This window comes from Bacillus sp. K7 (genome assembly GCF_053903245.1).
Window position 1 is genome coordinate 3,103,881 of sequence record NZ_CP096406.1, and the last position, 461,373, is coordinate 3,565,253.

Annotated in this window: 444 protein-coding genes, 1 tRNA gene, 1 other RNA gene, 13 pseudogenes, 1 riboswitch and 4 other annotated features (2 of these 464 running past the window's edge); of the genes and pseudogenes, 131 read left to right on the forward strand and 328 right to left on the reverse strand. The window is 44.1% G+C overall.

All coding sequences use genetic code 11. The annotated features are described in order from the left end of the window. From M1D98_RS15940 to M1D98_RS15955, 4 genes are all read right to left on the reverse strand, one after another. A protein-coding gene (locus M1D98_RS15940) for an efflux RND transporter periplasmic adaptor subunit (protein ID WP_010330064.1) crosses the window boundary here: on the reverse strand, nt 1–1,099 show its 5' portion. Its footprint begins 92 nt before the window's first position; the window shows 1,099 of its 1,191 coding nt (coding positions 1–1,099); the start codon lies at nt 1,097–1,099; its stop codon lies off the left edge, out of view. 171 nt (nt 1,100–1,270) lie between these two features. After that, the gene (locus M1D98_RS15945; protein ID WP_268550924.1) at nt 1,271–2,080 is read right to left on the reverse strand and encodes an ABC transporter ATP-binding protein; all 810 of its coding nucleotides are present in this window, start codon (nt 2,078–2,080) and stop codon (nt 1,271–1,273) included. 15 nt (nt 2,081–2,095) lie between these two features. After that, nucleotides 2,096–3,100, reverse strand: coding sequence for a FecCD family ABC transporter permease (locus M1D98_RS15950; protein ID WP_456279718.1), 1,005 nt, complete (start codon nt 3,098–3,100; stop codon nt 2,096–2,098). Then, the gene (locus tag M1D98_RS15955; RefSeq protein WP_456279719.1) at nt 3,100–4,146 is read right to left on the reverse strand and encodes a FecCD family ABC transporter permease; all 1,047 of its coding nucleotides are present in this window, start codon (nt 4,144–4,146) and stop codon (nt 3,100–3,102) included. Before M1D98_RS15955 ends, M1D98_RS15950 begins: the two co-directional genes overlap by 1 nt. Nucleotides 4,147–4,351: 205 nt before the next feature. On the opposite strand from M1D98_RS15955, the gene M1D98_RS15960 reads away from it, so the two are divergent. Both M1D98_RS15960 and M1D98_RS15965 read left to right on the forward strand, forming a co-directional pair. Continuing rightward, entirely contained in the window at nt 4,352–5,299 is a 948-nt protein-coding gene (locus tag M1D98_RS15960) for an iron-hydroxamate ABC transporter substrate-binding protein (RefSeq protein ID WP_456279720.1), read from the forward strand. Nucleotides 5,300–5,354: 55 nt separating this feature from the next. Beyond that, nucleotides 5,355–5,624: a hypothetical protein gene (locus M1D98_RS15965; RefSeq protein ID WP_268550918.1), complete on the forward strand. Its 270-nt coding sequence runs from the start codon at nt 5,355–5,357 to the stop codon at nt 5,622–5,624. 38 nt (nt 5,625–5,662) lie between these two features. Here the strand turns inward: M1D98_RS15965 and M1D98_RS15970 are convergent, their stop codons facing one another. Continuing rightward, nucleotides 5,663–7,063 (reverse strand): amino acid permease, encoded by a 1,401-nt coding sequence (locus tag M1D98_RS15970; protein ID WP_268550917.1) that lies wholly within the window; start codon nt 7,061–7,063, stop codon nt 5,663–5,665. Nucleotides 7,064–7,166: 103 nt separating this feature from the next. After that, nucleotides 7,167–7,346: riboswitch (Lysine riboswitch) on the reverse strand. A 116-nt stretch (nt 7,347–7,462) separates the two neighbouring features. Further along, entirely contained in the window at nt 7,463–7,603 is a 141-nt protein-coding gene (gene sspJ, locus M1D98_RS15975) for a small acid-soluble spore protein SspJ (RefSeq protein ID WP_010330072.1), read from the reverse strand. Between the two features lie 165 nt (nt 7,604–7,768). Between sspJ and M1D98_RS15980 the strand changes: the two genes are divergently transcribed. Further along, on the forward strand, nt 7,769–8,251 hold the full coding sequence (locus M1D98_RS15980) for a metal-dependent hydrolase (protein WP_268543206.1): 483 nt from the start codon (nt 7,769–7,771) through the stop codon (nt 8,249–8,251). A gap of 99 nt (nt 8,252–8,350) precedes the next feature. Beyond that, complete coding sequence (locus M1D98_RS15985) at nt 8,351–10,204, forward strand: LTA synthase family protein (RefSeq protein WP_268543204.1); 1,854 nt, start codon at nt 8,351–8,353, stop codon at nt 10,202–10,204. 27 nt (nt 10,205–10,231) lie between these two features. Here M1D98_RS15985 and M1D98_RS15990 read toward each other — a convergent pair whose 3' ends face one another. Then, nucleotides 10,232–11,158 carry a substrate-binding domain-containing protein gene (locus M1D98_RS15990; RefSeq protein ID WP_121643274.1) on the reverse strand — a complete coding sequence of 309 codons (927 nt, stop codon included), beginning with the start codon at nt 11,156–11,158 and terminating at the stop codon, nt 10,232–10,234. Nucleotides 11,159–11,268: 110 nt separating this feature from the next. Between M1D98_RS15990 and modA the strand changes: the two genes are divergently transcribed. Both modA and modB read left to right on the forward strand, forming a co-directional pair. After that, nucleotides 11,269–12,051 (forward strand): molybdate ABC transporter substrate-binding protein, encoded by a 783-nt coding sequence (modA, locus tag M1D98_RS15995; RefSeq protein WP_456279721.1) that lies wholly within the window; start codon nt 11,269–11,271, stop codon nt 12,049–12,051. Further along, the gene (gene modB, locus M1D98_RS16000; RefSeq protein WP_456279722.1) at nt 12,023–12,715 is read left to right on the forward strand and encodes a molybdate ABC transporter permease subunit; all 693 of its coding nucleotides are present in this window, start codon (nt 12,023–12,025) and stop codon (nt 12,713–12,715) included. The genes modA and modB overlap by 29 nt, the downstream gene beginning before the upstream one ends. A gap of 28 nt (nt 12,716–12,743) precedes the next feature. On the opposite strand, the gene pgoN is transcribed toward modB, so the two are convergent. Next, nucleotides 12,744–13,574, reverse strand: a complete 831-nt coding sequence (gene pgoN, locus M1D98_RS16005; RefSeq protein WP_268534010.1) for a glyoxal/methylglyoxal reductase — start codon at nt 13,572–13,574, stop codon at nt 12,744–12,746. 195 nt (nt 13,575–13,769) lie between these two features. On the opposite strand from pgoN, the gene yvgO reads away from it, so the two are divergent. Further along, nucleotides 13,770–14,255, forward strand: a complete 486-nt coding sequence (gene yvgO, locus M1D98_RS16010; RefSeq protein WP_456279723.1) for a stress response protein YvgO — start codon at nt 13,770–13,772, stop codon at nt 14,253–14,255. Nucleotides 14,256–14,299: 44 nt separating this feature from the next. Here the strand turns inward: yvgO and M1D98_RS16015 are convergent, their stop codons facing one another. The 11 genes from M1D98_RS16015 to csoR all read right to left on the reverse strand — a co-directional run bounded on the left by M1D98_RS16015 (nt 14,300) and on the right by csoR (nt 30,300). After that, entirely contained in the window at nt 14,300–16,315 is a 2,016-nt protein-coding gene (locus tag M1D98_RS16015) for a Na+/H+ antiporter (protein WP_268550913.1), read from the reverse strand. A gap of 248 nt (nt 16,316–16,563) precedes the next feature. Then, nucleotides 16,564–18,279 (reverse strand): assimilatory sulfite reductase (NADPH) hemoprotein subunit, encoded by a 1,716-nt coding sequence (gene cysI / locus M1D98_RS16020; protein ID WP_010330080.1) that lies wholly within the window; start codon nt 18,277–18,279, stop codon nt 16,564–16,566. 26 nt (nt 18,280–18,305) lie between these two features. Beyond that, nucleotides 18,306–20,126 (reverse strand): assimilatory sulfite reductase (NADPH) flavoprotein subunit, encoded by a 1,821-nt coding sequence (locus tag M1D98_RS16025; RefSeq protein WP_456279724.1) that lies wholly within the window; start codon nt 20,124–20,126, stop codon nt 18,306–18,308. Nucleotides 20,127–20,437: 311 nt separating this feature from the next. Beyond that, nucleotides 20,438–22,762 (reverse strand): RNA polymerase recycling motor HelD, encoded by a 2,325-nt coding sequence (gene helD, locus M1D98_RS16030; protein ID WP_456279725.1) that lies wholly within the window; start codon nt 22,760–22,762, stop codon nt 20,438–20,440. Nucleotides 22,763–22,949: 187 nt separating this feature from the next. Further along, nucleotides 22,950–23,558, reverse strand: a complete 609-nt coding sequence (locus tag M1D98_RS16035; RefSeq protein WP_010330083.1) for a trimeric intracellular cation channel family protein — start codon at nt 23,556–23,558, stop codon at nt 22,950–22,952. A gap of 182 nt (nt 23,559–23,740) precedes the next feature. Then, nucleotides 23,741–24,157 carry a disulfide oxidoreductase gene (locus M1D98_RS16040; protein WP_268550907.1) on the reverse strand — a complete coding sequence of 139 codons (417 nt, stop codon included), beginning with the start codon at nt 24,155–24,157 and terminating at the stop codon, nt 23,741–23,743. Nucleotides 24,158–24,161: 4 nt separating this feature from the next. Then, nucleotides 24,162–24,830, reverse strand: a complete 669-nt coding sequence (locus M1D98_RS16045; RefSeq protein WP_456279726.1) for a DsbA family protein — start codon at nt 24,828–24,830, stop codon at nt 24,162–24,164. Nucleotides 24,831–24,951: 121 nt separating this feature from the next. Further along, the gene (locus tag M1D98_RS16050; protein ID WP_456279727.1) at nt 24,952–27,060 is read right to left on the reverse strand and encodes a heavy metal translocating P-type ATPase; all 2,109 of its coding nucleotides are present in this window, start codon (nt 27,058–27,060) and stop codon (nt 24,952–24,954) included. 156 nt (nt 27,061–27,216) lie between these two features. Then, the gene (gene copA, locus M1D98_RS16055) at nt 27,217–29,628 is read right to left on the reverse strand and encodes a copper-exporting P-type ATPase CopA (RefSeq protein ID WP_456279728.1); all 2,412 of its coding nucleotides are present in this window, start codon (nt 29,626–29,628) and stop codon (nt 27,217–27,219) included. A gap of 83 nt (nt 29,629–29,711) precedes the next feature. Next, nucleotides 29,712–29,921 (reverse strand): copper chaperone CopZ, encoded by a 210-nt coding sequence (copZ, locus tag M1D98_RS16060; RefSeq protein WP_010330088.1) that lies wholly within the window; start codon nt 29,919–29,921, stop codon nt 29,712–29,714. 73 nt (nt 29,922–29,994) lie between these two features. Next, on the reverse strand, nt 29,995–30,300 hold the full coding sequence (csoR, locus tag M1D98_RS16065) for a copper-sensing transcriptional repressor CsoR (RefSeq protein ID WP_010330089.1): 306 nt from the start codon (nt 30,298–30,300) through the stop codon (nt 29,995–29,997). A 127-nt stretch (nt 30,301–30,427) separates the two neighbouring features. On the opposite strand from csoR, the gene M1D98_RS16070 reads away from it, so the two are divergent. Beyond that, nucleotides 30,428–31,504 (forward strand): oxidoreductase, encoded by a 1,077-nt coding sequence (locus M1D98_RS16070; RefSeq protein WP_026014511.1) that lies wholly within the window; start codon nt 30,428–30,430, stop codon nt 31,502–31,504. Nucleotides 31,505–31,543: 39 nt separating this feature from the next. Here M1D98_RS16070 and azoRB read toward each other — a convergent pair whose 3' ends face one another. The 5 genes and pseudogenes from azoRB to M1D98_RS16095 form a co-directional block, all read right to left on the reverse strand. After that, a complete protein-coding gene (azoRB, locus tag M1D98_RS16075) occupies nt 31,544–32,179 on the reverse strand; it encodes an FMN-dependent NADH-azoreductase AzoRB (RefSeq protein WP_010330091.1) in 636 nt (211 codons plus the stop codon). A gap of 158 nt (nt 32,180–32,337) precedes the next feature. Further along, the gene (locus M1D98_RS16080; RefSeq protein WP_456279729.1) at nt 32,338–34,236 is read right to left on the reverse strand and encodes an FUSC family protein; all 1,899 of its coding nucleotides are present in this window, start codon (nt 34,234–34,236) and stop codon (nt 32,338–32,340) included. Nucleotides 34,237–34,341: 105 nt separating this feature from the next. Further along, complete coding sequence (locus M1D98_RS16085) at nt 34,342–34,998, reverse strand: GntR family transcriptional regulator (RefSeq protein WP_252688950.1); 657 nt, start codon at nt 34,996–34,998, stop codon at nt 34,342–34,344. A 4-nt stretch (nt 34,999–35,002) separates the two neighbouring features. Beyond that, nucleotides 35,003–35,950, reverse strand: a complete 948-nt coding sequence (locus tag M1D98_RS16090; RefSeq protein ID WP_456279730.1) for an EamA family transporter — start codon at nt 35,948–35,950, stop codon at nt 35,003–35,005. Nucleotides 35,951–36,054: 104 nt separating this feature from the next. Then, nucleotides 36,055–36,267 (reverse strand): annotated as a pseudogene (locus M1D98_RS16095) (SDR family oxidoreductase); the annotation flags it as partial. 265 nt (nt 36,268–36,532) lie between these two features. On the opposite strand from M1D98_RS16095, the gene M1D98_RS16100 reads away from it, so the two are divergent. Together M1D98_RS16100 and M1D98_RS16105 are read left to right on the forward strand one after the other, a co-directional pair. After that, nucleotides 36,533–38,383, forward strand: a complete 1,851-nt coding sequence (locus M1D98_RS16100) for a T7SS effector LXG polymorphic toxin (protein ID WP_456279731.1) — start codon at nt 36,533–36,535, stop codon at nt 38,381–38,383. Nucleotides 38,384–38,393: 10 nt separating this feature from the next. Next, nucleotides 38,394–38,735 carry a tRNA-Val4 gene (locus M1D98_RS16105; RefSeq protein ID WP_100741191.1) on the forward strand — a complete coding sequence of 114 codons (342 nt, stop codon included), beginning with the start codon at nt 38,394–38,396 and terminating at the stop codon, nt 38,733–38,735. A gap of 33 nt (nt 38,736–38,768) precedes the next feature. Here M1D98_RS16105 and M1D98_RS16110 read toward each other — a convergent pair. The 7 genes and pseudogenes from M1D98_RS16110 to secG all read right to left on the reverse strand — a co-directional run. Then, nucleotides 38,769–39,050 (reverse strand): annotated as a pseudogene (locus tag M1D98_RS16110) (peptidoglycan-binding domain-containing protein); the annotation flags it as partial. Nucleotides 39,051–39,152: 102 nt separating this feature from the next. Next, a pseudogene (locus M1D98_RS16115) lies at nt 39,153–39,470 on the reverse strand (N-acetylmuramoyl-L-alanine amidase); the annotation flags it as partial. A gap of 193 nt (nt 39,471–39,663) precedes the next feature. Continuing rightward, nucleotides 39,664–40,026, reverse strand: a transfer-messenger RNA (tmRNA) gene (gene ssrA, locus M1D98_RS16120). Nucleotides 40,027–40,203: 177 nt separating this feature from the next. Further along, a complete protein-coding gene (gene smpB / locus M1D98_RS16125) occupies nt 40,204–40,674 on the reverse strand; it encodes an SsrA-binding protein (protein WP_003220025.1) in 471 nt (156 codons plus the stop codon). Between the two features lie 144 nt (nt 40,675–40,818). Then, nucleotides 40,819–43,158, reverse strand: coding sequence for a ribonuclease R (rnr, locus tag M1D98_RS16130; RefSeq protein WP_121643286.1), 2,340 nt, complete (start codon nt 43,156–43,158; stop codon nt 40,819–40,821). A gap of 18 nt (nt 43,159–43,176) precedes the next feature. Beyond that, nucleotides 43,177–43,917: an alpha/beta hydrolase gene (locus M1D98_RS16135; protein WP_010328614.1), complete on the reverse strand. Its 741-nt coding sequence runs from the start codon at nt 43,915–43,917 to the stop codon at nt 43,177–43,179. Between the two features lie 129 nt (nt 43,918–44,046). Further along, entirely contained in the window at nt 44,047–44,277 is a 231-nt protein-coding gene (gene secG, locus M1D98_RS16140; RefSeq protein ID WP_003220028.1) for a preprotein translocase subunit SecG, read from the reverse strand. Nucleotides 44,278–44,426: 149 nt separating this feature from the next. Between secG and M1D98_RS16145 the strand changes: the two genes are divergently transcribed. After that, nucleotides 44,427–45,197, forward strand: coding sequence for an alpha/beta fold hydrolase (locus M1D98_RS16145; RefSeq protein ID WP_121643287.1), 771 nt, complete (start codon nt 44,427–44,429; stop codon nt 45,195–45,197). 40 nt (nt 45,198–45,237) lie between these two features. Here M1D98_RS16145 and M1D98_RS16150 read toward each other — a convergent pair whose 3' ends face one another. Beyond that, nucleotides 45,238–45,471 (reverse strand): helix-turn-helix domain-containing protein, encoded by a 234-nt coding sequence (locus M1D98_RS16150; protein WP_003220031.1) that lies wholly within the window; start codon nt 45,469–45,471, stop codon nt 45,238–45,240. A 151-nt stretch (nt 45,472–45,622) separates the two neighbouring features. Between M1D98_RS16150 and rghR the strand changes: the two genes are divergently transcribed. The 4 genes from rghR to M1D98_RS16170 all read left to right on the forward strand — a co-directional run bounded on the left by rghR (nt 45,623) and on the right by M1D98_RS16170 (nt 48,719). Further along, nucleotides 45,623–46,027, forward strand: a complete 405-nt coding sequence (rghR, locus tag M1D98_RS16155; protein ID WP_010328616.1) for a transcriptional repressor RghR — start codon at nt 45,623–45,625, stop codon at nt 46,025–46,027. A 26-nt stretch (nt 46,028–46,053) separates the two neighbouring features. Beyond that, nucleotides 46,054–46,473, forward strand: a complete 420-nt coding sequence (locus M1D98_RS16160; RefSeq protein ID WP_121643288.1) for a helix-turn-helix domain-containing protein — start codon at nt 46,054–46,056, stop codon at nt 46,471–46,473. 93 nt (nt 46,474–46,566) lie between these two features. Beyond that, nucleotides 46,567–46,890, forward strand: a complete 324-nt coding sequence (gene catR / locus M1D98_RS16165) for a catDE operon transcriptional regulator CatR (RefSeq protein WP_010328618.1) — start codon at nt 46,567–46,569, stop codon at nt 46,888–46,890. A gap of 128 nt (nt 46,891–47,018) precedes the next feature. Continuing rightward, complete coding sequence (locus M1D98_RS16170) at nt 47,019–48,719, forward strand: methyl-accepting chemotaxis protein (protein WP_121643289.1); 1,701 nt, start codon at nt 47,019–47,021, stop codon at nt 48,717–48,719. A 30-nt stretch (nt 48,720–48,749) separates the two neighbouring features. Here M1D98_RS16170 and M1D98_RS16175 read toward each other — a convergent pair whose 3' ends face one another. The 14 genes from M1D98_RS16175 to opuBA form a co-directional block, all read right to left on the reverse strand. Further along, nucleotides 48,750–50,129 carry a HAMP domain-containing histidine kinase gene (locus tag M1D98_RS16175; RefSeq protein WP_010328620.1) on the reverse strand — a complete coding sequence of 460 codons (1,380 nt, stop codon included), beginning with the start codon at nt 50,127–50,129 and terminating at the stop codon, nt 48,750–48,752. Next, a complete protein-coding gene (locus M1D98_RS16180) occupies nt 50,120–50,782 on the reverse strand; it encodes a response regulator transcription factor (protein WP_010328621.1) in 663 nt (220 codons plus the stop codon). Before M1D98_RS16180 ends, M1D98_RS16175 begins: the two co-directional genes overlap by 10 nt. A gap of 17 nt (nt 50,783–50,799) precedes the next feature. Then, on the reverse strand, nt 50,800–51,570 hold the full coding sequence (locus M1D98_RS16185) for a lantibiotic immunity ABC transporter MutG family permease subunit (protein WP_121643290.1): 771 nt from the start codon (nt 51,568–51,570) through the stop codon (nt 50,800–50,802). A gap of 1 nt (nt 51,571) precedes the next feature. Further along, entirely contained in the window at nt 51,572–52,327 is a 756-nt protein-coding gene (locus M1D98_RS16190) for a lantibiotic immunity ABC transporter MutE/EpiE family permease subunit (protein WP_010328623.1), read from the reverse strand. Next, complete coding sequence (locus M1D98_RS16195) at nt 52,324–53,040, reverse strand: lantibiotic protection ABC transporter ATP-binding protein (protein ID WP_121643291.1); 717 nt, start codon at nt 53,038–53,040, stop codon at nt 52,324–52,326. Before M1D98_RS16195 ends, M1D98_RS16190 begins: the two co-directional genes overlap by 4 nt. A 1-nt stretch (nt 53,041) precedes the next feature. After that, entirely contained in the window at nt 53,042–53,551 is a 510-nt protein-coding gene (locus tag M1D98_RS16200) for a NisI/SpaI family lantibiotic immunity lipoprotein (RefSeq protein ID WP_205600454.1), read from the reverse strand. 473 nt (nt 53,552–54,024) lie between these two features. Next, on the reverse strand, nt 54,025–54,195 hold the full coding sequence (locus M1D98_RS16205) for a gallidermin/nisin family lantibiotic (RefSeq protein ID WP_003220055.1): 171 nt from the start codon (nt 54,193–54,195) through the stop codon (nt 54,025–54,027). A gap of 73 nt (nt 54,196–54,268) precedes the next feature. Next, on the reverse strand, nt 54,269–55,597 hold the full coding sequence (locus M1D98_RS16210) for a lanthionine synthetase C family protein (protein ID WP_121643293.1): 1,329 nt from the start codon (nt 55,595–55,597) through the stop codon (nt 54,269–54,271). Then, nucleotides 55,570–57,414, reverse strand: a complete 1,845-nt coding sequence (locus M1D98_RS16215) for an ABC transporter ATP-binding protein (RefSeq protein ID WP_121643294.1) — start codon at nt 57,412–57,414, stop codon at nt 55,570–55,572. Before M1D98_RS16215 ends, M1D98_RS16210 begins: the two co-directional genes overlap by 28 nt. Then, nucleotides 57,405–60,497 (reverse strand): lantibiotic dehydratase, encoded by a 3,093-nt coding sequence (locus tag M1D98_RS16220; RefSeq protein ID WP_121643295.1) that lies wholly within the window; start codon nt 60,495–60,497, stop codon nt 57,405–57,407. Before M1D98_RS16220 ends, M1D98_RS16215 begins: the two co-directional genes overlap by 10 nt. A gap of 220 nt (nt 60,498–60,717) precedes the next feature. Next, a complete protein-coding gene (locus tag M1D98_RS16225; protein WP_121643296.1) occupies nt 60,718–61,389 on the reverse strand; it encodes an ABC transporter permease in 672 nt (223 codons plus the stop codon). A gap of 16 nt (nt 61,390–61,405) precedes the next feature. Continuing rightward, entirely contained in the window at nt 61,406–62,326 is a 921-nt protein-coding gene (gene opuBC / locus M1D98_RS16230; protein ID WP_121643297.1) for a choline ABC transporter substrate-binding lipoprotein OpuBC, read from the reverse strand. 11 nt (nt 62,327–62,337) lie between these two features. Further along, nucleotides 62,338–62,991 carry a choline ABC transporter permease OpuBB gene (gene opuBB / locus M1D98_RS16235; RefSeq protein ID WP_121643298.1) on the reverse strand — a complete coding sequence of 218 codons (654 nt, stop codon included), beginning with the start codon at nt 62,989–62,991 and terminating at the stop codon, nt 62,338–62,340. Between the two features lie 14 nt (nt 62,992–63,005). After that, on the reverse strand, nt 63,006–64,151 hold the full coding sequence (gene opuBA, locus M1D98_RS16240; RefSeq protein ID WP_121643299.1) for a choline ABC transporter ATP-binding protein OpuBA: 1,146 nt from the start codon (nt 64,149–64,151) through the stop codon (nt 63,006–63,008). Nucleotides 64,152–64,435: 284 nt separating this feature from the next. Between opuBA and M1D98_RS16245 the strand changes: the two genes are divergently transcribed. Further along, nucleotides 64,436–64,969: a GbsR/MarR family transcriptional regulator gene (locus M1D98_RS16245; protein ID WP_456279732.1), complete on the forward strand. Its 534-nt coding sequence runs from the start codon at nt 64,436–64,438 to the stop codon at nt 64,967–64,969. 31 nt (nt 64,970–65,000) lie between these two features. On the opposite strand, the gene opuCD is transcribed toward M1D98_RS16245, so the two are convergent. From opuCD to opuCA, 4 genes are read right to left on the reverse strand one after another with little or no spacing between them, the layout of a single operon-like run. After that, entirely contained in the window at nt 65,001–65,675 is a 675-nt protein-coding gene (gene opuCD, locus M1D98_RS16250; protein ID WP_010328633.1) for a glycine betaine/carnitine/choline/choline sulfate ABC transporter permease OpuCD, read from the reverse strand. Between the two features lie 17 nt (nt 65,676–65,692). Continuing rightward, nucleotides 65,693–66,610, reverse strand: coding sequence for an osmoprotectant ABC transporter substrate-binding lipoprotein OpuCC (gene opuCC, locus M1D98_RS16255; protein ID WP_121643300.1), 918 nt, complete (start codon nt 66,608–66,610; stop codon nt 65,693–65,695). Nucleotides 66,611–66,623: 13 nt separating this feature from the next. Continuing rightward, the gene (gene opuCB, locus M1D98_RS16260; RefSeq protein WP_121643301.1) at nt 66,624–67,277 is read right to left on the reverse strand and encodes a glycine betaine/carnitine/choline/choline sulfate ABC transporter permease OpuCB; all 654 of its coding nucleotides are present in this window, start codon (nt 67,275–67,277) and stop codon (nt 66,624–66,626) included. 22 nt (nt 67,278–67,299) lie between these two features. After that, a complete protein-coding gene (gene opuCA / locus M1D98_RS16265; RefSeq protein WP_121643302.1) occupies nt 67,300–68,439 on the reverse strand; it encodes an osmoprotectant ABC transporter ATP-binding protein OpuCA in 1,140 nt (379 codons plus the stop codon). Between the two features lie 263 nt (nt 68,440–68,702). Between opuCA and opcR the strand changes: the two genes are divergently transcribed. The 3 genes from opcR (at nt 68,703) to M1D98_RS16280 (ending at nt 70,888) form a co-directional block, all read left to right on the forward strand. Beyond that, the gene (opcR, locus tag M1D98_RS16270; RefSeq protein WP_268559071.1) at nt 68,703–69,254 is read left to right on the forward strand and encodes an opuC operon transcriptional regulator OpcR; all 552 of its coding nucleotides are present in this window, start codon (nt 68,703–68,705) and stop codon (nt 69,252–69,254) included. Between the two features lie 177 nt (nt 69,255–69,431). Continuing rightward, entirely contained in the window at nt 69,432–70,046 is a 615-nt protein-coding gene (locus M1D98_RS16275; RefSeq protein ID WP_456279733.1) for a PH domain-containing protein, read from the forward strand. 143 nt (nt 70,047–70,189) lie between these two features. Next, nucleotides 70,190–70,888, forward strand: a complete 699-nt coding sequence (locus tag M1D98_RS16280; protein ID WP_010328639.1) for a zinc ribbon domain-containing protein — start codon at nt 70,190–70,192, stop codon at nt 70,886–70,888. Between the two features lie 37 nt (nt 70,889–70,925). Here M1D98_RS16280 and M1D98_RS16285 read toward each other — a convergent pair whose 3' ends face one another. Continuing rightward, nucleotides 70,926–72,740: a zinc ribbon domain-containing protein gene (locus M1D98_RS16285; protein ID WP_456279734.1), complete on the reverse strand. Its 1,815-nt coding sequence runs from the start codon at nt 72,738–72,740 to the stop codon at nt 70,926–70,928. A gap of 132 nt (nt 72,741–72,872) precedes the next feature. Between M1D98_RS16285 and M1D98_RS16290 the strand changes: the two genes are divergently transcribed. Beyond that, nucleotides 72,873–73,334 carry a GNAT family N-acetyltransferase gene (locus tag M1D98_RS16290; RefSeq protein ID WP_121643306.1) on the forward strand — a complete coding sequence of 154 codons (462 nt, stop codon included), beginning with the start codon at nt 72,873–72,875 and terminating at the stop codon, nt 73,332–73,334. Between the two features lie 42 nt (nt 73,335–73,376). On the opposite strand, the gene eno is transcribed toward M1D98_RS16290, so the two are convergent. The 7 genes from eno to araE all read right to left on the reverse strand — a co-directional run bounded on the left by eno (nt 73,377) and on the right by araE (nt 82,290). Next, the gene (gene eno, locus M1D98_RS16295) at nt 73,377–74,669 is read right to left on the reverse strand and encodes a phosphopyruvate hydratase (RefSeq protein WP_010328641.1); all 1,293 of its coding nucleotides are present in this window, start codon (nt 74,667–74,669) and stop codon (nt 73,377–73,379) included. 28 nt (nt 74,670–74,697) lie between these two features. After that, nucleotides 74,698–76,233: a 2,3-bisphosphoglycerate-independent phosphoglycerate mutase gene (gene gpmI / locus M1D98_RS16300; protein WP_268550801.1), complete on the reverse strand. Its 1,536-nt coding sequence runs from the start codon at nt 76,231–76,233 to the stop codon at nt 74,698–74,700. After that, nucleotides 76,226–76,987 (reverse strand): triose-phosphate isomerase, encoded by a 762-nt coding sequence (gene tpiA, locus M1D98_RS16305; RefSeq protein ID WP_010328643.1) that lies wholly within the window; start codon nt 76,985–76,987, stop codon nt 76,226–76,228. The genes gpmI and tpiA overlap by 8 nt, the downstream gene beginning before the upstream one ends. 30 nt (nt 76,988–77,017) lie before the next feature. Further along, the gene (locus tag M1D98_RS16310) at nt 77,018–78,202 is read right to left on the reverse strand and encodes a phosphoglycerate kinase (RefSeq protein ID WP_010328644.1); all 1,185 of its coding nucleotides are present in this window, start codon (nt 78,200–78,202) and stop codon (nt 77,018–77,020) included. Nucleotides 78,203–78,521: 319 nt separating this feature from the next. Continuing rightward, nucleotides 78,522–79,529, reverse strand: a complete 1,008-nt coding sequence (gene gap / locus M1D98_RS16315; protein WP_010328646.1) for a type I glyceraldehyde-3-phosphate dehydrogenase — start codon at nt 79,527–79,529, stop codon at nt 78,522–78,524. A 46-nt stretch (nt 79,530–79,575) separates the two neighbouring features. Beyond that, nucleotides 79,576–80,598: a gapA transcriptional regulator CggR gene (gene cggR / locus M1D98_RS16320; RefSeq protein WP_010328647.1), complete on the reverse strand. Its 1,023-nt coding sequence runs from the start codon at nt 80,596–80,598 to the stop codon at nt 79,576–79,578. 297 nt (nt 80,599–80,895) lie between these two features. Then, a complete protein-coding gene (gene araE, locus M1D98_RS16325; protein ID WP_010328648.1) occupies nt 80,896–82,290 on the reverse strand; it encodes an arabinose-proton symporter AraE in 1,395 nt (464 codons plus the stop codon). A 205-nt stretch (nt 82,291–82,495) separates the two neighbouring features. On the opposite strand from araE, the gene araR reads away from it, so the two are divergent. Then, nucleotides 82,496–83,584, forward strand: coding sequence for an arabinose utilization transcriptional regulator AraR (gene araR / locus M1D98_RS16330; RefSeq protein WP_326221785.1), 1,089 nt, complete (start codon nt 82,496–82,498; stop codon nt 83,582–83,584). Between the two features lie 49 nt (nt 83,585–83,633). On the opposite strand, the gene M1D98_RS16335 is transcribed toward araR, so the two are convergent. Beyond that, complete coding sequence (locus tag M1D98_RS16335) at nt 83,634–84,644, reverse strand: LLM class flavin-dependent oxidoreductase (protein ID WP_039075455.1); 1,011 nt, start codon at nt 84,642–84,644, stop codon at nt 83,634–83,636. Nucleotides 84,645–84,834: 190 nt separating this feature from the next. Here M1D98_RS16335 and M1D98_RS16340 point away from each other — a divergent pair. Beyond that, nucleotides 84,835–85,117: pseudogene (locus M1D98_RS16340) on the forward strand (hypothetical protein); the annotation flags it as partial. Here M1D98_RS16340 and M1D98_RS16345 read toward each other — a convergent pair. The 11 genes from M1D98_RS16345 to M1D98_RS16395 form a co-directional block, all read right to left on the reverse strand. Next, the gene (locus M1D98_RS16345; RefSeq protein WP_456279735.1) at nt 85,095–86,438 is read right to left on the reverse strand and encodes an amino acid permease; all 1,344 of its coding nucleotides are present in this window, start codon (nt 86,436–86,438) and stop codon (nt 85,095–85,097) included. The pseudogene M1D98_RS16340 and the gene M1D98_RS16345 overlap by 23 nt on opposite strands. 68 nt (nt 86,439–86,506) lie before the next feature. Continuing rightward, nucleotides 86,507–86,742: a binding site (T-box leader), on the reverse strand. Nucleotides 86,743–86,839: 97 nt separating this feature from the next. Continuing rightward, nucleotides 86,840–87,874, reverse strand: a complete 1,035-nt coding sequence (locus M1D98_RS16350) for a glycosyl hydrolase family 18 protein (protein WP_456279736.1) — start codon at nt 87,872–87,874, stop codon at nt 86,840–86,842. A gap of 104 nt (nt 87,875–87,978) precedes the next feature. Then, nucleotides 87,979–88,701 carry a lactate utilization protein LutC gene (gene lutC / locus M1D98_RS16355; RefSeq protein ID WP_010328652.1) on the reverse strand — a complete coding sequence of 241 codons (723 nt, stop codon included), beginning with the start codon at nt 88,699–88,701 and terminating at the stop codon, nt 87,979–87,981. Next, on the reverse strand, nt 88,698–90,140 hold the full coding sequence (lutB, locus tag M1D98_RS16360; RefSeq protein WP_010328653.1) for a lactate utilization iron-sulfur protein LutB: 1,443 nt from the start codon (nt 90,138–90,140) through the stop codon (nt 88,698–88,700). Before lutB ends, lutC begins: the two co-directional genes overlap by 4 nt. 25 nt (nt 90,141–90,165) lie before the next feature. Beyond that, nucleotides 90,166–90,882, reverse strand: coding sequence for a lactate utilization iron-sulfur protein LutA (gene lutA / locus M1D98_RS16365; protein ID WP_010328654.1), 717 nt, complete (start codon nt 90,880–90,882; stop codon nt 90,166–90,168). Nucleotides 90,883–91,054: 172 nt separating this feature from the next. Next, the gene (locus tag M1D98_RS16370; RefSeq protein ID WP_121643314.1) at nt 91,055–91,672 is read right to left on the reverse strand and encodes a DUF2812 domain-containing protein; all 618 of its coding nucleotides are present in this window, start codon (nt 91,670–91,672) and stop codon (nt 91,055–91,057) included. Beyond that, a complete protein-coding gene (locus M1D98_RS16375) occupies nt 91,669–91,998 on the reverse strand; it encodes a PadR family transcriptional regulator (RefSeq protein WP_121643315.1) in 330 nt (109 codons plus the stop codon). Before M1D98_RS16375 ends, M1D98_RS16370 begins: the two co-directional genes overlap by 4 nt. Before the next feature lie 122 nt (nt 91,999–92,120). Continuing rightward, nucleotides 92,121–92,723: a response regulator transcription factor gene (locus tag M1D98_RS16380; protein ID WP_010328655.1), complete on the reverse strand. Its 603-nt coding sequence runs from the start codon at nt 92,721–92,723 to the stop codon at nt 92,121–92,123. A gap of 16 nt (nt 92,724–92,739) precedes the next feature. Then, nucleotides 92,740–93,855 carry a sensor histidine kinase gene (locus M1D98_RS16385; RefSeq protein ID WP_456279737.1) on the reverse strand — a complete coding sequence of 372 codons (1,116 nt, stop codon included), beginning with the start codon at nt 93,853–93,855 and terminating at the stop codon, nt 92,740–92,742. Nucleotides 93,856–93,858: 3 nt separating this feature from the next. Further along, nucleotides 93,859–94,596 carry an ABC transporter permease gene (locus M1D98_RS16390; protein ID WP_268532372.1) on the reverse strand — a complete coding sequence of 246 codons (738 nt, stop codon included), beginning with the start codon at nt 94,594–94,596 and terminating at the stop codon, nt 93,859–93,861. Further along, nucleotides 94,597–95,502, reverse strand: a complete 906-nt coding sequence (locus M1D98_RS16395) for an ABC transporter ATP-binding protein (RefSeq protein WP_456279738.1) — start codon at nt 95,500–95,502, stop codon at nt 94,597–94,599. It lies immediately after the preceding gene. A 278-nt stretch (nt 95,503–95,780) separates the two neighbouring features. Here M1D98_RS16395 and M1D98_RS16400 point away from each other — a divergent pair, with 278 nt between their 5' ends. Both M1D98_RS16400 and M1D98_RS16405 read left to right on the forward strand, forming a co-directional pair. Beyond that, nucleotides 95,781–96,593 (forward strand): alpha/beta fold hydrolase, encoded by an 813-nt coding sequence (locus tag M1D98_RS16400; RefSeq protein ID WP_435576249.1) that lies wholly within the window; start codon nt 95,781–95,783, stop codon nt 96,591–96,593. Between the two features lie 29 nt (nt 96,594–96,622). Next, complete coding sequence (locus tag M1D98_RS16405; RefSeq protein WP_121643321.1) at nt 96,623–97,837, forward strand: SpoIIE family protein phosphatase; 1,215 nt, start codon at nt 96,623–96,625, stop codon at nt 97,835–97,837. 42 nt (nt 97,838–97,879) lie between these two features. On the opposite strand, the pseudogene M1D98_RS16410 reads toward M1D98_RS16405, so the two are convergent. The 4 genes and pseudogenes from M1D98_RS16410 to lutR all read right to left on the reverse strand — a co-directional run. After that, a pseudogene (locus tag M1D98_RS16410) lies at nt 97,880–98,213 on the reverse strand (glycosyl hydrolase 53 family protein); the annotation flags it as partial. Further along, nucleotides 98,183–98,362 carry a glycosyl hydrolase 53 family protein gene (locus M1D98_RS16415; RefSeq protein WP_435576250.1) on the reverse strand — a complete coding sequence of 60 codons (180 nt, stop codon included), beginning with the start codon at nt 98,360–98,362 and terminating at the stop codon, nt 98,183–98,185. The gene M1D98_RS16415 and the pseudogene M1D98_RS16410, both read right to left, overlap by 31 nt. Nucleotides 98,363–98,366: 4 nt before the next feature. Further along, nucleotides 98,367–100,430: a beta-galactosidase GanA gene (gene ganA, locus M1D98_RS16420; RefSeq protein ID WP_456279739.1), complete on the reverse strand. Its 2,064-nt coding sequence runs from the start codon at nt 100,428–100,430 to the stop codon at nt 98,367–98,369. Between the two features lie 430 nt (nt 100,431–100,860). Then, nucleotides 100,861–101,583, reverse strand: coding sequence for an L-lactate utilization/bacilysin biosynthesis transcriptional regulator LutR (lutR, locus tag M1D98_RS16425; protein WP_121643323.1), 723 nt, complete (start codon nt 101,581–101,583; stop codon nt 100,861–100,863). Nucleotides 101,584–101,813: 230 nt separating this feature from the next. On the opposite strand from lutR, the gene lutP reads away from it, so the two are divergent. Beyond that, nucleotides 101,814–103,511, forward strand: coding sequence for an L-lactate permease LutP (gene lutP, locus M1D98_RS16430; RefSeq protein ID WP_326221776.1), 1,698 nt, complete (start codon nt 101,814–101,816; stop codon nt 103,509–103,511). 76 nt (nt 103,512–103,587) lie between these two features. On the opposite strand, the gene M1D98_RS16435 is transcribed toward lutP, so the two are convergent. The 3 genes from M1D98_RS16435 to rpoN form a co-directional block, all read right to left on the reverse strand. Beyond that, nucleotides 103,588–103,962, reverse strand: coding sequence for a hypothetical protein (locus M1D98_RS16435; protein WP_456279740.1), 375 nt, complete (start codon nt 103,960–103,962; stop codon nt 103,588–103,590). Between the two features lie 5 nt (nt 103,963–103,967). After that, nucleotides 103,968–104,171 (reverse strand): helix-turn-helix transcriptional regulator, encoded by a 204-nt coding sequence (locus tag M1D98_RS16440; RefSeq protein WP_010328665.1) that lies wholly within the window; start codon nt 104,169–104,171, stop codon nt 103,968–103,970. 123 nt (nt 104,172–104,294) lie between these two features. After that, on the reverse strand, nt 104,295–105,605 hold the full coding sequence (gene rpoN / locus M1D98_RS16445; protein WP_010328666.1) for an RNA polymerase factor sigma-54: 1,311 nt from the start codon (nt 105,603–105,605) through the stop codon (nt 104,295–104,297). 78 nt (nt 105,606–105,683) lie between these two features. Here rpoN and yvfG point away from each other — a divergent pair, with 78 nt between their 5' ends. Then, the gene (gene yvfG, locus M1D98_RS16450) at nt 105,684–105,902 is read left to right on the forward strand and encodes a protein YvfG (RefSeq protein WP_003235267.1); all 219 of its coding nucleotides are present in this window, start codon (nt 105,684–105,686) and stop codon (nt 105,900–105,902) included. 9 nt (nt 105,903–105,911) lie between these two features. Here the strand turns inward: yvfG and M1D98_RS16455 are convergent, their stop codons facing one another. The 15 genes from M1D98_RS16455 to M1D98_RS16525 all read right to left on the reverse strand — a co-directional run bounded on the left by M1D98_RS16455 (nt 105,912) and on the right by M1D98_RS16525 (nt 121,661). After that, nucleotides 105,912–106,880 (reverse strand): polysaccharide pyruvyl transferase family protein, encoded by a 969-nt coding sequence (locus M1D98_RS16455; RefSeq protein WP_121643326.1) that lies wholly within the window; start codon nt 106,878–106,880, stop codon nt 105,912–105,914. Further along, nucleotides 106,859–108,025 (reverse strand): DegT/DnrJ/EryC1/StrS family aminotransferase, encoded by a 1,167-nt coding sequence (locus tag M1D98_RS16460; RefSeq protein WP_456279741.1) that lies wholly within the window; start codon nt 108,023–108,025, stop codon nt 106,859–106,861. Before M1D98_RS16460 ends, M1D98_RS16455 begins: the two co-directional genes overlap by 22 nt. Nucleotides 108,026–108,041: 16 nt before the next feature. Then, complete coding sequence (locus M1D98_RS16465; protein WP_268559060.1) at nt 108,042–108,680, reverse strand: acetyltransferase; 639 nt, start codon at nt 108,678–108,680, stop codon at nt 108,042–108,044. Then, complete coding sequence (locus M1D98_RS16470; protein WP_121643329.1) at nt 108,677–109,285, reverse strand: sugar transferase; 609 nt, start codon at nt 109,283–109,285, stop codon at nt 108,677–108,679. The genes M1D98_RS16465 and M1D98_RS16470 overlap by 4 nt, the downstream gene beginning before the upstream one ends. Then, on the reverse strand, nt 109,282–110,799 hold the full coding sequence (locus M1D98_RS16475) for an MATE family efflux transporter (protein WP_268559058.1): 1,518 nt from the start codon (nt 110,797–110,799) through the stop codon (nt 109,282–109,284). The genes M1D98_RS16470 and M1D98_RS16475 overlap by 4 nt, the downstream gene beginning before the upstream one ends. Beyond that, nucleotides 110,796–111,830 carry a glycosyltransferase gene (locus M1D98_RS16480; protein WP_456279742.1) on the reverse strand — a complete coding sequence of 345 codons (1,035 nt, stop codon included), beginning with the start codon at nt 111,828–111,830 and terminating at the stop codon, nt 110,796–110,798. The genes M1D98_RS16475 and M1D98_RS16480 overlap by 4 nt, the downstream gene beginning before the upstream one ends. Next, nucleotides 111,827–112,903 carry a polysaccharide pyruvyl transferase family protein gene (locus tag M1D98_RS16485; protein WP_456279743.1) on the reverse strand — a complete coding sequence of 359 codons (1,077 nt, stop codon included), beginning with the start codon at nt 112,901–112,903 and terminating at the stop codon, nt 111,827–111,829. Before M1D98_RS16485 ends, M1D98_RS16480 begins: the two co-directional genes overlap by 4 nt. Before the next feature lie 4 nt (nt 112,904–112,907). Next, nucleotides 112,908–113,942, reverse strand: coding sequence for a glycosyltransferase family 2 protein (locus M1D98_RS16490; RefSeq protein ID WP_121643332.1), 1,035 nt, complete (start codon nt 113,940–113,942; stop codon nt 112,908–112,910). Nucleotides 113,943–113,966: 24 nt separating this feature from the next. After that, entirely contained in the window at nt 113,967–115,070 is a 1,104-nt protein-coding gene (gene epsG, locus M1D98_RS16495) for a biofilm exopolysaccharide biosynthesis protein EpsG (protein WP_121643333.1), read from the reverse strand. Nucleotides 115,071–115,073: 3 nt separating this feature from the next. Next, complete coding sequence (locus tag M1D98_RS16500) at nt 115,074–116,222, reverse strand: glycosyltransferase family 1 protein (RefSeq protein WP_456279744.1); 1,149 nt, start codon at nt 116,220–116,222, stop codon at nt 115,074–115,076. Continuing rightward, nucleotides 116,215–117,051, reverse strand: a complete 837-nt coding sequence (gene epsE, locus M1D98_RS16505) for a glycosyltransferase EpsE (RefSeq protein ID WP_456279745.1) — start codon at nt 117,049–117,051, stop codon at nt 116,215–116,217. The genes M1D98_RS16500 and epsE overlap by 8 nt, the downstream gene beginning before the upstream one ends. Further along, the gene (locus M1D98_RS16510; protein WP_121643774.1) at nt 117,048–118,193 is read right to left on the reverse strand and encodes a glycosyltransferase family 4 protein; all 1,146 of its coding nucleotides are present in this window, start codon (nt 118,191–118,193) and stop codon (nt 117,048–117,050) included. The genes epsE and M1D98_RS16510 overlap by 4 nt, the downstream gene beginning before the upstream one ends. 11 nt (nt 118,194–118,204) lie before the next feature. Beyond that, complete coding sequence (locus M1D98_RS16515) at nt 118,205–120,025, reverse strand: polysaccharide biosynthesis protein (RefSeq protein WP_197156056.1); 1,821 nt, start codon at nt 120,023–120,025, stop codon at nt 118,205–118,207. Between the two features lie 242 nt (nt 120,026–120,267). After that, entirely contained in the window at nt 120,268–120,951 is a 684-nt protein-coding gene (gene epsB / locus M1D98_RS16520) for a protein tyrosine kinase EpsB (RefSeq protein ID WP_121643335.1), read from the reverse strand. Nucleotides 120,952–120,956: 5 nt separating this feature from the next. Further along, on the reverse strand, nt 120,957–121,661 hold the full coding sequence (locus tag M1D98_RS16525; RefSeq protein WP_121643336.1) for a YveK family protein: 705 nt from the start codon (nt 121,659–121,661) through the stop codon (nt 120,957–120,959). A gap of 245 nt (nt 121,662–121,906) precedes the next feature. Between M1D98_RS16525 and slrR the strand changes: the two genes are divergently transcribed. The 3 genes from slrR (at nt 121,907) to M1D98_RS16540 (ending at nt 124,100) form a co-directional block, all read left to right on the forward strand. Next, nucleotides 121,907–122,365: an HTH-type transcriptional regulator SlrR gene (gene slrR, locus M1D98_RS16530; RefSeq protein ID WP_456279746.1), complete on the forward strand. Its 459-nt coding sequence runs from the start codon at nt 121,907–121,909 to the stop codon at nt 122,363–122,365. A gap of 74 nt (nt 122,366–122,439) precedes the next feature. Beyond that, entirely contained in the window at nt 122,440–123,906 is a 1,467-nt protein-coding gene (locus M1D98_RS16535; RefSeq protein ID WP_456279747.1) for a carboxylesterase/lipase family protein, read from the forward strand. Nucleotides 123,907–123,908: 2 nt separating this feature from the next. Next, nucleotides 123,909–124,100, forward strand: coding sequence for a hypothetical protein (locus M1D98_RS16540; protein ID WP_456279748.1), 192 nt, complete (start codon nt 123,909–123,911; stop codon nt 124,098–124,100). A 28-nt stretch (nt 124,101–124,128) separates the two neighbouring features. Here the strand turns inward: M1D98_RS16540 and padC are convergent, their stop codons facing one another. The 4 genes from padC to M1D98_RS16560 all read right to left on the reverse strand — a co-directional run bounded on the left by padC (nt 124,129) and on the right by M1D98_RS16560 (nt 127,275). Next, nucleotides 124,129–124,611 carry a phenolic acid decarboxylase gene (padC, locus tag M1D98_RS16545; protein ID WP_010328682.1) on the reverse strand — a complete coding sequence of 161 codons (483 nt, stop codon included), beginning with the start codon at nt 124,609–124,611 and terminating at the stop codon, nt 124,129–124,131. A gap of 21 nt (nt 124,612–124,632) precedes the next feature. Continuing rightward, entirely contained in the window at nt 124,633–125,088 is a 456-nt protein-coding gene (locus M1D98_RS16550; RefSeq protein WP_026014456.1) for a DUF3237 domain-containing protein, read from the reverse strand. Nucleotides 125,089–125,210: 122 nt separating this feature from the next. Beyond that, nucleotides 125,211–125,894: an aspartate/glutamate racemase family protein gene (locus tag M1D98_RS16555; protein ID WP_010328684.1), complete on the reverse strand. Its 684-nt coding sequence runs from the start codon at nt 125,892–125,894 to the stop codon at nt 125,211–125,213. A 25-nt stretch (nt 125,895–125,919) separates the two neighbouring features. Beyond that, nucleotides 125,920–127,275 (reverse strand): serine hydrolase, encoded by a 1,356-nt coding sequence (locus M1D98_RS16560; protein ID WP_456279749.1) that lies wholly within the window; start codon nt 127,273–127,275, stop codon nt 125,920–125,922. A gap of 522 nt (nt 127,276–127,797) precedes the next feature. On the opposite strand from M1D98_RS16560, the gene sacB reads away from it, so the two are divergent. From sacB to M1D98_RS16590, 6 genes are all read left to right on the forward strand, one after another. Beyond that, on the forward strand, nt 127,798–129,219 hold the full coding sequence (gene sacB, locus M1D98_RS16565; RefSeq protein ID WP_121643339.1) for a levansucrase: 1,422 nt from the start codon (nt 127,798–127,800) through the stop codon (nt 129,217–129,219). A 76-nt stretch (nt 129,220–129,295) separates the two neighbouring features. Continuing rightward, the gene (locus tag M1D98_RS16570; RefSeq protein ID WP_456279750.1) at nt 129,296–130,849 is read left to right on the forward strand and encodes a glycoside hydrolase family 32 protein; all 1,554 of its coding nucleotides are present in this window, start codon (nt 129,296–129,298) and stop codon (nt 130,847–130,849) included. 107 nt (nt 130,850–130,956) lie between these two features. Further along, complete coding sequence (gene aspP / locus M1D98_RS16575) at nt 130,957–132,519, forward strand: aspartate/proton symporter AspP (RefSeq protein WP_121643341.1); 1,563 nt, start codon at nt 130,957–130,959, stop codon at nt 132,517–132,519. Between the two features lie 94 nt (nt 132,520–132,613). Further along, nucleotides 132,614–133,198 (forward strand): TetR family transcriptional regulator, encoded by a 585-nt coding sequence (locus tag M1D98_RS16580; RefSeq protein ID WP_010328689.1) that lies wholly within the window; start codon nt 132,614–132,616, stop codon nt 133,196–133,198. A gap of 79 nt (nt 133,199–133,277) precedes the next feature. Further along, nucleotides 133,278–133,613, forward strand: coding sequence for a DMT family transporter (locus M1D98_RS16585; RefSeq protein ID WP_456279751.1), 336 nt, complete (start codon nt 133,278–133,280; stop codon nt 133,611–133,613). Next, on the forward strand, nt 133,613–133,933 hold the full coding sequence (locus tag M1D98_RS16590; RefSeq protein ID WP_010328691.1) for a DMT family transporter: 321 nt from the start codon (nt 133,613–133,615) through the stop codon (nt 133,931–133,933). The genes M1D98_RS16585 and M1D98_RS16590 overlap by 1 nt, the downstream gene beginning before the upstream one ends. A gap of 276 nt (nt 133,934–134,209) precedes the next feature. Here the strand turns inward: M1D98_RS16590 and M1D98_RS16595 are convergent, their stop codons facing one another. Both M1D98_RS16595 and M1D98_RS16600 read right to left on the reverse strand, forming a co-directional pair. Continuing rightward, nucleotides 134,210–134,725, reverse strand: coding sequence for a DUF3231 family protein (locus M1D98_RS16595; protein ID WP_010328692.1), 516 nt, complete (start codon nt 134,723–134,725; stop codon nt 134,210–134,212). A gap of 152 nt (nt 134,726–134,877) precedes the next feature. After that, nucleotides 134,878–134,953: transfer RNA gene (locus tag M1D98_RS16600), tRNA-Arg, on the reverse strand. Between the two features lie 269 nt (nt 134,954–135,222). Between M1D98_RS16600 and clpP the strand changes: the two genes are divergently transcribed. Then, the gene (gene clpP / locus M1D98_RS16605; protein WP_003219849.1) at nt 135,223–135,819 is read left to right on the forward strand and encodes an ATP-dependent Clp endopeptidase proteolytic subunit ClpP; all 597 of its coding nucleotides are present in this window, start codon (nt 135,223–135,225) and stop codon (nt 135,817–135,819) included. A 48-nt stretch (nt 135,820–135,867) separates the two neighbouring features. Here the strand turns inward: clpP and M1D98_RS16610 are convergent, their stop codons facing one another. Then, a complete protein-coding gene (locus M1D98_RS16610; RefSeq protein ID WP_010328693.1) occupies nt 135,868–136,443 on the reverse strand; it encodes an LOG family protein in 576 nt (191 codons plus the stop codon). Between the two features lie 115 nt (nt 136,444–136,558). Between M1D98_RS16610 and M1D98_RS16615 the strand changes: the two genes are divergently transcribed. Further along, nucleotides 136,559–136,879: a MazG nucleotide pyrophosphohydrolase domain-containing protein gene (locus tag M1D98_RS16615; protein ID WP_010328694.1), complete on the forward strand. Its 321-nt coding sequence runs from the start codon at nt 136,559–136,561 to the stop codon at nt 136,877–136,879. A gap of 26 nt (nt 136,880–136,905) precedes the next feature. Here M1D98_RS16615 and M1D98_RS16620 read toward each other — a convergent pair whose 3' ends face one another. Both M1D98_RS16620 and M1D98_RS16625 read right to left on the reverse strand, forming a co-directional pair. Beyond that, a complete protein-coding gene (locus M1D98_RS16620; protein WP_010328695.1) occupies nt 136,906–138,507 on the reverse strand; it encodes a SulP family inorganic anion transporter in 1,602 nt (533 codons plus the stop codon). 17 nt (nt 138,508–138,524) lie between these two features. Beyond that, nucleotides 138,525–139,109, reverse strand: coding sequence for a beta-class carbonic anhydrase (locus M1D98_RS16625; protein ID WP_010328696.1), 585 nt, complete (start codon nt 139,107–139,109; stop codon nt 138,525–138,527). 403 nt (nt 139,110–139,512) lie between these two features. Here M1D98_RS16625 and M1D98_RS16630 point away from each other — a divergent pair, with 403 nt between their 5' ends. Further along, nucleotides 139,513–140,490, forward strand: a complete 978-nt coding sequence (locus M1D98_RS16630; protein ID WP_121643345.1) for a 2-hydroxyacid dehydrogenase — start codon at nt 139,513–139,515, stop codon at nt 140,488–140,490. A 33-nt stretch (nt 140,491–140,523) separates the two neighbouring features. Here M1D98_RS16630 and M1D98_RS16635 read toward each other — a convergent pair whose 3' ends face one another. From M1D98_RS16635 to M1D98_RS16650, 4 genes are all read right to left on the reverse strand, one after another. Then, entirely contained in the window at nt 140,524–142,470 is a 1,947-nt protein-coding gene (locus M1D98_RS16635) for an ABC transporter permease (RefSeq protein WP_456279752.1), read from the reverse strand. Further along, the gene (gene psdA / locus M1D98_RS16640) at nt 142,445–143,224 is read right to left on the reverse strand and encodes a lantibiotic ABC transporter ATP-binding protein PsdA (RefSeq protein ID WP_010328699.1); all 780 of its coding nucleotides are present in this window, start codon (nt 143,222–143,224) and stop codon (nt 142,445–142,447) included. The genes M1D98_RS16635 and psdA overlap by 26 nt, the downstream gene beginning before the upstream one ends. Before the next feature lie 82 nt (nt 143,225–143,306). Further along, complete coding sequence (locus M1D98_RS16645; RefSeq protein ID WP_268550763.1) at nt 143,307–144,377, reverse strand: HAMP domain-containing histidine kinase; 1,071 nt, start codon at nt 144,375–144,377, stop codon at nt 143,307–143,309. Beyond that, the gene (locus M1D98_RS16650) at nt 144,371–145,084 is read right to left on the reverse strand and encodes a response regulator transcription factor (protein ID WP_268525978.1); all 714 of its coding nucleotides are present in this window, start codon (nt 145,082–145,084) and stop codon (nt 144,371–144,373) included. Before M1D98_RS16650 ends, M1D98_RS16645 begins: the two co-directional genes overlap by 7 nt. A gap of 146 nt (nt 145,085–145,230) precedes the next feature. Between M1D98_RS16650 and M1D98_RS16655 the strand changes: the two genes are divergently transcribed. Next, on the forward strand, nt 145,231–145,440 hold the full coding sequence (locus M1D98_RS16655) for a hypothetical protein (RefSeq protein WP_268522340.1): 210 nt from the start codon (nt 145,231–145,233) through the stop codon (nt 145,438–145,440). A gap of 35 nt (nt 145,441–145,475) precedes the next feature. Here the strand turns inward: M1D98_RS16655 and M1D98_RS16660 are convergent, their stop codons facing one another. The 24 genes and pseudogenes from M1D98_RS16660 to M1D98_RS16775 all read right to left on the reverse strand — a co-directional run bounded on the left by M1D98_RS16660 (nt 145,476) and on the right by M1D98_RS16775 (nt 169,906). Then, the gene (locus M1D98_RS16660; protein WP_082246306.1) at nt 145,476–146,240 is read right to left on the reverse strand and encodes an arylamine N-acetyltransferase family protein; all 765 of its coding nucleotides are present in this window, start codon (nt 146,238–146,240) and stop codon (nt 145,476–145,478) included. Then, a complete protein-coding gene (locus M1D98_RS16665; protein ID WP_003219835.1) occupies nt 146,241–146,498 on the reverse strand; it encodes an HPr family phosphocarrier protein in 258 nt (85 codons plus the stop codon). Between the two features lie 23 nt (nt 146,499–146,521). Continuing rightward, a complete protein-coding gene (whiA, locus tag M1D98_RS16670) occupies nt 146,522–147,472 on the reverse strand; it encodes a DNA-binding protein WhiA (protein ID WP_010328704.1) in 951 nt (316 codons plus the stop codon). Between the two features lie 22 nt (nt 147,473–147,494). Further along, nucleotides 147,495–148,448, reverse strand: a complete 954-nt coding sequence (mgfK, locus tag M1D98_RS16675; protein WP_121643776.1) for a gluconeogenesis morphogenetic factor — start codon at nt 148,446–148,448, stop codon at nt 147,495–147,497. Between the two features lies 1 nt (nt 148,449). Further along, nucleotides 148,450–149,337, reverse strand: a complete 888-nt coding sequence (gene rapZ, locus M1D98_RS16680; RefSeq protein ID WP_010328706.1) for an RNase adapter RapZ — start codon at nt 149,335–149,337, stop codon at nt 148,450–148,452. Between the two features lie 24 nt (nt 149,338–149,361). After that, on the reverse strand, nt 149,362–149,829 hold the full coding sequence (locus M1D98_RS16685; RefSeq protein WP_039075406.1) for an 8-oxo-dGTP diphosphatase: 468 nt from the start codon (nt 149,827–149,829) through the stop codon (nt 149,362–149,364). Nucleotides 149,830–150,159: 330 nt separating this feature from the next. Continuing rightward, nucleotides 150,160–151,110 carry a thioredoxin-disulfide reductase gene (gene trxB / locus M1D98_RS16690; RefSeq protein ID WP_010328708.1) on the reverse strand — a complete coding sequence of 317 codons (951 nt, stop codon included), beginning with the start codon at nt 151,108–151,110 and terminating at the stop codon, nt 150,160–150,162. A 218-nt stretch (nt 151,111–151,328) separates the two neighbouring features. Beyond that, on the reverse strand, nt 151,329–152,723 hold the full coding sequence (locus M1D98_RS16695) for a C40 family peptidase (protein WP_010328709.1): 1,395 nt from the start codon (nt 152,721–152,723) through the stop codon (nt 151,329–151,331). A 379-nt stretch (nt 152,724–153,102) separates the two neighbouring features. Further along, the gene (locus tag M1D98_RS16700; RefSeq protein WP_456279753.1) at nt 153,103–154,557 is read right to left on the reverse strand and encodes a tetratricopeptide repeat protein; all 1,455 of its coding nucleotides are present in this window, start codon (nt 154,555–154,557) and stop codon (nt 153,103–153,105) included. 126 nt (nt 154,558–154,683) lie between these two features. After that, nucleotides 154,684–156,453: a multidrug resistance ABC transporter ATP-binding protein/permease BmrA gene (gene bmrA, locus M1D98_RS16705; protein ID WP_268522344.1), complete on the reverse strand. Its 1,770-nt coding sequence runs from the start codon at nt 156,451–156,453 to the stop codon at nt 154,684–154,686. A 168-nt stretch (nt 156,454–156,621) separates the two neighbouring features. Next, on the reverse strand, nt 156,622–156,981 hold the full coding sequence (locus M1D98_RS16710) for a hypothetical protein (RefSeq protein ID WP_456279754.1): 360 nt from the start codon (nt 156,979–156,981) through the stop codon (nt 156,622–156,624). 14 nt (nt 156,982–156,995) lie between these two features. Then, nucleotides 156,996–158,906, reverse strand: coding sequence for a DUF6792 domain-containing protein (locus M1D98_RS16715; RefSeq protein ID WP_456279755.1), 1,911 nt, complete (start codon nt 158,904–158,906; stop codon nt 156,996–156,998). A 1-nt stretch (nt 158,907) separates the two neighbouring features. Continuing rightward, nucleotides 158,908–159,633 carry a lipoprotein YvcA gene (locus M1D98_RS16720; RefSeq protein WP_456279756.1) on the reverse strand — a complete coding sequence of 242 codons (726 nt, stop codon included), beginning with the start codon at nt 159,631–159,633 and terminating at the stop codon, nt 158,908–158,910. A 339-nt stretch (nt 159,634–159,972) separates the two neighbouring features. Next, nucleotides 159,973–160,685, reverse strand: a pseudogene (locus M1D98_RS16725) (lipoprotein YvcA). Between the two features lie 49 nt (nt 160,686–160,734). Further along, a complete protein-coding gene (locus M1D98_RS16730; protein ID WP_456279757.1) occupies nt 160,735–161,457 on the reverse strand; it encodes a lipoprotein YvcA in 723 nt (240 codons plus the stop codon). A gap of 79 nt (nt 161,458–161,536) precedes the next feature. Further along, entirely contained in the window at nt 161,537–163,201 is a 1,665-nt protein-coding gene (locus tag M1D98_RS16735; RefSeq protein WP_456279758.1) for a DUF2339 domain-containing protein, read from the reverse strand. Between the two features lie 286 nt (nt 163,202–163,487). Next, nucleotides 163,488–164,111, reverse strand: coding sequence for a bifunctional phosphoribosyl-AMP cyclohydrolase/phosphoribosyl-ATP diphosphatase HisIE (gene hisIE / locus M1D98_RS16740; RefSeq protein WP_010328717.1), 624 nt, complete (start codon nt 164,109–164,111; stop codon nt 163,488–163,490). Continuing rightward, nucleotides 164,108–164,866 (reverse strand): imidazole glycerol phosphate synthase subunit HisF, encoded by a 759-nt coding sequence (hisF, locus tag M1D98_RS16745; RefSeq protein WP_039075396.1) that lies wholly within the window; start codon nt 164,864–164,866, stop codon nt 164,108–164,110. Before hisF ends, hisIE begins: the two co-directional genes overlap by 4 nt. After that, a complete protein-coding gene (gene hisA / locus M1D98_RS16750) occupies nt 164,863–165,600 on the reverse strand; it encodes a 1-(5-phosphoribosyl)-5-[(5-phosphoribosylamino)methylideneamino]imidazole-4-carboxamide isomerase (protein WP_268550748.1) in 738 nt (245 codons plus the stop codon). Before hisA ends, hisF begins: the two co-directional genes overlap by 4 nt. Further along, nucleotides 165,597–166,235: an imidazole glycerol phosphate synthase subunit HisH gene (gene hisH, locus M1D98_RS16755; RefSeq protein ID WP_326194840.1), complete on the reverse strand. Its 639-nt coding sequence runs from the start codon at nt 166,233–166,235 to the stop codon at nt 165,597–165,599. Before hisH ends, hisA begins: the two co-directional genes overlap by 4 nt. Then, nucleotides 166,236–166,820, reverse strand: coding sequence for an imidazoleglycerol-phosphate dehydratase HisB (gene hisB, locus M1D98_RS16760; protein ID WP_010328721.1), 585 nt, complete (start codon nt 166,818–166,820; stop codon nt 166,236–166,238). Next, nucleotides 166,817–168,100 carry a histidinol dehydrogenase gene (hisD, locus tag M1D98_RS16765; RefSeq protein WP_010328722.1) on the reverse strand — a complete coding sequence of 428 codons (1,284 nt, stop codon included), beginning with the start codon at nt 168,098–168,100 and terminating at the stop codon, nt 166,817–166,819. The genes hisB and hisD overlap by 4 nt, the downstream gene beginning before the upstream one ends. Continuing rightward, nucleotides 168,097–168,738, reverse strand: coding sequence for an ATP phosphoribosyltransferase (hisG, locus tag M1D98_RS16770; protein ID WP_121643357.1), 642 nt, complete (start codon nt 168,736–168,738; stop codon nt 168,097–168,099). The genes hisD and hisG overlap by 4 nt, the downstream gene beginning before the upstream one ends. Beyond that, the gene (locus M1D98_RS16775) at nt 168,731–169,906 is read right to left on the reverse strand and encodes an ATP phosphoribosyltransferase regulatory subunit (RefSeq protein ID WP_010328724.1); all 1,176 of its coding nucleotides are present in this window, start codon (nt 169,904–169,906) and stop codon (nt 168,731–168,733) included. The genes hisG and M1D98_RS16775 overlap by 8 nt, the downstream gene beginning before the upstream one ends. Nucleotides 169,907–170,143: 237 nt before the next feature. On the opposite strand from M1D98_RS16775, the gene M1D98_RS16780 reads away from it, so the two are divergent. Both M1D98_RS16780 and pelC read left to right on the forward strand, forming a co-directional pair. Beyond that, nucleotides 170,144–170,893 (forward strand): C39 family peptidase, encoded by a 750-nt coding sequence (locus M1D98_RS16780; RefSeq protein WP_010328725.1) that lies wholly within the window; start codon nt 170,144–170,146, stop codon nt 170,891–170,893. 240 nt (nt 170,894–171,133) lie between these two features. Continuing rightward, nucleotides 171,134–171,799, forward strand: a complete 666-nt coding sequence (pelC, locus tag M1D98_RS16785) for a pectate/pectin lyase PelC (RefSeq protein WP_456279759.1) — start codon at nt 171,134–171,136, stop codon at nt 171,797–171,799. A gap of 23 nt (nt 171,800–171,822) precedes the next feature. Here pelC and M1D98_RS16790 read toward each other — a convergent pair whose 3' ends face one another. From M1D98_RS16790 to hprK, 5 genes are read right to left on the reverse strand one after another with little or no spacing between them, the layout of a single operon-like run. Then, the gene (locus tag M1D98_RS16790) at nt 171,823–172,341 is read right to left on the reverse strand and encodes an acyltransferase (protein WP_268525853.1); all 519 of its coding nucleotides are present in this window, start codon (nt 172,339–172,341) and stop codon (nt 171,823–171,825) included. Nucleotides 172,342–172,344: 3 nt separating this feature from the next. Then, nucleotides 172,345–172,995: a pyrophosphatase PpaX gene (gene ppaX / locus M1D98_RS16795; RefSeq protein WP_456279760.1), complete on the reverse strand. Its 651-nt coding sequence runs from the start codon at nt 172,993–172,995 to the stop codon at nt 172,345–172,347. After that, on the reverse strand, nt 172,992–173,930 hold the full coding sequence (locus tag M1D98_RS16800; RefSeq protein WP_268550739.1) for a nucleoside recognition domain-containing protein: 939 nt from the start codon (nt 173,928–173,930) through the stop codon (nt 172,992–172,994). Before M1D98_RS16800 ends, ppaX begins: the two co-directional genes overlap by 4 nt. Nucleotides 173,931–173,953: 23 nt before the next feature. Continuing rightward, nucleotides 173,954–174,763, reverse strand: a complete 810-nt coding sequence (gene lgt / locus M1D98_RS16805) for a prolipoprotein diacylglyceryl transferase (protein WP_010328730.1) — start codon at nt 174,761–174,763, stop codon at nt 173,954–173,956. 13 nt (nt 174,764–174,776) lie between these two features. Continuing rightward, complete coding sequence (gene hprK / locus M1D98_RS16810; RefSeq protein ID WP_010328731.1) at nt 174,777–175,709, reverse strand: HPr(Ser) kinase/phosphatase; 933 nt, start codon at nt 175,707–175,709, stop codon at nt 174,777–174,779. Between the two features lie 181 nt (nt 175,710–175,890). Here hprK and nagA point away from each other — a divergent pair, with 181 nt between their 5' ends. Genes nagA through M1D98_RS16825 form a run of 3 tightly spaced genes read left to right on the forward strand, consistent with a single transcriptional unit; the run spans nt 175,891 to nt 178,555 of the window. Then, a complete protein-coding gene (gene nagA / locus M1D98_RS16815) occupies nt 175,891–177,081 on the forward strand; it encodes an N-acetylglucosamine-6-phosphate deacetylase (RefSeq protein WP_456279761.1) in 1,191 nt (396 codons plus the stop codon). Further along, a complete protein-coding gene (gene nagB / locus M1D98_RS16820; RefSeq protein WP_456279762.1) occupies nt 177,078–177,806 on the forward strand; it encodes a glucosamine-6-phosphate deaminase in 729 nt (242 codons plus the stop codon). Before nagA ends, nagB begins: the two co-directional genes overlap by 4 nt. 17 nt (nt 177,807–177,823) lie before the next feature. Beyond that, complete coding sequence (locus M1D98_RS16825) at nt 177,824–178,555, forward strand: GntR family transcriptional regulator (RefSeq protein ID WP_010328734.1); 732 nt, start codon at nt 177,824–177,826, stop codon at nt 178,553–178,555. 19 nt (nt 178,556–178,574) lie between these two features. On the opposite strand, the gene M1D98_RS16830 is transcribed toward M1D98_RS16825, so the two are convergent. Continuing rightward, complete coding sequence (locus M1D98_RS16830) at nt 178,575–182,444, reverse strand: metallophosphoesterase (protein WP_456279763.1); 3,870 nt, start codon at nt 182,442–182,444, stop codon at nt 178,575–178,577. A gap of 164 nt (nt 182,445–182,608) precedes the next feature. Here M1D98_RS16830 and M1D98_RS16835 point away from each other — a divergent pair, with 164 nt between their 5' ends. After that, on the forward strand, nt 182,609–183,082 hold the full coding sequence (locus M1D98_RS16835) for a MarR family transcriptional regulator (RefSeq protein WP_456279764.1): 474 nt from the start codon (nt 182,609–182,611) through the stop codon (nt 183,080–183,082). A gap of 39 nt (nt 183,083–183,121) precedes the next feature. Here the strand turns inward: M1D98_RS16835 and cypX are convergent, their stop codons facing one another. Next, nucleotides 183,122–184,339 (reverse strand): pulcherriminic acid synthase, encoded by a 1,218-nt coding sequence (gene cypX / locus M1D98_RS16840; protein ID WP_010328737.1) that lies wholly within the window; start codon nt 184,337–184,339, stop codon nt 183,122–183,124. Nucleotides 184,340–184,353: 14 nt separating this feature from the next. Further along, entirely contained in the window at nt 184,354–185,100 is a 747-nt protein-coding gene (gene pchC / locus M1D98_RS16845; protein WP_456279765.1) for a cyclo(L-leucyl-L-leucyl) synthase, read from the reverse strand. A 435-nt stretch (nt 185,101–185,535) separates the two neighbouring features. Here pchC and M1D98_RS16850 point away from each other — a divergent pair, with 435 nt between their 5' ends. Continuing rightward, the gene (locus M1D98_RS16850; protein WP_010328739.1) at nt 185,536–186,036 is read left to right on the forward strand and encodes a MarR family transcriptional regulator; all 501 of its coding nucleotides are present in this window, start codon (nt 185,536–185,538) and stop codon (nt 186,034–186,036) included. Between the two features lie 20 nt (nt 186,037–186,056). Further along, nucleotides 186,057–187,268, forward strand: coding sequence for an MFS transporter (locus M1D98_RS16855; protein WP_010328740.1), 1,212 nt, complete (start codon nt 186,057–186,059; stop codon nt 187,266–187,268). A 26-nt stretch (nt 187,269–187,294) separates the two neighbouring features. On the opposite strand, the gene M1D98_RS16860 is transcribed toward M1D98_RS16855, so the two are convergent. From M1D98_RS16860 to M1D98_RS16875, 4 genes are read right to left on the reverse strand one after another with little or no spacing between them, the layout of a single operon-like run. After that, on the reverse strand, nt 187,295–187,654 hold the full coding sequence (locus M1D98_RS16860; protein ID WP_010328741.1) for a phage holin family protein: 360 nt from the start codon (nt 187,652–187,654) through the stop codon (nt 187,295–187,297). Nucleotide 187,655: 1 nt separating this feature from the next. Next, nucleotides 187,656–187,853: a PspC domain-containing protein gene (locus tag M1D98_RS16865; protein WP_003219770.1), complete on the reverse strand. Its 198-nt coding sequence runs from the start codon at nt 187,851–187,853 to the stop codon at nt 187,656–187,658. Between the two features lie 4 nt (nt 187,854–187,857). Continuing rightward, on the reverse strand, nt 187,858–188,955 hold the full coding sequence (locus M1D98_RS16870) for a DUF4097 family beta strand repeat-containing protein (RefSeq protein ID WP_456279766.1): 1,098 nt from the start codon (nt 188,953–188,955) through the stop codon (nt 187,858–187,860). 24 nt (nt 188,956–188,979) lie between these two features. Continuing rightward, nucleotides 188,980–189,306 (reverse strand): hypothetical protein, encoded by a 327-nt coding sequence (locus tag M1D98_RS16875; RefSeq protein ID WP_456279767.1) that lies wholly within the window; start codon nt 189,304–189,306, stop codon nt 188,980–188,982. Nucleotides 189,307–189,526: 220 nt separating this feature from the next. Here M1D98_RS16875 and M1D98_RS16880 point away from each other — a divergent pair, with 220 nt between their 5' ends. Then, nucleotides 189,527–189,763 carry a hypothetical protein gene (locus M1D98_RS16880; RefSeq protein ID WP_456279768.1) on the forward strand — a complete coding sequence of 79 codons (237 nt, stop codon included), beginning with the start codon at nt 189,527–189,529 and terminating at the stop codon, nt 189,761–189,763. 202 nt (nt 189,764–189,965) lie between these two features. On the opposite strand, the gene hag (M1D98_RS16885) is transcribed toward M1D98_RS16880, so the two are convergent. From hag (M1D98_RS16885) to M1D98_RS16900, 4 genes are all read right to left on the reverse strand, one after another. Continuing rightward, the gene (gene hag / locus M1D98_RS16885) at nt 189,966–190,880 is read right to left on the reverse strand and encodes a flagellin Hag (RefSeq protein ID WP_010328745.1); all 915 of its coding nucleotides are present in this window, start codon (nt 190,878–190,880) and stop codon (nt 189,966–189,968) included. 360 nt (nt 190,881–191,240) lie between these two features. Next, nucleotides 191,241–194,114, reverse strand: a complete 2,874-nt coding sequence (gene uvrA / locus M1D98_RS16890; RefSeq protein ID WP_268522357.1) for an excinuclease ABC subunit UvrA — start codon at nt 194,112–194,114, stop codon at nt 191,241–191,243. 7 nt (nt 194,115–194,121) lie between these two features. Beyond that, a complete protein-coding gene (gene uvrB / locus M1D98_RS16895) occupies nt 194,122–196,107 on the reverse strand; it encodes an excinuclease ABC subunit UvrB (protein WP_456279769.1) in 1,986 nt (661 codons plus the stop codon). Between the two features lie 184 nt (nt 196,108–196,291). Next, the gene (locus M1D98_RS16900; protein WP_010328748.1) at nt 196,292–196,522 is read right to left on the reverse strand and encodes a CsbA family protein; all 231 of its coding nucleotides are present in this window, start codon (nt 196,520–196,522) and stop codon (nt 196,292–196,294) included. Between the two features lie 438 nt (nt 196,523–196,960). On the opposite strand from M1D98_RS16900, the gene M1D98_RS16905 reads away from it, so the two are divergent. The 3 genes from M1D98_RS16905 to M1D98_RS16915 all read left to right on the forward strand — a co-directional run bounded on the left by M1D98_RS16905 (nt 196,961) and on the right by M1D98_RS16915 (nt 201,466). Continuing rightward, nucleotides 196,961–199,456 (forward strand): PEP/pyruvate-binding domain-containing protein, encoded by a 2,496-nt coding sequence (locus tag M1D98_RS16905; protein WP_456279770.1) that lies wholly within the window; start codon nt 196,961–196,963, stop codon nt 199,454–199,456. Nucleotides 199,457–199,533: 77 nt separating this feature from the next. Further along, the gene (locus M1D98_RS16910) at nt 199,534–200,100 is read left to right on the forward strand and encodes a TetR/AcrR family transcriptional regulator (protein ID WP_121643374.1); all 567 of its coding nucleotides are present in this window, start codon (nt 199,534–199,536) and stop codon (nt 200,098–200,100) included. 31 nt (nt 200,101–200,131) lie between these two features. Next, entirely contained in the window at nt 200,132–201,466 is a 1,335-nt protein-coding gene (locus M1D98_RS16915) for an MFS transporter (RefSeq protein WP_456279771.1), read from the forward strand. Nucleotides 201,467–201,513: 47 nt separating this feature from the next. Here M1D98_RS16915 and M1D98_RS16920 read toward each other — a convergent pair whose 3' ends face one another. The 30 genes from M1D98_RS16920 to degS form a co-directional block, all read right to left on the reverse strand. Next, a complete protein-coding gene (locus M1D98_RS16920; protein WP_010328752.1) occupies nt 201,514–202,710 on the reverse strand; it encodes a S1C family serine protease in 1,197 nt (398 codons plus the stop codon). A gap of 80 nt (nt 202,711–202,790) precedes the next feature. Next, complete coding sequence (gene swrA / locus M1D98_RS16925; protein WP_052331638.1) at nt 202,791–203,144, reverse strand: swarming motility protein SwrAA; 354 nt, start codon at nt 203,142–203,144, stop codon at nt 202,791–202,793. A gap of 384 nt (nt 203,145–203,528) precedes the next feature. After that, on the reverse strand, nt 203,529–204,971 hold the full coding sequence (gene ctpB, locus M1D98_RS16930; protein ID WP_435576273.1) for a carboxy-terminal processing protease CtpB: 1,443 nt from the start codon (nt 204,969–204,971) through the stop codon (nt 203,529–203,531). A 136-nt stretch (nt 204,972–205,107) separates the two neighbouring features. Next, a complete protein-coding gene (ftsX, locus tag M1D98_RS16935; protein WP_121643779.1) occupies nt 205,108–205,998 on the reverse strand; it encodes a permease-like cell division protein FtsX in 891 nt (296 codons plus the stop codon). Next, nucleotides 205,991–206,677 (reverse strand): cell division ATP-binding protein FtsE, encoded by a 687-nt coding sequence (ftsE, locus tag M1D98_RS16940; protein ID WP_010328756.1) that lies wholly within the window; start codon nt 206,675–206,677, stop codon nt 205,991–205,993. Before ftsE ends, ftsX begins: the two co-directional genes overlap by 8 nt. A 236-nt stretch (nt 206,678–206,913) precedes the next feature. Further along, on the reverse strand, nt 206,914–207,255 hold the full coding sequence (gene cccB, locus M1D98_RS16945) for a cytochrome c551 (RefSeq protein WP_121643377.1): 342 nt from the start codon (nt 207,253–207,255) through the stop codon (nt 206,914–206,916). Nucleotides 207,256–207,303: 48 nt separating this feature from the next. Continuing rightward, nucleotides 207,304–208,149 (reverse strand): YitT family protein, encoded by an 846-nt coding sequence (locus tag M1D98_RS16950; RefSeq protein ID WP_010328758.1) that lies wholly within the window; start codon nt 208,147–208,149, stop codon nt 207,304–207,306. 167 nt (nt 208,150–208,316) lie between these two features. Continuing rightward, nucleotides 208,317–209,418 (reverse strand): peptide chain release factor 2 gene (gene prfB, locus M1D98_RS16955; protein WP_121643378.1). Its coding sequence is split into 2 segments (ribosomal slippage): nt 208,317–209,345 and nt 209,347–209,418, totalling 1,101 coding nucleotides; the frame shifts between segments, so codons are not numbered across the junction. Between the two features lie 69 nt (nt 209,419–209,487). Continuing rightward, on the reverse strand, nt 209,488–212,013 hold the full coding sequence (gene secA, locus M1D98_RS16960) for a preprotein translocase subunit SecA (protein ID WP_010328760.1): 2,526 nt from the start codon (nt 212,011–212,013) through the stop codon (nt 209,488–209,490). A gap of 168 nt (nt 212,014–212,181) precedes the next feature. Next, the gene (gene hpf, locus M1D98_RS16965) at nt 212,182–212,751 is read right to left on the reverse strand and encodes a ribosome hibernation promotion factor (protein WP_121643379.1); all 570 of its coding nucleotides are present in this window, start codon (nt 212,749–212,751) and stop codon (nt 212,182–212,184) included. A gap of 195 nt (nt 212,752–212,946) precedes the next feature. Beyond that, on the reverse strand, nt 212,947–213,324 hold the full coding sequence (locus M1D98_RS16970) for a hypothetical protein (RefSeq protein ID WP_010328762.1): 378 nt from the start codon (nt 213,322–213,324) through the stop codon (nt 212,947–212,949). 9 nt (nt 213,325–213,333) lie between these two features. After that, nucleotides 213,334–213,675, reverse strand: a complete 342-nt coding sequence (locus M1D98_RS16975; RefSeq protein WP_010328763.1) for a flagellar protein FliT — start codon at nt 213,673–213,675, stop codon at nt 213,334–213,336. Beyond that, the gene (fliS, locus tag M1D98_RS16980; protein WP_010328764.1) at nt 213,672–214,073 is read right to left on the reverse strand and encodes a flagellar export chaperone FliS; all 402 of its coding nucleotides are present in this window, start codon (nt 214,071–214,073) and stop codon (nt 213,672–213,674) included. Before fliS ends, M1D98_RS16975 begins: the two co-directional genes overlap by 4 nt. Nucleotides 214,074–214,094: 21 nt before the next feature. Continuing rightward, complete coding sequence (locus M1D98_RS16985; protein ID WP_010328765.1) at nt 214,095–215,591, reverse strand: flagellar hook-associated protein 2; 1,497 nt, start codon at nt 215,589–215,591, stop codon at nt 214,095–214,097. A gap of 16 nt (nt 215,592–215,607) precedes the next feature. Continuing rightward, on the reverse strand, nt 215,608–215,937 hold the full coding sequence (gene flaG / locus M1D98_RS16990) for a flagellar protein FlaG (protein ID WP_010328766.1): 330 nt from the start codon (nt 215,935–215,937) through the stop codon (nt 215,608–215,610). A 231-nt stretch (nt 215,938–216,168) separates the two neighbouring features. Continuing rightward, complete coding sequence (hag, locus tag M1D98_RS16995; RefSeq protein WP_010328767.1) at nt 216,169–217,083, reverse strand: flagellin Hag; 915 nt, start codon at nt 217,081–217,083, stop codon at nt 216,169–216,171. 143 nt (nt 217,084–217,226) lie between these two features. Further along, nucleotides 217,227–217,451, reverse strand: a complete 225-nt coding sequence (gene csrA, locus M1D98_RS17000; protein WP_010328768.1) for a carbon storage regulator CsrA — start codon at nt 217,449–217,451, stop codon at nt 217,227–217,229. Further along, a complete protein-coding gene (gene fliW, locus M1D98_RS17005; RefSeq protein ID WP_010328769.1) occupies nt 217,445–217,876 on the reverse strand; it encodes a flagellar assembly protein FliW in 432 nt (143 codons plus the stop codon). Before fliW ends, csrA begins: the two co-directional genes overlap by 7 nt. Before the next feature lie 20 nt (nt 217,877–217,896). After that, nucleotides 217,897–218,472, reverse strand: coding sequence for a DUF6470 family protein (locus M1D98_RS17010; protein WP_268522366.1), 576 nt, complete (start codon nt 218,470–218,472; stop codon nt 217,897–217,899). A 46-nt stretch (nt 218,473–218,518) separates the two neighbouring features. Further along, complete coding sequence (gene flgL / locus M1D98_RS17015) at nt 218,519–219,415, reverse strand: flagellar hook-associated protein FlgL (protein ID WP_435576274.1); 897 nt, start codon at nt 219,413–219,415, stop codon at nt 218,519–218,521. Nucleotides 219,416–219,424: 9 nt separating this feature from the next. Beyond that, nucleotides 219,425–220,948, reverse strand: coding sequence for a flagellar hook-associated protein FlgK (gene flgK, locus M1D98_RS17020; RefSeq protein ID WP_456279772.1), 1,524 nt, complete (start codon nt 220,946–220,948; stop codon nt 219,425–219,427). 18 nt (nt 220,949–220,966) lie between these two features. Then, the gene (gene flgN, locus M1D98_RS17025; protein ID WP_010328773.1) at nt 220,967–221,449 is read right to left on the reverse strand and encodes a flagellar protein FlgN; all 483 of its coding nucleotides are present in this window, start codon (nt 221,447–221,449) and stop codon (nt 220,967–220,969) included. Between the two features lie 14 nt (nt 221,450–221,463). Then, nucleotides 221,464–221,730 carry a flagellar biosynthesis anti-sigma factor FlgM gene (flgM, locus tag M1D98_RS17030; protein ID WP_010328774.1) on the reverse strand — a complete coding sequence of 89 codons (267 nt, stop codon included), beginning with the start codon at nt 221,728–221,730 and terminating at the stop codon, nt 221,464–221,466. A 79-nt stretch (nt 221,731–221,809) separates the two neighbouring features. Next, nucleotides 221,810–222,229, reverse strand: coding sequence for a TIGR03826 family flagellar region protein (locus M1D98_RS17035; protein WP_010328775.1), 420 nt, complete (start codon nt 222,227–222,229; stop codon nt 221,810–221,812). A 71-nt stretch (nt 222,230–222,300) separates the two neighbouring features. Next, nucleotides 222,301–223,023, reverse strand: a complete 723-nt coding sequence (locus M1D98_RS17040) for a double zinc ribbon domain-containing protein (protein ID WP_121643387.1) — start codon at nt 223,021–223,023, stop codon at nt 222,301–222,303. Next, on the reverse strand, nt 222,987–223,283 hold the full coding sequence (locus M1D98_RS17045) for a late competence development ComFB family protein (RefSeq protein ID WP_010328777.1): 297 nt from the start codon (nt 223,281–223,283) through the stop codon (nt 222,987–222,989). Before M1D98_RS17045 ends, M1D98_RS17040 begins: the two co-directional genes overlap by 37 nt. 59 nt (nt 223,284–223,342) lie before the next feature. Continuing rightward, nucleotides 223,343–224,716 carry an ATP-dependent helicase ComFA gene (gene comFA / locus M1D98_RS17050; protein ID WP_435576276.1) on the reverse strand — a complete coding sequence of 458 codons (1,374 nt, stop codon included), beginning with the start codon at nt 224,714–224,716 and terminating at the stop codon, nt 223,343–223,345. 104 nt (nt 224,717–224,820) lie between these two features. Further along, nucleotides 224,821–225,666, reverse strand: coding sequence for a DegV family protein (locus tag M1D98_RS17055; RefSeq protein WP_121643389.1), 846 nt, complete (start codon nt 225,664–225,666; stop codon nt 224,821–224,823). A 97-nt stretch (nt 225,667–225,763) separates the two neighbouring features. After that, nucleotides 225,764–226,453: a two-component system response regulator DegU gene (gene degU / locus M1D98_RS17060; RefSeq protein ID WP_003219701.1), complete on the reverse strand. Its 690-nt coding sequence runs from the start codon at nt 226,451–226,453 to the stop codon at nt 225,764–225,766. Between the two features lie 82 nt (nt 226,454–226,535). Beyond that, nucleotides 226,536–227,693: a two-component sensor histidine kinase DegS gene (gene degS, locus M1D98_RS17065; RefSeq protein WP_010328781.1), complete on the reverse strand. Its 1,158-nt coding sequence runs from the start codon at nt 227,691–227,693 to the stop codon at nt 226,536–226,538. A gap of 215 nt (nt 227,694–227,908) precedes the next feature. Between degS and M1D98_RS17070 the strand changes: the two genes are divergently transcribed. Further along, on the forward strand, nt 227,909–228,562 hold the full coding sequence (locus tag M1D98_RS17070) for a YigZ family protein (RefSeq protein WP_129551018.1): 654 nt from the start codon (nt 227,909–227,911) through the stop codon (nt 228,560–228,562). Beyond that, nucleotides 228,562–229,674 (forward strand): LCP family protein, encoded by a 1,113-nt coding sequence (locus M1D98_RS17075; RefSeq protein WP_121643391.1) that lies wholly within the window; start codon nt 228,562–228,564, stop codon nt 229,672–229,674. Before M1D98_RS17070 ends, M1D98_RS17075 begins: the two co-directional genes overlap by 1 nt. A 72-nt stretch (nt 229,675–229,746) precedes the next feature. On the opposite strand, the gene M1D98_RS17080 is transcribed toward M1D98_RS17075, so the two are convergent. The 13 genes from M1D98_RS17080 to M1D98_RS17140 all read right to left on the reverse strand — a co-directional run bounded on the left by M1D98_RS17080 (nt 229,747) and on the right by M1D98_RS17140 (nt 246,460). Beyond that, the gene (locus tag M1D98_RS17080) at nt 229,747–230,823 is read right to left on the reverse strand and encodes an MraY family glycosyltransferase (protein WP_456279773.1); all 1,077 of its coding nucleotides are present in this window, start codon (nt 230,821–230,823) and stop codon (nt 229,747–229,749) included. 144 nt (nt 230,824–230,967) lie between these two features. Continuing rightward, nucleotides 230,968–232,161: a teichuronic acid biosynthesis protein TuaH gene (gene tuaH, locus M1D98_RS17085; protein WP_121643781.1), complete on the reverse strand. Its 1,194-nt coding sequence runs from the start codon at nt 232,159–232,161 to the stop codon at nt 230,968–230,970. A 28-nt stretch (nt 232,162–232,189) separates the two neighbouring features. After that, complete coding sequence (gene tuaG / locus M1D98_RS17090) at nt 232,190–232,948, reverse strand: teichuronic acid biosynthesis protein TuaG (protein ID WP_121643392.1); 759 nt, start codon at nt 232,946–232,948, stop codon at nt 232,190–232,192. A gap of 24 nt (nt 232,949–232,972) precedes the next feature. After that, nucleotides 232,973–233,653: a teichuronic acid biosynthesis protein TuaF gene (tuaF, locus tag M1D98_RS17095; protein WP_121643393.1), complete on the reverse strand. Its 681-nt coding sequence runs from the start codon at nt 233,651–233,653 to the stop codon at nt 232,973–232,975. A 29-nt stretch (nt 233,654–233,682) separates the two neighbouring features. Further along, complete coding sequence (tuaE, locus tag M1D98_RS17100; protein ID WP_456279774.1) at nt 233,683–235,149, reverse strand: teichuronic acid biosynthesis protein TuaE; 1,467 nt, start codon at nt 235,147–235,149, stop codon at nt 233,683–233,685. Between the two features lie 84 nt (nt 235,150–235,233). Next, complete coding sequence (gene tuaD, locus M1D98_RS17105) at nt 235,234–236,619, reverse strand: UDP-glucose 6-dehydrogenase TuaD (RefSeq protein WP_026014458.1); 1,386 nt, start codon at nt 236,617–236,619, stop codon at nt 235,234–235,236. 54 nt (nt 236,620–236,673) lie between these two features. Next, a complete protein-coding gene (gene tuaC / locus M1D98_RS17110; RefSeq protein WP_010328789.1) occupies nt 236,674–237,849 on the reverse strand; it encodes a teichuronic acid biosynthesis protein TuaC in 1,176 nt (391 codons plus the stop codon). Then, nucleotides 237,846–239,297, reverse strand: coding sequence for a teichuronic acid biosynthesis protein TuaB (gene tuaB / locus M1D98_RS17115; protein WP_121643782.1), 1,452 nt, complete (start codon nt 239,295–239,297; stop codon nt 237,846–237,848). Before tuaB ends, tuaC begins: the two co-directional genes overlap by 4 nt. A gap of 55 nt (nt 239,298–239,352) precedes the next feature. After that, nucleotides 239,353–240,012 (reverse strand): exopolysaccharide biosynthesis polyprenyl glycosylphosphotransferase, encoded by a 660-nt coding sequence (locus M1D98_RS17120; RefSeq protein ID WP_010328791.1) that lies wholly within the window; start codon nt 240,010–240,012, stop codon nt 239,353–239,355. A 234-nt stretch (nt 240,013–240,246) separates the two neighbouring features. Further along, a complete protein-coding gene (locus tag M1D98_RS17125; protein WP_456279775.1) occupies nt 240,247–242,154 on the reverse strand; it encodes a glycosyltransferase in 1,908 nt (635 codons plus the stop codon). A 225-nt stretch (nt 242,155–242,379) separates the two neighbouring features. Further along, nucleotides 242,380–243,867, reverse strand: a complete 1,488-nt coding sequence (locus M1D98_RS17130; protein ID WP_010328793.1) for an N-acetylmuramoyl-L-alanine amidase — start codon at nt 243,865–243,867, stop codon at nt 242,380–242,382. Nucleotides 243,868–243,955: 88 nt separating this feature from the next. Continuing rightward, a complete protein-coding gene (locus M1D98_RS17135; protein ID WP_010328794.1) occupies nt 243,956–246,109 on the reverse strand; it encodes a SpoIID/LytB domain-containing protein in 2,154 nt (717 codons plus the stop codon). A 27-nt stretch (nt 246,110–246,136) separates the two neighbouring features. Then, nucleotides 246,137–246,460, reverse strand: a complete 324-nt coding sequence (locus tag M1D98_RS17140; RefSeq protein WP_010328795.1) for a hypothetical protein — start codon at nt 246,458–246,460, stop codon at nt 246,137–246,139. 211 nt (nt 246,461–246,671) lie between these two features. Here M1D98_RS17140 and tagU point away from each other — a divergent pair, with 211 nt between their 5' ends. Then, nucleotides 246,672–247,592 (forward strand): polyisoprenyl-teichoic acid--peptidoglycan teichoic acid transferase TagU, encoded by a 921-nt coding sequence (gene tagU / locus M1D98_RS17145; protein WP_121643396.1) that lies wholly within the window; start codon nt 246,672–246,674, stop codon nt 247,590–247,592. A 39-nt stretch (nt 247,593–247,631) separates the two neighbouring features. Here the strand turns inward: tagU and wecB are convergent, their stop codons facing one another. The 4 genes from wecB to M1D98_RS17165 all read right to left on the reverse strand — a co-directional run bounded on the left by wecB (nt 247,632) and on the right by M1D98_RS17165 (nt 253,700). Further along, a complete protein-coding gene (gene wecB / locus M1D98_RS17150) occupies nt 247,632–248,774 on the reverse strand; it encodes a non-hydrolyzing UDP-N-acetylglucosamine 2-epimerase (protein WP_010328797.1) in 1,143 nt (380 codons plus the stop codon). Between the two features lie 22 nt (nt 248,775–248,796). Then, complete coding sequence (locus tag M1D98_RS17155) at nt 248,797–250,707, reverse strand: glycosyltransferase (protein ID WP_026014459.1); 1,911 nt, start codon at nt 250,705–250,707, stop codon at nt 248,797–248,799. A 73-nt stretch (nt 250,708–250,780) separates the two neighbouring features. Next, nucleotides 250,781–252,301: a glycosyltransferase gene (locus tag M1D98_RS17160; RefSeq protein ID WP_456279776.1), complete on the reverse strand. Its 1,521-nt coding sequence runs from the start codon at nt 252,299–252,301 to the stop codon at nt 250,781–250,783. Nucleotides 252,302–252,335: 34 nt separating this feature from the next. Then, the gene (locus M1D98_RS17165) at nt 252,336–253,700 is read right to left on the reverse strand and encodes an alpha-glucosyltransferase N-terminal domain-containing protein (protein WP_326980694.1); all 1,365 of its coding nucleotides are present in this window, start codon (nt 253,698–253,700) and stop codon (nt 252,336–252,338) included. Nucleotides 253,701–254,042: 342 nt separating this feature from the next. Between M1D98_RS17165 and galU the strand changes: the two genes are divergently transcribed. Further along, nucleotides 254,043–254,921 carry a UTP--glucose-1-phosphate uridylyltransferase GalU gene (gene galU / locus M1D98_RS17170; RefSeq protein WP_010328801.1) on the forward strand — a complete coding sequence of 293 codons (879 nt, stop codon included), beginning with the start codon at nt 254,043–254,045 and terminating at the stop codon, nt 254,919–254,921. Nucleotides 254,922–254,959: 38 nt separating this feature from the next. Here the strand turns inward: galU and tagH are convergent, their stop codons facing one another. The 6 genes from tagH to tagD form a co-directional block, all read right to left on the reverse strand. Next, entirely contained in the window at nt 254,960–256,543 is a 1,584-nt protein-coding gene (tagH, locus tag M1D98_RS17175; RefSeq protein WP_010328802.1) for a teichoic acids export ABC transporter ATP-binding subunit TagH, read from the reverse strand. Between the two features lie 19 nt (nt 256,544–256,562). Next, entirely contained in the window at nt 256,563–257,390 is an 828-nt protein-coding gene (tagG, locus tag M1D98_RS17180; protein WP_010328803.1) for a teichoic acids export ABC transporter permease subunit TagG, read from the reverse strand. 207 nt (nt 257,391–257,597) lie between these two features. Continuing rightward, nucleotides 257,598–258,812: a glycosyltransferase family 4 protein gene (locus M1D98_RS17185; protein WP_456279777.1), complete on the reverse strand. Its 1,215-nt coding sequence runs from the start codon at nt 258,810–258,812 to the stop codon at nt 257,598–257,600. A gap of 17 nt (nt 258,813–258,829) precedes the next feature. Continuing rightward, nucleotides 258,830–262,051 (reverse strand): CDP-glycerol glycerophosphotransferase family protein, encoded by a 3,222-nt coding sequence (locus M1D98_RS17190; protein WP_456279778.1) that lies wholly within the window; start codon nt 262,049–262,051, stop codon nt 258,830–258,832. A 35-nt stretch (nt 262,052–262,086) separates the two neighbouring features. Next, nucleotides 262,087–263,277 carry a CDP-glycerol glycerophosphotransferase family protein gene (locus M1D98_RS17195; protein WP_268552125.1) on the reverse strand — a complete coding sequence of 397 codons (1,191 nt, stop codon included), beginning with the start codon at nt 263,275–263,277 and terminating at the stop codon, nt 262,087–262,089. Between the two features lie 94 nt (nt 263,278–263,371). Beyond that, nucleotides 263,372–263,761, reverse strand: a complete 390-nt coding sequence (tagD, locus tag M1D98_RS17200) for a glycerol-3-phosphate cytidylyltransferase (RefSeq protein WP_435576281.1) — start codon at nt 263,759–263,761, stop codon at nt 263,372–263,374. A gap of 507 nt (nt 263,762–264,268) precedes the next feature. On the opposite strand from tagD, the gene M1D98_RS17205 reads away from it, so the two are divergent. The 6 genes from M1D98_RS17205 to M1D98_RS17230 all read left to right on the forward strand — a co-directional run bounded on the left by M1D98_RS17205 (nt 264,269) and on the right by M1D98_RS17230 (nt 271,165). Beyond that, nucleotides 264,269–265,042 (forward strand): WecB/TagA/CpsF family glycosyltransferase, encoded by a 774-nt coding sequence (locus M1D98_RS17205; RefSeq protein ID WP_010328809.1) that lies wholly within the window; start codon nt 264,269–264,271, stop codon nt 265,040–265,042. Between the two features lie 95 nt (nt 265,043–265,137). Further along, nucleotides 265,138–266,289 carry a CDP-glycerol glycerophosphotransferase family protein gene (locus tag M1D98_RS17210; RefSeq protein WP_435576282.1) on the forward strand — a complete coding sequence of 384 codons (1,152 nt, stop codon included), beginning with the start codon at nt 265,138–265,140 and terminating at the stop codon, nt 266,287–266,289. Between the two features lie 89 nt (nt 266,290–266,378). Further along, entirely contained in the window at nt 266,379–267,092 is a 714-nt protein-coding gene (locus M1D98_RS17215; protein ID WP_010328811.1) for an IspD/TarI family cytidylyltransferase, read from the forward strand. Then, nucleotides 267,089–268,114, forward strand: a complete 1,026-nt coding sequence (locus M1D98_RS17220) for a ribitol-5-phosphate dehydrogenase (protein WP_087991723.1) — start codon at nt 267,089–267,091, stop codon at nt 268,112–268,114. The genes M1D98_RS17215 and M1D98_RS17220 overlap by 4 nt, the downstream gene beginning before the upstream one ends. A gap of 3 nt (nt 268,115–268,117) precedes the next feature. After that, a complete protein-coding gene (locus tag M1D98_RS17225) occupies nt 268,118–269,287 on the forward strand; it encodes a CDP-glycerol glycerophosphotransferase family protein (RefSeq protein WP_456279779.1) in 1,170 nt (389 codons plus the stop codon). Between the two features lie 18 nt (nt 269,288–269,305). Then, nucleotides 269,306–271,165 (forward strand): CDP-glycerol glycerophosphotransferase family protein, encoded by a 1,860-nt coding sequence (locus tag M1D98_RS17230; protein ID WP_326980723.1) that lies wholly within the window; start codon nt 269,306–269,308, stop codon nt 271,163–271,165. 38 nt (nt 271,166–271,203) lie between these two features. Here the strand turns inward: M1D98_RS17230 and M1D98_RS17235 are convergent, their stop codons facing one another. Beyond that, nucleotides 271,204–273,849: an N-acetylglucosaminidase gene (locus tag M1D98_RS17235; RefSeq protein WP_456279780.1), complete on the reverse strand. Its 2,646-nt coding sequence runs from the start codon at nt 273,847–273,849 to the stop codon at nt 271,204–271,206. Between the two features lie 128 nt (nt 273,850–273,977). Further along, nucleotides 273,978–274,928 carry a mannose-6-phosphate isomerase, class I gene (gene manA / locus M1D98_RS17240; protein ID WP_268559139.1) on the reverse strand — a complete coding sequence of 317 codons (951 nt, stop codon included), beginning with the start codon at nt 274,926–274,928 and terminating at the stop codon, nt 273,978–273,980. 263 nt (nt 274,929–275,191) lie between these two features. Here manA and M1D98_RS17245 point away from each other — a divergent pair, with 263 nt between their 5' ends. Genes M1D98_RS17245 through M1D98_RS17255 form a run of 3 tightly spaced genes read left to right on the forward strand, consistent with a single transcriptional unit; the run spans nt 275,192 to nt 278,876 of the window. Beyond that, nucleotides 275,192–276,643, forward strand: coding sequence for a spore germination protein (locus M1D98_RS17245; RefSeq protein ID WP_456279781.1), 1,452 nt, complete (start codon nt 275,192–275,194; stop codon nt 276,641–276,643). Between the two features lie 5 nt (nt 276,644–276,648). Next, complete coding sequence (locus M1D98_RS17250; RefSeq protein WP_268559140.1) at nt 276,649–277,755, forward strand: spore germination protein; 1,107 nt, start codon at nt 276,649–276,651, stop codon at nt 277,753–277,755. Further along, on the forward strand, nt 277,752–278,876 hold the full coding sequence (locus M1D98_RS17255) for a Ger(x)C family spore germination protein (RefSeq protein ID WP_121643415.1): 1,125 nt from the start codon (nt 277,752–277,754) through the stop codon (nt 278,874–278,876). The genes M1D98_RS17250 and M1D98_RS17255 overlap by 4 nt, the downstream gene beginning before the upstream one ends. A gap of 38 nt (nt 278,877–278,914) precedes the next feature. On the opposite strand, the gene M1D98_RS17260 is transcribed toward M1D98_RS17255, so the two are convergent. Next, the gene (locus M1D98_RS17260; RefSeq protein ID WP_010328819.1) at nt 278,915–280,288 is read right to left on the reverse strand and encodes a sugar porter family MFS transporter; all 1,374 of its coding nucleotides are present in this window, start codon (nt 280,286–280,288) and stop codon (nt 278,915–278,917) included. Between the two features lie 329 nt (nt 280,289–280,617). Between M1D98_RS17260 and tagT the strand changes: the two genes are divergently transcribed. Both tagT and ywtE read left to right on the forward strand, forming a co-directional pair. Beyond that, a complete protein-coding gene (gene tagT / locus M1D98_RS17265; RefSeq protein WP_268538442.1) occupies nt 280,618–281,586 on the forward strand; it encodes a polyisoprenyl-teichoic acid--peptidoglycan teichoic acid transferase TagT in 969 nt (322 codons plus the stop codon). Between the two features lie 155 nt (nt 281,587–281,741). Beyond that, nucleotides 281,742–282,602, forward strand: coding sequence for a 5-amino-6-(5-phospho-D-ribitylamino)uracil phosphatase YwtE (gene ywtE, locus M1D98_RS17270; RefSeq protein WP_268559142.1), 861 nt, complete (start codon nt 281,742–281,744; stop codon nt 282,600–282,602). Nucleotides 282,603–282,636: 34 nt separating this feature from the next. Here the strand turns inward: ywtE and M1D98_RS17275 are convergent, their stop codons facing one another. The 5 genes from M1D98_RS17275 to pgsB form a co-directional block, all read right to left on the reverse strand. Next, nucleotides 282,637–283,878 carry a C40 family peptidase gene (locus M1D98_RS17275; RefSeq protein ID WP_456279782.1) on the reverse strand — a complete coding sequence of 414 codons (1,242 nt, stop codon included), beginning with the start codon at nt 283,876–283,878 and terminating at the stop codon, nt 282,637–282,639. A gap of 140 nt (nt 283,879–284,018) precedes the next feature. Then, nucleotides 284,019–284,186, reverse strand: a complete 168-nt coding sequence (gene edmS, locus M1D98_RS17280; RefSeq protein ID WP_268559143.1) for an extrachromosomal elements maintenance protein EdmS — start codon at nt 284,184–284,186, stop codon at nt 284,019–284,021. Between the two features lie 14 nt (nt 284,187–284,200). Next, nucleotides 284,201–285,343 carry a capsular polyglutamate synthetase PgsA gene (gene pgsA, locus M1D98_RS17285; protein ID WP_121643419.1) on the reverse strand — a complete coding sequence of 381 codons (1,143 nt, stop codon included), beginning with the start codon at nt 285,341–285,343 and terminating at the stop codon, nt 284,201–284,203. Nucleotides 285,344–285,361: 18 nt separating this feature from the next. Continuing rightward, nucleotides 285,362–285,811 (reverse strand): poly-gamma-glutamate biosynthesis protein PgsC, encoded by a 450-nt coding sequence (gene pgsC / locus M1D98_RS17290; protein WP_003227889.1) that lies wholly within the window; start codon nt 285,809–285,811, stop codon nt 285,362–285,364. 14 nt (nt 285,812–285,825) lie between these two features. Beyond that, nucleotides 285,826–287,007, reverse strand: coding sequence for a poly-gamma-glutamate synthase PgsB (gene pgsB, locus M1D98_RS17295; RefSeq protein ID WP_121643420.1), 1,182 nt, complete (start codon nt 287,005–287,007; stop codon nt 285,826–285,828). A 781-nt stretch (nt 287,008–287,788) separates the two neighbouring features. Here pgsB and M1D98_RS17300 point away from each other — a divergent pair. From M1D98_RS17300 to M1D98_RS17335, 8 genes are all read left to right on the forward strand, one after another. Next, nucleotides 287,789–288,778 (forward strand): LacI family DNA-binding transcriptional regulator, encoded by a 990-nt coding sequence (locus M1D98_RS17300; protein WP_268522408.1) that lies wholly within the window; start codon nt 287,789–287,791, stop codon nt 288,776–288,778. Next, nucleotides 288,771–289,652, forward strand: coding sequence for a ribokinase (gene rbsK / locus M1D98_RS17305; RefSeq protein ID WP_456279783.1), 882 nt, complete (start codon nt 288,771–288,773; stop codon nt 289,650–289,652). Before M1D98_RS17300 ends, rbsK begins: the two co-directional genes overlap by 8 nt. After that, nucleotides 289,649–290,044, forward strand: a complete 396-nt coding sequence (gene rbsD, locus M1D98_RS17310) for a D-ribose pyranase (RefSeq protein WP_121643423.1) — start codon at nt 289,649–289,651, stop codon at nt 290,042–290,044. Before rbsK ends, rbsD begins: the two co-directional genes overlap by 4 nt. A 15-nt stretch (nt 290,045–290,059) precedes the next feature. After that, a complete protein-coding gene (gene rbsA, locus M1D98_RS17315; protein ID WP_268559147.1) occupies nt 290,060–291,541 on the forward strand; it encodes a ribose ABC transporter ATP-binding protein RbsA in 1,482 nt (493 codons plus the stop codon). A 1-nt stretch (nt 291,542) separates the two neighbouring features. Further along, nucleotides 291,543–292,511, forward strand: coding sequence for a ribose ABC transporter permease RbsC (gene rbsC, locus M1D98_RS17320; RefSeq protein WP_121643425.1), 969 nt, complete (start codon nt 291,543–291,545; stop codon nt 292,509–292,511). Nucleotides 292,512–292,523: 12 nt separating this feature from the next. Next, nucleotides 292,524–293,441: a ribose ABC transporter substrate-binding protein RbsB gene (rbsB, locus tag M1D98_RS17325; protein ID WP_268552140.1), complete on the forward strand. Its 918-nt coding sequence runs from the start codon at nt 292,524–292,526 to the stop codon at nt 293,439–293,441. Between the two features lie 108 nt (nt 293,442–293,549). Continuing rightward, on the forward strand, nt 293,550–294,089 hold the full coding sequence (locus tag M1D98_RS17330) for an SH3 domain-containing protein (protein WP_268559149.1): 540 nt from the start codon (nt 293,550–293,552) through the stop codon (nt 294,087–294,089). 154 nt (nt 294,090–294,243) lie between these two features. Continuing rightward, nucleotides 294,244–294,546 (forward strand): DUF3892 domain-containing protein, encoded by a 303-nt coding sequence (locus M1D98_RS17335; protein WP_121643428.1) that lies wholly within the window; start codon nt 294,244–294,246, stop codon nt 294,544–294,546. Nucleotides 294,547–294,585: 39 nt separating this feature from the next. Here the strand turns inward: M1D98_RS17335 and M1D98_RS17340 are convergent, their stop codons facing one another. From M1D98_RS17340 to alsS, 3 genes are all read right to left on the reverse strand, one after another. Beyond that, nucleotides 294,586–295,113, reverse strand: coding sequence for an NAD(P)H-dependent oxidoreductase (locus tag M1D98_RS17340; RefSeq protein WP_268559150.1), 528 nt, complete (start codon nt 295,111–295,113; stop codon nt 294,586–294,588). Nucleotides 295,114–295,210: 97 nt separating this feature from the next. After that, nucleotides 295,211–295,978: an acetolactate decarboxylase gene (gene budA / locus M1D98_RS17345; RefSeq protein ID WP_010328835.1), complete on the reverse strand. Its 768-nt coding sequence runs from the start codon at nt 295,976–295,978 to the stop codon at nt 295,211–295,213. Nucleotides 295,979–296,039: 61 nt separating this feature from the next. Continuing rightward, a complete protein-coding gene (gene alsS / locus M1D98_RS17350; RefSeq protein WP_121643430.1) occupies nt 296,040–297,752 on the reverse strand; it encodes an acetolactate synthase AlsS in 1,713 nt (570 codons plus the stop codon). Between the two features lie 158 nt (nt 297,753–297,910). Here alsS and alsR point away from each other — a divergent pair, with 158 nt between their 5' ends. Next, a complete protein-coding gene (gene alsR / locus M1D98_RS17355; RefSeq protein WP_010328837.1) occupies nt 297,911–298,798 on the forward strand; it encodes an acetoin biosynthesis transcriptional regulator AlsR in 888 nt (295 codons plus the stop codon). A gap of 37 nt (nt 298,799–298,835) precedes the next feature. Here the strand turns inward: alsR and cotH are convergent, their stop codons facing one another. After that, complete coding sequence (gene cotH, locus M1D98_RS17360) at nt 298,836–299,927, reverse strand: spore coat protein CotH (protein ID WP_121643431.1); 1,092 nt, start codon at nt 299,925–299,927, stop codon at nt 298,836–298,838. Nucleotides 299,928–300,072: 145 nt separating this feature from the next. Between cotH and cotG the strand changes: the two genes are divergently transcribed. From cotG to M1D98_RS17375, 3 genes are all read left to right on the forward strand, one after another. Continuing rightward, nucleotides 300,073–300,708 (forward strand): spore coat protein CotG, encoded by a 636-nt coding sequence (gene cotG, locus M1D98_RS17365; protein ID WP_121643432.1) that lies wholly within the window; start codon nt 300,073–300,075, stop codon nt 300,706–300,708. A gap of 167 nt (nt 300,709–300,875) precedes the next feature. Continuing rightward, nucleotides 300,876–301,493: a flavin reductase family protein gene (locus tag M1D98_RS17370; RefSeq protein WP_121643433.1), complete on the forward strand. Its 618-nt coding sequence runs from the start codon at nt 300,876–300,878 to the stop codon at nt 301,491–301,493. Between the two features lie 156 nt (nt 301,494–301,649). Beyond that, nucleotides 301,650–301,994: a DUF4181 domain-containing protein gene (locus tag M1D98_RS17375; protein ID WP_435576290.1), complete on the forward strand. Its 345-nt coding sequence runs from the start codon at nt 301,650–301,652 to the stop codon at nt 301,992–301,994. 4 nt (nt 301,995–301,998) lie between these two features. Here the strand turns inward: M1D98_RS17375 and ggt are convergent, their stop codons facing one another. Then, nucleotides 301,999–303,576 (reverse strand): gamma-glutamyltransferase, encoded by a 1,578-nt coding sequence (gene ggt / locus M1D98_RS17380; RefSeq protein WP_456279784.1) that lies wholly within the window; start codon nt 303,574–303,576, stop codon nt 301,999–302,001. Between the two features lie 213 nt (nt 303,577–303,789). Here ggt and chrS point away from each other — a divergent pair, with 213 nt between their 5' ends. The 3 genes from chrS to M1D98_RS17395 are packed head-to-tail and all read left to right on the forward strand — an operon-like array spanning nt 303,790 to nt 305,407. After that, nucleotides 303,790–304,266, forward strand: coding sequence for a chromate efflux transcriptional regulator ChrS (gene chrS, locus M1D98_RS17385; RefSeq protein ID WP_010328843.1), 477 nt, complete (start codon nt 303,790–303,792; stop codon nt 304,264–304,266). Between the two features lie 14 nt (nt 304,267–304,280). Beyond that, nucleotides 304,281–304,874, forward strand: coding sequence for a chromate efflux transporter subunit ChrB (chrB, locus tag M1D98_RS17390; protein WP_039075273.1), 594 nt, complete (start codon nt 304,281–304,283; stop codon nt 304,872–304,874). After that, nucleotides 304,871–305,407: a chromate transporter gene (locus M1D98_RS17395; RefSeq protein ID WP_039075272.1), complete on the forward strand. Its 537-nt coding sequence runs from the start codon at nt 304,871–304,873 to the stop codon at nt 305,405–305,407. The genes chrB and M1D98_RS17395 overlap by 4 nt, the downstream gene beginning before the upstream one ends. A 27-nt stretch (nt 305,408–305,434) precedes the next feature. Here M1D98_RS17395 and M1D98_RS17400 read toward each other — a convergent pair whose 3' ends face one another. Next, a complete protein-coding gene (locus M1D98_RS17400; protein ID WP_268538454.1) occupies nt 305,435–305,659 on the reverse strand; it encodes a hypothetical protein in 225 nt (74 codons plus the stop codon). Continuing rightward, nucleotides 305,656–306,201, reverse strand: a complete 546-nt coding sequence (locus M1D98_RS17405) for an NAD(P)H-dependent oxidoreductase (protein WP_435576292.1) — start codon at nt 306,199–306,201, stop codon at nt 305,656–305,658. The genes M1D98_RS17400 and M1D98_RS17405 overlap by 4 nt, the downstream gene beginning before the upstream one ends. 122 nt (nt 306,202–306,323) lie before the next feature. Between M1D98_RS17405 and M1D98_RS17410 the strand changes: the two genes are divergently transcribed. Then, nucleotides 306,324–307,205, forward strand: a complete 882-nt coding sequence (locus M1D98_RS17410) for a LysR family transcriptional regulator (RefSeq protein WP_268559156.1) — start codon at nt 306,324–306,326, stop codon at nt 307,203–307,205. 58 nt (nt 307,206–307,263) lie between these two features. Here the strand turns inward: M1D98_RS17410 and M1D98_RS17415 are convergent, their stop codons facing one another. Next, complete coding sequence (locus tag M1D98_RS17415) at nt 307,264–309,552, reverse strand: beta-L-arabinofuranosidase domain-containing protein (RefSeq protein WP_435576293.1); 2,289 nt, start codon at nt 309,550–309,552, stop codon at nt 307,264–307,266. Nucleotides 309,553–309,708: 156 nt separating this feature from the next. Between M1D98_RS17415 and M1D98_RS17420 the strand changes: the two genes are divergently transcribed. Next, a complete protein-coding gene (locus tag M1D98_RS17420; protein WP_435576294.1) occupies nt 309,709–310,578 on the forward strand; it encodes a helix-turn-helix domain-containing protein in 870 nt (289 codons plus the stop codon). Nucleotides 310,579–310,608: 30 nt separating this feature from the next. Here M1D98_RS17420 and M1D98_RS17425 read toward each other — a convergent pair whose 3' ends face one another. The 12 genes from M1D98_RS17425 to M1D98_RS17480 all read right to left on the reverse strand — a co-directional run bounded on the left by M1D98_RS17425 (nt 310,609) and on the right by M1D98_RS17480 (nt 320,275). After that, nucleotides 310,609–311,325 carry an endonuclease V gene (locus tag M1D98_RS17425; protein ID WP_435576295.1) on the reverse strand — a complete coding sequence of 239 codons (717 nt, stop codon included), beginning with the start codon at nt 311,323–311,325 and terminating at the stop codon, nt 310,609–310,611. A 115-nt stretch (nt 311,326–311,440) separates the two neighbouring features. Continuing rightward, nucleotides 311,441–311,809: a hypothetical protein gene (locus M1D98_RS17430; RefSeq protein WP_252688714.1), complete on the reverse strand. Its 369-nt coding sequence runs from the start codon at nt 311,807–311,809 to the stop codon at nt 311,441–311,443. Nucleotides 311,810–311,930: 121 nt separating this feature from the next. Then, complete coding sequence (locus M1D98_RS17435) at nt 311,931–312,584, reverse strand: hypothetical protein (RefSeq protein ID WP_039075264.1); 654 nt, start codon at nt 312,582–312,584, stop codon at nt 311,931–311,933. A gap of 76 nt (nt 312,585–312,660) precedes the next feature. Next, entirely contained in the window at nt 312,661–313,212 is a 552-nt protein-coding gene (locus M1D98_RS17440) for a hypothetical protein (protein WP_252688712.1), read from the reverse strand. Nucleotides 313,213–313,217: 5 nt separating this feature from the next. Further along, nucleotides 313,218–315,035: a T7SS effector LXG polymorphic toxin gene (locus M1D98_RS17445; RefSeq protein WP_456279785.1), complete on the reverse strand. Its 1,818-nt coding sequence runs from the start codon at nt 315,033–315,035 to the stop codon at nt 313,218–313,220. A gap of 18 nt (nt 315,036–315,053) precedes the next feature. After that, complete coding sequence (locus M1D98_RS17450) at nt 315,054–315,314, reverse strand: YwqI/YxiC family protein (protein WP_010328853.1); 261 nt, start codon at nt 315,312–315,314, stop codon at nt 315,054–315,056. A gap of 9 nt (nt 315,315–315,323) precedes the next feature. Further along, nucleotides 315,324–315,746, reverse strand: coding sequence for a YwqH-like family protein (locus M1D98_RS17455; protein ID WP_268552155.1), 423 nt, complete (start codon nt 315,744–315,746; stop codon nt 315,324–315,326). A 371-nt stretch (nt 315,747–316,117) separates the two neighbouring features. Continuing rightward, nucleotides 316,118–317,440, reverse strand: a complete 1,323-nt coding sequence (locus M1D98_RS17460) for a UDP-glucose dehydrogenase family protein (protein WP_456279786.1) — start codon at nt 317,438–317,440, stop codon at nt 316,118–316,120. 194 nt (nt 317,441–317,634) lie between these two features. Next, nucleotides 317,635–318,399, reverse strand: coding sequence for a tyrosine-protein phosphatase (locus M1D98_RS17465; RefSeq protein ID WP_456279787.1), 765 nt, complete (start codon nt 318,397–318,399; stop codon nt 317,635–317,637). A gap of 49 nt (nt 318,400–318,448) precedes the next feature. Beyond that, nucleotides 318,449–319,165 (reverse strand): CpsD/CapB family tyrosine-protein kinase, encoded by a 717-nt coding sequence (locus M1D98_RS17470; RefSeq protein WP_121643451.1) that lies wholly within the window; start codon nt 319,163–319,165, stop codon nt 318,449–318,451. Then, a complete protein-coding gene (locus tag M1D98_RS17475) occupies nt 319,155–319,901 on the reverse strand; it encodes a Wzz/FepE/Etk N-terminal domain-containing protein (protein ID WP_435576297.1) in 747 nt (248 codons plus the stop codon). Before M1D98_RS17475 ends, M1D98_RS17470 begins: the two co-directional genes overlap by 11 nt. A gap of 230 nt (nt 319,902–320,131) precedes the next feature. Beyond that, nucleotides 320,132–320,275 (reverse strand): hypothetical protein, encoded by a 144-nt coding sequence (locus tag M1D98_RS17480; RefSeq protein WP_003221769.1) that lies wholly within the window; start codon nt 320,273–320,275, stop codon nt 320,132–320,134. Nucleotides 320,276–320,479: 204 nt separating this feature from the next. On the opposite strand from M1D98_RS17480, the gene M1D98_RS17485 reads away from it, so the two are divergent. Further along, nucleotides 320,480–322,090 carry an SWIM zinc finger family protein gene (locus M1D98_RS17485; RefSeq protein ID WP_456279788.1) on the forward strand — a complete coding sequence of 537 codons (1,611 nt, stop codon included), beginning with the start codon at nt 320,480–320,482 and terminating at the stop codon, nt 322,088–322,090. Next, nucleotides 322,077–324,845 carry an SNF2-related protein gene (locus M1D98_RS17490; RefSeq protein WP_435576299.1) on the forward strand — a complete coding sequence of 923 codons (2,769 nt, stop codon included), beginning with the start codon at nt 322,077–322,079 and terminating at the stop codon, nt 324,843–324,845. Before M1D98_RS17485 ends, M1D98_RS17490 begins: the two co-directional genes overlap by 14 nt. A gap of 133 nt (nt 324,846–324,978) precedes the next feature. Here M1D98_RS17490 and M1D98_RS17495 read toward each other — a convergent pair whose 3' ends face one another. The 4 genes from M1D98_RS17495 to M1D98_RS17510 all read right to left on the reverse strand — a co-directional run bounded on the left by M1D98_RS17495 (nt 324,979) and on the right by M1D98_RS17510 (nt 327,645). Continuing rightward, complete coding sequence (locus tag M1D98_RS17495; RefSeq protein WP_456279789.1) at nt 324,979–325,836, reverse strand: Cof-type HAD-IIB family hydrolase; 858 nt, start codon at nt 325,834–325,836, stop codon at nt 324,979–324,981. 5 nt (nt 325,837–325,841) lie between these two features. Beyond that, nucleotides 325,842–326,618 (reverse strand): transcriptional regulator GlcR, encoded by a 777-nt coding sequence (gene glcR / locus M1D98_RS17500; RefSeq protein WP_010328863.1) that lies wholly within the window; start codon nt 326,616–326,618, stop codon nt 325,842–325,844. 225 nt (nt 326,619–326,843) lie between these two features. Then, a complete protein-coding gene (gene ssbB / locus M1D98_RS17505) occupies nt 326,844–327,185 on the reverse strand; it encodes a single-stranded DNA-binding protein SsbB (RefSeq protein WP_010328864.1) in 342 nt (113 codons plus the stop codon). Nucleotides 327,186–327,261: 76 nt separating this feature from the next. Then, on the reverse strand, nt 327,262–327,645 hold the full coding sequence (locus M1D98_RS17510; protein WP_010328865.1) for a hypothetical protein: 384 nt from the start codon (nt 327,643–327,645) through the stop codon (nt 327,262–327,264). A 174-nt stretch (nt 327,646–327,819) separates the two neighbouring features. Here M1D98_RS17510 and M1D98_RS17515 point away from each other — a divergent pair, with 174 nt between their 5' ends. After that, nucleotides 327,820–328,230 carry a YwpF-like family protein gene (locus M1D98_RS17515; protein WP_268559171.1) on the forward strand — a complete coding sequence of 137 codons (411 nt, stop codon included), beginning with the start codon at nt 327,820–327,822 and terminating at the stop codon, nt 328,228–328,230. 156 nt (nt 328,231–328,386) lie between these two features. On the opposite strand, the gene mscL is transcribed toward M1D98_RS17515, so the two are convergent. Further along, a complete protein-coding gene (gene mscL / locus M1D98_RS17520; RefSeq protein ID WP_121643456.1) occupies nt 328,387–328,779 on the reverse strand; it encodes a large conductance mechanosensitive channel protein MscL in 393 nt (130 codons plus the stop codon). Nucleotides 328,780–328,852: 73 nt separating this feature from the next. Continuing rightward, nucleotides 328,853–329,278 (reverse strand): 3-hydroxyacyl-ACP dehydratase FabZ, encoded by a 426-nt coding sequence (fabZ, locus tag M1D98_RS17525; RefSeq protein ID WP_010328868.1) that lies wholly within the window; start codon nt 329,276–329,278, stop codon nt 328,853–328,855. A 192-nt stretch (nt 329,279–329,470) separates the two neighbouring features. On the opposite strand from fabZ, the gene M1D98_RS17530 reads away from it, so the two are divergent. Next, nucleotides 329,471–330,535: a tetratricopeptide repeat protein gene (locus M1D98_RS17530; protein WP_268538469.1), complete on the forward strand. Its 1,065-nt coding sequence runs from the start codon at nt 329,471–329,473 to the stop codon at nt 330,533–330,535. Nucleotides 330,536–330,555: 20 nt separating this feature from the next. Here the strand turns inward: M1D98_RS17530 and flhP are convergent, their stop codons facing one another. The 5 genes from flhP to M1D98_RS17555 form a co-directional block, all read right to left on the reverse strand. Continuing rightward, entirely contained in the window at nt 330,556–331,365 is an 810-nt protein-coding gene (gene flhP / locus M1D98_RS17535; RefSeq protein WP_456279790.1) for a flagellar hook-basal body complex protein FlhP, read from the reverse strand. A 32-nt stretch (nt 331,366–331,397) separates the two neighbouring features. After that, nucleotides 331,398–332,210 carry a flagellar hook-basal body protein gene (locus M1D98_RS17540; RefSeq protein WP_268522319.1) on the reverse strand — a complete coding sequence of 271 codons (813 nt, stop codon included), beginning with the start codon at nt 332,208–332,210 and terminating at the stop codon, nt 331,398–331,400. Nucleotides 332,211–332,369: 159 nt separating this feature from the next. Beyond that, a complete protein-coding gene (mbl, locus tag M1D98_RS17545) occupies nt 332,370–333,371 on the reverse strand; it encodes a cell shape-determining protein Mbl (RefSeq protein WP_003221803.1) in 1,002 nt (333 codons plus the stop codon). A 180-nt stretch (nt 333,372–333,551) separates the two neighbouring features. Further along, a complete protein-coding gene (gene spoIIID / locus M1D98_RS17550; protein WP_010328872.1) occupies nt 333,552–333,833 on the reverse strand; it encodes a sporulation transcriptional regulator SpoIIID in 282 nt (93 codons plus the stop codon). 14 nt (nt 333,834–333,847) lie between these two features. After that, nucleotides 333,848–333,958: a protein usd gene (locus M1D98_RS17555; protein ID WP_082022679.1), complete on the reverse strand. Its 111-nt coding sequence runs from the start codon at nt 333,956–333,958 to the stop codon at nt 333,848–333,850. Nucleotides 333,959–334,180: 222 nt separating this feature from the next. Between M1D98_RS17555 and M1D98_RS17560 the strand changes: the two genes are divergently transcribed. Continuing rightward, entirely contained in the window at nt 334,181–334,594 is a 414-nt protein-coding gene (locus M1D98_RS17560; protein WP_435576302.1) for a MarR family transcriptional regulator, read from the forward strand. A 21-nt stretch (nt 334,595–334,615) separates the two neighbouring features. Beyond that, nucleotides 334,616–335,806 carry an MFS transporter gene (locus M1D98_RS17565; RefSeq protein ID WP_268522321.1) on the forward strand — a complete coding sequence of 397 codons (1,191 nt, stop codon included), beginning with the start codon at nt 334,616–334,618 and terminating at the stop codon, nt 335,804–335,806. 93 nt (nt 335,807–335,899) lie between these two features. Here M1D98_RS17565 and M1D98_RS17570 read toward each other — a convergent pair whose 3' ends face one another. From M1D98_RS17570 to M1D98_RS17580, 3 genes and pseudogenes are all read right to left on the reverse strand, one after another. Further along, nucleotides 335,900–337,306 (reverse strand): right-handed parallel beta-helix repeat-containing protein, encoded by a 1,407-nt coding sequence (locus M1D98_RS17570; protein ID WP_456279791.1) that lies wholly within the window; start codon nt 337,304–337,306, stop codon nt 335,900–335,902. Nucleotides 337,307–337,410: 104 nt separating this feature from the next. Further along, on the reverse strand, nt 337,411–338,883 hold the full coding sequence (gene pucI / locus M1D98_RS17575) for an allantoin permease (protein ID WP_268538474.1): 1,473 nt from the start codon (nt 338,881–338,883) through the stop codon (nt 337,411–337,413). Between the two features lie 216 nt (nt 338,884–339,099). Continuing rightward, nucleotides 339,100–339,385: pseudogene (locus M1D98_RS17580) on the reverse strand (hypothetical protein); the annotation flags it as partial. A gap of 285 nt (nt 339,386–339,670) precedes the next feature. Between M1D98_RS17580 and amtB the strand changes: the two are divergent. The 3 genes from amtB to M1D98_RS17595 all read left to right on the forward strand — a co-directional run bounded on the left by amtB (nt 339,671) and on the right by M1D98_RS17595 (nt 342,004). Further along, nucleotides 339,671–340,885 (forward strand): ammonium transporter AmtB, encoded by a 1,215-nt coding sequence (amtB, locus tag M1D98_RS17585; RefSeq protein ID WP_121643462.1) that lies wholly within the window; start codon nt 339,671–339,673, stop codon nt 340,883–340,885. Nucleotides 340,886–340,896: 11 nt separating this feature from the next. Continuing rightward, complete coding sequence (locus M1D98_RS17590) at nt 340,897–341,247, forward strand: P-II family nitrogen regulator (protein WP_121643463.1); 351 nt, start codon at nt 340,897–340,899, stop codon at nt 341,245–341,247. 175 nt (nt 341,248–341,422) lie between these two features. Then, nucleotides 341,423–342,004, forward strand: coding sequence for an undecaprenyl-diphosphatase (locus M1D98_RS17595; protein WP_010328879.1), 582 nt, complete (start codon nt 341,423–341,425; stop codon nt 342,002–342,004). Between the two features lie 24 nt (nt 342,005–342,028). On the opposite strand, the gene M1D98_RS17600 is transcribed toward M1D98_RS17595, so the two are convergent. Next, nucleotides 342,029–342,466 (reverse strand): VanZ family protein, encoded by a 438-nt coding sequence (locus tag M1D98_RS17600; RefSeq protein WP_039075243.1) that lies wholly within the window; start codon nt 342,464–342,466, stop codon nt 342,029–342,031. A gap of 95 nt (nt 342,467–342,561) precedes the next feature. Then, nucleotides 342,562–343,434: a stage II sporulation protein spoIIQ gene (gene spoIIQ, locus M1D98_RS17605; protein ID WP_010328881.1), complete on the reverse strand. Its 873-nt coding sequence runs from the start codon at nt 343,432–343,434 to the stop codon at nt 342,562–342,564. A gap of 141 nt (nt 343,435–343,575) precedes the next feature. Between spoIIQ and M1D98_RS17610 the strand changes: the two genes are divergently transcribed. The 9 genes from M1D98_RS17610 (at nt 343,576) to pseI (ending at nt 351,720) form a co-directional block, all read left to right on the forward strand. Continuing rightward, entirely contained in the window at nt 343,576–344,067 is a 492-nt protein-coding gene (locus M1D98_RS17610; protein WP_435576430.1) for a GNAT family N-acetyltransferase, read from the forward strand. Next, on the forward strand, nt 344,064–344,582 hold the full coding sequence (locus tag M1D98_RS17615; protein WP_121643464.1) for a DUF5362 family protein: 519 nt from the start codon (nt 344,064–344,066) through the stop codon (nt 344,580–344,582). Before M1D98_RS17610 ends, M1D98_RS17615 begins: the two co-directional genes overlap by 4 nt. A gap of 379 nt (nt 344,583–344,961) precedes the next feature. Next, nucleotides 344,962–345,966 carry an SDR family NAD(P)-dependent oxidoreductase gene (locus M1D98_RS17620; RefSeq protein WP_268526209.1) on the forward strand — a complete coding sequence of 335 codons (1,005 nt, stop codon included), beginning with the start codon at nt 344,962–344,964 and terminating at the stop codon, nt 345,964–345,966. A 19-nt stretch (nt 345,967–345,985) separates the two neighbouring features. Continuing rightward, entirely contained in the window at nt 345,986–346,930 is a 945-nt protein-coding gene (locus M1D98_RS17625; RefSeq protein ID WP_010328885.1) for a dTDP-glucose 4,6-dehydratase, read from the forward strand. 14 nt (nt 346,931–346,944) lie between these two features. Then, nucleotides 346,945–348,141, forward strand: a complete 1,197-nt coding sequence (gene pseC / locus M1D98_RS17630; RefSeq protein ID WP_456279792.1) for a UDP-4-amino-4,6-dideoxy-N-acetyl-beta-L-altrosamine transaminase — start codon at nt 346,945–346,947, stop codon at nt 348,139–348,141. A gap of 11 nt (nt 348,142–348,152) precedes the next feature. Then, nucleotides 348,153–348,911 carry a cytidylyltransferase domain-containing protein gene (locus tag M1D98_RS17635; RefSeq protein ID WP_456279793.1) on the forward strand — a complete coding sequence of 253 codons (759 nt, stop codon included), beginning with the start codon at nt 348,153–348,155 and terminating at the stop codon, nt 348,909–348,911. A 15-nt stretch (nt 348,912–348,926) separates the two neighbouring features. Then, on the forward strand, nt 348,927–350,018 hold the full coding sequence (gene pseG, locus M1D98_RS17640) for a UDP-2,4-diacetamido-2,4,6-trideoxy-beta-L-altropyranose hydrolase (RefSeq protein ID WP_456279794.1): 1,092 nt from the start codon (nt 348,927–348,929) through the stop codon (nt 350,016–350,018). Between the two features lie 15 nt (nt 350,019–350,033). Then, on the forward strand, nt 350,034–350,624 hold the full coding sequence (gene pseH, locus M1D98_RS17645; protein ID WP_010328889.1) for a UDP-4-amino-4,6-dideoxy-N-acetyl-beta-L-altrosamine N-acetyltransferase: 591 nt from the start codon (nt 350,034–350,036) through the stop codon (nt 350,622–350,624). A 46-nt stretch (nt 350,625–350,670) separates the two neighbouring features. Continuing rightward, a complete protein-coding gene (gene pseI, locus M1D98_RS17650; protein ID WP_010328890.1) occupies nt 350,671–351,720 on the forward strand; it encodes a pseudaminic acid synthase in 1,050 nt (349 codons plus the stop codon). A gap of 131 nt (nt 351,721–351,851) precedes the next feature. Here the strand turns inward: pseI and M1D98_RS17655 are convergent, their stop codons facing one another. Continuing rightward, on the reverse strand, nt 351,852–352,286 hold the full coding sequence (locus M1D98_RS17655; protein WP_268526197.1) for a DUF5392 family protein: 435 nt from the start codon (nt 352,284–352,286) through the stop codon (nt 351,852–351,854). Between the two features lie 243 nt (nt 352,287–352,529). On the opposite strand from M1D98_RS17655, the gene cls (M1D98_RS17660) reads away from it, so the two are divergent. After that, nucleotides 352,530–353,978: a cardiolipin synthase gene (gene cls, locus M1D98_RS17660; protein WP_010328892.1), complete on the forward strand. Its 1,449-nt coding sequence runs from the start codon at nt 352,530–352,532 to the stop codon at nt 353,976–353,978. Nucleotides 353,979–353,997: 19 nt separating this feature from the next. Here cls (M1D98_RS17660) and M1D98_RS17665 read toward each other — a convergent pair whose 3' ends face one another. Then, on the reverse strand, nt 353,998–354,771 hold the full coding sequence (locus M1D98_RS17665; protein ID WP_268559185.1) for a MerR family transcriptional regulator: 774 nt from the start codon (nt 354,769–354,771) through the stop codon (nt 353,998–354,000). A 145-nt stretch (nt 354,772–354,916) separates the two neighbouring features. On the opposite strand from M1D98_RS17665, the gene M1D98_RS17670 reads away from it, so the two are divergent. Further along, entirely contained in the window at nt 354,917–355,306 is a 390-nt protein-coding gene (locus M1D98_RS17670; protein WP_121643471.1) for a DUF5362 family protein, read from the forward strand. 250 nt (nt 355,307–355,556) lie between these two features. On the opposite strand, the gene M1D98_RS17675 is transcribed toward M1D98_RS17670, so the two are convergent. The 14 genes and pseudogenes from M1D98_RS17675 to M1D98_RS17740 form a co-directional block, all read right to left on the reverse strand. Beyond that, a complete protein-coding gene (locus tag M1D98_RS17675) occupies nt 355,557–356,198 on the reverse strand; it encodes an NAD(P)-dependent oxidoreductase (RefSeq protein ID WP_456279795.1) in 642 nt (213 codons plus the stop codon). A 66-nt stretch (nt 356,199–356,264) separates the two neighbouring features. Then, nucleotides 356,265–356,666 carry an Rrf2 family transcriptional regulator gene (locus tag M1D98_RS17680; protein ID WP_010328896.1) on the reverse strand — a complete coding sequence of 134 codons (402 nt, stop codon included), beginning with the start codon at nt 356,664–356,666 and terminating at the stop codon, nt 356,265–356,267. A gap of 132 nt (nt 356,667–356,798) precedes the next feature. Then, complete coding sequence (gene ureC, locus M1D98_RS17685; protein WP_456279796.1) at nt 356,799–358,508, reverse strand: urease subunit alpha; 1,710 nt, start codon at nt 358,506–358,508, stop codon at nt 356,799–356,801. Next, complete coding sequence (ureB, locus tag M1D98_RS17690; protein WP_121643473.1) at nt 358,505–358,879, reverse strand: urease subunit beta; 375 nt, start codon at nt 358,877–358,879, stop codon at nt 358,505–358,507. The genes ureC and ureB overlap by 4 nt, the downstream gene beginning before the upstream one ends. Then, nucleotides 358,876–359,193: an urease subunit gamma gene (gene ureA / locus M1D98_RS17695; protein WP_087992675.1), complete on the reverse strand. Its 318-nt coding sequence runs from the start codon at nt 359,191–359,193 to the stop codon at nt 358,876–358,878. Before ureA ends, ureB begins: the two co-directional genes overlap by 4 nt. 99 nt (nt 359,194–359,292) lie before the next feature. After that, a complete protein-coding gene (locus M1D98_RS17700) occupies nt 359,293–359,853 on the reverse strand; it encodes an ATP-binding cassette domain-containing protein (RefSeq protein WP_456280229.1) in 561 nt (186 codons plus the stop codon). Between the two features lie 65 nt (nt 359,854–359,918). Beyond that, nucleotides 359,919–360,283 (reverse strand): annotated as a pseudogene (locus M1D98_RS17705) (transporter substrate-binding protein); the annotation flags it as partial. 410 nt (nt 360,284–360,693) lie between these two features. Further along, nucleotides 360,694–360,882, reverse strand: a complete 189-nt coding sequence (locus M1D98_RS17710) for a CsbD family protein (protein WP_039075219.1) — start codon at nt 360,880–360,882, stop codon at nt 360,694–360,696. A 71-nt stretch (nt 360,883–360,953) separates the two neighbouring features. Beyond that, entirely contained in the window at nt 360,954–361,433 is a 480-nt protein-coding gene (locus tag M1D98_RS17715; protein ID WP_010328903.1) for a hypothetical protein, read from the reverse strand. Nucleotides 361,434–361,595: 162 nt separating this feature from the next. Beyond that, nucleotides 361,596–362,729 (reverse strand): response regulator aspartate phosphatase, encoded by a 1,134-nt coding sequence (locus M1D98_RS17720; protein ID WP_456279797.1) that lies wholly within the window; start codon nt 362,727–362,729, stop codon nt 361,596–361,598. A 186-nt stretch (nt 362,730–362,915) separates the two neighbouring features. Next, nucleotides 362,916–363,941, reverse strand: a complete 1,026-nt coding sequence (moaA, locus tag M1D98_RS17725; protein ID WP_010328905.1) for a GTP 3',8-cyclase MoaA — start codon at nt 363,939–363,941, stop codon at nt 362,916–362,918. Nucleotides 363,942–363,956: 15 nt separating this feature from the next. Next, on the reverse strand, nt 363,957–364,745 hold the full coding sequence (gene fdhD / locus M1D98_RS17730) for a formate dehydrogenase accessory sulfurtransferase FdhD (protein WP_435576312.1): 789 nt from the start codon (nt 364,743–364,745) through the stop codon (nt 363,957–363,959). Nucleotides 364,746–364,989: 244 nt separating this feature from the next. Then, on the reverse strand, nt 364,990–365,151 hold the full coding sequence (locus tag M1D98_RS17735) for a hypothetical protein (RefSeq protein ID WP_010328907.1): 162 nt from the start codon (nt 365,149–365,151) through the stop codon (nt 364,990–364,992). A gap of 92 nt (nt 365,152–365,243) precedes the next feature. Then, on the reverse strand, nt 365,244–365,918 hold the full coding sequence (locus M1D98_RS17740; RefSeq protein WP_121643476.1) for a vWA domain-containing protein: 675 nt from the start codon (nt 365,916–365,918) through the stop codon (nt 365,244–365,246). Nucleotides 365,919–366,334: 416 nt separating this feature from the next. Here M1D98_RS17740 and M1D98_RS17745 point away from each other — a divergent pair, with 416 nt between their 5' ends. After that, a complete protein-coding gene (locus M1D98_RS17745; RefSeq protein WP_010329164.1) occupies nt 366,335–367,687 on the forward strand; it encodes an IS1182 family transposase in 1,353 nt (450 codons plus the stop codon). 132 nt (nt 367,688–367,819) lie between these two features. Here M1D98_RS17745 and M1D98_RS17750 read toward each other — a convergent pair whose 3' ends face one another. From M1D98_RS17750 to M1D98_RS17770, 5 genes are all read right to left on the reverse strand, one after another. Continuing rightward, nucleotides 367,820–368,503, reverse strand: coding sequence for a vWA domain-containing protein (locus M1D98_RS17750; protein WP_010328910.1), 684 nt, complete (start codon nt 368,501–368,503; stop codon nt 367,820–367,822). Between the two features lie 393 nt (nt 368,504–368,896). Beyond that, on the reverse strand, nt 368,897–369,928 hold the full coding sequence (gene spoIID, locus M1D98_RS17755; RefSeq protein WP_010328911.1) for a stage II sporulation protein D: 1,032 nt from the start codon (nt 369,926–369,928) through the stop codon (nt 368,897–368,899). Between the two features lie 194 nt (nt 369,929–370,122). Next, entirely contained in the window at nt 370,123–371,433 is a 1,311-nt protein-coding gene (murA, locus tag M1D98_RS17760; RefSeq protein WP_010328912.1) for a UDP-N-acetylglucosamine 1-carboxyvinyltransferase, read from the reverse strand. 33 nt (nt 371,434–371,466) lie between these two features. Then, on the reverse strand, nt 371,467–372,207 hold the full coding sequence (locus M1D98_RS17765) for a YwmB family TATA-box binding protein (RefSeq protein WP_456279798.1): 741 nt from the start codon (nt 372,205–372,207) through the stop codon (nt 371,467–371,469). Nucleotides 372,208–372,339: 132 nt separating this feature from the next. Next, nucleotides 372,340–372,570, reverse strand: coding sequence for a DUF1146 family protein (locus M1D98_RS17770; protein WP_456279799.1), 231 nt, complete (start codon nt 372,568–372,570; stop codon nt 372,340–372,342). A gap of 177 nt (nt 372,571–372,747) precedes the next feature. Between M1D98_RS17770 and M1D98_RS17775 the strand changes: the two genes are divergently transcribed. Beyond that, the gene (locus M1D98_RS17775; protein WP_268538488.1) at nt 372,748–373,221 is read left to right on the forward strand and encodes a hypothetical protein; all 474 of its coding nucleotides are present in this window, start codon (nt 372,748–372,750) and stop codon (nt 373,219–373,221) included. Between the two features lie 32 nt (nt 373,222–373,253). Here M1D98_RS17775 and M1D98_RS17780 read toward each other — a convergent pair whose 3' ends face one another. The 18 genes from M1D98_RS17780 to spoIIR form a co-directional block, all read right to left on the reverse strand. Further along, complete coding sequence (locus tag M1D98_RS17780; RefSeq protein ID WP_039075208.1) at nt 373,254–373,652, reverse strand: F0F1 ATP synthase subunit epsilon; 399 nt, start codon at nt 373,650–373,652, stop codon at nt 373,254–373,256. 23 nt (nt 373,653–373,675) lie between these two features. Then, nucleotides 373,676–375,094: a F0F1 ATP synthase subunit beta gene (gene atpD, locus M1D98_RS17785; protein WP_010328918.1), complete on the reverse strand. Its 1,419-nt coding sequence runs from the start codon at nt 375,092–375,094 to the stop codon at nt 373,676–373,678. A gap of 25 nt (nt 375,095–375,119) precedes the next feature. Next, nucleotides 375,120–375,983: an ATP synthase F1 subunit gamma gene (gene atpG / locus M1D98_RS17790; RefSeq protein ID WP_456279800.1), complete on the reverse strand. Its 864-nt coding sequence runs from the start codon at nt 375,981–375,983 to the stop codon at nt 375,120–375,122. Nucleotides 375,984–376,059: 76 nt separating this feature from the next. Further along, nucleotides 376,060–377,568, reverse strand: coding sequence for a F0F1 ATP synthase subunit alpha (gene atpA, locus M1D98_RS17795; protein WP_010328920.1), 1,509 nt, complete (start codon nt 377,566–377,568; stop codon nt 376,060–376,062). 16 nt (nt 377,569–377,584) lie between these two features. Next, nucleotides 377,585–378,130, reverse strand: a complete 546-nt coding sequence (locus tag M1D98_RS17800; protein WP_010328921.1) for a F0F1 ATP synthase subunit delta — start codon at nt 378,128–378,130, stop codon at nt 377,585–377,587. Further along, nucleotides 378,127–378,639 carry a F0F1 ATP synthase subunit B gene (atpF, locus tag M1D98_RS17805; protein WP_003221894.1) on the reverse strand — a complete coding sequence of 171 codons (513 nt, stop codon included), beginning with the start codon at nt 378,637–378,639 and terminating at the stop codon, nt 378,127–378,129. Before atpF ends, M1D98_RS17800 begins: the two co-directional genes overlap by 4 nt. Before the next feature lie 162 nt (nt 378,640–378,801). Continuing rightward, nucleotides 378,802–379,014, reverse strand: coding sequence for a F0F1 ATP synthase subunit C (gene atpE, locus M1D98_RS17810; protein ID WP_003151167.1), 213 nt, complete (start codon nt 379,012–379,014; stop codon nt 378,802–378,804). Nucleotides 379,015–379,059: 45 nt separating this feature from the next. Then, nucleotides 379,060–379,794 (reverse strand): F0F1 ATP synthase subunit A, encoded by a 735-nt coding sequence (gene atpB, locus M1D98_RS17815; RefSeq protein ID WP_003221896.1) that lies wholly within the window; start codon nt 379,792–379,794, stop codon nt 379,060–379,062. Between the two features lie 7 nt (nt 379,795–379,801). Continuing rightward, a complete protein-coding gene (atpI, locus tag M1D98_RS17820; protein WP_268538490.1) occupies nt 379,802–380,185 on the reverse strand; it encodes an ATP synthase subunit I in 384 nt (127 codons plus the stop codon). A gap of 417 nt (nt 380,186–380,602) precedes the next feature. Further along, nucleotides 380,603–381,232 carry a uracil phosphoribosyltransferase gene (gene upp / locus M1D98_RS17825; protein WP_010328923.1) on the reverse strand — a complete coding sequence of 210 codons (630 nt, stop codon included), beginning with the start codon at nt 381,230–381,232 and terminating at the stop codon, nt 380,603–380,605. Between the two features lie 135 nt (nt 381,233–381,367). After that, nucleotides 381,368–382,615 (reverse strand): serine hydroxymethyltransferase, encoded by a 1,248-nt coding sequence (gene glyA, locus M1D98_RS17830; protein WP_010328924.1) that lies wholly within the window; start codon nt 382,613–382,615, stop codon nt 381,368–381,370. 205 nt (nt 382,616–382,820) lie between these two features. Next, nucleotides 382,821–383,363: a TIGR01440 family protein gene (locus tag M1D98_RS17835; protein ID WP_121643482.1), complete on the reverse strand. Its 543-nt coding sequence runs from the start codon at nt 383,361–383,363 to the stop codon at nt 382,821–382,823. Nucleotides 383,364–383,375: 12 nt separating this feature from the next. Continuing rightward, on the reverse strand, nt 383,376–383,825 hold the full coding sequence (gene rpiB / locus M1D98_RS17840) for a ribose 5-phosphate isomerase B (RefSeq protein WP_039075203.1): 450 nt from the start codon (nt 383,823–383,825) through the stop codon (nt 383,376–383,378). 156 nt (nt 383,826–383,981) lie between these two features. After that, nucleotides 383,982–384,434 carry a low molecular weight protein arginine phosphatase gene (locus tag M1D98_RS17845; RefSeq protein ID WP_010328927.1) on the reverse strand — a complete coding sequence of 151 codons (453 nt, stop codon included), beginning with the start codon at nt 384,432–384,434 and terminating at the stop codon, nt 383,982–383,984. A gap of 74 nt (nt 384,435–384,508) precedes the next feature. Continuing rightward, nucleotides 384,509–385,066 carry a manganese efflux pump MntP gene (locus tag M1D98_RS17850; RefSeq protein WP_010328928.1) on the reverse strand — a complete coding sequence of 186 codons (558 nt, stop codon included), beginning with the start codon at nt 385,064–385,066 and terminating at the stop codon, nt 384,509–384,511. Between the two features lie 77 nt (nt 385,067–385,143). Continuing rightward, the gene (locus M1D98_RS17855) at nt 385,144–386,184 is read right to left on the reverse strand and encodes an L-threonylcarbamoyladenylate synthase (protein WP_456279801.1); all 1,041 of its coding nucleotides are present in this window, start codon (nt 386,182–386,184) and stop codon (nt 385,144–385,146) included. A gap of 157 nt (nt 386,185–386,341) precedes the next feature. Continuing rightward, on the reverse strand, nt 386,342–386,785 hold the full coding sequence (locus M1D98_RS17860) for a GNAT family N-acetyltransferase (RefSeq protein ID WP_121643785.1): 444 nt from the start codon (nt 386,783–386,785) through the stop codon (nt 386,342–386,344). A gap of 66 nt (nt 386,786–386,851) precedes the next feature. Further along, nucleotides 386,852–387,538: a stage II sporulation protein R gene (gene spoIIR, locus M1D98_RS17865; protein WP_268559624.1), complete on the reverse strand. Its 687-nt coding sequence runs from the start codon at nt 387,536–387,538 to the stop codon at nt 386,852–386,854. A gap of 140 nt (nt 387,539–387,678) precedes the next feature. On the opposite strand from spoIIR, the gene M1D98_RS17870 reads away from it, so the two are divergent. Next, on the forward strand, nt 387,679–388,041 hold the full coding sequence (locus M1D98_RS17870; RefSeq protein ID WP_010328932.1) for a UPF0715 family protein: 363 nt from the start codon (nt 387,679–387,681) through the stop codon (nt 388,039–388,041). Nucleotides 388,042–388,054: 13 nt separating this feature from the next. On the opposite strand, the gene M1D98_RS17875 is transcribed toward M1D98_RS17870, so the two are convergent. The 3 genes from M1D98_RS17875 to prfA form a co-directional block, all read right to left on the reverse strand. After that, entirely contained in the window at nt 388,055–388,345 is a 291-nt protein-coding gene (locus M1D98_RS17875) for a DUF5316 family protein (protein WP_039075197.1), read from the reverse strand. 61 nt (nt 388,346–388,406) lie between these two features. Further along, nucleotides 388,407–389,273, reverse strand: coding sequence for a peptide chain release factor N(5)-glutamine methyltransferase (prmC, locus tag M1D98_RS17880; RefSeq protein WP_456279802.1), 867 nt, complete (start codon nt 389,271–389,273; stop codon nt 388,407–388,409). A 1-nt stretch (nt 389,274) separates the two neighbouring features. After that, nucleotides 389,275–390,345, reverse strand: a complete 1,071-nt coding sequence (gene prfA, locus M1D98_RS17885; protein WP_010328934.1) for a peptide chain release factor 1 — start codon at nt 390,343–390,345, stop codon at nt 389,275–389,277. Between the two features lie 125 nt (nt 390,346–390,470). Between prfA and gloA2 the strand changes: the two genes are divergently transcribed. After that, the gene (gene gloA2 / locus M1D98_RS17890) at nt 390,471–390,857 is read left to right on the forward strand and encodes an SMU1112c/YaeR family gloxylase I-like metalloprotein (protein ID WP_121643787.1); all 387 of its coding nucleotides are present in this window, start codon (nt 390,471–390,473) and stop codon (nt 390,855–390,857) included. Between the two features lie 121 nt (nt 390,858–390,978). Further along, nucleotides 390,979–391,533 (forward strand): chromosome-anchoring protein RacA, encoded by a 555-nt coding sequence (gene racA, locus M1D98_RS17895; RefSeq protein ID WP_435576317.1) that lies wholly within the window; start codon nt 390,979–390,981, stop codon nt 391,531–391,533. A gap of 38 nt (nt 391,534–391,571) precedes the next feature. Here the strand turns inward: racA and M1D98_RS17900 are convergent, their stop codons facing one another. The 11 genes from M1D98_RS17900 to spo0F form a co-directional block, all read right to left on the reverse strand. Next, nucleotides 391,572–392,528 (reverse strand): AEC family transporter, encoded by a 957-nt coding sequence (locus M1D98_RS17900; RefSeq protein WP_010328937.1) that lies wholly within the window; start codon nt 392,526–392,528, stop codon nt 391,572–391,574. A gap of 82 nt (nt 392,529–392,610) precedes the next feature. Further along, nucleotides 392,611–394,308: an oxaloacetate-decarboxylating malate dehydrogenase gene (malS, locus tag M1D98_RS17905; protein ID WP_205600457.1), complete on the reverse strand. Its 1,698-nt coding sequence runs from the start codon at nt 394,306–394,308 to the stop codon at nt 392,611–392,613. Between the two features lie 287 nt (nt 394,309–394,595). Beyond that, nucleotides 394,596–395,183 (reverse strand): thymidine kinase, encoded by a 588-nt coding sequence (locus M1D98_RS17910; protein ID WP_010328938.1) that lies wholly within the window; start codon nt 395,181–395,183, stop codon nt 394,596–394,598. A gap of 86 nt (nt 395,184–395,269) precedes the next feature. Continuing rightward, nucleotides 395,270–395,470: a 50S ribosomal protein L31 gene (rpmE, locus tag M1D98_RS17915; protein ID WP_003151132.1), complete on the reverse strand. Its 201-nt coding sequence runs from the start codon at nt 395,468–395,470 to the stop codon at nt 395,270–395,272. A gap of 118 nt (nt 395,471–395,588) precedes the next feature. After that, on the reverse strand, nt 395,589–396,872 hold the full coding sequence (gene rho, locus M1D98_RS17920) for a transcription termination factor Rho (protein ID WP_010328939.1): 1,284 nt from the start codon (nt 396,870–396,872) through the stop codon (nt 395,589–395,591). A 30-nt stretch (nt 396,873–396,902) separates the two neighbouring features. After that, the gene (locus M1D98_RS17925) at nt 396,903–397,064 is read right to left on the reverse strand and encodes a hypothetical protein (RefSeq protein WP_052245600.1); all 162 of its coding nucleotides are present in this window, start codon (nt 397,062–397,064) and stop codon (nt 396,903–396,905) included. A 213-nt stretch (nt 397,065–397,277) separates the two neighbouring features. Next, nucleotides 397,278–398,243 carry a class II fructose-bisphosphatase gene (glpX, locus tag M1D98_RS17930; protein ID WP_456279803.1) on the reverse strand — a complete coding sequence of 322 codons (966 nt, stop codon included), beginning with the start codon at nt 398,241–398,243 and terminating at the stop codon, nt 397,278–397,280. 31 nt (nt 398,244–398,274) lie between these two features. Then, nucleotides 398,275–399,564 carry a UDP-N-acetylglucosamine 1-carboxyvinyltransferase gene (locus M1D98_RS17935; RefSeq protein ID WP_010328941.1) on the reverse strand — a complete coding sequence of 430 codons (1,290 nt, stop codon included), beginning with the start codon at nt 399,562–399,564 and terminating at the stop codon, nt 398,275–398,277. A 378-nt stretch (nt 399,565–399,942) separates the two neighbouring features. Further along, nucleotides 399,943–400,581: a fructose-6-phosphate aldolase gene (fsa, locus tag M1D98_RS17940; protein WP_010328943.1), complete on the reverse strand. Its 639-nt coding sequence runs from the start codon at nt 400,579–400,581 to the stop codon at nt 399,943–399,945. Nucleotides 400,582–400,699: 118 nt separating this feature from the next. Continuing rightward, nucleotides 400,700–401,557 carry a class II fructose-bisphosphate aldolase gene (locus M1D98_RS17945; RefSeq protein WP_010328944.1) on the reverse strand — a complete coding sequence of 286 codons (858 nt, stop codon included), beginning with the start codon at nt 401,555–401,557 and terminating at the stop codon, nt 400,700–400,702. A 178-nt stretch (nt 401,558–401,735) separates the two neighbouring features. Further along, a complete protein-coding gene (gene spo0F, locus M1D98_RS17950) occupies nt 401,736–402,110 on the reverse strand; it encodes a sporulation initiation phosphotransferase Spo0F (protein ID WP_082022673.1) in 375 nt (124 codons plus the stop codon). A gap of 165 nt (nt 402,111–402,275) precedes the next feature. Here spo0F and M1D98_RS17955 point away from each other — a divergent pair, with 165 nt between their 5' ends. After that, complete coding sequence (locus M1D98_RS17955) at nt 402,276–402,797, forward strand: DUF2529 domain-containing protein (protein ID WP_456279804.1); 522 nt, start codon at nt 402,276–402,278, stop codon at nt 402,795–402,797. Nucleotides 402,798–402,880: 83 nt separating this feature from the next. On the opposite strand, the gene pyrG is transcribed toward M1D98_RS17955, so the two are convergent. The 4 genes and pseudogenes from pyrG to M1D98_RS17975 form a co-directional block, all read right to left on the reverse strand. Continuing rightward, nucleotides 402,881–404,488, reverse strand: coding sequence for a glutamine hydrolyzing CTP synthase (pyrG, locus tag M1D98_RS17960; protein ID WP_456279805.1), 1,608 nt, complete (start codon nt 404,486–404,488; stop codon nt 402,881–402,883). A 237-nt stretch (nt 404,489–404,725) separates the two neighbouring features. Next, nucleotides 404,726–405,259 (reverse strand): DNA-directed RNA polymerase subunit delta, encoded by a 534-nt coding sequence (gene rpoE / locus M1D98_RS17965; RefSeq protein ID WP_010328948.1) that lies wholly within the window; start codon nt 405,257–405,259, stop codon nt 404,726–404,728. Between the two features lie 182 nt (nt 405,260–405,441). Continuing rightward, nucleotides 405,442–406,581 carry an acyl-CoA dehydrogenase gene (locus M1D98_RS17970; protein WP_456279806.1) on the reverse strand — a complete coding sequence of 380 codons (1,140 nt, stop codon included), beginning with the start codon at nt 406,579–406,581 and terminating at the stop codon, nt 405,442–405,444. Continuing rightward, nucleotides 406,578–408,694, reverse strand: a pseudogene (locus tag M1D98_RS17975) (heterodisulfide reductase-related iron-sulfur binding cluster). Before M1D98_RS17975 ends, M1D98_RS17970 begins: the two are co-directional and overlap by 4 nt. Before the next feature lie 154 nt (nt 408,695–408,848). On the opposite strand from M1D98_RS17975, the gene cls (M1D98_RS17980) reads away from it, so the two are divergent. From cls (M1D98_RS17980) to M1D98_RS18005, 6 genes are all read left to right on the forward strand, one after another. After that, a complete protein-coding gene (cls, locus tag M1D98_RS17980) occupies nt 408,849–410,045 on the forward strand; it encodes a cardiolipin synthase (RefSeq protein WP_268526257.1) in 1,197 nt (398 codons plus the stop codon). A 12-nt stretch (nt 410,046–410,057) separates the two neighbouring features. Then, a complete protein-coding gene (gene uvsE, locus M1D98_RS17985) occupies nt 410,058–411,020 on the forward strand; it encodes a UV DNA damage repair endonuclease UvsE (RefSeq protein ID WP_010328952.1) in 963 nt (320 codons plus the stop codon). Nucleotides 411,021–411,100: 80 nt separating this feature from the next. Next, nucleotides 411,101–411,373, forward strand: a complete 273-nt coding sequence (locus tag M1D98_RS17990) for a hypothetical protein (RefSeq protein ID WP_010328953.1) — start codon at nt 411,101–411,103, stop codon at nt 411,371–411,373. 134 nt (nt 411,374–411,507) lie between these two features. Then, a complete protein-coding gene (locus M1D98_RS17995; RefSeq protein ID WP_010329164.1) occupies nt 411,508–412,860 on the forward strand; it encodes an IS1182 family transposase in 1,353 nt (450 codons plus the stop codon). Between the two features lie 223 nt (nt 412,861–413,083). Further along, nucleotides 413,084–413,293: a helix-turn-helix transcriptional regulator gene (locus tag M1D98_RS18000; RefSeq protein ID WP_010328954.1), complete on the forward strand. Its 210-nt coding sequence runs from the start codon at nt 413,084–413,086 to the stop codon at nt 413,291–413,293. Next, nucleotides 413,290–413,676, forward strand: a complete 387-nt coding sequence (locus tag M1D98_RS18005) for a hypothetical protein (RefSeq protein WP_456279807.1) — start codon at nt 413,290–413,292, stop codon at nt 413,674–413,676. The genes M1D98_RS18000 and M1D98_RS18005 overlap by 4 nt, the downstream gene beginning before the upstream one ends. Nucleotides 413,677–413,726: 50 nt before the next feature. On the opposite strand, the gene M1D98_RS18010 is transcribed toward M1D98_RS18005, so the two are convergent. The 8 genes from M1D98_RS18010 to M1D98_RS18045 all read right to left on the reverse strand — a co-directional run bounded on the left by M1D98_RS18010 (nt 413,727) and on the right by M1D98_RS18045 (nt 425,190). Further along, nucleotides 413,727–415,451, reverse strand: a complete 1,725-nt coding sequence (locus tag M1D98_RS18010) for an ABC transporter ATP-binding protein (RefSeq protein ID WP_456279808.1) — start codon at nt 415,449–415,451, stop codon at nt 413,727–413,729. 90 nt (nt 415,452–415,541) lie between these two features. Continuing rightward, nucleotides 415,542–417,044 (reverse strand): cardiolipin synthase, encoded by a 1,503-nt coding sequence (gene cls, locus M1D98_RS18015; protein WP_456279809.1) that lies wholly within the window; start codon nt 417,042–417,044, stop codon nt 415,542–415,544. Between the two features lie 98 nt (nt 417,045–417,142). Then, nucleotides 417,143–417,772, reverse strand: a complete 630-nt coding sequence (locus M1D98_RS18020; RefSeq protein WP_268526265.1) for a YitT family protein — start codon at nt 417,770–417,772, stop codon at nt 417,143–417,145. Between the two features lie 139 nt (nt 417,773–417,911). Continuing rightward, nucleotides 417,912–418,583 carry a respiratory nitrate reductase subunit gamma gene (narI, locus tag M1D98_RS18025; protein ID WP_121643496.1) on the reverse strand — a complete coding sequence of 224 codons (672 nt, stop codon included), beginning with the start codon at nt 418,581–418,583 and terminating at the stop codon, nt 417,912–417,914. Beyond that, nucleotides 418,580–419,134 carry a nitrate reductase molybdenum cofactor assembly chaperone gene (narJ, locus tag M1D98_RS18030; RefSeq protein ID WP_456279810.1) on the reverse strand — a complete coding sequence of 185 codons (555 nt, stop codon included), beginning with the start codon at nt 419,132–419,134 and terminating at the stop codon, nt 418,580–418,582. Before narJ ends, narI begins: the two co-directional genes overlap by 4 nt. A gap of 25 nt (nt 419,135–419,159) precedes the next feature. Continuing rightward, entirely contained in the window at nt 419,160–420,623 is a 1,464-nt protein-coding gene (gene narH, locus M1D98_RS18035; RefSeq protein WP_268534552.1) for a nitrate reductase subunit beta, read from the reverse strand. Beyond that, nucleotides 420,613–424,299, reverse strand: coding sequence for a nitrate reductase subunit alpha (locus tag M1D98_RS18040; RefSeq protein ID WP_456279811.1), 3,687 nt, complete (start codon nt 424,297–424,299; stop codon nt 420,613–420,615). Before M1D98_RS18040 ends, narH begins: the two co-directional genes overlap by 11 nt. 414 nt (nt 424,300–424,713) lie before the next feature. Then, on the reverse strand, nt 424,714–425,190 hold the full coding sequence (locus M1D98_RS18045; protein ID WP_121643500.1) for a cyclic nucleotide-binding domain-containing protein: 477 nt from the start codon (nt 425,188–425,190) through the stop codon (nt 424,714–424,716). A 143-nt stretch (nt 425,191–425,333) separates the two neighbouring features. Here M1D98_RS18045 and M1D98_RS18050 point away from each other — a divergent pair, with 143 nt between their 5' ends. Next, the gene (locus M1D98_RS18050; protein WP_268534560.1) at nt 425,334–426,053 is read left to right on the forward strand and encodes a YwiC-like family protein; all 720 of its coding nucleotides are present in this window, start codon (nt 425,334–425,336) and stop codon (nt 426,051–426,053) included. Between the two features lie 32 nt (nt 426,054–426,085). Here the strand turns inward: M1D98_RS18050 and fnr are convergent, their stop codons facing one another. From fnr to M1D98_RS18070, 4 genes are all read right to left on the reverse strand, one after another. Beyond that, a complete protein-coding gene (gene fnr, locus M1D98_RS18055) occupies nt 426,086–426,802 on the reverse strand; it encodes a fumarate/nitrate reduction transcriptional regulator Fnr (RefSeq protein WP_010328965.1) in 717 nt (238 codons plus the stop codon). A gap of 99 nt (nt 426,803–426,901) precedes the next feature. Then, the gene (narK, locus tag M1D98_RS18060) at nt 426,902–428,089 is read right to left on the reverse strand and encodes a nitrate transporter NarK (RefSeq protein WP_121643502.1); all 1,188 of its coding nucleotides are present in this window, start codon (nt 428,087–428,089) and stop codon (nt 426,902–426,904) included. Nucleotides 428,090–428,223: 134 nt separating this feature from the next. Continuing rightward, nucleotides 428,224–429,894, reverse strand: coding sequence for an arginine--tRNA ligase (argS, locus tag M1D98_RS18065; protein WP_121643503.1), 1,671 nt, complete (start codon nt 429,892–429,894; stop codon nt 428,224–428,226). Next, a complete protein-coding gene (locus tag M1D98_RS18070) occupies nt 429,891–430,319 on the reverse strand; it encodes a DUF1934 domain-containing protein (protein WP_100739912.1) in 429 nt (142 codons plus the stop codon). Before M1D98_RS18070 ends, argS begins: the two co-directional genes overlap by 4 nt. A 312-nt stretch (nt 430,320–430,631) precedes the next feature. Between M1D98_RS18070 and M1D98_RS18075 the strand changes: the two are divergent. The 4 pseudogenes from M1D98_RS18075 to M1D98_RS18090 form a co-directional block, all read left to right on the forward strand. After that, nucleotides 430,632–430,760, forward strand: a pseudogene (locus tag M1D98_RS18075) (subtilosin A family bacteriocin); the annotation flags it as partial. A gap of 134 nt (nt 430,761–430,894) precedes the next feature. Then, a pseudogene (gene albA / locus M1D98_RS18080) lies at nt 430,895–432,199 on the forward strand (subtilosin maturase AlbA). Between the two features lie 54 nt (nt 432,200–432,253). Beyond that, nucleotides 432,254–432,413 (forward strand): annotated as a pseudogene (albB, locus tag M1D98_RS18085) (antilisterial bacteriocin subtilosin biosynthesis protein AlbB). Then, a pseudogene (locus M1D98_RS18090) lies at nt 432,410–432,553 on the forward strand (ATP-binding cassette domain-containing protein); the annotation flags it as partial. The pseudogenes albB and M1D98_RS18090, both read left to right, overlap by 4 nt. Before the next feature lie 101 nt (nt 432,554–432,654). Here the strand turns inward: M1D98_RS18090 and M1D98_RS18095 are convergent. Then, nucleotides 432,655–434,049 carry a YncE family protein gene (locus tag M1D98_RS18095; protein WP_456279812.1) on the reverse strand — a complete coding sequence of 465 codons (1,395 nt, stop codon included), beginning with the start codon at nt 434,047–434,049 and terminating at the stop codon, nt 432,655–432,657. Between the two features lie 229 nt (nt 434,050–434,278). On the opposite strand from M1D98_RS18095, the gene rapF reads away from it, so the two are divergent. The 6 genes from rapF (at nt 434,279) to M1D98_RS18125 (ending at nt 439,869) form a co-directional block, all read left to right on the forward strand. After that, nucleotides 434,279–435,424, forward strand: coding sequence for a response regulator aspartate phosphatase RapF (rapF, locus tag M1D98_RS18100; protein ID WP_010328972.1), 1,146 nt, complete (start codon nt 434,279–434,281; stop codon nt 435,422–435,424). Further along, nucleotides 435,408–435,527, forward strand: a complete 120-nt coding sequence (gene phrF, locus M1D98_RS18105; protein WP_003222023.1) for a phosphatase RapF inhibitor PhrF — start codon at nt 435,408–435,410, stop codon at nt 435,525–435,527. The genes rapF and phrF overlap by 17 nt, the downstream gene beginning before the upstream one ends. A gap of 244 nt (nt 435,528–435,771) precedes the next feature. After that, a complete protein-coding gene (locus tag M1D98_RS18110; protein WP_010328973.1) occupies nt 435,772–436,245 on the forward strand; it encodes a hypothetical protein in 474 nt (157 codons plus the stop codon). A gap of 156 nt (nt 436,246–436,401) precedes the next feature. After that, on the forward strand, nt 436,402–437,190 hold the full coding sequence (locus M1D98_RS18115) for a hypothetical protein (protein WP_456279813.1): 789 nt from the start codon (nt 436,402–436,404) through the stop codon (nt 437,188–437,190). A gap of 1,475 nt (nt 437,191–438,665) precedes the next feature. Continuing rightward, nucleotides 438,666–439,313, forward strand: coding sequence for an ABC transporter ATP-binding protein (locus M1D98_RS18120; RefSeq protein WP_010328977.1), 648 nt, complete (start codon nt 438,666–438,668; stop codon nt 439,311–439,313). Next, entirely contained in the window at nt 439,306–439,869 is a 564-nt protein-coding gene (locus tag M1D98_RS18125) for a hypothetical protein (protein WP_121643507.1), read from the forward strand. The genes M1D98_RS18120 and M1D98_RS18125 overlap by 8 nt, the downstream gene beginning before the upstream one ends. A 277-nt stretch (nt 439,870–440,146) precedes the next feature. Here the strand turns inward: M1D98_RS18125 and speB are convergent, their stop codons facing one another. Next, nucleotides 440,147–441,019, reverse strand: a complete 873-nt coding sequence (gene speB, locus M1D98_RS18130) for an agmatinase (protein ID WP_456279814.1) — start codon at nt 441,017–441,019, stop codon at nt 440,147–440,149. A 61-nt stretch (nt 441,020–441,080) separates the two neighbouring features. Beyond that, nucleotides 441,081–441,911, reverse strand: coding sequence for a spermidine synthase (gene speE, locus M1D98_RS18135; RefSeq protein WP_003227543.1), 831 nt, complete (start codon nt 441,909–441,911; stop codon nt 441,081–441,083). Nucleotides 441,912–442,112: 201 nt separating this feature from the next. Between speE and M1D98_RS18140 the strand changes: the two genes are divergently transcribed. Next, on the forward strand, nt 442,113–444,188 hold the full coding sequence (locus M1D98_RS18140) for a PBP1A family penicillin-binding protein (protein WP_435576324.1): 2,076 nt from the start codon (nt 442,113–442,115) through the stop codon (nt 444,186–444,188). A gap of 311 nt (nt 444,189–444,499) precedes the next feature. Here the strand turns inward: M1D98_RS18140 and M1D98_RS18145 are convergent, their stop codons facing one another. Both M1D98_RS18145 and M1D98_RS18150 read right to left on the reverse strand, forming a co-directional pair. After that, nucleotides 444,500–445,018 carry a YwhD family protein gene (locus tag M1D98_RS18145; protein WP_010328981.1) on the reverse strand — a complete coding sequence of 173 codons (519 nt, stop codon included), beginning with the start codon at nt 445,016–445,018 and terminating at the stop codon, nt 444,500–444,502. A 12-nt stretch (nt 445,019–445,030) separates the two neighbouring features. After that, the gene (locus tag M1D98_RS18150) at nt 445,031–445,690 is read right to left on the reverse strand and encodes a site-2 protease family protein (RefSeq protein ID WP_121643510.1); all 660 of its coding nucleotides are present in this window, start codon (nt 445,688–445,690) and stop codon (nt 445,031–445,033) included. 108 nt (nt 445,691–445,798) lie between these two features. Between M1D98_RS18150 and M1D98_RS18155 the strand changes: the two genes are divergently transcribed. Further along, nucleotides 445,799–445,987 (forward strand): 2-hydroxymuconate tautomerase, encoded by a 189-nt coding sequence (locus M1D98_RS18155; protein WP_003222038.1) that lies wholly within the window; start codon nt 445,799–445,801, stop codon nt 445,985–445,987. A gap of 42 nt (nt 445,988–446,029) precedes the next feature. Here the strand turns inward: M1D98_RS18155 and M1D98_RS18160 are convergent, their stop codons facing one another. The 5 genes from M1D98_RS18160 to M1D98_RS18180 all read right to left on the reverse strand — a co-directional run bounded on the left by M1D98_RS18160 (nt 446,030) and on the right by M1D98_RS18180 (nt 451,593). Beyond that, nucleotides 446,030–446,449: a MarR family transcriptional regulator gene (locus M1D98_RS18160; RefSeq protein WP_010328983.1), complete on the reverse strand. Its 420-nt coding sequence runs from the start codon at nt 446,447–446,449 to the stop codon at nt 446,030–446,032. Nucleotides 446,450–446,568: 119 nt separating this feature from the next. Beyond that, nucleotides 446,569–448,485: a threonine--tRNA ligase gene (gene thrS, locus M1D98_RS18165; RefSeq protein ID WP_121643511.1), complete on the reverse strand. Its 1,917-nt coding sequence runs from the start codon at nt 448,483–448,485 to the stop codon at nt 446,569–446,571. Nucleotides 448,486–448,539: 54 nt separating this feature from the next. Continuing rightward, nucleotides 448,540–448,761, reverse strand: a binding site (T-box leader). A gap of 31 nt (nt 448,762–448,792) precedes the next feature. Continuing rightward, nucleotides 448,793–449,015 (reverse strand) — a binding site (T-box leader). Between the two features lie 31 nt (nt 449,016–449,046). Then, nucleotides 449,047–449,274, reverse strand: a binding site (T-box leader). A gap of 96 nt (nt 449,275–449,370) precedes the next feature. Next, on the reverse strand, nt 449,371–449,871 hold the full coding sequence (locus M1D98_RS18170) for a YwgA family protein (RefSeq protein ID WP_010328985.1): 501 nt from the start codon (nt 449,869–449,871) through the stop codon (nt 449,371–449,373). Nucleotides 449,872–449,906: 35 nt separating this feature from the next. Further along, a complete protein-coding gene (locus M1D98_RS18175; RefSeq protein WP_010328986.1) occupies nt 449,907–451,208 on the reverse strand; it encodes an HD domain-containing protein in 1,302 nt (433 codons plus the stop codon). A gap of 160 nt (nt 451,209–451,368) precedes the next feature. Then, nucleotides 451,369–451,593, reverse strand: coding sequence for a DUF1450 domain-containing protein (locus M1D98_RS18180; protein WP_003222050.1), 225 nt, complete (start codon nt 451,591–451,593; stop codon nt 451,369–451,371). Nucleotides 451,594–451,807: 214 nt separating this feature from the next. Here M1D98_RS18180 and M1D98_RS18185 point away from each other — a divergent pair, with 214 nt between their 5' ends. Beyond that, on the forward strand, nt 451,808–452,590 hold the full coding sequence (locus M1D98_RS18185; protein WP_121643512.1) for an RsfA family transcriptional regulator: 783 nt from the start codon (nt 451,808–451,810) through the stop codon (nt 452,588–452,590). Between the two features lie 143 nt (nt 452,591–452,733). Here M1D98_RS18185 and M1D98_RS18190 read toward each other — a convergent pair whose 3' ends face one another. The 4 genes from M1D98_RS18190 to pta all read right to left on the reverse strand — a co-directional run bounded on the left by M1D98_RS18190 (nt 452,734) and on the right by pta (nt 456,704). Next, a complete protein-coding gene (locus M1D98_RS18190; protein ID WP_026014462.1) occupies nt 452,734–453,624 on the reverse strand; it encodes a carboxylate/amino acid/amine transporter in 891 nt (296 codons plus the stop codon). Between the two features lie 170 nt (nt 453,625–453,794). Beyond that, on the reverse strand, nt 453,795–454,640 hold the full coding sequence (ywfL, locus tag M1D98_RS18195) for an octanoyl-[GcvH]:protein N-octanoyltransferase (protein WP_435576328.1): 846 nt from the start codon (nt 454,638–454,640) through the stop codon (nt 453,795–453,797). Nucleotides 454,641–454,687: 47 nt separating this feature from the next. After that, entirely contained in the window at nt 454,688–455,587 is a 900-nt protein-coding gene (gene cysL / locus M1D98_RS18200; protein WP_129551007.1) for a cysJI operon transcriptional regulator CysL, read from the reverse strand. 145 nt (nt 455,588–455,732) lie between these two features. Further along, nucleotides 455,733–456,704 carry a phosphate acetyltransferase gene (pta, locus tag M1D98_RS18205; protein ID WP_010328990.1) on the reverse strand — a complete coding sequence of 324 codons (972 nt, stop codon included), beginning with the start codon at nt 456,702–456,704 and terminating at the stop codon, nt 455,733–455,735. A 268-nt stretch (nt 456,705–456,972) separates the two neighbouring features. On the opposite strand from pta, the gene hemQ reads away from it, so the two are divergent. Together hemQ and bacG are read left to right on the forward strand one after the other, a co-directional pair. After that, nucleotides 456,973–457,737, forward strand: coding sequence for a hydrogen peroxide-dependent heme synthase (gene hemQ, locus M1D98_RS18210; RefSeq protein ID WP_010328991.1), 765 nt, complete (start codon nt 456,973–456,975; stop codon nt 457,735–457,737). Between the two features lie 135 nt (nt 457,738–457,872). After that, nucleotides 457,873–458,652 carry an NADPH-dependent reductase BacG gene (bacG, locus tag M1D98_RS18215; protein ID WP_456279815.1) on the forward strand — a complete coding sequence of 260 codons (780 nt, stop codon included), beginning with the start codon at nt 457,873–457,875 and terminating at the stop codon, nt 458,650–458,652. 14 nt (nt 458,653–458,666) lie between these two features. On the opposite strand, the gene M1D98_RS18220 is transcribed toward bacG, so the two are convergent. The 3 genes in view from M1D98_RS18220 to bacD are tightly spaced (each overlapping or abutting the next) and all read right to left on the reverse strand, a layout consistent with a single transcriptional unit that may run on beyond the window. After that, nucleotides 458,667–459,866, reverse strand: coding sequence for an aminotransferase class I/II-fold pyridoxal phosphate-dependent enzyme (locus M1D98_RS18220; protein ID WP_456279816.1), 1,200 nt, complete (start codon nt 459,864–459,866; stop codon nt 458,667–458,669). Then, entirely contained in the window at nt 459,867–461,051 is a 1,185-nt protein-coding gene (gene bacE / locus M1D98_RS18225; protein WP_121643518.1) for a bacilysin exporter BacE, read from the reverse strand. Further along, nucleotides 461,048–461,373: the 3' end of an alanine--anticapsin ligase gene (gene bacD, locus M1D98_RS18230; RefSeq protein WP_268534612.1), read on the reverse strand. It continues 1,093 nt past the right edge of the window; 326 of the gene's 1,419 nt are visible here — the last part of the coding sequence; the start codon falls outside the window, past its right edge — the gene reads right to left on this strand; its stop codon occupies nt 461,048–461,050. The genes bacE and bacD overlap by 4 nt, the downstream gene beginning before the upstream one ends.

Below are 461,373 nucleotides of genomic sequence, written 5' to 3' on the forward strand. Positions count from 1 at the left end.
TAATCTCCACCATGTCATTTTCATCAGTGTCCCCGATTTCAACAGGCTGCTTGACCGCTTTCTGATTCTCATCCGCTTTCCACACGTACGGTTCGCCGTCATCCTGAATGACCATGTCGGACGGCAGTTTAATCGCGTCCGCATCAGCCTCATCGCTCATCACCTCGATGTTGACATGATAGCCGACTTCGAGACCTTTATGGCTGTCTAATAAAATAGTGAACGGATAGTTAGAGGATTGAGGGTTCATTTCTTCTTCAGCATAACTTTCTTCCTCACCCTCGCCTGTTCCCGCTGGAAGCTTGCCTATCGAGGTGACCTTTCCTTTCCACTCGCCTTCACCGCCTGTTTTCAGCGTGACTTTGACTTTGCTGCCTTTTTTCATTGTGTCCATTAACAGCTCGTTGATTTGGCTTTTGACTAGATATTTGCCCGTGGAAACAATCTGGATATACGGTCCTCCTGCCTGATCGCCCGTTGCCCCGTCAGCAATATCCTGATTGACGCTTTGAACGATCCCGTCATGCTTGCTTGTTATGACATTGGAGCCTTTGTTTTTCGTAAGGGCTGACAGCTCTTTTTGATGCTGCTTCAACTCAAGCTGGCTTGTTTTTAAATCGAAGTTGGCCTGGTCAAGCTCATCTTGCAGCTGTGATTTCTCTTCTTTTCCGGCTGTTTTCAGCTGTTTTTCCGTTTCCGTTATTGATTTTTGCAAACGGCTGATTTGCAGGTTAGTCATTTCGATTTGCAAATTGGCTTGCTCCACTTCGTCAGAGTGATCCTCGCCCTCATACTCAAAAAGTTTATCGCCCTTTTTGACCTGATCGCCTTCTTTGACGTATGTTTTTTTAATGCTGCCTTTTTCTGAATCGATATAGACTTTCTGCTGTTTCTCAGGTTCAACCTTTCCCGAGAAGGTTTGGCCTGATTCTGAGTCTCCTCCCATGTATACCGCTACCGATTCAGCATAGGGTTCCGATGATACGGCAATTTGGTTCATGTGGGTAAAAACGTAAACACCGCCGGCGCCGATCCCTGCCAATACAAGCACACCGGCACATATCGCACCGGTAATAAGCCATTTTTTCTTCTTGGACACAACGATCTCCTCTTTCTGTAAACTATGTAATATTTTCGAAACATTCTAACCAATATTATCTATTAATTCAAAAAGACTTGCAATCTTTTTATTAAAATGAAGCAATCAAATGGTGAAATTGTATTTTCAGGGCCGAAAATAAAAACTCCCGGCTCTGAACCGGGAGTTTTCTTACACAGAAACAAGTGTTTTTTCCTTTTTAATCAGATCATAGGTCAAGCATACAGGTTTATTGGTGCGGGGATCAGTGACGATTTCAGCATCAATTTGAAATACCTGCTTCAAAATGTCCGGTGTCATGACCTCCAGTGCTGTGCCTTCCTTGATGACCGCGCCTTTTTTGAGCGCGATCATATAATGAGAAAAACGGGCTGCGTGGTTCAGGTCATGAATGACCATTAGAATCGTCCGTCCCTGTTCTTTGTTGAGTCTGTCAAGCAGCTGAAGAATTTCTAGCTGGTGTGCGAGATCAAGATACGTTGTCGGTTCATCCAACAGCAACAGTTCCGTCCCTTGCGCAAGCGCCATGGCAATCCAGACGCGCTGACGCTGTCCGCCTGACAGGGCCTCAATCGGCCGTTCAGCGTATTCAGCCATTCCTGTTTCTTCTAGCGCCCATTTGATGATCCGGCGATCTTCATCATGTAATCGGCCAAATCCTGATTGATGCGGAAACCTGCCGTACGACACCAATTCATACACCGTTAAACCGCTTGGCGCTTCAGGTGTCTGCGGCAGAATCGCCATATCTTTCGCAATGTCCTTTGTAGGCATTTTATGAATCGCTTTACCGTTTAAATAGACGGCACCTGTATGTGAACGCATAATTCTGGACATTGTTTTTAATATCGTTGATTTCCCGCAGCCGTTCGGGCCGATTAAGGTAGTGATTTTCCCTTTAGGAACCGATATATTTAAATCTTCTACAATCACCCTGTCACCATAACCAATTCCAAGCTGTTCCGTTGTTAATGAATTCATATTCGGCCCCCTCCTCTAATTCGTTTTCATCAATAAATAAATAAAATAAGGCGCGCCTAACACGGAGATAACAAGGCCGACCGGAATTTCTGACGGTGCCAATACATTTCTCGCCAGCGTGTCAGCGAGCAAAAACAGAAATGCGCCGATGAAGGCGGAGACCGGTATCAGCGTCTGGTGACGGGGACCGGTAAGCCTTCTCGCCACGTGGGGCGCGATCAATCCGAGAAACGCGATCCCCCCTGCTGCTGCCACGCATGAAGCGGCAAGAGTGACCGCTGCCAGAAGGAGAATCCGTCTTTCCCTTTCAACAGCAGTGCCCAGTCCGGTCGCTAATTGATCTCCGAGCTGCAAAATGTTCAAATAGCGTGCCTTATATAAAGTAAACGGAAGCAAGATCACAATCCAAGGAAGAATCGCCCAGATCATATTCCAGTTCGCCCCCCAGATCGAGCCGGAAATCCAAACCGCGGCTTGCATAAAATCATGAGGGTCCATCTTGAGCTGAAAAATCAGCAGCAAAGCATTAAATCCGGCATTCACGCCAATACCGACTAAAATCAGCCGAATCGGTGTCACACCTTTTTTCCAAGCCAGAAGATAAATGAGAAACGCGGCGAGGAATGCGCCCGCCAAAGCACTGAACGGAAGCATAAATATTCCGAAAAAGCTGAGATTTGAAGCTGATTCTTGAAAAAAGTATATAAAAAGCACAACAGCAAGCGAGCCGCCGGCGTTAATGCCGAGAATGCCGGGCTCAGCCAGATCATTTTGAGATACGCTTTGCAAAATGGCCCCGGCAACAGCGATTCCTGCCCCAACGAGCAATGAAAGGATGATCCGCGGCAGCCTGAACTCAAATAAGACAAGTTCATCACGCGCCGTTCCTTGGCCGAAAAAAACTTGGAGCGTTTTAAGCGGTGCAATTTTGATGACACCCAAAATCAAGCTGATAAAAAAGACCATTACGATCAGCAGAAAGGTCACAGCCATCACAACGAGCGGTTTTTTCGTTTTCATTACAGCCCTCTCCTTTCCCGACGTGCCAAGTAAAAGAAAAAGGGAACGCCGATGAGAGAGGTCAGCGCGCCGACAGGTGTTTCAAAGGGCGCGTTTACAAGTCTTGCCGCAATGTCAGCAAACACGAGCAATACGGCGCCAAGCACCGCCGAACAAGGAATGATCCATCGATAATCCACACCGACCAAAAAGCGGGTAATATGCGGTATAATCAGCCCGATGAATGCGATGGTGCCGGCAATAGAAACAGCGGCTCCCGTCAAAATCACAACGACAAGCATGCCAACCACCTTCACCGCCGATGTATATTGTCCAAGCCCTTTCGCCAGCTCGTCACCGAGACTTAACACTGTCACAGACCGGGCGATGATAAACGCCAGCGTTAAACCGGCCGCCCCCGCGAGAAGCAAAAGATGGACACCTGACCATTTCACGCCCGCTACCCCGCCAGCATACCAAAAACTGATATCTTGAGCGACATCAAAGCGGATGGCAACGGCGGTTGAAATGCCTGTAAAAAAATAAGAAACTGCTGATCCTGCCAGCGCAAGCTTTACCGGCGTAAGTCCGCCCCTTGAAAACATGCCAATCCCCATTACCGTAGATGCCCCGAGCCCCGCTCCTGCAAAGGACCATAGCACAAGCCCCATCATAGAAAGTCCGGGAAAAAAAGCAAATGCAATCGAAACGGCAAACGCAGAGCCTGATGTCACGCCCATAATTGAAGGTTCTGCCAAAGGGTTTCTCGTCATCCCCTGCATGATCGCGCCCGACACCGCTAACAAAGCGCCGACAAGCGCAGCGGCAGCCGTTCTCGGCAGGCGAAGGTCGTGTATGATTTGGTGGGAGGTCTCTTTCGGCTGAAAATGAAAAATGGCGTCCCACACCGTGCGCAAATGAATATCGGCCGCACCGAGGGATATGGATAAAAGCGCGCCAAGACATAGTAAGGCTATTCCTGCAATAAGGACAATGACCGCGCCAAAAGACCTGGACGTCCATTGGTTTTCTTCTGATATCGTCTGTATATTTTTCCTTTGACTCAACAGCCGAACTTCCTTTCTCATACTGATAATGATTATCAATTATTGTTCCAGTATATCAATTTTTCTGCTAATGGAATAGAGCGTTCTGAACAAAATGAGCATATGATTGTAAAAAATACCGTGTCCAACTGGCTCCTGCAATGGTATAATCACATTTGATAATGATTCTCTTTATCATCTATTTTCCAGAAAGAAGGTATGAGATATGACCCATATATACAAGAAACTCGGAGCCGCGTTTTTTGCCCTGCTATTGATTGCTGCACTGGCAGCCTGCGGAAATCACTCTGAAAGCAAAGGATCTTCCTCTGATTCAAACGCCGAAGAAACCGTTACATATAAGGCTGAAAACGGCAATGTGAAGATTCCTAAGCATCCTAAACGGGTGGTTGTCATGGCTGACGGCTACTACGGCTACTTCAAGACACTCGGCATCAACGTCGTCGGTGCGCCTGAGAACGTATTTAAAAACCCTTACTATAAAGGAAAAACCGACGGTGTCACAAGCATCGGAGACGGTACTTCAGTTGAAAAAGTCATTGATTTGAATCCTGACTTGATTATCGTTTGGACAACGCAAGGCGCTGATATTAAAAAACTTGAAAAAATCGCGCCGACCGTCGCGGTAACATACGACAAGCTCGACAATATTGAGCAGCTGAAAGAGTTCGCAAAAATGACGGGAACTGAAGATAAAGCAGAAAAATGGCTGGCTGAGTGGGATAACAAAGTTGCTGCGGCTAAAACAAAAATCAAAAAAGCCGTCGGTGACAAAACAGTCTCCATTATGCAATCGAACGGAAAAGACATCTACGTATTCGGAAAAGATTTCGGAAGAGGCGGAAGCATCATTTACAAAGATCTCGGTTTGCAAGCCACAAAGCTGACAAAGGAAAAAGCCATTGATCAAGGGCCGGGATATACAAGTATTTCATTAGAGAAGCTCCCTGACTTCGCCGGAGATTATATTTTCGCAGGTCCATGGCAAGCAGGCGGCGACGATGGCGGCGTATTTGAAAGCTCCATTTGGAAAAATCTAAACGCCGTTAAACATGGCCATGTCTATAAGATGGACCCGATAGGCTTCTACTTCTCTGACCCGATCTCATTAGAAGGACAGCTAACATTTATTACGGAAAGCTTAACAAAATAACAAAAGAGCCGCCTGCCCGCGGCTCTTTTGCCACATCTATAAGGAGCGGCTCATTTTGAACCACATCGGATATTTTTTTTCGCAATTCATATTTAGCCTCATCATCATCGCGATCAGTTTTTTTAACGGTCTCTATATCGGAAAACCCTTTTCTAGTGTGCTTCTAGTATTTATCTTAGTGCTCGTTCTGTTTGATTTGCTGGAAAGGCTAAAAAAACGATTTTTGCATATTCGATTATCAGTCAACATTTTTCTCTCAATTTCTGCTTTCCTGTCAGCAGTTTTAACAATCGGATTACTAACGGGAGAAATGATGATTTTATAACAAAAGACACCTGACAAAGCGAATCAGGTGTCTTTTGTTTATGCTTTCTGAAACTTTTTAACAACAAATGGATAAACGATCAATCCGACAAAGAATAAACCGATGCCGAGAATAAATGTCGTTAAATCCGCTGTGCCTGTTATGATGACAAACAATGAGTACGCGCACGCTAATATCGCGATCAATCCGTCTTTGACACGGGAGCCTCTCAGCTGGTCATACGTTTCACCTTTGATGACAAGCTTCAAACTGTAAATCGCTGATACTAAATACGGAATTAAATAGGCAAGCGTTGCCGCTGTCGTTAAAAACGTAAATGCGTCACTTATTGTCCGGGAAATAACCGAGAAAATGAAGACTTGTGACATGACATTTGTAATGATAAGTGCGACAACCGGACTTCCCTTTTTATTCGTTTTCGCAAAGAATGCCGGAAAATCCCCCGCTTTAGCCGCTTGATATGGAACCTCAGAGCCGAGCAAAATCCAGCCGAGCATCGTTCCGAATAAACAAAGGATGGCCAAAAGTGCCATAATCACGCTTCCCGCGTTTCCAACAATCGCATACAGCACATCAACAAACGGTTTTTCAGAACCGACAAGCTTATCATGCGGCAGAACACCCATCGTAATCAAAGTCACAATAATATAAATGCTCAATGCAATCAATAATCCGGTAATTGTCGCGCGTTTCACCTCACGCTGAGAGCGCGCACGGCCTGACAGAATAACCGCTGATTCAATGCCGACAAACGCCCACAGTGTAGAAATCGCTGCGTTATGCACCTGCCCGCCAATTCCAATGCTTGTGCCGTTTTCTCCTTGAACCGGGAAATAAAATTGATCGAATAATGCCGTTTGAAACACAAACAATCCGGCAACGATAAAGAAGACAAAACCTAATACTTTAGAAAGCGTCGTGACAAAGTTCAATTTACTTGCACCGTTAATGCTTGTAACGAGAATCGTGTGCGTGCCCCATAACAAGATCGTACATACAGCAAACGTCAGCAATTGGCCAAGAGTCACCTCTTGCCCGCCGATCGAAAACATTTCACGTTTATCAACCAGGATCGGGAAGAACGAAGTCAAGTAACCTGCGAGACTTGTGATAATCGCCACGTTACTGATCCAGCTCGCCACCCAGTAGCCCCATACCATTGTGAAACCGGCCGCGTTCCCTTTTTTCGGATCAGAGAACAGCGCCCTTGCATAACTTTGCGGTCCCGCTTTCAGTTCAGGCTTGCGGATGGACAAGTGTCCGAAGACAAGTGCAATCATCAGCACGCCGGCACCTGTCAAAAGCCAAGCGGACGTGGCGCCAAACGGACTTGCGATTGAAGCAAGCGAGCTCGGCAAGGAGAAAATTCCCGATCCAACCATATTTCCAACGACAAACGCCGTTAATAACCAAAAACCCCATTTTTTCGTCTGTTCCATTCCAGTACCTCCATGATTCTTTGTACGGACCAGACCCCGAGATCATGTAAACGCAAAAAAAGCCTGAACAAAAGTCCATGCTTAAAGAAACACACACCCTTGATCTCCGGATAGCCCTCCGCGAAAAAGCACGCGGCAGTCCTGCACTTATTCAGATACAGTCCCAGCATAGAGAAGGATCGGCTTTCTCCACACTTCGGCGCTGATGCCTTTTACACATGTTAAACAGCTCCTGTCAGCCTGGCATGTGCTACTCATCATCCGCGCAACCTCTACCTCACTGAGAAAGAGTGAGGATTTAATGATTCAGTTACTCCCAGAAGGTTATCAAAGAAAGGATGATCTGTCAAAGGGAACAGATGGAAATACGGATAGAGCCCTAGCCCTATCCGCATGTGATTATCGATTATTTTTCTTTTTTTGCACTGCTTCTTGAAGCGGATCATCTTTTAAGGCTGAACCCGCATCTTCAAGAGCTCCCTGAATGACGTTTTTTTCTTTTTCAGAACGTTTTCCTTTATCTTTATTAAAGAAATCCATTCGAATCACCTCTTTTAGAAAATAGGTACATGATTAAGATGCCTTTTTCTCAAAAAATTATACGAGAAATGTTTTATCGTTCAAAGTCCTGTTGATCAAACATACATTCTCTTGCTATATTTGTAATTCAGAGATTTTTTGCAAAAGATAAAGGAGAAGCGGAAAATGACAGGAAAAACACACATCATGGGAGGCATCGCTTCTTGTACGGCAGCGGCTTATTATTATGGATTTGATCCTGCGCTTATGGCAGCGTCCGGCGCGGTTGGGGCATTGATTCCCGATATCTGCCACACGCAAAGCAAAATCGGGAGAAGATTTCCTATCCTTGCGAAAGTCGTCAGCTCCGTTTTCGGCCATCGGACGTTTACGCACAGCCTGCTGTTTCTGCTCATCATGTTTTTTGTCACAGCCACATATATTCCAGATAAAAACATATCAACCGGACTGATGATCGGAATGGCGAGCCACTTGATCCTTGACGCTTGGACGGTGAACGGAATTAAACTGCTATTCCCATCAACGATTCGCGTGAGGCTCCCATTATATATGAAGACAGGCAGTTTTTCTGAGCAGCTTGTGTTAGCCGGCCTGACAATTGCTTCATGTTACTACTTTTATATGCTGTTTCATGGACGCATGATTTAAATGTGAGTGCTGACGCTTGTTCTAACGGGCTGTTTTTAGTAGATTTTACATAAGAAGCATTTCATGCAGATGACCAAGAAAACGTGAGGAGCCATATTAATGAAAGGAACCTTTTTTCATAATCAGCGGTTTTTATGTATTTCAATCGTATTCATGTGGGTGAAAACGTATGCGATTTATAAACTCGGCTTTCATTTGCAGATTGATTCCCTATTGGAGGAGCTAATCCTGCTGATCAATCCGCTCAGCTTTATCCTTCCTTTATTCGGGATTGGCCTGCTCCTGAAAGATATCAAGCAGCGGGTCTTTTTGCTGATTGCCAATTTGGTTCTGACTGCCATCTTGATCTCCAATACGATTTTTTACGGCTTTTATATCGATTTTATTACCATCCCGGTTTTGTTTCAGGCCAGTAACATGAGCGATATGGGCAGCAGTGTAAAAGAACTGTTCAACCCTTTGTTTATCGCTCTGTTTGCGGATATGGTTTGTTTGCTGCTGCTTGCCCGAAAAGAGAAGAAACCGCAGACAAAAGCAGCCCCCCGCACGATTAAACGGTACTATGCCGCTTCCTGCGGCTTGATTCTCTGCACTCTGGCACTTGCAGAAGTACAGCAGCCGAAGCTTTTGTCACATTCCTTTGACCGGGAAATGCTCGTCAAAAGCATCGGGCTGTTTCAATTCCATATATACGATACGGTTTCTCAGACTGTAAATGTAAGCGCGAAGGCATTTGCCAATGAAGACAGCATGACTGCGATTAAAAACTATACAGAGGCTGATTACAGCAAGCCTGACCAAAGCAAATTCGGGCTGGCGAAGGGGCGCAACGTTATCTTTGTAACGCTTGAATCGACCCAAAGCTTTGTTTTGAATGAAAAGGTAAATGGAAAAGAAATCACCCCGTTTATGAATGATTTCATCAAAAAAAGCTATTCCTTTGATCATTTCTATCAGCAAACAGAACAAGGCAAAACATCTGATTCAGAATTCATCGTCGCTAATTCGCTGTATCCTTCCCTTAGCGGCGCCGTCTTTTTCACAAAAAGCGACCATCAATTTCACACGATGTACAAATCGCTGAAACAACATGATTATTACTCAGCTGTTTTTCACGCCAACCATAAAACATTTTGGAACCGAGATGTGATGTACGAGACATTTGGGATTGACCGCTTTTTTGATGTTGATGATTTCCATGTCACTCCCGGGACATCGACAAGCTGGGGCCTGAAGGATAAGGAATTTTTAGAACAGTCAGCCGGCAAGCTCAAAAGTCTGCCGCAGCCGTTTTACAGCAATTTCATCACGCTGACGAATCATTTTCCGTTTGAGATTGATGAAAAAGATCAGCTGATAGATGAATTTGATTCAAGCAGTGACCTGTTAAACCGCTATGTAACCACGGTGCGCTATGAAGATGAGGCGTTGAAGCACTTTATCAAAAAACTGAAGGATGAAGGTTTATACGAAAATTCGATGATTGTATTCATGGGAGATCATTATGGCATTTCTGAAGCCCATAATGAGGCGATGGCAGCGTTTTTAGGGAAAGATGAAATTACGCCGTATGACAACGTTCAGCTCCAGCGGGTGCCATTTATCATACATATCCCGGGAATCACAGATCAAAAGCCGGAAACCATTCATGATGCCGGAGGACAGGTCGACGTTAGGCCGACACTGATGCATCTTCTCGGCATTGAGACAAAGGGCGATATCCAATTCGGCAATGATTTGCTGTCAAACGACCGAACGCCATTCACCGTGCTGCGAAACGGCAGTTTTATTACGAACGACTATATCTATACAAAAAACACGTGCTACAGCCAACAAACAGGGGAAGTGCTGGAAGACCAGGACGCATGCCTCCCTTATAAAGAGAAAGCAACTGAAGAGCTGTCTCTCTCTGATAAAATTTTAAACGGTGACCTGCTCAGGTTTTCTGAATGACAAAATCCCTCTTTACAGAGGGATTTTTCACGTTTCAAACATCACTTTTCCAGTCAGATTCGTTTGATAGCCGTTTAAATGAGATAGATTCGCTTTGTATTCCTCAGAGTTCAAGATCTCCTTCACAGCTTTCACCAGCTGCTCCTGTTTTTTCAAAACGACGATATCATATTGTTCGTCGATGAGCGGAATAAAATCCACACTGCCCATATGTGCCGCGTGCTGCGCTCCAATTCCCGCGTCAGCCTGTCCGCTTGAGACTTGTGAAGCGACTGCGTAATGATCGGTCACGATATCGCCGTATCCCTTTATATCAGCCGGATTCACACCAAGTAAGCCAAGCTGTTCATCAAGCAGCACTCTGGCGCCCGAACCCTTTTCCCTGTTGATCATCCGAATATCTGCCCTTCTTAGGTCATCCCAGCCTTGAATGTTTTTCGGATTCCCTTTTTGCACATACAGTCCGGCTTTGCGGAGAACGGCGTTGATCAGGCAAAACGGTTCGCCTGACAAAATCCGTTTTGCATAAGGCGCATTATATTGCCCCGTTTCCGCATCATACAAATGCAGGCTGACAATGTCACACTTGCCTTGATACATATCAATCAGGCTGTTTAAGCTCCCTTTGTATTTCCTAAGCGGCGTCTCCTGAATCGCATTCTCCAAATGTTTGCTGAGCAGATCCATCGAAATGTCCTGTCCGCTGATCATGACATTCTTTCTGCCATCCGGTTCCGCCTCCTGCATCTGTTTCGGCTCTTCGGCAACGGCAATGGGCTGAGACATTCTCATATTCGTTTTGTATTGCTTTAAATCTTCTTCGTCAACACGCATCTGCCTTCCGACACGGTAAGCAGGAAGCACGCCTTTTTTAATCAAATCATAAACGGTCAGCTTTGATACCTTCAGCAGACCTGCAACTTCTTCTATTGTATAGGAAGAGGTTTCATTCATTATCATCACCTCCCTATTTTATTATACCTTTTCAACGAATGTATAAAAACCCACATAAACCAAACATAATCAGTTATAATTAGATATAACTAATTATAAGGGGTGCAATCATGTTTAAAAAATATTTCATGTTAACAGCAGCCTTAACGGCTATTCTGCTTTCAGCAGGCTGCACCGCAAACCAGTCTTCAACGGATAGCGAGAAAAACGTAACGTTAACCATTTCAGCTGCTGCCAGTGCACAGGATGCGCTTGAGGAAATCCAACAGAACTATGAAAAAGAACATCACCACATCACAATCCAAAATAACTATGGCTCATCAGGCGCCTTGCAAAAACAGATTTCTCAAGGAGCAGGGGCAGATCTGTTCTTCTCAGCTGCTGAGGATAAATTTCAAAAGCTGGTGGATGACGGCGATATCGCCAAAAAAGACAGCACTGATTTAGTTGGCAATGAAATCGTGCTGGTCGTGCCGAAAAACGGAGATTCGCCTGTGACAAGTTTCAGCAATCTGGCTGATTCAGAAAAAATCGCCCTCGGGACGCCGGAATCCGTGCCGGCAGGAGCTTACGGGAAAGAATCACTGACAAAGCTGTCTCTATGGGACAAAGTAAAGGATAAGATCGTTTACGGAAAAGACGTCCGCCAAGTTCTTTCTTATGTTGAAACCGGCAATGTGGACGCAGGCATTGTTTATAAAACAGATGCCCTGATCTCAAAAAAAGTCAACATCATTGACGAGGCAAAAGCAGATACCCACAGCCCGATTGTCTATCCGCTAGGAATCGTAAAAGCTACAAAACACCGTAAGGAAGCGAAGGAATTTTACGATTACCTGCAATCCGATGAAGCAATGAAAGTATTTGAGAAATATGGTTTTACTGCTAAGTAACATAAGCGCTTCAGCGTTTTTCACACCTATTGTGCTTTCCTTTCAGGTGGCGGCAGTTGCCGGAATTGCTGTCATTATTCTCGGAACACTGGCGGGGGCATGGATGTCGCGGGCAACATTTTTCGGAAAAACGGCGCTCGAAACATTGTTTATGCTTCCGCTCGTTCTTCCGCCTACTGTTGTCGGTTTTATCTTGATCGTTATTTTCGGAAAGCACAGCTTTATCGGACAGGCCATTGAGTGGGTCTTTCACCAGCCTGTCATCTTCACCTGGTGGGCCGCTGTAATCGCCTCGGCTGTCGTGGCCTTTCCGCTAATGTATCAATCCGCCAAAACTGGATTTGCTGACATTGATCGCGATATACAAGGTGCTGCAATGGTAGACGGCGCCGGCAGATGGAAGGTATTTATCCATATTTCCATCCCGCTCGCCTATCCCTCATTGCTGACCGGAAGCATCCTCAGCCTTGCACGGGCGCTCGGAGAGTTTGGCGCAACACTCATGTTTGCAGGAAACATCCCCGGTGTTACGCAAACATTGCCGACAGCTATTTATGTCGCATTGGATTCCGGCAACAATACCCTTGCTTGGGCGTGGGTCGTCTGTATTGTCGTCATTTCCTTTTTGATGCTGTTTTTTATTCAGCAGAAAAAAACACAATAAAAAACTCCCCATCTTGGGGAGTTTTTTATTAAAACAGAAGCTCATCGGGATTTGGGCCGACACGCTCATCTTTGTTTAACGCGTCGATTTTATCCATGTCTTCCTGGGACAATTCAAAATCAAAGATATCAGCATTTTCGATAATGCGGTGTTCTTTGATAGATTTCGGAATCGTGACAACCTCGTGCTGCAGATCCCAGCGCAAAATCACTTGAGCCACAGATTTATTGTGTTTTTCAGCAATCTCTGCAAGCACTTCGTTATCCAAAAGCTGTCCCTGCATGAGCGGAGACCATGCTTCCAGCTGGATGCCTTGATGTTTACAATAGTCTCTTAATTCTTTTTGCGTCAAACGCGGGTGAAATTCCACTTGGTTTACCATCGGTTTGATTTCAGCGTCTTTCAGCAATTCTTCTAAATGATGAACTTGGAAATTGCTGACGCCGATCGCGCGGATTTTGCCGTCTTTGTACAGCTTTTCAAGCGCGCGCCACGTATCTTTATATTTATCCTTGCCAGGCCAGTGGATTAAATATAGATCTAAGTAATCTAGCTGAAGTCTTTCCAGGCTTTTTTCAAAGGCAGCAAGCGTTGTTTCGTAGCCTTGGTCTTCATTCCATACTTTTGATGTAATGAAGAGCTCTTCTCTTGCCACACCGGATTCTTTAATTCCAATGCCAACGCCTTCTTCATTTTTGTAGACAGCTGCTGTATCAATGCTGCGGTAACCGTTTTTAATCGCCGCTTTCACAGATTCAGTCGCTTCACTTCCATTTTCTACTTTAAAAACACCTAGACCGAACCAAGGCATTTCAACTCCGTTATGTAACTTTACAGTATCATTTAAACTTGTTGCCACTTGAACATCCACCCTTTCATTGAAATATAAGCCTCTATATTATCTCACACTCCTCCGAGCCGATACCAATAATACGCTTAAAATCCTCTTTCTGTTTCTTTTCTCACATCAAGGGCAGCCGCACACTATTTTTTCCTATTTGAATGAGGTGGGAATCCATTATTGTAAACACATATAAAAAACAAAGGAAACAACTTGAAACGTATTCGTATCCCAATGACACTCGCGCTCGGTGCCGCTTTGACAATTGCCCCTTTGTCCTTTGCTTCAGCTGAAGAAACCCCCGCTCCCAAGAGCTCTCAGACCACGACGGCCGGAATATCTGCCGCTGAGGTCGGTTTACATGTAAACCTTGATGTGCTTGGCATTGCCAATCAGATTGCTGACGCTATTAAATCCGCACAGAACCGGGATGGATTTGTGAAAAACCTTATGGAGTCTTCCTTCTACGCTTCCGGCCAGAAATACAACGTTATGGTATTTAATTTGAGCCAGGAATATGAAGATCACTTAAACGGTGTGCAATTTTACGGTTCAGCCGTTTACGACGGCATGACGTACGGCATTTGGGTATTTGAAGATGGAACCTTTACAAACAAAGGTGATGGCGGCTGGATCAACTGGGCCTTTAGAGGCTGGTTTGATCGGGATGGCAGCACTGTCGAATTCCATCGTCCTTAATATAGAAAAAAGCTGACGCTCTAGCGCCAGCTTTTTTGCTTCATCTATTCGCCGCCTTCAAGCATGGCGGCTTCCACATCATTAATGTATTGGCGAAGCTCGTGGGAGATGTCCCGGGAAATTTCCCGCTTCTCGAAGAGTGTTTGAATTTCATTTCTGATCGCCTGCACAGCCTTCAACTTCACTTCCAGTTTTTGAGCTTCAAATTGGGCACTAGATTTCAGGTCGTGATGGCTGTGTTCCAGCCTGAAAATTAACTGTTTATAAAACGCAATGACAGATAAAAGCACTTCTTTATGTTCTTCCGTCTTATGTTTTTCAAGATATGCAATTGCTGCCTTCGCCGTTTTCACTCTCGTTGCCTGTATCAGTCCCGCTTCATTTAAAATCGACATCTCCGGCTTTTTATGTTCACCAAAGAAAATCCAATACATCAGCCGCTTGAGCCTTGTTTTTGATAACCCGACTTTGAATGGGTTGCCATACAAAATTTCTAATTCATTAAACCGTTCTTGCAGCACGTTTGCCGTTTCTTCCGGAATGTCTCCCCGCTCTCGCATTTCCATCAACGCCTCTTGCTCAGCGATAATGGCTTGCGCCCTGAGTTTTCGCTCTAGCTTTTTAATACGATTGGATGATGTATACTGCTGAAAACGAAGATTTTTCATCTTTTCATTGTATTCCCCTATCACCGCCAGAGAGGCTGTTTTGTTTGTATCATTCATGTCCTCTTTTATCGTTTGGAGAGCTATTTTAATTAATTTGCGTCTCGCCGTCAGCCATTTTTCATTTCGTTTCTCATCCTCTTCTTCTTTTTCCGCCAGAAGAGGCAGGACAACGGCGGCAATGGCTAAAGTGCATAAGATGACGCCGGCCGCTAAAAAGAGAATCAGATTTCTTTCCGGAAACGGTGTGCCATCCTCCAGAAAATAGGGAATAGAGAAAGAACCCGCAAGCGTTACAGCTCCGCGCACCCCTGAAATCGAAAGCAACAGTGTCGAACGAAGACCCGGTTTATAAATGTTTTGATCCTTATTAAAGAACCACTTCCCGTTCCAGAAGAACAGCACCCACAGAAATCTTAGCAGCATTAGCGTAAATGTGATCACCAGGATATAGCTAATCACCTGCATGTTGCTCACTGCGGTGTCATTAAAGATGACAGAAATGACGTCCGGAATCTGTGCCCCGAGGATAACGAAGACCAGGCCATTCAAAATAAATAAAATAATGTTCCATGTACTCGAGGAGACGATTTGCAGTTTGGCCATCGCTGATGATTCCAGACGATCCTGTTCAACCGCATGGATGATTCCACCCGCCACAACAGCTAAAATACCGGAAACTCCGATTTCTTCCGCTGCCAAATAAATCACAAACGGCGTCAGAATTTGAATCAGCATATGCATCGTGACATCCTGCATGCCGAGACGGCGCAAAAAGAGGCGAAAGCGGATAATCAAGAATGAAATGACAACTCCGCACAGCAAGCCCCCAAGAGAAATAAAGACAAAGCTGACTGCCGCTTGCGCTAATGAAAATGTACCGGTCACTGCTGCCGCAATCGCAAACTTAAAGGCCACCAGACCTGATGCATCATTCATCAGCCCCTCCCCTTCAAGTAGGCGAAGAATCCCTTTTGGCATTTTCACTCTTCCTGATAATGCGCTGACAGCGACGACATCAGTCGGAGAAAGAATGGCCGCAAGCCCAAAAGCCGCTGCCAGCGGAATAGCAGGAATCATCCAGTGAATCGTGTATCCGCCTACAATCACAGTCGCAAATACAAGGCCGAGTGCAAGCAATAAAATCGGTGCGCGTAAATTCCAAAGCTCCGCCCGCGGCGTTCTCTTTCCATCATTAAATAGGAGAGGCGCGATAAACAGAACAAAAAACAATTCGGTGTTTAACTCAAAATGAAGCCCCTGTTGAAATGAGGCCGCAAGAATCCCAAGCGCCACTTGAATCAGAGGTATGGGAATAAACGGAATAAACCGATTCACGATATTGGATATCGCAATAATCGTTAATAAAACGAGAACAACTAAAAATATGTCCAAAGACATGACCTCCTTCGTCTGCTGTGTTCCATAGATCGTCGGTAAATGCTTGTCTAAAAGAGGCTGAATCTCGGACGACCTTACATCCGAGAGGTGATACCGCAGGAGTTCTCTCCACTTCTCTTCTTTTATAGTACCCTTTTCAGGATATAATTTCTCGCGATATGCTCATAGTGAACTTTTTTGCAACAGGGCAAAACACAACCAAAAAGAGACAGGGGGCCGTCCCTGTCTCTCGTCTTTCTTTATCAATGATGAAAATTCGTGCCGTCCGTTGTCGCTTTAATAATGCCGGCGCGAATGACAAAGTCACCGAAGTGCTCGCCTTCCTCGCGTTCTTTCGCATAACGGGAAAGAAGGACGCGCAGCTCGCTTAAAATGTCTGCTTCACCGATGTTTTCACGGTACATTTTGCTTAAACGGCTTCCGTCAAATGCGGCGCCAAGATACATATTGTATTTGCCCGGCGCCTTTCCGATAAATCCGATCTCTCCGAGTGCATGGCGTGCACACCCGTTCGGGCACCCTGTCATGCGAATGGTGATTTCCTGATCACGAAGGCCGTTTTCGTCAATGATCTCTTCAACCTTATCTAAAAGGGTCGGCAAATAACGTTCTGCTTCAGCCATTGCCAATCCGCAGGTCGGAAGCGCCACGCATGCCATAGAGCCGCGGCGGAGCGCTGAATGATGCTTGCCGTCAGTGAGTCCGTATTGCGCAATTAATGCACTGATTTCATCTTTTTGATCGCTTGAAACGTTCGCGATAATCAAGTTCTGATTAGATGTCAGACGAAACTCGCCTGTATGAACTTTGGCGATTTCCCGCAAGCCTGTCATCAGCTTATAATCATCGTAATCCGTTATACGGCCGCCTTCGACAAACAGCGTAAAATGCCATTTATCCTCAATGCCTTCCACCCAGCCGTAGCGGTCGCCGTTATGATCGAAATGATAAGGCTTTGCTTCTTCCAGACTCCAGCCAAGACGGTTTTCCAATTCTTCTTTTACCGTTTCTAAACCGAGGCGGTCAACGGTGTACTTGAACCGCGCATTTTTGCGGACAGAACGGTTTCCGTAATCACGCTGAATCGTAATCGTTTTTTCAGCAACATCATACATTTGCTCAGGGCGGCAGAAGCCGATCACCTTGGCTAATTGCGGATATGTTGCTGTGTCGCCATGCGTCATTCCCATACCGCCGCCGATTGCCACGTTAAAACCGATCAGTTCGCCATCTTCGACAATCGCAATGAATCCGAGATCTTGTGAAAAGACGTCAATATCATTGGACGGCGGAACGGCAATACCGATTTTAAATTTCCGCGGCAGATAGAGCGGGCCGTACATTGGCTCGACTTCTTCCTCAGGCGTGCCGGCCACTCTCTCCTCGTCCAGCCAAATTTCATGATAGGCTCTCGTCCGCGGCAGCAGATCGTCACTTAATTTTTTAGACCACTCATATACCTCTGAATGGATGTCAGACTGATAAGGATTCGATGCGCACATCACATTGCGGTTTACGTCTCCGCAAGCCGCGATTGTATCCAACAGAGCGGAGTGGATCGTCTGAATGGTTTTCTTCATGTTCCATTTCAGAATTCCATGCATTTGGAATGTTTCACGGGTCGTCAGCTTTAATGTGCCGTTCCCGTATTTCTGGGAAAGATCATCCATGACAAGCCATTGTTCCGGTGTTGAAACGCCTCCTGGCATACGCACGCGCAGCATGAACTGATATGCCGGTTCAAGCTTTTGCTTTTGGCGTTCATTGCGAAGGTCACGGTCATCCTGCAAATAACTGCCGTGGTGTTTCATCAGGCGGTTGTCATCATCCGGAATTCCGGCACTGATCCGGTCCAGCATCACTTCTTTCAGTGTGCCGCGCAAATAGTCACTTTCTTGTTTTATGCGTTCAACATCACTTGGAGAGCCGTCCGGTGCTTTTAAGATTTTGGTCACCATGTTGAAAAAACCCCTTTCAAGTCAAATCAGTATACATCACGCTGATAGCGTTTTTGCTGCTGCATGTCGGCAAGGTAAGCTTCTGCTTCTTCGCGGCTCATATTGCCTTCTTTCTCGATAATATCAAGTAATGTGTGATGGACGTCATGCGCCATGTGCTTTTCATCACCGCAAATGTAGACAGCCGCGCCAGCTTGAATCCATTCGAACAATTCCGCGCTCTGTTCAAGCATGCGGTGCTGAACATATACTTTTTCTTCCGTATCACGTGAGAACGCCACATCCATTTTTGTCAAAACGCCGTCTTTGATCCAATTCTGCCACTCTGTCTGATAAAGGAAATCCGTGACAAAGTGCTGATCGCCAAAGAACATCCACGCTTTGCCTTCCGCTCCCGTCTCCTCACGCTCCTGCATAAAGGAACGGAACGGAGCGACGCCTGTCCCAGGGCCAACCATGATAATTGGTGTTTCAGGATCATTCGGAAGCTTAAAGTTTTGATTATGCTGGACATAAACAGGCAGCGTGTCTCCCGGCTGCAGACGCTCCGCGCATAAAATCGAGCAGACGCCTTTTCGTTCACGGCCGTGCGCATCGTAGCGGACTGCGCCGATCGTTACATGTACTTCATCCGGATTTGCTGATAAACTGCTCGCGATTGAATAGAGGCGGGCCGGCATTTTTCGCAGAATCGAAACAAACTCCTGCGCCGATACGCTGAACGGTCCGTAATCACGAACGAGATCAAGCAAATCGCGTCCTTCAAGATACGCTTTTACGTTACCCTCATTTCCCGGGGCTAATAGCTCTCTAAGCTCATCGTTCCCCGACAGCTGGGCAGCCTGTTCAAGAAGTGGTTTTGTGAGAACGGTAATCTCATAGTGAGAAATGAGCGCTTCTTTGAGTGGGCGCACATCACCTTGCTTATTCAGCGTCACAATTTCTTCGGGGTCCCAATTCATTTCCTTCAGCAGCAGCTCAACAAGCTCCGGATCGTTTTCCGGATAGACGCCGAGGCTGTCACCAGGCTCGTATGTCAGGCCAGATCCTTCAAGAGATAGCTCGATATGGCGTGTTTCTTTATTTGATCCTCGGCCGTTCAAATTTATGTTTTCTAACACTTCAGCCCGAAACGGGTTTGTTCTGGAGTAAGAAGACTCACCGCTTTGAGGCGAAGCTGCTCCTGGCGCAGGCGCGGCGCTTCCGCCACCGGCTTCACTTAAGCCCTCACATACACTCCCAAGCCATTCAGCTGCCGGCTCATCATAGTCAAGATCGCAATCAACGCGCGGAGAAATACGTTTTCCCCCGAGTTCTTCTAAGCGCTGATCAAATTCCTTCCCTGTCTGGCAGAAGAATTCGTACGAGCTGTCACCAAGCGCCAAAACAGAAAAACGAAGGTCTTCAAGCTTAGGCGCCCGTCTTCCATGCAGAAATTCATGAAACGACAGCGCGTTATCAGGCGGCTCGCCTTCACCGTGCGTGCTGACAACGATCAAAAGATTGTTTATTTTCTTCAGCTGATTCGGCTTAAAATCGCTCATAGATGAGACGGTCACTTGAAATCCGCGCTCCTCAAGCTGCTTGCCGGCATGTTCTGCAAGTCCCTGTGCGTTTCCCGTCTGTGAACCGTAAAGAACGGTCACTTCTTTTGAAACGGCCGGTGCCGCCGCTTCTGCAGACACCGCAGCCGCAGGCGCCCCCGCGGTTTCTTGTGCGGAAACAGATTGTGCGGATAAATATCCGCTCAGCCAGATTTTCTGAGATTCGGTCAAAGTTGGCAGAAGGCGGTTAAGGAGCTCTGCCTGCTCCTGATTAAACGGACTGTTCATTACCTGAAGTTGCAACGTATCCACCTCACAAAGTTATAAACTGATCGAAAATTGCATCTAATTGAACTTTACCGGAATACTATGCTTAAGTAAAATATATTTACATGATGATAACGATTAAGATTCCTAATGATAAAACCGCTTTGTTTCATTCAAATTGCAGAGAAAACCCTAAACATAGTTTTAGGAAGGACGAGCAACGGGGCAGGCGATGGATGAGAGCGGCATTCGGCCGGATGCTCTGGTTTTACCCGAAGAGTTTTTTCACGTGAGCACCAATGCGAGGGGTTGTCGGCATGCTAAAAAAGAGAAGGCTCCCCTTCTCTTCATTCAGCATCCTGGTATAAATGAGGCGGCATAGCCGTTACAAACGGACTTGCCTTACCTGTATGAAACACCGTCAGCGAATGCATCGCCCGTGTGCAGGCAGTGTATAAGAGCCTGCGGTCGTGCTCGGTATGATAATGTTCTTCTGAAGCATCATAGACAAGGACTGCGTCAAACTCAATACCCTTCGCTAAATACACTGGAATAACACAAACTCCCTTTTGAAATGTTTGATTTTCTTTATGAATCAGCCTGGCATCTATATATTCGCTTATATTTGCGTGCGCCTGTATACATTGCCGCGCAGTCTTGCAAATAATGGCTATTGTTTCGTGCCCTTGCTTCTTAAGCCTCTCCATTTCTTTCGTAAGCTTTTGACAAAGGTCTTCACGCCCTTCGCTTTTGAAAATGAGAGGCATTTCCCCGTTTCTGTTAAAAGGCTCAATGTCCTCTCCATCCTCAAGAATCGCTTTTGTTAACTCGACAATCTGCCTTGTCGATCTGTACGTTCTCTTTAAACGAACATATTCAGCCGGCTCATCTTCAAAGCTCGCATCCATACGCTTTGGGCCATGTATAGTATGGGCGTAGATGGACTGATTGATATCGCCGAGCACTGTCATGCTGGCGGCCGGAAAAATGCTTCTCATATACGCCATCTGAAACGGTGAATAGTCCTGGGCTTCGTCGATAAAAAGGTGTTTGATTTTCATATTTTTCTTTCTACCTTCGATCAAATCCTGCAAATAAAGAAACGGCGCCGCGTCCTCATAGAGCAATTGATTTTCCGCAAATGCCGCTCGGGTCTGCTCCCCTATTGGCGCCGTCTTCTCATGCTGAGATGTCCCTCCCCAGCCGGAAAACAATTGCAGATACAGCTGTTTCACATCAAGAAATGCGAGGAGCCTGATTGCCTGTTTGAGCGGGTTAAACGCCTTTTTCACAATGATGGCGGCAAGCAGCTGCTGCTCTCTTTGATAATCGTTAAACGTGCTCTCACTGAACCGTTTCCTTTCCTGCAGTTTTTTGTACACGTCCAGATAATCCTCTTTGTCGAGCAGCTCAGCTTCCTGAATGACCCAATCTTTGCGCCGTTCCTCTTTCTCAAATGTATGAAGCTCACTCAGCAGCCACTTTGCCGTTTGCTCTATCCGGTTCGGAATGGATTGTCGTTGATCCAGTGAGTAAAAATAGGACTGAATGTGTTCCTTAGTGATCAGTTTTTGTCCGCGGAAGACGATATTTTTAAAGATCATCCCTTCGGTGGACAACCAGCTGACATATTCATCAATGAATTGCTGAAAAGATAAGCCCGCCTTCCATGTGATTCCCGAAAGCCTTGATAGAAAACCGCCTTCCTTTGATTCGGCCAGGCAATATTCGAGCTGATCAAAGGGGCTTTCACATCGGAACGTGCGGCCAAGCCGGCGCTCGATATATTCCTGAAACGTCGCCTGCTCCATATTCTCTTCCCCTAACTCGGGCAAAACAGAAGAGACGTAGCTGTTAAATAAAAAGTTGGGCGAAAATAAAACGATTTGTCCGGCATCAATGACACCGCGGTGCCTGTATAACAAATAAGCGACACGCTGAAGCGCTGCCGAGGTTTTCCCGCTACCGGCCGCTCCCTGCACGATCAGGAATTTGCTTTTTTCATTACGGATAATCTGATTTTGTTCTTTCTGAATCGTAGACACGATGTTTTTCATTTGGGTATCAGATTGATGGCTTAAGACCTCTTGCAGCATTTCATCACCAATCGTCATATCAGTATTAAACATCGCCTTGAGAGCGCCGTTTTTAATGATAAATTGTCGTTTCAGCACCATTTCGCCTTCTATCGTTTCACCGGGCACTTCATACTCCGCTTTTCCTGGGGAATAATTGTAGTACATACTGGATATCGGCGCCCTCCAGTCATATATCAAAAAGTGTTCTTCCTTCTCATCCATACAAGAAGCTAAGCCGATATAAATTGGCTCCGCCTGTTCTTCGCCGGTTTCAATAAAATCAATCCGCCCGAAATAAGGTGATGCTTTTAATTGATGAATTCGTTTGAGCTGCTGATCCATGCGCCGGTGATTCCGTTCCCGATCAGACAGCAGCTCCGCCTGCTGCTTCATGCTAGCCATCGTTTCAACGGCTTCATGGGTATCATCAAAATTGACCGTAACATCCTCCCAAAAGCTTTTTCTTAATCCGATAATATCATGCTTCAACCCGCCTGCTGATGTTTCGAGAAACCGCTCTTTTTTGCCGAGTTCCTGCAGTACCTCATCTATTCTTGACTGCTCTTCCTTCCATTCTTTATCCTGCTGATTCATGGACGGCACCTCCAGAAAATAGTTGACAAACACAGATGAAATACTGTAAAATAAAATCGGATATAAATTATATTTATGACAAAAACAAACAAATGCAATTTATCTTAGCACATGTACCCAATCTCAATCAAGGTTTGGGTTATTTATATGCAAAAAAACCGATTTCAATTGAAATCGGTTTTTCCTGTTAGTTATCTAAACGAAAAGAACGGTTTGGCAGCTTCCACTTAAACATGTAGGAACAAACACGGCAAACGACGAGCACGAAAAACAGAACGTACAAGCCAAACGAGTTTCCAAGCCAGCCCAAGCCGACGATTAAACCGCCGAGAGCCGCCCAGACCGCATAAATTTCTGCTTTCAGCACAAGCGGTTTGCGTCCGGCAAGAAGATCGCGGATGATTCCGCCGCCGCTTCCCGTCAGGACCGCAGCCACGATGACGGCACTAAGCGGGTGGCCCATTTTGACGGCATACAGCGCGCCTTGGATGGCGAAAGCCGCGAGACCGATTGCATCTGATAAATTGCCCCACTTGTTCCAATGCCTCAGCAGCAGCTTCGGAAACAGAAACACAATCGTAATGGACAGGAGGGCGATTTGAAAGTATGCGCCCTGCTCCCATAATGCCGACACCGGAACACCGATTAGCAAATTACGGATCGCTCCTCCTCCAAAGGCTGTGACAATTCCTAATATATAAACTCCTAAAATATCATATTCTTCTTCCATCGCAACAATTGCGCCGCTGACTGCAAACGCAATGATGCCAATCACACTGAGCAGCTCCCAAGCCATTCTGATGACTCCCTTTATGTTTGTTAAATTTTCTGACGACCTCTAGATTTTATAATCGCTCAAGCGTAAAATCAATAACATTTTCACAATAAAAAAAGATAAATATAGAGAGAATTCGCCAAACGCTGTAGAGCTGCCATTTACAGAGAAAAAGCGCCCGGCATACGCGGACGCTTTATTGGTTATTCAGATTTTTCGCCTTTCAGCAGACACATAAAAACAATAATCAGAATAAAAGCAATCAGGGCCAGAAACGGAATGGTCATAAAACCAAACCAGTTAATGTATTGGCCTGAGCACGGCACACCGCTTACACACGGCTTAATGCCGGAAAAGCCCGGCACTTTCTGCTCTAAGTAATGCATGATGGAAATAAACGCCCCGATAATCGCCATCGGAAGCACATATTTTTTTACACGTGTGTCCCCTTGAAAGGTGGCGATGCCTAAAATCAGGACGAGCGGATACATCAGGATACGCTGGTACCAGCACAGTTCACATGGAATGAACTTTTTGATTTCACTGAAATACAGGCTGCCGAGCATGGCGGTAAGAGCGACAACCCAGGAAGCATATAAACATACGATTCTATTTTTCATATGATTACTTCCCTTTTAGCTCTTTTTCTATTGTCTCTTTGATTTCATCATAATCTGAGAAATCGCTAATCACTTTATCATTAACGTAAATCGTCGGGGTTGCTTTTATGTTCATTTTTTGATTAAGTTCGGAATCTCTTTCCACCTGAGAAGCGAATGTTTCCTTATCAAGATTATCCTTGAGCGTCTCAGGATTGATCTTTGTGGTGCTTTTGGCAAGATCACCGAGAACGCCCGGGGTCACCCACTCCTGTTCTGTATCCGGCTGTTTGTCGAATAGCTTTTCATGGAATGCCCAGAAAGAGTCAGGATCTTCTTTCCATACTTCTTCTGATGCGAGAGCCGCTAATCTTGAACCTTTTCCATGAAACATGACGTTCACGAATGAAAATTTCACATCGCCCTTATCAATAAAGTCTTTTTGTATTTTTGGGAAGATGTCACTGTTAAACATTTTACAAGACGGACATTTGTAATCTCCGAATTCAACTACAGTTACCGGTGCATCATCCTTGCCGAGCACAGGCTGGCCTTTGATAGACGGCTGTCCGGAAACCGCTTCATTGCCTTGTTCCGTTTTGTTATTAATCATGACAATGGCTGCTAGCAAGACAACAACCACAACCGTAAGGATGACCGCGAATTTCGCAGAAGACTGCTGTTTCTTTTTCACTCCGACACCTCATCGTTTTAAAATTATAAAAAAGAAGCGGATCGCAATTGACCCACTTCTTTATTTTAACAAGACAAGCGCTGATAAGAAAACCCCGAAAAAATGAATTCTCTCCGACAATTTAACTGTTTTTGAGATGCATGACGCGCATGGCGTTTGCCACAGCGAGCAGCGTAACGCCGACATCTGAGAAAACCGCTTCCCACATGGTTGCAATTCCGAATGCTCCGAGAATGAGAAAGATCGCTTTCACGCCTAAAGCAAAGCTGATGTTTTGCCATACGATCCGCCTTGTCCGTTTGGCAATCCGAATCGCTTCGGCTATTTTTGAAGGCTGATCTGTCATGAGCACGACGTCTGCTGCTTCTACCGCGGCGTCTGAGCCAAGGCCGCCCATGGCCGCTCCAATATCCGCGCGCGCAAGCACCGGCGTATCATTGATGCCGTCACCGACAAAAATGAGTTTTTCATTTGGCGATAGCTTGGCTTCTAATGCTTCGACCCGCGCGACTTTATCCTGCGGCAAGAGCTCCGCATATACCTCGTCGATGCCAAGCTGTTTTCCGACTATTTCTCCCGTTTGTTTTGAATCACCTGTTAGCATCACCGTCTGTTTGATTCCAAGCGACTTCAAATCAGCAATCGCCTGTGCTGCGTCTTCTTTTGCTTCATCCGCTATGATGATTGCTCCGGCATAGTGTTGGTCGACAGCTACGTGTACGATTGTTCCCGCATGTTCATCCGGGACGCCTTTCACCTGTTCTCTTTCCATGAGCTTCTGGTTCCCGGCAAGGATTTCTGTTCCATTTACTTTTGCAAAAATGCCATGGCCGGATATTTCCTCGTATGACTCTATTGCGTCAAAGGAAAGCGTCTTTCCGTAAGCTTTACGCACAGATTCAGCGATCGGATGCTGGGAATGAAGCTCAGCATATGCCGCCGTTTCAAGTAATTTGTCCTTTGTGAATCCTTCAGCAGGTTTGATTTCTGTCACTTCAAAGCTGCCTTTTGTTAATGTTCCCGTTTTATCAAACACCGCGTATTTGACTTGATTCAAGGCTTCTAAGTAATTGCTTCCCTTCACTAGCACTCCGGCCTTTGAGGCTGCGCCGACTCCGCCGAAGAACCCGAGCGGTATGGAGACAACAAGCGCGCATGGACAAGAAATCACTAAGAAAATCAGCGCGCGGTACACCCAATCGGAAAGTAGGGCGCCGGGAATCACCAGCGGCGGGACAAAGGCCAGCAATGCCGCGATGATCACGACAGCGGGTGTGTAATACTTGGCAAACTTCGTAATAAAGTTTTCTGTCCGGGCTTTATGGCTGCTCGCATTCTGAACCAAATCTAATATTTTTGATACCGCAGACTCCTGATAGCCCTTTGTGACTTCAATATGCAGAACGCCGTTTTGATTGATAAAGCCTGACATCACATCTTGTCCTTCCGCAGCTTTTCTCGGAACGGACTCACCTGTCAATGCAGACGTATCAACCATCGCTGATCCTTGCACAACTTTACCGTCAAGGGGTATGCTTTCGCCCGGGTTGACCACAATGATGTCTCCTATCTTCACGTCTTCCGGAGAAACCAGTTCGATGCCGTTCTCTGTTTTGACATTGGCGTAATCAGGCCGTATATCCATTAACGCGCTGATTGATTTTCTGGACCTGCTGACCGCGGCTCCTTGAAAAAGCTCACCGATTTGGTAAAACAGCATAACGGCAACACCCTCAGGATATTGCTGGATCAGAAAAGCGCCGATTGTGGCAAGGACCATTAAAAAATGCTCATCAAACACCTGGCCGCGGCTGATGTTTTTCATTGCCCGGATGACGATATCACCGCCGATAATCAAATAGGCAGCAAGGAAAAGGAAAAATTCGTTGGTTCCGGATTGAACGGCATAGGCCGCTGCTCCTAACATGACAGCCGCCGCCATTCTAATCAGCATATTGTTCATGCGATTGCGAAAGCCGTCTTCAGCCGATTTCTTTTTATGCTTTTGGCGAACCGTTACATGCGGATCGATTGATTTTACTTTTTTCTCCACCTTATGGGTGACCCATTGCTCTTCTTTCCCACCGGCTGAGACAGTCAAGGTGCTAGCCGCAAAATTTACCGCGCATCCGTCTATGCCCTTTATGCCTTTAATTCCGTTTTCGATTTTTTGGGCACAATTGCTGCAATCTAAACCGTCCAGAACGTATTCCTGTTTCACTAGTCTCACCTTACCTTCCGAATTAGGGTTCCCTCTCCAAAGCGTATCAATGAGTGCTTTTACCGATCATATATGCTCATATGCTCATATATTAGTTGTATCTATTATATGATGTTTCCCAAAAAAGTGTCAATGAAAAACAAAAACCGGCATATCGCCGGTTTTTCATTTTACTTTCTGCAGACGAAGAGCGTTCAGAACTACGGAAACAGAGCTGAATGCCATCGCTGCTCCCGCGATCCATGGCGCTAAAAATCCGAGCGCTGCGATCGGGATGCCGAGGCTGTTATAACCAAGCGCCCAGAATAAGTTTTGTTTAATGTTTTTCATTGTCAGTCTGCTCATTCGAATGGCGTCGGCAATGCTGTTTAGATCGCCGCGAATCAGCGTAATGTCCGCTGTTTCCATGGCAATATCCGTTCCTGTTCCAATCGCCATGCCGATGTCGGCTGTGGCAAGCGCCGGCGCATCGTTAATTCCGTCGCCTACCATGGCCGTCTGGTGGCCTTCTTTTTGCAGGCGGGCGATTTCCGCCGCCTTTTGTTCAGGAAGGACTTCCGCAATGACACTCGTAATTCCCGCTTCCTTCGCGATGGCTTCTGCGGTTCTGCGATTATCTCCTGTCATCATAATGACATCCAGACCCAACGCTTTCAGACGGGCCACTGCCTCTCGTGACGTGTCTTTTATCGTATCGGCAACAGCCACAAGCCCCGCTGGTTCACCATCAATAGAGACAAGCATAACCGTTTTCCCTTCTGCCTCTAGCTCTTCCATTTGGGAAAGGAAAGCTCCATGCTCGATTTTTTCGCTCTCCATTAACTTTCTTGTGCCAACGAGAATGGTCTTGCCTCCGGCTTCAGCTAAAATGCCTGCGCCGATTTTTGCTTCAAAGCTGGTCAGCTTCGGTATCTCAAGCCCTTTTTCTTTCACGCCGGCAACAATTGCTTCGCCGAGCGGATGCTCCGAGCCCGTTTCGGCTGCCGCCGCAAATCGAAGCAGGTCTGTTTCTGCAAAACGGCCGAATGGAATGGCATCTGTCAGCTGCGGCTTCCCGTTTGTGACAGTTCCGGTTTTATCAAGAACAATCGTATCTAAACGATGGGTTTTTTCTAAATGCTCTCCGCCTTTAAAGAGAATCCCGAATTCAGCCGCGCGGCCAGATCCAGCCATAATGCTCGTCGGAGTGGCGAGGCCGAGAGCGCAAGGACAGGCAATGACGAGAACCGCAATGAACTTGCTGATCGCGTCACCAAAATCACCGGGAGCCGCCCAAAGATACCAAATCAGGAAAGTGAGTACGGCAATTCCCAATACAATGGGCACAAAAATGCCGGAGATCTGATCAGCGAGACGCTGGATCGGCGCTTTTGACCCTTGTGCTTCCTCGACAATTTTGATGATATGAGAAAGGGCAGTATCCTTTCCGACGTTGACAGCTTTGATTTTCAGGAATCCGTTTGAGTTAACGGTTGCGCCTGTCACGCTGTCACCCGGATGTTTATCAACAGGAAGGCTTTCTCCTGTAATCATCGATTCATCTACAGCCGACCGGCCTTCCACTACTTCTCCGTCGACAGGAATCCGTTCGCCCGGTTTGACATAAACAATGTCGTTTGCCAGCACTTCATCTATCGGAATGATTCGCTCCTGTCCGTCTCTTACGACAGTTGCTGTTTTCGCTTGGAGCTTCATCAGCTTTTTAATGGCATCCGAAGAACGGCCTTTTGCTTTTGTTTCAAACAGCTTCCCTAATAAAATCAGCGTCAGCAATATCGCGCTTGTTTCATAGTAAAGGCCGGCTGTATGGCCATGTGAGCCGATGCTTTGGATCGTAATATAAAGGCTGTAAGCGTAAGCAGCCGTTGTCCCGAGCGCGACTAAAACATCCATATTGGCGCTTTTATTTTTGAGCGCCTTATACGCACCCATATAAAACGGCCAGCCGATCAGAAACTGAACTGGTGTCGCCAGCGCAAACTGCATCCACGGATTGAGGAATAGATCCGGCACCCAAATGAACGAGGTAAACGTAAAATGGCTCACCATCGCCCAAAGAAGCGGAAACGACAGAATCGCTGAAAAGATCAGTCTCGTCGTTTGCTTCCGTTCCTCTTTCTTTTTAGAGGCTGCGGAATCCCGTTCCTCATCGCCCTTCGGCTTAAGCTTATATCCCAGCTTATCTACGGCTTCTTTCAAATCGCCGACAGACGCTTCTTTTGAATTGTACTCGACTGTAACCGTTTCTAAAGCAAAGTTTACAGGAGCATTTGTGACGCCTTCTATTTTGTTAAGCCGCTTTTCAATCCGATTGGCGCAGGCCGCACAGGTCATGCCTTCAATACCGAATTCAGCTTTTTCTGTTATGACGTGATAGCCCAGTTTTTCTATTTTTTCCCGAATCGCTGCAGGCCCTGTTTCAGCGGGATCGAAGGTGATATTTGATGTTTCCGTTGCCAAATTGACGTTGGCATCCGTGACACCCGGCATCCGCTTGAGGCCTTTTTCAATTCTCGATGCGCATGCCGCACAGGTCATCCCAGCTACCTGCATCGCGATTTCCTTTTGTTCACTCAACACACTCACTCCTTTATATACACCCGGGGGGTATATAAAAATGAAAGAAATACCGCGCCTCCATATAGGCGCGATACCTTCAATCAATCGGCTACATCATAGCCTTGGTCTTCAATTGCATCTGCAATGTCTTTGACCGATACTTTGCCGGCATCAAACGAAACATCGACTTTTCCCGCTTCCAGATTGACATCAACAGCACTGACGCCGTCCAGTTCTCCTACGCTCGTTTTCACTGCTTTGACACAGTGCTGGCAAGACATTCCTTCTACATGCAATGTTTTTTGTTCCATAAGAATTCCTCCTGTTTATTCTTTCTGCTTTCATCCTACCATACCCCCGTAGGGTATTACAATAAAAAAACCTTTATGACTTTGTGAACTTTTTAAATACGTCCAAAAGCTCAGAAATAGCATGTTCCCCGTCTCCGCTTTTGATGGCATCCGCTACACAATGATGGGCGTGGTCCTCGAGCAAGTGGAGCGCCACATTTTTCATTGCCGCCTGAACTGCAGAAATCTGCACCAGAATGTCTACACAATATCTATCATTTTCCACCATATTTTGAATGCCTCTGACCTGTCCCTCTATCCGCTTCAGCCGGTTTGTGATTTGATCCTTTTCCTTCGAGCTTTTATGGTTTAATGCTTTATGTTCGTTATGCTTCTCCATGCGTACACCTCTGTTTCTTATATTAATTCCCATTATACTGATTGTCTAAACTGTTGTCTAAGTTTGCCGCGGCAAAAAAATGAATCAGTTAGGTTTTACCATTTGATCGGAAGGGTATATACCTCTTGTGAAAACGCTTTTAAAGGAGAGAAGAAAAGTGGATACGATAAAGGTTGGGATATTAGGGTACGGACTGTCCGGTTCCGTTTTTCACGCGCCGCTGCTTGCTGTTCTGGATGAGTATCATATCAGCAAAGTCATGACATCGCGGACTGAAGAAGTGAAACGGGATTTCCCGGATGCTGACGTTGTGCATGAACTGGAGGAAATAACAAATGACCCGGCCATTGAGCTAGTCATTGTCACCACCCCGAGCGGCCTTCATTTCGAGCACGCTATGGCTTGCATTCAGGCCGGAAAACATGTTGTGATGGAAAAGCCGATGACAGCGACAGCTGAAGAAGGGGAAAAATTAAAACAGGCTGCCGATGGCAAAGGTGTATTGTTAAGTGTATACCATAATAGACGCTGGGATAATGATTTCTTAACCATTAAAAAGCTGATTGAGGACAAATCACTTGAAGAAATCAATACATATCTAGTCTCCTATGACTGCTACAAACCCGAGGTTCAAGAGCGGTGGCGTGAAAAAGAAGGCGCCGCAACCGGCACGCTGTATGATCTCGGCTCCCACATCATAGACCAAACCTTGCATTTGTTCGGGATGCCAAAAGCTGTTACGGCGAACGTGATGGTCCAGCGTGAAAACGCCGAAGCTGTTGATTATTTTCATGTAATGATGGATTACGGCAAACTCCAAGCGATTCTTTATGGAGGATCAATCGTTCCGGCAAACGGACCTCGTTATCAAATCCATGGACAGCATTCCAGCTTTATCAAATACGGCATTGATGGACAGGAAGCCGCACTCAGAGCGGGAAGTAAACCGGAGGATGACAGCTGGGGTGCGGATGATCCGGCGTTTTACGGACAGCTGACAACCATTCATGGCCAGAATAAAAAAACAGAAACCATCCCTTCGGTAAACGGCTCCTACCTTACCTATTACCGCAAAATAGCGGAAAGCATTCGGGAAGGCGCCGCACTGCCTGTCACCGCTGAGGAAGGAATTGATGTCATCCGCATCATTGAAGCCGCGATGAAAAGCAGTGAAGAAAAACGAACCATTATACTTGAGCAATAAACAAAAGGCCTCCCCTTTTGATCAGGGGAGACCTTTTCATTAAAACGTTTTTCCTGCTTCTTTCGCGCGCGCAATCGCGTCTTCTTTGATTTGTTGTGCTTTATCAGGCTCCGCATTATGTCCCTCTACGAAAATGCCATCGAAGGATGGTACGCCGAAGAAGTTCATCATGATGCCGATGTAGCGGTGGCCCATTTCCATTTCAGCCGCAGGGCCCTCTGAATAGTAGCCGCCGCGTGCTTGAATATGGATTGCTTTTTTATCAGTTAACAAGCCGACAGGACCTTGTTCAGTGTATTTGAATGATTTTCCTGCAACAGCAACAGAATCAAGGTACGCTTTCATCACAGGCGGGAATGAGAAGTTCCATAAAGGAGTAACGAATACATACTTGTCAGCAGACGCAAATTGATCGCTAAGCTCTCCCAGACGTCCGACTTTTGCTTTTTCGCCTTCAGAAAGCTCTTCAAAGCCTGTGCCTGATTGCAGCTTGCCCCAGCCGCTGAAAACGTCCGCGTCAATGTGCGGAATATTTTCTTTGTACAAATCAATATGTACAACTTCATCATTTGGATTCGCTTCTTTGTAAGATTCAATAAATGCTTTGCCTGTTGCCATACTGTAAGATGTTGCTTCATCATGAGGATGAGCAGTAATATACAATACTTTTGCCATGTTTACCAGCCCTTTCGTTTTTAAAAAATCACACATTCATTATTATCATACAGATGCTTTATCATTATTCTGTCTCTCTTAGACTTTATTATAAGGACAACAAAAATTACTTTCAAGTGATATATCTCGAATTAAAGATTCTTTCACTCTTACACAACTCATTTTTCAAAAGCTGTCTTCAAGCCTAAATAAAGTACGGAAAGCTCATTGCTGATCCGCGGGTAATAAGAAACATGCGGCACTTGTATGTCCGCCGGCATCCTTTTCAACAAAGCGGATCTCTCAGCCTGTTCAAAAAAAGACCGCAGCAGGTTGATCTTTTCTTCAGAAAACGGAGCAGGCGGCCGATGATGGGCTTGGGCCGAGAGTAAATAATAACCTAAGTGCTGAACACCGGAAATGGCAGGCCAGAGCTTATCCACATTTGTCTGAGGAAAATCCCCAAGCGCCTTGTCATACGCGTCCCGAAGCCTGACCAGGCTCACCCGCAACTTGTGTTCGTCTGCTTTCTGGCCGGTTAACAGTTTCTCCATAAACTGCCCTTCCAGCCGGATCACATCCCGCATCAGTTCAGGCAGCCGTTTCGTTGAAAACCTTCTCCATAAAAGGATCGTCCCCAATAGCCCGATAATGCTGCCGACTGCTACGTCGGTCAGCCTCGCTATCATAAAATAACCCACATCCGCGCCGCCATGCATGCTTTCTGTAATGACAAGCGCATTTGCGGTCAAAAAAGGAACCGCCAGCGCATAATTGCGGACAATCATCATCTCAAGCAGAAATTGCAGCGCTGCAATACAAAACGCAATATAAATACCGCCTGGCTCAATAAACAGAATGGCGCCTGCCAGCCCAACACCGATCACGGTTCCAATTGAGCGCTGAATGGCCCTGTGAAGCGTCAAAACCACAGTTGCGCCAAGCATGACCGCTGCTGCTGAAAGCGGAATCCAATAGGAACGCGCAAAGCCGAATGCCAGAGCAAACAGATCGGCGATAATCAGGACGATCCCGTACTGTAACGCACGTATCAAAACCGGAGACTGCCAGCAAAAAGCATTTCTCAAAAAGAAAAAAGGGCCTAGCAGGCGGCCCGGTTCCCCGCCCAGCTGCTCATCAAACCGTCCTGATGCTATCCGCAAAGCCTCATTGATTTCTTCAAACAGCTTCCGTCTTGGCTCAGATTCATGTTCCTTGATTTCAAACGCACTGCAATCACGGGCATGCCCCAGCGTATCTCCGGCTTGTCGGAGCGCTTTTTCAATTTGTGCCGTCTCTCCATCTGGCGTTTCAGCTGAAAAATGAATAATGGCAAGGAACATGTCATCAGCTTTTTCGAGCAGGCGGAAAAAGCGTTCATCATGCTGCGATTTTTTTCTCCAGTTCCCTTTCCTGAGAACGGTTTGACGAGCTGTTCTGAGCATAAGCACCGTTTGATGCTGCGTGTTATGAAAGTCCTTCGTGCCAACCGCAGAAAGACATGATGCCAGCTGGTGATATGTTTTTTGCAGCACCGCCCTCTCCGGTCCATGTTTGTTCCATAGCCAGCCGCTTAAGGAGATGCCCGTGGCGAAAATGCCGCCAAGAAACGTCAATCCCGCTCTGAACAGCGTTTGTGAAGGATCGGCTGGCATTCCGGAGCTGACCAAAAAAGCAAGGACAAAAAACATCGGCGCAGGGCCTTGTATACCGAGTGCGCTAAAAATAAACATCGCCGTTGCGCCGATCAGCCCCAGGACAGCTGCCATCCCCCAAACCGTCCCGGACAAAAGCGTCCCCAATCCAAATGAGAAGGCGATTCCAAGAGAAACCAAAAGCAGCTTCAAAGCGCGTTTTTTGTACGATTCTCCACCCGCGTATAAATAAACAAAGCCCCCGATGCTTGCAATTAATCCATAATCCGTGCGGCCCGCCAGTGCGCCGACCAGCACAGGAATTCCTGAAGCGACGCCTGACCCAATCGCCTTTTTCCAAGGAAAAGGGGTCGCGCGAATGCGAAACGCATCCTTCACGATGCTTGGCATGGTTCTTTGATTGTTCCCAGCAGTTTTGTTCATTTGACAAAATCCTTTTCGATGAATGTACAGAACTCTTCCCGTTTATCAGCTTTAGTATGTCCCAAAAACGCAAAAAAAGCAGAGACCGTACCGTCTCTGCCTGCTTTACCTCAATTTATCCGAAATATCCTGAATCGGCTTGATCCAGTTACTGTATGTCAGCTCTGATGCTTTTTTCCGATCCTTCTCTTTACATGCCTGAATAATTTGTTCATGTTCTTCAATCGAATTTTGCGGCGATTCAAAAAAAAGATATTCGAGCCGAAGAATATGCATATGAAGAACGGATGTGAAATTGCGGATATATTCATTATCGGCCGTATCAATCATGACATCATGAAACGCTTTATCAATCCCAAGCACTTCATAGATTTCATTTCGGTCAATCGCCATCTTCATTTGCTGATTGATCGCAGCCATCTCTTCCAAATGGGATGGCTGGATGTTTTCCATTGCCAGTTCGACAGCGGTGGACTGGAGAGCCGCCATTGGCGGATACACCTTAAACACATCGTTTTTTTCAATTTGTGAGATTCTTGTTTCTCTTCCCGGTGACATTTCAACAAAGCCTTGTACCGCCAATAATTGCAGAGCTTCTCTAACCGGCGTTCTGCTGATGCCCAGCGCTTTCGCTAACTCGTCGTCATTGATTTTTTCGCCGGGAGCAAGAATGCCTTCCACGATCCATTTTTGAATTTGTTCCAATGCAATCGTTTTAGCAGTTTGTCTGACAGGTTTCGAGATATTTGATGGGATTGGCATAAAATCACCTCTGAATATTGGTTTGTTTTTTTAGCGCCGCTGTTTTGCCCGTGCTCTTCTTTTGCGATAAAACAAAAATCATCACCAAAATACACGCCGCCCCTAGCGCTTGATATAATCCGAAGGACACGCCGAGCCACAGAATGGAGGATGCCACTGCCGCAACCGGCTCAGTGCACCCAAGCATGCTCGCTTCTTGCGGGAATAAGTATTTCAAGCTTGTCAAATACATATAAAAACCCAATAGCGTTCCGAAGATCACAATAAAACCGACTAATAAGCTCGCAGACACTGTCCATCCCTGCATATCAACGTCCCATGGGGGATGGATAAAGCTCATGCCAATGCCTCCGATCAGCATTCCCCAGCCAACCACGAGAGCAGAACCCCACTTTTCCAAAAGAGAGCTGGAGTACAGCGTATAAAAGGCCAAAGCCGCGGCAGAAAGCAGTCCCCATATCACAGATAAAGACGAGACGGTTAATTGATTGACATTGCCGTTGGTCAGCAGTAAAAAAGTGCCTCCCAAAGCCAGCACAAGCGCGAACATATCCGCTAACTGAAAGGAATTCTTCCGGGTCACAAGCAAAAACAGCATAATCAAAACGGGCGCCAAATACTGTAACAGCGTAGCCACAGCAGCATTTCCGGTTCCGATCGAAGCTAAAAATGTATACTGAACGCCCAGCATGCCAGCAATCCCGAAAACAATCAGCTGGATAGCCGATTTCTGATCCTTCCATATCCCCCACACAGCACGTCTGTTTTTGCCGGCACATATCAGCATCAACAGAAGTACACCTGATAAAAGCAAACGCACGGTGACAAGCCACTCCACCGACACATCACTTGTTTCAAACAAATGCTGGGCAGCCGTCCCCGATAACCCCCAAAATGCAGCTCCGACTATAACCATAAAAAAACCGTATATCCGTTGTTTTTGAGTCGCCAATGCGCACCCTCCTGATAGGTAATATGCAATATATTACATATTATATCGTTTCGCTTTTCTGAATACAAAGGTTTTCACAAAAAAACCTCTCCTCATTAAGAGGTTTAAAAGACACTGCGGACCAAACCGCCGTCCGCCCGAAGCGCCGCGCCATTGATCGCGAAGGAAAGCGGGCTGCTTAAAAGTGTAACGAAGTGGGCAATTTCCTCCGGACGGATCAGTCTTTGAATGATGGATGTCGGCCGATGTTCTTTCATAAAACGCGCCTCAGCTTCTTGAACAGTCAGGTTTTCACCAAGATACAGCGAATTCACCATCTTATTCCAACAGAATGGGGTTATTTCATTTTAATTTCGCTTCCAGTTTTGCTTTTGCAGCTGGCCCGTAAATACCGTCAGCCTTTAATCCATTCATTAGTTAGAAGTGTTTCACTGCGTCATCAGTTCCCAAAAAATAAGCCAAATAGGAAAATTGACACAGATCAAATGATTCATTTCACACTTTTGAATCACATCGCTGTCTATTTCTTCATTTTCCCATGGTAATATCTTGTTGGGGTTATTGAAACGAAAGGATATGAACATGAAAGTATTTGAAGCCAAATCACTGCTTTCAGAAGCAGATAAACGCGCAAAGGAATACAAAGAATTAAGAAGCCAGATGGTCAATCTAAAAAAAGCTTTTAAAGCTGTAGCTAATTTAGATGACGGCGAGTTTTCCGGCAAAGGCGCCGACAACATTAAAGCATTTTATCAAGACCACGCAGGTGTAGCTGATAATTGGATTGACTTACTTGATATGAAAATTGCTTTCTTGACAAGCATTTCAGGCACTTTAGAGGATGCCAGTTTATCTGATGCTTATATAGAAGAATCCTTCTTAGAACATGAACTGGCTAACGCCTACACAAAATCAAAATCTATAATGTCTGAACAAAAGAAAGCGATGAAAGATATCTTACATGATATCGACGATATTCTTCCGCTTGATTTGTTCTCAACAGGCACCTTCAAAGACGAACTCGCCGATGCAGAGAATAAACGCAAAAAAATCGTCGATAAATTAGGCAGCGTGGACGAAGCGCTTGTTTCTGAATATGCCCAATCAGAGCCTAACGAGCAATTCATCAAGAAGGACTTCCAAAAGCTTGAGGAATCCACAGGCAAAGGCAAGGATGCTTCCCCTATCCACTACAATGCCAAAGCATATAGAGAAAGTGACATACATAAGAAAAAAGGCGATATCGAGAAACAGACAGAAGCTTATTTGACGATTAAGAAGGATGAAGCGAAAGAACGAGAAATCAAAGACCTGAAAAAGAAGCTAGCTGACGGAGTGACGGATCCGGATGAATACTTAGACATTGCCAAGAAGGTCGGCTATGAGAATCTTACACCAGAACAGCTCCAGTACGCAGTGCAGCTGGAACAAGCAAAACAGCTGAAGGACGTCGGTGAAAGTGTAATCAATGCCGGTAAGACAGTAATTGATTTCGTCGATGGGGTTAATGATGGAATTAACGATGCGATTGACGATACGATATATGGTGTCAAAGACTTGGTTGTGGGCGCATGGGACTATTCGCAGCTCCCTACCGAACTAAAACTCACAAAAACAATTACAACAGTTTTAAGCGTACCTTCTTATTCTAAAATCATCTGGACAAACCTTGCCGACTCATGGAATGATAAAATGATAAATGGCAATGCATACGAAAAAGGGCATTATATCAGTTATGTGGCAGGAAATATCGTTGGTACAAAAGGCGCGGGTTCCGCAGTGCAAACCACAACCAAACTTTCTAAAGTAGGTAAAGTGGTTGAAGGTGGAACAGCCGCTGCTCATGTCGATAAAGGGATAAACAAAGGCAAATCTTATCTCAATTCTTTTGTTAAAAATAAGAATGATCTTGCACTTGTCGGGATTGCACAAGACATCGAGAATACGTATAATGCAAAAAATACGCCTCTACTAAAAAGTATGATTGAAGATAAAAAAGAGAGTGTTCTCACTAAATCAGTCAATTCAAACGGTTCCAGTGGCTCAAATGGTATTTCTAAAAAAACTATAAAACACGTATATCACGGTGAAATTAACAGAAAGAAAAGAGCAGTTGGTTATCATCATGAGAGTATGATGAGTGGTAGCAGAATATTACCAGGAACAGAAGAAGCACCTGATATAAACGGGGTATATAGAGCTAAAGTAGAAGTAAATGGCGTAAAAAAAGTAGCAAGGTCCACTTTCTTTCCAAAGGAATGGGATAGAGTAAAAGTATACAATACAATATCTGAAGCCTACAAAAACAAAAAACTAATACGAGATAATAAGTATATCGGCAAAACTTCATCAGGGATTGATGTTGAAATGTATATTAATAAGGATGGCTCAATATCAACTGCCTATCCTTTATATAAAAAACCAAAGGAATGATTGATTTATCATGGAATTTTCATTTGAATTTAAAAGAGACCTTTTAGGATATTTAAGAGTAGTTCTTCCTACAGAACTAGAATACTTTTCTGATTTCATTGAAGACATTGTTTCGTTAGGTGAAGCTGATGAATACTTAAAAATTATTCAAGAAGTATTGGATGGCTCTTCTGAAGAATATGAGATTCAATTAAACACCACCATTGCATATATAAAAAAAGATAAAACAGTCGTAGAACACCTTTATACAGAAAGCGAAAACGACAAAAGTTCCATGGAAACAGAAAAATTTAAAAACCTTATGCTTGTTTGGAGAGACAAGATCCCAGAAAGGTATAAGAGCGTTGATTGAAACTTTTAGGTCCCTTGAATTTCAAGGGACCTTTTATAACTTCAATTTTTCTTCAATTTTCGCTTTAGTAGCTGGTCCATAAATGCCGTCAGCAGTCAGGCCACTTACTGACTGGAACCGTTTGACCGCGTTTGCTGTTTTCGGACCATACACGCCATCAATTCCGTTATTCTTCGCCCCTTTATCCGGATAGAAATAAAGAGCTGCAAGCGCTCTTTGAATCTTAGTAACGTCGTCTCCTTTTCTCATCGGCTTTGTAACTTTAAAGATGCCAGAAGGCAGCGCATAGGACGTTTTTTTGCTGCTTGGTTTAGGGCTCGAAGTGCTTGAGCCTGTGAGCTTTAATACTTGGCCGACCTTTATCAAGTTCGGATTCTTGATACCGTTCAACCTTTGCAGGGTTGCCATCCTTACGCCTGTTTTCTGTGCAATGACAGAAAGAGCATCACCTTTCTTCACGGTGTACGTCGCCCCGTTAGCCTTTGTTTTGGTTTTCGTAGGAGAAGGTGCTTTTTTAGTTCTAATTCTGCAGCAATGGCCGCCTTCACTTGTTCCCATCTTCCCTCAGACAAAATGCGATGCGGGCAATACTTGCCGTTCCAGTCTTGATGCTTTCGTACACGATCAATCCCCCCAGCCGCGCTCTTTAAGCAGCTGCGCTACAAACTTAATAGCCAGCTTTTCTGCCGCCTCATATTTAGCGCCTCCTGACTTGCTGTAACAGACTTCAACGCCAGGCTGTAGTGCCGAAACAGGCGCTAGAGCAATGAAAAGACAAAAAAAGCGCTAAAAAGACAGCGCCGGCATCAGATTATAGGGTTTTGGTTCTTTTTAGCATAGCGACCAGTACAATTGACTGACTCAACGAAAAAACCGCAGTGCCTTCGAAAGCTTTAAAAGCCTTGATAGCACTGCGGTTTCAAAGTATGTATGGAGACGGTGGGAGTCGAACCCACGTCCAGAAACATCGATTACTTAAGCGTCTACGAGCGTAGCCTGCACATTTATGGTTTCACTCATCTTCTTGCCTGCGGGCGGGCCTTCCAAGAGCTAGTCTGTTCATCTCTTCTTACGTTCTCAGACGGGAACGCAAGCGTAGCCTACTTGGATGTGCTCTTCACAGACACATAGGCAATGTCAGGAAGAGCTCGCTGCGCTTATTAGGCAGCTAATGCTACGTTTTGGTTAAAACTGTTAGTTTTGCCAGTTATATTTAGATGCGTGTTTACGAGATCGCCTCTCGGCTCGCAGCTCAAGCTCGATCCATCCCTGTCGAATCCGTAACGTCCCCTTGATATAAGGGAAATACGGGAGAAAATAATCAAGCTCTCACTCAAACTGGCTATAGTCTTATTATAACATGATCACGGCGCTTTTCAATTGTCAAATCCTTGAAAAAAGCAGCGTTGTGATCTGATCGTGAACACAGTATAGCACAGGCCTGATTTTTGAATCAAGCACTATGCCTTTAGAAGCCTTTTTGACTGTCTCTGAACGCTCTTTCGATTTCCCGCTTCGCGTCCTTGCGCTTCAGGTCTTCCCGTTTGTCATAGTTCTTCTTCCCTTTTCCAAGGCCGAGAAGCACTTTGGCAAAGCCGTTTTTCAGATACAGCTTCAACGGAACGAGAGAATAGCCTTTTTCCTTTGTGAGACCGATCAGCTTATTAATCTCTTTGCGATGCATTAACAGCTTTCTCGTCCGGAGCGGATCGTGGTTGTAGCGGTTTCCCTGCTCGTACGGGCTGACGTGCATATTGTGGAGAAACACTTCTCCCCGTTCGATTTTGGCAAAGGAATCCTTAAGGTTTACGCGGCCGGCGCGAATCGATTTGATTTCGGTTCCTTGCAGAACGATGCCTGTTTCATAGGTTTCTTCTATAAAATAATCGTGATTGGCTTTCTTATTTTGAGATAATACTTTTCCTGACCCTTTTGGCATGCCAGAACCTCCTCTCTCTAAGGAAAAACTGTCCACCTTTTGCGATACGCTCTATTTTACCAAATGTCACGTACCTCTACAATGAAAAGCTGTTTCCGAAAGAAAGCAAATAGAGCACCGCGGCCCTATTTGCTGGTTGAGCTGTTATTTCTTCTTTTTCCGTTTCTGTTTCGGCGCGTTTTGAAAACCGCGTTTTTTCTTTTTCGGCTTCGGCTTCGTGAACCATTCCCCTTTTTCCTCAGATGGAGCTGGAGAAACAGGCGAATTGGTGCTTTGGACGCGTTTTCTGGCAGGCTTTCCGCGTTTTCTGCTCCGGCTGCTGTCCAGTTCCTTAGGACGACGCGGAGAGCCTTTCATGCCGACGATTTCAAAATCAATATTGCGCTCGTCTTTATTGACATCGACCACCTTGACCGTGATTTCATCTCCAATACGGAAGACGTTGCCTGTCCGCTCGCCGATCATTGCAAAATGCTGCTCGTCAAAGCGATAGTAGTCATCGGTCATAAAGCTGACATGGACGAGCCCTTCGATTGTATTCGGCAGCTCGACGAACATTCCGAAGTTTGTCACGGAACTGATCATGCCGTCAAACTCTTCACCGATTTTATCAAGCATGTATTCCGCTTTTTTCAGATCATCCGTTTCACGCTCGGCGTCAACTGCCCGGCGCTCCATTGATGATGTATGTTCGGCGATATCCGGCAGGCGTTCAGCCCACTTTTCCTGTGTCGCTTCATCGACTTTTCCGTTGATTAAATACGTTCTGATCAGACGGTGAACGATTAAGTCTGGGTAACGGCGGATCGGCGATGTGAAGTGCGTATAGAATTCCGTTGACAGACCGAAGTGCCCTAAGCTTTGCGGATCGTATTTCGCCTGTTTCATCGAACGGAGCATGACAGTGGATATCACTGTTTCCTCAGGCCTGTCACGCACAGCGTCCAGAACGCTTTGCAGCGCGCGCGGATGAATATCTCCCGCGGTTCCTTTCACTACATAGCCAAATGTCGTGACGAACTCTAAAAACTTTTGCAGCTTTTCAGCATTCGGCTCTTCGTGAATCCGGTAAATAAACGGTACGTTCATCCAATGGAAATGCTCCGCTACTGTTTCGTTCGCCACAAGCATAAATTCTTCAATCAGCTTCTCGGCGACTGAGCGTTCTCTGATGACAACATCTTTCACCGCTCCTTCTTCATCGACAAGCACCTTTGCTTCTTTGAAATCAAAATCAACGGCGCCGCGGTTCATCCGCTTATCACGCAGGATTTGAGCCAGGCGCTCCATGTCTTTGAACATGGGAACAAGAGGCTCATATTTTTGTTTCAGCTCTTCATCATCGTCAACAAGAATTTGATTCACATCTGAATACGTCATTCTTTCTGTTGTTTTGATGACACTTTGGAAGATCTCGTGCTCCGTGACCTGCCCTTGGCTGTTAATGGTCATTTCACAAGAAAGGGTCAGGCGGTCAACCTTTGGATTTAAGGAACAAATGCCGTTTGACAGTCTGTGCGGTATCATTGGGATGACACGGTCAACCAAATACACACTCGTCCCTCTTTCTAGCGCTTCTTTGTCAATCGGCGAGTTTTCGGTTACGTAATGGCTGACATCGGCAATGTGCACGCCAAGCTTATAGCTTCCGTCATCAAGCTTTGTCACTGTAACTGCATCATCCAAATCCTTCGCGTCCGCTCCGTCAATGGTGACAATGACCTGGTCACGAAGATCACGGCGGTCTTTCAAGTCTTTTTCATCAATCGTATCAGGCGTGCTTGTCGCCTGTTCCATGGCATCTGCAGGAAATTCTCCCGGCAGGCCGTGCTTATGAATCACCGATAAAATATCGATGCCCGGGTCATTTTTGTGGCCGAGAATGGTTTCAATCTCGCCCTCTGCGTTCATGCGGCCTTCAGGATAGCTTGTCAGTTTGACAACAACCTTATGCCCTTCCGCCGCACCGTTTTTCCCATTTTTCGGGATAAAGATGTCACTCGTGATTTTTTTATCATCCGGAACAACAAAGCCGAAGTTTCTTGTTTCGGTATACGTACCGACAACCCGCTGAATCGATCTTTCTAAAATGCGGATGACGGTCCCTTCCTGTCTGGAGCCGCTTGACTGTGAATTCAAGCGAACCATGACGATATCACCGTTCATTGCCGTATTCAGCTCATTAGGCGGGATAAACACATCGCTTAACGACGTATCCTCTGGCAGCAAAAAGGCGAATCCCTTTGCATGTGCTGAGATCTTTCCTTTTATTAAATTCATCTTTTCCGGAATCCCGTAGCGGTCGCTTCTCGTTCGTACGATAAGCCCTTTGTCTTCCAAGGCGACTAACGCTTTGACGAGTTCTTTAAACTCCTCGGCTTCCGTAATATTTAACATCTCCTCTAGTTCCTGAACAGTCAGAGGCTTGTACGCCTCTTCCTTCATAAACGAGAGAAGCTTATCCATAAATGCTTCTTTTTCCATTATTCAACCTCCTGTTGATTACCAATCGAGCTTCTCTAAAAATTCATACACATCCTGATGGACGAGGTCTCGTTCTTTGTCTAGCGTAATGACATGGCCTGACTCCTCGTACCATTTCAGGTGTTTATTATCAGTTTCCACTTCGTTGTAAATGATATTGGCGCTTTCGGTATTAATCATGTGATCATGTCGGGCCTGCACCACAAATGTGGGTGAATAAATCATATCGACATTGTTCCGCACATCAGCAATTAAGTTTTGCAGTGCCTTGAGCGTATTCATCGGCGTTTTTTCGAATTCCTTCATTTCCTCTTCAATTTGCTCTGGGCTTTTCCCCTCGAATTTTTTGTAATTGCGAGCGTATGAAAGGACGCCCTCGTACATGACCTCTTCACTCTTAATATGCATTGGCGCGCACATTGGGACAATTCCCTTTATGGGTACAGTGTAACCCAATTTCAGCGAAAAAACCCCGCCAAGCGACAGTCCGCAGGCAGCAATGCTCTCATAACCTTCAGATTTTAAGTATTCATAGCCGTCCATGACGTTTTTCCACCAGTCTTCAGGCCCCGTATGTACTAATTCTTCAGGAGGGACGCCGTGTCCTTCATATTGAGGCGCATGACACGTATAGCCCCGTTCATTTAAGTAACGCCCCAGCATTCTGACATCCGCCGTATTTCCTGTAAAGCCGTGCAGCAACAGCACCGCTTTGTCTCCGCCTTTAAATGTAAATGGTTTTGGTGTCACAACTTTCATGCTCAGTCTTCCTTTCTATCTGCACGATCATTTTAGTTTTCCACAGTTTGCCCAGAAAAAAACGCTCTGAATATCACCAGAAACGTGAAAAAGGCCTGACTTCACATCAGACCTTATACAAACATTGCCCTATAGGATATAAGCAAGCGCAATCGTTAACACGAAAAACAAGACTGCCAGCACAACCGTGATGCGGTGCAAAATCAAATCAAGACCTCTTGCTTTTTGTTTCCCGAAGAGCTGCTCCGCTCCGCCTGAAATCGCACCAGATAATCCGGCACTTTTACTGGATTGAAGCAAAACGACAATAATAAGTGCAATGCTGACGATAACCAATAAGGTAATCAAAACCGCGTGCATCCCATACACCTCCAGACTCACTGGCCTACATTACTTCTATTTTACATGAAAAGGGTTGGCATGTCACGCTGTATCAAACGCCAAAAGGCGGGATAAGACGTATAATCTTGGTTACCCTATGCATATGAAAAGGTCAAAGGAGAAAAACAATGCCCCTTATCAGCATAGCCAGCAGAAAACATCTTTATTATGAGGAATATGGACAAGGAATTCCTATTATTTTTATCCACCCGCCGGGCATGGGACGTAAGGTTTTTTATTATCAGCGCCTTCTCTCCGAGCATTTCAGGGTGATTTTTCCCGATTTAAGCGGCCACGGCGACAGTGATCACGCGGATCAGCCAGCCTCCATCTCTTATTATGCGAACGAGATCGTGCAATTCATGGACGCTCTTCACATGGATAAGGCTGTATTATTCGGGTATTCCGCCGGCGGGTTAATCGCCCAGCATATCGGCTTTACCCGCCCGGACAAAATATCTCATCTTGTTCTGTCCGGCGCTTACCCCGCTGTTCATCACGTAATCGGAGAGAAGATTCACAAGACGGGGATGTATCTGCTAGAGAAGAACGCCGGTTTGCTCATCAAAATCCTTGCTGTCAGCCACACAAAAAACAAAGAAATTCGACATCTATTAGCAGGCCATATGAAAAAAGCGGACCTTGTCCATTGGCATCAATATTATCAGGATTCGCTCCGCTACAACTGCATTGAACAGCTGCCTACTTTACACATGCCAATGCTGTTTATGTACGGCGGCCTGCGGGACTGGACCTTCCCTGCCTCAAGCTATTACCGCAAAGCTTGCAGCCATGCCGAATTTTTCAGGTTGGAATATCAGGGGCATCAACTGCCGACAAAACAATGGAAAACATGCAATGAACTGGTGACAGGGTTTGTGCTGACCCATCATTCTTAAGGATAGAAAACGCTTGGTCTCCTTGCGTTTTTTGGTTTCTTTATTGACTTTTGTCAATAAAATCATAGTAAAAAAGATCCTCAAATTTCAAGTTAAAATAATGAAGCATTTTACCGATCACAAGCTGCCCCGGCCGTCTTTCTCCATTCAGCACGCGGCTCAGTGTGGCGGGTGAGACCCCGATTTCCAGCGCAAGCTGATTAAGGGAGTAATCGTTATTGACCATATACTGCAAGACATAATCACGTCTGATCTGTATCTTTTCTACTGGCACTTTCCTCACCTTCCATTCCTGGGAAACTTTTTTCTATACTTTTACATTACGGCTTATGTTAACTTTTGTCAATACATTTCCAACCCAACTATTCCCTTTAGTCAATAAACATACTAAAATATGAGTAACAGTGAGGGACGGGGTGAGATACATGGAAAGCTTTGGCGAACAATTGCGGTCATTGCGCGAAGAGAGAAAATTAACAGTCAACCAGCTGGCGACTTATTCAGGCGTAAGCGCGGCCGGCATCTCCAGAATCGAAAATGGCAAACGGGGCGTACCCAAACCCGCCACCATCAAAAAACTGGCGGAAGCCTTAAAAATTCCTTATGAAGGGCTTATGTATAAGGCAGGTTACATCGAAGAAGTACATGAAGCCAGGGCTCCTTATGAAACAAAGTGCAAGCTGCTTGAAAAAGCGGAGGCCTATGGCTTGAAAAATCTAGCTCTTCTTGAAAAAGAAAAGTGGCAATATCTCAATAAAGAAGATTTGCTCATGCTTGATCATTATTTTTCGTTTATTTCAGACGAAGCCAAAAAACGTTCTGCTGACTAATCCTTGATAGAAATGAGGCGATCACCATGTCACCGTTCGGACAGCAATTGCGGGAGCTGCGCCGCGCCCGCAAACTGACAGTGAATCAGCTCGCGGTATACTCAGGCATCAGCTCGGCAACCATATCAAAAATTGAAAACGGCAAGCGGGGCACGCCAAAACCTGCCACTATCAAAAAACTGGCGGCCGTATTGAAAGTGCCCTACGAAAACCTGATGACGGCAGCAGGACATATTCGGGCCTTTCCAGAAGAAATCCGCGAAGCTTCGGAAAGCTATCAATCTGTTTATGGCATTTATCAGACGGCTGTCACTCGCGGAGTGGAGCACCTCCCGATTTTCAATAGCCAAAAATGGGGATATCTCTCCAAACAGGATATTGAACATCTCAGCAAATACTTCGATTTTTTAGCCTCGGTAGCAAAAAATCGAACCTCTTCTTCATAATCCCCTGTATCTCTCTTCGTGCATTTTATCAATCACGCTTGGATACCTTCGCTCGTCATTTGCGTTATAATAGTGACAGACGAGGTGAAAAGTATGAACCAATCAGAAATGTGTCCTAGATTTGAAAAAGCAGTCGACATCTTGAGTAAACGCTGGGTCGCTTTGATCGTATTTCAGCTCTTGAACGGATCGCAGCGATTTAGCGAAATTGAAGCAGCACTTCCAAATCTAAGCGGCAGAGTTCTGTCAGAACGGCTGAAAGAACTTGAGCTTGAAGGAGTGGTGAAGCGGGATGTCATCCCCGAAACTCCGGTTCGCATCGAATATTCATTGACCGATAAAGGAAAAGCGCTAGCCCCCATTTTAGGTGAGATTTCGAAATGGGCGACGGATTGGATTGACCCTTCCTTTCACTGATGAATAGTAAAAACGGATCATCTCGATATGAGATATCCGTTTTTTTATTTTTATTTATTTCCAGATGAAAAATCAATTTCTCTGCCGATATATAGTACATCACAGTACTTATAAAGGAGAACACGTATATGCGATTGACGATTTCCCGCAAATTCAGCCTGGTATTTTTGACACTGATCCTGATCAATTTACTGATAGGCGGAATAGGCGCTTTTAATATGCAGCATATCATTCAAAAGACAGATGAAATCAACACACAATGGATTGACGGTATCAAAAAAATCACATCGATTAATTATTTGACCGAACACCTTTCATCTAAAGAAAAAGATTTTCTGATTTACACAGATAAAAGCAAAATGGATGCGCTTGAACAAGAAATGAACCAGATTCTAAAAGATATCAATCAACAGATTGATGACTACAAAAAAACGATTTCCAATGATCAAGAACAAAAATTGTTCGAGCAGCTTCAAAGTGAAGTGAACACCTATACTGATATTCATGAGCAAATTTTAGAAAGCGGCCGCACGAATGACATGGATAAAGCAAGAGGCCTATTGGTACAGACTGAGGCCAGCTTTGAGGATATGAAACAGACAGTCACTCAGCTTGTTGACTTGAATAAAGAAGGCAGCAACACAGCTGTAAAAGAAACGAAGGAAGTATACCATAAGGGACTCATTTACACGGCTTTGCTACTGGCAGCTTCCATCATGATTAGCATTGTCATCTGGCTTTATATTACTCGAAACATTGTAAAGCCGATCATTCGCATGAAGGAATCTGCGAATCATATTGCCGAAGGAAATCTGTCGAATGATATAGAGCCGCTCAACTCAAAAGACGAGCTGGGCGATCTGAACGAAGCGCTGCAAAAAATGGTAGGCAATCTGAGAGATATCGTCGGGTACTCAAAGGAAATCTCAAGCCGGGTTCTTTCCTCTTCACAAGTACTGACAACAGCAACAAATGAAACGAGATCCGGCAGCAAACATATTACCGAAACGATGAACGAAATGGCAGAGGGCTCTGAACAGCAGGCCCAAGACGCCGTGACGATTGCCGAATCGATGAACGAGTTCACCGAAAGCATTGACAAAGCCTATAATCACGGCATGACCATCAGCGATACGTCTCAAAATGTTCTCGGACTCGCGGTAAGCGGAAATGAAAATATGGCTACGTCATTGCAGCAAATGAAAACGATCCATCATATCGTTCAGGAAGCCGTTCATAAAGTGAAATCGCTGGAGCAGCATTCCCAGGATATCAACAAGCTCGTTCAGGTCATCAATGGCATTGCCGAGCAAACGAATTTGCTGTCACTAAACGCCGCGATTGAAGCTGCCCGCGCGGGAGAAAGCGGCAAAGGCTTCGCCGTTGTGGCAGAGGAGGTCAGAAAGCTGGCTGACGGCGTTTCTGATTCCGTGCAGGATATTACCCGGATTGTAGGCGGCACACAGCAGGAAATCCACGCTGTCATCAAGTATTTAGAAAGCAGCTTTACAGAAGTCGAAAAAGGAACAGAAAATCTGACAGACACCGGACAGGCTATGCAGCAAATCAAGCATTCCGTCACCAACGTCGCAGAAAGCATTAAGGAAGTAACGAATGGATTGAAGCAATTAACAAACCAATCAATTACCATCAATCAATCGATCGAAAATATTGCTTCTGTATCTGAAGAGTCGGCCGCCGGCATTGAAGAAACATTTTCAATTACCGAGCAATCCGCCCACTCTATGGATCAAGTGCTCCAGAATGCCGAAGAGCTTGAGCAGCTGGCGAAGGAGCTCAATGAGAAGATGGATCAGTTCACCATTTAAAAATAACCCACGTCCCGTTAGGGCGTGGGTTTATTCCTTATTTAAGGGAATTTTGACTCGAACCTCTCCTCCACCCGCTTTCGTATTTCCAAGAGCAAGTTCTCCGTTGTGAAGGTTCACTGCATTTTTAGCAAACGTCAATCCCATTCCATAATGTCCTTTAGCATGGCGGCTCTTATCATCCATGTAAAAGAGTTCTGTTGCTTTTTTTAATGCTATTTCAGAAAATCCGCTTCCTGTATCTCTCACAAAAAAATAAAAAGACTCAGAATCGCATTTTGCATATACTGAGACGGTTCCGCCTTCCGGTGTATAGTCAACTGCATTTGTTAAGATGTTCAATAATGCCCTATGTAACAATTGCCGGTCTATTTGCGCTTCTTTCAATAGATGTTCTTTTTTGAACACAATGTTTATCTTTTTATTTCCTTTATAGGCGGATATATCTTTCTGTAACGTTTCTGTCAGCTTCTCTACAGATGCTTTCTCAAAATGAACCGTTAAGGAATCCTCTGTTTTCGATAGGTGAATGAGCTGATAAATATATTGTTCAATTTGATTTCCTGCTCCAAGAATATATTTTGTATACTCAGCTTGCTCTTCGTTTTGTTTTGACAAGCTGAGTAATTCAGCATTTCCCTTAATAATCGTAATCGGAATCTTGATGTCATGCGCCAAAGCGCCTATTTGTTCTTTTTTGTTTTTTTCCAAACGCCACTGTGCCTCAAGTGAGGACTGAAGTGCATCTCTCATTTCAATCAAAGAATCAATCACATCATCGAATTCCTTAATATGTGTAAATTCGGGAGTGAATTGCAAATTTTGCTCTTTTATATATCGGGTGATGACGTTCAATGTCTCAAAATGCTTTCTTAACCGATTCGCAAAGTAAGTTGTTATAATAGAAATCACTATAATGAGCAAGATAATCAAAATACAAATACTCGTTAATTCATAATTAGGAAGGTATTTTCTTAGTAAAGGCGAACCGAAATCGGCTCGTAATGAATACTGCAAAACACAATATTCATTACCTCTATCAATCACCATATATCCTTTTTGCTTATAATTGACATACGGTTTTTTTTCAATCTTTTTTTTGACCAGCTGCAGATCTTTTTCTTGAATAGTTCCAGCCGTTTTTTGTTTTGTTTCTTTGTCAAGGATGGCATATGACATTGTATCAGGAATCATATCGGCAGTTACTTCGTCGATGGTTTCCAGCTTCGGCGCAAGTTTTTCCGCTTCCCGTTCATTATAATTCGCTGGGTGTGAGAAACCTGTATTCATCGCGATCGTATTCACAAAAATATATAGCAGTGCAAGTACGACCAAGCTCACACATAGGGTCACCATATACTTTACCAGTTCTCTAAGAAGCGTTTTCCGGCTCTTCACACCTATTCCCATTTGTACCCAACGCCCCATACTGTTTTGATGGGATCTGCATGATGCTCTTTACATTTTTTTCGAATCGTTCTGATAAATTCAGTAATGGTTGAATACAAGGCATTCCCCTCTAATCCATATATCTCCTCGTAAATTTGTTCTCTCGAAAATGTTCTCCCTTTATGTTGAGCTAAAAATTCACAGATTTTATATTCATTTTTTGTTAGGTTGAGTTTGTTGTTATTGATAAATACCTCTTTACTATCAAAATCAAATAAAAAACCGGAGATCACTCTCTTCGATTGGTGTTTATCTCTCTGTTCCCTTCTTAAGTGAGCATTCACTCGGGCACTAAGCTCTTTTACGCCGAACGGCTTTGTAATATAATCATCTCCACCGGTAATAAGCCCTTTTACTATCGCTTCCTCTTCCGTTTTAGCTGTGAGGAATAAAATGGGACAATCAACCAAAGGCCGTATTTGTTCACATAACTCAAATCCGTCAATATCCGGCATCATTACATCTAGCAAAATTAAATCATATCCTTGAAATACATCGGGCGGCTGTCCATGAACGTGCTCTAAAATGTCAACTTGATGCTGGTCACGGCGCAGAATATTTTGTATCAGGACAAGAATATCTTTTTCATCATCGACAGCAAGGATTTTTGCCATTTCCCGGCCCCCTCATACTATTCAAATGTTTTTCTGCCTTCCCATTTACTAAACCAAATAAGACTGGCAATAATTGTACATATTATACCAAAAACCATGATCAATACACCTGAATGTATTTCATGCATTAACAAAGGGTGATCCCCTTGATTTACTTCTTTAAAGTGAAGTAATCCATGTAAATCTGACAATCTAATCCCCCAAGCCCACGGGTTATATTTCCATATCGCATCGCCAAGTCCAGTGTTCATTAGAGCTGTCATGAGCAGGCCGGCTCCTCCTATCAGGACAGAAGCTCCCATTCCAAACATACAGCTGATAAAAAAGTAAATACAATATAGGACTACACTGCCCGCAACTAGCCAGGCACCACCCATTATAAACATATCGTAAGACAAATCCGGCACGTTTAAAATAAACTTTAGCCCTATGAAATAGATCAATAGCGCTAAACCAATAGAGAAAACCTCCATGATAAGCAGCATGAACAATTTACTGACATAAGCAATCACTTTCGGAGCAGTGCTCCCTAGTAACACATGAAATTTCCCCGCCTGTTCTTCTAAGGTTGCAGTCATTCCGCACAGCACCCCGATGAGCAGCGGCAATGCCACTCCAATAGCTTCCATAAAAGATTTATACAAGTGAAATTGGCTTTGATCTCTCCCATAAAAATAGAGGATCAATACGCATGAACAAACGATAGGAATAATAAAATGCAACCACATAAAGGAGGTGTGCTTGGTTTTCTGGAAATCAGCTTGTAAACACCTCAAAAGCACTCTCACCTTACATCGCCCCCTGCTTTTTTGTTCTGTAATCGATGGAAGGAGCAAATGAACGGCTAGTGAAAAATGCCAGTATCAAAAATAACAGAATAGAAATCACTATAGCAGGAGGGATGACCAGCCAACTCAATAAAGGATCATTATTCTCAAGCAGCAGGCCATTAGGGTGAATACCAATAGTTGGAGCCATCATTCGAATTGGCCAGCTCCACGGAATGAACCACCAAAAGGAACGTGAGGCCGGCATAATGCCCAGAACGAAGGTTCCTATCAGATTTAACATGACCGCTATTGTCAACCCCCACTTTTTGGCCACAAATAAACAGAGTGGTATCTGCCAAAGACTTGTTAACCAAAGCAACAAGCTTGCAGCGATTGTAGAAAGCGTAATAATGGCAAAATCAGCTATAACGAATCCCATGAGTAACATAAAAATCAAAAATACAATCTGAGATAATAGTGAATAAATGACAATAATGATAATTTTAGCATACCATACTTTCCCCAGATTTATAGGCAATGAATACGTCCCATTATAATCGGAGGCCTTTTTTTCTTTTTGATGAGATAAAGAACAAAATAATGCAATCATTACCGGCATAAACAAAATAGACCACCAGTTATAAGTGCCTGATACAAAAAACTGAACGTTCATTAAAAAAGAAAAACCTATATTAAGAAGAGGTACAAAGATAATCATTTTTCTAGAAAACGTCCTCTTAAACTTTAGGTTTTCGGCTTTTATATAATTTATCATCTTTTGACACCTTCTTTTTCACGGCTTGCCTTTACCACTTCCATAAATAAGTGCTCCAAATCATCCGCCTCGTTTATTTTCCCCTCGTACCCGAGATGACCGCCGACGATAATGCCGATATGGTCTGCAATTTGCTCTACTTCTGAAAGAATGTGACTAGATAAAATGACCGTGATTCCCTCCTGAGGAAATGAGCGAATAAGGTCTCTAAGTTCCTGTATTCCTATTGGATCTAACCCGTTCGTAGGTTCATCAAGAATTAATAATGTAGGGTGATTTAATAGGGCGATTGCAATTCCAAGCCGCTGCCTCATTCCCATCGAAAACTGCCCTGCTCTTTTCTTCCCAGCATGCAGCATATCTACAGTCTTTAGCACACTGTGGATGCGATCTTCGGAAAGGCCGAGCAGCGTGGCATGTACTTTCACATTTTCAAATGCTGTTAAATTATCGTAAAGAGGCGGAGATTCTATTAACGATCCGATATTTTGCAGATCAGATCGTTTCCATTTATGTCCGTCAAAGAAAACCTCACCTGACGTTTTCCGTAAAATTCCCGTTAAAATTTTTAGGGTTGTCGACTTTCCAGCTCCATTTGGTCCCAGCAGACCGTAAATGCTGTTTTTTTGAACAGTTAATGAAACATCTGAAACAGCTGTTTCTTTGCCAAACCTTTTTGTAAGACTTTTGGTTTCTAATAAGACTGTACTCATGTCACTCTCTCCCTTGTTCCGTTTCATTCTTTATCAAGACCGCTCGATAATACTCACGATTAAACTCAACAATGATTTCCTCGTTGACATCAGTTTCCTCGTTTGTACTGTAAACCTTCCCATAGCGTAAAGGTTTTTTCTCTCTGATTTCATCCGGGTCATTAGAGATATACGGTTCTTTTAGTTCTTCTTCCGACCATCTCTTTCCATCACCATCTACAAAGAAAGTTTGGCCTATAGCCCCAATGACTTTTCCTTTTTTGTCTTCATCAACTTTATCTTTCAGCTGATAAAGTTGATCGTCATAGACCACTTGATCGAGTTTTCCCTTATCAATCAAGCTCTCCATTGTTTCAGATGTCTCGTTTTCGTTGTCATCAGTAAAATGCATTGTTTTTTTCGTTTCTTCAACAACCTTATCTTTAAACTTTGTGAATGATTGACAAGCCGATAACGTACATAAAACAATGAAACAGCCTAACAGGTTTACACATCTTTTCAAAAACAACATACACCACCTCAATCTTATGAAATTTCCCAATCGCTGTTAATTACCGACTTTATTTAGCCATATGAAGATGCTTTTTCACCGGATGCAGACCATTCTAGAATACTTTTATCAAAATTTAATCAAAAAACATTTCCAAGTGGAAACTTTAGGCATTTGGGGGCCAGCTCCACGATCACATGCCAAATAAAAAAAGTGTGATCAGATCACACTCCTCACTCTAGACAAAACTATTCATCTCCAAATTTAAATGATTGTCTTCAAATATTCTTAACTAAAATCCCTGTTAAGAACCCTTGATTCATTCATTTCTTGTCAATGGTCCCTTTATCCCCCATGAAGCTGAATATAAAAAACGGGTGTGAGATATAACTCTTTCACACCCGTTGCTTTTCACATGTCTCAACTCTAAAAAGATAAGTATGTATGACGCTCAGAAGTGCAAGGAGTCGAGGCAAAGTGATTAGTGGTTTTACTTATTTAGAGATTTTGCAGTTACAAGTAAGTGTTTGTAGGAAGCAAGTTTGCAATGCACCCGTTACACATCCTGGTGTGCAAAGTGATTCACTTTTCCATTGAGGAGTGATTTTAGAGTCTTGTTTAGAGACTTTTACAACATCCAAATCGAAATCATCGAACTTTGACATATTGGTCACCTCCTTTCAATACCTATATAGTAACGGAAAAATATCAAGATTTTATCATTTTTTCCTTTTTTTATTAAATTAATAATGCTTTTGTCCAATCTGTTTTTGATCCTAATTCCATATTTAACATCCCTAACCCTACACCTACAGCGCCATCCAACAGACCAACGTACTGCAAAGGCACCACTTCGTCCCCTTCCATTGATTCATAGTTATGGAATCCAAAGATATAATCCTTGTCATAGAAGCTCATAATCTTTTGTTTGATCTCTTGAAGCTCTTCCTTAAAATACTCTTGTCCGGTGAGTTGATTGACGGCCAGCATAATCTGACCGATACCGCTATAACCATGGCATACGGTAGGTGAATAAATTCCCTTTATATCAGATATTGTGTATCTTAAATTTTGTACTCCGATATTTAAAAGTTCAGGATTTTGAAGTGCTTTTCCAGCTTTAACAATCGCCAGACATACACCAGGTCTCCCATAACACCAAGCATCTCTGCTAAAATTGACTGCGTTAGGCGGAGATCCGTTTTGATACTCCTCAAAGCTAATAATTCCATTCCAAAACAATCGGTCTTGCTCTTCTTTTTCGGAAAATCGCAGTAGGAAGTCCACCATTTTTTCAATCGCGCGTTCTTGCCCCTTTACTTCAATTCCTTGCATGAGTGCTGAAGACAGAACACAAATAGGACCAGGTATTCCATGTGCTAATCCCATATTAAAATTGCCGTTAGGATAAGCTTTTTTTTCAATATCAGTAAACTGATGTTGAGAAGGAATATGCCACCCAGGAACTGTTTCTCCATCTACGGTAATGTCTTCGGTTAACCTAACCAGATAGGTTAACATATCAATTAACAAGTCTCCCATAGCCTTATCTTCTTGAAATAGCAGCAGATAGCTTGCAATGCCGCTAACTCCTTCTATCACATCGTAGTCACTCATATACACTTGCCGCTGCTCAAAATCAGCAAGCAATTGAGGTACGGTTTCAGCCAAATAGTCGTTAATACTAGAAATCAAACCATTATAATAGGTGAAATGTTGCGATAAACAGACTGCTGCCAACCCAATGCCAGCTGCTCCAGAAAACATTGAAGGAGTATGCATCCCATTTTCTTTTATTTCATTTACTAAAATCGACAAATATTGATGTCCTAGGTCGTCCCATCCTTCCTCAGGAAAATGGGCGTGCAATTCGGCATATAACATGCAAATGCCAGGTATCCCGTGACTCAAAGCAGTTGACTTCCAAGGGATCAGCGGAACTTCACCGATGCTGCGAAAATTATCTTTTTGATTCACTATTTCAAGCACTTTATCGTAATTAGAAATTTGACGAGCCATTTCTTTCACAATTTCAACTTCTATCCCTGATACAGTGCCTCTTTCCATTTGGTGCCTTCCTCCTCTAATGGATTCATATAGTTCTCGGATTCATCCATTTTTTTATATAACGGACATGTTTTTAATAGCTCTTCATGTGATCCTATTCCTACAATTTCTCCTTCATCCATTACAATGATTCGATCTGCAAGTTTGGCAGCAACTAATCGATGGGAAATAAAGATTCCTATTTTATCTTTTGACAAGCTGAAAAAAGTATCGAACGTTTCTTTTTCTGCAATTGGATCCAGCGCAGAACTGGGCTCATCCAAAATATACAAGGAAGCCTCCCTAAAATAAGCTCTTGCCAAAGCAATCTTTTGCCATTGTCCGCCGGATAACTGTCTTCCTTCATCAAACCATAGTCCGAGCTGTGTATCGAATTGATAGGAAGAATGGCTTTTTAAGAAATCGGCCTTTACAACATCGAGAACCTCATGCATTTTGTTTGTTTGATGTAGTTTATCAATTTGTCCGAATCCTATATTTTCTTTTAATGTCATTTCGTATTTCATAAAGTCTTGAAATAGCGCTGCAATTTGGTTCATATAACTTTCCATATCCAGTTCTTTAATATTTGTTCCATTAATCAAAATGTCGCCCTGCTGAACTTCATATAGGCCGGTAAGGAGCTTAATGAATGTGCTTTTCCCTGATCCGTTTGGCCCGACAATGGCTACACGTTCTCCTTTATGCAAGGAAACGTTAATATGTTTCAGTGTCTGTTCTCCTTGGTTGGGATAGATAAAGCTGACATTTTGAAAAACAACAGAATGAATAGGCTCAACAATTGGCTTCTTGTGACCTTGACTTTTCTCTTCTTTTAATTCCAGAAATTCATACAATTGATTCATATAGAGATTGCTGTTATAGATCGAATAAATGCTTGTCATGATAGATTGTGAGTGATTTTGCACCAGCGAAACCGATCTGATATAGCTCATTACATTACCGACCATTATTTTTCCCGCAAAAGCAGACATGATGGCAATAAAAATAATGACAGCTCCAACTAATTGCACTGCAATCTCATATATGAGGTTCAAATACGTTTTCTTTCTTAATATCTTTGTATCTTGTTCTATAAATGATTTTTTGATATCCCAGTACTTGTTTAACAAATAATCCTTAAGGTTATACAATTTTAATTCTTTAAAAGAAAAGTCATGTGTGAGTATATAGCTGATATACCAAGACTTTCTTTCCTTTCCTGCCCTTTTCCAGTGTATGAAAAATTCTTCCTGGCCAATTTTCAAGAAATAGAAAAGAGAAATGACCGGAATAACCAACAACAGGAGTGAGACTTTAGGATTCCATGACATCAAAAACGCAATTGATGAGAGCAGCGTCACAAAGGATGTGATCATTGTAATGATGGCTTGAATAATCTGATAGGGCTTATAACTGATCTCTTTCGTTACCCTCTCCAACTTGTCATATATTTCCGGGTTTTCAAAGTCCTTGAGAGCTAAATTACTGCTCTTTTTCATGACTTTATAGTTGAGCTTATAACCAATATTTAATTGAAATTTGCCATTATAAAATTCGGAAACCTGCGAAATGAGCTCCGAAAAAAAAGATACCCCTAGATATGTCAAGAAAATGGTGATAACAATTGACACATCTTTCCGGATCGTCACAAGGGAATTAATCAGTTCTTGTGAAATATATAGTGAAACAATTGGCAGAATACCGGTAATAATGCTGAATACTATCAACTTTAAAAACAGTGATCTTTCTAAGGTGAAAATCAACTTGAACGTCTTAGGCATTTGTTTCATGATAAACAGCAGCTCTTTTAGCTTCAGTTGTTCCTTTACTTCCATACTAAACTACCATTCATCTTGTGATATCGTTGCGCATATAAAGAATGTCTGCATAGGGTAAGAATTTTATTTTCTAGTTCTCTGTCAGTTCCAAATAAACGATTGCAATGCAGATGGATGACACTTCCTATGCGTGAATAAATCTCATCTTTGTTATCAAATGCCTGTTTGATTAAACTTGCATAATGAGCTGCGGCCATTTTTCTTGCTTTCAACGTTTCATATAGTATTCTGCCATCACTTGTTTTCTTGAGATGATCCCAATCTCGATCAGAATTGCACATCTCAATATACAGTTCTCGATCCTTTTTAAATTCAGTACGATACTCATTCTGCAAGGAATTTCTCTCTAAAAAAGTTAACTGTTCTTCAAACGTTAGCTCGAACTGTTCTAAAAACTGTATAACCGAAACCATGCCTGCAATTTCCTTGCTTATCGCAATATCTTTCATCCGGTGCATTCTAATTATCGTTTCAACAACTTTGCTGTCTTCACAGAAAAGCTGTTCTGCAGCGTCCATTAGATATAATCCGCCATATCGTTCTATCTCCCGCTCGTATTGAGTGATAACAAACTCTGAAACCAGCCCTTTTTCTCTTAAGCTTTTCAGCCAATTCAATAGTTGAGGAAACAAGCTGTACAGCACTTCGGCTTTTCCATTCAATCTAAATCTTACATGAGGCTTTGGATCCCGATACCTCATAAAGAAATGTCTGACTGGATATTGATCAGAAATCTGGTTATAAAAATCCGCTATTTCAAAAGCAATTAACTCTTCTTCCCTTGTTTGTTTACAATAAAGCTTAATAAACAGCCAATCTTCAAATGGCATTTTTATTCTGTCGGAACCACTTTCCTCTATTGCGTTAAGAATCGGTAAATTCAATGGTTTTTCTGGCTGTTTTCTGAGCAGCGGAACGACGATTTCTCCAGAATAGACATGTTGGTCTTTATCCATCAATGCATCTTCATCACGCTCAGCAGCCATAAGTTGTAATGGCTGGTTATGGTCCGTTTTTTTCAGTTCCCAGAAAAAAACCTCCAAAGTACGTTCATCCTCTATATCAATCAATAATCGATTGTCTGCGTTAACGATATAAAATGTTTGCGGCAGTTCATAAGTACGATGAAATTCAAAAAAAGCAGATTTCATCTCTTCTAGTGATGAATTCGAGTGCATGCTTACATCACTTTTGTATATCAGCCATTGTTCGCATGATAAGGTTATCTCTTTATATTTGATTTCAGGGATATACTTGAAATCACTATAGATGCCAACCCAAGGGAAGTCACTCCATTTTCTTTTTCCGTCCCTTGAAATTTCTAATAAGAATCGTATAGCGTTTGTCATTAACAACGGATTAAACATATGATTTGATTCAAAAGACAGAATTTCGCCAGTTGTTTTATGTCTAGCATAAAAGATATCGTTCTTATTGATTCCAATTAGAATATCTTCTGCTTTGACGGAATCATTAAGATGCAGAGCGCTATTCGTAAAAAGAGACATTTCTTTTTCTCGGTAGCTTACATTTCTAGTTACATTTCCAGACCTGACCTGATTAGGTACAATACTCAACTCACAAACTTTCGAATGTTTCTCTGTTAACTCTTTCTCCTTGTTATGTAAGGCCTCTATGACTCCACTGATTGAATCAGACATATAGGAAAACCTGCCAAATGTTTTCCCTGCGCGGGTTGACCCCACGTTAGGGCCTAAATAAAGCATGACTTTCCCATTTCGTAATTTAACAAAGAAATTGAGCTCAAGTGATAAAGGGATCTCTTCATCAGAAATGGTAGCGTTGCATATGCTATGGAATGTTTCGTCATTTAATTGAATAGGAGCTTTCTTTCTAACTGATTCAAAATACTTTCTCAGGAAAAATTGTTTCATTTCAGGTGAAAATTGATCCGGAAATGATGTTTCTTCAAAGAATTCATTAGCAGGATTCGTATAGGTAGCAGGCGCACCGATGCCAGTGTTTGAACAAAGCATTTCTAAAAGCGGAACTTCTCTTTCATATCCATAGCGCTCCAAAAAAACATGTTTGTACTTTTCTAAGTGGTCTACATTCTTTGCGGAAGGAGAAGCCATATAAGTAAACATGCTGGCCAATTCACTTATGGCAAGAGATGTTTCATGATCTAGTTGAATAGAGGAGTCTGCTAATCCAGCGTCTACTTGCAGAGGAGATGATGTCTTTATGAGTTTATCCATTGTTTCAATCAGATTTACATACTGATGCTCCCCCTCTCCGATCGCGATTCGATTATATGTATCTATCTGATATTGAATGTTCTTACAAGCCTGAATGAGATCATTCGGAATATGGCTGTTTTCCGCTTGAACAATTACATACTGAAATTGATCTGAAACAGTCATTGGCGGACGTAAATTTGATATCAAGAACTCTTTGTCAATAAGGTCTGTTACATACTGATTAATTTTATTGATTGGGGTATTTGGATAGTTATCTACCAAACAACGGATCATATCTTGATAAGCAGCAGATTCACCACAAAGTTCTTTTACCAAATGGAAAACTGAAGTCGCCCGAACACTAACTTCTTCAGATTTTCCATCTGTACTGTACAACAAGTAAGCCCGGTCACCTTTCATATAGCAAGCGGAATTTAATGTGAAAGAAAGCCGGTCGCTGTATTCATTTTCCAATTTTCTAATGAGTTGATAGAGCCACTTAAAATCAACCCGAGCCTTTTTGTAAAATGAGTGTTGGTCAAAAGACAATTGATTTTTATTGGCGAAAGACCCTATTCCCACCGAAGAAAAAAGGCCAAAAGGTGTGGTTCTCGTTGCTCTTCTTGTTGCATACTTCAAAATAGCCTGCTGAAAGTTGCGCTTTTTTTTCCCTTTTAATTTATTCGGCGATTGCAGGAAAGTATGTATTGTTTCGTAAAGCGTCCTGCTGGATACCAGTATTTGTTCACGAAACAATGAATCGTTGCAAAGGTCATATAATAACTGATCGATATCGTGAGAATTCTCATTTTTTAAGTCTTGATGTACTAAAGGAATCCGAATCATATAATGATCTATAGGTGTATATAAGGATTTCATATTAGTCTATAGCCCCCCATATTTATCCACTTTATATAATAACAACAATTCTACATCCCTCTGCAGAGTCCTCCATTTTATTCTATTTAAACCAAAATTATTACAATACTCTACTTATACTTTACATTCTAAAAATCAAAAAAATATCAAGATTCACCTAATAAATACCATAAAAAAAGGACTCTTTTCCCTCTCAGAAAAGAATCCTTTTTGCTTAGGTCTACACATTTATTACCTTGCTTCTGTTTTTTTGTTTCACTGGATTCAACACCCTTTCAATCCAAGCCATAATTAAATCTGCTCCTATAGCCATCACCGCAGTCGGTATCGCGCCGGCGAGAATAATCGCAGTTCCGTTTGTGGCGTTTGAGCCGCGGACGATCATGTCCCCAAGGCCGCCGGCGCCGACAAATGTGCCGATTGCCGTAATCCCAATGGCAATGACGAGAGCCGTGCGCAAGCCTGCCATAATAACGGAAAGCGCGAGCGGAAGCTCAACCATCCGGAGCACCTGGAATTTCGTCATGCCCATTGCTTTTCCCGATTCTAAGTAGGCGTGTTCAATGCTGATAATGCCTGTGTAGGTATTTCGAATAATCGGCAGAAGGGAATAGAGAAATAATGATACAATCACAGTGTTTGCGCCGAGCCCCATGACAAGCATCAAGACGGCCAGCATGGCAAGCGCCGGGATGGTCTGAATAACGTTTGTGACGGCAAACACCCAGGCTGACAAGCGGCGATAATGCGCAATAAGGATTCCGACCGGAACCCCGACGACAGCGGCAAACACAACGCCGTAAGCCGACATGAGAAAGTGGCGGCTGAATTCTTCCATGACGTAGCTTCCGTTTTGCGTATAATACGTCATTAACTGTTCAAGCACGTTCATTGCCTTCGTCCCCCTTTCACGATTCGAAGTAGTGATGCGTTTCTAAATATTCCTTGGCAACGACAGACGGTTCTTTTAGATTGCCATCGACTTCGTAGTTGAGCTCTTGCATTGTGGCTGTGTCGATTTTCCCGATCATTTTCTGGATCACGCCTTCCAGCTCAGGATGTTCTTTTAGAACATGTTCCGGAACAACCGGAGAGCAGTCATACGGCGGGAAAAATTGTTTATCATCCTTTAGCATTTTGAGGCCATAGGACTTGATTCTTCCGTCTGTGGAATACGCGAGCACAATATCCATTTTTCCGTTTTTCACCGCGTCATACACAAGGCCAATCTGCATTGGATACGTGCCGCCGAATGCCATGCCGTAAGTTTTTGTAAAGTCTTTATAGCCGTTTCCCTTGAGCTTCATCCAATAGTTATCAACGCCCAGCTTTAATTGCGGCGCCCATTTTTTCACGTCTGATACGTTTTCTAAATGATATTGATTCGCCAGCTCCTCGCTGACCGTAAAGGCATATGTATTATCAAACCCGTAGGAGTCATACCATTTTAAATCATACCTTTTTTTAAACTCCCGCTGTATCAGCGCCAGCGCTTTACCCGGATCTTTTTCAGGTTCCATTCTCAGCGTGCCTGTCAGCGCGTCGCCTGTATATCTTGTGGCCGCGATATCAATTTCCCCGTTCATTAAGGCCTGCTGCTGCACCGCGTTGGACCCGAGATTTTTAATGGTTGTTGTTTTCAGGTCGGTATGGTGTTCGATCAGCTGCCCGAGCATGCTGGCGATGATTTCTGATTCGCTCATGCTTTGCGCGCCGATTTTAACCGTCTGGTCTGAAGCGGCGCTTAGCCCTGGAAGCGAACAGCCGCTCAACGTCAGCATTGTTGCGAGCGTTAAACCGATCATCCATTTGAGAAATTTTCTATTCATGAGCCGCCTCCTTATGAAACTTCCTTCAATCTCTGCATGCCGGCAGGTGTCAGTTTTCGTTCAGCCACCGCCAGCACGTAATCAATCACAATCGCCAATATCGTGACAGGCACAGCGCCCCCGATGATATATTCCGGCTGATATAAATTCAATCCGATAAAAATATAATCACCCAATCCGCCGCCTCCGATAAAGGAAGCAAGCGTTGCCCAGCCGATTAAGTAAATCGCCGAGGTTCTGATTCCCGCCATGATGACAGGCGCGGCAAGCGGCAGTTCCACCAAGCGGACTTGTTCAGCCGGCGTCATTCCGATGCCTTTGCCAGACTCGAGCAGATTTTTGTTGACGCCGCGTATGCCGGTATACGTGTTGCGCAGAATCGGCAGAACGGAATAGAAAAACAATGCCACAATGGCTGGAACCTTCCCCACACCCAAGAGCGGAATAAAGAAAGCGAGAATCGCCAGACTCGGCAGTGTCTGAATGATATTGACGATACCGATAATCGCGCCGGCTCCCTTCTTCATTCTAGTCAGCACAACCCCGAGGGGTACGGCAACGAATACGCCTAAGATGACAGCAATGAGCGATATTGTGATATGTTCATATGTTTTATAAAGGAGTTCGCCTCCGTTGGTTTGCAAAAATTGAATAATATGATGCATGACTTGTTGCCTCCTTATGACAATGCCGCGAGCTGCTTTTCTTCTCCCCAGAGGGAGTCATATACAATGTCGACCAGACTCGCTCTAGTCACTATTCCGATTAAGCGCCGGTTTTCATCCACAACAGGGACATATTTGACACCCCGTTTTAAAATTTTGCGGACCGTGTCACGCAGCAATGTCCCGCCCAATACGGTGTAAAGGTCTTCATGTAAAACCTCTCCTATGAGATTGGCTTTTTTCCGGCATTGATCAATGATCTCAACATCCACATAGCCTTGCAGAACGTGCTCGCCATCGACAACAAGCAGTGAATCGACACGCTCCTGCCTCATCAGCTGAATCGCTTCAGAAAGCGTTTTATCCGCGGTGATCGTTACAGGCTGTGTGTTCATAATCTGGTCGACCCGTTCCACATCCGGGCTGGCTGACTGAATCAGCCGCTCCTTGCCGATAAATTCCTCAACAAATTCGTCTGCCGGATTTCTCAAAATGTCATCGGGCGTTCCAACTTGAACGATTTCTCCCGCTTTTAAAATCACAATCCGGTCTGCCAGCTTAATCGCTTCATCCATATCGTGGGTAACAAATACGATGGTTTTATGTAAGGTTTTTTGCAGTTTTTTAAATTCTTCCTGAAGGGAATCCCTCGTAATCGGGTCAAGCGCCCCAAACGGTTCATCCATTAAGATAAGCGGCGGCTCCGCGGCAAGTGCCCGTAATACACCAATTCGCTGCTGCTGTCCTCCGCTTAATTCATGAGGGTAACGGTCCAAATATTCTGGCCCCATATCGACCAATTTCAAAAGCTCACGCGCACGCTCTTTCCGCTTGTGCTCCGGCCATTTCAGCAGTTTAGGGACAAGTGAAATGTTTTGCTGAATGGTCATATGCGGAAACAAGCCGATCTGCTGAATGACATAGCCGATCTTACGCCTTAACTCTACGGGGTCCTGTTCTATGATGTTTTCGCCATCAATAAAAATCTTGCCGGCGGAAGGCTCAATTAATCGGTTTATCATTTTCATTGTTGTTGTTTTCCCGCAGCCGCTCGGGCCGATAAAACAGATAAATTCGCCTTTTTCAATCTTAAGATTCACGTTGTTCACGGCTTTTTTGCCGCCCTTGTATGTTTTCGAGACATTTTCTAATGTCAGCAAACATCGCACCTCCAAAATTAAGTTTATTCAATTCGTTCAGTTTATATTTAATTTTTCAGACAATTGAATGCTTCCCATTATAGAATAAAGTTTATAAAATAAAAAGTTTACAATTTGTTCATATTGTTTATAAAGTATGTGTAAGCGCTGATTTACCCGCATTGACCTATGATGATCTCCTTATTGCTCCAATTTCCTGCCGAATTCTCTTGTTACAGCTTTTCCGCCATGTCAAAAATGTGGTATATTGACATCGGAATTGTTAGCTGAAAGGATTGAAACCGTTGGAGAAAGATCCGTTAACGATCATTGAACAAGCCGAGGACCATTTAATAGAAAGAATCGCGGAAAACATGCATGCATTTGGAATGCCCTCTACCGTCGGGCGTGTGCTGGGCATTATTTATATGAATCGAAAACCGATGACGCTGACCGAATTGTCTGAAGCGACCGGTATGAGCAAAACACGCATGAGCCAAGTTGTCCGGGAAATGCTAGATGCCAACATTGCCGAGAAAGTGTTTGAAAAGGGCGTGCGAAAAGATTTATATGAGGTTGAGCAGGATTACTATCAAACATTTATCACGCTGTTTACAGCCACTTGGAGCAAAATCGTCAGCAAGAACAAAATGATGCATAAAAAACTCAATCAGGAGCTGCTTAGCATGTTGGATGAAGAGCTTACTCCTGAAGCGGAAGAGAAAGTGAATGAGCTGCTGAAAGAACTAAAAGAATGGCTCGATTATTACAATTGGCTCGGCCGTTTGATTGAGTTTTTTGAGTCTGAAGAAATATTCAAACATGTACCGAAGCCCTAAAAACGCCCTGTTTTCCACAAGGCGTTTTTTCTTATGCGGCGCCAGCCAGGTTTTTCTTCTTTTTCTTTTTCATCGGGCTTAACGCGCGTTCAAGCCAGCCCATGACCAAATCGGCAATCACCGCCATCAGAGCCGTGGGGATGGCGCCCGCTAATATGATCGCGGTTCCATTTGTTGCGTTTGATCCCCTGACAATGATATCACCGAGACCGCCCGCGCCGACAAATGTCCCGATGGCGGTAATGCCGATGGCAATGACAAGCGCGGTGCGCAGGCCGGCCATTATGACAGAAAGCGCAAGCGGTAGTTCGACCATCCGCAGCACTTGACATTTTGTCATTCCCATCGCTTTTCCGGATTCAAGATAGGCATGATCAATGCTGATAATGCCTGTATACGTGTTTCTGATAATCGGCAGAAGAGAATAAAGAAATAATGACAATATCACCGTATTAGCGCCCAGCCCCATGACAAGCATCAGCACGGCGAGCATAGCGAGAGCCGGGATGGTCTGAATGACGTTCGTCACCGCAAAAACCCATCCGCTTAATCTTCTGTATCTGGCTATCAGGATGCCGAGCGGAACGCCAACAATGGCAGCAAATAAAACGCCGTACACCGACATCAGAAAATGGCGGTAAAACTCCTGCAGCACGTAACCGCCGTTTTGCGAATAGTAGTTGCCAAGCTGCTGTAGTACTTCCATATGATCCGCCTCTTTTCTTAGTCAAAATAATGATGTTTCTCTAAAAATTCCTTTGCTACGACAGACGGCTCCTTCAGCTTGCCATCCACCTCATAGTTAAGCCCCTGCATCGTTTCCGTATCGATTTGCCCAATCAGCTTGTTAATCACACCTTCAAGCTCCGGATGCTCCTTGAGCACCTTTTCCGGAATCACCGGTGAACAGTCATACGGCGGGAAGAAACGCTTATCATCTTGTAAGATTTTCAAGTCATAGGCTTTAATCCGTCCATCCGTTGAATAAGCCAGAACGGCGTCCATTTTCCCGTTTTTGACTGCGTCATAGACTAGCCCGATCTGCATGGGATAAGTTGTGCCGAACTCAAAGCCATATGTGCTGACAAAGCCTTTATACCCATCGCCTTTTCGTTTCAGCCAAGCATTGTCGACGCCTAATTTATACTGGGAGGCATTTTTCTTCAGGTCAGACACGGTGTGAATATGCTCCTTTTCCGCAAACGTTTTTGTTACGGTGAAGGCATATGTGTTATCAAAGCCGTAGGAATCAAACCATTTATAAGAAAAGCGCTTTTGAAACTCGTTCTGCACAATGTTCAGCGCTTTTTTCGGATCTTTCTCCGCTTCCTTGCCGAGGGTGCTTGTTAAATCTGTTCCGGAATAGCGCGTGGCAGAAATATCAATGTCACCGCCCAGCATTGCTTGGTGCTGAACATAGTTTGACCCGAGATTTTTCACTAAAGCGGTATTCAAATCTGTATCATGTTCAATAAGCTGCGCGATCATATTCGCTACAATTTCTGATTCTGTCATGCTTTGTGCGCCGATTTTGATCGTGTCGTTTGAAGCGCCGCCGAGCCCCGGCAGAGAACAGCCGCCAAGCAGCAGGACAAAGGCGAGAGCGGGCGCGACTAGCCATTTGATTTTTTTCGTTTTCAACAGAGCCAACTCCTTATGAAACTTCCTTCATTCCTTGCAGTCCTTTCGGCGTCACCTTTCGTTCTGCGACAGCCAGCACATAATCAATCATAACCGCCAGGATCGTGACCGGGACGGCCCCGCCAATGATATATTCAGGCTGATACAGGTTCAGGCCGGTAAAAATGTAATCACCGAGACCGCCTCCCCCGATAAAGGACGCAAGTGTCGCCCAGCCAATTAAGTAGATCGTTGACGTGCGGATTCCCGCCATGATGATTGGGATCGCCAGCGGGATTTCGACAAGCCGAATCTGCTCCCAGCCGGTCATGCCAATCCCTTTGCCCGATTCCAGCAGATTTTTGTTGACACCTTTGATACCGGTATACGTATTGCGCAAGATCGGCAGCACAGAATAGAAAAATAAAGCGGCAATCGCAGGCACTTTCCCTACGCCGAGAAGCGGAATAAAAAAGGCTAAAATCGCCAGGCTCGGCAAGGTTTGCACAATGTTGGCGACGCCTATTATCGCGCCTGCGCCCTTTTTCATTCTAGTGAGAGCGACACCGAGCGGCACTGCAACGATAATGCCTAATACAACGGCTATGAGTGAAATGTATACATGTTCTCCTGTTTTATACAGCAGCTCTCCGCCGTTCGTTTGCAGAAAAGCCATCATTTGATTCATCTTAAAAGAGCTCCTTTCCTGGTCAGATCGTCATAAGCTGGTCTGCCTCGCCCCATATCGAATCGTATACGATATCAACAAGGCTCGCTCTTGTCACAATCCCCGCTAAATGGTTCTGTTCATCCACCACCGGGACATACTTGATGCCCTGCTTTAAGATTTTCCGGACCGTATCGCGAAGTAGCGCCCCTTTTTGCACGGTATATATATCTGAGCGGTATACATCGCCAACGACGCTCGCTTTTTTGCGGTTTTGATCAATCATTTCCACATCAACGTAGCCCTTCAACACATTCTGCCGGTCCACAACGAGCAGCGAGTCGACACGCTTTTCTCTCATCAGCTGAATCGCCTGGGAGAGCGTTTTGTCCGCAGATATCGTCACAGGCGTTCTGTTCATCATTTGCTCCACCCGCTCGATATCCGGCCTTGACTGGATCAGGCGTTCTTTCCCGATAAACTCTTCAACAAATTCATTGGCCGGGTTCCTGAGAATCTCATCAGGTGTGCCGACTTGAACGATTTCGCCCGCTTTTAAAATCACGATCCGGTCAGCAAGCTTAATCGCTTCGTCCATATCGTGGGTGACAAACACAATCGTTTTGTTTAAGGTTCTCTGCAGTTTTTTGAATTCTTCCTGAAGGGATTCGCGCGTAATCGGATCAAGGGCTCCGAACGGTTCATCCATTAAAATGAGAGGGGGTTCCGCAGCCAGTGCGCGCAGCACGCCGATTCTTTGCTGCTGTCCGCCACTGAGCTCATGGGGATAACGGTCTAAATATTCCGGGCCCATATCCACAAGCTTTAACAGCTCTCTCGCCCGTTCTTTCCGTTTTTCTTCAGGCCATTTCAGCAGTTTCGGTACGAGTGAGATGTTCTGCTGGATGGTCATGTGGGGGAACAAACCAATTTGTTGAATGACATAGCCGATTTTTCTCCTTAGCTCAACCGGGTCCTGTTCGATCATATTTTCTCCGTCGATCAAGATCTTTCCTGACGATGGTTCAATCAATCTATTAATCATTTTCATCGTCGTCGTTTTTCCGCAGCCGCTCGGGCCGATAAAACAGATAAATTCTCCCTTGGCTATCTCTAAATTAATGCTGTTCACAGCTTTTTTACCGCCTTTATATACTTTTGATACTTGTTCCAATTTCAGCAATCCGTGCACCTCCGCAGGTTCCCTATAAATTTTCTGAAAAGTATAATCTTTATTATAGTTTGAACTTTATAAAATAAAAAGTTTACAATGTGTCTAAATTATATGTTATTTACAGATTATTTATTGTTATGACCAAGATGGAAAGGATGTTCTTACAATTACGCCGGATACCTCCCTCTTCCTCTGCATTCAGCTATTTTCAACAGCTGGCAGAAATATGATATATTGACACCACCAATTTCCATTTGAAGGGATGATCAGCTGTGGAAAAAACTGCTCTCGACATCATTGAACATGCTGAAGAGCATCTCATTGAGAAGATTGCCGAAAATATGCAGACGTTTGGTATGCCTTCCACTGTCGGACGTGTGCTTGGGATTATTTATATGAATCGAAAACCGATGACGTTAAGCGAGCTGTCAGAGGCAACAGGCATGAGCAAAACACGGATGAGCCAGGTTGTCCGTGAAATGATCGATGCCAATATTGCCGAGAAGGTGTTTGAAAAAGGGGTGAGAAAAGATCTTTACGACGTTGAGCAGGATTATTATCAAACCTTCATTTCTTTATTTGCGGCAAACTGGACAAAGACCGTGAGCAAAAACAAAGTGCTGTATAAAAAATTAAACCGGGAGCTGATTGATCTTTTGCAAAGGGACGGGCTTACCCCTGAAGCGGAAGAGAAAGTCAACCAGCTGCTGAATGAATTACGAGAATGGCTCCATTACTACGACTGGCTGAGCAGACTGATCGAATTCTTTGAGAGTGAGGAAGTTTTTCAATATGTGCCAAAACAAAAGAAAGCCGCTCCCTGAAGTAAGAGAGCGGGTTTTTGAAGCATGCCCATCGGTGCCGTTCATTCCGGTTTCCTTTCTAAACGTGTGAACTTGCCAAAAAGGACTGGGTTCCCAATCTTTTTAAAGGCTTATAGCCGGCAAGAAACCCTCCATGCTACAATAAGGTGATCATGTTAATAGGAAGGACGTATACAGATGTTCAAAAAAATCGCAGCAGATGCCCTTGGCTTATCTGATATCGGAAAAATTATCGAACCTCAGGATTATGACAAAACAGATGCTGATGACTATGTCATGCATGAAGACAATGAAAAAATATACTTCTTGATTAAAACGAAAGCAGACGAATACTGCTTTACGAATCTGGCTCTGATCCATGTGGACGGCGAACGCGCCACTTCCTCAAAACGAACGTTAAAACGCTATCCTTACTCTCAATTCAAAATGTCTGATGTTTTTCTGGAAACCGCGGGAAAAGTCGATCTCGATGTGGAAATCAAATTCAAGCTGGGCACTGAACACTTTGACATCGATGTGCACAAAGACCAAATTGAAAAGTTAAAAGATCTATATAAAGCACTGCTTCGCATTGCCGAAACAACCTATGAAAATGATATTTTAATCAATCAGGCGGAACAAAGCTTGGATAAAGCCGTAACGATTCTTCATCATACCCGCCCCGAGCGCGTCAATCTTGAAACGCAATATAAAGAGCTGACCGAATTCGGATTCACTTGGCTGACATCCGTTCGCTCTCAATATCATATTAAGGATTTTGGAGATGTATTTGAGAAATACATTAATAACTAGCATAAAACAGACACGGCTTTTATGAGACCCGTGTCTTTTTCATGTGACATTTTTGTAGGAATACTGGTTACTTTACTACATTTTTCTTTTATAATAAAAATAGTAGTCTATTTTCCCTATATTACAGGTAAAGGAGTTATTTTATGTATTGTCCTCAATGCGGCCATCAAACAGATGGCGGAAAGTTTTGTGAGAAGTGCGGATCACCGCTCCCTGGTCAGTCAGGCCAGCAGCAGGCCGCGCAAACCGGAGCCGCTGCAAAGCAAGCGGCAAAACAGTTCGGTTCATTTGTTTTGGCCGTCCTGAAACGCCCTTATCAGGAATGTAAAACAACGGGCGGCGAACAGCTGATCAGCGCGATCATCACGTTGGTTCTTTTCAGTTTGCTGACCCCTTTGATGTTTTATATCCTTTTTTCAGACGGTCCCGGCAGCGTAAGCTTTACAGCCATCTTTTTAGAGCCAACCATTTATTTTGCCCTGTTTCTTTTCTTTTTGCATGCATTGATCTTTTTCGCCTTGAAAATCGCGGGAAACCACGTATCATTCAAAGATTCATTTTCCAGGTTTGGCGCGTTTCTTATTCCGTTTACGGCTATTTTGGTTCTTGCCCTTTTATTGTTTTTATTGCATACAGACATTTGCTTCACTATTTTAGCCGTCGGTTTAATCGGTGCATTCTTTGCCATTCCTCCTGCGATGCTGATCAGTTACCAGCATTCATATAAAGGAAAGGTTGATGTCATTTACTCAACGATTGTCATTTATTTGATCACCTGCGTTACATTCCAGCTTATGATCGAACACTATATGAAAGAGATTTTCCGCTACATATTCTTTTAAAAAACAACCCCATCACCTGCTGGTGATGGGGTTGTTTTTATTGAATCGACGTTAAGTAAATTCTTCCGTTCTTCACTACGCCGGTATAGGTCCAGTTATAGGTTTTCAGTTTTGGACTGCCGCCTGATTTTGTGATATAGAATTCTTCATACGTCTTAATTGTAATAGCCGATCCATTTTGACTCCAGCTTTTCACTTCATAGTTATTAAAGTCTTCCGTTGTCCCCTCTTTATTTAATTTCGTTACAAGATGCTGTTGGTCAGAATAAAGAGAACTGCCTTTTTCAAGGCTGTCTTCCATCAGTGAGAAATGATTTTGATTCACGGCATCTGCCTGACTTTGCAAATAACTGCCCATAAATAATGTCACTTGTTCATCTGTCACATTACCGCTTGCAGAGCTTTCACTGTCTTTGTTTTTCGAGCCTTCCCAGGCGGACGTGTACGTCTCCGGCTTATCATTTTTGATTTTCTTTATATTTGTTCCAGCCGAGTCGAATGTTGATTCTGCTTCTTCAAAAATCCACTTTTTCTGTTTTTTATCATAGGAAAGGAGATATTTGTAACTCGGACTGTCATCAGTCATTTCGGAATTTGTATAGTCGTTATACGAAGAAGACTGGTGCAGTTCTTTTCCTTTTACTGATACCTGCCACGTCCCGTCGTTTTTCTGAGAGAGAGCGAATGTATCCAGATCAAAATCAGTTTCTAAATATTTATCTTTTAAGTAAGAATTCGTATATTTCATAGAATCGACGGTATCTTTCGCCTGTGCCTTCCATTTGGCGCTCGCCTCTGTCATCTGGGCTGTATTCCCATCTGATAGCGCTTTGGAATACTGTTTCGTTGTTTTGACAATCGTTTTCATAATCGTTTCCTGTGTGTCTTGATCAGGAATTAATGTTAGCTCCATTTCTTTATGGTCGATTGGCACGCCCGCTGTTTTTGTTTTTCCCCACGGAAACTCCGCTTCGACCGCAGCCGTCATGGATCCGTCTGTCAGAAGAGGGCCATATGTTACGGCTTTGAACGGGTCCTTATGAATCGACTTGCCGTTAATCAGCAAATCACCCTTCCCGCTCTTGATGTCATCCGCTAAGCTGAATGTCACATCGTCTGCTTCCAATGAGAGATCAACACGAAAGCTGTTATCGCCAACAGCATGAATGTCTTCCTTTTTCACGAGATCGACGACATCGTTTTTCAGTTTGGCTGAGACGGTATATTCGCCGGGAATGTATGGCCCGAGGGTTTGTGCTTGATCGGCTTTCTTTACCTGTCCGGCACCCTCTTTATTCACATATAGATCGGTATTTTTATAATTGCTGGTCACTTCAAAATAAACAGGTGCTATCTTTAAATCATAATGGTCAAATACGAGCAAGCTTTTCCCGTCTTGCTCCGCGTATACGATATCCTTTTGAGCTGTGTCCGCACGCAGCGATGCAAAAAGCTCATCTTTTTTATCAGGATGATCCTTTAAATAGGCAAGAAACGGCTTTACATTCTTTTTAGTCAGCTTAAGCTTGTCATTTACCGGCGTAAGGAGGGACGCGATTTGCTCTTGATCCTCATCCTTTACAGCCTGTTCAAATTTATCGACTAACCTATCCTTTGAAGTAAAATACGCTCCGGTTTTATAGGCGGCGAATAATATAACGCACGCAGCGGCAATGCTGCTCCATAAGATGATGGTTTTCTTAGGGATTGGCTTGCGCGGCGCCTGCCTCGTTTCAGCAGCGCCTGCTATTTCTTTATGTGCCTGTCTGCTGCTCCCTCCGATCGGGGTCCCGCATTCTTTACAAAACTTGGCCCCTTCTTTATTTCTCTGACCGCATTCCTTACAAAACATGTGACGTTCCTCCTATTTTTGCTCCACTATTTTGTACATATTTCCTATGTTACATATTTTATAATAGAATGGTATCGAATTGGAGGAAATCATGAAAATATCTCTATAAACATATGAAAAGGTGGAATGATGATGCAACAGCTCACCATTCAAAAAGCGAAAAACTATGATGAATCGCTGTACAAGCTTCTGTTGCTCGCCGATCCGTCGAAAGAAATTGTTGATGAATATCTAGCCAGAGGAGAATGCTACACCGCTAATATAGCGGGTGAGTTAGCTGGTGTATACGTGATGATCACAACCAGACCGCAAACCGCAGAAATCGTTAACATTGCAGTAAAACCAACAATGCAAAAACAGGGCATTGGCAAGCTGCTGATCCGCGACGCCATTGAAAAAGCGAAACACATGGGAGCAAGGGTGATTGAGATTGGCACTGGGAATTCAAGCATGCATCAGCTGTCGCTTTATCAAAAATGCGGATTCCGCCTGCAGGGGATCGACCGTGATTTTTTTATCAGACACTACGAGGAGGAGATCTTTGAAAACGGCATTCAATGCCGCGATATGGTAAGGCTTTATTTGGATCTCTAAGACATAAAAAAACCGCCGAGAGATACCTCGGCGGTCATTTTATTACTTGTTCAAGTTGTAGAAAGTGTTAATGCCGTGGTACTGAGCAGTTTCAGCCAACTGATCTTCGATGCGAAGAAGCTGGTTGTATTTCGCAACACGGTCCGTACGAGACGGAGCACCTGTTTTGATTTGTCCTGCATTTGTTGCCACAGCGATGTCAGCGATTGTGCTGTCTTCTGTTTCACCAGAACGGTGAGAGATAACAGCTGTGTAGCCTGCGCGTTTCGCCATTTCGATCGCATCGAATGTTTCAGTCAATGTACCGATTTGGTTTACTTTGATCAGGATAGAGTTGCCTACGCCGTTTTTGATGCCTTCAGCAAGTTTTTTCGTGTTTGTAACGAAGAGGTCATCACCAACAAGCTGAACTTTTTTGCCAAGACGCTCAGTAAGAAGCTTGTGGCCTTCCCAGTCGTTTTCGTCAAGTCCGTCTTCGATAGAGATGATTGGGTATTTAGAAACCATTTCTTCGTACCAGTCAACCATTTCAGCAGATGTTTTCACAACGCCTTCGCCAGACAGATGGTATTTGCCGTCTTCTTTGTTGTAGAACTCAGAAGATGCAGCATCCATTGCAAGCTTCACTTCTTCGCCAGGTTTGAAGCCGGCTTTTTCGATTGCTTCAACGATTGTTTGAAGCGCTTCTTCGTTAGAACCAAGGTTTGGAGCAAATCCGCCTTCATCACCTACAGCTGTGTTCATTCCTTTAGCAGAAAGAACTGATTTCAGGCTGTGGAAGATTTGAGCGCCCATGCGAAGTGCTTCACGGAAGTTAGGAGCACCTACAGGCATGATCATGAATTCTTGAATATCAACGTTGTTGTCAGCATGCTCTCCGCCGTTTACGATGTTCATCATCGGTACAGGGAGTGTTTTTGAGTTGAATCCTCCAAGGTATTGGTAAAGAGGAATCTGTAAGAAATCAGCAGCTGCGCGCGCACAAGCCATAGATACGCCAAGGATTGCGTTCGCACCAAGTTTGCCTTTGTTTTCAGTACCGTCAAGCTCGATTAAAAGCTGATCGATTGCGTTTTGTTCAGTTACATCAAAGCCAAGAAGCTCTGGAGAAATGATTTCGTTTACGTTGTTAACAGCCGTTAACACGCCTTTTCCAAGGTAACGGTCTTTGTCGCCGTCACGAAGCTCAACTGCTTCGTATTCACCTGTAGAAGCTCCGCTTGGCACTAATGCGCGGCCAAAAGCTCCTGTTTCTGTATATACTTCAACTTCAACTGTTGGGTTGCCGCGGGAGTCTAATACTTCGCGTGCATAAACATCAACAATGTATGGCATGAGTTTTGTCTCTCCTTTTGATTTCAAATTATTTTTGGATTAACGATGTTCCTGTCATTTCTTGCGGTTTTTCAACATCGAGAAGGTCTAACAACGTTGGTGCAAGGTCGCCTAGGATTCCGCCTTCACGCAGCGTAACGCCTTCTTTCGTCACAATGACAGGGACTGGGTTTGTCGTATGCGCAGTGTGCGGATCGCCTGATTCTGTAATCAGAATGTCAGCATTACCGTGATCAGCGGTAATGATCGCGTGTCCGCCTTTAGCGAGAATCGCGTCAACGACTTCGCCTAAGCATTCGTCCACTGCTTCAATTGCTTTAATTGTTGGTTCAACCATTCCGGAGTGGCCGACCATATCAGGGTTTGCGAAGTTCAAAATGATCGCGTCATGCTTGTCAGCTTCAATCTCTTTGACAAGCGCGTCCTTCACTTCATACGCACTCATTTCAGGCTTCAAGTCATACGTTGCAACTTTAGGCGAGTTGATGAGAATACGCTCTTCACCCGGGAATTCAGCTTCACGGCCGCCGCTCATAAAGAACGTGACATGCGGATACTTTTCAGTCTCTGCAATTCGAAGCTGTTTTAATCCATTTTGAGATAATACTTCTCCGACTGTGTTATCAAGATTTATCGGTTTAAACGCTACATATCCGTCAACAGTTTCACTGAAGTGAGTCAGGCAGACGAAATGCAGGTTCTTCGGATAATTCTCGCCGCGATCGAAGTCACGGAAGTCTTTATTTGTGAACGTGTTGGAAATCTGGATGGCGCGGTCCGGTCTGAAATTATAGAAAATCACAGAATCGCCGTCTTGGATTGTCGCAACAGGCTCACCGTTTTCTTTTGTGATGACGGATGGAATCACGAACTCATCATAGATTCCGTTCGCATATGAATCATCAACAACATCCATTGCGCTGCGGTATGTCGGGCCTTCGCCGTACGCCATTGCGCGGTACGCTTTTTCTACACGGTCCCAGCGTTTGTCGCGGTCCATTGAGTAGTAGCGGCCGGAAACACTTGCGATTTCTCCGACACCGATTTCCTCGATTTGTTCGTTCAGCTGCTTAATGTACGTCTTCGCTGTTTGCGGACCTACATCACGGCCGTCAAGGAAACCATGGATGTAAACCTTTGTCAGCCCTTCATTTTTCGCAAGCTTTAACAATGCGAACAAATGATTGATGTGGCTGTGCACACCGCCGTCTGATAAAAGGCCGAACAGGTGCAGGGCTTTGTCGTTTTCTTTCGCGCTGGTAATTGCGTCAAGGAATGTTTGATTGCGTTCGAACTCCCCTTCGCGAATGGCAACATTTACGCGTGTTAAGCTTTGGTACACAATACGTCCCGCGCCGATATTTAAGTGACCCACTTCGGAATTCCCCATCTGTCCGTCAGGAAGGCCGACAGCCTCGCCTGAAGCAGTCAATGTTTGATGAGGATACTGGTTCCAGTAGCGGTCAAAATTCGGTTTTTTCGCTAAAGCGACTGCGTTTCCTACTGTTTCGTTACGTAATCCGAACCCATCAAGAATGATGAGTGCAGCTGGTTTTTTACTCATATTGACCTTCCTCCAATAATTGAACGAATGACTGTGGCTCAAGGCTCGCGCCGCCGACCAAAGCACCGTCAATATCGGACTCTGCCATATATTCTTTAATGTTTGCAGGCTTTACGCTTCCGCCATATTGAATGCGAAGCTTGTCTGCAACTTCTTGACTGAAGCTTTCAGCGACGGTTTTACGGATATGCGCACACACGTCGTTCGCATCTTTTGCTGTAGAAGATTTGCCTGTTCCGATTGCCCAGATTGGCTCATACGCAATAACAGAAGCAGCAACTTGTTCTTCAGAAAGACCAGCAAGGCCTTTTTTTACTTGATCAGCAACAAGATCATTTGTTTTACCGGCTTCGCGCTCTTCAAGCGTTTCACCTACACAGATGATCGGCACAATGCCGTGTTTGAAAGCAGCATGTGCTTTTTTATTGACTGTTTCATCCGTTTCGGCGAACATTTCACGGCGCTCAGAGTGGCCGATGACGCAGTAGTCAACGCCAAGGTCGTTAAGAGCAACCGGACTGATTTCGCCTGTGAACGCGCCGCTTTCTTCGAAGTGCATGTTTTGTGCGCCGACTTTAAGGTCAGTGCCTTTCACAGCAGAAGTAAGCTTTTCTAAGAAAAGTGCTGGCGCGCAAACAACAGCTTCCGCTTTGTCTGCTGCTGGAATGGAAGATTTCACTTCTTCAACGAAGCTGACAGCTTCGCCGAGTGTTTTGTTCATTTTCCAGTTACCGGCGATAATTGGTTTTCTCATCTGTTCCACTTCCTTATAGCAGTTTTGAGATTATTTATCGTTAAGTGCAGCTACCCCTGGAAGCTCTTTGCCTTCCATAAACTCAAGGGATGCGCCGCCGCCTGTTGAGATGTGGCTCATTTTGTCAGCAAGGCCGAATTTTTCAACCGCTGCCGCAGAGTCTCCTCCGCCGATGACAGAGTATGTATCTTTCGCCTCTGCCAATGCTTCAGCAACCGCTTTTGTTCCTTGAGCGAACAAGTCGATTTCGAATACGCCCATCGGTCCGTTCCACACGACAAGTTTGCTGTTTTTGATGACGTCAGCATACGTTTCGCGTGTTTTTGTACCGATGTCGATTGCTTCTAAATCACTAGGGATTTCAGAGATCGGCACCATTTTCACGTTTGCATCGTTAGAGAAATCATCTGCAACGAGTACATCTTCAGGCATGTAGAAATTAACGCCTTTTTCTTTCGCGCGGTCCATAAATGACTTCGCAAGGTCGATTTTATCCTCTTCAAGAAGAGATTTGCCGACTTCATGGCCAAGCGCTTTAACGAATGTATAAGCAAGACCTCCGCCGATGATCAGGTTGTCTACTTTATCAAGAAGACTTTCGATCACGCCGATTTTGTCTTTTACTTTCGCTCCGCCGATGATCGCTGTGAACGGGCGGTCAGGGTTAGAAACCGCTTTTCCGAGTACGTCAAGCTCTTTTTCCATTAAGAAACCTGCAACTGCTGGCAGATGCTCGGCAATTCCAGCTGTAGATGCGTGAGCACGGTGGGCAGCACCAAATGCGTCATTTACATATACATCTGCAAGCTCAGCAAACGCTTTTGCAAGCTCAGGATCATTTTTCTCTTCACCAGGGTAGAAGCGCACGTTTTCCAATACAAGAACGTCTCCGTCCTTCATTTCGGAAATTTGTGCTTTTACAGCATCGCCGTAAGCTTCATCCGCTTTTTTCACTTCTTTGCCAAGCAGTTCGCCGAGACGTGCAGCGACAGGAGTTAAACGAAGCTCCTCAGCCACTTCGCCTTTCGGACGGCCTAAGTGGCTCGCCAGCAGGACTTTCGCGCCTTGTTCTGCAAGGTGTTTGATTGTTGGAAGCGCAGCACGGATACGTGTATCGTCTGTTACTTCCCCGTCTTTCATTGGAACGTTAAAGTCAACGCGGCAGAATACAACTTTGCCTTTTACGTCGATGTCTTTGAGAGTTTTCTTATTCATGCCTAGGAGATCCTCCTTCAAAGTGGTTTGCATACAGCACGAAAAACGTGAAACCGTCTGGTCAAGCGATAACTCCGCCAGGGCAGATCACAGTCTTTTTCGGCACAGGGCAGTTCGTCCAAAAGCCAGGGCAGCGGCCTTCGGCGAAAGCGCCGGCAAAAACTGATAAAAAACGCGGCCGTTTCTCTATCACAGAACGTTTTCTGAAAGCCGGTCTTCATGGAAAAAGGGAAAGGGAGTCCGTCCCCTTCCCTTGTCCGCTTTCATTATAGCGCTTCTATTCAAAAGAACCAAGTCAGGTCCTTTTTTCAGCTATAAATTAAAGACCTTGTTTTGCGATGTAAGCTGCAAGGTCAACAACGCGGTTAGAGTAGCCGCTTTCGTTATCGTACCAAGAGATTACTTTTACCATGCTGCCTTCCATAACCATTGTAGAAAGCGCATCGATTGTAGAAGAGTTTTTGTTTCCGTTGTAGTCGCCAGAAACTAATGGCTCTTCGCTGTAACCAAGGATTCCTTTAAGATCTCCTTCAGCCGCTTCTTTAAGAGCTGCGTTTACATCTTCAGCTGTTACTTCTTGGTTCAGTTCAGCAACCAAGTCAACTAGAGATACGTTTGGAGTAGGAACACGCATTGCTCCGCCGTTCAGTTTGCCTTTTAGTTCAGGAAGAACTAGAGAAACTGCTTTCGCAGCACCAGTTGATGTTGGGATGATGTTTTCAGCTGCTGCACGCGCACGACGGTAGTCTTTGTGCGGAAGATCAAGGATTTGCTGATCGTTCGTGTAAGAGTGAACAGTTGTCATCATACCGCGTTTGATGCCGAATTTGTCGTTAAGTACTTTTGCAAACGGCGCAAGGCAGTTTGTTGTGCAAGATGCGTTAGAGATAACATCGTGGTTAGCCGCATCGTATTTATCTTCGTTAACACCCATAACGATTGTGATATCTTCTTCGTTAGCAGGAGCAGAGATGATTACTTTTTTCGCGCCAGCTTCTAAGTGCTTCGCAGCGTCTGCGCGTTTTGTGAAGAAACCAGTAGATTCAACTACGATTTCAACGCCTTGTTTGCCCCAGCTAAGTTTAGCAGGATCGCGTTCTGCAGAAACTTCAATTGTTTTGCCGTTAACAACAAGGTTGTTACCGTCAACTGAAACTTCAGCGTCTAATTTTCCGTGTACAGAATCATATTGTAAAAGGTGAGCCAGCATATTAGCATCTGTTAAATCGTTAACCGCTACTACCTCAACTTCAGGATTGTTTAATGCTGCGCGGAATACGTTACGTCCAATACGACCAAAACCGTTAATACCGACTTTTACTGCCATGATTGTTTCCTCCTTTAAATAAGTGAGAGATATTTATATTGAGGGATTATTCATCCCTTAATAACTTCTTTGCGGCTCCTTCGTCTGTGACGAGAACCGTGTTGCGGGGCTTTTTAAAGTAAGCCTCGATCGCCTCGGCTTTTGATGAACCCCCTGCTACCGCAATAATATCGGGGATGGCGTCTATGTCATCCAGCTGCATTCCGACAGAATGCACTTTATGGACCACTTCGCCGTCCGCATTAAAATAGTAGCCGAACGCTTCTGTCACCGCGTCGTTATCATCTATTTTTTTTAAGTCTTCTAAAGGTGTGTTTCTCCGCTGAGCCATCGTTTTAGCTTCACCGATTCCGTGAACCAGCATACTCGCCGATTTAATCGTGTTCAGCACCTCTTTGACAGAAGGCTCTTCAATAATAGATGAATAGGCGCCTTGTGACAGCTGTCCCGGAACAAACAAAAGCCGGTAAGTGCCTGAAGCCTTCTCCGCCATATGCGCGCATATGGTGTTCGCCTGGTTTTTCACGTCTTCGCCTAAACCGCCTCTCGCAGGCACAAACAAAAGCTCGCGGTTTTTAGAATCCGGCGTCATCATGTCGGCGACAGCTTCAATTGTCGTACCGCCAGTTACAGCGACGATATTTTTGCCTGAAAATCTTTTTTTCATACATGTGACAGCTGCTCTTCCCATTTCTTTTTTGACCCAAGGGGATTGATCGCTGTCTCCGGACACGATAATAGCATCCTTTAGATTTAAACGTTCTTTTAATGTCTTTTCCAAAAGAGTCAAACCTAAAACATCTTTCATCGTATCTTCCAGAACCGAAAGCAGTTCATAGCCCTCTTCTGTCAAAGTCATGCCGTTTGTTTTGATATCGACCAGATTCTGTTCTTTTAAAAACTGAACCTCGCCCCTCAGCACACGTTCGCTGATTTCAAGACTGGCAGACAGGCTTCTTCGCCCGATGGGTTCTGTCAGCCTGATATACTGCAAGATTTCAAACCTCTTTTGCATAACGAGCAGAAGATCAGGCAATAATTTTTTTTGAGCTTGTAGTAACTGGTTCATGACTCAAACGTTCCTTCCTTTTTTTGCTGGACATTATATGTCCCGCTATGACAAAAAACGTCCCATCATAGCCAAAAAAAATTACCTCTGCTTTCTTTAATTATTTTAACAGGCTGGAATTGTTTATTCAACTGTTAAGAGCCAAATCATCGACAATATTCGCAGAGTTTTCATGCAGCAGTGTTTATCCAGCTATATTTTTCCCTATATATCTTATCTTATACAGAAAACGAAAAAAGGTGCATCCCAACATAAAAAGCCCTTTCCAGCGAAAGGGCTTGATTCTATAAAGCGTTTTCATTTTATCCAGAGCTTTTCGATTTCTTCGAGCGATTTGTTCTTCGTTTCCGGGCAGATCGTTACGACAAACAGGAAGCAAAGAATGTTAATCACCGCAAAGATCCAGAATGTATAGGCGAGCCCGAATGAGTCGATCATCATCGGCACAAACTGTCCGATCGCCCAGTTTGCTCCCCATAAAAAGATGGTCGCAATCCCCGCGGCCCGCGCACGCAGGTGGTTCGGGAAGATTTCAGAAATCATAATCCATGTGATCGGTCCTACAGACACACAAAATGCCGCCACAAAACCTAAAATAAAGAAGATCAGCATAAGTCCGTTTGTTAACTGAAAGTAGAACGACGTTCCGATTAAGATCATAAAGATGGCCATAAAAGCAGATCCGATGGACATCAATTTTTTCCGTCCTACTTTATCAATCAACAGCACCGCAATAACGGTAAAAATAACTTCTACAACACCGACGATACAGGTTGCCACAAATCCGGCGTTTTGCCCGTATCCCATCATTTTAAAGATTTCCGGCCCATAGTAAGTGATCGCGTTCATGCCGATGACTTGGTTAAACAACGCCAGCAGGATTCCAATGATAAGCGCCTTTCTGAGACCCGGCTTAAACAGCTGGGACAACGATCCCATTTGTTCTATTTTTAAAGATTTCTCAATGTTCTTTAATTCTTCTTTTGCGACAGTTTCTCCATTAATACGTGTCAGTATCTTTAACGCTTCTGTTGTTTTGCCCGCTTTCGCCAGCCACCTCGGGCTTTCCGGCACGACGAGCAATACGAGGAAAAAGATCACGGACGGCACCATTCCATAAGCGAGCATCCATCTCCATCCGGTGTGCACGCCCCATTCGTATGTTCCGGAGCGCTGCACAGCGAGATTAATAAAGTACGTAGCGGAAATACCCAATATCGTAAATAGCTGATATAAGGAGGAAAGGCTTCCGCGTATGGCGGGCGGCGCCGCTTCTGTAATGTACGTCACAGATAGAGATGATCCCATCCCAATCCCGAGGCCTCCGATAATCCTTGCAATGATTAAGGTAGATACATCTTGAGAAAGCGCTGAAACGATGGCCGATATCGCAAACAACAAAGCGGCTGTCATTAAAATTTTTCTCCGGCCGAACCTGTCGCTTAAAAATCCGGATATCCCGACGCCCGCCACTCCTCCGATCATAATGCTGGAAATCACAAGCCCTTCCATAAATGGAGTTAGGCTGTATAAATCTTTCAGAAAACCGATGGCGCCTGAAATCACTGCCGTGTCATAGCCGTACAGTAAGCCGCCAAGTCCAGCCGCGCATGAGATTAAAATAACAAACCCCATTGAATGGCCTCTTGTTACAGGAGCATTTGGTTCTAATTGAGTTGGAGTATTCTTCATTTCCCTGCCCTCCCGAGTGTTAAGTAAAGCGTTTACATTTACTTCTTTAATTGTACGTACTTATATAAAAATTTAAGGAAAATTTCATTTAATTAGTACGTACAAATATAGGATAATCCTGTTTGCATTTTCTGTCAATGTTTTCTTACAAAGAACGCTGTGATATACTAAAATTTGTCCGTATACATTTTGGAGGAATGGAAAAATGTTACCAAAATACGCGCAAGTAAAAGAAGAAATCAGTTCATGGATTAATCAAGGCAAAATACTGCCCGATCAAAAGATCCCTACCGAAAACGAATTAATGCAGCAATTCGGCGTCAGCCGGCATACCATCCGCAAAGCGATCGGAGACCTCGTATCACAAGGTCTGCTGTACAGCGTGCAAGGGGGAGGCACCTTTGTCGCTTCACGCTCCGCTAAGTCAGCGCTGCATTCCAATAAAACGATTGGTGTTCTGACAACCTACATATCAGACTATATTTTTCCGAGCATCATTAGGGGAATCGAGTCTTATTTAAGCGAGCAGGGCTATTCTATGCTTTTGACAAGCACAAACAACAACCCGGACAATGAACGAAGAGGATTAGAAAACCTCCTGTCACAGCATATTGACGGACTTATTGTGGAACCGACAAAAAGCGCCCTGCAAACCCCGAATATAGGCTACTATCTGAATTTGGAGAAAAACGGCATCCCTTTTGCGATGATGAACGCGTCCTACGCCGAGCTTGCCGCACCGAGTTTTACATTAGATGATGTAAAAGGCGGGATGATGGCGGCGGATTACTTGCTTACTCTCGGCCACACGCACATGATGGGCATTTTCAAAGCTGATGATACGCAAGGTGTCAAGCGGATGAACGGATTTATACAGGCGCATCGGGAGCGGGAGTTATTTCCTTCTCCGGATATGATCGTGACATTTACGACAGAGGAAAAGGAATCGAAGCTGTTGGAGAAAGTGAAAAAGACGCTGCAGAAAAACAGCAAAAACATGCCGACTGCTATTCTTTGCTATAACGATGAAATCGCGCTGAAGGTCATTGACATGCTGCGGGAGATGGATATTAAAGTGCCTGAAGATATGTCTATCGTTGGGTATGATGATTCGCATTTTGCCCAAATCTCCGAGGTGAAATTAACCTCTGTCAAGCACCCGAAATCCGTGCTTGGAAAAGCGGCCGCGAAATATGTCATTGACTGCTTAGAGCATAAAAAACCGAAGCAAGAGGATGTCATATTTGAGCCTGAGTTGATCATTCGGCAATCGACCAGAAAACTGGATAAATAAAAAAAGCAATGTATGGGTCTTCCCGCTACATTGCTTTTTTTATAGCTAGTTATCTATTTTTCCACACGTCTGCGATGATTTCAAACGAACGCATTCTGTCTGCGTGTTCGAAGGTTTCTGAGTTGACCATAATTTCGTCAGCTTGCGTTGTGTTGACAAAGTCTTCGAGCTTCGCCTTCACTTCTTCCGGACCGCCGACAATCGTCGAGCTCAGCTGCTCATTGACCATCGCTTTTTCATACGGGCTCCAAATGTGATCCATATCCTCAACAGGCGGCTTCAGCTGGTTCGGCGTGCCGCGGACAAGGTCAAGAAATCTTTGGTAATGAGATGTCGCAAGGTGCTGCGCTTTCTCGTTTGTATCTGCCGCGATAATGGTAACGCCAACCATTGCATACGGTTCATCGAGCACTTCTGACGGCGTAAAGGAATTGCGGTACAGCTCCAGAGCGGGAACAGTATTTGCCGGCGAGAAGTGGGCAGCGAATGCAAACGGAAGGCCCAGTTCACCTGCCAAACGGGCGCTGAAGCCGCTTGAACCCAGCAGCCAAATCGGCACATCAACGCCTTCTCCCGGAATGGCGCGGACTTGATTACGCACATTTCCCGATGGTTTAAAGTAATTGCGTAGTTCCTCTAATTGTTCTGGAAAATCTTCACCGCTGTTGATGTTTCTGCGGAGCGCTCTTGCTGTCAATTGGTCTGTTCCCGGCGCACGTCCGAGCCCCAGATCAATCCGTCCGGGATAAAGCGTTTCAAGTGTTCCGAATTGCTCAGCAATCACTAATGAAGAATGGTTCGGAAGCATAATGCCGCCGGAGCCGACGCGGATTTTCTTTGTGCCGCCGGCAATATGGCCGATCAGGACCGCGGTGGCAGAGCTTGCGACACCTTCTATATTATGATGCTCAGCAAGCCAATAGCGGTGGTAGCCCCATTCCTCCGCACGGCGCGCCAAGTCCATGCTGTTTCGGAATGAATCCGCAACTGTTCCTCCCTGAACAACCGGAGATAAATTCAAAACAGAAAGCAAGGTATCTTTGCGTTGGTTGTTAGACATATTGTTCTCCTTTGCAAATGTGTTATCAGTAAACAGCCTCAAGCTGTCAAGTCATGAATGAAAGGACTTCTCTCACACCATAACACAACTGCATTCAGGAATAAAAGAATTTGATTCGATGAAATTCGAACAATATAACACAAAAGATTTGCACTATTATTCAGCCCCAAACATTCCTGTGCCATCCCAATCATTCCTCGTTATTGCGCTAGGCTGGCTTGTTTCAGGAGAAGCAGCCAAGTCGTTTCCTTGATTCCCTTATGTCGGTCTTGGCCAGCTCTATCTTCCTGCATGAACCGCTCATCTTAAGCCTTTTGGCTGAACTTCGGATGTGACGAGCATCATCCTCGGGAATTCAAAATCAAAAGCACACAGAAAGCAGCGGCGTAAATGAGGAGGCTGTACAATCATCAAAACCCTCTTGTCAGATGAGACAAGAGGGTTCCTTATTTACTGATGCTTGCGTCCTTTGACCACATATACAACTGTAATCAATAGGTAGATCACCGCCGTAATGCTGGTAATGACAATTGACGTTGTCAGGATGACCCCGATCAGAATGGCGAGTAACGCCAGAATCGCAAACCATGTGGTGTACGGAAACCACTTTACATAATAGGCCGGTGTTTCTGTTTGGTGTTTTCTTGATTTCAAATGGGCGAATCCGATGATCAGCCAAATGAATAATACGGTATACCCCAGTGATCCCATTAAGTAATCAAACGTTTGGCTTCCTGCGAATAAAGAAATCAAGACGCCAATATAAAGGGAGGAAGTGCACATCAGAATCGCAAACATTGGCACGTTTTTCGATGAAAGCTTCGAAAAGACCTTCGGAAGCCTTCCGTCACTTGCCTGAGTATACAAAATGCGTGATGATCCATATAAACCTGAATTCATGGAAGAAATGATCGCCAGCAGGATGACTGCGTTCATGATATGATCTGCGCTGGGAATGCCTACCATGTGAAAGACCATGACAAAGGGGCTTTCCGGGACGGAATTGACTTTGTTCCATGGAATCAGGCTGACGATGATGAAAAACGGCAGCAGGTAGAACGCGACAATCCGTGTCAGTGTGCTGCGGACAGCTTTCGGGACAACTTTTTCCGGATTCTTTGTTTCGGCAAGCGTGACACCGATAATTTCTGTACCGCCGTAAGAGTAGATCACGACAAGCATCGCCGTAATGAGCCCTGTGCCGCCGTGCGGGAAAAATCCGCCGTGCTCTGTCAGGTTTGAGAACCCGGCAGCTGTATGATCACCGAATGATACAAATAACAGCAACAATCCTAATATAATAAAGAGAATAATAACGGTAATTTTGATCATTGCCAGCCAATATTCGGTTTCGGCGAAGATTTTAACAGAAAGCAAGTTCACAACCGTGACGACTAGAGATATCCCTAATGCCAGAACCCAGATCGGGCAGCCCGGCAGCCAATATTGAATAAAAATCGCAGCGACGACAGCTTCAGCCGCAATGTTGAGCACCCACATTTTCCAATATATCCAGTCCAAAAAATAAGCAGCGTAATTTCCTAACACCTGCTGGACAAGATCCCGGAAGGTTCTTGCATTTCGGTTGCGCACAGCCATTTCCGCTAGCCCTTGCATAATAAACAGCAAAATAATGCCGCCGAGCAGGTAAGCGATAATGACAGAAGGCCCCGCCACATCGATCGCCGAGCTGCTTCCTTTAAATAAACCTGCACCGATTGCTCCGCCCAGCGCCATCATCATAATATGGCGGGACGTCATCGTGCGTTTTAACGTCTGATTGTCCTTTTTCATCCTCTACTACCTCTCCTTATCGTTTTCAAAAACAAAAAAGCCCACCGTCTCCTATCTAATCTAATAGACAAAGAGACGACGAGCCTTAGGCTGACCGCGGTACCACTCTTGTTGATTCTTCATGAAGAATCCAGCTTTCGACCTGTAACGAAGGTTAGCCGTTAAAACATGGGGAATATTCTATCTATTCCGTTTCGCCTTACCACTCCCGGGCGAGTTCAAAGAAGTATCAGGCTGCGTCACACCACCCCGCAGCTCTCTTTTCTGATCGCTTTCTTTTACTGCTCCCAATCTATGTGTTTTCGTTTTCTGAAAAACTGAAATGTTATGTTCTGAATATATTAACATAATATACGTGCTTCTTTTTACACTGTCAATAACCCCATAGAAAAAAGAAATTGTTATTTTGTCCCTTTTTGAATGGCTTTCCAAAAGGATTCTGACTCGTTTCCTAATGCATAAACTGAGACACCTGCTATTTTGTACCGCTTTGCCAGATGGCTTTTCGTTTGGACAGTTTTTTCATTTTCATACCACACGACATGTTTATGCTTCTTTTCGTCAACGTAAGAAAACGTCATTGAACCTGATGTTTTGTTGAATATCGGTTTGGCTTTCTGCTTGTTGAGGAGGGTCTTGAGTTCATTCCATTCTCTCATTGCGCTGCCGCTTTCATCTTCTTTATCCCAGTCATAGCCGTACGCCGGAATTCCCATGATGACTTTATTGGCTTTGATTTTTTCGGCTGAAAATTGGAGAGAGCTTTTGATCCAGCCTGTGCTCGCCACCGATCCTGGTTCGCCCCAAATGCCGTGTTCGTCATAAGTCATGATTTGCACATAATCGGCATATTGACCGATTTTCGCATAATCATACGGCCAGCTCCAGTCGTCGCTTTGATCATCGGCGCTTTTGGCCGGAACGGAAACCATTGTTTTGATCTGTTTCTTTTTCAGAGCCTGTGAGACATCTTGAATGAAGCGTGAGTATGTGGATCGGTCAGCTGGGTTCACTGCTTCAAAGTCGATATTGATACCATAGTATGAGTGCTTTTTAGCCAGTGCGATTAGCTGATCTGTGAATCGTTTTTTTGCTGTGTGATTCCTCATGACTCGACTCGCTAAGTCTCCGTCAAAATCGTAAATCGTGTCATTATAGTTTGAAATGACCGCCCATGTCTTGATGTTTTTCTTTTTCGCATATGTCAGCTGCTTGCTTGGGGCATCGCCAATGATTTGTCCGTTTTTTTCAAACGCAAACGTATCTGTGGCGATCGAATTCATGTATGTATGATATTTCACAAGAGAATTGTATGAGGCCGTATCCCCAGTCGTGTAGCCTAATGTCATGCCAGCCGCTTTCGCTTCTGCGTTTGAATACATAAACAGAATGATCGCAATCGCCAGTGAAACAGCTGCGATCAGCCATTTTTTCATTATATTTCCTCCTTTTGCAAGTCATACTCTTCTCATCGGCCAAACAATTGGAAGTTGAAGTTTTTCAAGCAGAAAGCCCGGCAACAAGCTGCCGGGCTTTAGCGTTAGCGGTCAGAGACGAGAAGATATGCGGCTTTTACAGGTCCGTGCACGCCGACAACCAAGTCCATTTCGATATCGGCCGAGTTGCTCGGTCCGGTAATGTAGTTGACGCAGGAGGGGACAGTGGTGCCGTCCGCAATGTTTTGGCGAATGATATCACTGGCTTGCGTCATTCTCGGCACAATGCTTGATTTTGGCACAATCGCAATGTAGGTCGTCGGCAGAAGGCTGACAGACCGGCCGATATCTTTTGAGGAGAAGAGGACAACCGTCCCCGACTCGGCCAGTGTGATTTCACTGAATGTAATTCCAACATTGGCTTGCTCCGCTTTTTTGATATTTTCTTCGCCTTTGTCAGCATCCCACTCCCAGACCGGCGTTCCATCGCTCGGCCAGTCTTTGGTGAGCAGGCTTTTTAGCCCGTATGCTTCAAAGCGCGGATCCTTCGGAATGATGACAGGGCCTCCGGAAAAGCGGCTGACTTGCTCGCGCAGGGCATCATATAAGCCGGTTGAATCCGTTTCAATCAGCTCTGTATGGATTTTGACACAATGGTTTTTGAGCACTGTGACCAAGTCATCCGCTGAATATCCTTCAAGTGTGCGATATTGCGGCTGATGCGCCCACTCAGGGACTGCCACGCCCCCTGTTCTTCTGTCACGTCCCAGGCGTGATGCGACCCGGTTTAAAAAGCTCTCTTGATTCTGAACGGTCCCCTTCGTCATGACTCCTCCTCCTTCGCGCGTTCACTCGTTTCTCTATCTGTAAACCAGTCTCTGAATCTCGATTTATGCGGTGCCGGGAAATCGCGGATCTGTGTCCAGCTTTTGAGCGGGCCGGGCCCTTTCGACATTTTTTCTCCCTCTGTAAAAGGCGTCATCGCGGCCGGCGCCCATTTTGATCCCATTTTATAAAGCGGCAAAGAGGACGCGCCAAGTCCGAACGCTTTCATCGCGAGCTTTTCGCTGATCGGCGCCCTGCCTTCTTTTTCAACGATGTTCTGGCGATGCTTGAGAAGCAGCTCATGTAGCGGAATTTTGACCGGGCAGGCTTCTGAACAAGCCGCGCACAGCGTAGATGCGTACGGCAGCTCCTTATAATCGTCATAACCGCCGAGCAGCGGTGATAAAACCGCCCCGATCGGCCCCGAATAAATTGAGCCGTAAGAGTGTCCGCCGACATGGCGGTACACAGGGCAGACGTTGATACAGGCGGCACAGCGGATACATTGCAGGACAGACTGGAATTCCGTTCCGAGAATGTTGGACCGGCCATTATCAACAATGACTAGATGGAATTCCTCCGGCCCGTCTACTTCCCCTTCCAGCTTCGGGCCTGTCAGAGCCGTAATATAACTTGTCAGCCGCTGTCCGACAGCGCTTCTTGTCAGCATGCTGACAAGCACTTCGAATTCAGAAAATGTCGGGACAATCCGCTCCATTCCCATGACGGTGATTTGCGTTTTTGGCAATGTGCTCACAAGCCGTCCATTGCCTTCATTGGTCACAAGGCTGACAGAACCCGTATCAGCGATGGCGAAGTTACAGCCGGTAATGCCGATATCCGCTTCGAGAAACTTTTCCCGGAGGATGGCGCGCGCATGCATCACAAGCTCTTCCGGTTTTTCTGTATGTTGATAGTCCAGCCTTTCTTTAAACACATCGCGTATCTGCTCTTTATTTTTATGAAGGGCGGGCGCTACGATATGTGACGGCGGATCGTGATCGTCAATCTGCAAAATATACTCGCCGAGATCGGTTTCAACGACCTCACAGCCTTCCTTCTCCAGCACCTCATTCAGATTGATTTCCTCCGTGACCATTGATTTTGATTTTACGATCTTCTTTCCATTCTTCTTTTGAATAACGTCGCGAATATAAGAAGACGCCTCTTCCGATGTTTCCGCGAAATAAACATGCCCGCCTCGTTTCGCCACATTTTCGGCAAGCTGGCCGAGATAGAAATCGAGATTTTCAAGGACATGCTGCCTGATTTCCTCTGATAAGGAGCGCCATTCTTCCCAGTTTCCCAGCTCTTCGGCCGCTTCAAGGCGCCGTGTCCGCAGACGTTCCTGCGCACCAGAAACAGCACCTCTCATAAATTCATTATCAATCCCCTGTGATACCCGCTCTTTAAAAGCGTCAGTACCGATTTTCATCGCCATGATCCTTCCCCCTCTGAATCCAGTTTTATCTGCTGTTGAGCACTTCGGCGATGTGCATCACTTTGACATTTTTGTCTTTTCGGTCAAGCCGGCCCCCGATATTCATCAAACAGCCGCAGTCAGCTCCGATCAGCACCTCCGCACCCGTATCCTCCACGCATGCGACTTTTTCGTCGACCATCTGTTCAGAAATCTGCGCCATTTTGACGGAGAATGTTCCTCCGAATCCGCAGCAGTTATGTTTGCCCGGAAGCGCTGTGAACTCTAGGCCCTTCACATGGCTCAAGAGCTTCATCGGCTCCTCCCGAACTCCGAGCAGCCGCGACATATGGCACGACGTATGTAAGGTCGCTTTTGTATGAAGGCTCGCTCCGACATCCTCAACGCCAAGGACGTTCACGATAAAATCGGTCAGTTCATACGTTTTATCCGCCAGCTTTTTCGCTTTATCGGCCCATTGCGGGTCATCCTGAAACAGGTGCGGATATTCTCGGAACATCGTTGTGCAGGAACCGGAAGGACTGACGACATATTCGGAATCCTGGAACGTTTCGATCATCCGTTTCATTGCTTTTTTGGCGTCACTCACATAGCCGCTGTTATAAGCCGGCTGCCCGCAGCAGATCTGCCCCTCCGGAAAATCAACCTCACATCCAAGCCGCTCCAACAGCTCAACCGTCGCTTTTCCGACATTTGTTTGAAACATATCAACAAGACAAGTGACAAAAAGTGAGACTTTCATGATGAACCCCTCTCTCATCCCCATATATGATCTGGTCATCCGATGACCTGAGTTAAAATAACTATATGAATATCGTACACTATTCTGACAATGGAAGGAAAGGATTTTCTAAACATCTCGGCAATAAAAAACGCCTGCTCCACTGGACAGACGTTCATGGCACTATTACTTTTTAATGGCCATACAGGCACTTTCTGTATTTTTTATATGTTTTCACAAATAAATAAAAGAAGCTAAGAGCGCTAAGGAGAACAATCCAGCCCGCTCCCCCTCTCATTAGTGCAAAAGGTGTTTCAAACAAAAAGGCGCTGATAAAAGCTGCTCCCGTCTTATCCCACAGGCCCGGCGTATAATACAAACTCTGGGGACGGATAAATAAATCAACAGTCAAAGCATTGGTAGTAAAGAGGACCATGATGAAGGATAAGAATAGAAAAGAAAATGCAAAGTACGTTTGCAATAGGCGTTTATATCTATCGGCTTTTGATTCTGTATCAGAAAAAATATCGTCTGATGCACTGGCGTTCTCTCTTCTAAAATAATGCAGGCCTTGTGAACTGAAAAGATGCTTCCATCCACTGTCTTCAAATAGGGTTCGATAATCAGTAAAATCTCCCGGATGTTTAAAGGCCCGATAGTCTATTTTGATGGTAGAGTTGTCAGAGGATGCTTCATCTGAAAAACAATAGAATAAAAAACATTTCCCTTTTAATTCACACCCCTTAGCTGCCATCTTATTTAGCCATTGTTCCTCACTGTCTATGTCTATAAAATATCTGTATTTGTTCATATGGTCTCCGCCTTTTTATTCAATTCCTGCCTCGTTATGTCAACCAGCTGCTCCATTCTCTCCATGTCCTTCCACAACACATTTCTTCCAAGTTCAGTGATGATATATGTTTTTCTGCGGCGATCTTCACTTGGATAAGGCTCGATCAATTGATGCTTCAATAAGTTTTCAATTGCTCCATAAAGAGTACCAGGCGCCATTTTCACTTTTCCACCGCTAAGCTTTTCAATACTTTTCATAATGATGTAGCCGTGAGCAGGACGTAACAAAGATAAAAGAACATAGTAAACAGTCTCAGTCAGCGGTAGATATTTATTTTCCTTCATATAGCAGCCTCCAGTATTCAGTATAACTGTACAAACTCATCATATACAGTTACACTGAATATCGCAACCATAAATAACCAGGTAAACACAAAAAAACCTGGCTATAATTAGCCAGGCTTTCATTAAATCCAGCCTTTTTCCTCAGCAATGCTGGCGGCTTCTGTCCGGTTTTTCGCATCGAGCTTTTGGATGATTTCTGAAATATAGTTTCGGACTGTGCCTTGAGATAAATAGAGTTCAAGCGTAATATCTTTTGTTGTCTTGCCTAAAGCCGCCAGCCGCAGAATTTCTTGTTCTCTTACGGTGAGCGGATTTTCGTCTCGCATCATATTAAACGTCAATTCCGGGCTGAAGACTCGTTTACCCTTTACACTCTTTCGGATGGCGTCGGCCAAATCGTCAATTTCGCCGTCTTTCAGGAGATAGCCATGTACGCCGGCTTTAACGGCGCGTTCAAAATAGCCGGGACGGGCAAAGGTTGTTAAAATAATAATCTTGCTGCCGCTGCCTTTTTGCATCAATTCCTCTGCGACATCCAACCCGCTCCGGGCCGGCATTTCAATGTCCATGATGCATACATCCGGCTCCAGCTCCAAGATGGCTTTGAACGCTTCTTCCCCGTTTCGTGCTTGTCCGATGACTTCCATATCCTCTTCTAAATCAAGCAGAGATCCCAAAGCGCCTAAAAGCATTCGCTGGTCCTCAGCAATCAACAGACGAATCATTCTTTTCGTCCTCCTATCAATCTGCTTTTTTAATTAGCGGAATCGTTAGTGTCAACACCGTTCCGTTATGAGCTGAAAACGTTAATCCGCCCTCAATGAGCATAAGCCGCTCTTCCATTCCCCGCAGGCCATTCCCAAATGTGTTCTCCTTCGCCGCACCCTTTCCGTCATCCCGTATCACAACTTTCATTTTGTCAGCAAACTGAGAAATGGCAATGGCGCAGTGGGTGGCTTTGCTGTGCTTGATGATATTGGTCACAGCTTCCCGCATACACATACTGATCATATTTTGTGTGACGGGAGAGATCGCTGAAAAGTCTTCGTCTCCTTCGTATTGAAACGTAATGTTCCCCGATCTTAAGATATGCTGAATGTTGGCGAGCTCCTCTGTCATCGTGACCGTTCTCATATCAGAAACCAGCTCCCGAACTTGCTTGAGTGCGGCTCTTGAACTGGTTTCCATTTCTTTTGCTTCAAGCCGGGTCCGTTCCGGATCAGATGTTGCCAGCCGCTGAATCAGCTGGCTTTTCAACGTAAGAAGCGAAAGGGTATGGCCGAGCGTATCGTGGAGATCACGGGCGATTCGAACACGCTCCTCCCTTTTGGAGAGTTCCTTTATCTGTTCGTTGGCTTGGGCAAGTTTGGTCTCGAGTTCAATTCTCCGAAACATAGAACGGATGCCGAAGGGAGAAATGAGCATGATGACGAGAAACGGAAGAACAGGAAAAAGCTCCTGAAGTGAAACCGAATTCACAAGAAATTGATAAAAACACGGAAAAAGCAGCATAAAGAGTAAACCGCAGAACGCACGGTTAAACTTTGTTTTCTCTTTGTAATAACCAACAAAGTTTGCCGGAAAAAACCCTAAATAGATATAGGAGATATTGTAAAACACACTATAGATGAAAATAACCGCCAGTTGCACGATAAGCCAATACGTAAACGAAGCTCTGCCCACATTGCAAAACAACTGGCGATAGGCTATGACAAAAAAGAGCAGCATGCCATATCCGAGCACCAGTTTGACGCCTGTTTCTCTCAATAAAGAAAGAAACGGCATGATGGTGTACACCAGAAAGATATAAGGAAAAAAACCGAATTGCTTAGGGAATATGGATGGTAAAAATTTCATAGATCACACCGCTTCTTGTTTTCTGCTTATATACTTAGATAGTAGCATGAAGAGCATCAAATAAGTGATTAGCATCAAAATATTTTCCCATGATGGGCCCCCGCCTCGAACAAGTTCCCATGCTCCGTTACCGAAATGATAAGACGGAAGCCACCGGCCAATGTTCTGCATCACCTCAGGCATGACCTCAAACGGCATCCACATGCCTCCGCCTAAAGCGAGCAGCATGTAAAGCACATTACTGATTCCGGCTGCCGTTTCTACTTTTCTCATGCGGCCGATGAGTGTGCCTAACGCTAAAAACGGCAATGCGCCAAACAAAATCCACAGTCCGCTCATGATCCATTCAAACGGCGACAGGGCAATGTCATTCATGAGCGCGCCGAACAGAAAGATGACGGTAATGGATAAAACGTGAATCACACTTTGGCCGATCATCTGAGCAGATAAATAGATATGATCCGGAAGAGGCGTGATGCGGATAAAGGCGGTCCAGCCTTGTGACCGTTCTTGAACCATACGGATTCCAAGCGTCATAATAGAGGACCCCATCACACTGAAGACTGTCATCGACATTAAGTAGTGGGCGTCCCATGCACGTTGATCAGGTACGCCCGTATTCACTACATTGGTAAAGAGATAATAAAAGGCAATCGGCATCAGCAGCGACCAAAGCACAAAGTACTTATTCCGAAGCACCCTTTTCATTTCAGCTATGCTTTGCTTCTGCAGCATGTTCACTTATATCTCCTCCCTGTTTCCGTCAGCCAGCTGGCGAAATGCCTCATCAAGCGTTCCTTGCTCAATCCGGATATCGCACGCACGTATGTTTTCTTGAAAAATGAGCGCTAACACTTTGTCTGTATTTGATGTTTGGATGATGGTCCTTTGGTGCTTCTGAATCACCCGCTCTACTTCCGGGTGACGGGACAGCCTTTCCAATGATTCATCTGAATGCATCTCAAAAGAAACAGCCTGTTTTTGCATCCTTGAGCGGAGCTGCATAGGCGATCCGTCTGCCACAAGCCGCCCGTCTGCAAAAAATAAGATTCGCTGTGCGGCATCATCCGCTTCCTGCAAATAATGCGTTGAAAAAATAATTGTTTTTCCTTGATCGGCCAGTCCATGGATGGTCTGCCAGAATCGATGTCTTGATGATGTGTCCATTCCCACTGTCGGCTCATCGAAGATCAGCAGCTCCGGATTCCCGGCAAGAGCCAAAGCAAAGTTCAAACGGCGTTTTTGTCCGCCGGATAACTTTTCTGCCCTCGTTTTCAAATCTTCTTTTGTGAGTGCTGTTAACGAAATAAGTTCTTTCATGGACAATGGATTGGGATAATAGCTTCGGAAGAGCTCGAGGATTTCATTCACCTTCAGTCCCGGCATGACACTCACTTCCTGCAGTATCACGCCTATTTTTTCCCTCACCTGTTTGTCATCAGGAACCCGGTTAAATCGTTTGATTTCTCCCTCGCTTGGTTTTAGCAATCCTAATATCATGGAGATCACGGTCGTCTTCCCTGCCCCATTGGGCCCGAGGATAGCTGCAATTTCTCCTTTTTTAATGCTGAAGCTGATGTTGTTTACAGCTGTTTTTTTCTGAAAATGTTTTGACACATTGCTTACTGTTACTGCCTCATTCATCACATGAGCACCTCCTGGTCTCTTACATTGATTGTAAAATGACGCAGAAACTGATGGAAGTATAGGGTGTCATGATAACGGGTGACAAATGTCATATTCATTCTCACGGCTGGTTTCTAGGCCATCCATCCTCTAGATTTTCCAATTCATCCAGCCCGCTTGAGCCGTATGTCCCCATTCTATGAAACTGCTATTTACTTTCATAGAAAGACACACTCTTCAAACTGTGAGTGTTATGATATACATATTGAACTTTAACTATCGGCTGAAAGGAGCCAATCATGAACGAAGCGATTTTGTCTCGAAATGATGTAAAGGTGAAGGGAAACGGCAAAACATCTATCATTTTCGCACCCGGTTTTGGATGTGACCAAAGCGTGTGGAATGCCGTGGCGCCAGCCTTCGAAGAAGAGCATCGGGTCATTTTATTTGATTACGTCGGTTCAGGCCAATCAGATTTGCGCGCCTATGACCTGAATCGTTACCGGACACTTGACGGCTATGTCCAAGATGTTCTTGATGTTTGCGAAGCTTTAAATTTGGAAGAGACCGTGTTTGTGGGGCACTCTGTCGGGGCTGTGATTGGGATGCTTGCTTCCATTCGCCGCCCGGCGCTTTTTTCCCATTTGGTGATGGTGGGGCCTTCTCCATGCTATTTGAATGATCCGCCCGGGTATTACGGAGGATTTGAGAAAGAGCAGCTCCATGGTTTGCTGGAGATGATGGAGAAAAATTACATAGGCTGGGCAACTGTATTTGCGGGAACGGTTCTGAATCAGCCGGATCGGCCTGACATCAAGGAAGAGCTTGAAAGCCGTTTTTGTTCTACTGATCCTGTGATTGCCCGCCAATTCGCGAAAGCCGCGTTTTTTTCTGATCACCGGGACGATCTTTCGAAGGTAACGGTTCCCTCACTGATTCTCCAATGTGCTGATGATATCATCGCACCTGCTTCAGTAGGCGAATATATGTATAAGCATCTTCCATATAGTACACTGAGACAAATGGAGGCTCGCGGGCATTGTCCCCACATGAGCCACCCTGAAGAGACGATCCAGCTGATCAGCGACTATTTGAAAGCGCTCGTGATCTAGGAACGAAAGGGATAGAGGTGACCCTCTTAATGGACAAACAATTGAATGATGCACCATGCGGTTTTCTCACTTTGTCAGAAGAGGGTTCGATAATCGCGGTCAACAGCACCCTGCTCAGGATTGTGAATTATGAGCAGGAAGAGATTATCGGCCAGCATATGAATACAATCCTGACAGTTCCCGCACAGCTTTTCTGCCAGCTTTATTTTGTCCCGCTTTTGAAACTGGAGCAGCACATCGAAGAAATATACATTTCCCTAAAAACAAGAGATGGCGAAGAAGTTCCCGTCCTTGTCAATGCTGTTGCAAAAGCTGATCGCGGAGCAACTGTCACCGAGTGTGTCCTGATTCCGATGCGGAAACGCAATGAATATGAAAATGAGCTGCTGATGGCCAGAAACGCGGCTCAGGAAGCTTTGCTTGCCAAACAGAAAGCCAATGCGGAGTTAGAAATCGCCTTGGAAGCGCTGAAGGCAAAACAAGAAGAACTTCTTGAGATCAACAAACAAAATCAGCAGTTTAAACTAAACACCAAAAGAGAGCTCGAGCTCGCCAGGAAGATTCAAGAATACTCACTGACTGAACCGATTGTAAACGATCAGATTCAAATTGACGCTTATTACAAAGCATCCAGTGAGTTATCCGGTGATCTTTACGGATTTTATCAAATTGATGAACATCGTTACGGCATTATTATTCTTGATGTGATGGGCCATGGGATATCATCCGCTTTGATTACAATGTCTCTGCATCCTTTGTTCCAGCGCCAGATCTCGCAAGGTCTCAGTCCCGTCAAAGTCATGAAGGAATTAGACCGGCACCTGCACAGCTTGTTTCAAAATGATGAGGAAGCGAGACATTATTGCACGGCTATTTATCTTGAGGTTGATACAGCCCGGCAAAGAATTGATTATGTCAACGCCGGACATCCGCCGGCATTATGGCAGGGCGCCGGCGGAACCCAACATCCGCTGCCCGCTACCGCGCCTCCGATCGGGATGTTTGAAGACGCGGTGTTTCAGTCAAAAAGCCTTTCATATACTGAAGGCGGCGGAAGGCTCCTGCTGTATACAGATGGTGTGATGGACCCCACAGCTTCATGTTATTTATTTGATTTATTAAAGGATCACCCCGATTTGCCTATTGCTGGCCTGAAAGAGAACATCCTTACATCACTGCATCACCATAAGGAAGCCCATCATAAAAGTGATGACGAATGTTTTATAGTAGTTGATGTAAAATAAAAACATCCATGAGATGGGTACATCTCATGGATGTTTTCTGTTTCAGCGTTTCTTCGGTGTATGGCTCGACTCCGCATATTGAAACACCTGCAAGGAAGGCAGCGGGTGTCCGTTAACATCAAACAAAGCTTGGTTATCTACAGCACTTCCCCCATACCACTTCCCGGCATCTTCACGGTCATACTCGGCAGCATAGCTGGAGGCCCAGCCTGACCCATATGTTTCCCACAATACTTTGTTTTTCTCTGCCTGTGTTTTCGGCCCGACCGAAAATCTACGCAGGCTCCCAATAGAACACACCAAGTCCTGCCGTGCCCGTATTCGCTACGGCCTGCGACACATCTCTTATCGCATTCGCCTGGCCTTGAACGGAAATCCGGCTTGCTTTAAGGTTGTAAAGATGTCCTGGCGTTTTCCGCTTGTATTGTAAAAGGTGACCCCGCTGTTTTCTAAAGCAATAATACTGGACACATCTGCTTTCAAAAGTAAATAAAAAAAGAATCCGCCCATATCGAGCGGAGGCATCAGCCTAATGTTTGTTTACGACGATTCTCACTTCATATTTCTCCATCGTCAGGTCGCCGGATAATATTTCTCCTGTCATCATATCTTTCACACTCTGATCAAACGTGACAAGCTGTTTTTCTTCCGTGAAATTCATGACAAAAATGTAATCATTGCCCTGATCCTGCCTCGCTTGTACGGAGACACCTTTTCCGTGCCGAACCGGAAAAACAGGAGAAAGAGACAGGTCTGTGATCAGCCCTTCATAGAAATCCCGATGAAATTGATCCTCCAAACGGGCGCCGATAAAATACGCCTTGCCCCGCTGATACTGATAGCTTGTGACCGCTGGCGTACGCGCATAAAAATCTTCTTGATACACGGCTTCTACAGATGCGGTCTTTACATCGATCACCGTTGCATAATCCTTCATTTCATATGATTGGCTGCGATAGCTCACAGCATTTCGATCCTTTGGGTACAGCGTATCGGTTTCCAGAGGCTCAATTCCGAAAATCGCTTGCAGATCTGGATGCCATCCGCCTGTGTACGTTAAATCATGCTCATTTACAATCCCGCTGATATATGTCATGACTAAGGTGCCGCCACGAGACGCAAACGCTTTCAAACGGGAAATGGTGTTTTCACTGATTAAATAAAGCATGGGGACGATCAGCAGTTTATATGATGAAAAATCTTGTTCTTTCGTGATGACATCGACAGGGATATCGTGTTCCCAGAACGTGCGGTAATGCTGCTGAAGGGTTTGCACGTAACGTTTTGTCGCCTTCGCATACCCCTGAGCGTCCTCGAGTGCCCAATGGTTTTCCCAGTCATATAAAATAGCGGTTTCAGCCGGTCTCTTCGTTCCGACAACCTCGGACAGCCGTTCTAATATTTCACCGGTTTTGGCCACTTCCTGAAAGACCCGGTTCTTCGGGCTATTGTCATGATCTACTATTGCTCCGTGCAATTTTTCTGATGATCCGCGCGATTTGCGGTATTGGAAATAGAGAACGCTGTCCGAGCCGTGGGCAATCATCTGCATAGACGACAGCACATTCATGCCCGGGCGCTTCGCCTTGTTGACGTTATGCCAATTGACCGCGCTTGGCGTACACTCCATTAATAAGAAAGGCTGCTGCTTCAGGCCTCGGTATAGGTCATTGATGAAGCCGACCTTCATCGCCAAATCAGCTGTGCTTTCCCAGTCATTGTGCCATACCGGGTAAGCGTCCCAGCTGATGACATCGACATGCTTTGCAAACTTGCTGTAGTCGAGGCCCTGATACGGGATCAAATCCGGTGTGTCAGCCATAAAGTTCGTTGTGATCGGAATATCAGGTGTCAGTTCTCTCAGCGGGATGATTTCATTTTCATAAAACGAAATCGTTTGCTCAGTGACGAATCGGCGCCAGTCTAAGTTCAGGCCGTGCAAGCCATTTTCACCGATCGGCGATGGACTTTCAATTTGTAACCAGTCATTGAATGTATGGCTCCAAAAAGGAGTCCACCACGCATGGTTCAATGTCTTGAGGCTGTTGTCATATTTTGCTTTCAGCCATTCCCTGAAAGCATGCTGGCATAGATCGCAATGGCACTCTCCACCGTATTCGTTTGAAATATGCCACATTAACAACACCGGGTGATTGCCGTATCGTTCTGCTAATAGCCGGTTGATGTGACGTGTTTTTTCACGGTAGACTTTAGATGTGAGGCAGTGGTTGTGCCTTCCGCCGTGCAGCTGCTTGACGCGGGAAGCATTGACGCGCAAAACTTCAGGATAGGCTTGCGACAGCCAAGCAGGACGCGCTCCGCTTGGGGTTGCTAATATGACCCGGCCGCCGATGCTGTGAATCCGTTCAAAAATATCATCAAGCCATTCAAATTGATACACGCCCTCCTCCGGCTCAAGCGCGCTCCATGCAAAAATGCCGACAGAAAAGGTATTCGTATGAGAAAGCTTCATCAGCTTAATATCATCGGCTAGAATATCAGGCCGATCCAGCCACTGATCAGGATTGTAGTCTCCTCCGTGGAGCATAAATGTTGCATCTGTTACATGCTTTTTTTCAAGCTTTGACATCATATTCTCCTCCTTCATCTCTTAACCTTCTGTTCCCCCGCGGTTCATCCGGACACAAAATGCTTTTGCAGCTAGTTTTGAAAGCGCTTTAAAAATAATATAGCACGACTGGAAAAATGAGCAAACCAACTATTTACCTCTATCAATAAAATTTTTCACCTGAAAAACGGCTTAGTCTCCTAAGCCATTCTTAATTCATACTCTTTCTGACGATGAATGCGCACCTACATATCATGTTTTTACCGGTCTTCTCTTTTCCGGCACTTGTTCAAGCAGTTTGCCTCCATTATTCAGCTCACATTCATTCCAGTGAAATATTTTACTTTATTTGCCACAAATGTTAAGTGCTGCTGCAAGTAAAAAGACTGAACCATTGCGGCTCAGTCTCGGTTGTTCATTTGGCAACGGCAGAATTGCCCGGGAAATGAGTTGGTTATTGCACATTTTCCTCGAAATATCCCGAAAGCACATCTTCCACATTCGTTAAATGCGCCAGCATGGCAGCCTCCGCCTGCGCACCATCCTGCGCAGCCACGGCATTGTAAATTCGTTCATGCTCCTCATAAAGCCGCTGAACTGAGGTTTTCTTGGAAAACAGCCAGATTTTCCGTGTTTCTCTCATCGTTTCCAGCAGCAATGATGAAACGTGGTTCATCAGATGTTTAAGAAGATCGTTTTGGGAAGCGTCAGCCAGCGCCAGATGAAATGCGAAGTCAGCTTTCTCTCCAAGCTCCCCGTCGGCTTCAATGCTGCCCATTTCCTTTAACGCAGCATGGATTCTTTCGAGATCGTCTTCTGTTCGTTTTTCAGCAGCTAATGTTGCCACCCCGATTTCAAGCAGTTTTCTGACCTCGAGCAGCTGCTTGACGTCCTCTTTTTTCATGAGAAGGGCAGCTGAGAGTGGCTGAGAAATTTGATTGAGCTCAAATTCCTTCAGGTATGTGCCTTCTCCCTGTTTCATTTCGACAAGCCCCATCGCTTTTAGCGCGGAAAGGGCTTCACGAACCGCTGAGCGGCTGACTTGAAAGCTTTCGGAAAGCGCCTGAACGGAGTCTAATTTATCTCCTGGCTTCAATTCGCCATTTTTGATCATATCTAATAGTGCATCCGCCACTTCTTCATATATTTTCTTTGTTTTAATCTGTTTGTATTTCAATGCAATTCACCCCGTAACTTGTAGGTCTGGCTGTTTACGATCTATTATACTCTGTTTTTGGGGGGCGCCAAAAGATTTTGACAATTTTGTCAAAAAGTCTTGTACTTTGATATTTTTCAAAATATAATGCTAGGTAACTGGTCTTATTACCCAATCATCAGATGATCATACTATCATCTTTAGAAACCGCTTACACATACGCCAGTTTATGTTTCAAGGAGGGGTTTGGGATGCAATGGACACAGGCATATACGCCTATAGGGGGAAATTTGCTTTTATCAGCGCTTGCCGCACTTGTACCGATTATTTTCTTTTTTTGGGCGCTCGCGATTAAACGGATGAAGGGGTATACAGCGGGCTTGTCCACCTTGGGGATCGCACTTGTGATTGCTGTATTGTTTTATCGGATGCCGGCGGAAAAAGCGCTGATGTCCGCCACACAAGGAGCCGTATACGGACTATTGCCGATCGGCTGGATCATTGTAACGTCTGTTTTTTTGTATAAAATTACTGTGAAAACGGGACAGTTTGATATCATTCGCAGTTCTGTTCTCTCGATTACGGATGACCGCCGGCTTCAGGCGCTCCTGATCGCTTTCTCATTCGGGGCTTTTCTAGAAGGAGCGGCCGGCTTCGGAGCGCCGGTCGCCATTTCTGCCGCGCTGCTGGTGGGCCTCGGCTTTAATCCTCTTTATGCGGCGGGAATCTGTTTGATTGCCAATACGGCGCCGGTTGCCTTTGGCGCGATTGGGATTCCGATTACAGCCGTAGAAGGTCCGACAGGGATTCCAGCGATGGACATTTCGCAAATGGTTGGGCGGCAGCTGCCGTTTTTATCCGTTTTTATTCCTCTTTATTTACTGATCATCATGAGCGGGTTCAGGAAAGCCTTTGAGGTCTGGCCTGCAATTCTCGTTTCCGGTGTTTCCTTTGCTGTCGTTCAATATCTTAGCTCCAATTTTTTGGGGCCTGAGCTGCCGGATGTTTTGTCGGCGCTTGTTTCGATGGCCGCGCTTGCTGTGTTTTTGAAATGGTGGAAGCCGAAAACAACATTCCGTTTTGCCGGTGAACAGGAATCTGCCGCCGCGATTGAAACAGCGAAAACGAATCCGACAGCGACTGCGTATAGCGGCGGACAGATATTTAAAGCCTGGTCGCCATTTCTGCTGCTGACAGTCATGATTTCTGTATGGGGCATTCCTTCTGTCAAATCCGCGCTGACCGGGCATTATGAAGGCACCGCTGTTTTCTTGAAGTGGCTGAATACAGTTGGCGAAAAACTGACTTTTGCCCCTGGTGTGCCTCTGTTGAACAATCAAATTGTCAATGCTGACGGTACGCCGATTGAAGCACTTTACAAGCTTGAGGTGCTTGGGTCGGCCGGCACTGCGATATTGATTGCCGCTGTGCTGTCAAAATTTATCACGGCGATTTCGTGGAGAGACTGGGGAGCTGTTTTAAAAGAAACGATCCAAGAGTTGAAGTTTCCGATTTTGACCATCGCTTCTGTCGTTGGTTTTGCCTATGTCACCAACTCCTCTGGAATGAGTACGACACTCGGGATGACACTCGCGCTGACAGGCTCGATGTTTACCTTCTTTTCGCCTGTTCTCGGCTGGCTCGGCGTCTTTATTACCGGCTCTGATACGTCTGCCAACCTGCTGTTCGGCAACCTGCAGAAAGTCACCGCGTTATCAGTCGGCATGGACCCTGTTCTGTCTGTGGCCGCTAATTCATCAGGCGGTGTCACCGGAAAAATGATTTCGCCGCAGTCGATCGCGGTGGCGTGCGCCGCGGTAGGGCTCGCCGGGAAGGAGTCGGATCTATTCCGCTTTACGATTAAGCACAGCTTGTTTTTGCTGCTGCTCGTTTGCATCATCACCTTTTTGCAGCATCACGTGTTCAGCTGGATGATTCCAGGAGGATGATGCTGTCTGATCAGTCAAGTTCATCGAGAAAGAATAATAAGAACTGGCAGAATATCAATCCGCCAGTTCTTATTTACTAGTATTTTTTTGATAATATCACCCACGAAGAGAAGGTCGTAATGATGGTTAAGGATACTAAAATCCTCATGATTTCAATCGCCGATAACGCCACTGTGCTGAACTGCATACTGAACATGATCATTACGCAGCATATCAATACAAAGTAAAGCGTGTACTGCATTCCTTTTTGCTTAATCAAGTTTGCTCTTTCATCTTTTTCTTTGAAATGCGGATAAATATAGCCCGCAGCAAAACTTAAATAAGACAGAGCTCCCCACATTAATAATTCAGTAAAGGAAACAGAATGTGTCGCGATTTGAAAAAAGGTTTTTGTAAGTAAAATCATTGTGAATAAAACGCCAATTATGAAGTAAACCTTTTGTAACTTCATGAATTTCACCTCTCATTCTCTTCTTCATAAAACATGTTCTCGACAATGGTATGAAATGTTTTCGCGATTGCTAATGCTAACGGCAAAGAAGGATTATATTTTTCTTTCTCAATTGATATGATCGTTTGTCTGCTGACATTTAGCAGCTCAGCTAATTGATCTTGAGAATATCCATATTTCTTTCTGTATTCTATTAACCTATTTTTCAAAGGAATGACCTCTTTTTCCAAAAATTATAAAACAAATCCATTTTGACGTAAAGCTTGCTTTACATTTTATGAAGGCTTCTCCACCCTAATTACACAATGAAATCCTCCCTTTCCGGGAGGATTTCATTTATACCGTTTTCTGGCCGCCGATGACGGAATGTTCAATTGATCGCGGTATTTTGCCACAGTGCGTCTGGAGATTTGAATGCCGTGCTGTTCATTTAGCAAATCGGCAAGCTTTTGGTCTGAGAGCGGTTTTGTTTTATCCTCTTGGTTGATCAGGTCTTCAAGATGGGTTTTGACTGCATAGTTAGACGCATCTCCATCTCCTGAGGCCTCGGCTTTTGCTGAGAAAAAGAGTTTCATCTCAAACAGTCCGTACGGCGTTTGTAGCGTTTTTCCTTTGATTGCCCGGCTTACAGTTGATTCATGAAGGCTTAGACAGTCAGCTACTTCTCTGAGAGTCAGCGGCTTCATTGCGCTTCTCCCCTTCAGAAAGAACTCTCTTTGCCGTGTGATCAGCTCACTGACAATTCTCGTGATCGTCTGTTTTCGCTGTCGCAGCGCGCGGTCCAGCCAGCGCCATTCCTGATATTTCGCAGATAAATAAGAAGCGGTATCTTGACAGGAACCCGACGATAAAAGCGGTCTGTACTGCGATTGCAGTTCTATTTCCGGAAACGAGCGGGTATTCAGTTCCGCTGCGATGTGCCCGTTTTTCACAATGATAAAAATGTCAGGCTCGATATACATATCTTGCTCTGGCCGTGCAAACAGAAGGCCTGGTCTTGGATGAAGAGCTGCGATGTCATCAGAGATATCTTGAATCGTATGAAGCGGAATTCCAGTCATTTTTGAAAGCGCTTTCCAGTTCTTTTGCGCAAAAGCTTCAAAATGTGCGGAAACAAGCATTTCCGCTTGTTCATTTCTGTTCGGCAGCCGCTGTAATTGGAGAAGAATGCATTCCCGCAGAGATCTTGCGCCAATTCCAGCCGGCTCTAACGATTGAAGCTTTGCCAAAACCGCTTCCGCTTCCTTGGCTGAAACAGATAGCCGCCGTGCTGCCTCCTCCATATCTTCTTCCAAGTACCCGTTTGAATCAAGTGAATGAATCAGATAATGAAAAATCTTTTTTTCAGTGTTTGTCAGATTCATATCGAGTGCCTGCTGTTTTAACACATCCTGCAATGTTTTTTGCGGATCACTTAATTGGAGGCCTGCTTCCTGCGCATTCATCCTGTTTTTATTTGTTTTATGGTAAGATAGTGGCGGTGTGTCTGTTTCCTTTCGTTCAATAAGAGGGTTTTCCAGTGAGAGCTCATCAATGTATTCGGCCAGTTCTGCCGAATGATAGCCAAGCAGCGTGATGGCCTGCCTGAGCTCCTGTGTCAGTTGAGGCTTTAATACTTGTACTTGCTGAAGTTTCATATCCATCTTGCTCACTCCCCTTTCTTCATTGTACATGATTGAGGTCACACCGTATATATTTATGAAAAAGGAGCTGCCAAAGAAATGTCTGAACTTTTTTCCGTCCCTTATTTTATTGAGAATTTCAAACAGCATATTGAAATGAATCAGTCTGAGGATAAAATCCATGCGATGAATAGCTACTACCGTTCCGTCGTCTCAACGCTTGTGCAGGATCAGCTGACGAAAAACGCAGTTGTTCTGAAACGGATTCAGCATTTAGATGAGGCGTACAACAAAGTCAAACGGGGAGAATCAAAATAAACCTTCCGCTCACATGTGAGCAGGAAGGTTTTCCTTTTTTGAGGCGTTCTGGATGAGTCGGGTGTTCTGCACGTCTTCCATCCAGGTGTGATAGTAATTGGCGTTTTTCCCGTAGGAATTATCAATGACCGTGTTTTCTTTTTGAAGCAGAGAGGACAGGATGTGGCCGTGCAGCCTTGACGTTTCCACCGATTCGTAGCGGCTGAAAAACCGAATCGCTTTTTTGACGATATAATCAGAGTATTTTTCCCATATATACGCGATGGGCAGAGGGTTGCCCGCTTTTTTATTCAGGACGTTCAGCGTTTGCAGAAAAGCGATCGTCCGGCGGTCTGAAGCTGACAGCACCGTGCGCCAGTCGTAGCTTTCCGCGTTTGCGTGTTCCTGAAGCTCCTTGTTCGCTTCGTGATCTGTCCTGATGAATCTCAGCTTTTGATTGAACGGCTGCTGCGTGGAAGCGACAGGAAACAGCTGATGGGCCATATCAGGCAGAAGCTTAATCTGATTGCTTGCAAAATAAGCCTGCGCCGTTGCATAAGAAGCTCTTTCCCTTGTGATGATATGGAGATTCGCATGCTTAGAAAAAATCTCCGCCGTCCGTTTGAGATTGTCTTTATTTTGGAAATAAATCGATTGCGGCAGAATCACGATTTTGTGATTGGGATAGGCTTGGACGATTTTTTCTCTAAAGCCTTGGTAATACGGATACAAATCCCCAAAGTTGCCGCCTCCCTGGCAGACGATGATGAGATTCGGATCCAGCTTTCGCCCAAGTGGAAAATTGTCGGGATTCCAGCGTTTTCTGACACGGATCCCATGTTCTTTGAAGAAGGCCTCTGTTCCCTTCATAATAAATAAATCCCCTACATTTCCGTATAGAGGATAGTCGGCATAGATGATCTCGGATTGTTTCGGAATGACGTCGAGCAGCCCGGACAGTTTTTGTTTCAGGCTGATCATCGAATGCTTGCTGTCCATTTCTTCACCTCGGCAGTTTGGAATAAATGCAGTAAAACATCAATGACCCTGTCTTGTTCTTCTTCCGTCAGACTTGATCCTGATGGGAGACAGATTCCTCGCTTGAAAAGGTCCTCGCATATGCTTAAGGTACCTTCATGAGCATAAAATAAAGACGGATCAAACAGCGGCTGGGTATGGAGGGGCTTCCACAGCGGGCGCGCTTCAATGTTTTCTTCCGCAAGGTGTTGAACCGCGTCATATGGGCTCAGCCCGTTATCAAGCGTGAGCGTGGTGAGCCAGCGATTGGACACACCTGCTGCATACTCCGGCATAAAACGGACGCCGTTTATATGACCGAGCGCGTTTTTGTATCTTGTGAAAATGGCCCTTCTTTTCTCCACCCGCTCATCCAGCACCTCAAGCTGGGCAATGCCGACACCGGCCAGAATATTGCTTAGCCTGTAATTATGTCCGGTTTCGCTGTGCTGATAATGAACAGCCGGCTCACGTGCCTGCGAAGCGAGAAATCGCGCTTTTTCAATGGCGGCTTCATCGTTTGAAACGAGCATCCCGCCGCCTGATGTGGTGATGATTTTGTTCCCGTTAAACGAAAAAATGCCGAAGCGCCCGAATGTTCCGCTTTGCTTCCCTTTATACACTGTGCCGAGCGATTCGGCTGCGTCCTCAATGACGGGTACTCCATATGTATCACACAGGCTGACGATGTCATCCATTTTCGCGCTTTGCCCATATAGATTGACGGCAATAACCGCTTTAGGCAGCTTTCCGCTTCTTTTCGCATCCTCCAGCGCTCTTTCCAGGGCTTTCGGAGACATATTCCATGTATCAGGCTCTGAATCAATAAAAACGGGCACCGCTTTTTCATACAAGATTGGGTTGGCGGTTGCTACAAATGTGAAGGACTGGCAAAATACGCTGTCCCCTTCTTTTACCTCTAGCAAACGCAGCGCCAGATGAATCGCCGCCGTTCCAGAGCTGACCGCTGCCGCTCCTTTTACGCCGACGCGCTCGGCCAGCTGTTCTTCAAATGAATTCACAAGCGGCCCAAGGGGCGCAATCCAGTTTGAGCAAAAGGCTTCTGAAATATAGTGCTGCTCTCTGCCGCTCATGTGAGGGGGAGATAAGTAGATTCTTTTATTCATGTCATCATCCTTTGTTTTAGGTTTGAATGGGAGAAATAATGCGCGCCGGGGCACCGGCCGCCGTTACCCCGTCCGGTATGGAACGGATTACCGCGGAGCCGGCGCCGACAATGCTCCAAGACCCGATTGTGAGCTGCGGTATGACGGCCGCGCCGGTTCCGACGTGAGCGCCTTCTTGAACGGCGACCGCTCCTGACAGTGTGACACGCGGAGAAAGATGAACAAAATCGCTGATGTGATTGTCGTGTTCTGCCACCGCGCCTGTATTGATGATGCAATGGGCGCCGATCCGCGCATCCGCCTGAATGATCGCGCCCGCCATAATCACGGTCCCTTCCCCGATGACAGCGGACTTGCTGACGATGGCTGACGGGTGAATCAATGTAATGAAATCTTCTTTTTTCAGTCCCAGCCGCTCCGCCTGCTGTTTTCTGATACTGTTGTTTCCAATGGCGATCAGAAACAACACATCAGGAATAAGCCTGCGCACTTCAGAAGCGGCTTCCGGCGGGCCTGTATACCATTCTTTTCCGGCTTCAAACGTTCGGAATTTATCATCCAGCACCGCGGCTAAGCGCGTGTCTGACCGGGCGTTTATCAGCTCTCTGATCACCTTTCCGTGCCCGCCGTCACCCACAATGGCAACGTTTCTCATGAGGACACATCTCCGCTTCCTGTAAACCGTTCCGCGGTCACATGATTGGTTTGCTGAATCCCTTCTGACACAAGCACTTTTCGCACGGTCAAACATAAAATTTTCATATCGAGAAAAAATGATCGGTTGTCAACGTACCAAACATCTAATTCAAATTTCTTTTCCCAGGAAATCGCGTTTCTGCCGTTGATTTGCGCCCAGCCTGTAATACCCGGCTTCACCTCATGGCGCCTTGCCTGCTTTTCTGTATAAAGAGGCAGATAGTCCATCAAAAGCGGCCGCGGGCCGACAAGGCTGAGATCGCCTTTTAGGACATTCAGCAGCTGCGGAAGCTCATCGATGCTCAGCTTTCTGATCAGCCTGCCCGTTTTCGTCAGCCGAACTTCATCAGGCAGCAGATGTCCCTCACTGTCCCGTTCATCCGTCATCGTTCGGAATTTATAAAGGGTGAACGGCTTGCCGTTCAGGCCCGGCCTTACTTGCTTAAAGAAGACGGGTGATCCTATTTTCAGCCTGACAACGGCGATGGCGAGCAGTATGATAGCACTCGAACAGCACAATAAAACAATGGCGGCCGTCAGATCAAAAAGTCGTTTCAGGATCAAAGATTCACAGCTCCTTTCGTTTTTCGAATCCGTTTTAGCACCAGCTGTCTTTCCTCTTTTGTACAAACGAACATAAAAGCGAAAATGGCGTAGCAGCAGCTGACTGTCATTCCCGCCGCTATCAGTGAAGTCCAGCCATCAATTTTCACCATGAACTGGATTGCCACACAAACCGCCCAGGCAAACACAGCCGCTGAAAGAGGCCCGATAAGCCCTTTAAAGAGCACGTGCTTTTTATAGCCGGTCATGCGTGATACATAAAGCGGCGTAAAGATGGCATTTTTTAAAATAAGGGAAATCGCCCCGGCCAATGTTATGCCGTACAAACCAAGATGTGCAGGCCCGCTCAGCGTGACGGCCAGCACCACATTCACCGCGCCTAACAGCAGGGTAACGATCGCCGGCGTTTTTTGCTTATTAAAGGCGGTCCAGATATAAAACAGCGGCATAAAGGCGAGGCTTACGACCAAATATCCGGCATGAATATATAGAATCGGCGCGATAGACGAAAAGGACGGTCCGAGCCAGATCGTCAGAAAAGGCCCCGCCAGCCCGCCCAATAAGGCAGCTGGAAGCGCAAGCAGAAGGCCGTTCAGCCTCACCGCCTTATTGGCGTAACTCACCAATCCGTCCATATCGCCTTCTGAATAAAACGAAGTGATAAGAGGCGCAAACAGGGATGCGACCGTTCCAGCCAAGCTGCGCAGCAGCAGCGGAAACTGGATAATCGCAGCGTATTTTCCGGCTTCTGATGCTCCCAGCACCAAATTGGCGGTTAATAGATCAATCTGCAAAAAAAGCAGGACGCCGATTTGATTGACAGAGCTCCATGCGCCCGCCTGAAATAGCTCCTTGCTTATGCGGAATGAAAGATCCTTCATACGAAACGTAAACCACGGAATCAATTTTTTGAAGAAATAGAAAGACAGCACAGACGCGATGACAGCACCAGCTAAAGCGGCAAGCTGGATCTGCCAAATTTTCGGCGCAAAGCATGCGAACAGAAGCAGCACAGACAGCACCCGTACAAGCATTTGCACCGCCTGAATGGAGCTCGTGATGTATAGGCGGTTGGCATAAAATGGCGCAGCGCCGAAACCCGCCATCAGAAATGTCAAAATGAACAGCAGACTGCCAATCAAAATCGACAAACGCACATCAGCCAAAAGCGCCTGCGGCACGTTCATGACCCGGTCAATAAAGAAAGCCGATCCCGCAAGAGGCAGCAATAGAAGCAACGAAATCAAAACAGACGCCGCCAAATAATTGCTGATATACGCATTTGCTTTATCCCGCTCTCCCCTGTGTGCGGCGACAGAAAAAAACCGCACGACAACCGAGCTTAGCGCAACGGTGATGATCGAAAAGTAATTGATCACATTTTGCGTCAAATGAACAAAACCGAACGCTTCCACACCAAGCGTTTTGACAATAAAAGGCGTCATCCAGACCGAGAGGAAAACGGACAAGAGAAAAGCCGTGAGATTCGCACTGAAGTTGATCGTGAATTTCATGCCTGCTTCGCACTGCCTTTCATCGCTCCCCGCTGCTCGAAAAACAGCTTGATGAGAAATGCGAGCCGCAATTTGGACAAGCCTAATACCAAACGCTCGCCTCGTAATAATTTCTCATGCTGAACCGGCGTATGTCTGACGGCCTGCCGCACCATGTCATAGGATAAAATGTGTTTGATCTGCTTTTTGATCACTTTCGACGGGTTTGGTGATGCACAAGCGTTTGCCAGAAGCATCGGAAGCTGGTGCTTGCAAATGTACACATTCAAATCTTCTATGCATGCGCCTGCTAAACCGTAACGATTGTAGAATGCAATTTTCGCCTGATATTGCTTTTGAATATGTTCATCCATCGCCGGCTTATAAGGGACTTCTGTCAGGCTGTTCGGGTTTTCGCGATAGACGTACAAGCCTTCATCCAGCATTTTCACCCGCTCCGCTTCGCAAAAAGCGGACAAATTGAAGGGAGAGTCTTCAGCGAAACGGATGTCTTCATCAAACATCAGATTGGCTCTCTCCAATAGCTCACGGCGATAAACATAACGCCATACATACCAGATAAACCTTGTTTCGTGAGCATATGTAAGCTGTTCAGCGATTTCCGGTTTTGTCAGTACGCGGTTTGTGTCAAGCTGCGGAGGCACGTATGTCCGACTGTCCGCTGACTGCTTGTAAAAACCGCAGCCAACGATGTCGAGCCGGTTCTCCATCGCTTCTTCTATCAGTTTTTGGAACATGGCGGAAGATACATAATCGTCTCCGTCCACAAAGCCGATGAACGTCCCCCGTGCGGCCTTTATTCCCGTATTTCGTGCCGAACTCAACCCGCCGTTATTCTGATGAATGACACGGATTCTCGCATCCCGTTTTGCATAATCCTCTGCAATCTCGCCAGAACGATCCGGCGATCCGTCATTCACAAGGATGACTTCCATATCAGAAAGCGTTTGGCGAAGCAGTGAGTCAATGCACGCTTCTATAAATGGCTCAACGTTATACATCGGGACAATAATGCTGATGAGCGGGGTCATTGCGCTTCACCGCTGATTTTGTCACGCAGCCCTTTGAAATATAAATCTCTTGGAAAGCCGCCGCGGGTTGTTTCTTTTGTTAACAGCTCTTTTACTGCGGCTGTCACGCGTTTAGGGTCCGGCTGTTCAATCAGCGTCATGTAAGGGATGTCTTTGAGCCATTGGTAGCCTTCCATCACCTTGTGGTCAAAGGAGCGGATGACGACACACGGCGTTCCTGTCAGCGCGCAAAAAATCATGCCATGAAGCCTGTCAGTGACAACGGCTTCTGCGCTTTGCAGCTTAGACCACAACGCTTCAAGCTCCTTCTCCCGGGAATCGCGGCCGACCCGGCGTCCAATCGTTGTCGTAAAAGCTTTAATGTCACCGAATTCTTCAACAAGCGCTGCCTTCACCTTGCTTCTCTCATCTTCTTTAAACACGCTTTCCTGATCCTCGCGCAAACACATATAAACCCCGTTGCGCTCTGCGGGGGTCTTGCTTTTATCTAAATACAGCACCATGTCCGGCTGCTTCAAAATCGTTTTTTCTTGAAAATGCTGTTTCATGAATTGATACGTTGTTTCATCACGCGCCATCAGCAACAGGCCGGGGTGCGCGTTATAAATTTTCTGTGCCCGTTTCAGCTCTTTGCGCCCCTTTTTCGTGTCAGAAAAATGAGCCGTTGCCGGCAGCTGGACAACTCGGTAGTCGTGAAATGTTTTAATGATAAAGCGGCGCGTCCACTCCTCATAGCGGTATAAATCACCCATGTTTCCGCCGCCGATGATAAAGACCATATCCTCCGGATGGCGCGATCGGAGCAGCGCTTTTGCTGATTTGTACATGTCCTTCATATCGACCTCAACGATGTCAAAATCAGGGTATTCTCGTTCAAGAAATGCCTTGCTGGCATAAGCAATCGCGTGATCCCCCAAATTGTCATGGGACGGCAGCAGGGTCAGTATGATTTTTTTCTGATTCGATGGGGCCTTTACCGGCTGATCAGCCGTACCCAGCCAATATTGGGACGGGTATTTGACCTTTAGCAGCAGCCATTCTGCAAGATTGATTTTCAACGATTGTAACGACATGTCCTCACCCTCTGTTTCTCATTTTGTACTCGATCACCCGCTGATACACGGCTGACGCCATAGCGACGAACGGTATCATTCTGTATTTTGCCATCAGAAGCAGGCATGACCGTTTTGCGTCAAAAGGCGCGGTGCCCGTTTTTGAGAGGCTCTCCCGGAACACTGGATCTGCGCAAATCACGCCAACATTTCTAAGTTTTTCAAACAGCCGGCGGCTGCCGCTGGTTTTCCATTCATTCAGCATACAGATGCTGCTGTGAAGCACGATAAAGGTATCAAGCTCCTTTTGGTACTCCTCAGATTTGTTGTTTTCCTGTAAAAACGCCGCATTCGCCTCGTACAGCGCAAGTCCTGATTCAAACAGTTTTTTCTGATAGCGCTGTACGATGGAAGATAGGTGAATTCGGTAATGATAGAGCGGCGCTTTCACATAGGAGACCGAACGGGCGAAGAAATGAGCCCTGAAGCTGAAAAACTGATCCTCGACATGCTCCAGCTCGCCACGGAGCGGAAACGACAGCCGATGTGCTTTAATCATGCTTCTCCTGTACAGTTTGTTCCATGAAAACCCTCTGACCTTCCCTTCGAATAGCGCCTTGATATAGTGCCCCTTCGGCTGGTCCTGATAGGTTTCCGCAATGTCAGAGATCATCGTTTTTCCAGTGTCCTCAAACTCCGCGGCGTAATTACAAATGACAAGATCAGTTTCATTGCCCGCTGCTTGGAGCATCCGCTCGCAATAATCAGGCTCGATCCAATCGTCCGAATCGATAAATGCGAGAAACTCGCCGCGTGCCGCCTCGATGCCTTTATTCCGAACCGCGCCGAGGCCTTGGTTTTCCTGATGAATCACTTTGAACCTGAGATCCTTTTTGGCGTATTCCTCCGCGATGTCCGGGCTGGCGTCTGCCGAACCGTCATTGACGATGATGATTTCAATGTTGTCCACAGTCTGGTTCCGCAGTGATTCAAGACACGTTCTGATATATGTTTCTGTGTTATAAACAGCGACTAACAGACTTACCGCAGGTGTTTCCATAATGACCGGCTCCTCTTGCATAAATTACCGGGAAAAAATCGTTCTGTAAGGCAGAACGGACGAATCAACCGGCATAAGCAAATAACTGTAAAGAAAATAACAAACAACGATCGCGATATAGATAAGGGCATTCGATTTTTCATCAAATATCCTGACGAAATAAGGGACTAAGATGATTTGATACAAACCGAAATAAATATTGAATCTGGCAAAGATCACATCCTTTGTGGCCAAAAGCCCGAACAAAAAGCCGAGCAGGCACAAATTGACGACGATGTCGATTTGCGGCCACAGCTTCCGCAGACGCGCCCTGTAGCAAAAAGCGAGAAACAGGGGCAGAATCAGGACAGCGATTTTGATCACATTCATTCCATTTGTATTCGTCATCAGCCATTTCTCATAATGGCTGTATGAGCTGTTTTCTAGCACAACGACAAACACGGAAATGAATTTTTGATATAAAAACGTCATGCCAAGAAATAAAACGGATAGGCCGAATATGGCAGGCGACCAGGCTTTTCTCCTGACAATAAAATACACTGGAATCATAATCAGCGCCGAGGAATGAAAGAGCGAGCTGATCAGCACGATCAGAAAATACCGCTTCCAGTTCCCGCTGATGATATAACGGATCGCCCAAAATAATACGGCTGCCACCATGTATTGCCTGATGCCGTTAAAAGACGCGTAATAATGGAAGGTTCCTAAAAATAAAAAGACACTCAGCTCAAACGGCCTTCCGTAGTCGGCGAGTGTCTTCATAACCAAGCTATAGGTCACGGCCGCAACCGTGATATACATGATTTGCGGATCTTCCGTGATGAAATTCATCAGCCAAAGGAGTGTGGTAAAGCCTGGATCAGTCGCCGTTTTCGCTGTGCCGAAACCGAATATCTGCCACACATTTTGATAATCGCCCGCCAATTCGTACAGCAATGTGTAGGTCTGAAAATCCGTGCCGACTCTGTAACGGAGACCCGACACGAGCACAAGTGAGGCAAGCGGAATCCAGATCAAAAGCTTATTCGGCCGATACCCCGTGGCGAGCGAATCATCACGGCTGCCGCACATTTTGGCAAACCAAGACCAAATATATACAATTCCCATATTGACGGCATACACAATCATCGTTTACTGTCCTTTTTCGCTGGTCAAGTTGTATACATGCAGCAGCGCTCCTACATTTTGCTGTGCATCGTAGCCAAGTTTAGCGAGTGTTCCTTTGATGAGCTCCCGCTTCGGCCTGCCTGCGGCGGCCGCCCTGGCAATGGTTTCAGCCCAAATGCCGACCGGCTCAGAAAGATTCAATCTTGTCACAAGTCCCAGACCGGCATCGACTTTTTCTGTAATGGTATCTGAAATGATGCATGGAAGCCCCGATGCCTGCGCTTCCACCAGCACTACCGGCAAGCCTTCATACAGAGACGGCATGACAAACACATCAAATGTGCGCATCAGCTCATGAATGCGTTCTTCAGTGCCTAAAAAGAGGACATCTGAAAGCAAGTTCTGCCGCCGCGCCTCCTCTTCCATTTTGTCGCGCAGCGGCCCGTCTCCTGCGAGCACGAGCTGAAAGCGAACCCCCCGTTCTTTGAGATGTGCGGCAAGCTTCAGCAGAAACGCATGGTTTTTCACTTCATGAAACCGGGCCACATGGCCAATAATGAGACGGTCAACTGCAATGCCGCGTGCTGTTTTTTCTTCATCAGCCCTTTGCCCATTTGGAGCGAACAAATCAAGATCAATCCCATTCGGAAGAAGATGAACACGCTCCCGCTCCATGTTGGACGGTCCGAATAAAAACCTGCCCGCATCCTCTCCGCAGGCACACAGTGCTGTCGCGTTCGCCAAAATCAGCCGCCTGAATACCATCAGCTGCAGGCGATCCTTCCAATTGAAGCCGGTCTTCCACGACGTATTATGGGAATGGCAGACCCTGACCGGCACTCCGGCTAGCCTTGCCGCAAGGGCGATAAATCCCGTCTGAAAATCCGTGTGCGCATGCACGGCGTTGAACGGACCGTTTTCTGTTATCACATGTCTTACATTCCTCACAAATGTAAGGGGATTGCTTTGCCCGATGCTCGGGACATAAAAAAGCCGCCCGCCTAAAGATAAAATTTCTTCATCATAAGCGCACGGATCATTTCGATATGTTAAAAAATCAAATTGTACTTTGCTTCTGTCCATTTTTCGATATAAATTCATCACCATGGTCTCCGCGCCGCCCCTGTTCATGCCGCTGAGAACATGAAGCACGCGTTTTGGAATGCTATTCATGTTTCACAAGCCCTTCTTTTTGGTTCATCACTCTTTTTTTGTGGTAGCGATTCATTACAGCAGGCGGCATAAACGCGCGGATTATCGGTTTTGCGATATATAGGTAATCAGATAAAGGAAGCTTCAAGCGCCTGCATGCCTGATAGACAAGGACGGCATTGTCTATCGAATAGGCAAATGACCGCCGTTTGAATGCCTCTCTGTCTTCCCTTACTTTATACAAGGCTTCCTGAAGGTTGTAGCCTCTGAAGCCCTCTTCAAAAAAGCGAAGCCATAAATCAATATCCTCCATCCGTCTCGTCCGCCTCACCGACCGGTAGCCTTTCAGCGTACGGTAAGCGCTCGCTCTCATCATAATCGTTCCGTGGCAAAACGGGGTCCCTTTTGCCATGATGCCCGGTTCCGGAACAGAAGGCAGGATGCGTGTGCCCCTTGTCCCACTTTCATCAAATACAAGCATGCCGGTGCCAACCACCTGATAGTGGCGGTGCTTCTCTAAGAATGCGACCTGCTTTTCCAGACGGCGCGGGAATGAAAGGTCGTCTCCGTCCTGGCGGGCGATATAATCGCCTGTGGCATGTGAAAGGCAATGATTTAATGACGCGGCAAGCCGCTTGTTTGTTTTGTTTTGAATCACCTTGATGCGGTCGCTGTAATGAGCGGCATACTGCTTCGCGATGCGGAGCGTGCCGTCTGTTGACGCATCATCGCACATAATCAGCTCCCAATGTTTGTAGGATTGGCTGAGAACGGATTCGATGCTTTCCGCCAAAGTGCGTTCACAATTATAAATGCCCATAATGACAGAAACTTTTGGTCCTGAGTTCATACGCTTTTCTCCTTTGTATCCATATCCATGTAGGCGGAATAAATATCTGCCATTTCTTCCACCGTCCGCGCCTCCGAAAAGCGCAAGGCTGTTTTCCGGCCTTCCTGCCCCAGCTTTCTGCAGAGTTCCGGTGTACGGTAAAGCTGTTCAATCCGGCTGGCAAAACCGGCACTGTCGCCGATTTTGATCAGAAAACCATTTTCTCCGTCCCTGATGATTTCCCGGTGCCCGCGATTATCCGTGGCAATCGCCGGCTTTTCCGCGGCCATCCCCTCAAGCACATTCATGCCGAGGCCTTCTCTCATGCTGGATGCGACTGATAGATCTGCAAGCTGAATCAGTTCGTGAATGTCGCGGCAAAAGCCGTAAAAGCGGACATTGCCGGAAGCGCCAAGCTTTTCAGCCAACGTTCGATAGGTTTGTTCCATCGCCCCTTCTCCGGCAAAAACAAGACGAAGCGACGGTATTTTATCTTTCAGCAAGGCTGCGGCTTCAATTAACAGCTTCTGATTTTTATTGAGATTAAGCTCAGCTGGATAAACCAATATAAAATCGTCTTCACTGAATCCATGTTTTTCTCTGAGTCTTTGCTTCTCTTGCAGGCTGACAGGCCGAAACCGGTCTGTATTGACGCCGATGCCATGAATTTTCCGCGTCATGCCGCCCGGCCTTTGAAGTCCTTTCGCCCTTATGTAATCCTCTTCATTGATCGTAATTAGGCAGTCCGTATAGGCCGAGAGCCATTTCTCAACCGGATAGTAAAGAAGCCAATTTTTGATCGGTGCTCCGCTGCAGAAGTGAAATCCGTGCGCGGTGTACAGCACTTTTGTTCCGTGCCGCCTCGCTTGCCTCGCCGCTAGTCTGGCAAGAACGCCGCCGACCGGCGTATGGCAATGGACAATGTCGTATTGATTGGTATCGATCACTTCCTTCAGTTGCCTGTAAACGGCCAAATTTTGTGGATGAAAGGGTGACCTGCGAATCGGAATGGAAAATTTCTCGTCCACATACGGCAGTTTCGTTTGTCCGCTCGCCGCGACATGAACCTCCCAGCCCATTCGTTTAAACCATGTAAAGTAAGGGAGGTGAAAGGCTTTAAAATGATAATCAACCGTCGCGCAAAACAATATCTTTTTCGTCATTCTCACTCCCCCTAATGAACACTGGCAGCCGTCATTGTGTCTGATGTATGGATTGCCGCAAACAGCCTCGCTCTCAGATCGTCTTCCGGCAGCTCATGAAAATCCTCGATAAAACGCATCAGGACTGGCCAATCGCCATCCACCGCTTTGCCGATATGAATTTTCGGAAAGATTTGTTCAGTGTGTACTTCATTTTGGTTCAGCAATTCCTCATACATTTTTTCACCAGGGCGAATGCCTGTGAATTCGATTGGAATCTGCTCAGTCGTATAGCCGGACAGATGAATGAGGTTTTTGGCAAGGTCCACAATCTTTACAGGCTCTCCCATATCGAGAACAAAAATCTGGCGCCCTTTCGCCAGTGCCCCGGCCTGAATCACAAGCCTTGAAGCCTCGGGGATCGTCATGAAATAGCGGGTCATCGCCGGATGTGTCACAGTTACCGGACCGCCTTTTTCAATCTGCTTTTTAAAAATCGGAATAACGCTGCCGCGGCTCCCGAGCACATTGCCGAAGCGGACAGCGACAAACTTGGTTCTGCTCACTTTTCCAAGATTCATAATAATCATCTCGGCGAATCGTTTTGTCGCCCCCATTATATTGGCCGGGTTCACCGCTTTGTCTGATGAAATCAGCACAAATGTCTCTGTCCCCGACATATCGGCTGCTTCCGCGACATTTTTTGTTCCAATGATGTTGTTTTTGACAGCCTCCTCAGGGTTGTGCTCCATTAACGGCACATGCTTATGGGCAGCTGCATGGTAGACCACGTGCGGCTCGTACTTTTTCATCAAGGTAAACATTTTATCGCGGTCCTGCACATCCGCAATTTCTGTATGAAACACAATGTGTTTGCCGAATCGACCGTTCAGCTCTGTATAAATCGAATGAATGCTGTTTTCTCCATGGCCGAGCAGAATGATTTCCTTAGGCTGAAACGCGCTGATTTGCCGGCAGATTTCTGAGCCGATTGATCCGCCCGCTCCCGTAACGAGAACTGTTTTTCCTTTAATGCGGTTCGAAATTTCGCTTGTGTCGAGGGTTACCGGCTTTCTGCCGAGCAAATCCTCTGCTTTTACATCTCTGATTTGCCCGGCAGTTCTTGAGCCGAGCAGCATTTCATCAAAGTGAGGCATAATTTTGATGGTGGCCCCAGTTCGTACACATTCCTTATATAACACCTGAAGCTCATGGGTGTGGAGTGAAGGAATCGCAATAATAATATAGTTAATTTTGAGCCTTTGCACCGCAGGCATGATACTTTCTTTTCCGCCGATCACTGGCAGCCCCATGATTTCTAATTTATGCTTCGTTTGATCGTCATCAATAAAAGCGACAGGTATGATGTCGGGATCATCTTTTGAAAGCAGCTGCCTGACCATAAGAGTCCCTCCTGAGCCCGCCCCGATAATCAGCGCGCGGGAAGAGGCGCTGCGGTTCTTTCTGATGCTTTCTTTCAACACTCTCGACAAAACACGGGTTCCTCCGATGGACAAAAGCTGCAGCACCCAGCACGCGATTAACAGACGGAAGAACATCGTATGATACACAGCATACTGAATGACGCCGGTCACAGCGGCCGATAGCGTAATGCCCTTCAACAGGACCATCAGCTCGCCGATTCCGGTGTATGTCCATACCTGTTTATACTGATGGAACAGGAAGGCACAGACATGATAGCTGAGGAGCAAGCTGACAGCGGTAAGCAATAATGCTCCGGAGTCATAAAATTGATAAGAATCTTTTAAAAATTGATATCCTGCAATAACTGAATGTAAAACGAGATAAGTATCCAGCGCAATAATCATTGAAAGTCTTCTCCGGTAACTCAACCTTTTCCCCCCTAATTCTTTTATCGGTTTAGCTGCGGCGGTTTTCGTCCTCTAAAACATCGGCGGCAGCTAAACCGACAACCACCACACATTCTATGTATATATTAAATAAGCGGGCATTTAACCCATCCTCACGCCCCGCCAGCGACGACCAGCATCTAAGGCAGCAAATTTCATCTGCCCACAGCGGAGCCGAGTGCCTCCATTGATACAGGTCAGGAGACATCACCTTTATCATCTATTTAGTAGGAATAGTGTTCCGACTTTTTCATTTTCTTTTTGTTTAAAAGTGCACCTAACAGCTTCGCGTTGGATTGTTCCAGTGCATCCTTCGCTTTCAGGACAGTATCCGTTTTCGTTTTTCCGCTTAAAACGACGAGCACGCTGCCGTCTGTCTGGTTTGCTAAAATCTGAGCATCCGCAACCGCCAAGAGCGGAGGGGAATCAAAAATGACAAGGCTGTATTGTTCATAAATGTCAGATATTAAGTCACCCATCGCTTTTGAAGACAGCAATTCTGCCGGATTCGGCGGGGTTGGTCCGCTTGTCAGCACATATAAGTTATCAATCGGCGTCTTTTGCACCGTCTCACTGAGTGAAGCATTACCAACCAGCACATTTGTCAGCCCCGTAATATTCTCAACCTGGAATGTCTGATTGATGGTCGGCTTTCTTAAATCGGCATCCACCAGCAACACTTTCTTTTCCTGCTGCTGCGCAAAGACTGCCGCAAGATTCGCCGCACTGAACGATTTACCTTCACCAGGCACAGAGGAGGTGACGAGGATAGACCGCAAGTTGGTCTGGACGGATGAAAACTCAATGTTTGTCCGAATGGTGCGGTATTGTTCCGCAACAATTGATTTATTGTGTAAAACGGATATTTGAGCCAAACCTCGTCTTGCTTTCTTTTTTCTAAAGACCACTCGCTTCACTCCCCGAAATGTTTTAGCCCGCGATTCCGCCCTTTTTGGACATCAGGGACGGAGCCTAAGCATGGCAATCCGGTTCTCTCGCTGAGCTGGCGTGCGCTTTTGCACGTATCATCGAGAAAATGCAGAAAAAATGCCAGTGTAATGCCGCCCATGACAGCAGCGCCAAAAGCCATGACCATGTTTCGCAGCCGGGCCGGCTTGATCATCGGGCTTTCAGAAGCCTTCGCCTCTGATAAAATATGTATGCCTTGTATATTCATCCTTTCATCTACTTCTTTTTCAAATTTGTTCACTAGCGTGTTCGCAATCTCAGCCGCTTTCGCCGGATCGTGATCCTGGACGGACACGGTGATAATTTCTGATTCATTCTCACTGCCTGTCATCACTTTTCCTTTCAGTGATGAAGCTGATTCAGAAAGGTGCAACTCCGCCTTGACCTTTTCCATCAAGGCCGTGCTTTTCATAATTGACTGGAACGTGCTGCTGTACTGAAGATTTCGCTGGATGTCACTGAGATTCGAGTTTTCTTCACCGTCTGATTCATGAATCAGCACTTGTGTCGATGCTTGGTAGGTCGGTGAAATGACCTTAAATTGCACAAAACCCGCCATAACGGTAACGCCGATTGTGATGAGCAGAATCAGCACGAATCTGTGTCTGACAATCGCATATAATTCTTTAAAACTCATATTCTCATTCATGTATTCATAGCCTTCAGCCTTCCCGCGGCTGGCTTCCCGCGCCCCTTTCTGTTAATGATTGGATTATAAAAGAAAACGATATTATTTAAAAATTGCAAAATAAGCCAATAAGTTCTCTTTAGAGAACAAAATCATGATTTTCCTCTTATTTACTGCACTTCCCTTATTATTTTAAATTTTATAAAGAACGGATAATTCCTTATAATGAACGAAATAACGACAGGAATAGAGGCGAATTTCATATCATGATTGGAAGAATTATCCGTTTATACCGTAAAAGAAAAGGCTATTCTATTAATCAGCTGGCTGTTGAGTCAGGTGTATCTAAATCCTATTTAAGCAAGATTGAAAGAGGCGTTCATTCAAATCCGTCCGTTCAATTTTTAAAGAAAATTTCCGTCACGCTGGAAGTGGAATTAACAGAATTATTCGACGCAGAAACAATGATGTACGAAAAAATCAGCGGCGGTGAAGAAGAATGGCGCGTGCATCTTGTGCAAGCCGTACAAGCCGGGATGGAAAAGGAAGAGCTGTTCACTTTTACGAACATTCTCAAGAAAGAACAGCCTGAAACCGCTTCCAACCGAAACCGTAAACTGACGGAATCCAATATAGAGGAATGGAAGGCGCTGATGGCGGAAGCAAGAGAAATCGGCTTGACTGTGCAGGAAGTCAAATCCTTTTTCAAGACGATGGGAAGATGAATATCGGCTAAGGGCTGACGTTCGCATTCTCAGGGCAAATTTGTTTATAATGGGGGAAAAAGGGAGAGAGTGCGATGTCTAAAACAGTAACAACTCGATACGGGAAAGTAAAAGGCACAACAGAAAACGGCGTACATATATGGAAAGGCGTCCCCTATGCCAAGCCGCCTGTCGGACAGTTGCGTTTTAAAGCACCGGAGCCGCCTGAAGCGTGGGAGGACGAACTGGACGCAACAGCTTATGGCCCGATTTGCCCGCAGCCGTCTGATCTGCTGTCCCTTTCATATGCTGAGCCACCTCGCCAGTCTGAGGATTGTCTGTATGTCAATGTTTTCGCGCCTGACACCCAGAGCCAAAACCTGCCTGTCATGGTGTGGATTCACGGGGGCGCTTTTTATCTCGGAGCGGGCAGTGAGCCGTTATATGATGGATCAAGCATTGCCGCGCGGGGAGACGTCATTGTCGTGACACTGAACTATCGGCTTGGGCCGTTTGGATTTTTACATTTGTCTTCGTTTGATGAGGCGTATTCTGATAACCTTGGGCTGTTGGACCAAACCGCCGCACTGAAATGGGTGCGGGACAATATCTCAGCGTTTGGCGGTGATCCAGATAACGTAACAGTTTTTGGAGAATCGGCTGGCAGCATGAGCATTGCCGCGCTGCTCGCTATGCCTGCGGCAAAAGGCCTTTTCCAGAAAGCAATCATGGAAAGCGGCGCTTCCCGAACAATGACGAAAGAGAAAGCGGCAAGCACCGCGGCCGCCTTTTTACAAGTCCTTGGGATTGACGAGAGCCAATTGGGCACATTGCATACTCTATCAGCGGAAGATTTGCTTAAAGCGGCCGATCAGCTTCGGAAAGCAGAAAATGAAAATATCTTTCAACTGTTTTTCCAGCCCGCCCTTGATCCGAAAACGCTGCCTGCTGAACCAGAAAAAGCGATCGAAGAGGGTGCTGCGGCCGGCATTCCGCTATTAATCGGAACAAATCGCGATGAAGGTTATTTATTTTTCACCCCGGATTCAGACGTACATTCTCAGGAAACGCTTGATGCCGCGCTCGAGTATTTATTAGGGCAGCCGCTGGCCAAGAAAGTCGCCGATCTGTATCCGCGTTCGCTTGAAAGTCAAATTCATATGATGACTGATTTACTATTTTGGCGTCCGGCCGTCGCCTATGCCTCCGCCCAGTCCCATTACGCGCCTGTTTGGATGTACCGATTCGACTGGCACTCGGATAAGCCGCCGTACAATAAAGCGTTTCACGCATTAGAGCTTCCTTTCGTTTTCGGAAATCTCGGCGGGTTAGAACAGATGACAAAAGCGGAGATAACGGAAGAGGTGAAACAGCTTTCTCATACCATACAATCAGCATGGATCGCGTTCGCCAAAACAGGAAACCCAAGCACTGAAAATGTAAAATGGCCTGCGTACGACGCAGAAGCAAGAAAGACGCTGATTTTAGATTCAGAGATTACGATTGAAAACGATCCTGAATCTGCAAAAAGGCAAAAACTATTCCCTTCACAAGGAGAATAAACATGGGGAAAATAGGATACACGGGCACTTTCATCGTTGTGGCAGCATGTATCATCATTTTTTCGGCAGTCGAATTATGGCGGGACACAGCCTATTATCAGCCCATCCGCTGGACTGGAATCGTACTGTTTTTCACGGGAATTGCTATGGTTCCCGCATATTCAGCAAAAAGAAAACCCGGAAAAGAGAAATAACTCTCTTTTCCGGGTTTTTCTGTTTTTATCATTTACCCGCGCGAATATCGTCTGTCATTCCTTCATAAGGAGCTTTCGAAATCACTTCTTCATTGTCGGCTCCCTCATTTTTCAGAAATGTAATCTCCGCAAATTCAGGCACAACGTATTTTGGATACGTTTCATATTTCTCGCGGGATTCTTTCATCAAGTCAATGTGGTCATTTTGGTAGCAGACCGTAATCTCAGGATGTTCATGCACCCATTTCGGGAAGAAAATAATGCCGTGCATGCGTTTTTCATTTGGCATAAAGTTGAGTGAAACATCTGTGCCTGTCGGCTCTGTCCAAGACACTTTATATACGCCTTCTGTCAGTTTGACAATATTGACTTCCTGATCCCGAACCCAACGTCCGGCAACCATTCCGCTATGAATTCTATAATCGATTGTATGGTCGTTTTTAATATAAATCTCGTATTCCCATCCATTTTCATACGTGTAAATCATGTGGCTTCCGATAAAGTTTTCCATCTTTCACACTCTCCTTAGTCTTTACTGTACTTCATAAATGTCTAGTCGAACGCAATCAGGGGTTCTTTCTGCGGAACCGATAAACAAGCGGTCATGCAGCCATTGGTAAGCTTCGCTGCCTGTTTCAAATGTCGGCACCGTACGAAAATAAACATGCTCCGGATCAATGATTTCTCCGGCTGCGGCTTGTTTTCGAAACGGCTCGCTGACTTGCCGTATTCCATTGTTTTGAATATAAATCAGTTCATGATCGGCTGTTTCGATTACATATCTGGCAGACAAATCTGTTCTGCCGTCAGCGCGAATGATTTGTGAATCGGCACCGCCCGGCAAAACACGCCCTTTTACTTTCCCGGTTATGGTTCCCGAACGAATCGGAATCCACCGTCTCAGTCCCAGGCCTGTCTCACCAATGGTGATAGGCGGATCAACCTTAATTTCTAAAGAGGCAAATTGTTTTAAAACCGGCTTATTCATCAGCATACCTCGCATCCCGAAAAAATCATGTAACTATTTACATGTTTAATTTAACACTATTGCGTGTAGCTGTCAAACAATAGGAGCATAAAAAAACAAGGGCTGTTCGTAGACAGTCCTTGTTACCTTTGATAGGAAAGATATGTGCTGACAGTGCTTTTTGCAAGACAGTCGGAGGAATCGATAATCGGAATCTCACTTTGAATATGATCTAGCACCGCATTTAAATCCGTGCAGGCTGAAATGATAATGTCTGCATGCTGACTGATTTCAGCGTATAGCTTCTGCCACAACGCGTGTGTCTGCTCCGTATGATTCGGCTGTTTGATTGCGGCGATGAGCTGATTTACAGCCTGCTGCCAATGATCCTTGTGAACAACTTCTTGTCCGTTTGCCTTCAGCCCTTTTTGATAGATACCTGATTGGATGGTTGACTCTGTTCCTAAAACAGCCGCTTTTTTTGCAGTGTGCGGCATTTCTTTTACCGTTTCCTTGGTGATATGTAACAAAGGAACCGCCAACGCCTGCTGAACCTCTTCATAATACACATGTGCCGTGTTACAAGGAAGAGCGATAAAATCAACGCCTGTTTTCTCAAGCTTTACCGCACCATCGATAATTGCTCTTTTCATCTCCTCATGGTCGATGGGACGATCTGTATAGAATGGGGTCGGGCATGAATAAATCATCATGTGCGGAAAGTCGATATCATGTGAAGCCCCATACAGCTTTTGGCAGTAATCAATCACCTTATCAATAAATGGCGAGGTCGATTTCGGCCCCATTCCGGCTAATATACCGATCATCACGTTCATTCCTTTCTCTTTCTTTTTAATTCGTACGGACCGCTTCTTCTTCTGTTCCATCTTCATAGAGAATAAAGCTTTTCGCAGCATCATCACCTAACAAAAATTCGATTTCAACAGACAATGACCTCAAAAAGAAACGGGTTTCCGAGGAAGGAAACAATTCAACCCTCACCTGTCCGGGGATCTGCAAATAAAGCTTTTCATTCTCGGCTGTCACCCGCGCGGCCGTGCCATCCTGAAACAAGTAGCTGCCAACATAGCGGCTGTATATCGCCGGATCAACTTCTTTTTTCTTTTTATCAGCAGGACGTTCCGGGATCTCATATGGCTGGCCAAATAAAATATGTTCAGCCGCCTTCAAAATCGCTTGTTCATATTCCGCCTCCTCTTCCTTGTTACTCAAATAGATCAACGTTTTATGCCGATCTATATACCGGATCATCATCGTCGAGTAGCCAGGCCATCCTCCGCTGTGGCTGACAATACGCCCTTTTTCAGGACTGTGTTGCAGCACCCAGCCAAAGCCGTAATCAACCGTTTCACCATTGTTCAGGCGCACCGGCGAAAATGCGGCTTCCTTAGAATCGTTACTGATGAAATTGTCCTGATATAAAGCCTGATCAAACCGAAACAAATCGCTTGTGACAGCGTTCACCGTCCCATCTCCCTGAATGCCATCGAGGTACACAACATAGTTTGTTTCTTCCAGATCATCAGGCAGGACGTACGTTTCGGAATGGACATCATACACGTATCCATATGCATAATGATCTATCTGCTCAGGCCAAAACCTCCTATTATACACTCTCGTTTCATTCATGCCGAGCGGTGAGAAAATATGTGTTTTCATAAAATCCGAATAGCTCATGCCGGAGGCTTTTTCCATGATTACCGCCAGCAGCACATACCCCGTGTTGCTGTACAGCCAGCCCTCGTTCGGCTCAAAATCACTAGGCAGCCCCTCATTCATCAGCATATCGACAACATCTTGATTCACCGCAATCTTGTGCTTGTTCCAATTGTCAAGAAACCATTGAAAATAATCAGGCAGCCCTGACGTATGGTTCAATAAATGCCGAATCGTGACGCCCTGATATGGAAAACCCGGCAGCCAACGCTCAACTTTGTCTTCATATCCAACAATTCCTTTCTCCTCAAGCAATATAATCCCCAAAGCTGTAAAAGGCTTTGACAGAGACGCTAACTCAAACAAAGAGCTGGTTTGCAAAGGGCGTTTTTCCGCCAGTTCCGCATAACCGAAAGAGTGATGATATAAAATATCGCCGTCCTCCGCGGCCAGAACCGTCCCGTTGAACTGCTGTTTTTCCGCCAACACAGAGAATAATGTGCCAAGATGTTTCCTTTTTTCTTGCTTCATTTTTACACCTCCCATAATGTCTACGATATTTCCCCTTCTATGTTTCAAAAATTTGAAAAATATGAGAAAATTAATTCCGAAAGAGTGATAGTGGCCTGCATCCTGAACCCGTTTCACAATCGCTGAAGCTGAAGCCGAAGCCCCCTAATTCAACCCATGCAACCAGTCTCTAAAACAGCCGATCTTCCTGAAAAGAAAAGAGCTTTCCCCAACACCTATTAGTCTATCCGACTCATATCCGTGAAGGTCTTTTCTCATTTTTCTATCAAACAAAAGAGGAAAATAGGCCTGTTGTAATCTAAACGAGAGTCTAATAGAATGATGTCGAAAAGTAAATTACGCAGGTTTGTTACTGATAAAGCAGGCAAGACCTAAAATGTGTAAAGGGCAAAGTGTATTCTTTGGCGTCACCCTTACATATTTTAGGTCTTTTTTTATTGAGGTAACTGACTTGCCATCTTCAACAGGAGGGCCGGAAGAAGCAAACCGCTAACACAGTACATCAAAAAGGAGACATGAACGATGAACATCAAAAAGTTTGCAAAACAAGCGACAGCATTAACCTTTACAACTGCACTGCTGGCAGGAGGCGCGACTCAAGCGTTTGCGAAAGAAACGAACCAAAAACCGTATAAGGAAACGTACGGCATTACCCATATTACACGCCATGACATGCTGAAAATTCCTGAACAGCAAAAAAATGAAAAATATCAAGTGCCTGAATTTGATCCATCCACAATTAAAAATATCTCTTCTGCAAAAGGCCTGGACGTTTGGGACAGCTGGCCATTGCAAAACGCTGACGGCACAGTCGCAAACTATCACGGCTACCACATTGTCTTTGCGTTAGCGGGAGACCCTAAAGATGCGGATGACACATCGATTTACATGTTCTATCAAAAAGTCGGCGAAACGTCTATTGACAGCTGGAAAAACGCGGGCCGCGTCTTCAAAGACAGCGACAAATTCGATGCAAATGATTCAATCCTGAAAGACCAAACACAAGAATGGTCTGGTTCAGCGACATTCACATCTGACGGTCACATTCGTTTGTTCTACACTGACTTTTCTGGTAAACATTACGGCAAACAAACACTGACAACTGCACAGGTTAACGTATCAACGTCAGACAGCTCTCTGAATATCGACGGTGTAGAAGATTATAAATCAATCTTTGACGGTGACGGCAAAACGTATCAAAATGTACAGCAGTTCATCGATGAAGGCAACTACAGCTCCGGTGATAACCATACGCTGAGAGATCCGCACTACGTGGAAGATAAAGGCCGCAAATACTTAGTATTTGAAGCGAACACTGGAACTGACAACGGTTACCAAGGCGAAGAATCTTTATTTAACAAAGCGTACTACGGCAAAAGCACATCATTCTTCCGTCAAGAAAGTAAAAAGCTTCTGCAAAGCGATAAAAAACGCACAGCTGAATTAGCTAACGGCGCACTCGGCATGATTGAGCTAAACGATGACTATACACTGAAAAAAGTGATGAAACCGCTGATTGCATCTAACACAGTTACAGATGAGATTGAACGCGCGAACGTCTTTAAAATGAATGGCAAATGGTACCTGTTCACTGACTCCCGCGGATCAAAAATGACAATCGACGGCATTACATCTAATGACATTTATATGCTTGGTTATGTTTCTAATTCCTTAACAGGCCCATACAAGCCGCTAAACAAAACAGGCCTTGTGTTAAAAATGGATCTTGATCCTAACGATGTGACCTTTACTTACTCACACTTCGCTGTGCCTCAAGCTAAAGGAAACAATGTCGTCATTACAAGCTACATGACAAACAGAGGTTTCTTTGCTGACAAACAAGCAACGTTTGCGCCAAGCTTCCTCTTGAACATCAAAGGCAAGAAAACATCTGTTGTAAAAGACAGCATCCTTGAACAAGGACAATTAACCGTTAACAAATAAAAACGCGAAAGAAAATGCCGATATCCTATTGGCATTTTCTTTTATTTCTTATTTCCATCATAAAGGTGAATCCCATATGAACTATAAAAAAGCAGGCAAATGGCTAACCGTCTTCCTCATCTTTGCAGGAATATTGCTGTTTATCGACTTATTGCCAAACGAAGAACCTGTCAAAAAAACAAAATCAACACAGAAACCGGACTACCGGGCGGCATATCATTTTACAACGCCGGACAAGTGGAAAAATGATCCTCAAAAACCAATCTATTTTGATGGACAATACCATTATTTCTATCTTTATAATCAGGATTACCCAAACGGAAACGGCACAGAATGGCGCCATGCCGTTTCAGAGGATTTGCTGCACTGGACCGATGAAGGCGTGGCGATTCCGAAATATACAAACCCGGACGGCGATATTTGGTCCGGTTCTGTTGTGATCGATAAAAATAACACAGCAGGATTCGGGAAAAATGCGCTGGTCGCGATTGTGACACAGCCTTCTGCCAAAGACAAAAAACAGGAGCAACATTTGTGGTACAGCACAGACAAAGGAAAATCATTCAAGTCCTATCGTGATAACCCCGTTATGCCTAATCCCGGCACAGACGACTTCAGAGACCCGAAAGTCATATGGGATGACCAGCATAACAAATGGGTCATGGCCATGGCTGAAGGGACAAAAATCGGCTTTTATGAATCCGATAACCTAAAAAACTGGCATTACACAAGCGGATTTTTTCCAGAGCAAGCGGGCATTGTGGAATGTCCTGACCTCTACATGATGCGGGCAAGTGACGGCACCAATAAGTGGGTTCTCGGTGCCAGCGCGAACGGTAAACCATGGGGCAAACCAAATACGTACGCTTACTGGACTGGAAGCTTTGACGGAAAAGAATTTACAGCGGATCAGACTGAACCGCAATGGCTTGACTACGGCTTTGACTGGTACGGCGGCGTGACGTTCGAAGACGGCAAAAGCACAGATCCATTAGAAAAGCGGTATGCGCTTGCCTGGATGAACAATTGGGATTACGCCAACAACACACCGACAATGAAGAATGGGTTTAATGGCACAGATTCTGTTATACGTGAACTCCGGCTGCATGAGCAGGACGGCACATACAGTCTCGTCTCACAGCCGATCGAAGCTTTAGAGCAGCTGACTGTTTCAACTGACCACATAGAGGATCAGGATGTGAGCGGATCAAAAACACTGTCGATCACTGCTGATACGTACCAGCTTGATATGGATCTTTCTTGGTCAGAGCTAAAGAACGCAGGCGTCAGGCTGAGAGAGTCGGAAGACCAAAAACGCCATATTGATGTCGGCATTTTCGCCGAAGACGGCTATGCATATGTCAACAGAGCAGCGGCTGCAAATCAGCCTGACAAAAGCAATACCTATGTCGAAAGCAAGGCACCTTTCGATGTAAGCAAACAGAAGACCCATTTAAAAATTCTCGTCGATAAAACAACGATAGAAGTATTTGTCGGCGATGGAAAAACCGTTTTTTCAAATCAAGTGTTCCCGAGACCTGAAGATAAAGGCATTACCCTTTATTCTGAAGGCGGCACAGCTTCATTTAAAGAGATAACGGTGAAACATTTGGATACGATTCATAAATAAAAAACAGATGCAGCCCGTGCTGCATCTGTTTTTTGATGAGAGCGGTATTCTCTCCTGCATATTGGGCATTGTAAGGAATATAAGGCTGGTTGCAAAGGAGGAAGCGGATGTCTAAACAAGGAAATTTTCAAAAATCAATGTCACTGTTTGATCTGATTTTGATTGGGATGGGGGCAATCTTTGGGTCAGCGTGGCTGTTCGCTGTCAGCAATGTCGCCTCAAAAGCGGGGCCCTCCGGCGCTTTTTCCTGGATCATCGGCGGAGCCATCATTCTGTTAATCGGGCTCGTGTACGCTGAACTCGGAGCCGCTCTGCCCCGTACCGGAGGCATCATTCGATACCCCGTTTATTCACATGGCCACCTTGTCGGTTATTTAATTTCATTTGTCACAATTGTCGCTTATACAAGCCTGATTTCGATTGAAGTCACGGCAGTCCGGCAATACGTGGCCTATTGGTTTCCCGGCCTGACCAAAGAAGGCTCTGATTCACCGACCATTGCAGGCTGGCTTTTGCAATTTGCCTTGCTATGCTTGTTTTTTCTCCTGAATTATTGGAGTGTCAAAACTTTCGCTAAGGCAAATTTCATCATATCGATTTTTAAATATATTGTCCCGATTACGATCATTATCGTGCTGATCTTTCATTTTAACGCACAAAATTTATCTGTTGAAGGATTTGCGCCGTTTGGTTTTACAGGTATTCAGGCTGCGATATCGACAGGGGGCGTGATGTTTGCGTACCTGGGCCTGCACCCGATTGTGGCTGTTGCAGGCGAAGTGCGAAATCCAAAACGCAACATCCCGATCGCTTTAATCGTTTGCATCATCGTTTCCACCATCATTTATACTGTTTTGCAAGTCACTTTTATTGGCGCAATCCCGACAGAAACGCTTAAAAACGGCTGGCCTGCAATCGGACGGGAGTTTTCATTGCCGTTTAAAGATATTGCGGTCATGCTCGGTTTGGGCTGGCTTGCAACGCTTGTCATTTTAGACGCTATTTTGTCACCGGGTGGAAACGGGAATATTTTTATGAATACGACGTCTCGCCTTGTTTACGCCTGGGCGCGGAACGGCACATTATTTCGCATATTTTCAAAGGTCAATAAAGAAACGGGAACACCACGCGCTTCACTCTGGCTATCGTTTGCCATGTCGATTTTCTGGACGCTCCCCTTCCCTTCGTGGAACGCGCTCGTCAATGTCTGTTCTGTCGCACTCATCCTTTCCTATGCGATCGCACCCATTTGCTCAGCAGCGCTCAGGGTGAATGCGAAGGACTTGAACAGGCCGTTTTATTTAAGAGGAATGAGCATTATCGGGCCGCTTTCCTTTATCTTCACGGCCTTTATCGTGTACTGGTCAGGATGGACGACCGTTTCTTGGCTGATCGGTTCACAGCTCATCATGTTTTTGGTTTATCTCTTTTTCAGCAAATATGCGCCTCAAGAAGATGTCAGTCTTGCCCAGCAGCTGAAATCTGCCTGGTGGCTGATCGGGTTTTATATCATGATGCTGGCCTTTTCCTACATCGGTTCTTTCGGACACGGTTTAGGCATCATCAGCAATCCCGTCGACCTTATTTTGGTCGCCATCGGCTCAATTGCGATTTACTACTGGGCAAAGTATACCGGGCTCCCGAAAGCCGCCATTGATTATGATCAATAAAGAAGCAAGAGGTTTTCTTGCTTCTTTATTCTTTACAAACAATTAAACCGGCGATAAAATGAATGAAAGTCAGTCAGTAATGGAGGGATTCCTTATGCCAAAACATACATCGGGCAAATATGAAAAAATTCTGCAGGCTGCCATTGACGTGATTTCTGAAAAAGGTCTCGACAAGGCCTCTATATCAGATATTGTCAAAAAGGCCGGCACTGCCCAAGGAACGTTCTATTTGTATTTCTCATCTAAAAATGCCCTCATCCCGGCAATCGCAGAAAATCTTCTCACCCATACGCTGGACCAAATCAAAGGAAGGCTGCATGGAGACGAGGATTTTTGGACCGTTTTAGATATATTAATTGATGAGACATTTCTCATTACCGAACGCCATAAGGATATTATCGTTCTCTGTTACTCCGGGCTTGCGATCGACCACTCCATGGAAAAATGGGAGACGATCTATCAGCCTTATTATTCCTGGCTCGAAAAAGTCATCCATAAGGCAATGGAAAGCCGCGAGGTAACGGAAGGAATCAATGCAAAATGGACGGCCAGAACGATTATCAACTTGGTCGAGAATACAGCCGAACGGTTCTATATCGGATTTGAACAAGATGAGAATATTGAAGTGACTAAAAAAGAAATCTTTACTTTCTTAAAACGGAGCTTAGCCACAGTGTAAAAAATGACTGGTAATACCGCTCATTTTTTACTGACATAAAAATGACTGACGTTCATTCATAAAATGAGAGGTGTTTATTTTGAACTGGGTGCTTGTTTTGATTGCAGGACTTTTAGAAGTGGTTTGGGCCTCTTCCCTCAAACATGCCGATTCGCTTTTGGATTGGATCATGATTTTGATTTTGATCGCGATCAGCTTTATGCTGTTGATCCGCTCTTATCGAAAAATCCCCATGGCCGCGGCGTACACTGTATTTGTCGGAATCGGAACCGTCGGAACATATATCACCGGCTTTGTTTTGGGCGAATCCTTCTCAGCAGCGCAAATGTTCTTTTTAGCTTTATTGCTGGCCGGCATTTTAGGAATGAAGCTCTTCACGAAAGAAAGCAAAACACAGTCGGGAGGTGACTCGTAATGGCATGGTTTTTATTAGTCGTTGCCGGCATAGAAGAAATTATAGCTGCCGTCGCCATGAAATATATAGATGGAACAAGAAAAAAGTGGCCGATCATAGTAATGACTGTTGGATTTGGCTTATCCTTTTACTGCCTTTCACAAGCGATGCAGATCCTGCCTGCTGGAGTCGCTTATGCCGTCTGGACCGGCATTGGCAGCATTGGCGTATCTGCAGTCGGCTTTATCTGGTTTAAGGAACGTTTTCAGCTTTCACAGCTGATTTGTCTTGGCCTTATCCTTGCCGGTGTCATCGGCCTGCGTCTTACGTCTTCATCATAAAATAAAGGCATATACAACTGTATATGCCCCAGATTGTTGTTTCGTTTTAGGATTTTGTCATCTTTTCAGCGTGATTGAAAACCCTTGAAGTCTAGGAAGGACGAGCATCGGAGCAGACTTTCACAGGATATGATGACGGCGGCGTTTAGGCAGGACGCTTAAGCATTTAGCCGCCGTTCCTTTCGTCATTCGTGAGCACCGACGCGCCAGGCCTGACAACGAATGCGAGGGTTTGTCGACACGCTGAGGCATATACAACTGTATATGCCCTTGCCATTAAGCCTCGTCTTGATGGTTGTGAAGATGAAGCGGCGGCGGGATGAGCCAGCCTTTATTTTTTAGCAGCCTTAAGTATTTTGCACCGGTTGCCGCTTTAGAGATATGGAACTGCCCAAACATCATGGCAATATCCTCGCGAATTGACTCTCCCATGATTTTGCTGCATGTCACTAGCCCTGCGGCATTTTGCGCTGCTGATGAGACTGCCACATCCGGATCGAGAAACCGCGCACCCGGCGGAATATCATTCAGATCCGCAGCCGGCGGTTCAGGAGAAGCCGGCGGGAGCGCCACCCCGTTTTCCTTCAGGATGCTGCTGACTTGTTTCACTTCATCTTGGCACTTTTCAATGGACTCACGAAGCAGTTTTTTCAAATCGTCATCACCGACATGATGCAATAACATCTGGTAATTGCCGATCATTTTGTTGCCTGCCATCACATAACTCCACAAGCTGAAAACCTCACCATAATGCATCGGTTCCTCTTGCGGATTTCCGCTTAAAATACCCATATTTCATCCTCCTTGCAAATGTCAATATCGCACATCTCTAACGTGCCCAGCAGGAGGAAAATATATGTATCGAAGAGAAAAATTTTAACATCAAACAAAAAAGACAAGAGCGGCAAAATGCCAAACCCTTGTCTTTCTGCTGTTCTATTGGACGCGCTCGGAGGGATTCGAACCCCCGACAGACGTGGTACCGGAAACCACCGCTCTATCCAACTGAGCTACGAGCGCATATGGACTGCGTAATGAGAACGTCAGCACAACCCATTATACGATAAGTTCATCCAAATAACAACCCTCTATTTCAGCAGACCGTTTTTTCATCTATCACATCATCTTATTTGGCAATCTGGCATACGATGGTTTGAACCCTTGTATTTTTGGGGAAAATGGGAAAAAGAGAAGACTTTGCGTGTCAAGCCAGCTTTTTGTTTGACCTTTATTGACCAAAAATGTATCATGTAACTACATACTTACCTAAAAGGTGAAGGAGGAGCATTATGAATTTAATACCTACAGTCATTGAACAAACGAACCGCGGGGAAAGAGCGTATGACATTTATTCTCGTCTATTGAAGGATCGTATCATCATGCTTGGATCTGCGATTGATGACAACGTTGCGAACTCCATCGTGTCACAGCTTTTATTCTTAGAAGCGGAAGACCCTGAAAAAGATATTTCTATTTACATCAACAGCCCGGGCGGCTCAATTACAGCCGGTATGGCGATCTATGATACCATGCAGTTTATTAAGCCGAAGGTATCTACCATTTGTATCGGTATGGCTGCATCAATGGGCGCGTTCCTGCTTGCTGCCGGAGAAAAAGGCAAACGCTATGCGCTACCAAACAGTGAAGTCATGATTCACCAGCCGCTTGGCGGTGCGCAAGGTCAGGCGACAGAAATTGAAATTGCCGCGAAACGCATTCTCTTGCTTCGCGACAAATTAAACAAAGTTCTTGCTGAGCGTACTGGCCAGCCGCTTGAAGTGATCGAACGCGACACAGACCGCGATAACTTCAAGTCTGCTGAAGAAGCGCTCGAATACGGCTTGATTGATAAAATTCTGACTCGCAACACAGAAGAGCAAAAGTAATACTGTAACCTGCAAGAGCTATGTCTCTTGCAGGTTTTTTCATTACTTTTAGATTTCCGTCCACTTTTTCTCTAAAATCGGATACGAGTAGTTCTGCATTTGCTCAATTAACTCATCCGGCCGTGAAGAGCTGTGGATCAGCTTAAGGTGCGAGTCGTTAGAAAACCCTTCTTGAATGCTGTATTTGATCATTTTCATCATCGGTTCAAAATATCCGTTGACATTGTACAGTCCGATCGGCTTTTTGTGGATGCCGATCTGTGCCCAGCAAAGCACTTCAAACAATTCTTCATATGTACCGAAACCGCCCGGCATGGCGATAAAACCGTCAGCCAGCTCGCTCATTTTGGCTTTCCGTTCATGCATCCCGTTTACTTCAATCAGCTCAGTCAGGTTTTGATGGACAACCTCCCCGCTGAACAAACCGCTCGGCATGACCCCGATCGCAGTCCCGCCGTTTTCCATTATTGCGTCAGCAATCGCGCCCATCAAGCCTACGCGGGAGCCCCCATAGACAAGGCCGATTCCCTGCTCAGCCATGTAGGCGCCAAGCTCTTCCGCTTTTCGTTTATACGCTTCATTTCCCCCCGGGTTTGACCCCGCAAATACACAAATGGTTTTCATTTTTTCATCTCCGTATCTATATATCGTGCCAGACATTCAAAAATACACTATATATTGTCCCATCTTCATGTGATAATATCAATATGAAATACATAAAGAATGCGGAGTGATGATGGTGCAGCTGGCTGATGCGGAGAAATGGATGAAGGAATTTTACGAAAAAAGAGGCTGGACAGAGTACGGACCGTTTATTCGAGTCGGCTTTTTAATGGAGGAAGCCGGTGAACTGGCCCGTGCTGTCAGAGCATATGAAATCGGGAGAGACCGGCCTGATGAGAAAGAGTCGACACGTGCTGAGCAAAAACAAGAATTGATTGAGGAAATGGGAGATGTCATTGGAAATATTGCCATCCTTGCTGATATGTACGATGTCTCCTTAGAAGAGATCATCAAAACCCACCAAGAAAAACTGACCAAACGTTTTGAGCATGCATGAAAAAGCGGCCGCAATGGCCGCTTTTTTTAACCTGTGATTTCATCATGATGATCAAAGAAATGCTGTTTTCCTATTTTGTGAAACAGGCCTGTTTTATGCAGCAGCTCCTTCGGCTGCGACTGCAATCCTACAATCATCAGCTTTCCGTTGTGGCGTTTAATTCGGTTCATAATGTTCCCAAGCACTGCTTCAGCCGACGTATCCATGTAGTGCACCTTATTCATGTGCAGAATAAGGGTCTTCGGCTTTTTCTGCACATGCTCCAGCAGTGAAGATTCAAGCGAATCAATGGACCCAAAAAACAGCGGCCCTTCTATAGTATACATGCTGACAGACGGGTCTTCTCTCTTTGCCGCATTCGCCAAAACAGGATGCGATTCCTGATTGTGGATGCGGGTCGCTTCGCTCATTCTTCTGATGAAGAACACAAATGCGAGGAGCAAGCCGGTTGCCACACCGACGATTAAATCAAACAGAACCGTTAGCGCAAAGGTCGCCGCCAAAATAAAGGAATCAGCGGTCTTCAGTCTCAGCATATTCGCGACCTCCTTGCGCTCACTCATATTCCATGCGACGACCATGAGGATCGGCGCCATACTGGCAAGCGGCACATGCGATGCATAAGGCGCGAATACGAGCAGGACAAGAAGAACGACTACACCGTGAACGACGCCGGAAACAGGCGAAACCGCTCCGTTTTTAATATTGGTCGCCGTTCTGGCGATCGCTCCCGTAGCCGGGATTCCACCGAACAGCGGCGCAGCCATATTCGCAATCCCCTGGCCGACAAGCTCCTTATTGCTGTCATGCTTTGAGCCCTTCATGTTATCAGCGACCATCGCGGACAAAATCGACTCAAGGCCGCCAAGAAGCGCGATGACAAGCGCCGCCGGAAACAGCATCACCATTTTATCCAATGTCAGCTCAGGAAACTGAAATTCCGGCAAATGACGGGGAATTTCTCCATACGTTGATCCGATCGTTGCCATGCGGTCAGGGAAAAAGACAACCGCGACCAATGTCGAAATAAGAAGCGCCAATAAAGCGCCGGGCACTTTCGGCATCACTTTCGCGGATACAAGCAAAATGACGAGCCCAATCACCGCTGTCAAAATGGCATACACGTTAAAGGTGCCAAGGTTCTGTGCAATTTCAAACATATTGTGATGAAAATTTTCATGTTTCTCAACATGACTCAAACCAAGAAAGTTAGCGATTTGCTCTGTAAAGATCAGCACGGCAATCCCGGCTGTAAAACCGACGATAACAGGTTTCGGCACGAATTTCATTATTTTTCCGAGCTTAAACAGCCCGAACAGCACCAGCATCACTCCCGCCATAAACCCTGCGATCAACAGGTTCTCAAAGCCATACTGCATCACAATGCCAAATAGAATCGGGACAAAGGCGCCTGTAGGACCGCCAATTTGATATTTGGAGCCCCCAAACAAAGAAATACAAATCCCCGCCACAACAACAGTGTACAGCCCGTATTCAGGCTGAACTCCCGAGGCAATGGCAAACGCCATCCCTAAAGGAATTGCCACGACACCTACTACGATACCTGCAATCAAGTCTTTCTGAAATTTCTGCAAATTATAGTCCTTGAATCTCCCTGAGAATCGCATATTTTGCTATAACCCCCTTATGATTGAGTGTTTATGAGCTCAGTTTCATAACCGTTAATGACCACATCAAGTTTTCCTGTTTCAGGGTGAATGACAAGACCGTGAACCGGCACCTGTTTCGGCAGCAGCGGATGGTTCTTGATCAAATTCACACTGTGGGAAACGCTTTCTTCTACGCTGTGAAAACCGGTCAGCCATGTTTTCAAATCAAGTCCGGCGCTCGCCAGCAAATTCAGGCAGCTCTCTTCCACTCCGCGTTCCTTTGCTTTCTCGAGAATCGAGGACGCATTCAGTCCAGACATCCCGCATTCATGGTGGCCGACAATGCACACCTCTTGAGCCTGCAGTTCATAAATTGCCACCAGTATGCTGCGCATCACGCTTCCAAATGGGTGAGAAACGATGGCTCCCGCGTTTTTTACAATTTTAGCATCGCCGTTTTTCAGTCCCATTGCTTGCGGAAGAAGTTCGGTGAGCCGTGTATCCATACAGGTGACAATGACGAGCTTTTTTGAAGGAAATTTTGTCGTTTTGTACGGTTCATACTTCCTCTCTCTGACAAACCGCTGATTGTGTTCCAAAATTGATGTTAAAGAAACCATTTTGATTCATCTCCCATCCATATGATATTGCAAGCCTTCTTACCCAGCTTACAGTAAGGAATTATAGCATAGGAACACGAAGTGAAACGGCTTTCAAAAAAAGACACTATAAATGGACGGTAGAAACAAAACATACACATTTATATCTTTCAAAGATAATAAAATTTATATTTATTGAATCCTATAGTCTGGATTCAGCTCGCATAATCGTGGTTTGTCTGACAAAAAATATAGGTGAATTCAGATAATTAAAAAACTTTTTTAAGCAATTTTAACTGTTTACCCAGTTTTCAGATTCATTTTAAGTTCAAAAGAACCAGAAATTAAATTGAACACAGCTATCATTTTAACAAATATTTATTTCCGATATAATAAAATAGACAACAGCCATAAAGGGGGAGCCTTGTTGAAACCATTTGTATTCATCACTAAACCGATTCCTGAAGAGATTGAATCATTCATCGGTGAACATTGCCGTTATGAAATATGGAGGGAGGATACGCTTCCAAATGACGTGCTATTTGAGAAATTAAAAGAAGCAGAAGGGCTTTTAACGTCAGGAACGTCCGGGCCGTCAATCAATCGTGAATTGCTTGAACATGCGCCAAACCTCAAGGTGGTCAGCAACCAATCCGTAGGCTATGATAACTTCGATATAGAAGCCATGAAAGAAAGAGGTGTCGCCGGCACTCATACACCTTATACACTGGATGACACAGTTGCGGACTTGGCCTTTTCTCTGATTCTATCTTCCGCCAGACGTGTTGCTGAACTGGACCGATTCGTCAGATCCGGAAAATGGGGAACAGTTGATGAGGAAGCGCTTTTCGGCATTGATGTTCATCATCAGACATTAGGCATTATCGGGATGGGCAGAATCGGTGAACAAGCCGCAAAACGCGCCAAATTCGGCTTCGATATGGAAGTGCTTTATCATAACCGCCATCGCAAACAAGAAACGGAAGACAGCATCGGCGTCAAGTACGCTGAGCTTGATACATTGCTCGAACAGTCTGATTTTATTCTGCTCATTACGCCGCTGACTGATGAAACGTATCACATGATAGGAGAACGCGAATTTAAGATGATGAAGAACTCAGCAATTTTCGTCAATATTTCCCGGGGAAAGACAGTTGATGAAAAAGCATTGATTCGCGCCCTTCAGGAAGGCTGGATTAGGGGAGCCGGCCTAGATGTATACGATAAAGAGCCTGTCACACAAGATAATCCGCTCTTACAGCTAGATAACGTCACGCTGCTTCCTCATATCGGTTCCGCAACAGCAAAAGTGCGCTTCAACATGTGCAAACAGGCTGCCGAAAACATGATCGCAGCCCTCCAAGGGCAAACACCGAAACATCTCACAAAAGAATTTCAATAATAAAAAAACATCCGGTCTGATACAGACCGGGTGTTAAAATGGGATATGCTGCAGAACGGCACGCTTATAGATGTGGCGGGTGACAAGATAATATACCGCCTGAAACACAAAATAAACGAAGATGACCAGTACGGCCTCCAGAAATAAGTTTGAAGACAGCATATTGCTTAACGCCGCATACGCAAATCCTGCATGAATGGTACCCGCAATAAATGGGATGAAGAACAAAAACCCCATTTGTTTTCCTAGAATGGCATGAATCTCTTTGTCCGTAATTCCTATCCTCTTTAATGCCAACACCTGTACCCTCGTATCCTCTATTTCCGTAAACATCCGCAAATACAGCATGCTTCCTTGCACGACAAAAAACAGCACACTGACAAACATTCCTATAAACAGCGTTAATGCCACGGCCTGCTTTACAATCTGATAACTGGGGGCACGTGTTTGAAAATCAGATACATGTTCTTTCGGCACCATGTTTTCAAGTTTTTTAGAGACATCCACCGTCTCCTGCCAATGCTCAAGCTCGTAACCGACTACTCGCATCTGCTGCTTCAGCGGCACATCCTGTGACAGGCTGGCAAAGCTCTTTTCGCTGACGACCAATAAACGGCTGACTCCACCAACTGACATCAATATCCCTTTGTTTTGCTGCTTTTTCATGACATAGGAAAGTGTTTTTCCTGACTTCATCTGAAATGCTGCTGTTTCCCCTTCTCCAAATGTATCTTTCACCATCATCTGAAACGGAACATTGATAAACGCTTCATTTTCTTGCAAATGAATAACAGGTAAACCTTTTTCCTTTGCGACTTGATTATAGATTTTCTCTGAAATCAGCAAGGCTTTCGCTTCCGTTTTCTTGTTTTTATACGGCAGGTCTGATTGAAAAGTGACAGGAATCCCTGTCGCATTTACTTTATACTTGATTTTAGCACCCGCTTTTCTCAGTGTGCTCTCCGCTCTTGCAGGCTCCATCACCTGAAAATGGGAAGCGTCTTTTTCCACCCATGCAACAGCCTGAGGAATGCTTTGCTCCTCCTGCCTTTGCAAATCTGCATAAAACATATAGATGACACCTGTAGCTGTAAGTATGACCGCTGTTATGACAGACGTTAAAAACAACATGCGGGCGTGATCCTTCAGCCGAAAGATCATATTGGAACGGACAATGATATTCGTGCCTTTATAGAAACTGTGTTTTTTTCTGTACAGCATGCGGAAAAATGCAACACCGCTTTGTGTAAAAAAGAAATACGTCCCGATTAACACGAGAATCAAAATCGGAAAAACACGAAATACCATATCAATCGCATTAGCAGTGGCAGACAGATAATAACCGCCAGCGAGACATAACAAGGACAGCACAGTGAGCCATTTCGAATAGGCCGGCAAGCTTTTCGGCTTTTGGGCCGATTTCATCAACTCAATGATTTCAAGCTTTCGAATCCGTGCCAGCGAAAAAATGAGCAATGCCTGAAACAGGATGAGAAAGCCCGCAGCCGTCATCACAAACGCTTTCGGCACAATGACAAACGATATCGGAACCTTCACGCTGAGCATCCATGTCATGATCATGAAAAACAGCTTTGAACATAACAGCCCCGCTCCAATGCCAGCAGCAATCGCCGCAAGAGAGATCAGAGACTGCTCATAATAAATCATCTTGCGGAGCTGCTGTCTTGATGTTCCGAACAGTGTCAGCAGCCCAAACTCTTTCTTTCTCGCCTGCAAAAACGCCGAATTCGAATAGGAGATAAAAAATATACAAAACACAATGATGACGACAAGAGCCGCGCTCAAGCACGTTTTGACAAGGCTTCCGCCATATATATTGTCTTCATTGACATCCGGATGAAAAATGAAAGATGTGAAGATAAAAAACACCGAAACGGCAAACACACAGCTTAAAAAATAGGCGACATATCGCTGCAGGTTCCCAAGTATGTTTTTACGGGCGATGGTTCTCAAATTCATGAAAATCGCCTCCCAACACGCTCAAGGTATCCAATATACTTTGATAAAACACCTGCTGATTTGTTCCTCTGTGAATCTCTGAAAAGAAACGGCCATCCTTAATAAAGACAATCCGTTTACAGAAGCTCGCCGCTGTTGCATCATGTGTGACCAGTAGAATCGTCGCTTCCTTTTCTTCATTCAGCTGAGCCAGTGTGTTCATCACTTGCTTTGCCGATTTTGAATCAAGGTTGCCAGTCGGCTCATCGGCTAGAATGAGCGCCGGATTGTGTATAATGGCTCTGGCACATGCTGCGCGCTGCTGCTGCCCGCCCGACACCTCATAAGTCCGATGGTCGAGAATATGCTTGATTTGCAATGCATCAGCCAATTCATCCAAACGGGCTTCCATTTCTCTCAGCTTTACCTTATCCAGTGCGAGCGGCAGCAGGATATTTTCCCGAACGGTCAGCGTATCAAGCAGATTAAAGTCCTGAAAGACAAAGCCGAGTTCTCTTCTGCGAAACAGAGCCAGCTCCTGATCCTTTAACGTTTTCGGCTGAATGCCGTTAATCATCATCTCACCCTGGGTCGGCTTATCAATGGTAGCCAGCACATTCAGAAGCGTGGTTTTTCCGCTTCCCGACGGCCCCATAATTCCGACAAATTCTCCTTTCGCCACGCTAAGATCAAAGTCGCTGAGCGCTTGATACGATATTGTTCCTTTATTTGAATAGTACGTTTTCGACAGGTTCGTTGTTTGTAGCACATTCATGTTCTGCTCCTCCTTTTTCTTTATTATAAAAAGGAAGTCGGCAGCCTCCCATCGAACTTTCTTGCAATTCCGCTCTCCAATCTTACAAAGCTGTCACATTCACTAGGGTGTCACTTGAAAACACGATGGTCATCACAGTGCCCGTCCCTTGTTCTGATTCTGCATACAGCTGATGGCCAAGCCGGCTGCACACTTGTTTTGCTAAATAAAGACCCATTCCCGTTGCCTCTTTCATGCTTCTTCCGTTTTCCCCGGTAAAAAACGCGTCAAAAATCCGCGGCAGATCCTGCGGCGGTATACCAATGCCTTCATCAGCAACCGACAGGCGCGTTTCATGGCCCACTGTTTCTATCCGGATTGTAATATGGTCTCCCACCCCTTGCCTTGAATATTTCAAGGCATTATAAAGGATCTGCCCGACAACAAAAGAAAGCCATTTTTGGTCGCTCGAAATCTGAACGGGGTTTGGCGGCACATGTAATGTTGGGAAAAGGCGCCGTTTGATAAACTGCCGTTTTTCCTGGTTAATAAGTGAACGGACAAGCTCATTTAAATCGAAAGTTTGCGGCCTTACATCAAACGCAAATTCCTCCAGCCGGGCCGTCTGCAGCATCATATCAAGCCCATGGCGAAATCTCTCATTTTCATCTTCCAGCTCCTCTAAAAACGTTGGAAAAGAAGAAGCGGTCCCGTTTTTTCCTTCTTGAATCATTAAGGAAATGACAGAAACCGGTGTTTTCATATGGTGAACCCATTGATTGGTGAAGGTATAATGCTGTTTTTGCTGATTCGTATAGTGTGAGAGCCTGCCTTCGTATTGCCGACCGAGTGCGTTGATCATGTTCGTCCAAAGCGCCTGCTCTCGAGTTCTTGGCTTTCGGGCTTTCAAAGACTGGCCGATGTCATTCGAAGAAGGCGCTTGTTCCGCAAGCTTTTTGACATAAGTGAGAAAGGAAAACTGCCGAACATAATCAGCGGCAAAACCGGCGGCTAAAAGAACACCGGGCAAAATCCATATGTACATCATATTTTCTGCGGGAGGCTCTGCGCCGCTCTCTATGATGCTTAAATACGCAATCAGCATGGCGGTCCCTATCCCTAATAATGAAAATAAAATAATAGCTAAGCGGTCAATGAGATAAGTCTTTAACACTCCGGTTCACCCTTCCGATTGACTTGAAATTGATAGCCTTGTCCCCTGATCGTTGTAATGCAATTTTTCAGTCCGGCATTTTCCAGTTTTCTCCGCAGCCGATTGACATTGACCGTTAACGTATTATCATCGACAAAATCAACATCATCCCATAACGCCTCCAATAATTCATCACGGGAGACGATTTTTTTATGTTTTTTCAAGAAAATGGATAAGAGCTGGAATTCTTTTTGTGAAAACAAAATGCGGGTGCTGTTCCACTCCGCCTCATTCTGATCAGGATAAATCGTGAGCCCGCCAACCTCCACTATTCTTGATTCCTGTGACAAAGAAGGCGAGTATTCACCATACGTGCGGCGGAGGACGCTTTTGATCTTGGCCAACACTACCTCTAGATGGAATGGTTTCGTGATATAATCATCCCCCCCATTTTCTATCGCCATGACCTGGTTCATCTCATCGGTTCGTGCCGATATAAAGATAATCGGCGCATTGGAAATGGTACGGATTTGCCTGCACCAATAAAACCCGTCAAAAAAAGGAAGATTGATATCAAGCAGGACAAGATCCGGTTTCATTTCTATAAATTCATATTTTATATCATTCAGCTGTTCAGCTATTTTCACTTCATATCCGTATTTTTGAAGATGTCCGCCCAGCAAAGAAGCAATCCGGTCATCATCTTCCACAAGCAAAATCCGATACACGTTTATCCCCCTTACATGTATGTCGCGATGACTTTTCTAGAAGATTCCAAAATTCATTATAGCATGTGGCAGAATCGCAAATGGTCTTTTTCCATACGTTATGATAGAATGAAAAGGAAAAAATTTGCTGTTAAGCAGGTGTCGTCATGAAGAAAATTATGCTGCTTCTGACAATAACGTCAATTCTTTCAGCATGTCAGCCCAACTATACCGGAAAATACATAGAAATTGGGGATACACTAACTGAATACGAAAAAGAGTGCTTTAAAGAGCATCAAATTCCTTATCAATATGAAAAGGGAAAACTGTATGTTCCAGATGATGCATTTGATGTAGTAATCAATACATGTTCATAAGAAAAAGCTTGCAGACATGCTGCAAGCTTTTCACGTTACAAAAAATAAGTATTTAATTTCTCTTCAAACGCTGAAGGGCCGATGTCACGTTTTTGGCCTTCACCGCCGTTTTCATGAATCGTGAAATGGCGGTCTGTCATGACCATCCGTCCGTTTGGTGTCAGCTTTGAAGCGAGCGGTGATTTGTTAAAAGGAGATTTTTCATGAGAGTGAATCATGTCCTTCATGTCATCTAAATCACCGGCATCGCTCTCATCAAGGGTAAAAGCGTAACCGATTTGCCAGCCGTCTCCCTTGTCCATCAATAGAACATGGCTGCCCTTTTCTGTTTCTTCTTCTTTGATTCGAAATGACCCGACAGGTGATTGTACCGTTTCTCCAGAAAGCGGTATCGGCTGGAGCGCCAGGTTGATGCCGAAGCCGATATCAACGATGTACTCGCCTTTTTCCGCAGACAGCCATACAGCAGCATGCGTTCCGTCTAATGCCCACTCTTCTTGTTTTCCTGCATAAACCGTTCCCCGAATGAGCTTCACATGAAACCCGGCCTCACGCAGGACAAAATAAAGCAAACCATTTAAATCGTAGCACAGGCCGCCCCGTTGTTCTTTGACCAGACGGCGCAACAGCTCTTCTTTTGTTACCTTATAATTCTCTTTTGCGAGTACGGCACGGTTTTCAAATGGAAAACGGTATGCCATTGCTTCGAGAAAAAGGGGGAGATCGCCGAAGCTGACATGGTCTTTCTCCCAGCCGATTTTCTGAAAACAGTCTTTTAAAAAATCACTCATTTTTATCACCTAAACTTCTTCTTGAACATAAGCAGCCAGCTTTTCCAGCGCCTCTTGTTCGTCTTCTCCCTGGGCAATCAAGGTAACCTCAGTGCCTGTGCTTACCGCAAGGCTCATCAGCCCCATGATGCTTTTTGCATTTACTTTTTTCCCATCCTTCTCAAGAAACACATCTGACGTAAACCGGTTTGCCTCTTGTACAAACAAAGCAGCAGGACGCGCCTGCAGTCCTGTCTTTAATCGAACTTCCACTTTCTGTTGAACCATAAGATCTCCCCTTTTCTTTACGGTTATTTTAAAGTGACGGTTTGCCCTGTCCGCAGCTGTTCTGCGATTTCGTCAAGTTTTCTCAGCCTGTGATTGATCCCTGATTTGCTGATTTTCCCGCTTGTTACCATTTCCCCTAGTTCTTTCAGCGTCACTTCTTGATAATCAATCCGCAGCTGCGCGATTTCCCGAAGCTTTTCAGGAAGCGCATCCAAGCCGATTCTTTCATCGATGTATTTGATATTTTCCACCTGCCTGAGCGAAGCGCCGATCGTTTTGTTTAAGTTGGCTGTTTCACAATTCACGAGGCGATTGACCGAATTTCTCATATCCCTGACGATTCTGACATCCTCAAATCGCAGCAGCGAATTGTGGGCGCCGATGACGTTCAGAAATTCGGTAATCTTTTCAGCCTCTTTTAAATAAGTGATATAGCCTTTTTTCCGTTCGAGCGTTTTGCTGTTTAACTGAAACTCATTTAACAGGTCGCATAATGAATCGTTATGCTCTTTATAAAGAGAGAAAATTTCTAAATGATACGAGGAGGTTTCCGGATTATTGACCGAACCTCCCGCCAAAAATGCTCCTCTCATATAAGAACGTTTGCAGCATCTCTTTTTGACCAGCTCTTCCGAAATACTTCGTTCAAACACAAAATTCTCCCCGAGTATTTTTAAATCCTCTAAGATTGTTTTGGCATTTTCCGAAAAACGCACAATATAGACGTTATTCTTCTTCAGCCGCATTTTCTTTCTGACCAGCAGCTCGACCGACACATCATATTGTTTTTTCAGCAATGTATAGATGCGGCGGGCAATCGCCGCATTTTCAGTTTGAACATCAAGTACGAGATGGCGGTTTGTAAACGATAATGCTCCGTTCATCCGGATAAGCGCAGACAGCTCTGCGTTAATGCAGCAGTCTTTCACTTCCAAATTCGTTAACTCTTTTTTTGTTTCTGATGCAAATGACATATAGCCACCTCATTTCAAGGCTTCATTCTTTTAGTAAATCGACAAGAAGAGAGGCCACTTTATGTGTATCGTGACGAATTACGTCATTTTTATGCGTTACGATTTGATCTCTGATGACTTCCAGCCCCAGCGCTTTTAGCTCTTCGATATCAAAATCAACAGGACGCGCCGATTCCATTTCGTACTTACGTTTGATTTCGTCAGGAATGTCTTCGCTGTTCACTAATATCGTATCAATGAAATCGCAACCCATATGCTGATTGAGCGCTTTTACATGATCAGCAGCGGTGTAATGGAGCGTTTCGCCGGGCTGAGTCATCACGTTGCAAATGTATACTTTTTTCGCCGGCGCCTTTATGACTTCTTCCCCGATTTTTGGAACGAGCAAATTGGGAAGAATGCTTGTATAGAGGCTTCCCGGGCCGATAATAATCAAATCCGCTTCCCTGATTACCTCTATCGTTTCCGGCAGCGGATCAATACGTTCAGGCGTAAGAAACACACGCTTAATGCGCTGTCCGTACGCCGGGATCGTGGACTCGCCTGAGACCACGCGGCCGTCTTCCATCTCTGCATGCAGAACGACACTGGCATTAGCAGCTGGCAAAACCTTTCCTCTTACATTCAGCACCTTGCTCATTTCTGTGACAGCGTGAAAAAAATCACCGGTTATATTCGTCATCGCTGCCAAAATCAAATTCCCGAGAGAATGGCCTGTTAAGTCATTCCCCTTATTGAAGCGGTGCTGAAAGAGATCTTCAACAAGCGGCTCCACATCGGATAAAGCGGCAAGCACGTTTCTGATGTCTCCGGGTGGCGGAATTTTCAGTTCATTGCGCAGACGCCCGGAGCTTCCTCCATCATCGGCAACTGTCACAATGGCCGTAATGTCAACTGGTTTATGCTTCAAGCCCCGGAGCAATACAGAAAGACCCGTACCGCCGCCAAAGATTGCGATTTTCGGTTTTTGTTCCATCTTATTTCCGGCTTCTCTTTTCAATGTCCCGGTGAGTAACATGAGAATAGTAATCCTTCTTGAAATAATCAGCTAAATGTTCGGCAAGTGTCACAGAGCGGTGCTGGCCCCCTGTGCAGCCGATCGCAATGACAACCTGGCTTTTTCCTTCTCTTTTATATGAAGGCAGCATAAAGCTCAGCAGATCGATCAATTTTTCATTGAACTTCTGCGTTTCATTCCACTTCATGACGTAAGAGGAAACCTCTTTATCCTTGCCAGTCAGCGGACGCATGCTTTCAATATAGTAAGGATTCGGCAAAAATCTGACATCAAAGACGAGGTCTGCGTCAATCGGGATACCGTATTTAAAACCAAATGACATGACATTCACGGTAAATGTTTCTCCTTGGTTTGACGCAAAGTGCTGTACGATTTTTTCACGTAAATCACGCGGCTTCATGTCTGACGTATCATAAATGATTTGAGAGCGGCCTTTTAATTCCTCAAGCAGCTCCCGTTCCAGCCCAATGCCCTCAAGCGGCAGGCCAGTCGATGCCAGCGGATGCGAACGTCTCGTTTCTTTATATCTCGTGACGAGAATGGAATCCTTTGCATCTAAAAATAAAATACGAGGAGTAATCCACGGATTTTCCGCCATCTCATCCAGCGCCTCAATCAGCCGGTCAAAAAATTCACGGCCGCGCAAATCCATCACGAGCGCAACCTTGCTCATTTTCGAATTTGATTCCTTCATCAGCTCTAAAAATTTCGGAAGCAATGAAGGCGGAAGATTATCGACGCAGAAATAGCCGAGGTCTTCAAAGCTTTGAATGGCGACCGTTTTTCCCGCTCCCGACATTCCGGTTATAATGACTAGCTGAATATCATGTGATTCACTAACGCTCATCTTTCTCCCCCCTGACTGTACTATTTACTTGATATGCTGCGGATCTAAACGATAACTGAGCAGCTTGAAGTCCGGTGTATACGTAAAGGTGCCGTGCAGCAGCCCTTGGCCCTTCATCATAAAATCAAGAATATGGCCGTCTCCCGGGGCCATAGGCAAGTGTTGAATCTCCTCAATATTGTGCCACTGCAATTTACCTTCCTCTGATTCGGATACATTTTGCCCGGTATATGAATCAGCGACAAACGTAAACATCATCCACTCAGAGACAATCTGGTCGCCTTCTTTAATGATAAAGGTAAAAACACCTTTTAACTGAGGGTTTATGATATAGATACCAGTCTCTTCTCTGTACTCTCTGATGACGGAGTCTCTGACTGATTCCCCGCTCTCCATCTTGCCTCCCGGCGCGACCCACCAGCCGCGTCTCGGCTTTTGCAGTAGAAGGACCTTGTCATCCGTCTGAAGCACACAATTTGTCACTCTTTGCAAGTACGTTCACCTAACCTTCTCGTCCTGTCATCGTCTCTTTATTATACCGCTTCAAGATGCCTCCCACAATGAAGAGACATTGACAATCTTTTCTTCTATTTTACAGCATATTCATTCATGAATTCAGGTGATTTTTAATGGAATAGGCAACCGCCTTTTATTTTTGGACAAAAAAAGGACACGGATAACTGGAGAATCCGTGCCAAAAAAGTGTATTCATTATAAAAAGGGGGTCAATTACGTTATTAATCATAACCGAAAAGCATTACACAACTGTTACAGCGGAATTAAAACCCAGTAACGTAATGTGAAACTCGTATGACAGCCTTTTTATTTTAAAGTTTTCAGCGTTTCTTGGAGCTCTTCGACATAATGCTGTACGCTTTGTGCCGCAATACTTCCGTCTCCTGTAGCCGTTACGATTTGGCGCAGTGATTTTTCGCGAATGTCTCCGGCAGCGAAAATCCCTTCAACCTTTGTTTCCATGCGGTCGTTTGTTTCGATGTAGCCCTCTTCATTCGTAATGCCCAGATTTTCAAACGGTTTAGACAGAGGAAGCATGCCGATGTAAATGAATACGCCGTCTGTTTTGAATTCACTTTCTTCACCGTTTACTGTATCAACAAGCGTTACGCTGCCGACTTTGCCGTTTTCCTCATGAATTTCCTTCACGGTTTTATTCCAAAGGAAGTCAACTTTTTCATTATCAAATGCTCTCGCTTGAAGAATGCTTTGCGCACGGAGTTTGTCACGTCTGTGAACAATCGTTACTTTTGAAGCGAAACGTGTCAGATACACGCCTTCTTCCACAGCGGAATCTCCGCCGCCGACAACGACAAGCTCTTTGCCTTTAAAGAAAGCGCCGTCACATACCGCACAATAAGACACGCCGCGGCCGCCCAATTCTTTTTCGCCAGGCACGCCAATTTTCTTATATTCCGCACCTGCGGCAATGATCACTGCACGCGCTTTATATTCTTTAGAACCGGCTTTTACCACTTTGTACTCTTTTCCGTCAACCACTTCTTTAATATCGCCATAAGCGTATTCAGCGCCGAATTTTTTCGCGTGTTCGAACATTTTGTTAGAAAGCTCAGGTCCGAGAATGCTTTCGAATCCAGGATAGTTTTCTACATCTTCCGTATTGGCCATTTGCCCGCCTGGAATTCCTCTTTCAATCATTAATGTCGATAAATTTGCTCTTGATGTGTATACAGCGGCCGTCATCCCAGCAGGACCCGCGCCGATAATAATCACGTCATATACTTTTTCTTCTGACACACTATCCACTCCTTAACACGTCTTTTTCAAGTTGGGGCGCTTCTTTATATGATAAGAGTCCCCATCTAACGTATACCTTACCCATATCCTATAAAATCTCAGGGTGATACGCTATTTTTTTGCTCATTTTTTTCTGATCATGATTAAATGTTTTTTAAAAGGGTATATGTATTAATAAAGAAAGAGCCTTCTGTTCAAGAAGGCCCTTGTCTTATTTATTATTGAACAACACGTCTTACAACGCCTTTAAATGCCTTTTTCCAGTAAACGTTGCTCATTGAGTCAATAGATACACCGTGAGATGAATTATCGTTTAGGAAAGTACCGTTTCCTAAGTAAATTCCAACGTGACCGTTTGTTTTGTATGTGTCAAAGAAAACTAAGTCTCCGCGCTTCATTTCAGACGCGCTGACAGCTTGTCCTCTAGCAACTAACGTATCAGTTGTTGTTCCGCCGACAGGTCCAAGGTTGACACCTGCAGAAGCGTATGCCCAGCGTACGAATGATGAGCAGTCAAAAATACGGTTGTTGATATCAGACTGAGAGCGTCCGCCGCCAAATTTGTACGGAGATCTTCCGACAATGCTTGAACCAACGCTGATCGCGCCTTCAATTCCGCCTGAGTTACTGATGACAGTGCCGCCTGAATTGCTGTTTGAGCTGCTTCTCTTCTTAGAAGATGAGCTGTTAGACGAACTGTTTGATGAACTCTTAGAAGAATTGTTGTTTGAAGAATCATCATGAGATGAGCTTGCTGTTTCAGTTGTAGCTGTTTGTGTCTCATCAGATGCTTTTTGCGCTTCTTCCTGCTTTTTGATCAAAGCAGCCGCAGCTTCTTGTTCTTTTTTGATGCGTGCTTGTTCTGCTTCGGTATCTGCTTTTTGGTTCGCAAGCTCAGACGCTTCTGATTTTAATTCAGAAATCGCGTCAGCTGTTTTCTTCTGGCTTGCTTTTGCTTCTTCGAATAGCTTGTCTTTTTCATCAAGCTGTTTATCAAGCTCTTTTTGCATGGTTTCTAATTTAGCCAATGCAGCTTGAACTTCTTTCAGCTTATTATTCAAATCCGCTTCAGAATCTTCAAGTTTCGCTTTATCCTGCTCTTGCTGCTTGATTAAATCTTTGTCTGCATCAACAATTGATGAAACCGCAGTCGCGCGAGAGATAAAGTCACCAAAGCTTGTTGACCCTAAAAGGACATCTATGTATCCTTGAGATCCGCCGCTTTCCTGTAAAGAACGAACGCGTTTTTTCAGGATTTCGTTACGCTTTTCAATACGGGCTTCTGTTTCTTTAATCTCTTTTTTCAGCTTTTTGATTTCTTCTTTTGTTTTAGCGTTTTCTTCTTTTTTATCTTCGATCTCGTTGCTTGTATTAAGCGCCTTATCGTTAATGTCTTTTAGTTCTTTTTCAATCTTTGATTGATTTTCCTGAAGCGCAGTTAATTCTTTTTCCTTCGCTTCTATGCTGGAAGCAACCTCAGATTGCTTGCTTTCGATATTTTGTTTCTTTTCATCTAATGTTTCCGCCGATGCAGTTTTACTTGTAAATGGGATCAAAAAACTGCTTGTCCCGATGACGGAAGCCAAACCAAGTGTCAATAAACTCTTTCTCACTTTTAATATCCTCCCTTTACTGTGAACCTGTTCTCATGTGGAATCGTATTTTAAACATCAAGTTTCGTTCCTCATACTCTACGAGGAATGATGGTTGTTTATGGTTAATGTTTCTGTGTATCTCTTATTCTGGCTGTATAGCGTTTATTTCACATCATATGTAAAAAACACTAATTCCTTATGTACGAGAATCATTATACCATCAAGTTTCGACAAATTAGCGATAAATTTTATTACATTTGTGTTTCAAACAGATGTCAAGTCATTCATCGTTTGTCATTTTTCTTAAACACCTAAAAAAACTGTCGATATTATTCTATTACTATAATCTATCAAATAAAAAAAGAGTCGATTATACAAATCGACTCTTCAAAATATTCTATTCTAGAATATCATCAATATATTTCATATATTTCGTCAGCGTTGCCGGAGAGATGCCAAATCGGGCCGCTGTGTCTTTTTTCGTATCATGTTTTCCGTGAGCTTCTTTCCAAATATAACAAATCGCAGCTGCCCAGCCCTTCTCATTTTTCAATGGAACGGCAGCCCGGATTTGCTGAATGACATGGAACACCCAGCAGCTCATGACCTCTGTTTTCATTTCTTCTTTTTCAGCTCGCTCCAATAATTTGACGGTTTGATAAGCGAAAAGCGCATCCTCTGATACATCAGCAGCCGCCGATTCTCCATTCAAGAGCAGCCTTACAAAATGATTTTCGAAAGGAGCGGTGATTCTCTTCGAGTGTATCACCGCTTCAAGATGCTCCGTTTCTCCCTTTGTGCTGCTGATATAATAGGCTGCGAGACGCTGCTCTACCGATGAAGGGAGTGCTTCCCTCCGTTCAACCCAGGGAGCCGGGCGGTCTTCTCCGGGATATTGCGACTCGACTTTTCTCCAGATCGTCTCGGCGAATTCAGTATGCCCTGTAAAATAAGCGGAGCACGAGAGCCAGTAAAAGAATGTGTCATCGCCTTCAAAACCGCTTTTATATAATGACTTGAGCCATTTATATCCGAGCTCATAGCGGCCGACAAGCGCCAAAGTAGCTCCAAGTTTGTATCGCTGTTCCAATAGCATCGGATACACATTAGAAAGCCGGTCACTCAATTCCGCCACTTTTTCGTCTTCTCTTTCATAATAGTAGAAAACGAGAAGATTGCATAAGGCATGAAGATTTCCTTCATTATGACTGAGCACTTGATAAGCCGTTTCCTTTGCTTTGACGATGTTGCCTGAATAGAAATAGGCGAGCGCCAAATTGTTGTATGCTGACCAAAGCTCCGGATATTCAGCTGTGATTTCCTCAAGCGCCGCCACCGCTTCAACAAGCTGGCCGCTTTCTAAGAGGGACTTTGCCCGATCCTGTTTCACCAGCAATTCATCCTGATCATACAGAGAATCCTCAGGCCCGCCGTCTCCTAAATCTAGCAATTCAAGCAGACTATCGTTTTCTTCAGCGAATTCCCCGTCCGGATCCGCATCTGAATAAGCGGCCGCTTCTTTATAAGCTTCTTGAAAGAGTCCCAGATGGGCAAAATTATTCGCTTTAAAGTAATGGCACTCCGGCATTTCGGTCTCAAGATTTGCCATAATATAATCAAGAAGATCGTTCGACTCTTGATATTGGCCCATTTCTGAATAAATGACCGCAAGCTGCGAAAGCATCTCTGAATCCTCCGGCTCCAAATGAACCGCGCGTTGAATCAGTTTGCTTGCCCGTTTCAGATTGCGCTCTTTATACGCTTTCAAGCCTTTATGAAAAAAATATTGTCCATCTTGAAGCAGCTGGACAATTTGTGCGTGATTTTTATGTTCAGAAGTGTGTTTTCCCACAACTACCCTCCGTTTTTATACAATATTACCGTCAGTAGTATACCATAAATCGTCAGCCCCTCAATAGTTCAAAAGGAAGGATTGGGAAAATCCCCCCGTTTTTTTGCTGGCTGATTCGACCAAAATTTACCCGGCTTTGTTTTCTAAATCCGCGTTCATTTTGAGCTGCTGTTCAGCAAAATCTTTATATAGATCATGCGAAGCCATTAATTCATGATGGGTTCCCCGTCCGGTAATTTCTCCTTTTTCAACAAACAGTAGCTGGTCCGCGTCTACAACAGTAGAGAGGCGGTGAGCGATGACAATCGTTGTGCGGCCCTCCATCAGCACCTCAAGCGCCTGCTGGACTGATTTTTCAGATTGGCTGTCAAGGCTTGAGGTCGCTTCATCAAGCATGAGAATGCTCGGATCTCGGAGAAGCGCTCTGGCAATCGCGATTCTTTGCCTTTGTCCGCCTGACAGCATAATGCCGCGTTCGCCTACCTCCGTATCAAGCTGATTCGGAAGCTCCTTTATGAAATTGAGCGCGTATGCCATCTCCGCGGCCTTTTCGATCTCAGCGTCCGTTACATCACGTTCTAACCCGTAGCAAATATTTTCTCTAATCGTTCCTGACATTAACGGGCTTTCCTGTGATACATACCCGATATGCTCGCGCCACGATTCAAGCGAGTAAGTGTCAACCGGCTCTTCCCCCAGCCGAATGATCCCTGCAGTCGGTGAATAAAAACGTTCAAGCAGCTTAAACAATGTTGTTTTCCCTCCGCCGCTCGGACCGACAATCGCTGTTACTTTCCCTGCCTCAATGACGGCGCTGATCTCTTTCAAAATCAGCTGATCAGGCTTATATCCAAAAGACACACGATCAAGCTGGATAGGCAAATGCGCGTTTTCAATTTGTTTTCCTGTGACAGTATCTTCCTCTTCTTCTGACAAAATCTCAATCATTCTTTCTGTTGCGCCGATTGATTTTTGCAGCTGTGTAAAAAACGTTGTGATCTGGCCCATCGGCATAATAATTTGAAACAAATATAAAATAAAGGCCACGAGTGCTCCGGCAGTGAGCTCGCCTGATGAAACCTGCATGCCCCCGTATCCGATGACTGCCACAAGTGCTGCCATTAATACAAGTGAGATAAGCGGACTGACAAGCGACTGAACCTTGGCTTCACGAACTCCCAGTTTAAATAATGAAGAAATCCCCAGTTTCCCGCGCCCATATTCGACAACCTCCGCATTTGAAGCCTTGACGAGTCTGATTTCCGGAAGGATTTGATTCAGCAGGCCGGTAAAACGGGCTGTTTCATCTTGCGTTTCCCGAGAAATGGTGAACATCTTCCGGCCAATCGGGATTAGGATTAGAGCGGCAAGCGGAACGACAACTAATACAAGCAGTGTCAGCTTCCAATTCATAATAAACAAGATTGTCAGAGATCCAATGACTGAAATGATGCCTGTAATAAACCCGCTGATATGGGTTGTGATCAATTCTTTGACCACCATCGTATCATTCGTCACACGGCTGACGGTTTCTCCGGAAGCGTTTGTATCGAAATAAGGGACAGGGAGCTTAATTAATTTCTTCCATAATAAATCCCGCAGCCCGGAAATGATTTTTTGTCCATTATAGTTAAGCGCGTAGGTGGCATAGGCGCTTAACCCGGCCTGAACGAAAAAAACAAGCGCGATCAGCCCGATTTGTGTCCCTGAAAGAGCTGACATGGAAAAACCGTCGACTAATTGTTTCGTTAATAATGGAATGAGAAGGCTGACCAGTGTGGTCACAATACTTAGAACCAGCGCAAAAGCAAGCTTTCCGTAAGAAGGGTTGGTCTGCTTCACTAATGCAAAAAAAGGTTTCAATTTACTTTTCGATTTTTGTTGCTGGGTTGGCATATACTTTTTCCTCCTGTTTCAGCGTTCAGAAAGGTGAAATGTCGTATCAAAAGGATGATTTTTACTCTTTCTCAATCATATCAATGGAGAGAGACTTTTTCAGTATATTTTTGCCATGATGAAAATAAAAATCTCCCACTCGTGTTTTGAAGTAGGAGAGGTATGATCTTATACATCCTTAACAGGCTTCTTTTTCCTGTAAGTCAATGTCACATCCTGCTTTCGCAGGTCTTCAATCATCATTTTGTACCGATCCACTTTGGCGGTATGTTCTTCTTTTATCATTTGAAGTGCGGCTTTTTGTTTTTCACTTTTTGATTCAAGTTCTTCTTTTATTTTTTTGACAATCGACCCTTTTTGTCCTTTGATTTCTTCTTTTAGTGAAGACTCAAATTTCTTTGTCAGACTGAGAATGTCGTTGATCGGTTTATTGAGGCTGCCTGCTTTCCCCTTCATTTCGTCCTGGGCAAGAAACATATAAGTAGTTGATACAATTTCTGTTTCACTTTCTGAAAATAAGGAAGTCACTCTTCATATTCCTCCTAAAGCTGAAAATCAAATAACTGAGAAATCATTTCTTCTTTTTCAAACAGTTTTTCAATACTCTCGCGGATGTTTTTGATGAAATCTCTTTTTTCTGTTGCCTGTTTTTTTAATTCAGCAACAATTCCGTCATTAGCAGGGAGCGCACCTGTGTGGAAAGATTCATGAACTGAGATTTTTTCCAATTTATCAAATGTGTGGCTGAAACCAGCTGCAAGCCGGAATTGAAGATCAAAGGCATAATGCGAAGGATTTTCTTCCATATGATGAATAGCGGTGATGATCGCTTGTTTTTTGTCACTGAAGTCTTCGTCGATTTCCTGACTGTAAACCTTCTGGTACTTAGAAATTGCATCTTCCATATCTTCAACGATCTTCATGCCGTTTTGATAGATTCTGACAGCGGAAGAAATATTGACTTTAATCGATTCTCCTGAGCCGCTCTTTCCTGTAAAGTAAATATCGGAGCCTTTATAGCTGAAGCTTTTTTCTTTCGATAGTGCATTCAGCATTTGAACAATGCTATGACCATCGACAATAAGTTTTAATGCGTCTTTTGTTTCTTCGTCAAGTGTATCTATAGAGGACAAAATTGATTTTACGTAATCTACTATTTCACCAACATCTTTTAGTGCTTGTGTAAACTGACCATGCTTTAGATGGTCAATAAAAAGTTCATACCGAGATTCTATGCCTCGCATACTCGCATTCATATTCGTTAATTCTTTTTTGATCACTTTCTTTTGCGTTTCATCGATATACCCATTTTCAGCTAGTTGATCTACGACCGGTCCGCTGTTTCCCAATAATGTATGGAGAAAACCTAAAAACGACGGCAAATTCTCTTTAATTCGGCCATACATTTGCTTAACGTCATCAAAGTTTTCATAAATGACACTCGCTTTCGCTAAAGCACCATCTGTGTACTTCACTTTATCTATCAGCTCTATGTCAATCCCGCTTGCAGCCTTTACAAAACCGTTCAAGCCGTCTTTATCATAGTCATCCTTATATTTTTGAAGGAATGTTTGAATCGCTCTCACGTCTTCATCAGGAATCCCATCCATAATGTTTCGAATGCCTTCTACACTTGTATTTGTATCCGCCATTTTCACATCGCCGAATGTAATGAAGTCTGCCTTGCCGCTCGCACCGTACAGAGGGTCATCCTTTGAGATGCGCTGGGTGATGTTTGCTGTTACGCCTTTGTCTTCATAATATTTTTGGATTTCTTTTTTTAGCTTTTCTGGTGGGATAGAATCAATGTCTTCGTACTTATAATTCAATTTACTAATAACATATCTATTTAAATTTTCATCAGTTTCAAGTAACTGATTGATATTAACCTGAGCTCCATTTACCCCATAAACTTCATCAAATTCACCGTCAATCAGTTGCACCATTACTTGATTATTATTTGCTAGTGAATGTCCCAATGCAAACGTTTTTAATTCCTCAGAGTTACCAGCAGCTTTTTTTGCTTTTTTTGTAAACTCTTTTGTAGCCTCATACTGACTATGATCGATTCCTAAAAAAAGACCAAAAAAGTTATACGACCAATCCTTATTATCAGCACTGCCTTCTGAAATAATATGAAGCTGATCGATATGTTTTTTCTTATCTATTATATGGATTGCCGTCCCATCGTAACCTGATTCTCTGGTCGAGCTTTCTATACTTGCATTCTGGTTAACAAGTTCATTGGACGTATAGATTTCAATTTCAATATTTTCAGGAAGATCATGGCGGGTTTCTTCTTTATAAATTCTGCGTACATCTGCTTCGAAATCCGCTTTGGCTTCCTTAACTTCACTTGTTTTAATTGAAGCGAACTTTTGTTTATAATCATATTCTAAATCAATCAGACGCAACTTTACGTTCTCATTCTCAAATACATTTTTATTTTCCATCTTATTTCTCCTTTTTATCTATTAAAAAGGTGATAGAATTAATTAATTTCTCCACTTTATTTTTAGCCTTTTCTTCATCTAAAGAGCATGGTTGATTTTCATTTTTGCATCCGAAAGTAAAGGCATATTCAACTCCTAGGTTATCTTCTTCTGTAGATTTCACATAACCAAAGTAACTGTATAAATAATTATATTTTCTTTCAATATCCTCAAAGATGTCTTTTTTCTTAGCAAAGTAAATATCATTGTTCTTTTTACTGCTTTTTTTGTATTCACCTTTATAGCTATTTTTCCCACTTACAATATCTAGCATAGTTTCAGGTTCATTCACAAAGCTTTCTTCTTTGTAATATGTTACATGTCCATCAAACATTACATTGGTGTCTTTATCATAACTATTAAATCCAATACTTTCCTTATTCATCCCGGCTAATGATGATCTTCGTGCTAGATATTTCGCATTCTCCGGAAACAACATCCTAAACCCTTTCAGCTTAGACTCAAGCAAATAATACCCCGGCTCCGCTTCCTTTGTTGACACCATATACTCTCTCATTTTCTCGTCCTGAAACGCTGGAACTTGCGGAAGGTCTTTTGGATCCATGTCTATTGGTTTTACGGCTTCTGTTTTATTGTCATTTGTGGTGTTTTTATCATTGTCGTTCATACTGCATCCTCCTGTCAGGGCTAGTAATAAGCTGAAGCAAATAAAGATGATCTTTTTCATGAAGAACCTCCATGGGTTTTATTAGAATGAAATTTATTTTTATCCCAAAAATAATCCCATTGACCTGGTTAACAAGTGATTATTTTATCCTTTTCCATGTTACATCATGGCGGAATTTGGATAAATAGGAAATTAGACTTGGTTTCGGCCTCCTTTTATTAACTAATCAAGCAAAACATCTCACAAACTCCCAAATACCCATTACTTTTTTCACAAAATAAAAAGAGCCGTTTATCATGCGGCTCTTACCTTAGTTTTCAGAATGGCTTCTATATAATTGTACTTTTATTTATTTTAACGCTTTTCAAATATATTCTGATTTTCCACTCTCTATTTCTCCTATTTAACCGTTAAAAAGGTTATAGAGTCTATTATTTTTTGAACTTTTTTTCTTGCTTCATCTTTCTTTAATGGACAAGCCTCTTCATCACTATAGCAGGCAAATCGAAAAGAATACTCTATCCCCAGATCATCCTCTTTTGTTGATTTAACATAACCAAAAATCTATAAGAAAAATTATTCTTTCCCTCTACATCATCAAAAACACTTTTCTTTTGAGCAGAATATACAATTTTATCAGATAGCTCTCTTTCTTCGAATTTGCCTTTATAGCTATTTCTACCGCTTACAATGTCCAGCATTGTATCCTTGTCATTCGCAAAACTTTTTTCTCGATGATAATCCAATTGCCCATCATATTGAATGTTAGTTTTTTTATTAAAACTATCAAATATTATTGTTTCTTCATTTTTGCCAACACTTGAAAATTTAGTTACGTACTTCGCATCCTCCGGAAACAACATCCTAAAACCTTTCAGCTTAGACTCCAGCAAATAATACCCCGGCTTTTCTTCTTGCGTTGACACCATGTACTCTCTCGTTTTCCCGTCCTGAAACGACGGAACTTGCGGCAGTTCTTTTGGGTCCATGTCTTTTGGTTTTATGGCTTCTGTTTTATTGTTATTTGTGGTGTTTTTATCATTGTCGTTCATACTGCACCCTCCTGTCAGGGCTAGTAATAAGCTGAAGCAAATCAAGATGATCTTTTTCATGAAGAACCTCCATGGATTTTCAGCAAAAATTTTAATCTTTGTATTCCGTTTATTTCTCCTGTTTATGATCTAAAAAGGTGATGGATTTCATCTGCTTTTTCACCTGATCTCCTAAATGATCTTGATCTAACGTACAAGGCTTCTCATCATTTGGACATCTAAACATAAATGAAAATACGATACCGGCTTGTTTTTTCTCGGGTGACTTGATATAACCGAAATATCTGTATGAAAAGCTGTATTTATTTTTATCGTTTTGAAAATGATTTTTCTTATGAGCGATATAAATATCTTTATCTTCGTTCTCTAGCTTTTCAAAACTGCCATTATACCCATTTTCACTCCTAACTTGCTCTAACATTGTCTCAGGATTATTTATAAAGGATGTTCTTTGGTAATACTCTATTTGTGCATTTAGCATTTTATTTTTTGTTTTTTCATAACTATCAAATGCTATGATTTCTTCATTTTCATCACGACTAGACAAATAGCTTGAATATTCCCCGTCCGCCGGGAACAACATCCTAAATCCTTTTAGCTTAGACTCCAGCACATAATACCCCGGCTCCTCTTCCTTCGTTGACACCATATACTCTCTCGTTTTCTCATCCTGAAACGCCGGAACTTGCGGCAGGTCTTTTGGGTCCATGTCTTTTGGTTTTATGGCTTCTGTCTTACTGTCATTGGTGGTGTTTTTATTATTGTCGTTCATACCGCATCCGCTTGTCAGGACAAGTAGTAAGCTGATGCAAATCAAGATGGTTTTTTTCATGACAAACCTCCATATCGTTAACTGATAGAATCAAACGAACAAAAGACCGCCGAGTTCTCTCGGCAGTCGTGGCCAGGCATTATAGCTTCTCTTTTTTCGAATAAAATATTCTGGATATAAACAGCCCGATGACCCCTAACAAGATGAATAAGACCGCTCTCCAAACAATATCTATCGAAGCAGAATCTATTAAAATCATTTTGGCCAGTGTAATAAATAAAAATACAAGCCCGATTCGGTTCCATGTCTTGTCTTTGGTTGCGTAATAAACAGCATACATCACGATGACAAATATAAACCAAGACAGGGATACTCCTACATGATTGGATACGCCGTCAATCTTATCCGTCATCCATATGGATAATTTGCTGAAGAATACAAGCATCAGGAATGAAACAGCGTACGAAACAACAATCGTGATTTGTTTATTTTGTATGTTTTTCGAATACAGATAGGCAGCAAATAGTGAGCTGATCAGCAGCAGCCAAGAGACCACGCTGAGAAAGTGTAATGAGCGTGCCGGGTATTGCATGAGGCCGCACGATGCCTGTAAAACGACAATCACTCCGGCAATGCCGATCAGCCAGCTTTTTTTGCGGTATGACACGTAACACATCATGATTCCTTGCAACGTAAACATGATGTACAGCCAAATTTCATTTTCATCTAATGCATCCGCTGCTAATACATTAAAATAAATCATAGAAATGAGAAAAAACGTATGTTTGATTTCGACTAAATCTTTTCTTTTCCATAAACTTAACAATAGGTAAATGACAAAAGCAACAGTATAAAAGGCGTATAACGCTGTATCGTTTTTTAGATACAGGACAAACCCTGTAATGAAAACGACAAAAGCTCCGATTGAAACAGCTGTGAGGTAGACAGCTTTTTGAAATGGGATGTGCGATCGTAAGGCCAAGAAGATCATGATCGCCTGCTGCATCGTAAAGACAGTAAGTGTCCAAACCGATACCTGTGCATCGGTAAATGATAAGAAAGCAAAAATCGCTAATATAAATGCATAGTTTGCTATATTCCACGCCACGCTGTACTTTTGTTTGACTGTCTCATACATTAAGCCTGCGAAAACCAATGACTCATATACATAAAAAATGTATTCGTTTCCTTGTTCCCCGCCAAATAAAAACGGATACAAGTAAACACCTGCGCCGATAATCGCAATGAGTGCTTGTGACCGATATTTTCTTGATATGTACACACCGCCCGTAACGCCTGCAGCAAGAAGGATCACTGTAAGCGGGGTCGGGATCATCTGGTACAGCATGTTCCCCGCAAATAAAGAAACGATGTAGACAATGTTACTGCCCGCCAATAATGAGACGCCCAGCACACTGGCATTTTTCTTATATTGCCTGCTGCCGAGAACATATAGCACAATGGAGACCATGAGCCCTGCCGCCACCCTCATATATGTGTTGACCCAGCCTTTTTCAGCAGCTGCCGCAAACGCCCAAATCATGCCAAGAAGAAAAACAAAAATAAAGATTTTCGGAAGCCAATTTCCTGCTATGTTTTCTAAAGTGCGGCGCTCTTTTGACGGAGCCGTTGTTTGTTTTGGCACTTCGGTTTCTTTGTTGATTTTTGGATGTTCTACCGTTTTGGCTATAACTTGTTCTTGCTTGCCTGCCGTGAGATATGCGATCTCTTTTTTGACATTGGCCAGTTCTTGTTCCAAACGTCCAACTCTTTTGTTCAGTTCATCAATTTTTTCGTTCACCATTCTCTCCCCATTTTCGAATGTACTTCCTTTTTCATGATATGCCTTTTTTTTCTCTCCTTACCGGTTTCCACAAAATCATGCTAAAGACCTGCTATCCAACAGGGATTTTCATCCTTAGTTATGTTACATCATGGAAAATTTTCGATGAATAGGGAATTCGATTGGTTTTTTGATGTCTATTTTTTGTGAGCAGTGCTTTTTTACATTTTATTTACCGAAACACGACAAATGGATCAGGCGTAAAGATGCATAAAAAGGGAGCTGCTAATGAACAGCTCCACTCCTCTTACTTTTCAGTATGGCGTTTCTTCAACACATCAAGCACATCATCCAGCGGCAGAGCTTGTTCTCTGAGCAAGACAAGCAGGTGATACAGCAAGTCTGCCGCTTCCCATTTGAGTTCCTCGCGGTCTCGATTTTTCGCGGCAATGATCACCTCGGATGCTTCTTCACCGACTTTTTTCAGAATTTTATCGACACCTTCACGGAAAAGATAAGTGGTGTATGCTCCCTCAGGCATTTCCGCTTGCCGCTCCGCGATCACGCGTTCCAGTTCGTTCATGATGTCAAATCGTCCCGCAGCCTGTTCTTCTGATTGTTCCTTTGTAAAACAGCTGTAGCTGCCTGTGTGGCATGCCGGGCCGGATGGCTCTACGAGTACGATCAATGCGTCTTGGTCGCAGTCATATCGGATGCCCTTAACGGCTTGCGTGTTGCCTGAGGTTTCTCCTTTATGCCATAACTCTTGGCGCGAACGGCTGTAAAACCATGTTTCTTTCGTTTCCAGCGTTTTTTCGTACGATTCCTTGTTCATATAGGCAAGGGTCAGCACTTCTTTACTTGCCGCATCTTGCACGATGGCGGGAATTAATCCATCCTCGTTAAAACGCAGTTCATCTGCCTGTTTCATCTCACATTCACCCCGTGCTCTTTTAAGTATGATTTCACTTCTTTAATCGATGTTTCTTTATAATGAAAAATAGAAGCGGCCAGCGCGGCGTCGGCTTCTCCTTTTGTAAAAGCCTCAAGCATATGCTGCGCGTTCCCCGCTCCGCCCGAGGCGATAACAGGTACGGGGACAGCTTCAGAAACAAGCCTTGTCAGCCTGTGGTCAAAGCCTTTTTTTTCACCGTCAGAGTCCATGCTTGTCAGCAATATTTCTCCTGCTCCGCGTTTGACGCCTTCTGTTGCCCATGCGGTGACTTCCCAGTCTGTTTTCTTTCTGCCGCCGTGCGTGTAGACCTTATATGTGCCGGATTCTTGGTCATACTTGGCATCGATGGCAAGAACGATGCATTGTGAACCGAAAAACTCGGCTCCTTCTGTAATCAGCTCAGGGCGGAGAACAGCTGCTGTGTTCACAGAAACTTTATCCGCGCCGGCACGCAGAATCGTTTTCATATCGCTGAGCTGGTTGATGCCGCCGCCGACTGTAAACGGGATCGCAAGCTTCGCGGCAACCTGCTCCACAACGTCAACCATCGTTTTGCGCCCTTCATGCGAGGCGGAGATATCAAGAAAAACGAGTTCATCCGCCCCTTCCTGGCCGTACACTTCCGCCAGCTCAACTGGGTCACCGGCATCCTTTAATTCGAGAAATTGAATTCCTTTGACAACGCGTCCTTCTTTGACATCAAGACATGGAATAATCCGTTTTGTGATCATTTGCGCTTCACCCTTTCAAGCGCCTCGCTGAGCGTAAACTGATTGGTATACAGCGCTTTTCCGATGATCGCTCCAGAGACGCCGTCCGCCTGGTAGCGGGCGAGGGCTTCGAGGTCCTCAACGGAGCTGACGCCGCCGGAAGCAATCACCGATTTCCCCGTTTCCTTTGCAAGCTCGACCGTGCTTTCAATATTGGGGCCTGACAGCATCCCGTCTGTCGCGATGTCAGTAAAAATAAAGACCTCCGCTCCTTCATTGGCAAGCTCTTTGCCGAGTTCAGCTGCTTTAAGGGTTGATGTTTCCAGCCATCCTTCAGTAGAAACAAAACCGTTTCTCGCATCCAGGCCGATTGCGATGTTTCCGCCATATTGTTTCAGCATTTTTTTGACAAACGGAGGGTTAGAAACAGCTGAGCTTCCCAGGATCACTCGGTCGACTCCTGCCGATAAATATTCATAGACATCATTTTCAGAACGGATACCGCCGCCGATTTCGACTTTCAGGTTCAGCTTTTGCGCAATCTCAATCACATGGCGGTCATTCACTCTTTTCCCTTCTTTGGCCCCGTCGAGATCAACGAGGTGGATCCATTCGGCACCCTCACTCGCAAATAACGCGGCCATATCGTACGGTGAATCGCCGTAAATTGTTTCCTTATTATAGTCTCCTTGGACGAGACGGACACATTTGCCGTTTCTCATATCAATTGCCGGATATAATGTAAAAGTACTCATTTTTTCACCTTCATTTCTGCTGCCATTTTCGTGAATTGGGTTAGGATGGACATTCCGACTGTGCTGCTTTTTTCCGGATGAAATTGGGCGCCGAAGACATTTCCTTTTCCGACGACAGCGGGCACTCGCACACCATAATCAGCGCTTGCCAGAAGCGCGTCCCCCTCCATCCCGTCGATGTAATACGAATGCACGAAATAAGCATAGCCTTCTTCTGTTTCGGCCAGCAGCGGAGATTCGTTATGAAAAGAAAGGCGGTTCCAGCCCATATGCGGAACCTTCAGTTTGTTTCCTTCCTTATCTTCTGCTTTCAGCCTGACTGCTTTTCCTTTTAATAGCCCAAGGCCTGACGCGCTCCCGTTTTCTTCGCTTTGGTCAAATAAAAGCTGCATGCCGAGGCAGATCCCGAGAAGCAGTCTCCCTTCTGACACCATATCTTGAATCAATTGATCAAGCTTCGCGCTGCGCAAATTGACCATCGCGTCTCCGAATGAACCGACTCCGGGCAAAATGAAGGCATCGGCTTCACTCAGCTCCTTCGGCTTTTCAGAAACAAAGTACGGCACGCCGACACGCTCAAGCGCCTTTGAGACACTGTATAAATTGCCCATTCCGTAATCTATCACGCCGATCATTTACAGCATCCCTTTCGTTGATGGTATCCCTTTAACACGCGGATCGATCGTAGTCGCTTCATCAAGCGCACGCCCCAGCGCTTTAAAAACAGCTTCAATTATGTGGTGGGTGTTTGTGCCGTAATGAACGATGACGTGCAGGTTCATCCGCGCTTCAAGCGCCAGCTTCCACAAAAATTCATGTACAAGCTCCGTATCAAAGGTCCCGACTTTAGCCGCAGGGAAGTTCGCGCGCATTTCCAAGTGCGGTCGATTGCTTAGATCTATGACGACTTGGGCAAGCGCCTCATCCATTGGCACAAACGCTGATCCATAGCGCTTGATTCCTTTTTTATCGCCCAAGGCTTCGAGCAGCGCCTGCCCTAAACAGATGCCGATATCTTCAGTCGTGTGGTGATCATCTATATCAACATCGCCTTTTGCGTGAATGGAGAGATCGAATTGTCCGTGTTTCGTGAATAAATCCAGCATATGCGTCATAAACGGCACGTCTGTTTTGATATCCGCTTGCCCCTCGCCGTCTAATGCAAATGCCAGCTCAATATCTGTTTCGTTTGTTTTTCTGGCGCGTTGTGCTTTTCTCATTTTGAATTCCTCCGTTCTCTCGCTTCAATTGATCTGGCATGGGCTTCTAACCCTTCAAGTCTGGCAAAAGCCGCAATGCTTTCGGCATGTTCTTCAAAAGCCGTTTGGCTGTAAGAAATGATGCTCGATTTCTTTTGAAAATCCGTTACGCTTAATGGACTTGAAAATCTGGCTGTTCCGTTTGTCGGAAGCACATGATTCGGTCCGGCAAAATAATCGCCGACAGGCTCAGGGCTGTATCTGCCTAAGAAGATCGCTCCCGCATGTTTGATTCTGCCGAGCAACGCTTCGGGAGACTGGGTGAGGATTTCTAAATGCTCCGGTGCGAGCGTATTGACCGTGTCAATCGCTTCACCCATTGTTTCCGCTACATAGATACAACCGTAATCACTTATTGAGGCTTCCGCGATTTCCCTTCGCGGCAACGTTTTCAGCTGCTCGCTTACCTCGGCTGAAACCGCCTCGGCCAACGCTAGGGAATCTGTGACACACACACATGAGCTAAGCTTGTCGTGTTCTGCCTGTGACAGCAGGTCGGCCGCGATTTCGCCCGGAATCGCAGTATCATCAGCCAGCACGACGATTTCACTCGGTCCGGCAATCATATCAATATCGACATCACCGAACACCTCTCGTTTGGCAAGCGCGACATAAATATTTCCCGGACCTGTGATTTTATCCACCGGCGCAATGGTTTCGGTTCCGTACGCCAGCGCCGCAATCGCCTGAGCGCCGCCCATTTTGTAAATGTCTTTTATGCCTAGCTCGGAAGCGGCAACTAAAACCCCGGGAGACAGCTTCCCGTCTTTTCCCGGAGGCGTTACAAGGACGATTCTTTCCACACCTGCTGTCAGCGCCGGGATGACATTCATCAAAACAGATGATGGATATGCCGCCGTCCCCCCCGGCACATATACGCCGGCGGAATCAAGCGCCGTTACTTTCTGCCCCAGCATTGAGCCGTCTTTTCTGTGATAAAACCATGAGGATTGCAGCTGTCTTTCGTGATAGTCCCTTATATTTTCAATTGCCTGCCTCATCACCTGAAGCAGCTGTGAATCCAGCAAGGTATACGCTTCTTCAATTTCTTCTTTCGTGACTAGCGGGCTGTCTAGTTCGATGCCGTCAAATCTCGCCGTATATGTGCGGACCGCCTGATCACCGTTTGCTTTGACAGCTTCAATAATGGTTCGGACCGCTTTTCTTTGCTCTTCCGTTCCGGCATCTATGGACCGTTTGAGAGAAAGCCGGTCTGCGCCGCTGATGGTTTTGATCTTCATTTTGCCGTTTCTCCTTCCACAACGAGAGATAAGCGGGAGGCCATTTCGTCAATCACATCGTCTTTCATCCGGTAGCTTACCGGGTTGACGATAAAGCGGGACGTAATATCACAAATGTGCTCCGTTTCAACAAGCCCGTTTTCCTTTAGCGTCTGTCCGGTGGAAACGATGTCCACAATGCGGTCTGCAAGCCCGATGAGCGGGGCCAGCTCAATTGAACCGTTGAGCTTGATGATTTCGACTTGTTCTCCCTGCTCTCTAAAATAACCGGAAGCTACATTCGGATACTTTGTCGCGATTCTTGGGGCTACGCCGCTCCAGTCTGTATTCGGAAGTCCGGCGACTGCCAAGTGGCATTTGCTGATCTTCAAATCGAGCACCTCATACACATCGCGCTCCTCCTCCAGCATGACATCCTTGCCCGCAATTCCGACGTCAGCCACACCATGCTCCACATATGTGGTTACGTCCATCGGCTTAGCCAATATAAAACGGAGATTTTCCTCCGGCACATTGATGATCAGTTTTCTCGAGTCTTCAAACTCCTCTGGGAGCTTATAGCCCGCCTGCCGAAGCAGCACTGCTGCTTCTTCAAATATCCGGCCCTTTGGCATCGCCATTGTGAGTAACTTACCCATTTTGCTCTTCCTTTCTGGCACCGATAAAGTAGGTGACGTTCGCAAAAGATTTTGTCATCTGATCGATATTTTCGATTCCTGATAAATCCTGAAGCACCACTTTATTCCCTTTCATGCGTTCTTCATTCGCATAAGCGATGGCTTGCACCCGCTGCTCTTTGCTGAAAATAACAGCGTTGATTTCACAAGCTTCTTCTTTCATATGAAGCGCTTCTATCAGCCGGTCGATCCGAAGTCCGAAGCCTGTCGCCGGCGCGGGTGAATCAAAATAGCCTAAGAGCTTGTTATAACGGCCGCCGCTTCCAATGACAAAGCCGACATTTTCCGCGTACACTTCAAATAGAATTCCCGTGTAATAGCTCATATGGCTGACCATATTCAGATCCAGACGGACATTTTCCGTACATCCATAATCCTCAAGTATGTCCCACAGCGCTTTGAGTTCATCAATCACGCTTGTTCCTTGCGCAGAATCAACGAGGTTCTCAGCACGTCCGCATACTTCTATGCCGCCCCGCAATTCAAGCAGCTCAAGCAGCCTGCTTTTATCAATGGAGGAAAGCGGGAGAGATTTGACATGTTCTCTGTAGCCAACGTAGTTCTTCTCATATAAAAACCTCCGCAGCACATCAGCGCGTTCAACGTTTCCGAGCACCTCAACAAACAAGGCATCCGCTATACCGGCGTGGCCGATAGCAATTTTAAAGGAAGACAGCCCGGCGCTTTTTAATGCACCGACGGCTAAGGCAATGACCTCCGCATCCGCGCTTGTCGTCCCGTCACCGATTAATTCCACTCCCACCTGCTCGAACTCGGCGGGACGTCCGCCTTCCCGTTCCTGAGCCCTGAATACATTTGCCGCATAACCGACTCTGAGCGGATGATCGTGTTTTAGAAGCTTAGATCCCGCCACCCTAGCAATCGGCCCTGTCATATCAGGGCGAAGCACCAATGTCTTGCCGTCCTGGTCAAGAAGCTTAAACAGCTGCTGTTCTTCAATCGCTGACTGCACGCCAACGGTATCGTAAAATTCCAATGTCGGTGTTTCCATAAACCGGTATCCCCATTTATCAATCAAATCGGTTAACGATTGTCTCACCTTTTTTTTCGTTTCGTATAAACCCGGCAGTGTATCTCTCATACCGTGCGGTTTTTCAAACATAAACATCAACCCAAGCACCTCCGTTGTCATCATTTGAAGGAAAATTCCGAATCCTTTAGTTCGCTAATATGATAATATGTTAGCAGATGAAAGAATGAAAATCAATGCTTAACTTTTTTGCTCAGATGTCCTCCTCCTCATTATGAAAAAAACATGAACAAATCATTAAAGGTGTGTCATATCTTAAATTCTTTATGTTTGGCATGCTATAATACAAATCAAATAGAGAACAAGGAGATACAGATGAAAACACTGCGAACTCTATGTGTCCTGATCATTCTATCAGGTGTTATTTTTTTCGGACTCAAAATATATGCAAAAGATATAGATATCCCTTTTTTCAATAGCATTAAAAGAGAAGCTGAAGAAGGCTCGGAAACAGCTGCAAATAGCGAAAACGAGCTGCAAGGAAGCGCGGAACCGCTGAATGTCGTGCTTTACAATCAAATGGACGCCCCTCGGCTCTATAATGGCTGTGAAGTAACAAGCCTTGCGATGGTGCTGAATTACGCGGGATATGACGTGACAAAAAACACATTGGCAAACCAGATTGCCACAGTGCCTTTGACATATAGCAGCGGATTAAAAGGGGATCCGAATGACGGATTTGTCGGGGATATGGCGAATGGCCCCGGTCTCGGTGTCTACCACGGACCGATCTATCAATTAGCAAAAACCTATGCCGGAGACAAAGTGTCTGACCTGACTGGAAAAAGCATTTCTGCAGTCTATCAACAACTGGAGAAGGGCAATCCTGTTTGGGTCATTACGACCGCCAGCTTGGCGCCAGTTGACAACATGCAGACATGGAAAACACCAAATGGAACAATTGATATCACGTTCAGTGTCCACAGTGTCGCCGTTACGGGCTATGATGAAAAATATGTCTATCTCAATGATCCGTATGGCTATAAAAACAGAAAAACGGACAGAACCAGTTTTGAAAACGCGTGGGAACAAATGGGCAGCCAGGCCATCGTTATCCAAAAGTAAACAGCTGAACACCCCACTATGCTCTACCCTGAGCAAACACGACAATATTCATGCTTTTTGTTTCAATCGGTAATATCGATTCATTTTCCATTTAATATCCAAAAATATCTTTACTTTCAGGCTGTCTGTTTTTATGATTAAAGCAGATTCAGCCTTGCCCCGATCTATGTGAGAGAAGCCGGTGCAAGACGCTGAGGCTTCTCTTACAAAATTTATCGATATCCGGGGAGGATTTTATCATTGAAAAAAATCGTGTCTATCCTATTTATGTTCAGTTTGGTTATCGGTTTCAGCCAGTTTCAGTCATCAACTGCTTTTGCAGCTGACAAAGTGGTTCATGAAACAATTATTGTGCCAAAAAATACAACATATGACGGGAAGGGACAGCGGTTTGTAGCAGGGAAAGAATTAGGTGACGGAAGCCAGTCCGAAAACCAAAAACCTGTTTTTCGTGTGGAGGATGGAGCAACTCTGAAAAATGTGGTGCTCGGCGCACCTGCTGCTGATGGCGTGCACACTTATGGAAACGTTAAAATTCAGAATGTAAAGTGGGAAGATGTGGGTGAGGATGCGTTAACGGTGAAGAAAGAAGGAAAAGTGACCATCGATGGCGGCTCCGCCCAAAAAGCGTCGGATAAGATTTTCCAACTCAATAAAGCCAGCACATTTACAGTGAAAAACTTCACGGCGGACAATGGCGGTAAATTCATTAGACAGCTTGGCGGTTCAACCTTCCACGTTGATGTGATCATTGACAAGTGCACCATCACGAATATGAAAGAAGCGATCTTCCGGACAGACAGCAAAACAAGCACGGTCAGAATGACAAATACACGCTACTCCAATGTCGGCCAGAAATGGATTGGCGTTCAGCATATTTATGAAAATAACAATACTCCATTTTAATATAAAAAAAGGCCCGCTAATGTTTATTCAGCGGGCCTTTTCATTCTTTCTTTCATTTCTTCCTTCGTATAGATGATCCGCATCGGGTTTCCTCCGACAAACGCGCCGGCAGGCACATCTTTATGGACAAGCGTTCCGGCGGAAACCACTGCGCCATCGCCTATTTCCACCCCGGGCAAAATGGTCGTGTTGGCGCCGATCATCACTTCGTCTCCGATCAGGACTTTGCCGATCCGGTATTCTTGAATCAAATACTCATGGGCCAAAATGGTCGTATTGTACCCGATGATTGAATTTGTTCCGACTATGATCTTTTCCGGAAACATAATATCCGGCATCACCATCAAGGCAAACGATGTCTGCTTCCCAATCTCCATCCGCAGAAACGTACGGTACAGCCAGTTTTTCATCCCTATAAACGGTGTATATCTCGCCATTTGAATGACAATGAAATTTTTGACAACCTTTAAAAAAGGGACCGTTTGATAGACATGCCATAGTGAGTTAGCTCCTGAGACCGGATGACGATCTGTTTTTCTCACAGATTACTTCACTCCAACGATTTGTAATAAATCACTCATTTTGTCAAGCATATAATCAGGCTCATGCTTCGCAAGCATTTCCGGCCCTTTAATCGTCCATGTCACTCCAGCCGTTTTTGTTCCGGCGTTTTTTCCTGCCAGCACATCATGGTAATTATCACCGACCATCATGGCTTCCGCCGGCTCGCTTCCAAGCTGTTTGAGCGCTAACAGAACCGGCTCGGGATCAGGCTTTGCATGTGTCACATCATCGAGGGTGACGACCGTTTCAAAGAACTCGCCGATGCCCGTCAGCTTGAGGCCCATATTGACAGTATCCCTTAATTTTGTTGTTACAATCCCTAAGTTAAACCCGGCTTTTTTCAATGCATCTAAGGTTTCATACACGGTTTCATATTCAGTCACAAGTGAATCGTGCATGTCGTGATTGTATGCTCTGTACATGGCGATCATATCATCGCATTGATCAGCGTCCATCGAGGAGAATGTGTCATAAAGAGACGGCCCGATAAACGCGAGTACGTCTTCTCGTTTATACTTGCTCGGATAATAATGCTCCAGTGTATGCAAAAAGGACGCGATAATTAATTCGTTCGTATTAATAAGGGTTCCGTCTAAATCAAACAGAATCGTCGTTACTTGTTTGTCACTCATATTGCTTCCTTTCCAACCGCTGAGGGTTTCCACTTTTTCCATGTGTGCGCAATAGCCATTGTCAAGAGCACCGCGGTGGTGACACGTATCAGAAGAAGAGGCCAGACCGGTATGCCGAGCGGAATAAAGACGAGTGTATCTTCCACGACCGCGTGGCAAGCAACGAGAAAAATAAATGCCAATGTCATATCCCGCCTGCTCACGCCGTCATCCTCAACAGCTTTGATCATGACACCCGCTCCGTAGGCCAAACCGATCGTCAGTCCTGCCACCATCGTCATGGACGTATTTTTATTCATGCCAAGCAGCTGCGTAAACGGAGACAGCCATCTGGAAAAACGGTGCAGCCAGCCTAAATCTCTTAAAAACTGAATGATGATCATCAGCGGGATCACAATGGCCGCCAGCTGCAAAACACCGAGCCCGGCTTTCATTAAAGCCTCGGCAAGCATTGCCAGCCAGCCGTCAGGAGCCGCGCTCTTCGCGGCGATAAAACCGTACTGCGCGGTTTCCTGTCCGCCATGCCAAATCAGGTTAATGACGATCGCTGAGACAGCGGCCAAACCGATGCGCACCGCCAATATGACGCCAATTCTGATGCCAACCTTTGCGGCCACTGTCGATTCGATAATCAAGTTATGGCAGAATGACAGCATCACAGCCAAAATAAAAACTTCCTTCACAGATAAATCCAATGTCAAAATCCCGGCAATGCCGGCATACAGATTCAGCATATTCCCCAGCACAAGCGGAATGGCTGCTTCTCCAGAAAGCCCGAACAGACCCATAACCGGTGTGATCAGCCGTATCAGCCAATCCATGACAGGCGTATGCTGAAGCAATGTAACCAATAGTGTTACCGGGAAAATGACTTTGCCAAGTGTCCATGTTGTTTGAAGACCTGCCGCCAGACCGGCCAGAAAGATCTTCTTCATCCCTCATCCCCCTTTGTTGACGTCTACTCCGTGTACCGCTCCTTCGAATAACCCTTGGCGCGTCTGAAGATGATGGCCGCCACAGCCAAAACAATCAATACGATTGAAATCACCTGAGCGATGCGGAGTGCCTCAGTCAGCATTAAGCTGTCAGTCCGCATTCCTTCAATAAAGTATCTTCCGATTGAATACCAGATGATATAGATCAAGAACATCTCGCCTCTGCGCAAATTTGCTTTGCGCAGGAGCAGCAAAACAACGACGCCGACAAAGCTCCATAGTGATTCATATAAGAAAGTAGGGTGATAGTATTGTCCGTTAATATACATCTGATTGATGATAAAGTCAGGCAGGTGCAGGCTTTCTAAAAAGGCTCGGCTGACTGCCTCGCCGTGTGCCTCCTGATTCATGAAGTTTCCCCAGCGGCCGATCGCCTGGCCGAGTAAAATGCTCGGTGCGGCAATGTCCGCAAGCTTCCAGAACGAAAGGTTTTTCACCCTCGAAAACACATAACCTGTTAAAATCGCCCCGATTAATCCGCCATGAATGGCAATGCCACCCTTCCAAATCTTAATGATTTCTCCCGGATGTGCCGCATAATAATCCCATTCAAATGCAACGTAATAAATTCTGGCGCAAATAATCGCAATCGGAATGGCAAACAGGACAAGATCAATAAACGTATCTTTTTGCAGCCCCAGTTTCTCACTTTCTCTCATCGCGATCCAAAGTCCAAGCAAAGCACCGAGACCGATAATAATTCCGTACCAATGGACGGCTAACGGCCCCAGCTGAAAAGCTATCGGATTGAGCGGTTCTATCGCTTCATTCATTTAACGCCAACTCCTATTCGTCTTGTTCACCGTCTTCTATGACGTCCGCCAGCTTAGTCGTAAATTGCTCGGCGGCATTCAGGCCCATCCGCTTCAATCTGAAGTTCATCGCTGCCACTTCGATAATGACTGCGAGATTTCGGCCCGGACGGACGGGAATCGTCAGTTTTGTCACTTCCGTATCAATGATTTTCATCGTTTCTTCCTCTAGTCCGAGACGGTCGTATTGCTTGCCCTGCTCCCAGAGTTCAAGATTCATGACAATCGTGATTCGTTTATTGCTTCTGACTGCGCCGGCACCAAACAGCGTCATCACGTTGATAATGCCTAGCCCCCTGATTTCCAGAAGATGTTCAATTAATTCCGGAGCGTTTCCGACAAGGGTATCCTGGTCCTCCTGTCGGATTTCAACGCAATCATCCGCAACGAGGCGGTGTCCTCTTTTCACAAGCTCCAGCGCGGTCTCACTTTTCCCGACACCGCTTTTCCCTGTGATCAGCACGCCGACGCCGTATATGTCAACAAGAACGCCATGAATCGCCGTGGTAGGCGCGAGACGGCTCTCAAGAAAGTTGGTTAACCGGCTTGACAGCCTTGTTGTTTTCAGCGGCGATCTGAGGACAGGCACACCGTTTTTCTCAGAAGCGTCAATCAGCTCCTGCGGAATGGGCATATCTCTAGAAAGAATAATAGCTGGTGTTACATCCGTGCACAGAGATTCCATTCGCTGCTTTTTATCCTCTTCCGGCAGCTGCTCAAAGAAAGAAAGCTCTGTTTTTCCGAGAAGCTGCACGCGTTCTCTCGGGTAATATGTAAAATATCCGGCAATTTCAATGCCTGGTCTTGATAAATCACTCATGGTAATCGGGCGGTTAACCCCTTCTTCTCCGCTGATTAATTCCAAATTGAACTGTTCCATTACGTCTTTTGTGCGAACTTTTGCCACGATATGTTCCTCCTGTTCCGGGCTGACCCGAGCTTGCTCACAATACTTTCATTTTATCACTTTCGGGCTTGAACCTAAAACAGATTTTATAAAAGACGGGAAAACACCTCAGCTGGTCTAGATCACTAGTCTGAAAAGGAGTAAAATAAATGTATTCATATACCAGAAAGGCGGATCACCTATGGCAGAAAGTCTTCTTATCAAAGACATCGCGATCGTGACAGAAAACAAAGGAATCAAAAAAGGCTATGTCGGAATCACTGACGGAAAGATCAGCACAGTCACTAGTGAACGGCCTAAAGAGACCTATGCAAAAGAGATTCAAGCACCGGCAGATTCCGTTTTGCTTCCCGGGATGATTGACATCCATATTCACGGCGGCTATGGCGCAGATACAATGGATGCAAGCTTTTCTGCCCTCGACACCCTGTCGTCAAGGCTGCCCGAAGAAGGCACGACGAGCTTTTTAGCAACAACCATTACCCAGGAACATGGGCATATTTCTCAAGCTTTGGTGAATGCAAGAGAGTGGAAAGCGGCTGAAGAGGCCTCTTTATTAGGTGCGGAACTGCTCGGCATTCATTTGGAGGGCCCTTTTGTTTCACCTAAAAGAGCCGGAGCGCAGCCAAAGGAATGGATTAGGCCTTCAGATGTTGCACTTTTCAAAAAGTGGCAGCAGGAGGCAGGCGGGCTGATTCACATTGTCACACTTGCACCTGAGGAAGATCGGCATTTTGAACTGATCCGCTATTTGAAAGACGAATCGATTATCGCGTCGATGGGGCACACAGATGCCGACTCCGCATTATTGTCGGAGGCCGCGAAAGCAGGCGCGAGCCATATGACCCACCTCTACAACGCGATGAGCCCCTTTCATCACCGAGAGCCCGGCGTAATCGGAACGGCGCTAGCCCATGATGGGTTTGTGACAGAGCTTATTGCCGACGGCATCCATTCCCATCCTTTAGCGGCAAAGCTTGCTTTTTTGGCAAAAGGCAGCAGCAAGCTCATTTTAATTACTGATTCTATGAGGGCAAAAGGCCTGAAAGATGGTGTGTACGAGTTCGGCGGCCAAAGTGTGACGGTGAGAGGAAAAACAGCTCTTCTTTCAGACGGAACACTTGCCGGTTCAATTCTCAAAATGAACGAAGGCGCACGGCATATGCGTGAGTTTACAAATTGTTCTTGGACGGATATAGCTAATATAACTTCTGCAAACGCGGCCAAACAGCTGGGCATCTTTGACCGTAAAGGCAGTGTGACAGAGGGAAAAGATGCGGATCTTGTCATTGTCAACAGTGATTGCGAGGTGATTCTCACCATTTGCCGCGGAAACATTGCATTTATATCCAAGGAGGCTGACCAGATATGAAAGTAATGGAATGTCAAACATATGAAGAGCTAAGCCAAACCGCAGCAAGAATAGTCGGTGACACGATCAAGAAAAATTCTGGCGCCGTTCTCGGCTTAGCAACAGGCGGCACACCTGAAGGCACGTATCGCGAGCTGATCCGCTTGCACCAAACTGAGAACCTCTCATTTCAAAACGTCACCACGGTTAATTTGGATGAATATGCCGGACTTTCAAGCGATGATCCGAACAGCTATCACTACTATATGAATCATCGTTTTTTTCAGCATATTGACAGCCAGCCAAGCCAGCATTTTATTCCGAATGGACATGCAGACGATCTGGAATCCGAATGCAGACGGTACGAACAATTAGTAAAATCCCTCGGCGGCACTGACATTCAGCTTCTCGGCATCGGCCGAAACGGACATATCGGCTTTAACGAACCGGGAACGCCTTTCGAGTCACGCACACACATTGTGACATTAAATGAACAAACCCGGCAGGCGAATGCCAGATATTTTTCTTCAATAGACAGTGTGCCGACAAAAGCGCTCACAATGGGCATCCAGACGATTCTCTCAAGCAAACGCATCCTGCTGCTTGTTTCCGGCAAAAGCAAGGCAGAAGCTGCGAAAAAGCTGTTAGAAGGAGACATAAGTGAAGATTTCCCCGCATCTGCTTTGCACCTGCATTCCGATGTAACGGTTTTGATTGATCGTGAAGCAGCAGCATTAAGACCTTGAAAGGAACATGCTGATTTATGAATATCGATAAACAATCCCCTATTCCGATTTATTATCAGATTATGGAGCAATTAAAAGCCCAAATAAAGAGTGGAGAGCTTCAGCCGGATATGTCTCTTCCCTCCGAGCGTGAATATGCCGAACAATTCGGAATCAGCCGGATGACGGTTCGCCAAGCGCTTTCTAATTTAGTCAATGAAGGCTTTCTCTACCGCCTAAAAGGCCGAGGCACCTTTGTCAGCAAGCCAAAAATGGAACAAACACTCCAAGGGCTGACAAGCTTTACCGAGGATATGAAAAGCCGCGGGATGAAACCTGGCAGCAGGCTCATTGACTATCGGCTTATTGAATCAACGGAGGAGCTCGCCGCTGTATTAGGCTGCGGGCACCCCTCCTCCATCCATAAAATCACTCGGGTGCGGCTGGCAAATGATATTCCGATGGCGATCGAAGCCTCGCATATTCCGTTTAAGCTTGCGGGTGAGTTAAATGAATCGCATTTTCATTCGTCGATTTACGAGCATATTGAAAGGTACAACAGCATACCGATTTCCCGCGCAAAACAGGAGCTTGAGCCAAGTGCCGCAACGTCGGAAGAAGCAAGCATTCTCGGCATTCAAACGGGAGCGCCTGTCCTGTTAATCAAACGAACAACGTATTTACAGAACGGAATTGCTTTTGAACATGCCAAATCTGTATACAGAGGCGACCGTTATACATTTGTCCACTACATGGATCGGCTTTCATGAAAAAAATCTCCAACCCTTTTTAAGGATTGGAGACATGGCGAAAATCAAACTGGTCTGGCGCGGGATGATACGTCTCTTTTTTCGTCTTGAACTTCCAGATCGGTGATTTCGTTTTGCCGTTAAAACTGTCTTCCACAATGGTGTACCAATAATAAACAGAGTCCGGCTCAAGGTGATCCCAGCGGAACTCAGCGATATCCCCGCTTTTCACCTGCTTCCGTTTTCCAAGCTCTTCATTGGTATACACATTACATTCAAAATAATCGGTTTCCACCTTTTTGATCCTCGGCTTCAAATCAAGCGAAAGGGAAAACTCGTCCTTGCTGCCATAGGTATCCGTATCATAGTAGTTTTTATCATGTAAATACGGAGAGTACGTCGATACATGCACCATATCATTCGCCTGGTCAAATTGCAGCAAACGCAAATATCCTTGTCCGCCTTCAGGCCCGCCCTGATAATCAGCCAGCATTTGATGCACGAGGCGATCCGGTTTTCCATCACCATCATCATCCAACTCATCAGTTTTTTTCATCGCACTATGATAATGTCCGCTTAACACCATCACCACATTCGGATTCGGTTTAACCACTTTCTTGAATATTTCCTCTCCAATCGGGCTTCTGTTTCCGCTGACCAGCAAATACTCATGAAAAGCTAAAACAGCCATCCGGTCAGGGTGCTTCCTCAACACCTGATTCATCCATGCGATGTCTTCATCGGTAATGCCCCACCCCATATACAGCATGATATAATCATTGCCGTTGCTTGAAACCAGGTCGTAATGGCCGCGGTTATTTTTATAAGAACCTCCATAATGCCATTTTTTATCAAAACGATCACTGCCAAAGTATTGGCCAAACGCCCTGTAGGAGCCGTCCTTATGCCCGACATCGTGGTTTCCTGCCAGCACGCCGTATGGAATCCCGTTCTTATCGAGAACGGACATTGACCGATCAGCGTTTTTCCACTGTCTGATATCGGCGGAATCATCTACAATGTCACCCGTGTGAAACACATATTTGACATTGAGCCGCTTTTGATTGTTTTTGATCCATGCGGTTTGTTTATCAAAAATATGCGGATAGCTTTCGGCGTAATACTGTGTATCGGACATCCAGACAAATGTGTACATATCCTTCGCTGGAGGAATTTCATCCTGTACAATCACATTCATCTTCGACTGCCGTACAAAATCGGAGGCGATCACAGACGCCTTCAGCATAAACGGTTTGTCATCCTTGGCAACGAAGCTGTCAATCGGCTGCCACTCGTTTGTCCGATAATTCCAAGCATACATCGTCACCTTTCTTCCCGACAAAGAACTCCCCTTCCAAACCGCTTCCGCCAAGTCATTCTCATCAACTGACGAATCAACCGTCACTTCAAAGCGATGATAAGGGAACAGCTCCTTCTTTTCTGTCGAAACTGTTTTTCCGTCAGCAGCAGATACCCGCTCCAATTCTTGATTCGTAAACGGGGTCTCACTTTTCGGCACAAAACGTTTCGGCGGTTCAGTCACTGACGCGTGCTTGAATATGTTCACATTGTTTCGTGCTGTATATTGAAACCCTCTATAAAAAGCGACATTCATGTCGTCATTCGTCGGGTCCTTCACCCGCACAGAAAGCTTTGCCCCATGCGTGCCGGCTTCGCTGTCTATGACCTCCGGCTGGTCCGGATGCTCACGTTCTGTTTTAAACGTCCGCTCAATGACCGTTTGATTGCCCGCGAGGTCCATCGCTGTCACTTTTAGCGAATGTTTTCCCGGCGATAGTTCAGAAGATGACGTATGGTATGGGAGTGTAATGCTTTCACCATCTAAAAACGCCTCCGCCTCCTCAATTTTGCTCCATTTATCATACATATCAGCCTGCAGAATGAGATTTCCTTTGTACGTTTGTCCTTCGTTGATATTCGGCTCAATGTGCGGCCCTGAATTGTCCACCCGCACAACCAAGCTGACATTTTCCTTCCCGTCGCTTGCTTGAATATGGTGAACGCCTTCAGAAAGCTTTGATGTATCCCACTCCAGCAGCTGTGACGTAAACAGTCCGTCAGGCAGATTGAATTGAAATTGCCAGCTTTTATTCGAGCGCTGATTATCTCCAATAAAGAGTTCCTTCTCGGGAGAAACCCTCTGATCCCTGATCACCGTTCCATCCGATAACACCAATCTGGCGTTTTTGACTAAGAAATCATCACGGTTTTCAGCCGTATCAAACGGCGATACCTTAGAACCTGATCGAATCGTAATATGCTGGAGCTGCTTCCCCTTACGAAGCAGCGTTTCTGGCAACGGAACAGAATAGGTCCGGTATTTATTTGTCGTATCATCAAACACCTTTAACACTTTGCCTTCCATCGTTACCGCATTTTTAAAATAAAGATTCGTTTTTCTTGTATCAAACGCAAAATACACTTCTTTTTCCATAGCGGGCTCTGTCACTTGTTTTTTTCCGTCAATCCACAGCTTGATGCTGTCAGTGCCCCCGTCTGTCGTCACTTTAAGAAATTGGGTTCCCGACAGCGTGTCTCTGTTTTCAATGTTCATCCGCAAACCGTGCGATTTGCTTGTTTGTTTAATATCAATCATTTTGACCGGCGTTTTCGCTTCATTGACCCCGTCCCCTGCCGCAACGTAATACTCGAGCTGATCTTTCCCGATCAGTTCAGGCGAATACACGATATAATGGTAAAGATTGTCGTTGCGGTCTTTTTCAGCAAAAATGCGCTTAAACGGTTTGTTTTCGTCTGTCCGATAGTAAAAGGCCGCGGTTTTCACAAGACTGCGGTCCCGAATGTCTGCCCGCAGCTCAATGCTTTCAGCAGGACGGACAGGCTTGCGGTCAGTCAAATCCTCTATCACCGGCTTTTCTTTATCAAGCTTGATTTTTCGTTTCTGCTCAGGCACCTGCGCCTGTAATACGGTTCCTGGAGACGGATTCTTTTCCCCGGTAGAAATATTGAGAAGTTCTGCGGTTCCGTTCAGCGGATATTTGTACAGCACAGACGAGAGCCGGCGAAACGCATGTTTTCGATAATGCGCAACCGAAATATCTTTTCCTGTATTCGTTGATATCACAACTGCCCGCGGCCTCGTATTGGCCATGCCCTCTGTCTCCTCTATCACCGCCAAATTTTTCCCTTCTGTTAATTGTGTCTCGTAATATCGATTGAAATCTTCCGCCGTCAATTCCGGATGCCCGGCAGGCTTCAGCCAAACCACAAACGTGTCGCCGGGTGGAATCGTGATCCTTTCTTCCGGCCTCCAAATCAGATCGGATTCTGGCCCTTCTTTCGGATAGCGGTAACGGATATGATAGTCTTTAAAATCAATCGTTCTGTCAGTCGTATTATACAACTCAATAAATTCATAACCGTCTGCGCGTCCTATGTTCTCCGTATCAACAGCAAGCTCTGTGATCAGAAGCTCCGGAATATGGGAAAGAGCCGCTTGATATCCTTCCAGCTTCAGTTTTTTCGTCTCCGACTCGGCCCGCTGCTTCCCATTTGAAACCACAATGTAATACTCAAGCTCGCTGTTCCAAATCAATCGTTTCGGAATTTGTGCCATAAACTTTCGGATCGCTCCGGGTGTCGGGTCCATCGGCACCATTTTGTAGCCCAGCTCATTACTTTGTTTATAAAACAGAAAGGCAGAAAATGCTTGATACTCATTGTCACGTACTTGAGCCTCAATCATCAGATTGCTTTTCATTTCAGCTTTTACATCAATGTGAGGAGGATTTTCAAGCAAGGGGATGTAATGAGGCGTTTGGAATGGTTCCTGTTTTGTAATAGGGACAGCTTTCGGTTCATAGTGGCCGCCGTACAAAACTGAAAGAAAAGACAAGAATAAAGAAGCGATAACAGTGTATTTCCTCATCGAAGCACCTCCCTTTTCACGTATTTTGCGTCTGAACAGGGCAGCTTATGAGTTCATTTTTGTACAAAAAGAAGAAAAAAGCGTCTGCCTCTTGAAAATCCCACTATTCCCCAGTAAAATAAGAATAGTTAACCAGTTAACAATTAAATCGGAGAGGCACAATAATGACCAACAGCATTCATGAGGAATTATTTCAAGCGATACAACAATTCGCATTAAAAAGGGATAAACGCGTCTTGCAAAAGGTGCAGATTCCGTCCCGGGATATGTCCTCAGAACATCTCGAACATCTCAAAAAAGACTGGACATTGACCCAACTGCACATTGTTTCCTGCATACATACCAGCCAAAATGTGAATAACAGCTTTCTGGCATCACGCTTACACATCTCAAAAGCAGCGGTTTCAAAAGCGGTGCAAGCTTTGTTGAAACACAAGATCATCACAGTGGCAAAAAAGCCCGGCAATAAAAAAGAAATTTTTTATACGTTAACTGAAAGCGGCAGAGAGCTGGCAGCATTACATGAACAGCTGCACAAAAAAGCTATGGAGAAATACGAGCAGCTCTTCAATGAATTTTCAATTGATGATTTAAAAACAGTGACTGCGTTTTTTAACTTATGGGTAAAACATATGTAAAAAAAGCCTCGCCCGCATGGGAGAGACCTTTGATTTTTATTAACACCTGTCAAACGTAATATGAAGTGAAACGGGTCCGCGTGTATACAGGCCGGATTCAGCATATTGAAAACCTTCTTCTAACCTAATATTCCGCATCTTATCCAGCACAATATTGGCTACAATCTCGATTTCGGTTTTGGCAAAAGCTGCTCCTACACAGTTATGGATGCCGGATCCGAAAGCGAGATGCCGGGCGGCGCCGCTAAAAGCGCTCTTGATGCCGAGATCTTCCCGATGAATGTTAAACACGTCGGGACATTCAAACGCTTCAGGGTCTCGGTTAGCCGCTCCGATCATACAAAACACAATCGTATCTTTTTTGATTTCCATACCGCCGACCACCGTATCTTGGGACAGCTGCCGCGGAATCAGCTGAACCGGCGGTTTATAACGCAGCGTCTCGGCAATAGCTCTTGGCACTAACGTACGGTCAGCCAAAACATCATTCATCTGCTCGGGATTGTTGAGCAAATGATAGATCATCAGCGCCAGCGTCTTATCCGCCGGTTCCGTTGCGGCTAACAGCACATTGAGAATCAGCGCCAGTATATCCTTGTCCGACATCGCCATGCCTTCATATTCAGAGGTACAGAGGATCGAAATTAAATCTGACCCCGGATTGACGCGGCGATCCTCGATGACAGGCATCAAGTATTGTGAAAGCTGTTCGCTGCACCATAAAGAATGCGCCCGAGCTTCAGGATCCTGAGAGATACTCGTAATAAAATCGGCAACTCCGCTGTGCCACTCAGCGATTTTTTCATGATCTCTTTTATCCAGCCCGAGCATGTCCATCGTGACACACACCGCAAACGTTTTCCCAAAATCATTGACGAGATCGATTCTGCCTTTTTCAAGATAAGGAGCTAACAAGTTTTCTGCATTTTGTTTAATCAATGGAGACAGATGGTCCAAAGCGTCCCCGATAAAGCTTCTCACTACAATTCTTCTTTTGGCGGAGTGTTCTTTCCCGTGCATTTGGGCGAGCACAGGGCCGCGCATAACCGGTTCAGCACGCTTAACAAGAGATTTTGTCGTAAAGATATCCGGATGCTGAAGGATATAGCGGACATCGTGATAGCGGCTGATAAAATAGCTGTCTATCGACTCTTCATAATGAACAGGATCTTCCTCCCGCAGCTGTGAAAAATAGGCATATGGATTTTCTTGAAATTGGTCAGAAAGCACACTAAACAATTTAATCGATTGACTCATCTTTACTCCCCCTATCATCCTTCAGATGTGATCGGTGATTCAGAAAGCATCTGCTCCATTTCCTGCACAATGAGATATCCTTGATTCGGCCGCATACGAATAGAAAATGCATGATCACTGATCTTCTCACCCAGTTTCCACGGACGATGATAAGCAAGGAGCGTCTCTTCCACCTCTAAAATATCCGGAGCCCCGATAAAAAACGGCAGCTCAGCTATGACATATTCAACAGCCAGATTCAGCATATCCTCACTGACTTCTTCCATCATCAAACTAATGCCGCGCGCGCGTCCAACCATCGCTTCACGAGACATATCCAAACAAGCCTGGCGAAAATGAGGCTGTTCAAAAAACGCATGTTCAACTTCTTGTCTCATCAGCTGATAGGCTTTGTTTTCCGTAAAATCAGAAAATGTATGGATCGCCTCCGGGTCTCCGCCATGAGCCGCAAGAGCCCTTTCAGCAAATCTTCGGTTTCGCGATACCTCTTTTCTGACTTTTCGTTCCGCCTTGCCTCTGGGAGTTCCGAGGGCTTCAAGAAGATTAGCCGCCTCATGCCCTGCAAGCAAAACAGAAACACTCTTAAATTCAGCGGTTGCCCATCCAATCAATCTGTAAATATAGTCCTCAGAAAACCTGCTGTTAAACGGGCTGATCCCCAACAAAACATGCCGGCGCCGTTCAAATATTTCTCTGCAATTTTGTGTCAGAGACTCAGCAGTAAAATGCACAGGCTTTTTTTCCTTCACCATTTCGGTCATCTCATTCACCCCTAAAAACTTATCCCGCTTTAAGTCAGCACCCTCAAAGATGAGATAGAACAACTGGCACAACTGAACAAGACGAATGGCAGGCAGCACTTAAAGTTTCCAAGTGAATTATAGTAAGATTCCAACTTCTTTTTCATTATTACAATGCACATCATAATTAATGTTTACTAGTAAACATTAGTCATTTTATCCCTTATTCTTCCTTTCGTCAATACGATCAGCACCCAAACACTTGAAAATAAATGTTAATGTCACATTTTTCACACACTTTTTACACTGATGCTCCACATGACTAACAGCAAATAAAGTTTAAACACCAGCAATTGACAACGAAAACAAGAAAAGATAAAATTAAATCGTTCACCAGTAAACAATATTGTTTATTGTTTTATTGTAAACGATTATTTCTCAGAAAGAGGGTAGCCTATGTCTGATTTGACAAAGCAGATGATATACGACATATACGTGAGACTTCTGCACCTTAATGAACAAAAAGCGAACACTTCGCTTCAGCAGTTTTTCAAGGTGGCCGCAGAAAAGGATGTGATGGATGTTCCTAAAAACATGACAAGCATTCATGTTATTGACTGTATCGGCCAGCATGAACCCATTAACAATGCGGGAATCGCCAGAAAAATGAACTTATCGAAGGCGAATGTCACGAAAATCAGCACAAAACTGATTAAGGAAGAATTCATTAACAGCTATCAGCTGACAGATAACAAGAAAGAAGTGTATTTCAAATTAACCCGCAAAGGCAGACGGATTTTCGACTTGCATGAGAAATTGCATAAAAAAAAGGAGCTGGCGTTTTACCAATTCCTCGACTCATTCTCACAAGATGAGCAAAATGCTGTACTGAAATTTTTAGAGCAGCTGACGTCTTCACTTGAAGCAGAACAAACCAACGAGACTCCGGACAAATAACACAAAAGGCGGTGTACACAATGGCTCAAACGAAATCAAAGGCGGTATTGATCTTATATATTGTTTGCTTCAGCGCTTTTTTTGCGTCTTTAAGCCAAAACATTTATTCACCTATCATCCCGATTATTAAAGAATCGTTCCATGTTTCCGCAGCAATGGTCAATCTGTCAGTCTCAGTCTTTATGATTGTGACAGCGATTATGCAAATTATTTTAGGGACCATCATCGATTTTAAAGGCGCACGGTTTGTTTTGATCGCTGGAATTCTGGCAACGGCAGCTGCCAGCGTCGGCTGCGCGGTGACCACCGATTTTACTTTGTTTCTGATATTCAGAATGATACAGGCGGCCGGGTCCGCAGCACTGCCTCTTATTGCTGCCACAACGATCGGAAAGCTGTTTACAGGCAGTGAACGCGGAAGTGCCATGGGAACGTATCAAATGCTCCTTTCCGCCGCCCCGGCTATCGCACCTGTCCTCGGGGGATTGATTGGCGGAGCAGCCGGGTACGAAGGGATCTTTTGGATGCTTACGGCCATCTCTGTCATTATGCTGGCGGCAAACGCCATGATCTTTCCCAAGGACGCTCCCGCTGAATCTAAGCAGAAAGCTAAGGGCAATGTTTTTGCGCATTACAAATCAATATTTACAAATCGAACAGGAAACGTCATTTTAACCTTAAGCTTTGTCCTCTTTTTCATTTATTTTGCGGTAATCGTCTACCTCCCGATATTGCTGACGGAGCATTATCATATTGATGTGAGCATAGCAGGGCTGTTGTATTTGCCGCTGGCCCTTAGTACAATCGCAGGTACGTTTCTGTTTAAACGGATACAGGCAAAAGTCGCGCTGAACACTTTGTTTATCGGCAGCAATGTGATGGCGGCCTGCAGCATCATTTTATTCGCCGTTACACATTCCGTTTCTCTTATTCTCATGGCTCTCACACTGGCATTGTTTGGCATCTCAATGGGGATCATTCCTCCCTTGTACTCCACAATGATCACCAACGAATTTGAACACAACAGGGGGAGTGCAATCGGAATGTTTAACTTTATCAGATACACAGGCATGGCGGCAGGCCCGATGATATCTGCCTATCTGCTCACCATGATGCCGTCTGTCATGTCGTTTGGCCTCTTAGGCCTTATATTTGCCGCATTGAGCTTTTGCCTTCTGCCGCAATTGTATCCTCCGCAAAAGCGCATGAAACAAAAAAAGCACCACATGTAAAAAAGCTGCCCTTTGATGGCAGCTTTTTATCTCTTTTGCAGAGGTTCTAAAATTCCTTTTTGGATCAGCAAATGGAACACCGATAGAATAACAGATGCCCAAATCGCTGTGCCGAAGCCGCCAATTTGAAAACTGTCTCCCATAATGGACGCGGTCATCATAAGCGTAATGGCGTTAATCACAAACAAGAAGAGACCGAACGTCACCATGGTGACTGGCAGTGTGAAGATAATCAACAGCGGTTTGATCAGCACGTTTAAGATCGATAAAATGAGGCTGGCGATAATCGCTGCCCCGAAGCTGCTGATATGGATGGAGTCAATGTATCCATCAATGACGATTAATAACAATGCATTGACTAAAATGCTGACTGCCCATTTTACCATGTCATTTCATATCCCTTTCTGACGGGACGATAAAAATCCAAATGATATAAATCAGCAAAACAGGGAAAACACTTGTCATAACAGCTAAGATGACAGTTATGACCCTGAGGAGTGATGCGTCCCAATTGAAATATTCCGCGAGACCGCCAATGACACCGGCCATTTTTTTGTTTTTTTCTGAACGGTAAAGCCTATTCATTCGATCACCTCTGTGAGTACTTTAGTTTGATAGCGCCTGTTAATGATTCTGAAAAGACGGTGATGTTTTGATCATGTGCCTGATTTGAAGTGAACATCAATTCTTTTTGAATGGTATCATTTTTTTCTTTCAGCATCTCGACATCCATTAATTCATGGGACAGCGAACCAAGGTTGCTTTTCAGCTCTGCCTTTACGGCAAGGTCTTCCGGAATCGCAAGTTCCACATTTCCAGTCGTTGTTTTTGCATAAATGGAGCGGCAGTCTGATTCAGTTACGTTCATCGCAATATTTCCGTTAAAGCTCTGAACGTCAATGGATTCGCTTCTCCCGCGGAGATCAATCAATCCGTTAATGGTTTCCGCTTCTATCGAGCCGCAGTTGTGGCTGGCAAGCTTAATTTGCCCGTTGGCCGTTTCTGCTGTGGCTTTTTCAGCTGTTAAGTGCGTGAACGACAGCACGCCGTTTGTCGTTTTCGCCGAGAACTCTTTTACATGTAAATGTTCCCCTCTGACTGGACCATTAAACAGCTTCACCCGAATCTTATCATACTCCTTCTGCGGAATATATAAAGCCACATTCGTTTTCATCGTTTTCTTCTCAGTGCGGATAAAAAACTTATTTCCTTTCATTTCACATTCAATATGCTGAAGAAATGCATGTCTCGCCGCATCCTGGCTGTCAGCGCGATATACCTTCGCCTGGCATTCCGCCCTGATCTCCTCATCTTCCCAAGGGACGATATTTACGCTGCCGTTGGCGATTTGCAGGTCAATGCTGGAAAGGTCAGTATCTTTAAATTGAAAAATGTGTTGAACATCATACGCATGGCCAAAGTTCAAATCAAGGTCAACTTCCTTGACCTTTTTCACCGCAGAATCAATCCAGTCAAACAGCTTAGCTCCTAAAGACGGTTTGCCGCTTTCTTTTTTTGTTGCTGTAAACGGCTCTTCCTCGTCATGTACATGAACTGAAAGCGCTGTGATTTTTTCTTCTTTTTCCTTGTAGTCACTTTCAAGCTTTTCAATCAATGTCAATGCCTCTTGTGCTGTAAGTTTTCCTTCTTCCACAAGCTTAAGGATGCGTTCCTTTTCTTGCTTCATTACGATCTCCTCCCCATTGTCTACTTATGCTGCGCGCAGCACCTTAATACCCTGAATCACATTCCAAACCATAATGCCAATGACAACTAAGAAGTAAATAACCGCTCCCCCAATCATCACAAATACAGGCAGCAGGCTGTCTCCATCAATTGCAATGGATCCGCCCAGAAAAGCGATAAAAAGGACCAGCCAGCCGGCAAAAGGAACAATATGAGAAATAAGAGAACGTATCGCGTGGCGTTTTGTTTCTTTCTCATCTACAACAAAGTAAGCGACAATCGGCACAATGATCGGCGCAATGAACACACTAAAATAACAAAGTGATGCGATAATGGCTTGATTACGGTTCAATTCATTTCACACTCCCATAACAGTGAATTGCCCATGACAAAAGGTCAGGGACGTTTTACTTATTCATACGTTTAAAACCTCATAAGGTTTCATATTCATGCTAAAGACATGCTTCGATTTACGGAATTTGGATTTTAAAAAGTTTTAGAAGTAGAATCTTCCGGCTGTACCGATTACAATATGTAAAAAGCTTACGGCAATCAAGGAGGCTGGACAAGCAATGGAGAAAGATCCCGGTGACTATACAGTAACACAAGAATCATTGTTAAAGCTGATTCATGAACAAAAACGAATGAATCGTGAAATGATCGCTGAGCTTGAACAGATTCACGGACCTCTTCCGATCTCTCACGATATTCAATATATAAAAGTGCTGCTCGACAGCAGCACTACACACATTGTCCAAAATTTAATAAATGTAAGCAGGCAGCTGTATAAGAAGACGGAGACATTGTAATGGCAGAAAAAGCTGCAAATCATTATAACCGAAACAAATGCTAAAGGTTAGATGACAATATCTTGCCTTTTTTGTTTTGAAGGTAACAAGTGATTCTCTGGGCGCCACACCATCATTGTAACAAAAAAAGCCTGCCGGCATATCCAACGAATGGACTGTCGGCAAGCTGTGACGGCCAGAAAAAACGATAGCCGTTTAGAAATTAACGTAATAATTGAAGTACGTTTTGCGGCTGTTGGTTCGCTTGGGCAAGCATTGCTTGAGAAGCTTGAGAAAGAATGTTGTTCTTTGTGAACTCGCTCATTTCTTTCGCCATGTCAACGTCACGGATACGAGACTCAGCAGCTGTCAGGTTTTCACCAGAAGCGCCTAAGTTGTTGATTGTGTGCTCTAGACGGTTTTGTACCGCACCTAATTCAGAACGTTGTTTTGAAACTGTGTTGATTGCTCCATCAACGATAGCCAATTGGTCATTAAAACCGCCATCTTCACCAGCTTTAATAGTCTCAAAATTTTTCACATTAATATCTTGCACAGATTTCCCAGTAACAAGAGCACCACTTGTTTCATCAACTTTTCCGATAGCCTTAGCACTCATATCTTCAATGTGTACAGATAGCTGCTGACCGCCATTTGCACCAATTTGGAATGTGAGCTCTTTTCCATCAGTAGAATTGAAATCTCCATTAAGAAGTTTCTTACCGTTAAACTCGGTACGGTCAGAGATACCGTTAGCGTTAGTTCCGCCACCAAGTTCCTCAACTAAGGAATCAATTTCGTCTTGAATAGCGCCAAGATCTGTAGTATCTTGAGTACCTGTGTTTCCTGCTTGAACAACTAGTTCACGAACACGCTGAAGGATTGAGTGAGTTTCGGTCAATGCACCCTCAGCTGTTTGGATAAGAGAGATCCCGTCTTGAGAGTTTTTAGAAGCCATTTCTAGACCTCTGATTTGTCCTCTCATTTTTTCAGAAATCGCAAGACCTGCTGCGTCATCACCCGCACGGTTGATCCGTAGGCCTGAAGAAAGCTTCTCCATGTTTTTAGAACTTGCATTGTTGTTTGAAGACAAACGGTTCAGTGTGTTAAGCGCTGCGATATTGTGGTTAATTCTCATGTAAAATACCTCCATGTGTATATGTTTTTGAAATCAAAGACTTCCTTTTCTTCGATTTCTGGCACTGTGATTCCAGTAAAGCTTCTGGCTGTTATGTAGATCCTTCATAAAGGATACCTTCAAATCCCTTCATATAAAGGGCTTTTTTGCTTAATATGGAACACATTGTCCGCCCTTCAATCCATATATCGGCAGTATTTTGTAAATGTTTAGGCGTTTTTCCAAAGAAATTTTCCCCATTTAAAAAAATGCCTCTAAATATCGCAAATTATTTTTCTTTTCTCGTTAAACTATAAAGGAAGCTTGCCTGCTAAGCCCAATCATGGACTCGCTGACAAGCTCCCTCTGAAAAGCTTATTATTAAGAAGTAGCCGCTTCTTTTGTGTCCAAGAGCGATTTCATTCGTTTTTTGTCCCGCTCCATAACAGGCTCCAAATATCGTCCTGTATACGACTCTTCGACTTCAGTAATGTCTTCAGGCGTTCCCGATGCGACAATGGTTCCGCCTCCGTCTCCGCCTTCTGGGCCCAGATCGACAATGTAATCCGCCGTCTTAATGATATCAAGATTGTGCTCAATGACGAGTACTGTATCTCCATTGTCAACCAAACGCTGAAGCACGACAAGAAGTCTGGCGATATCATCGACGTGCAGACCTGTTGTCGGTTCATCTAAAATGTAAAGCGTTCGCCCTGTTGACCGTTTGTGCAGCTCAGATGCAAGCTTTACGCGCTGCGCTTCTCCACCCGACAAAGTTGTTGCCGGCTGTCCGAGCGTAATGTAACCTAAACCAACATCATAAAGGGTTTGGAGCTTACGCTTGATTTTCGGGATATTTTCAAAGAAAGCAAGAGCATCTTCCACCGTCATATCAAGCACATCAGAGATGCTCTTTCCTTTGTATGTCACTTCAAGCGTTTCCCGGTTATAGCGTTTGCCGTGGCACACCTCGCACGGAACATACACGTCAGGAAGGAAGTGCATTTCAATTTTAATAATCCCGTCTCCGCGGCAGGCTTCACATCGCCCGCCCTTCACGTTAAAGCTGAAACGGCCTTTTTTATAGCCGCGGACTTTCGCTTCATTTGTCTGTGCGAATACATCGCGAATGTCGTCAAACACACCGGTGTATGTCGCTGGATTGGATCTCGGCGTTCTGCCGATTGGCGCTTGGTCAATATCTATGACTTTGTCCAGGTGATCCAAACCTTTAATCTCTTTATGGCTGCCAGGCTTCGCTTTCGCTTTATGAAGCTTTTGCGCCAGCGCCTTATGCAAAATTTCATTGACGAGTGTGCTCTTCCCTGAGCCGGAAACTCCTGTAACCGCTGTGAACGTTCCTAGCGGAAACTTGGCATTCGCCTTTTTCAGGTTATTTTCTGAAGCGCCTTTAATCTCAATAAAACGGCCATCCGGCTTTCTTCTTTCAGGAGGCAGCGGGATGAATTTTTTCCCTGATAAATAGCTGCCCGTTAATGAGTTGGCATCTTCCATCACTTCTTCCGGCTTACCCGCGGATATCACCTGTCCGCCGTGAATGCCGGCGCCGGGCCCAATATCAATTAAATAATCGGCTGCCATCATCGTGTCCTCATCGTGTTCGACAACAATCAGCGTGTTCCCAAGGTCTCTCATATTTTTCAAAGCGCTGATCAAGCGGTCGTTATCACGCTGATGCAGGCCGATAGACGGCTCGTCTAAAATATAAAGCACACCTGATAAGCGCGAACCAATTTGAGTGGCCAGCCTGATACGCTGCGCCTCTCCCCCGGACAATGTTCCCGCTGCCCTGCTCAGTGTCAGGTAATCAAGGCCGACTTTGTCCAGAAAGCTTAAACGCTCTACAATTTCACGCAAGATCAAATTGGCAATCTGCATATCTTTCTCAGAAAGGGTAAGGCCTTTGAAGAAATCAAGCGCGTCTCTGACAGACAACTCGGTTATTTTGCCGATGTGGCGTCCGTCAATCAGTACGGCAAGCGCCTCTTTCTTTAACCGATAGCCTTTACATGTCGGACAAGACTTCTGGGACATATACTGCTCCATTTGTTCACGGATGTAATCGGAGCTTGTCTCCTTATAGCGTCTTTCAATATTGCGCAATACGCCTTCAAATTGTATTTCGCCTTCACGTATTTGCCCAAAATCATTTTCATAACGGAAATAAATCAAGTCGTCTCCGCTGCCGTACAGCACTTTATCGAGCTGATGCATCGGCAAATCTTTTACCGGCACGTCCATATCAATGCCGTAGTGGGTGCAGACCGCCTCAAGCAGCTGCGGATAATATTGGGAGCTGATCGGTGTCCAAGGAGCGACCGCATTCTCCTTCAATGACAAATCTTGATTGGGGATGACGAGATCCGCATCCACTTCGAGCTTCATTCCGAGGCCGTCACATGTCGGACACGCGCCAAACGGACTGTTGAATGAAAAAAGCCGCGGCTCAAGCTCGCCGATTGAAAATCCGCAGTGCGGGCAGGCATGATGCTCACTAAACATCAGCTCTTCCTCACCAATGACATCAATCATAACCCGTCCTTCACCTAAACGGAGCGCCGTTTCCAATGAATCTGACAGGCGGGCCGCCACGCCTTCTTTCACCACAATCCGGTCAATGACAACCTCAATCGAATGCTTTTTATTCTTTTCTAATTCAATATCATCAGAAAGCTCAGCCATTTCGCCGTCAATTCGAACTCTGACATAGCCTTGTTTTCTGATCTGTTCAAGCACTTTCACATGAGCGCCTTTTCGGCCAGAGACAATCGGGGCCAGTACTTGAAGCTTCGTACGTTCCGGGTATTCCAGAATTCTGTCGACCATTTGCTCGATGGTTTGCGATGTAATCTCAATTCCGTGCTCCGGACAATGAGGCTTCCCTACTCTCGCATATAAAAGACGCAGATAATCATAGATCTCAGTTACCGTGCCGACAGTTGACCTCGGGTTGCGGCTCGTTGTTTTCTGATCGATGCTGATAGCCGGAGACAACCCCTCAATTGCATCAACATCAGGCTTATCCATCTGCCCTAAAAATTGTCGGGCATAGGCAGACAGCGACTCGACATACCGTCTCTGCCCTTCCGCATATATGGTGTCAAAGGCAAGGGAGGATTTTCCTGATCCGGACAAACCCGTGACAACGACAAGCTGATCTCTTGGAATCGTTACATCTATATTTTTCAGGTTATGCGCCCTTGCTCCCTTCACCTCTATCCGATCCATAGCCATATGTTCATCATCCTTCCGCTTTTAGCTCTAAAAGTAAATCGCGAAGCTCCGCGGCTCTTTCAAAGTCAAGCGCCTTGGCGGCTTCTTTCATTTCGTGCTCCATCTGTTCAACGACTTTCTCGCGTTCTTTCTTCGTCATTTTCGACAGCTTCGGCGCGGCTTTTGTTTTGTATTCGGCTTTATCCTCAGCTGCTGCTGTGGCACGAATGACATCGCGAATTTCTTTATTTATCGTTTTCGGCGTAATGCCGTGCTCTTCGTTAAAACGCTCCTGCTGCTCGCGGCGGCGTTTTGTTTCATTCATCGCAATGTCCATCGACTTCGTTACTTTATCTGCATACATAATGACGCGGCCTTCAGCGTTCCTCGCTGCCCGTCCGATCGTCTGGATCAGCGACCGCTCCGAACGGAGGAAGCCTTCCTTATCCGCATCCAAAATGGCAACGAGAGATACTTCGGGAATATCGAGGCCTTCCCTCAGCAGGTTGATGCCGATGAGAACATCATGCTTCCCAAGGCGCAGATCACGGATAATTTCAATCCGTTCAAGCGTCTTAATCTCTGAATGCAGATAGTTTACTTTAATGCCAATTTCCTTCAGATAATCCGTCAGGTCCTCTGACATTTTCTTCGTCAAGGTTGTCACGAGAACCCGCTCATCCCGTTCCACTCTTGCTTGAATTTCGCCGATCAAGTCATCAATCTGGCCTTCAATCGGACGTACATCAATCAGCGGGTCAAGAAGCCCCGTCGGACGGATGATCTGCTCAATCATTTCATCCGTATGCTCAATCTCATACGGCCCTGGCGTTGCTGATACATACACGATATTGTGCATATGCTTTTCAAACTCTTCAAAACGGAGCGGACGGTTATCAAGCGCTGACGGAAGACGGAACCCATGATCCACAAGCACCTGTTTCCGCGCCTGGTCTCCGTTAAACATGCCGCGCACCTGAGGAATCGTCACATGCGACTCATCTACCACGATCATAAAATCGTCAGGGAAATAATCAAGAAGCGTATACGGCGTTGAACCTGGAGGCCGAAGCGTCAAATGTCTTGAATAGTTCTCAATGCCGGAGCAGAAACCCATTTCCCGCATCATCTCAAGATCGTACCTTGTCCGCTGCTCTAAACGCTGCGCTTCAAGCAGCTTGCCGTTTTCGTGCATGACCTTCAGCTGCTCCTCAAGCTCCTTCTCGATATTTTGAATCGCTTTCTCCATTTTCTCGGCCCGCGTTACGAAGTGGGATGCCGGGAAAATCGCAACATGGTCACGGTCACCGAGAATTTCTCCTGTCAGGGCGTCCACTTCCCTGATCCGTTCGATTTCATCACCGAAAAATTCAACCCTGATACAATGTTCATCACGAGAGGCAGGGAAGATTTCCACTACATCTCCGCGCACACGAAATGTCCCGCGCTGGAAGTCGATATCATTGCGGGCATATTGGATGTCTACAAGTTTCCTAAGCAGCTCGTTGCGCTCAATTTCCATTTCAGGCCGCAGTGACACGACCATTTCCCGGTATTCTTCAGGCGAACCGAGGCCGTATATACAAGATACACTCGCGATGATAATGACATCTCTCCGCTCAAACAGAGACGATGTGGCGGAGTGTCTCAGTTTATCAATTTCATCATTAATACTGGCGTCTTTTTCTATAAACGTATCCGTTTGAGGCACATACGCCTCCGGCTGATAATAATCATAGTAACTGACAAAATACTCGACAGCGTTGTTCGGAAAAAACTCCTTGAACTCGCTGTAAAGCTGTCCGGCAAGGGTTTTGTTATGGGCAATGACGAGGGTCGGCTTATTGACTTCTTTAATCAAATTGGACACCGTAAATGTTTTGCCCGTTCCTGTCGCACCCAGCAGAGTCTGATGCTTCTTGCCCTCCTGAATTCCTTTTACAAGTTTTTCAATGGCTTTCGGCTGATCTCCCTGGGGCTGGTATTTCGAGACTAACTCAAAGCGATCTTTCACAAAATAAGCCTCCGTTTCTTTAACGAAATCTTCCTATAGATATAGTAACACAATGGAATGGAAAATCACCAAAAATACGAACTAAAGTTCGGTGGTTTTTTATTTCCAGCTGTTTTCGTGTATAAAAAACCTGCTTTTAAAACGTAAAAGCAGGAATTCAGTCGTTATATTCATTATGTCCGATTTACTCTTCTTTTTTCTCAGCAGTTTTTTTGGCCATGTACAGTCCGCCAGCCACAAGAGACACAACGTCCAATCCTACAATAAAATACGTTTCTGTATAGCCTTTTAAATAAGAGGCAAACAGCAATGCAGCTGTTAGAGCGATCGCCACATAATGATTAAAGGTGACTCTTGTAAATAAGACAACCAGCATAAAAGGGAAAAATAATGCAAAAACGGCTTTTGTAATCAACAAAAACCCTCCTCAATGATTCTTCATCTGATTTGATTATAGTAAAAAATGAAGAATCGGACAATCTGCAATCGTTCCCCTTTCTACACCATACCCTTTTTCTGCTTAAATCAATCATCATCTTTGCACTTTGGCTCCAGGCACAAGAAGCATTTGCGGCACTTTTGCATGAGGGCATTATGTCTTAGCTTGATATCGAAGCCCGCCTCCATAGCAAACGCCCGCGAGAATAAATAGGCGGACAGCACTAGTTTGACTACATTTTTCATGATCATTCAACTAACTTAACGATTCATTTTATTTAGGACTTTCTGCTTTTGACATCATTTTCCTGAAAACTTACAATTGAGCGATAGTGCTCACTATCATTTTTGAACACAGGCTCCGTCATAAAAGACTAAAGAGAAAAACAAAATGAAGGAAAGAGGGGTTTCAAATATGTATTCTGTTTTATTTCGACAGGCAGAAGCGTCCAGCCAGCTGGCAGGCGCAAAAGGCATGAATTTAATTAAACTGACCAAACACAGGCTTCCTGTTCCGGACGGGTTTGTTATCCAGACGAATGCGCTCACCCGTTTTATGGAGGATAACCACCTTCATCAAACTAGCGAAAGCATCGAAAAGGAGATCATCGCCGGAACATTTTCAGATGAACTGAAACACGAGCTGACAAATTCCTTTTACAAATTAAGAGACTCATACCGCTCCGTTGCCGTGCGCTCTTCGTCTGCCTCGGAAGATTTAGAAGGCGCTTCATTCGCGGGTCAATACGAAACCTACTTAAATATTAAAACAGAAGAAGAGTTTCTAGCTAAAGTGAAAGAATGCTGGGCCTCATTTTTCTCAGGCCGAGTCAGCAGCTATAAGAAAAAAATGAACAACCAAATCGCAGAGCCGTTAATGGGCGTTGTCGTTCAGGGCCTGATCGATTCAGACGTATCAGGTGTTATTTTCAGCCGCAATCCCGTTACCCATGATGATAGAGAGCTATTAATCAGCGCCAGCTATGGTTTGGGAGAAGCTATCGTTTCAGGGAGTGTCACCCCAGATACTTTTATAGTCAATAAATCTTCGTTTGAGATTCAGAAAGAAATAGGTGCAAAAGAAATCTACATGGAGTCCGCGGCAGAAGGAATTGCTGAAAGAGCAACGAGCAAAGACATGCGGAGCCGTTTTTGCCTTACAGATGAACAAGTGAGTGAACTGGCTGAAATCACGAAAAAAACCGAAGAGCTGTACGGATATCCAGTCGATATCGAATTCGGAATCGCTGACCATCACGTATACCTTTTGCAGGCCCGCCCGATTACAACCATTGAACAGGACAAAAAAGCGTCAGAAGAAGAACGCAGCTTCATGATAACAGACGCTGACATGAATGATTTCTGGATCAACATGGAATCAAATATTGAAGGTCCGATAAGTCCGTTATTTTCTTCGATCATTGTACCGGCCATGGAATATGGCTTAAAGAAAAACATGCGAAAGTTTCCGATTGGTGTAGTCGTTGACGAAGTAAAACTTTATCGCGGACATGTTTATTCCAAAAGCCAAGACGGACAGCAGCCTCAGACTGAAGACTGCGGAGAAGAGCTTTTTCCGATATTATCGGAGCGTATGTATGACATCATCAAACACACGTACCTTCCATTTTACGAGACGCTGGATCAGCTCGCACAAACTGACCATACTGCTGAAAGCGCGCTTGATGCTTTTCGGAAACTAAAAGCCTTTTATCTCATGGCTTATGATGAGCATTTCAATATTGTTTTCCCGCAAATGCTTCTGACAAACAAATTGCAAGCAATGTACCAGCACATTCAAGGCGAATCCGAAAACGCTCATTTTTACGAAATGCTGACAGGTAAAATGAACAAATCGTTGGAAACAGACCGCCTCCTATGGCTATTTTCCGTTGAAGTGCAGGAAAACCCGTATCTGCTGTCTATTTTTAAAAACACCAAGCCGGAACAGCTGCAGGAAAAATTGAAACAAACTGATGAGGGCAAACAATTTCTGAGGAACATTCATGAATTTTTACAGGAATACGGGTGGAGATCTGTAAAGAGCCATGATCTGATTGAACAGACCTGGGCTGAAAATCCTTATTATGCCCTGGCCAATATTCAAAATTACGTCCGCAATGGCTATCATTTTGACAATGAATTTCAGAAAACGAAAGAAAAACGAGAGGCATTATACAATGAATTCTTGGAAAACATAGAAGACCCCAATTTACGTAAAGAATTTGACCGTTATTATCAGTGGACGCTGAACGCTGCAAATATAATGGATGACCACCACTTTTATATTGACGCCATGCTGGACGCCAAGGCGAGAGCCTTTCTGCTCAAGGTAGGTGAATTGCTGGCGGAAAACGGGGTCATTCAAGATCGGGAAGATCTTTGGTTCTTGTATGATGATGACGTGGAAAACGCGCTGCTTCACCCTGTATCCCTGCAAGATAAGGCTGAAAAACGCAGACAGGCCTTTCACGAGTATGAGCTTGCCAAAGCCCCTGCCTATCTCGGAAATCCGACAAAAGAACAGCTCAAAATCGCTGAAGAAATTGTCGGCGCTGTGATTGAGGATGAAAAAAATACAGAAAACCATATTTTCGGCATTGCGGCATCAAGCGGCATTGCAACAGGCCCGGTCAAAGTGATTCGAGACGCCAGTGAATTTTCTCGATTCGCGTCTGGGAATATCCTCGTTTGCAAAATGACCACACCGCTATGGACCAGCCTGTTTCAAGATGCCAAAGCGATTATTACAGATACAGGCGGCATTTTATCCCACGCTGCGATTATTGCCCGCGAATACGGCATTCCCGCTGTTCTCGGCACTCGTACAGCAACAGAAAGACTTCGGGACGGAGACATCATTACTGTTGACGGAAGCACCGGCAAAATCACGGTTGTCAGCCGGGCCTGACGCGTTCTCCCCTCTTTCTTATACAAGCGGGGCAGGTGTATACTTGACCTGCCAGTATATTCGTGAGGTGAAACGTATTGAGACCGACAAACAGGAGAATCCTTGACGCTGCCATGCAGCTGCTCGTCAAAAAAGGATATCGCGCAACGACTACAAAAGAAATCGCAGAAAAAGCAAATGTAAGTGAAGCAACGATTTTCAGGAATTTTAAAAACAAACAGGGACTAGTCGAGGCTTTGCTTTCTCAGCATTCTCCTAACAGAAGCCGCATTTTGGAGCAAACAGAAGGCGATTTGCACAAAGACCTGCTTCATATCGGAACCTGTCTCTTGGAAGAGCTCGAACGCAGAAAAGATTTGATTAAAATCAGCTTTCGTGAACCGGCCATGTTCCAAGATGTCATCAACCACGTAACTGAATATCCCCAATCTATGAAACAGCTATTGATTGATTATCTCAAAGGAATGAGTGAAAAAGGGGTTATTCAGACAGGAGATGAAGCGGAGCATGCAGACGTGTTCATGTCAATCGTTTTCGGTTATTTTATTCACCGCCTCCATTTAGGAGACCGGGTGATTTCAATGTCCCAGAAAAAAATGCTGGAGCACAGCACTGCTTTATTTGTCAAAGGAATCTCTCGATGAACTCCTTGGCATAACAAAAAGGAGGATCTCCATGAGTTCAAGAAAAGAATGGGCGCTGATCGTCTCGCTATTATTGGGGGCTATCCTGGTTCCCATTAACTCAACGATGATTGCGGTCGCGCTCTCATCTATATCCCATACGTATAACGAGTCCATCTCGAGCATCACTTGGGTGGTTACCGTTTATTTAATCGTCATGGCAGTCACACAGCCGATCGCTGGAAAACTCGGTGACATGTACGGCAACAAAACAATGTATTTATGGGGTGTCGGTCTCTTTCTTATCGCGTCCTTAGGCTGCGCCCTCTCACCGAGCCTGCTGCTGCTGATTGTCTTTCGCGCATTGCAGGCTGTCGGCGGCGCGCTGCTTACGCCAAACAGCATTGCTATTATCCGTCACGTTGTTTCAGAAAAACGCCTTCCGAAAGTATTTGGATTTTTCGGGCTCGGGGCGGGACTTGGGGCAGCACTCGGGCCTTTCATCGGCTCTATGCTGATTGACAGCTTCAGCTGGCACTCGATTTTTTGGGTCAACATTCCGTTTCTCGCCATTGCCTTATTTACGGCATTTACCATGTTCCCTCCATATCAAGAAATTAAATCTGACGCGCCGCTGGATATTATCGGCTCTCTCTTGCTTGCGGGCGGCATCGTTTCAATTATCCTGCTAACGAAAAATGAGGCTTCATGGGGTTATGCGGCATACAGTGTGTTAATCCTTCTATTTGTCCCGCTTTTTTTCAGAAGAGAAAAACGTACAGAGCATCCCATCATCGATTTTACACTGTTTAAAAGCTCAACGTTTACAAATGCCAATCTATCAGTCCTATTGAGCAATCTGATGATGTATGCCGTCTTATTGATCATGCCGTTATTCATGAAGAGCCAATTTGGGCTTAATACGTCTAACAGCGGGATGGCGCTTTCTGTATTTTCGATCTTTATGTCGGCGAGCAACTGGGCGGGCGCACAGCTCCACCACAAATGGGGGGCAAAGAAAATCATTTTCCTTTCATTTGCCATGATGGCTGGAGCGAATCTATTATTTATGCTGTTAAGCAGCTCGCATTCCGTCTTGTTCCTCATGATCTCTCTTATCTTGGGCGGGCTCGCGTCCGGAGTCGGACTGACCAGCATGCAGGTGTCATCCCTTGCCACAGTAGATCCCGGCATGTCAGGAGTGGCGTCAGGCATTTTCTCGACCTTCCGTTATTTCGGAAGCATCATTTCCTCAGCCTTAATCGGCCTGATATCGGGATATCACAACCTATTTATCATTCTCTTTGCCGTCTCCATCATTGGCGTTTTTGTTTCATTAGGCATCAAACCTGATGAAATGGCACGGCTGGAAAAAAACTCAGCGTAACTCAAAACAGCCCGGCACCGCAAGAAACTGCGGCGCCGGGCTGTTTTTTATGATCCGGACAAAGCGGCTGCTTCGCCTTCACGTTCATCCTTTACGAACAGGATACCTAATTCATGATGTTCTCCCTCGTAAGAAGCTCGCTGATCAAAACGAATTTCTCCATTCAAACCGATAATTTCAAGCTTCACATACGCGCGGTTATGCTGGAGCGCTTCATAAAAATCGGATACGTTCTTAACGGGTATGCCATTCACTTTCGTAATAATTTCCCCAATTTTCAATTCCAGATCCTCAGCCGGCGTATTTGGTATAATCCCAAGCACCATTAAGCCTTGATCACGTTTTGAGAAATAAAACGGAGCCGCGTTATCGTTCACTCTTTGTTTAATGGACAGAAAAACACGTCCTAACAAAGCGGTAATGACGGCGGCACCCGCAAGCGGCGTCCACAGTAAACTCGCTGCACCGAGAGCCGTGACGGCAAGACCGAGAATACAAATGCGTTTCGCTGTGATCCTGATGCTCGTTTCAGGCAGCGACCCCTGCACGCGTTGCCCGAATCCGACAAAGTAAGGAATCCACAGAAAATGGAATGACCCGCCGGGAACAGTAAACACTGGCCACCAGCTAAGGTGCGATTCTAATCCGTTTCCCGGAACGAGAAGGAACAGCGGCAAAAGCCATATCCGGTTTGCCAGTTGCTGGCCGATCGGCAAACCGCGGCTGCTCACCACAAGTGCCGGTGATGTTCTCACATGTGCAGAGCGATAAGCTACTACTCCTTCAATGATAACCAACAAGCCCAAAAACACAGCCATAGCCGGCCAAACGACCGCAAAGCCTTGCGGAAATCTCTCTAGAAAAGGTTCCGCTTGATTGATTTGCAGTCCAAAACCTATCAGCATACTCACACCGACGATATATGCAGCAGACATCCAGTTTGCGCGAAGAGTGAGCGCTGCCGCCGCAGTGATAACGGCAATAATTGCAAGTACACCGAGAGGAATCGAGATGCCTAGTACGCCTAAAACAACTGACAAAAGGAGTCCTGGAATCAATCCCTTTGTATAAGTGAATGTCAGGTCGTCATAAATATCGGCTATTTTTGTATGAAAGGTTCTTCGTTCCCGTTTGATTCTCACATAGCCGAAAGCAAGGCTTATCATGATAAAAAACCAGAAAAGCGGGTGTAAGAAGAACAGGCCCGCACTTTTTAACAGTTCAAATCCCCATTGAACAGACACTATCTTTTTCACCGCCTCAAGCCAAACATGTTACTCATATTCTATCAAATATTAAATGGCTTGGATATCCTCAGGATGGTTTATCCCTCCTGCGTCATCCACAGCGTGACATTCGATAGTGAAAAATCCTTTAAATAATGGTTCACATCCACATCCAATAAACCGCTGATCAGGTGCATCGACCTTTTGATATCTGTCAGATTGATTCCTAATCGCTTATGATTTTTCATTAAATAATTAAAATAATGCTTGGCACACTCTTCATCGATTTCATTTACTGTTTCGACATTGGTGTAATTGACCAAATACCTGCTGAACAGCATAAGAAGACTTAGTGCTTTTGTAGCCGAAAATGTTACATCTTGTGTTCTGTCTTTTAATTGTTCCACTAATTCATAATATTTTTTTTCACGCACAATACTTGCCCTCTTCAATTGTGAACCCCCATTTTCTTTATACAGATAAGCACGGGCCAGTATAAGCAGCAGTACTGGAGTGCTAAACAAGCATTCTCGCTAACGTTATTTTTTAAATACCTGTCGTTCAGCTGCCATAAACCTGATTACTGTTCTTTTTAGAACCTTCTTATATTGTATGAAGTAAACAAAGACTAGGCAACTTGCAAAAGTTTCATTTTAAATGCATATTAACTCGTTAGAAAGTCTCTCTCATATATTGATATCGGGTAATTCAAGTCCTTTATAAATGTTTATTTGTGAAAATTTTTTTAATTTCTTGTTAAAACTTCATTTTTTCTGTGACTTTTTGTTCAGTCTCTCATTAAGTATAAAGAAACAGGAGATGGAACACCATCTCCTTTAATTGGCAAATAGTGATTTCAGCGCTGTTTGGAGCTGCAAATCATTTTTTTCATCTAATTTTTTCTTTTCTATCTGCTGATTTAATGACTCCGCGGTGTGAGTGTCGATGACACCCGTTTTATCCAGCTTGTTTTGTTCCTGAAAAGCCATAACCGCTTTTTTCATATCCTTGCTGAAATAGCCATCCTCACGTCCCGGATCAAAGCTGAGACCTTTTAATAAAACCTGAGCATGCTTGACATCCTCATTGTTCATATCCGTTTTAAGCGGCTCCTTCAGCTGCAAGGGGCCAGCGGAAAAATAATCCGGCTGCTTAATGGCAATGGTCGGCTCAATGCCTTTTTTATGAATCCAATTCCCCTTTGGCGTCAGCCACTTATAAAGGGTTAATTTAATGTTGCTGCCGTCTCCCATCGGAACAGCCTGCTGAACCGTTCCCTTACCAAAAGACGTATCGCCTACAACATCATAATGCGCCGCTTCTTTTAATGCGCCGGCAAGAATTTCTGATGCGGAGGCACTTCCTTTATCCGTGATGACATTGACAGGATACGCTTTTTTACGAGTCAATGTTGAAAAATACCGTTTTTTATCACCATTCCGTTCAGCAATCTGAATATACGGATGATCCTTTGTGATGAAGTGTTTGAGAATTTCTTCCACACTTTGCAGGTATCCGCCCGGGTTTCCGCGTACATCAATGACAAGGCCTTCAATTCCTTTTTTCTCAAGGTCCCCCAGCGCTTTTGCAAAGTCTTCCGCGGTATGCTCAGAAAAAGTAGAAATGGCGATATATCCAACAGAATGCCCTTGCACTTTTTTCTCTGAAGCAAAAACCGTTTCGAGCGGGATTTCAGCTCTCTTGATCCGGAATGACAGCTGCTTCTTCGTCCCCGGACGTTGCACCTTTATAGAGACGCTGGAGCCTTTCTTTCCTCTTATTTTGAGCACAGCTTGGTTTAAATCCTTGCCCGCCATTGATTCACCATTGATGCTGATAATTTCATCATTGGGCTTGAGTCCGGCTTTCTCCGCCGGTGATTGCTTAAATGGAGAAACAATAATAATTTTGCCGTCTTCCATACCAACCTCAGCGCCGATGCCTTCAAACGAGGAATCAAGAGAATCAGAAAATTGCTTAGCCGTCTGCTTGTCCATATAGACAGAATAAGGATCATTTAGCGTAGACAGCATTCCTTGAATGGCTCCCTCGAGCAGCTTTTCTCTATCAACTTTTTCTACGTACTCATTCGAAATTAACTCATACGCTTTTTCGATTTTGTCCATGGCCTTATCCCGCTCAGAGTCAGCTTGTGCGGTCGCAGGAACAGATGCAGTCTGGGGCTTATCCACCTCAAGCAGGTTCATTCCGGCATATACACCGGCGCCTCCGAAGAGCATGCTTCCTGCTGCTATCACAGCCATTATTTTTTGATTCATCCTATACTCCTCCTGTATGCCAGACTGTTTCTTTCAAAACCTAGAGATAGTATATGTAAAGGATGGAGATTTCATGTAATCATAGAAGAAAAAGAAGGCAAAAGAAAAGCCGCCCCGGAAGCGGGACAGCTTTTTCTTATACTCGCAAAAACTTGCGGATGGAAGTGAGACTTCCCCATACGCCAATAACTGCGCCGATTGCAACCAGCACTAGCGATACTTGGAATACAAATGGGTTATAAGGAAGAAGAGAGACAAATGATCCTTGAACCTTCGGAACGACCCATCCGATGACGTATTGATAAGTGCTCAGCACCAGTGCGATCGGAATCACTGAGCCGAATACGCCAAGCAGCAATCCTTCAAGGAAAAACGGCCAGCGGATAAACCAATTCGTCGCGCCGACAAGCTTCATAATTTCAATTTCTTTTCTTCTAGCAAAAATGGTAATTTTAATGGTGTTGGAAATTAAGAACATCGCCGTAAATATCAAGCCGATAATTAACGCGATTCCGATATTGCGGGAAACGCCGACCACTTTAAACAAACGGCTAACCTCTTCTTTTCCGTAAGTGACTTTATAGACATGATTCATTTTTTCAATCTTTTTGGCTACGTTCGGCGTATCATGCGGATCTGTCGTTTTGACGACAAACGCATCATTAAGCGGGTTTTCCTGATCCTGCATGGTCAGGGATTCTCCGCTGTCGCCAAAGCTGTCAACCAGCTGGTCAAGCTCTTTTTCTTTTGATGAAAAAGTGACACTCTGAATGCCCTTTAGATCCTTAATATCGTTCTGCAGCTTGTCCTGTGCCTTTTGATCCGCAGTCAAATCAACCAAAACTTTGATTTCGACTTGTTTTTCAGCATTTGAAGCCATGTTATTCAAATTCAGCATAATCACTAAAAACACGCCGACTAAAATCAGCGTAACGGTTACAGCACTAATGGATGCAAACGTCATCCACGTGTTTCTCCCGAGAGATTTAAAACTCTCACGCAAGTGGCGCCCGAGAATTTTAATCATATGAACCATACTCCCCTCTTGACTCATCACGCACAATGATACCATCTTCGATTGCGATGACACGTTTCTTAATGGTGTTTACGATTTCTTTATTATGTGTCGCCATCACGACTGTCGTCCCGCGGTTGTTGATTTCTTCCAGCGTCTTCATAACTTCCCAGGACGTATCCGGATCAAGGTTTCCTGTAGGTTCATCAGCAATAACAACATCGGGATTGTTCACAATTGATCTGGCAATAGAAACACGCTGCTGCTCCCCGCCTGAAAGCGTGTCAGGAAATTGTCTTGCTTTATGCTTCAGCTGAACAAGATCAAGCACTTCGAGGACACGTTTCTTAATAACAGACGGCTGTTCTCCAATCACTTCAAGGGCAAATGCCACATTCTCAAAAACAGTAAGTTTCGACAGAAGCTTGAAATCCTGGAAGACAACGCCTATTTTACGGCGCACGAAAGGAATCTCTTTTTCTTTAATTGCAGCGAGGTCTTTATGATTGATTAAAATTTGTCCTTTTGTCGGTTTTTCTTCTCTGTATATCATTTTAATAAAAGTAGATTTACCCGCTCCGCTCGGACCGACAACATAAACAAATTCGCCGGGATGAATGGCTACTGAAATCCCATTGAGCGCTTTTACGCCGTTCGGATAGGCTTTGTATACTTCCTTCATCTCTATCATGAAATCACCTAATCTTTTATATCATTTTATCTATCACACGGTCATACTCTTCGAATGCATTCGACAATTTATGACTTATTCATTTGCAAAAAGACGAAAAATCTGAAAGTTTCATTTTTCACAACACACTTCATTATACGTCAAATTTAGACATAATACTATTACAGTTTCTTTTCATTCATATTGTCATGGCATAAAAAAATCCTTGCCTGTACTGAGGCAAAGATTTTCTCATCTTACTTTTTTTCTGACAGCCATTTGGCGATAACGGCGGCTTCCTTATCGTCTACAAGCCCCTTCGGCATATTGCCGCGCCCGTTTTTAATAATGTTTTCAATTTTGTCTTCGTCGTATTTGCCTCCGACCTCTTGGAGATTAGGCCCTGACATACCTTCTAAATCCTTGCCATGGCAGCCTACACAGCTTTGCTGATATAATTCTTCCCCTTCAGATGCAGAGGCTTCAGTCTTGCTGCCGGTGTCTGGCTTCTCTTCTTCTTTTGCATCGTTTGAACCGCAGGCAGCCAACAGAACAGAAAGCGCAAATCCAAGCATTAATATCGATAACTTTGATTTCATATTGAGAAGCACAACTCCTTTACGATCTCTCCCATATTATAACCCCGTTTAAGCGCGTTTGAAACCCTCGCCCAGCACCTCGCTCGCGTCTGCTACGATCACAAAAGCAGACTCATCAATCTGTTTGACGATTTGTTTCAATTTGGTGAATTCCGCTTGCCCAACCACGCACATTAAAATCGGGCGGTCATCGTCAGTATACCCCCCGACCGCGGAAATTTTCGTCACGCCTCTGTCAATCTTCTGTAAAACGGCTTCCTTGACTGCCTGCTCCTGCTTTGTAATAATGAGCGCCATTTTTGATCGATTAAAGCCGACTTGAACGACATCAATCGTTTTGCTGGACACAAAGACGCCAAGCATAGCATATAAGCCTTGTTCAATATTAAATACGATCATAGCCGTAACGACAATCAGTCCGTCAATGATTGCGAGACACGTCCCCAATGACAGCCCGGAGTACTTATGAATGATCTGTGCAGCCAAGGCCGTTCCTCCCGTTGAGCCTTTGCCTAAGTATACAATGCCAATTCCGACACCGATGCCGACACCGCCAAAGATCGCCGCTAGGAGCTCATGATGGGTGGCGGGCTGAATATCTCTTGTCAAAAACACAACAAGCGGCAAAAAAACAGAACCCGCAAGCGTTTTAAGCCCAAACTTTCCGCCTAACAAAATGACACCCGCAATAAATAAAGGGATATTAATCACCCATTGTACATATGCTGCTTCAAAACCATATGACTGCAAAATCGTGCTGATTCCACTGACACCGCCGGCGGCAATTTTGTTTGGAAGCAAAAATACATTAAAGGACACGGCTGTAATCGCTGCTCCTATCAGTATATATACATAATCCCGCAAAACCCGAAGTGTTTGATTCCGTAAATCCATTGCATATCCTCCGTTTCTTCCAATGCTCTCCGATAGCATTTTAATCCTTCCCTGATCAGATGTAAATAACACCCAAACGCAGTGGTAATATGCTAAAGCAGCAGTGAAATCAAGGATATGAAGCAATAAAAAAAACACACCTGCATACATCAGGCGTGTTTTCTGCTTTATGAAAGCTTAGAACGCAGGTAGGCATCGATAAATGTATCAATGTCTCCGTCCATTACCGCTTGAACGTTCCCCATTTCTGTATTGGTGCGATGGTCTTTCACCATGGAATACGGATGGAATACGTAAGAGCGGATTTGGCTGCCCCAGCCGATTTCTTTTTGTTCACCGCGAATTTCATCCAGCTCAGCCTGCTGTTCTTCAATTCTGCGCTGATACAATTTGGCTTTCAGCATTTTCATGGCTCTTTCACGGTTTTTAATTTGTGAGCGCTCTGTTTGGCACGTCACAACCACATTCGTCGGCAAGTGCGTAATCCGAACGGCTGAATCCGTCGTATTGACGTGCTGTCCGCCCGCTCCGCTTGCGCGATACGTATCAACTTTAATATCCTCCGTACGGATATCAATATCAATCTCATCGTTAAATTCAGGCATCACTTCACACGAAACGAAAGACGTGTGCCGGCGGCCTGATGAATCAAACGGCGAAATCCGCACGAGACGATGGACACCTTTTTCCGCTTTGAGATAACCGTAAGCGTTGTGTCCTTTAATCAGTAATGTTACTGATTTAATTCCCGCCTCATCACCTGGGAGGTAATCGAGTGTTTCCACCTTAAAGCCGCGGCGTTCTCCCCATCTGGTATACATTCTAAGAAGCATAGAGCCCCAGTCCTGTGACTCTGTACCGCCAGCACCAGGGTGCAGTTCTAAAATCGCGTTATTTTTATCATACGGCTCACTGAGAAGAAGCTGAAGCTCAAACTCATTGAACTCTTTTGTTAGCGATTTTAGTTCTTTTTCAAGTTCAAGCTGGAGGTCAGTGTCAGGCTCTTCTTTTAAAAGATCGTGGGTCATTTGCAATTCTTCATGGGATTCACTCAGTTTTTTATACGAATTGACATAATCCTTTATACCGTTTGCTTCATTTATGACCGTTTGAGCTTTCTGCTGATCATTCCAAAATTCCGGATCAGACATTTGTTCATCTAGCTCAGCAATGCGGGCCTCCTTTGATTCGAGGTCAAAGAGACCCCCTAAAGTCCGCTAAACGAGAAGCCATATTTTCGAGCTCTGCTCTGATTTCTGATAATTCCATTCCATTCACCTCATTAAAAGATCCGCGGGCGCCTGCAGGCGCCGCGGTCAATAACCTTGCCCGATCGAACTACTCAGCCCGGCCGCAGCAATTTTTATATTTTTTTCCGCTTCCGCAGTGGCATGGGGCATTTCGGCCGATATCAACCACTTTGCGAACCGGTGCTTTTTTTGCTTTTTTGCTGTCGTCGCCTTCTTGCTGCTGATGAGCCGTTGTCTGGCCCTGTACAACCTCTTCACGCTCCAGATTGTTTTCAATCTCAGCTTTCATCACAAATTTTGCGACCTCGTCCTCGATCGATTCAATCATATTCTCAAACATCGCAAAGCCTTCCATTTGATACTCACGAAGCGGATTTGTCTGCGCGTAAGCTCGAAGGTGAATCCCTTGGCGAAGCTGATCCATTGCGTCGATGTGATCCATCCATTTTGAATCAACGGCGCGAAGGACGATGACTTTTTCGAATTCACGCATTTGCTCTTCGCCGAAGTCCTCTTCTTTTTCATTATATTTGGTCATGATGCGATCCATAATGAGCTCATGCATTTCATCCGGCTCTTTGCCGAAGATGTCGCTTTTCTCAAGCTTGCCTTCATCAAGATAAGTCGTGTTGACAAGCTCAACAAGACCGTCAAGCTTCCACTCCTCAGGAAGCTCTTCTCTTGGCGTATAAGCTGCAATAGCACGTTCAAGAGAAGACTTGATCATATTCTCAACGATTTCACGCAAGTTTTCAGAATCAATGACTTCAAAGCGCTGCTTATAAATGACCTCACGCTGCTGGCGGAGAACGTCATCATATTGCAGGAGCTGTTTACGTGAATCGAAGTTATTGCCTTCGACGCGTTTTTGAGACGATTCAACTGCGCGGGATACCATTTTGCTTTGAATTGGAGTAGAGTCGTCCATACCGAAGCGGTCAAGCATCGCCATTGTCCGCTCAGCTCCGAATCTGCGCATCAATTCATCTTCCATAGAAAGATAAAATTGGGTAATCCCCGGGTCTCCCTGACGTCCAGAACGCCCCCGCAGCTGATTGTCGATCCGGCGTGATTCATGTCGTTCCGTTCCGACAACAGCAAGACCGCCAAGTTCTTTTACGCCTTCGCCAAGCTTAATGTCCGTACCGCGTCCCGCCATGTTTGTCGCAATCGTAATTGCTCCTTTTTGGCCGGCCTCTTCAATAATCTGCGCTTCACGTTCATGGTTTTTGGCGTTTAACACTTGATGCGGAATCCCTTTGTTTTTGAGCAGCTTAGAAATCAGTTCAGATGTTTCAACCGCAACCGTACCGACAAGAACAGGCTGTCCCGTCATGTAACGCTGTGCGACATCCTCCGCAACGGCCTTAAACTTCCCTTCCATCGAACGGTAAATTAAATCCGGACGGTCGTCACGGATAACAGGCTTGTTAGTAGGGATCGTGACAACCTGCATGTTATAGATGTTGCGGAATTCCTCTTCCTCTGTCTTAGCCGTACCTGTCATACCGGCAAGTTTTTCATACATGCGGAAGTAGTTTTGGAACGTAATTGTCGCCAAGGTCATGCTTTCGTTCTGAATCTCAAGCCCTTCCTTCGCTTCAATCGCTTGGTGAAGGCCTTCGCTGTAGCGGCGGCCTTTCATCAGGCGTCCCGTAAACGAATCAACAATAACAACCTGTCCGTCTTCTACAACGTAGTCAACGTCCTTCTGCATCGCAGCGTGTGCTTTTAGGGACTGGTTGATATGGTGGTTGAGCGCGACATGCTTCACATCAAACAGGTTATCAATGCCGAACGCTTTTTCCGCTTTCGTCATTCCTTCCTCAGTCAGCTGTACACCCTTTGTTTTGATATCAAACGTATAATCCTTCTCTGCTTTTAATGTGCGAACAAAAGCATTTGCCTGTACGTACAGCTTAGTGGATTTTGCAGCTTGTCCAGAAATGATAAGCGGCGTTCTCGCTTCATCAATTAAAATAGAGTCAACTTCATCTATTACCGCAAAATGAAGCGGGCGCTGAACCATCTGCTCTTTATAAAGAACCATATTGTCACGCAAATAGTCGAAGCCAAGCTCGTTGTTTGTGGAGTAAGTAATGTCCGCGGCATAAGCTTCCCGCTTTTCGTCTTTTGACAATGAGTTTAAATTCAAGCCGACAGTCAAACCGAGAAACTCGAAAATTTTCCCCATTTGCTCAGCATCACGGCTCGCCAAGTATTCGTTGACAGTCACGATGTGAACGCCTTTTCCTGTTAACGCGTTTAAATAAACAGGCAGAGTAGACGTTAACGTTTTCCCTTCCCCTGTTTTCATTTCCGCGATATTTCCGTCATGAAGCGCTACGCCCCCCATGAGCTGGACTTTGAACGGAAACATGCCGGTTACGCGGCGTGAAGCTTCCCGAACAACGGCGAATGCTTCAACAAGAAGATCATCGGTTGTCTCCCCTTTTTCAAGGCGCTCTTTAAATTCAATCGTTTTATGTTTCAGTGCATCGTCAGAGAGATTTTCATAGTCTCCGCGAATCGCATCAATATCGTTAGCTACTTTTTCGTATCTGTTCAGCGTACGTTTTGTTGGATCAAACATTTTATTTAAAATTCCAAGCATTTATAACGCTCCTCTATCTTCACATGCCTGATGTGCAGGCATGTATAAATAATTTACTAGCCCATGTATACCTCTCATTATCATATCATACCTTGGGTTATTTCCAAAGAATTTGCAAATAAGAAAAAACAAAAACCTTCCGTGTCGATCACGGAAGGTTGCTCTTCATTATTCAGTCGGTTCAATCAAGCCATATTTCCCATCATTTCTGCGGTATACAACATTTGTAAGGTTTGTTTCCGCATTGGTGAAAACAAAGAAATTGTGGCCAAGCATATTCATTTGCAAGATTGCTTCTTCACTGTCCATCGGTTTTAAATTAAATCGTTTCTGACGGACAATGTCCAAGCTATCCTCGTCTTCTATTTCATCCTGAACCGCGATATCTGTATCAGAGCCGAGACCATTCGCTAATAGATATTTTGGAGAGCCCTGCTCACGGAATTTGCGGTTTACTTTCGTTTTATGCTTACGAATTTGACGTTCCAGTTTGTTTGTTGCGAGATCAATTGCGTTGTACATATCCTCGTTATGCACCTCAGACCGAAGCGCCAGATCTGTCATCGGAATCGTAACCTCAACTTTAGACTCCTTGTCATTGTAAAACTTCAAGTTGACGTTCACATCGGCATTCACGCTATGGTCAAAATAACGCTCCAGCTTGCCGATTTTCTTCTCGACATGATCCTTTAACGCGGGTGTCACTTCAATATTTTCTCCTCTGATGTTATAGTTCATCAAAGAACGCCTCCCTTTTATTAAGGATATGTATCTATTTCTCCTTTACCCTTCACAATCCCTGCCCAAACGTAATTTTTTTGTGAAAATTCAGTGAACTTTGTCGAATGATGTTTTATATGCTGCTGTTATGGGCGGTTTTGAGGTATATGTATATGCTGATTATAAGAAACAAATACCTCACCCTCGCCTAAATTAATTGATGACAAAGGGCTCCATACATTGATGAATGGACAGCATCCATTGTCTATAGTGAATCAGAAAATGTTCTTTTAAATACTCGAAAAACTCATGAGAGGGAAAAGAGAAAGAAACCAATTGGTCAAACTCCGCAAAAATTTCGTCAAATGCTTTAATACTACATTCAGCACATCCCGTATTCATAATAAAAAGAAGGGTTGAATGTGATGAATCCAAATAAAAAAAGGCTTGGATCAGATCTTGGTAGATCCGATCCCCTTCTGTTTTTGATAAATTCTGTTCAGCCTCTATCAAATAACACAGCCCTTCTTCAATGGTAAAAAGAAGATGATAATAAGCTGATAAAAGCGTATAATCTTCAATGCTCTTCACGGCACTCACCTATTTACGCTTGTCATAATATCTGCCGTCTATCGTGATGTTGTTATAAGGATTTAAATACGTCGTATGCATCGTCCGTTTTCTTTTCACTTGCTGGAGCTCGTCTGCGATCGACTGCTTAAGTCTTCCCATTTCATTCACAATAAGCTGATCCCATGTCAGAATCAGTTTCATCTGCTTCCGTTCTTCTTCTGAAAGCGGCGGAGAGATCTCCTGAATAAGTTCTGCCCGTTTAGCCACAAAGTCTTCGATTTCCGTTAAAAGTTCATCGCTTTCCGGTGTATCTTGTATGTGTGACAGCATACTCTTCGTCTCAGTGTATAGTCGATCTATGTTGTTCATGCCATTCCGCCTGATCCGTGCCGGTCCTTCCGTTCACTTTGAATGGCTTGTTTCCATGCATCGCGAAAATCTGTTACATAGCCTTCAACCTCAGCCAGCATGCTCATATCACTATTGATATTTGCCTGCACCAATCTTCGATACATATAGTCGTACATCGCGCCCATGGAATTGGAAAGCTCGATGTTACGGTTCAGTGTGAAATTTAATTCCTGTATGATATTTTGCGCTTTAATCAGATTCTCATTTTTACGTTCCATATCATCATTCTCGATAGCCTGGGATGCAAGTCTTATAAATTTCAAACAGCCATTATACAGCATTAGCGTCAGTTCACCGGGTGTAGCGGTATTCACTGAATTTTGCTGATAAGCTGTATAAGGATTTTGGATCGCCATGTGTCATCCTCCAAATTACTTTTATTGTACAAGAAGCTGTGATAAATAGGACGCTTGTTCATTCATTTTTTGAATCGCAGAATCCATTGCACTAAATTTTTTATAGTAGCGAGTTTCAATGGTATTCAATCGGTCCTGCATTTTAATAATATTCGTGCTGATTGTATTTAAATTTTTACCGATTGAGTAGTCAGTGGTGCCCATTGTCGAGTTACCGGCTTTTGCTTCAATGCTTTTCACTGTGCTTTTCAGTGTGTCACCGATACGTTTCATAATTCCTTTTTCACTATAAGGGCTGCTGTTCGTCCCGTTTGTAAATAAAGCGGCAACACTTTGCGGATCTTCTTGTATTTTTGCCTTTAGTTTTTTTTCATCAATCTCTAAATGTCCCCGCAATTGATAAGTGCTTGAAGTGGTGATGCCAAACTCAGTCAATTGATGCGTTTTTCCATCAGCCGTTACTTGAGAATAAAAATCGGTTCTCATTTGGTTCGTACCCGTGCTTATACTGGTATCATTTCTCAGTAAACCGCTTTTTGCCTTCTCTTCCCAGAGTTCGACCTCTTTATCGGACATTGCTTCTTTTTGTTCACTCGTCAACGGAGTATAGTCTCTGTATTTTTCTTCGTGCAGCTTTTCATTCAAGCTGTCAACCAATTCATTGTATTTATCTACAAACTCTTTAATTTGGTTATAAATCCCGTCCACATCAGTAGAAACAGATGTAGTAACAGGGCCTGTGGTTGCTGTTGTATTTTTGAGCGAGTAGGTAACTCCGTTAACCGTAAAGTTGTTTGACAGCTTCTCCATTTCAAAGCCATCGATTGTGACTTTTGCATTTGTTCCTTCTTTGTATGCAATGAGCTTATTATCAGCGTCTAAAGAAAAACCAAGCTGGCCGGACATAAAGTCGGCTGTAGCTGAGTCTGCTGCCTGTATGCTGCCTCCTGCGCCTGTTGCTTTAGAAGAAAACGCAATCGTTTCTACATACTCGGTACCATTCCAAATTTTATCTTTAAAGGCTGATACTCCAAGATCAGATTTGTTAATTTTAGATATCACATTATCAATCGTATCAGCACTCGTCACACTGATGTTGACGGTTTTTGCCGTTGTTTCGCCAGGCGCAACAACATTAAATGCCAAATTATAGTCACCTTGAGTGTATCCCGCATAATTATCGGCCTTATACGTTGCTGAAGTTGCCAAGCTCGCTACTTCAACAGTAGAAGACGCATTTGGCGCAGTTGAACTTCCTGTAGCAGTTAACACAGACTCGTTTGAGCTAGTCACAGTTTTGCTCTGATACGTACTCGGATATGTCAGCGTATTTTTAGACATATAATCTTGCAATTCTTTTATTTTAGTATTTACTTCCCGATAGCTGTCACGCTGCCATTCAAGCGTCTGCTTTTTTTGCGTCAGCCTGTCAAGCGGCGCTCTTTCTGTCTGCATCAGCTTTGAGACGATATCATCTATATCCATTCCTGACGCCAAACCTGTTATTCTCATGACCATTTCAAACACTCCTCATCTACTTTTTTTCATCTACAAACAACCCAAGAAATTCAGTCATAGCCGCATAAAAATCAAGCCACTGTTTTGGCGGAATTTCGCGGATGACTTCATTTGTAGAGTCCTCTATTACCTTTACATAGTATTCATTTAACTCTTCGTGAAGCTCAAACTTCAGGTGAACTTGCGAAGGTTCCAAAAGCTTGTTCATTTCCCCTACCATTTCAGAGAGATTGGTATATGAAACTTGCTGAACAGGAACCTCACTCTCATGATCTTTTTGATTATGTATTTGAGTATCATAACGATCCCAAACAGGTTGTAACGTAGTGAGCCTTTCAATGTTCAATTGATCATCCCCTATGTCCCAATCTACCGTTTATATCGACTGAGTAGAGAGAAGATTACACATATTTTTGGAAAAAAACTCATCCGTTTTAGATTTCTTATTTAGATATACTTTTATCAAGCTAGCGGGCAATCCGATTATTATATCATGAGTTAGGGATATATAGCAGGGGAATCATTCGGAGTTAAACATATAAAAAAAGGACCCGGCAATGCCAAGGTCCTTTTAAAATTAACGTAATAATTGAAGTACGTTTTGCGGCTGTTGGTTCGCTTGAGCAAGCATTGCTTGAGAAGCTTGAGAAAGAATGTTGTTCTTTGTGAACTCGCTCATTTCTTTCGCCATGTCAACGTCACGGATACGAGACTCAGCAGCTGTCAAGTTTTCACCAGAAGCGCTCAAGTTGTTGATTGTGTGCTCAAGACGGTTTTGTACCGCACCTAATTCAGAGCGTTGTTTTGAAACTGTATTGATCGCATCATCAACAATTTTTAACTGAGCATTGAATCCTACAGTTGCAACAGTAGCATCGTTAGTAGCAAATTGAGTTACATCAATGTCAGAAACTGCTTCTCCTGCTACAAGAGCACCTGTACCATCTACAGCACCGATAGCTGTAGCAGCCATGCTTTCGATATTAACAGAAAGCTGTTGTCCTCCGTTAGCACCAATTTGGAAAGTTAATTTATTTCCGCTTGCAGAGCTGAAATCTCCGTTAAGAAGACTTTTTCCGTTAAACTCGGTACGGTCAGAGATACCGTTAGCGTTAGTTCCTCCACCAATTTCCTCAACTAGAGAGTCAATTTCGTCTTGGATCGCTTGAAGATCAGTACCATCTTGAGTACCCGTGTTTCCTGCTTGAACAACTAGTTCACGAACACGTTGAAGGATTGAGTGAGTTTCGGTTAATGCACCCTCAGCTGTTTGGATAAGAGAGATTCCGTCTTGAGAGTTTTTAGAAGCCATTTCTAAACCTCTGATTTGTCCTCTCATTTTTTCAGAGATCGCAAGACCTGCTGCGTCATCTCCAGCACGGTTAATACGAAGACCTGAAGAAAGTTTCTCCATGTTCTTTTGGCTCGCACCGTTGTTTGAAGACAAACGGTTCAGTGTGTTAAGCGCTGCGATATTGTGGTTAATTCTCATTGTTTTGTTCCTCCCTGAATATGTTTTTGGCACGTCCTTGTGCCTCATTTTTTATAACTGGCGGAGTCTTTTGCGTCTCCTCCCGGCTACATCATTAATATCGGATTACCTCTGATTTTGTTAATAGAAAAATAAAAAAATCCTCACTTTTTTTGTGAGGATAATGCGGAGATGACATCGCTGGATAACGCTGCCGCGCGGTTGTTTTCTTCCTGAATGGTTAAGTATATTTCTTTTCGGTGAATATCAATATGCTTTGGGGCTTCAATTCCCAGCTTCACTTGATCACCTTCAATCGAAATGACTTTCACTTCAATATCAGCACCTATTTGAATCGCTTCGTTTATTTTCCGCGATAAAACTAGCATGATTCTCCTCCAATCGGATGCTTTGTCGTATATGAGGAGTCGTGTAAAACGACTTGCTTAGCCTTCATGTTCTTGCGGTTCACAATAATGGGAGCCAATAAATTGGCAGTCGATTTTTCGAACGGCTCAGCCATGGTCAATATGGCCATGACTTCCACGTCTTCAATGTTATCAATAGCCAAAAGTTCGGCGGTTGATGCATCAAGGTCAAATTCATAGTTCTTAAAAAAGATGAACGGACTGACAACGATGAACGCAAGATTTTCTGAAGTGACGGACTGCAGCGCCACAAATGGAGAGTCTTCTGACAGCGGAAGAATAACGAACTGTTTTTCTTCTAAAAAGCCTGGAATCCCGCTTTCAAAAAGAATAATTTGTTCTTCTTTTACGTTCATTTGGCCATGGTACTTCGTTTGAATGATCATTGTTCACGATCCTTTTCTGTTTACTTTTCGAATGATTCTTTCGGGTATTCTACATCTATTTTTAAATCAGGGTATTGCAGCATGTCAACCTTAACGTTCCCCGGCGTATAATCCACAATTGGCTTATTCGGTTCAGCCTGAATGACAGGCTTTTGAGGCGTAATCTGAATATCAAGCTGTGACGGGGTATATTGGATTTTCACTCTTGAAAGAGACGGGACATAATGTTCGCCTAATTGAATTTGTTGCATTTCAGAGTTCCTCTTTGCTTGTGAAGCAATTGGATTCCCTTTGTTTTCAATTCTCATAAGCTCCTCTCCTTCTTCTACAGTTCGAGCTATTCCCGCCATTACATCCTCCTGCCCTTGTTGTGCGGCTTCTTCAATTCTTTTGAAAACATGCTTTCTGTCTAATTCTTCCCATGCTTGCGTTTGGTCAATCGTGAGTTTTCCAGGCGTAACCGATATTTCCATTTCCGCGCTTGGCTGTTCAATTTCGAGATCGGCTTGCGGCTGCTCCATTTTTAAGGTGGCGGGCGTCGTCGTTAAACCAATTTTCCCTTGAACACTGTGCATAATCAATCTGGGAATTTGCATCATTCTACCTCCTAAACTATAAAAAAAGCGAACTCCTGAGAGCCGCTTACTTTAAAAAGTCAATCAATGTAGGCTGAACAATTTGCGCATTTACAGCAAGGGTAGCCCTATGCACGCTTTGCTGCGCAATAAATTCTGTTATTACTTTTTCCAGTTCTACATCTTCATTATCAGACAACACTTTTGTTGCTGTTTCTTCTTGAGCTGAAAGCCTAGTATTAATCAGTTCAAGACGATTATATCGAGCTCCGAGATCAGAGCGTTCAGCACTCATGCCGTTAGAAAATTGATCAATATCCTCTAAAACATTGTCCATGCCATCGATTGAACCCGTACTAAGTGCTTGCTCAAATGAGTCAAGTATTTCAAATACATTCTGTCCGCTTTCAGACGTGCCCCCAAAAGCTGACTTTGGATCTGAATTCACTTTTAAATTCATATTATTTGATATATTGACCACAACATCAGCAGTATCGGAAATGGTATAAGTTCCGTCTCCGTTATCAGTAACCGGAGGCGTGTCTGAATTCGTTCCGTTAAAGATATATCTGCCGTTTACTTGTGTATTCGCAATTTTTAAAAGCTGTTCCTTTAACTGCTTTACTTCTACGCCAATCGCTTGCCGCTCATCTTCACCATTTGTGTCATTTTTAGCCTGAATAGCCAAGTCTTTGACTTTCGTTAAAATGTCAATTCCTTCAGTAATATTCGTTTCTGTGTTTTCAAGCCAGGTAAAAGCTTGAGAAGCATTACTTTGGTATTGCTGAACCTGGGATAATTGCGTATGGTATTTTAGGCCTTTCATAGCTACGACAGGGTCATCGGATGCTTTTGAGATTTTTTTCCCTGAAGAAATCTGTGATTGAAGTTTATCCAGCTTCGAGTAGCTTGAACCGATATATCTCAATGAGTTTTGCTGAATCATGCCCTGTGTTACTCTCATTTGATCTACCTACCTTCCTCCGACACCCATGCCGTTAATCACTTTATCAAGGATTTCGTCTTGTAAAGTCACCATCCTCGCAGCAGCATTGTATGCGTGTTGGAATTGAATCATATTCGTCATTTCTTCGTCTAAAGAAACTGCGCTCATTTGCTGACGGTTGATGTCGGCGTCGTTAAGCTGTGTTTCAGTATTAGACGCGAGCCGATTCGCTTCTTGCGCTTTAATTCCAAGCTCGCCAATCAGTCCCGCATAGTAATCCAGCACACTTGTTTTTGTGCCATTAATGGTAATATCACCAGTTAAAACATTCGCTAGCTTTGTTGCATTTGCATTGTCATTGGCTGCGCCAGTTAGTGAGAAAGCAATGTTCGCGCCTTTTGAATCTAATATGCTATCAGCAATTTTAATCTTGCCCGCTGCTCCTTTTGCCGGCTCAGATTCGCCTCCGGTAAAATCAAAAAAGTCTCCGCCTTGCTCACCGCTTTTGGTCAAACCATTTTTGTGAACCTCATTGAAAGCTTTAGCGAATTCAAGCGCCATATTATCAAGGTCAGAAAGCATATCCGGATATGAGCCCTTTACTTCGCCGCCTGCTGTTACATATCCGTAAGATTCTATAAATCCTAAAAGAGACCCTTTACTGCTGAATGACCCAGCCTGTACAGCAGCGCCTCCGATTGAAACACTTGATACTAAACCAGTTTCATTATCATAATTGGCTGCAAGTTCTGAAACCTCGTAATTTTTACCGTCCAAAACAGTTCCCAGCGACTGTTTATTTTTATCAATTATTTCAATTGATACAGTTCCTTCAGCAGAAGCAAGTGCATTCCCGCCTGATTTGTTATAGCTGAGTTTGATATCAACCATTGAGGATAATTTATCGATCAGCACATCTCGCTGGTCATATAAACCATTCGGAAGAAGCCCGACTGGCTCTACTTGCGCAATTTGCTTATTTAAGCTGTTTAATTGAGAAAGCAGAGAATTGACATCTAATACAGTAGTATCTAGCTCCGCTTTTAAGTTCGATTGAACATTTGTAAGTGATTCAGAAAGGTAATTAAACGTTTCTGCTAAAGCTTTTCCTTTTTCAGCAACAACAGAACGCGCGCTGTCTTCGTTTGTATTGTTTGATAACTCCTGAAGGGAATTCCAAAATGAATTGAGCACACTGTTTAAGCCGCTTTCATCCATCTCATTTAAGATGCCTTCCATCTGGGACAAAGCTTTGGCCTTAGTGTCGTAGTAACCGGCACTGTTGTTTTGAAGGCGGTATTGGTAGTCAAGAAAGATATCTCTTATTCTCTCAACTGACTTGCCTTGAACGCCCGTTCCCATTTGTCCCGCGGTTTTTTCTGCGTTTTTTGATACAGCAGGAAAATAGTCAGTTGCTTCCAATGAGACCCGCTGTCTTGTATAACCGTCTGTATTGGCATTTGCCACGTTATTTGCAGTAGTGCTTAACGCTGCTTGCTGAGCGCTTAACGCCCGCCTTGCAGTTTCAAGCCCCATAAAGGTAGATGTCATGTTCTGAATTCCTTTCTGCTAAGCTTTTGAATCAAATAGCTTCATTCGGCTGCTCTTCGGAAGCTCAGCTTTAATTGATTTGCTGTAATTGAAGTTATTTTCCTTAGGAACCAGCATATCGTACGAAATTGAAATGAATTGCAGCGCATCTCTTGTGAGCTGCCTATTCATCTCATTCACTTCCTTCAGACGTCCGATAGCGTTAGAAAGAGACTCATATAGTTGTTCCAGCTCTTCCTTTTCACTGCCTGAAGTTTTGGCGATACATGCGGAAATGGTGTTGTTTTCACTGTATCCGAGAAAAGCGGAAGTTGCTTTGATCCGGTCATCTTCTGTCTGTCCGATTGCTTGTATATATTTTTGCTCTTTTGTCAAAATGTTAGAAAGCTCTTTCGTTTTGCCGGCCTTGAGCGCTTCCGTCTTTTCCTGAGACAGCGTGAGCAGGTGCTCATGAAGAACGCAAAGTCGCTTCAATTGGTCAATAATTGGCTTTGCTGACATGGGCTTTCTCCTTTTTATTGCTTTTTATAAAAGTTAACAATATTTTTCGCTATATGATTAGCGTCTACTTTGTATGACCCGTTTTCAATTTGCGCTTTAAGCTGCGCAATTTTTTCCTGGCGCGAACCAGTGACTGCATCAGATGCATGTTGCATTTCTTTAGCCTGTGATGAAATCTCAATTTTATCTTGGGGCTGTGCAGCATTTTTTTGCACCGCTTGCTTTTCATATTTTTTTTGGTATGGATTAACGGATTGTGTTCCAAATTGATTGATTTTCATAGGATTCCTCTCGCTTTCCGTTGCAGTCTTTAAACAATCTAACCCTTTTATCGACTGCGGTTTCAGTTAGTTTAGGGAATCAGCTGTTTTTGGTATTATAGGCATAGTACGTGTCTTTTTTACTATTTTCCCTCTCGGTTTTCAGTGCATCTTCATGGTCCAAATGATCCATTTGAGCCTTTATATCTGACTGGCAAGCCTTACAGAACTTGCCTTCTCGAATCGATGTCCCGCACCTCTCACATGGGTATGCCAAATTAGGAAGATGAGTGATTTGAATCCGTTTCTGCCTGATGAATTTCAATATCAGCTCTTCTTCTACACCTGTTTCCTCTGTTATGCGGTCCAAAGTTGATTTCCGATTTTCCTGTTTTCTTAAAAACTTATATACAGTCTCAAATGATTTTTCTTCTTCCTTAATACACGCCTGACATACAGTTTGCAGCTTTGTTTTAAAAAATAAAGCATTGCATTTTGGGCAATTCGCCAGTTCTCCCATCTTTTTTTCTCCTTATTCGATAATATACCTGTTAATTTCTAGTGATTATATCGGCAGAAAAACAGAATCATTTAGCTTCTGATCAAGGTAAAAGATGCCACAGAACCGGCTTTCCCCTTCTCTAATAAACAGCGGGCTGCAAAATGCAAAGTAGCGCCTGTTGTATAAAGATCGTCTATTAAAATGATATTCATACCTTCGACTGAATTGTTTTTTGTATCAAAAATATGCTCTGAAAGCAGGCGTTCTGCTTTCGTTTTCTTAGACTGTTTCTCATTATTCAAGCGGAAGAGGGCATGGCGGATAGGACGGTCTAAGCATTCTGCGAGGAGCTGTGCCTGATTAAACCCACGCTCCTTTTCCCGTTCCTTGCTCAGCGGAATAGGAACGAGAACAACATGCTTATCGGGGTAAACCTTTGAGAAGGTTGAAGAGAAATCACTTTTAAATGCATTTATGATTTCTGCATCTCCTCTAAATTTAAAACGGGAGAGTGTTTCTTTCATCATATCATTATATGTGTAAACTGAACGGTTTTGGCGCAGCAGCAAGCTGTCATTCATCCTTAATTTCCACGTCTCGCAATCCTTGCATAGCTCATGAATGGATTGAGGCTTGCCGCATAGCGGGCAGATATGCCCTGTGATTTTTTTAAATTTGCTTCTGCAGGAATGACAGACCTTTTCTTCAAGCTTTAATAAAAAAAGAGCTCTCCATGTAACAGGTTGAGAAAATGGCGTATCACATAATAGACAGATCAGTTTATGAATTCCCCCTCCTGCTTCTTTTGGCATAAATCGTTTGGACTATCTGAAACCGCTGCAGCAGATTCAGCCAAAATCACAAGCATAGCCGTATTTTTTTGTTTATCTACCAGCTCAGCTTTCGTATATGCGATCTTTTTAAGATCAGTAACATAAGATGGTCTTACTTGATTTAAAGAAAGTGCCAATACATCGTTTTTGCATACTTGGCAAGTGCAAGTCATATGAAGCTGGTCCATATATCGGTCGAGCAGTTCTTTCATTATGATTTCTTTGGAATTGACAAGCATTTTTACAGCCCCTCATCATCAGTTATATGAGTATACTGTACCATGTTTTCAAATAATGGCTAGTCTGTTCTTTCATTTTTTTCCGCCAAAGCATTCATTTCTTTTATATGCTTTCTTGCATCCAGCATGCTCTTTGTTTTTCCGTAATGAAAGAAAATAACATCGCCGTCCGCGTATTCTTTATGCCGGCCGGTTCTTCCTGCGATTTGCACAAGTGCGCTTTCCGTAAAGATAGGTGATTCCGCCCCTAATATCCCTGTTTGCACCTTATGAACCGTAACGCCTCTTTCTAATATTGTTGTTGTGATTAAAAGATCAAGCTGACCATCTCTGAATTGCTGTACTTTTTCTTTTCTGTCCTTATCTTCCGCATGAACAGACGCCGTTCGGCAATGAATATCTTTAAAGCAGGCCGCTGCCTTTTCTAAAACAGAAACGGAGGGAACAAATAAAAACACAGGCCTCCCTTCTTTCACATGAAACTCTATCCATCTTTTTACCGCTGGCGGGATTTTATTTCGGGTTAATTTCTTTTTCCAGTTTCCGCACCATAGAAAACGCGGTTCTGGAAGAGGTTTCTGGTGGTGTCTTGCTGGAATGCGAATTGAATGCAGCTGTCCGTTCATTGTTTTTCTTTTTAGTTCTTTAGAAGGTGTTGCACTTAAATAAACCAGGGTGCTGATTTTCTTTTTGGCTTTTTGAACAGCGAATTGAAGAGTTTGATCAGCGGAATACGGAAAAGCATCAACTTCATCAACGATGATAACATCGAATGCGTCTTTATATCGCAAAAGCTGATGTGTAGTGGAAATCACAAGAGGAGATAAACGCCCTTTGTCCTCGCTGCTCCCGTATAGTGCCGCAATGTCAGCGCCCTGAAAAGCGGCCTTGAGCCTCGGAGCTAGCTCTAATACAACATCGGTGCGGGGTGTCGCAATACATACACGCAGTCCTTGATTTAATGCTGACTCTATACCGGGGAATAATATCTCTGTTTTGCCAGCGCCGCAAACTGCCCAGATGAGGAGTTCTTTTTTTCTGGATATTGCCTCAATTAAGACATTGGCGGCTTTTTGCTGTCCCCTTGAGAGCTCGCCATTCCAAGTCAGCTTGATAGGCTTCCAATGGAGTTCATCCTCCTCTTTCCATGAATATAAAGGCACTTCCTCACTTACTCTTCCCATCATGACACAGGAACGGCAATACAGCTGCTTCTTTCCAGATGAGTGATAATTAGAAAAATAACATTGATCATTTTGGCCGCACCTATTACACCTATACTCCCGTTTATTTTTGGATATTGAGTTTTGAGCGCCAATATAACCGTTCTTGATATGCCATTCAATCAGCTCATCGGAAAATGGGACTTCAGTTCTGAGCAAATGACGGCCTTGAAGCGTCTGCTGTAATTCTTTTGAGAAAGTCATGTTCATAGCACCGCCTCCTTTCGAGAAAGTATGGCTGATTGAATATTTTCTGTCCAGTGGTCAAAATATAAATATAAAAAAATCTCCGCTGCTAAAACGGAGATTTCATGTTATTGAAAACACCAGCAAATTCCAAGCGCGCCCTCACCCAAATGAGTGCCGATTACCGCTCCAAAATAACTGTTATAAAATTCAACATGAGGATATTTTGCAGAAAGCTCCTCAATGATTTTCGCTGCTTCTTCTTCTCGATTAGCGTGAATAACAGCAGCACGCATAGGCAATCCTTTACTCGCATCCTCGTCTAAAAGCTCATAAATTCGTGAAATTGCTTTTTTACGTGTGCGAATCTTCTCAAAAGGCACAATTACCTTATTGTCAAAGTGAAGAATAGGCTTTACCTTTAGAAGACTCCCAATAAAGGCCTGGGCACTGCTTAATCGTCCGCCCCGCTGAAGGTGCGCTAAATCATCTACCATAAAATACGCCCGAACTGTTTTTTTCATTTCTTCCAGTTCTTTTATGATATCTTCCGGTGATGACGCTCCATTTTTGATTAATTCAGCAGCTTTAAGAGCATAAAAACCTTGAGCCAAACAGCTGATCTCTGAGTCAAATGGATACACTTTAATATTTTCCACCATTGCGTCAGCCGCTGCTGCACTGCTGAACGTGCCGCTGATTCCGCTGGAAAGATGGATACTGATAACCGCATCATAAGACTTGCCAAGCTCTTCATACAAAGCGATCAGTTCGCCGATTGGCGGCTGTGAAGTCGTGGGAAGCTCAGTATGGTTCTTTACTTCCTCGTAGAAGCTTCTCCAGTCCAATTCGATTTCTTCCCGATACGTTTCTTCACCAAACACAACCTGGAGTGGGATCATATGTATTTGATGTTGTTCACGCATTTCTTTCGGGATATATGCCGTGCTGTCTGTTACGACTGCAATATTCATAGATTCGATACCTGCCTTATTGCTTAATAAATCTATTGTAAGCGAAACGGCAGCCTAAAAAAAGACCTGCCTAATAAAAGGCAAGTCTCGTATTATACTATCTCATTTCTACCCAGCCATTTTTAATGGCGACCACAACGGCTTGCGTCCGGTCGTTTACATTCATTTTCTGCAAGATATTGCTCACATGGTTTTTGACGGTTTTCTCACTGATAAACAATGATTCACCGATACCGCGGTTGCTTTTTCCGTCTGCAAGCATCTGCAGCACTTCACATTCCCGTCTAGTTAAGATATGTAATGGTCTGCGGATTTCAGGGTAGACCTCATGCTGAGGGTGTGCAGAAACTCCGCTTGTTGCAAGACGGCGAAATTCGTTAACGAGGTTGTGAGTAACCTTCGGATGAAGGTAAGAACCTCCCTCGGCAACTACTTTAACCGCTTCAATTAATGTATCAGCATCCATCTCTTTCAGCAGATAACCTCTCGCGCCGGTTTTCAGGGCATGTGTTACATAATTTTCGTCATCGTGAATTGATAGAATAATTACTTTAGATTCAGGATACAGCTCTACAAGCTGTTTTGTAGCTTCCACACCATTTACGTTTGGCATATTGATATCCATGATCACAACATCAGGATGATAGTGCTCGACAATACGAGCCGCTTCATCTCCGTCGTCCCCTTCGGCTACCACTTCAAAGGTAGGTTCAAAATCCAATATCCGTTTAACACCTTCACGAAATAACTGATGGTCGTCGATAATAACAATGTTTACTTTAGTCACAAGCCACGCCTCCTTGTATTATTGTTCTATATACGCTAGCATTCGGTCAATAAGCCATTTGGCTCTATTTTACAAATCATAGTCAAAGAGATAACGGAACCTTGATCATAATAAATGTCCCAAGACCTATTTTCGAATCTATTGTCATGGTTCCTTCCAATAAATCTACTCTTTCTTTCATGCCAAGCAAGCCGAATGATTTGTTTTTCTTCTCTTTCGCTTCCTTCAGGTCAAACCCTTTGCCGTTATCTTTTATCATTAAAATCACAAAATCCTTTGTGATCTCAACTTTGACAGTAATTTCTTCAGATTCGGAATGCTTTAGTGCATTAGACACAGCTTCCTGTGCGAGCCTGAATAGCGCCACTTCAAACTGGGGCGCAAGCCGCCTATCCTCTGTTTCACCGATGCACTGAAAATGTATTTTAACATTACCGTTATATTCCTCTGTTGTATATAGATATTTTCTCAAAGTTGGAATCAGGCCCAGATCATCAAGGGCCATCGGTCTTAAATCATATATAATCCTTCTCACTTCGTAAAGGGCATTTCGCACATTTTGACGGAGATTTTTTATTTCTTGGAAACCGTCCTCAGTGCCGCGGTCACGGAAAATCCGCTCGATTAATTCCGATCTCATCATCACATTTGCCAGCATTTGAGCGGGTCCGTCATGAATTTCTCTTGAGACCCTTTTTCGTTCTTCTTCCTGCGCTTCAATAATTCTTAAGCCAAAATCCTGTTTTGCCTGGGCATCAGCAAGAAGCAGTCCGACTTCGCGCAAATCCTGATTCAAGTAGTTAAGGACAACTGTAATTTGGCTTACTAATGATTCCGACCGTTCAATGATTTCCTGAAGGCCTAACAATCTGCGCTCTAAATCATCCCGGCGTTCGCGCAGCTGCTTCTCACGCTGCTGGATCATCGTCAATTCCACCTGCAGCTTATGGGCTTTTTCGTAAGCAGTGCGAATTTCCTCCTCGCTGAATCTATGAAAATTGCGGCTGACCTCGGATAAACGGTTTCTCGCATGGCGGGTTTGCACTTCTAGTTTATCGCCTAGCTCGATCACTTCATAAACCTGCTGTTTAATCTGTTTCAGTTCTTCAACCAGCTGTTCATACTGCTGGCGTGACTGTTCCCCGATCTGAAAAACCTCGTCCTTGCTCCCGTCAACGGTTTTCAGCATCTTCATCAAAATAGAATCCAAAACTTTGGAATCCATCTTTGTTTTATTCATAATTTCCCTCCGTCACGGCGTTGTTATATATTTTTATTATAAATGTAATTGATCTGCAATTTATGTCGAATTATAATGAAAGAATGCGTATATTCTAGAAAAAAACAATTTTATATACCTTCTATTCTTTATGATACCAAAATACGCACAAAAATTCTAAAGACTGTACGAATTTGTATAGGCAGTCTTTTATGCTTAGCAGGGGGTCAGCAAGCATGCTGCACAGCTATTTTACTGTGAAAGAAGCAGGAGAACACGAGATTGTTATAGAAAAATCGCGTTTTATCTGTCATTTAAGCCGTGTTTCTACTGAACAAGAGGCACAGGAGTTTATACAGAAAATAAAAAAACAGCACTGGAATGCGACTCATAATTGCTCGGCTTACGTCATTGGCGAAAACGACCATATCCAAAAAGCCAATGATGATGGAGAACCAAGCGGCACAGCGGGAGTGCCGATGCTTGAAGTATTAAAAAAACGCGGCCTTAAAGATACTTGCGCCGTTGTTACACGATACTTCGGAGGCATTAAACTTGGGGCCGGCGGATTAATTCGCGCTTATGGGAAATCAGTGTCTGAAGGATTAAATCATATAGGTGTTGTAGAACGTAAGCTCATGCGGGTCATGCATACTTCCGCGGATTACACGTGGCTCGGCAAGATTGAAAATGAACTAAGAGAATCACAATTTCTGCTAAAGGACATCCATTATGCCGAAAATGTTGAATTCGAAGTATATGTGGAAGAAAAAGAAACAAACGCATTTTCTGAGTGGATGACAGAACTGACAAATGGAAAGAGTGATATTAAAGAGGGAGAGTTGACGTACCTTGAAAAAGCCGTCAATCACATAAAGGAGACTGAATAATGGCTGAACGCGTTAGAGTGCGTGTGCGAAAGAAGAAAAAGAGCAAACGCAGGAAAATTTTAAAAAGAATGATGTTATTATTCACCCTTGCCTTATTGGTGGTCGTAGGGCTTGGAGGATATAAACTTTATAAAACCATTAGCGCTGCGGATGATTCATATGATGCTCTTTCCCGCGGAAATAAATCAAATCTTCGCAGCGAAGTTGTTGATATGAAGAAAAAGCCGTTTTCTATTTTATTTATGGGGATAGAGGATTACGCAACCAAAGGACAAAAAGGGAGATCAGACTCTCTTATTGTCGTTACCCTGGATCCCAAAAATAAAACCATGAAAATGCTGAGTATTCCGCGTGATACACGAGTGCAATTAGCCAGTAACACAACCGGAAGCAAAGCAAAGATTAATGCCGCTTACAGCAAAGGCGGAAAAGATGAGACAGTTGAAACTGTTGAAAAATTCTTGCAAATCCCGATCGATAAATATGTCACAGTTGATTTTGACGGATTTAAAGATGTGATTAATGAAGTTGGCGGTATTGATGTAGATGTGCCTTTCGATTTTGATGAAAAAAGTGACGTAGACGAAAGCAAACGGATTTACTTCAAAAAAGGCGAGATGCATTTAAACGGCGAAGAAGCCTTGGCGTATGCCCGTATGAGGAAACAGGATAAACGCGGAGACTTTGGCCGTAATGACAGACAGAAACAAATCTTAAATGCGCTGATTGACCAAATGTCAAGTGCAAGCAACATTGCTAAGATCGATAAAATCGCAGAAAAAGCAAGCGAAAACGTTGAAACCAATATTCGCATTACGGAAGGTTTAGCGCTGCAGCAGATTTACAGCGGCTTTACCAGCAAGAAAATCGACACGTTGAGCATTACAGGATCTGATTTATATTTAGGGCCGAACAACATATATTATTTTGAACCAGACGCAACAAATCTGGAGATTGTCAGAAAAACGCTCCAAGATCATTTACATTATAGTCCAGATACAAACAGCACCGGCACAGATGAAAGCACAACAACTGACGGTACGACGTATTCGAATGACGGCAGCACAAACTCAAGCAGTACAACGAATTCAACAACGGATTCATCCTATTAAAAAAATGCCCGATCTTCTTTAGAGATCGGGCATTTTTGCGCAGAAAAAACTCCGGCATCTTCGCCGGAGTTTTTAGTTTCGTTTCACCAGCCGTTTATAAAATTTCGTAAACGGCTTAAATTTTTCATTCACGAGTCCTGTCACTTCTGCTACGATTTGCATAAAAATAATTAAAATGAAGATAATAAACAAAGAGAGCCAAATTGTGGCACTTTTAAGCACAATTGCACTGATGCTGAAAATAAATCCAATGAGATATATCACAATGACCGACATTCGGTGTGAAAGGCCAAAGGCCATCAGTCTATGGTGGATATGGGACTTATCGGGTGCCGAAATCGGCTGTTTGTTTAAAATTCTTCTGATGATAGCAAATGTTGTGTCAAATATCGGCACGCCTAATATAATAATCGGGATAACGATACTGAACAATGTTACACTTTTATACAGCCCTAATAATGAAAGAATCGAAATACAATACCCTAGAAAAAGCGATCCTGTATCACCCATAAAGATTTTTGCGGGATGAAAGTTATGGAACAAAAATCCAAGTGTACTGGCGATAACCACCAATGAGAGTGACAGAATAAGTACTTTTCCTCCAGATAGCGCCATAACGGCGATCGTTGACAGGCCGATAACAGAAAGACCGGCTGCAAGGCCATCCAATCCATCAATCAGGTTAATTGCATTTGTGATGCCGACAATCCATAATACTGTCAGCGGATAAGCCAGCCATCCTAGCTCAAACCGTTCTGCTAAAAAAGGCACTGAGAAAAAGTCCATTTTTAAACCGGTGCTTACAATCATAATGGCTACGCCTAATTGAATCAAAAACTTAACTTTTGCACTTAATTGATATTTATCGTCAAGAATACCTAACACAACAATGATGAATGCCCCGACTGTAATAGCCGTCATTTTTGTTTCTGTGTAAATACCGGCTGCAAGCACACCTGCAACCACTCCGATAAAAATGGCCAGCCCGCCCATCCGGGGCATGATTTTGTCATGTACTTTTCGATTGCTGGGCTGGTCAACTGCACCTATTTTAATCGCAATCCTTTTTACGATTGGGGTTATGATTAAAACTGTCAGCAGCGAGACAATAAACGCAACAACAATGCGAATCATGCGTTCGTCAAGCATAAAGAAGTCTCCTTTGGGATCAAATAAAGTCTTTATTTATATAGAGAACCGTTCCTTCCATTATACCTTCTCCCTAGTTATTATAACAAGCTTCATCAAAAAGAAACACGCATAATCAAAAAACGCGCATCCCAATTTATAGGACTACGCATGTTTTTGAATCCCTGTATATTTCATGATTTTTTTAAATAAGCAATTCCAATCTTGTGCGCGGGCGATGTTTCGGCGCATTTCTATATACGTTTCATCCCCGTGTTGGCCGAGCACCTTTTCACATGCGGCGATAAAATCGAGCGGGTGACCGCCTTCTACATATTCGTATACATACGGCTTTTTCATTTTTGAGGTTGACGGAAGATTAGAGCCGACGACAGGCTTTCCCGCCGCTAAAAATTCAAATAGTTTCAGTGGAAACACAGCTTGATTATACGATGATTTTTTATATGGCATGATGCCGATGTCGATAAGCTCCATATAATGCGGAACTTCTTTTGGATCTGCCGGACCTGTCCATATCACATTGGGAAGCCTCAGCAGCTCTTGAAACGAGACATCGCCATTAGTGGCATCTGGCCCAACCCATAAAAATGTCCAATCAGGTTTTTGAAGCGCTGCTTCTTCAATCATTTTAAAATCGAGCTTAGGCTTAATTCCGCCGATAAAACCTAATACAAATCCTTCTCTTCCTTGCAAGATGCTGCGATCGGAAGCCGCTTGATTTGCAGAAAACAGCTCATATTCCACACCATTTTCGACAGTATGCACCTTTTCTCGACCCGCTGTCAGTTTCTTATCTACTTCTTTGTGGAGATAATCCGATGAACAAGTAATGGAATCGGCTCGATGGATAATTCTCAGCTCTGCCGACTTAATGACTTTTCGCCGGAATTCAGACAGCAAATTTGACCGGCCGCTGATCGGCGCCGCCCATAAATCACTGCAATCATAAATCACTTGATCCCAAGAATACAGCGAAGACAGCAACGGGAAGCCGGGGAACGTGTACCATAAACAGCAGCGTTCACCGTTTGCAGAAGCAGATGCCAGCTCATCAAGTAATGGTGATAATTTATGCCTGTAAAAAACATCTGTATAACGTCCAAAACGAAACATTTTTTTCTGCAGCAAGTCTTTGACAGCGAATTGCCTGATGCCTGAATGAACTTGCTGAAACTCATTCTCTTGGGCGCGCGGAGCCGGACACACCCAAATGACTTCCTTTGTTTCCTCCTGTGCAGCTAAAAACTCCGCCAGCCTATGCCGCCTGTATCTTAATTGGTCTTTTCCCCATTCAGCAGTGGCAACGATGACATGAATGATTGCTTTATTTGTTTCCACCTTCATCACCTTTTCTCTCTGTTTGCGGCTATAATCTTTTTTTCACCGCATTTTTTGCATATTGGACAAAACACCATGTTGCTTTGATGAAATGAAGCCGTTCAATCTCCCTGTAGACAAACCACGTTTTTTTCGCAGCCTTCCATTTGTTGCTGGATATCGAATTATTCACAAGCCGGTATTCAGCCAGGCATTCATTCATCCCATAAGCGGTAAACCCTTTTTTTAAAAGAGACAGCCAAGTGGCCAAGTCCTGCCTCGTTCTGATATTCGGCATTTGGATCTGTCCCGTTTGCTCTCTGTCAATCATGACCGTCAAGCAGCCGATAATCGTATTTTTCAGGGCATCGTCGTACGTCAGGCTTTCCGGGGCATGAATAAACTTATCGAGCGGAGTCCCGTCCTGCGCCATTAAGCTATAGCCTGTGAAAGAAAATGCACAGGAGCGCTCCATCATAAAATCAAGCTGCTTTTCCAGTTTGTCTTTTTTCCATTTGTCATCACTGTCCAAAAAAGCTACAAATTGTCCTTGAGCGCGCTCTAACGCTTTGTTGCGAGCAACCGCAGCTCCGCCGTTCTCTTCCATATACACCACATGAATTCTTTCATCTCTTTCTTCATACTGCTTTAAAATGCCGCGTGTCCCATCCGTTGAGCAATCATCCACGATAATCATTTCCCAGTGAGGGTGGCTCTGATCCAACACTGACTGAATCGTGTCTTCAATATAGTCACGCGCATTATAAGAAGGTGTAATGACAGATACGAGAGGTTTCCAATTGGTCATGATCACATCTCCATCGGTATGATTTTAAAAGGATTCTCTGAAAAATTCAGGAATGACAACGAACATAAAGGCAATCGTGAGGCCGATCATAACGCCAAGAACCGCTTTCTTTTTCGGGGACATTCCGCCGCCCGCTGCCTCACTTACGGTTTCAGAATCAGTGACACTGGCAGCTTTCAGATTAAGCTGGGTGTTTTTCAGTTCATATAAAAATCTCTCTTTATCCACCTTGGAGTCCTCACTGACCGTCTCGCCTTCGAGTGCGTCTATGCTGCTGCGGATAACCGCTTCTCTTTCCGCATACAGTTTTTGATCGTTTTTGAGAAAGGCGGAGGAAATGGCGTTTAAGACGGATTCCGTTTTATCCTTGTCCTTATCGCTATAGCTCAATGTCAGCAAAGATTTGGATTCCGTTTTAATGGTGAGTTTTTCCTTGATCTCAGCCAAATCTTCATCCTTTTCGTCAGGAAGAGCCTCCTTCAAAAAAGAGTCACTCTTAAGCAAAAGAGGAATTTCCTCTATGCTGTTGTAAACCGGATGATCATATCTCCCCACAGCTAAAGTGTCTTCAGCTGTATAGCGCTTTTGGTCAGCGATCTGGGACGGCAGGATATACCCAGCCGCACCTAATATAATGGGCACTGCTATCATCCAAATGATATTTTTTTTCATGCGACGGGCTATTCTTGTCAATATATCGTTCATATAAGTCTCCCTGCTTTTTGTAGTCTGTTTTATTTGTACACCGGTTCAGGCATCTTTCTAGACCGCCTTAACACATTTACAGCGGCGATGACGAGCGCCAGAAACACCCAATGAAAAAATAAATTTGAAACAGAACTTGGGCTGATACTGGATGCCAAGAAACTGACCAGAGCGGTAATAAGCCCTTCTGTGATCAGTTTTGACTGCTTTTCTAGTTTTCTTTCATAGAACTTGTAAAGCACCCATATGAGATAGGCATAAACGGCCAGATATCCAAGCATGATAAACAAGCCAAAGTTAGCAAGGATTTCAACGAGCCAGTTGTGCACCTCTGTCACATTGTCAGTATCATATAAAGCATAGTGCTCAAGATAATAGGATACATTCCCTGCTCCGACTCCGAATCCGTATGAATCAAGGAAAAAGTGCCATGCGTTTTTCAGCAGATTGGCACGGCCCACATTTGATGGAAGCCTATCATGAAATGAGTGCAGCGTCTGCGGAGCGAGAAAAAGCTCCCAAAACTTTGAATAAATTCGGCTGGCGAATAGAACTGCAAACATGGCAACCCCTGCCGCTGACACCCATATGGCCACTTTCTTAAGAACGGGCGGCAATACAATGAAAATGTAGACAGCAATGCCAGCAAAAATCCCCAGAAGGCTGGCCCTTGAACCGGTAGCAAAAATTAAATACAGCGCACAGAGCGAGAGCACAAAGCCAATCGCCTTGATGTATCCATTTTTAATATTTTTCACCATTGTGATGTAAAAAAAGAAGCTGATTGATAAAAAGGTCGCAAAGTCGTTTTGGTTAAAAAAGACCGATGTCGGATAATGCTGCTTATATTCCGGCCCGCTGTATAGCGTTGAACTCGGGAGATGATGATGAGTCAAATGATTGTAAAAACCAATGATCATCAGAACCACTGTCATGACAAGCCAAATGGCATAAACCATCATCAGCCGCTCCATTTTTTGCACATACATAACAATGAGGTAAATGAAGAAGATTCCCATAGCCAATAAAGACAAATATTTGATTCCGTCTGTCACCGACTTGGCCCACAGCAGAGAAACAAGGCCGTATATAAACCAAAAGGCGAAAAAGAGCAATATCCCTTTCACTTGCAGTCCGTTCCATCTTTCAATATGTGTTCGATTACGGGCCATACCAATCACATGCAGGCATCCCGCCGCAATGAGCAAAAGCCTGTAAAGGAACAAACTGAAAAAACCTAGATCAATCGAGTAAAAGGCATTGTTTAAAAAAGTGCAGGCGATCAAAATATAGATGACAGCCATAAAGAGCCGTTCTTTTGTTGTAAATGCGGTTGCAAGCGCTAGGGCAAACAGCCCGATCACCAACACCGCGAGCACGGCAGCCATCTGCATGAAACCTGTATCGGTGCGGATGGCTCCCAGCAATAGGATGATTCCAAATATGGCAGCGGCCAGTAACGCAAGCGTTTGGACCGCTGAACGTTTAATACTCACATGTTTAACCCCTTTCCTGATGTTTCAGGAGCCGGCGGCCGAGCCAAGCAGCCGGCAATTTCAGCCAAGTCACAATTTTTCTTTTTATAAATTGACACTCCCCAAGTCTTTAGCTACTTCCTCAAGCGGCAAGCCCGGAAAATACCTGGCAGAAGGTTCCGTTCCCCGAACAGCGGGACGGCCGATAGAGTGGTAAATGTATCCGGCTGCTTGCATCTCCTCAAGTGAAAATAAATTTCTTCCATCAATGATGATTGGCTGTTTTAAAAGAGTTTTCACTTTTACAAGCTCCATTTCTTTTACTTCCGGCCAATCCGTTAAAACGAGACAAGCATCCGTGTCCTCAATCGCCTCATATACATCTGTGTAATACTCAGCCTGATCGCCAAGGATCGCTGAGGCTTCAGGAATCGCAATCGGATCGTATGCCTTTACATGTGCGCCAAGCTGCTGAAGCATCGGGATAATGTCTAAAGCAGGAGCGGATCTCACATCGTTTGTATTCGGTTTGAAAGCCAATCCAAGAACGGAAATGGTTCTTCCTTTGATGCTTCCCATAACAGTTAGAAGTTTATCTACAATATGGACGCGCTGCTTTTCGTTCGTTTCAATAACAGCTTCTATAAGCTTAAAAGGATAGCCAGCCGTTTTTGCTATTTGAAGCAACGCGGTTGTATCCTTTGGAAAACAGGAGCCGCCAAACCCAATGCCTGCTTTTAGGAACTTCTTGCCGATACGGCTGTCAAGCCCTACGCCGTCAGCAACTTTTGATACGTCTGCGCCGACTCGCTCACAAATATTTGCGATATCGTTGATAAAAGAAATCTTTGTCGCCAGAAAAGCATTCGCTGCGTATTTAATCATTTCTGCACTTTCTAAGTTTGTTTTAATGACAGGAGTGCGGAAAGGCTGGTGCAGCTCCTCAATGATAGCGGCCGCTTTATGGCTTGTTGAACCAATCACGGCACGCTCCATATTCATCGTGTCATGAATCGCTGAGCCCTCACGAAGGAATTCAGGATTAGATACAACGTCGAATGAGTATCTTCCTTTTGAAGCTTTTTGAACGATAGATTGAACCAGTTTTCCTGTTCCAACCGGGACTGTGCTTTTATTTACGATCACTTTATAGCCATTGAGGTGCTCACCGATTGTTTTCGCTGCCGCTTTCACGTACGTTAAATCAGCTTCACCTGTTTTGGACATTGGCGTTCCGACTGCAATATAAATAATGTCAGAGGCCCGTATGGCGGACGGGATATCGTTAGTAAAAGACAGACGCCGATCCAGCACATTTTTTTCGACTAAATCTACAAGCCCTGGCTCATAGATCGGGATTACTCCATTTTTCAGACTTCTGATTTTTGATTCATCGATATCACAGCAAACAACTTTATTCCCGATCTCCGCAAAACAAGTGCCTGATACGAGTCCTACATAACCAGTTCCAATGACAGCTATTTTTTTCACAGCGCTCATCCCTCTCCTGTAAAATAACTTCCTATTTCTATTGGTCGCAGTTTTCTACAATGAAACCAACGTTTTTATGACCGTCTGATACTGATGATGCAAGGCCTTGGCATTTTTTCCAGCATCAAATTGAGCCTGCACGATTTCATACAAATCATCTGCTATTTCCGGTTTCCATATTTGCTCCTGTTCGTACAGATCGATTGCTTCCGCCAAGGCTTGAGCAGATTTCGGTTTAATCAGCAGATGCCGATGCTTTCCGAATAACGATGCCGCTCCGCCAACATCCGTACAGATGACAGGAACCCTTAACGCAAGCGCCTCAATCACGACTGTCGGCATCCCCTCACTGTAAGAAGGAAGCACGAACATGTCTGCCGCAAGCAAATAGTCTCTTACCTTGTAGTTTGGCACTTGGCCTGTGACGATATGCCCTTTCTGGATCAGCATTGATTTTGCAGGACCATCCCCGACAAAAACTGCCTTAGGAGGCTCCTTCAGCGATTCAATGGCGTCTGACAGTTCAAAAATGCCTTTCTCCCTGACGAGCCTGCCGACGTACACGGCCAGACGCTGATCGAGCGGGAGCCCGAGTTTTTTTCTGACTTCTTCTTTTGTCTGCTCATTTTCCTGAAAGCGGCTGAGCTGTATGCCGATCGGCAAAACCGAGCTGTCAACGCCAGTAAGCTTTTTGGTCTCTTCCTGAAGCTTATGGCTGACAGCTAAAACAGCTGACGCGGAGCCTACAGCACGATGGAAGGCTTTAAACGCCCCTTTGCTGTAATGCGGGTAGACATTCACATCGCTGCCGTGCAAGGTCAGGACATACGGAATTCGCTCTGACTCCGACACCATTGCCGCAGCCCCGCCCGATGGCATGGCAAAATGCGCATGAATCAGATCCGGATGTAAGTCGAACTGTTGCATCGTTTTTAGAACGGATGATGCGATTCTCCCGTGAGGCTGCGCCCACTTCAGCTGGCCGGGAACCGCTCGATAGAAAGGCCGGTAAACCGGTATCCCCTTCCTAATCTCATACTCCGGTCTGGCATCCTTTTTTCGATATGCTTTTTTTAGCATGCGGACAGGCACCGAATGAAAAGGCCTTGGGCATACCACCGTGATATCAAGCCCAAGTTTTTGCAGCTCTTGCACCTGTGTTTCGTGAAACACACCCTCACCGGGTTTCAGACTGCTCGGATATACGCTTGTGATCCACAAAATCTTCATGACAAACGTCCTTTTCTTAGTAGTTTGCTTTTCGTTTGAGGGTACGCTTTTACCAAAAGAAAGAGATAGCACAGCGCCCCGGCCGCCACTGAAATCGCCAGCCGCATTTCTGCCTGCAGACTGAAATGTTCCGCGCTTAGGCTTACACCAAATGCGATGATGGCCATTACGGCTGTGATGAAAAACGGCTTCAAAATCGACTGGAAATAAGCCGAAAGATTAAGCTTGATGACATACGACAGCAGCCAGCGACCGATCAGGAAATTGAATACGCTGATGATGGCGTATACCCATGCGACTGTCAGCAGATTTCCCGTCTGAACGGCTGCAAACAATGACAATCCGTACAGCATCAACACTCCGGAATCCCAATAAAACGCTAAATCTGCTCTTCCTTTAGCTAGAAGCACAGATCCATTTGGATTCATGAGCACTCTAAGTATCCCGACAATGGCCAGCACATTGAGAACCGGAACCGCAGCAAGCCATTTTTCTCCAAAAACGGTAGCAACAAAAGCGTCTGACACAGACACGAGCCCGATTAACAACGGAAACGAAATAAGCGCCAGCATCTTTGTCATATTCAAAAAGCCTTCTCTGATTACGCTGTTTTCATATTTGTTTTTTGCGAAAACAGGGAATGCCACCCGTGTCACAATCGGATTGATCTTCAAAACCGGAATCGTGACAATCTGGTAAGCAAGGTTATAAATCCCCAGCGCTTCTGCACCGATAAACCGGCCGATCAAAATCATATCGAGATTCGCTCCCAGCCTGTTCACAAGTCGGGATGAAAGCTGAAAGGCTCCAAAGGAAAAGAACGCCTTCATTCCCCTCAAGTCAAAAACAAAAGCGGGGCGCCAATTTTTCCGGTAGACGGCCCAATATAAAATCCCTTTACTGGACTGCAGCAGCACTTGAGAAATGACATACGCCAAAATCGCGTCCATCATAAACACCGCAATCGCTAAATATCCAAAGGACAAGACATTTGAAAAAATCTCAATTTTGCTTAACGTATTAAAGTGCAGCTGCTTTTGCAGCATATACTGATACTGCTGCCCGATTGGCGCGATCAAAAACATAATCGCTAAAATCCGAATCAGAAACACCAGCTCTTCCCTTTGATAAAATCCCGCAATAACGGGACTGCTCACATATAAAAGAACAAACAGCAAAGCGCCGGTCATCATATTAAGCCAATATAAAGTTGACAGCTGGCGCTCCGTCGCGTCATCTCTTTGAATTAACGCCGCGCCAAACCCCATATCAAGCACAATCTGAGCGAACACAGTAACCGTTGTGATCATGCCGACGAGTCCAAATTCCGTTAAGGTCATCATATTTCCTAGCAGGGCAAACTGAACAATTTGTATGGCTGTAATGAACATTGTTGAAATACTTGTCCACTTTGCGCCGCTCATGATTTGTTTTGTAATACTTGGCATCATATTCCCTACTTCTTTTTAAGCTCAGATTGATGGTGAATGCAGGCTTTCCATTTTATCTTGCACCATCACCTGTCCACACTACTTTACAAGTTTTTAACATAATTTTTAATTCTAAAGTGAAAGTCAGATTCCGAATATAATATAAATCAAATATCAGTTTTTCCTTCGGCGTCATATCGTAACCGCCGTTCACCTGAGCCCAGCCGCTCAATCCCGGTTTAACAGCCAAACGCTGTGTAAAACCTGGAATCTCATTCTGGAATTTTTCCGTAAACACAGGACGTTCCGGACGAGGGCCTATCATACTCATATCACCTTTCAGCACATTAAATAACTGAGGAAGCTCGTCAATTCTCGTTCTTCTGATAAAAGCTCCGATCCTTGTCACCCGCGGATCTTGCTTCTGCGCCCAAACAGCCCCAGACTTCTCGGCATCTATTTTCATGGAACGAAGCTTATAAAGCTTAAATCGTTTCCCGCCTTTCCCTACACGTTCCTGCGTATAAATGGCAGGCCCCGGCGTCTCCAAACAAATCAGTATTGAAAATACCGCAATCATTGGCAGCGCAATCGCCAATCCAATGAGCGCAAACCAAATATCCATTACGCGCTTAACCGCCAAGTAACGAGCCGTCTTTTCCGATAATGTAAAAGAATGTATTTGCTGAACTGAGAATTCACGGCTCACATTCATGCTTTTCTCTGCACTCACTGACACACACCTCACGATTTGTTTGGGATGTTATGATGACCTATGCCAGTCAGTTTAGCAGACAGATGTTAATTGGATGTAAATGGTATGTTAAGAAGTGTGAATTTGTTATTTTTTCTGACATTTAATCGTAAACTTTTTATTGTTTTAGACACTTTTTTTAAAAATTAAGCATATTGTATAAAAAAAGAGACAAACCATTTTCCAGATTTGTCTCTTTACTCTGCGAAGCATTTAATATTGAAAGTAAAATTTTGATTTAGAGGTTAACAGCTTGTATTGAACCTCCACTGTTTTACGAAAGACTAACATTGATTTCCGTTCCACGCTCTTCGTATCGAGGATAATGACTTGATTATCCTCTTTTGCACTGATTTTATTTTGAGAAGTATTTATTGCAAATTCAATTAATCGATGTTCTTTCTGGACATGAGCCAGCTGCTCCAGCAAACTCTGCACGTTTACCGTCAATTTCGTACAATCAGGCTCTAAATCAATATGTTTTACAGGCAATGAAATTTCAGCCTGGGCGGTATTGACAATAATTTTCGAATGATTTGGCAAACAGATTTGCTTATCTTTAAAAAGGAATGATAAATCTTTTGATTCTGTTTCGTAAGAAAGTTCAGCTTCTGTATAAGCATGTTTCTTGATATCAACCGAAAGATTATCATAGTTCATTGTGAAGTATGGTCTGGCGCTGTATACAAATAAAGAATTATGTCCTAAATACATTGTTTTGGTTGAATATTTGTACGGCACCCGTTTGTTTCCGATTCTTCCTCTTAGTTTGTAGCCGTCTATAGCTGATTCAATAAAGAAATCCCAAACGCCTAAGTCTTCTTCAGCAGATGCTAATTCATCAAACGTACACTCAAATGTAAACGTTGAGTTTTCAAATGAAACTGGAGAAAAATATTTTTCTGCTTTTGTACTGCGATGAACAAACACTCCTGTAAGCGTTTGGTTATTATTTGTTTCTTCATCTGCCAATGTGTGTCTCATCGTTCCCTCAATGCTGAGGCTGTGATCGTTGAATTCAATATTTTTCAGATGATGTTCAAGCTTGTTTTTATCATTTACATTTAACAGTTCTTCAGAAATGGAATAACCCTCTAAGCTCGGATAACGCGCAATGATATTCCCGTTATGCACAGTACAGTACTTTTTAATATCCTGTTCCTCTCGTTCGTACTGGGTTAACCCTTGCAAATCGTTATTCCGAATAAACAGCAGCCTTAATTTGATATGCGAAAGCACGAATTGATCCACTTCTTCAGGCACTGTTCGTATAAATGATGCGAGATAGTGAAACCATTCTGCTCTTTCTTCGTCTTTTTTCAATTTAATCGTGACATTTCTGGTCCGTGAAAAATCAAAATGCCTATTTAGAAATACGGCCATCAGTTTCATTTTTCTGTCTTCTTCAAGGTCGCTGGCTTTGATTGCGTGAATAATATCTTCCATCGCTTCATAAAAATTATCTGGAGAGACATAAGCGCCGCTCATATGATCTCCGTCTCGTTTGACCGCATAGTAATAATCGTAGTCAGCTAAAACAGATATCTTCTTTGCTTTCAAATATGCCTTCATAGTAAAGACCTGATCCTCTGCCGCCTTTATATGAGTAGGAAACGTTAACTGATTCTCTTTTAAAAGTGAATTCCTATACAATTTTGTAGGTCCCAGACTAAAGATAATTCTGGAGTTTACAAGATCCACATCAGCGTTTGTTTCGTTAAACATTGATTTTGGAACGCCTCTGCCGTTAACCCCTTTTAATTTTCCTAAAGTAATATCTGATTGATTCTCTTTTGAGAAATTATACCACCTCAATAATGCTTCATTTCCCAGATAATCATCGGAATCCACAAATAGAATGTATTCACCCTTGGCGATTTTTATCCCATCATTGCGGGGTGCACCTGGACCGCCTGAATTTTCCGTTCTTTCAATAACAATAATATTTTCATACTTCTTTTTATATTGCTTCAAAATGTCTAAAGATGAATCCGCAGATTTATCATCGACACATATAATCTCATAATCGTCTGTTGGCATCGTTTGATTAACTAAGCTGTCAAGACATTCGGAAATAAGATCTTCTGAATTATATACAGGGATAACAATGCTTATCTTCATCGATTACCTCACTACCATAATGGTTCGGTTATATTTTTTGCCTGATCATTATACCAAAAAACATCTGTCAATAAAAATAGGGCTTAGCTTAAATTTTGTTAAACTTTTACATAGCATCTATACTTTAAAATTTTTATCATTTTATCGTATAAAAAACTTGCCGGCAACTCCTGATGGGTTCTGCCGGCAAGCTGTATGAATGTATAAAACTGTGAATCACTTTTCCTAATAATAACCGATAATTCCTTCATATATCGCTTGAGCTGCTTTTTCCTGGTACAAAGCACTTTTCAACTTACTTGCATCGTTCACATTTGAAATAAATGCCAATTCCACTAAACTGCTCGGCATCGTTGATTCCCTAATCACATGGAAATTACCGATTTTCACGCCGCGATTTTGAGTATTGAGGGCTTTGTAGAGCCTGTTTTGGATCTCGGTCGCGAGACGTTTGCTGTTTGCTGACTCATACTTTGTATAATAGAATGTTTCGGTACCGGTTGCAGAAGAGACTGCTGAGTTGGCATGAATACTTACAAACAGATTTGCACGATTGCTTTTTGCTTTAGCAACCCGCTCAGAAAGCTCTAAGAAGAAATCTGTAGATCTAGCCATAACCGGAACAGCCCCGCCTTTAGACAGTTTGCTGTTTACAAGCTTTGCTACGGCAAGGTTCACGTCTTTCTCCTTTAAACCATTACCGACCGCTCCGCTATCGTATCCCCCGTGTCCGGCGTCCACAAATATCTTTTTGCCTACAATGACATTTTTCAGCTGGTTCGTGACATTTCCTGTAACTGAAATGGTTCCTCCCAGTACAGTGAATGTGTTCTTGCTATTTGATCCGATGACTGTTCTTGTGGCAGTCGGCAGTGAACCGGCATCTGTAAACAGCATTGGACGATTTTGCTTAGCCGCCAGCACAGAACCCGCTAAAGCATCGGCATATTTATAGCCATTGCTGACAAATGCAGCCTTTGATGATGAATAGTACTTCTTCGCTATGTTCGCAGCCACTTCAAAACGGCTGTTTCCGCCAATTCTTGTTGGTGAAGGCAGCTGGCTGTAAACACTATTAGACACACTGATTGCTCCTCCGACCACGATTGTCGAAGTTGTTCCTTTTCCACTCATCGCATTTTTTGTCGGTGTTGGAATTGAGCTTGCCGTTGTTAACAGAATCGGGATACCATTGCGAGCGGCATAAGAGCCGATCGCCAGACTGTCGGCATATGCCGTTCCATTTGCGATGACCGCTCTTGAATTTGAAGACAATTTTTTTGAAATATTTTGGGCAACTTCATAGCGGCTTCTTCCGCCGATCCGTTCCACAGTGGAAACACCCAATTTTTTAATGTCACTTACAACGTTGTTGGAAACACTGATCGTTCCGCCAATGACGATGACCTTGCTCGGTTTGAGCTGGCTGATTCTGTCTTTGGTCGGTGTTGTCAGCTTGGATGATTCCGTCAATAGAATTGGAGCATTGTATTTATAAGCCAGAGGAGCGGCAGTTAATACGTCGGCATATGCTGTTCCGTTCGCCACAATAACTGTGCTCGCACTGCTCCAGCCCTGTTTTGACACATTCACAGCAACCTCATATCTGCTTGCTCCATCCAGCCTTGTGACAGAGTTGGCTGCAAAAGCATTTGGTACAAACAACACGACTCCCAATATCAAGATTGGTAAGCTTTTAAGAAAGATCCGCAAAGATAGTCCCTCCAAAGATTGATAATGATTCATAAATCAAATAACGAACGAAGGAGGCATATCGCCCCCTTGAACTTCTACCAATCTTTTAATAGGTTGATAGAGTCGTTCCCGGATAGTAAAAACTTAAAATTGTTGTATACGATTGTCCTGCAGCCGCTCTGGCATTCGCTCCATATTGGCTCATGCCTATGCCGTGTCCATATCCCTTACCGCTAATGAGAAAGGCATTCGTATTGCTTGAGACAGAAGCGTATGTACTCTTCATATTTGAAGCGCCAAGCATCGTTCTCAGCTGTGTCGCAGGTACAGAAATTGTTGCTGTTTTTTCACTCAGGCTTCCATTTGAAAGAATGTAGCCATTTGATTTTTCTTTCACGAAATAAGAGAATGTCACACTTGCTGTTTCCGGCCGCTGACCGGCAGTTTTTGCCGTACTGAATGTCACACTGGATATTTTCGTGATTTTAATAGACTCGGCATTGCTGTATTTGTTTTTGATAAACCAGCTTTTCAAACCGCTCAAATACGCGGAGTTGATTTCATTTTTAGTGCCCCACCAAGATCCCGGACTTTTAAGATTCAAGCTGCTTTTATCAAGCTGGGTTTTATTTAATGACAGAGACCAGCTTCTCTGCGGGTCATAGGAGTCTTTTTTGGCGATTAAATAAGGAAGCTGGCTGCTCCACACCTCGCCGCTTGCTTCTGTGTACCCGCCGTTACTTGATGAATACGTAGCTGAAATCAAATTGCCGTTGTATTTCAACACTTTTCCTTTTGTGGCTTCTACAACCTCTGACGTTCTCGAATTCCAGTCATATCCGCCATATACCTGAAAAGCGGTGGTGTCTTGCACTTCTTTTCCGGCCGATCTGATGGAATAGGTACGGGCAGCGACAGCTTGAGCTTTAAGTGCTTCTTTTTGCCAGCTAGCCGGCATCTCATGAGGTACAACACCCTTTAAGTAATCTTCGAAAGGAATATTCACATTGATCGGACGAACATATTTGCCTGACTCGATCGTGAATTTCATATTTCCAAGATACGGCTTTCCATTCAGACTGATGGAATTAGTCGTTGCATATTTTTTAGGATTTGCTGTGAAAGAAGTTCCAAGCGTCTTGATAGCAGTGCTGTTTTTATAAAGTACCAGGTTTCCGCCTGATAGCTTAACTGAATATCCAGATCCTGAGAAAGTATCTGCCAGTTTATTTTTTAGCGTATCACTCACGGAGATGTTTCCCCCAAGGAGTGCAAATGACTGCGTTCCTTTTGACGCCACCACATCAGCGACTGGTGACGGGAGGCTGCCGGATTCAACTAACAGTAAAGGGCTGCCCTGCTTCGCTGCAAGTACTGATCCCGTTAAAGCATCCGCAAAGGTTTTACCGTTTGACATGAAGACCTTTGTCGCTTTCATATTTAATTCTTTTACGATATTGGCAGATACTTGATAGCGGGAAACCCCGCCAATCCGTTTCACAGCCGCCTGTTTTTTTAATGTGCTTTCCACGCCAGTGCTGACACTCAACGGACCGCCGACAATTGTTACTTTACTTGGAATTTTGTAATCACTGCGGATGTTATTGTCTCCCGCAAGTAAAATCGGATAACCGTTCATTGCAGCATATGGCGCGATTGACAAGGCATCTGTAAAGACCATGCCTGTAGCCACTACTGCCTGGCTGTAATTCCCCATTCGATCGGCTATGTTTTTGGAAACCTCGTAACGGGTTGCTCCGCCAATCCGATCGATAGAACCATATTTTCTCAATGTATTTTCTACATTTTTAGAAACACTGATTGTCCCGCCAATGATGAGAATGTTGTCAGGATTTAGTTTTGCTATTTCACTTTCTGTTTTGGGTGTTAGCGAACCTGCGTCTGTTAATAAAATCGGCGCGTCGTATTTTTTGGCAAGCGGTGTTGCTGAGAGCGCATCGGCAAAAGCGTCTCGATTCACAATGACCACAGTCGTTGGATTTGTCCAGCCGGCTGACGCTACATGATTGGCAACGTCAAAACGGGTAGCCCCCCCGTATCGCTCTGTATCCGCAATTCTTGAGCCGGGAATTTCATAGCCGCCAGTGATATCGACATTCAAGCTTGATTTGTTGCCTACATAATTACTCAGCTTCACCGAAATAGTCTTATCAGCGGCTTTCGCAGACTGCATAAACGCCGGGCATGCAAAAGCCGCCGCAGTGACTGACGCAAGAAGCAAGAGCTTCACTTTTTTCAAAACATAGAACCCCCTAAGAAGTTTTTATTACTTCGTCTCAAGACTCTTTAGCGTTAAGACGCCATTTGAATCTTTTGTGTATTCGACATCCACTTTTTGTCCTTCTGACATGCTGTTCATTTTGTCCTGAAGGTCTGAACCAACCTGAATCATTGTTTCTTTACCATCAATATCGACTGCAATCGTATGGCTGTCCGCCAAACCGGCAAACGTGCCTTCCTTCGTTACAGTTTCTTCAGCAGCCGCATCCTGGCTATCTGAATTTGTTTCTGAACCTGATGAGTTCTCAGCTGTGCCGCAAGCAGATAATAGAAGCAGCATTGAGAACATTAAAATAGCAAGTTTTTTCATTCCTATATCACCTCTCCTGTTTTTATCGACAATTTTAAGCTTATTTTAAGATATCTTTCGAAACAACGAAAAGTTTTTGCGGATTTTCTTAAAATACCGAAACATTTGTTACAAGCAGCCGTCTATTGTAAAGAACTAGACAAATTTTAGTTGTTTTCAAATATTAAGAAACTTATAATCATACTAGATGACAAAAAAGCGAGGACTTTATATGAGAGCTGAAAAAAGAAAGAAAAAAAGAAAGGCATTACTTGTCATTTTAGCCATTGTGGCTGTTTTGGTGCTCGGAACAGGCAGCTATGCCTACTACTTATGGCATAAAGCTGCTTCAACTGTGGCAAGTATTCATGAGAGTATTGATAAATCTAAAAAAAGGGATAAAGAGGTCAACATCAATAAAAAAGATCCGTTTTCCGTCTTAATTATGGGTGTAGATGAACGCGACGGAGATGTAGGCCGTGCCGATACGCTCATTTATATGACTGTTAACCCAAAAACGAATACAACTGACATGGTCAGCATTCCGCGTGACACATATACAAAAATAATCGGAAAAGGCACAATGGATAAAATCAACCATTCATACGCATACGGCGGTACGCAGATGACAGTGGATACGGTTGAAAACTTCCTCGATGTTCCGGTAGATTATTTCGTGAAAGTGAACATGGAAAGCTTTAGAGACGTTGTTGATACACTTGGAGGCATTACAGTTAACAGCACATTCGCGTTCAGCTATGACGGTTATTCATTCGGAAAAGGCGAAATCACGCTAAACGGCAAAGAGGCGCTCGCCTATAGCCGGATGAGAAAAGAAGATCCAAGAGGCGATTTTGGCCGTCAGGACCGCCAGCGCCAAGTCATCCAAGGAATCATTAATAAAGGCGCGAATATCTCTTCCATTACGAAATTTGGAGATATGTTCAAAGTGGTTGAAGATAATGTGAAAACGAACTTGACCTTTGATGACATGTGGGATATCCAGTCCGACTACAAGGGCGCGCGCAAAAATATTGAGCAGCACGAACTGAAAGGTGACGGCACAAAAATCAACGGCATCTACTACTACCAAGCTGATGAAACCGCCCTTTCCAATATCACAAAAGAGCTGAAGGAAAATCTGGATAGCTAAAACAAAAAGAAGCTTTGCACAGTGTGCAAAGCTTCTTTTTTATTTGCCTGCAAATGAATCCGGCTGCTCTTTCCGGTATCCGTAATAAAATAGCAATTCCTCCACAATCCGGCGGGAAGCCTCTCCATCTCCGTATGGATTAGAAGCGTAGGACATTTTCTTGTATTCGTCAGCATCAGTTAACAGCTGTTTTGCCAGCTTATAAATGGTTTCCTCATCCGTTCCCGCTAGTTTCAGCGTACCTGCTTCTACTCCTTCTGGCCGTTCCGTCGTATCGCGCAGCACAAGCACTGGTTTCCCCAGAGATGGCGCTTCCTCCTGCACGCCGCCCGAATCTGTCAAAATAAAATTCGATTTTGCCGCAAAGTTATGGAAATCAATGACTTCCAAAGGTTCAATCAGGTGCACCCTGTCAGAATCTCCAAAATGCTTCTGGGCGGCTTCCCGGACAACAGGATTCAGATGCACAGGGTAAACGACCTGTACATCGTTACATTCCTCAACAATTCTGCGGATGGCCTTGAACATGTTTTCCATTGGCTCACCCAAATTTTCCCGGCGGTGCGCGGTCAGCAGAATCATCTTATCCTCGCCCACCTGATCGAGAACAGGATGCGAATAGCCGTCCCTCACCGTTGTACGAAGTGCGTCAATCGCTGTATTTCCTGTCACAAAAATAGAATCAGCCTTTTTATTTTCTTTTAATAAATTTTCTTTTGCCTGGCCTGTCGGCGCAAAATGCAAATCAGCAATCGCTCCTGTCATCTGGCGGTTGAGCTCTTCCGGAAACGGTGAATACTTATTGCCCGTACGGAGCCCGGCCTCCACATGGCCGACAGCGATTTGATGATAAAAGGCGGCAAGGCTTCCGGCAAAGGTCGTCGTCGTATCACCATGGACAAGCACAATATCAGGCTTGATGTCTTTGAACAGTTCATCCAATTTCACAAGCGCGTTGGACGTAATCTCTGCCAGCGTCTGCCGCTCCTTCATGATATTCAAATCGAAATCAGGCTTGATGTGAAACGCATCTAACACCTGATCGAGCATCTGTCTATGCTGGGCAGTGACCGTCACATAGGAATCTATTTCAGGATATTTTTTCAATTCAAGCACAAGCGGTGCCATCTTGATCGCCTCAGGCCTGGTCCCGAAGACGGTCATGACTTTTAGTTTTTTCATATTTGTCACCTGGTTTCTTTGTTTAACGGGCTGTCAGATAAAATGTTGATTCGTCTGACTGTATATATAGGTCTACTTTCTTCTTTATTTTAAAGCACCATAGCTTTTTTTCAATATTTTTACTGCAAAAGTATACGCTGACATCCTTTTTTGGAACCAATGCCGTCTTATATGAATTGATAGATAAGGCGATATTGGTGTTTTGCAAATGAGCAGGGGCAAATTTTTGTTCCACAAGATTCCGGTCAATCTGGATCACTGTCTCTTTAGCGGAACTGATTTGTTTATTGATTGGGATTAAAAACTCTTGGTTTTTAAATTCCAGCAGCAATAAAGAACGCTTCGGGAAAAACAATTGGCTTCCAGGAAATACAAACATTAAATCCTCATCAGACTCACTCGTTCTGATTTCGACTTTCAAATCTTCCTGTTCTCTGATATCGACTGACAGATTATCATATGGTTTTGTAAAATAAGGTCTTGCGCTAAAAGCATATTTTCCGTTATTCCCAATATATTTAGCATGCTTTGGATAGGGATACTTTTCTCTGCTGTTGCCAATTCGGGCGCGCTTTGTGTATCCGTCAATCTCTGATTCAATAAAGAAGTCCCAAACACCAATATCTCCTTCATGAACAGCCAAATCAGTAAACTTCGTGAGAAACTCAAATTCTCCGCCATTGGCATACACCGGGGAAATGACTTTTTCAGTTTTTCTCTCACGGTGCACCCAGATGCCAGATAACATTTGCAGCTCTTGATGCTCTGGTTGTAATGCCGAGTGTGTAACCGTTCCTTTTAATAAAAAGGTGTTATTCTTCATTTGAAAATCGCTCACGTAATGACTGAGTTTGTTTCTGTCATCAACGATTCGTTCGTTCTCTGTTAAATGATACGGCATAAGGCTTGGATAGTTTGCTATGATATGACCATTTTGAACAGACGTAAATTGCGTCATATTTTCTTTATCAGCTTCAAACTGCTTCAAGCCATTTAAGTCATTATGACGTACAAAGTATAATTTTAACCGTGTATGAGAATGAACAAGCTTATCAATTTCCCGCGGGATAGTTTGGTCAACAAAATCGTGCAGCTCTTTCATCCATGTTTGCTGCTCCTGCTCATCCTCGATTGTGACGGTAAAGTCCGTTGTTCTAGAAAAGTCAAAATGGCGATTTAAAAACTTTGCCAAAAACTTCTTTTTCCTTGTAGGCGATAGACGGCTCTCACTGATCATATCTATAATAACCTTCATTGCGCCATAATAGCTTTGAGGCGCCACATATGCAAATGTCATATGCACGCCGTCATGCTGTACAGCGTAGTAATAATCATAATCGGCCAAGACAGAAATTTTGTTCGCTTCTAAATAAGCTTTCATGACAAACACCTGATCCTCAGTCGCTTGTATGTTAGAGGGAAAATAGATGTCATGATTTCTAAGCAATGAAACTTTAAAAAGCTTTGTCGGGCCAATGGAGTAGACAAGCGGTGATGTAACAAGATCCGCCTCAGCTTTTGTTTCCTTAAAAATAGCTTGCGGGACTGATCTGCCGTTCACACCGACCATTTTTCCTAGCACAATGTCAGAATCATGCTGTTTGGCAAATTGATACATTCTCTCAAATGATTCAATACCAAGATAATCATCGGAATCAATGAAAAAGATGTATTCTCCGTTGGCTGCGCGTATCGCTTGGTTTCTTGGTTCGCCCGGCCCTCCCGAGTTTTCCTTTCGTTCTATAACCGTTATATGAGAATACTGTTCACTGTATTTTTTCAAAATTGAAACCGTGCCATCCTGAGAACAATCATCTACACAAATAATTTCGTACTCATTATTCGGCATCGTTTGTTGAACCAGACTATCCAGGCAGCGGGAGATAAATTGTTCTGAGTTGTATGTGGGTACTGCTGCAGTAATTTTCAACATGACACCTCTATCCTTATCCGCTTCTATTTCTTCACAAAAGCTCATATAATGAACAAACATGGTATAAAATGCACTATTTCGTCATTTCAAATACTTTTTCCCATCTTTCAAACAACCGGTCTTCACTATATTCTGTATCCATTAAGTTCTTTGCGTTTTTTCCATATTGAATGGCTTTATCAGGGTTGTCGTACATATAAATGATGCTTTCAGCAAGCATTTCAATATGATCAGGTTCTACAAGCATGCCCGTTTCGTGTTCTTTTATGAGCTCTCTTGGACTGTATTTCACATCAAAACTGATCACCGGGGTTGCGCAAGAAAACGATTCACAAATGGCAAGACTGAAACCCTCAAATTTTGATGTCAATAAAGTGGCAAGCGCCTGCTGATAAAATGGGGCAGGATTTGCGATATAACCTTTTAAATGCACATTATCCAGCTTAAGATCATTGATCAATTGCTGATATTCCTCGTGGCCCGGACCGCTGCCATAAATATGAAGGACAATTTCAGGACGCGATTTTTTTACAATTCCCATTGCTTTTATCACCTTATCGATCCCTTTTTCCTCATGATATCTGGCCACCATGACAAATTCGTTTTTCTTCTTTTCATACGTTTTTAGCTTCTCTAGCCTTCTTGGAGCATGGGGAATAACAAAAATATTATGGTCCGACTCAAAATCCTTCATAATATCTTCTTTTTGTTCATTCGTTAAGACGATCAGACCGTCATAATCTTTAATATGCTCCATCACATATTGATGATTTTTCCGAACTTTGCTGCCTAGTGTGTGTGGATAATCTAAATGATTTGAATGAACACAGTAATATCGTTTTGCCAATCCTTGACGCATTTCATTTACTTTTGAAGCACTTCCGACACCATCACAGATGATAATCGGGTCTTTTTCTTTTTCACATAGCTTCTCAAGCCAATGTGTATGAAACTTGTGCCTGCTTTTGAAAAAGACAGCTTCTTTTTTTTCTCGCTCAAACACCATAACTCCTTGGCTGGCTCCCGTATGAAAATGATGCCATTCCGTTAAATAACAAAAACCGTCTGGTGCTGTGTAGTGAATTTGATTGTTTTTTCCGCTTCTTGTATCAAATAACACCGTTTTATTTACATAAGCGCCATGAAAGAATTCACGCTTTGTTATTTGCATATTTTCATTGAAATGATCTACATATATAAGGTTATTCGATTCATCCCACTTTTTCTTTTTGATATATAAACCATTCTTGAAGTATTCCGTCTCTAACTTTTCCTCATTGTGATAAACAGCATAGGGTTCTTCAAAGCGAATACGATTTTGTTCATAATAGCTTTGTTGTTCATCCCCGACTTTTATATGTTTATGCTGATTTTTATAGTCGTCATAAATATTAAGGATATTAACATCAGCATGGAGTCTTCCAGCGTTCTTCAGCACTTTCTCAATTTGATCGTAATTCTCTTTATAATCAAGCGTGACCAAATCGATTTTATGGCCGCGCTCCGCAAATGTAAAAGATCTTGACATCATAGAACTTGTAATGCCGCCTTTTTCAATGTCTATTTCATATATTAGTGAAAAGATCCTTCTCATTTTTAAGCTCCTTCTTCTGGTAAAGCTTACTCTGCTATTTTTTGGCGAACAGCCGCTTCATTAATTTTCTCCGAAAACCCTCGGCTGTATGAACACACAAATGATTTTTTTCTTCTTCCAATTTCAATCGCCAGCCTGAAATGCTTTGTTCTGCGGCTGGAAGTTTCTTCGGATCGGTTACTTCTACACTCGATGCAAAGAAGCTATTATCCCACTCGCAACAGAGATACAACTCTAAAGCGGATAGCTGATCTACTACAGAAAGAACATGGAGCGTACCGCTTACAGTAAATATCAGCTCTTCCTCGCTGTTTACATTTGCGTTAAACGTATTTTCAGTGCCGCTTTTCTTATTTTTTAATTTCCAATACATGTGATAACGGCCAACAGAATGGGCCGGAACGCCGCCTTTAAAGTCGACCTCGGCTGATAAATATAAATCGGATTTTGATTGCCACTCTGCAGCTGAGAGCTTAACATGCATATCTTTCAGTTGGTTATGAAAAGGCACCTGATCAATGAGTTTGTCCACAAAGCCTTTCCAGGTAAATGAGCCTTCAGAAACATTATAAATAGTTGTGCGAGGCCCCGTTTTTTCAATTGTGTCATGATATCTCTTCAAAGAAGGAGCCACGAAAGCATGAAGGCAGCTTATTTCCTTTTCAGGATTTTCCAATATCTCATCCGTCTCCATAAAACCTAAATATATGGAAGAATATTCAGCAGAAAGAGACTTCAATGTTTTATATACGCCCACTTCTGAGGTTAAGAACAAATATTCCTTCTCTTTTATCAGGCGGCTCAGAAATTCATAATAGAGTTCATTTTCTGAGGACAATACTTTGACTATATTGTCTTTTTCGTCAAAAATAATAATTTTTTCAGTTGTTCCGTTATTCTTATACCATTTGGTCATATAACAGGTGCCGTCTTTTCTTAAATAAAGATGCTGTTTCGGTTTGTTCGTCTCCAGGTCCATGTATATTAAGCTGTGTACATAGCCGGATAAATCATATTCTTCTCTTTTAAACCTTTGCCTGTTTTCATTAAAGTAATCAATGACAACAAGTTCTCCTGTTTCTGTAAACCTTTGATATTTGATATAACGACCATTGTCATAATAGCGGTAAATGGGCTTGTTCGGTTCTTGAATATATGTTAAACCTTCTTGTTCTATCGGATGCTTTATTTTAACTTTCTGAGGTTCAGGTCCTTTAAAGTAGCTGTACATATTCATAACAGCAGCATCTTTAAAAGAAGAAGGCCCATTAGGCTCATGATGCAAAGTGACAATTTCCATTTGATAATTCCAATCAATTATATTAATATTGAACTTTTTTGCAGTATGAAGTCCTGAACAAACATATGCTAATTGTGGGGTAGAAACCTTCATCGTCATCTTTTTTATTACCTTTCGAAAAAATTCGTACAGTCACAATTTCAGAACTACATTATATCATTTTTGCTGAGCTGTCTCTATACATGAAGGAGTTGTTACACCTCTGGAATATTTTTGATTAACACAAGCTGCTTTTCCTATCTATTGGATTATTTTCTGTCATTCCTTGATCTCAAAGTTACTGTATTGACTCTTGTTTAAAATTGGTTTTTCTTATATGATTAAATGTGTTTAACCTAATGAAAATAGGGTATTGATGAGAAAAGAAACTTAAACATTTTAAATAATCAGCATTTCACAAAGCTGAACCCTAAATCTGTTTTTAAGGAAGGTGCTTTGACATTGAAAAAAGTACGTAAAGCCATAATCCCTGCCGCTGGTCTCGGAACGAGATTCTTGCCGGCTACGAAAGCAATGCCGAAAGAAATGCTCCCTATCGTTGATAAGCCTACCATTCAATACATAATTGAAGAAGCTGTTGAAGCTGGTATTGAGGATATTATTATCGTCACAGGTAAAAGCAAGCGTGCGATTGAGGATCATTTTGATTACTCTCCTGAGCTTGAAAGAAACCTAGAAGAAAAAGGTAAAGTTGAGCTCCTTGAAAAAGTGAAAAAAGCTACGAATCTGGCTGATATCCACTATATCCGCCAAAAAGAACCTAAGGGACTCGGGCACGCTGTCTGGTGCGCGCGCAACTTTATCGGTGATGAGCCGTTTGCGGTTCTGCTTGGAGACGATATTGTTCAAGCTGAAAAGCCTGGATTGCGCCAGTTAATGGATGAGTACGAAAGAACGCTTTCCTCTATTATTGGTGTTCAGCAAGTGCCTGAAGAAGAAACACACCGCTACGGCATTATCGATCCGCTGACAAGCGAAGGCCGCCGTTATCAGGTGAAAAACTTCGTTGAGAAGCCGCCTAAGGGCACAGCTCCTTCTAACCTTGCCATCTTAGGCCGTTACGTATTCACGCCTGAAATCTTCATGTACTTAGAGGAGCAGCGGGTTGGTGCCGGCGGAGAAATCCAGCTGACAGACGCCATTCAAAAGCTGAATGAAATTCAAAGAGTGTTTGCGTACGACTTTGAAGGCAAGCGTTATGATGTTGGTGAAAAGCTTGGCTTTATCACAACAACTCTTGAGTTTGCGATGCAGGATAAAGAGCTTCGGGAGCAACTCGTTCCATTTATGGAAAACTTATTAAACAAAGAAGAAGTGTAAACAAAAAGGCTATTGGACATTCATCCAATAGCCTTTTCTTATTTCGATATCAAGGTCAGCGTATGCTCTTCATTATCAACCGCAAAGACCTCATCATCTGTATTGACAAGGAAACGATCCTTCTTGCCATCATATAACACATCGCTGTCACTTAATGATAATGACGCAGGAGTAACGGGAGAAATATGATGAAAGATAAGCTCAGATGCTTTATCATTCTCCAGCACATAGCTGATTTTTTCATAATCAAAATCCAGGGTTTTTCTGCCGTCAGCCGTATCTCCTACAGTATATCCATTCAATTTCGATTGGATGTTGGTGCTGCTGTCTCCCAAGAATTTCAGGAAGTATTCATAGGAAGAAGCCGCGTTTTGCGGAACATAAGGCGTAAAGGCCGCCGCCTGCAACTCAGCATGTTTTACGTTTGTTGCAACAGCGCTCTGCTTTACAAAATAAGGCTGCCCGTTAAACTTTATTTTTACTGCTTGCTTTCCTTTTGCAGCTACCGTCACCTCGGTACCGAATGGCAGTGTCATGTCAGCCTTCTGTTTCAAAGCTTGATCCTTATAAACAGACGCTTTTTCATCAGCAATAAACCCTTGTTTATTGACTGCGGTTAAACGTTCCTCTGTCTTTCCCTTTGCATCGCCATGATGGTTCTTCACTTCGTTTTGGGGAATAGCGCCAAACGAAGCAATGGTTCGAAGCGGCGTGTTAAAGAACATGGTTCCTGCAGTAAAGACCGTCAAGATAGACAAAATAGCAATTTGAACTGCATTAGCCAGTGATTTCGGCTTTTTCTTCTTTTGACGGAAACGGGCAAACGCTTCAGGATCTTCTTTCTTCCGCTCTTCCGTTTGCTCCTTTTTATAGGTTTCTTTTTCTTTTTTCGACAGCTTATTAAACCAGTCAATAAACGCTTTATACTCTTTAACAACCGTTTTTGTATCATCAAACATACGCAGCTCGCCGTAGTGCATCCAAGCGACGCGGTCACACATTTTTTCAATCTGGCCGATGGAATGGCTGACAAAGAAAATCGTTTTTCCCTGTTTCTTAAACTCATTTATTCTGTCTACACACTTCTGGTAAAACGTTTGGTCCCCTACGGAGAGCGCTTCGTCAATAATTAAAATGTCAGGGTCGATATGCACGGAGATCGCGAAACCAAGACGCGATTTCATGCCGCTGGAATAGTTTTTAACCGGCTGATTAATAAAATCGCCAATCTCGGCAAATTCCACAATACTGTCATACATATCATCAATTTCTTTATTGGTTAATCCCATCATCAAACACTTGAGCCGGACATTGTCCCGGCCCGTTAATTGATTATTTAAACCGGCTGCAATCGCAATCAGCGACGGCTGGCCGTTCATTTCGATTTCACCGCTGGTCGGCGGAATAATTTTAGCCAGCAGGTTAGACATGGTCGATTTCCCCGACCCGTTTATTCCTACAAAGCCGATTGTTTCTCCCTCATACACGTCAAAGGAGACATTCCGCACAGCAAAAAAACCATTATCCTTAGCTGGAAAAAACAACCCTTTAATCTTGTCCGATTGTTTTTTATACAAATGATACTGCTTTGAAACATTTCGAAACGAAACTTTTAGTTTCATCGTACAATCTCCTTACGTATTAAAGAAAGTCAACAAACTTGTCTCTAAATTTCATATGCAGGATAGAACCTACCAACAATAAAAGGAATGTGAACAGCCAGAAATACAGCGTGTATTTCATGTCTTGGAAAAACCATTGCCCGTCTAAAAACGTATTCCGGAACCCTTCTATCAGATAATAAATCGGGTTCAGCTTAAGCACTGGCAGAAGGTTCGGATGATTTTTTCCAAGCTGTTCTGAAATATTCCAAAAAACCGGAAGTAAAAAGAACAATAATCTTGTTACAGATTGCAGCAAAAATTGATAGTCGCGTACCAGGACGCTTATCGTCGAGTTAAACAAACTGAATGAAAACATAAAAATGATCATACAGGCTAAGTAGTAAATATATTGTATCCAATGTAAGCTTGGATAAATTCCGTTAGTCAAAAGTACGATCAAAAAGATGCCCATCATTACGAAATAACTAAATAAATTTGAAGCAATCACAACAGAAGGCAGTGAACTAATCGGAAAATTCATCTTCGCGACCATATTAATCCGTTTAAACACACTGTTTGATCCATCAAGTATAGTTGGGCTAATAAAAAACCATGGAATCAAACCAGCAAGCATCCAAACAATAAAAGGCACTTCTCCGACACCCGTTAAAATTGGCTTACTGTTGCGAATTCCCATACCAAATACAAACCAGTACGCCAGCATTTGAATGAGAGGGTTTAAAAACTGCCATAATACGCCAAGATAATTCATCTGATACTGAGACTTTGTCTCATACGAAGCCAAGCGCAAAATTAAAGGAAACGATGTCACTTGCTCTTTTACGATTCTTACTAATGCATTCATTATTTATCTTCCTTAGACTTAAATGATTTTTTGGATCTTTCGGTTAAAGAAATTTGAAAGCACCGGTGAATATTGTAACAGATAATAGAGTTTTTTTCACACCATAGCAGGTTTAAGATCAGTGAAAATGCTCTCGATTTATTTAATGATAGCCACAGTAAACAAAAAAGTATTTCGAGATATTGTCTCGAAATACTAATTACAACACTATTGAACCTCAATTTGTGAATAAATCTTTTTTAAGGGAGTTTTGTTTTTTTTGAATTCTTGCTCATGTAAAAGATTTTCCCATTTTGATCCTACAACTTCAAATGAGTATCTTTTGACATTTTCCTTTGCATTTCTCCCCATTGTTTTCCTCAAACTATCTTCTCTTATTAAAGTGGTTAAAGATTCGGCTAGCTTGTCTACATCGTTTCTTTCGACTAATACCCCATCTTCACCATCTTTGATAATTTCAGCAGGACCAATACAAGAATAACTAACACAAGGAACCCCTACGGACATAGCTTCAATGATAACCATTCCAAATGATTCATTTCTTGAACTCAATGCATATATTGAGGAATTGGCCATCTCCTTGATAATATTATCTGTTTTCGGCATTAAAAAAACATTATTATACAACTTCTTATCGAATATCATTTGACGTAATGAATCCTTCTCCACACCATCACCAAAAATTTTTAATCTCCATTCTGGATATTCTTGGGACACTTTTTCAAATGCATCAATTAATTGGTCAAAACCTTTTTCATGAACAAATCTTCCAGCAGCTATTACTGTTTTTTCTACAAGGTTTGAGCTCTCTTTTGGCATGTGTGTTGCGTTCTCTATTTTATATAAATCTGTGGTGTTGTTATTTAAAAGACGCTTATAATCATTAATCTCAGCATCAGTTAAACATGTTAGAGCATCCAGTTTTTTGTAATACTTTCTGATTTTCGTTTGAATTGACCTTTCATACCCGCCAAAAAATTTGTGCTCTTGGCCAATTTTGATGACATTACGATTAACAAATTTAGCTGATAAGAAATTAAAAGATGGAATAGTTGTTATAAGTACACCCTGATTAATTTCTGAAAGTTTTTTTAGAATTTTAAGATCTACAAACAAATTAAACATATGATATAGATCTTCATTTTTATCAATAAACACACTTGGCATCTTCATTAAAATTCTTTTAATGATTTTCTTGTATAAAGGTGTGTTTTTGCCAAAGAGCTTTCCTCTTCTTGCATCAAATATGGGTGTTAATTTAATCCTCTTGTCAAGGTCAAACATGGGTTTACCCCTTGTTCTTCTAACACTTATAATTTCAACATCATAGTTTTGGGCAGCTAAATAATTGGCTGTGTTGGCAACAGTTCTCACTGTACCACCCATGCCATAAATATTGTAAACCAAAAAAGTGATTTTCACTCCATTGTCCTCCTTTCCTATTTTAGCAATTTTATTTGGTTATAAATACGTTCTGAATTTTGTTTATCCTGATACTTATAAAATTTCTTTGACTTCACCTTATATTTTTTTTCATACTTAAAATCATTTTCAATTTGCTTTTGAACGATTTCCAATAAACTTCCATCTGTATAAGCTGTTTGTCCGAATAGATCTGTTTTTAAATTGATATAAGACCCTCTGTAATGTAAATAATCAGGTAGATCAAATTGATAAAAGATTACAGGCTTTTCTAGGTAATTAAAGTCAAAAGCTACGCTTGAGTAATCCGTTATCATTAGAGAGCTTTCACTTACAAGACTTTTAACGCTCTCTTCTCCTACTTGTACTAATTTTATATTTTTGTGTAGATCTTCAAAATAATTACTATATTTTTTCTGTAGTTCTATGTGCATGAAGAATTTCAATATAATATTGTTGTCTTCTAAAAGTTTATGCAGTTTTTTATTATTTAAAAATCCACTGTAATTGAGATAAAAACTAGAATTTTCAAAGTCATCAATCCACTCTCTCCAAGTCGGAATAAGAAGTATTTGTTTAGACTTCATCTTTTTACTGTCGTCAATCAACGTGTCAAATCTCGATAGTCCTGTTACCATTATTTGATCTTTTTTAAAATTCATGTCCTTCACTAAAATCTGCTTTTCGTGATCAGATGAAACGACAAACTTTTTAATTTTACTGTTATATGATTTTCTATTAAAGCTCAATTTTTTCATTGCAATGATACCATGCTGCAAATAAATAATATCTTTTGGATTTTCACTCATTTTATTATGAATGACACTAGGAATTACATCTCTAATACCATGGCTTACAATTAAATATTTACTTAAATGATAAAAGACGAGATGTTTAAAACTATCATAAGTTATAATATTTTTCGGATACTTCGAAATGTTGCCAGGGTTTTTATTATCTTTCTTACTTACATAGTAGTATTTTTCCTGATTTTTATTTTGAACACAGTATTCAAAAAATGCAAACCCATTATCCTGTGCGACTTCTCCTAAATTCTCTCCAACAAACCACACTGGTTTTTTAGCAAAAGGTTTTAAAACTTTTGCTATTACTCCTGCAAATAGGAATCTTATTTTTTCCAATTTCTTTTCAGTAGCCTTTATATCTCTCATCTCTAGCTTTAAAAGAGCGTTTCTTTTATCAATAAAAGCAGATAAAAAGAGAGACTTATTAATTTTAATTGCACCAGATTTAAATGTTGACTTACTATTTATTAGTTTTAAATTTTTTATGTTTATTGATGAATCAACATACTTATTACTAATTAATAAGCATAGACCGACATCGTATTGCATTTGGTTTTCCAAGCCGTAACACCCAGCTTCGCCTTCATTCAATATAAATACAAATTTTTTATAGTCTTGTTGCTCCTGTTCGAACGCAGGTTCAACCAGAACCGAACGGCTATTCTTATCTTTTAACTTTAAATACATTTTATCGTATATCAAATGATTTTTTTCAATCGATAAATGAATTTCTATCTCTTTATTTTTACTGATTATATCTGTGCATTCAGCATTGATATATGAAGAAAAAACAAAAGATAATTCATTTAATTGATTAAATTTGGGCTGTATTGAGAACGGTTTTATATCTTTAATTACAAACTCCGGATAAACATGAGATTGTGATTTGTCTAAAATATCATCTAAGTTCGACTTCAGCTTCACAGCATATTCTTGATTCTTAACAAGAATTGAAATATAAAAATCAAAAATAAAATGATTCATTGCCTCTATATCTGTTTTTTTTATGTTAAGCCTGCTCTCAAAATGCCAACAAGAAGAAGTTTTTTCTAGGTTATTAATAAAATAAATTTTCTGCTCACTTTCATTAGCTAAAAAAACGTTTTTAATTTCAATTTCCTTATCTAAAACCTCTATAGAACCTTTAACTATTAAATCAACACCATCATGATGTATATAAGATATTTCTCCATTAATTGCTGAATCTTTTATTAAAACCGCCAAGTTGTTATCTAAAGTAGCATACATACGTGCTCTTTTTATGAATCCTTTAGAATTGTAAATGGTTTTTGGCAGACTGATAAATTTACCCGTAGATTTATCATTTTCTGAATCAAATGATAATCTTTGACTTACTGTTAATCCATTTGTATCGAACTCTAGATAAACGTCCCATATTCCATCAGTTTCAAAAAACCGTTGTGTTAATAAAGGGATGCTTACTTGTAAAAAGCCGTTATTATAATCTTTTTCCTGCAGACGAATAATGTGCTTATCTACAGTTTTTCTATTGATAAACACTAACTGTTTAATAAAAATCTGTTCGTCCCTAGTTGGAGTAATTTTACAATTCAAATGAAGGTCATTATTATCAATGCTTAATTGATGAATTTTCGTTTGAACTAACTTTGCATTAAACCTAGAAATGTTAATTAGCAATTCTTTATTTTGAGTCTGGGAAACATTATGAACAAATAGTTCGCCATTTTCAGTATAGATCTCTTTGGTTTGTAAAGCAGTATCTATATCAGTTTTCACTTTAATTGTAAACTGATATTCACCTATCTTCACTTCGGTATAAAAATACCAGTTTCCTTGATATAAAGGATACCCATTCAGTGTTAAGGATATTTCAAAACTTGAGTCTTCTGAAATTAACAAAGAGTTCTTTGGTATTATTAATTGTTCTTTTGTTGCCTCGTTTTCTAAATAACATTTTATGAATTTGACAGAGCTATTTAAAAACAAAAATGTATGAGATCCAATAAAAGTCGTGGAATTTGCTGACATTTGGACATTTTCAATTACAAAAGCCGATTCGGAAAGGCTTGTTTTATTTGCCATTAAAATTCCATCCACTCCAGGAGCAAACTCTAACACAGATCCATCAATAACTAGTTTAAAAGTATCATTTAACTGATTTAGAATATCAATAAAAACTTCATCTTTATCTAAAATAAGCTTTAGTTTAAAAACTGATTTATCCGAACAAGACTTAAGCTCATCTAATGGGATAACAACTTTCATAATGCCTTCATCGCTAATTAAAGAGATATTCGATAAGAGATCAATATGCCTGTTAGAAGTCGCAAGCGCAACATTCTCTATCCTGCTGAAAAAGTGTTCATAAAAATCTTTTTTTTCACACATCAGATCAAATACGATATTTTCATTTTCAACTTTCATGTTTATTAAATATATGCCGTAGTCCATTAAGTCTCGCCTTTCTTTGCTTGCTGAATTATCGTTTATCCAAAAAGCTTTTTTACAACTCTCTTTGTTGACTCGCCTGCTTCTAAATAACAAAACTTACTGTGAAATTTCTGATATTTATCGTTAGCATCGTAATCAAAACTTTCTACATTATCAACAGATTTAATTACTTCCTCTGTAGTCATCAATAACGGTCCAGGAGCTTCATTTTCAAAATTATAATAAAACCCTCTTAATTTATCTCTATATACATCAATATCAGGAACAAAAAAAATGATCGGTTTCTTAAGTGACCCAAAATCAAAAAATACAGAAGAGTAATCAGTAATTAAGATATCTGAAACATAATATAGTTCACGGATATCATTATATCTAGACAGGTCATATGCAAAGTCTTCTAAACCCTCTAAATCAATAACATCAGCCACTAAATAATGCATTCGAAGTACAACAACATATTCATCACCTAGATGTTCTTTTAGTTGTTTTAAATTCAAATGTATATCAAACTTATAAGCGCCTTTTTTATGATATAAATTATCCCGCCACGTAGGCGCATATAAAATCACTTTTTTATTTATATCTATACCAAGCTTCTGTTTTATCTTATTTTTCTCGAAATTAGTTTTTGGTGAAAATAAATAATCATTTCTCGGATAACCAGTCTCTAAGATTTGTTTTTCAAATTGAAAAGCTCGTTTAAAAATTTCGGTCGAATAGGCATTAGGCGAAATCAAATAATCCCATTTGCTTGCTTCCCGCAAAAAATTCTGTTTATACTTCTCCGTTGTTGTTCCGGGCATGTGTACTTCGTCCATGTCATTGGCAAGTTTTTTTAACGGAGTTCCGTGCCATGTTTGTATATACAGTGTATTTTTGGGTTTTGGAATCCATAAAGGAAGACGGCTGTTTGTAATCCAATATTTCGCTGTTGCCATGTACCAAATCCATTTAAAAGAAAACCTTTTTATATATGCCGCGTCAACACCTTCTAATGCTGACAAATACCGTTTATCAATGCTCCATATCAATTTATAACGATATTGATCTTTATTTTCCTGCAGATATTCGTAGATTGCTCGGGGGTTGCAGCTAAACTGCTTTCCAGAATAGCTTTCAAACAAAATCAATTTGTTGTTTCTTGGCAGAAGAGAGAAAATCTTAAAAAGAAATGAATAGCCTCTGATTAATAAACTTCTGCATTTTATAAAAATAAAAGATTTCATCATGAACTCCTTAAAGAGTGAAAAATTTATACTTGCGCAAACAAGAAAAAAAGAAGCAACTGAATTTACTTCAAGCCTCTTTTAGTTAGTGCTTCTATAAACTAGCCATGTCTTTTTTGATCTGGGTAGTTGAAATGCCTTCTGTTCTTGGAAGGTAAACGACCTCACAATATTCCTTTAAGAAATCAAACTTCCCTTCCCAGTCATCGCCGATGACAAATGTGTCGATTCCGTACTTTTGAATATCTGAGATTTTTTGTTCCCAGTTTTTTTCGGGAATGACTTCATTAACAAAATCGATCGTTTCTAAAATGAATTTTCGATGTTCATATGAATGATGCGATTTTTTTTGTTTTTGAAGATTAAATTCATCTGTAGATAATCCTACAATTAAATAGTCACCCAGATCTCTTGCTCTTTCCAGCAGCTTCATATGTCCGTAGTGAAATAAATCAAATGTTCCGTACGTTATCACTTTCTTCATTAGATAACATCACCTTCCAAGCGTTTTCAACTGAGAGTAACAGAAAAAAACCAAAACCTTTAACAGATTGTTTATAATTTCGACATAATTTTCACGTACCTTTAATATTGAACAATAATAGCATAAGTTCCTATAAAAGTTAAGGCACTTTAAAAATGTCAATCGCAAGCATTTTTTGGTATTACCGTTGTATTGTTTTATAAATTCGCAGGACTAATGTCTCAACCATCTCCATTATAACAAGTTTTCTTTTGTGGAAAAATTGATTCTTTTGTCACTCTTTTAAGTGAAACGATTTTCTTTCTGCTGCGTCATTTATTCTGTACGCCCTTGTCATATTAATTCATCGTCAAAACGTGAAGGAATTGTAATGTGAATGTTAAAAGTTCCTAAAGATTTTTGTGGTAAGATAGAGTAAGATGTTTTCAGGCAAAGAGGCTTTAATGAAACTATACGAATGACACGTGATTTTTATAGACATGTAGATGAAAAGGAGGGTTGGTTACGATGCAAACAAAACCCATTAATCAATTAGATTTTGTAGACGGTGAACTAACTTCATTTGTATCACATTTAGAAACGTCATACTTGGACCAGAATAGAGGTGCGTTCATCGTAACAGCGAATCCTGAAATCGGATTTGAAGCGATGCAGAATCCGCGTTATGAAGCGGTTCTTTCGTCTGCTGATTTTATTTTGCCGGATGGCATTGGTGTTGTAATGGTTTCGAAGTTAATCGGGAAGCCGCTTCAATCCAGAATTGCCGGTTATGATTTGTTTACGTCGCTGTTGGATAAAGCTAATCAGAAGAAAAAGCGGGTTTTCTTTTACGGTGCTGCTAAGCATGTCATTGAACAGACAATAGAGCGCGTCGAACGTGATTATCCTGGGATTGAAATTGCCGGATACTCTGACGGCTATGTGAAAGATCAACGTGAGGTGGCGGACCAGATTGCGGCCGCAAATCCAGATATGGTATTTGTCGCGTTAGGTTATCCTAATCAGGAGTTCTTTATCCATCAATACCGCCATTTATTCCCTCAGGCTGTTGCTGCAGGGCTGGGCGGAAGCTTTGATGTGTTCAGCGGCAATGTCAAAAGAGCGCCGTCATTTTTTATCCGTTTTCATCTTGAATGGATGTACAGGCTGATCACCAATCCTGCGCGCTGGAGAAGAATGCTGAGCATTCCTAAGTATGTTACAGCCACGCTGAAGCATGAACGAGCTGCAGCAAAGCCGCAATATACGGGGCAGGTCAAAGATCAATCACGCCATCTGTAATCGGCCTTAAAGGAGTTATGGTATGTAATGAAATGCATGAATCTTTCGCTGGGCCTGAGGACAATCTGTGACAGCCCTTTGGAGCTGATGACAGATTGAAATCCTGGATTGCATTATTTTATTATTTGTTCATCAAAACCATTGGCACATTGCTGTTTTGGGTCAAACCGGGCAAAGAAGTGACGCTTCTGGTTTCCTTTCCTGATAATGCCCGTGCAATCTTAAAGGAATACCAGAAGGGACACTATTCATTTCCCATTCATGTGCTGCTTACCCAGCATGCCAAGTCACTGGAAAAAGAATTTCCTTCTCTTACTGCTTCCGTTATTAACGAAAAACACCCGCTTCATATTTGTAAAGCGGTCTTTTCTATGCTGAGCAGTAAGGCTGTGATCGTTGACAACTATTTTGTTTTGACAACTGTTTTGGCCAGCAGGCCTGAGATTGAGTGTATCCAAGTTTGGCATGCAAACGGGGCGTTTAAGCGATTTGGGTTAAAGGATGTCAACACACAGAACCGTTCGCGGGCTGATGTAAGCCGTTTTCGCAAAGTGTATGCTTCATTTGACCGAATTGTTGTCGGTTCTGAACATATGGCTGGCATATTCAAGGAGTTTTTCGACATAAAAGGTGACCCATTTCTTCGGTTCGGTGTGCCTTTAACCGATGCTTACTATGAGGCACGGGAAAACAGGATTGATCTTAAGAACAAATATCATCTGCCGGCAGACCAAAAAATCATGCTGTATGCGCCGACTTTTAGGGACCATCAGTTCGAAAGCTTTTCCCTGCCGTTTTCAGAAAAGCAGCTGGAGCATGACTTAAAAGGAGAATATGTACTTGCGGTAAAACTCCATCCTGTGATGAAGCATTCTGCTGAATTACCTGAAGATAGCGCGTGGATAAAAGATGTGTCAGATCTCCCTCTTGCAGACCTTTTGAAAATGGGTGATCTGTTAATATCAGATTATTCTTCAGTCCCATTTGAATTCGCGCTCTTGGACAAACCCATTTTGTTTTATGCGTATGATATGGAGGCTTATAACAGAACCCGCGGTTTAATACGGAATTATAAAGAAGTGATTCCCGGGGTTCCTTGCCGTGATTCAAAAATGCTCTTGGACCAGCTGAAAGATATGGACAAGCTCCAATCAGAAGTGGAGCGCTTTTCACGTGAATGGAATCGGTACTCGATAGGGAATGCCAGTAAGCAGCTTTTAAGCTATATAAATGAGAAATTAAGCTGATCTTTATATATAATAGAGATCACTATTGCAAATAATAGGAAAACCTTTTATCAAACATTATGAGTTGTAGCAAGGAAGGAGTCATTTTTATGATTTATGCTGAGATTTTAGCCGGTGGAAAAGGTTCCCGCATGGGGAACGTCAATATGCCAAAACAGTTTTTGCCGTTAAATAAGCGCCCTATTATCATTCACACGGTGGAAAAATTCTTATTAAATGACCGGTTCGATAAGATTTTAATCGTTTCACCTAAAGAGTGGATTAACCATACAAAAGACATTTTAAAGAAATTCATCGGCCATAATGATCGCCTGGTTGTCGTTGAAGGGGGCAGTGACCGTAATGAATCTATTATGAGCGGCATCCGCTATATCGAAAAAGAATTCGGCATTCAGGATGATGACGTGATCATCACTCATGATTCTGTGCGCCCATTTCTGACTCATCGCATTATTGACGAAAACATTGATGCGGTTCTTCAATACGGCGCGGTCGATACTGTGATCTCAGCCATTGATACGATTATTGCTTCAGAAGACCAGGAATTCATTTCTGATATACCTGTCCGCGATAACATGTATCAGGGGCAAACACCGCAAAGCTTTCGGATTAGCACATTGGTTGAGCTTTATAACAAGCTGTCCGATGAACAAAAAGCTGTCTTAACCGATGCTTGCAAGATCTGTTCGTTAGCAGGTGAAAAAGTGAAGCTGGTCCGCGGTGAAGTCTTTAATATTAAAGTAACGACACCATATGACTTAAAGGTGGCTAATGCCATTTTACAGGAGCGAATTTCACAATGATTAATCAAACATATCGTTTAGTTTCTGCCCGACAGTTTGAAGTGACATATAAAGATAAAGTTGTCCATTCTGATAAGGTCGTTATCCGGCCTACCCATTTATCCATCTGCGCTGCCGACCAGCGCTATTATACCGGCTCACGCGGCAAAGAAGCGATGGATAAAAAATTGCCGATGGCTCTGATCCATGAAGGAATCGGGAAAGTCATGTTTGATCCGACAGGCACATTTAAAGTCGGAACCCGGGTTGTTATGGTGCCGAATACACCGGTTGAAGAGCATGAAGTCATCGCGGAGAATTACCTGCGTTCCAGCAGATTCCGTTCAAGCGGCTATGATGGATTTATGCAGGATTATATGTTCATGGCTCCGGATCGGCTCGTTGAACTTCCGGACAGCATTAATCCGCATGTCGCAGCTTTTACTGAGCTTATTACGATTGCCGTTCACGCGCTTTCCCGCTTTGAGCGTATGGCGCACAAGAAGCGTGACACATTCGGTGTCTGGGGAGACGGAAATCTCGGGTTTATCATGACGCTTCTATTGAAGAAGAAATATCCGGACAGCAAAGTGTTTATCTTCGGAAAAACACCTTATAAGCTTGATCATTTTTCTTTTGTTGACGCAGCTTATCAAATTAACGACATTCCTGAGGATGTCAAAATCGACCATGCCTTTGAATGTGTAGGCGGACGAGGCAGTGAAAGCGCAATTGATCAGATCATTGCCCAAGTTCATCCTGAAGCTTGTGTAGCGCTCTTAGGCGTATCTGAATATCCTGTTGAAATCGAAACCAGAATGGTGCTTGAAAAAGGGATTACGCTGATCGGCAGCAGCCGCAGCGGACGCGAGGATTTTGCCCGTACTGTGGACTTTTTAGCTCAATACCCTGAAGTCGTTGATTATTTAGAAACCTTAGTAGGCGGACGTTTCCCGGTACGCAGTATTGAGGAAATTACGAACGCGTTTGAAGCAGATTTGACTTCATCTTGGGGAAAAACTGTTATCGAATGGGACATTTAAACAGTGAAGACATTCCTTACACGAATTGTAAAAGGAGTATTCGGCACTGCTTATAAACTATTGAGCGCCTTATTACCAGTACAGCACAATAAAGTTGTCATCGCTTCCTATCGTGAGGATCATTTAGGTGATAATTTTAAAGATGTGTATGAAAAGCTGAAGCAAGATCCGTCTCTTCGCATCGTCCTGCTTTTCCGCAAGATGGATAAGGGGCTGATTGGACGAGCTGCATATTTGCTTCACCTTTTCAGCTCTTTATATCACCTTGCCACATGCCGTGTGCTTTTGTTAGATGATTATTATTTTCCTTTGTATGTTGTGCCAAAACGAAAGGAAACGGTCGCCATCCAGCTTTGGCATGCTTGCGGCGCGTTTAAAAAATTCGGCTACAGCATTGTGGACAAGCCGTTCGGCCCTTCTTCTGATTATCTGAAGATTGTTCCCGTGCATTCTAACTATGATTATGCCGTTGTCAGTGCACCAGCTGCCGTGCCGCACTTTGCCGAAGCCTTTCAAATGGAGCAAAAGCAGATTTTGCCGCTGGGCATTCCAAGGACGGATTATTTTTATCATCAGGAACATATTCGCCATGTACTGGATGAGTTTCATCAGGTTTATCCAGAACTTAAACATAAGAAAAAGCTTTTGTATGCTCCTACTTTTAGAGGCAGCGGACATCATCAAGAGGGTGACGCTACCCCGCTTGATCTGCTACAATTAAAATCGGCGCTAAACCATAAAGATTATGTCGTGATGCTCCATCTTCATCCGTATATGCGCAATCAAGCGCGCACGGAAGAGGATGATTTTGTGCTGGATTTAACCGATTCGTACTCTTTGTACGATTTGATGGCAATCTCCGATGGGCTGATAACCGATTATTCTTCAGTCATTTTCGAATACAGCCTGCTGAAACGTCCAATGTATTTTTACTGTCCGGATTTAGAAGACTACTTGAAAGAACGTGATTTTTACTATCCGTTTGAATCGTTTGTTCCCGGGCCAATTTCGAAAGATGTTCCATCGCTTGTTCACGATATCGAGAGTGATCATGAGGCTGATACGAAGCGGATTGAGGCTTTTTCACAAACATTTATTACCCATCAGGACGGCAAATCTTCAGAACGGGTAGCCGATTTTATTTCATCATTTTTAACATCTGGTGCCGATTAGGAGAAAGTGAGGTACAAAGTGAAGCTGGCCAGAAAGATTAAGAACAGACTTTTCAGATCAAAAAAGAGAACGAAAACAGAAGATACAGCTTTCAGTGTCCATCCGACAGATAACAGGGTTTTTTCTCTTTTCGATAAAACCAAGCGAATTGAAGAAAACCAGCAAGTCCCTGTCAGAAAAATTTCTGAGTTTTCTTGGAATGGATCAATTCTTAAAATTGCAGGTTATATGTATATCAAGGGCCTGCCTCTTCAAAAAGAAGATCAGGTACGAAAACGTTTATTATTGGTGCACAACGGTGTTTTATTTACAGCTGTTTCGCTGCGGGACATTCGGGTAGATCAGCTGTCAATCGATACTTCTAATGTGCCTGGAGCTTATAAGTGGGCAGGATTTTCACAGCAGATTAACTTTTCTAAGCTGATGAATGACAAACCGCTTCCGCAGGGCGAATATAAGCTGTTTCTAGAAATTGAAGCTGTAGATGACCAGAATGTCAAACACCAGGAAGTGCATACGGTCGGAAACGTCAGCAATTTCCTCTCTAATGATGTCTATGCCACAAAAATGGAGTTTCATTCTGCTAAAAAGCTGATGAAGTTCAATTTAATTGTGAACTATGATGAGGGCGAAAAGACGATTAACCTGTCTTGCAACAAACTGCAGGAAATTGATCCAAGCCTTTTGGAACTGGACACCGGAAGAGAAGCGAACCGCTTTTTGCGCAAGCTGAATACGAGCTTATTTCATTTTGCTTATGATGTGTTCCGCCTGCTGCCGATTAAGTCCAATAAGATCGTCTTTGCTTCTGACAGCCGGCTTGATTTGACAGGCAACTTCGAATTTGTTTATGAAGAACTGCTAAAGCGCGAAGAAAACTTTGATTTCAAATTTTTCTTAAAGAGCAGCATTCGAGACAGAAAAAGCCTGTCTGAACTGATGTCCATGGCTTATCATTTTGCGACAAGCAAAATTATTTTTATAGATGATTTTTATCCGATTATTTATCCGCTAAAAATCCGTAAAAATGCGGACCTTGTCCAATTATGGCATGCTGTCGGCGCCTTTAAAACATTCGGCTACAGCCGAATCGGGCTGCCGGGAGGACCGTCGCCGCATTCGAAAAACCATAGAAACTACACCAAGGTGATTGTAAGCTCTGAGAATATACGAAAACATTATGCAGAGGGCTTTGGCGTAGATATTGAGAACGTCATCGCTACCGGCGTGCCGCGAACAGACTTTTTCTTTGATGAAGCGAAGAAGGCATTTGTAAAAGAACGTCTTTATACGGAATATCCGTTTCTGAAGGACAAGAAGGTCATTCTTTTTGCACCAACCTTCCGCGGAAACGGTCAGCAATCCGCTCATTATCCTTTTGAAGTGCTTGATTTTGACCGTCTGTATCATGAGTTAAAGGATGAGTATATCTTCTTATTTAAGATTCATCCATTCGTTCGAAACGATGCCAATATTCCTTATCAGTACAGCGATTTCTTTTATGATTTTTCTTCGTTTAGGGAAATCAATGAGCTATTGCTCGTAACAGATGTTCTGATTACGGATTACTCTTCTGTGTGCTTTGAGTATGCTTTATTAAATAAACCGATGATTTTCTTCAGCTATGATGTAGATGACTATATTCGCAAACGTGATTTCTATTACGATTACTTTGACTTTATTCCTGGTCCGCTTGCGAAAACGTCTGATCAAATGATTTCGATCATTAAGGAAGAGAAGTATAACTTTGAGCAAATTGATTCATTTGTTCATTATTTCTTCGACGATCTTGACGGAAAAGCAAGTGAACGTGTGATCGATCAAATTGTCTTTCCTCAGGAAGAGGAGCCATTAGAAGATAAAGTCCTTAAAAGATAAAGCAAAACCACCTTTTGCAAACGCAAAAGGTGGTTTTTTTATTGATACTCCGGAACATCATAGTAAAGCGTATAACCGTCCAGCAATGAATACAGGCTGTACATGCGGTTTACTTGTTTGTACGCCCAGCCGATGTCTGTTGCGTATTGGTGAGTCGCAGTGGCTGACCATCTCATTTTGTATAGTGTGTCCTGATTGTAAGCTGTGTTGTGTATATACGATGAGCCTATAAATTTGGCCCCGCCGATAATGGCTGCTTCTGGTGTGAACCAGCCTTGCTCGTACGCATATTTGGCGCCATAGTAATTCGGGTTTCTATCGTATGCGCCTATTCCGTACATGTTATATACGGTTTTTCCGTTATAGGTTAATCCATTGGCTAATTCGGATGTTCCGTTTCCTGTTTCGAGGAGAGCGTGTGAGATTAAATATAGCTCGTTGATGCCGTATTGTTTGGCGGCATCGATAAATGCCTTTGCTTTCCCTGTCAGAATGCCTTTACCCGCAAGCACTTTCTGATTGACTTCAGTGATGCTGAGTCCGGCTGTCTGTGACAGCTTGAGAAATTGGAAGTAGTATTTACTGTCTCTGGAAAAGTTATTCGGATCTACATATTGAACCACTTCATCACTGCTTGCGTTTCGCCAGCCCAAATTGATTTTGGCCCAGCCATTGATCTGGCCGATGATTTTTACCTTATCGCCTTTTTTAAATTGGCCGATCACGTTCGTCGGGATGACTTCCGGCGTTGACCTGATATTCAGAACATCAGCTGTGACCGTTGATGTTGCTGCATGAATATAAGTGAGTGATACGTAAGCGGCTCCATCTGTTTGCGGGCTGACTGTCATTTGTTTTTGGACCATCTCACGAAGCGAGAGATTGTAATTTGTTTTCATAATTTGCGGCCCGTTTTTAATTTTTACGATAGATGATGCCCATCCGTATAATTGTTTTAGCTTCGTTGCTGCCGCAGCAGCTTCATTATTGCCTGTGAACTGTTTGTTTAAGCTGATGTTATAAATCGTATTGCTTTTGGTTGTGTAACTTGGGTTTAAGCTTTGGGCTTTCAGATAGGTTATCCCATTAGTCAATGCTGTTTTGCTGCTGATCTGGGCTGTTACGATTTTGTATTGTGTATATGCCGTCTCGCCTGTTTTTGCTGTTGTGCCGGCGGCATTGTTTTGGTTGAATAGCGCTAAAACGCGGTCAATGTCTTCTTGGCTGATGATGGCTTCAGTTATAATTTGATAGCTGCTCGCTGTGGTCTGACCGGTTTTTTGGCTAGATGCTGATATGTGATTAGATTGAAAAAATGTGAGTGCCTGATTGACTTTCTTGGCATCAAGCAGAGCTTCAGTTGTAATTGTAAACGTGTTTGCGATTTGTTTTTTGACTGACTTTGCGGAAGCGCTCAGCTGATTTTTCTTTAACATGTTCAAGCCCTTTGTCACTTTTGCTTGATCTGATGTTTCTTCCGAGATGAGCTGATATTGGTTCTCCGCAGTTATTCCAGTTGCTTTTTTCGCTGCCTTTACTTTTTTCTGAGTAAAGAAGGCTGCGGCTTTGTTTGCTTGCTGCTCGCCTAAAATTTTTGCCGTCGTTATTTGATAGGCTGTAGATGTTGTCGTTTTTTTGATGCTGGATGACGTGTAGCTCCATTTTTTCTTTTTAAAGAAAGTGTTCACTTTTTGCAGCTGCTGTTTCGTTAAACCCTTCATATTCACAACATATGATGTGCTTTTGCCAACCTTTTGATAGCTGCCGGATACGCCGGTGTTTTTCTTGATTTGGCTAATGGCGTCCTTGACTGTATTCAGCCCTTTGAAATAAGCTGATTGGACGTTGTATGTCTCAGCAGTTGTTTTTTGATTGATTGGCTTGTAGCTTCCTGTAATACCCGTGGTTTGTTTCAATTGAGTTAATAGATTCTTGGCATTCGCTTCACCTGATATGGCGGCTGTAGTGAATGTATAATAAGCTTGTCCTTTCACCGTTTCTTTTAATGAAGCCTTAAGCCCCGATTCCTTTTGGAAGGCATTTTTGATCTGCTCTGCTTTGCTGTCTCCTACGATTGCGCCTGATTGAATGGTTGTCATAGACACCGTATGTGAGACGGGCTGATACGAGCTTTTAATTCCCGTTTGCTTAGCCAGACTCTGGACAAGCGCCTTCACTTTTGTCTCTTCAGGGATTTCTGATGTGATAACGTTCACATAGGACTGGGCTGTTCCGGACGCTTTTACAGCGCCAGCCACTCCCGTTTCTTGTTTAAGCTTGGCCAGCAATGTGTTTGCCTGCTTTTCATCCGAAATGGTGCCTGAGGTGATGGTGACATACGGCTGCTTGCTTCCGACAGGGCTAGTCGTGCCTGTAATCGCTGTCTGTTTGGTGAGCCCGCTTAGGATAGCTTTCGCCTCTGCTTCGCTATGTATGCCAGGAGCGGAAATTTGGTACGTCGTTGTTGTGCCTGAAGCCTGATAAGAAGCATCCCAGCCAGTGTCTTTTTCCAGCTTGGCGACAGCCTGGGAGGCTTGGCTTTCTGTACTGAACGTTTTACTCGGCTCTATCTCATATATCGAGTAGTCGGTATAGGCTGCAGCCTGTGCGGCAGAACCGGATATGGCAAAAAAGGCAAGGGACGCGGCGGACAGAAGCATCGGTGCGATTAATCTCTTTTTCATTCCTTCTCCTCTTTCTTATTCAATGAGTATATAAAACTAGTTTATTTATCGGCACGCGTATGCTTCATTTATAGGTGAATCCCTTCCATTTTTTAATAAAAAAACTTAATCTCGAAGTGAGATTAAGTTTACATATGAGACACGATCAGTGTACAAGTTCCTTTAATCGTAAAATCGGGCATTTGAGCGGGCAGGATCAAGTGATCTCCTTTTTTGAGCGGACATGTTTTATCTTCATACGTCAGTGAACCGCTGCCTTCTATTACGCTGCAAAGCAGGAAGGCTTCATCCTGAGAGAGCTCAGCCTCGCCATCTATGTCCCATTTATATACCGAAAAATATTCCCCTTGGACAAATGTTTTAATGGTTATTCCTTTTCTTGACTCGGTTGATTCGTCTATATATCCGTCCACATGGGGAACCGTTGCCGCGTTGATCGCTTTGGCAAAGTGAAGCTCTCTCGGACTCCCATTGTGATCAAGGCGGTCATAGTCGTACACCCGGTATGTGGCATCTGAATTTTGCTGTATTTCTAACACAAGCGCCCCCTTGCACAATGCGTGCAGCGTTCCGCTCGGCACATAATAGAAATCACCAGGTTTCATTTTGATTCTTCGCAGCAGGCCTTCCCAGTCACCGCTGTTGATCATTGTGACTAATTCTGTTTTTGAGCGGGCCGTATGCCCATAAATCATCTCCGCGTTTTCTTTACAGTCGATGATGTACCAGCATTCTGTCTTGCCAAGCTCCCCCTCTTCATTTTCTCCGGCATAATAATCATCAGGGTGAACTTTTATCGACATATCTTCCTTCACGTCCAGAAGTTTTGTCAGAAGCGGAAATCGATCCCCCTCCACGCCGCCAAATAGTTCACGGTGGTCTTCCCAAAGCTCGATCAATGTCTTTCCTTTATACAGGCCATTCGCTACAGTGCTCGATCCTTTTGGATGGCCGGAAATGGCCCAGCATTCTCCCGTTGTTTCGGAAGGAATGCCGTATCCGAATTGATCTCGTAAAGCGGTGCCGCCCCAGATTTTCTCTTTAAAAACAGGCGTTAGAAAAATCGGTGATTGTGTCATGATCCGTACCCCTCCCCTGTAAATAACTTGTCATTATTTTCCCGGTGCGCCCCCCTTGCAAACGCCCGTATAAGCTGCCGGTTTTCCTATGACAACATATGTACAAAGCATCATCTTTTTAGCAACCCCGTTAAAGAAAACGCTTCCTTTTTATTATATCATGCCAAAAAGCAGCTTTGTTTCAAGCTTTTCCTTAATAAGAATAATTGTCCTTTTTTGATACAAATTAATAAAAACCGTCAATTTTGATAAGGAGTGAACCTATGCAAATCGATCCTGATCTCCAGAACAATTTAGAGACCCTCAAAAAAACGTTGGGGCAAAACGACGATATGATGTTTTATACATTTGCTTTCGGAGACAGAAGACAGAAGGCGTGTTTACTGTATATTGACGGTCTGACAGAGAATAAAATGCTGGCGCAATACGTTATTTCTCCTCTACAACGTGAAGCGTTATCCCATCGAGAAAGCTCGATTGAAGATTTATCCGCCTTTTTTTTCGGTTTTCACCACATTGTTGTCAGCACAATGAAAGAAATAGAGCAGCTCGTTTTTACAGGGAAAGCTATTTTGCTGGCTGACGGCTATTGCGGAGGATTAGCTTTTGACACGAAAACATTAAAAACACGCAGTCTTGAAGAACCTTCATCCGAAATCGTTGAACGCGGTGCGAAAATAGGATTTATTGAAAAGCTGCGGACAAACACAGCGCTTTTGCGTGAACGGACAAGTGACCCTAACCTTGTCATAAAGGAAATGATCCTCGGAAAAAGGACGAAAAAGAAAATCGCTGTCGCTTATATTTATGATATTTCTCCTGACTACGTTGTAAAAGAGGTGTTTGAAAGGCTGGAACAGGTCAAGATAGATGATGTGCCGGAATCAGGCACGCTTGAACAGCTGATTGAGGATGAACCACTTTCGATCTTTCCCACGATATTAAGCACAGAACGGCCTGATCGTGTAGTTGCTTCTCTGTTAGAAGGGCGAGTAGCCATATTGGTAGATGGCACGCCGTTCGCTTTGATTGTGCCCGCTACGGTTGATGAATTTATTCATTCACCGGACGATTACAGCCAGCGCTGGGTTCCAATGTCACTTATACGCCTTCTTCGTTATTCCAGCATCCTGATCACCATTTATTTGCCCGGCCTGTATATTTCTCTCGTTTCTTTCCACACCGGTCTTTTGCCGACAAGAATGGCGATATCCATTGCAGGCAGCCGGCTTAATGTGCCGTTTCCGCCTTTCTTAGAAGCCTTTTTTATGATCTTTACAATCGAGCTGATCAGAGAAGCCGGATTGAGACTGCCAAAACCGATCGGACAGACGATTGGCCTCATCGGCGGAGTTGTCATAGGACAAGCCGCTGTCCAGGCGCAAATCGTCAGCGCGTTGATGGTCATTGTCGTTTCTGTCACTGCACTGGCATCCTTTACCGTTCCTTCATACGCCTATAACTTTCCGCTGCGGATTATTCGGATTGGGGCCATGCTCAGTGCGGCAGCGCTTGGCATGTATGGAGTGATTATGGTTTATCTGTTTGTGATCGGCCATTTAATGCGCCTGAAAAGTTTTGGCCAGGATTACATTATTCCGATTATGGCACAGCCCGGACAGGATTTGAAAGACACAGTGATCCGCATTCCAACTCTATTTTTAAAAAGAAGGCCGACACGAAACGATCCAGAAGATAACATCAGACAAAGGTGATGGCTATGAAGAAATCAGAGCATAAACTGACATTTATGCAGACGCTTATTATGGTAAGCAGCACGCTGATCGGCGCCGGTGTCTTAACCCTTCCCCGATCAGCAGCTGAAACCGACAGTCCTAGCGGATGGATTATGATCCTGCTCCAAGGCGTAATATTTATTATCATCGCTCTGCTCTTTTTGCCTTTCCTTCAAAAAAACAGCGGAAAAACACTATTTAGGCTCAACCGCACCGTGGCCGGTAAATGGGTAGGGACTTTATTGAATTTGCTTATCTGTCTATATTTCATTGGAATCGTTTGCTACCAAGCACGGATTTTAGGAGAGGTCGTCGGATTCTTTCTATTGAAAAATACGCCAATGTCAGTTGTCGTGTTTCTATTTCTTGCAGTTGCCATCTATCACGTGGGCGGAGGCGTTTATCCAATTGCAAAGGTATACGCTTATATATTTCCTATCACCCTTATCATTTTTATGATGCTCCTAATGTTCAGCTTTCGCTTGTTCCAGCTTGATTTTATCCGGCCAGTATTTGAAGGGGGATATCAAAGTTTTTTCTCTTTATTTCCCAAAACGCTTTTATATTTCTCGGGATTTGAAATCATTTTTTATCTTGTCCCGTTTATGAGAGATCCGAAGCAAGCGAAAAAGGCTGTCGCTTTAGGCATCGCGACTTCCACCGTGTTCTACAGCATTACATTGTTTATTGTAATTGGCTGTATGACTGTAGCTGAGGCAAAAACAGTGACATGGCCGACCATTTCTCTTATTCACGCACTAGAGGTTCCTGGCATTTTTATTGAACGTTTTGACCTGTTCCTGCAGCTGACCTGGACAGCACAGCAGTTTGCCTGTATGCTCGGGTCCTTCAAAGGGGCCCATATCGGTTTAACAGAAATCTTTCATCTGAAAAATAAAAACAATCCATGGCTCTTGGCGGCAATGCTGGCTGCTACATATTTCATTACGATGTATCCCAAGGACCTGAATGACGTATTTTATTACGGGACACTTCTCGGATATGTTTTTTTATTTGTAATTTTAATCCCATTCTTCACCTGGTTTGTAAGCTGGGTACAGAAAAAACTTGGGAGGGGGCGGCTTGGATGAAGATCATAATAAAACTTGCGGTCATGTTTCTCATGCTGCAGATGCTCTGCGGGTGCTGGGATGTCAAAAATATAGAGAAACTATCCTTCGCCAGAGGACTGGCAATTGATGAGACAGAGGATGATCAGTATAAATTAATGTACCAAAACCTTCTGCCCCAAAGTGAAGACAGCCAAGCATCCGGTAAACCTGAATTTGTTCATGTGACATCCAACGGGAAAACCATTCTGGAAGCAGTCAGTGATGTATCTATCAAGGACCCTCCTATTTATAGCGATCATTTAAAAGTGATTCTTTTGGGAGAAAAACTGATGAAGAATCAAAGCATAGATCAAGTCCTTAACCATTTTATTCGAGATGACGAGCTGCGGCGAAGCAGCTATTTGATGGCAGCCAAAGGGAAAGCGGCTGATATCTTCACAAAAGGAAGCCCCAACCAGCAGCAGCCGATGCCCACCGAAAAACTGATTGATCTGACAACTCACAGAGGATATAACGGTAAGATTATGATGCCGCTTCGCATCGGCAGAGCCTCCGTATATTGCCAAAATGGCTACAGCTTCCTCATTCAAGCCGTGAAAAACCAAAAGGGAAAAGCAAAGTATGATGGGGCGGGCATTATTAAAAGCGGCAGCAATAAACTCGTTGGATTTCTGTCAGCAGATGAAACACAAGCGCTGACATGGGTCATGGGGACGATTCAAGGCGGCGTCATGCCAACGACAGATAAAGGACATCCAATTACGTTTGAGATCAAAAAATCAAAAACGAAAATCAAGCCGACCATTAAAAACGGAAAGCCTGTTTTTCAGATTTCTGTCCAAACAAAGGGCATCCTGACAGAAGACCAAACCCCAAAAGAAAACTCCTTTAGCAAGAGCTATTTGAACAGGCTGGAAAATATTTTCGAGAAAAAACTTGAGCGCGATGTAAAGAAGGTCATGAATAAACTGCAGCACGAGTATAAAACCGATCCGGTTTTTTTATCCGACCATATTCGGGTTCAATACCCAGAATACTGGCATAAGGTAAAAGGACATTGGGATGACGTATTTTCTGAGGCAGATCTCACTTACGATATTTCTTTCAAAATCATTAACTTCGGCACAGTAGGAAAGTGAGCCATAGCAAAAGGGTGCGCAGGATCGCGCACCCTTTTTTATGTTTGGGCCGTCTGCTGTTTTCCAGACGAACCTCCCTGTCCGTTTTTGTCCCGTAGATCCTGCTCAATTTCTTCAAGGCTTTTTCCCTTCGTCTCTGTCACTTTAAACCGGACAAACAAGAACGCCATGATACCAATCGCGGCATAAATCAGGAATAAATAACTGATGCCGATTGCCTCCATTAAGATTGGATAGGTTAGTGAAACAATCAATGTCCCAAAGTGAAGCACCAAGGTTGATACACCGGTTCCGATTCCTCTGACATGGAGCGGGAACAATTCAGGAAGCATCACCCAGACAACCGGCCCCCAGCTTACCGCAAAGACTACGATAAACACACCTAAGCAAATGACTGTCGTCCATGAAGCAGCCGCAGTGTTATTGAAAAAGAGATTCACCAGGGCGAGAACGATCAAGCTGATCACCATGCCGGCATTCCCAAATAACAATAGGGGCTTTCTTCCGATCTTGTCGATGATTTTAATCGCTACTAATGTCATGAGAACATTAACTGTGCCGATTCCGACCGTTCCTAAAATCGAAGCGGAGTCTCCGAATCCGACGTTTGTAAAGGTCTTTGGCGCATAATAGATGATCGTGTTCGTTCCGATAAACTGCTGCAAAAACGCCAGTCCCAAGCCGGCAATCAGCGCGGGACGCACCCATGGATCGAACAGTTCCTTCAGGCCGCCTTCATCCTGTTTTTCGGCCTCTTGAATATCATGTATCTCCTCGTCAATATCGTTTGTGCCACGCAATTTTTCAAGAACCTTTTTCGCTTTGCCTTCTTCGCCATTCGTGAACAGCCAGCGCGGGCTCTCCGGCATGAACAAAATGCCAATGAGAAGCAGCAGCGACGGCACAACAGCCAATCCAAGCATCCAGCGCCACGCTTCGGCGTCGGCAAATATGTAATTGACAATGTAGGAAAGAAGGATACCGACCGTGATCATCAGCTGATTCAGCGATGACAGCGCCCCGCGCTTATGCTTCGGCGCCAGTTCAGATAAATAGAGCGGCACGATCGTCGTCGAAGTTCCGACTGCAAGTCCTAATATCATGCGAAACAGCACCATAACTCCCGTATTCGGGGCGAGTGCCACACCCAGACCGCCTATACAAAACAGCAGCGCGGCCGCCATAATTGCTTTTTTTCTCCCGAAACGGTCAGTCAGCTTGCCTGCCGTGCCTGAACCTAATATGGCCCCTACCAATAAAGAGCTGACAACAAGCCCTTCTGTAAACGCATTTAATCCTAAATCCTTTTTCATAAATAAAATAGCGCCGGAAATGACTCCGGTATCATACCCGTATAACGCGCCTCCAAGAGCGCCGAAAAAATAAAGCCATATATTCGACTGTTTTTTCATAACAATGACTCCCTTTCTCCATCAGCTTAATGACATCGTTGCGAAGTTTATTAGAAATCTTTTAGCCTCTTTTTCTGGCCATTAAACCTTTTCGCTCTCGCAGACTACAACATTTCCAATCATTCTCTCACATTTTTTTCTTCGTCATCGAAACATTTTATTTGCTACAGCGTCCAATATAAGGTGATTCAGTGCATTAAAAATATTTATTCTCAAGAATAGGATCATATAAATATAGGAATATTTATCGAAAAATGTCTTTCAAGGAGTTGCCCCATGGCAAAATAAATGGTACTCTTCAAATATTAAAGAAACGAGAGGTTATTGATATGGAAGAACGAACACACCGCAGAAAGAAAAAGAGAAGACTTAGAAAATGGGTGAAAATCGTTGCCGGTTTGATGGCTTTTCTAGTCATTGCGGCAGGATCTGTCGGCGCCTATGCTTATGTCAAGCTGAGCAATGCGTCTAAAGAAGCCCATGTCAGCCTTGCACGCGGAGAACAATCAGTAAAACGGATTAAAGAATTTGATCCCGGAAAAGATTCTTTCTCTGTATTGCTCTTAGGAATTGACGCCAGAGAAGAAAACGGCGAGACTGTCGATCAGGCAAGAAGTGACGCGAATGTTCTGGTTACATTTAACCGGAAAGAAAAAACAGCTAAAATGCTTAGCATTCCGCGTGACGCCTATGTAAATATCCCAGGCCATGGCTATGATAAGTTTACACATGCTCATGCCTATGGCGGCGTTGACCTCACTGTGAAAACAGTTGAGGAGATGCTGGATATTCCCGTCGATTATGTCGTCGAAAGCAATTTTACAGCTTTTGAGGACGTCGTGAACCAGCTGAATGGCGTCAAAGTAACAGTAAAAAGCGATAAAGTCATTCAGCAAATCAAAAAAGATACAAAGGGAAAAGTCGTTCTTCAAGAGGGAACCCATACGCTTGATGGAGAAGAAGCACTCGCTTACGTAAGAACACGTAAAGCGGACAGTGACCTTTTGCGGGGACAAAGACAAATGGAAGTGTTGAGCGCCATTTTGGAGAAGTCAAAATCACTGAGCTCAATCCCGGCTTATGATGACATTGTGGATACGATGGGGAAAAATCTGAAAATGAACTTATCACTTAAAGATGCCATCGGCTTGTTCCCGTTCCTCACTTCATTGAAATCGGTTGATTCTATTCAGCTGACGGGTTATGATTATGAACCTGCTGGAGTGTATTATTTAAAATTGAATCAGCAAAAACTGCAGGAAGTCAAAGAAGAGCTGCAAAACGATTTAGGTGTATAATGAACGGGATGGCGTAATTGCCATCCTGTTTTTACATATTTCCTTGTTGAAAATTTTCAAAGTAACGTTTAGCCTGATATATATGGTAAATGTTTCGCAGGAAAGCTGAACATACTACACGAAGCAGCTTCATTTTTAAGGAGGTTCCCCTACATATGAAATGTATTGCGATTGATTTAGACGGAACATTACTGAATAAGGAAAGCGTCATTTCTGCTGAAAACAGAGCGGCGATCAAGCGGGCCATTGATGCCGGCATCCTCGTCACCATTTGCACGGGAAGAGCTACGTTTGATGTAAAAGCGCTGCTGGACGACCTTGACATCCCTATCATTGCGGCAAATGGCGGAACGGTTCACGACAAAGGCTACCGCCTGATCAGCCGGACGTTAATGGATCAGGAGGCCGGTAAGGCGATCGCTGATTACTTACTGTCAAAAAACATTTACTTTGAGGTCTATACAGATGATCATCTGCTTTCTCCTTTTGACGGCGAGGATAAGCTGCATGCGGAGCTTGATATTTTAAAGAGCGCTAATCCAAACGAAAAGACGGATGAATTATGGCAAGGGGCCATGACTCAGTTCAAGCAGTTTGGCATTAAACCGATCCCTCAAATTGAATCGGTTTTTGACGGCAGCGAAAACATTTATAAGCTTCTATGCTTCTCCTTTGATATGGACAAGCTGAAACAAGCGAAAGAAGAGCTAAAGCATCATAAAAAACTGGCGCAAACTTCTTCCGGAAAGCATATTATCGAAATCCTGCCGGCCTCTTCGGGAAAAGGACGCGCGCTGACAGAGCTGGCTGACATATACGGGATTGACACAAAGGATATCTATGCGATCGGCGATAGTCCGAACGATTTGTCGATGTTCGAGATCGCCGGACACCGTATCGCCATGGAAAATGCGATCGATGAATTAAAAGAAAAAAGCACCTTTGTCACAAAAAGCAATGATGAAAATGGTGTGGCTTACTTTATTGACCAGCTTCTTTCCGGGCAATATGCATAAACAAAAAGACTCCAGAGATTCTGGAGTCTTTTTATTATTGCAACCGTATGCTGCCAGCGTATTTATCTTTCCAATACGTGCTCGTGTTCATATTGGTAATGGTCACACCATTTGATAATGTGACATGAACAACTTGTCCGTTTCCGATATAGATCGCGGGATTTAAGCTTGTTGATTGGAAGAACACAATGTCTCCCGGTTTCAGATCCGCCTTCTGAACCTTAGTTCCGGCTTTGTATTGGCTTGTTGCGTATCGAGGCAGAGAAATACCGGCTGCTTTCTGATATACATACTGGACAAAACCAGCTGTATCGAACCCAGTCTCTGGCGAAACCCCGCCTTTTTTGTAAGGAACCTCTCCGACATAAAGCGTTGCTTCAGACACGATTGGATTTTCTTTCGGAATGGCCAGGTTGTTAAATCGGCGAATGCCTGTCATCTTTGACTTCCAGTAATCCTCAGACAAGTAGGAAATGGTTACTTTTTCTGACCGGCTTGCCTGAATAAATCTTCCTCCGCCTGCATAAATGCCCGCATGTGAAATGCCGGTTTTGTACGTATTGCTGAAATACACGACATCACCTGGCTTGATGTTCTGTGGCGCTACCTTCTCTCCGACTGTCCACTGCTGTTCGGCTGATCGCGGCAGATAAATGCCGAGTGCCTTTTGAAACACATATTGCACAAGCCCTGAGCAATCAAAGCCCTCTGACGGTGTGCTTCCGCCAAACACATATGGAATGCCGATATATTTTTCGGCCTCCTGAACGACTGGAACATTAGCAGTTGCCGGATCGGCTAAGATGCGTCTCGCGCCGATATAAGAGCCGCTCCAATAGCTGCTTTTTGTGTAATTGGTGATGATAACCCCTTTTGACTGTGTGCTGTGGATCATTTGGCCGTCTCCGATGTAAAAAGCGACATGTGTCGGAGAAGTCCCGCTGCTTCCCTTTTTCTTAAAAAACAAAATGTCTCCCGGCTTCAGGTCTACCGGCTTTACGGCCGTTCCGACTTTGTACTGATCTTTCACAGATCTCGGCAGATGAATCTCAGCTCTGCTTAACACGTATTGAATCAATCCCGACGGATCGAATCCCTCTTTCGGCGTTTCGCCGCCGTATTTATACTGATACCCAAGCAGTTTTTTCGCTTGGCTGATCATCAGTTCAGATGACGTATCAGCCTCCGCAATTTCCGCTTTTGTGATAATTGAACCCATAAAAACAATGATAACCGCCACAAGCAAAAACCTCTTCCAGTTTGCCAGTGTGTTCACTTTTATTATCTCCTCCTCTTTTTGCAGTTTTATCATCGGTAATTTTTTCAATATGTTAAGGGACTTTTTGATATTTTTACAAACTGAGTATGCTGGGCAAATAAAAAGAGAATGCCTCCACAGGCACTCTCTTTTTTGAATTATTTATTGATACTTGCCGTTTCTTCCTGCTGCTGGATTTTGTGCATTTCCGTATCAATTTTCTGCTTTTCCTGATCTGTCAGATGATCATTGAATTTAAAAGCTGACATAAACATGAATACGATCGCTACTGCAACAAACGGCCAGATCGCTTTAACAAATTTCATCTTTATCACTCCGATTATTTAGATTTTAGTTTGTCGCTATGATCAACTTCAAACGTCAATTTTCCGTCTTCGGCTTTCCATTCGAAATTAGAACCTTTCGTGAGTTCGCGAATAATCGTTTTTTGTTTAAGGCTTCCTTTTTTCACCGGCGCAGGCGTCGCTTCATGGATATCAATCGGTGTCACTTCAAAGCGGCCTGTTCCGTTTTTCTTCAGGTGATACTGAACCAGTGCGCTGTCTCTCGTTCTCGTCCAGCCCTGATCAAAGACAAAGTTGCCGAGGCTGTAGAAAATCACGGTTCCGTTATACACTTCAATCGGTTCTAAAACATGCGGGTGATGGCCAACAATAATATCAGCTCCCGCATCAGACATGGCTCTTGCAAGCTGGCGCTGGCGGTCGTTTGGATCATTGTCATACTCTTGTCCCCAGTGTGACTGCACAACGACAATGTCTGCATGTTGTTTCGCTTCTGAAATCATCGGAATAAAGATTTCAGGATCTGCGGGCAGCACGCCCGGTGTTTTCTTTTTAGCTGCGAAGCCTTTTCCGGACACATCCGTAAAGCCAAGTGTCGCAATCGTTACCCCATTGACTTTCTGGTACGAGATATTCTTTTTCGCATCGCTTAAGCTGTATCCCGCTCCAACGATATCAAGGTTTTGCTTCGCGAATTCTTCTAATGTATCCCTCATGCCCTGAGCGCCGTAATCCATTGCGTGGTTGTTTGCGCTGTTGAGAACCGTGAAGTTCATATCCTTCAAGACTTTCACTGATTCCTTATTCGTCTGGAGATGAATTTCTTTTTCTGCTTGTTTATAATTCTTTTTATAGGTCACCGGGTTTTCAAAGTTTCCGGCTACATAATCAGAGGCTTTAAAGATCGGTTCAACATACTGAAAAATACTGTCTGCCCCTTTTTGCTTCGTTACTTTTTCAACATAGCGGCCCATCATAATATCGCCGACAAATGAGGCGGAGAGAACGTCGTCAGCATACGTTTTGACCTTCGGCGTTTCTGCTTTTCCCGCCCACATAAAAGCGAACATGAGGACAAAAACGATTGGAATGGCAATAAATACGTGCTTATTGGTTTTCTTTTTTTGCTGTTTTGTCAGCTTTAGCAGCTTTTCATGAAAGCTCAGTTCTTTTTTCATCGTTTGACACACCTTACATTAAATTAAGTAGTAAACAAACATGATAGCAAAGGTCGCTCCGCTCAATAACAGCGTGCTTCCGAACGTAATGGTTAAACCTTGTTTCTGAATGGTATTGGCAATTAAACCTGGCACGATGATGCCGATTCCTCGAAATTCTGCGATTTCAAATGGTACAATTGGGTATAGAAAATCAAACGCGATTTTCAGGACAATCCCTGTGATCAGCATGGCAGCGAATTTTCTGCGTCCGTACAAAATCATAAATTTCGATAAACCGTATTTCACAATCACATAAGTGAGCAGGCTCACTAGCAAAACAAGTAAAATAAAGACCGGCTGATTAAACACAAGTCCTAAATATCCCGGTACAACAAGCCCTGCCGGCACGATTCCTGTTTTTTCTGCAAAAATCAAACTGAGTAGTACACCTAAAATAAGTGCGATGTATAAATCTGATCCGAACATGTCTGCATTTCCTCCTAGCTTACGAGCTGCTTAACCTTGTATTCGTGGATTTTTTCAATTAAAGGCTCTGCGGCGCCATGAATATTGCCGACGCCATATATGACACGGTTGTGCATTCTTTTCTTTAACAATTCCATAATTTCTTCTGTTGACTTGTACTCTAGATCATGCAGTTTGTCTGCAGGAATTTTGCCTTCTTCATAGGCTTTTACGATCGGCTCAGTTGTTTCGCCGATTAAGATCAGTTCACTTGCTTCAATATAAGGCAATACGTCATTTGCGAATTGCTGTGTCCGATCTACACGGTCTGCGCGGCAGTTCATAATGATGATCGGATCATCGGTCGGATAACCGATTTCTTTTACACGTTTCCATATATTCAAAGTAGAAGAAGCGTCGTTTGCGGCAAACCCATTTACAAAATGCCCAGGCTCGCTCGGACTGATCAGCGGAAGTATTCTCATGGCTCCCGGATCTGGCGGCGCATTCAGCATTCCTTTAAACGCTGTTTCCTCGTCAATGCCGAGTGCTTGAGCCACACCCAGTGCCAGGGAAGCGTTATCAGGGAATACCATGTATTCAAATTTACGCAAATATTCATCTGTAATTTTTGAGTTATCAGCAATGATGACTTTTGTGTTTCGTTCTTTTGCTTTTTGTTTAAAGAACTCGGTATATTCACTATCTGTAATGACAAGATGGCCATTATAAGGAATAGTAGCCGTAAACGCTTCCGCAATTTCATCGAGCGTCGGCCCCATGACATCCATATGATCTTCTAAAACGTTGACAATCACGCCGATATTGGCTTGCAGAAGTTCATCCTGAAAGATAATTTGATAATCCGGATTAACAGCCATACATTCACTGACAATAGCGTTAGCCCCTCTTTCTACTGTTTCTTTCATGACTTCTTTTTGTTCGCCGATATTCGGCCCCTGAGGTTTCCGTTTGATCGGCTTTTCCTCCGGAGTATCCCAATAAATCATTCTTGCGTCCGTTCCTGTCGTTTTCCCGACAGTTTTGTAACCGGCTTCCATTAATATTCCGGTTGTCAGCCTTGTCACAGTGGACTTTCCTCTGATGCCGTTAATATTCACGCGAACAGGGAGGGCATCAATGTTTTTCTGATGTCGTCGTTTTTCTAATATTCCGATGACCAGTATGACAGCACAGGCTATAATGAGTAACCACATTGCTTTTCGACATCTCCTTCTATATTGTTGTAAATTCATTCATCAGTATATAGAATCACTATGAATTCTCAATCGGCATTATGTAACATAATCTTCCCTCATCCACTAAGCCAAACTTCTCTTTTGAAAGAGATTTTGTACCTACAAACTGTTTTCTAATTTTGGAAAACAGCAGGACTCACACCTTATCTCTTTTTTTAAAAAGCAAAAGGAATGCGCTTTCATTTATTCCGTGTTAGTCTTCTGGACGTATAGTCACCCATTGGTGTGTGCATATAATATGTATTTCAAATCAATCTTTTTTTCAACCCGTGATCTCAACTTTTTCCCGCTACCATGCGTGTTTTCGGTTCTTATGAACACAAAATCGTTTATCCTGTTTCTTAAGGGTAAGGTCATCATGTCATCCTTTCAGCATGGAAAAGGCAATCTGGGGCCTATTCCAAAAAGACTAATGGGCTCATATAAGAAAACGCCAATCATACCGGTCCGAATTCTCTAACATAATTAAACATTTTGTGGGCGTATAGTCTTTTCTATTTCTACACATTTACAGGTCTAAATGCATGACTTTGAAACAATTTTAATAAAACTTAATATTCGTTCAAGAAATCTTCATCCAGAATTGTGAAGTCATTGTCAAAAAAAGAGTGAAAACCTTACATTTCACAAATATATCTATCATTTACAATAGAGGTCTTTCGATATTTTGATTGCCAACTTCGGATTACTCATGATAATCTATCTATGTAAACGGTTACATAAATAAGGAGGAGCTGTTTTGGCTACTATTAAAGATGTCGCCGGAGCGGCGGGCGTTTCTGTTGCGACGGTTTCCCGCGTCCTGAATGACAACGGCTATGTCCACGAAGAAACGAGAACGCGTGTCATAGCGGCAATGGAGAGGCTGAACTATTTTCCGAACGAAGTCGCCCGCTCTCTTTACAAAAGAGAATCCCGGCTGATAGGGCTTTTGCTCCCGGATATCACAAACCCTTTCTTCCCCCAGCTTGCCCGCGGTGCTGAGGATGAATTGAACCGGGAAGGCTATCGCCTTATTTTCGGAAACAGTGACGAGGAATTGAAAAAAGAACTTGAGTACCTTCAAACCTTTAAGCAAAATCATGTCGCGGGCATTATTGCCGCAACGAATTATCCGGACCTTGAGGAATACAGCGGCATGAATCACCCAGTCGTTTTTCTGGATCGAACACCTGAAGGCGCTCCATCTGTATCCAGTGACGGCCGTACCGGAGGAAAATTAGCGGCCGAAGCCATCATTCACGGAAAAAGCCAGCGCATTACACTCTTGAGGGGCCCCGCACACCTGCCAACCGCTCAAGACCGCTTTCACGGCGCTTTGGAAGCCTTACAGCAGGCTGACATTGATTTTCAGATCATCGAGACGCCTTCATTTTCTTTCAAGGATGCGCAATCGATGGCGAAGGAGCTGTTTGCCGCTTATCCTGAGACAGACGGTGTGATTGCGAGTAATGATATTCAAGCCGCTGCGGTTTTACATGAAGCTTTGCGCCGCGGAAAAAACGTGCCAGAGGATATTCAACTGATCGGCTATGATGACATACCGCAAAGCGAGCTGCTGTTCCCTCCCCTATCTACAATTAAACAGCCCGCATATGATATGGGAAAAGAAGCCGCCAAACTGCTTGTGCGTATCATCAAAAAACAGCCGCTGTCAGAAACGGCCATTCAAATGCCCGTCACCTATATAAGAAGAAAGACGACAAGAAAGGAAGATCATGATGCGTAATATTTGTGTAATTGGAAGCTGTTCAATGGATTTAGTGGTTACCTCGGACATACGGCCCAAAGCCGGTGAAACAGTACTTGGCACGTCTTTTCAGACTGTTCCTGGCGGCAAAGGAGCAAATCAGGCCGTTGCTGCTGCCAGACTTGGCGCACACGTGTTTATGGTCGGCAAGGTTGGAGACGATCATTATGGAACAGCCATTTTGGATAATTTAAAAGCAAACGGTGTTCGCACTGACTATATGGAACCGGTTACATATAAAGAAAGCGGAACAGCCCATATCGTGCTTGCCGAGGGTGATAACAGCATTGTTGTCGTCAAAGGTGCGAACGATGATATCACTCCATCCTATGCGATAGACGCGCTTAACCAGATCGAAAAGGTCGATATGGTCCTGATCCAGCAGGAAATACCGGCTGAAACGGTTGATGAGGTGTGCAGGTACTGCTATTCTCGCGATATTCCGATCATGCTCAACCCGGCACCGGCCCGGCCGCTGAAACAGGAAACAATTGATCACGCCACCTATCTCACGCCGAATGAACACGAGGCGTCAATCTTATTCCCAGGGCTTACCGTTTCTGAAGCCTTGGCGCTTTACCCGGCGAAGCTCTTTATTACCGAAGGGAAACAAGGCGTCCGCTATTCAGCCGGAAGCAATGAGCGGCTTATCCCCTCCTTCCCTGTTGAGCCTGTTGATACAACAGGAGCCGGTGATACGTTCAACGCAGCTTTCGCCGTGGCTCTGGCAGAGGGAAAAGACATTGAAGCCGCATTGCGGTTTGCCAATCGTGCCGCATCCCTTTCCGTCTGTTCCTTCGGCGCTCAAGGCGGAATGCCGACAAGAAAAGAAGTAGAGGAGCTGTTGTCATGAAAAAACACGGTATACTGAACAGCCATCTTGCCAAGCTATTGGCCGACCTTGGCCACACGGACCAAATTGTTATCGCAGACGCGGGGCTGCCTGTTCCTGACGGCGTTTTGAAAATTGATCTCTCACTAAAGCCGGGTCTTCCGGCTTTCCAGGATACCGCGGCAGTGCTAGCGGACGAAATGGCTGTCGAGAAAGTCATTGCGGCGTCTGAAATGAAAACGGCTAATCAGGAGAATGCGAGATTTCTAGAGACCCTTTTTTCTGAACAGGAGATTGAATACCTTTCTCACGAGAAGTTTAAGCTGCTGACAAAAGAAGCAAAAGCCATCATACGAACAGGTGAATTTACACCATATGCCAACTGCATCCTGCAGGCGGGTGTGCTTTTCTAGAAAGGAGGATGGAACATGCAGATTGAAATGAAAGACATTCATAAAGCATTCGGAAAAAACCAAGTGCTGTCAGGTGTTTCCTTTCAGCTCGCGCCTGGTGAGGTTCACGCATTAATGGGAGAAAACGGCGCCGGCAAGTCCACGCTTATGAATATACTAACAGGCCTGCATAAATCGGATAAAGGGCAAATCCGTATAAACGGGAACGAAACGTACTTTTCCAATCCGAAAGAAGCGGAACAGCATGGAATCGCCTTTATCCATCAGGAATTGAATATCTGGCCGGAAATGACCGTTCTTGAGAATCTATTTATCGGGAAAGAGATATCCTCTAAGCTAGGCGTTTTACAAACAAGAAAAATGAAAGCGCTAGCAAAAGAGCAATTTGATAAATTGTCCGTCTCTCTTTCTCTTGATCAGGAAGCGGGCGATTGTTCCGTCGGACAGCAGCAAATGATCGAAATCGCAAAAGCGCTTATGACAAATGCCGAGGTCATCATTATGGATGAACCGACAGCAGCGTTGACGGAACGGGAAATCAGCACACTCTTTGAGGTCATTACAGCGTTAAAAAAGAACGGTGTATCCATCGTATATATTTCGCATCGCATGGAAGAAATTTTTGCGATTTGCGACAGAATCACTATCATGCGAGACGGAAAAACGGTAGATACAACAAACATCTCGGAAACCGATTTTGATGAAGTCGTCAAAAAAATGGTCGGACGCGAGCTGACTGAACGATATCCGAACCGGACTCCCTCTCTCGGCGACAACATATTCGAGGTAAAAAACGCCTCCGTCAAAGGACGTTTTGAAGATGTCAGCTTTTCTGTTCGTTCCGGTGAGATCGTCGGTATTTCCGGATTGATGGGAGCCGGCCGGACAGAAATCATGAGAGCGCTGTTCGGTGTTGACAGGCTGGACTCGGGTGAGATATGGATCGCAGGAAAAAAGACGGTCATTAAGAACCCGCAGGATGCGGTGAAAAAAGGGCTCGGCTTTATTACAGAGAACCGCAAAGATGAAGGGCTGCTGCTCGACACTTCGATTCGCGAGAATATTGCGCTGCCCAATCTAGCCAGTTTTTCTCCAAAAGGTCTCATTGATCACAAGCGGGAAACTGAATTTGTCGATCTTTTAATCAAACGCCTGACTATCAAAACAGCATCACCGGAAACACACGCACGCCATCTATCAGGAGGCAACCAGCAAAAAGTGGTGATTGCCAAATGGATTGGCATCGGCCCGAAAGTGCTCATCTTGGATGAACCGACCAGAGGTGTGGATGTTGGCGCAAAACGGGAGATTTATTCGCTGATGAATGAGCTGACTGAGCGCGGGGTCGCCATCATTATGGTGTCATCAGAGCTGCCGGAAATTCTCGGAATGAGCGATCGCATTATCGTTGTCCATGAAGGCAGAATCAGCGGAGAAATCAATGCGCAGGAAGCAACTCAAGAACGAATTATGACACTTGCCACAGGAGGGCGGTAGTATGAAAACGGAACAGCTGCAAACAGAACAAAAACGGATTCACTTCGACGGAGTCATGCAAAAACTCGGCCCGTTTCTCGGTTTATTTATTCTCGTTATCATTGTATCTATTTTAAATCCCAGCTTTCTTGAACCGCTGAATATTTTGAACCTGCTTCGCCAGGTCGCCATTAACGGATTAATCGCGTTCGGCATGACCTTTGTGATTTTAACAGGCGGCATTGATCTTTCTGTCGGCGCTATTCTGGCTCTGTCCAGCGCTTTAGTCGCGGGGATGATTGTATCCGGTGTCGATCCGGTTCTCGCGATCATCCTCGGCTGTATCATTGGTGCTGTACTTGGGATGATCAACGGATTATTGATCACAAAAGGAAAAATGGCGCCCTTTATCGCCACGCTTGCGACCATGACTGTGTTTCGCGGGCTGACGCTTGTGTATACAGACGGAAATCCGATAACCGGACTTGGCACAAACTACGCTTTTCAGCTGTTCGGACGCGGTTACTTTCTAGGCATTCCTGTACCGGCGATTACGATGGTTCTCGCCTTTGCCATCCTTTGGGTGATTCTTCATAAAACACCGTTCGGACGCCGAACATACGCAATTGGAGGCAATGAAAAAGCCGCGCTCATCTCGGGCATTAAAGTGACGCGCGTGAAAGTGATGATCTATTCGTTAGCCGGGCTTTTATCCGCCCTTGCCGGCGCCATATTGACCTCCCGTCTGCATTCAGCACAGCCGACTGCCGGAGAATCGTACGAACTGGATGCTATCGCGGCGGTCGTCTTAGGAGGGACCAGCCTCTCGGGCGGACGCGGACGCATTATCGGCACGTTCATCGGGGTGCTGATTATCGGCACACTAAATAACGGGCTCAACCTGCTTGGCGTCTCATCGTTTTATCAGCTGGTTGTCAAAGGGATTGTCATCTTAATTGCGGTATTATTAGACCGCAAGAAGTCAGCATAGGAGGTTTTTTTCATGAAAAAGGCTATATCCGTCATTTTAACATTATCATTGTTTTTATTAACTGCCTGTTCGCTTGAGCCTCCCCAATGGGCAAAGCCGTCAAACTCGGGGAACAAAAAGGAATTCACCATCGGCTTGTCCGTCTCAACGCTTAACAATCCCTTTTTTGTCTCATTAAAAAAGGGCATCGAAAAAGAAGCTGAAAAACGGGGAATGAAAGTCATCATTGTCGACGCTCAAAATGATTCATCGAAACAGACGAGTGATGTGGAAGATTTAATTCAACAAGGTGTCGATGCGTTGCTAATCAACCCGACTGATTCTTCGGCGATTTCAACGGCAGTAGAATATGCAAATTCAGTCGATGTGCCCGTCGTCACCATCGATCGTTCCGCCGAAAAAGGAAAAGTGGAAACCCTCGTTGCTTCCGATAATGTAAAAGGCGGTGAAATGGCCGCGGAATACATTGCCGACAAACTTGGAAAAGGTGCAAAGGTGGCAGAGCTTGAGGGCGTACCCGGCGCTTCTGCCACGCGGGAACGCGGTTCAGGATTCCATCATATCGCAGATCAAAAGCTCGACATTGTCACAAAACAATCAGCTGACTTTGACCGCACCAAAGGCCTGACTGTCATGGAAAACCTGCTGCAGGGGCATCCGGAAATCCAAGCTGTTTTTGCCCACAATGATGAAATGGCGCTCGGTGCTCTCGAGGCAATTAACAGTTCGGGAAAAGACATTGCAGTAATCGGTTTTGACGGCAATACAGATGCTCTCGCTTCCATTAAAGATGGAAAGCTCTCGGCCACTGTCGCCCAGCAGCCTGACTTGATCGGCAAACTGGCTACAGAAGCCGCAGATGATATTTTACACGGAAAAAAGGTGAAAAAAATGATATCCGCGCCTCTCAAACTTGAAACACAAAAGTGATTTCCATGGATCAGATTTTTATCTGGTCCTTTTTCATGTTTAACAATCTATGAAAACGTGAATAGAGATAGAGATGAATGATTTCTCTTACGTGAGGAGAGGAACGACATGAAAAAAACGACAAAAGCATTATCAGCTCTAGCACTTGCAGCTGGAATGACTGCGGCTTCTGCCGGGGGCGTGGCGAGCACGATCCATGCACAACAACCAGAAACAACTGTAAGCATTGATGATTTATACAGCTATCCGATTGATTCTTATTTGGTGTCAGCAGAGGCACTAAACGTCAGATCGAAGGCTTCCGCCTCAAGCCCTAAAGCAGGCATATTGCACTTAGGCGACAGTTTAAAACTGATTTCCTTCTCAAACGCAGACTGGGCAAAGGTTCATTATAAAAACGGAAAAACAGGCTTTGTCTCCACTCATTACATTGTAAAAGCAGCTACAACGGTAAAAACAAAAGCAAAAACGAATGTGTATACATCCGTTGAAGGAAAAAGCATTACAACTCTTCCAGCAGGCACAAGCGTTTCTTTTCTAGGCTGGAGTAAGACGAAAAAAGGCGGTTTTGATTTTGATTGGGTGTTCGTTGATTATGGCGGCGCGACAGGATATATGAAAACAAAGGACTTACACATGTCAAAATAAATTGAAAGGGATCCCGTTTCTCATGCGGAATCCCTTTTTTCTTCGCAAATCATGGGTTGATTTGTCAAAATTCATAGATATTTCTCAGGAAATATTGTCGAATGCATACATGATCGTCAGTATTTTAGTTCACCTTAAAAAAGGAGGTGTACGTATGGATCAATTTGAAGCAGCCTATGAAGCGTATAAAGACCGGGAAACAACGGCGGAGCAGCAGCAATCTGTTCCACCACCTGGAAAAGAAGAAATAGTTGCCGTCAGAAGAAATGAGGAAGACAATATTATCGCAGTAAAAACGAACACAGGTAGAGAGCTCGACTATCCGTCTGCACTGTCAGAAGCAAAAGAGGGAAAACTCGCTCATGTTGATGTCTTCCATAAATATGGTCGAGATATTTTGCGAAGTGAACCGGACGGTTTGAAGGAAAATAACCTGTCCGAGCTGCCGGATTTTTAATTTTAAAAGAGCCCTGTCGCATGCTGGACAGGGCTTATTTTAAGCAAAAGGCTGTTGGATGTATTCGGTTAACCGTTTGGCACTAAGGGCAATCTCCTCTTGGGTTGCATATTTCACGCCATAGAACACATATGGAGGCAGATATTTCATCCCGATTAGATTGCTCGTGGCCTGAAACGGTTTCAAAAGCTCACTGATTGAGTAGTGATTCGCTCCGCCCGCTTGATATTTTTCCGCTTCACTCCCCGTTGATACAGCCAGCATCAACTCCTTGCCATGCAGGGCTTTTCCTTCTGCACCAAAAGCCCAGCCAAAAGTCAGCACAAGATCCTGCCATTTTTTTAAGAGCGGCGGGGAACTGTACCAATAAAACGGAAACTGGAAGACAATCCGGTCATATTGCTCGCAAAGCTGCTGCTCCTTCGCAACATCTATCGCTTCATCCGGGTATTCCTTATAGAGCTCCCGTACTGTGATATTCTCATGTTGACTCAATTCCTCTGTCCATGCCTTATTCACAATTGAAGTCTCCATATGCGGATGAACTGCCAGCACCAATATTTTCATCAGACCACTCCTTGCCCTTTTGACGTTATTTTATCTAAATTCAGGAAAAGAGCCAAATAAAAAGAAAGCCCTGTACAAAAAGGCTTTCTTTTTTCTGTTATTCAGGGCTTCCTTCCGTTGTTTCGATATCTTTAGCAAAATCAGGGTTATCCAGATTGGCATTAAAGAAATCCGCTGTATTCGGAAGTCTGAGATTCATGTTCATTTTTTGAGAAATCGTAACCGTGCAATCTTCAAGCACATAGTCAAAAACGTGTCCGCCTGAATTTCGGCCTTCGTCAATGAAATGCAGGTGATATCCAGAAACGGCGATTCCGTTTGCATAAGCCGGTGTCAGGAAACCTACGATCGTTCCTCTCACGTTGTCGAAGTTGAAAATCGGCTGCGTTTTGACCGCTTCCACCATCGGCACGTAAGGTTTTTCTTGCAGTTCTACCGTTCTTGTCTGCACTTTTTTAAACAATCCGTCAATGCGGATCGCATAAAATAAGTTTTTGCTTGGCAGAATGCTGTTGATCTCTTTTTCAAATTCTTCACGTGCCATTTTCGCATCAATTTTGTGCGTCATATCCGGTGTAAAGAACGTAAATGAACAGAATGGAGAACGGTCCCCGTTTTGGACCGGTGTGGCAGTACCGTCAGAACGGAGACGGTAAAATTCACCATCAAATCCAATTAGCTCTCCGTCAAGTTTGTTAAAGGTTCCGATACCGAAGTCTCCGTATTTTGGAATCTCTGACAGTTCAAAATCCCCGTCATACACCCCGTCCAATAGAGAAGTCATTGTTGATACTTGATAAATCTGGCTCACAGGCTTCTCTTTTTGGCCGCGGCTTAGCATTTGAATGTTGCTTTCACGTTTCATAATTCCCTTCACTCCTTTTGTTTAGTGCTGTTCATCAAACAGTGTCGTGATGTGCAGAGTGCTAGAGAGCTTTCGTTTTCATGAGTTCCCCGAATTCTTTCGGAAGCTTGTCACTTGCTAAATTAATGTTATCACTGTAGTCAACCGGTACATCAATGATGACAGGACCCTCGGCGTCCATACCTTGACGCAGCACATCCGCCAGCTGGTCTGGTGATTCTACGCGTAAGCCGGTTGCTCCGAAGCTTTCCGCATATTTTACAATATCGATATTTCCGAAATCGACCGCAGATGTACGGTTATATTTTTTCAGTTGCTGGAATGCAACCATGTCATATGTGCTGTCGTTCCATACAATGTGGACAATTGGCGCTTTTAAACGAACTGCCGTCTCTAATTCCATCGCCGAGAATAAGAAACCGCCATCACCTGAGACAGATACGACTTTTTCTCCCGGTTTCACTAATGAGGCGCCGATTGCCCAAGGAAGTGCAACCCCGAGTGTTTGCATACCGTTACTGATCATTAATGTTAATGGCTCATAGCTGCGGAAATAACGTGACATCCAAATCGCGTGTGAACCGATATCGCAAGTCACTGTCACATGATCATCGACTGCGTTTCGCAATTCTTTTACAATTTCAAGAGGATGCACTCTGTCTGATTTCCAATCGGCAGGAACCTGCTCACCCTCATGCATATATTGTTTTAAATCTGCAAGGATTTTCTGCTCACGTTCAGCAAACTCCACTTTCACAGCATCGTGTTCAATGTGATTGAGTGTGGATGGAATATCACCGATCAATTCAAGCTCCGGCTGGTAAGCATGATCAATGTCAGCCAGTATTTCATCCAAATGGATAATCGTCCGGTCACCATTGACATTCCAGAATTTCGGATCGTATTCAATTGGGTCATAGCCGATTGTCAGAACAACATCCGCCTGCTCAATCAATAAATCGCCAGGCTGGTTGTGGAACAAACCGATACGGCCAAAATATTGATCCTCCAAGTCTCTTGTAAGAGTCCCGGCTGCTTGATAGGTTTCGACGAATGGAAGCTGCACTTTTTTCAAAAGCTTGCGGATCGCTTTAATCGCTTCCGGTCTTCCGCCCTTCATGCCGACTAATACGACGGGCAGTTTCGCTGTTTGGATTTTTGCAATGGCCGCACTGATTGCATCATCTGCTGCAGGACCATGTTTTGGCGCTGCGATAGCACGCACGCTTTTTGTATTTGTGACTTCATTCACAACATCTTGCGGAAAGCTCACAAAAGCGGCCCCAGCCTGACCTGCTGACGCAATCCTAAATGCATTTGTAACAGCCTCCGGTATATTTTTTACATCTTGAACTTCTACACTGTATTTTGTAATCGGCTGAAATAGCGCCGCATTATCCAAAGATTGATGTGTCCGTTTTAAACGATCTGCACGGATCACGTTCCCAGCAAGCGCAACGACAGGGTCACCTTCAGTGTTTGCTGTCAGCAGTCCTGTTGCCAAGTTAGAAGCACCTGGTCCTGATGTGACTAACACAACTCCAGGTTTTCCAGTTAAACGGCCGACTGCTTGCGCCATAAATGCTGCATTTTGTTCATGCCGGGCAACGATAATGTCTGGCCCTTTATCTTGTAAAGCGTCAAATACCGCATCAATTTTTGCACCTGGAATGCCAAATACATGTGTGACACCTTGCTCCACTAAGCAATCAACAACAAGCTCCGCCCCTCTGCTTTTCTCAAGGGATTTTTGTTCTTTTGTTGCTTTTGTCAACACCCTCACTCCTTATTATGCATTTTAAACATAAAATTTTAAATATTTCTTGTGATATGTTTCACTATACACTCTTTGGAAATTGACCTCCAATATCGATTCGCCTTATGATTAATATGTATTACGAATTATTAACCTAAGAAAGGAATGCATATTGAATGGAGCTTCGCCATCTTCAATACTTTATCGCAGTAGCCGAAGAGCTTCATTTCGGAAAGGCTGCGCTTCGGCTGAACATGACACAGCCTCCTCTCAGCCAGCAGATCAAACAGCTGGAAAAAGAAGTCGGGGTGACGCTTCTCAAGAGGACAAAACGATTTGTAGAGCTTACCGCGGCAGGGGAAATATTTTTACATCATTGCCGCACCGCATTGATGCAAATTGATCAAGCAATTGAACTGGCCCAGCGAACTGCTCGCGGCGAGCACGGCCATCTCGTCATTGGTTTTGTCGGATCAGCTACATATGAATTTCTGCCGCCGATCATCCGGGAATACCGTAAAAAATTTCCCTCTGTGAAAATTGAACTGAAAGAAATCGCTTCATACCGGCAGCAGGAGGAATTGCTCAAGGGAAATATCGACATCGGCATTCTCCATCCGCCGTTAGAACATCCCGAGCTGCAAATTGAGACAACCCAAAGCAGTCCATGCATCCTTGCATTGCCAAAGCAGCATCCGCTTGCATTAAAAACATCAATCGACATTACAGATTTGGAAAACGAACCGATCATCACCCTTTCCAAAGAAGCGTGGCCTACGTTATATACCGATTTTATTCAACTCTGTGAAAACGCGGGTTTTGTGCCGAATATCGTTCAGGAAGCGACAGAATATCAAATGGTGATCGGATTGGTGACAGCGGGTATCGGCATTACCATTGTCCCATCCTCGGCCAGACGGCTGTTTAATCTTGATGTTACGTATCGAAGCGTTGACCATTTTCAGCTCAAAGCAGAATGGATCATCGCCTATCGAAAAGACAGCCAAAACCCTGTACTGGGACAATTTGTTGATATATGCAAATCGGTAAATGACCGGAAATAAAAAAAGGCGCCCCGTTCTCCGGATCGCCCGTTTATCGTCAGGATAACACATCAAGCTCACTTTTGAGATAGTCAGCTCTTTTCAATATATATTCACATATCACATTTGGCTCACGGTCAAAACGCTCAATGTCATTCTTTTTATATGGGTCCATCAGGACAAACGGCCTAATCCGTTCATACATCGCCATTATTTTCGGTTTCATATATTCTATTGTAAAAAGAGAGTGGAGCGTTGTTTCTAACAGGTGCTTGTAGGACCTCCGAAAATCGGGTTCATCCAAAATCCGGGCGGTTAGTGTATTAAATCCTTGAATTCTTACGTAATCGGCAGCCATCCGCTCGCCATGGATATCCCTGCCCCAGGTGGCATCATAATCCCAAGGAATCACCTCAAATAATCCGGTTTCGCTGTTTCTATACAACGCGTAGTTGTGGACAAACCCGTCATAGTTTGAGGTGAATACAATGCCGGCGAGCCAGCGCAAATACTTATCGATATCCACATGTTTTGTCACTTCTGATTTAAATTGGGCTTTAGGGACAGTATTTATGTTAAAGATCATATTCTGTAAATAAAAATCATCTTCCTCAGTCCCTGTCTTCTTTTCATATCCAAGCTCAAGCGATGTCTTCGTTTCCCTTTCCAAATCGCTCATTAGAGAGAAATTAGCATCATCATCAACCGCGTAAAAAATTGCCCCTTCCGCCAGCCTCCTTTTCGTTAAATAAAACTCGTCAACGGATTCAAGTTCAAGATAAACCCCTTCATTTTTCCCATTCACCTTTACAAACACAAACTCTGCCTTCGGTGCCAGCGTCCCAAGCTCTGAGAAAAAATCCAAAGACAACTTGTTTCTCATCATGGAAGGATCTTTATACTCCGCATTCAAGTGAATCTCCCGTGCGCCGCGGAATGTTTTCGGCTGATAAAAAGAAACATGGTATGACTTCTTTTTGAAGTCCCTGATATGTGATCCCCGATAAGCAATATCAATATCCAGCCTTTTTTGATTGATTTTCATGACAGCCGGCACCGGCTCATCGTCCCATATATCCTTTTTTAATTCACGCAAATCTTTTGGATGAACAAACAGCTGATAAAGCGGTAAATGAGATTGATTCTTCATCCATACGCCCCCCTTATCTATTTAGGCTTTTTATTTTTGTGTGATCTCAGCGGAACACTTATACACTTTTTAAACACTTGCGTACTATGTGGGTAATAAGGATCTTAAATCCTTAACATCATTTTCAACAAAGGAGGATTTCAAATTGGGCCACTATTCCCATTCTGACATCAAAGAAGCGGTGAAATCCGCAAAAAAAGAAGGTTTAAAAGACTATTTATATCAGGAGCCTCAAGGAAAAAAACGCAGCCATAAAAAGTCGTGCGGATCTCACAAAAAATCTCGCAGCCATAAAAAATCATACTGCTCCCACAAAAAATCTCGCAGCCATAAAAAATCGTATTGCTCCCACAAGAGATCCCGCAGCTATAAAAAATCGTACTGTTCTCACAAGAGATCCCGCAGCCATAAAAAATCGTACTGTTCTCACAAGAGATCCCGCAGCCATAAAAAATCGTACTGCTCTCACAAGAGATCTCGCAGCCATAAAAAATCGTACTGTTCTCACAAGAGATCTCGCAGCCATAAAAAATCGTACTGTTCTCACAAGAGATCTCGCAGCCATAAAAAATCGTACTGTTCTCACAAGAGAAGATCCCGCAGCTGCAAAAAGTCATACCGGTCACACAACAAACCATATTATCCAGATAAAAAATCTCACAAAAAGCACTACAAAAAACCGCACCACCACTATCGCCACAAAAAAGACGATGATTTTCACAGCAAAAAAGAGTTCTGGAAAGACGGCAATTGCTGGGTAGTCAAAAAGAAATACAAATAAATATGTTTATCAATCCATAGGCTGCCGGCAGACGTACGGAGCCTATTTTTCATTTCCCTATATTAGATATATGTCATGACATAACATATGCAACCACCCAGCATTTGGTTTCCTTGAGACCATTCCGTTATAATCAAGGTATTCTAACGATAAAGGCGGTTGTTGCTATGTACATATTTCAAGCTGATCAGCTAAGTGCCAAAGACACATACAAGCTATTGTCAGGTGCCGTCATCCCCCGCCCTATTGCCTTTGTAACCACACTTTCTTCAAGCGGAGCGGTAAATGCCGCGCCTTTTAGTTTTTATAACGTTGTCAGCTCAGATCCTCCGCTTCTCAGCATTTCTGTTAACCGGGCGGGAGGACACCAAAAAGATACAGCTCGAAACGCGGTGGAGAACGGAGAATTTGTCGTTCATGTCAGTGATGAAGCCATCATTGAAGACATCAATGAAACGGCGGCAAGCTTAGGGCCGGACGAAAGCGAACTCACATGCACCTCGCTTCACTCCGTCGAAAGCAAAGCTGTTTCGGTTCCCGGCATTAAGGAAGCCCGCATTCGCTTTGAATGCACACTAGAGCGGCATATGACGTTCGACAATGACCAAGGCGTCACCACAGCGGATCTGCTCATCGGCAGAGTCGTCTGTTTCCACCTCGATGAAAAGGTGTATGATGCAGAAAAAGGATATGTTTTGACTGACGAATTAAAACCTGCCTCAAGATTAGCGGGCAACCACTATGCGAAGCTCGGCGAAGAATTTACACTCATTCGCCCCAGCTGAACAAAAGGACTATTTAAATAGAAGAAACTAGTCAAAAAGACCTTGAGATCATAAAGTGTTGCCTATAAAAAGAACACCCGGTGAACATCGGGTGTTCTTTTATGAAACGTTTTTCCTCTTTACGCCGTATATACAGATAGATTAGGAGGGATTTATATGTCAGGCACTCATTTTTTGATTGTGATACTGGTCGCGGTTTTTATCAATACTGTTTTTTATGTCTATGCCCGAAAAAAACTAGGCATCTCTAAACCGTCTTGGTGGTATAAACCTGTGAATAGCACACAAGGACTGCTGGAAGTCATTTTGCTCATTTTATTAGGTTTTTCTTTATTACGCTTTCCGCCAGAGATGATGCTTGTTTTCTTTCTATTCGTGATAAATGGTTTCCGTACATTTATGGAATGGAAATATGAGCGTGAAGAAAAACAATACGTACGCTACTTATTTAGTACTTTCCTATTTCTCATCATTTTTATTTACATTTGTATTTTCATCTAGCACCTCAAACCCCCACTGCCGCTCCGTCTCCCCGCGGGTCGGCTCCGCCTTGGAGGAAGCCTTCCTCATCCACTATGATCGCCGCAGCGTGTCCCATCAATGGATCATAGTCACCGACAACCTCCACGAGATGTCCCCTGTCTTTCAGCCTTTCAATGGTATCCTTTGTGAACCTGCTCTCGACTCTAAGACCTTCATATTCCTCTCCCCACGTTCTGCCCCATACCCAGCGCGGTTCACTGATTGCCTGCTGCGGATGCATTCCGTAGTCCAGCATTCTTGTAATGATGGCTGTCTGGGTTTGCGGCTGGCCCTCGCCGCCTTGTGTGCCGTACAGGATTTTCGGTTTTCCGTCTTTGCAGGCCATAGCCGGCATCAGTGTATGGAAGCTGCGCTTTCTCGGTTCAAGCGTATTGGCATGATTTGGATCCAATGAGAAAAATGACCCTCGGTTTTGCAGTAATATGCCTGTATCGCCAGCAGTGACTGCCGAGCCAAATTCAAAGTACAAGCTTTGAATGAATGACACTGCGTTGCCATCCGCATCGATGACGGCCGCATATGCCGTGTCGCTTCCAACCGGCCTGCTTTTCGCCGGTTCCGCCAGATAACCGATTTCTTCCGCCAATTGTTTCGCATATGTTTTGTCCAAAAGCCTTTCAAGCTGGATGTCAGCAAACGCCGGATCAGTCAGGACGGCATTCCGATCTATAAAGCTCTTTTTCAACGCCTCCACAAGCACATGATAATACTCAAAAGAGCCGTGCTCAATGTGACGGAAATCATAGTTTTCCAAAATGTTCAGCGTCAGTAAACCGGTGAATCCCTGCGAGTTCGGCGGTGCCTGATACACCCTGTACCCTCTGTAATCACTTGATACAGGCTCAGCCCACTCGCCTTGGTGCGCTTTAAAATCATCGAGTGACATGCAGCTGCCATTATGCTGTAAATACGAGACCATTCGCTGAGCGATGTCTCCTTCATAAAACGCGCTTCTTCCTTTTTCAGCAATCATGTTCAAACTGTCTGCAAGTTCTTTTTGCACAAACCGCTCTCCCGGGACAGGCGCTCTGCCGCTTCTTGTGAAGAGGTCGGCCGTATAAGGCGTGGAGGCCAGCAGTTCAAGATTTGTTTCTGTGTGACGGCACTGATCAGCTGATACTGGAAAACCATGTTGGGCATAACCGTGTGCAGGCTTCAGCACCTCCGCAAGCGACATACGTCCGTACTCCTTCAGTATCGCATCCCAGCTATCAACCATCCCCGGCACTGTAATGGCACTGTCAATTCCCCGCGGCGGGATTACCTTTTTCCCTTTGTATACAGCTCTCGTTACCTTTTTTCCCGAACGGCCGCTTCCATTGTAAACTCTCACCTTCTTTGTTCTCTGATGAAAGGCCAGCCAAAAGGAATCCCCGCCAAGCCCTGTCATATGCGGGTACACAACTGCCAGACAAGCACTCACAGCAACAGCGGCATCAAACGCATTTCCTCCCTTATCCAAAATGCGGTTTCCAGCTTGAGAAGCAAGATAATGCGGGCTGACGACCATTTGCTTTGTTCCGATGACAGATTTGTTCATCACAAGTCCCCTTTTTGAAGAAATTTTCTTCAGTATAGAGAGCCTGATATTCCACATCTACAAATCCGGCAGAAAAACTGACGAACTTTCTCCTTTTCGAAAACAAAAAGGCAACTTTTTATTCATATTGAAAACAAATGAAAAAAATTTCATTCGAAACGTAATTTTTGTGATAAAATGAAGGCTAAAAGGCAACGAAAGCAGGTGGAGCAATTGAGTCATGAATATCAAATCCCCAACCTTGTTCTTGATGAGATCGACAAACAAATTCTCACCATTTTGCACGAGGAAGGCAGGATATCTTATACGGATCTTGGCAAAAGAGTTGATTTATCACGAGTCGCCGTACAGTCTCGCATCAACCAGTTAATCGAAGCCGGTGTTATTGAAAAATTCACCGCTGTCATTAACCCTGCTAAAATCGGCAACCATGTATCCGTGTTTTTCAATGTCGAGGTCGAGCCGCAGTTTTTAGAAGAGGTCGCTCTCAAGCTTGAGGAAGAGCCCGCGGTCACCAGCCTTTATCACATGACAGGACCGAGCAAGCTGCATATGCACGGGATCTTTGCCAACGATCAAGAAATGGAAGAGTTTTTAACAAAACGGCTGTATCCGCTGCGAGGCGTCGTCAGCGTTGATTGCCAGATGCTGATCAAACGATACAAAAGCCGCATGGGAATGAAGCTGTAAAAGGAGAGAAACGAATGAAAAATCACCCTTATCGGGATATGACGGCCGCAATGGTACGCACAGGAATTTTAGGGTTCGGCGGCGGACCTTCTGTGATTCCGCTGATCCGCCATGAAGCAGTCAATAAATATAAATGGATTGATGATGACGAATTCGGAGAAATATTAGCGATTGCGAATGCGCTTCCCGGACCGATTGCCACAAAAATGGCTGCGTATCTTGGCTTCAAGCTGAAAGGCACGTTAGGTGCAATCGTGGCGACACTCGCCCACATTCTGCCTACATGTCTTGCGATGGTGGGCCTGTTTGCAGCTGTAAATGTTTTAAGCCATTCAGCCGTTGTTGCCGGCATGATAGGTGCCGTAACACCAGTGATTGCAGTAATGCTTGGCATTATGGCGTACGAGTTTGGCCAAAAAGCGCTTAAAGGTTTCGGCTGGGTCACCGGTATCCTATTTTTCATTATCGCTTTTATCGGCCTGCAAACGCTACAGATCAATCCCGGCCTTGTCATTATCATTTTCTTAGCGTACGGAGCGTTTCATTTTAAATTGAAAGACAAAATGACAAATAAACATTCAAAAGATAAAGGAATGTCAGCCTCATGACCATGATTTATTTATTTATGGCGTTTTTAATCGCAAACCTGCTCGGATACGGAGGCGGACCCGCGTCTATCCCGCTGATGTTTGAAGAAGTTGTCAACAGATACAGCTGGCTTTCAAACGAGCAATTCTCTAATATGCTCGCGCTTGCGAACGCATTGCCGGGCCCGATCGCAACCAAAATCGCCGCCTATGTCGGGTACAGCGCCGGCGGATGGCCCGGCTTTCTGGTTGCCCTGATCGCAACCGTCGTACCGTCGGCGCTCGCATTGATCGTCCTGCTGCGCATCATTCAACGCTTCCGCCAATCGCCCGTCATCAAGGGCATGACGCTATCCGTCCAGCCTGTCATCGCGGTCATGATGCTCATTCTTACTTGGCAACTCGGCGCTGATGGCATTCAAGCTATCGGCTGGATCCAATCGGGAGTGATTGCAGGGATTTCCCTCCTTGCCATGACCAAATTCAAGATGCATCCCGCATTTCTGATTATCGCGGCATTTTTGTATGGCGGCCTTGTGATCCCTCATTTGTAAAGAAAAGCACCCGAAACAGGTGCTTTTTTATTTTGGTCCCGAAATGCTGTACGATATGATAACTGTTTCTTCGCCTGCATCATTCTTCTTGATGTGCTTGATTTGCAGCGTAGCCCCTGCCATCCTCACAGATTTCTTAGTCTGATGCGAATTAGTTGTTTCAATTTGAACCCAATCAGCAGGCGGCGCTATCCAAATGAAAAAGAATGCCAGCATCAGCATGCCAGCAATGATTGATAACAGAAACTTCATATCGTATCATTTCTTTTCAATAATCGGCTCGCAGCGGACAGCGCCTGATGATCATGAAGAAGATCGCCGGGACGATTGCCTTCTCCCAATATATAGCCTTTAAAAGACATCCCCATGAATGCAAAAATATGCGCAAATTGCTGAATCAACGGTAGCCCCTTTATTTTAGGGCTGTCTCCGCCCACTGCCGCCACATATGCCTGCTTCATCGACATTTGTTGTTGAAAATCAGGAAATCGGGGATCTCTCAATGTCTGAGACCAGCGATCAATAAATAGCTTTAACGTTCCTGACATACCGAACCAATAAATGGGGGTAGCGAATATAAGAATATCGCATGGCAATGCCCGCTCAATGATTGAATCGTAGTCATCTTGAACCGGGCAGAAGCCGCCTTCAGCATGCCGCAAATCTTCCATTGGAAGAATATGATATTGACGCAAATAAATGTGTTCCGCGTCGAATCCTTGAACAATTTTCTCCACAAGAATATCCGTATTCCCGCCAGGCCGAGTTCCGCCGTTAATAACCGCAATTTTCATGATGCATCTGCTCCTTTGTTTACGAATGATTTTCTTCATCATATAATGGATTCATCAATCAATACAGATGATTATTTCGATGAATTCAATCGATAAAACCGATTTAGAAAGGAAGAGAACAGGTGGAATTGAAGCAGTTGATCACCTTTATTACAGCGGCAGAACAGGTAAACTTCACCCTTACCGCCAAGATGCTTAATTATGCGCAATCAAGCGTTACCTCCCAGATCAAATCACTTGAAGAAGAAATCGGGACTCCTTTATTCGAGCGGCTCGGCAAGCGGCTCGTCCTGACAGAAGCCGGTAAAACATTCAAGTCCTATGCGGAGAAGATCATTACATTAACAGAAGAAGCAAAAATGGCCGCAAATCAAGTAAAAGAAACAACAGGCACTTTAAAAATCGGGGCGACGGAAAGCCAGTGCACATACCGCCTTCCGCCTATCATAAAAGAATTTAAGCTAGCTTTTCCACAAGTAAAGCTCATATTCAAACCATATATCTCCAATGAACAAGCGAAAGAACAGCTCATACAGGGCCAGCTTGATATTACCTTCATCTTGGATATAAACAGGCCGGACGACACATTGCACGTGGAATCTTTGATTCAGGATGAGATCAAAATGGTGGCTGCTAACGACCATCTTTTTCCTGTGGATTCACCAGTAACATTGAAGGATCTTCAAAACGAAACTCTTCTGCTGACAGAGGACGGCTGCTCGTACCGCACGCTCTTTGAGAACACTTTACATAACTCCGGTGTCTACCCTAACAAACTGGAATTCGTCAGCATAGAAGCCATCAAACAATGCGTCATGGCCGGACTTGGAATCGGAATCTTGCCTGAAATGACAGTAAAAGATGATATTGCAGCAGGCCGGATGAAAGAACTCAATTGGCAGAGCGATTGCCCCGTTTTCACTCAATTAGCATGGCATAAGGACAAGTGGATGTCTGCGCCATTAAAGGCTTTTATCGATTTGACGCGGAAAACATTTAAATAAAAAAACTTGCGGCCTATGGGTCGCAAGTTTTTGAGTGAACAAGCAATTGATAGTGATATTATTTATTGAAAACCATTTTTTCATTTATCATCCTTACCCCAAACACTCCGCCAGCTGCTGTTCCCTCTCTGGATTTAAACGTGACGGTTACTCTTTCTTTTCCTTTCGTATAAGCAACTGGAATGTCATAACATACATCAAAAAGCTTTCCCGGGTGATTTGCCTTCAGCTGCTGCCTGGCCAGTAATTGATCATCGATCATGATCTCAAAATGTCTTTCGTATGTTTGTTCTTCCGCTTGAAAGGTATCATCACTTCCAAAATACGTGACTAGCAAATACATGGGTTGACTCGGCTCTGTTTTCAACTCATAACTGAAAAAGCCGTCTCCTCTGCTGTCTCGCCAGCCTCTGTGAACTATATCCGCGTAACCGGAGTAAGAGTTTTGTTTTTTCAGGTGGTGTTCTATCTCCTGCTGCTGTTCATTAGGCTGAACGGCATCTACTGTTATGCGCCTGATGATTTCCTGCTTTTCTTTTTCTTCATCTGTAAAATCAAGATATTCCTTTTCGCTCATCACGTACCAGTACACGGAATATCGCTGATGATGCACATTGTAGAACGGCATTAAAGTCATTTCTTTATTCCCCGGCTGGCCAACCGGTTTCGTTTGAAAAACGAGTGATGATTCATCTACCCGCGTCACCCATTGATCCAACTGACCCTGATCCGCTACCAATACAGGGACATCAATTAACGGATGGTTATTAAGAGCGAGATGATCAGCAAGTATATCTGTTTCAGGAAAGCGTTCGGTCCCAAGTGCTCCAGCCAATACGACCGGTCCATACATCAGGACGTTTTTTTTAGGATCGTCCTTCGCTTGATACAGATGGAGTTTCATCGGCAGGTCAATCTCAATACAATCACCTGTGTTCCAATGTTTATGAATCACAAGATACCCATTTTTCTCAACCGGTTGAATTCGTTTCCCATTGACCGCAGCTTTAAGGCCGCCATGTGCCCAATAAGGTATGCGAATATGAAGCGCCATAGGCACGCCGTCGGCTTTTTCCACCATCAGCCTGGTTTGTTCCGCTGCTGGGAAAGAGGTTTCCTGGGCTACCAGCATGTGTTTTTCCCGTACATGTATTTGTGAAGGAATAAATAAATTCACATACAGATCGTCTCGGTCTATATGATAGATATGCTTCGTATAGCGCGCGGGGTTTTCCATTCCTGTGCCGGTACAGCACCAAAAAGAATCTTCCGGTGAACAATACACCTTAAAATGCCCCGGCTGTGTAGAAACAAAATAGGTTTTCATGCCCGAATCGGGATCTTGGGAAGCAAGTATGTGATTATAAAGCGCATTTTCATAGTAATCCATAAATTTGGATTCTTGATACCACCGGAATAAATGCGCTGTCAATTTCAGCATGTTATACGTATTGCACGTTTCCGCGGTCGTCACCCCTAACTCCTCGCTGCCTTCTGCTCCGAAATGCTCTCCGATACTGTTGCCGCCAATTGCGTAGGAACGCTGATAGACAACCTGTTCCCAAAAGAAGAGCGTTGCATTCCTATACGCTTCATTGCCAGTAATGTCGTACAGCTTGGCGGCGCCGATCACCTTTGGAATTTGGGTATTGGCATGCTTTCCTTCAAGCTCATCCTTCCCCTCCGCCAGAGGCTGAAGAATGGCGCGATGGCAGAAACGTTCCGCAAGTTCAAGATATGCTTTGTTTTTCGTCAGCAGGTAAAGATCAGCCATCGCCTCATTCATACCGCCATGCTCACAAATCAGCATTCGCTGAAATTGCTCATCGTTCAGGCGATCCAGCCCCTTTTTTGCCCAGTCAGCCAGCTTGACGACAACACGTAAAGCCGTCTGATTGCCGGTCAGCCGATACGTATCTATTAATCCCGCAAACAGTTTATGGAGGCTGTACCACGGCACCCAAGAACCTCCCAGACTAAAGTGGTCCACCCGAAAATCACCGCTGAACACCTCATCAAAACACGCCCTAGGGAAACCGCTTACATATCCCTCTTGATCAAATTGCTGGATATGACTCAGTTCATTCACTGCGTACGCTGTTTTCCGTTTCAGCTCTTCGTCCCCGGATGCCCGGTACATAGCTGATGCGGCGGACAGCCAATGGCCGACCGAATGCCCAGCAATCTCCTTTGCCTCCCACCCGCCGTAGCGCGGTTTTTTAGGCGTCTGTGATACAGCCTCATAACAAGGAGCCAAAAGACGGTCTACATCCAAAAAAAGCAAATATTCCTTCCCTTTCATCTGAGAATCATAAAACATGCCTTTTAACAATGTTACATCTTCCATCTTGATCTCCCCCTATCACGTTTCATCATTCATGATGATGCTTTCATTATCCAAATGATGATAAGGAATGTGAATTCACTATTTATCAAAAACATATCCTTTTTTTAGATGAAACCCGTTACACTGGAGATAAGTATAGCGAAAGATGGTGAAGCCATGTATGAAGTCAAACTCCAAGCCAATCATCTCCCTAAAATCCGTGAGGCCGGACATATGAAGGATATAGAAGGGACGTTACGGCATCCTGACAGGACGATGGAAAGCATCAATGTCTTTTTTTACGTAAAACACGGCGCAATCCATGTATTTGAGAAAGAAAATGAGTACCGCATTCAAGCGGGAGGATATCTTTTTCTTAAAAATAATACACCGCATTGGGGAGGCGATTTTTACACACCCGGCACCGAATGGTACTACATTCATTTTTATGCCGATCCTTCTCTGGATCAGAAGGACGAGTTTTCTCCATTTCACAATTCACCAATCCTTCTCGATCGCACCTATTCATCGCAATTAACCTTTCCAAAAAGTGGATCTGTCTCTCATCGTGAGTACACAGAAAAACAACTGAGCAGCATGATTCATGCCTTAGACTCGCCAAGTGCTTTCAGCACGCTCCAAGCGTGTTCACTCACCTATCAATTGTTTATTGACCTGTATAGCAATGCGATAAATGGCCAGGCCGGCACCCGCTCTTCAAGGATCATCAGCCGAATGATTGAATTTCTGCATCGTAACAAGCATGCAAAACTGGTCAGCAAAGATTTTGAGAACGAGTTAGAAATGAATTATGCCTACCTTTCCTCCCTTTTCAAAAAGCAAACTGGGAAAAGCATCACAGCCTATAAAAATGAACTGCTGATCGCACAGGCAATTGATCTATTCAAAACAAGCAACTTAAACGTAACTGAAGTCAGCAGCACATTAGGCTTTTCTAACCCTTATTACTTCAGCAGAGTGTTCAAACGGGTCACAGGAGAAGCCCCGTCTGTATATATAAACGAGCTATACAGGAGGAACCAGTAAAAAACACTTGCAGTTCTCGGTCTGCAAGTGTTACACGTGGTTTTTCTGATAGAACGTTCGCAAGACATGTGTCTCTAGATCAGCTAGACGGACAGGGATTGGCAGCCTGCTTTGTTGATTGATCAGGGTCATCGTGATCTGATAGCTGCTTTCTAAATCAATATGATTTCCGCAAGACAAAAAGATAGGCTTCACGTCACGACGCGTCCGCAGGGCACGGCCATATACCTCGCCGTCAATGATAATATCGGTATAGGCGCCAACTTCATTTTCAGGCATCTCGAAATCACAGCCTTTGATTTTGAGATAAGTTTTCGCAATCCCAATCGTCGGCTTCCCCAGAAAAAAAGCCGCATGGGTGGCAACGCCCATATGGTTGTAATGCAGATACCCGTTGCCATCAAACAAAAACACATCCGGCTCCGTTTCCAGTTTTTTCGCCGCCTCGATGATCAGCGGCAGTTCCCGAAACGCAAGAAAACCGGCAACATACGGCACGCTGATTTTCCCCATGCTGTGCACTTTTTCTATGACTTCTTTCGTCTCAGCATCCATCACCATAATGCTGCACACCCCGTATGGTTCGCCGTCCTGCTCCCAATAAGCGAGGTCGACACCCGCGCATGTGTTGATGGAGTCTGGGGTGATGGTGGGTGATAGATTGATTTGAGGTTGAAGGGATTGTTGTGTTTGAACAAAATCGGATTCATTTTTTAGATGAAAATCGTGAACTTGATGTATTTGCATTTCAATGGTTTTCCTCTCTTTACTTCTTACATTAGACTTCTCTGCTCAGGTGCTTTCAAGGCGATAAGAAATTCCATGAGGATAATTCCCACCCATTAAACATTAATACTTAAACCTACTTCCACCAAGTAGTTGTTACTTGTTTTAAATGATGTTCAATGAATAAAATCACTTTTTTATAATCATCTGATGAAAATTCTTTAATAGGATTTTCCCAATCATTATATTTAACTATTAAAACCAGATAACTACCTTCAGGCGACATATCAGGATTCCATCCTAAGTCAAGCGTTATTGAGGATTGTTCATGATAAAGCTGCAACAAACTGTCTGTGAACAAAAACCAAGCTTCGTCATTCGGTTCTAAAGTTCTTGGATCTATTTCAACAAAATGATTATAATTCACCTTCCAACCTTGTGTTATTCTTATGGGATGTAAATTTGCTTTTGGGACATCTAATTTAACATGTTTTCTCACAATCATAACCTCTATAGTTAGCTAGTTTACTTCTATCTGATGATATTCTAATCTCTGACTTGCGAAAGCTCCTGTCAATAGTCTAATTAGACAAATGATGCCTAATTGGAAAAATCCTGCTTTTTTATTAGTATTCATTTTTAATTTCTTTCATAAAAATATGATCTAAGTGTTTAATTAATTCTTTAAGTTCAGTGCATATAATATCCTCAACAGGATTTTCCCAATCTCCGTTTTTTATCAATTCAATGCCATAGCTACCAGTAGGATCCCCTTCTGGGTACCACCCTACATCAAGCAACAAATTTTTTGTTTTATGAGAAATTTGCAGGAGATCTTGATTAAAGTCAAATAACCAAGCATCATCATTTGCCTCTAGAGTCTTAGGTTCAGTATCTTTTAATGTAATATAATCAACAGTCCAACCAGCTGGTATCTTAAGCCTTAAAAAATTAGGAACCTGTTGGCTTAGTGGCTGCAAACCCTCTAAAACTCCACTTCCTACACTCCAGATTCGATATTCTAACTCTTCTAATAATTGTTCTATTTCGTCAAAAGATACTTCTTCATAAATCTCATCTGTTTTTAAGCCGACCACTTTGATATAGTACTGATCATCTTTATATATTACCTTAATAATGACATTGCGTTTTTCATTTTGTAGTTTTAGTAGTTTATATTTTTCTTCCGTGCTTTTTTCTGAGTTTAAATTGTTCAGTACTACAGACCAGTCATTACACACTTTTAATGGCTGCAATTGTGAAATTTGATCTCTATCCATCCCGCTTCTCCTTGCACTCAACATTGTTATCCTATCTGTAAAAAAACTTGCCGATGATAACACGGCAAGTTTTTAACTATAGCAATTCTAATACATCAGTAAACAAGGCATCTCCTAATGTTAATCTTCTGTTGAAAGGCTGAATATGTGGCAATTCACTCCACTCATACACAGTATCGTAGTAATCATACAAATAACTGAGTTCGATAAACCCTTTCTCTTGCATTATTTTATTGATATAGTTCGTTCCTTGAATGAATTCTAAAGATTCAGCGGTCCCTACAATATCATAAACGCCATCGATTAAATCGTGTCTTAGGGAATAACTATAATCTAATACATAAACAGGAGCTAATTTAGATACTTTCATATTGATTTGTTGCTCTAAATGAAATCCGTTTTGCCCAGAAAGATCTTGCAAGTGGAAATTAATTTCTCCTGAAGGATTTTTCAAATCTCTAACTTCAATTTTTTTCAAACCTTTTATTTGATTAAATTCATCAGGCACTTTTACTTTCTCTGCACATTTGTTCTTGTACCATTCGTCTAATTCCCTATTCACAAATAGCCGATGAAGCAAGTCACCGATTTCAGGATATTCAACAATAAATCTGATTCCATGTTTCATAGTATTTAACCATCCCATCTTCTTGAAGGCTCGCCTTTTTTCGTCTGCTTACCAGTTACAGGATCAAACTCTCCTAAATGCTCTGTTCTTCTGCGGTTCCACTTTTCTAATTTGCCATGTTGGGAATCCCATTGCCAATTAAATCCATCCTTATCTGTCCAAGACTTTCTTTTTAACCTTTCTTTTATTTGTACCATGCCGCTGTCTTCCATCCATTTAGTTGGTTCCTTTAAACGATATCCATTTGAATTGTCTCCAACAATCTTCTCTCTGTCAGCTATCGCAGCGTTGTATTCTTCAGTCCGTTTCTTTTTACTGTAGTTAGTACCATTATGAGCAACGTAATCATTTTGAGTCATCCCCTCAGGTTTTTCCACCCATTTAGGTTTTTTCGACTGGCTACTCGCCATCTTCACAATCCCAAGATCCTTCACAGCCGTCTTTTCCACATCTACACGGACTGTCGGGATTCCGAATGTGGAGCCATCCGGGGTTACAGGGCGTTCTGCATAGACGCGGACGTTTGTTGGGACTTTGAATTGTTTTACTTTTTCTAGTGTCTTGTTAGCTTGTTTGACTTTTGAATGAGTTGCAAACGGTATGCCTTTATCTACATGTTTCGCCAGTGCCCCTGCACCAACCAAACTCAAAGCCGCTTCCAGCGCACCTTGCTTCCGCTTCTCCTCTGACACTTCGTTACCAAACATATCCCGTCCTGTGACCGCTTCTGAGAATCCGTTAGAAGCAACAAGGCCGTATGCGCCCATTTCTGACATTTTGAGAATGTCTAAGGATTTGCTTGTTTTGTAGGCGTCTAAAGCGTGTTCTGCGGCAATAGCCGCTTTTCCGGTTTTGTAGATGGCTTTTCCGCCTTTGAAGGCGCGGCCTGCCCAGCCGACGACCGGGATGTACCCTGCGGCTGCCATGGCGCCGGCTGTGACGCGTTCGGCTGTGGAAAGTTTTTCTCCTGTGACAGGGTCGTAGCCTTCGGTTGCTCTTATCGTATCATAATAGCCGGTGACTTCGCCTGTGAAGGTGCAGACGCCATCCCATGTTTTTTCGTACCATGGTTTATTCGCTTCTTCTTCCGCTTTTTCTTGAAGGCGCCTTGCTTCTGCTTGCTGTTCTTTCGCCTCAATATAAGAAGTCGCTTGTTTTTCCGCTTCTATCGCACCTTTATACACTTCGCTTGAGGTGAATGCTTTTTTGTTGTAGTGAATGGGAGAGGCGCTTTTTCCTTTGCTTGTCGCTTGCATTAAAGCGGTGTACTTTGCAAGCACGGCATTATCGAGCGACTGCAGGTTTTGATATTCTGTGGTCAATGACTCGTCCAGTTCATCAATCGCTGTAATCGTATCGAGCCGGATTTTCTGTGCACCGTACATCTTGTCGGCGTAATCGTCAAGAGAATAAGAGGATAAATCCAAAATGCCGAAAAGATCGGCGAGAATGTTATCAATCTCCAATTTGTGCGCGGAGACGATTTCAGACGCTTTCAAACTCCCGTTTGGCAGCTCGTTTTCCAGATATGACGTTTCCACATAATGATCTTTCAATTCTTTTTCTTTGATATCCCCTGAAATCCCTTTTAAAAAAGCAATTTGTGCCGAGACAAGCTTCAGCCACGTGTCTACAATATCCGCCTGTCCTTGAAAAAAATCTTTGATGTTGTCTGCGCCTTTCCCTGTAAAATCTTGGCCTAGATCGGCTACAGCCTGAAATGCTTTTTTTAGGGTTTCTAACTGCTCTTCAAGCGTTTCATATTGCTTTTTTCTGCTCTTCGCTTCTTCGATTAAAGTCTTTGATTCGAATACTTTACCCATTGCACAGCCCTTTCTATGCTATTTTGCGCCAATTGCCTCGTCCTGCTCCTTCAGTGAATCAACATTGTCTTTCGTGTCTTCTATGTTTTTTTGGACGGCTTTTTTATAATCGCCCAGCATGGTTTTAATGCTTGCCTCGCGCTCATGGTACTTTTTCGTATATTCCAGATTGTTTTTCCCATTGGATCCCGCGGCTCCGATTGATACATCAGCCAGCGCATCTTTGACAGAATCCAATGTTTTGATAACAGTGTCGTATTTCAGCTTAATTTCTGACATAAAAAAAGATCACCACCATTTTAGTTGTCTAATTGTATTTCCGACTTCTTCCGCGAATTCTTCTCCCTTTTTAAGAAGATCTGCTGCACCATTTGCTATGATCAATTCCGACGCATATTTGACTTTTTCCACTTCAAGATCTAAAATTTTTCCGTTAATAGAACCCATATACTCGTTATACTTATCATTCACAATCTTGGAAGCTTCCGATTTCGCCTCTTCTCTGCCCTTGTCAAAATCATCCGCTTTTGTTCCCGTCCAGTGCTTGCCCAAATCCGGTTTCACAATGTCTTTGATTTCTGTAATGGCCTCTTCTTGCAGTGTGTCTATGTCCTTTTTTGCTTTTTTCAGCTTTTCGATCTTGTCTTCGATATCGGAAATTTTTCCGTTGAGCGAACTTTTGATATCCGCCAGCTTACTTTCATAACCCATCTGAATCACCTCTTAATACTCAAAAAGTCGTATGGAGGGGCTAATGAAGATAGACTTTTCCATACTTTATTTCCATATATTATATTTTAAAATAGCCAGAAGGCGGCATAAATAGGGTAAACGGCTTAAATTAGGCTTATAACACTCACAATTCGTAGGTCTATCATCTTGTTTTTGTTCGTCTTGCAGCTAATGAGAGCGATTTCAAAGATACAAACACCTAAAGTCGTAGTGATAAAGGCACTTGAAAGAAACAGATATTCATGATGTGTCTCTTGTCGAAAGAGCACATTCTGATTTTGTTATTTTTTTCGCTTTAGATCTTAGTAAAATAGAAAAAACTGGCTCCCAGCCAGTTTTCTCTTTTCCAACTATTGAATTGCACCTGCCGGAACAACAGCCTTCCGTCCAACAGAATAATACTCCACCCCTGCAGCAGCTGCTTCATCTAATGTGTAGCAATTTCTGCCGTCAAAGATGAGCGGCGTTTCCATCAAGTTCTGATAGGCCGCTAACGGGAATTGTTTAATGTCGGCCCAGTCGGTTAAAATCATGACAGCGTCAGCGCCTTTGACGGCTTCCTCGATTGTCTCTTTATATTCAACGGCTTCTGGCAGAACACGCTTCGCATGGTCCGTGGCAATGGGATCGTAGGCTCTCATATGGGCGTCGAGCGCAGCGAGACGGTTTGCGATGACAATCGACGGCGCTTCCCTCATATCATCCGTATTTGGTTTAAATGACAGTCCCAAAAGGGCAATCGTTTTTCCCGTCACCCCGCCGAGCCTGTTCAGCGCTTTATCTACCAGCATCGCCTGCTGATTATTGTTGACTTTGATGACCGATTTCAGCAGTTCAAAATCATGCTCGACATTGCCGGCAATTTGTACGAGGGCGTTTGTGTCCTTCGGAAAACAAGAGCCGCCGTAGCCTATGCCGGCTTTTAAAAACTGGCCTCCGATTCGCTGATCCTGTCCCATGCCGTACGCGACCGCTTCAATATCGGCGCCGACTTTTTCACATATATTCGAAATCTCATTGATAAAACTGATCTTAGTGGCTAGAAAAGCATTTGAGGCATATTTGATCATCTCGGCGCTTCGGATATCCGTCTGATAAATCGGGATTTGGAACGGGCGGAAAAGCTCCGCAAGCGTCTTGGCTGTTGCCTGGTCCGCTGTTCCGATGACGATCCTGTCGCCGTGGAACGTGTCATAGATTGCCGACCCTTCACGCAAAAACTCAGGATTGGATGCGACCGAGATGCTGACAGGCTCCGCAAGATGTTGATGGATCAGCCCCTCAATCAAATCGTTTGTCCCGACGGGCACTGTGCTTTTCGTTACGATGATAGTATCCCGTTTCACATGCCGGGCGATGCGTTTGGCCGCATCTGTAATATGCTCCAGATTGGCGTGCCCGTCGCTTTTCTGCGGTGTTCCGACCGCTATAAAAATAATGTCTGCCAGCGCCAAGCCTTTCTCATAACTCGTTTCAAAATTCAGCCGTCCACCAGCTGTATTTTTGCTCATCAGCTCTTCAAGACCCGGTTCAAATATGGGGGAAATGCCCTTTCTCATTTCATCAATCTTGTGAGCGTCAATATCAATGCAGGTTACATGATGTCCAATCTCAGAAAGAGAAACACCTGTCACAAGACCGACATAACCTGTTCCGATGACTGTTATATTCATTGTTTCCCTCCAACAGTTAAATTGCTGCTTTGCAGCTTCGTATTATCGTATGAGAACATCCTATCATGAATGCGGATGATCTCCCGCTTAGCCTGTCGGGTGCAGCCTGTACAGATTTCTGAAATGTGATTCAATCATACAATATACTATTATATCGCGCTCAGAAAGAAAGTGGTGATAGGAGAATCGGCTGTTTACAAGAGCCCAAATAATTTTCTTCTTTTGACCGGCTGCGGAGGCTGTCTGAAGATTGTCTGATTTTGCAGCAGGAGCTCGGCGTTTTCCTTCAGCATATAGGGTAAATCCGTTCCGAATTTTTTCTCAAGAACAGCAAAAGCTTCCTGGTAACGAAAGTCTCTTGTTTTCAGATTATGGGCATCTGAGGCTACGAAATGAATCATATTGGCTTCAGCCAGCCGAAGAGAAAAGGCTTTCAGCTGTTTTCCGAAAATCCCCGCAAGACTACCTGACGTAATCTGAGCTGCCGCTCCTTTTTCCACAAGATGATACAGAAGCGACGGGTTTTCGCGTATTTCCATGTTCCGTTCCGGATGGGCGATAACCGGGATATAGCCTTTCAGCTGCAAATCATAAAAGAGCCGCTCCGCATAGCGGGGAACCTGATCAAACGGAAACTCAATCAGGATGTATTTTGTATCATTCAGCGGGAGCAGCTGCCGTTCAGCAAGGTCCCGCTCCAAATCGCCGTATATTCTGATTTCCTGACCCGGAACCACGGTTAACGGGATGTCTTCTTTGATTAAACGTTTGTTTAACTGAGCTGCCGCTTCTTTAACTGCCGCCGGCTCGTTTTCATACACACCGTTCTTATGATGCGGTGTCGCTACAATGGTTCGGATTCCCTGGTGAACAGCGGCTCTTGCCATTTCTATGCTTTCGGCCGAAGCGCTTGCCCCGTCATCCATTGCCGGAAGAATGTGACAGTGAATATCTATCATGTCTTAGCCCCCTTTTTTTCGCAAAAATAAATAACGGGCAAAATGCACGTTATTTATTTTGTATGAAGTTATCCTTGTTTCCATAGTATCCGTATGCTGCATTCCTCGAACGCTTTTTCCCATTCATAATCGCTCCAAGGAGCTTGCTATTGCACGATTCAAGTGCCTCTTTCGCTTTTGCGGCTCGTTCTTTTTCTGTTTTCCCGCTTGAAATAACCAAAATAGAACCGTCAGCCACGCTCCCTAAAATCTGTGCGTCCGCTACAGCGAGAATAGGCGGCGTATCAAAGATAACCATGTCATATGCCGCACACGCTTCGTCGGCAAGTTCTTTCATCCCCTTTGAGGAGAGAAGCTCGGCCGGGTTTGGCGGGATCGGGCCGCTCGTCAGCACGTCAAGCTGTTTTTCATTTGAGGCTTGCACAGCCTGTTTCAATGAGCTTTTCCTTAATAAAACAGAAGTTAAACCGATTATATTTTCAAGATGAAAGGCTGTATGCACTGTTGGCCTTCGCAAATCAGCGTCAACCAGAAGCACTTTTTTTCCCTGCTGGGCAAATACGACAGCAAGATTAGCGGCCGTCGTTGATTTTCCTTCGCCGGGACTGGCCGATGTAATCATCACGGATTTCATTTGGCGGTCCACTGAAGCAAATTCTATATTTGTACGAATCGTCCGATATTGCTCGGAGTTCAAGGACTTTGGCTCTGACATCGCAATGACAGTCCTGCGCATCCAAGACCCTCTGCTTTTTCTAAGCGCCAAAATGTCCACTCCCCGCTTTTTCAGATTGGATGCCGTGTAAGCTTGCCGTTGTTTTCTGCTCATTCGCAATGGTGGAAACCGTCCCTAAAACAGGTATGTCCAGCAAGGATTCGAGCTGCTCTTCCGATTTGATCGTATTGTCCAAATACTCAAGCAGGAAGGCCAGTCCAACGCTTCCCGCCAATCCCGCCACGAACGCGATCGCAATATTTAGGAGCGGCTTTGGCGAAACAGGTGATGAATGTCCTGAAACCTCGGCTTTTGACAGAATACTGACATTGTCAACATTCATAATGGTTGTGATTTTGTCTTGAAAGACAGATGCGATGGTGTTGGCAATATGAGCCGCTGTTTCCGCGTTTCCATCCTTGACTGATATGTTGACCACTTGGGAATCCTGCTCGCTGGATACGGTAATTTTGTCATTCAGCTCTTGAGACGTCATCGACAAACCCATTTCTTTAATGACTTCATCTAAGATGGCAGGGCTCTTAATGATGACGTTATACGTATTGATTAACTGAAGATTGGTTTGGACATCGTTAAATTGGACTTCTTTTCGATCGTTTTTCGATTGATTGACCAGAATCTGAGTTGAATTTTCATAGATGGGTGTAAGTGCGAAGAAACTGATAAGTCCGCCGGCAGCAGTGGCAGCCGCTGTTACAATCATAATCAAAAGCATGCGTTTTCTTAACGTTGATAATATTTCTTTTAAACTAGTAGATTCTCCCATGATACCTCCAAATCTCTTATAGCATCCTTTTCCATCTACGATTATACAACGTAGAAACCGCATTTCTCCAGATTTTCACATGACATTATTCGACATTTTTTTACAAAACCTTATGTTGCGAACATTTTCGAAAGCACTATCTTCACTATTTGCAAAACTTCCTTTTTTATCCTATTCAGGAAGCCACGTCATCTCGCATAAAAAAACCCCGCATGAAGCGTGCGGGATTCTTATGTCGCATATCCATTTTTAATATGAGAAATCAAATTTTCAAGCATTTCCTTTGTCGTCATCTCAGATGACCGTTCACCAATCTCATGTGCATGCATCAAAATTTTCAGAAATTCCTCTTGATTCAATTTCTTTTCACTCATCTTCTTGTTTCCTTTCAGCTTCCATTAAGTTGAAAACACGATTATTATATGATGCCGATTCTCAATTTGCAATCTCTAATACATCATTCGACACATCCCATTTTTTATGTCCTTTTTTAGGAAAAACTTTTTCAGGCCGGTGTGTTGCGATATAATAGAGAAATTGGATCTTTTTATTACGTGACTCGGTTAGGAGCGATAATCATGCTTCAAAATATGATTTCCAAAGACGATGTGCTGGCATCCGCTGAGCAGTTGAAAGAACTGCTTCCTTACAATGAGGAACATGTTCAGCTGATTAAAAAAGCACTTATTTTATATCGGCAGGATTCAGTCTATCGTTTACAAGCAGTGAGTCCGACGGAAGTTACGGCTTACGTGCAGGATGTTGTGCCTGTGCGGGTCACATTGAACTTGTTTGTCATAGCCAAAAGCGGCTGTTCATGTCCGTCCGGAAGAATCTGCCGCCATATGCTGGCTGTTTTTTTATATGTATATGCAATGTTCGAGCGAGTGGGTACCTTTACAGAGCATTGGCTGGAGAGGGAAAAGCTCGAGGAAAGCAAAGAGCTCGTCCGCCGGCAATTCCAGGAAAAAGTGCTTCCCAATGAAGAATCGCTTTCCAGCTGGCTTGCTTTTTTTGATTCAGAGTTCTCCCTCTGGCAGGCGCGAACGCCGGAAGGCAGCCAAAACATGCAAGGCCTCTATTACGGCTACCTGTCCGCTTTAAAAAAGCACACGCCAAACAAGCCGGAGCTGAAAAGCCTGTACCAGATTCATTCCGCGATCGCGGTGTGGCTTCGCATGTTTACATTGATTGAAGCGGGCAAACTGAACCCCGAGCAAGACTTTTATTCCCTCAATCCTTATGTTGAACAGCTGATCGATACGATCTACAGCTCTATTGATAAATTAAAAACATACGCGCTTTCATTTGCGCTTGATCCATTTTTGGAGAAAACACCGGATGTGATCCGGCATTTGCTTTTGAAAGAAGACATTTTTCAATATGAACGCATCCGCATTTTCGGTGAAATTTGGAGCGCGCTGCTGTCGCGGCCAAAGTGGGTGGCGCGTGAAAGGGACATATTGAATAAAGAAGTCGGACGGCGTTTTTCTCCTGAATTGCAATTCGGGCGTTTGCATTTGGAATTCCTGCAAAAGAATGATGATGTGATTTTTGCGGAAGCTGGCCAATTCCCGCCGGAAGCGCTGCCGTATACGTTTCAGTGGCTGAGTGAAATGACTGCCAAGAAGGATTGGAAACGGCTGAAAACTTGGTATCAGCGAATTGAACCGATTGCGATAGGTTATACGAAACTCGATAAGCCGTTTAAAGAGATTCGAGATGTGATCGGCGAGCTGTTTCTTCTGCTGAATGCCTATGTGAAGCAAACCAATGGCCAAGCGCTGTTTGAACGCTATGCTGCGGGCTGTCTGCCGTATACGTTCACAGAATACAGCCATCATTTATATGAGAAAAAAAGGTACGCCGAGTGGATCGAAATTCACAGTCTTGTCGGCTTTTCCATCTATGAAATGGATAAAATGATGCTGAAGGAAATTGCTGCGAGCGATCCTGAAGCGCTTATTCCGGCTTACCACAGAGAAGTGGCCTTTTTTATCGATCAGAAGAACCGCAGCTCGTACAAGGAAGCCGCCCGGTATTTGAAAAAACTGCGCACCCTGTACAGAAAAGCGAAAAAACTGAAGGTGTGGGAGCGGTATATTCAGCAGCTGAGCTCGCATTACAAGCGCCTGCGCGCGCTTCAAGAAGAACTGCAGAAAGGAAAGTTGATTGATGGCGAGTCTTAAAGAAATTCTCATCCACGTAGAACAAATGGAAGATGGGTCATTTACGCTCTCAGCCTTTGATGAGAATGAACAGCCCCTTCCCTACAGCCATATGAAAAGACATTTGTTCCAATGGCACGAATCCTCATTTTACGGTACCTTTCTTGAGGATGTCAGCTTCATCGGGACAACCGCTGTTCTGCTTTCTCCATGGATGACTGTTGAGCTTCTCGGCAAAAACTCGTTCAACTCATTCAGTTCCGTGCAGCTCACAGAAGAAACGGAGCCGCTGATCGAGGCGGCATCGACCATCTATGAATTTATTGCGGATGGCGATTTTCTGCCTGACTATGAAGCATGGACAAACGGTGTTTTTCGCTGGAAGGACAGCGACGATATACTGGAAGGCTTTACGGCGGATTGGTTTTCCGCCGCTGTGCAGGATTACATCCAATACGACGATGACCTGCGGGAGAGATGGGAGCATATCACGGAGAAGTCGCCTGCGGTCACGTCATTTCGCGGACATTTCCTCGATGAAGAGGATTTTCTTGAAGGTATTGGCTGGATTGACGATCAATCTCCATTTACCGTCGGCCTGCGCTTAAATGAACCGGACTTTGACGGAGACGATTGGAAAATCGAGATGTTTTTACGCGATAAAAAGAGCGGCGCCGTTGAATTCTTTGACGGGCTGAAGAGCCTTAAAAAATCGTGGCAGACGTACAGCGATAAAATCGCGCGGGAGCAGGATCGCTTTCATAGAACGGTTCCGTGGCTGTCATTTGATTCCGGGACAACGCTGATTTCAGAGGAAGAAGCCTGGATCTTCCTGTCAGAAGCAAGTGAGACGCTGGTCGATATGGGCGTTGAAATTCTTCTGCCGTCCTGGTGGCAGATTGTCAGAGACAGCAACATGATGCTAAAGGCAAAGGTGTCGTCCGCCCCGCGCGGCGAGTCATTTGTCGGCATGAACGCGTTGCTTGATTTCAACTGGCGGTTTGCGACAAATGGAATTGAGCTGACCGAGGCTGAATTTAACGAGCTTGTCGCCAGCAACAGGCGCCTCGTAAATATCCGCGGACAATGGGTCAAAATCGATCCGCAGTTTATCAAACAAATGAAACGCCTGATGGAAAAAGCGGAATCAGAAGGACTTCACATGTCTGATATTCTGGCGCGCGAACTAATGGATCAGGGAGAAGGCGGGCTTGAGGATTCAGATCTGATTGATTCATCCGCTTTTGCCGGCATACAATTTGATCTGTCCAAACAGCTCAGGTCACTGATTCGTAAGCTCACGGCCGCGGAAAATCTGCCGGAGCACGAAGTCAGTCCTTCTTTCCAAGGAACGCTACGCCCTTATCAGAAATACGGCATGAACTGGCTGCTGTTTCTGCGGGACAGCGGTTTTGGCGCCTGTCTGGCTGATGATATGGGTCTTGGGAAAACCATTCAAATGATCGCCTATTTTCTTCATGTGAAGGAAAGCGGACGGCAAAAAACGCCCAATTTGATTATTGCGCCGACATCCGTACTCGGTAACTGGCAGCGAGAGCTTCAAACCTTTGCACCTGACCTGTCCGTCGCACTCCATTACGGGCCGCGCCGTCCAAAAGGTGATGATTTCGAGGCGCATTACGAAAACGCAGACGTGGTACTCACTTCTTACGGACTGTCTCATGCCGATTCGGAAGAGCTGTCTTCTGTGACATGGAACGCGATCTGCCTTGATGAAGCGCAAAATATTAAAAACGCGCATACGAAGCAATCACGCGCAATCAGAAAGCTGAAAGGGCTTCACCATATCGCGCTGAGCGGCACGCCAATGGAAAACCGTTTGACCGAGCTGTGGTCCATTTTTGACTTTATGAATAAAGGCTACCTCGGCAGTCTGACGGGCTTCCATAAACGCTATGTTCTGCCGATCGAAAAAGACCGTGACGAAAAAAGAATCGGACAGCTTCAGCAATTAATCCGGCCATTCCTTCTCCGGCGGACGAAACGGGATGAAGAGGTCGCGCTTAATCTTCCTGAAAAGCTGGAAGAAAAAGAATTTATCCCGCTGTCAGCCGAACAGGCGTCACTTTATGAGCAGCTCGTCAAAGACACATTTGACCATATGTCATCACTGACCGGCATGCAACGAAAAGCGCTGATCCTCAGCATGCTTGGACGCCTTAAGCAAATATGTGATCACCCCGCGCTCTATTTAAAAGAAGATCAAACTGAGCTGCTGGCCGGCAGATCAGTCAAGCTCGAAAAATTGCTGGACCTGATGACGGCGATCCGCGCCCAAAATGAAAGCTGCCTCATTTTTACGCAATACATTCAGATGGGGAACATGATGAAGCGGCTGCTTGAAAAAACGTTCGGCGAACCCGTGCAATTTTTAAACGGGAGCCTCTCTAAGCAGGAGCGGGATTCACTCGTTGAGAGATTCCAGAAGAAAGAATACCCGACACTCATTCTTTCACTCAAAGCTGGAGGCACCGGGCTCAATTTGACCGCCGCCAATCACGTCATCCATTATGACAGATGGTGGAATCCGGCGGTCGAAAATCAAGCGACTGACCGGGCTTATCGCATTGGCCAAGAGCGCTTTGTTCACGTTCATAAAATGATTACAACGGGAACAATCGAAGAAAAAATTGATGTCATGCTTGAATCGAAGCAAACCCTGAACGACCAAATTATCCAAAGTGAAAACTGGATTACCGAGCTTTCCACACAGGAACTCGAAGAATTGTTTACATTAAGCGCCTCAGCCCGATAGTCATGAGTGTAAAAAAAGCTGGCTCTTTGAAAAAGAGCCAGCTTTTTTCCGTTCATAGCCGTCACGCCGGAATGTCCAAAGAATCCGTTACGCCGGTTATCTACAGAATGTGCTTTTGGTGCAGCAAATATACTTACAGCAAATGATGAATCATATGTGCGACGCCGTCTTCGTCATTGCTCAAGGTGACTGCGTCGGCCATCGCTTTGATATCTTCCCGCGCATTGCCCATCGCTACACCGATTCCCGCCGCCTCCAGCATCGATTTGTCATTTAAGCTGTCACCGACAGCGGCGGTTTCTTCGATTGGGATATTCAGCCGTTCCGCAAGCCTCATCAGCGCCTGTCCCTTGGATGCTTTGCGGGCAGAGAGCTCAAAGTTATGCTCAGCCGAACTGACAAGCGTCAAATCTTCAGCATGCTCATATCTTTTCCATCCTGCCTCAAGCTTCTCCTTGAAGAAAGAAAATCCGAGAATATTATAAAAGTTGATCTGCTGATCAGTTCTAAACAGCTCTTGAAACGAGTCAATGTAAGCGAAGCCCGATTGGCTGTATTGCACCTCGGCCGCCTGCATAAGGACAGAAAGATCCGTTTCCGGATTCGCGCTTCTGAATCGGTCCAGCTCAACATCAAGAAGCTCCTTTCCGTTTTGCGGCGTATATATGGCTGAATCTGTGAATACCTCGTAATAATAATTTTCCGACTCAAGCCATGTGAGAATGTCATACGCCCGCTGTTTATCAATGGTTTCCTGATGATAAATCCTGCCGTCGGGATCGTGAATGACAGCACCGTTCGCGCTGATGACCCACGTTTTAATTCCGAGCGGCTCAAAGATCGACTCAACGTCAAAATGAGCGCGCCCGGTCGACACCACCACTTCAATGCCGTCTCGCTGCGCCTGCCGCAGCGCATTTTCATTTTCCACGCTTACCTGATGCTTGCTGTTGAGTAAGGTTCCGTCTAAGTCAATCGCAATTAATTTCACGTTTGTCAGCCCTTTCCTTCATCCTGCTCTGTCACGAGCAGTTCCACCCCGTTTCGGTCAAGCAAATCACAAAACGCCTGACTCGGCAGCCTGTCTGTGATCAAGAGATCGATTTCGCTCAGCTCCGCATACTGATAAAAACTGGTACTTCCCAGTTTTGAATGATCTGCAAGCGCGATCACCTGCTTTGCCTGCTGAATCATTTTTCGCTTCACCATGCCATCTTCTTCATGCGCAATTGTAATGCCATGTTCGGAAATGCCGACCACACCGATCAGCGCTTTATCGACGTGGTAGCTTGAGAGCTTTTCAATCACAGAGGCGCCGTACAGAAAGCGGTGCTCCTTTTCCAGCTTGCCCCCGAGCAGATAGATTTCAATTCCTTCCTTATCTGACAGCACTTCAGCGAGGTTAATTGAGTTGGTAATCACCGTGCAATCATCCGCATTCAAATGCTCCGCACATGCCTGAACGGTTGTAGAAGCATCTAAAATCACCCGCTCACCATTATGAATGAGTGATGCGGCAAGCCTGCCGATCTCGGTTTTTTCCTCCGACACTGTTTTCAGGCGCCCGGAATAACTTTGAATTTTCTGGTGCACAGTCGGCAAAATGGCGCCGCCCCTTGTGCGGATGATGGCTTTCTGTTCCTCCAGCTTCACAAGGTCCCGTCTGGCTGTATCTCTTGACACTTGAAGAAGCGTACTGATCTGCTCCGTTGTAATTCGGTTATGCTGTTTTAAAAAATCCAAAATGGCTACTAATCTTTCTTCTTGGTACACGCCCTCATTCCTTTTCTGATCTATCATCTTTAAGTAATTATAAGTTTTAACAAAATTACAATCAATATTTTTAAGTGTTTTTAAGCAAAAATGCATCTTATGAACCAATTTTTCCTAAATCCATTCAAAAAAAACAGACCAGTCTGGTCGACTGGTCAATTGCGAGGGGATGTTGCGAAGAGTCGAATCATCATGAATGGATAGAAAACGGAGGATCAGGGGTTGTCAATCGGCAGCTTTTTCCCGGGGTTTAGAGTCCATAAAACGAACAGTGTCAGCCAACACTTCCGTTACATACACGTTAACGCCGTCTGCGTTTTCATAGCTCCTTGTCTGAATCCGTCCGCTAACGCCAACGAGAGAACCTTTTTGGCAATATAGCGCCGTGTTTTCAGCGGTTTTTCTCCAAAGCGTGCAGTTGACGTAATCGGCTTCGATTTCACCTGAAGCATTCTTGAAACTGCGGTTTACCGCGAGCGTAACGTGTGCAACTGCCGCTCCGGCAGAAGTGTAGCGAAGCTCAGGATCTTTTGTAAGACGGCCGACAAGCATGACCTGATTGAACATGCGATTCCTCCTCTCCTTGCGGTTACATGTATTGTAGATGATGCAATAAGAAAAGAAAAACGCTTAAAAATGGCTTTCAGCCTATGTTTTTATCTTTTGTTCTCATTTTTCCTTCAGCTAAAAACATCTTTTGTTTTTTCCCTTTGAAGAAATATGTACTTTTTAAAAACCTGAAAAATATTTGCCTTGTCAGCCAATTTTGCGTATTCATGCACACATAGGAAGAGCCATCCCATGCAAACCACTGAAAGCTCAGTTTTTTTTCCGGCATCGACAGCTCAATTTTATACTGTTCCATGCCATCATGCGTCTCGTATAAAAAGCTTACCCTTCTTTTTTTGTTCAGATGAACCTCAAATACTTCTTTACGGCTTAACATATAGGTTACTTCCTTTTGAATCATGCGATTTTCAGAAGGAGTGCCGTCAATATAAATTTCTTTTAAACGAAACTGATTCATATACATCTCTCCGTAATCCTTAGTCAGTTACAGTATAATGAAAAAATAGAAATTATTAAATGTTTCACCAATACAAAGTTCTTAAGTCCCTGCATTACACGTTTTTTCCGCAAAAACGTTTATGTTATAATGGAATGCAAGAAAACTTTGGAAGTAATCGGGGTGAGAATAGAAATGAAAACCTTTAAACTGGTTGACCTGAATGTGGAACGAGTGGACAAGGAAGAGAAATCAATTGAACAGTTTCCCCTTATTGACGGACTGATTATAAATAAAGAAGACGGTGAAAATCACTGGCTGATTGAGGCGCTTGTAGCGAAAGAACATCTGTCTTTTTTTGAACAGCTTCAAAACAGCCAAACGGAAGCCACAGTATTTGTAACGATCACCAAACAAAGCAATCGCCCCGCCCAGCTGACAGCGTCAGTCAAAAATATCGTCAAGTTGGAAGAAAGCATACAGGTTTTAATCTACGGACAAATGGTCACAAGAAAACAGCATGGCACAGAAACCCTTCTGGAGTCCCTTGTCAAAGAGGGCTATACAGGAAATAAACTGATTGAGGCGTTTAAGCAAAAAATATAGAAATGAGAGAGATGCCGGGTTGAAGAGCGAAAGATGCAAGGAGTCTTTTTTCTCTTATCGGTGCGGACTGAAATATTAAATGACAAAATCCTAAAACGAAAACCGTTTTAGGACTTTGTCAACAATCTGAAACCGCCGTTCAAAACGGCAGTCTTCTTATTCCGGCGACCTTGTTTGCTGCTTCAGCAGATCTCTGATTTCCTTCAGCAGCTCCTCTTGCGCATCTGGCGCTTCCTCGGCCGCCTCTTCTTCTGCTTCTTTTTTGCGTCTTAACCCATTCAAAATCCGAATCACAATAAATATAGAGAACGATATGATTAAGAAATTCACGATCGTCTGTATAAAGCTGCCGTACTTCACTACAGCATCGCCAAAGCTAAACGACAACCCTGAAAAATCAAGCCCTCCCAGCAGCAAGCCCACCAATGGCATGATGATATCATTGACTAGAGATGTGACGATCTTTCCAAACGCGCCGCCTATTACAACACCAATCGCGAGATCCATGATGTTCCCGCGCATGGCAAAAGCCTTAAATTCATTCCACATACAATCACCTGCTTTTTCTCATGTTTTGAAAGAAAAAAGACAAATGTGCCGCCGCCCATCTGCCTTTAAACATTTATTCTCCGAGAGCAAAAGTCAATTCAACTTCGCAAACGACTTCGCCATCGACTGTAGCCACGCCTTTTCCGCGCCCGATTGTGCCGCGCGCACGAATGATGTCCACTTCAAGATGAAGCTGATCACCAGGCTTAACTTGTTTTTTAAATCGGCAATTATCAATGCCTGCAAAGAATGCCAGTCTGCCGCGGTTTTCTTCTTTAATCAGCATCGCAACAGCTCCGACTTGGGCAAGCGCTTCTACGATTAATACGCCGGGCATGACCGGATACTGGGGAAAATGTCCGTTAAAGAACTCTTCATTTGCGGTTACATTTTTATAGCCTTTTGCCCGTTTGCCTTCTTCAACTTCCGTAATCCGGTCTACAAGCAAAAACGGATAACGGTGAGGAATAATTTCTTTAATTTGCTGAGTATCAAGCATTCTCTTGACATCTCCTTCATCTGCATTTGTATGTATAGCAATCATCAAAGATCCAATCTGTACATCTGAAAAGTATATTATGAATTAATCTCTTTTTCAACCGGCGCTAAGATGTAACCAACTGTCAATGAGAGCCGTCAATAGTTATGATATGATAATTATAGATTTTACCAATAGCAAAGAGGTAGGAAAATGATTTCGAAGTTTATTGAAAAAAGGATGCAAACCATGTTAGACGAGTGGCACTCTGCAATGAGCAAACGCAAAATGAATCATGTGCGCTCAGTAAAAGAGAAAATTGACCAGCACCTTCCGAAGCTCAAAAAGAACACAAAACTTTGGATGCGTTATCAATTGTTTCAGGCGCGCCATCAGCTTCTTTTTGAAAACCAGAACGGACTTGACGAATTGTTCGAAGATCTATACGGCCTGGAAGACAAAATGAATGATGAATTGAAATATTATCTGTATTTTTTTTCAGGATTATACGAAATGGTAAAAACAGCTCCGAAACATGCAGTGAATCATTTTAAAAAAGCTGAACAGTACCTGTCAGCCATTCAAAACAGGTTTGAAGCCGCTGAATTATATTATCAAACCGCTGGCGCCTATTACTTGATGAAATCACCGCCGCTTTCCATCCAATACGTCAAAAAAGCATTAGATATCTATTTACAGCAATTCGGCTATATTAAAAAGGTGATCACCTGCAAGCTTTTGCTCGCCGTTAATTATATTGATCAAGAACGCTATGAAAAAGCTGAGAAGCTTTTCGAAGAAATCATTAGGAAAACCCGGCAATTACATGATGAAAACCTGCTGTGCCACGCTTATTATAATCTTGGCTTTTTAAAGGCGACCGAAAAAAAAGACCAGGAAGCGCTTCTTTACTTTAAAAAAGTACTGAAGAATCAGGAGTTTGAAACGAATTCTCCAGTCTCGTATTTGCACTGTGTGTACGAATCTGTCAGAGCGCTCTTTAAAACAGGTCAGATCACAGAAGCGAAAGCCATCCTGCAAAAAGGGAAAGAATTATCTGAAAAGGTAGACATTCAAACCATTTATTTAAAATTAAAAACGCTTGAGGCGCTCTATACATCAGTTGAAGACCCCTATGACCAGCTGCTCGAATATGTGCTTGAGTTAGAAAAAATTGAAGCTTGGGTGGATTTAGAAGTGCTTGTAGAAGATATCACGGAATACTACAAAAAAAAGGACGATTTCGAAAAAGCCGCTTTTTTTATCATGCGCGGCTGATTGAAAACGCCCATTTCTTATTATCTCACTGAATTGATTAAACCGAGCATTTGATCTCCCATTGTAATTGTTCTGCTGTTCAGCTGATAAGAACGCTGGGACGTGATCAAATCTGTCATTTGTTCTGAAATATCAACATTGGACATCTCAAGCGAGCCTTGCTGCATGCCGATATCTTGTCTATTCGCGCCATTCAGCTCTTTAAAAGCTGCCTCATTATCAATCGAGAAAAGGTTATTCCCTTCCGATTTCAGCTCTTGAGGGTTATTCACTTGGACAACTCCGAGATTAAACCGCTGGACCGCGTTTCCGTCTGATGCGGTTAAGGTGCCGTTTTCATTGATGGTGATATTCTTCATTGTGCTGTCGATGTTCACTGTATTGCCGTTTTCATCAAGCACCGGATACCCATCTCCAGTAACGAGCTGAAGCTGGTTGGCATTTGCAGCTGAAGGCGTTACATACAGCGCTCCGTCCCTCGTGTACTGGCGGCTGCCATTTACGTTCACCTGAAGATATTGGTATGGAGACGTAAAGGCGATATCCAGGTCGCGATCCGTCTTCTGAATGCTTCCCTGATCAGACACAAGGCGTGAATGCATCATCGCTCCGACGCCAAGGCGCAAGCCGGGCGGCGTTTTTCGGGCCTCTGCCACTTCCTCGTTTTTTTCATCAACTTGAGCGAATTGCTGTCTGACTAGCTCGGAAAAATTCGTATCTTTTGCCTTATAGCCGGTTGTGTTGCTGTTTGAAAGGTTGCTGCTGATTGTGTCAATTTGCTGCTGCAGCTGGTTTAAGGTTGTTGATGCCGTTAGCATTGACCTGAGCATGGTTGATGTCCCCCGTTTTTTCTTCCATTATCTTAGATTTTACCGATTTCATTGGCTGCTTTATCCATACTTTTATCGTAAGCCTGAATCACCTTCTGATTGGCCTCAAACGATCTGTACGCTTCAGTCATTTCTGTATAAGCGCTTGTCACATCCACGTTTGAAAGCTCAGAAACGCCTTGCTTTAATGAATAGGATACCTGGTTATTTCCGGCTGCGCTTGGCAGATCGTTGCCGTCCGCCGTGCTGTATAAATCATTTCCGTCTCGTTTCAAATCGCGGACATCCTCCGCCATTCTGACGTCAATTTGGCCTGCTGTCCGCCCGTTCGTTGTGACAGTACCATTTTCAGACACAGAGAAATTCTCATTATCAACTGTGATTGGCTGGCCATCCGTAGATAAAATCGGATTTCCATTGATCGTCAGCTGATTATCCCCATTTAGCGAAAATGTGCTGCTTTTAGAATACCGGATTCCGTCCGCTGTCTGAACCGGGTAAAAAAGAGCCGCGTTTTCATTGGTTTCCGCATGAACCGGGACTTGATTTTCGACCAATGTGATGTCTGTAGGCTGATCTGTGGACTTTAAGCTTCCTTGTGTGAAAAGAGGCTTAAGTTCCTGCATATACACACCTGTATTCACAGAACCGATTTCTGTCTTCGATGTTCCGGACGGAGATTTTGATTCTATTCTGTTTAGCAGCATCTCAGGAAAGGCGCGCATAGAGCCTTGTTCTGCTTTATATCCTGATGTATTGGCATTTGCAATGTTATTTGAAAGCATTTCCGTTCTGCGTTGCTGGGCAATCATTCCGGATGTTGCTGTATATAATCCTTTTAACAAATTTTCCACCTCTAAAATGGCATTTTTTCCAGTTGTCATGTAGGAACGTTCGTTCTATAAAAAAATCAGTATTTTATCCTATTATCGTCATTAATCATCCATTCGTGAAGGCTTTTTCATAAAAAAACCTCATTCTTTTTCAGAATGAGGTTTGTGAAATCAGCTTAGTTTGCGTTTAGGAAGCTTGTCCATATTATCAAGCATGACACCTGTGCCGATGGCTACGCAATCCATAGGATTTTCAGCAACGAGAACCGGCACTTTCAGCTCTTCAGCCAGCAGCTGGTCAAGGCCGTTTAAGAGCGCGCCTCCGCCGGTAATGATAACGCCGCGGTCAATAATATCAGCGGAAAGTTCAGGCGGTGTTCTTTCAAGCACTTGTTTCGCAGCCTGCACAATAACAGCGACAGATTCACGAAGGGCTTCTTCAACTTCTTTACTGTTTACTGTAATGGTTCTTGGAAGACCGGAAACCATGTCCCGTCCGCGAATGGAAATTTCCTCGTGACGTGCGTCTGGGAAAACCGTTGCGACTTTAACCTTAATATCTTCCGCAGTACGTTCTCCGATCAGCAGTTTGTACTCGCGTTTGATGTAATTTAAGATTTCCATGTCAAACTTGTCCCCAGCCATTTTAATAGAAGAGGAGGTGACAATATCGCCCATTGAAATCACCGCGATATCCGTCGTCCCGCCTCCGATGTCTACAACCATGTTACCGCTTGGCTGGAATATTTCCATACCCGCGCCGATAGCGGCAACTTTAGGTTCTTCTTCAAGGTACACATGTTTACCGCCGCTTTTTTCTGCAGCTTCTTTAATTGCTTTTTGCTCAACGGATGTAATATTCGTCGGGCAGCAAATGAGCATGCGCGGTTTTGAGAACAGGCCTTTTACATTCAGCTTGTTAATGAAATGCTTCAGCATTGCTTCTGTTACTTCAAAGTCAGCGATAACTCCGTCTTTCAGCGGGCGAATCGCAACAATATTCCCAGGTGTACGTCCAACCATTCGTCTTGCCTCTTCGCCAACCGCCAGCACTTTGCCGCTATTTTTATCAAGTGCAACTACGGAAGGTTCATTCAGAACAATTCCTTTACCTTTAACATGGATCAGTACATTTGCAGTACCGAGGTCAATACCAATATCCCTTGCAAACATCTATTTATATCCTCCTTGAAAATCTGTTTCACAGTAAATATCCACATTGTGCCCTAATTATATATATTATCATAAAATATAGAAAAAAAGTTGGAAGCACATTAAGTTCTTTACAAATTTTTGCGGATGTTTTATGAACGATTTCAGGGAAGACACCGCCAGCTTGATGAAAGCAGGTCATTATGGTTGCTGAACAGGTTCACCTTCAAGAATATCATCTTTTTTATATTTCAATTTTGTCGCTTCTCCTCCTCTTAAATGCCTGATGGATTTATGATAATCGAGTATTTCCTTCACTTCGTTTGCCAAGTCAGGATTAATTTCAGGCAGACGCTCTGTCAAATCCTTGTGTACTGTACTTTTGGAAACACCAAATTCCTTCGCAATGACACGAACGGTTTTCTTTGTCTCCACGATGTACTTTCCTATCTTGATTGTTCGCTCTTTGATGTAATCGTGCACACCACTCGACCTCCCTAAAATGGATGTGAGAAGTGTGAAATGAGATCCGTATTCTGTAAAGAGTCGTACAGTATGCCGCTTCTTCGTTGTATGGTTTTAAAAGTAAGTTTGTGAAATATGCCCACGATCCCTCACCTCAAACACTCTCTTTGTTAGGTTTGTAACAGTGTATTAGCATTCTTTTGGGAATATGCTAAAAACTCAATAAGGACAAGGGGTGAAACAAACTTTTTCAGCTCAGCAAACTATTTCGTGTCACTACATTTTTATCTTTACATTCATCCACCCCTCCTGTAGAATGAAAAAGCAATTAGTTACTTAGGTAAGTTTTTTAGAAGGAGACCGACATGACCTACGTCAACAGAAACCTCATTCATCAAATCAACCAAAGCGCCCGCCTGATTGCCAAGAAAGCCAATGAACAGCTGGAGCCATTTGGCCTTTATTCCTCTCAATGGTCAGTTTTATATTGTTTGCGCACGATCGGACCAATGACTCAAAAAGAGATTTGGTCCTATTTAAATGTGGAGGCGCCGACTGTGACACGGACGATCAAACGCCTTGAAGAAAACGGCTGGGTACAGAGACAGCAAGGTGAAGACAAACGGGAGAAACTTGTTGTCCTCACAAAAGAAGCTGAGAAAAAATACGAAGACATCAATGTGAAAATGCTGAAATTCGAGGAAGAGCTGCTTGCGGATTTCCGGGATGAAGATAAGGAAGCTTTTTCTCATTTATTTCACAAGTTTTTACAACAATGAAAATAGGGAAGTGACATACATTTGAAAAAAGCGGATGCGATATGGACCAAGGATTTTATAATGGTCCTGCTTGTCAATTTATTTGTGTTTGTGTTCTTTTATACGTTTTTAACCGTACTGCCGATTTATACCCTTCAAGAACTTGGCGGCACAGAATCACAAGGCGGGCTTTTAATCAGCCTGTTCCTTCTGTCAGCAATCATTACACGGCCTTTCTCCGGAGCCATTGTTGAGCGCTTCGGGAAGAAAAGAATGGCGATTGTATCAATGGCGTTATTCGCCCTATCGTCTTTTCTGTATATGCCGATTCATAACTTTTCCTTGCTGCTCGGATTGCGATTCTTCCAAGGGATTTGGTTCAGCATTTTAACGACTGTTACAGGCGCGATTGCCGCGGACATCATTCCCGCCAAACGGCGCGGAGAAGGGCTTGGATACTTTGCCATGTCCATGAACCTCGCTATGGCGATCGGGCCTTTCCTTGGCCTGAATTTGATGAGAGTGGTAAGCTTCCCTGTATTCTTTACAGCCTTTGCGCTGTTTATGGTTGCGGGCTTGCTTGTTTCATTTTTGATAAAAGTGCCGCAAAGCAAAGACAGCGGTACAACTGTATTCCGTTTTTCGTTCTCGGATATGTTTGAAAAAGGCGCACTAAAGATCGCGACGGTCGGTTTGTTCATTTCTTTCTGTTATTCAACTGTTACATCATATCTGTCTGTATTCGCCAAATCAGTTGATCTTTCGGATGTCAGCGGATATTTCTTTGTTTGCTTCGCGGTGACAATGATGATCGCACGCCCGTTCACAGGGAAATTGTTCGACAAAGTCGGACCGGGCATTGTCATTTACCCATCAATCTTGATTTTCTCAGTGGGGCTCTGCATGCTGTCCTTCACAAATAGCGGCTTGATGCTTCTGCTTTCAGGAGCCGTTATCGGTCTCGGATACGGATCAATCGTTCCCTGCATGCAAACATTGGCGATCCAGAAATCTCCGGCTCACCGCTCAGGGTTTGCGACGGCAACGTTCTTTACCTTCTTTGACAGCGGAATTGCTGTAGGATCGTATGTGTTCGGATTATTTGTAGCGTCTGCCGGCTTCTCTGCCATTTATTTATCAGCGGGGCTGTTTGTTCTGATTGCGCTGCTTCTCTATACGTGGAGCCAGAAACAACCTGCTAAAGCTGAAGGAAAAGTGTCTATTGCAGACTAATGCTCAGACTGCCGGAAAATCCGGCAGTCTTTTTTCATATCAAAAAACGGCGTCCTGCTCCGTTGAATGGGAGAGAACGCCGATGATTGCATGTTATTCAATGACCGGCCGCACAGGTGAATCAGGGTCTAACGTAAAGTCATAGGACTCTTCATCACGATACATCGGATCGGCATAAATGGATTGCTGATCGTTATTTGTCGCTTTTTGATACGCCGCAAACGAATCGTATTCATCCTTTTTCCACATCCATATACCGTCTTGATCCGTTTCCTTATGGTACACGTTATGATTGACCGTATTGCCTTCATTTGCCGTAAAGTCGTTTCCGATAAATAATCTTGAATCGCTGGCCGTCAATATATTCTTTTCGATTGTGTTGTTTTTTGTATCGTACTGCAGCAGCAGCTGTCCGCCATACAGCCCCTTTGTGTCATTCCGGTACATCATGTTGCGGGCAATCAGAGAATTGCTGGTGCCGCCCCGCTTTTTGTCATACCCCCCGACTGAAATACCGGTGTACGCATTGTTGTACACTTTGTTGTCTGTTATCTGAATAGCGGTTGCGTATTTCCCTTTGTGTTCAGACGTTGCTTCAATCCCAATATCATTATTGTAAACTGTGTTTTTCTTAATTTCGATACTACGCCCTCCATCGACATATATCCCGCCCGCTGAGTAATCATCTCCATAAGCAGGATTTCCGTAAGTTGAATTTTGATAAACCGTATTGTTTTGTACGACTCCGTTTCGCACGTAATCGTTTTTGGCCGCGGTTCCCTCATAACCGATAAGGTCGATCCCGATGTTGTTATTGTTGCGGACCACATTGCCCGCAACAGTGAAGCCGTCAATATTTCCGTTCAGCACTACCGCTTCACTCGCTCCAAGCGTCAGATTCTCTACAATATTGTCCTCGATTTGAATGTCTTTCATGCTGCCAGTCCCATAGACTGCGATTCCGTGGGCATTTCCTTCATCCGCTGTTGTCTTAATGTCCCGGACATGATTGTTCTGAATCGCAATATGACTGCTGGAGCCCGATAGATAAATCCCAATAGCAGTTGCTTCCTCAGATGAAACAGAAAGATCTTGTATCGTTAAACCGCTGATGGCAATGTCGTGTTTATCGTGAATATGAATGAGCGGTGTTTCATATTCTGCGTCCGCAACGGTTTCTCCGCTAATCACGACTTTTTCATTTTCGTAGTTTCGGAATGTGATAGGCGTTCCGTCCGCACCGCTGTGCTTTACAACAAGTGGTTCATGATACGTGCCTCCCCGAATCATCACGGTTGTGCCGGCGACAGCCTCCTCGGAAGCATGTGCCAGTGTACGAAACGGCTTTTCTTTTGTCCCTTCACTTTGATCACTGCCATGTGGCGAAACATATAGGTAATCTCCAGACCCTTCCCCATTCGCTTTTGTCTTATCATAAACAAAAGCGAGGATCACGGACGTTAACACACCTGCCAAAAGAATAAAATACCATTTTCTCATATTCGATTCCCATTTCGTTTTAGAATAGATTTCCAAAACAATTATAAATGTTCTATTTATGGAAAACCATTTCGAAAATATGAAAATATACCGTGAGATAGATCTTATTCAGCCCGGCGAACGTGCCCAGCTTCAAACGTCTCAATCGTCGAAGAAGCCGGCGGGTGAACACGCATTAGAACAATATAGAAAAGAAATGAAATGAGCACACCGACAAACCAGGAAATATCGTATAAGCTCTTCAAAGCAGGAATATACATACCAATCAGTGAGATCAGCGCACCCAAAATCGTGGCTGCAAACGCACGGTAATTGTAGCCCTTACAATACACATACCGCCCTGTTTCAGAATACAGGTCATCTATCGAGAGCTCCCGTTTGCGAATGATAAAATAATCAGCCATCATCACGCCTGCCACCGGACCAAGCATGCCGCCAATTAAGCCGAGAAACGCGTATACGCTTGTCGCGCTTTCCATCAGCTTCCACGGGACCGTAAATAAAGCGAGCAGTGCAGTGATGTAACTGCCGCGTTTGAAATTAATATATGTCGGCAGGGCATTTGCTATATCATAAGCGGGCGATACGATATTCGCCGCGACGTTTACAGAGATCGTGGCGATGCAGAGTGTGATCACGGACAATGCGATGACGTATGGGTTATCAAACCTCGCTAAAATATCCACAACATCCCAAATCGGTTCGCCGAAAGCAACCTGAGAACCGGAGGTCACTGTAATACTGGCAAACGCAAACAGTGCAAAGGTTCCCGGCAAGCCGTAAAATTGCCCTTTGACTTGCTCTTTTTGCGTTTTAGCAAACCGTGTAAAATCGGGGATATTTAAGATTAATGTCGCCCAGATGCCGATGATGCCGGTAACCCCGGCGGCAAACGGCCAGAATGTTTCTGAAAACGTATGGAACTTTCCCGGCTGGGAATAGATCGGCCCCAATCCTCCGGCAATATCGACAGCCCACCATACCATGCCGCCAAATACCAGATACACTAAAGGACCCGCCCATACTTCAAAACGCTTAATCGATTCCATGCCGTGATGCAATACAAGCAAATGAATGGCCCAAAAGAATATAAAAGAAAGCAAACCAGACAAGTGAATGCCGAGAATGTTCCACTCGCCGCCAATTCCTCCCCAGCCCGGCCATATATTCAAAAGCAAAATATTCAGCGCCGTGCTTCCGGCAAAGGTTTGAATGCCGAGCCACATAATCGCTGTAAACGCCCTGAGAAGCGCTGGGATATTCGCCCCATATATTCCGTAAGAAGCCCGAATGATTACCGGGAACGGCAGCCCGTATTTTGTCCCCGCATGGCCATTTAAAGCCAAAGCGCCAAACAAGATAAGCGAAGCTGTAATAATGATCGCCAGCACCTGCCAAGGCGAGAGGCCGATCGCAATTAATCCGCCCACCGTCGCATAGGTCGGTATATTATGAATACATCCCATCCAAATGGAGGCAAAGTTTATTGCTTTCCACGTCCGTTTTTCCTGTCCCAAAGGCAACAGATCTTCATTGCTCAGTTTGTTGGATTGATGCTGGCTCGTTTTTAATGTCATAGCCGGCTCCCCTTTCGATATTGTCTGTTTTCGTCACATGTTCAGTTTTCTGACATTCGATGTCACCTAATATAACTGAAAAGTCAGACAATAACATTGGCTATGATATACAATTTTCCTATTTCTATTTGAACAGCTTAAACAAGAAAAAAGACAGACCTAGCTCCGGTCTCTTTTCTCACGATGCAGTTTTCCCGCAAAGCACATCGCCATTCATATCGCACTAAGATCCTGCGTGCCAATGTCAAACAATCGTTAACCAAATCACCGTTCACAATAATCATATACATATAACTGCCCCCTCATACAGCTGTTTCGCGGGATCACAATAAGACCGCCGTAATGATTTCACCGAAATCTATGAACGGTTCGTAAACATGGGAATCCCTGAAAAATGTCTACGCAATGCCAACCTCCTCCCCAGCAGCTGCCTCGATTTCAGGCGTTGAGCCAGACCGTACACGAAAAAATGAAAGGCTAAAAATAATCGGACCGTCGCTGGCTGCTACTCTCCTGAACCTGCCGCCTTTACGATCCTCTCCTTAGTGTCATATAAAACCTTCTTCTTATTGTAAATTCCCAGTCTCCGCTCTTATGGATAGCAACTTTTATAGATATAAAGTCTTATAATCTTTCAATTGTCCATTTGCTGTTATTCCATCCCTCGATAACATCCCTAAAAAACCACGTAAGGAAATCTTACATGAAAATGTTTTATCATTCTTTTTTCTCTATAATGAGGAAATATAATAATTCTTTTATTCTGAAAAATACGGAGGAATGAGACATGCAAATGGGCGATACAGTTTTTATGTTCTTTTGCGCTTTACTCGTGTGGCTGATGACCCCGGGATTAGCGTTATTTTACGGAGGAATGGTAAAAAGCAAAAATGTGCTGAGCACCGCTATGCACAGTTTCTCTTCCATTGCCATTGTTTCTATCATTTGGGTGCTGTTCGGATATACGCTCGCCTTCGCACCAGGCAATTCACTCATTGGCGGGCTGGAGTGGGCCGGTCTGAAAGGGGTCGGATTTGATCCGGGAGATTACAGTGATACCATTCCCCATTCATTATTTATGATGTTCCAAATGACGTTCGCTGTTCTGACAACAGCCATTATTTCCGGCGCTTTCGCAGAGCGGATGCGATTCGCCGCTTTTCTTTTATTCTCTGTTTTATGGGTTTCCTTCGTTTACACACCGGTTGCGCACTGGGTATGGGGCGGCGGCTGGATCGGCCAGCTTGGCGCGCTCGATTTCGCCGGCGGCAACGTTGTTCATATTTCCTCCGGTGTGGCAGGCCTTGTTCTCGCTATTGTGCTCGGAAAACGGAAAGAAGGCACAGCGCCTTCCCCGCACAATCTCATTTACACCTTCTTAGGCGGGGCTTTGATTTGGTTCGGCTGGTTCGGTTTTAACGTCGGCAGCGCCCTGACCTTAGATGATGTCGCCATGTACGCCTTCATCAACACAAACACTGCCGCAGCAGCCGGGATTGCCGGCTGGATCTTAGTAGAATGGATCATTAACAAGAAACCGACGATGCTCGGAGCGGTATCCGGCGCAATTGCCGGGCTTGTGGCGATTACACCGGCAGCTGGATTTGTCACCCCGTTCGCTTCTATTATTATCGGCATCATAGGCGGTGCAGTTTGTTTCTGGGGCGTTTTCTCGCTGAAAAAGAAATTCGGATACGATGACGCACTCGACGCCTTTGGCTTGCATGGCATCGGCGGCACATGGGGCGGCATCGCAACAGGATTATTCGCGACAACCTCTGTTAATTCAGCGGGAGCAGATGGATTATTTTATGGTGATGCAAGCTTAATCTGGAAACAAATCGTAGCGATCGTTGCCACTTACGTTTTTGTATTTATAGTCACATTCGTTATCATTAAAATTGTAGGCCTCTTCCTTCCCCTTCGCGCAACCGAAGAAGAAGAATCACTTGGGCTTGATTTAACGATGCACGGGGAAAAAGCATATCAAGATACTATGTGAGGAGTGACGTTATGAGCGGTCAAATGTTCAAGGTGGAAATTGTAACGCGTCCGGCAAATTTCGAAAAGCTGAAGGAGGAACTTGGAAAAATCGGAGTGACCTCTCTGACCTTCTCCAATGTTCACGGCTGCGGCCTTCAAAAAGCGCATACGGAGCTCTATCGAGGGGTAAAAATAGAAAGCAATGTATACGAGCGTTTAAAAATTGAAATGGTGGTCAGCAAGGTCCCTGTTGATCAAGTGACTGAGACCGCTAAAAGAGTCCTGAAAACGGGTTCACCCGGCGACGGAAAAATATTTGTCTACGAAATCAGCAATACAATCAACATCCGCACCGGCGAGGAAGGACCTGACGCACTGTAATCGTTTTTGAAGAGATTCGGAATTCCGGATCTCTTTTTTTGCATAGAATCCCCCAGAAAGACTGTTTCCCCTTCGAATTCTCTTCAAGCATCACAATTTCCGGCAAATTCTTTATTGATTTGAAACTTTTTATGAGTATAATGGGTCTATTATAAAAAATGCAAAAGGTGATTATTTGAATTACGAACTATTTAAAGCCATCCATGGACTATCTCATCACAATTCGGTTCTCGATTCCATTATGGTCTTCATAACGGAATATGCCATTCTCGCTTATGCTCTCATCCTGCTGGCTATCTGGGTGTTCGGGAACACGCAAAGCAGAAAAAATGTGCTTTACGCGGGCCTTACAGGAATTGCGGGTCTTGTCATCAACTTTTTGATTTCACAGGTTTATTTCGAACCGCGCCCGTTCGTCGCGCACACTGTGCATACACTGATTCCGCACGATGCGGATGCTTCATTTCCGAGTGACCACACGACAGGCGCGTTAGCGATTTCGATTGCGATGCTTTTCAGAAACCGCAAGATCGGCTGGCCGCTTGTCATTTTCGGGCTATTGACAGGGTTTTCAAGAATTTGGGTAGGGCATCACTATCCCGTAGATGTATTGGGCAGCCTCGTTGTCTCTATCATTATCGGGTTCTTGTTCTTTAGATTTTCAGATCTGCTTCGCCCATTGGTCGATTGGATTGTGAGAATCTATGAAGCCATCATCAATAAACTGACGAAAAAACCAACCGATCAAAATTTCTAGAAAAGACAAAAGCCGGCGTCTGAATTAAGACAGCCGGCTTTCATATTTTTCATGCATCTTATGTTTTCTCCGCTTCGCCAACACATATAAACCACAAAACAATCCAATTCCAACAGCATCGATGAGTACATCCCGCATACATCCGTTCCTGCTGAAGAAGAGCTGAAGAACTTCTGTGAAAAACGCAAATACAAATGAGCCGGCCGCAGCCAATTTTATGCCGCACCGCTGTTTCCACAGCAAATAGGTCAGGACAAAGAAGGAAAACGCGTGCCCGATTTTTTGAATAAACGCTTCAGGTACAGCAAGCTCAGCAACATCCATCACCAAAAATTGAGACAGGTCGGGGCGCGGCTGAAAATGAAAAGCTACCGTTTGCGTTAAGACCATGCCGCTGAAACTTTCCGTACAGACAGAAAGCAGCATAAAAAGGGTCCAGCCTCCAAGCAACAGACGGTTCATGATATAACCTCCTTTATAGCGTATGTGCCGATATATAGCGACATAAGCAAAGGTACAGAAAAAAACGCCTATCACACGGATAGACGTTTTCTACATTAAGATTGTTCAGTGTCTTCTGTTGTGCTGCTTTCTTTAGAACCAGATTTGTCAGTTGAATCATCCGTTTTCTCATCGGATTTTTCTTCTGTTCCTTTTTCAGTTGCTCCATCCTTTTTCTCGGAAGATTGCTGAATGGATTCTTCTGTTTCTTCAGCGGCAGCTTTTTCTTCTGCTGCTGCAGCTTTTTCAATAGAAGAAACCGGCTTGTCCATAAAGTTTAGCGGGTTCATGGCGACTCCGTCTTTACGGATTTCAAAATGCACGTGGTTTCCGCTGTCTTCACTGTACAAGTTCTTGCCAGACTTTCCGATCACTTGGTTTTGCTTTACCTTGTCACCTTGCTCAACACTTACTTCAGAAAGAGATTGATACACAGTTGATAAGCCGTTGGCATGTTCAACTTCAATCACGTATCCCAGCACCGGATCTTTTTCAGCCTTGACAACCGTACCGCTCAAAGAAGCAGAAACATCGAAATCTTTTCCGTCTTTCTCAGCTAAGTCAATTCCTTTGCTTAGGCTGTACGTGTTATTATAGGTAACGAGTGCTGCTTCTTTCTCTTCTTTTGCGGCATCGGTTTCATAGAACTTTTTCACAACAGATACGTTTTCAGAATCAACAACCGGCATAGCGACATTTTCCATTGACTTTCCTACTTCAACTGCATCGTCGTTGTTGTCATATGCGGAGTTTCCGCCGTTATCAGCCAACTGATCCTTTACATCATCATTTGATACAGATTGGTACCAAAGGACAGCTGTTAAAATGACGGCCGCACTGACTAAGTAAATTGCAGGGAACACCCAGCGTTTACGAAAAAACTGCTGAAGTTTTTTGACTTGAGAAGTTTTCTTTTCTTCCTCTCTCATTGTTTCATCACCTCAGCAACATTCTGAACACTTTTCTGAAAATATATACACCTATACAAAAAAACTTTTTTTACATGTAGTTTGCGCAGGCTGATACGAAAATATGTGACTTTTTTGAGAGGAGTGCAAAAATGTATGAACATGACATTGCGTCTTGCTGAACATAAAGATCTGGAGGCTGTTGTTGCGATTTATAATTCAACGATTGCTTCGAGAATGGTAACAGCCGATACAGAACCGGTAACACCCGAAGACAGGATGGAGTGGTTTTTGGGGCATACAGAGTCGCGGCCGCTCTATGTTGCCGAAGACGGAAGCGGGAACGTTTCTGCCTGGATCAGCTTTGAAACATTTTACGGAAGGCCCGCTTATAATAAAACAGCGGAGGTCAGCATATACATTGACGAAGCATGCCGCGGCAAAGGCGTCGGATCGTATTTGCTCAAGGAAGCGCTTCGCATTGCGCCCGAACTTGGAATCCGTTCACTTATGGCCTTCATTTTCGGACATAATAAACCAAGCTTGAAGCTGTTTGAAAAGCACGGGTTTGCGGAATGGGGACTATTCCCCGGCATCGCCGAAATGGACGGCAAAAGATACGATTTAAAAATTTTAGGGAGAGAGCTATCATGATTAGTCTGGATAAAGATGAAAACGAGATTGAACATCAGAACGAAGGAAATGATGCCGTCGAACAGGAGATTGCGGCTGAGGAAAGTGAGAGCCGCCAGCTGAGTGCCTCTGCTGTCAAGTCGCTATCAGACATCGCCAAGTGGGGCAAAGTGTCAGGCATTTTGCTGATCGTTATGGGATCGCTTGCCACACTGTCTACCTTGATGACAGTGATCGGCGCCATTCCGGGCGTACTGCTCATTATTTCAGGCGTCTTTCTGATGCGTTCAGCAAAAGCAGCCGCGGAAGCCGAAGGAAATCTTGCCGGCAGTGCTGGCGAAAACATGCTTGAGAATTACGGAAAGTTTATAAAGATGCAGTTGTTTTACGCTGCATCCAGTATTATTTCGGCCCTGATTGGGATCGCTCTGCTCATTTTCATATTCGTGATTATCGGTATTGCCGCTTTTGAAAGCACCGACACATATGAAGATCCGGATTCTTATTACTATGAGGATGATCCGGTATTTGAATAGTGATTTAATAAGATAGACACAAATTGCATAGGCGTGAGTTTGGTATTGAATGAACCAGACTCATGCCTTTTTATTATGTTTCACTGCGTTATCTCCATTTCTCCATAACGCGCTCCTCCGTCAGACATCCTTCATATAACACAACCTTTTAACCCATCATGATCGTTTCTCCCTTCCAATCTCTCCATTTCATTCTTAGAAGACAGGTGTTTCTCTCTATGTTTTATCAGCTGCCCTCCCCGCCCCTGTTACAGCCGCTCTACTAGCAAAATAATAGGTGAAACCAAATAGGCTAGAGCAAACACAGAGTTTCCTAACAAGCATATACTCCAATAACCGACATTGTTTTACCATTCGGAAAAAGGAAGTGAGCAGACTAGTGTTTTTCAAAGATAAAAAAATACTCATCATTGGCGGAACAGGCACGATTGGAAAAAGCCTTCTACAACATATTTTGAAGGATCAGCCAAAGGTTGTGCGAATCTTCAGCAGGGATGAATATAAACAATTTATGCTAGAAAACGAAATCGGGCCAAGAAAGGATATTAGATTTTTAATAGGAGATGTGCGAGATTATGACCGGGTCTTACATGCAATGGACGGCATTGACTACGTCTTCCATACTGCTGCCATGAAGCATGTTCCCGCTTGCGAATACAATCCCTATGAAGCGGTCCTGACAAATATTATAGGAACCAATCATGTCATCAAAGCAGCCGTTGCCCAAAACGTGAAAAAAGTCGTTTTTACAAGTTCCGATAAAGCAATCTCACCAACGAATGCATATGGCGCAACAAAACTCACAGCTGAAAGATTAATTTCCGCTGCACAATACAGCAAGGGAAGAGCCGAGACGGTTTTTTCTTGTGTTCGATTTGGAAATGTCATGGGTTCAAGGGGTTCCGTAGTTCCCTTGTTTACAGAACAAATCTTAAAGCAAAAAAAAGTGACTGTGACGGATTTAAACATGAACCGCTTTATGATGACACTGGATCAGGCGACGTCATTATTAATTAGTGCGCTTAAAGAATCTCAAGGCGGAGAAATTTTCATATTAAAAATGCCTGTGATCTCACTGCGTGACTTAGTGTCAGTCGTTGTTGAAGAAACATGCAAAAATCACAATCTGAATGTTGATGAAATTGAAATACAAGAGATCGGGCTGCGCCCCGGAGAAAAAATGTATGAAGAACTGATGACGCATGATGAATCAACTATGGCTTTTGAGCTGCCTGAAATGTTTGTGATTCCTTCATCATTCGGGAAAAAAAATCATTATACTCAAGCAAAAAAAGCAACTGAAGGAACTTATAGTTCAAATGACCAGGAGCAAATGTCAAAAGGAGAAGTCCTGACATTATTAAAATCGCAAAAACTCATTTAATCTGGAAAGGAAGATGGTCATGAATATTCTCGTTACCGGAGGAGCAGGTTTTATTGGCAGATGGGTTGTGAAAAAGTTATTAGAAGACGGTCATCAAGTATGGGTGCTGGATGATTTGTCGAACGGGCGTTTAGAAAATATTGAAGAGCTGAAGAACGCTCCGGGATTTATCGAGTTTATTAATGGAGATATAAAGGATCTAAAAACACTAGAAGATCTTTTCTTGAACCAATTTGATATTTGCTATCATTTGGGTGCAAGCATAAACGTACAAGACAGCATCGACGATCCGAAAACCACATTTGAAAATGACACAATCGGTACTTTTAACATTTTAGAATTATGTAAAAAGCATAATGTGAAAGTTGTTTTTATGAGTACCTGTATGGTGTATGACCGAGCTGCATTTGCTGAAGGCATTAAAGAAACAGACCCTATTAAACCCGCTTCTCCTTACGCAGGTGCAAAAATCGCCGCTGAAAACATGGTGCTCTCCTATTATCATGCGTATGGTCTTCCAGCAGTGGTGATACGTCCGTTTAACACGTATGGGCCTTTCCAGAAAACAGGTGGCGAAGGCGGAGTCGTCGCGATTTTTATAAAAAATAAATTGGACGGGAAAAAGCTGCATATATATGGGGATGGCACTCAAACACGAGATCTTTTATATGTTGAGGATTGTGCTCATTTCGTCGTGCAGGCCGGTTATTCCCAAAAAGCAAACGGTGAAATTATAAACGCAGGCCTTGGAAGAGATATCTCTATTAATGATTTAGCAGCATTAATTGCAGGCGATAGACAAAACATTCACCATGTAGAGCATATCCATCCTCAAAGTGAAATTCCAAAATTGTTATGCAACTACGAAAAAGCAAAGAAAATCCTTAATTGGAGCCCTCAGGTCAGTTTGGAGGAAGGAATAAGAAAAACAGAAGAATGGATTAAAGGCACGAATCTTATTTAATAGGAGAATGGAATATGAATAGTGAAAATAAATTGGCGATTGCAGGCGGTAAGCCCGTCAGAGATTCTTACCTTCCATACGGCAGACAATGGCTGGATGAGGAAGATATCCAATCGGTAGTTGATATTTTACGTGGAGACTATTTGACGACGGGCCCAACCATTGACTTATTCGAACAGAAAGTCGCTGAATATGCTGGCAGCAGCTATGCTGTTGCATTTTCCAGCGGCACAGCTGCTTTGCATGCAGCTTGCTTTGCTGCGGGAATTTCACAGGGAGATGAAGTGATTACTACACCCATCACCTTCGCGGCAAGCGCCAATTGTATTTTGTATATGGGCGCCAAACCGGTTTTTGCAGATATTGACCCGCTCACATACAATATCGACCCTGATTCTATTGAAAAGCTGATTACCCCAAAAACAAAGGCTATTATCCCCGTAGACTTCACGGGACAGCCGGTGAACCACGACCAAATTCAAAAAATCGCAAAAGCCAATAACGTAATCGTCATTGAAGATGCTGCACATGCATTAGGCGCTTCATATAAAGGAAAAAAAATCGGTTCTATCAGTGATATGACGATGTTTAGCTTCCACCCCGTCAAACATATCACAACCGGCGAAGGCGGAATGATAACGACTAATAATAGAACATATTATGAAAAGCTGCTCCAATTTCGCAGTCACGGTATAACCCGTGATCCGAAAAAATTAACCCAAGACCATGGATCGTGGTACTATGAAATGCACTTCCTTGGTTTCAATTATCGGATGACAGATATCCAAGCTTCATTAGGGGTCAGCCAACTGAAAAAAATAGATGATTTTATTAACACACGAAATCATCTTGCCAGAATCTACAATGAAAAATTAAAAACCATCTCCCACATTCATCTCCCAAGCCAAGATGCAGCCTCAACTTCAAGCTGGCACCTTTATATTATCAACTTACATCTCGATCAGCTAAAGGGAACTCGCGATGACATTTTTAACGCTATGCAAAAAGAAAATATCGGAGTTAACGTTCACTATATACCTGTGTATCTACATCCTTACTATCAACGTTTAGGTTATCAAGCCGGCCTATGTCCACATGCAGAAGCCCTTTATAAAGGAATCATCACCTTGCCTCTGTTTCAATCAATGAACGAAAAAGATGCAGATGACGTGATCAAAGCACTAAAAAAAGTAGTGGATTTTTATTCGTAGGAGGTGATGAGTTGACAGTAACGGCTATTATCCAAGCACGGATGGGCTCCAGCAGATTGCCAGGCAAAGTATTAAAAAAAGTTTTGAATAAACCTCTGCTGGAATATCAGATTGAAAGAATAATGAGGTCAGCCCGTATTGATGAGATTGTGATCGCCACAACGACAAATGCTATAGATAAACCAATTGTTGAGCTAAGTAAGAGGTTATCTCTTGCTTATTATTGCGGGTCGGAAAATGATGTTCTATCAAGGTATTACGAAGCTGCAAAAATGAGCAAAGCGGAAACGATCGTCCGCTTAACCTCTGACTGCCCTATTATTGATCATCGTGTCATTGACAAAGTCATTACGTATTATCTAGATGCAAACGGTCACTATGATTATGTGTCTAACACGTTAAATAGAACGTACCCCCGCGGAATGGATATAGAAGTTTTTTCAGCTTCGTCGTTAGAAAAAGCTCATGCCGAGTCCAGTCTTGAATATGAACGAGAGCACGTAACACCCTTTATTTTCATGAATCCCGCCCGCTTCAAATTGGCTAATATCACCAATGCCGAAAATCAAAAACAGCATAGATGGACTGTGGACACACCTGAGGACTTTTTATTAATCAAAAAGATCATTGAAAATCTGTATCCAACTAAACCTGACTTTAGCTTAGAGGATACATTAGCATTATTGAACACGTTTCCGGAGTGGTCTTTACTCAACGCCCGAATAGAACAAAAAGAACTCTTTAATGAAAACAATGACAAAGATAAGTGATGATGGGGTGCTGTTATGAATATTCTTTTCAGAGCAGATGCTTCAATTGAAATAGGCACAGGCCATGTCATGAGGTGCCTCACGCTTGCTCATGCTTTGCGTAAAAAGGGAGCTCATATTATATTTGTTTGCCGAGACTTACAGGGACATCTAGCTGATGTGGTTCGCGAGCAGCAGTTTGATCTCATTATGCTTCCAGAACCTAAAAAGAATGTTTTCATTCCTAAAGCAACTCCCCATTCTGATTGGCTTGGTGTCCCTTGGCATGTTGACTCAGACGAAACCATTCATGCGATGAAAAACCTGAACAAGGAAATCTCTCTCCTTATCGTTGATCACTACTCAATTGATATCAATTGGGAGAAGAAAGTGAAAAAACATGTCAAAAAAATGATGGTAATTGATGATCTGGCTGACCGTTTCCATGATTGTGATATGTTATTAGACCAGAATTTTTATCCTCATTATAAAGACCGTTATGTCCATTTGGTCCCCAAAAGCTGCAAACAATTTTTAGGGCCAGAGTATGTCTTATTGCGAGACGAATTTTATTCATTTTGTCCCAGTAACAAAAACTGCAATGGAAGCATAAGAAAGATTCTTGTCTTTTTTGGAGGCACTGATCCCACTAATGAAACGAAAAAGGCCATGAAAGCCTTTCAGCAGCTTTCCTCCCGTGATATTGAGCTGGACATCGTGATTGGAAGCACCAATGTTCATAAGAATGAAATTGAATCCATTTGTAATAAACATGTTTTTTTCAACTTTCACTGCCAAGTCAATCATATTGCAGAATTAATGTACAATGCCGACCTTGCGATAGGTGCGGGCGGAACTGCTGCATGGGAGCGCTGCTTTCTCGGCCTTCCAGCCATCGTGATCACAGTCGCTGAAAATCAAGAACTGATCGCTCAAACACTCGATCAAATAGGCGCTATTCAATATCTGGGGCCTAAAGAATCAGTCAAAGAATCACATATCGTCTCCGCCCTTCACGACATGATCAATAACCCCTTGTCATTCATACAAATGGCCAAAAAAGCCCGCATGCTGCTAGAAGGAAATATTGATAGTCGCCAAAATCTCTTATTGGAAATTTTAAAGTAAGGAAGGGATAAATCTGTGTTCACATACTCCCTTAGGACATTAAAAGAAAAAGACTTAGACACAGTTCTCCGTTGGCGGAACGATGAAAGAATCAGGCAATCGATGTATAACGACCAAATCATAACTGAAAAACAGCATCATCAATGGTTCAAGAATGTGAATTCCTCAAAAACAGAACATTATTTTATCTTTACCATTGATCAAACAGACACCGGCTTTGTCAGTTTTAAAGATGTGGATCATCATAATCACCACTGCTACTGGGGGTTTTATATCGGAGAGGCCCAGAGTCCAAAAGGCTCCGGTTCTGTCATGGGGTTTTTAGCATTAGAATGGGCGTTTCAACAGTTAGAGGTTGAGAAAGTTTACGGAGAAGTCCTGTCGAATAACGAAAAAAGCTTGTCATACCACCAATCACTCGGTTTTCGCAAAGAAGGCCATTTCCGAAACCACATCGTAAGGAAGAACAAATATCTTGATGTCATCAGATACGGCCTTTTAAAGGAAGAATGGATAGCGGAAAAACCGAAAGTGCTGAAGAAATTAGCTGAAAGAGGAATAGATCACAAAGACCTTGATACAAATTTTAATGTACTGAAGAGCTGAGCCCAATCTTTAGGAGGTTTGACTATAAATAAAAGGAGGTGCAAAAATGAACGAAATCATGTTGGAAGGAAGAAAAATCGGGCCGAATCATCCCCCGTTTATTATTGCTGAAATGTCCGGGAACCATAATCAATCATTAGAACGTGCTTTTCACATTATAGAGGAAGCTTCTAAAGCAGGTGCACACGCACTGAAAATACAAACATATACCGCTGACACGATGACATTAAATATGAATACGAAAGATTTTAAAATCGAGGATGAAAATAGCCTCTGGTCCGGCAGAACGCTCTATACATTATATGAGCAAGCGTACACCCCCTGGGAATGGCATAAACCAATCTTCGATAAATGCCGGGAACTTGGAATGATCCCTTTGAGTACGCCATTCGATGAATCGTCTGTCGACTTTCTGGAGGACTTGGGGGTTCCTATTTATAAAATAGCTTCATTTGAAAATACCGATATCCCTCTTATCAAAAAGGTCGCTGCTACTGGTAAACCTATGATCATTTCTACCGGAATGGCTACAGTAGCGGAAATTGATGAATCCTTGAGGGCCGCCAAAGAAGCCGGCTGTAAAGAACTCATACTGCTGAAATGCACGAGCACCTACCCGGCATCACCGGAAAATACCAATATCTCCACGATTCCTCATATGAAACAATTATTCAACTGCCAAGTTGGCTTATCAGATCACACAATGGGAACAGGAGTTGCTGTGGCTAGTGTCGCCTTGGGCGCAACTGTGATTGAGAAACATTTTACTTTATCAAGAGCCGATGGCGGCGTAGATTCTGCCTTTTCGCTGGAACCCCTCGAATTGAAGGAGCTTGTCGTTGAAACGAAAAGAGCGTGGCAAGCATTAGGACGGATCACGTACGGACCCACTTCCGAGGAAAAAGCTTCGCTTAAATTCCGCCGTTCTATTTATGTAAAAAAAGATATAAAAGCCGGAGACATGTTCACCAAAGACAATATTCAAGTTGTGCGACCCGGTTATGGCTTGGAGCCAAAATACTATGAGGTCGTGATTGGCAGAACAGCCAAGAAACATATTGCAGCAGGGACACCGCTGAGATGGGATTCTCTATAGTTTAAATACCGCCTCTTAATAAACCATGCTCCCCCGCTCCGCTTTACAGAAATAGAGAATATATCGCCATTAAAAAACTGCACCCTGATGTCCGGCAAATCGGGGTGCAGTTCTGGTTTGCAGCTTTTAATTTAATACATTTTTTTACGTCTGTCTTCTTCTGTCAGAAATTCCACAAAACTGCGCATCGCAAACGGTTCTTCCTTAATCTGTCGGGTATAGGAGTTTTTTCGCTCTTCTGAAAGGATGTCGCTCTTTTTGATCCTGTTCAGCATGTAGATGTGTACCGTTTTTTGGACTTGTTTGCGCTGGTAGCCTGCTTCTTTGAAAAATGCCAATCCAAGCGCCGCCAGAAGGGCGAATATTCCTATGCTGATCAAGGACTCCCTGTCAGCTGAAGCGTGAAATAAATAAGCGGCCAAATGAAAGAGAGAGAATGCAGCAAGCGGAATCGCAAGAAAACGGTAAATGACGGTTTTCTTCATGAAAGGCTGTACAGCCTTTTGAATTTTTTGCATTTCTGTTTTAATGAACCCCGGCATTTGTTCGACTCTGTAAAAGTTCATGTAATCCTCCCCCTTTATTTGATGTTGCAAGGCTTTACGAACGTTATCATATGTGCTTATTTTACCGCAGGTGCAAACTGGTTTTAAAGAAATCTGCCCGGTTTTTTCACGAAGAATCTGGATCGCCGCTCTTTATTCTTTTAAAATGTGAGTGTTATAATTTGTAATGGGAATCAGATCGCTGTTAATCATGGAATACTAATGGCAATCTTCTTGATAAATATGAATGAGCGGGGTTACAAAGTGAGTATTTCTTCCATCCTTTTATCACTTTTTTTCATTTTGAATATTCTTTTGGCCATCATTGTCATTTTCAAAGAACGGCGCGATGCCAGCGCATCTTGGGCGTGGCTGCTTGTTCTTTTCTTTATTCCCGTTTTAGGCTTTATTTTATACTTATTATTCGGCCATAACCTCAGACGCAAACAATTGTTTCAATGGGAGGACCGGAAAAAGATCGGTATCGAAAAGCTGCTGAAGCATCAGCTAGAAGATTTAGAAACCAGGCAATTTCAGTTCAACAACCGGGCAACCTTTGATAACAAAGATTTAATTTATATGCTTATTATGAATAATCACGCTGTGTTCACCGAGGATAATTCAGTTGACGTGATCACAGACGGACGGGATAAGTTTCAGCGGCTGCTGCATGACATTTCAAAGGCTAAGGATCATATCCACTTACAATATTATATTTATAAAGGTGATGAATTAGGCAAAAAATTACGGGATGCTCTCATCCAAAAAGCGAAAGAAGGCGTTCAAGTCCGGGTGCTTTATGATGAGCTCGGATCCAGAACACTGAGAAAAAAGTTTTTTAAAGAGCTACGTGAGGCCGGCGGGCATGTGGAGGTCTTTTTCCCTTCAAAGCTCAGGCCGATTAACTTGCGGCTGAATTATCGGAACCACCGAAAGCTTGTCATCATAGACGGGATGACCGGTTATGTCGGAGGATTTAATGTCGGAGATGAGTACCTCGGTCTTAATCCGAAATTCGGTTATTGGCGGGATACGCATATCCGGCTGCAGGGGACGGCCGTACATGCCATCCAGACACGTTTCATCCTAGACTGGAACCAAGCTTCCCACCGCCATACCCTGACATATATTCCGAATCACTTTCCTGATTACGGCCCAAAAGGCAATGTCGGGATGCAGATTGTCACGAGCGGTCCGGATTCCGAATGGGAACAAATTAAAAATGGCTACATTAAAATGATTTCGAATGCCAAGCGTTCCATTTTGATTCAGACGCCTTATTTTATTCCTGACGCAAGCCTGCTGGATGCCTTAAGGATCGCATGCCTGTCTGGTGTTGACGTCAATATTATGATCCCGAACAAACCTGATCATGCCTTTGTATACTGGGCGACACTTTCGAACATCGGCGATCTGCTGAAAGCCGGAGCCACTGTCTATATTTACGATAATGGCTTTATTCACGCCAAAACCATCGTGGTGGATGACGAAATCGCATCAGTTGGCACAGCGAACATCGATGTCCGAAGCTTCAGGCTGAATTTTGAAGTGAATGCGTTTATTTACGATATCACCATTGCGAAAAAACTGGTTTCTACATTTAAAGAGGATTTGCTCGTATCCAGAAAATACACCTATGAGGAATACCTGCAGCGCCCCTTATGGATTCGAATAAAGGAGTCCATCTCGCGGCTGTTGTCACCGATTTTATAAGATGCGCCACCCCCGGCTTTTATGGCCGGGGGTTTTCCTGATAGTCACAGTAGATCATCATCGCTTCCCGCAAAAAAGCGGCAAGGCCTTCTCCATATTGATTGATTGAATCGGTAAATCGTTCGTCAGTGATATACAGGTCCCCAAGCCCTCTGAAAATGTCGAGTGTGCAGTCATAATGATAGTGACAAATATGGTCGCGAAACGCCCCCACAGCAACCTGAACCTCTGCATCACCGGGTCCGTGCTCCATTCGCGCCGCGATCCGTCTGTAAATTGAATCAAATTCTGCCATGATCATCCGCCAATCGTCCGCCGAATATGCAGATGTCCTTTTCTCTGTTTCTTCTGCCATTTCCCTTCCATACAGCTTTCTGACTTCACCGGCATATGTCTGCTGGTGCTCTTCAATGTCTTTCATGCTTAATCCGGCGAATAAATCCCGCTTACTCATTTGTTCTCCCTCCTTCATGGACTGAAGCGTTCTGTCAATCGTTTGAATCATCTCTTCCATTCTTTGTTTTTTCTTTATTAAAATATCCTTTTGCGACTGAAGCGCCTCTTTCCGGTCAAAATTCGGATGATCCAGCAGCTCTTTAATATCATCTAAACGAAACCCAATTTCCTTGAAAAATAAAATCTGCTGCAGTCTTTCCAAATCTGCATCACTGTACAAACGATACCCCGCGTCAGTAATCGCTGAAGGATTCAAAAGCTGAATATCGTCATAGTGATGAAGGGTCCGAATGCTGACGCCCGCTATGTCCGCCACTTGTTTGACTTGGTATTTCATAAATGCCGCCTCCTCTTTTTCATCGTAAACAATCACGCAACGTCAGGGTCAACCCCAAAAATGTTATTTTCGATATATAAAACTTCTCACAAATAGTGTATAAATGAAAAGTGAGTATTTTTTTGTAAAGGGGGAGCCAGTGTATATGAATCCTGAAACAATGAACAAAACCCTCGTCAGCATTTCAAAATGGGGGAAAGCAACAGGCATCTTATTTATTATTATGGGCGCTCTTACCGCGCTTTCAGGCGCGTTTTTCTTTCTAATTGGTGCTGTGCCGGGCGTCTTGCAAATCATCGCCGGAATCTTTTTGATGCGATCAGCGAAAGAAGCAGGCCAAATGGCTGAGCACAACAGCGAACAGTCTAAAGACTTCATGCTGGAGAATTACGCGAAGTTTGTGAAGATGCAAGGGATTTATTTAATCGTGAGCATTGCTGTATCGGTTCTTGCGATTATCGCCTTTTTCATCTTTTTAATGCTTGGAATTGCTGACGGCATTTTCAGCGATTATGATACGTACAACACTTATTAATGAGAAAAACCCGGAGGAAACTCCGGGTTTCAGATTGTTGACAAAATCCTAAAACGGTTTATCGTTTTAGGATTTTGTCATCTTTTCAGCGTGCTGGAACCCCCTTAAAGTCTAAGCATCAAATCAGACTTTTACAGGATGTGATAATGGCGCCATTTAGGCAGGACGCCTGAGGCGATTAACCGCCGTTCCTGTCATAAGACACGGATTTGCCGTCACGTCGGAACCGAAGGAGGCTCCGATTTTTTTATTATTCCGCTTCGCTTACCACTGTGAAGCGCTCATTTAAGTGTGCAGGTTGTTCAAGCTCATCCAATACGGCAATGGCGTAATCTGCATAACTGATATAGCTGTCGCCTTTTTCGTTTACGATGACATTGTCTTTTCCTTTTTGGTAAGTACCCGTCCGTTTTCCTGCTGGATCAAAAAATGCCGCTGGACTGAGGAACGTCCAGGAAATGGAGTCTGTCCGCAGCAAATCTTTCAGGTTCTCCCCTTGATTTGATGCAGTCGGCACATATTCTTTCGGGAATTCCGATGTATCCATTAAACGGGTTGTTTTGGCTTCATCAACAAACAGGCTTCCTGCTCCGCCGACGACAAGCAATCTTGTGTTTTTCGCATCTTTTAAGATGCTGATTAGCGCTCTGCCTGCCTCCACATGAAGATGCTCCTCACCAGGCGCTGCTCCAAAAGCGTTGACGACCGCATCGAAAGGCTTGATATCTTCTGCAGTCAGTTCAAACACATCTTTCTCCAAAATCGCTATGCCCTGTTCCTGCACTTTTGAAGCGTTTCGGACGATGGCAGTCACTTCATGGCCTCTTGTTTTCGCTTCTTTCAAAATCTCGTTCCCTGCTTTTCCGCTTGCACCGATAATTCCAATTTTCATGTTTCATGTCCTCCTTGTTGTAACAATTTTAGTTACATGTTGGCGGTGAGAAGTCATCCCTTTTGATTAAAAGAGATGATTCATAACGTCTTTTAATGACTTGCTTGCCAGTTCATTTTCCATCGCTTTTTGCACACTTTCAAATGTTTCATCCAGTGCGTTCTGAATTTTTCTCCCTACCGGACAGTTCGGATTCGGGTTTTCATGAACCGCAAAGAGTTCATCTTGCTTTTGGACAGCTCGATATACTTCTAAAAGAGAAATATCAGCCGGATCTTTTTTGAGGCTTGCACCCGGAACCCCGGCGCGGGATGTGAGAATATCCGCTTTTTTCAGCATGCTGATCATTCTTCGCACGACAACCGGATTGGTGTTGACGCTGCCAGCGATGGTTTCTGAAGACTCTTTTTCATCCATCGAAATGAGGGATAAAATATGAATGGCAACAGCAAGACGGCTGTTAATCATGTTTTTCACCACCGTTGTAACTATAATAGTTACACTTGATTCGTTTGTCAACATTTAATATACACTAAAGAGGGGATCTTGTGCACCGTTTTGAGTCAATAGTACGGCCGGATTCACTCCGGCCGCATCTTGTCAGAATAAGAAATATCGTTGTCCGAGCGGAACGTAATCGACAGGCTGGCAAGACAATTCCTCTCCGTCCGCGAAGACCTGATAGGTTTTTGGGTCAACTTCGATCTTCGGCAAAGCTGAGTTCAATTTCATATCCAGCTTGCTGAGCTTTCTGATATGTTTGACTGGTGAAATTCTTTTTTCCAGCCCTAAGCTTTCCGCCACCCCCCGCTCAATGCTTGCCTGAGACATAAATGTAATTGAGGTTGAGCGATTGGCTTTTCCGTACGATGCATACATTTGGCGCATAAATACCGGTTCAGGCGTCGGAATGGACGCGTTCGGATCTCCCATTTGCGCACGGGCAATCATGCCGCCCTTTAAGACTAGTTCCGGTTTTACACCGAAGAATACCGGGTCCCACAGAACCAGATCTGCGAGCTTCCCTTTTTCCACCGAGCCGACTTCATGGCTGAGGCCATGTGTAATCGCCGGATTAATTGTGTATTTGGCAATATAGCGTTTTGCCCGCACATTGTCGTTTCCGTTTTCACCGGCAAGAGCGCCGCGCTGCTTCTTCATTTTGTCGGCTACTTGCCACGTTCGGATGATCACTTCACCGACCCGTCCCATCGCTTGGGAATCCGATGATGTCATGCTGATCGCGCCGATATCATGGAGAATGTCCTCTGCCGCAATGGTCGCAGCCCTGATTCTGGAATGGCTGAACGCCACATCTTCAGGCACTTTCACATCTAAATGGTGGCAGACCATCATCATATCAAGATGCTCATCCATCGTATTAACGGTGTAAGGAATGGTTGGCGTTGTGGATGACGGCAGAATGTTTGCGTAAGAGGCGAGCTTCATTATATCCGGGGCGTGGCCGCCGCCTGCTCCCTCAATGTGATAAGTATGAATGACCCGGTCCCCGATTGCATCGAGCGTGTTTTCCAAGAAGCCTGCTTCATTAATTGTATCAGTATGGATGGCGACTTGAATATCAGCCTCATCCACGACTTCCATACACGTTTTGATGGCCCTTGGCGTCGTGCCCCAGTCCTCGTGAAGCTTAAGACCTATGGCGCCTGCTTCCACCTGCTCGATCAGTGGCGCTTTATCGGACGCGTTCCCTTTTCCTAAGAAGCCGACATTGATTGGAAACTCCTCGGCTGCTTCCAGCATTCTTGCCATATACCACGCGCCGGATGTGCATGTTGTCGCTTTGCTTCCTGTGGCGGGTCCTGTTCCGCCTCCCAAAAGGGTTGTCACACCTGAAGAAAGCGCAACTTCCATCTGCTGAGGGCAAATAAAATGAATGTGCGTATCCACTCCTCCGGCTGTTAAGACTTTGCCTTCACCGGAAATTACCTCTGTACCCGCGCCAATGACCATATGCGGATCGACTCCGTCCATGATATCAGGGTTTCCGCTTTTTCCGACGCCGACAATCCGTCCGTCCTTAACACCGACATCCGCTTTAACAATGCCTGAGTAATCCAAGAGCACGACGTTGGTAATGACCAAATCCAAAGCGCCATCTTTCCCTGTGATTCTGCCGTTTTGACCCATGCCGTCACGGATCGTTTTTCCGCCGCCAAAGACCATTTCTTCACCGTATACTGTGAAATCCTGTTCAACCTCGATCCATAAATCCGTATCGCCCAATCTGATTTTATCGCCCGTTGTCGGGCCAAACAGCTCCGCATATTGCTCCCGTGACATCTTCATCGGATTACACCCTCCATCCAGCCGGATTGCTTTAAGTTGGCTAACGTCTTTTCTTTGCCGCGTCCATCGATATATGTATCGGCCATTCCGTTCAGTCCCCGTACTGTTTTTCGTCCGCTGAATTCAACAAGCGTGACGGTTTTCTCCTCACCTGGCTCAAAACGGACTGATGTGCCTGACGGAATGTCGATACGCATGCCGATGGTTTGTTCACGATCAAACGATAATGCACGATTGGCTTCCGCAAAATGAAAATGCGAGCCGACTTGAATGGAGCGTGATCCGGTGTTTTTCACCGTTACCTCCCGTGTCTGACGGCCTTCATTAATCGTAATCGTTCCCTCAGCAATTTGAAATGCTCCCGGCTTCATGACGTCACCTCCGCAGAAATCGGCTGATGTACGGTGACAAGCTTTACTCCGTCAGGGAATGTGGCTTCCACCTGAATGCTGTCGAGCATCTCAGGCACACCCTCCATCACGTCTTTTTCCGTTAACACATGGCGGCCGGTTTCCATCAGCTCCGCCACTCTCTTTCCGTCACGTGCGCCTTCCATGATAAAGCAGGTGATATAAGCGGCGGCCTCGGGATAATTCAGCAGAACGCCGCGCTCCTTTCGCTGTTTGGCTAGTTCTCCCGCTGCAAAAATGAGCAATTTCTCTTGTTCAACCGGTGTCAGTTTCATCTGTAGTCCTCCTTCTTTTTTCATATAAAGCAGATGTGGTTACTGCGAATTTAGGGAACATGCAGGCGGGACATCACCTCCCTTACTTCAGCATAAAAATCATACAGTAAGATGCCTTTCAAAGCGGCGTGCCGTTTCTTCATCGGCCTTCCCATCATCAATAACCGTTCCCCTGTCGATCACATAAAGGTGGTCAGCACATGTTAACGCATTTTCCAGACTGTGCTCGACTAACATAACCGAAATGTCATTTTTTCTGGAAATTTCTATGATAACTTGTCTGATTAGTTCGACAATTGAAGGTTGAACTCCTTCCATTGGTTCATCAAGTAAAATAATTTTTGGATTTCCCATCAGCGCTCTGGTAATTGCAAGCTGCTGCTGCTGCCCTCCGCTTAAATCGCCGCCTTTGCGGTCAAGCATTTCCTTTAAAACAGGAAACCACTGAAAAATCTCTTCCTTTACCTGCCCCGTCCGCTTCTTCTTCGGAAGCGGCTCCTCCCCGAGCAGCAGGTTTTCACGAACGGTTAAGGAGGCAAAGATATCTCTTCCCTGCGGAACGTACGCAATCCCCATTCTGGCCCGTTTTTCCGCCTTTTCGTTTTGAATAAACGTTTGTTTAAAACAAATATCCCCCTGTTTAGCTGGAAGCAGGCCTATGACCCCTTTTAATAAATTGTGTCATAATGAACCTCCTCCGCCGCAAACGGCTTTGATTTATTTAGTTAACCCTTTTGCCCAACATACGGATCAGGTTTTACCAGATCACCGGAGTTCCAATACTTCTTTAAACTGTCCATCCCCCATGATTTCCCCGATTCTGACCGTTTTGTAAAGATGCTGTGTATCTCCATCGATTTTCACTGTGCCGCCCGGGGCAATAAATGAATCCCGTCAGCCGCTTTCTTCACTTTATTGACATCAAAGGACTTGGCTTTTCAACAGCCGCCCAGAGATAAACCGTATTATAACCCGCTTCAATCGGGTCGTTCGTCACCCTGTTACCGCCATTCATCTTTTTATAGTTCTTCACGAACGTTTGATTTTCGCTCGTATTGGTTGTCTGGAAGTAATTCCATACCGCATCATGAACGGACACTTCGCTGATCGCCATTGTCCCGCTTAACGAGTGAAGAATCCCAACCTTCACTGCATCCCCGCTTGTGTCGATATCAACCGTTTTTTTCGCATCTCCGCTGGCTTCCGACACTTTCTTCGGCGCAGCGCATCCCGTTATCAGAATCATAAGCAGAAACAACAGAAAAACAGATTGTATGCCAACCCTTTAGTTTTTCATTCAGAGCCTCCCTTTGTCTAAATTTCACCATTAAATGTAATAAAAGTTAACAACTCATGTCATTATTATATAGAAGAGGGATATTAATTCAAAGAATATTTAAAAAATTTGGATACTTTAACCAAATCAATGGACTTTTTTGTTACATTTGGTTACATCAAAAAAAGACAAGAAACATATCGTTTCCTGCCTTTTCCGTATGATTAATCTTTATTTGAGAATCGATCCTTCGCTTCCCCGATATCCTTTTGGATCTCGCCTTTCGCTTTATCTTTTTTGCCTTCAGCCTGCATGTCCGCTTTATCGGTCATATCTCCGGCTTTGTCCTTCACTTCTCCTTTGGCTTTATTAAAGCCGCCTTTCATTTTATCTTTTACACTATCGTTACCCATGTTGATTCTCTCCCTTCAAGATCTGTGTACTTGTTATCTTCCCGATCTGAGAGACGGTAAACAATTGAATGTTATTTATCGATTTCATAGCGCTCTCCGTAGCGAAGCACCTTGTAAATCGCCAGCCCGTCTGATGACTTTTTTTCTGAATATCGAACCGGCAGCAGGGCGAAAAACACATAATACGTAGAAAAATAGACGAACTGATAGAAAAATACATTCGGTTTTAATACACTGTGTATAATCAGCAAATTGACAGCGAAAATCGTTATCAGATTAAACAGGCTGCCCCCGGCATACACAAGTGCATGCGAGAACCGATTGTCGGTTTTCAGCTCACCAAACCTGCAAAAAGAATCGATGAAATAGATCGCTCTGATCCGTATCGGCCCAATCTTGAACAGCGTTTTGCCCATCCCAATATCCAATGATCCTTTTCCCCCAAAAATAAAAGCCATAAAGCTGTGCCCTGAAACATGTATGATCTGTACAAGCGGCAGAACAATGAGGAAAGACCATAGAAACTTCACCATATCATTGAAACCAAACATTCAATTCCCCCTCATGCTTGTCATTGACCCTAACACTGAATGAATCCAGCCAATTGTTTAAAAGCATATGTAGCGATTTTTCCTGTTTTGTCCGGAAATAAACGTTCCAATGCTCCCCTTTTTTTGTATAAAAAAAACCATCTGCCAGCAGATGGTTTCGTCTTACACTTGATATAAACAGTCGTTCCTTTGGATCATGTCTCTTACGCCAACCGCTTTTTCATAATAATACACCGCTTCTTTGTAATGTTCGCGATGACTGAAATAGGCGGCAGCCTCTAAGGCGAATTCTTCAATATATACGTACAGTGCTTTTTCTTCCATATAGTCAAATACTTCTTGAATCATATCGACATTGACAGATTCCACATATAAGGCCTGCAGAAATTTATATTTTGCCAGACTGAAGAAATCGTTTCGTTTTTGAGCGATGAAAACCCCTTTTTCATAGTATCGCATCGCAGCTTGGACATCTTCTTTTTTGAAAAGAACGCGAGTCAGGCTGAAGAGCGCTTTCGGGAGCTGTTCCAGCTGATGCTCCTCAAAGACAGGCAGCGCTTTTTCAAAGTAAGCCGCAGCTTGATCCAGCTCGCCTTTATCGTCATAGCAATTCCCTATATTGTAGAGGGCAGATCCAATCAAACGGGGCTGGCCTTCCAATAAAGCAAGGCGATACGCGTCATCCAAATGCTCAAGCGCTTTTTCATAATTTCTGTAGTCAATATAGTTGCCCGATATGACGAAATGGCATTGAATTCTTCTGACTCTGTAAAAATCATAATCCTTATATGTCTCAAGCGCCTGTATGGAATGGTTCATGGAAAAGTGCGTCTGCTTCATAATATAAAAGACTTCCGCCACTTTAAAATGAAATTCCGCTCTTTCAATTTCATCTTCTACAAACGTAAGCATCTTCTCAGCTTTCCGGTAAAAGGATATAGCCGAGATGTAATTGTTCTGTTCAAACTCGTACATTCCTCTAAACAAGTGAAAATAATACTCAGATAATCCGGAGATGCTGTCTTGATTGCTTTCCAGCGTTTTGATCAATTCACGATATTGAAGCTGAGATTCCTCGTGCAGGTCGGGCTTTACATAATCCAGCATCATTTGGTGCCTGTAGCTGATCAGCTGATAATACAAGAGAAGCAGCTGATCCTCTTCCATCTGTTCTATGTCTTGATCAATTTCTTCCTTCAGCTTTACGGCATCAGCCACTTGAAATGCTAAAATGCGTTTATACCACTTATTGATTTTCACTCCTACTTGAGATGACGGGATCTCGTACGCGGCCATGCCCCTCCAACCCTTTCTATTATCTAATTGGTTATATTTTATCATAATGTATGGCACTGGAATTAAAAATTCTTACAATGATTCCTTCTTTATGCCTATCCTTATATAATACGGTGTTTGCAAATACTTTTTGCCCTTATATAAAAAAAGCTTATCGGACAGTGCCGATAAGCTCTTTACATGAATTTAGCCGCCAATATAAGACATTTCCACTTTCTTTTTATCTGATGCTTTTGATAGCGTACGGTCGACCGAATATTGATCAATCCGATTTTTCCATACCGTGCCGATCATCTCTGCCAGTTCGTCATCGCTTAACTCCTGCCGCACCGGCGCTCTGAGGTCAAACCCGCTTGCAGCGAATAAGCAGGTAAACAGCTCCCCTCTTGCAGAAAGACGGGCCCTGTTGCATGATCCGCAAAACGCATCAGATACAGACGATATGACGCCGATTTCCCCCGATCCATCCAAGTAGCGGAACCTGGAAGCCACTTCACCTTTATAATTAGGGGCTATCGATTCAACCGGCATGTGTCCATTGATCAAATCAATGATTTCCGCCTTTGTCATAACGTCCTTCTTTTCCCATTGGTTGGTGTTGCCCACGTCCATAAATTCGATGAACCTCAGGATGTGCCCTTTTTCCTTAAAATAACGGGCCATAGGCAGGATATCTTTTTCATTAACGCCCTTTTGGACAACCATGTTGATTTTCACACCGAGACCCGCTTCCTTCGCCGCTTCAATGCCTTCCAGCACCTTGCTGACAGAAACCCCGCGCCCGTTTATCTTTTTGAAACGCTCGTCCTCTAAAGAATCAAGGCTGATCGTGACCCTTTTCAGCCCGGCTTCCTTGAGCCTCTCCGCATAAACAGGCAGCAAAGATCCGTTTGTCGTCATCGCAATATCACGGACACCCGGAATGCGGGCCAGTTTTCTAATTAATTCAGGCATATCCTTTCTCATGAGAGGCTCTCCGCCGGTTAGGCGGATTTTTTCAACGCCGAACCTTGTGACAAACAGCGCCGCAAGCCGTTCCAGTTCCTCAAATGAAAGCAGCTCCTCTTTCTTTAAAAAAGGATAATCCGGACCGAATAATTCGGCGGGCATACAGTACGTGCATCGGAAGTTGCAGCGGTCTGTAACAGATATGCGAAGGTCTCTCAGCGGCCTGTTTCTTTTATCCAACATCTGGCGCGATTCTGTAATCATAGCTACAGCCCCTTCCTATCCCCCGACTCTCTCGGGGTGTGTATATACATTAAACGATCCGTTTCTGACAAAACCGATCGCTGTGATATTTAATTCTTCTGCCATTTGAATCGCAAGCTCCGTCGGTGCCGATTTGGAAATCACAATCGACACGCCGATTTTTGCCGCTTTTAACAGGACTTCTGATGAGATTCTGCCGCTGAACACAATCAGTTTGTCGCGGACAGATATCCCGTTCAGCAGGCAGTGCCCGTATAATTTATCTAGCGCGTTGTGCCGGCCGATATCCGTGCGCATCAACAGCAGTTTTTCTGTGTCGCAAAGCGCCGCATTGTGGACGCCTCCCGTATCCTGAAACGTTCCGCTCCCATTTTGCAAATCTTTCATCAGCGCCAGACATGCTTCAGGCGATATCTTCATTTGGCTGACAGCCGTTTTGGCGGTTTTGACATCTTGCTGAAAGTAAAAATGGCGGCCCTTCCCGCAGCATGAGCCGATCACCCGTTTTGTATAATCCTTTTGATCCAACGTCTCAGGATGAATGAGATCGACATAAACAAAACCGAGACTTTCATCTATTGTAAACCTTTTAATCTCTTTTTGAAATCGTATAACACCCTCTGATGCGAGAAATCCAATGACAAGCTCTTTCATATGCTCCGGCGTACAAACGAGTGTCACAAATTCATTCCCGTTTAGTATCACTGTCAATGGATGCTCCGTCACCATCCGGTCTTCTATTTTACTGATTTCCCCTTGTTCATAACGCCATACATCCCTGACCGCAGTTACTTTATCGTTCAATTTCTTTCCCCTCCGCAATGTTCCTGCCATTATATTTTTTCACACTCCCCGGAATTTGTCGAATTCTGAGACACAAAAAGAGCCCTCTGTATAAAGGGCTTTTACAGGATGTGATGATGGCGGTGTGTAGGCAGGACGCCTAAGCATTTAGCCGCCGTTCGTTTCATAACACCTGAGCACCGAGGTGCCTTGACAATAAATGCGGGGTTTGCCGACACGCTGAGAGCCTTCTGTATAAAGGGCTCTACGTGTGATGATGCTGGTTTTTTTTCAGGATCACAAACAGCACAATCGCTGCGATCAAGGTGAGAATGCTGACAAAAAAGAAGGCTGCCAGTTTTAGAAAAACACCGAGCAAAACAAACGCCACGGCGGCTATAAGAAAAATCATGCCTAATAATCTCATATATTCAACCCCTTTTAAGGGTATCTTTCCCGCACAGATCGTTTTTAAACCAATAGAAAAAGGCGCCTGGGGGAGCGCCTTCATACAAACAATTACTCAGTAAATTTTTGTGCTTCTTTTTCCCAGGTCTGTTCGAATTCATCTGCGCTGGCCGCTGAGATATATTCTCCTCCGCCAGCAACAGCCGCCTGTTTCATCTCTTCGTTCCCTTTTACATCAAAGTTAAACCCAATAATGTTTACAATCGTATCCACATTTGCTTCGCGAAGCTTTTCAATTTCCGCCGCTGGATCTCCGCCGCACGTTTCTTCACCATCAGTGATGACATACACCACATTTTTTCCGTTTGCGTCAAATGCTTCAAGTTCTTTTCTTGTATCTGAAAGTGCTTTGGCAATCGGTGTCCAGCCTGTTGGCTTGATCTCGCTCAATGAATTGTCAAACAGTGATCCTTCATATGGATGAAGGCCGTAAATGGTTTCTGTCGTGCCGCATGAAAGAGCTTTACCTGACAGTTTATTGTTTCCAGCATGCCCGAAAACGCGAAGCATCAAATTTGTATCCTTCGGAAGCAGCTCGGCAAACGACTTTACGGATTTTTTGGCAATATCTATTTTGCGCTCTCCTCCTGTTTTTTGAACCATGCTTCCGCTTCCATCAAACAAAACAGCCACATTTGTATCAGCCTGTTTCTCAGCGGCAAAGGACGGGGATGCAAAAGAGACAGTCAGCAATCCAATGATACTGGCAGCCAGCAATTTTTTCATACTACAACTTCCTTTCTTTCTCATATTTTCCAACTTTATGTTGGATTCTTCTTTATGCTAGAATATCAAAATGCAAAAAGATATAGGGCAAGCTGCCTTTTGTGCCGCTTTCACTTTCTGTACAAAATCGCTTGATATGCCGATGATTTTTAGCTATTTTCGCCCATAAAGCAGATACAGACTGTGACATCATTCATTCTTTTTTCTCCTTGAATACGACAGAGAAACGGAAATCTAATACTATGATACAAGCAGACAGCTAATCACTATTGAACATTTTGTTACATACAAAAAAGAGGCTGACATCAGTCAGCCTCAGGCTGTCGAGAAAATCTCGACAGCCTTTATTTTTCCTTAAAATCTCCATTCACGTGTAATAAAATAAAAGAAAGACTAAAAAGGATGGTGTCTTTCTTATGTTCCACACAAGAAATTCTTCTCAAAACGCAGCCGAATTTGTTCTGCTTGACCAACTCGTCGAAGAGGATCATTTGCTTCGAAAAATCGATAAACACATAGACTTCTCTTTTATCATTGAAAAGGTTAAGCCTTACTACAGCGAAAACAAAGGCCGCCCCTCACTCGATCCGCTGATTTTATTCAAAATGATGTTTATCGGCTACCTCTACGGTATCCGTTCAGAAAGACAGCTTGAAAAAGAAATTTACTACAATATGGCGTACAGATGGTTTTTGGGCCTGAATATCAATGACCCAGTTCCGCACCACTCCACCATCAGCTGGAACAGACGCACACGCTTTAAAGATACAACGATTTTCCAAGACATTTTTGATGAGATCGTTCTTCAGGCCATCAATCATGATATGGTGGGCGGACGTGTCCTTTTCACTGATTCAACTCATCTGAAAGCCAATGCCAACAAGCACAAATACACAAGAAAAACGATTGAACAGGATACACAAAACTATATCAAAGATTTAAATGAAGCCATTCAAGAAGATCGGGAGGAGCACGGAAAAAAGCCATTACCAGCCAAAGAGGAGGTGAAAGCTGAAAAAGAGATCCGCCACAGTACAACTGACCCTGAAAGTGGATATATGTATCGTGAAAACAAACCGGAGGGTTTCTTTTACTTAGATCACCGAACAACGGATATGAAACATAACATTATCACCGACGCCTATGTTACGCCTGGAAATGTCCATGATTCTGTGCCCTATCTTGACCGATTAGATCACCAAATTGCACGATTTGATTTTGAAGTAGAAGCCGTCGCTCTTGATTCTGGTTATTTGACGACTCCGATCTGTAAAGGATTAGCTGACCGCCATATTTTTGGCGTTATTGCGCATAGACGATATCACCCTACTAGAGGCTTGTTTCCAAAATGGAAGTTTCATTATGACAGTGAACAAGACAGATACATTTGCCCGAACCAGCAAACACTTACATACTCAACAACTGACCGAAAAGGCTACCGGTCATATAAATCAAATCCTGAAACCTGTTTCGCGTGCCCATTGCTTGAACAATGCACAAGATCAAAGAACCGCCAAAAGGTCATCACCCGGCATGTATGGGAGGACCACAAAGAAAAGATCAGACAAAATCGCTTATCTGTTTCAGGAAAAAACCTCTATAAAAAAAGAAAAGAAAAAATAGAGCGAAGCTTTGCAGATTCAAAACAGCTGCATGGGCTTCGCTATTGCAGGTTGAGGGGAAAACGGAATGTGAGTGAACAAGTTCTCCTCACAGCCGCATGCCAGAACATGAAGAAGATTGCCACATACCTAGCCAAGCAGGGCTAGGTATGTGGGAGCTCTTTTTCAGTTTTTGAAATCCGCTGAACAACTAAAGAAACAGTAGAAAACAAAAAAGCTTGTAGAAAAAACGTCGTTTTCTCTACAAGCTGAGGCTGACATCAGTCAGCCTCTTTTTCCTTATTTAGATAACATCAATGACTGCTGAGTGAAGATTTTCTCAACATCTTTTTGAGTATACGCAGGGAAGTATTCACCGCCGCCTACTTTCGCAATCGCGTTCAGCTGGCCTTTGTATCCCTCTTTATAATCAAAACCGATCACATTCACAGTGATATTGTCTTTATGCAGTTCTTTTGCTGTTTTAATCGGATTTCCACCGCACGTTTCCTCACCGTCTGTCAGCAGATACACTACTTTTTCCCCTTTTGTATCAAGCTGATCAAACGAAGATTTCGCCTCGTTCAGCGCTTTGGCAATTGGCGTCCAGCCAGTCGGCCCGATTGCATTGAGAGAATTGAGGAAGCTTTGCTCATTAAAACTTTGGAAGCCGTAAACATTGCGGATAGATTCACATGATTGAACTTTTCCTGAATTTTTATTGTTTCCTTCTGAACCAAACACGCTCATTTTCACTTGAGTTCCTTCCGGCAGTGAGCTTGCAAACTTAGAAATTTCTTTTTTAGCTGAATTAAATTTAGATACACCGTCTATTCTTTTCGCCATACTTCCGCTGGCATCAAGCAAGACTGCCACGTTTGCCGGAGCTTCAGCCTTCGGTTCTTCCTTTTCAGCCGCAAAAGCAGGTGACGTTAATCCAAATAACAAGCCTGTCATCATGATCAGTGAAAATCTTTTCTTCATGTTCGTACCCCTTTACAAGTTGGTTTCTGCGTGCAGATGTTCAACGCTGAACATAACTAATCGTAATCGACAAAAACAGAGAAATAAATAGGGCGGGCTTCCTCAATCGTGTTATTTACTTTTGCATAGAAACCTTTGTTTTTATTAGTGATTTCAACCTAATGATAAGATAAAAAAACAACATTGCCGGCCTTTTGGCTTTCGTTATATGAGTCTGTCGAAGTCTGTCGATACATGTGGATTACTTTACCACATCTCGAAGTCCGCTATTAGGATAAAAGAACTGATTTCCTTTTCATTCTAAAGACTGCCAGGAGCTCCTCTAAACCGTTTCAACAGCTCTTGGATAAAAGACACTCAGGAACAGAAAAAGACGCTCATTGAGCGTCCTTTCTACTTCTTGGCCATATATTTATTCAAAAACGAATCTGCTTCAGAAATTTGTGTGCCTTTGTAATAGTACTTCACAATGTCATTAACCGTTTTGCCTTCTTTCGCCATAAAATTGGCGCCATATTGGCTCATCCCGACACCGTGTCCAAATCCTCTCGTCGTGACAGTAATCGTGTCTCCGCTTCGCTTCCATTCAAAATCGGCTGAATTGAGGCCAAGCTTCTCTCGTATGTCTCTTCCTTTCAGCGTCTTGCCGTTAATAACGGCAGTTGCGACTTGGCGGCCCGGTGTTTCTCCGGTAATCTGTCCGACTGTGCCAGACCCATCCAGCTTGACGCCAAGCTTTTGCTCAAACTCTGAGGCTGTGAAGGTTTTCGTCGCCTTATATTTTGGAGACTTTTTATCCCATGAGCTTTTGACGCTTTTTAAATAAGGGATGGCACTTGTCCAATAGGCTTCTGCATTTTCTGTGTAGCCGTTGCTTGTAGAGAAAAAAGAGGCTTCAATCGGCTGGTTGTTGTACGTTAAGATTTTGCCTTGCGTGCTGGCAACCGCATCTGTGATTTTTTTCAAATCCCGCTCGTAGCTTGCCCCCCACTGTTTTTTCAGCTCCGCTTTGCTTTTATACACCTGGAACATCTGTGTATCATCGACCAGCGAGCCTTTAGGAGCCTCAACCGCTGAATTTGACACCATCAGTCTGACAATAAACGTTCTGGCGGCGAGAGCCTGAGCTTTCAGCGCCTCAGTTTCAAAGGTTGCGGGCATTTCGGAGGCGACGACTCCAATTACATACTCTTCAAGCGGAATGTTTTCTACGGATTGATTTGCGGTTCGATAGACGGGAATAGAAACAGGCGATGCTTTCAACGTTTCCGCTCCTTTTGATGCCGGTTTCGTGCTGACTGCTGTCTTTCCTGATTCTGCACTGGCTTCCGCTTCTTTGTTATGCTGAAACGGTATGACCAAGAGTGTGGGGATCAAGAGAATCAATGCACATAGTACGGATAGTGTAATTACGAATTGTTTCATATTCAGCTGCCTCCTGCTCGGGATTCGACTCTAGTCTAGTCTATGGGCAGGGACAAGCTAATATGACTCTCGTTTTGGACAGAAACTTTATTTGTCATTTACGTATTCTTTTTTGCTATTTTGCGCATAATGATGATAATACACGAAAAATAAAAAACCAGTATGCCAGAGTGACATACTGATTTTCATGTGGTTTATGCGTTTAAGTCAGATACGACTTCTTTGTTCTCTTGCTCAGAAGCAGACTCATCATTTACACGTTCGATGTCTGCGCCAATAGCCTCAAGCTTCTTATGGAAATCAACGTAACCGCGGTCTAAGTGCTTCAGTTCAGTAACACGCGTATGACCTTCAGCCACTAACCCCGCAAGAATCAGCGCTGCACCTGCACGCAAATCAGTCGCTGCAACTTCAGCTCCCTGAAGCTGTACAGGACCATTAATGATGACAGAACGTCCTTCAATCTTGATATCTCCATTCATACGGCGGAATTCTTCCGCATGCATAAAACGGTTTTCAAAAACAGTTTCTGTAATCATGCTTGTGCCGCTTGCACGAAGCAGAAGCGCCATCATTTGTGACTGCATATCAGTCGGGAAGCCTGGGTGAGGCATTGTTTTAATGTCAATCGGTTTGAGTTCTTTCGGGCCGATGACACGCAAGCCTTCACCTTCATCCTTAATCGTTACACCCATCTCTTCCATTTTCGCAATTAAAGAGGTGAGGTGTTCAGGAACCGCTCCTTTCACCAATACGTTTCCTTCTGTGATAGCAGCAGCAACCATAAATGTGCCCGCTTCAATGCGGTCAGGAATAATATGGTGTTTTACGCCGTGAAGCTTTTCGACCCCTTCAATTTTGATGGTGCCGGTGCCAGCTCCGCGGATTTTACCGCCCATGCCGTTGATATAGTTTGCTAAATCAACGATTTCAGGTTCTTTCGCCACGTTCTCCAGCGTTGTTGTTCCTTCAGCCAGAGCGGCTGCCATAATCAGGTTCTCTGTAGCTCCTACACTTGGGAAGTCCAGGTAGATTTTTGCGCCTTGCAGACGGCCGTTTACTTCAGCTTCGATGAAGCCATTGCCGACTTTGATTTCTGCGCCCATTGCTTCAAAACCTTTTAAATGCTGATCGATCGGTCTGGAACCAATTGCGCATCCGCCCGGAAGCGCAACTCTTGCATGACCTGTACGCGCAAGAAGCGGCCCCATGACAAGCACAGACGCACGCATTTTACGAACATATTCAAAAGGTGCTTCAGTTTGTAAAGCGTATGAAGCATTTACAGTCACTTCATTATTCTCAAAATGCACATCTGCTCCTAAATGACGCAACACTTCGTTAATTGTATATACATCGGAGAGCGTAGGTACATCACAAATTACGCTTTTTTCTTCACTTGCTAACAAAGATGCAGCGATAACAGGTAAAACAGCATTTTTAGCGCCTTCAACTTTGACTGTGCCGTTTAACTTTTGACCGCCGCGGACGATGATTTTTTCCAAGGTATTCCCCTCCGCGTCCCTAAATTCTCTATATTAATATTCAGTCGTAACGATTGGTGTGCCAACCGTAACGGTATGTTTTCCGCCCATTCCTGCACTTCTAAGTGCAATTTGCAAATTCATTTTATGTTTCGAGGTCATGATGTACTCTTCCCACTCATCTGTAAACGCAGAAATAGAAACGAAATTTGGCTCAACTACATGTTCTACAGATCTTGCTTGAAATTCATTTAATAACTGATTTGCTTTTTTTTGCAAAACAATATTCATATTATCATTTAAATGACCATTTAGACAAGTAAAAATAACTACTTTTTCTTGGAATATCCCGAGTGTCTCACGTTCAAACTGTTCATATGTATCATTCCAGCTATTCGGTGTCTCAAGACTCATTTGCTCATATAATAAATACGAAGTTGGGTTGTGTTTTTTGAGGGTTGTGACAAGCTGCAGCCTAAAAGAAGTGCGATTTTTTTTGTCAGTATATGTGCCAATGGCCTTTACGACCTTATCTTCCTGTGCAAGCTCCCAATCATATTGACGATACTCTGATTGTAAACGTTGCACTTTTTGATAAAATTCTTTTTCGGTCAGCGACATGTTTTGTTTGGCATGCAAAGTCCACTTATCTATTGACACATCTTGGCGATTCAGCCCCTCTGCCAGTTGTGCTAACGGCGTTAACTCACTCGCATGAATGGTATGGAAAACAGCTATGACGAAGCTTAGCATCACGGAAATGATAATAGCGCGGCTTACTTGTTTTTTGTTCATGTTCATCTCTCCCCTTATCCCCAGTTTTACCGGAGGCAAGAGGCGCCATACGTAAAAATCTTCGTCAAAACTCGAGCTATTCGCTTCAACCCCTTCCCCAACCATTCCCTAGATGATGAGGTTCCAAACCTATTAAAATAAATAGGGAAGCTGCTGTGAATAATTGAGGTAATCTAAAAAGAAATTTGCAACGGCCGTTCCAATGGCGATTGTCAGCAACATCATCAGGAGCCTAGCCTGCACAACTTTGCCTTTTTTAATTAACAGATCGATATTGACGGCCTGCAGTGCCCACCAAGTCACCGCTATAAAAATCAGGTGCACGACAATGCCGATAGCAGCCTGCTGTCCCAATACACTCATCTATTCCACTCCTTTCATCCTTTCTCCGCGTTTATACCCTTTCTTATTATATAAGAAGCACAGATAAAGATGATACATTTTATACAGAATGGAACAATCACCCATATATAGGGCTAATCCCCGCTTAAAGTGCGATTCTTTTACATGGTATACTGAATTGGAAAGGAGCTGGCAAATGTGAATCATTCTTTTTTTCAGCCTGAAAAGCAATACGGTGAGGACTTGCCAATTTTTGAACAGGAATGGGAAGCAATTGCATTCTATTATGATTATAGACAGTCACAGATTGAAGAACTGAATGAATTGTGTCAGTTTTATAACATTTCTCTTACCTATACGAGAGAAAGCCTTGAAGAGCTTGAAAACCTTTATTTTCAAAGTATACAAGAGCTATTGCTTACTGATTGGAATCTTCCTATTGAAGAATTTGAGAAAATGATCAGTGTGTATCTTATAGATTGCGTGATTGCCCATCATGAGGATGCGGAATGGATCGTAAAACCTTATCCGTACACAGACGGCGCTTATACAATGGGCTTCAGAAGACATCGGAAATCATGGCATACCGTGAATTGCTGCGATCGTTTATACTTGCAGCAAAAAGAGGGCCAGCCGCTGCTATCGCTGTTTGATTCTCTTGTGCGGTCATAAAAAAATCCTTCTCATAAAGAGAAGGATTTTTTCTATTTCCCTGCTACATCCAATCTGTTCAAAGCCCGCTGTAACGCAAGCTCAGCCCGACGAATGTCAGTATCATATGATTGAGAATTCAAACGCTCCTGCGCCCGCTGGCGTGCAGCTTCAGCGCGCTCTTTATCAATGCCTTCCGCTTTTTCCGCGGTTTGGGCAAGGATGGTTACATGATCAGGGCGGACTTCTACAAATCCGCCGCTGACGGCAACCAATTCAGTCTGCCCGTCTTTTTTCAGACGGACAGCGCCGATTTTAAGAGGAGCCACGGTTGGAATATGGCCTGGCAAAATACCGAGATCGCCACTTTCGGCTCTCACGCTCACCATTTCGATATCCGCATCGTATACTGGGCCGTCGGGAGTAACGATATTGACTTTAACGGTCTTCATGCTTTTACCCTCCTAGGACCAGATTAAACTTCTACACCCATTTCTTTTGCTTTCTCAACAACTTCTTCGATACGGCCTACAAGACGGAACGCATCTTCAGGAAGATGGTCGTATTTGCCGGCTAAGATTTCTTTGAAACCTTGAACCGTTTCTTTTACAGGCACGTAAGAACCTTTTTGTCCAGTGAACTGTTCAGCCACGTGGAAGTTTTGAGAAAGGAAGAACTGAATGCGGCGTGCGCGTTGAACGACAAGCTTGTCTTCATCACTTAATTCATCCATACCGAGAATCGCAATGATATCTTGAAGCTCTTTGTAACGCTGAAGCGTTGACTGTACTTCACGGGCAACTGCATAATGCTCTTCTCCGACAATTTCAGGAGCAAGGGCGCGTGATGTAGAAGCCAACGGATCAACCGCAGGGTAAATACCCATTTCAGTTAACTTACGCTCAAGGTTTGTTGTCGCATCCAAGTGAGCGAACGTTGTTGCCGGCGCTGGGTCAGTGTAGTCATCGGCAGGCACGTAGATCGCTTGGATAGATGTAACTGATCCAACGTTTGTAGACGTGATACGCTCTTGAAGCTGACCCATTTCAGTCGCAAGCGTCGGCTGATAACCAACCGCTGAAGGCATACGGCCAAGAAGGGCAGAAACTTCGGAACCCGCTTGCGTGAAACGGAAAATGTTGTCGATGAAGAACAGTACGTCCTGTCCTTGTTCATCACGGAAGTGCTCAGCCATTGTAAGGCCTGTCAAAGCAACACGCATACGTGCGCCCGGCGGCTCGTTCATTTGTCCGAATACCATGGCTGTTTTGTTGATTACGCCAGAATCGCTCATTTCGTAGAAAAGGTCATTTCCTTCACGAGTACGCTCTCCTACACCGGCGAATACAGAGATACCGCCGTGCTCTTGCGCGATGTTGTTGATTAATTCCTGGATTAATACGGTTTTACCTACACCGGCACCGCCGAACAATCCGATCTTACCGCCCTTGATGTATGGAGCAAGCAAGTCAACAACTTTAATGCCTGTTTCAAGAATTTCAACTTCTGTTGAAAGCTGGTCAAATGAAGGCGCCTGTCTGTGAATCGGATCCTTTTTCGCATCCGCAGAAAGCGGCTCATTCAAATCAATATTTTCTCCGAGTACGTTAAATACACGGCCGAGTGTTACATCACCAACTGGCACTGAGATTGGCGCTCCTGTATCAATAGCTTCCATTCCGCGCTGAACACCGTCCGTAGACGCCATTGCGATTGTACGGACTGTATCATCGCCTAAATGAAGAGCGACCTCAAGCGTTAAATCAATACCTACTTCGTTTTCACTTGCTGGCTGTGAAACCTTAATCGCATTATAAATTTCAGGCAAGTGACCGTCTTCAAAACGTACGTCGACGACCGGCCCTAATACCTGGCTAACGCGTCCTTTCTTCATCGCTATCCCTCCTGACAAAATCTTTCTATTCTAAAGCGGCTGCTCCGCCGACAATTTCCGTAATTTCTTGTGTGATGGCTGCTTGGCGAGCGCGGTTGTAAGAAAGCGAAAGTGAATCGATAAGATCTTTCGCGTTGTCTGTCGCGTTTTTCATCGCCGTCATTCTTGCAGCGTGCTCACTTGCTTTACTGTCAAGAAGCGCACCGAAAATTAAGCTTTCTGCATATTGAGGAAGCAAAACCTCCAGAACCTCTTCTTCAGACGGTTCAAATTCATATGACGCCGTTCTCTTTCCGCCGCCGCTGCCCAAATCAGTTAACGGCAGAAGTTTTTTCTCCGTGACTTCTTGAGATATGGCGCTGACAAAATGGTTATAAACAAGGTGCAATTCATCATACGCACCATCTGTAAACATTTGGATCGTTTGCCGGGCAAGATCCTTAATCTGTGCAAACGTTACTTCATCTCCAAGTCCTGTTAACTCGGAAATGATCGGAATCTCACGTTTCTTAAAGAAATCACGGCCCACTCTTCCGATGACGATCACCGCGTACTCATCCTTAGACTGATGACGTTCTTGCATGGCCTGATAAGCACTTCGTAAGACCGAACTGTTAAAAGCGCCGGCAAGACCGCGGTCAGACGTAATGACTAGGTATGCTGTCTTTTTCACTTCTCTGCTGAGAAGCATCGGATGCTTCACGTTCCTGGAAACTCTTCCGACGTTTGACACAACCTCTTGGATCTTATCCATATATGGCACAAATGATTTTGCGTTGTTTTCAGCACGATTCAGTTTAGCCGCAGATACCATCTGCATGGCCTTTGTAATCTGGCTTGTTTTTTTCGTTGACGTGATCCTTGACTTAATATCGCGTAATGAGGCCAAAGATTTCACCACCTTTTCTCTTCATCTGCGTAAAAAGAGAGAAAAAGAGAACCTTTTTCTCTCATCAGCAATCGAGTTAGTTGCTTGGTGCAAATGTGCGTTTGAAGCCTTCGATTGCCGCTTTGAAGTCTTCATCAGCAGGAAGGTTTCCTGTTTTCGCAATTCCATCAAGCAGTTCTTTATGGTTTTGGTCAAGGTACATGTAGTACTCTTCTTCAAAACGTCTGATGTCCGCAACAGGAATATCATCAAGATGTCCTTTTGTCAGCGCATAAAGAATGGCTACTTGCTTTTCAACCGGAAGCGGCTTGTTCAGATCCTGCTTCAGCACTTCAACTGTACGCGCACCGCGGTTCAGTTTCGCCTGAGTCGCTTGGTCGAGGTCAGATCCGAATTGAGCGAAGGCTTCCAGCTCACGGTATGACGCAAGGTCAAGACGCAGTGTTCCTGATACTTTTTTCATCGCTTTGATTTGCGCTGAACCACCGACACGGGATACAGACAATCCGGCGTTGATCGCTGGACGTACGCCTGAGAAGAACAAATCAGATTGCAGGAAGATTTGTCCGTCGGTGATAGAGATAACGTTCGTTGGAATATAAGCGGAGATATCTCCGGCTTGTGTTTCTACGAACGGCAGAGCTGTAATTGATCCCGCGCCTTTCGCGTCGCTAAGCTTTGCTGCACGCTCTAGCAGGCGGGAATGAAGGTAGAATACATCCCCAGGGAACGCTTCACGGCCTGGCGGACGACGAAGAAGCAAGGACAGCTCACGGTAAGCAGCCGCTTGTTTAGAAAGATCATCGTATACAACAAGAACGTGCTTGCCGTTGTACATAAATTCTTCTGCCATTGTAACCCCTGCATACGGAGCCAGGTACAGAAGCGGTGCCGGCTGTGACGCAGACGCCGTTACAACGATTGTGTAATCAAGCGCGCCGTGCTTACGCAATGTTTCTACTACGCCGCGGACTGTTGATTCTTTTTGACCGATCGCTACGTACACGCAGATCATGTCTTGGTCTTTTTGGTTCAGGATGGAATCGATCGCAACAGAAGTTTTACCTGTTTGACGGTCACCGATGATCAGCTCACGCTGGCCGCGGCCAATTGGAATCAGTGCGTCGATCGCTTTAATTCCCGTTTGGAGCGGTTCATGAACGGATTTACGGTCCATAACGCCTGGTGCAGGGCTTTCGATCGGACGCGTTTTGCTAGTAAGAATCGGGCCAAGTCCGTCTACCGGCTGGCCTAATGGGTTCACAATACGGCCGATTAGTTCCTCACCGACAGGAACCTCCATGATGCGTCCTGTTCTTTTTACTTCGTCTCCCTCACGGATCTCACTGAAAGGTCCTAAGATAACGATACCTACGTTTGATTCCTCAAGGTTTTGGGCCATGCCCAGAACGCCGTTTGAAAACTCGACAAGTTCCCCGGCCATACAGTTGTCAAGGCCGTGCACACGCGCAATACCGTCACCGACTTGGATGACTGTACCTACGTCTTGAACTTCAATATCAGATTGATAATTTTGTATTTGCTGTTTTATCAGCGTGCTAATCTCTTCAGCTTTGATGCTCACTTAGGTTTCACCCCTTCTATCGATTTTCCCCGGCTAGTTGACGTTCAATGCGCTGAAGCTTTCCGCTTACACTGCCGTCAAAAATCCGGTTTCCAATGCGGACTTTAATGCCGCCTATTAAATCCGTCTGCACTTCATTTTTGATTCTCAGTGAAGCGACTCCGGCTTTTTTTGCAAACACTTGTGATAATGATGAAATTTCCGCCTCCGTCAGCGGTTTCACTGAATATACGATTGCGTCTTCTGTTTGACGGGCCTCATTTGCGAGTTTGATAAACTCATCTGTGAGATCAGGCACGATCGCCGCCCGATGGCGGTCAATCAAAAGAAAAATCGTATTGAGCACGGAATGCGACAAAGAGCCAAATGCATTTTGAACCAGCTCTTTTTTCTTCGCAGACGGCACCTTCGGATGGTTTAACACATCATTAAGCGCTTTTTCATTTTGGAATACTTGTTTTACAACAGTTAGCTCTTCTTCTACTTGATTCAGCTGAGCGGACTCATTGGCAATATCAAAAAGAGCTGACGCATATCGTTTAGAGACAGCTGATCCACTCATCGGCTTTCTCCTACCTCTTTAAGATAGTCCTGAATCAATTTCTCTTGAGCTTGTTCATCCAGTTCTTTTTCGATCACTTTCGACGCAATCATGACAGATAGAGACGCTACTTGCTCACGGAGAGCAGAAACCGCCTGTTCTTTTTCCTTCACGATTTCAGTTCTCGCTGCTTCTTTCAGACGTTCAGATTCTGCACGTGCAGCCTGGATAATTTCTTCTTTTTGCTTATCTCCCAGTTTCTTTGCGTTTTCGATAAGGGTTTGGGATTCCTGTCTTGCTTCTTTTAAAAGAACGCGCTGCTCTTCAATCAGCTGCTGCGCTTCTTTATTTTTTTCTTCAGCAGACGTAATTTCTCCAGCGATGTGGTCTTCACGCTGTTTCATTATGTTTAATAGCGGCCCTAAAGCGTATTTCTTCAGAAGCGCTAATAAGATTAACATAGCTAACAGTTGGAACAGGATATCTCCGCCGTTAAACGATAATCCTAGTTCAAGTGGTAATTGAGACATCTACTACGGCAACTCCCTTCTGCAGGTTTTTCTTTGCTGATCCAGCAGCCGCACTTGTCTCTTTTCAGCCGGCAAGGCGGGTTGCTTATCAGACATAAAGCAATGGCGAAGGTTCTCTTGGAATGATCTTCGCCATTTTTAGTTCATATAAGGCTTTTATGCTTAGCCAAAGAACGCTAAGAATGCGATAACGACAGCGATAATAGGAAGGGCTTCAACCAATGCGATACCCATGAACATAAGCGTTCTAAGTTCTTTACCTGCTTCCGGCTGACGGGCAATCCCCTCTACCGTACGTGAAACAATCAAACCGTTACCAATACCTGCACCAAGTGCGCCTAAACCAATTGCAATCGCAGCTGCTATTAAATTCATGAAAAAGTTCCTCCTTTAAAATGTTATCCGTTTGGATATAATGTTTTAGTGATCATGACTGATTTTATGAGACATGTACACCATCGTGAGCATTGTAAAGATAAACGCTTGGATGGCGCCTATAAATAAACTGAATGCTTGCCATGCCAGCATCGGCAGAATGGCGCCGATTGTACCGACAAGACCGAGAGCCACGCTTTGCGAATAATGGCTTGTCGCTAAACCCGCAAGCAGGCCGAGAAGAATCTCACCGGCGAAGATGTTACCATAAAGCCTCAACCCGAGAGTCAGCGTATTGGCAAACTCTTCGATGATTTTCATCGGGAGCATGAATGGAACAGGCCTTAAATAGTCTTTAGAATACTCCTTGAGCCCTTTCATCTTCACACCATAGTAGTGGGTTAAAGCGACAACCATCACGGCTAGCGTTAATGTAATGGCAGGGTCGGCTGTCGGAGATTTCCACCAGAGCTCATGTCCGATTGTAATAGAGAACGGCAGCCCCAGCATATTCGACACAAATATGTACATCAGCAATGTGACACCAAGTGCCAAGAAGTTCGCCCCTGTTTTCAAATCCATTGTACTGCCGATAATATTGCGGACGAAATCAACAACCCATTCCATAAAATTCTGGGCTTTTCCGGGACGGATCGAAAGCGTTCTTGTCGTTAATATCGCAATCAATAAAACAATCACACTCGCCACAGTAATCATCAGAATGTTTGTCAGATTAAAAGTAAGACCTAGAAATTCAATAGTTCTGTATTCATGATTCAAAGGGTTTTCACCTCTCTTCCATTGATGAACGTTTAAGCTGGATAATAGAATCTATCATAATGACAGGGTATATTGTCATTAATCCAATTATTGTGCTTGCCATATGAACATGCTCAGGGTTTTTGTAGGCGACAGCTGCTGCAAGAATCGCATTGCACCACCGCGCTGCGCTCCCCAAAGATCGTATGGACTTTCCTTTCTCAACAGCTCTGTCAAAAGCGTTCATTCTTCTGATGAGCAGTAAAAAATTAAACAAACTGAAAACAGTTCCCAGAATAAGGCCTAAAAAAACGGTTTTATACGCTGTTAAACCATAACCCAGTACATACACTGCCAAAATGCATAATAGATATTTTCGTTGTCTCCTAAATGTAAGCTTGGGATCGTCCATCAACTATCTGTCTCCTGATGAAAAATAATGTATTTCTTAGATACGGCAAAATCAGCGGTTAACCCTAGTAGAAGACCTTTTTTGACCGGCAAAACGGGCCTGTTCGAAAAAATCATTCATCCGCAAGCCTTGCAAGGATGCTGTTTCATTCGCTTAATAAATCCTCATAATACGGGTTTTCTGAGAGGATTTACATTGAGGATGGGGACTATAATGAAAGCTATGAAAACCTTCTCATAATACCCTCGTTTAGCATACAATAGCCCCTAACAAGTGTCAATCTGTTTAAAGTTAAAAAACTTTTTATACTGTAAGCATCCACAGAATGTTCACATTTTCACCTATAATTGTATACAGATTGGCCGAACAGCAAATAACTGGATAAAAAAAGAAAACCCTTTTTCGGGGTTTTCTTTTTTATTTTGTTCCAAACATACGGTCTCCCGCATCTCCGAGACCTGGAACGATATAACCTTTTTCATTTAATTTATCATCAAGAGCCGCAATGTAAATATCCACGTCCGAATGATGCTTCTGCAATTCTTCCACACCCTCCGGCGCTGCTACCAGACACATGAAACGAATGTTTTTCGCGCCGCGTTTTTTGAGGCTGTGAATGGCTTCAACCGCGGAGCCGCCTGTGGCCAGCATCGGGTCAACCACGATGAATTCACGCTCTTCCACGTCAGAAGGAAGCTTGACATAGTATTCCACTGGTTTTAAGGTTTCAGGATCACGGTAGAGGCCGACATGCCCCACTTTTGCCGCTGGAATAAGCTTTAAGATGCCGTCAACCATTCCCAATCCGGCTCTGAGGATAGGAACCACTCCGAGTTTTTTCCCAGAGATGACTTTCGACTTCGCAGCCTGAACCGGTGTGTTGATATCCACTTCTTCCAGAGGGAGATCACGGGTAATTTCAAACGCCATAAGCGTTGCCACTTCGTCTACAAGCTCTCTAAAATCCTTCGTACCTGTCTCTTCATTCCGTATATATGTCAGCTTGTGCTGAATTAAAGGATGATCAAATACATAAACCTTACCCATACTGTGTTTCAGCTCCTTTTTTATTGTCCCATCAACAATTACACACTTCTATTGATTCTACAAAAAAAGACATGGAGTTTCAAGAACATCGTCAAAAAACCCGCCGGGGATAAGCCTGAGCGGGTTTTTAGGATCTTAGTAATCTAATTCATTATATAGAGGGAATTTATCTGTCAGAGCAGCTACACGCTGGCTTGCTTCTTTAAGTTTCCCTTCATCTTCGTGGTTTTTCAATGCAAGCGCAATGATGGCCCCAACTTCGTCCAATGCGTCTCCGTCAAAACCGCGGCTTGTCACAGCAGCTGTACCAAGACGGATGCCGCTTGTTACGAAAGGTTTTTCCGGATCATATGGAATCGCGTTTTTGTTAGACGTAATACCAATTTCATCAAGCACATGCTCCGCAACCTTACCTGTCAGTCCGAGAGAACGAAGGTCAACAAGGATAAGATGGTTGTCTGTTCCGCCTGAGACAAGCTGGACGCCCTCTTTCGTTAACGCTTCAGCCAAGCGTTTTGCATTTGAGATGACGTTTTGTGCATATGTTTTGAAATCGTCTTGCAATACTTCGCCAAATGAAACAGCTTTTGCAGCAATTACGTGCATCAGCGGGCCGCCTTGAATGCCAGGGAAGATCGATTTATCAATTTTCTTGCCAAACTCTTCGCGGCAAAGAATCATACCTCCGCGAGGTCCGCGAAGTGTTTTATGTGTTGTTGTTGTCACGAAATCAGCGTAAGGAACCGGGTTTGGATGAAGGCCCGCCGCAACAAGTCCCGCGATATGCGCCATATCCACCATGAAGTAAGCGCCGACTTCATCGGCAATTTCACGGAATTTCTTAAAGTCGATTGTACGAGGATACGCACTTGCTCCTGCCACGATAAGCTTCGGTTTATGAGCGAGGGCTTTTTCACGCACGTCATCGTAATCAATATATTGAGTTTCTTTATCTACGCCGTACTCAACAAAGTTATATTGAACACCGCTGAAGTTGACTGGACTTCCGTGTGTTAAATGGCCGCCGTGGGAGAGGTTCATCCCAAGTACAGTATCGCCTTGCTCCAAAATCGTGAAGTATACTGCCATGTTTGCTTGTGCGCCTGAATGCGGCTGAACGTTTACATACTCCGCTCCAAAGATCTCCTTCGCGCGGTCACGAGCGATATCTTCAACGACATCAACGTGCTCACATCCGCCATAGTAGCGTTTGCCCGGATATCCTTCAGCGTACTTGTTTGTCAAAACAGATCCTTGTGCTTCCATAACCGCTTCACTTACAAAGTTCTCAGAAGCAATCAATTCGATCTTAGTCTGTTGGCGTTCACGCTCATTTTTAATGGCGTTAAACACTTGTGCGTCTTGCGCAGGTAAATGTTTCATCAGCGAGATCCTCTCCTATCCGTATCCTGTTCTTTGTTTTTACCATCACTATTGTACATGGTTTTTTAGGCCGATGTAAAAGATTATTTTCAAAAAATCAAAAATTTTGTTGGTAAAAACGAATATTAATAACTTAAATTTAAATTAAAGTTCGGAATTTATTTTTCCGCCTCAAAATAAAGAAAAGACTGGCCTCGCAGTCCTTTCATTCGCACTCATAAACCGCCCGTACTCCGCCAATCAGCTTCGGCCGCGTACGCGCTAATGTCACATGGGCTTCACCCAGACTGTTTTGAGAAACACGCACAGGGACAGCTACCGGCTTCAGATGCATGCCGATAAACGTATCGCCTACGTCTATTCCGGCGTCAGCCTGTATGTTTTCAACAAGAACAGGAGACCTCATCTGCTTAAATGCATAAGCACCCATCGCCCCGCCCGCTTTTGAAACAGGTACGGCCGAAACGGCCGGCAGCCTGAACAGCTGAGCCGTTTCCTCCTCTACTACAAGCGCTCTGTTCAAATGCTCGCAGCACTGAAATGCGAGATGGATGCCTGTTTTTCTCTTGAGCTCGGCAAGTCCGCTGTAGATGCTTTCCGCGATGTCTTCGCTTCCCGATGTGCCGATCCGGCTGCCGGCCACTTCGCTCGTGCTGCATCCAAGGACAAAGAGCTGATCCTGTTTCAATCCCGCTTGTTCCTGAAACTCAGACAGCATCGTACTCCATTTTAGCTTGATCTCATTCATTGAACAGCACCCCTATAGGTTCTTCTCTTCATAGTCCGAGATTTTTCCAATCCGGGTTTGATGTCTTCCGCCGGTAAATTCAGTAGTCAGCCAGATTTTCGCCACTTCCCGCGCCAAACCGGGGCCGATCACCCGTTCACCCATCGCGAGGATGTTTGTGTCATTATGCTCTCTCGTCGCTTTTGCGCTGAATGTATCGTGCGCCAGCGCGCAACGAATGCCTTTGACCTTATTAGCGGAAATGCTCATGCCGATCCCTGTCCCGCAAATTAAAATGCCTCTGTCAACTTCGCCGCTAACCACTTTTTCGGCCACCGGAAAAGCATAATCCGGATAATCGACAGATCCGCTGCCGCAGTCACAGCCCATATCCATATATTCAATTTGCAATTCGTCCATTAACTCTTTGATTTCATTTCGAATGTGAACACCGCCATGATCCGATGCAATGGCTACTTTCATCAGCTTTTCCTCCCAGCGTGTGTGATGCGGCCCGCCCGCTATGTTGACCGCGCAGCCTGTCCGCTCTTAAGATTCACACCATATGATGTGCTTTTCACTATATTCTACTCCTTCACGCAGGATTTGCAAATGACCTGTTTGCAGATTTTCTGCCATCTACCTGCCGTCTTTTTTCAGCTGTTTTGCCAGCTGACGAAGAAGCTCTTCAAGCTCATCTCTCGTTTGTTTATAGATATCAATTGAGCCGCCGAACGGATCGATGACATCCTCATGGCTGTCTTTGACATATTCTTTTAGCGTGAACACTTTATCACGATAACGTCCGAATTGATTGGCAATGATCTGTTTGTGCTGCTGGGTCATAGCCAGAACCAAATCAGCCGATTCCATATGTTCTTCAGTTAATGGAGAAGACACATGGTTAAGGGCAATGTGTTTTTCAAACAACGCTTCGACTGCATGAGGCGTCGCTCTTCCATTAGGCGAAGCAAACACGCCAGCCGAGCGGACACTGACATTCAGCCCTTCCGTTTCTGCAATTGACTTAAAAAGCGCCTCAGCCATGGGGCTGCGGCACGTATTTCCAGTACAGACAAAAATAATGTTCATGTCAGTCACCCCTTATTTTCTCTATTATATATGAAGAAAAAAGAAACGGCGACTTCGTTTCTTTTATTGATATATTAAATTGGCAGAAGCAGCTTTAGGCCGAATGCGATTAAGATGATGCCCCCAAGCGCTTCGCTGTATGCGCCAAGCCATGACTGTACTTGTTTTCCGATCAGCAGGCCCAGCCATGTCAATATCATGCTAAACAGCCCGAACAGGGTAATGGTGAGAAGCGGATGTGAGCCGTATATCCCCAAGCTCAAGCCGACGGAGAAGCTGTCAAGGCTGACGCCGACGGCAAACAGCAATAAGCCCGGCCCTGCCGGAGACATGAATCGTTCTTCCGACTGTTTAAATGAAGCCATCAGCATCTGAACACCAAGAACAAAAAGCAGCGAACCCCCGATATAAACCGCCAACACGCCGAGGAGCCCTGACAGCATGTTACCAGCCGCCATCCCTCCGAGAGGCATGATGACATGAAAGAGGCCGATGATCAAACCAATATAGAATATCTGCTTTTTTCTGAGTTTGACCATGCCCATTCCGAGGCCGACAGAAAAAGCATCCATCCCTAACGCAAACGCCATGATGCTTAATGTAACCAGTTCGCCTATAAACATATCCGACATACATGAATAACCCCCTTGGACACGCCCCGCTTTTTTAGCCTATGCGTGTCCAAAAAGGGTTAGAACATCTGACTTCTTCAGCGAATCACTCTTCCGCCCGCGGCTTTCATCAGCCTGTTCATAATAGCGTGCCCGACACCCGTGTCCGGAAAGGATTCCGCTATAATAAAATCCACCTTTGCCTCATCAAAGCTGCGTAAAGCATCATACAGCGCCGCCGCAACAGTCTCAAGCTGCGCCCGTCTGCCGCAGCTCTTCACGTAATCTGCCGAATACACGTCAGCGTTTTCTTCTGTTGTCAGGACACCGACCCGTCTGCCGCCCTGTTGGTGCTCCTGAATGAGATGCTGAATGCGCTCTGGGCTGCCTTCGCAAATGGCAAGCGGTGCAGTCGGGGCATAATGTGTATATTTCATCCCTGGAGATATCGGCTTTTGATTTTGATCACTGAGCCCTTTATCCACAAGGATCGGTCCGATCTCCGCTTCAATTTGCTCTTTCGTAATGCCCCCCGGACGAAGAAGCACAGGAATGTCGCCCGCACATGAAAGGACGGTCGATTCGACCCCAATCCCGGTAGAACCTCCGTCCATGATGCCAGCTATGCGGCCATCTAAGTCGTGAGCCACATGTTCCGCCTTTGTCGGGCTTGGCTTTCCTGATAGATTGGCGCTCGGTGCCGCAATCGGCAATTCCGACGCGCGAATCAACGCAAGAGCAAGCGGATGATCCGGCATCCTAATGGCAACCGTTTCAAGCCCTGCCGTTACACGAGGTGAGAGCGCATCAGGTTTGCAGGGCAGGATGAGAGTAAGTGCCCCTGGCCAAAACCGGTTCATTAATGTTTTCGCCTTATCTGGCGCCGGTCCCGTTAAGTCGTCAAGCTGGGTCATGTCCGCAATGTGGACAATCAGGGGATTATCACTCGGACGCCCTTTCGCTTCATATATTTTTTTGACAGCATCTGTGTCTTTCGCATTTGCGCCAAGGCCGTATACCGTTTCTGTCGGGAACGCAACGACCTCATTTTGCCGGAGCAAAGCGGCTGCTTGTGCAATTTGTGGATCATTTGTGGATAACTCGCCAGTTACATCCACAAACCATCTTTTCGTTTTCATTTTCTGACCAAACTCCTTATTCACAACAATAAAACGATTGTTTTACGCGTGTAATCCTTTTGAAAGTATAAAAGATGTCCTGTAATAAAACAAGCGTTATCCACAAATTGTGGACAACGCTAATGAAGAAGTGGATAAGTCTGTGTATAAATCACACTTATCCAGACGCTTTTTTCATCAAGACGGCCCCTTCTGTTTTTCGCGACTCACAGAAATGCCCAGAAGAAAACAGCTCTTCAGGTACACTCTCAGCTTGTTCAAACCCCATGGCCGTAAGGAAATCAGCAGAGGAATGCTGATTCGCAATTAAATATACTGTTTTGATCTGGTGCTTTTCGCACAGAAGCTCCATGCTCTGAAAGAGGGTCACAATATGGCCTTGGTGAAGCTTGTCCGATATCACAAGTGATCGCAGCAGCCCTTGATCACAGCTTATTTTTTCAATTCCGAGACAGCCAGCAATGTTCTTCTCGCTATCCTCAAGCATCAGAAACTGGGTGAAGCCTTCTTTCACGCCTTCATGGTTGGCTTTCGCCTGTTTTAAAAATTCCTCGAGCACGCCCCCGTCTTTTTCCCTTGCCACCCGCAGTTGATAAAACATCCGTTCACCCCGTTTTTGCATTCTTTCTTCCAATCTATGAGGCAAATCTATTTTTAGACCAGGTGATTAGGAAAAAAGGTCGGAAATCCATTCGACTAAGAAGAATTTCACTTCTGTGCCGCCGTCTCCCTTCTCTTCTTGCTCTTCTCTCTCTTCTATTTTGGCTTTTTCCGCTTTGGCGGTTACGTCCTCAAGCACTTTTTCAGTCTGTTTTTTCGAGGCTTCTTGATCTTCTTGTTCTTTCACAGCTTCCCCATTCGAAAAATCAAGAAAGCAGAGCGGCGGGAACAGCACACACCACCAGTTGGCGCCGTCGCCGTTTCCAAGCGTAATCAGGATCGCTTCATACTCACCAGCGGGATATACCATGTTGCCGTAAAGCTTTGTCGGAAAAGAGATTTTGTCAAAATCAACAGATATGGACTGGTTCGCCCCTTCGTTCTCCATTGTTTCCTTTGCAATTGCTTTGATTTCAGGAAGCTTTGAGCGAATCACACGCCGCGCCTCTTCTATAGAAGCAATATCCTCTACCCAGGTTGTGATTTCTTTATTGACCGCGTCTCTGATATGCCGTTTTAATTGCTGGTCTTGATCCCTATCGCTGTTTGCCAATATTCTCAAACGAATCGCCTCATCCGGTATGACCACCGGCTGATTTTCTGATTGCTGTGCCGTCTCTTCTTTTGCCAGCCCTACAAGTGCTCCAGATAATAAAAGAAAGATATATATGCAAATGATAACTGTTTTTTTCATTGGTCCCCACCGTTCCTCTCCGTGCTTTGTTTCTAGCCCTATTATGGACAAGGGAAGCCCGGGGTAAACGTGCAGGGTGAAAAAAATCTAGCAAGCTGGTAATCTTATTTATGGTACGATAGTGTTTTAGGAGGTTTAAGATGAAATATAATTATACAGTGCTGTTATCGGCATTTACGATGTCGGTTCTTTATTCGGTGATTTATATTCATTCATTTATCATTGCCGCTCTGATCACGATGGCATTTTATTTTCTATTTCCCTATCTGATATTCGCGCTTCCTCTTCAATTCATGATGAATAAAAAGCCGAAGCGGTTCAACCCTTTGTATTTGCTGTATTACTTTGCTGCGGCTTTTGTGGCCAACGCGATTATTTTCGGCCTGCTGCAGCCTTCAGGACAATCTCTGTTTCAAAATACAGCCTTTTACATCTTCGCTGTATTAACAGCTGTTGTTTATTGGATATGGGATTCTGTTTTACTGCAAAAAAAGGAAGCCTAGGGGGCTTCCTTTTTCATGAAAACAAAACCGTCAGCAGATAACATAGAATAGAAGGTATCGCCGCAACAAAGAAAGCAGCCGCCATTTTCATGCGGGCTGTACGGCCTTCTTTCGTTTCTGAATGGTAGTTCGCCCGCTGATCGCTTCCGCTTACAGCCAAGCCTGATGTGATGATTGCAAGCCCAATCAAAACAAGAGACGCGATGCCAAATATGGATTCATATGAAAGTACCTGCGGAAAAATGGTGCCCACCATGCTCTCGATTGCAATGAGCAAGATTCCTGCTGCAAGGGCTTTTTTCATTTTTCACATCCCCTTTGCCGGTGATCAAACAGCTCGATTCATCAACTCGACAGCAAGCTGCTTACTTATTTTTATGAATCACAGCGCATATGGTTCTGTCTTTTCCATTAATATCTTTCAGCACTTCCACTTCCGCATCCTTAAACGTCTTGAGAAACAGCTCTTTGACCGCCGTCCCCTGTTGCCATCCGATTTCAAAAACGACAAACACTTTATCCTTCATGACAAGCGGGATGTCTTCCATAAACCGCTTATAAAATTTGAGCCCGTCTCCGCCATCGGTGAGAGCGTGCAGCGGCTCATGAAAACGGACAATCTCTGATAGATCAGCCATTTCTTCTTCTGAAATATAAGGAGGATTCGAGACGATCATATCCGCTTTTTTTCCTGCCGTAATCAAAGGCTCAAGCAGATCGCCCTGGTAAAAGCGCACATCAGCTCCGAGCTTTTCCGCATTGGCAGAAGCGACCTGAAGCGCCTCTTTTGAAATATCGACCGCCGACACAGAAAAGTTTTCGTTTTCAAGCGCAAGCGTGACGGCTATCGCGCCGCTCCCTGTACCGACGTCAACAACATCAAGCCCGCCGTCTTCCGAAAAGACATGCCGATACTTTTGCAGCAGATGATAGACAACCTCTTCTGTTTCCGGCCGCGGGATCAGCACATCATCATTCACCATAAACTCCCGTCCGTAAAAAAACTCTTTTCCGATAATGTACTGAACCGGCACGCCCTCTTTATGCATCTCAACGTGACGCCGAAAGCGATACAGCTCATCTTCGCCAATCGGTTCCTGTAAGCTGGCGAGCAGCTTGCTTCTGTCCATTCCGGTATCATAAAGCAAAAGAAGCTCAGCAGCGTTTTCTTCTCTTCCCGCTTCGGTTAAATAAGAAGAAGCCCATTTCAGGGCTTCAAATATCGTCTTCATCTTAACCTTCCGCTTGCTGAAGCTTGCTTGCCTGATCTTCAACGATCAGCGTTTCAACCACTTCATCAAGTTTTCCTTCGAGAATCTGATCAAGCTTTTGAATCGTCAGGCCGATTCTGTGATCCGTCACACGGTTTTGCGGGAAGTTGTATGTGCGGATACGTTCAGAACGGTCACCTGATCCGACTGCTGATTTTCGCGTTTGATCATATTCAGCTTGCGCTTCCTGCTGAAATTTATCGTAGATTCTGGCACGAAGAACTTTCATTGCTTTTTCTTTGTTTTTGATTTGAGATTTTTCATCTTGGCATGATACAACAACACCTGTCGGCAAGTGTGTCAGACGAACGGCAGACATTGTGGTGTTTACGCTTTGTCCGCCCGGTCCGCTTGAAGCAAACGTATCAACTCGGATATCCTTCTCATGAATGTCCACCTCTACCTCTTCGGCCTCAGGAAGGCACGCTACGGTCGCGGTCGATGTATGGATACGGCCGCCTGATTCTGTTTCCGGAACACGCTGTACGCGGTGGGCGCCGTTTTCATATTTGAGTTTAGAATACGCGCCGCTTCCCGTAATCATAAAGATGATCTCTTTGTAGCCGCCCGTTCCGGTTACACTCGCTTCCATGACCTCTGTTTTCCAGCCTTGAAGCTCGGCATAACGGGAATACATTCTGTACAGGTTACCCGCGAATAAAGCGGCTTCCTCGCCTCCCGCTGCTCCGCGGATCTCCATAATAACGTTTTTGTCATCATTAGGATCTTTCGGGATCAGGAGCACTTTTAGGCGCTCTGACAGTGTATCCGTTTCCTTCTGGAGTTCAGAAATCTCTTCCTTCACCATCTCGCGCATCTCAGCGTCCAGCTTCTCTTCCAGCATCGCTTTTGCATCAGTCAGCTGTTCTGACGCATCTCTGTATTGTCTATAGACGTCAACTGTTTCTTGTATATCAGATTGCTCTTTTGAATATTCTCTTAGCTTTTTCGGATCATTGACTACTTCTGGATCGCTTAAAAGCTCATTTAATTTTTCGTATCGTTCTTCGATTGATTGTAAACGGTCTAACACGGTCTTCACCTCTGTTTTCCTGTGCGTAACATTCTCATTATAGTATAGTGATGAACCCCAGTCAAAAGCATTTCAATCCCATTTGGAAAAGCCTCCTCTGCTATACTGGGAATCGAGGAGTGATGATCATGCTGAAATCCATACATCATATTGCAATCATATGTTCAGATTATGAAAAGTCGAAAGCTTTCTACGTACATAAGCTTGGTTTTCAAGTGATTCAAGAAACGTATCGAGAAGAACGGAACTCCTTTAAGCTTGATTTGTCGCTTAACGGGGCGTATGCCATTGAGCTGTTCTCGTTTCCCGATCCGCCCGCACGCCAAACCCGGCCTGAAGCGGCAGGCCTGCGCCACCTCGCTTTTACAGTCAGCAGCTTGGAGGAGGCGGTTCAGAAGCTTCACAAAAAAGGAATCGAAACAGAGCCCATCAGAACAGATCCGCTGACCGGCAAGCGGTTCACCTTCTTTTTTGATCCTGACCAGCTTCCTTTAGAACTGTATGAACAATAACGGTTTTTGAAGAAAAAAAGGAGATACCCACTTTCTTTGCCGAATCTTTTCTTGTTTTGTCTAACAAGAAGGGAACCGCATGCGATGGTCGAATACCTAGCTAAAAAGGAGGTATGGGATCATGAATACAAATATGGTAGCAAGTGAACTCGGCGTCTCCGCAAAAACGGTGCAGCGGTGGGTGAAGCAGCTGAAGCTCCCGGCCGAACGCAATGAGCTCGGACATTATTCGTTCACGGCAGAAGACGTGAAGATTCTAAAATCTGTTCAAAAACAAATTTCTGAAGGCACGGCGATTCAGGATATCCATGTGCCGCAAAGCACGAAAAAGCGGACAGGCTTCATTGTCCAAAAAACAACTGGCGACACAGAACGAAGAATCGAGCTGCTCGAACAGAAGCTCAACACCCTATTGCAGCAAAAGCAGGATGAAAACGAACTTCTGTCAAGGATCGAGGAAATGGAACGCCAGCTGAAGCAAAAAGCCGATGAGGGTGTATCTTACCAACTGCTTCAGCATCGCAGGGAGTTGGATGACATCCTTGCAGACCTGCAATTATTGACCTCACAAATGCAAGAATTCACCGCTCAGCCGATCCCCGAGACCGCTGCCGCTGCCGAAAAAACCAAATCAAGAAAAAAACCGCTGCTGTCACTGTTCAAATTTCAAACCTAATATAAAAAGCTCCCCGTAAAAAGGGAGCTTTTTTCGATTTACGCTGTAAGCGCAATAATAATCGGTAGTGAAATCAAGGACAGAATCGCACTGATGACAAATGCAGAAGCCGTTTCTTCCTCTTGTTTCTCGAATCGAGTTGCAATCATGGCTGCTACGGCAGAACCAGGGAATGCCACAAGAAGGATCGCTTTTGTCATTTGGTCAGCTGGCAGTCCGACTGCAAGAGCAATCAAGAACATTAACGCAGGCTGAACCGCGACTTTGAGCAACGCAATGCCAAATGCCGGTACGCTGAGTTTGATACTGCGGATACCAACAGTAACACCGACAGCAAAGAGAGCCACACCAGATGTTGTGCTTCCAAGCTGATCGAGCATTTTAACACCCAGCTCAGGCAAAGTCACACCGCAAAGCACTAAGATCATACTGATTAGCGGAGCAGCTGCAAGCGGCTCAGAAAGACCGTGCAGGATTGATTTTCCTGTCATCTTCCAGAAGCTGTCGCCGCCCTCTTCGTTTTTCTTAGAAGACACACCGACAGTAGCAACAATAATCGCAAGCGGATCAAGAATCGCATTAACAACGATACCTGTAACCGCGATCGGAATCGCAACCTCTTGCGCACCGAACAAGCTTCCCAGTACAGGAATACCCATAAATGCGAATGTCGGCTGTGCTGAGTTCAAAGAAAATATGGATGAGTTCGTTAAATCATATTTAAACACAAATCTGCAAAGCAGTAAAATAACGATATAGAAACCAACAATCCCAATGATTAAAGAAACCATTAATGGAATTTGAGATAAAAATTCACTTCTGGAAGTAGTCAAAATACCAGCAATAAAGTGAGCTGGAAGTGCGTATTTCGTTACTAACGTACTTACCCCTTTTGCCGACTTGGCATCATAACTTCCAAAATGTCCTGCAAACCATCCCAGCACGATCACAAAGAAGATCGGTGCCAGGAGGATTAAGATATCTAAGATGCTCAAAATATTCTCCTCCAAATCCTACGTCCGTATACTTTAGCTTTCCGAAAAAGCTTTCCCTCGGACGATATATATTTATAGTTAATTATTTTGCGATGACTTTTTTGTATTCCGGTGTCCACATCGCATCAAGAACTGCTTGTTTCACATCTTCAGGCTGGCGATTTGCTACGCCGTCTTTAATAGCTGCTTCTGCAACAGCAATCGCAACTTGAATAGAAACTTCTTGAAGCTTATCAATGCTTGGAAGCAATCCTGCTCCAGGCGTTTCAAAATCAACCATTTCAGCAATCGCATCAGCAGTTGCAGCAAACATAGCAGGCGTAATCACACGTGCTTCCGCTACAATTGACCCAAGTCCAAGACCAGGGAACGCGAATGCGTTGTTAGATTGTCCGATTTCATAAGAAACACCGTTGTATTCCACATTTTCAAACGGGCTTCCTGTTGCTACAAGCACTTTTCCGTCAGTCCATTTGAATAGATCTTCAGGAGTCGCTTCCGCAAGGTGAGTCGGGTTTGACATCGGCATGATTACCGGACGGTCTGTGTGAGAAGCCATTTCTTTTACAATTTCCTCTGTAAACGCGCCTGATACGCCTGAAGTACCGATTAAGATTGTTGGTTTCGCTTGGCGAACCACTTCATCGAATGGAATTTGGCCTTTTTCATCGCGTTTCCAATCTTTCACTTCGTCCGCAGTGCGGAGGTAAGGTTTTTGGAAATCAAGGATGCCTTCGATTTCTTCAGTCAGCAAGCCTCTGTAATCAATTGTGTAGAAGCGGTTGTTCGCTTCTTCTTCAGATAATCCCGCAAGCACCATTGTGTCACGGATCTGGTCAGCGATTCCGATACCCGCTGAACCCGCACCGAAGACAACAACACGCTGATCTTTAATAGATGCGCCTGTTTTCTTCATAGCAGCAAGCACACCGGCAAGTGTAATCGCGCCTGTACCTTGAATATCATCGTTGAATGTCAGAATGTCGTTGTTGTATTTCTTCATGATATTGCGCGCATTTTTATTACCGAAGTCTTCCCAGTGAAGAAGCGCTTTAGGGAAGAATTTCAGCGCTGCTTTTACATACGCATCAACAAATTCTTCATATCGTTCATCTGAAATACGTTCATGATGGTTACCGATATATAAAGGATCATTTAAAAGTTTTTCGTTGTTCGTACCGACATCAAGCACAACCGGGATCACACGGCTTGGGTCAATACCAGCTGCTGCAGTATAAACAGCCAATTTACCGATCGCGATGTTAATACCGCCTACACCCCAGTCACCGATTCCGAGGATGCTTTCAGAGTCAGTTGCAACGATCAAATCAATGTCGCCCGCTGTCGCATGAAGGTTTTCAAACGCTTTTTCAATACCCTCAATGTTGTCGATTGACAAGTAGATACCTTGAGGTCTTCTGTATTCATGGCTGTATTCCTGAATCGCTTCGCCAACTGTCGGTGTGTAAACAACAGGAAGCATTTCGCGAAGATGGTTTTTCAGCAATTTATAGAAAAGAACTTCGTTGCGGTTTGCCAGATCATTTAAGTAAACATTTTGACGAAGGCGGTCTGGCTGAGCTTTAAACTGCTCATATGCGCGTTTTGCTTGTTGATCTAGAGAAAGTACTGTTGGCGGAAGAAGTCCTTCTAAGCCAAGTTCTTGTCTTTCTTCTAATGAGAAAGCAACACCTTTATTCAATGTAGGAATAGATAAAACTTCTTTTCCTCTAAGAGTGGTTTCTAAATGACCTTCCTTAGTTTTTTTTATGTTATTCAAGCAAATCTCCTTCTTTCTTGAAATAGTTAACCAGGTTAAGTAATAATCCATCTAAAAAATACGATCATGATCTTTATACGACTTTATGACAATTATTCGAACAATGTCTAAAAACTATTTACATTACGTAAGCTATTGTATGCCTGTCAAAATCAAAATTCAAGGGAAGAAAATTACTTAATTTTTTAATACACTTAATTAAATTTTTTAATTAAGTGTTGTCAGAAAATAAAAAAAACACCGGTGTTTTTAGCCGGTGCTTTCTAGCTTTATACCCATGTTTCGGGCTATTTTTTAGGTTTTCCTGGAACTTCATGATGATGTCTGCATCTTGCTTCATAGGATTCGGATGCCCCCACCAAAATGACCGGATCATCGTAAGAAGCAGGTTTGCCGTCAATCAGGCGCTGCGTTCTGCTCGCAGGCGATCCGCAGACGGAACAGACGGCTTGCAGCTTCGTCACACTTTCCGCGATCGCCATTATATCCGGGACGACGCCGAACGGCTCTCCCCTAAAATCCATATCAAGACCAGCTGCAATCACACGGTAGCCTTTATCGGCAAGGGATGATAAAACCTCTACAATTCCCTCGTCAAAAAACTGAACTTCATCAACCGCAATCACATCCGTACTTTCGCTAATGTGTTCCCAAATATCCGCAGCAGCAGAAATGGCATAGCTCTTCATGGATGTTCCATTATGGGAGACAACAGCATCTTCGCTGTATCGATTATCAATCACAGGCTTAAAAACCCTGACTTCCTGCTTGGCATAAGTCGCTCTCTTCACTCTTCTGATCAGCTCTTCAGATTTCCCCGAGAACATGCTGCCGCAAATCAGCTCAAGCCAACCGCTTTGTTTCATTATGTACATAGGCTCTGTTCCCCTCTTTCTGCCAGCTGTTTTAGACAATATAAAAAACAGGCAAGACTGCTTCTTGCCTGTTGAAAAATCTATTATTACTTAAGACCGTATTTTTTGTTAAAGCGATCAACACGACCATCAGCAGAAGCGAATTTTTGACGGCCAGTATAGAATGGGTGGCACTCAGAGCAAATCTCAACGCGTACCTCTTCTTTTACTGAGCCTGTTTCAAATTCATTTCCACAAGCGCATTTCACTGTTGCTTTTTTGAAATTAGGATGAATTCCTGCTTTCATTGTATCCATCTCCTTCCGCCCTGAATCCCGTGTGGAAACAGAGTTATTATTTCGGAGCGTTGTCCGAAACGCATATGAGAAAATTATATCAGTGATTTACTTCTTTTGCAAATACAATTTACCGTCTTGCCGATGATAGATTTGCCTGTTTCCATTCTTGATTGAGGATATCGAAAAATTCCTGATTTGTTTTGGTTTTTTTCATTTTTCTCATGAACTTTTCCGCAAAATCAGGTGAATCAGACATCGTTTTGCGGATCGACCATAAGCGATCAAGATGCTCTTTAGGCACAAGCAGCTCTTCCTTGCGCGTTCCTGAACGGCGGATATCGATGGCCGGGAAGATGCGGCGCTCTGCCAGAGAGCGGTCGAGGTGAAGCTCCATGTTGCCCGTTCCCTTGAATTCTTCATAAATCACATCGTCCATACGTGATCCTGTATCGACCAGAGCTGTAGCTAGGATGGTTAAGCTGCCACCCTCTTCGATATTTCTCGCAGCCCCGAAGAAACGCTTCGGACGATGGAACGCCGCTGGGTCAATCCCTCCGGAAAGCGTTCTTCCGCTCGGCGGAATTACTAAGTTGTAGGCGCGGGCAAGGCGTGTAATGCTGTCCATCAGGATGATGACGTCTTTTTTGTGTTCCACTAGACGCATCGCGCGCTCAAGCACAAGCTCGGCAACTTTGATATGGTTTTCCGGCACTTCGTCAAACGTTGAGCTGACGACATCCCCAGCCACAGAGCGTTCGATATCAGTCACTTCTTCCGGTCTTTCGTCGATCAAAAGCACGATCAGCTCTGCTTCAGGCTGGTTCGCTGTAATGCTGTTGGCAATTTCCTTCAGCAGCATCGTTTTTCCGGCTTTTGGCGGCGCGACAATCAAACCGCGCTGTCCAAATCCGACCGGCGCCATCATGTCCATAATTCTGGTAGACAAGAAGTTTGGCTTTGTCTCCAACACCATTTGACGGTCTGGATAAAGAGGTGTAAGCGCCGGGAAATGCACACGCTCTTTTGCTGATTCGGGATCATCTCCATTTACCGCTTCAACGTGCAAAAGTCCGTAATAACGCTCATTTTCTTTTGGCGGGCGAACCTTGCCTGATACTTTGTCTCCGTTTCGCAAATCGAAGCGGCGAATTTGTGAAGCTGAGATGTAAATGTCTTCTGAGCTTGGAGAGTAGTTGATCGGTCTTAGGAAGCCGAAACCTTCAGACTGGATGATCTCAAGAACGCCTTCCATAAACAGCAGGTCTTCCTGTTCTGCGTTTGCTTTCAGAATGGCGAAAATGAGTTCTTTTTTTGTCAGTTTGCTGTAATAGGAGATTTTATAATGTCTTGCAAGTTCATAAAGCTCTTTCAATTTCATATTTTCCAAAGAGGAAATAGATACATTTTTCATAAAAACACCACGCTTTTCATAGTCAATATCTTACTCTGCACATATCATCTGCTGCTTTTGCACAACATCCGCCAAAGCACATTCTTTTTTCAACATAAAGGAACTTCTATCGGTAACACTTCCACCCATGATCGGCGCTTTTGTTAAAAGGATTGTCTTAATGAGTTTTGAAGGAAGCGAGGACAAAAACATGAGAAGATCAATACTTATATCGTCTGTATGCGGTAGAAATTGAAACATTCCTAGTGCTTAAAAGAAGGAATTACGCAGTAAAATTCGCAGCACTCTTTATTTTTACCTTATTTCAGAAAATTATTCAACTGAAATAAGGTTTTGACACTGAATTGATAGAGTTGACTCTTTTTTGCAAAAGAAAAGCGGGCTCATCCCCGCTTTCTCTGTTTGTTATGGACGGATTACAAGATTTGGTTTCTTTTTCAAGCTGTGTCTGCCGTCAACGAAGCGGACAGTTCCGGATTTCGCACGAATCACTAAGCTTTCAGTTGTGCCGACAGAGCCTTTGAATTGAACGCCTTTTAACAGCTCACCGTCAGTTACCCCGGTAGCTGCAAAAATCGCGTCATCGCCTTTCACAAGATCTTCCATGCGAAGGACTTTGCTTACATCAAGGCCCATGTTGTTGCAGCGCTTGATTTCTTCTTGATTTTGCGGAAGGAGTCTACCAATGATTTCTCCGCCCAGCGCTTTTAACGCAACAGCAGAAAGCACCCCCTCAGGAGCTCCGCCTGATCCGAACAGAATGTCGACGCCCGTGTGGTCGAAAGCCGTATTGATGGCGCCTGCGACATCGCCATCATTGATCAATTTGATCCTGGCTCCCGCCTCACGAAGTTGAGAAATAATGTTTGCGTGTCTATCACGGTTTAAAATGGTGGCAACGACGTCCTCAACGTCCTTGTTTTTCGCTTTTGCCACCGCTTTAAGGTTATCAATGACAGGGGCTTCAATGTCAATGCAGCCCACCGCTTCCGGGCCGACTGCGATTTTATCCATATACATGTCAGGGGCGTTCAGAAGCGTGCCGTGGTCTGCGACTGCAATAACGGTCAGCGCGTTCCAGCCGCCGCTTGCCACGATGTTTGTGCCTTCAAGAGGGTCAACTGCGACATCCACGCGCGGACCGTATCCGTTTCCGAGCTTTTCCCCAATATACAGCATCGGTGCTTCGTCCATTTCGCCTTCACCGATCACAACGGTTCCTTTCATCGGAACGGTATCAAAAACGTCTCTCACTGCACTTGTTGCCGCTTCATCAGCCTCGTCTTTTTTTCCCCGGCCCATCCATCTTGCAGATGCCAATGCAGCAGCTTCTGTCACACGTACCAATTCCATTGATAAACTTCTTTCCATTCAACACGAGCTCCTCTCCACAAATAACCATTTATGAATTTTGCAGCTGCTCTATTTCTTCGTCAGTCATTCTTTCACGCCAGATTGTCGCTCCAAGCCCTTCGAGTTTCTTTTCAAGACTGCTGTATCCGCGGTCAATATGCTCCAAACCCGTAATTTCCGTCACGCCGTCAGCCATCAGGCCGGCTACCACCAGACAGGCTCCGGCACGCAGATCGCTCGCCTTCACTTTTGCGCCTTGAAGCTCGACAGGACCTGTGATGATGGCAGATCTGCCTTCTACTTTCATATTCGCACCCATCCGTCTCAGCTCGTCAATGTGCTTGAATCTTGCCGAGTAAATGGTGTCCGTTACGACGCTTGTCCCTTTCGCTCTTGTCAGGAGCGCCGTCATCGGCTGCTGCAAATCTGTCGGGAAGCCCGGATATACGAGGGTTTTGACATCAACCGGCTTTAAGTGCTTCTGCCCGCCGACAATGAGAAGCTGGTCATCGCTTGTTTCGATATGGTATCCCATTTCCCTCAGCTTTGCCGTTAACGACTCTAGATGAGTGGGAATCACATTATCGATCATGACTTCCTTGCCCATTGCAGCAGCCGCAATCATAAATGTCCCGGCCTCAATTCTGTCCGGAATAATCGTATGTTTGCAGCCGTGCAGCTCCTCCACGCCGTCGATTCGGATCACATTGGTTCCCGCACCTTTGATTTTGGCGCCCATGCTCGTAAGCAGTGTCGCAACATCAATGATCTCAGGCTCCTTCGCAGCGTTTTCGATGAGCGTTTTCCCTTCTGCCAAAACAGCGGCAAGCATAATGTTAATGGTTGCCCCTACGCTCACGACATCTAAATAGATACGTGCGCCTCTCAGCCTTTCAGCACGCAAATAAATGGCGCCCTGTTCGTTGGTCACTTCAGCTCCGAGCGCTTCAAAGCCTTTAATATGCTGATCAATCGGCCGGGGCCCCAAATGGCAGCCGCCGGGCAATCCGATGACGGCCTGCTTGAAGCGGCCTAGCATCGCTCCCATTAAATAATAGGACGCGCGAAGCTTTTTTACTTTTCCGTTAGGAAGCGGCATACTGATCATCGACGTCGGGTCAACGACCATTTCCCCATTATCAAAATGTACGTTTCCGCCGATTTCCTTTAACAGGTCACGCAGCGTTTCAATATCTGAAATCTCTGGAAGCCCTTCAATAGTCACCTCGGAATTTGCCAAAATGGTTGCTGGTATTAAAGCAACAGCGCTGTTTTTAGCGCCGCTGATATGTACTGTACCGTTTAACGAGTCACCGCCGGCAATATTCAACTTTTCCATGATAGTCTCCTTCCATAAGAAGATAGCTGCGGAGCTAAATAAAATGTCATTTTATTCTGTCTCTGCAAATAAAGCTCATGTCCAAAATCTAGCCAATTCGAAGAGAAAGAATACAACACATTGTAAAATATCAGGAAGAAAATAGCGAAGCTTTTTGCGGGGCACAGGTTTCGAAAATTGCACAGAGACCCGCCGGCTCGAGAAACATATCGTCATCCGGCAAAAGCAGTACGCAAACACTTCATTCCGATATCAGCTTCTGCAGCCCAATGATTCCTTCTCTGTAAAGCGGCGTCAGTGTCTGTAGGTCCGCTGTATCAGGACGGTGAAAAACAAAGGCCGCGGCAAACAGGCATAAACTGTTTGCCGCCCTTTGCATTATTTATTCCAGTCTGCCAGGAATTGTTCAATACCTTTGTCTGTTAACGGATGCTTAGTGAGTGAATGAATGACTTTCAGCGGCATAGTGCCGATATGGGCCCCTCTTAGAGCGGCTTCTGTCACGTGTTGCGGATGGCGGATTGACGCCGCAATGATTTGCGTGTCAAGACCGTGAATGTCAAAAATGGCTTTGACGTCTGAAATCAGGTCAAGTCCGTTGTGGCCGATGTCATCTAAGCGTCCAAGGAAAGGTGATACATACGTCGCCCCTGCTCTGGCGGCAAGAAGCGCCTGGTTTGCATTGAAGATCAATGTGACGTTTGTTTTGATGCCTAATTCAGTAAGCGCTCTTACCGCTTTAAGGCCGTCAGACGTCATCGGGATTTTCACCGTAATGTTCGGAGCGATTTTCGCCAGTTCTTTACCTTCCTCGATCATTTCCTCAGCTTTTAAAGAAATAACCTCTGCGCTTACAGAGCCTTTTACGACTTCTGTGATCTCGCGAAGACGGTCGTGGAATGATACATTAGCTTCTTTCGCTACTAAACTAGGGTTCGTCGTTACACCAGCAAGAATTCCTAATTCATTCGCTTCTTTAATTTCATCAATATTGGCTGTATCAATAAAAAATAACATGTTCAAAAAGCCTCCTTGAGTAAGAAATTTTCTGAATTGCGAATATGATTGCGCTTTCTAAAGATAGACGGAAAACCGCCTGTCAAGCTGTCAGGCGGTTATAAACGTTCCAATTGAATTAAGCTTGGTTTGAAGAACCAAATTCACGCATTTTACCGATAACTGTTTCTTTAATCGCTTCACGAGCAGGTCCAAGATATTTACGAGGATCGTATTCGTTAGGCTTAGCTGCCAAAGTATCGCGAACAGCTTTTGCAGAAGAAATTTGGTTTTCAGTATTTACGTTGATTTTAGCTGTACCAAGTGAAATTGATTTTTTGATGTCAGCAGTCGGAATTCCAGTACCGCCGTGGAGAACTAATGGAAGGCCAGTTGTTTTACCGATATCTTCCATTTCCTTGAAACCAAGGTTTGGTTCGCCTTTGTAAGGGCCGTGAACAGAACCTAATGCTGGTGCAAGGCAGTCGATGCCAGTGCGCTCAACAAGCTCTTGGCACTCTTTAGGGTCAGCGTAGATTACGCCTTCAGCGATAACATCATCTTCTTGTCCGCCGACTGTTCCAAGCTCAGCTTCTACAGATACTCCGTGGAAATGAGCAAGCTCAACAACTTTAGAAGTTGTTGCGATGTTTTCTTCAAATGGATGGTGAGAAGCGTCGATCATGACAGATGTGAAACCTGCATGAATCGCTTTCGCACAAGATTCAAAGCTTGAACCATGGTCTAAGTGAATCGCAACAGGAACTGTCACGTTGTAATCTTCCATAAGTGCTTTCACCATAGCAACGACTGTTTTGAAGCCGCCCATGTAGCGTCCCGCACCTTCAGAAACACCAAGGATCACTGGAGATTTTTCTTCTTCAGCTGCTTGTAAAATCGCTTGAGTAAACTCAAGGTTGTTTAAGTTGAATTGTCCTACTGCATAACCTTTTTCTTTAGCTGTATTCAACATTTCTGTCATAGAAACTAAAGGCATGTCGAATGTCCTCCTTATGTAGCCTGATTGTCTTCTAGCGAAAAAAGCTTTCCACCCTAGCATGACCCATAAATTGCTGTCATATGTAAATACTCAGATCGCTTTTTCTCCATAACTAGAATACCAACTTTTCGACAAATGGGCAACACAATGACATCATACATTTGTATCTTCTTTGTTAATTAGACTTCAGGGGCAGATATTTTTTCACGGCTTCTCTGATTTCATCGATATCAAAAGGCTTCGCAAAGTGCGTCAGAGCGCCCAGTTCTTTTGATTCCTGGATCATGTCGAGCTCTCCGTATGCCGTCATAATGATCACCCGGATATCTTCGTCAATGACCTTCATCCGTTTTAAGATTTCAATTCCGTCCATGCCGGGAATTTTCATGTCCAGAAGCACAAGGTCGGGCCGTTCTTTTGTCACGATGTCAAGCGCCTGCAATCCGTTTGCAGCCTGGAATGTCTGGTAGCCTTCTTTATTGAACACTTCGTTAAGCAAAATACGTATGCCGTATTGATCATCAACGATTAAAATTTTTTCATTCATCATTTTACACCCCAATATTATGATTTTCGTCAAAAGTAAGCAGTAGTGTATGTATTCTGTTTGATTTTCCTATTTCCTTTAATTATAATAGTCTACTTTACGACATTTTCTGAGCATTTTCTCTTTTGTTGTATACTGATATTGTACGTTATAAAGGAGGATTCACTTATGTTGAAAATATTCACGACACAGTTAACAGGTATTTTTTCCCGCATTCAGGATAAGGAATCTGACGCGATTGAAGATGGGGCGCGGCTGCTTGCCCAAGCGGTGGTCAGCGGGCATTCCATATATATATACGGAGCAAATGAGCTTCAGGGCGTCTTATACGAGGCTGCCGAAAGCACAGAACCGCTGCCTTCCGTCAAACCTTTTCCAAAAAGTGCTGATGAAGTGACAGAAAGTGACAGAGTGCTGATGTTTTGCTCAGGGACGGGCACAGCCGAAGAGCAGGCGCTCGCAAAAGAGCTTTATGAAAAGGGTGCGGGAGTCGTATGCGTATCGCCGGCAGCCAAAGACAGTGCGGGAATGGAACCATATTGCGATGTACATATTGATTCCAAATTAAAAATGCCGCTTGTTCCCGATGAAGACGGCACCCGTTACGGATTTCCCTCTTTAATGACAGCACTGTATGTCTACCATGTTCTATCGTTTACATTAAAAGAAATTCTGCAAGAGTATGCATAATATCTTATTGTACATGCTGTATGTTGCCGGAAACAAATAAAAAAGACTTGCCCGCTTTTGATAAAAACGGCAAGTCTTTTTTATTACTTCTGATTTGCAGCTTCGACAGACGCTCCGATAAAGCCTTTGAATAGAGGCTGAGGTCTTGTCGGTCTTGACTTGAATTCCGGGTGGAACTGAGAAGCCACGAACCAAGGGTGGTCTTTCAGCTCGATGATTTCAACAAGGCGTCCGTCAGGGCTTGTGCCTGAGAATACGAAGCCTTGGTCTTCCATTTGCTGTCTGAATTCGTTGTTGAATTCATAACGGTGGCGGTGGCGCTCGTACACCACTTCATCCTGATACACTTCAAAGGCTTTTGTGCCTTCTTCAAGCTTACAAGGGTAAAGGCCGAGGCGAAGCGTTCCGCCGAGGTCCTCAACATCCTTCTGTTCAGGAAGAAGGTCGATGATCGGGTATTGAGTTGACGGATCAATTTCGGCTGAGTGGGCGCCTTTTAAGCCCAATACATGCCGTGCGTATTCAATAGATGCAACCTGCATGCCAAGGCAGATGCCCAAGAACGGAATGTTGTTTTCGCGCGCGTATTTTGTTGCGACGATTTTGCCTTCAACACCGCGATCGCCGAATCCGCCCGGTACGATGATACCGTCCGTTCCGTTCGTAAGCTCTTTAATGTTGCCTTCTGTTACTTCTTCCGCGTTGATCCATTTCACTTTTACATCTGTGTCGAACGCATAACCCGCATGGCGGAGTGATTCAACGACAGAGATGTACGCGTCAGGAAGCTCAACGTATTTCCCGACAAGGCCGATCGTGATCGTTTGAGACAGATTGCTGACCTTGTTAACAAGCGCTTTCCACTCGGACATTTCCGCCTCTTTGCAATCTAATTGCATGTGATCGCAAACAAGCTTATCCAGCCCTTGTTTTTGAAGCTCAAGCGGAATGGAGTAGAGGTTGTCCGCATCTTCACATTCAATAACCGCTTTTGTATCTATATCGCAGAATAGCGCGATTTTATCTTTCATATCTTGAGAAATCGGCATTTCTGTACGAACAACGATGATATTTGGCTGAATGCCCAAGCTGCGCAGTTCTTTTACACTGTGCTGTGTCGGTTTTGTTTTCAATTCGCCCGCAGCCTTAATGTAAGGCACAAGCGTACAGTGGATGTACATGACATTTTCACGGCCGATGTCACTCTTCATTTGGCGAATGGCTTCAAGGAATGGCAGTGATTCGATATCCCCGACAGTACCGCCGATTTCCGTAATCACGACATCTGCGTTTGTTTCTTTCCCCGCGCGGTACACACGGTCCTTCAGTTCGTTTGTGATGTGCGGGATGACCTGTACCGTTCCGCCAAGATAGTCACCGCGTCGTTCTTTTTTAAGAACTGTTGAATAAATTTTACCTGTAGTCACGTTGCTGAATTTATTCAGGTTGATATCGATAAAACGCTCATAGTGACCAAGGTCCAAATCTGTTTCAGCGCCGTCATCCGTTACGAATACTTCACCGTGCTGGTACGGGCTCATGGTTCCCGGGTCGACGTTGATGTATGGATCGAATTTTTGAATTGTCACGTTCATTCCGCGGTTTTTCAGCAAACGTCCTAATGAAGCAGCTACAATACCCTTTCCAAGTGAGGATACAACTCCCCCGGTTACAAAAATATATTTCGTCATTTCGTTTGCTCCTCTCTTCGCTCTTAGCTACATGTTTAAAATGTACTGTTTTATAGAAAATCATTTAGCCTTTTAAATGATTTATTAAGAAAAATGAGGGGTGAAAATAAGAAAGCTCCCTTTCAATTTCTTGAAAGGGAGCAAAACGCACTATGTTCTCTCTTCGTTTTTGAAGAGCCCAAAATACATACTACATAGTTCGACTTTGAAAGTCAAGATTGTTTTAAAGATGATCTTTTACGATTTGATTTCCTCTTCATCTTCATCATAGTCGTCATCTTCATCTTCATCTTCATCAATCAGATCTTCTTCGATCTCAAGTTCATCGTCGTCTTCGTCAATATCTTCATCATCAAAATCGCCGGTATCAAGATCAAGTTGTTCCTCGACTTCATCCAAATCAATGTCGTCTTCATCGATCTCTTCAAACTCGTCAAGATCAAGATCTTCTTCGACTGCTTTCTTCGCTTTTTTCTTTTTCGCTTTAACTGTCGGCTGAGTTTCTTCATCAAGCTGGTCATACGGATACCAGCTGCGAAGCCCCCAAGTCTGGTCAGAAAGCGCCAGGAAGCGGCCGTCAATATTTAAATCTGTATAAAATTGAGCGATGCGGTCTCCAAGCTCTTCTTTTGTCACACCGAGCAAAGATGCAATTTCATTTAAAAGCTCCTGAAAAGGAACTGGTTTTTTATGATCTTCAAATAATTCGTGAGCGATTTCCACTAAAGCCATTTCCTTTAGCTCTTCCTGTGAATATTGTTTGATACCCAAGGTCGGACACTCCCTTTCTATTACTTATATGTATCTGTTTTATCAATAATGAAAGCGATTTTGTATCGTTCTTATACAAACCATACCTCTCATTATAAACAAAATAAAACAGAATATGCTACCCTTAACAGCGTTAATTTAAATAATTTTACAAGAGTGGTCCGACTGATAGATATTTTGCGTCAATCCGCGAGCATTCTGGAGATGACAAGTCTTTGAATTTCTTGAGTGCCTTCATAGATTTGCGTGATTTTCGCATCACGCATATAGCGTTCAACCGAATAATCCTTTGTATAGCCGTAGCCGCCAAAAATCTGCACGGCTTCGGTCGTCACCTTCATCGCCGTATCCCCCGCCAACAGTTTGGACATGGCGGAAGCTTTTCCATATGGAAGGCCTGATGATTCCAGCCATGCCGCCTGATAGGTCAATAGCCTTGAAGCTTCTATCATTGTAGCCATATCTGCGAGTTTAAATGCGATGCCCTGCTGATCGGCGATCGATTTTCCGAATTGTTTTCTTTCTTTTGCGTACTGAAGGGCGGCATCAAGCGCCCCCTGAGCGATGCCCACGGCTTGGGCGGCAATGCCGTTTCTGCCTCCATCAAGCGTCTCCATCGCGATTTTGAAGCCTTCGCCTTCCTCTCCGAGACGGTTCGCCGCGGGAACAACACAATCTTCGAACGTGATTTCTGTTGTAGGAGACGAGCGGATGCCCATCTTCTTTTCTTTCTTGCCTGCAGAAAATCCTTCGAAATCCTTTTCTACAATAAAAGCGGAAATGCCTTTTTTCTTTTTCTCGGGATCCGTGACTGCAAAAACAAGGTACATATCCGCAATACCGCCGTTTGTGATAAACACTTTGGCGCCATTTAACACATAGTCATCACCGATTCGTTCAGCAGACGTTTTCATGGCGCCGGCGTCAGAGCCGGACCCCGCTTCCGTCAAAGCGAAAGCACCGATTTTCTCCCCGAGGGCCAGCTGTGTTAAGTGCTCTGCCTTCTGTTCTTCCGTCCCATAGGCAAACAGCGGCCAGCTGCATAGAGAGATATGGGCGGAAAGCGTCACACCGGTGGAGGCGCACACTTTCGAAAGCTCCTCCACCGCAATCACATAGGCCAGATAGTCACTTCCGATTCCTCCGTATTCTTCTGGCCACGGAATTCCCGTCAGCCCTAAATGCGCCATCTCCCGAAACAGTTCGCGGTCGAATCGTTCTTGTTCGTCGCGTTCTGCAGCTGACGGGGCCACCTCATGCTTTGCAAAGTCGCGCACCAATTTCCGTATCATCTCGTGTTCTTCTGACAATGAAAAATTCATGGCTTCTCCCCCATTTTCATACAGCCCCTAAGACAGATTGAGCCAGAAGCTCGGCAACATCATACGTTTTGACCCGGTCCTCGGCTTCTTTTGCCTTTGTGCCATCCCCAAGCATTGTGAGACAGTAAGGACAGCCCGAGCTGATCACCGATGGGTTGACCGCAAGCGCTTGCTCTGTCCGCGCGACGTTAATCCTGTTGCCCGTTTCTTCCTCCATCCACATTAACCCTCCGCCGGCGCCGCAGCACATGCCGGTTTCCCTGTTTCTCTCCATTTCAATCAGCTGCACGCCCGGAATGGCTTTCAAAATCTCTCTCGGCGGATCATAGACTTCGTTGTACCGGCCCAAGTAGCATGAATCGTGGAAGGTAATCGCCTCTTGAAGCGGGTGTTGCGGCTTTAATTTTCCGTTCTTTACAAGATCAGCCAGCACTTCTGTATGGTGATAAACCTCTGCTTCAAAGCCGAAATCAGGATACTCGTTTTTAAATAAATTGTATGCGTGCGGGTCGATCGTCACGATTTTTTTGATATGATTTTTTTCAAATTCAGCAATATTCTTTTCAGCCAGCTCTTGGAATAAAAACTCATTTCCTAAGCGGCGCGGCGTGTCCCCTGAATTTTTTTCTTTATTGCCAAGGATCGCGAAGGACACACCCGCGTGATTGAGCAGCTTGGCAAAGGAGATTGCGATTTTCTGGCTTCTGTTGTCGTAAGACCCCATCGAACCGACCCAGAAAAGGTACTCAAATTCTTTTCCCTCTTTTTTCAATTCTTTTACGGTCGGAATTTCTGTATTCGGCGCCGCGTCACGCCAATTCTCACGTTCCTTGCGATTGAGGCCCCACGGATTTCCCTGCCGCTCGATACTTGTCATGGCGCGCTGTGCGTCACTGTCCATTTTTCCTTCTGTCAGTACGAGGTAGCGGCGGAGATCGATGATTTTATCCACGTGCTCGTTCATGACCGGGCATTGATCCTCACAGTTTCGGCAAGTGGTGCACGCCCAAATTTCTTCCTCGGTGATGACATCGCCAATCAAGCTCAGCTCGTCATCCAGCGCGGCAGCGGCTTCCTGCGATCCGCTTCCTGATGAGGCCGCCGCCAGCTGATTTCCTCTCGTATGACGGAACGCTGCCGCGGGCACCCAAGGCGAGCGTGAAGTGACGGCGGCTCCTTTTTCTGTGAGATGATCTCTGAGACGCAAAATCAAGTCCATCGGCGACAGCATTTTTCCGGTGCCTGTTGCCGGACACATATTGGTGCAGCGGCCGCACTCAACACACGCGTACAGATCAAGCAGCTGAGACTGCTTGAAATCTTCAATTTTCCCCGCACCGTAGCTTTCTTTCGTTTCATCGGTAAAATCGATTTTTTCAAGCTTTCCGGCCGCTTCCATTCTATTGAAAAAGACATTGGCAGGGCCTGCGATGAGATGGGCATGCTTTGACTGCGGCACGTATACCAAAAAGCTCAGCAAAAATAGAAGATGCACCCACCATGCGATATAGAAAATCACCGCCGCGCCCGTTTTTCCGACTCCGCCAAGCAAAAACGCGATACCTGAGGCAATCGGCTCGCTCCAAGAAAGCCCATGCTCATGCCAGATGAGATTCATTCCGTTTCCCAGCAGTACCGTCAGCATTAATCCTCCGATAAAAATGAGAACAAGCCCTGCTTTGAAGCCGCGTTTCAGCCTGACGAGCTTTTCAATATAACGTCTGTAGAATGCCCAAGCCACAGCGATTAAAATGAGAAACGTAACAATTTCCTGAAAAAAGGTGAAGGCGGGATAAACAGGGCCAAGCGGCAAATTCCGGCCAGGAGCCAGTCCCTTGATGATAAAGTCGATTGCTCCGAACTGAACCAATATAAACCCGTAGAAAAACATGACATGAATGATTCCGCTCTTCTTGTCCTTCAGCAGTTTTTTCTGTCCGAATACATTCACCCATATGGCGCGAAGCCGTTCCTTGATCCTTTGATCAAATTGTTCTTTTTGGCCGAGTCTGATATAGGCCAGTCTCGTTTTGATCAAATAGACAAACAAATAGACAGCGTAAGCGGTTACAATCAGAAATAACAATGCGTTTGCGATGAGAAAGCCGCTCATTCCAATTCCCCCTTTTTACTGATAAAGACCGCGATCCCCTACCCTCGAATCTGTATAAGATTACCTTTATGATAAATAATGAATGAGTGTTCAGTCAATAATTAAATTCCTGCTGTTAGGGCACACTACCTTTACAACAGAAAGGAGTGCCGGGATGAAGATATTTTTCGCGATTCTTATCATCGTCATTATACTATTGGCTTTCATACTGCTTGATATCTTCATGGGGCGTGCCGTTTACAAAAAAAACGCGTACGAACCTGTTTTTTCAAAAAAGAAAAGTAATATCGAATTGATCCACTGCGGCGCTGATCTTGTGGAACGGATGATGAAAGATATCAGCCAGGCAGCTTCCTCTGTTCACGTGATGTTTTTCATTATGAAAAACGATGAGGTCAGCCACAATATGTTTACGCTGCTGAAAACAAAAGCACAAGCCGGTGTTTCTGTTTATTTGCTGCTGGATTGGTCGGGATGCCAAAAAATTAAACAACCGGCACTGGAAACGATGAAAAATGCCGGGGTTCATGTGCATTTTCTGAATAAGCCCCGTTTTCCTTTTTTCTTTTTTCATATGCAAAAACGGAATCACCGGAAAATCGCTGTGATAGACGGAGAAATCGGTTATATCGGCGGATTTAACATCGGTGAGGAATACCTTGGAAAGAAGGCGAAGTTCGGCAATTGGGAGGATTATCATCTGCGCATGAAGGGAGAAGGCGTGCATGATCTTCAAACGCTTTTTGCATCCGATCTTAAACGAAATACCGGTATTGAACTTGGCACGGATGTTTGGCCAGAGCTTCCGCAAGGGAATATCTCTCATAAGATTTATGCGACTGACGGTTATTCTCTTGAAAAAACGTATTTGGCAAATATCGCGCAGGCAAAAGAACGCATTACGATTTGCACGCCTTATTATATTCCGACAAAACCGCTTCAACAGGCCTTGGTCAAAGCAAGAAAAAACGGTGTAGCCGTTACGATCATCGTGCCGATGAAATCAGATCATCCGCTGGTCCGGGAAGCAGCTTATACCTATTATTCGGAACTCTTAGATGCCGGCTGTCTGATCTATCGTTTTTACCAGGGGTTTTATCATGTGAAAGCCCTGATCATAGACGATCATTTCAGCATCATCGGGACCGCCAATTTTGATCAGCGCAGCTTTTTTTTAAATGAAGAAGTGAATATCGAAATTGATAATGAAGCATTTACAAAAGAAGTCTATGCCACGATTGAAGAGGATATGAAAAGGTCAGAGCTGCTGACAAAGGACAACTTCAAAAAGCGCACGTTCAGGCAGCGCCCGGCGGAATGGCTTGGCCGAGCATTATCTTATTTTTTATAAAGGAGAATTCCTATGATTTTCAGATTCGGGTTCGTTTCAAACGCGATGAGCCTTTGGGAGGCGTCTCCCGCTAAAACACTGACATTCGCGCGTTATTCAAAGCTATCAAAGGATGAAAGAAAAGAAGCGCTGTTAACTGTGACAAAAGCCAATTTGCACAATACACTCAGAACCCTTCACTATATCATCGGCCACGGCATTCCTTTGTACCGTTTTTCCAGCTCAATTGTGCCGCTGGCCACGCATCCCGAAGTCATGTGGGATTTTGTGACGCCTTTTCAAAAGGAGTTTCGGGAGATCGGGGAGCTTGTCAAAACACATCATCTGAGAACAAGCTTCCATCCAAACCAATTCACTCTGTTCACGAGCCCGAAGGAAAACGTCACAAAAAATGCGGTAACCGATATGGCTTACCACTACCGCATGCTTGACGCCATGGGCATTGCCGGGCGCTCTGTCATTAACATTCATATAGGCGGCGCTTACGGAGATAAAGACACCGCCATTGCCCAGTTTCACCAAAATGTAAAGCAGCTTCCGGAGGAGATCAAACAGCGGATGACGCTTGAAAATGATGATAAAACATATACGACGGAAGAAACGCTTCAGGTTTGCGAACGAGAACATGTTCCGTTCGTCTTTGATTTTCATCATTTTTACGCAAATCCAGATGATCACGCAGACCTGAATGAAGCACTGCCCCGGATGATCAAAACGTGGGAGCGGATTGGGCTGCAGCCGAAGGTTCATCTGTCTTCCCCAAAATCGGAGCAGGCCATACGCAGCCATGCCGATTATGTTGACGCCAACTTTTTGCTGCCGCTGTTGGAACGCTTCAGGCAATGGGGGACCAATATTGATTTCATGATTGAAGCAAAGCAGAAAGACAAAGCGCTTCTCCGCCTGATGGATGAATTAAGCTCCATCCGCGGCGTCAAACGCATCGGCGGCGGCACACTGCAATGGAAATCATAAATGTGCATCACCAGGTTTAAAGCTCGTCCGCTCTGGGAACATACGCTATATAAGACAACAACCGATGGAGGAGAAAGATTATGAAAAACATCAAGTCTCTAAAAGTAGCCGCACAGGCATTTACTTTAAGAAATTTGATTCATCTTTATAAAATGTGCCATTCCGGCAGCCACGAGGTCTATATTTATTCGAAGAAAACGATGTGCAAAATCAAAAACTTAATTGAGCTCGAGACGTTCCGCATGGCTCATGATGAGAAAGAATATCTCATTGTAGTGGAGGGCACAAAAGCGTCCCAGCTGGTAGAAAAGTTTCAAAATATCATCGAGCCTGCTGAAAAAGAAGCGCTCTGACTTACATATAAAAAGGATAGACAAGATGTCTATCCAGGCTGTCGAGAAAATCTCGACAGCCTTTATTTTTCCTTAAAATCTCCATTCACGTGTAATAAAATAAAAGAAAGACTAAAAAGGATGGTGTCTTTCTTATGTTCCACACAAGAAATTCTTCTCAAAACGCAGCCGAATTTGTTCTGCTTGACCAACTCGTCGAAGAGGATCATTTGCTTCGAAAAATCGATAAACACATAGACTTCTCTTTTATCATTGAAAAGGTTAAGCCTTACTACAGCGAAAACAAAGGCCGCCCCTCACTCGATCCGCTGATTTTATTCAAAATGATGTTTATCGGCTACCTCTACGGTATCCGTTCAGAAAGACAGCTTGAAAAAGAAATTTACTACAATATGGCGTACAGATGGTTTTTGGGCCTGAATATCAATGACCCAGTTCCGCACCACTCCACCATCAGCTGGAACAGACGCACACGCTTTAAAGATACAACGATTTTCCAAGACATTTTTGATGAGATCGTTCTTCAGGCCATCAATCATGATATGGTGGGCGGACGTGTCCTTTTCACTGATTCAACTCATCTGAAAGCCAATGCCAACAAGCACAAATACACAAGAAAAACGATTGAACAGGATACACAAAACTATATCAAAGATTTAAATGAAGCCATTCAAGAAGATCGGGAGGAGCACGGAAAAAAGCCATTACCAGCCAAAGAGGAGGTGAAAGCTGAAAAAGAGATCCGCCACAGTACAACTGACCCTGAAAGTGGATATATGTATCGTGAAAACAAACCGGAGGGTTTCTTTTACTTAGATCACCGAACAACGGATATGAAACATAACATTATCACCGACGCCTATGTTACGCCTGGAAATGTCCATGATTCTGTGCCCTATCTTGACCGATTAGATCACCAAATTGCACGATTTGATTTTGAAGTAGAAGCCGTCGCTCTTGATTCTGGTTATTTGACGACTCCGATCTGTAAAGGATTAGCTGACCGCCATATTTTTGGCGTTATTGCGCATAGACGATATCACCCTACTAGAGGCTTGTTTCCAAAATGGAAGTTTCATTATGACAGTGAACAAGACAGATACATTTGCCCGAACCAGCAAACACTTACATACTCAACAACTGACCGAAAAGGCTACCGGTCATATAAATCAAATCCTGAAACCTGTTTCGCGTGCCCATTGCTTGAACAATGCACAAGATCAAAGAACCGCCAAAAGGTCATCACCCGGCATGTATGGGAGGACCACAAAGAAAAGATCAGACAAAATCGCTTATCTGTTTCAGGAAAAAACCTCTATAAAAAAAGAAAAGAAAAAATAGAGCGAAGCTTTGCAGATTCAAAACAGCTGCATGGGCTTCGCTATTGCAGGTTGAGGGGAAAACGGAATGTGAGTGAACAAGTTCTCCTCACAGCCGCATGCCAGAACATGAAGAAGATTGCCACATACCTAGCCAAGCAGGGCTAGGTATGTGGGAGCTCTTTTTCAGTTTTTGAAATCCGCTGAACAACTAAAGAAACAGTAGAAAACAAAAAAGCTTGTAGAAAAAACGTCGTTTTCTCTACAAGCTGGATAGACAAGATGTCTATCCTTTTTCTTATGGTTTAACAAAATGTAAAATATGTTTGACATTACAAAAAGATTCATCTACGATAGAAGTGTAAAACATCTTTTACATAGAGGAGCGCTTATGGAAAACAAGATTAAACAGGCAAGAAAGGAAAAAGGATTTTCTCAAGAGCATTTGGCTAAGGCATGCAGTGTTTCCCGGCAAACCATTAATGCTATTGAGAATAATAAATATGATCCAAGTTTATCTCTTGCTTTTCAATTGGCTTATTGTTTAGGGATAACAGTTGATCAATTGTTTCAATTCGAACAGGAGGAGAGTAAGAAATGAAAAGAATAGAAGTACTTAGTTTGTTTTCTCTTATTGCGATCACCTTATACTTCGGTGGTACTTTACTTAGCTATTTTAAAATTGAAGGAGCATCTTTTAGTGCGACGGATTGGTTACTATTGATTAGTTTAGTAGTGGCTTGGAGCCAAATCTTTACGTGGAAGTCAAAAAAAGAAGTAAAGAAGGATGAAATGGGTAAACAAATCATAAAAAACAGTGCCCATACGAGTTATCATATTGTCATCGTTACATTATTTATTCTTTGGATCATCGACTTCTTTTTTATCAATAACGGAACAAACTATACATTATTTATCGCTTTATGTGTTGCATATATCACTCATCCAGTCATTCAATTTATTCAAGTGAAAAAACATATATAAACGATAAGAGCATGTTTTGTTCCAAAACATGCTCTTTCTATTTTTTACACTTACATTGACATTTCTCCGAATTGCGCCTGATGCAGCCTGCTGTAAAGACCGCCGGCTTCAATCAGGTCATGATGGCGCCCTTGCTCTTCTATTCCATTCTTTGTGACAACCACAATTCTGTCCGCGTCTTTGATCGTCGCCAGCCTGTGGGCGATGACGAGCGTTGTGCGCCCTTCGGATAATTCTTGAAGCGCCTTTTGGATCGCCGCTTCTGTTTCTGTATCAAGAGCTGAGGTCGCTTCGTCGAGAATCAGGATCGACGGATTTTTCAAGAACATCCGCGCAATGGACAAGCGCTGCTTTTGTCCGCCGGAAAGCTTCACGCCGCGTTCACCGATGATGGTATCCAGCCCATCCGGCAAGTGATGGACGAGCTCTTCCAGATGCGCTTGCTTCACTGCCTGCCTAATGTCTTCTTCTGATGCGTCTAATCGGCCGTAGGCGATATTTTCTCTAAGCGTGCCCGAGAACAAGAAAACGTCCTGCTGTACGACGCCAATCTGCCCCCGCAGCGAAGACAGCGTCATATCTATAATATTGACGCCGTCGATCGTAATGTCGCCCCCTGATGCTTCATAAAAGCGCGGTAGCAAACTGCAAAGCGTTGATTTCCCCGCGCCTGACGGACCGACGAACGCAACCGTTTCCCCCGCTTGAATGGATAAGTTGATGTCATTGAGGACATTGTGTTGGTCATCATAGCCAAACGAAACATGTTCATAGCGGATGTTGCCCTTCAGGCCGGAAACGTCTTTCGCATCAGGGGAATCCTGAATATCCGGCTCTGTCTCCATCAGTTCCATATAGCTTTTGAAACCGGCGATTCCCCTTGGATACATTTCGATAATGGCGTTAATTTTGTCAATAGGCCTGAACAGCACGTTCGTCAGGAGCACAAAGGCCACGAATTCCCCGTACGATAAGGAGCCGCGAATGACAAACCACGTTCCGCACAAAAGCACAAACAGCGTGACAAACCGAGTCAGCATGTAGCTGATTGAGCCGTTTTTCGCCATGATTTTGTATGAGGAAAGCTTTGTGATACGGAAACGCTGATTGTTGACGTCAAAGCGTTCTTTTTCAAACGCTTCATTGCCGAACGCCTGCACGAGCCGGATGCCGCCGATATTATTTTCTACACGAGCGCTGAAGTCTCCGATATCTTTGTTCAGCATGGTAAATGCTTTGGTCATTTTTTTGTTGAAATAAAGCGCTAGCCAAATGACAATCGGCATGATGATAAACGTGAGTAATGCCAGCTGCCAATTAATAAACAGCATCACCCCGAATGCCCCCAGAATGGTCATGATGGCAATGAATAAATCCTCCGGGCCGTGATGGGCAACTTCGCCGATATACATTAAATCGTTCGTCAGCTTCGACATGAGCGTTCCCGTCTTGTTGTTGTCGTAAAATTTGAACGAGAGCTTTTGTAAATGGTCAAAAAGCGACTTTCTCATATCGGTTTCAATATTGATCCCGAGCATATGCCCCCAGTATGTCACGATATACTGGAGAGCCGAGCTGAGCGCGTACACCGCAAATAAACCGATTGAGGTCGCGATAATCAGCCCCCAGTCCCTGCCCGGAAGCAAGGTATCAATAAAATAATTGACGATCAAAGGAAAGCTCAACTCCATTAAGCCTCCCGCGATCGCCGAGAAAAAATCAAGAAAGAACAACGTTTTATATGGTTTATAATACGAAAAAAATTGCCGCAGCACCCTATTTTCCCCCAATGCATAAATAACTGATCACTTTTCTCAAAATTATACTATACACTGGCTGTTTTGAAAGGGCGGATTTCTGTTTTCTTACAGAACACCTGAAAATAGACGGGCAAAGGATTCTTTTGTCCGGTCGGCCACTCCCCTTTTATAAAAGCCGACAGGGCTGAGCTTTTCACTGTCCAGCATATCCTCTTCGAAATGGCCTTCAAGGGTGCGGATCGCTTCGGCATCCGTAAAAAACACGTTCACTTCAAAGTTGAGCTGGAAGCTGCGCATGTCCATATTCGCTGTACCGACCGTGGCGAGATCCCCATCAACGATCATGACTTTTTGATGCATGAAGCCTTTTTGGTAAGAGTACACTTCAATGCCCTCAAGGAGCAGCTCCGGGAAATAGGATCTTGACGCGTATTGCGTCAAAAAGCTGTCGTTCTTTTCCGGCACCATGACCCTTACCTCTACGCCTTTTGTCGCCGCTGCTTTCAACGCCGTGCGAATGGACTCATTCGGGACAAAATAGGGCGTGGCGATCCATATTGATTTCTGCGCTGAGGTAATCATTTCATAATATAAGTCGCTCATGCTTTCTTTCGCATCAGGGCCAGTCGCGACAATTTGATATATGCCCCCTCCCTCCACGGGAACCGGCGTATTGTACTCCTTTTGATCTATCAACACTTCATTGGAGACGTATTCCCAATCCAGCATAAAAATGGCGTGAAGCGTTTGGACAATTTCTCCTTCCAGCCGCAAGTGAGTGTCTCTCCAAAACCCGATATACGGATCTCTGCTGATATATTCCTTCCCGACATTTAATCCTCCCACAAAACCGATTTTCCCGTCGATGACCACGATTTTCCGATGATTTCTGAAATTCAGTTTCTGGTTGAAAAATCCGTATTTCAGCGGAGAAAACGGCACGATGTCCACTCCTGCTTGTTTCATTTTCATGATATCTCTTCTTGCCAGCTTGATGCTTCCTGCAGCGTCATATAAAAACCGCACCTCGACGCCTTGACGCGCTTTTTCCATCATAATGTCCATCATGCCGCGGCCGAGCATGTCCGACTTGAACATGTAGTATTCAATATGTATATAAGATTCCGCTTGCCTCATCGCTTTGAAAATATCAGGAAACGTTTCTTCGCCGTTTTTCAGCACTTTCATATCGCTTTTCGTATTGATATTCATATGGGCGGCCCTGATGGAATACGTAAAAAACCTCTCCTGATTGTCCTTCAGGCCTGTCACTTCCGGCGTTTCCTCCATGTGAAACAGCTTCCTGAGCTTTTCCCTGTTGTACATTCGTTTTGTTTTAAACAGCTTTCCCTTCACATAAAGCTGTCCGGAAAACAGATAAAACATGTAGCCGATGATTGGAAAAAAGATGAGAATGTGGATCCATAACAGCGTGTGCTGAGAGGTGCGATTTTCAACAATTAACGAATAGATGCTGAAAAAAATAATGGTGACATAGCAAAGCAATCCTCCGTAAAATTCAAGCCTGGAAACCGGAAAAAACCATATGACATATGCCCCGATAAGCATCATATATAAAAAGAAAAATTCCAGTCTCCTTTTTAGCATTCTCACTCTCTCCAATCTGATTCGATTACCTCCTTATACCTCTTTTCTCTCGTCTGTAAACCTTGCAAAAAAAGCCCCGCCGCACGAGGCGGAAAGGCTTAAGATGAGGCTTCCTGTGATTGGCCGGGTGTGATGTTCCGGAGTAACCCGGGTTTGAGTGAGTAGCTGCTTTTGATTTTATTTTTGAAGAAGCTGACGATCAAACCCGTCACCGCAATCGACACTATGGAGAAGAGGCCTTTCATCAATCCAACGGAGTAAATGCCAGCCAGCACTACGCCAAAATCGAAGATGAAATTGACCGTACCCGGGTTCCATCCGTAGCGCTTTTGCAGAAATAAAGCGAGGATATTGGCTCCCCCGAGCGATGCCTGATGATAAAACATGAGCGACAGGCCGAATCCAATCAGCGTTCCGCCGCAAATCGCCCCGCCAAGCGGTGAAAAAGAGACAGACGGCAGCCAGTGATCCGCGCTTGTAAACAGAGTCAGCGCTGTGACTGCAAATACAGTGGATAAGGTGAATGTGATGCCCATTCTGATGAGTGAAAAAACATAAAACGGGATATTGACCAGAAAGAAGATCATAGCAAACGAGGAATGAAACAAGTAAGACAGGCTTAGTGACAATCCTGCTGTGCCGCCGGTTAATACGTGAGAATGCCTGAGTGTCAGGACTCCGGCGCTTGTGATAAGACAAGCAGTTAAAATGAGTAAAATCCGCTTCATTCTTCACTCTCCTTGTTAGATGATGTGTTTTCCACATACAAACATAACAGGATACCCGGCAGCCCAGCCATTGCCTTGGCAGATCATATCTCCATCATATTAATTTGATAAAAAATCCCCCTCTTGCCAAGGGGGATTTTCACGAGCGTTTCCGATACACGACATAGCTTCGTGTCAGATATTTGAGCGGCAGACTGAACACGTGTACCAATCTTGTAAACGGCCAGAGGATAAAAACGACGTAACCTATGATGATATGAAGCTTAAACCATAGCGGGACATTCTCCATCAAAGAGGCGTCAGGCCTGAACAAAAAGATCTCCCTGAACCACGGCCCTACTGTTGTCCGGTAATCAAATCCTTTTGAATCAATGTTGAGAAATGTGGCGGCAAGGCCCGACAGCATCATAAACAGCAGCAGAATCAGCGTAAGAATATCCGATGGCGTGCTGGTTTTGCGGATTCTTTTGTCAAACAGCCTTCTGTACGTCAGGATGAAAAGTCCGATACAAGCCGCGATCCCCGCCGGCAGGCCCGCGCCAATCGCCATTTTGTGATACATATGCTCTGAAATGCCAAGGGAAGAATACACGGCTTCCGGGATCAGAATGCCCATGACATGGCCGCCGATCACGCACAGCATGCCCCAGTGAAAAAGGGTGCTGCCCGCCGCAAGTTTTTTCTTTTCTAATAGCTCGCTTGATTTCGCGTTCCAGCCAAATTGGTCATGCTGATAGCGGTAAATATGGCCGCCGATGAAGATCGTCATGACAATGTATGGCATCACGCCCCACAGGATCTGCCCACTCATGGCTGAACAGCCCCTTCAACGCTTTCACGCAAGCCGATATTTTCCAGCACGGCCAGCAGCACGTGCAGCAACTCCGCATAGATACTGTCATTTTTTTCGAGGCGGGATGCCAGCTCCCTCACATTGGACAAATAGGTTTCAAATACGCTATTCACAGCTTCGATCTCCGCAACCGCGGCAAATTCCAGCATAAGCGGAAGATAATCAGGCAGCTCTTTGTCTGTCGGCATGAAACCGGATTGCTGGTAGGTGTTTTTTAAATGCAGCAATTCAATCCCGCGTTCCCTTTGCTCGCCTGAGTTGAAATAAGTGACGTACATATTCGTTTTTTTCCCGAAGTCGAATGTATAGACATAGTGTTCAATCAGCGCTTCTTGAGTAAAGTTCGCAGACGCCTTGAAAAAGCGCAGCAGCTTCTCCCGGATGTGCCGGTTGCTGATTTCATGGATAAGAGCCTTCCAATCGGGAAGCTCGGCTCTCCACTCTTCATCCGGATAGGAAAGAAGAGCGGAAAGAGCGGAGAACGTGATTTGCCTGTCTGTGGTGTTCATCTTGTTACACCTCGTTTATCAGAAATTAGAAACAAGAACCGGGACCGCCTGAAAATGATAAGCCGCAGCTCCCCTGTTCAGCATATAAATCGGACACTTCTTCCCGGTGGCTGCTCGGAATCACAAAACGGTCGTCATATTTGGCGATGGCAAGCAGCCGATACATGTCTTCGATTTGCTGTTCTGTTAAGCCGACACTGGAGATCAGTGCCGGGTCGACGGTTTTATTCGTCTGGACCGCTCTCATATACTGGCGCATGACAGACATTTTCTTTAATGTTGACCGAATATGATCCGTATCACCGGCCGTTAATAGCTGTGCCAAATAGTCAATCGGAATTCTCATTTGGTCGATAGCCGGAAAAATATCTTCCGCCGTTTGCTGGCTGCCTTTTCCTTCAAAGAGATTCATAATCGGGCTCAGCGGCGGAATGTACCAAACCATCGGCAGCGTCCGGTACTCAGGGTGAAGCGGCAGCGCAATCTTCCAGTCGATGATCATTTTATAGATCGGCGATTGCTGCGCGGCCTCTATCCATTCAGCCGGGATGCCTTGTTCTTTTGCCAGTTTGGCAACTTCAGGGTCATTCGGATCAAGAAAAACATCCAATTGGGAATGGTAGAGATCCTTTTCATTTTCAACAGATGCCGCTTCCTCCACTTTGTCTGCGTCGTACAGCATGACGCCGAGGTAGCGGATTCTGCCTACACACGTCTCGGAGCAGATGGTCGGCAGCCCCGCCTCCAAGCGCGGAAAGCAGAGGGTGCATTTTTCCGCTTTGTTCGTTTGCCAGTTAAAATAAACCTTTTTATAAGGGCAGGATGAAACGCAATATCTCCATGAACGGCATGCGTTTTGATCCACAAGCACAATGCCGTCTTCCTCGCGTTTGTACATGGCGCCGGACGGGCAGGATGAAACGCACGCCGGGTTGATGCAGTGCTCGCAAATACGCGGCAGATACATCATAAAGACCTCATCGAATTCTGTTTTGATCGATTCCTCCATCTTTTGCACGTTTGGGTCTTCAAGCCCTGTAATGTGGCCGCCTGCAAGGTCATCCTCCCAGTTCGGCCCCCATTCGATATTCATGAAATCCCCTGTCAAGGACGATTTCGGGCGCGCCACTGGCTGGTGTTTCTTCTGCGGGCTGTTTGTTAATGTTTCATAATCATAGTTCCAAGGTTCATAGTAATCATCAATTGACGGCTGATTCGGGTTATAGAAAAGGCCTGCGAGCCGATTTGTTTTCGGCCCGGATTTCAGCTCGAGCTTTCCTTTTTTCAATGTCCAGCCGCCCTTATATTTGTCCTGGTCCTCCCATTGCTTCGGGTAGCCGATGCCCGGCTTTGTTTCTACATTATTGAAGTACATATATTCCGCACCGGCACGGTTTGTCCACGTGTTTTTGCAGGTGACGCTGCACGTGTGGCAGCCGATGCATTTATCCAAGTTCATGACCATTCCGATTTGCGCTTTAATCTTCAAGCCAATCGACCTCCTTCAGCTTACGGATGACGACGTTCAGGTCGCGCTGATTCCCCGTTGGACCGTAGTAGTTAAAACCGTAGCTGAGCTGGGCATAACCCCCGATCATCTGTGTCGGCTTGACATGTATCCTTGTCGGACTGTTATGGGTGCCTCCGCGGTTATTCGTCAACTTCGTGCCGGGCACGTTGATATGGCGGTCCTGGGCATGGTGCATAAACGCCATTCCTTTAGGAATCCGGTGAGACAAAACCGCTCTCGCGACGACAACACCATTTCGGTTAAAACATTCAATCCAATCGTTGTCTTTGATATCCGTGTCCTCTGCATCATCTTTATTCATCCACACGGTCGGCCCGCCGCGGAACAGGGTAAGCATCGGCAAAGAATCAAAATACATGCTGTGGACGGACCATTTATTATGCGGCGTCAAATAATTGAGGACGATTTCTTTGCCCTCTTGATCAGGCCGCTTGCTCAGAAACGGACGGTGCTGGAGGATCGGTTTAAATGTCGCCATTGTTTCACCGAATTCCATCATCAGTTCATGATCGACATAATAAGATTGCCTTCCGGTCAGGGTTCGCCACGGGATTAATTTTTCTACGTTCGTCGTAAACGGCGAGTACCTGCGTCCGCCTTTTTCCGAGCCGGTAAATGCCGGAGAGGTGATGACCGTTTTCGGCTGGGCTGTAATTTGTTCGAACGTAAAGCATTCTTCCTCTCGTTCTTCCGCCAGGTCTTTTAGCTTCAGGTTTGTGATCTTTTCAAGCGATTCCCATGCTTTCACGGCGACTTTTCCATTTGAAGTGGACGATAGGGTTAAAATCGCTTCTGCCGCCTGCTTCGCTTCACTTATATTTGGACATCCCTTGGCGACACTGTCCGTTGAGATGTCTCCCAGTCTCTTTTTGAGTGATTCATATTCATCAGCTATCGACCAGCTCATCCCTTTTGTTCCGCTCGGTTTTAATCCGGCGTGAGGCCCGAGCGCGGTCATTTTATGAAAAATGTGCTTGTAATCCCGTTCAACGACATGGATGTTTGGCATCGTTTTTCCCGGAATGGCTTCACATTCGCCCTTGCTCCAGTCATTGATTTTGCCGAACGGCTGAGCCAATTCCTGCGAGGTGTCATGAAGGAGCGGCGTCGCGACTACTTCTTTCACAGGCTCCATATCGACTTCTTCTGCCAGATCGGAAACGGCTTTCGACAGGGCTTTGAAAATATCCCAGTCTGACTTCGATTCCCACGGAGCCGAGATTGCCGGGGCGAAAGGATGAATAAACGGATGCATATCTGTGCTGCTGAGATCGTGTTTTTCATACCATGTCGCCGCCGGCAGCACGATATCAGAATAGAGTGCCGTACCAGCCATTCGAAAATCAAGATTGATTAACAAGTCGAGCTTTCCTTCCGGCGCTTGCTCCCGCCATTTGATTTCTTCAGGGCGGATGCTGTCGCTGTCGTCATTCATTAATCCATTTGTCGTCCCCAGCAGATGCTTGAGAAAATATTCATGCCCTTTTCCTGAACTCGAAATCAGATTTGCCCGCCATACGAAGAGATTTCTTGGGAAATTCACTTCATTGTCGGGATCTTCAATCGCGAATTTCAGCTTTTTCTCTTGAAGCTGTGAGGCCACGTATGCCCCAACTTCTTCAGGTGTTGCTGCCCCCGCTTGTTCAGCTTCCTTGTAAAGGTCAATACCGTTTTGATTGAATGTCGGGTAAGACGGAAGCCACCCTAAACGCGCTGCCAGCACATTGTAATCGGCGTGATGCTTATAGCGGGATGACGCAGCGATCGGTGAAGCCAAGTCACTGATCGGCTGGTCCTCATATCGCCACTGATCTGTCGCAAAGTAGAAAAACGAGGTGCCGTTTTGCAGCTTGGGCACGCCCTCCCAGTCTTTTGCGTTGGCAATCGTCTGCCACCCTTCAGCGGGACGGAGCTTTTCCTGCCCTACATAATGGGCCCACCCGCCTCCGTTTACACCTTGGGCGCCTACCAGCAAAACAAGATTTAACACCGCCCGGTAAATCGTGTCGGAGTTGAACCAGTGGTTGATCCCCGCCCCTACGATAATCATGGAGCGGCCGTCTGTATCGATCGCATTTTGGGCAAACTCTCTGGCTATCTTGATGACGCCTTCTTTTTTGATTCCTGTCATCTGTTCCTGCCATCCAGGTGTAAACGGCTCAGGATCATCATAAGAGGCAGCTGATTGATCGCCGATGCCCCGGTTTACGCCGTAGTTGGCCAATATTAAGTCAAATACGGTCGTGACACAAACCTCTTCGCCGTCAAGGTCAAGTTTTTTAATCGGCAAATCCCGCTCAAGCACTTTGTTGCCGTCATTTGAAAAATAAGGGATGCGCACTGTGCCGATTTCGTCCTCTATTCCGAGCACAGAGAGACGGGGTTCTATCGGTTCCCCAGTTTCTTCATCAATCATGTGCAGGTTCCATTTCTGCTGCCCGTCCCAGCGGGAGCCCATTGTCCCTTGCGGTATGGCAAATGCGTTTGTCTGCTCATTCCAGACCGCAGGCTTCCACTGATCATGCTTTGTCTTCCGGCCAATGTCCTTCGCATGCAGAAACCGCCCCGCTGTGTATACGCCATTTTCTTTCGACAAGGTGACGAAGAACGGAAAATCTGTGTATTGCTTCGCATAGTCAATGAAACGTTCCGTCTCTTGGTTCACGTAAAATTCCTGCAAAATGACGTGGCCCATAGCCATCGCAAGCGCTCCGTCAGTCCCTTGGCGGATACTCAGCCAGTCATCCGCGAACTTTGAGGATTCCGCAAAATCCGGACTGATCGAAATAACCTTAGCGCCTTTATAACGGGCCTCAGCCAAAAAATGCGCGTCAGGCGTTCTTGTTAACGGAACGTTGGAGCCCCATGTCATGATATAGCCTGAGTTGTACCAATCACTGCTTTCCGGAACGTCCGTCTGGTCACCCCAGATTTGCGGGGACGCCGGAGGAAGATCCGCATACCAGTCATAAAAACTGAGCATAGGGCCGCCGATTAAAGACATAAACCGGGAGCCTGAGGCATGACTGATCATGGACATGGCAGGGATCGGAGAAAAACCGACATTCCGGTCAGGCCCGTATTTCATGACGGTATAGAGCAGAGAGGCTGAAATCAGCTTCAGCACCTCCGGCCATTCAGCGCGCACAAAACCGCCCTTCCCTCTTGCTTGTTTATAGGACTTCGCTTTTTCAGGATTTTCAACGATCGATTTCCAAGCATCCAATGGATTTTGATGGGCCTGCAGTGCTTCCCGCCACAAATTGATCAGCACACCGCGCACGTATGGATATTTCACACGGAGCGGGCTGTAAATATACCAAGAAAAACTGGCCCCCCGCGGACAGCCTCTCGGTTCGAAATCAGGCATATTAGGTCCTGTTGATGGGTAATTCAAGTTTTGTCCTTCCCACGTGACAATTCCGTTTTTCACATAAATATTCCAGCTGCAGGACCCCGTGCAGTTGACGCCGTGGGTGGAGCGGACGACTTTGTCGTACTGCCATCTGTTTCTGTATACATTCTCCCAATCGCGATCTTCGCGGGTGGTTTGGCTATGTTTATTTGAATGGTGTTCGATAGGAGAGAAATAGTTTAATCTCCTAAACAACGGACTCATTTTCTTTTTCTTCATGAGCGTTCACTCCTTCCGAGTCAGGTGATGCTAAGTTCACTATAAACAGAGAAAGCGCGATTCCTTGTGAACTATGTCACACACTTTGTTTTTTTTACAAAATGTTCACATTGAGAAGAAGGAACAGACTTTCACAGGACGTGATGACGGCGGCGTTTAGGCAGGACCTGAGTCATGAACCGCCTTTCATTCAAAGATCAAAAAACCGGTTCTTTTTAAGAACCGGGCAGATTGTTGACAAAGTCATAAAACGGTTTTTGTTTTATGACTTTGTCATCTTTTCAGCGTGATTGAAAACCCTTGAAGTCTAGGAAGGGCGAGCATCGGAGCACAGCGAATGTAGATATTCGTGAGCACCGACGCGCAGGCCTGACAACGAATGCGAGGGTTTGTCGACACGCTGCCCGGTTCTTTTTAAGAACCGGGTTTGGCGTTTTCATCCTGTGATGTGTGCAGATAACGCAAAAATAATTGATAGGAACAAAAAACATTTTGCTGCAGCATGGCCAAAAAGTTCATTTGCAGCTGCGGATGGTAAGACATCATTTTTTTAAATATGTAATAAGGGATATTGAGAATAAGAACGTCTGAAGAAGCATTGACTGAGATAAAAGGCGATAAGTACAGCCCGCCTTTTTCATCAACCGGAAACACATCGCCTTTTTCCCACAGCGCAACGGTTTTCGATCCTTCCGGGAGCCTGCTGTCCATCAAACGGACACTGCCTTTTAATACGACATAAACGGATTGACAATGAAGAAAGGATGAAGACTGATCAGATGAGCCGCTAATAAACGTCCCGTTTTTCAGCAAGGTTTCAACAATGGACACAGGCACTTCATTAAACATAGGAAGTTGTTTCAGAAATAATAAATAGTCACACTGATTCATAGGAAAGCCTCCTGTGCTAAGGATAGTTTTAGTGTAGCCCGATTAAGCCTGTACAGCAGTGATATATTTCACAGCCTGTATGATGAATGTCACTTATCGAAAGACTGTCTCTATTTATAATGAAATAAAAAAGGAGGATTTCGATGAAGGCGATGATTCCAAAACAGCACGGCGCGTGGGCGATGCTGTTGATTCCATTTTTACTCGGGATGGTCAAGGGCGGTCCCGTTTTCTGGCATATTCCGCTCTTCCTGGGGTGGCTTTTCCTTTATTTGACGGTCTATCCCGCCACCCTCGCCTTGAAGAAGAAGCAGATCAAACCTTACCAAAAGTGGATATGTTACTACGGTGTTTCGGCCTGCTGCTTTTTGATGATCCCCATTTTTTTTAAACCGGCACTCATCTGGATTGGCATTTCGTTATTGCCGCTTTTTCTCATCCATGTGTGCTATGCCCGCCGTAAAAACGAACGAGCATTAGTGAATGATATTGCGGGTGTCTTGTTCTTTTGCTCAGGGGGGCTTGCGAGCTGCTGGCTTGGGACGGGAATCCTTGACGGCAGGGCTTGGTTTATATTCTTGCAATCTGCTATATTTTTTATCGGGAGTTCCTTTTATGTGAAGTCGGTGATCCGGGAGAGAAAAAACAGCACTTTTGCATACTGGTCATGGGGATACCACTTGCTGCTCCCCTTTTTATCCGCTCTTCTCGGAGCCGGATGGGCATTTCTTGCTTTTATCCCAAGCAGTTTGCGGGCTTGGTTTTTTTACGGAAGAGATTGGCCCGTGAAAACGATTGGCATTCTGGAAATGGTGAATGCCTGCTTCTTTTTTGCCGCCATGTGCCTAGCAATCACAAGATAAAAAACCAAGGACCGCCGGCGGCCCTTGGTTTTTTAATCAATATTGCAAATCTCCAGCGGACAATTTTCACACTCAATTTCACATCGTAAATAGTCCCGCTTGTGCAAAATAATTTTTCCAGATTCGTCTATCGAAATCACCCCTTGTTTGCGGAGGTCTCCCAGCATACGGTTGACGCTTTCCCTTGCCGCCGCGCAAAACTTTGCCAAATCCTGATTTGTCAGCGCGATGTTAATCAGAATGCCGTCGCTTCGTTCCACCCCGTAGCTGTTTGATAAGCGGATAAGGGTGGAGTAGAGCGCCCCCTTTTTGCCGTGAAGAAGCAGATCCCTGATCTTAGACTGAATTTTCCGGAGATGGGTGCTCATCCATTTCATAAATTCAAATGTCAGAGCACCGTTTTGAATGAGTTCCTTTTCCAGCTTGTTTTTATTAATGACGAGCACCTCGCCATCCTCTAGCACCTTTGCACTGAGCATATATCTCGGTTCTTCAGTGAAAAGTGTTAATTCCCCGACAATATCATTTCTTTGGCAAATTCTAAGGGTCAGATCTTTTCCGTCAGATGTCAGTTTGCCGATTTCAATGAGTCCTGATTGAAGCAGATACAGTTCTTCTGCATCCATTCCTTCTCGAAACAAATACGTGTGTTTTTCCATTTTTCTTTTCGTACTGATCGATTCCAGCAATTCAAAGAGATCGCTGGACAGAAGATCACTATCAGATGGTCGAACAGAGAGAATATTCATGAGCTCACCTCGAAGAAAGTCACGTTGCGTATGTTTATTGTAACGTGAATTGTTTTGCACCCATCAAGAAAAAACTAACAATCTTGTGAATGCCCAGTGTTAGCTGATGCTCTGGCTGTTTCTCTCCGTGTGTGCTTTCATTCTTTCCTGCCAATACATCCATATGACAAGGACAAAGCTGGCTAACGCCACTTCCGATAGCGCCATAAAGCCGATCGCGTATTGGCCTGTGGCCTGAAAAACACTCGCCAATATCAGCGGAGGGAAAAAACCGCCTAATCCGCCCATGGCAGACACAATACCATTGGCAATCCCCGCTTGCTTCGAAAAATAAAAAGGCACCAGTTTAAAAACGGTTCCGTTTCCTATACCTGAGCAAACTGCCACCGTTAATGACCCAAACGTATAAAGGCCGATCGTCGGCGAGAACGATAAGATAATGCCCGATAACGTAAGTCCCGCAAAAACAACCATCAGGATGCGGAGCGGGCTCATCTTATCAGCCAAAAATCCGCCCGCAGGCCTGAGCAGCGTAGAGACGGCAATAAACCCAGCCGTCCGCAAACCGGCGTCCGCAGGGTTCAGCCCAAAGTGCTCTACCAGAAAGTTCGGGAGATAAATGGTGAAGGCGACAAAGGCGCCAAACGTAATAAAATAAAACAGACTCAAAAACCACAGAACATGATTTCGGTAAACGGTTTTGATTTGGGCCTTTATGGAAACATTCACTTTCTTCTCATGCCGATCGCCGAACAAAACATGCAGCAATGCGAAAACAGCCAGCAGAACCATATACATTTGCACGGTTGCTTTCCATCCCGCCGCTTGGGCGATAACCGGCGCCGCAAATGTTGTAATCGCGGTTCCGATGTTTCCGGCCCCGTAAATCCCATTGACGAAACCGTGCTTTTCTTTCGGATAATATTTCGGAAGGGATGTTACCCCAATGGAGAAAACCGCTCCTCCGATCCCTAAGAAAAAACCGCCCGCGATTAAATCAAACAGGGAATCCGCGATACTGATCCAAAACACCGGAAACAAAAGCAGGATGAAGCTGATCATAAACATCAGCCGCGCGCCAAACCTGTTCGTTAAATACCCTAAAGGAATGCGGAGAAGCGATCCGAGGATGACGGGAATCGCCGTCACCAAAGAAATCTCGCCTTTGCTTAAATGAATATCTAATGTGATTTGGCTAATGAGTGATGAAATCAGCACCCAAACCATAAACCCTGCCACCAAGCTTAATGACTGTAACGATAATTGGATATGTTGACGGTTGAACATTCGGCTTGCCCCTTTCAATGATTCAATAATCAGTCCTATCATACAAAAACTCGGCAAACGGGTTTGTGAATTACATCACACGTTTTACGCATAAAAAAAGGACACAGCCCGAAGACTTTGTCCTTTTTTTATGATTACATTTTTTCCGGAGCCGATACGCCGATCAGCTGAAGCGCATTGTTCAGCGTAATTTGCGTTGCCTTCATTAATGCAAGGCGCTCGCGGCTTTTCTCTTCATTTTCAGGATCGATGACTTTCTCTGCGTTATAGAAGCTGTGCAAAGCAGAAGCCAGATCATAAATATAATTTGTGACGCGGTGCGGAATTCGCTTTTCCGCCGCTTCCGCCACCGCTTCCGGGAAGCCGCCGATTGTTTTCAGCAGATCATATTCTTTTTCTGATTGAACATGGCTGAAATCAAGATCCGCCGCCGGCTTAAGTCCCTGTTCTTCCCCTTGGCGAAGCATGCTGCAAATACGGGCATGAGCGTATTGTGCGTAATACACAGGGTTTTCGTTAGATGTTGATACAGCAAGATCTAAGTCAAAGTCCATATGCGTATCGGCACTGCGCATCGCAAAGAAGTAACGCACGGCATCCAAGCCGACTTCTTCAATCAGGTCGCGCATCGTTACCGCTTTACCCGTCCGTTTGCTCATTTTCATTTTCTCGCCGTTTTTGTAAAGGTGAACGAGCTGAATGATTTCGACTTCAAGCGTTCCTTTTTCATAGCCCAGCGCTTCGATTGCCGCTTTCATACGCGGGATGTAGCCGTGGTGATCGGCGCCCCAAACATTAATCAGCTTATCAAAGCCGCGGTCAAGCTTGTCTTTATGGTATGCGATATCAGGCAGCAGGTACGTGTACGTGCCGTCCTTCTTAATCAATACGCGGTCCTTATCATCGCCGAACGTCGTGGAACGGAACCAAGTCGCGCCTTCTTCTTCATAGACATGGCCTTTTTCGCGGATCGCTTCAAGCGCCTTGTCGATTTTTCCGTTTTGGTACAGCGATGTTTCGGAATACCACACATCAAACGGCACACGGAAGTTTTCCAAGTCCTTGCGAAGCTTTTCCAGCTCGTATTTTAGGCCGTATTCACGGAAAAACGCGAGGCGTTCGCTTTCGTCTTCGTTGACGAAACGGTCGCCGTATTCCTCTGCGAGACGCTTTCCGATCGCAATGATATCCTCGCCGCGGTAGCCGTCCTCCGGCATCGGTTTTTCCAAGCCGAGCGCTTCAAAGTAACGGACTTCCACAGAAAGCGCCAGGTTGTTGATTTGGTTTCCGGCATCGTTAATGTAGTATTCGCGGCTCACATCGTAGCCCGCTTTTGAGAGCACATTGCACAAAGAATCTCCGACAGCCGCACCGCGCGCATGGCCAAGGTGAAGGTCTCCCGTCGGATTCGCTGATACAAATTCTACTTGAACACGCTCACCGTTTCCGATATTCGTTTCCCCGTACGCTTCCCCCGCTTTTAACACAGACGGAATCAGCTTCGTTAAATAGTGATTGTTCATATAGAAATTAATAAAACCCGGGCCGGCGATATCCAATTTTTCAATCGAAGCCTTTCCTTTATCAAAATGAGCGACAATCTCTTCAGCGATTTGGCGCGGCGCTTTTTTTGCGACTCTCGCCAGCTGCATCGCCATATTTGTTGAATAATCGCCGTGTGTTTTATCTTTCGGTGTTTCTAAAACGACATTCGGAATCTGGCTTTCTTCAGCCAACCCCGCTTTCAGAACGGCCGCTTTGATTTCTTCTTTCAGCACGTCCTTCATTTGTTCCGCAATGTTCATGCGTGAGTTCCTCCCTCATACGTGATCGTCATATGATGTAAATGCTGCTGCTCGTCTCCGACATGCATGTCATATGCGATGCTGATACGGCCTTTTTCTTCACCGAGATCAGATTGAATCGATTTTGTGCTAGTTTTCAGCTCAAGCTCACCAAATGACATTTTATATTTGGCAATTGTGGAAGCTCCCGTTACGAAACGCTGATTCATTTTGACTGCGCCTGACCTCATGACCAGCACTTCGCCTTCGCTTACTTTCACAATTGTTTTTACTTTGCCTAAGTCGTGTTCTTCATAATAAGATAGATACACTTTATTTTGTTTAACATAGTAAAATCCGGTGGTGCGGAATTGGATGACTTCCTGGTTTCCGTCATCTCCGATCACAGATTTCACATGGAGTGTTATCGGTGTCTCTTGCTTCATTTTGACACGTCCTTTTCATCATTCCACTTTGACTTGAATAGTATAATCATTCGGTTTGTAAACTTCAACTACTTCTATCTTACCATCATTGCTCATCAGATTTGAAGATAAACCTCATAAAAAGCATTTCCTTAATAGAAGAGAAAAGCATATCATTAGTTATCTTCAAAAAAAGTTATACTTTTCCGAAATCTATTGTTTCCATTTCACATTTTCTTCAAAATATATGTATTGAATTGGTAATTTGTTAGTTTTATGATAAAAGCACAACATAGATCTGTTAGAATAACAAAAAAAGGGAATACCCAATGGTTGAAAAAAGCTGTCATTGCAGAAAACAAAGGTTGTGCGACATGCTCGATCGGAGCCGTTTGTCTAGTGGACGGCTTTATCCCTGATTTTGAAATTGGCGGTGTTACAGGTCTATTCGGTCTATGGGGAATAAGTTCTCCAAAAGGGCATAGTCTTTCTGCTATGTCCTTTTTAAGTAATTACAGTTTTTAACTACATGCTACCTCTTAGTTATACATACACAATCGTTTTTCATTTGAATCATATGTATAGGGGATGGTATTTTGTTTACAGAACGGATATTTCCATTTATTAATGAAAATGTAAGAGTACACCAGTTTCCTCAGGGAGGCGTGTTAGAAATCGACTACTTGCGCGATAAAGTTTCCATTTCTGACTTCGAGTATTTGGATCTTAACAAAACGGCTTACGAGCTTTGTATGCGAATGGATGGGCAAACAACAGCTGATCAGATTTTGGCGGAGCAATGCGCCGTCTACGATGAATCACCGGAAGACCACAAAGACTGGTTTTACGACATGCTCAACATGCTTTTGAACAAGCAGGTCATTCAGTTTGGAAACAAGCCCGGCAGCCAAGCAATCAACACGAGCGGAAGCGATGAATTTCCGATGCCGCTGCACGCCACCTTTGAGCTGACGCATCGCTGTAATTTGAAATGCGCCCACTGTTATTTGGCAAGCTCGCCGGAAGCGCTCGGCACCGTGTCGATTGAGCAACTCAAGAAAACGGCTGATACGCTGTTTGACAACGGTGTATTGACATGCGAAATCACAGGCGGAGAAATCTTTGTCCATCCAAACGCCAATGAGATTCTTGACTATGTGTGTAAAAAGTTCAAAAAAGTCGCTATCTTAACGAACGGAACACTTATGCGAAAAGAGAGCCTCGAGCTTCTAAAAGACTACAAGAATAAAATCATTGTCGGCATTTCTCTCGATAGTGTCCATTCCGAGATCCATGACTCCTTTAGAGGGAGAAAAGGCTCTTTTGCCCAAACTTGCAAAACGATAAAATTGTTGAGTGACCATGGGATATTTGTCAAAGTCGCCATGTCCGTTTTCGAAAAAAACATGTGGGAAATCCATGATATGGCCCAAAAGGTCCGGGATCTCGGGGCAAAAGCCTTCTCTTACAATTGGGTTGATGATTTCGGAAGAGGCAGAGATATGGTTCACTCCACAAAAAATGCCGAGCAGCACCGCAAATTTATGGAATACGAGCAACATGTCATTGATGAATTTAAAGATCTGATCCCGATTATTCCTTATGAGAGAAAACGTACGGCAAACTGCGGCGCTGGCTGGAAGTCCATCGTGATCAGCCCGCTCGGAGAAGTGCGTCCGGGCGCGCTCTTTCCGAAGGAAGTTTCACTGGGGAATATTTTTCTTGACTCATATGAAAGCATCTTTAACTCCCCCCTCGTCCATAAATTGTGGGAAGCGCAGGCGTCTAGATTCAGCGAGCATTGCATGAAAGACAAATGCCATTCAGCGGCTATCGCGGAGGCTGTTATTTAAAAGGGCTGAACGCTAACAAACTATCACCGGAAAAACATGTGCTCCTAGGCGAAAAATGAACGAGTAGAAGACGTGGTCCAGCTTATGTAGGAGGGAAACGATTTGTCATCAGCACAAAGAAGACTTTTACTGTATCTCCTTTCATTTATCTTTGTCATCGGCGCAGTCGTCTATTTTGTCAAAAGCGATTATCTATTTACAGTGATTTTCATTGCCATTGCCATTCTTTTCGGAATGCGCGCGGAAGGCTGACTCGCGATGAGCAGTTTGGATATACACGATGTATCCGTTTGGTATGAACGGGACAACGTCATCTTAGAAAACGTAGAATTACATTTAGAAAAAGGCGCTGTTTACGGATTGCTTGGGGTAAACGGCGCCGGAAAACAACATGAAGTGAACTGCTGTTCCTAATCATCCTAGCGGCGATTCAGCAAATCGGACTATCCATCTATAAGCACATCTCTGACCGCCGCCCCGCTTCTTTTGAGCTGTAACAGCTTCTACATCGCAATCGCGGACGGACCTGCGCCAACCGGGATCACCGTCACGGCTGTATAATCACTTGTGCGGTATACGGTCACAGTATTGTCATCGGGCTGTGCCGCGTAAATGTACTGATTGTCCGGCGTTACGGCGAGGTCAATGGCGCCAGGGAGAGAAACACTCGTAATAATTTCGTTTGTGGCTGTATTGACGACAGTGAGATTATGAATGAGAGATGGATCGAAATATGGTTCTAGAAGATAAGCTCGTGTACTGTCAAACGAAAATACAGTCGTCCTCAGAACCTCGAAAAACCGATTCAAATTACCTTCCACACTTAAGGGTGACAAACTGATCTCAGCTACACCCTTCGGCCATAATTCACCAGTCATCACATACGCGAAGTCTCCGGCATATGGCGTTTCAATTAAACTTGGATATTCAAACTCATTCACGAGGCTGTCAACAAGCTGGCCTGTATTCACATCATATTGATCAATTGACCAGAAAATTGTATTAGCAGTAAAGACAAATTGCCCGTTTGGATCAAGTGCAAAGTCTGCGGCGTTGGGTACTGAGAAAACATCACTTACTGCCTGAAGGCCAAGATCAATGATATAAATAGAGCCAGAAGCCATCACGTACGCAAACTCTCCCGCAGGATCAAATTGAATCTTTCTCGGATTGATGCCGACAGTTATCGTATTTGTCAAGATTAAGGTTTGATTATCAACAACAGAAACCAGATTGGTATTGCCATGAAGGACATACGTATAGGCTTTATCTAGCGTGACACCCAAATCTGTTGGCACAGACGTAAAAGGAATAGTTGCAACTACAAGGTTTGCTGCCGCATCAATAACTGAAACTGTGCTGTCCCCTGAATTGGCTGTAAAGACAAACGATTGAGGCTCTGGCGATGACGGGAAAACGATTGTTCCGGTCACCGTAAGCGGACTGCCGTAGAAAGGCGGGACGACAACAAGGTTCTCGATCATGATCTCACTAAAATCCGGGCAATCATCCGGGTTATCAGAATAATAGACAACTTGATCGATCTCCGCATTGTGAATGACGGAAACAGCCCCGTCCCCTTGTCCATATTGATTTCGCACAGGTGAGACGCTGACGAGAAGCGTTACGGTTCCCTGCAGGCGTACTGCAAATTGAACACCAATTTCATCAGGCTCAGGCCCCGTCTCAATTAAGCAACGTTCACTAACACAAGAAAGGCTATCTGCATTCCACGTGACGTTTGCAACAGCCTCAGCCGGATCAACGACAAACCCCTCAGGCAATTCAATCGGCGCTTGAAACATTGCTTCACGGCTTGCATCTTCCCCACAAAAACATAAACACTCTTCTTGTGTGGCTTGAGTTTTTTCTCTAAAGGAAAGCTTGTTATTTCTCAATCCCTTCACTTCCTTTTCAAACATACACTGCTCACGCAGATACAACAGGATATGGAAGGTAAAAGTGTTTGCTTGTACAAATTACCGAGGGTATAAGCGGTTTTTGAAAATATTTCCTCTAATATGCGGGGTAACGAAAGAAAAGATTGCGGTTTTTTTGCGCTTCTCATAGGAATGATGATGATAAAATATGACATATATAGAATAATGAAGGGAGGGATTTGCAAACGTGACAGGTGTCATATCTTCTTCTTCCGTCGGAGAAAAGATTAACGAATGGTATATGTACATACGCCGATTCAGCATACCCGATGCAGAGTATTTACGTAGAGAAATCAAACAAGAGCTGGATCAAATGGAAGAAGATCAAGATCTTCATTTGTACTATTCACTGATGGAATTCCGGCACAACCTGATGCTTGAGTACCTTGAACCACTAGAAAAAATGCGGATCGAGGAACAGCCGCGGCTGTCTGATTTGCTGGTTGAGATTGATAAAAAACAGGCTCGTTTAACCGGAGTCCTTGATTATTACTTTAATTTCTTCAGGGGCATGTACGAACTGGATCAGCGGGAATATCTATCGGCTATTAAATTTTTTAAAAAAGCCGAAAGTAAGTTAATATTCGTTAAGGATCGGATCGAGAAGGCAGAGTTTTTCTTTAAGATGTCTGAGTCTTATTACTATATGAAACAAACGTATTTTTCAATGGACTATGCACGGCAGGCATATGAAATATACAAAGAACATGAAGCTTATAATATAAGATTGCTTCAGTGTCATTCTTTATTTGCTACCAATTTCTTAGATCTGAAACAATATGAGGACGCCATATCACATTTTAAAAAAGCTTACTCTATGGCGGAAGCTGAGAATCAGCCCCAATTAATGGGGAGAACATTGTACAACATCGGGCTTTGTAAAAACAGCCAAAGCCAATATGAGGACGCCGTAACCTATTTCAAAAGAGCAATAACTGTTTTTGAAGAATCTAACATTCTTCCGTCCCTGCCCCAAGCCTATTTTTTGATTACACAAATACATTATAAATTGGGAAAAATGGATAAAGCTCACGCATATCATAGTAAGGGAACAGCATATTCTCAAGAGGCCGGAGATTCAATCTATTTATCAGAGTTTGAATTTTTGAAATCTTTATACTTATCAGGCCCTGATGAAGAAGCAATTCAAAGATTCTTTGATTTCCTCGAAAGTAAAATGTTGTATGCTGATCTTGAAGATTTCGCTCTTGATGTGGCAAAATATTATCATGAACGTGAAAACTTTCAAAAAGCCTCTGCTTATTTCCTAAAGGTGGAACAAGTAAGGCAACTTATTCAAGGAGGAGTGAGATTGTATGAAATTGAAGTCTAAACTATTACTCTCTTGTCTGGCCCTAAGCACTGTTTTCATCGCAACGAATATTGCAAATGCACCTACACACCAAATTGAAGTTGCACAGCGAGGAATGATTTAACCACATAAAATATAGTATAAAAAGGGAAATGTTATTTCGTTAACATTTCCCTTTTTATATTTTTCATTTATTCACTTGGAAATTTATCAGTCATTTTGCTTCCTTTAAATTAGATACTAAGAAACATAAATACATTAACTTTTTCCTTAAATTTCATTTACTTTTCCTGTATTATACTTTATTATATATAGGACTTAAGTTATTTTAATCTTCAATTGAAGAATACTCGGAGGAATAATAACAAATGAAATTTAAAGTTAAAAAAAATATAAGTAAACTGTTTATAATATTTGGACTTGCTATTTCATCATTTGGAGTGACAAGTGCTGTACATGCCGCTGCTAATACTTCTGATTCAACTGTTCATTTTACTTTTAGAGTATGGTCTCCTTATGATTATACAAATGCACGCAGAAAACAGAACAAAAGCTCTATGTATATGAAAGTGATAAGCTCAGACAAGAACAGCAGTTTTAATGTTTGGACTGAAGCAGATGCTAATGTTCACTCTAAAGGACGAAACTGGAAAAACGTATCAGGCAAACATGATGGATCCGTAAAGCCAGGAAACACTTATTTATTCTGGAACTCAGCAGTTGAAAATTACGGTAAAAATGTCCCTGTTCGATTTGGCGGTTACAGCTGGGAAAATAATGCGTACAAAACAAATTGGAGCCCTGACAGTGTTAGACCTAAAGGCAAATACATAGTGTATTAATGGAATTTTGCTTCTCATAAGGTTTGAGCGGTTTTACGATATGTAAAACCGCTTTTTAAAGTTTATTTTTCCCTTAAATTCATCATGATGATTTATAAATGTGGTAATATATGAAATTGATTACCATAATTCATTTTATTAACAGGAGGTAGAAATATGGCCTATTTTTTTACTTACAGGCTTCTAAAAAGCAAGACACTATATTTTTCACTTATATCTAGTACTCTCATAGTACTATACCAGTACTTGAATATTGCAGTGTTTGATAATCATTCAAATCTGCCTTACGAAGTTCACAAATCACCTTTTTTATCAAATATATTACAGGGTAATTCTGTTATTCCTTCAACAGTATGGTTGATGATACTTCCTATTTTGGCTACCTTACCAATTGTAAGTCTATATAGATTTGATGTGAATTCTGGATATTTTATGAACACTATAATGAAAACAACCAAAGGAAAGTACTTTAATACACTTATCGTGTTTAATTTCTTATGTTCTTTTTTCGTTATTATAATTCCTTTAAGTATTAATTTATATTTATTTATGATGACTTATCCATCCATCAAACCTGATGGAATCATAAATTATATGCAAAATGTGGTTTCTAATGGTAGTGACCTTGCTAATATTTATTATGAACATCCACTGCTCTATACGTTAATCCTAATACTTATAAATGGATTATACGGTGCTGTCTTATCAACAATCGGGCTATCTTTTTCTTTTTTCATTAAGAAAACTTATTTTGTATATATTATACCGTTTGTTGTGAACTTAATTGGCATTACTATCTTGAATCCTGATTATAATCCTCAAAGATATATTATTAGTAACAATGGTTTTTTCAATTTGAAAATATTTTCTTTATTAAACTTAGGAATAATCATATTAGGTCTTTTAATATTTTTATGGGGTAAAAAGCGCCGTGTTTTATTATAATCTTTTAAAACAAAAAATCATTAGTAAATATTTAGGTTTTTTTATACTTTTTTCTATAAATATAATAATTATATTTACATTTTTTAAGCGTTCAATAAATACGCAAAATGACCATATTATTGATCAAATCTTTACATATCAGCACCTTGTATTATTGATAGCACCATTAATTGTAGTATTTACTCTATTAGTATCTTCCGATTATTTCATGGATCATGCTGTGATTCGGCTGAATAGTTCTTTTAAGATAGTGGGGTACTACTTCCTTAAAAGCATTTCTTTTTCAGCTATACTAGGCATTATTGTTATGTCAGAGTTATACATATTGTGCTTTATACATAATATTGATAAAAATTTGTTAACTGTTAGTAACTTTTTAACTCATGTATTCGCATATATATTCATTGCTTATTTGACATCGTTTTTAATTCTTTTAACAAATCAAATATTAGTTGTAATAATTGAATTAATTTTATTTTTATTTGATTATCTAGAATGTAACGGCATTCTCTTCTTAAACGGATTTTTATTAGATTTTGATGTTTTAAAGGATCTATTGGTATTCAGAGTAGGGCTGATGTTTATTTTGTTCGGAGTATGTATTCAGATAGTTAAAAAACATGACTATTTGAAGCCTAACGACCAGAAAGGAACGTACTGATGAATTCTAGATTTCATTTGTTGAAAAGGGATATTATGATGAGGCTGCATGATTGTAAAGCAACTTTTCTTTTTATAAGTTTAGCAGCTTTGCTAATCTATTTTGTTTCTTTTTGGAACAGTTATAAATCTGGCCAACTAGACCAGCACAATATTTTAAATAATTATATGAATGTCTTTCATTCACTAAACTTTTTTGAATTACATGAGCTTTATTCACAACATAAATTTTCAATTCCTTTTACGTGGATTTGCCTTCAGATATTCCCTTTGCTTATTATTGGCCATTTTTCATATAATGACTTTCAAAAATCAGGAACTTTATTAATACCTAAATTAAACAATAAATTAGCTTTTTGGTTAAGCAAACTGTTTTCCTTATGGATTTTTTGCTTGATAATCTGGGCTGTCTGGTTTTCATTCTATTTCATTTTTTTTCTAATATTCAAAGGCACAATTACAATTGGAGAAATCAAACCTGTTCTTTCTTTAATGTTAATTCAATATTTAGTGACAACTGTTTATACTTTATTTTTTGAAACATTAACGTATTTCTTTTCGTATATTATTTCATTAGTTATTTCAATTGTGTATCTCATCATATCCATATTTGTTCATTCAAAACTTTTTTTTACTTCGTTAGCCATACCAGGCAGATGGTATTTCGCCGATCATTCATCAATAAATATGATGTATTCTTATGGCTCTGCTATTCATTTCCCAATATTTATTGGTATAATTACTTTATTTTGCATATTATGCTGTTTTGTAGGAATGACTCGCATAAAAAAATTAGACATTTTAGGAGATTAATTATGACTACATTTATAGAATGTACAAATGTATATAAGAAGTTAAAAGGAAATTTCGTACTTAATGATATTAATTTAACTATCAAAAAAAATGAGTTTATAGTATTAAAAGGACATAACGGCTCTGGAAAAACAATGATTTTAAGAGCAATCGCAGGGCTTTTAAAATTAACCAAAGGGCAAATTACTGTCAACAATCTCGTTATAGGAAAAGATACAGATTTTTCTAGAAATACAGGGATATTAATTGAATACCCCAGTTTTATACCTGTCTACACCGGTTATCAAAACTTGAAATTCTTAGCTTCAATTAATAAGAAAGTTTCAGACCAAGAGATACGAAAAATGATTGAGCAAGTAGGATTAGATCCTGAAGACAAACGTAAGGTAAAACGTTATTCCTTAGGAATGAAGCAACGTTTAGGCCTAGCACAAGCCCTAATGGAGTCTCCGTCACTGCTGCTTTTAGATGAACCGACTAACGCACTGGACAAAAAAGGAATTCAGCTAATCACTGATTTATTGAAAAAAGAAAAAGAAAAGGGAACTACAATAGTCGTTGCGAGTCATGATGAAACTCTGACTGAAAACAATATTGTAGACAGAGTTATACACATAAGCAACGGTAGACTGGGTGAGGATAATGAATAAACGAGTAATATTGTTAATAACCATTTTTTTAATTATAGTAGCTGGTAGTAGTTTTCGTTATTATAAACTGAATAACCATAATGATAATTACTCTCCTCATATCACAAACCTTCCGAAAAATCGTATGATCGATACAGGTGCCGGGATTACTTATCATGTTCTCCAACCATTAAAACCAATTGAATTTATGGATGAGGACCTTAATATGAAAAGATTATTATACATTTTGCCGCTGGATATAACAAACACGTCCAAGCACGAAATAACGCTGGAACAGCTCTCACCTGATGGAATGAAATATCTTTTTTTTGGTGGCTTTGATCACTATTATAATTTAATGGCGTATAATTTAGATCTTCCAGAAAAGTATCAATTCAATACTTCAATTCCTGCTGGAAAAACTGTAAGAGGCTATGTCGGATTGAAGATGACAAAAGGCAAAGACGTAAACTTTAATTATAAAAATTTTGATCCCACAACCTCTAAATTATGTGTTTATTATTCCTTGATAAATAAATCAAATAAAAGAATAACATATAAATTCCCACTTAATTAATATTTTATTACAATTCAGGAAATCAAGTCATATTTCCTGAATTGTATTTTTATATTCTCTTCCTTCTCCTCTGAACAGTCAAATTATATAGAATTCAATATCTTTCAATTTAATTTTCATGATTGCCAACACCACTTCAATAATTTACATTGGAATCATATTAATGCAAAATCACTTCTTTCTCTAGTTCATTCTAATTTAAGCAATTATTAAGATTAGAAAAAATAAAACAAGCCCGTACTGAAAGGCTTATACCATTCAACACGGGCCTACTTCCTTATTTCACAAACCCAAGCAGCATCTCACGGATGATTTTGCTGGCTGTGTTTGCCGTTTGCTCTGAGTGGTCATAAACCGGTGCGACTTCCACTAAGTCAGCGCCCTTCACGTTTACCTCTGAACGCGCGATTTCATGGACGGATGCAAGCAGTTCTTTAGACGTGATGCCGCCGGCGTCAACCGTTCCTGTTCCCGGTGCGTGTGCAGGGTCTAATACGTCAATGTCGATTGTGACGTACACCGGACGGCCCGCTAGCTTCGGAAGCACTTTCTTCAACGGTTCTAGCACTTCAAATTTTGAGATGTGCATGCCGTTTTCTTTCGCCCATTCAAACTCTTCTTTCATGCCGGAACGGATTCCGAATGAATATACATTTTTCGGTCCGATCAATTCTGCCGCTTTGCGGATCGGCGTGGAGTGAGAAAGCGGTTCTCCCTCATAATCAACGCGAAGATCCGTATGTGCGTCAAAATGGATAATCGCAAGGTCTGGATATTTCTTGTGCATTGCTTTTATGACAGGCCATGACACGAGGTGCTCCCCGCCCATGCCCATTGGGAATTTCCCTTTTTCTAAAATGCTGTCCACATATTCCTCGATCATATCAAGGCTTCGCTGCGGATTTCCGAACGGCAGCGGAATGTCGCCGGCGTCAAAGAAATTGAGATCGGCCAGATCACGATCTAAATACGGGCTGTATTCTTCAAGGCCGATTGACACCTCGCGGATTCTGCTCGGGCCAAAGCGTGAGCCCGGGCGATAGCTGACCGTCCAGTCCATCGGCATGCCGTAAAGGATGGCGTCCGCCCCTTCCCACTCTGGACGGCTCGCAATAAATACTTTTCCTGAATAAGCTTCATCAAATCTCATCTATAATACCCTCGCTTTCCTGTAAAAAAGCGCAAGATTCGCTCCTGCGCCATTGCCAACATTATTTAATCAGGTCACTCACAAATTTCGGCAGAACAAACGCCGCTTTATGAATATCTTTTGTGTAATATTTTGTTTCAATATCGAAGAAACGGCTGTCTTCCACTGCAAGCGGATCATATTTTTTCGAGCCGATTGTAAATGTCCACAAACCGCTTGGGTATGTCGGAATGTTCGCTGTATACAGCTTCGTGATCGGGAAGATTTCCTTCACGTCGCGCTGTACATTTGTGATTAATTCCGGCGTAAACCATGGGTTGTCCGTCTGCGCGACGAAAATCCCGTCTTCTTTCAGCGCCTTCGCGATTCCCGCGTAGAATCCTTTTGTAAACAGGTTTACAGCCGGTCCGACAGGTTCAGTTGAATCTACCATAATCACGTCATATTGATTTTCAGATTTTGCAATGTGCATAAATCCGTCATCCACCTGCACGTCAACGCGCGGATCATCCAGTTTTCCTGCAATAGATGGAAGGAATTTTTTAGAGTATTCGATGACCTTGCCGTCAATATCAACGAGTGTCGCTTTTTTCACACTCGGATGCTTGAGGATTTCTCTAATGACGCCGCCGTCACCGCCGCCGACAACAAGAACGTGCTCCGGATTTGGGTGCGTAAATAATGGGACATGCGCCACCATTTCATGATAAACGAATTCGTCTTTTTCAGATGTCATCACCATTCCGTCCAAAAACAGCATGTTGCCGAACTCTTCTGTTTCCACCATTTCTAGATGCTGAAATTCCGTTTGTTCTGTATGTAATGTTTTGTTGACCTTCATCGTAATGCCAAAGTTTTTCGTCTGCTTCTCTGTGTACCAAAGTTCGCTCAATTGTCATCTCCCTTTCAAGGCTGTATTCATTTATTGTAAGCGTCTTATCAGCTTTTATTCTCGGTTGAAATCTCTTTTTCACCTAAGGAAAAAGTATAGAGGATGGCGGGGAAAAAGTAAAGATGCGTCCTCTTCTGCGATGTTTAAAAACGGTCTTTTTTCCTCATAATAGTAGAAACATAAAAAAAGGGGGAACCCGTTGTGGATGCAATGACAAATAAACGGCTGAAACTGACGCTGAAAACCGTTCGCGCCTGTATCTTTTTAGGGGCTCTTGCGGTCTTAGCGGCAGCTGCTGTATTTATGACTGTCATTCTGATAGCCAAATACCAAGGCGCTCCCTCCGTGCAAGTGCCGCAATCCACGATTTTGTATGCGAGTGACGGCTCAAAGCTCGGGGAAACGAATTACGGTGAAAAGCGCTATTGGGTCCCCTTAAAGGACATGAATCCGACAATTGTAAAAGCGACAGTGGCGGTTGAAGACCAGAATTTCTACGATCATCACGGTTTTGACTATAAACGCATGGCCGGTGCGGCGCTTGCTGATCTGAAAGCATTTGCCAAGGTTCAGGGCGCAAGCACCATCACCCAGCAATATGCGAGAAACTTATACCTTGAACACGATAAAACGTGGAAACGGAAATGGAATGAGGCGTTTTATACGATCCGTCTGGAACAAAACTATTCTAAGGACGAGATAGTAGAAGGCTATTTAAATACGATTTACTACGGCCACGGCGCCTACGGCATTGAAGCAGCTTCCCGCCTGTATTTCGGCAAGCATGCGAAAAACCTGACCGATGCGGAGGCGGCGCTTTTGGCGGGAATCCCGAAAGGCCCTTCCGGCTATTCGCCGTATGTCAATGAAACGAAGGCCAAGGATCGCCAGAAAACGATTGTGCGGATGATGGAAAAGCAACGGATGATCAGCCAGAAAAAAGCGGATGAACTGATACGGGAACCTCTTTCCTATCAGCCTTTGAATAAACAAGTTTCCAAGAGAAAAGCCCCTTATTTCTATGACAATGCGATGAGAGAGCTGGAGAAGAAGCTCGGCATGACGCGGGCCCAAATTGAAACGAGCGGGTTAAATGTCTATACAACGGTAGATAAACGGATGCAGCGCATCGCCGAGGAGACCATTACCGAAACGGTTAACGCCGGCTCAGATATTCAAGTCGGATTTTCAGCCATTGATCCCCGCACCGGAAACGTTCTCGCTCTAGTCGGCGGCAGAGATTATCAAAAAAGCCCATTTGACCGGGCGACACAGGCGAAACGCCAGCCTGCTTCGACAATCAAGCCGTTGCTATACTACAAAGCGATTCAGAGCGGATTTACGCCTGTCACCTTGATGAAAAGCGAAGAAACCGAGTTTCAAATTGACGCGAAGGGAGAAACGTATTCTCCAAGCAACTATAACGGATACTACGCCAACAAGCCCATTACGCTTCTGCAGGCGCTGGCGCTTTCCGACAACATTTACGCTGTGAAAACACATCTATTTCTCGGCATGAACAAGCTCGTACAGGCGGCAAAAGAGTTCGGCATCACTGCCCATTTTCAAAAACTGCCGTCTCTGGCACTCGGCACCGAACCCGTTCGCCCGATTGAGATGGTCAATGCCTACGCCATGCTCGCCAATGGCGGGAAGAAAATCGAACCGGCTTTTATTTCTAGGGTCACAGACGCGGCGGGGCATGTGCTGTATGAAAATCCGAATCAGCATAAACAGGTGCTTGATGAAAAAGCCGCCTTTGTTACGGCGAATATGATGACAGGCATGTTTGATACAGATTTAAACGGCTATACATCGGTAACCGGACGGACGATCGCCAACCGCCTGACAAGAACGTATGCGGGAAAATCAGGCACCACCAGCGCAGACAGCTGGATGATCGGCTTCAATCCGAATCTGGCCGCAGGCGTGTGGACGGGCTATGACAAAAATAGCACCATCGACTCGGTCGAAGAGAAAAGCTATGCCAAAACGATTTGGGCGGACTTTATGGAGGATGCGCTCAAAGGAGAACCAGAAACAGCATTCAAACCGCCAAAAGGCGTAACCGGCGTATACATTGATCCGGCAACGGGCTACACATCCGGCCCCGGCTGCGCAGCCAAGCACTACACGTATTTTGTGAAAGGCACTGAACCGTCGAACGTGTGCTATGGCGCTGAACCCGCAAAACCAACAAAAGACCGGCTTCCAGTCAAAGAAAGCCCCGTTTCCCCGAAAAAATGGTGGGACAAATGGCTGGGGCGGAATCATTGAAAATAACCCGGCTTCTCGGAGGCCGGGTTATTCGTATGGTTCCTTCATAATCCTTGGATGCAATCGAGCTGAACAATCGGTATCGGGAATCCTTCGGGGATAAAGTGTTGTTTTCTCGTTTCTTCCATATCGGCTTTAATACCCAATCACCGATTCGAATGGTTTCGTACATCCTATCCCCCTAAAAAATGAAAAACCCCGAGTCTTGGTTCGGCTCGGGATTTTCCATGTCCTATTTCTGTATCACCAGTTTACTCAATGTTTACGAAAAATAGTACAAATTTTCTAAAAGTTCACAGAACGTTCACAAACTAATTATCTTCCGGAAAAAGGCCTTTTTTTAATTCATCTGGTGACCGATCCCATAGTCCCTGATCATGATTTTTCAGAAACTCGCCGAGCACACGCTTCGAGCTGTCGTCCATTTTATCAATGATAATGTTCCGTTTCATGGATTTATCCATCAGATTCACATGCTCAGGCAGCGATTTGTAGCCTCTTCTGATGCTTCTGTCAACCGTCAGTTCACAGGCTGTCACACCAGCGTAATAAGGCCCCTCTTCTCTTCTGTCAATCGTCACCCAGACAAGCCAGTATGGTTTGCCGTTCGGAACTTCTTCTTTGTTCGGCAGAAATTTAATTCCTTTTTCAACGGTGCTGCGGGCGTGCATGGCGCCGATATCAACGAACGCTTCTTTTTCCTCTACATCGACGAATACGGGGGAAATGTTATCGAGGCTGAGCGCTCCTACGCCGAAACCGCCGTGTCCGTCTGTCGGATCACTTTTGATAATATTAAACCCGATTGATTTTTTCTTTTTTTCTTCCATGAGTTCTACCTCCTACAAAAGCGGTTGAAATATCGCTGAAAACAGCTGTAAAATCTGATCTCTTCCGGCATTTAGCATCGGCCAAAGCACGTAAGACCCGAGCGGTGTCACAAACAGAACCAAAAAGACAATAAAGCCGTAGCTCTCCGCCTGCGTCATCTTGGCACGCACCCCCGGCGGAACGAGATCTTCAATGATTCGATAGCCATCGAGCGGCGGCAGCGGCAGCAGATTGAATAAAAACAAAACAAGATTCAGCTGAATCCAAATCGAAAAGAACTGATCAAGTCCAGTGCTGAATGCCGCAAGCTGCTCCATTCCGTATGCATGCATCAACACTAACAAAAAGAAACCGATAAACGCAAGAATCAGGTTACTGACGGGTCCGGCGATTGATACGAGCACGCCGGCAAGCCGAGGTTTCTTAAAGAAGCGGCGATTGACGGGAATAGGGCGCGCCCATCCGAAGCCGGCCACCAGAATCAAAATGGTTCCGAACGGATCAAGGTGTTTAATAGGATTCAGCGTCAGCCTTCCTTGTCTTTTCGCCGTATCATCACCGAATTTGTATGCGACATAAGCATGGGCAAGCTCGTGTATCGTAAACGACACAATTAACGTAATGACGAGGTATGGCATTAAAGATAACGGATAATAAAAAAAACGGTCCAAGTGAGATATCCCTCTTTCTAAAAATGCAAGAATTTACTTTATTCAGTATACTATAAGAAGCCTCTTTTTCTAAAGAGAGGAAACGAGATAAAGGAGGATTCAGCACCCATGCCATACGTAACCGTCAAAATGCTCGAAGGCCGTACAGACGAGCAAAAACGCAACCTTGTCGAGAAAGTAACAGAAGCCGTAAAGGAAACAACCGGTGCTTCTGAAGAAAAAATTGTTGTATTTATAGAAGAAATGAGAAAAGACCATTATGCCGTCGCAGGCAAACGCCTGAGCGATATGGAATAGTCTCTATAAAGCCGGCGTTTCGTACACCGGCTTTTTCTATCCCTATTGGGTCAGCTTCTCAATAATTGATAATAACGACTGTTTCTCTTCGGCTGTTAAACGTTCAAACATCCCGTCAATCAGCTGCTGGCGGTTTTCGATCATTTGCTGAGCCGCTCCCCGGCCCAAATCAGAAAGCGTAATCCATACAGTGCGGCGGTCATTGTTATTTCTCGATCGCTCAATAAACCCCTCCTGCTCTAAATGATTGAGAGCGGTGGTTGTGGCAGAAGGAGACAATGTGACTTCCTTTAGTATATCCTTTATGGTGCAGCTCCCATGTCTGTATATGATCCGCAGAATAAATCCTCTTACATTATTTACGTGTTTCGGAACGGTCGCTTCATCTAATTGCTTGGTGGTTTTCAAGTATTTTGTAAGTGCGTGATCCAGCAAATTTGCTTCCAGTTTGTCATGGTCCATGTCAATTTCCCCATTTCGAGATGCATTCAAAACATACGAACGATTTGATTTACTTATTATTTTACTGATTCCGAATAGGGAAAGTCAAAAAAGCAAAATGAGAATCCGCAGCTTTTCTCCTACATGCCTCGATTTTTCACCTGTTTGACAAGCTTATCTTTAAATGTCTGAAAAGGGGCGTGTTCACTCTCCTGATGCCCGAATTGGCGGACGTTTACCGCATCTTGCTGCTCTTCATGATCTCCAAGCACAAGCACGTACGGGATTTTCTGCATCTGGGACTCTCTGATTTTGTATCCAAGTTTCTCATTGCGCTCATCAATGCCGGCTCGTATTCCCAGCTGCTTCAGCTCTGCCTGCACCTTTCTGCAATAGTCCAAGTGAACGTGCGAAACCGGTATGATCTGTGCCTGGACCGGTGCGAGCCAGACTGGGAAAGCCCCGCCGAAATGCTCGATCAAAATGCCGAAGAAACGGTCGATCGAGCCGAATACCGCTCTGTGTATGACGACGGGCCGAACCTTTTCATTGTGTTCATTGATATATGTTAAATCAAATTTTTCCGGCATTTGAAAATCAAGCTGAATGGTCGCGCATTGGTGGCTTCGTTTCAGGGCATCTTTGATGTGAAAATCGATTTTCGGCCCGTAAAACGCCCCGTCACCTTCGTTGATTTCATAAGGGAGGCCAAGCTCCTCAAGGACGTGTGCTAAGGCGCGTTCCGATGATTCCCAAAGGCTGTCATCGCCTAAAGAATCCTCCGGGCGAGTCGAAAGCTCAACCGAATACTCAAAACCAAAAGTGCGATATACCTCGTCAATCAGCCCAATCGCTTCTTTGATCTCGCTCTCAATTTGATCCTCACGAACGAAGATATGCGCGTCATCCTGGCAGAATGTCCGAACGCGAAGCATTCCATTTAAAGCACCGCTGTATTCATGGCGATGCACCTGGCCGAATTCCGCCATGCGAATCGGCAGATCCCGATAAGAATAAAGGCTGTTTTTAAAGATGAGCATATGGCCGGGACAATTCATCGGCTTCATGGCGAATTTTGTCTCATCCACTTCTGAAAAATACATATTGTCGCGATAATGATCCCAGTGGCCAGACTGCTCCCATAACCGCTGATTCATCATAAACGGCGTACGCACCTCATCATAGCCGGCCTTTGTTTGCAGCTCACGCGAGAAGCGTTCCAGCTCATTTCGGACAACCTGCCCTTTCGGCAAATAAAACGGCATGCCCGGCGCTTCTTCAGAAAACATAAACAGCCCTAGTTGTTTGCCTAGCTTGCGGTGGTCTCGTTTTGCCGCTTCTTCCAGCATACGCAGATGCGCATCGAGCTCTTTTTTCTTGGGAAACGCAACCCCGTACACCCGTTGCAGGACTTCATTTTCGCTGTCTCCGCGCCAATAAGCGCCGGATACTCTTGTCAGTTTGAACGCCTTGATCATTCCTGTAGAAGGAAGGTGCGGCCCGCGGCACAGGTCAACAAATTCTCCCTGCTGGTACAGCGTGATATCCGCTCCTCGCGGAATATCCTTCAAAATCTCCAGTTTAAACGGCTCGCCTTTTTTGGCAAACAGCTCTTCTGCCTCTTCGTAACAAACCTCAATTCGTTTGATCTCATGGTTCTCATTTATAATGTTCTTCATTTCTTTTTCGATGGCTTCTAAGTCTCCTGATGTCAAACTGTGCTCCAGCTTCATGTCATAGTAGAAGCCGTCTTCAATCACTGGACCTATTCCCAATGACACTTCTCCATACAGGCGTTTCACAGCTTGAGCCAATATGTGCGCTGATGTGTGGCGGAATACCTGCAAGCCTTCTTGTGAATCAAGGGTGATAATCGAAAGCTTGGCATCCTCCTCCAGCTTAAAACTGAGATCAACGAGCTTGCCGTTGACCTGCCCCGCAGCCGCCTTCTTTTGCAGGCTGGAGCTGATAAAACCCGCTACATCTTTGACTGCAATGCCTTTCGGGTATTCCTTGACCTGTCCGTCGGGAAGCTCAATGTGTACATGTTTATTCATTTTTTAAACACTCCTTCATTATTGTTGTATATAAAAAAACACACCCGTCCCGCTGAAAGGGACGAGTGTGTGATTCACCCGTGGTTCCACCCAAATTCCCGACAAACGCTATGTTGTCGGCTTGGTGCTGTAACGCAGCATAGACGGCATTGGATACTTCAGTTCCCCAATGCTGCTCCAAGGCGGTAAATGATCATCCTAAGCTGGGAAGCTCTCACCTTTCCTTCCCTCTCTGAAAACCGTAACGACCATTCGTGTCCTTTTCTTCGCATGTATTCAATTCATAAAAAAACACATCCATCCCTATACAAGGGACGAATGTGTTTATGATCCGTGGTTCCACCCAAATTCCCGACAAACGTTATATTTATCGGCTCGGTGCTGTAACGCAGCATAGACGGCATTGGATACTTCAGTTCCCCAATGCTGCTCCAAGGCGGTAAACGATATTCCTAAGCTGGGAAGCTCTCACCTTTCCTTCCCTCTCTGAAAACCGTAAATATCATTCGTATCCTTTTCTTCGCATGTATTCAACTCATAAAAAAACACATCCATCCCTCTACAAGGGACGAATGTGTTTATGATCCGTGGTTCCACCCAAATTCCCGATCACACACATGGTGTATCGGCTTTAAGGTGCTGTAACGCAGCATGACGGTATCGGATACTTTAGTTCCCCGATACGGCTCAAAGGCGGTAAGCTGCTTTCCCTGCGTTAGGAAGATCTCAGCTGTTCTTCCCTCTCTGGAAACCGTAAAAAGCATCTCATGTCCTTATCAGTGCCTGTATACATTACTGATTGTTAAATGATTTCATATATTTTACAATAGATTTTTTAAAACAGCAATCTTTTTTGTTAAAAAAAGCAAAAGATGCTCTGTATGGTTAACAAATCTGCTTCAATTCCTCTATGTATTGAAGCGCTTCGTCATATTCTTCATTCGTATATTTTTGCTTGCTTTTGATTGTAAAGACTTTTTCTTTCTTTTCCTCGGCCTCAAGCCCGTCAAAGTAAAGGATCGTGGAAACCAGCTCTAAAAACCGCGATGAACGGCTGTTCACACTGTCGATATAGCCCTTAATGTCTGGCATATCCAGATCTGCATGGTCTAAAAATGCGGAGCCTGTCTCAGTCAGTGAATAACGGTATTGAAAGTAGCCGCCCTTTTTTTCCTTCACCTCATCCAGAAATCCAAGGTTGCACAGCTCTTCAATCTGGAGCGTCAGTTCTTCTGAATACGGTCCATAAAAGTGAAAATCATATTTCTCATAGAAAGGAAACTGCATTTTCTTGGCGATATAAATCATTTTCTGCAGCTTCTTCCGCCCGATGATTTCTCCAGAATCCGAGAACACCTTCATCAGTTTTGCATGTTCTTTCAACAAATTCCCGACATCTCCTTTTTCCTTCTTTCCAATTTCTATGTCAGTCCCAGCAGCTGCCGGATTTTCATTTTCGCTTCCGGGTATTCAGAGCCGTCACAAATCAAGTCCTTCGGATAGTACAGCTTGTGGTCCGTCCGCCGTTTCCCGGAGATGGATTCCACAATAGCCGACTGTCTGGACAGTTCTTTAATTTGGCCGTTTTGCGTCAAGAGATGGATCGGCAGACGCTCCTCTTCCTCTCCCGGACGGTAAAAATCGTATGGCAGATCAGAAGAAGAATCAACGACCAAATAATAGCTCGGATCGATTCCCGCCTCTTTGAACAATGAAGTCAGCTCAAAATAAGCCGACATTTCTTCATTCGGATTGAATTCAACGTATTGGAACAGCTGGCGGTTAATGAATCTGCGGCACAAATCGGATAAAATCGCGTCCTCTTCATCCTCCCAGGCCTGGAAGTAATACAAAATAATAGATTCATCCAGCTTCACATAATCCTCCAGTATCAATTTCCCTTCAAAAATAGAATAGAAATGAACCGGAGCGTGAGTGAAGACATAGCCTTCATCATGAAGCTGCTTCGCTCTGTGAAGAATCTTCGTTAGTATAACCTCCGCGCTTCTTGTCACTGGATGGAAATATACCTGCCAGTACATTTGGTAGCGGCTCATGATATAGTCTTCGACAGCGTGCATCCCGCTTTCTTTAATGACGATCTGATCCTCGCGCGGGCGCATCACGCGAAGAATCCGCTCCATATCAAAATGGCCGTAACTGACGCCTGTATAATAAGCGTCGCGCTGCAGGTAATCCATGCGGTCCGCGTCAATTTGACTCGAAATCAGGCTGACCACTTGCTTGTTTTTATATGTTTTGGCTATGACTTCAGCAACATCCTGCGGGAAACGCGGGCTCACCTTTCTGAGCACCTGATTGACCTCTGTGTCCCCCAAAATGATTTCCCTTGTAAAATCTTCGTGGTCAAGGTGAAAAACTTTTTCAAATGAATGTGAGAACGGTCCGTGCCCGAGATCATGAAGCAGCGCCGCGGCCAAACAGAGTTCGCGCTCACTGTCATCCCATTCAGGACGGCCTTTAAAGACATCATCAACCATTCTCCTGACAATTTCATAGACACCGAGAGAATGGTTAAACCGGCTGTGCTCAGCGCCGTGGAACGTCAAATACGTCGTGCCGAGCTGCTTAATTCTGCGGAGACGCTGAAATTCACGGGTACCGATCAAATCCCATATCAGCTTGTCCCGAACATGAACATAGCGGTGCACCGGATCTTTAAACACTTTTTCTTCTGATAATTTTCCATTTGGATACGCCATCGTCATTCCCTCTTTTTTTTAGCCGTGTTTCTATTATATCGACTCTATTCTTTGAAAACATCCTTGAATTTACCCGGCGATTTGTTCCACCTTCACAAAACACACATTCTGCGAAGCAAAAAAGCCTGACCTGAGGCCGAGGCTATGAAAAAATATGTTTTTACTTTTTTATTTTCTTTTTTACTTTATCAATCAGCTCATCCTCTGTCGGAGCTGACAGCGGGCGATTGTTCACAAAAGCAAATGATTTTTTCCGTCCGGGCCCGCAATAAGATTGGCACCCTACCTCAACCTTTGCATCCGGGTCCACTTCTTTTAAACGCGGCAGCAATGTTTTGATATTAGTGGCTTGGCAATCATCACACACTCGAAATTCATTAGCCATGACGTACGCTTCCCTTCATTTCTATGTTCATCTATGTGAATAAACTTAAAATCGCTTTTCAAAAAAATCACATCGCTCTTCATTTTACAAGGATTCGACTGTTCCTGCAAGCCGCTCCATCCTTCGTATCTCCTATTCTTTCAGCCAACTTGTATAAATATTTTCCAAATTGGACACTCTAATACCATGAAACGAAAAATGGGAGTTGAGATAAATGACAAAACAGCGACAAGACGCTTGGTCAGAAGAAAATGATCTGCTTTTAGCCGAAACAGTGCTCCGGCATGTGAGGGAGGGCAGCACTCAGCTGAACGCCTTTGAAGAAGTCGGAGATCAATTAAACCGGACATCCGCAGCCTGCGGATTCAGATGGAACGCGGTCGTCCGCCATCAATATGAAAAAGCGCTTCAGCTTGCGAAAAAACAGCGAAAACAGCGAATGAGAGCGCTCGGAAACGGGCAGCCCGCAAAGAAAAGACTATTATATCAGCCACCTGCGGTTGATCCTGAAACAATTCAAGAAACTGCAGTGCTGGAGGAACAAGCGAAAGCTGAAACTCCGACAGCCGAAAATGAGCAGCAGCCTTTACTGTCAGGCGAACACATGCCTTTTGTAGACGAAAGCTTTAAGGAAGAGTTAGCTAGTCTATCACACTTATTGTCTCCTCAAACGCCTTCAGCCGCGCCTGAGATGACGATGGATGATGTGATCCGCTTCCTGCAGAATTATGAAGGAAATAACGAGCAATCATCGGCATTAAGGATGGAAAACGAACGTTTAAAGAAAGAAAATCAAGAATTGCAAAGCAAAACGGAACAGCTTGAGGCAGAAGTTCAAAAGCTGGAAAAAGACCAAAAAACAATCCAAGAAGATTACGAAACCTTAGTGAAAATTATGAATAGAGCCAGAAAGCTAGTTTTATTTGAAGAAGATGAACATGCCTCTCCGTCCTTCAAAATGGACCGAAACGGCAATTTAGAAAAAATGGCAGAATAAGTTAGAGAAATCCCAAAACCAGCAGCTGTTTTGGGATTTTCGGCATGCGCAAAATCCCCTTTTCCATTGAGAAAAGAGGTTTTTATCATTTTGCAGCAGTTTACTCTATTCTTGTAAAATGAGGCCAAGCTTATGTGAATCTATTAAGACAAGTGAGCTGCCTCGGCCGTTTTTTGTTTACGCGGCGCAGCGGAAATGACCAGAAGCCCCAGCATCATCAGCGCAATGCCGAACCACGAGGAAAGTGAAAGCATTTCCCCTATGAAAAATACGCCCAGCAATGAGGCCGTCAGCGGTTCAGCTAAAGAAAGCGTGACCGCCGCCGAGGCCGGAACCCCGGTAAGCCCTTTCGCAAACAAAAAGTATGCGGCGCATGTTGCGATTAGGCCGATATAAAGGCTCGTTCCGAATCCTCTCGGTGTCAATATCCACGAGATATCTGATTGCCATAAAAGCGGCGTCAGCAGGATGGCGCTGATCATAAAGACAACGGCGGAGGTTGCTCGTGGAGGCTGGGTTTTCATCATCGCTTTACTGATGAGCGTATAACCAGCAAAAGAAGCACCAGCTCCAAGCGCCATAAGCACGCCAGCCACATCAATCCGGACATTCGAACCGTCGGAAAACAGGAGCCAGCAACCGGCTAAAGCCAATACAGTCGCGATCCACCACGAGTTTTGCGGGCGTTTTTTCAAGACAGCCCACTCCATGCTCCCGGCAATAATAGGCGCACTTCCGATCGCAATCACAGTCCCTACCGCAATTCCGGTTTCTTTAACAGCTGTGAAAAACAGCGGCTGGTAACACGCCATACAAACTGCTGCCGATAACACGAGCGGCCATGACCAATTTTTCACGTCAAGCTCACGGCTCATCCAAACCGCTAGCAGCATGGCGCTTCCTCCTATTAATAATCTGAACGCTCCAAATGCCAGCGGTGTGGAGTTTTCTGGAGCCATTGCCTGAACGGTTCCCGTGGTTCCCCAGAAAAAAGCCGCGATCAGCACAAACAGGCTGTAAACATTCCCTTTCATCTGCCTCTCCCCTTTGTATATGGATGCTGATTTCATTTTACCGTTTTTCTTTTTGTCATGGTTATCCGCATGTAAGAAGGATTTATCTGAAAACAAGATGATTGGAGATAACATGCCGCTTGAAATAAAAAATGCATGCCCGCCGGATACGGCTGGCATGCGAAGAACGTTCACCCAAATACCTTTGCATTCCGTTCAGCCATTCGGACGAGGTTTTTCTCAAATGCCATTTCCTCATCGATGGACAGCCCGGCTGAGTATAGATGGGTGCTTAACGCTTTTAATTCTATCAGTAAAGCGAACATTAAGTCTTGTACGGAGATGTCTGTTTGCAATAGCTCGCTTAGGGACGCCATCGTTTCCGGACGGATCTCGGGATAGACGCCTTTTTTATCGTTTTGTCTGTCCTTTAGCGCCGCTTCGTAGAACCGTCTGATCAAATCGGCTCTTTCACTGCCGCTTTTGTCCGCGCATAGATAAATTTGAACTGCGACTCCGCCGCGAACGCGTCTTTGAGAGATGCCGGCGAACTTTTTGCCATTGATGCTGAGGTCATAGCTGCCCGGACAATACGAGCCTTCAATTTCATAGGCTTCGATCTTTGCGTTGTATGGGCTTAGCATCCGTCTCATCAGCTCAACCATCGCTTCGTATCCTTTGTCTATATCGATGCCTTTCTTTTCATCCTCGAATATGAGCGAGATATTTAAAACGCCTTCATCCAAAACGACGGCAAGGCCGCCGGAATTGCGTACAATCACACGGTATCCTTCGTTCTCCAAGAAAGAGATACCGTCCTGCAAAAACGGGAGGCGCGTATCCTGTATTCCAAGGACAATTGTATTGTGGTGCACCCAGGAGCGCGCTGTCGCCGGCGACACGCCTTTTCCGACGGACATGCACAGCGTATCGTCCATTGCGAAGGATTGCTTCGCGTCAAATAAAGGGCCGAGACTGGATTGGTCAATGACTCTCCATGTCGGCTGCATCAGTAAATCAATCGGTTGGTTTGCCATCTATGTAAAACCCTTTCATGTTAGGCTTATGAACGAAAACTATTATATCATTTCAGCCGCTGTGATTGATAATTGCTTTTCAGCATTGTAATGAAAATTTCTTTGTTTTTTGTATTCTCCATAAGAGGTGAATGAATGTAAGACAGCTTGCGCTTCAACGAGAAATCTTTTATCTGGAGAATGGAAATTTCTCGATGGATCAAATCCTTGTGCAGCACGCTTCTGGATAAAACCGACAGTCCCATGCCACTGATCACCGCTTCTTTTACCCCTTGATTGCTGCTGATGGTGAACATCGACTTTGGCCGCAGTCCGTTTGAGCTGAGGACATGGTCGAGAAATTCTCTCGTTCCGGAGCCTTTCTCTCTTGTCACCCACGCTTCGTTTTGCAAATCGCTGATTGATATATCACTCCGTCCCGCCAGCGGGTGCTGATTCGGCGCGGCAATGCACATTTCATCCTCCATGAACGGCTCAATTTCAAGTTCATTCTCATTTGTATGTCCTTCTATCAGCCCGATATCGGCCTGAAGCATCCGCACACGTTCACTAACCTCCTCTGTATTGCCAATCATGACATCGAGGTTCAGCTCTGGATACAGCTTTTGCAGCTGGGCCAATAGCGGCGGAAGAATATACTCTCCGATCGTAAAGCTGGCAGCTATTTTCAATTCGCCTTTCACATAGTGATGATGCGCATAGATTTCAGCCTTTGCTTGCTCGTAGAGAAATACCATTTGCTTTGCTCTTTGATACAAAATGTCCCCTGTCGGCGTTGTCGTAAAGTGTTTTGGCGATCGGTTCAGGAGGGCTGTTTGAAATTCTTTCTCAAGATTTTTGATATGCAGGCTGACGCTGGGCTGGGAGATCATCAGCTTTTCCGCCGCTTTTGTGAAGTTTTTTTCTTCTACTACCGCTATAAATGTTTTCAGCACGTCGTAATACAAAAACCCCACCCCTGTCATTAATGAAATACATCGTTATGATTCGTTTTCTTTATTGTACTCATATCATCAGTCTTGGTAAAGAAGGCTATACGAAGGCGCAAAAAAAGCAGCCCTCCGGAAGAGAGCTGCCATCGTCTTCATTTTATTACAGTGCTTGAACAGCTGTAATTAATGCGAGGTTGTAAACATCCTCAGCGTTACATCCTCTTGAAAGGTCGTTTACAGGCATATTTAAGCCTTGAAGGATTGGTCCCACCGCTTCAAAGTTGCCTAAACGCTGAGCGATTTTATAGCCGATGTTGCCTGCTTCAAGGCTTGGGAATACGAATACGTTAGCATCCCCTTTGATATCGGAATCCGGCGCTTTTTTCTCAGCTACAGATGGAACAAATGCAGCATCGAATTGGAATTCGCCGTCAAGTGTCAGTTCAGGCGCTTTTTCTTTGGCGATTTTCACAGCATCAGCTACTTTTTCTGTTTCATCAGATTTTGCTGAGCCTTTTGTCGAGAAGCTGAGCATTGCCACGCGAGGCTCAATGTCGAACATTTTTGCTGTATTGGCACTTTCGATCGCAATCTCGGCAAGATCTTGGCTGTCAGGCGCAATGTTGATCGCGCAATCGGCGAATACATATTGCTCTTCTCCGCGAGCCATGATGAAAACGCCGGAAGTCTTTTTCACGCCTTCTTTTGTTTTAATGATTTGAAGAGCAGGGCGGACAGTATCGGCTGTTGAATGAGCCGCTCCGCTCACAAGGCCGTGTGCAAGGCCTTTGTACACCAGCATAGTACCGAAGTAGTTCTCATCTAATAACGCTTTACGAGCCTGTTCTTCTGTCGCTTTGCCTTTACGGCGTTCTACGAATGCTTGTACAAGGTCTTCCATGCCTTCATATGTATGAGGATCATAAATCTCAACGCCATCCAGCGCCAGATTCAGCTCTTTTGCTTTTGCTTGGATCTCATTTTCATTGCCGATCACAATCGGATTCAGCACTTTGTTTCCTGCAAGCTTGCTGACCGCTTCTAAAATACGCTCGTCTAAGCCTTCAGGGAATACAATCTTAACATCTTTTCCAGCTACTTTTTCTTGCACTGTTGAAAATAAATCTGCCACGATAAAACCTCCTCAAAAAGTTACAAAAACGCTTTCTTTTACTAGCATACTCTTCTTCCAATCAAATTCAAACAGCCAACTTTCATTATAGCGCTTTCATGAAAAAATCTTATTTTTCTAATTAATTTAAGTGGCTCATTCTTTCCTTATAGCATCTCTTATTTTTATGGAGTTATGCGAATGGGATGTTCAAGGTTTCTCCACAGTAGAATCGGATAAACTATGATATAGTGAAGGCAATCATGAAAAGTAATAGGAGTGAAGATAAATGAGTGAACAGCAAATGACCAATGAAGCGGCGAAAACGCTTGACGGCTGGTATGCGCTTCATGATTTCCGCACAATGGACTGGACTTCCTGGAAGATGCTGTCCAGTGATGAGCGCCAATCTATCATACATGAATTCACAGGATTGCTTGAAAAATGGGGCGTAGCCCAAAAAGAAGGAAAAGGGTCACAGACTCTTTACAGCATCGTCGGCCAAAAAGCAGATTTTATGCTGATGATTCTTCGTCCTACAATGGAAGAATTGAATGAAATTGAGCTCGAATTCAACAAATCAAGACTTGCCGAGTTCACCATTCCGGCTTACTCCTACGTATCAGTGGTAGAGCTGAGCAACTACTTGGCAAGCGGCGACGGCGACCCTTACGAAAATCCGCATGTGCGTGCGCGCCTTTACCCTGAACTGCCTGAATCAAAATATGTATGTTTCTATCCAATGGATAAAAGAAGATCCGGTAACGACAACTGGTACATGCTTTCAATGGAAGAACGCAGAAATTTGATGAGGAGCCACGGCTTAATCGGCCGCAGCTATGCGGGCAAAGTCAAACAAATCATCACCGGCTCAGTCGGCTTTGACGATTACGAATGGGGCGTTACACTATTCAGTGATGATGTGCTTCAATTCAAAAAGCTTGTGTATGAAATGCGTTTTGACGAAGTCAGCGCCCGCTACGGCGAATTCGGTTCATTCTTTGTCGGCAACCGCCTTTCGCTTGAGACACTTCCACAATTCCTATATGTATAATACCTGCTCCCGCCCTGGCCGGCGGGAGTTTTTCGATTCCCCTTTATCAGAATTTAAATAAAATTTGCTATTTTCTCTGTTTTTTCTTACGATGGAGATAATCATAATCCATTTTTTTCAAAGGGGTGCAGTAATTTGTCAAAACGAACCACGTTTATTATGGGAGCCAGTCAAGGGATCGGAAAAGCAATCGCTCTGAAGCTAGCAGACCAGCATTTTTCTCTCGTCATTAATTCACGAAACTTGGACAATATTGAGCCTGTCAAAAAAGACATTTTGGCCAAGCATCCTGATGCGAGTGTCATGGTCCTTGCGGGCGATATGTCTGACCAAGATACGAGAGCCCGCATTTTTCATCAAATCGAATCTCAGTGCGGACGGCTTGATGTTCTGATTAATAATATCCCGGGCGGCGCGCCTGACACATTCGAAAACTGCAATACAGAGGATATGACGGCCACGTTTACACAGAAAACCGTCGCCTATATTGACGCTATCAAGCGTGCCGCCTCACTGATGAAACAAAATGAGTTTGGCAGAATCATCAACATCGTCGGGAATCTATGGAAAGAACCGGGCGCCAATATGTTTACAAACAGTATGATGAATGCCGCTTTAGTTAACGCGAGTAAAAATATTTCCATCCAGCTTGCCCCTCACAACATTACTGTCAACTGCCTGAATCCTGGTTTTATCGCTACAGACCGTTACCATCAATTTGTGGAAAATGTGATGAAAAAGAACAGCATATCCAAACAAGAAGCAGAAGAACAGATTGCTTCCGGGATTCCGATGAAACGTGTCGGATCAGCCGAAGAAACCGCAGCTCTCGCCGCGTTTCTCGCCTCTGAGGAAGCCTCCTATATCACCGGACAGCAAATTTCCGCTGATGGCGGCAGCATGAAAAGCATATAAAAAAATCCCGCTTTTTAGCGGGATGCTTCTTGTAATGATGCAAACTTTAGGTTCAGCTTTTGAATCCGCATGACAAATTCCCGCAGATCCTCCTGCTTCGACACCATTGATATTCTGACATGCCTTTTTCCGTTGCTTCCGAATATGTCGCCCGGCGTGACCACAACATGGGCATGTTCCAGCAAGTAATCGGAGAATTGATGAGATGTTTCAAACACTTTCGGAATCTCAGCCCATACGTAAAACGTCCCTTTTGGCTTTTCTATCTTCCAGCCCAGTTCTTTTTCACACAGCTCCGTAAAAAAGTCAATTCGTTCCTCGTAGATTCGTTTCAACGATTCCGTTTGCTCCGGATCTCCCGAAAGTGCTGCACTCGCCGCCTGCTGCAGTCCGCCGAACATGCCGACAAATACATGATCCTGAAATTCATTGACGGCCTGAATGATCTTTTCATTCCCGACGGCAAACGCCATTCTCCATCCGGCCATGTTAAATGTTTTTGAAAATGAATACAGCTCTGCCCCGACAGCTTTGGCATCCTCTGCCTCAAGAAAGCTGGCCGGTTTTTTATCAAATTCAAACGCGCCATATGCAAAATCATGAATCAAGTGGATCTTGTGCTCTTTCGCAAAAGCTGCCGCTTTTGCATAAAAAGCCGTATCCGCCACAGCTCCCGTCGGGTTATTCGGATAGTTTAAAAACATGAGCTTCGCTTTTTTCAGCACGGCGGGGTTGATCTTTTCAAAATCGGGAAGATAGCCATTCCCCTCATACAGCGGCATGTCGTGAAGCTCAGCTCGCGCCATCGCAATCCCTGACATGTATTCAGGATAGCCGGGATTCGGAACCAAAGCGATGTCTCCCGGATTGAGCAGGCATTGTGTCAGCACATACAAGCCGGCTTTCCCGCCCCCGAAGAGCGCAACTTCCGTTTCAGGATTGATCGAAACTCCGTATTCTCTTTTATAGAAAGCAGCGATGGCTTCCTTCAAAAAAGGGTAACCCCTGAATGGGCCGTATCCGTGAAATGAAGGATTCAGAGACGCCTCACGCAAAGCTTCCACAATATGTGGGGGAGTCGGAAGGTCAGGATTTCCTTGCCCGAGATTAATGATATCGGCCCCCGTTTTTTCCATTTCCTTCACCTTTTGAAAAACGAGAGAAAACTCTTGCTTTGGAAGTGTCTTGATGACGTCGGACGGTGTTATTTCCATCTAAAAGACTCCTTTTTGCTCCGTTTTGTTATCCCGTTCCAAAAACGATTTATTGACGAGCTTCGTATGCAAAAACAATCCGCTTACGATCACAATTATCAGTCCCATAATGACCGGGGCATTGAAGACATTGATTAACATCGAACCAACAGAAATACAAAATCCAATTGACGCTTCCGCCACCGAAAAAATGCGCCCCTGAATCTGATTCGCCGCGTTCTCCTGAACCTTCACCTTTGCAAGCACTTCCCCATATTCCATCGCGATGAAAAAGAGGACAGCAGCGATGACAGCGACAGCGAAAATCGGCGTAAATAAAAACAGACCCAGAGAAACAATGGATAGTACGGTAAAGTACGTCAGTCCTCTATTGTTGTTAAAACCCCATTTGCTGACAAGCGCCGCTCCAATGAAGCCGCCAAAGCCGATGCAAAACGTGAGAATAAAGTTGCCGATTTCCCCGTCACCCAAAAAGCGGCTGACAATTGGAAAATAACTGTAAACAATCCCCCACAGCAAAGCCATCGTAATCATTGTAAACATAGCGTTTAATACGTAAGCATTTGTTTTGATTTCCTTTAGCCCTTCTTTAAAAGAATGAAAGGCCTCTTTTATGTTTTCAGATTGAATCGGCACGAATTGGAGCTTGATGCGGCTGATAAAAAAGGCCGAAACGAGGTATGTCACACCGTTGAAGGCAACAGCAAGCTCTACAGATCCGCCTAACAGAAAAAGCCCTCCGCCAGCCGCCCCGACGATAATGGAGATGGTCGTCGCTTTTGCGAATAACGTGTTGATGCTTTTAATATCAGACTCCAATGATGACATGACAGCGAGACGGGCCGGATTAAAAAACACGCCGCTTCCATAAGAAATAAACAGAAGGGCTAAAAATACAAGCGGGTACTCTCCTTTTGGAAGAAATGTGAGCCCCAAAAAGATCAAACCCCTGATGATATCCGTCCACAGCATGATCTTCATTCTGTCTAACCTGTCGACCAGAACCCCCAAAAACGGCTGGAACACCATCGGAATGCTTCTGACCACGATAACCCCAGACGTCACCCAATAGTCATGATAATATGTAGACAAAATGAGCAGGGCTGGGAGAACACAATAGTCTCCCATAAACGATAGCGCCTGCCCGTAAAGCAAGTATTTAGAGTTGGGCTTTAACTGTTTCATACTGGCAGCACATACTTTGCCGTCAGCTTCGCATGCTGCTGAATGTGTCTAATTGAATCGGCCACATCCTGCGAATTGCTGCCTTTCAGTTCAAAGGCAGCAATGGAATTGAAGGCTTCAAATAGTGTCAAATCCACTGATGTGCCTGGTGCCGCAGCCTCAAATGAAACGATTTCAGTATCACCCTTCAAAAGCCCGTCTGGAATATCGATCGCTTCGATCACCAAATCCTCCGCCGTTTCAGGAATCTGGCCATTTTGCTTGAAATGCTGAGGGTATAAATGGCAGTCAGCGAGATAGCAAGGTTCTTGATCCAGTAATC

Excerpts from the sequence above, each read along its gene's own strand:
- M1D98_RS15945 (WP_268550924.1), bottom strand. The coding sequence starts at position 2,080 with ATGAATTCATTAACAACGGAACAGCTTGGAATTGGTTATGGTGACAGG.
- M1D98_RS15950 (WP_456279718.1), bottom strand. The coding sequence starts at position 3,100 with ATGAAAACGAAAAAACCGCTCGTTGTGATGGCTGTGACCTTTCTGCTG.
- M1D98_RS15960 (WP_456279720.1), top strand. The coding sequence starts at position 4,352 with ATGACCCATATATACAAGAAACTCGGAGCCGCGTTTTTTGCCCTGCTA.
- M1D98_RS15970 (WP_268550917.1), bottom strand. The coding sequence starts at position 7,063 with ATGGAACAGACGAAAAAATGGGGTTTTTGGTTATTAACGGCGTTTGTC.
- sspJ (WP_010330072.1), bottom strand. The coding sequence starts at position 7,603 with ATGGATTTCTTTAATAAAGATAAAGGAAAACGTTCTGAAAAAGAAAAA.
- M1D98_RS15980 (WP_268543206.1), top strand. The coding sequence starts at position 7,769 with ATGACAGGAAAAACACACATCATGGGAGGCATCGCTTCTTGTACGGCA.
- M1D98_RS15985 (WP_268543204.1), top strand. The coding sequence starts at position 8,351 with ATGAAAGGAACCTTTTTTCATAATCAGCGGTTTTTATGTATTTCAATC.
- M1D98_RS15990 (WP_121643274.1), bottom strand. The coding sequence starts at position 11,158 with ATGAATGAAACCTCTTCCTATACAATAGAAGAAGTTGCAGGTCTGCTG.
- modA (WP_456279721.1), top strand. The coding sequence starts at position 11,269 with ATGTTTAAAAAATATTTCATGTTAACAGCAGCCTTAACGGCTATTCTG.
- cysI (WP_010330080.1), bottom strand. The coding sequence starts at position 18,279 with ATGGTGACCAAAATCTTAAAAGCACCGGACGGCTCTCCAAGTGATGTT.
- helD (WP_456279725.1), bottom strand. The coding sequence starts at position 22,762 with ATGAATCAGCAGGATAAAGAATGGAAGGAAGAGCAGTCAAGAATAGAT.
- M1D98_RS16035 (WP_010330083.1), bottom strand. The coding sequence starts at position 23,558 with ATGGCTTGGGAGCTGCTCAGTGTGATTGGCATCATTGCGTTTGCAGTC.
- M1D98_RS16040 (WP_268550907.1), bottom strand. The coding sequence starts at position 24,157 with ATGAAAAATAGAATCGTATGTTTATATGCTTCCTGGGTTGTCGCTCTT.
- copZ (WP_010330088.1), bottom strand. The coding sequence starts at position 29,921 with ATGGAACAAAAAACATTGCATGTAGAAGGAATGTCTTGCCAGCACTGT.
- csoR (WP_010330089.1), bottom strand. The coding sequence starts at position 30,300 with ATGGAGAAGCATAACGAACATAAAGCATTAAACCATAAAAGCTCGAAG.
- azoRB (WP_010330091.1), bottom strand. The coding sequence starts at position 32,179 with ATGGCAAAAGTATTGTATATTACTGCTCATCCTCATGATGAAGCAACA.
- M1D98_RS16080 (WP_456279729.1), bottom strand. The coding sequence starts at position 34,236 with ATGAACAAAACTGCTGGGAACAATCAAAGAACCATGCCAAGCATCGTG.
- M1D98_RS16085 (WP_252688950.1), bottom strand. The coding sequence starts at position 34,998 with ATGCCAATCCCATCAAATATCTCGAAACCTGTCAGACAAACTGCTAAA.
- M1D98_RS16100 (WP_456279731.1), top strand. The coding sequence starts at position 36,533 with ATGAAAGTATTTGAAGCCAAATCACTGCTTTCAGAAGCAGATAAACGC.
- M1D98_RS16105 (WP_100741191.1), top strand. The coding sequence starts at position 38,394 with ATGGAATTTTCATTTGAATTTAAAAGAGACCTTTTAGGATATTTAAGA.
- smpB (WP_003220025.1), bottom strand. The coding sequence starts at position 40,674 with ATGCCAAAAGGGTCAGGAAAAGTATTATCTCAAAATAAGAAAGCCAAT.
- rnr (WP_121643286.1), bottom strand. The coding sequence starts at position 43,158 with ATGGAAAAAGAAGCATTTATGGATAAGCTTCTCTCGTTTATGAAGGAA.
- M1D98_RS16135 (WP_010328614.1), bottom strand. The coding sequence starts at position 43,917 with ATGAAAGTTGTGACACCAAAACCATTTACATTTAAAGGCGGAGACAAA.
- secG (WP_003220028.1), bottom strand. The coding sequence starts at position 44,277 with ATGCACGCGGTTTTGATTACCTTATTGGTTATCGTCAGCATTGCACTT.
- M1D98_RS16145 (WP_121643287.1), top strand. The coding sequence starts at position 44,427 with ATGCCCCTTATCAGCATAGCCAGCAGAAAACATCTTTATTATGAGGAA.
- rghR (WP_010328616.1), top strand. The coding sequence starts at position 45,623 with ATGGAAAGCTTTGGCGAACAATTGCGGTCATTGCGCGAAGAGAGAAAA.
- M1D98_RS16160 (WP_121643288.1), top strand. The coding sequence starts at position 46,054 with ATGTCACCGTTCGGACAGCAATTGCGGGAGCTGCGCCGCGCCCGCAAA.
- catR (WP_010328618.1), top strand. The coding sequence starts at position 46,567 with ATGAACCAATCAGAAATGTGTCCTAGATTTGAAAAAGCAGTCGACATC.
- M1D98_RS16170 (WP_121643289.1), top strand. The coding sequence starts at position 47,019 with ATGCGATTGACGATTTCCCGCAAATTCAGCCTGGTATTTTTGACACTG.
- M1D98_RS16175 (WP_010328620.1), bottom strand. The coding sequence starts at position 50,129 with ATGGGAATAGGTGTGAAGAGCCGGAAAACGCTTCTTAGAGAACTGGTA.
- M1D98_RS16180 (WP_010328621.1), bottom strand. The coding sequence starts at position 50,782 with ATGGCAAAAATCCTTGCTGTCGATGATGAAAAAGATATTCTTGTCCTG.
- M1D98_RS16190 (WP_010328623.1), bottom strand. The coding sequence starts at position 52,327 with ATGATAAATTATATAAAAGCCGAAAACCTAAAGTTTAAGAGGACGTTT.
- M1D98_RS16195 (WP_121643291.1), bottom strand. The coding sequence starts at position 53,040 with ATGAGTACAGTCTTATTAGAAACCAAAAGTCTTACAAAAAGGTTTGGC.
- M1D98_RS16200 (WP_205600454.1), bottom strand. The coding sequence starts at position 53,551 with ATGTTGTTTTTGAAAAGATGTGTAAACCTGTTAGGCTGTTTCATTGTT.
- M1D98_RS16205 (WP_003220055.1), bottom strand. The coding sequence starts at position 54,195 with ATGTCAAAGTTCGATGATTTCGATTTGGATGTTGTAAAAGTCTCTAAA.
- M1D98_RS16210 (WP_121643293.1), bottom strand. The coding sequence starts at position 55,597 with ATGGAAAGAGGCACTGTATCAGGGATAGAAGTTGAAATTGTGAAAGAA.
- M1D98_RS16215 (WP_121643294.1), bottom strand. The coding sequence starts at position 57,414 with ATGGAAGTAAAGGAACAACTGAAGCTAAAAGAGCTGCTGTTTATCATG.
- M1D98_RS16220 (WP_121643295.1), bottom strand. The coding sequence starts at position 60,497 with ATGAAATCCTTATATACACCTATAGATCATTATATGATTCGGATTCCT.
- M1D98_RS16225 (WP_121643296.1), bottom strand. The coding sequence starts at position 61,389 with ATGAACGTGCTTGAACAGTTAATGACGTATTATACGCAAAACGGAAGC.
- opuBC (WP_121643297.1), bottom strand. The coding sequence starts at position 62,326 with ATGAATAGAAAATTTCTCAAATGGATGATCGGTTTAACGCTCGCAACA.
- opuBB (WP_121643298.1), bottom strand. The coding sequence starts at position 62,991 with ATGCATCATATTATTCAATTTTTGCAAACCAACGGAGGCGAACTCCTT.
- opuCD (WP_010328633.1), bottom strand. The coding sequence starts at position 65,675 with ATGGAAGTACTACAGCAGCTTGGCAACTACTATTCGCAAAACGGCGGT.
- opuCB (WP_121643301.1), bottom strand. The coding sequence starts at position 67,277 with ATGAATCAAATGATGGCTTTTCTGCAAACGAACGGCGGAGAGCTGCTG.
- M1D98_RS16275 (WP_456279733.1), top strand. The coding sequence starts at position 69,432 with ATGTTCAAAAAAATCGCAGCAGATGCCCTTGGCTTATCTGATATCGGA.
- M1D98_RS16280 (WP_010328639.1), top strand. The coding sequence starts at position 70,190 with ATGTATTGTCCTCAATGCGGCCATCAAACAGATGGCGGAAAGTTTTGT.
- M1D98_RS16285 (WP_456279734.1), bottom strand. The coding sequence starts at position 72,740 with ATGTTTTGTAAGGAATGCGGTCAGAGAAATAAAGAAGGGGCCAAGTTT.
- M1D98_RS16290 (WP_121643306.1), top strand. The coding sequence starts at position 72,873 with ATGCAACAGCTCACCATTCAAAAAGCGAAAAACTATGATGAATCGCTG.
- eno (WP_010328641.1), bottom strand. The coding sequence starts at position 74,669 with ATGCCATACATTGTTGATGTTTATGCACGCGAAGTATTAGACTCCCGC.
- gpmI (WP_268550801.1), bottom strand. The coding sequence starts at position 76,233 with ATGAGTAAAAAACCAGCTGCACTCATCATTCTTGATGGGTTCGGATTA.
- tpiA (WP_010328643.1), bottom strand. The coding sequence starts at position 76,987 with ATGAGAAAACCAATTATCGCCGGTAACTGGAAAATGAACAAAACACTC.
- M1D98_RS16310 (WP_010328644.1), bottom strand. The coding sequence starts at position 78,202 with ATGAATAAGAAAACTCTCAAAGACATCGACGTAAAAGGCAAAGTTGTA.
- gap (WP_010328646.1), bottom strand. The coding sequence starts at position 79,529 with ATGGCAGTAAAAGTCGGTATTAACGGTTTTGGTCGTATTGGACGTAAC.
- cggR (WP_010328647.1), bottom strand. The coding sequence starts at position 80,598 with ATGAACCAGTTACTACAAGCTCAAAAAAAATTATTGCCTGATCTTCTG.
- araE (WP_010328648.1), bottom strand. The coding sequence starts at position 82,290 with ATGAAGAATACTCCAACTCAATTAGAACCAAATGCTCCTGTAACAAGA.
- araR (WP_326221785.1), top strand. The coding sequence starts at position 82,496 with ATGTTACCAAAATACGCGCAAGTAAAAGAAGAAATCAGTTCATGGATT.
- M1D98_RS16335 (WP_039075455.1), bottom strand. The coding sequence starts at position 84,644 with ATGTCTAACAACCAACGCAAAGATACCTTGCTTTCTGTTTTGAATTTA.
- M1D98_RS16345 (WP_456279735.1), bottom strand. The coding sequence starts at position 86,438 with ATGAAAAAGGACAATCAGACGTTAAAACGCACGATGACGTCCCGCCAT.
- M1D98_RS16350 (WP_456279736.1), bottom strand. The coding sequence starts at position 87,874 with ATGAAAAAATGGCTGATCGCAGCTGTTTCACTGGCGATTGCGATCATT.
- lutC (WP_010328652.1), bottom strand. The coding sequence starts at position 88,701 with ATGACGAAGGGGACCGTTCAGAATCAAGAGAGCTTTTTAAACCGGGTC.
- lutB (WP_010328653.1), bottom strand. The coding sequence starts at position 90,140 with ATGGCGATGAAAATCGGTACTGACGCTTTTAAAGAGCGGGTATCACAG.
- lutA (WP_010328654.1), bottom strand. The coding sequence starts at position 90,882 with ATGAAAGTCTCACTTTTTGTCACTTGTCTTGTTGATATGTTTCAAACA.
- M1D98_RS16370 (WP_121643314.1), bottom strand. The coding sequence starts at position 91,672 with ATGAACAAATACAGATATTTTATAGACATAGACAGTGAGGAACAATGG.
- M1D98_RS16375 (WP_121643315.1), bottom strand. The coding sequence starts at position 91,998 with ATGAAGGAAAATAAATATCTACCGCTGACTGAGACTGTTTACTATGTT.
- M1D98_RS16380 (WP_010328655.1), bottom strand. The coding sequence starts at position 92,723 with ATGATTCGTCTGTTGATTGCTGAGGACCAGCGAATGCTTTTAGGCGCT.
- M1D98_RS16385 (WP_456279737.1), bottom strand. The coding sequence starts at position 93,855 with ATGAAATTTTTACCATCCATATTCCCTAAGCAATTCGGTTTTTTTCCT.
- M1D98_RS16400 (WP_435576249.1), top strand. The coding sequence starts at position 95,781 with ATGAACGAAGCGATTTTGTCTCGAAATGATGTAAAGGTGAAGGGAAAC.
- M1D98_RS16405 (WP_121643321.1), top strand. The coding sequence starts at position 96,623 with ATGGACAAACAATTGAATGATGCACCATGCGGTTTTCTCACTTTGTCA.
- M1D98_RS16415 (WP_435576250.1), bottom strand. The coding sequence starts at position 98,362 with ATGCCTCCGCTCGATATGGGCGGATTCTTTTTTTATTTACTTTTGAAA.
- ganA (WP_456279739.1), bottom strand. The coding sequence starts at position 100,430 with ATGATGTCAAAGCTTGAAAAAAAGCATGTAACAGATGCAACATTTATG.
- lutP (WP_326221776.1), top strand. The coding sequence starts at position 101,814 with ATGCAATGGACACAGGCATATACGCCTATAGGGGGAAATTTGCTTTTA.
- M1D98_RS16435 (WP_456279740.1), bottom strand. The coding sequence starts at position 103,962 with ATGAAGTTACAAAAGGTTTACTTCATAATTGGCGTTTTATTCACAATG.
- rpoN (WP_010328666.1), bottom strand. The coding sequence starts at position 105,605 with ATGGATATGAAACTTCAGCAAGTACAAGTATTAAAGCCTCAACTGACA.
- yvfG (WP_003235267.1), top strand. The coding sequence starts at position 105,684 with ATGTCTGAACTTTTTTCCGTCCCTTATTTTATTGAGAATTTCAAACAG.
- M1D98_RS16455 (WP_121643326.1), bottom strand. The coding sequence starts at position 106,880 with ATGGACAGCAAGCATTCGATGATCAGCCTGAAACAAAAACTGTCCGGG.
- M1D98_RS16460 (WP_456279741.1), bottom strand. The coding sequence starts at position 108,025 with ATGAATAAAAGAATCTACTTATCTCCCCCTCACATGAGCGGCAGAGAG.
- M1D98_RS16465 (WP_268559060.1), bottom strand. The coding sequence starts at position 108,680 with ATGAGAAACGTTGCCATTGTGGGTGACGGCGGGCACGGAAAGGTGATC.
- M1D98_RS16475 (WP_268559058.1), bottom strand. The coding sequence starts at position 110,799 with ATGAAATTCACGATCAACTTCAGTGCGAATCTCACGGCTTTTCTCTTG.
- M1D98_RS16480 (WP_456279742.1), bottom strand. The coding sequence starts at position 111,830 with ATGACCCCGCTCATCAGCATTATTGTCCCGATGTATAACGTTGAGCCA.
- M1D98_RS16485 (WP_456279743.1), bottom strand. The coding sequence starts at position 112,903 with ATGTCGTTACAATCGTTGAAAATCAATCTTGCAGAATGGCTGCTGCTA.
- M1D98_RS16490 (WP_121643332.1), bottom strand. The coding sequence starts at position 113,942 with ATGGAAACACCTGCGGTAAGTCTGTTAGTCGCTGTTTATAACACAGAA.
- epsG (WP_121643333.1), bottom strand. The coding sequence starts at position 115,070 with ATGATTGTGTATGCCGTCAATATGGGAATTGTATATATTTGGTCTTGG.
- M1D98_RS16500 (WP_456279744.1), bottom strand. The coding sequence starts at position 116,222 with ATGAATAGCATTCCAAAACGCGTGCTTCATGTTCTCAGCGGCATGAAC.
- epsE (WP_456279745.1), bottom strand. The coding sequence starts at position 117,051 with ATGAACTCAGGACCAAAAGTTTCTGTCATTATGGGCATTTATAATTGT.
- M1D98_RS16510 (WP_121643774.1), bottom strand. The coding sequence starts at position 118,193 with ATGACGAAAAAGATATTGTTTTGCGCGACGGTTGATTATCATTTTAAA.
- M1D98_RS16525 (WP_121643336.1), bottom strand. The coding sequence starts at position 121,661 with ATGAATGAGAATATGAGTTTTAAAGAATTATATGCGATTGTCAGACAC.
- slrR (WP_456279746.1), top strand. The coding sequence starts at position 121,907 with ATGATTGGAAGAATTATCCGTTTATACCGTAAAAGAAAAGGCTATTCT.
- M1D98_RS16535 (WP_456279747.1), top strand. The coding sequence starts at position 122,440 with ATGTCTAAAACAGTAACAACTCGATACGGGAAAGTAAAAGGCACAACA.
- M1D98_RS16540 (WP_456279748.1), top strand. The coding sequence starts at position 123,909 with ATGGGGAAAATAGGATACACGGGCACTTTCATCGTTGTGGCAGCATGT.
- padC (WP_010328682.1), bottom strand. The coding sequence starts at position 124,611 with ATGGAAAACTTTATCGGAAGCCACATGATTTACACGTATGAAAATGGA.
- M1D98_RS16550 (WP_026014456.1), bottom strand. The coding sequence starts at position 125,088 with ATGAATAAGCCGGTTTTAAAACAATTTGCCTCTTTAGAAATTAAGGTT.
- M1D98_RS16555 (WP_010328684.1), bottom strand. The coding sequence starts at position 125,894 with ATGATCGGTATATTAGCCGGAATGGGGCCGAAATCGACCTCGCCATTT.
- M1D98_RS16560 (WP_456279749.1), bottom strand. The coding sequence starts at position 127,275 with ATGAAGCAAGAAAAAAGGAAACATCTTGGCACATTATTCTCTGTGTTG.
- sacB (WP_121643339.1), top strand. The coding sequence starts at position 127,798 with ATGAACATCAAAAAGTTTGCAAAACAAGCGACAGCATTAACCTTTACA.
- M1D98_RS16570 (WP_456279750.1), top strand. The coding sequence starts at position 129,296 with ATGAACTATAAAAAAGCAGGCAAATGGCTAACCGTCTTCCTCATCTTT.
- aspP (WP_121643341.1), top strand. The coding sequence starts at position 130,957 with ATGTCTAAACAAGGAAATTTTCAAAAATCAATGTCACTGTTTGATCTG.
- M1D98_RS16580 (WP_010328689.1), top strand. The coding sequence starts at position 132,614 with ATGCCAAAACATACATCGGGCAAATATGAAAAAATTCTGCAGGCTGCC.
- M1D98_RS16590 (WP_010328691.1), top strand. The coding sequence starts at position 133,613 with ATGGCATGGTTTTTATTAGTCGTTGCCGGCATAGAAGAAATTATAGCT.
- M1D98_RS16595 (WP_010328692.1), bottom strand. The coding sequence starts at position 134,725 with ATGGGTATTTTAAGCGGAAATCCGCAAGAGGAACCGATGCATTATGGT.
- clpP (WP_003219849.1), top strand. The coding sequence starts at position 135,223 with ATGAATTTAATACCTACAGTCATTGAACAAACGAACCGCGGGGAAAGA.
- M1D98_RS16610 (WP_010328693.1), bottom strand. The coding sequence starts at position 136,443 with ATGAAAACCATTTGTGTATTTGCGGGGTCAAACCCGGGGGGAAATGAA.
- M1D98_RS16620 (WP_010328695.1), bottom strand. The coding sequence starts at position 138,507 with ATGCGATTCTCAGGGAGATTCAAGGACTATAATTTGCAGAAATTTCAG.
- M1D98_RS16625 (WP_010328696.1), bottom strand. The coding sequence starts at position 139,109 with ATGGTTTCTTTAACATCAATTTTGGAACACAATCAGCGGTTTGTCAGA.
- M1D98_RS16635 (WP_456279752.1), bottom strand. The coding sequence starts at position 142,470 with ATGAATTTGAGAACCATCGCCCGTAAAAACATACTTGGGAACCTGCAG.
- psdA (WP_010328699.1), bottom strand. The coding sequence starts at position 143,224 with ATGAATGTGCTACAAACAACGAACCTGTCGAAAACGTACTATTCAAAT.
- M1D98_RS16655 (WP_268522340.1), top strand. The coding sequence starts at position 145,231 with ATGAAGAAAATTATGCTGCTTCTGACAATAACGTCAATTCTTTCAGCA.
- M1D98_RS16665 (WP_003219835.1), bottom strand. The coding sequence starts at position 146,498 with ATGGTTCAACAGAAAGTGGAAGTTCGATTAAAGACAGGACTGCAGGCG.
- whiA (WP_010328704.1), bottom strand. The coding sequence starts at position 147,472 with ATGTCATTTGCATCAGAAACAAAAAAAGAGTTAACGAATTTGGAAGTG.
- mgfK (WP_121643776.1), bottom strand. The coding sequence starts at position 148,448 with ATGGAACAAAAACCGAAAATCGCAATCTTTGGCGGCGGTACGGGTCTT.
- rapZ (WP_010328706.1), bottom strand. The coding sequence starts at position 149,337 with ATGAGCGTTAGTGAATCACATGATATTCAGCTAGTCATTATAACCGGA.
- bmrA (WP_268522344.1), bottom strand. The coding sequence starts at position 156,453 with ATGCCAACCCAGCAACAAAAATCGAAAAGTAAATTGAAACCTTTTTTT.
- M1D98_RS16715 (WP_456279755.1), bottom strand. The coding sequence starts at position 158,906 with ATGGAAAATAAAAATGTATTTGAGAATGAGAACGTAAAGTTGCGTCTG.
- M1D98_RS16720 (WP_456279756.1), bottom strand. The coding sequence starts at position 159,633 with ATGAAAAAGATCATCTTTATTTGCTTCAGCTTATTACTAGCCCTGACA.
- M1D98_RS16730 (WP_456279757.1), bottom strand. The coding sequence starts at position 161,457 with ATGAAAAAAACCATCTTGATTTGCATCAGCTTACTACTTGTCCTGACA.
- M1D98_RS16735 (WP_456279758.1), bottom strand. The coding sequence starts at position 163,201 with ATGGTGAACGAAAAAATTGATGAACTGAACAAAAGAGTTGGACGTTTG.
- hisIE (WP_010328717.1), bottom strand. The coding sequence starts at position 164,111 with ATGAAACAGGCAGATGAACTGCGTTTTAACGAGGATGGATTAATTCCC.
- hisF (WP_039075396.1), bottom strand. The coding sequence starts at position 164,866 with ATGATCACAAAACGGATTATTCCATGTCTTGATGTCAAAGAAGGACGC.
- hisA (WP_268550748.1), bottom strand. The coding sequence starts at position 165,600 with ATGAGTACTTTTACATTATATCCGGCAATTGATATGAGAAACGGCAAA.
- hisH (WP_326194840.1), bottom strand. The coding sequence starts at position 166,235 with ATGATCGGCGTGATAGATTACGGAATGGGCAATTTATACAGTGTCTCA.
- hisB (WP_010328721.1), bottom strand. The coding sequence starts at position 166,820 with ATGAGAAAAGCACAACGCGCCAGAAAAACAAACGAAACAGATATTGAG.
- hisD (WP_010328722.1), bottom strand. The coding sequence starts at position 168,100 with ATGAAGATCAAAACCATCAGCGGCGCAGACCGGCTTTCTCTCAAACGG.
- hisG (WP_121643357.1), bottom strand. The coding sequence starts at position 168,738 with ATGGGTAAGTTACTCACAATGGCGATGCCAAAGGGCCGGATATTTGAA.
- M1D98_RS16775 (WP_010328724.1), bottom strand. The coding sequence starts at position 169,906 with ATGTTTATGTTTGAAAAACCGCACGGTATGAGAGATACACTGCCGGGT.
- M1D98_RS16780 (WP_010328725.1), top strand. The coding sequence starts at position 170,144 with ATGAAAACACTGCGAACTCTATGTGTCCTGATCATTCTATCAGGTGTT.
- ppaX (WP_456279760.1), bottom strand. The coding sequence starts at position 172,995 with ATGAGTGACAAACAAGTAACGACGATTCTGTTTGATTTAGACGGAACC.
- M1D98_RS16800 (WP_268550739.1), bottom strand. The coding sequence starts at position 173,930 with ATGAAGAAGATCTTTCTGGCCGGTCTGGCGGCAGGTCTTCAAACAACA.
- lgt (WP_010328730.1), bottom strand. The coding sequence starts at position 174,763 with ATGAATGAAGCGATAGAACCGCTCAATCCGATAGCTTTTCAGCTGGGG.
- nagA (WP_456279761.1), top strand. The coding sequence starts at position 175,891 with ATGGCAGAAAGTCTTCTTATCAAAGACATCGCGATCGTGACAGAAAAC.
- nagB (WP_456279762.1), top strand. The coding sequence starts at position 177,078 with ATGAAAGTAATGGAATGTCAAACATATGAAGAGCTAAGCCAAACCGCA.
- M1D98_RS16825 (WP_010328734.1), top strand. The coding sequence starts at position 177,824 with ATGAATATCGATAAACAATCCCCTATTCCGATTTATTATCAGATTATG.
- M1D98_RS16830 (WP_456279763.1), bottom strand. The coding sequence starts at position 182,444 with ATGAGGAAATACACTGTTATCGCTTCTTTATTCTTGTCTTTTCTTTCA.
- M1D98_RS16835 (WP_456279764.1), top strand. The coding sequence starts at position 182,609 with ATGACCAACAGCATTCATGAGGAATTATTTCAAGCGATACAACAATTC.
- cypX (WP_010328737.1), bottom strand. The coding sequence starts at position 184,339 with ATGAGTCAATCGATTAAATTGTTTAGTGTGCTTTCTGACCAATTTCAA.
- pchC (WP_456279765.1), bottom strand. The coding sequence starts at position 185,100 with ATGACCGAAATGGTGAAGGAAAAAAAGCCTGTGCATTTTACTGCTGAG.
- M1D98_RS16850 (WP_010328739.1), top strand. The coding sequence starts at position 185,536 with ATGTCTGATTTGACAAAGCAGATGATATACGACATATACGTGAGACTT.
- M1D98_RS16855 (WP_010328740.1), top strand. The coding sequence starts at position 186,057 with ATGGCTCAAACGAAATCAAAGGCGGTATTGATCTTATATATTGTTTGC.
- M1D98_RS16860 (WP_010328741.1), bottom strand. The coding sequence starts at position 187,654 with ATGGTAAAATGGGCAGTCAGCATTTTAGTCAATGCATTGTTATTAATC.
- M1D98_RS16865 (WP_003219770.1), bottom strand. The coding sequence starts at position 187,853 with ATGAATAGGCTTTACCGTTCAGAAAAAAACAAAAAAATGGCCGGTGTC.
- M1D98_RS16870 (WP_456279766.1), bottom strand. The coding sequence starts at position 188,955 with ATGAAGCAAGAAAAGGAACGCATCCTTAAGCTTGTGGAAGAAGGAAAA.
- M1D98_RS16880 (WP_456279768.1), top strand. The coding sequence starts at position 189,527 with ATGGAGAAAGATCCCGGTGACTATACAGTAACACAAGAATCATTGTTA.
- hag (WP_010328745.1), bottom strand. The coding sequence starts at position 190,880 with ATGAGAATTAACCACAATATCGCAGCGCTTAACACACTGAACCGTTTG.
- uvrA (WP_268522357.1), bottom strand. The coding sequence starts at position 194,114 with ATGGCTATGGATCGGATAGAGGTGAAGGGAGCAAGGGCGCATAACCTG.
- M1D98_RS16905 (WP_456279770.1), top strand. The coding sequence starts at position 196,961 with ATGTATTCTGTTTTATTTCGACAGGCAGAAGCGTCCAGCCAGCTGGCA.
- M1D98_RS16915 (WP_456279771.1), top strand. The coding sequence starts at position 200,132 with ATGAGTTCAAGAAAAGAATGGGCGCTGATCGTCTCGCTATTATTGGGG.
- ctpB (WP_435576273.1), bottom strand. The coding sequence starts at position 204,971 with ATGAATCAAAAAATAATGGCTGTGATAGCAGCAGGAAGCATGCTCTTC.
- ftsX (WP_121643779.1), bottom strand. The coding sequence starts at position 205,998 with ATGATTAAAATTCTCGGGCGCCACTTGCGTGAGAGTTTTAAATCTCTC.
- ftsE (WP_010328756.1), bottom strand. The coding sequence starts at position 206,677 with ATGATAGAGATGAAGGAAGTATACAAAGCCTATCCGAACGGCGTAAAA.
- cccB (WP_121643377.1), bottom strand. The coding sequence starts at position 207,255 with ATGAAATCAAAGTTATCGATATTAATGCTTGGATTTGCGCTTTCTGTT.
- M1D98_RS16950 (WP_010328758.1), bottom strand. The coding sequence starts at position 208,149 with ATGGATTTACGGAATCAAACACTTCGGGTTTTGCGGGATTATGTATAT.
- secA (WP_010328760.1), bottom strand. The coding sequence starts at position 212,013 with ATGCTTGGAATTTTAAATAAAATGTTTGATCCAACAAAACGTACGCTG.
- hpf (WP_121643379.1), bottom strand. The coding sequence starts at position 212,751 with ATGAACTATAACATCAGAGGAGAAAATATTGAAGTGACACCCGCGTTA.
- M1D98_RS16975 (WP_010328763.1), bottom strand. The coding sequence starts at position 213,675 with ATGAACAACATAGATCGACTATACACTGAGACGAAGAGTATGCTGTCA.
- fliS (WP_010328764.1), bottom strand. The coding sequence starts at position 214,073 with ATGGCGATCCAAAATCCTTATACAGCTTATCAGCAAAATTCAGTGAAT.
- M1D98_RS16985 (WP_010328765.1), bottom strand. The coding sequence starts at position 215,591 with ATGGTCATGAGAATAACAGGTTTGGCGTCAGGAATGGATATAGATGAT.
- hag (WP_010328767.1), bottom strand. The coding sequence starts at position 217,083 with ATGAGAATTAACCACAATATCGCAGCGCTTAACACACTGAACCGTTTG.
- csrA (WP_010328768.1), bottom strand. The coding sequence starts at position 217,451 with ATGCTAGTTTTATCGCGGAAAATAAACGAAGCGATTCAAATAGGTGCT.
- fliW (WP_010328769.1), bottom strand. The coding sequence starts at position 217,876 with ATGATCATTCAAACGAAGTACCATGGCCAAATGAACGTAAAAGAAGAA.
- M1D98_RS17010 (WP_268522366.1), bottom strand. The coding sequence starts at position 218,472 with ATGCAAATTCCCAGATTGATTATGCACAGTGTTCAAGGGAAAATTGGT.
- flgL (WP_435576274.1), bottom strand. The coding sequence starts at position 219,415 with ATGAGAGTAACACAGGGCATGATTCAGCAAAACTCATTGAGATATATC.
- flgK (WP_456279772.1), bottom strand. The coding sequence starts at position 220,948 with ATGACATCTACCTTTATGGGGCTTGAAACTGCAAGGCGGGCGTTAAGC.
- flgN (WP_010328773.1), bottom strand. The coding sequence starts at position 221,449 with ATGTCAGCAAAGCCAATTATTGACCAATTGAAGCGACTTTGCGTTCTT.
- flgM (WP_010328774.1), bottom strand. The coding sequence starts at position 221,730 with ATGAAAATCAATCAATTTGGAACACAATCCGTTAATCCATACCAAAAA.
- M1D98_RS17035 (WP_010328775.1), bottom strand. The coding sequence starts at position 222,229 with ATGGGAGAACTGGCGAATTGCCCAAAATGCAATGCTTTATTTTTTAAA.
- M1D98_RS17040 (WP_121643387.1), bottom strand. The coding sequence starts at position 223,023 with ATGCCAAAAGAAGCAGGAGGGGGAATTCATAAACTGATCTGTCTATTA.
- M1D98_RS17045 (WP_010328777.1), bottom strand. The coding sequence starts at position 223,283 with ATGCTTGTCAATTCCAAAGAAATCATAATGAAAGAACTGCTCGACCGA.
- comFA (WP_435576276.1), bottom strand. The coding sequence starts at position 224,716 with ATGAACATGACTTTCTCAAAAGAATTACAGCAGACGCTTCAAGGCCGT.
- M1D98_RS17055 (WP_121643389.1), bottom strand. The coding sequence starts at position 225,666 with ATGAATATTGCAGTCGTAACAGACAGCACGGCATATATCCCGAAAGAA.
- degS (WP_010328781.1), bottom strand. The coding sequence starts at position 227,693 with ATGAATAAAACAAAGATGGATTCCAAAGTTTTGGATTCTATTTTGATG.
- M1D98_RS17070 (WP_129551018.1), top strand. The coding sequence starts at position 227,909 with ATGCTGCACAGCTATTTTACTGTGAAAGAAGCAGGAGAACACGAGATT.
- M1D98_RS17075 (WP_121643391.1), top strand. The coding sequence starts at position 228,562 with ATGGCTGAACGCGTTAGAGTGCGTGTGCGAAAGAAGAAAAAGAGCAAA.
- M1D98_RS17080 (WP_456279773.1), bottom strand. The coding sequence starts at position 230,823 with ATGCTTGACGAACGCATGATTCGCATTGTTGTTGCGTTTATTGTCTCG.
- tuaG (WP_121643392.1), bottom strand. The coding sequence starts at position 232,948 with ATGACCAATTGGAAACCTCTCGTATCTGTCATTACACCTTCTTATAAT.
- tuaF (WP_121643393.1), bottom strand. The coding sequence starts at position 233,653 with ATGAACGATATATTGACAAGAATAGCCCGTCGCATGAAAAAAAATATC.
- tuaC (WP_010328789.1), bottom strand. The coding sequence starts at position 237,849 with ATGAAGATTTTGTGGATCACAAGCGTATATCCGAGCAGTCTGAAACCC.
- tuaB (WP_121643782.1), bottom strand. The coding sequence starts at position 239,297 with ATGCCAAGTATTACAAAACAAATCATGAGCGGCGCAAAGTGGACAAGT.
- M1D98_RS17125 (WP_456279775.1), bottom strand. The coding sequence starts at position 242,154 with ATGAAGATAAGCATTGTTATCCCTGTATATAATTCAGAAGATCTTATT.
- M1D98_RS17140 (WP_010328795.1), bottom strand. The coding sequence starts at position 246,460 with ATGAAAAAACTTGCTATTTTAATGTTCTCAATGCTGCTTCTATTATCT.
- tagU (WP_121643396.1), top strand. The coding sequence starts at position 246,672 with ATGAGAGCTGAAAAAAGAAAGAAAAAAAGAAAGGCATTACTTGTCATT.
- wecB (WP_010328797.1), bottom strand. The coding sequence starts at position 248,774 with ATGAAAAAACTAAAAGTCATGACCGTCTTCGGGACCAGGCCTGAGGCG.
- M1D98_RS17155 (WP_026014459.1), bottom strand. The coding sequence starts at position 250,707 with ATGTTGAAAATTACTGCAGCAGTACCCACATACAACTCAGAACAATTT.
- M1D98_RS17160 (WP_456279776.1), bottom strand. The coding sequence starts at position 252,301 with ATGAGAAGGATCTTTTCACTAATATATGAAATAGACATTGAAAAAGGC.
- M1D98_RS17165 (WP_326980694.1), bottom strand. The coding sequence starts at position 253,700 with ATGACGATGAAGGTTTCTACCCCACAATTAGCATATGTTTGTTCAGGA.
- tagH (WP_010328802.1), bottom strand. The coding sequence starts at position 256,543 with ATGAAACTAAAAGTTTCGTTTCGAAATGTTTCAAAGCAGTATCATTTG.
- tagG (WP_010328803.1), bottom strand. The coding sequence starts at position 257,390 with ATGAATGCATTAGTAAGAATCGTAAAAGAGCAAGTGACATCGTTTCCT.
- M1D98_RS17190 (WP_456279778.1), bottom strand. The coding sequence starts at position 262,051 with ATGGACTACGGCATATATTTAATAAACATGAAAGTTGAAAATGAAAAT.
- M1D98_RS17195 (WP_268552125.1), bottom strand. The coding sequence starts at position 263,277 with ATGAAATCTTTTATTTTTATAAAATGCAGAAGTTTATTAATCAGAGGC.
- tagD (WP_435576281.1), bottom strand. The coding sequence starts at position 263,761 with ATGAAGAAAGTGATAACGTACGGAACATTTGATTTATTTCACTACGGA.
- M1D98_RS17205 (WP_010328809.1), top strand. The coding sequence starts at position 264,269 with ATGCAAACAAAACCCATTAATCAATTAGATTTTGTAGACGGTGAACTA.
- M1D98_RS17215 (WP_010328811.1), top strand. The coding sequence starts at position 266,379 with ATGATTTATGCTGAGATTTTAGCCGGTGGAAAAGGTTCCCGCATGGGG.
- M1D98_RS17220 (WP_087991723.1), top strand. The coding sequence starts at position 267,089 with ATGATTAATCAAACATATCGTTTAGTTTCTGCCCGACAGTTTGAAGTG.
- M1D98_RS17235 (WP_456279780.1), bottom strand. The coding sequence starts at position 273,849 with ATGAAAAAGAGATTAATCGCACCGATGCTTCTGTCCGCCGCGTCCCTT.
- manA (WP_268559139.1), bottom strand. The coding sequence starts at position 274,928 with ATGACACAATCACCGATTTTTCTAACGCCTGTTTTTAAAGAGAAAATC.
- M1D98_RS17245 (WP_456279781.1), top strand. The coding sequence starts at position 275,192 with ATGCAAATCGATCCTGATCTCCAGAACAATTTAGAGACCCTCAAAAAA.
- M1D98_RS17250 (WP_268559140.1), top strand. The coding sequence starts at position 276,649 with ATGAAGAAATCAGAGCATAAACTGACATTTATGCAGACGCTTATTATG.
- M1D98_RS17255 (WP_121643415.1), top strand. The coding sequence starts at position 277,752 with ATGAAGATCATAATAAAACTTGCGGTCATGTTTCTCATGCTGCAGATG.
- M1D98_RS17260 (WP_010328819.1), bottom strand. The coding sequence starts at position 280,288 with ATGAAAAAACAGTCGAATATATGGCTTTATTTTTTCGGCGCTCTTGGA.
- tagT (WP_268538442.1), top strand. The coding sequence starts at position 280,618 with ATGGAAGAACGAACACACCGCAGAAAGAAAAAGAGAAGACTTAGAAAA.
- ywtE (WP_268559142.1), top strand. The coding sequence starts at position 281,742 with ATGAAATGTATTGCGATTGATTTAGACGGAACATTACTGAATAAGGAA.
- edmS (WP_268559143.1), bottom strand. The coding sequence starts at position 284,186 with ATGAAATTTGTTAAAGCGATCTGGCCGTTTGTTGCAGTAGCGATCGTA.
- pgsA (WP_121643419.1), bottom strand. The coding sequence starts at position 285,343 with ATGAAAAAAGAACTGAGCTTTCATGAAAAGCTGCTAAAGCTGACAAAA.
- pgsC (WP_003227889.1), bottom strand. The coding sequence starts at position 285,811 with ATGTTCGGATCAGATTTATACATCGCACTTATTTTAGGTGTACTACTC.
- pgsB (WP_121643420.1), bottom strand. The coding sequence starts at position 287,007 with ATGTGGTTACTCATTATAGCCTGTGCTGTCATACTGGTCATCGGAATA.
- rbsK (WP_456279783.1), top strand. The coding sequence starts at position 288,771 with ATGCGTAATATTTGTGTAATTGGAAGCTGTTCAATGGATTTAGTGGTT.
- rbsD (WP_121643423.1), top strand. The coding sequence starts at position 289,649 with ATGAAAAAACACGGTATACTGAACAGCCATCTTGCCAAGCTATTGGCC.
- rbsA (WP_268559147.1), top strand. The coding sequence starts at position 290,060 with ATGCAGATTGAAATGAAAGACATTCATAAAGCATTCGGAAAAAACCAA.
- rbsC (WP_121643425.1), top strand. The coding sequence starts at position 291,543 with ATGAAAACGGAACAGCTGCAAACAGAACAAAAACGGATTCACTTCGAC.
- rbsB (WP_268552140.1), top strand. The coding sequence starts at position 292,524 with ATGAAAAAGGCTATATCCGTCATTTTAACATTATCATTGTTTTTATTA.
- M1D98_RS17330 (WP_268559149.1), top strand. The coding sequence starts at position 293,550 with ATGAAAAAAACGACAAAAGCATTATCAGCTCTAGCACTTGCAGCTGGA.
- M1D98_RS17335 (WP_121643428.1), top strand. The coding sequence starts at position 294,244 with ATGGATCAATTTGAAGCAGCCTATGAAGCGTATAAAGACCGGGAAACA.
- M1D98_RS17340 (WP_268559150.1), bottom strand. The coding sequence starts at position 295,113 with ATGAAAATATTGGTGCTGGCAGTTCATCCGCATATGGAGACTTCAATT.
- budA (WP_010328835.1), bottom strand. The coding sequence starts at position 295,978 with ATGAAACGTGAAAGCAACATTCAAATGCTAAGCCGCGGCCAAAAAGAG.
- alsR (WP_010328837.1), top strand. The coding sequence starts at position 297,911 with ATGGAGCTTCGCCATCTTCAATACTTTATCGCAGTAGCCGAAGAGCTT.
- cotH (WP_121643431.1), bottom strand. The coding sequence starts at position 299,927 with ATGAAGAATCAATCTCATTTACCGCTTTATCAGCTGTTTGTTCATCCA.
- M1D98_RS17370 (WP_121643433.1), top strand. The coding sequence starts at position 300,876 with ATGTACATATTTCAAGCTGATCAGCTAAGTGCCAAAGACACATACAAG.
- M1D98_RS17375 (WP_435576290.1), top strand. The coding sequence starts at position 301,650 with ATGTCAGGCACTCATTTTTTGATTGTGATACTGGTCGCGGTTTTTATC.
- ggt (WP_456279784.1), bottom strand. The coding sequence starts at position 303,576 with ATGAACAAATCTGTCATCGGAACAAAGCAAATGGTCGTCAGCCCGCAT.
- chrB (WP_039075273.1), top strand. The coding sequence starts at position 304,281 with ATGAAAAATCACCCTTATCGGGATATGACGGCCGCAATGGTACGCACA.
- M1D98_RS17395 (WP_039075272.1), top strand. The coding sequence starts at position 304,871 with ATGACCATGATTTATTTATTTATGGCGTTTTTAATCGCAAACCTGCTC.
- M1D98_RS17400 (WP_268538454.1), bottom strand. The coding sequence starts at position 305,659 with ATGAAGTTTCTGTTATCAATCATTGCTGGCATGCTGATGCTGGCATTC.
- M1D98_RS17405 (WP_435576292.1), bottom strand. The coding sequence starts at position 306,201 with ATGAAAATTGCGGTTATTAACGGCGGAACTCGGCCTGGCGGGAATACG.
- M1D98_RS17415 (WP_435576293.1), bottom strand. The coding sequence starts at position 309,552 with ATGGAAGATGTAACATTGTTAAAAGGCATGTTTTATGATTCTCAGATG.
- M1D98_RS17420 (WP_435576294.1), top strand. The coding sequence starts at position 309,709 with ATGTATGAAGTCAAACTCCAAGCCAATCATCTCCCTAAAATCCGTGAG.
- M1D98_RS17425 (WP_435576295.1), bottom strand. The coding sequence starts at position 311,325 with ATGCAAATACATCAAGTTCACGATTTTCATCTAAAAAATGAATCCGAT.
- M1D98_RS17430 (WP_252688714.1), bottom strand. The coding sequence starts at position 311,809 with ATGATTGTGAGAAAACATGTTAAATTAGATGTCCCAAAAGCAAATTTA.
- M1D98_RS17435 (WP_039075264.1), bottom strand. The coding sequence starts at position 312,584 with ATGGATAGAGATCAAATTTCACAATTGCAGCCATTAAAAGTGTGTAAT.
- M1D98_RS17440 (WP_252688712.1), bottom strand. The coding sequence starts at position 313,212 with ATGAAACATGGAATCAGATTTATTGTTGAATATCCTGAAATCGGTGAC.
- M1D98_RS17445 (WP_456279785.1), bottom strand. The coding sequence starts at position 315,035 with ATGGGTAAAGTATTCGAATCAAAGACTTTAATCGAAGAAGCGAAGAGC.
- M1D98_RS17450 (WP_010328853.1), bottom strand. The coding sequence starts at position 315,314 with ATGTCAGAAATTAAGCTGAAATACGACACTGTTATCAAAACATTGGAT.
- M1D98_RS17455 (WP_268552155.1), bottom strand. The coding sequence starts at position 315,746 with ATGGGTTATGAAAGTAAGCTGGCGGATATCAAAAGTTCGCTCAACGGA.
- M1D98_RS17460 (WP_456279786.1), bottom strand. The coding sequence starts at position 317,440 with ATGAATATAACAGTCATCGGAACAGGTTATGTCGGTCTTGTGACAGGT.
- M1D98_RS17465 (WP_456279787.1), bottom strand. The coding sequence starts at position 318,399 with ATGATAGATATTCACTGTCACATTCTTCCGGCAATGGATGACGGGGCA.
- M1D98_RS17475 (WP_435576297.1), bottom strand. The coding sequence starts at position 319,901 with ATGGGAGAATCTACTAGTTTAAAAGAAATATTATCAACGTTAAGAAAA.
- M1D98_RS17480 (WP_003221769.1), bottom strand. The coding sequence starts at position 320,275 with ATGAGTGAAAAGAAATTGAATCAAGAGGAATTTCTGAAAATTTTGATG.
- M1D98_RS17485 (WP_456279788.1), top strand. The coding sequence starts at position 320,480 with ATGCTTCAAAATATGATTTCCAAAGACGATGTGCTGGCATCCGCTGAG.
- M1D98_RS17490 (WP_435576299.1), top strand. The coding sequence starts at position 322,077 with ATGGCGAGTCTTAAAGAAATTCTCATCCACGTAGAACAAATGGAAGAT.
- ssbB (WP_010328864.1), bottom strand. The coding sequence starts at position 327,185 with ATGTTCAATCAGGTCATGCTTGTCGGCCGTCTTACAAAAGATCCTGAG.
- M1D98_RS17510 (WP_010328865.1), bottom strand. The coding sequence starts at position 327,645 with ATGAATCAGTTTCGTTTAAAAGAAATTTATATTGACGGCACTCCTTCT.
- M1D98_RS17515 (WP_268559171.1), top strand. The coding sequence starts at position 327,820 with ATGAAAACCTTTAAACTGGTTGACCTGAATGTGGAACGAGTGGACAAG.
- mscL (WP_121643456.1), bottom strand. The coding sequence starts at position 328,779 with ATGTGGAATGAATTTAAGGCTTTTGCCATGCGCGGGAACATCATGGAT.
- fabZ (WP_010328868.1), bottom strand. The coding sequence starts at position 329,278 with ATGCTTGATACTCAGCAAATTAAAGAAATTATTCCTCACCGTTATCCG.
- M1D98_RS17530 (WP_268538469.1), top strand. The coding sequence starts at position 329,471 with ATGATTTCGAAGTTTATTGAAAAAAGGATGCAAACCATGTTAGACGAG.
- flhP (WP_456279790.1), bottom strand. The coding sequence starts at position 331,365 with ATGCTCAGGTCAATGCTAACGGCATCAACAACCTTAAACCAGCTGCAG.
- mbl (WP_003221803.1), bottom strand. The coding sequence starts at position 333,371 with ATGTTTGCAAGGGATATTGGTATTGACCTCGGTACTGCAAATGTACTG.
- M1D98_RS17560 (WP_435576302.1), top strand. The coding sequence starts at position 334,181 with ATGACCTACGTCAACAGAAACCTCATTCATCAAATCAACCAAAGCGCC.
- M1D98_RS17570 (WP_456279791.1), bottom strand. The coding sequence starts at position 337,306 with ATGAGAAAATGGTATTTTATTCTTTTGGCAGGTGTGTTAACGTCCGTG.
- pucI (WP_268538474.1), bottom strand. The coding sequence starts at position 338,883 with ATGACATTAAAAACGAGCCAGCATCAATCCAACAAACTGAGCAATGAA.
- amtB (WP_121643462.1), top strand. The coding sequence starts at position 339,671 with ATGCAAATGGGCGATACAGTTTTTATGTTCTTTTGCGCTTTACTCGTG.
- M1D98_RS17590 (WP_121643463.1), top strand. The coding sequence starts at position 340,897 with ATGAGCGGTCAAATGTTCAAGGTGGAAATTGTAACGCGTCCGGCAAAT.
- M1D98_RS17600 (WP_039075243.1), bottom strand. The coding sequence starts at position 342,466 with ATGAACCGTCTGTTGCTTGGAGGCTGGACCCTTTTTATGCTGCTTTCT.
- spoIIQ (WP_010328881.1), bottom strand. The coding sequence starts at position 343,434 with ATGAGAGAGGAAGAAAAGAAAACTTCTCAAGTCAAAAAACTTCAGCAG.
- M1D98_RS17610 (WP_435576430.1), top strand. The coding sequence starts at position 343,576 with ATGACATTGCGTCTTGCTGAACATAAAGATCTGGAGGCTGTTGTTGCG.
- M1D98_RS17615 (WP_121643464.1), top strand. The coding sequence starts at position 344,064 with ATGATTAGTCTGGATAAAGATGAAAACGAGATTGAACATCAGAACGAA.
- M1D98_RS17625 (WP_010328885.1), top strand. The coding sequence starts at position 345,986 with ATGAATATTCTCGTTACCGGAGGAGCAGGTTTTATTGGCAGATGGGTT.
- pseC (WP_456279792.1), top strand. The coding sequence starts at position 346,945 with ATGAATAGTGAAAATAAATTGGCGATTGCAGGCGGTAAGCCCGTCAGA.
- pseG (WP_456279794.1), top strand. The coding sequence starts at position 348,927 with ATGAATATTCTTTTCAGAGCAGATGCTTCAATTGAAATAGGCACAGGC.
- pseI (WP_010328890.1), top strand. The coding sequence starts at position 350,671 with ATGAACGAAATCATGTTGGAAGGAAGAAAAATCGGGCCGAATCATCCC.
- M1D98_RS17655 (WP_268526197.1), bottom strand. The coding sequence starts at position 352,286 with ATGAACTTTTACAGAGTCGAACAAATGCCGGGGTTCATTAAAACAGAA.
- M1D98_RS17665 (WP_268559185.1), bottom strand. The coding sequence starts at position 354,771 with ATGAAATACCAAGTCAAACAAGTGGCGGACATAGCGGGCGTCAGCATT.
- M1D98_RS17670 (WP_121643471.1), top strand. The coding sequence starts at position 354,917 with ATGAATCCTGAAACAATGAACAAAACCCTCGTCAGCATTTCAAAATGG.
- M1D98_RS17675 (WP_456279795.1), bottom strand. The coding sequence starts at position 356,198 with ATGAAAATTGGAATTATCGGTGCAAGCGGAAAAGCAGGGAACGAGATT.
- M1D98_RS17680 (WP_010328896.1), bottom strand. The coding sequence starts at position 356,666 with ATGATTAACAGCCGTCTTGCTGTTGCCATTCATATTTTATCCCTCATT.
- ureC (WP_456279796.1), bottom strand. The coding sequence starts at position 358,508 with ATGAAGATGTCACGGGAGCAATATGCGGAGCTGTTTGGCCCGACAACG.
- ureB (WP_121643473.1), bottom strand. The coding sequence starts at position 358,879 with ATGAAGCCGGGAGCATTTCAAATTGCTGAGGGAACGATTACGATTAAT.
- ureA (WP_087992675.1), bottom strand. The coding sequence starts at position 359,193 with ATGAAACTGACACCGGTTGAACAAGAGAAATTGCTCATTTTTGCAGCG.
- M1D98_RS17710 (WP_039075219.1), bottom strand. The coding sequence starts at position 360,882 with ATGGGTAACGATAGTGTAAAAGATAAAATGAAAGGCGGCTTTAATAAA.
- M1D98_RS17715 (WP_010328903.1), bottom strand. The coding sequence starts at position 361,433 with ATGTTTGGTTTCAATGATATGGTGAAGTTTCTATGGTCTTTCCTCATT.
- M1D98_RS17720 (WP_456279797.1), bottom strand. The coding sequence starts at position 362,729 with ATGGCCGCGTACGAGATCCCGTCATCTCAAGTAGGAGTGAAAATCAAT.
- moaA (WP_010328905.1), bottom strand. The coding sequence starts at position 363,941 with ATGATTACAGAATCGCGCCAGATGTTGGATAAAAGAAACAGGCCGCTG.
- M1D98_RS17735 (WP_010328907.1), bottom strand. The coding sequence starts at position 365,151 with ATGAGATTATTAGGCATGATTTTTCTTATAGCCGCCGTGGCGTTTGTT.
- M1D98_RS17740 (WP_121643476.1), bottom strand. The coding sequence starts at position 365,918 with ATGAAAAAATTGCTGGCTGCCAGTATCATTGGATTGCTGACTGTCTCT.
- M1D98_RS17745 (WP_010329164.1), top strand. The coding sequence starts at position 366,335 with ATGTTCCACACAAGAAATTCTTCTCAAAACGCAGCCGAATTTGTTCTG.
- M1D98_RS17750 (WP_010328910.1), bottom strand. The coding sequence starts at position 368,503 with ATGAAGAAAAGATTTTCACTGATCATGATGACAGGCTTGTTATTTGGA.
- spoIID (WP_010328911.1), bottom strand. The coding sequence starts at position 369,928 with ATGAAACAATTCGTAATTACACTATCCGTACTATGTGCATTGATTCTC.
- M1D98_RS17765 (WP_456279798.1), bottom strand. The coding sequence starts at position 372,207 with ATGAACAAAAAACAAGTAAGCCGCGCTATTATCATTTCCGTGATGCTA.
- M1D98_RS17770 (WP_456279799.1), bottom strand. The coding sequence starts at position 372,570 with ATGAGTGTATTGGGACAGCAGGCTGCTATCGGCATTGTCGTGCACCTG.
- M1D98_RS17780 (WP_039075208.1), bottom strand. The coding sequence starts at position 373,652 with ATGAAGACCGTTAAAGTCAATATCGTTACTCCCGACGGCCCAGTATAC.
- atpD (WP_010328918.1), bottom strand. The coding sequence starts at position 375,094 with ATGAAGAAAGGACGCGTTAGCCAGGTATTAGGGCCGGTCGTCGACGTA.
- M1D98_RS17800 (WP_010328921.1), bottom strand. The coding sequence starts at position 378,130 with ATGAGTGGATCAGCTGTCTCTAAACGATATGCGTCAGCTCTTTTTGAT.
- atpF (WP_003221894.1), bottom strand. The coding sequence starts at position 378,639 with ATGTCTCAATTACCACTTGAACTAGGATTATCGTTTAACGGCGGAGAT.
- atpE (WP_003151167.1), bottom strand. The coding sequence starts at position 379,014 with ATGAATTTAATAGCAGCTGCGATTGCAATTGGTTTAGGCGCACTTGGT.
- atpI (WP_268538490.1), bottom strand. The coding sequence starts at position 380,185 with ATGGACGATCCCAAGCTTACATTTAGGAGACAACGAAAATATCTATTA.
- upp (WP_010328923.1), bottom strand. The coding sequence starts at position 381,232 with ATGGGTAAGGTTTATGTATTTGATCATCCTTTAATTCAGCACAAGCTG.
- glyA (WP_010328924.1), bottom strand. The coding sequence starts at position 382,615 with ATGAAACATTTACCTGCGCAAGACGCACAAGTGTTTAACGCCATTAAA.
- M1D98_RS17835 (WP_121643482.1), bottom strand. The coding sequence starts at position 383,363 with ATGAATGAGATCAAGCTAAAATGGAGTACGATGCTGTCTGAGTTTCAG.
- rpiB (WP_039075203.1), bottom strand. The coding sequence starts at position 383,825 with ATGAAAGTAGCCATTGCATCGGATCATGGCGGTGTTCACATTCGAAAT.
- M1D98_RS17845 (WP_010328927.1), bottom strand. The coding sequence starts at position 384,434 with ATGAACATTATTTTTGTCTGTACTGGAAATACGTGCCGCAGCCCCATG.
- M1D98_RS17850 (WP_010328928.1), bottom strand. The coding sequence starts at position 385,066 with ATGTCGGATATGTTTATAGGCGAACTGGTTACATTAAGCATCATGGCG.
- M1D98_RS17855 (WP_456279801.1), bottom strand. The coding sequence starts at position 386,184 with ATGAAAACGAAAAGATGGTTTGTGGATGTAACTGGCGAGTTATCCACA.
- M1D98_RS17860 (WP_121643785.1), bottom strand. The coding sequence starts at position 386,785 with ATGTTTTATCAACTGCGGGTGGCAAGGGAAAAAGACGGGGGCGTGCTC.
- spoIIR (WP_268559624.1), bottom strand. The coding sequence starts at position 387,538 with ATGAAAAAAACAGTTATCATTTGCATATATATCTTTCTTTTATTATCT.
- M1D98_RS17870 (WP_010328932.1), top strand. The coding sequence starts at position 387,679 with ATGAAATATAATTATACAGTGCTGTTATCGGCATTTACGATGTCGGTT.
- M1D98_RS17875 (WP_039075197.1), bottom strand. The coding sequence starts at position 388,345 with ATGAAAAAAGCCCTTGCAGCAGGAATCTTGCTCATTGCAATCGAGAGC.
- prmC (WP_456279802.1), bottom strand. The coding sequence starts at position 389,273 with ATGAAGACGATATTTGAAGCCCTGAAATGGGCTTCTTCTTATTTAACC.
- racA (WP_435576317.1), top strand. The coding sequence starts at position 390,979 with ATGAATACAAATATGGTAGCAAGTGAACTCGGCGTCTCCGCAAAAACG.
- M1D98_RS17910 (WP_010328938.1), bottom strand. The coding sequence starts at position 395,183 with ATGTACATAATGAAACAAAGCGGTTGGCTTGAGCTGATTTGCGGCAGC.
- rpmE (WP_003151132.1), bottom strand. The coding sequence starts at position 395,470 with ATGAAAGCAGGAATTCATCCTAATTTCAAAAAAGCAACAGTGAAATGC.
- rho (WP_010328939.1), bottom strand. The coding sequence starts at position 396,872 with ATGAAAAATGTATCTATTTCCTCTTTGGAAAATATGAAATTGAAAGAG.
- M1D98_RS17925 (WP_052245600.1), bottom strand. The coding sequence starts at position 397,064 with ATGTTTTTGTCCTCGCTTCCTTCAAAACTCATTAAGACAATCCTTTTA.
- glpX (WP_456279803.1), bottom strand. The coding sequence starts at position 398,243 with ATGGAAAGAAGTTTATCAATGGAATTGGTACGTGTGACAGAAGCTGCT.
- M1D98_RS17935 (WP_010328941.1), bottom strand. The coding sequence starts at position 399,564 with ATGGAAAAGTTGAATATTGCCGGCGGTGACTCGTTAAACGGTACAGTA.
- fsa (WP_010328943.1), bottom strand. The coding sequence starts at position 400,581 with ATGTTATTTTTTATTGATACAGCCAATATTGATGAAATTAAAGAAGCG.
- M1D98_RS17945 (WP_010328944.1), bottom strand. The coding sequence starts at position 401,557 with ATGCCTTTAGTTTCTATGACAGAAATGTTGAATACAGCTAAAGAAAAA.
- spo0F (WP_082022673.1), bottom strand. The coding sequence starts at position 402,110 with ATGATGAATGAAAAAATTTTAATCGTTGATGATCAATACGGCATACGT.
- M1D98_RS17955 (WP_456279804.1), top strand. The coding sequence starts at position 402,276 with ATGTTGAAAATATTCACGACACAGTTAACAGGTATTTTTTCCCGCATT.
- pyrG (WP_456279805.1), bottom strand. The coding sequence starts at position 404,488 with ATGACGAAATATATTTTTGTAACCGGGGGAGTTGTATCCTCACTTGGA.
- M1D98_RS17970 (WP_456279806.1), bottom strand. The coding sequence starts at position 406,581 with ATGAATTTTTCATTGTCAGAAGAACACGAGATGATACGGAAATTGGTG.
- cls (WP_268526257.1), top strand. The coding sequence starts at position 408,849 with ATGAAGATATTTTTCGCGATTCTTATCATCGTCATTATACTATTGGCT.
- uvsE (WP_010328952.1), top strand. The coding sequence starts at position 410,058 with ATGATTTTCAGATTCGGGTTCGTTTCAAACGCGATGAGCCTTTGGGAG.
- M1D98_RS17990 (WP_010328953.1), top strand. The coding sequence starts at position 411,101 with ATGAAAAACATCAAGTCTCTAAAAGTAGCCGCACAGGCATTTACTTTA.
- M1D98_RS17995 (WP_010329164.1), top strand. The coding sequence starts at position 411,508 with ATGTTCCACACAAGAAATTCTTCTCAAAACGCAGCCGAATTTGTTCTG.
- M1D98_RS18000 (WP_010328954.1), top strand. The coding sequence starts at position 413,084 with ATGGAAAACAAGATTAAACAGGCAAGAAAGGAAAAAGGATTTTCTCAA.
- M1D98_RS18005 (WP_456279807.1), top strand. The coding sequence starts at position 413,290 with ATGAAAAGAATAGAAGTACTTAGTTTGTTTTCTCTTATTGCGATCACC.
- cls (WP_456279809.1), bottom strand. The coding sequence starts at position 417,044 with ATGCTAAAAAGGAGACTGGAATTTTTCTTTTTATATATGATGCTTATC.
- M1D98_RS18020 (WP_268526265.1), bottom strand. The coding sequence starts at position 417,772 with ATGAAGCGGATTTTACTCATTTTAACTGCTTGTCTTATCACAAGCGCC.
- narI (WP_121643496.1), bottom strand. The coding sequence starts at position 418,583 with ATGAGTGGGCAGATCCTGTGGGGCGTGATGCCATACATTGTCATGACG.
- narJ (WP_456279810.1), bottom strand. The coding sequence starts at position 419,134 with ATGAACACCACAGACAGGCAAATCACGTTCTCCGCTCTTTCCGCTCTT.
- M1D98_RS18040 (WP_456279811.1), bottom strand. The coding sequence starts at position 424,299 with ATGAAGAAAAAGAAAATGAGTCCGTTGTTTAGGAGATTAAACTATTTC.
- M1D98_RS18045 (WP_121643500.1), bottom strand. The coding sequence starts at position 425,190 with ATGAATCAGTGTGACTATTTATTATTTCTGAAACAACTTCCTATGTTT.
- M1D98_RS18050 (WP_268534560.1), top strand. The coding sequence starts at position 425,334 with ATGAAGGCGATGATTCCAAAACAGCACGGCGCGTGGGCGATGCTGTTG.
- fnr (WP_010328965.1), bottom strand. The coding sequence starts at position 426,802 with ATGAATATTCTCTCTGTTCGACCATCTGATAGTGATCTTCTGTCCAGC.
- narK (WP_121643502.1), bottom strand. The coding sequence starts at position 428,089 with ATGTTCAACCGTCAACATATCCAATTATCGTTACAGTCATTAAGCTTG.
- argS (WP_121643503.1), bottom strand. The coding sequence starts at position 429,894 with ATGAACATTGCGGAACAAATGAAGGACGTGCTGAAAGAAGAAATCAAA.
- M1D98_RS18070 (WP_100739912.1), bottom strand. The coding sequence starts at position 430,319 with ATGAAGCAAGAGACACCGATAACACTCCATGTGAAATCTGTGATCGGA.
- phrF (WP_003222023.1), top strand. The coding sequence starts at position 435,408 with ATGAAATTGAAGTCTAAACTATTACTCTCTTGTCTGGCCCTAAGCACT.
- M1D98_RS18110 (WP_010328973.1), top strand. The coding sequence starts at position 435,772 with ATGAAATTTAAAGTTAAAAAAAATATAAGTAAACTGTTTATAATATTT.
- M1D98_RS18115 (WP_456279813.1), top strand. The coding sequence starts at position 436,402 with ATGGCCTATTTTTTTACTTACAGGCTTCTAAAAAGCAAGACACTATAT.
- M1D98_RS18120 (WP_010328977.1), top strand. The coding sequence starts at position 438,666 with ATGACTACATTTATAGAATGTACAAATGTATATAAGAAGTTAAAAGGA.
- M1D98_RS18125 (WP_121643507.1), top strand. The coding sequence starts at position 439,306 with ATGAATAAACGAGTAATATTGTTAATAACCATTTTTTTAATTATAGTA.
- speB (WP_456279814.1), bottom strand. The coding sequence starts at position 441,019 with ATGAGATTTGATGAAGCTTATTCAGGAAAAGTATTTATTGCGAGCCGT.
- M1D98_RS18145 (WP_010328981.1), bottom strand. The coding sequence starts at position 445,018 with ATGGAAGAAAAAAAGAAAAAATCAATCGGGTTTAATATTATCAAAAGT.
- M1D98_RS18155 (WP_003222038.1), top strand. The coding sequence starts at position 445,799 with ATGCCATACGTAACCGTCAAAATGCTCGAAGGCCGTACAGACGAGCAA.
- M1D98_RS18160 (WP_010328983.1), bottom strand. The coding sequence starts at position 446,449 with ATGGACCATGACAAACTGGAAGCAAATTTGCTGGATCACGCACTTACA.
- thrS (WP_121643511.1), bottom strand. The coding sequence starts at position 448,485 with ATGAATAAACATGTACACATTGAGCTTCCCGACGGACAGGTCAAGGAA.
- M1D98_RS18175 (WP_010328986.1), bottom strand. The coding sequence starts at position 451,208 with ATGGCGTATCCAAATGGAAAATTATCAGAAGAAAAAGTGTTTAAAGAT.
- M1D98_RS18180 (WP_003222050.1), bottom strand. The coding sequence starts at position 451,593 with ATGGCTAATGAATTTCGAGTGTGTGATGATTGCCAAGCCACTAATATC.
- M1D98_RS18185 (WP_121643512.1), top strand. The coding sequence starts at position 451,808 with ATGACAAAACAGCGACAAGACGCTTGGTCAGAAGAAAATGATCTGCTT.
- M1D98_RS18190 (WP_026014462.1), bottom strand. The coding sequence starts at position 453,624 with ATGAAAGGGAATGTTTACAGCCTGTTTGTGCTGATCGCGGCTTTTTTC.
- ywfL (WP_435576328.1), bottom strand. The coding sequence starts at position 454,640 with ATGGCAAACCAACCGATTGATTTACTGATGCAGCCGACATGGAGAGTC.
- hemQ (WP_010328991.1), top strand. The coding sequence starts at position 456,973 with ATGAGTGAACAGCAAATGACCAATGAAGCGGCGAAAACGCTTGACGGC.
- M1D98_RS18220 (WP_456279816.1), bottom strand. The coding sequence starts at position 459,866 with ATGGAAATAACACCGTCCGACGTCATCAAGACACTTCCAAAGCAAGAG.
- bacE (WP_121643518.1), bottom strand. The coding sequence starts at position 461,051 with ATGAAACAGTTAAAGCCCAACTCTAAATACTTGCTTTACGGGCAGGCG.